415 protein-coding genes, 2 tRNA genes, 2 pseudogenes and 1 riboswitch (2 of these 420 only partly in view) are annotated in these 454291 nt (G+C 71.6%); of the genes and pseudogenes, 229 read left to right on the forward strand and 190 right to left on the reverse strand.

What is annotated here, in order from left to right; all coding sequences use genetic code 11:
• The 10 genes from ACWCO8_RS14940 to ACWCO8_RS14985 all read right to left on the reverse strand — a co-directional run.
• Positions 1–699, reverse strand: the 5' portion of a protein-coding gene (locus ACWCO8_RS14940; protein ID WP_451032550.1) for a TetR family transcriptional regulator. The gene continues 87 nt to the left of window position 1, outside the view; 699 of the gene's 786 nt are visible here — the first part of the coding sequence; its start codon is at positions 697–699; its stop codon lies off the left edge, out of view.
• Positions 700–710: 11 nt separating this feature from the next.
• Positions 711–1139, reverse strand: coding sequence for a thiol-disulfide oxidoreductase DCC family protein (locus tag ACWCO8_RS14945; protein ID WP_451032551.1), 429 nt, complete (start codon positions 1137–1139; stop codon positions 711–713).
• Between the two features lie 10 nt (positions 1140–1149).
• On the reverse strand, positions 1150–1584 hold the full coding sequence (locus ACWCO8_RS14950) for a hypothetical protein (RefSeq protein ID WP_451032552.1): 435 nt from the start codon (positions 1582–1584) through the stop codon (positions 1150–1152).
• A 169-nt stretch (positions 1585–1753) separates the two neighbouring features.
• Positions 1754–3886, reverse strand: coding sequence for a DUF4132 domain-containing protein (locus tag ACWCO8_RS14955; protein ID WP_451032553.1), 2133 nt, complete (start codon positions 3884–3886; stop codon positions 1754–1756).
• A gap of 99 nt (positions 3887–3985) precedes the next feature.
• Positions 3986–4531 carry a hypothetical protein gene (locus ACWCO8_RS14960; RefSeq protein ID WP_451032554.1) on the reverse strand — a complete coding sequence of 182 codons (546 nt, stop codon included), beginning with the start codon at positions 4529–4531 and terminating at the stop codon, positions 3986–3988.
• A 123-nt stretch (positions 4532–4654) separates the two neighbouring features.
• Entirely contained in the window at positions 4655–5413 is a 759-nt protein-coding gene (locus ACWCO8_RS14965; protein WP_362013833.1) for a succinate dehydrogenase iron-sulfur subunit, read from the reverse strand.
• Positions 5413–7167 carry a succinate dehydrogenase flavoprotein subunit gene (gene sdhA, locus ACWCO8_RS14970; RefSeq protein WP_362013834.1) on the reverse strand — a complete coding sequence of 585 codons (1755 nt, stop codon included), beginning with the start codon at positions 7165–7167 and terminating at the stop codon, positions 5413–5415. The genes ACWCO8_RS14965 and sdhA overlap by 1 nt, the downstream gene beginning before the upstream one ends.
• 25 nt (positions 7168–7192) lie before the next feature.
• On the reverse strand, positions 7193–7669 hold the full coding sequence (locus tag ACWCO8_RS14975) for a succinate dehydrogenase hydrophobic membrane anchor subunit (RefSeq protein ID WP_329116889.1): 477 nt from the start codon (positions 7667–7669) through the stop codon (positions 7193–7195).
• A gap of 8 nt (positions 7670–7677) precedes the next feature.
• Entirely contained in the window at positions 7678–8058 is a 381-nt protein-coding gene (sdhC, locus tag ACWCO8_RS14980; RefSeq protein ID WP_189948009.1) for a succinate dehydrogenase, cytochrome b556 subunit, read from the reverse strand.
• Positions 8059–8241: 183 nt separating this feature from the next.
• Positions 8242–8865, reverse strand: a complete 624-nt coding sequence (locus ACWCO8_RS14985; RefSeq protein WP_451032845.1) for a 2-oxo-4-hydroxy-4-carboxy-5-ureidoimidazoline decarboxylase — start codon at positions 8863–8865, stop codon at positions 8242–8244.
• Positions 8866–9119: 254 nt separating this feature from the next.
• Here ACWCO8_RS14985 and ACWCO8_RS14990 point away from each other — a divergent pair, with 254 nt between their 5' ends.
• From ACWCO8_RS14990 to ACWCO8_RS15000, 3 genes are all read left to right on the forward strand, one after another.
• Positions 9120–10742, forward strand: a complete 1623-nt coding sequence (locus tag ACWCO8_RS14990) for a beta-N-acetylhexosaminidase (protein WP_451032555.1) — start codon at positions 9120–9122, stop codon at positions 10740–10742.
• 131 nt (positions 10743–10873) lie between these two features.
• Positions 10874–11521, forward strand: a complete 648-nt coding sequence (locus ACWCO8_RS14995; protein WP_451032556.1) for a DUF4328 domain-containing protein — start codon at positions 10874–10876, stop codon at positions 11519–11521.
• Between the two features lie 62 nt (positions 11522–11583).
• Positions 11584–12135, forward strand: coding sequence for a hypothetical protein (locus tag ACWCO8_RS15000; protein ID WP_451032557.1), 552 nt, complete (start codon positions 11584–11586; stop codon positions 12133–12135).
• A 55-nt stretch (positions 12136–12190) separates the two neighbouring features.
• On the opposite strand, the gene ACWCO8_RS15005 is transcribed toward ACWCO8_RS15000, so the two are convergent.
• Complete coding sequence (locus tag ACWCO8_RS15005; RefSeq protein ID WP_362013843.1) at positions 12191–12925, reverse strand: Clp protease N-terminal domain-containing protein; 735 nt, start codon at positions 12923–12925, stop codon at positions 12191–12193.
• Positions 12926–13308: 383 nt separating this feature from the next.
• Between ACWCO8_RS15005 and ACWCO8_RS15010 the strand changes: the two genes are divergently transcribed.
• Both ACWCO8_RS15010 and ACWCO8_RS15015 read left to right on the forward strand, forming a co-directional pair.
• Positions 13309–13974 carry an RNA polymerase sigma factor gene (locus ACWCO8_RS15010; protein ID WP_451032846.1) on the forward strand — a complete coding sequence of 222 codons (666 nt, stop codon included), beginning with the start codon at positions 13309–13311 and terminating at the stop codon, positions 13972–13974.
• Positions 13974–15062 carry a hypothetical protein gene (locus ACWCO8_RS15015; protein ID WP_451032558.1) on the forward strand — a complete coding sequence of 363 codons (1089 nt, stop codon included), beginning with the start codon at positions 13974–13976 and terminating at the stop codon, positions 15060–15062. The genes ACWCO8_RS15010 and ACWCO8_RS15015 overlap by 1 nt, the downstream gene beginning before the upstream one ends.
• A gap of 156 nt (positions 15063–15218) precedes the next feature.
• On the opposite strand, the gene ACWCO8_RS15020 is transcribed toward ACWCO8_RS15015, so the two are convergent.
• Positions 15219–16088, reverse strand: coding sequence for a L,D-transpeptidase family protein (locus tag ACWCO8_RS15020; RefSeq protein ID WP_451032559.1), 870 nt, complete (start codon positions 16086–16088; stop codon positions 15219–15221).
• 159 nt (positions 16089–16247) lie between these two features.
• Between ACWCO8_RS15020 and ACWCO8_RS15025 the strand changes: the two genes are divergently transcribed.
• The 3 genes from ACWCO8_RS15025 to ACWCO8_RS15035 all read left to right on the forward strand — a co-directional run bounded on the left by ACWCO8_RS15025 (position 16248) and on the right by ACWCO8_RS15035 (position 19478).
• Positions 16248–17828, forward strand: coding sequence for an acyl-CoA mutase large subunit family protein (locus ACWCO8_RS15025; protein WP_451032560.1), 1581 nt, complete (start codon positions 16248–16250; stop codon positions 17826–17828).
• A 131-nt stretch (positions 17829–17959) separates the two neighbouring features.
• Entirely contained in the window at positions 17960–18616 is a 657-nt protein-coding gene (gene leuE / locus ACWCO8_RS15030) for a leucine efflux protein LeuE (RefSeq protein WP_451032561.1), read from the forward strand.
• Between the two features lie 37 nt (positions 18617–18653).
• On the forward strand, positions 18654–19478 hold the full coding sequence (locus ACWCO8_RS15035) for a MerR family transcriptional regulator (RefSeq protein ID WP_451032562.1): 825 nt from the start codon (positions 18654–18656) through the stop codon (positions 19476–19478).
• Positions 19479–19524: 46 nt separating this feature from the next.
• On the opposite strand, the gene ACWCO8_RS15040 is transcribed toward ACWCO8_RS15035, so the two are convergent.
• Together ACWCO8_RS15040 and ACWCO8_RS15045 are read right to left on the reverse strand one after the other, a co-directional pair.
• A complete protein-coding gene (locus tag ACWCO8_RS15040; protein WP_451032563.1) occupies positions 19525–20850 on the reverse strand; it encodes an alpha-2,8-polysialyltransferase family protein in 1326 nt (441 codons plus the stop codon).
• The gene (locus ACWCO8_RS15045) at positions 20847–21845 is read right to left on the reverse strand and encodes a glycosyltransferase family 2 protein (RefSeq protein ID WP_451032564.1); all 999 of its coding nucleotides are present in this window, start codon (positions 21843–21845) and stop codon (positions 20847–20849) included. The genes ACWCO8_RS15040 and ACWCO8_RS15045 overlap by 4 nt, the downstream gene beginning before the upstream one ends.
• 148 nt (positions 21846–21993) lie before the next feature.
• On the opposite strand from ACWCO8_RS15045, the gene ACWCO8_RS15050 reads away from it, so the two are divergent.
• From ACWCO8_RS15050 to ACWCO8_RS15110, 13 genes are all read left to right on the forward strand, one after another.
• On the forward strand, positions 21994–23304 hold the full coding sequence (locus tag ACWCO8_RS15050; RefSeq protein ID WP_451032847.1) for a DUF6716 putative glycosyltransferase: 1311 nt from the start codon (positions 21994–21996) through the stop codon (positions 23302–23304).
• Complete coding sequence (locus ACWCO8_RS15055) at positions 23304–24482, forward strand: cytidylyltransferase domain-containing protein (RefSeq protein ID WP_451032565.1); 1179 nt, start codon at positions 23304–23306, stop codon at positions 24480–24482. Before ACWCO8_RS15050 ends, ACWCO8_RS15055 begins: the two co-directional genes overlap by 1 nt.
• Before the next feature lie 14 nt (positions 24483–24496).
• Positions 24497–25390 carry an N-acetylneuraminate synthase family protein gene (locus tag ACWCO8_RS15060; protein WP_451032566.1) on the forward strand — a complete coding sequence of 298 codons (894 nt, stop codon included), beginning with the start codon at positions 24497–24499 and terminating at the stop codon, positions 25388–25390.
• Between the two features lie 476 nt (positions 25391–25866).
• On the forward strand, positions 25867–26829 hold the full coding sequence (locus tag ACWCO8_RS15065) for a hypothetical protein (RefSeq protein ID WP_451032848.1): 963 nt from the start codon (positions 25867–25869) through the stop codon (positions 26827–26829).
• Positions 26830–26945: 116 nt separating this feature from the next.
• The gene (locus tag ACWCO8_RS15070) at positions 26946–28166 is read left to right on the forward strand and encodes an amidohydrolase (protein WP_451032567.1); all 1221 of its coding nucleotides are present in this window, start codon (positions 26946–26948) and stop codon (positions 28164–28166) included.
• Positions 28167–28458: 292 nt separating this feature from the next.
• Positions 28459–29496 (forward strand): BMP family lipoprotein, encoded by a 1038-nt coding sequence (locus ACWCO8_RS15075; RefSeq protein WP_451032568.1) that lies wholly within the window; start codon positions 28459–28461, stop codon positions 29494–29496.
• A 196-nt stretch (positions 29497–29692) separates the two neighbouring features.
• Positions 29693–31285: an ABC transporter ATP-binding protein gene (locus tag ACWCO8_RS15080; protein ID WP_451032849.1), complete on the forward strand. Its 1593-nt coding sequence runs from the start codon at positions 29693–29695 to the stop codon at positions 31283–31285.
• Positions 31282–32394: an ABC transporter permease gene (locus ACWCO8_RS15085; protein WP_362013867.1), complete on the forward strand. Its 1113-nt coding sequence runs from the start codon at positions 31282–31284 to the stop codon at positions 32392–32394. The genes ACWCO8_RS15080 and ACWCO8_RS15085 overlap by 4 nt, the downstream gene beginning before the upstream one ends.
• Positions 32391–33680, forward strand: coding sequence for an ABC transporter permease (locus ACWCO8_RS15090; RefSeq protein WP_362013869.1), 1290 nt, complete (start codon positions 32391–32393; stop codon positions 33678–33680). Before ACWCO8_RS15085 ends, ACWCO8_RS15090 begins: the two co-directional genes overlap by 4 nt.
• A complete protein-coding gene (locus ACWCO8_RS15095) occupies positions 33677–34081 on the forward strand; it encodes a cytidine deaminase (RefSeq protein ID WP_362013870.1) in 405 nt (134 codons plus the stop codon). The genes ACWCO8_RS15090 and ACWCO8_RS15095 overlap by 4 nt, the downstream gene beginning before the upstream one ends.
• Before the next feature lie 82 nt (positions 34082–34163).
• Complete coding sequence (locus ACWCO8_RS15100) at positions 34164–35441, forward strand: thymidine phosphorylase (protein ID WP_451032569.1); 1278 nt, start codon at positions 34164–34166, stop codon at positions 35439–35441.
• Positions 35442–35538: 97 nt separating this feature from the next.
• The gene (locus ACWCO8_RS15105; protein ID WP_362013873.1) at positions 35539–35829 is read left to right on the forward strand and encodes an STAS domain-containing protein; all 291 of its coding nucleotides are present in this window, start codon (positions 35539–35541) and stop codon (positions 35827–35829) included.
• Positions 35830–35938: 109 nt separating this feature from the next.
• A complete protein-coding gene (locus ACWCO8_RS15110; RefSeq protein WP_451032570.1) occupies positions 35939–37999 on the forward strand; it encodes a hypothetical protein in 2061 nt (686 codons plus the stop codon).
• A 68-nt stretch (positions 38000–38067) separates the two neighbouring features.
• Here the strand turns inward: ACWCO8_RS15110 and ACWCO8_RS15115 are convergent, their stop codons facing one another.
• The 3 genes from ACWCO8_RS15115 to ACWCO8_RS15125 form a co-directional block, all read right to left on the reverse strand.
• Positions 38068–39042, reverse strand: a complete 975-nt coding sequence (locus ACWCO8_RS15115; protein WP_451032571.1) for a sigma-70 family RNA polymerase sigma factor — start codon at positions 39040–39042, stop codon at positions 38068–38070.
• An 83-nt stretch (positions 39043–39125) separates the two neighbouring features.
• Positions 39126–39773 carry a L,D-transpeptidase gene (locus ACWCO8_RS15120; RefSeq protein ID WP_362013902.1) on the reverse strand — a complete coding sequence of 216 codons (648 nt, stop codon included), beginning with the start codon at positions 39771–39773 and terminating at the stop codon, positions 39126–39128.
• A gap of 126 nt (positions 39774–39899) precedes the next feature.
• The gene (locus ACWCO8_RS15125; protein WP_451032572.1) at positions 39900–41168 is read right to left on the reverse strand and encodes an MFS transporter; all 1269 of its coding nucleotides are present in this window, start codon (positions 41166–41168) and stop codon (positions 39900–39902) included.
• Positions 41169–41230: 62 nt separating this feature from the next.
• Here ACWCO8_RS15125 and ACWCO8_RS15130 point away from each other — a divergent pair, with 62 nt between their 5' ends.
• Entirely contained in the window at positions 41231–42184 is a 954-nt protein-coding gene (locus ACWCO8_RS15130) for a LysR family transcriptional regulator (RefSeq protein ID WP_451032573.1), read from the forward strand.
• Positions 42185–42208: 24 nt separating this feature from the next.
• Here the strand turns inward: ACWCO8_RS15130 and ACWCO8_RS15135 are convergent, their stop codons facing one another.
• A complete protein-coding gene (locus ACWCO8_RS15135) occupies positions 42209–42985 on the reverse strand; it encodes an alpha/beta hydrolase (protein WP_451032574.1) in 777 nt (258 codons plus the stop codon).
• Positions 42986–43100: 115 nt separating this feature from the next.
• On the opposite strand from ACWCO8_RS15135, the gene ACWCO8_RS15140 reads away from it, so the two are divergent.
• Together ACWCO8_RS15140 and ACWCO8_RS15145 are read left to right on the forward strand one after the other, a co-directional pair.
• Entirely contained in the window at positions 43101–44255 is a 1155-nt protein-coding gene (locus ACWCO8_RS15140; protein ID WP_362013882.1) for an adenosine deaminase, read from the forward strand.
• Between the two features lie 151 nt (positions 44256–44406).
• On the forward strand, positions 44407–44769 hold the full coding sequence (locus ACWCO8_RS15145) for a hypothetical protein (RefSeq protein WP_451032575.1): 363 nt from the start codon (positions 44407–44409) through the stop codon (positions 44767–44769).
• Positions 44770–44857: 88 nt separating this feature from the next.
• On the opposite strand, the gene ACWCO8_RS15150 is transcribed toward ACWCO8_RS15145, so the two are convergent.
• The 5 genes from ACWCO8_RS15150 to afsQ1 form a co-directional block, all read right to left on the reverse strand.
• Complete coding sequence (locus ACWCO8_RS15150; RefSeq protein WP_362017476.1) at positions 44858–45058, reverse strand: PspC domain-containing protein; 201 nt, start codon at positions 45056–45058, stop codon at positions 44858–44860.
• Positions 45059–45148: 90 nt separating this feature from the next.
• Positions 45149–45736, reverse strand: a complete 588-nt coding sequence (locus ACWCO8_RS15155) for a VanZ family protein (protein WP_362017474.1) — start codon at positions 45734–45736, stop codon at positions 45149–45151.
• Between the two features lie 68 nt (positions 45737–45804).
• Positions 45805–46425 (reverse strand): hypothetical protein, encoded by a 621-nt coding sequence (locus tag ACWCO8_RS15160; RefSeq protein ID WP_362017472.1) that lies wholly within the window; start codon positions 46423–46425, stop codon positions 45805–45807.
• The gene (locus ACWCO8_RS15165) at positions 46422–47915 is read right to left on the reverse strand and encodes a HAMP domain-containing sensor histidine kinase (protein WP_362017470.1); all 1494 of its coding nucleotides are present in this window, start codon (positions 47913–47915) and stop codon (positions 46422–46424) included. The genes ACWCO8_RS15160 and ACWCO8_RS15165 overlap by 4 nt, the downstream gene beginning before the upstream one ends.
• Positions 47912–48589 (reverse strand): two-component system response regulator AfsQ1, encoded by a 678-nt coding sequence (afsQ1, locus tag ACWCO8_RS15170; RefSeq protein ID WP_181019089.1) that lies wholly within the window; start codon positions 48587–48589, stop codon positions 47912–47914. The genes ACWCO8_RS15165 and afsQ1 overlap by 4 nt, the downstream gene beginning before the upstream one ends.
• 159 nt (positions 48590–48748) lie before the next feature.
• On the opposite strand from afsQ1, the gene ACWCO8_RS15175 reads away from it, so the two are divergent.
• Complete coding sequence (locus ACWCO8_RS15175; RefSeq protein WP_362017468.1) at positions 48749–49477, forward strand: SigE family RNA polymerase sigma factor; 729 nt, start codon at positions 48749–48751, stop codon at positions 49475–49477.
• Between the two features lie 122 nt (positions 49478–49599).
• On the opposite strand, the gene ACWCO8_RS15180 is transcribed toward ACWCO8_RS15175, so the two are convergent.
• The gene (locus tag ACWCO8_RS15180; protein WP_362017466.1) at positions 49600–50295 is read right to left on the reverse strand and encodes a uridine kinase family protein; all 696 of its coding nucleotides are present in this window, start codon (positions 50293–50295) and stop codon (positions 49600–49602) included.
• A 54-nt stretch (positions 50296–50349) separates the two neighbouring features.
• Here ACWCO8_RS15180 and ACWCO8_RS15185 point away from each other — a divergent pair, with 54 nt between their 5' ends.
• A complete protein-coding gene (locus ACWCO8_RS15185; RefSeq protein ID WP_362017464.1) occupies positions 50350–50736 on the forward strand; it encodes a hypothetical protein in 387 nt (128 codons plus the stop codon).
• A gap of 65 nt (positions 50737–50801) precedes the next feature.
• Here ACWCO8_RS15185 and ACWCO8_RS15190 read toward each other — a convergent pair whose 3' ends face one another.
• Genes ACWCO8_RS15190 through deoC form a run of 3 tightly spaced genes read right to left on the reverse strand, consistent with a single transcriptional unit; the run spans position 50802 to position 54086 of the window.
• Positions 50802–51695, reverse strand: coding sequence for an aldehyde dehydrogenase family protein (locus ACWCO8_RS15190; RefSeq protein WP_362017462.1), 894 nt, complete (start codon positions 51693–51695; stop codon positions 50802–50804).
• Positions 51688–53124: an aldehyde dehydrogenase family protein gene (locus ACWCO8_RS15195; protein ID WP_362017460.1), complete on the reverse strand. Its 1437-nt coding sequence runs from the start codon at positions 53122–53124 to the stop codon at positions 51688–51690. Before ACWCO8_RS15195 ends, ACWCO8_RS15190 begins: the two co-directional genes overlap by 8 nt.
• A gap of 5 nt (positions 53125–53129) precedes the next feature.
• Complete coding sequence (gene deoC / locus ACWCO8_RS15200; RefSeq protein WP_362017458.1) at positions 53130–54086, reverse strand: deoxyribose-phosphate aldolase; 957 nt, start codon at positions 54084–54086, stop codon at positions 53130–53132.
• A gap of 233 nt (positions 54087–54319) precedes the next feature.
• Between deoC and ACWCO8_RS15205 the strand changes: the two genes are divergently transcribed.
• From ACWCO8_RS15205 to ACWCO8_RS15260, 12 genes are all read left to right on the forward strand, one after another.
• Positions 54320–55693 (forward strand): hypothetical protein, encoded by a 1374-nt coding sequence (locus tag ACWCO8_RS15205; RefSeq protein WP_451032576.1) that lies wholly within the window; start codon positions 54320–54322, stop codon positions 55691–55693.
• Positions 55694–55837: 144 nt separating this feature from the next.
• The gene (locus ACWCO8_RS15210; RefSeq protein ID WP_451032577.1) at positions 55838–56455 is read left to right on the forward strand and encodes a class F sortase; all 618 of its coding nucleotides are present in this window, start codon (positions 55838–55840) and stop codon (positions 56453–56455) included.
• Positions 56456–56489: 34 nt separating this feature from the next.
• Positions 56490–57122: a PH domain-containing protein gene (locus ACWCO8_RS15215; protein WP_451032578.1), complete on the forward strand. Its 633-nt coding sequence runs from the start codon at positions 56490–56492 to the stop codon at positions 57120–57122.
• A gap of 291 nt (positions 57123–57413) precedes the next feature.
• Entirely contained in the window at positions 57414–57734 is a 321-nt protein-coding gene (locus ACWCO8_RS15220; protein WP_451032850.1) for a DUF1508 domain-containing protein, read from the forward strand.
• Positions 57735–57812: 78 nt separating this feature from the next.
• Positions 57813–58805: a phosphate ABC transporter permease subunit PstC gene (pstC, locus tag ACWCO8_RS15225; protein ID WP_451032579.1), complete on the forward strand. Its 993-nt coding sequence runs from the start codon at positions 57813–57815 to the stop codon at positions 58803–58805.
• 15 nt (positions 58806–58820) lie between these two features.
• Complete coding sequence (gene pstA / locus ACWCO8_RS15230; RefSeq protein WP_451032580.1) at positions 58821–60038, forward strand: phosphate ABC transporter permease PstA; 1218 nt, start codon at positions 58821–58823, stop codon at positions 60036–60038.
• Entirely contained in the window at positions 60035–61777 is a 1743-nt protein-coding gene (gene pstS, locus ACWCO8_RS15235; RefSeq protein WP_451032581.1) for a phosphate ABC transporter substrate-binding protein PstS, read from the forward strand. The genes pstA and pstS overlap by 4 nt, the downstream gene beginning before the upstream one ends.
• Positions 61774–64236, forward strand: a complete 2463-nt coding sequence (locus tag ACWCO8_RS15240; protein ID WP_451032582.1) for a hypothetical protein — start codon at positions 61774–61776, stop codon at positions 64234–64236. Before pstS ends, ACWCO8_RS15240 begins: the two co-directional genes overlap by 4 nt.
• 254 nt (positions 64237–64490) lie before the next feature.
• Positions 64491–65462, forward strand: coding sequence for a hypothetical protein (locus ACWCO8_RS15245; protein WP_451032583.1), 972 nt, complete (start codon positions 64491–64493; stop codon positions 65460–65462).
• A gap of 96 nt (positions 65463–65558) precedes the next feature.
• Positions 65559–66689, forward strand: coding sequence for a hypothetical protein (locus tag ACWCO8_RS15250; RefSeq protein ID WP_451032584.1), 1131 nt, complete (start codon positions 65559–65561; stop codon positions 66687–66689).
• A gap of 37 nt (positions 66690–66726) precedes the next feature.
• Positions 66727–67602, forward strand: a complete 876-nt coding sequence (locus ACWCO8_RS15255) for a sortase (RefSeq protein ID WP_451032585.1) — start codon at positions 66727–66729, stop codon at positions 67600–67602.
• 20 nt (positions 67603–67622) lie between these two features.
• Positions 67623–68450 (forward strand): phosphate ABC transporter ATP-binding protein, encoded by an 828-nt coding sequence (locus ACWCO8_RS15260; RefSeq protein WP_451032586.1) that lies wholly within the window; start codon positions 67623–67625, stop codon positions 68448–68450.
• A gap of 18 nt (positions 68451–68468) precedes the next feature.
• Here the strand turns inward: ACWCO8_RS15260 and ACWCO8_RS15265 are convergent, their stop codons facing one another.
• The 4 genes from ACWCO8_RS15265 to ACWCO8_RS15280 form a co-directional block, all read right to left on the reverse strand.
• Positions 68469–69656: a hypothetical protein gene (locus ACWCO8_RS15265; protein ID WP_451032587.1), complete on the reverse strand. Its 1188-nt coding sequence runs from the start codon at positions 69654–69656 to the stop codon at positions 68469–68471.
• A gap of 186 nt (positions 69657–69842) precedes the next feature.
• Positions 69843–71495, reverse strand: coding sequence for a phospho-sugar mutase (locus tag ACWCO8_RS15270; RefSeq protein WP_451032588.1), 1653 nt, complete (start codon positions 71493–71495; stop codon positions 69843–69845).
• 175 nt (positions 71496–71670) lie between these two features.
• On the reverse strand, positions 71671–72474 hold the full coding sequence (locus ACWCO8_RS15275; protein WP_451032589.1) for a purine-nucleoside phosphorylase: 804 nt from the start codon (positions 72472–72474) through the stop codon (positions 71671–71673).
• A 182-nt stretch (positions 72475–72656) separates the two neighbouring features.
• Positions 72657–73094: a gamma-glutamylcyclotransferase gene (locus ACWCO8_RS15280; RefSeq protein ID WP_362017444.1), complete on the reverse strand. Its 438-nt coding sequence runs from the start codon at positions 73092–73094 to the stop codon at positions 72657–72659.
• Between the two features lie 194 nt (positions 73095–73288).
• Here ACWCO8_RS15280 and ACWCO8_RS15285 point away from each other — a divergent pair, with 194 nt between their 5' ends.
• Complete coding sequence (locus ACWCO8_RS15285; protein WP_362017442.1) at positions 73289–74728, forward strand: NAD(P)H-quinone dehydrogenase; 1440 nt, start codon at positions 73289–73291, stop codon at positions 74726–74728.
• Between the two features lie 213 nt (positions 74729–74941).
• Entirely contained in the window at positions 74942–75862 is a 921-nt protein-coding gene (locus ACWCO8_RS15290) for a DeoR/GlpR family DNA-binding transcription regulator (RefSeq protein ID WP_451032851.1), read from the forward strand.
• 75 nt (positions 75863–75937) lie between these two features.
• Here the strand turns inward: ACWCO8_RS15290 and ACWCO8_RS15295 are convergent, their stop codons facing one another.
• Positions 75938–76492, reverse strand: coding sequence for a TetR/AcrR family transcriptional regulator (locus ACWCO8_RS15295; RefSeq protein ID WP_451032590.1), 555 nt, complete (start codon positions 76490–76492; stop codon positions 75938–75940).
• Positions 76493–76568: 76 nt separating this feature from the next.
• Positions 76569–78323, reverse strand: coding sequence for an acetyl/propionyl/methylcrotonyl-CoA carboxylase subunit alpha (locus tag ACWCO8_RS15300; RefSeq protein ID WP_451032591.1), 1755 nt, complete (start codon positions 78321–78323; stop codon positions 76569–76571).
• A gap of 362 nt (positions 78324–78685) precedes the next feature.
• Between ACWCO8_RS15300 and ACWCO8_RS15305 the strand changes: the two genes are divergently transcribed.
• Entirely contained in the window at positions 78686–79111 is a 426-nt protein-coding gene (locus ACWCO8_RS15305) for a hypothetical protein (protein ID WP_451032592.1), read from the forward strand.
• Between the two features lie 18 nt (positions 79112–79129).
• On the opposite strand, the gene ACWCO8_RS15310 is transcribed toward ACWCO8_RS15305, so the two are convergent.
• The 3 genes from ACWCO8_RS15310 to ACWCO8_RS15320 form a co-directional block, all read right to left on the reverse strand.
• Positions 79130–79735, reverse strand: a complete 606-nt coding sequence (locus ACWCO8_RS15310) for a nucleoside triphosphate pyrophosphatase (RefSeq protein WP_451032593.1) — start codon at positions 79733–79735, stop codon at positions 79130–79132.
• 67 nt (positions 79736–79802) lie between these two features.
• Positions 79803–79931, reverse strand: coding sequence for a morphogenic membrane protein MmpB (gene mmpB / locus ACWCO8_RS15315; RefSeq protein ID WP_361442946.1), 129 nt, complete (start codon positions 79929–79931; stop codon positions 79803–79805).
• Positions 79932–80011: 80 nt separating this feature from the next.
• Positions 80012–80662, reverse strand: a complete 651-nt coding sequence (locus ACWCO8_RS15320) for a TetR/AcrR family transcriptional regulator (RefSeq protein WP_451032594.1) — start codon at positions 80660–80662, stop codon at positions 80012–80014.
• 69 nt (positions 80663–80731) lie between these two features.
• Between ACWCO8_RS15320 and ACWCO8_RS15325 the strand changes: the two genes are divergently transcribed.
• Complete coding sequence (locus tag ACWCO8_RS15325; RefSeq protein WP_451032595.1) at positions 80732–82099, forward strand: MFS transporter; 1368 nt, start codon at positions 80732–80734, stop codon at positions 82097–82099.
• A gap of 65 nt (positions 82100–82164) precedes the next feature.
• Here the strand turns inward: ACWCO8_RS15325 and ACWCO8_RS15330 are convergent, their stop codons facing one another.
• Together ACWCO8_RS15330 and ACWCO8_RS15335 are read right to left on the reverse strand one after the other, a co-directional pair.
• A complete protein-coding gene (locus ACWCO8_RS15330; RefSeq protein ID WP_362014786.1) occupies positions 82165–82380 on the reverse strand; it encodes an acyl-CoA carboxylase epsilon subunit in 216 nt (71 codons plus the stop codon).
• A gap of 16 nt (positions 82381–82396) precedes the next feature.
• Positions 82397–83989, reverse strand: a complete 1593-nt coding sequence (locus ACWCO8_RS15335) for an acyl-CoA carboxylase subunit beta (protein ID WP_362014784.1) — start codon at positions 83987–83989, stop codon at positions 82397–82399.
• 133 nt (positions 83990–84122) lie between these two features.
• Between ACWCO8_RS15335 and ACWCO8_RS15340 the strand changes: the two genes are divergently transcribed.
• The 5 genes from ACWCO8_RS15340 to hutH all read left to right on the forward strand — a co-directional run bounded on the left by ACWCO8_RS15340 (position 84123) and on the right by hutH (position 90070).
• Positions 84123–84974 (forward strand): biotin--[acetyl-CoA-carboxylase] ligase, encoded by an 852-nt coding sequence (locus tag ACWCO8_RS15340; RefSeq protein WP_451032596.1) that lies wholly within the window; start codon positions 84123–84125, stop codon positions 84972–84974.
• A gap of 154 nt (positions 84975–85128) precedes the next feature.
• Positions 85129–86337 (forward strand): adenylate/guanylate cyclase domain-containing protein, encoded by a 1209-nt coding sequence (locus ACWCO8_RS15345; protein WP_362014781.1) that lies wholly within the window; start codon positions 85129–85131, stop codon positions 86335–86337.
• 38 nt (positions 86338–86375) lie between these two features.
• On the forward strand, positions 86376–87164 hold the full coding sequence (locus tag ACWCO8_RS15350) for an enoyl-CoA hydratase/isomerase family protein (RefSeq protein ID WP_451032597.1): 789 nt from the start codon (positions 86376–86378) through the stop codon (positions 87162–87164).
• A 125-nt stretch (positions 87165–87289) separates the two neighbouring features.
• Positions 87290–88408, forward strand: coding sequence for a diguanylate cyclase domain-containing protein (locus ACWCO8_RS15355; RefSeq protein WP_451032598.1), 1119 nt, complete (start codon positions 87290–87292; stop codon positions 88406–88408).
• Between the two features lie 120 nt (positions 88409–88528).
• The gene (hutH, locus tag ACWCO8_RS15360; protein WP_451032852.1) at positions 88529–90070 is read left to right on the forward strand and encodes a histidine ammonia-lyase; all 1542 of its coding nucleotides are present in this window, start codon (positions 88529–88531) and stop codon (positions 90068–90070) included.
• An 84-nt stretch (positions 90071–90154) separates the two neighbouring features.
• Here the strand turns inward: hutH and ACWCO8_RS15365 are convergent, their stop codons facing one another.
• On the reverse strand, positions 90155–90415 hold the full coding sequence (locus ACWCO8_RS15365) for an LAETG motif-containing sortase-dependent surface protein (protein WP_451032599.1): 261 nt from the start codon (positions 90413–90415) through the stop codon (positions 90155–90157).
• Positions 90416–90525: 110 nt separating this feature from the next.
• On the opposite strand from ACWCO8_RS15365, the gene ACWCO8_RS15370 reads away from it, so the two are divergent.
• Both ACWCO8_RS15370 and ACWCO8_RS15375 read left to right on the forward strand, forming a co-directional pair.
• Entirely contained in the window at positions 90526–90885 is a 360-nt protein-coding gene (locus ACWCO8_RS15370) for a hypothetical protein (RefSeq protein WP_451032600.1), read from the forward strand.
• Positions 90886–91107: 222 nt separating this feature from the next.
• On the forward strand, positions 91108–92376 hold the full coding sequence (locus ACWCO8_RS15375) for a L,D-transpeptidase (protein ID WP_362014773.1): 1269 nt from the start codon (positions 91108–91110) through the stop codon (positions 92374–92376).
• Positions 92377–92443: 67 nt separating this feature from the next.
• On the opposite strand, the gene ACWCO8_RS15380 is transcribed toward ACWCO8_RS15375, so the two are convergent.
• The gene (locus ACWCO8_RS15380) at positions 92444–93307 is read right to left on the reverse strand and encodes a helix-turn-helix domain-containing protein (protein WP_362014771.1); all 864 of its coding nucleotides are present in this window, start codon (positions 93305–93307) and stop codon (positions 92444–92446) included.
• Between the two features lie 128 nt (positions 93308–93435).
• Here ACWCO8_RS15380 and ACWCO8_RS15385 point away from each other — a divergent pair, with 128 nt between their 5' ends.
• Both ACWCO8_RS15385 and ACWCO8_RS15390 read left to right on the forward strand, forming a co-directional pair.
• Positions 93436–94512 carry an NAD(P)-dependent alcohol dehydrogenase gene (locus ACWCO8_RS15385; RefSeq protein WP_451032601.1) on the forward strand — a complete coding sequence of 359 codons (1077 nt, stop codon included), beginning with the start codon at positions 93436–93438 and terminating at the stop codon, positions 94510–94512.
• Positions 94513–94593: 81 nt separating this feature from the next.
• On the forward strand, positions 94594–94950 hold the full coding sequence (locus ACWCO8_RS15390) for a DUF1330 domain-containing protein (RefSeq protein ID WP_451032602.1): 357 nt from the start codon (positions 94594–94596) through the stop codon (positions 94948–94950).
• On the opposite strand, the gene abc-f is transcribed toward ACWCO8_RS15390, so the two are convergent.
• The 5 genes from abc-f to ACWCO8_RS15415 form a co-directional block, all read right to left on the reverse strand.
• Entirely contained in the window at positions 94933–96564 is a 1632-nt protein-coding gene (gene abc-f / locus ACWCO8_RS15395) for a ribosomal protection-like ABC-F family protein (RefSeq protein ID WP_451032603.1), read from the reverse strand. The two genes, ACWCO8_RS15390 and abc-f, sit on opposite strands and share 18 nt — an antisense overlap.
• Positions 96565–96852: 288 nt before the next feature.
• The gene (gene msrA, locus ACWCO8_RS15400; RefSeq protein WP_451032604.1) at positions 96853–97512 is read right to left on the reverse strand and encodes a peptide-methionine (S)-S-oxide reductase MsrA; all 660 of its coding nucleotides are present in this window, start codon (positions 97510–97512) and stop codon (positions 96853–96855) included.
• A 97-nt stretch (positions 97513–97609) separates the two neighbouring features.
• Positions 97610–98740, reverse strand: coding sequence for a hypothetical protein (locus ACWCO8_RS15405; protein WP_362014764.1), 1131 nt, complete (start codon positions 98738–98740; stop codon positions 97610–97612).
• Positions 98737–100344 carry a M48 family metallopeptidase gene (locus tag ACWCO8_RS15410; protein ID WP_451032605.1) on the reverse strand — a complete coding sequence of 536 codons (1608 nt, stop codon included), beginning with the start codon at positions 100342–100344 and terminating at the stop codon, positions 98737–98739. The genes ACWCO8_RS15405 and ACWCO8_RS15410 overlap by 4 nt, the downstream gene beginning before the upstream one ends.
• Positions 100345–100547: 203 nt before the next feature.
• On the reverse strand, positions 100548–101657 hold the full coding sequence (locus ACWCO8_RS15415) for a hypothetical protein (protein WP_451032606.1): 1110 nt from the start codon (positions 101655–101657) through the stop codon (positions 100548–100550).
• Positions 101658–101730: 73 nt separating this feature from the next.
• On the opposite strand from ACWCO8_RS15415, the gene ACWCO8_RS15420 reads away from it, so the two are divergent.
• The gene (locus ACWCO8_RS15420; RefSeq protein ID WP_451032607.1) at positions 101731–102885 is read left to right on the forward strand and encodes a cystathionine gamma-synthase; all 1155 of its coding nucleotides are present in this window, start codon (positions 101731–101733) and stop codon (positions 102883–102885) included.
• Positions 102886–102943: 58 nt separating this feature from the next.
• Here ACWCO8_RS15420 and ACWCO8_RS15425 read toward each other — a convergent pair whose 3' ends face one another.
• From ACWCO8_RS15425 to ACWCO8_RS15440, 4 genes are read right to left on the reverse strand one after another with little or no spacing between them, the layout of a single operon-like run.
• Positions 102944–103135, reverse strand: a complete 192-nt coding sequence (locus ACWCO8_RS15425) for a DUF1059 domain-containing protein (protein WP_362014758.1) — start codon at positions 103133–103135, stop codon at positions 102944–102946.
• A 46-nt stretch (positions 103136–103181) separates the two neighbouring features.
• Entirely contained in the window at positions 103182–103430 is a 249-nt protein-coding gene (locus ACWCO8_RS15430) for a hypothetical protein (protein ID WP_451032608.1), read from the reverse strand.
• Entirely contained in the window at positions 103427–103900 is a 474-nt protein-coding gene (locus tag ACWCO8_RS15435) for a sigma factor-like helix-turn-helix DNA-binding protein (RefSeq protein ID WP_451032609.1), read from the reverse strand. The genes ACWCO8_RS15430 and ACWCO8_RS15435 overlap by 4 nt, the downstream gene beginning before the upstream one ends.
• Positions 103901–103943: 43 nt before the next feature.
• Positions 103944–104441, reverse strand: coding sequence for a MarR family winged helix-turn-helix transcriptional regulator (locus ACWCO8_RS15440; protein ID WP_362014754.1), 498 nt, complete (start codon positions 104439–104441; stop codon positions 103944–103946).
• 147 nt (positions 104442–104588) lie between these two features.
• On the opposite strand from ACWCO8_RS15440, the gene ilvA reads away from it, so the two are divergent.
• From ilvA to ACWCO8_RS15455, 3 genes are all read left to right on the forward strand, one after another.
• Positions 104589–105818: a threonine ammonia-lyase gene (gene ilvA / locus ACWCO8_RS15445; protein WP_451032610.1), complete on the forward strand. Its 1230-nt coding sequence runs from the start codon at positions 104589–104591 to the stop codon at positions 105816–105818.
• Positions 105819–106003: 185 nt separating this feature from the next.
• Complete coding sequence (locus ACWCO8_RS15450) at positions 106004–107053, forward strand: ATP-binding cassette domain-containing protein (RefSeq protein WP_362014751.1); 1050 nt, start codon at positions 106004–106006, stop codon at positions 107051–107053.
• Complete coding sequence (locus tag ACWCO8_RS15455; protein WP_362014749.1) at positions 107050–107856, forward strand: ABC transporter permease; 807 nt, start codon at positions 107050–107052, stop codon at positions 107854–107856. The genes ACWCO8_RS15450 and ACWCO8_RS15455 overlap by 4 nt, the downstream gene beginning before the upstream one ends.
• Positions 107857–107934: 78 nt before the next feature.
• On the opposite strand, the gene ACWCO8_RS15460 is transcribed toward ACWCO8_RS15455, so the two are convergent.
• The 4 genes from ACWCO8_RS15460 to ACWCO8_RS15475 form a co-directional block, all read right to left on the reverse strand.
• On the reverse strand, positions 107935–110256 hold the full coding sequence (locus ACWCO8_RS15460; RefSeq protein ID WP_451032611.1) for a protein kinase domain-containing protein: 2322 nt from the start codon (positions 110254–110256) through the stop codon (positions 107935–107937).
• Between the two features lie 41 nt (positions 110257–110297).
• Positions 110298–112676: a protein kinase domain-containing protein gene (locus ACWCO8_RS15465; protein ID WP_451032612.1), complete on the reverse strand. Its 2379-nt coding sequence runs from the start codon at positions 112674–112676 to the stop codon at positions 110298–110300.
• 131 nt (positions 112677–112807) lie between these two features.
• Positions 112808–113305, reverse strand: a complete 498-nt coding sequence (gene greA / locus ACWCO8_RS15470) for a transcription elongation factor GreA (protein WP_362014746.1) — start codon at positions 113303–113305, stop codon at positions 112808–112810.
• Between the two features lie 189 nt (positions 113306–113494).
• A complete protein-coding gene (locus ACWCO8_RS15475) occupies positions 113495–113896 on the reverse strand; it encodes a DUF4307 domain-containing protein (RefSeq protein WP_362014744.1) in 402 nt (133 codons plus the stop codon).
• Between the two features lie 96 nt (positions 113897–113992).
• Here ACWCO8_RS15475 and mca point away from each other — a divergent pair, with 96 nt between their 5' ends.
• The gene (gene mca / locus ACWCO8_RS15480; protein ID WP_362014743.1) at positions 113993–114874 is read left to right on the forward strand and encodes a mycothiol conjugate amidase Mca; all 882 of its coding nucleotides are present in this window, start codon (positions 113993–113995) and stop codon (positions 114872–114874) included.
• Positions 114867–115103: a hypothetical protein gene (locus ACWCO8_RS15485; RefSeq protein ID WP_451032613.1), complete on the forward strand. Its 237-nt coding sequence runs from the start codon at positions 114867–114869 to the stop codon at positions 115101–115103. The genes mca and ACWCO8_RS15485 overlap by 8 nt, the downstream gene beginning before the upstream one ends.
• 93 nt (positions 115104–115196) lie before the next feature.
• Here the strand turns inward: ACWCO8_RS15485 and ACWCO8_RS15490 are convergent, their stop codons facing one another.
• Positions 115197–118406 carry a tetratricopeptide repeat protein gene (locus ACWCO8_RS15490; RefSeq protein WP_451032614.1) on the reverse strand — a complete coding sequence of 1070 codons (3210 nt, stop codon included), beginning with the start codon at positions 118404–118406 and terminating at the stop codon, positions 115197–115199.
• Positions 118407–118650: 244 nt separating this feature from the next.
• On the opposite strand from ACWCO8_RS15490, the gene ACWCO8_RS15495 reads away from it, so the two are divergent.
• Both ACWCO8_RS15495 and ACWCO8_RS15500 read left to right on the forward strand, forming a co-directional pair.
• Complete coding sequence (locus ACWCO8_RS15495) at positions 118651–119043, forward strand: rodlin (protein WP_361668022.1); 393 nt, start codon at positions 118651–118653, stop codon at positions 119041–119043.
• Positions 119044–119191: 148 nt separating this feature from the next.
• Positions 119192–121222, forward strand: a complete 2031-nt coding sequence (locus ACWCO8_RS15500) for a thioredoxin domain-containing protein (protein WP_451032615.1) — start codon at positions 119192–119194, stop codon at positions 121220–121222.
• On the opposite strand, the gene ACWCO8_RS15505 is transcribed toward ACWCO8_RS15500, so the two are convergent.
• Positions 121219–122253, reverse strand: a complete 1035-nt coding sequence (locus ACWCO8_RS15505; RefSeq protein WP_451032616.1) for an LCP family protein — start codon at positions 122251–122253, stop codon at positions 121219–121221. The two genes, ACWCO8_RS15500 and ACWCO8_RS15505, sit on opposite strands and share 4 nt — an antisense overlap.
• Positions 122254–122435: 182 nt before the next feature.
• On the opposite strand from ACWCO8_RS15505, the gene ACWCO8_RS15510 reads away from it, so the two are divergent.
• Complete coding sequence (locus tag ACWCO8_RS15510) at positions 122436–122609, forward strand: hypothetical protein (protein WP_451032617.1); 174 nt, start codon at positions 122436–122438, stop codon at positions 122607–122609.
• Between the two features lie 190 nt (positions 122610–122799).
• Positions 122800–123033: a chaplin gene (locus ACWCO8_RS15515; protein WP_451032618.1), complete on the forward strand. Its 234-nt coding sequence runs from the start codon at positions 122800–122802 to the stop codon at positions 123031–123033.
• Positions 123034–123091: 58 nt separating this feature from the next.
• Here the strand turns inward: ACWCO8_RS15515 and ACWCO8_RS15520 are convergent, their stop codons facing one another.
• Positions 123092–124348, reverse strand: a complete 1257-nt coding sequence (locus ACWCO8_RS15520; protein ID WP_451032853.1) for an FAD-dependent oxidoreductase — start codon at positions 124346–124348, stop codon at positions 123092–123094.
• A 14-nt stretch (positions 124349–124362) separates the two neighbouring features.
• Positions 124363–125658, reverse strand: a complete 1296-nt coding sequence (locus ACWCO8_RS15525; RefSeq protein WP_451032619.1) for an ATP-grasp domain-containing protein — start codon at positions 125656–125658, stop codon at positions 124363–124365.
• Between the two features lie 156 nt (positions 125659–125814).
• On the opposite strand from ACWCO8_RS15525, the pseudogene ACWCO8_RS15530 reads away from it, so the two are divergent.
• A pseudogene (locus tag ACWCO8_RS15530) lies at positions 125815–126808 on the forward strand (glycoside hydrolase family 26 protein); the annotation flags it as partial.
• Positions 126809–127465: 657 nt separating this feature from the next.
• On the opposite strand, the gene ACWCO8_RS15535 reads toward ACWCO8_RS15530, so the two are convergent.
• The 9 genes from ACWCO8_RS15535 to ACWCO8_RS15575 are packed head-to-tail and all read right to left on the reverse strand — an operon-like array spanning position 127466 to position 138068.
• Positions 127466–128614, reverse strand: a complete 1149-nt coding sequence (locus ACWCO8_RS15535) for a GNAT family N-acetyltransferase (RefSeq protein ID WP_451032620.1) — start codon at positions 128612–128614, stop codon at positions 127466–127468.
• Between the two features lie 26 nt (positions 128615–128640).
• Complete coding sequence (locus ACWCO8_RS15540) at positions 128641–129312, reverse strand: lipopolysaccharide biosynthesis protein (protein ID WP_451032621.1); 672 nt, start codon at positions 129310–129312, stop codon at positions 128641–128643.
• Between the two features lie 26 nt (positions 129313–129338).
• Positions 129339–130472, reverse strand: a complete 1134-nt coding sequence (locus ACWCO8_RS15545) for a glycosyltransferase (RefSeq protein WP_451032622.1) — start codon at positions 130470–130472, stop codon at positions 129339–129341.
• Positions 130469–131257 carry a polysaccharide deacetylase family protein gene (locus ACWCO8_RS15550; protein ID WP_362014724.1) on the reverse strand — a complete coding sequence of 263 codons (789 nt, stop codon included), beginning with the start codon at positions 131255–131257 and terminating at the stop codon, positions 130469–130471. The genes ACWCO8_RS15545 and ACWCO8_RS15550 overlap by 4 nt, the downstream gene beginning before the upstream one ends.
• Positions 131154–133142 (reverse strand): lipid II flippase MurJ, encoded by a 1989-nt coding sequence (locus tag ACWCO8_RS15555; RefSeq protein WP_451032623.1) that lies wholly within the window; start codon positions 133140–133142, stop codon positions 131154–131156. The genes ACWCO8_RS15550 and ACWCO8_RS15555 overlap by 104 nt, the downstream gene beginning before the upstream one ends.
• Entirely contained in the window at positions 133135–134445 is a 1311-nt protein-coding gene (locus tag ACWCO8_RS15560) for an O-antigen ligase family protein (protein WP_451032624.1), read from the reverse strand. Before ACWCO8_RS15560 ends, ACWCO8_RS15555 begins: the two co-directional genes overlap by 8 nt.
• 2 nt (positions 134446–134447) lie before the next feature.
• Complete coding sequence (locus ACWCO8_RS15565) at positions 134448–135887, reverse strand: sugar transferase (RefSeq protein ID WP_451032625.1); 1440 nt, start codon at positions 135885–135887, stop codon at positions 134448–134450.
• Positions 135884–137098, reverse strand: coding sequence for a glycosyltransferase (locus tag ACWCO8_RS15570; RefSeq protein WP_451032626.1), 1215 nt, complete (start codon positions 137096–137098; stop codon positions 135884–135886). Before ACWCO8_RS15570 ends, ACWCO8_RS15565 begins: the two co-directional genes overlap by 4 nt.
• Positions 137007–138068: a DUF3344 domain-containing protein gene (locus ACWCO8_RS15575; RefSeq protein WP_451032627.1), complete on the reverse strand. Its 1062-nt coding sequence runs from the start codon at positions 138066–138068 to the stop codon at positions 137007–137009. Before ACWCO8_RS15575 ends, ACWCO8_RS15570 begins: the two co-directional genes overlap by 92 nt.
• Before the next feature lie 382 nt (positions 138069–138450).
• Between ACWCO8_RS15575 and ACWCO8_RS15580 the strand changes: the two genes are divergently transcribed.
• The 6 genes from ACWCO8_RS15580 to ACWCO8_RS15605 all read left to right on the forward strand — a co-directional run bounded on the left by ACWCO8_RS15580 (position 138451) and on the right by ACWCO8_RS15605 (position 142775).
• Positions 138451–138690, forward strand: coding sequence for a chaplin (locus ACWCO8_RS15580; RefSeq protein ID WP_362014715.1), 240 nt, complete (start codon positions 138451–138453; stop codon positions 138688–138690).
• Between the two features lie 259 nt (positions 138691–138949).
• Complete coding sequence (locus ACWCO8_RS15585; protein ID WP_451032628.1) at positions 138950–139693, forward strand: hypothetical protein; 744 nt, start codon at positions 138950–138952, stop codon at positions 139691–139693.
• Between the two features lie 270 nt (positions 139694–139963).
• A complete protein-coding gene (locus ACWCO8_RS15590; RefSeq protein ID WP_451032629.1) occupies positions 139964–140227 on the forward strand; it encodes a hypothetical protein in 264 nt (87 codons plus the stop codon).
• 349 nt (positions 140228–140576) lie between these two features.
• On the forward strand, positions 140577–141524 hold the full coding sequence (locus tag ACWCO8_RS15595; RefSeq protein WP_451032630.1) for a chaplin: 948 nt from the start codon (positions 140577–140579) through the stop codon (positions 141522–141524).
• 204 nt (positions 141525–141728) lie between these two features.
• Complete coding sequence (locus ACWCO8_RS15600) at positions 141729–142205, forward strand: hypothetical protein (RefSeq protein ID WP_451032631.1); 477 nt, start codon at positions 141729–141731, stop codon at positions 142203–142205.
• 291 nt (positions 142206–142496) lie between these two features.
• Positions 142497–142775 (forward strand): chaplin, encoded by a 279-nt coding sequence (locus ACWCO8_RS15605; RefSeq protein WP_362014709.1) that lies wholly within the window; start codon positions 142497–142499, stop codon positions 142773–142775.
• 56 nt (positions 142776–142831) lie between these two features.
• Here ACWCO8_RS15605 and ACWCO8_RS15610 read toward each other — a convergent pair whose 3' ends face one another.
• Positions 142832–143698 (reverse strand): tyrosinase family protein, encoded by an 867-nt coding sequence (locus ACWCO8_RS15610; protein ID WP_451032632.1) that lies wholly within the window; start codon positions 143696–143698, stop codon positions 142832–142834.
• The gene (locus ACWCO8_RS15615; RefSeq protein WP_451032633.1) at positions 143682–144089 is read right to left on the reverse strand and encodes a tyrosinase family oxidase copper chaperone; all 408 of its coding nucleotides are present in this window, start codon (positions 144087–144089) and stop codon (positions 143682–143684) included. The genes ACWCO8_RS15610 and ACWCO8_RS15615 overlap by 17 nt, the downstream gene beginning before the upstream one ends.
• Before the next feature lie 150 nt (positions 144090–144239).
• Here ACWCO8_RS15615 and ACWCO8_RS15620 point away from each other — a divergent pair, with 150 nt between their 5' ends.
• The 3 genes from ACWCO8_RS15620 to ACWCO8_RS15630 are packed head-to-tail and all read left to right on the forward strand — an operon-like array spanning position 144240 to position 146448.
• Positions 144240–144743: a DUF5949 family protein gene (locus tag ACWCO8_RS15620; RefSeq protein ID WP_451032634.1), complete on the forward strand. Its 504-nt coding sequence runs from the start codon at positions 144240–144242 to the stop codon at positions 144741–144743.
• 30 nt (positions 144744–144773) lie between these two features.
• Positions 144774–145418 (forward strand): vitamin K epoxide reductase family protein, encoded by a 645-nt coding sequence (locus ACWCO8_RS15625; protein WP_362014701.1) that lies wholly within the window; start codon positions 144774–144776, stop codon positions 145416–145418.
• A gap of 1 nt (position 145419) precedes the next feature.
• The gene (locus tag ACWCO8_RS15630; protein WP_451032635.1) at positions 145420–146448 is read left to right on the forward strand and encodes a glycoside hydrolase family 26 protein; all 1029 of its coding nucleotides are present in this window, start codon (positions 145420–145422) and stop codon (positions 146446–146448) included.
• Here ACWCO8_RS15630 and trhA read toward each other — a convergent pair.
• Positions 146445–147146: a PAQR family membrane homeostasis protein TrhA gene (gene trhA, locus ACWCO8_RS15635; RefSeq protein WP_451032636.1), complete on the reverse strand. Its 702-nt coding sequence runs from the start codon at positions 147144–147146 to the stop codon at positions 146445–146447. The genes ACWCO8_RS15630 and trhA overlap by 4 nt on opposite strands.
• Positions 147147–147339: 193 nt before the next feature.
• On the opposite strand from trhA, the gene ACWCO8_RS15640 reads away from it, so the two are divergent.
• Positions 147340–149166 carry a phosphoenolpyruvate carboxykinase (GTP) gene (locus tag ACWCO8_RS15640; RefSeq protein ID WP_362014696.1) on the forward strand — a complete coding sequence of 609 codons (1827 nt, stop codon included), beginning with the start codon at positions 147340–147342 and terminating at the stop codon, positions 149164–149166.
• Between the two features lie 146 nt (positions 149167–149312).
• Here ACWCO8_RS15640 and ACWCO8_RS15645 read toward each other — a convergent pair whose 3' ends face one another.
• The 7 genes from ACWCO8_RS15645 to ACWCO8_RS15675 form a co-directional block, all read right to left on the reverse strand.
• Positions 149313–150230, reverse strand: a complete 918-nt coding sequence (locus ACWCO8_RS15645; RefSeq protein ID WP_451032637.1) for a poly-gamma-glutamate hydrolase family protein — start codon at positions 150228–150230, stop codon at positions 149313–149315.
• Between the two features lie 71 nt (positions 150231–150301).
• Positions 150302–150895: a hypothetical protein gene (locus tag ACWCO8_RS15650; RefSeq protein ID WP_451032638.1), complete on the reverse strand. Its 594-nt coding sequence runs from the start codon at positions 150893–150895 to the stop codon at positions 150302–150304.
• Positions 150882–152516 carry a substrate-binding and vWA domain-containing protein gene (locus tag ACWCO8_RS15655; protein ID WP_451032639.1) on the reverse strand — a complete coding sequence of 545 codons (1635 nt, stop codon included), beginning with the start codon at positions 152514–152516 and terminating at the stop codon, positions 150882–150884. Before ACWCO8_RS15655 ends, ACWCO8_RS15650 begins: the two co-directional genes overlap by 14 nt.
• Complete coding sequence (locus tag ACWCO8_RS15660) at positions 152513–153715, reverse strand: toxic anion resistance protein (protein ID WP_451032640.1); 1203 nt, start codon at positions 153713–153715, stop codon at positions 152513–152515. Before ACWCO8_RS15660 ends, ACWCO8_RS15655 begins: the two co-directional genes overlap by 4 nt.
• Complete coding sequence (locus tag ACWCO8_RS15665; protein WP_451032641.1) at positions 153712–154830, reverse strand: hypothetical protein; 1119 nt, start codon at positions 154828–154830, stop codon at positions 153712–153714. Before ACWCO8_RS15665 ends, ACWCO8_RS15660 begins: the two co-directional genes overlap by 4 nt.
• Positions 154831–155100: 270 nt before the next feature.
• Positions 155101–155496, reverse strand: coding sequence for an SCO4983 family protein (locus ACWCO8_RS15670; RefSeq protein WP_451032642.1), 396 nt, complete (start codon positions 155494–155496; stop codon positions 155101–155103).
• A gap of 114 nt (positions 155497–155610) precedes the next feature.
• Positions 155611–156822 carry a pyridoxal phosphate-dependent aminotransferase gene (locus ACWCO8_RS15675; RefSeq protein ID WP_362014685.1) on the reverse strand — a complete coding sequence of 404 codons (1212 nt, stop codon included), beginning with the start codon at positions 156820–156822 and terminating at the stop codon, positions 155611–155613.
• A 319-nt stretch (positions 156823–157141) separates the two neighbouring features.
• Here ACWCO8_RS15675 and ACWCO8_RS15680 point away from each other — a divergent pair, with 319 nt between their 5' ends.
• Together ACWCO8_RS15680 and mptB are read left to right on the forward strand one after the other, a co-directional pair.
• Positions 157142–157585: a hypothetical protein gene (locus tag ACWCO8_RS15680; protein ID WP_451032643.1), complete on the forward strand. Its 444-nt coding sequence runs from the start codon at positions 157142–157144 to the stop codon at positions 157583–157585.
• Positions 157586–157596: 11 nt separating this feature from the next.
• Entirely contained in the window at positions 157597–159075 is a 1479-nt protein-coding gene (gene mptB, locus ACWCO8_RS15685) for a polyprenol phosphomannose-dependent alpha 1,6 mannosyltransferase MptB (RefSeq protein WP_451032644.1), read from the forward strand.
• A gap of 74 nt (positions 159076–159149) precedes the next feature.
• Here the strand turns inward: mptB and ACWCO8_RS15690 are convergent, their stop codons facing one another.
• Both ACWCO8_RS15690 and ACWCO8_RS15695 read right to left on the reverse strand, forming a co-directional pair.
• Complete coding sequence (locus ACWCO8_RS15690) at positions 159150–160775, reverse strand: N-acyl-D-amino-acid deacylase family protein (protein ID WP_451032645.1); 1626 nt, start codon at positions 160773–160775, stop codon at positions 159150–159152.
• Positions 160776–160789: 14 nt separating this feature from the next.
• On the reverse strand, positions 160790–162115 hold the full coding sequence (locus tag ACWCO8_RS15695; RefSeq protein ID WP_451032646.1) for an amino acid deaminase: 1326 nt from the start codon (positions 162113–162115) through the stop codon (positions 160790–160792).
• A 145-nt stretch (positions 162116–162260) separates the two neighbouring features.
• Between ACWCO8_RS15695 and ACWCO8_RS15700 the strand changes: the two genes are divergently transcribed.
• The 4 genes from ACWCO8_RS15700 to ACWCO8_RS15715 all read left to right on the forward strand — a co-directional run bounded on the left by ACWCO8_RS15700 (position 162261) and on the right by ACWCO8_RS15715 (position 166182).
• Positions 162261–163430 carry a sugar kinase gene (locus tag ACWCO8_RS15700; RefSeq protein ID WP_451032854.1) on the forward strand — a complete coding sequence of 390 codons (1170 nt, stop codon included), beginning with the start codon at positions 162261–162263 and terminating at the stop codon, positions 163428–163430.
• Entirely contained in the window at positions 163427–164188 is a 762-nt protein-coding gene (locus tag ACWCO8_RS15705; RefSeq protein ID WP_451032647.1) for an IclR family transcriptional regulator, read from the forward strand. The genes ACWCO8_RS15700 and ACWCO8_RS15705 overlap by 4 nt, the downstream gene beginning before the upstream one ends.
• Positions 164185–164595 carry a RidA family protein gene (locus ACWCO8_RS15710; RefSeq protein WP_451032648.1) on the forward strand — a complete coding sequence of 137 codons (411 nt, stop codon included), beginning with the start codon at positions 164185–164187 and terminating at the stop codon, positions 164593–164595. Before ACWCO8_RS15705 ends, ACWCO8_RS15710 begins: the two co-directional genes overlap by 4 nt.
• Before the next feature lie 120 nt (positions 164596–164715).
• Positions 164716–166182 (forward strand): GntP family permease, encoded by a 1467-nt coding sequence (locus ACWCO8_RS15715; RefSeq protein ID WP_451032649.1) that lies wholly within the window; start codon positions 164716–164718, stop codon positions 166180–166182.
• 72 nt (positions 166183–166254) lie between these two features.
• On the opposite strand, the gene ACWCO8_RS15720 is transcribed toward ACWCO8_RS15715, so the two are convergent.
• A complete protein-coding gene (locus ACWCO8_RS15720) occupies positions 166255–167616 on the reverse strand; it encodes a M14 family metallopeptidase (protein ID WP_451032650.1) in 1362 nt (453 codons plus the stop codon).
• A 318-nt stretch (positions 167617–167934) separates the two neighbouring features.
• Here ACWCO8_RS15720 and ACWCO8_RS15725 point away from each other — a divergent pair, with 318 nt between their 5' ends.
• Positions 167935–169104 (forward strand): serine/threonine-protein kinase, encoded by a 1170-nt coding sequence (locus ACWCO8_RS15725; protein WP_451032855.1) that lies wholly within the window; start codon positions 167935–167937, stop codon positions 169102–169104.
• Between the two features lie 116 nt (positions 169105–169220).
• Here ACWCO8_RS15725 and ACWCO8_RS15730 read toward each other — a convergent pair whose 3' ends face one another.
• Positions 169221–170915 (reverse strand): chitinase, encoded by a 1695-nt coding sequence (locus ACWCO8_RS15730; protein ID WP_451032651.1) that lies wholly within the window; start codon positions 170913–170915, stop codon positions 169221–169223.
• A 362-nt stretch (positions 170916–171277) separates the two neighbouring features.
• On the opposite strand from ACWCO8_RS15730, the pseudogene ACWCO8_RS15735 reads away from it, so the two are divergent.
• From ACWCO8_RS15735 to ACWCO8_RS15795, 13 genes and pseudogenes are all read left to right on the forward strand, one after another.
• Positions 171278–172135: pseudogene (locus ACWCO8_RS15735) on the forward strand (hypothetical protein); the annotation flags it as partial.
• Positions 172136–172468: 333 nt separating this feature from the next.
• Positions 172469–173173 (forward strand): Flp pilus assembly protein CpaB, encoded by a 705-nt coding sequence (cpaB, locus tag ACWCO8_RS15740; RefSeq protein ID WP_451032652.1) that lies wholly within the window; start codon positions 172469–172471, stop codon positions 173171–173173.
• 7 nt (positions 173174–173180) lie between these two features.
• The gene (locus ACWCO8_RS15745; protein ID WP_451032653.1) at positions 173181–174494 is read left to right on the forward strand and encodes an AAA family ATPase; all 1314 of its coding nucleotides are present in this window, start codon (positions 173181–173183) and stop codon (positions 174492–174494) included.
• Positions 174495–174497: 3 nt separating this feature from the next.
• Positions 174498–174887, forward strand: coding sequence for a TadE/TadG family type IV pilus assembly protein (locus ACWCO8_RS15750; protein WP_362014661.1), 390 nt, complete (start codon positions 174498–174500; stop codon positions 174885–174887).
• The gene (locus tag ACWCO8_RS15755) at positions 174884–175351 is read left to right on the forward strand and encodes a TadE family protein (protein ID WP_451032654.1); all 468 of its coding nucleotides are present in this window, start codon (positions 174884–174886) and stop codon (positions 175349–175351) included. Before ACWCO8_RS15750 ends, ACWCO8_RS15755 begins: the two co-directional genes overlap by 4 nt.
• A gap of 2 nt (positions 175352–175353) precedes the next feature.
• The gene (locus tag ACWCO8_RS15760) at positions 175354–176697 is read left to right on the forward strand and encodes a CpaF family protein (protein ID WP_451032655.1); all 1344 of its coding nucleotides are present in this window, start codon (positions 175354–175356) and stop codon (positions 176695–176697) included.
• Positions 176698–176716: 19 nt separating this feature from the next.
• The gene (locus ACWCO8_RS15765) at positions 176717–177658 is read left to right on the forward strand and encodes a type II secretion system F family protein (RefSeq protein ID WP_362014656.1); all 942 of its coding nucleotides are present in this window, start codon (positions 176717–176719) and stop codon (positions 177656–177658) included.
• 13 nt (positions 177659–177671) lie between these two features.
• Positions 177672–178559 (forward strand): DUF5936 domain-containing protein, encoded by an 888-nt coding sequence (locus tag ACWCO8_RS15770; protein WP_451032656.1) that lies wholly within the window; start codon positions 177672–177674, stop codon positions 178557–178559.
• A gap of 13 nt (positions 178560–178572) precedes the next feature.
• A complete protein-coding gene (locus tag ACWCO8_RS15775; RefSeq protein WP_362014652.1) occupies positions 178573–179274 on the forward strand; it encodes a response regulator transcription factor in 702 nt (233 codons plus the stop codon).
• A 117-nt stretch (positions 179275–179391) separates the two neighbouring features.
• Complete coding sequence (locus ACWCO8_RS15780) at positions 179392–179607, forward strand: Flp family type IVb pilin (protein ID WP_451032657.1); 216 nt, start codon at positions 179392–179394, stop codon at positions 179605–179607.
• Positions 179607–180281 carry a pilus assembly protein TadG-related protein gene (locus ACWCO8_RS15785; protein ID WP_451032658.1) on the forward strand — a complete coding sequence of 225 codons (675 nt, stop codon included), beginning with the start codon at positions 179607–179609 and terminating at the stop codon, positions 180279–180281. The genes ACWCO8_RS15780 and ACWCO8_RS15785 overlap by 1 nt, the downstream gene beginning before the upstream one ends.
• Before the next feature lie 20 nt (positions 180282–180301).
• Positions 180302–180880, forward strand: a complete 579-nt coding sequence (locus tag ACWCO8_RS15790) for a hypothetical protein (RefSeq protein WP_451032659.1) — start codon at positions 180302–180304, stop codon at positions 180878–180880.
• Between the two features lie 11 nt (positions 180881–180891).
• Entirely contained in the window at positions 180892–181509 is a 618-nt protein-coding gene (locus ACWCO8_RS15795; RefSeq protein ID WP_451032660.1) for an OmpA family protein, read from the forward strand.
• A 10-nt stretch (positions 181510–181519) separates the two neighbouring features.
• Here the strand turns inward: ACWCO8_RS15795 and ACWCO8_RS15800 are convergent, their stop codons facing one another.
• On the reverse strand, positions 181520–182128 hold the full coding sequence (locus tag ACWCO8_RS15800) for an endonuclease domain-containing protein (protein ID WP_451032661.1): 609 nt from the start codon (positions 182126–182128) through the stop codon (positions 181520–181522).
• A gap of 658 nt (positions 182129–182786) precedes the next feature.
• Here ACWCO8_RS15800 and ACWCO8_RS15805 point away from each other — a divergent pair.
• Positions 182787–183152, forward strand: a complete 366-nt coding sequence (locus ACWCO8_RS15805) for a DUF7674 family protein (protein ID WP_362014641.1) — start codon at positions 182787–182789, stop codon at positions 183150–183152.
• A 100-nt stretch (positions 183153–183252) separates the two neighbouring features.
• Positions 183253–184392: a hypothetical protein gene (locus ACWCO8_RS15810; RefSeq protein WP_451032662.1), complete on the forward strand. Its 1140-nt coding sequence runs from the start codon at positions 183253–183255 to the stop codon at positions 184390–184392.
• On the opposite strand, the gene ACWCO8_RS15815 is transcribed toward ACWCO8_RS15810, so the two are convergent.
• A complete protein-coding gene (locus ACWCO8_RS15815) occupies positions 184378–184776 on the reverse strand; it encodes a DUF192 domain-containing protein (RefSeq protein ID WP_451032663.1) in 399 nt (132 codons plus the stop codon). The two genes, ACWCO8_RS15810 and ACWCO8_RS15815, sit on opposite strands and share 15 nt — an antisense overlap.
• Positions 184777–184816: 40 nt before the next feature.
• Between ACWCO8_RS15815 and ACWCO8_RS15820 the strand changes: the two genes are divergently transcribed.
• Both ACWCO8_RS15820 and ACWCO8_RS15825 read left to right on the forward strand, forming a co-directional pair.
• On the forward strand, positions 184817–185581 hold the full coding sequence (locus ACWCO8_RS15820; protein WP_451032664.1) for a prepilin peptidase: 765 nt from the start codon (positions 184817–184819) through the stop codon (positions 185579–185581).
• Between the two features lie 25 nt (positions 185582–185606).
• Positions 185607–187103: a DUF2079 domain-containing protein gene (locus ACWCO8_RS15825; RefSeq protein ID WP_451032665.1), complete on the forward strand. Its 1497-nt coding sequence runs from the start codon at positions 185607–185609 to the stop codon at positions 187101–187103.
• Positions 187104–187108: 5 nt separating this feature from the next.
• Here ACWCO8_RS15825 and ACWCO8_RS15830 read toward each other — a convergent pair whose 3' ends face one another.
• A complete protein-coding gene (locus ACWCO8_RS15830) occupies positions 187109–188320 on the reverse strand; it encodes a winged helix DNA-binding domain-containing protein (protein ID WP_451032666.1) in 1212 nt (403 codons plus the stop codon).
• Between the two features lie 86 nt (positions 188321–188406).
• Here ACWCO8_RS15830 and ACWCO8_RS15835 point away from each other — a divergent pair, with 86 nt between their 5' ends.
• Complete coding sequence (locus ACWCO8_RS15835; RefSeq protein WP_451032667.1) at positions 188407–188844, forward strand: winged helix-turn-helix transcriptional regulator; 438 nt, start codon at positions 188407–188409, stop codon at positions 188842–188844.
• Between the two features lie 292 nt (positions 188845–189136).
• Here ACWCO8_RS15835 and mgrA read toward each other — a convergent pair whose 3' ends face one another.
• A complete protein-coding gene (mgrA, locus tag ACWCO8_RS15840; protein WP_451032668.1) occupies positions 189137–190174 on the reverse strand; it encodes an L-glyceraldehyde 3-phosphate reductase in 1038 nt (345 codons plus the stop codon).
• 110 nt (positions 190175–190284) lie between these two features.
• Here mgrA and ACWCO8_RS15845 point away from each other — a divergent pair, with 110 nt between their 5' ends.
• From ACWCO8_RS15845 to ACWCO8_RS15865, 5 genes are all read left to right on the forward strand, one after another.
• Positions 190285–191046 (forward strand): isoprenyl transferase, encoded by a 762-nt coding sequence (locus tag ACWCO8_RS15845; protein ID WP_362014627.1) that lies wholly within the window; start codon positions 190285–190287, stop codon positions 191044–191046.
• Positions 191047–191431: 385 nt separating this feature from the next.
• Positions 191432–192754 (forward strand): PhoH family protein, encoded by a 1323-nt coding sequence (locus ACWCO8_RS15850; protein ID WP_362014625.1) that lies wholly within the window; start codon positions 191432–191434, stop codon positions 192752–192754.
• A 394-nt stretch (positions 192755–193148) separates the two neighbouring features.
• A complete protein-coding gene (locus ACWCO8_RS15855; RefSeq protein WP_451032669.1) occupies positions 193149–193838 on the forward strand; it encodes an aggregation-promoting factor C-terminal-like domain-containing protein in 690 nt (229 codons plus the stop codon).
• A gap of 115 nt (positions 193839–193953) precedes the next feature.
• Positions 193954–195447 (forward strand): AI-2E family transporter, encoded by a 1494-nt coding sequence (locus ACWCO8_RS15860; protein ID WP_451032670.1) that lies wholly within the window; start codon positions 193954–193956, stop codon positions 195445–195447.
• The gene (locus tag ACWCO8_RS15865; RefSeq protein WP_451032671.1) at positions 195444–196142 is read left to right on the forward strand and encodes a hypothetical protein; all 699 of its coding nucleotides are present in this window, start codon (positions 195444–195446) and stop codon (positions 196140–196142) included. The genes ACWCO8_RS15860 and ACWCO8_RS15865 overlap by 4 nt, the downstream gene beginning before the upstream one ends.
• A gap of 57 nt (positions 196143–196199) precedes the next feature.
• Here the strand turns inward: ACWCO8_RS15865 and ACWCO8_RS15870 are convergent, their stop codons facing one another.
• Both ACWCO8_RS15870 and ACWCO8_RS15875 read right to left on the reverse strand, forming a co-directional pair.
• On the reverse strand, positions 196200–196733 hold the full coding sequence (locus ACWCO8_RS15870) for an alkyl hydroperoxide reductase (protein ID WP_362014617.1): 534 nt from the start codon (positions 196731–196733) through the stop codon (positions 196200–196202).
• Positions 196734–196739: 6 nt separating this feature from the next.
• Entirely contained in the window at positions 196740–197294 is a 555-nt protein-coding gene (locus ACWCO8_RS15875) for a peroxiredoxin (protein WP_362014616.1), read from the reverse strand.
• Positions 197295–197425: 131 nt separating this feature from the next.
• Here ACWCO8_RS15875 and ACWCO8_RS15880 point away from each other — a divergent pair, with 131 nt between their 5' ends.
• Entirely contained in the window at positions 197426–198379 is a 954-nt protein-coding gene (locus ACWCO8_RS15880; RefSeq protein ID WP_362014614.1) for a LysR substrate-binding domain-containing protein, read from the forward strand.
• Between the two features lie 18 nt (positions 198380–198397).
• Here ACWCO8_RS15880 and ACWCO8_RS15885 read toward each other — a convergent pair whose 3' ends face one another.
• From ACWCO8_RS15885 to ACWCO8_RS15895, 3 genes are read right to left on the reverse strand one after another with little or no spacing between them, the layout of a single operon-like run.
• Positions 198398–200746, reverse strand: coding sequence for an FtsX-like permease family protein (locus ACWCO8_RS15885; RefSeq protein WP_451032672.1), 2349 nt, complete (start codon positions 200744–200746; stop codon positions 198398–198400).
• Entirely contained in the window at positions 200743–201426 is a 684-nt protein-coding gene (locus tag ACWCO8_RS15890) for an ABC transporter ATP-binding protein (protein WP_451032673.1), read from the reverse strand. Before ACWCO8_RS15890 ends, ACWCO8_RS15885 begins: the two co-directional genes overlap by 4 nt.
• Positions 201423–201947, reverse strand: a complete 525-nt coding sequence (locus ACWCO8_RS15895; protein ID WP_362014608.1) for a PadR family transcriptional regulator — start codon at positions 201945–201947, stop codon at positions 201423–201425. The genes ACWCO8_RS15890 and ACWCO8_RS15895 overlap by 4 nt, the downstream gene beginning before the upstream one ends.
• A 282-nt stretch (positions 201948–202229) precedes the next feature.
• On the opposite strand from ACWCO8_RS15895, the gene ACWCO8_RS15900 reads away from it, so the two are divergent.
• Positions 202230–204431 carry a transglycosylase domain-containing protein gene (locus tag ACWCO8_RS15900; protein ID WP_451032674.1) on the forward strand — a complete coding sequence of 734 codons (2202 nt, stop codon included), beginning with the start codon at positions 202230–202232 and terminating at the stop codon, positions 204429–204431.
• A gap of 53 nt (positions 204432–204484) precedes the next feature.
• Here ACWCO8_RS15900 and ACWCO8_RS15905 read toward each other — a convergent pair whose 3' ends face one another.
• The 4 genes from ACWCO8_RS15905 to ACWCO8_RS15920 form a co-directional block, all read right to left on the reverse strand.
• Positions 204485–205927 (reverse strand): catalase, encoded by a 1443-nt coding sequence (locus ACWCO8_RS15905; protein WP_451032675.1) that lies wholly within the window; start codon positions 205925–205927, stop codon positions 204485–204487.
• Between the two features lie 147 nt (positions 205928–206074).
• The gene (locus ACWCO8_RS15910; RefSeq protein WP_451032676.1) at positions 206075–208069 is read right to left on the reverse strand and encodes a SpoIIE family protein phosphatase; all 1995 of its coding nucleotides are present in this window, start codon (positions 208067–208069) and stop codon (positions 206075–206077) included.
• 289 nt (positions 208070–208358) lie between these two features.
• The gene (gene fomD / locus ACWCO8_RS15915) at positions 208359–209024 is read right to left on the reverse strand and encodes a cytidylyl-2-hydroxypropylphosphonate hydrolase (RefSeq protein WP_451032677.1); all 666 of its coding nucleotides are present in this window, start codon (positions 209022–209024) and stop codon (positions 208359–208361) included.
• A 44-nt stretch (positions 209025–209068) separates the two neighbouring features.
• Positions 209069–210520: a class II fumarate hydratase gene (locus ACWCO8_RS15920; protein ID WP_451032678.1), complete on the reverse strand. Its 1452-nt coding sequence runs from the start codon at positions 210518–210520 to the stop codon at positions 209069–209071.
• Positions 210521–210625: 105 nt separating this feature from the next.
• Here ACWCO8_RS15920 and ACWCO8_RS15925 point away from each other — a divergent pair, with 105 nt between their 5' ends.
• On the forward strand, positions 210626–212161 hold the full coding sequence (locus tag ACWCO8_RS15925; protein ID WP_451032679.1) for a ricin-type beta-trefoil lectin domain protein: 1536 nt from the start codon (positions 210626–210628) through the stop codon (positions 212159–212161).
• A gap of 55 nt (positions 212162–212216) precedes the next feature.
• Here ACWCO8_RS15925 and ACWCO8_RS15930 read toward each other — a convergent pair whose 3' ends face one another.
• The 5 genes from ACWCO8_RS15930 to ACWCO8_RS15950 form a co-directional block, all read right to left on the reverse strand.
• A complete protein-coding gene (locus tag ACWCO8_RS15930; protein WP_451032680.1) occupies positions 212217–212849 on the reverse strand; it encodes a lipoprotein in 633 nt (210 codons plus the stop codon).
• 34 nt (positions 212850–212883) lie between these two features.
• Complete coding sequence (locus ACWCO8_RS15935; protein ID WP_451032681.1) at positions 212884–213525, reverse strand: HAD family acid phosphatase; 642 nt, start codon at positions 213523–213525, stop codon at positions 212884–212886.
• A gap of 193 nt (positions 213526–213718) precedes the next feature.
• Complete coding sequence (locus tag ACWCO8_RS15940; protein ID WP_451032682.1) at positions 213719–215398, reverse strand: fumarate hydratase; 1680 nt, start codon at positions 215396–215398, stop codon at positions 213719–213721.
• 172 nt (positions 215399–215570) lie between these two features.
• A complete protein-coding gene (locus ACWCO8_RS15945) occupies positions 215571–216179 on the reverse strand; it encodes a TetR/AcrR family transcriptional regulator (protein WP_451032683.1) in 609 nt (202 codons plus the stop codon).
• Positions 216176–216541, reverse strand: a complete 366-nt coding sequence (locus ACWCO8_RS15950; protein ID WP_451032684.1) for a DUF1304 domain-containing protein — start codon at positions 216539–216541, stop codon at positions 216176–216178. The genes ACWCO8_RS15945 and ACWCO8_RS15950 overlap by 4 nt, the downstream gene beginning before the upstream one ends.
• 103 nt (positions 216542–216644) lie before the next feature.
• Between ACWCO8_RS15950 and ACWCO8_RS15955 the strand changes: the two genes are divergently transcribed.
• Positions 216645–217358 (forward strand): DUF1707 SHOCT-like domain-containing protein, encoded by a 714-nt coding sequence (locus ACWCO8_RS15955; RefSeq protein WP_451032685.1) that lies wholly within the window; start codon positions 216645–216647, stop codon positions 217356–217358.
• A gap of 193 nt (positions 217359–217551) precedes the next feature.
• Positions 217552–217923, forward strand: coding sequence for a WhiB family transcriptional regulator (locus tag ACWCO8_RS15960; protein ID WP_362010936.1), 372 nt, complete (start codon positions 217552–217554; stop codon positions 217921–217923).
• Positions 217924–218036: 113 nt separating this feature from the next.
• On the opposite strand, the gene glpX is transcribed toward ACWCO8_RS15960, so the two are convergent.
• Positions 218037–219068, reverse strand: coding sequence for a class II fructose-bisphosphatase (gene glpX, locus ACWCO8_RS15965; protein WP_384512049.1), 1032 nt, complete (start codon positions 219066–219068; stop codon positions 218037–218039).
• 117 nt (positions 219069–219185) lie between these two features.
• On the opposite strand from glpX, the gene ACWCO8_RS15970 reads away from it, so the two are divergent.
• The gene (locus tag ACWCO8_RS15970) at positions 219186–219719 is read left to right on the forward strand and encodes a DUF4245 domain-containing protein (RefSeq protein ID WP_451032686.1); all 534 of its coding nucleotides are present in this window, start codon (positions 219186–219188) and stop codon (positions 219717–219719) included.
• A 73-nt stretch (positions 219720–219792) separates the two neighbouring features.
• Here ACWCO8_RS15970 and ACWCO8_RS15975 read toward each other — a convergent pair whose 3' ends face one another.
• From ACWCO8_RS15975 to ACWCO8_RS15990, 4 genes are all read right to left on the reverse strand, one after another.
• Positions 219793–220383, reverse strand: a complete 591-nt coding sequence (locus tag ACWCO8_RS15975) for a malonic semialdehyde reductase (RefSeq protein ID WP_451032687.1) — start codon at positions 220381–220383, stop codon at positions 219793–219795.
• A gap of 178 nt (positions 220384–220561) precedes the next feature.
• Entirely contained in the window at positions 220562–220801 is a 240-nt protein-coding gene (locus tag ACWCO8_RS15980; protein WP_451032688.1) for an exodeoxyribonuclease VII small subunit, read from the reverse strand.
• Positions 220802–220811: 10 nt separating this feature from the next.
• Complete coding sequence (gene xseA / locus ACWCO8_RS15985; protein WP_451032689.1) at positions 220812–222032, reverse strand: exodeoxyribonuclease VII large subunit; 1221 nt, start codon at positions 222030–222032, stop codon at positions 220812–220814.
• Between the two features lie 231 nt (positions 222033–222263).
• Positions 222264–223610, reverse strand: coding sequence for an APC family permease (locus tag ACWCO8_RS15990; RefSeq protein WP_451032690.1), 1347 nt, complete (start codon positions 223608–223610; stop codon positions 222264–222266).
• Between the two features lie 130 nt (positions 223611–223740).
• On the opposite strand from ACWCO8_RS15990, the gene ACWCO8_RS15995 reads away from it, so the two are divergent.
• Both ACWCO8_RS15995 and ppgK read left to right on the forward strand, forming a co-directional pair.
• Positions 223741–224745: a 4-hydroxy-3-methylbut-2-enyl diphosphate reductase gene (locus ACWCO8_RS15995; protein ID WP_362010954.1), complete on the forward strand. Its 1005-nt coding sequence runs from the start codon at positions 223741–223743 to the stop codon at positions 224743–224745.
• A 62-nt stretch (positions 224746–224807) separates the two neighbouring features.
• Positions 224808–225560: a polyphosphate--glucose phosphotransferase gene (gene ppgK / locus ACWCO8_RS16000; RefSeq protein WP_451032691.1), complete on the forward strand. Its 753-nt coding sequence runs from the start codon at positions 224808–224810 to the stop codon at positions 225558–225560.
• 36 nt (positions 225561–225596) lie between these two features.
• Here the strand turns inward: ppgK and ACWCO8_RS16005 are convergent, their stop codons facing one another.
• Positions 225597–226316 (reverse strand): DUF6542 domain-containing protein, encoded by a 720-nt coding sequence (locus ACWCO8_RS16005; RefSeq protein ID WP_451032692.1) that lies wholly within the window; start codon positions 226314–226316, stop codon positions 225597–225599.
• Between the two features lie 164 nt (positions 226317–226480).
• On the opposite strand from ACWCO8_RS16005, the gene ychF reads away from it, so the two are divergent.
• Positions 226481–227569: a redox-regulated ATPase YchF gene (ychF, locus tag ACWCO8_RS16010; RefSeq protein ID WP_451032693.1), complete on the forward strand. Its 1089-nt coding sequence runs from the start codon at positions 226481–226483 to the stop codon at positions 227567–227569.
• A gap of 109 nt (positions 227570–227678) precedes the next feature.
• Here ychF and ACWCO8_RS16015 read toward each other — a convergent pair whose 3' ends face one another.
• The gene (locus ACWCO8_RS16015) at positions 227679–229316 is read right to left on the reverse strand and encodes a PucR family transcriptional regulator (protein WP_451032694.1); all 1638 of its coding nucleotides are present in this window, start codon (positions 229314–229316) and stop codon (positions 227679–227681) included.
• Positions 229317–229554: 238 nt separating this feature from the next.
• On the opposite strand from ACWCO8_RS16015, the gene pucD reads away from it, so the two are divergent.
• Complete coding sequence (pucD, locus tag ACWCO8_RS16020; protein WP_451032695.1) at positions 229555–231978, forward strand: xanthine dehydrogenase subunit D; 2424 nt, start codon at positions 229555–229557, stop codon at positions 231976–231978.
• Between the two features lie 105 nt (positions 231979–232083).
• Positions 232084–233808: an AAA family ATPase gene (locus ACWCO8_RS16025; RefSeq protein WP_451032696.1), complete on the forward strand. Its 1725-nt coding sequence runs from the start codon at positions 232084–232086 to the stop codon at positions 233806–233808.
• A gap of 14 nt (positions 233809–233822) precedes the next feature.
• Here ACWCO8_RS16025 and ACWCO8_RS16030 read toward each other — a convergent pair whose 3' ends face one another.
• The gene (locus ACWCO8_RS16030; protein ID WP_451032697.1) at positions 233823–236516 is read right to left on the reverse strand and encodes a hypothetical protein; all 2694 of its coding nucleotides are present in this window, start codon (positions 236514–236516) and stop codon (positions 233823–233825) included.
• A 309-nt stretch (positions 236517–236825) separates the two neighbouring features.
• Here ACWCO8_RS16030 and ACWCO8_RS16035 point away from each other — a divergent pair, with 309 nt between their 5' ends.
• Positions 236826–237389, forward strand: coding sequence for a hypothetical protein (locus ACWCO8_RS16035; protein WP_451032698.1), 564 nt, complete (start codon positions 236826–236828; stop codon positions 237387–237389).
• A gap of 64 nt (positions 237390–237453) precedes the next feature.
• Positions 237454–237981 carry a hypothetical protein gene (locus ACWCO8_RS16040; RefSeq protein ID WP_451032699.1) on the forward strand — a complete coding sequence of 176 codons (528 nt, stop codon included), beginning with the start codon at positions 237454–237456 and terminating at the stop codon, positions 237979–237981.
• A 66-nt stretch (positions 237982–238047) separates the two neighbouring features.
• Here ACWCO8_RS16040 and ACWCO8_RS16045 read toward each other — a convergent pair whose 3' ends face one another.
• The 7 genes from ACWCO8_RS16045 to ACWCO8_RS16075 form a co-directional block, all read right to left on the reverse strand.
• Positions 238048–239784 carry a type IV secretory system conjugative DNA transfer family protein gene (locus ACWCO8_RS16045; protein WP_362010981.1) on the reverse strand — a complete coding sequence of 579 codons (1737 nt, stop codon included), beginning with the start codon at positions 239782–239784 and terminating at the stop codon, positions 238048–238050.
• A 20-nt stretch (positions 239785–239804) separates the two neighbouring features.
• Complete coding sequence (locus ACWCO8_RS16050) at positions 239805–241916, reverse strand: peptidoglycan DD-metalloendopeptidase family protein (protein ID WP_451032700.1); 2112 nt, start codon at positions 241914–241916, stop codon at positions 239805–239807.
• 6 nt (positions 241917–241922) lie between these two features.
• Positions 241923–242618, reverse strand: coding sequence for a hypothetical protein (locus ACWCO8_RS16055; protein WP_451032701.1), 696 nt, complete (start codon positions 242616–242618; stop codon positions 241923–241925).
• 186 nt (positions 242619–242804) lie between these two features.
• A complete protein-coding gene (locus ACWCO8_RS16060; protein ID WP_451032702.1) occupies positions 242805–243530 on the reverse strand; it encodes a DUF4913 domain-containing protein in 726 nt (241 codons plus the stop codon).
• A gap of 104 nt (positions 243531–243634) precedes the next feature.
• A complete protein-coding gene (locus tag ACWCO8_RS16065; protein WP_451032703.1) occupies positions 243635–244645 on the reverse strand; it encodes a hypothetical protein in 1011 nt (336 codons plus the stop codon).
• Positions 244642–245274 (reverse strand): hypothetical protein, encoded by a 633-nt coding sequence (locus ACWCO8_RS16070; protein ID WP_451032704.1) that lies wholly within the window; start codon positions 245272–245274, stop codon positions 244642–244644. The genes ACWCO8_RS16065 and ACWCO8_RS16070 overlap by 4 nt, the downstream gene beginning before the upstream one ends.
• A 62-nt stretch (positions 245275–245336) precedes the next feature.
• Positions 245337–245906 carry a hypothetical protein gene (locus ACWCO8_RS16075; RefSeq protein ID WP_451032705.1) on the reverse strand — a complete coding sequence of 190 codons (570 nt, stop codon included), beginning with the start codon at positions 245904–245906 and terminating at the stop codon, positions 245337–245339.
• A 292-nt stretch (positions 245907–246198) separates the two neighbouring features.
• Between ACWCO8_RS16075 and ACWCO8_RS16080 the strand changes: the two genes are divergently transcribed.
• From ACWCO8_RS16080 to ACWCO8_RS16120, 9 genes are all read left to right on the forward strand, one after another.
• Entirely contained in the window at positions 246199–247923 is a 1725-nt protein-coding gene (locus tag ACWCO8_RS16080; RefSeq protein ID WP_451032706.1) for a conjugal transfer protein, read from the forward strand.
• A gap of 120 nt (positions 247924–248043) precedes the next feature.
• On the forward strand, positions 248044–248310 hold the full coding sequence (locus tag ACWCO8_RS16085; protein ID WP_383166918.1) for a hypothetical protein: 267 nt from the start codon (positions 248044–248046) through the stop codon (positions 248308–248310).
• A gap of 72 nt (positions 248311–248382) precedes the next feature.
• Positions 248383–248940, forward strand: coding sequence for a hypothetical protein (locus ACWCO8_RS16090; protein ID WP_451032707.1), 558 nt, complete (start codon positions 248383–248385; stop codon positions 248938–248940).
• Between the two features lie 7 nt (positions 248941–248947).
• Positions 248948–251941 (forward strand): ATP-binding protein, encoded by a 2994-nt coding sequence (locus ACWCO8_RS16095; RefSeq protein WP_451032708.1) that lies wholly within the window; start codon positions 248948–248950, stop codon positions 251939–251941.
• Positions 251942–251978: 37 nt separating this feature from the next.
• A complete protein-coding gene (locus tag ACWCO8_RS16100) occupies positions 251979–252515 on the forward strand; it encodes a hypothetical protein (protein WP_451032709.1) in 537 nt (178 codons plus the stop codon).
• Between the two features lie 225 nt (positions 252516–252740).
• On the forward strand, positions 252741–255029 hold the full coding sequence (locus tag ACWCO8_RS16105; RefSeq protein ID WP_451032710.1) for a hypothetical protein: 2289 nt from the start codon (positions 252741–252743) through the stop codon (positions 255027–255029).
• Positions 255030–255041: 12 nt separating this feature from the next.
• Positions 255042–255656, forward strand: a complete 615-nt coding sequence (locus tag ACWCO8_RS16110; RefSeq protein WP_451032711.1) for a hypothetical protein — start codon at positions 255042–255044, stop codon at positions 255654–255656.
• Positions 255657–255771: 115 nt separating this feature from the next.
• Complete coding sequence (locus tag ACWCO8_RS16115) at positions 255772–257112, forward strand: WhiB family transcriptional regulator (RefSeq protein WP_451032712.1); 1341 nt, start codon at positions 255772–255774, stop codon at positions 257110–257112.
• 24 nt (positions 257113–257136) lie between these two features.
• Positions 257137–257376, forward strand: a complete 240-nt coding sequence (locus tag ACWCO8_RS16120) for a hypothetical protein (protein ID WP_315891379.1) — start codon at positions 257137–257139, stop codon at positions 257374–257376.
• 170 nt (positions 257377–257546) lie between these two features.
• Here the strand turns inward: ACWCO8_RS16120 and ACWCO8_RS16125 are convergent, their stop codons facing one another.
• Positions 257547–258668: a threonine synthase gene (locus tag ACWCO8_RS16125; protein WP_451032713.1), complete on the reverse strand. Its 1122-nt coding sequence runs from the start codon at positions 258666–258668 to the stop codon at positions 257547–257549.
• A 178-nt stretch (positions 258669–258846) separates the two neighbouring features.
• Between ACWCO8_RS16125 and ACWCO8_RS16130 the strand changes: the two genes are divergently transcribed.
• Positions 258847–260418, forward strand: coding sequence for a S8 family peptidase (locus tag ACWCO8_RS16130; protein ID WP_451032714.1), 1572 nt, complete (start codon positions 258847–258849; stop codon positions 260416–260418).
• Positions 260419–260505: 87 nt separating this feature from the next.
• On the opposite strand, the gene ACWCO8_RS16135 is transcribed toward ACWCO8_RS16130, so the two are convergent.
• Entirely contained in the window at positions 260506–261981 is a 1476-nt protein-coding gene (locus ACWCO8_RS16135; RefSeq protein ID WP_451032715.1) for a translation initiation factor 2, read from the reverse strand.
• Positions 261982–262071: 90 nt separating this feature from the next.
• On the opposite strand from ACWCO8_RS16135, the gene ACWCO8_RS16140 reads away from it, so the two are divergent.
• From ACWCO8_RS16140 to ACWCO8_RS16160, 5 genes are all read left to right on the forward strand, one after another.
• On the forward strand, positions 262072–263292 hold the full coding sequence (locus tag ACWCO8_RS16140; protein WP_451032716.1) for a DUF4190 domain-containing protein: 1221 nt from the start codon (positions 262072–262074) through the stop codon (positions 263290–263292).
• A 130-nt stretch (positions 263293–263422) separates the two neighbouring features.
• Entirely contained in the window at positions 263423–264394 is a 972-nt protein-coding gene (locus ACWCO8_RS16145) for a hypothetical protein (RefSeq protein ID WP_451032717.1), read from the forward strand.
• A gap of 170 nt (positions 264395–264564) precedes the next feature.
• Positions 264565–266445, forward strand: a complete 1881-nt coding sequence (locus ACWCO8_RS16150; RefSeq protein ID WP_451032718.1) for an HSP90 family protein — start codon at positions 264565–264567, stop codon at positions 266443–266445.
• Between the two features lie 2 nt (positions 266446–266447).
• The gene (locus tag ACWCO8_RS16155) at positions 266448–269411 is read left to right on the forward strand and encodes a hypothetical protein (RefSeq protein WP_451032719.1); all 2964 of its coding nucleotides are present in this window, start codon (positions 266448–266450) and stop codon (positions 269409–269411) included.
• Positions 269412–269545: 134 nt separating this feature from the next.
• Complete coding sequence (locus tag ACWCO8_RS16160; protein ID WP_451032720.1) at positions 269546–270658, forward strand: hypothetical protein; 1113 nt, start codon at positions 269546–269548, stop codon at positions 270656–270658.
• Positions 270659–270690: 32 nt separating this feature from the next.
• Here ACWCO8_RS16160 and ACWCO8_RS16165 read toward each other — a convergent pair whose 3' ends face one another.
• On the reverse strand, positions 270691–272103 hold the full coding sequence (locus tag ACWCO8_RS16165; RefSeq protein WP_451032721.1) for a glycoside hydrolase family 18 protein: 1413 nt from the start codon (positions 272101–272103) through the stop codon (positions 270691–270693).
• A 225-nt stretch (positions 272104–272328) separates the two neighbouring features.
• Here ACWCO8_RS16165 and ACWCO8_RS16170 point away from each other — a divergent pair, with 225 nt between their 5' ends.
• The 6 genes from ACWCO8_RS16170 (at position 272329) to ACWCO8_RS16195 (ending at position 279123) form a co-directional block, all read left to right on the forward strand.
• Complete coding sequence (locus ACWCO8_RS16170) at positions 272329–273081, forward strand: GntR family transcriptional regulator (protein WP_362011032.1); 753 nt, start codon at positions 272329–272331, stop codon at positions 273079–273081.
• Between the two features lie 195 nt (positions 273082–273276).
• A complete protein-coding gene (locus tag ACWCO8_RS16175) occupies positions 273277–274986 on the forward strand; it encodes a purine-cytosine permease family protein (RefSeq protein ID WP_451032722.1) in 1710 nt (569 codons plus the stop codon).
• 156 nt (positions 274987–275142) lie between these two features.
• On the forward strand, positions 275143–275322 hold the full coding sequence (locus ACWCO8_RS16180) for an SPOR domain-containing protein (protein ID WP_362011035.1): 180 nt from the start codon (positions 275143–275145) through the stop codon (positions 275320–275322).
• 46 nt (positions 275323–275368) lie between these two features.
• Entirely contained in the window at positions 275369–275812 is a 444-nt protein-coding gene (locus tag ACWCO8_RS16185; protein WP_362011037.1) for a (deoxy)nucleoside triphosphate pyrophosphohydrolase, read from the forward strand.
• 143 nt (positions 275813–275955) lie between these two features.
• Complete coding sequence (locus ACWCO8_RS16190; protein ID WP_451032723.1) at positions 275956–276396, forward strand: ATP-binding protein; 441 nt, start codon at positions 275956–275958, stop codon at positions 276394–276396.
• Positions 276397–276543: 147 nt separating this feature from the next.
• The gene (locus tag ACWCO8_RS16195; RefSeq protein WP_451032724.1) at positions 276544–279123 is read left to right on the forward strand and encodes a SpoIIE family protein phosphatase; all 2580 of its coding nucleotides are present in this window, start codon (positions 276544–276546) and stop codon (positions 279121–279123) included.
• 83 nt (positions 279124–279206) lie between these two features.
• Here the strand turns inward: ACWCO8_RS16195 and ACWCO8_RS16200 are convergent, their stop codons facing one another.
• Both ACWCO8_RS16200 and ACWCO8_RS16205 read right to left on the reverse strand, forming a co-directional pair.
• A complete protein-coding gene (locus ACWCO8_RS16200; protein WP_451032725.1) occupies positions 279207–279914 on the reverse strand; it encodes a PspA/IM30 family protein in 708 nt (235 codons plus the stop codon).
• A 71-nt stretch (positions 279915–279985) separates the two neighbouring features.
• Complete coding sequence (locus ACWCO8_RS16205) at positions 279986–282067, reverse strand: TPM domain-containing protein (protein WP_451032856.1); 2082 nt, start codon at positions 282065–282067, stop codon at positions 279986–279988.
• A gap of 172 nt (positions 282068–282239) precedes the next feature.
• Between ACWCO8_RS16205 and ACWCO8_RS16210 the strand changes: the two genes are divergently transcribed.
• Positions 282240–283259 (forward strand): hypothetical protein, encoded by a 1020-nt coding sequence (locus ACWCO8_RS16210; RefSeq protein ID WP_451032726.1) that lies wholly within the window; start codon positions 282240–282242, stop codon positions 283257–283259.
• A 58-nt stretch (positions 283260–283317) separates the two neighbouring features.
• On the opposite strand, the gene ACWCO8_RS16215 is transcribed toward ACWCO8_RS16210, so the two are convergent.
• The 4 genes from ACWCO8_RS16215 to ACWCO8_RS16230 form a co-directional block, all read right to left on the reverse strand.
• Entirely contained in the window at positions 283318–284088 is a 771-nt protein-coding gene (locus ACWCO8_RS16215) for a succinate dehydrogenase/fumarate reductase iron-sulfur subunit (RefSeq protein ID WP_451032727.1), read from the reverse strand.
• The gene (locus ACWCO8_RS16220; protein WP_451032728.1) at positions 284085–285977 is read right to left on the reverse strand and encodes a fumarate reductase/succinate dehydrogenase flavoprotein subunit; all 1893 of its coding nucleotides are present in this window, start codon (positions 285975–285977) and stop codon (positions 284085–284087) included. The genes ACWCO8_RS16215 and ACWCO8_RS16220 overlap by 4 nt, the downstream gene beginning before the upstream one ends.
• A 1-nt stretch (position 285978) precedes the next feature.
• Positions 285979–286815: a hypothetical protein gene (locus tag ACWCO8_RS16225; RefSeq protein WP_362011055.1), complete on the reverse strand. Its 837-nt coding sequence runs from the start codon at positions 286813–286815 to the stop codon at positions 285979–285981.
• Positions 286816–286953: 138 nt separating this feature from the next.
• The gene (locus ACWCO8_RS16230) at positions 286954–287181 is read right to left on the reverse strand and encodes a hypothetical protein (RefSeq protein WP_362011057.1); all 228 of its coding nucleotides are present in this window, start codon (positions 287179–287181) and stop codon (positions 286954–286956) included.
• Positions 287182–287445: 264 nt separating this feature from the next.
• Here ACWCO8_RS16230 and ACWCO8_RS16235 point away from each other — a divergent pair, with 264 nt between their 5' ends.
• The 13 genes from ACWCO8_RS16235 to ACWCO8_RS16295 all read left to right on the forward strand — a co-directional run bounded on the left by ACWCO8_RS16235 (position 287446) and on the right by ACWCO8_RS16295 (position 305434).
• Positions 287446–289929: an ABC transporter substrate-binding protein gene (locus tag ACWCO8_RS16235; protein ID WP_451032729.1), complete on the forward strand. Its 2484-nt coding sequence runs from the start codon at positions 287446–287448 to the stop codon at positions 289927–289929.
• Between the two features lie 331 nt (positions 289930–290260).
• The gene (typA, locus tag ACWCO8_RS16240) at positions 290261–292162 is read left to right on the forward strand and encodes a translational GTPase TypA (protein ID WP_362011063.1); all 1902 of its coding nucleotides are present in this window, start codon (positions 290261–290263) and stop codon (positions 292160–292162) included.
• Between the two features lie 439 nt (positions 292163–292601).
• Entirely contained in the window at positions 292602–294221 is a 1620-nt protein-coding gene (locus tag ACWCO8_RS16245) for a peptide ABC transporter substrate-binding protein (RefSeq protein WP_362011064.1), read from the forward strand.
• Between the two features lie 126 nt (positions 294222–294347).
• Entirely contained in the window at positions 294348–295277 is a 930-nt protein-coding gene (locus ACWCO8_RS16250) for an ABC transporter permease (RefSeq protein ID WP_362011067.1), read from the forward strand.
• Positions 295270–296214 (forward strand): ABC transporter permease, encoded by a 945-nt coding sequence (locus ACWCO8_RS16255; RefSeq protein WP_362011070.1) that lies wholly within the window; start codon positions 295270–295272, stop codon positions 296212–296214. Before ACWCO8_RS16250 ends, ACWCO8_RS16255 begins: the two co-directional genes overlap by 8 nt.
• 12 nt (positions 296215–296226) lie before the next feature.
• Complete coding sequence (locus ACWCO8_RS16260) at positions 296227–297285, forward strand: ABC transporter ATP-binding protein (RefSeq protein ID WP_451032730.1); 1059 nt, start codon at positions 296227–296229, stop codon at positions 297283–297285.
• A complete protein-coding gene (locus ACWCO8_RS16265; RefSeq protein WP_451032731.1) occupies positions 297278–298426 on the forward strand; it encodes an ABC transporter ATP-binding protein in 1149 nt (382 codons plus the stop codon). The genes ACWCO8_RS16260 and ACWCO8_RS16265 overlap by 8 nt, the downstream gene beginning before the upstream one ends.
• 149 nt (positions 298427–298575) lie before the next feature.
• A complete protein-coding gene (locus ACWCO8_RS16270; RefSeq protein ID WP_451032732.1) occupies positions 298576–300201 on the forward strand; it encodes a peptide ABC transporter substrate-binding protein in 1626 nt (541 codons plus the stop codon).
• 82 nt (positions 300202–300283) lie between these two features.
• On the forward strand, positions 300284–301207 hold the full coding sequence (locus ACWCO8_RS16275) for an ABC transporter permease (protein ID WP_362011081.1): 924 nt from the start codon (positions 300284–300286) through the stop codon (positions 301205–301207).
• Entirely contained in the window at positions 301200–302195 is a 996-nt protein-coding gene (locus ACWCO8_RS16280) for an ABC transporter permease (protein WP_362011083.1), read from the forward strand. The genes ACWCO8_RS16275 and ACWCO8_RS16280 overlap by 8 nt, the downstream gene beginning before the upstream one ends.
• Positions 302196–302201: 6 nt before the next feature.
• Complete coding sequence (locus ACWCO8_RS16285) at positions 302202–303176, forward strand: ABC transporter ATP-binding protein (RefSeq protein WP_362011086.1); 975 nt, start codon at positions 302202–302204, stop codon at positions 303174–303176.
• Positions 303169–304302, forward strand: a complete 1134-nt coding sequence (locus ACWCO8_RS16290) for an ABC transporter ATP-binding protein (protein ID WP_451032733.1) — start codon at positions 303169–303171, stop codon at positions 304300–304302. Before ACWCO8_RS16285 ends, ACWCO8_RS16290 begins: the two co-directional genes overlap by 8 nt.
• 211 nt (positions 304303–304513) lie before the next feature.
• On the forward strand, positions 304514–305434 hold the full coding sequence (locus ACWCO8_RS16295; RefSeq protein ID WP_451032734.1) for a hypothetical protein: 921 nt from the start codon (positions 304514–304516) through the stop codon (positions 305432–305434).
• Positions 305435–305440: 6 nt separating this feature from the next.
• On the opposite strand, the gene ACWCO8_RS16300 is transcribed toward ACWCO8_RS16295, so the two are convergent.
• Positions 305441–307582, reverse strand: coding sequence for a prolyl oligopeptidase family serine peptidase (locus ACWCO8_RS16300; protein WP_451032735.1), 2142 nt, complete (start codon positions 307580–307582; stop codon positions 305441–305443).
• Positions 307583–307756: 174 nt separating this feature from the next.
• Here ACWCO8_RS16300 and ACWCO8_RS16305 point away from each other — a divergent pair, with 174 nt between their 5' ends.
• From ACWCO8_RS16305 to ACWCO8_RS16320, 4 genes are all read left to right on the forward strand, one after another.
• Positions 307757–307951 carry a hypothetical protein gene (locus ACWCO8_RS16305; RefSeq protein ID WP_137993529.1) on the forward strand — a complete coding sequence of 65 codons (195 nt, stop codon included), beginning with the start codon at positions 307757–307759 and terminating at the stop codon, positions 307949–307951.
• A gap of 66 nt (positions 307952–308017) precedes the next feature.
• Entirely contained in the window at positions 308018–308932 is a 915-nt protein-coding gene (mshB, locus tag ACWCO8_RS16310) for an N-acetyl-1-D-myo-inositol-2-amino-2-deoxy-alpha-D-glucopyranoside deacetylase (protein ID WP_451032736.1), read from the forward strand.
• Positions 308929–309273, forward strand: a complete 345-nt coding sequence (locus tag ACWCO8_RS16315; RefSeq protein WP_451032737.1) for a DUF6113 family protein — start codon at positions 308929–308931, stop codon at positions 309271–309273. Before mshB ends, ACWCO8_RS16315 begins: the two co-directional genes overlap by 4 nt.
• Positions 309274–309459: 186 nt before the next feature.
• Entirely contained in the window at positions 309460–311742 is a 2283-nt protein-coding gene (locus ACWCO8_RS16320; RefSeq protein ID WP_451032738.1) for a hypothetical protein, read from the forward strand.
• A 76-nt stretch (positions 311743–311818) separates the two neighbouring features.
• Here the strand turns inward: ACWCO8_RS16320 and ACWCO8_RS16325 are convergent, their stop codons facing one another.
• On the reverse strand, positions 311819–313393 hold the full coding sequence (locus tag ACWCO8_RS16325) for an alkaline phosphatase D family protein (protein ID WP_451032739.1): 1575 nt from the start codon (positions 313391–313393) through the stop codon (positions 311819–311821).
• On the reverse strand, positions 313390–313968 hold the full coding sequence (locus ACWCO8_RS16330) for a phosphoesterase (RefSeq protein WP_362011105.1): 579 nt from the start codon (positions 313966–313968) through the stop codon (positions 313390–313392). Before ACWCO8_RS16330 ends, ACWCO8_RS16325 begins: the two co-directional genes overlap by 4 nt.
• A gap of 175 nt (positions 313969–314143) precedes the next feature.
• Here ACWCO8_RS16330 and ACWCO8_RS16335 point away from each other — a divergent pair, with 175 nt between their 5' ends.
• Positions 314144–314344, forward strand: a complete 201-nt coding sequence (locus tag ACWCO8_RS16335; RefSeq protein ID WP_451032740.1) for a hypothetical protein — start codon at positions 314144–314146, stop codon at positions 314342–314344.
• Positions 314345–314349: 5 nt separating this feature from the next.
• Here ACWCO8_RS16335 and ACWCO8_RS16340 read toward each other — a convergent pair whose 3' ends face one another.
• The 4 genes from ACWCO8_RS16340 to ACWCO8_RS16355 form a co-directional block, all read right to left on the reverse strand.
• On the reverse strand, positions 314350–314847 hold the full coding sequence (locus ACWCO8_RS16340) for an FxLYD domain-containing protein (RefSeq protein WP_451032741.1): 498 nt from the start codon (positions 314845–314847) through the stop codon (positions 314350–314352).
• A gap of 70 nt (positions 314848–314917) precedes the next feature.
• The gene (locus ACWCO8_RS16345; RefSeq protein ID WP_451032742.1) at positions 314918–316027 is read right to left on the reverse strand and encodes an outer membrane protein assembly factor BamB family protein; all 1110 of its coding nucleotides are present in this window, start codon (positions 316025–316027) and stop codon (positions 314918–314920) included.
• Between the two features lie 77 nt (positions 316028–316104).
• Positions 316105–317019 carry a hypothetical protein gene (locus ACWCO8_RS16350; RefSeq protein WP_451032743.1) on the reverse strand — a complete coding sequence of 305 codons (915 nt, stop codon included), beginning with the start codon at positions 317017–317019 and terminating at the stop codon, positions 316105–316107.
• A 256-nt stretch (positions 317020–317275) separates the two neighbouring features.
• Positions 317276–317500 carry a hypothetical protein gene (locus tag ACWCO8_RS16355; RefSeq protein ID WP_451032744.1) on the reverse strand — a complete coding sequence of 75 codons (225 nt, stop codon included), beginning with the start codon at positions 317498–317500 and terminating at the stop codon, positions 317276–317278.
• Between the two features lie 115 nt (positions 317501–317615).
• Between ACWCO8_RS16355 and ACWCO8_RS16360 the strand changes: the two genes are divergently transcribed.
• Positions 317616–318458 carry a helix-turn-helix domain-containing protein gene (locus tag ACWCO8_RS16360; RefSeq protein WP_451032745.1) on the forward strand — a complete coding sequence of 281 codons (843 nt, stop codon included), beginning with the start codon at positions 317616–317618 and terminating at the stop codon, positions 318456–318458.
• The gene (locus tag ACWCO8_RS16365) at positions 318430–318720 is read left to right on the forward strand and encodes a DUF397 domain-containing protein (protein WP_451032746.1); all 291 of its coding nucleotides are present in this window, start codon (positions 318430–318432) and stop codon (positions 318718–318720) included. The genes ACWCO8_RS16360 and ACWCO8_RS16365 overlap by 29 nt, the downstream gene beginning before the upstream one ends.
• On the opposite strand, the gene ACWCO8_RS16370 is transcribed toward ACWCO8_RS16365, so the two are convergent.
• The 5 genes from ACWCO8_RS16370 to ACWCO8_RS16390 form a co-directional block, all read right to left on the reverse strand.
• Positions 318703–320328: a serine/threonine-protein kinase gene (locus tag ACWCO8_RS16370; RefSeq protein ID WP_451032747.1), complete on the reverse strand. Its 1626-nt coding sequence runs from the start codon at positions 320326–320328 to the stop codon at positions 318703–318705. The genes ACWCO8_RS16365 and ACWCO8_RS16370 overlap by 18 nt on opposite strands.
• Before the next feature lie 79 nt (positions 320329–320407).
• Positions 320408–321703: a hypothetical protein gene (locus ACWCO8_RS16375; RefSeq protein ID WP_451032748.1), complete on the reverse strand. Its 1296-nt coding sequence runs from the start codon at positions 321701–321703 to the stop codon at positions 320408–320410.
• A gap of 152 nt (positions 321704–321855) precedes the next feature.
• The gene (locus tag ACWCO8_RS16380) at positions 321856–322842 is read right to left on the reverse strand and encodes a sigma-70 family RNA polymerase sigma factor (protein ID WP_451032749.1); all 987 of its coding nucleotides are present in this window, start codon (positions 322840–322842) and stop codon (positions 321856–321858) included.
• A gap of 25 nt (positions 322843–322867) precedes the next feature.
• Positions 322868–324100, reverse strand: a complete 1233-nt coding sequence (locus tag ACWCO8_RS16385; RefSeq protein ID WP_451032750.1) for an NAD(P)/FAD-dependent oxidoreductase — start codon at positions 324098–324100, stop codon at positions 322868–322870.
• A 111-nt stretch (positions 324101–324211) separates the two neighbouring features.
• The gene (locus ACWCO8_RS16390; RefSeq protein WP_362011457.1) at positions 324212–324532 is read right to left on the reverse strand and encodes a GatB/YqeY domain-containing protein; all 321 of its coding nucleotides are present in this window, start codon (positions 324530–324532) and stop codon (positions 324212–324214) included.
• Positions 324533–324748: 216 nt separating this feature from the next.
• Between ACWCO8_RS16390 and ACWCO8_RS16395 the strand changes: the two genes are divergently transcribed.
• The gene (locus ACWCO8_RS16395; protein ID WP_451032751.1) at positions 324749–325168 is read left to right on the forward strand and encodes a hypothetical protein; all 420 of its coding nucleotides are present in this window, start codon (positions 324749–324751) and stop codon (positions 325166–325168) included.
• On the opposite strand, the gene ACWCO8_RS16400 is transcribed toward ACWCO8_RS16395, so the two are convergent.
• Both ACWCO8_RS16400 and ACWCO8_RS16405 read right to left on the reverse strand, forming a co-directional pair.
• Positions 325169–325807, reverse strand: a complete 639-nt coding sequence (locus tag ACWCO8_RS16400) for a hypothetical protein (protein WP_451032752.1) — start codon at positions 325805–325807, stop codon at positions 325169–325171. It lies immediately after the preceding gene.
• A gap of 3 nt (positions 325808–325810) precedes the next feature.
• The gene (locus tag ACWCO8_RS16405; RefSeq protein WP_451032753.1) at positions 325811–326164 is read right to left on the reverse strand and encodes a hypothetical protein; all 354 of its coding nucleotides are present in this window, start codon (positions 326162–326164) and stop codon (positions 325811–325813) included.
• A gap of 87 nt (positions 326165–326251) precedes the next feature.
• Between ACWCO8_RS16405 and ACWCO8_RS16410 the strand changes: the two genes are divergently transcribed.
• Positions 326252–326845, forward strand: coding sequence for a TetR/AcrR family transcriptional regulator (locus tag ACWCO8_RS16410; protein WP_451032754.1), 594 nt, complete (start codon positions 326252–326254; stop codon positions 326843–326845).
• Between the two features lie 9 nt (positions 326846–326854).
• Here the strand turns inward: ACWCO8_RS16410 and ACWCO8_RS16415 are convergent, their stop codons facing one another.
• Together ACWCO8_RS16415 and ACWCO8_RS16420 are read right to left on the reverse strand one after the other, a co-directional pair.
• On the reverse strand, positions 326855–327700 hold the full coding sequence (locus ACWCO8_RS16415; protein ID WP_451032755.1) for a transglutaminase family protein: 846 nt from the start codon (positions 327698–327700) through the stop codon (positions 326855–326857).
• Positions 327697–328710: a GNAT family N-acetyltransferase gene (locus ACWCO8_RS16420; protein ID WP_451032756.1), complete on the reverse strand. Its 1014-nt coding sequence runs from the start codon at positions 328708–328710 to the stop codon at positions 327697–327699. The genes ACWCO8_RS16415 and ACWCO8_RS16420 overlap by 4 nt, the downstream gene beginning before the upstream one ends.
• 112 nt (positions 328711–328822) lie before the next feature.
• Here ACWCO8_RS16420 and fdxA point away from each other — a divergent pair, with 112 nt between their 5' ends.
• Together fdxA and ACWCO8_RS16430 are read left to right on the forward strand one after the other, a co-directional pair.
• Positions 328823–329143, forward strand: a complete 321-nt coding sequence (gene fdxA, locus ACWCO8_RS16425) for a ferredoxin (RefSeq protein ID WP_003985062.1) — start codon at positions 328823–328825, stop codon at positions 329141–329143.
• Positions 329144–329252: 109 nt separating this feature from the next.
• The gene (locus ACWCO8_RS16430; protein ID WP_451032757.1) at positions 329253–330365 is read left to right on the forward strand and encodes a bifunctional succinyldiaminopimelate transaminase/glutamate-prephenate aminotransferase; all 1113 of its coding nucleotides are present in this window, start codon (positions 329253–329255) and stop codon (positions 330363–330365) included.
• An 82-nt stretch (positions 330366–330447) separates the two neighbouring features.
• Here ACWCO8_RS16430 and ACWCO8_RS16435 read toward each other — a convergent pair whose 3' ends face one another.
• Positions 330448–330861, reverse strand: coding sequence for an ATP-binding protein (locus ACWCO8_RS16435; protein ID WP_451032758.1), 414 nt, complete (start codon positions 330859–330861; stop codon positions 330448–330450).
• A 304-nt stretch (positions 330862–331165) separates the two neighbouring features.
• Positions 331166–332140: a hypothetical protein gene (locus ACWCO8_RS16440; protein WP_451032759.1), complete on the reverse strand. Its 975-nt coding sequence runs from the start codon at positions 332138–332140 to the stop codon at positions 331166–331168.
• Between the two features lie 29 nt (positions 332141–332169).
• Between ACWCO8_RS16440 and dapE the strand changes: the two genes are divergently transcribed.
• Positions 332170–333252: a succinyl-diaminopimelate desuccinylase gene (gene dapE / locus ACWCO8_RS16445; protein WP_451032760.1), complete on the forward strand. Its 1083-nt coding sequence runs from the start codon at positions 332170–332172 to the stop codon at positions 333250–333252.
• A gap of 84 nt (positions 333253–333336) precedes the next feature.
• Entirely contained in the window at positions 333337–334086 is a 750-nt protein-coding gene (locus tag ACWCO8_RS16450; RefSeq protein WP_315891326.1) for an LOG family protein, read from the forward strand.
• A gap of 154 nt (positions 334087–334240) precedes the next feature.
• Here ACWCO8_RS16450 and folP read toward each other — a convergent pair whose 3' ends face one another.
• On the reverse strand, positions 334241–335101 hold the full coding sequence (folP, locus tag ACWCO8_RS16455; protein WP_362011166.1) for a dihydropteroate synthase: 861 nt from the start codon (positions 335099–335101) through the stop codon (positions 334241–334243).
• A gap of 103 nt (positions 335102–335204) precedes the next feature.
• Between folP and ACWCO8_RS16460 the strand changes: the two genes are divergently transcribed.
• Together ACWCO8_RS16460 and ACWCO8_RS16465 are read left to right on the forward strand one after the other, a co-directional pair.
• Positions 335205–335558 carry a DivIVA domain-containing protein gene (locus tag ACWCO8_RS16460; RefSeq protein ID WP_451032761.1) on the forward strand — a complete coding sequence of 118 codons (354 nt, stop codon included), beginning with the start codon at positions 335205–335207 and terminating at the stop codon, positions 335556–335558.
• Positions 335555–336139: a DNA-3-methyladenine glycosylase I gene (locus ACWCO8_RS16465; protein WP_451032762.1), complete on the forward strand. Its 585-nt coding sequence runs from the start codon at positions 335555–335557 to the stop codon at positions 336137–336139. The genes ACWCO8_RS16460 and ACWCO8_RS16465 overlap by 4 nt, the downstream gene beginning before the upstream one ends.
• Before the next feature lie 31 nt (positions 336140–336170).
• Here ACWCO8_RS16465 and chcB read toward each other — a convergent pair whose 3' ends face one another.
• On the reverse strand, positions 336171–336974 hold the full coding sequence (gene chcB / locus ACWCO8_RS16470; protein WP_362011174.1) for a 2-cyclohexenylcarbonyl CoA isomerase: 804 nt from the start codon (positions 336972–336974) through the stop codon (positions 336171–336173).
• A 313-nt stretch (positions 336975–337287) separates the two neighbouring features.
• On the opposite strand from chcB, the gene ACWCO8_RS16475 reads away from it, so the two are divergent.
• Positions 337288–337455 (forward strand): DUF3117 domain-containing protein, encoded by a 168-nt coding sequence (locus tag ACWCO8_RS16475; RefSeq protein ID WP_006346801.1) that lies wholly within the window; start codon positions 337288–337290, stop codon positions 337453–337455.
• A gap of 174 nt (positions 337456–337629) precedes the next feature.
• Here the strand turns inward: ACWCO8_RS16475 and ACWCO8_RS16480 are convergent, their stop codons facing one another.
• The gene (locus ACWCO8_RS16480) at positions 337630–338295 is read right to left on the reverse strand and encodes an O-methyltransferase (protein WP_362011176.1); all 666 of its coding nucleotides are present in this window, start codon (positions 338293–338295) and stop codon (positions 337630–337632) included.
• Between the two features lie 153 nt (positions 338296–338448).
• On the opposite strand from ACWCO8_RS16480, the gene sigE reads away from it, so the two are divergent.
• The 5 genes from sigE (at position 338449) to ACWCO8_RS16505 (ending at position 343359) form a co-directional block, all read left to right on the forward strand.
• Positions 338449–339207, forward strand: a complete 759-nt coding sequence (gene sigE / locus ACWCO8_RS16485) for an RNA polymerase sigma factor SigE (RefSeq protein ID WP_352191173.1) — start codon at positions 338449–338451, stop codon at positions 339205–339207.
• Positions 339204–340214 (forward strand): anti-sigma factor family protein, encoded by a 1011-nt coding sequence (locus ACWCO8_RS16490; protein WP_451032763.1) that lies wholly within the window; start codon positions 339204–339206, stop codon positions 340212–340214. The genes sigE and ACWCO8_RS16490 overlap by 4 nt, the downstream gene beginning before the upstream one ends.
• Before the next feature lie 78 nt (positions 340215–340292).
• Entirely contained in the window at positions 340293–342065 is a 1773-nt protein-coding gene (locus ACWCO8_RS16495; RefSeq protein WP_451032764.1) for a S1C family serine protease, read from the forward strand.
• 90 nt (positions 342066–342155) lie between these two features.
• Positions 342156–342608, forward strand: coding sequence for a sec-independent translocase (locus ACWCO8_RS16500; protein WP_451032765.1), 453 nt, complete (start codon positions 342156–342158; stop codon positions 342606–342608).
• 124 nt (positions 342609–342732) lie between these two features.
• On the forward strand, positions 342733–343359 hold the full coding sequence (locus ACWCO8_RS16505; protein ID WP_451032766.1) for a hypothetical protein: 627 nt from the start codon (positions 342733–342735) through the stop codon (positions 343357–343359).
• Positions 343360–343429: 70 nt separating this feature from the next.
• Here ACWCO8_RS16505 and ACWCO8_RS16510 read toward each other — a convergent pair whose 3' ends face one another.
• Genes ACWCO8_RS16510 through ACWCO8_RS16520 form a run of 3 tightly spaced genes read right to left on the reverse strand, consistent with a single transcriptional unit; the run spans position 343430 to position 346461 of the window.
• Entirely contained in the window at positions 343430–344563 is a 1134-nt protein-coding gene (locus tag ACWCO8_RS16510) for an Mrp/NBP35 family ATP-binding protein (protein WP_362011189.1), read from the reverse strand.
• 43 nt (positions 344564–344606) lie between these two features.
• A complete protein-coding gene (locus ACWCO8_RS16515; RefSeq protein ID WP_451032767.1) occupies positions 344607–345200 on the reverse strand; it encodes a DUF1003 domain-containing protein in 594 nt (197 codons plus the stop codon).
• Positions 345190–346461: a magnesium transporter MgtE N-terminal domain-containing protein gene (locus ACWCO8_RS16520; RefSeq protein ID WP_451032768.1), complete on the reverse strand. Its 1272-nt coding sequence runs from the start codon at positions 346459–346461 to the stop codon at positions 345190–345192. Before ACWCO8_RS16520 ends, ACWCO8_RS16515 begins: the two co-directional genes overlap by 11 nt.
• Positions 346462–346681: 220 nt before the next feature.
• On the opposite strand from ACWCO8_RS16520, the gene ACWCO8_RS16525 reads away from it, so the two are divergent.
• Positions 346682–347485: a hypothetical protein gene (locus tag ACWCO8_RS16525; protein WP_451032769.1), complete on the forward strand. Its 804-nt coding sequence runs from the start codon at positions 346682–346684 to the stop codon at positions 347483–347485.
• A 7-nt stretch (positions 347486–347492) separates the two neighbouring features.
• Here ACWCO8_RS16525 and ACWCO8_RS16530 read toward each other — a convergent pair whose 3' ends face one another.
• From ACWCO8_RS16530 to ACWCO8_RS16540, 3 genes are all read right to left on the reverse strand, one after another.
• Positions 347493–348734 (reverse strand): CapA family protein, encoded by a 1242-nt coding sequence (locus ACWCO8_RS16530; RefSeq protein WP_451032770.1) that lies wholly within the window; start codon positions 348732–348734, stop codon positions 347493–347495.
• Positions 348735–348850: 116 nt separating this feature from the next.
• Positions 348851–349360 (reverse strand): hypothetical protein, encoded by a 510-nt coding sequence (locus ACWCO8_RS16535; protein WP_451032771.1) that lies wholly within the window; start codon positions 349358–349360, stop codon positions 348851–348853.
• 33 nt (positions 349361–349393) lie between these two features.
• Positions 349394–350533 carry a magnesium and cobalt transport protein CorA gene (locus ACWCO8_RS16540; RefSeq protein WP_362011200.1) on the reverse strand — a complete coding sequence of 380 codons (1140 nt, stop codon included), beginning with the start codon at positions 350531–350533 and terminating at the stop codon, positions 349394–349396.
• Positions 350534–350947: 414 nt separating this feature from the next.
• Here ACWCO8_RS16540 and ACWCO8_RS16545 point away from each other — a divergent pair, with 414 nt between their 5' ends.
• The 4 genes from ACWCO8_RS16545 to ACWCO8_RS16560 all read left to right on the forward strand — a co-directional run bounded on the left by ACWCO8_RS16545 (position 350948) and on the right by ACWCO8_RS16560 (position 354186).
• On the forward strand, positions 350948–351532 hold the full coding sequence (locus ACWCO8_RS16545) for a suppressor of fused domain protein (RefSeq protein WP_451032772.1): 585 nt from the start codon (positions 350948–350950) through the stop codon (positions 351530–351532).
• Positions 351533–351653: 121 nt separating this feature from the next.
• Positions 351654–352292, forward strand: coding sequence for a DUF6758 family protein (locus tag ACWCO8_RS16550; protein ID WP_362011206.1), 639 nt, complete (start codon positions 351654–351656; stop codon positions 352290–352292).
• Positions 352293–352517: 225 nt separating this feature from the next.
• Positions 352518–353378: a PHP domain-containing protein gene (locus tag ACWCO8_RS16555; RefSeq protein WP_451032857.1), complete on the forward strand. Its 861-nt coding sequence runs from the start codon at positions 352518–352520 to the stop codon at positions 353376–353378.
• A 202-nt stretch (positions 353379–353580) separates the two neighbouring features.
• The gene (locus ACWCO8_RS16560; RefSeq protein ID WP_362011212.1) at positions 353581–354186 is read left to right on the forward strand and encodes a MarC family protein; all 606 of its coding nucleotides are present in this window, start codon (positions 353581–353583) and stop codon (positions 354184–354186) included.
• An 86-nt stretch (positions 354187–354272) separates the two neighbouring features.
• Here the strand turns inward: ACWCO8_RS16560 and ACWCO8_RS16565 are convergent, their stop codons facing one another.
• A complete protein-coding gene (locus ACWCO8_RS16565) occupies positions 354273–354425 on the reverse strand; it encodes a hypothetical protein (RefSeq protein WP_362011214.1) in 153 nt (50 codons plus the stop codon).
• Between the two features lie 186 nt (positions 354426–354611).
• Between ACWCO8_RS16565 and ACWCO8_RS16570 the strand changes: the two genes are divergently transcribed.
• A complete protein-coding gene (locus ACWCO8_RS16570; protein ID WP_362011216.1) occupies positions 354612–355538 on the forward strand; it encodes an NYN domain-containing protein in 927 nt (308 codons plus the stop codon).
• Between the two features lie 4 nt (positions 355539–355542).
• On the opposite strand, the gene ACWCO8_RS16575 is transcribed toward ACWCO8_RS16570, so the two are convergent.
• Positions 355543–356409, reverse strand: a complete 867-nt coding sequence (locus ACWCO8_RS16575; RefSeq protein WP_362011219.1) for an alpha/beta fold hydrolase — start codon at positions 356407–356409, stop codon at positions 355543–355545.
• 102 nt (positions 356410–356511) lie between these two features.
• The gene (locus ACWCO8_RS16580) at positions 356512–358629 is read right to left on the reverse strand and encodes a DEAD/DEAH box helicase (RefSeq protein WP_451032773.1); all 2118 of its coding nucleotides are present in this window, start codon (positions 358627–358629) and stop codon (positions 356512–356514) included.
• A gap of 488 nt (positions 358630–359117) precedes the next feature.
• Here ACWCO8_RS16580 and ACWCO8_RS16585 point away from each other — a divergent pair, with 488 nt between their 5' ends.
• Positions 359118–359864, forward strand: coding sequence for a ferritin-like fold-containing protein (locus tag ACWCO8_RS16585; protein ID WP_362011224.1), 747 nt, complete (start codon positions 359118–359120; stop codon positions 359862–359864).
• Positions 359865–359926: 62 nt separating this feature from the next.
• Here ACWCO8_RS16585 and ACWCO8_RS16590 read toward each other — a convergent pair whose 3' ends face one another.
• The 4 genes from ACWCO8_RS16590 to ACWCO8_RS16605 form a co-directional block, all read right to left on the reverse strand.
• The gene (locus ACWCO8_RS16590; RefSeq protein ID WP_362011227.1) at positions 359927–360196 is read right to left on the reverse strand and encodes a hypothetical protein; all 270 of its coding nucleotides are present in this window, start codon (positions 360194–360196) and stop codon (positions 359927–359929) included.
• Positions 360197–360396: 200 nt separating this feature from the next.
• A complete protein-coding gene (locus ACWCO8_RS16595) occupies positions 360397–360624 on the reverse strand; it encodes a DUF3107 domain-containing protein (protein ID WP_260229006.1) in 228 nt (75 codons plus the stop codon).
• 127 nt (positions 360625–360751) lie between these two features.
• Positions 360752–361411 (reverse strand): TetR/AcrR family transcriptional regulator, encoded by a 660-nt coding sequence (locus tag ACWCO8_RS16600; RefSeq protein WP_362011229.1) that lies wholly within the window; start codon positions 361409–361411, stop codon positions 360752–360754.
• Between the two features lie 147 nt (positions 361412–361558).
• On the reverse strand, positions 361559–361774 hold the full coding sequence (locus ACWCO8_RS16605) for a hypothetical protein (RefSeq protein WP_362011232.1): 216 nt from the start codon (positions 361772–361774) through the stop codon (positions 361559–361561).
• A gap of 134 nt (positions 361775–361908) precedes the next feature.
• On the opposite strand from ACWCO8_RS16605, the gene ACWCO8_RS16610 reads away from it, so the two are divergent.
• The 7 genes from ACWCO8_RS16610 (at position 361909) to moeZ (ending at position 370783) form a co-directional block, all read left to right on the forward strand.
• Positions 361909–362904, forward strand: coding sequence for an alpha/beta fold hydrolase (locus tag ACWCO8_RS16610; RefSeq protein WP_451032774.1), 996 nt, complete (start codon positions 361909–361911; stop codon positions 362902–362904).
• Positions 362905–362912: 8 nt separating this feature from the next.
• Complete coding sequence (locus tag ACWCO8_RS16615) at positions 362913–364319, forward strand: DUF3152 domain-containing protein (protein ID WP_451032775.1); 1407 nt, start codon at positions 362913–362915, stop codon at positions 364317–364319.
• A gap of 350 nt (positions 364320–364669) precedes the next feature.
• Positions 364670–366295 carry a DUF3492 domain-containing protein gene (locus tag ACWCO8_RS16620; RefSeq protein ID WP_451032776.1) on the forward strand — a complete coding sequence of 542 codons (1626 nt, stop codon included), beginning with the start codon at positions 364670–364672 and terminating at the stop codon, positions 366293–366295.
• Positions 366296–366308: 13 nt separating this feature from the next.
• Entirely contained in the window at positions 366309–367697 is a 1389-nt protein-coding gene (locus tag ACWCO8_RS16625) for a hypothetical protein (protein ID WP_451032777.1), read from the forward strand.
• A gap of 141 nt (positions 367698–367838) precedes the next feature.
• Entirely contained in the window at positions 367839–368798 is a 960-nt protein-coding gene (locus ACWCO8_RS16630) for an NAD-dependent epimerase/dehydratase family protein (protein WP_451032778.1), read from the forward strand.
• On the forward strand, positions 368786–369541 hold the full coding sequence (locus ACWCO8_RS16635) for a spherulation-specific family 4 protein (protein WP_362011244.1): 756 nt from the start codon (positions 368786–368788) through the stop codon (positions 369539–369541). The genes ACWCO8_RS16630 and ACWCO8_RS16635 overlap by 13 nt, the downstream gene beginning before the upstream one ends.
• A gap of 63 nt (positions 369542–369604) precedes the next feature.
• Positions 369605–370783 (forward strand): adenylyltransferase/sulfurtransferase MoeZ, encoded by a 1179-nt coding sequence (gene moeZ, locus ACWCO8_RS16640; protein ID WP_451032779.1) that lies wholly within the window; start codon positions 369605–369607, stop codon positions 370781–370783.
• A 60-nt stretch (positions 370784–370843) separates the two neighbouring features.
• Here the strand turns inward: moeZ and ACWCO8_RS16645 are convergent, their stop codons facing one another.
• From ACWCO8_RS16645 to ACWCO8_RS16665, 5 genes are all read right to left on the reverse strand, one after another.
• Positions 370844–372364 (reverse strand): alpha/beta hydrolase, encoded by a 1521-nt coding sequence (locus tag ACWCO8_RS16645; RefSeq protein WP_451032780.1) that lies wholly within the window; start codon positions 372362–372364, stop codon positions 370844–370846.
• An 89-nt stretch (positions 372365–372453) separates the two neighbouring features.
• Positions 372454–374031, reverse strand: coding sequence for an alpha/beta hydrolase (locus tag ACWCO8_RS16650; protein ID WP_451032781.1), 1578 nt, complete (start codon positions 374029–374031; stop codon positions 372454–372456).
• A 70-nt stretch (positions 374032–374101) separates the two neighbouring features.
• Complete coding sequence (locus ACWCO8_RS16655) at positions 374102–374491, reverse strand: VOC family protein (RefSeq protein WP_362011255.1); 390 nt, start codon at positions 374489–374491, stop codon at positions 374102–374104.
• Positions 374488–374793, reverse strand: coding sequence for an ArsR/SmtB family transcription factor (locus ACWCO8_RS16660; protein ID WP_451032782.1), 306 nt, complete (start codon positions 374791–374793; stop codon positions 374488–374490). Before ACWCO8_RS16660 ends, ACWCO8_RS16655 begins: the two co-directional genes overlap by 4 nt.
• A gap of 70 nt (positions 374794–374863) precedes the next feature.
• Positions 374864–377653, reverse strand: a complete 2790-nt coding sequence (locus tag ACWCO8_RS16665) for a lysylphosphatidylglycerol synthase domain-containing protein (RefSeq protein ID WP_451032783.1) — start codon at positions 377651–377653, stop codon at positions 374864–374866.
• Between the two features lie 189 nt (positions 377654–377842).
• Between ACWCO8_RS16665 and ACWCO8_RS16670 the strand changes: the two genes are divergently transcribed.
• The 6 genes from ACWCO8_RS16670 (at position 377843) to nudC (ending at position 388641) form a co-directional block, all read left to right on the forward strand.
• Complete coding sequence (locus tag ACWCO8_RS16670) at positions 377843–378265, forward strand: MGMT family protein (protein WP_451032784.1); 423 nt, start codon at positions 377843–377845, stop codon at positions 378263–378265.
• 157 nt (positions 378266–378422) lie between these two features.
• A complete protein-coding gene (locus ACWCO8_RS16675; protein WP_451032785.1) occupies positions 378423–381848 on the forward strand; it encodes an ATP-dependent helicase in 3426 nt (1141 codons plus the stop codon).
• A gap of 100 nt (positions 381849–381948) precedes the next feature.
• Positions 381949–382773, forward strand: a complete 825-nt coding sequence (locus ACWCO8_RS16680; RefSeq protein WP_451032786.1) for a hypothetical protein — start codon at positions 381949–381951, stop codon at positions 382771–382773.
• Between the two features lie 51 nt (positions 382774–382824).
• A complete protein-coding gene (locus ACWCO8_RS16685) occupies positions 382825–386211 on the forward strand; it encodes a UvrD-helicase domain-containing protein (protein WP_451032787.1) in 3387 nt (1128 codons plus the stop codon).
• Positions 386212–386221: 10 nt separating this feature from the next.
• Positions 386222–387658 (forward strand): dipeptidase, encoded by a 1437-nt coding sequence (locus tag ACWCO8_RS16690; protein WP_451032788.1) that lies wholly within the window; start codon positions 386222–386224, stop codon positions 387656–387658.
• Entirely contained in the window at positions 387655–388641 is a 987-nt protein-coding gene (gene nudC / locus ACWCO8_RS16695) for an NAD(+) diphosphatase (protein ID WP_451032789.1), read from the forward strand. Before ACWCO8_RS16690 ends, nudC begins: the two co-directional genes overlap by 4 nt.
• Before the next feature lie 89 nt (positions 388642–388730).
• On the opposite strand, the gene ACWCO8_RS16700 is transcribed toward nudC, so the two are convergent.
• Positions 388731–388973 (reverse strand): mycoredoxin, encoded by a 243-nt coding sequence (locus ACWCO8_RS16700; protein ID WP_149547526.1) that lies wholly within the window; start codon positions 388971–388973, stop codon positions 388731–388733.
• A 146-nt stretch (positions 388974–389119) separates the two neighbouring features.
• On the opposite strand from ACWCO8_RS16700, the gene ACWCO8_RS16705 reads away from it, so the two are divergent.
• The 5 genes from ACWCO8_RS16705 to ACWCO8_RS16725 all read left to right on the forward strand — a co-directional run bounded on the left by ACWCO8_RS16705 (position 389120) and on the right by ACWCO8_RS16725 (position 392995).
• Positions 389120–391315, forward strand: coding sequence for an ATP-dependent DNA helicase UvrD2 (locus tag ACWCO8_RS16705; protein WP_451032790.1), 2196 nt, complete (start codon positions 389120–389122; stop codon positions 391313–391315).
• 183 nt (positions 391316–391498) lie between these two features.
• On the forward strand, positions 391499–391861 hold the full coding sequence (locus ACWCO8_RS16710; RefSeq protein ID WP_451032858.1) for a hypothetical protein: 363 nt from the start codon (positions 391499–391501) through the stop codon (positions 391859–391861).
• Positions 391862–392030: 169 nt separating this feature from the next.
• Positions 392031–392399 (forward strand): WhiB family transcriptional regulator, encoded by a 369-nt coding sequence (locus tag ACWCO8_RS16715; RefSeq protein WP_260228985.1) that lies wholly within the window; start codon positions 392031–392033, stop codon positions 392397–392399.
• Positions 392396–392719 (forward strand): hypothetical protein, encoded by a 324-nt coding sequence (locus tag ACWCO8_RS16720; RefSeq protein ID WP_362011284.1) that lies wholly within the window; start codon positions 392396–392398, stop codon positions 392717–392719. Before ACWCO8_RS16715 ends, ACWCO8_RS16720 begins: the two co-directional genes overlap by 4 nt.
• Before the next feature lie 93 nt (positions 392720–392812).
• Positions 392813–392995, forward strand: coding sequence for a hypothetical protein (locus tag ACWCO8_RS16725; RefSeq protein ID WP_451032791.1), 183 nt, complete (start codon positions 392813–392815; stop codon positions 392993–392995).
• Between the two features lie 16 nt (positions 392996–393011).
• Here ACWCO8_RS16725 and ACWCO8_RS16730 read toward each other — a convergent pair whose 3' ends face one another.
• Positions 393012–394394, reverse strand: coding sequence for an ABC1 kinase family protein (locus ACWCO8_RS16730; RefSeq protein WP_451032792.1), 1383 nt, complete (start codon positions 394392–394394; stop codon positions 393012–393014).
• Between the two features lie 41 nt (positions 394395–394435).
• Positions 394436–395659, reverse strand: a complete 1224-nt coding sequence (locus ACWCO8_RS16735) for a TOMM precursor leader peptide-binding protein (protein ID WP_451032793.1) — start codon at positions 395657–395659, stop codon at positions 394436–394438.
• Between the two features lie 192 nt (positions 395660–395851).
• On the opposite strand from ACWCO8_RS16735, the gene ACWCO8_RS16740 reads away from it, so the two are divergent.
• From ACWCO8_RS16740 to ACWCO8_RS16755, 4 genes are all read left to right on the forward strand, one after another.
• Positions 395852–396427: a M48 metallopeptidase family protein gene (locus ACWCO8_RS16740; RefSeq protein ID WP_384517089.1), complete on the forward strand. Its 576-nt coding sequence runs from the start codon at positions 395852–395854 to the stop codon at positions 396425–396427.
• Between the two features lie 115 nt (positions 396428–396542).
• The gene (locus tag ACWCO8_RS16745) at positions 396543–398150 is read left to right on the forward strand and encodes a TerD family protein (protein WP_451032794.1); all 1608 of its coding nucleotides are present in this window, start codon (positions 396543–396545) and stop codon (positions 398148–398150) included.
• 13 nt (positions 398151–398163) lie between these two features.
• The gene (locus ACWCO8_RS16750; protein WP_362011298.1) at positions 398164–398844 is read left to right on the forward strand and encodes an AIM24 family protein; all 681 of its coding nucleotides are present in this window, start codon (positions 398164–398166) and stop codon (positions 398842–398844) included.
• A gap of 19 nt (positions 398845–398863) precedes the next feature.
• Positions 398864–399619 (forward strand): AIM24 family protein, encoded by a 756-nt coding sequence (locus ACWCO8_RS16755; RefSeq protein ID WP_451032795.1) that lies wholly within the window; start codon positions 398864–398866, stop codon positions 399617–399619.
• A gap of 76 nt (positions 399620–399695) precedes the next feature.
• Here ACWCO8_RS16755 and ACWCO8_RS16760 read toward each other — a convergent pair whose 3' ends face one another.
• Both ACWCO8_RS16760 and ACWCO8_RS16765 read right to left on the reverse strand, forming a co-directional pair.
• Entirely contained in the window at positions 399696–400217 is a 522-nt protein-coding gene (locus ACWCO8_RS16760; protein ID WP_451032796.1) for an NUDIX hydrolase, read from the reverse strand.
• Positions 400214–401656, reverse strand: coding sequence for a zinc-dependent metalloprotease (locus tag ACWCO8_RS16765; RefSeq protein WP_451032797.1), 1443 nt, complete (start codon positions 401654–401656; stop codon positions 400214–400216). Before ACWCO8_RS16765 ends, ACWCO8_RS16760 begins: the two co-directional genes overlap by 4 nt.
• A gap of 210 nt (positions 401657–401866) precedes the next feature.
• Here ACWCO8_RS16765 and ACWCO8_RS16770 point away from each other — a divergent pair, with 210 nt between their 5' ends.
• The 4 genes from ACWCO8_RS16770 (at position 401867) to ACWCO8_RS16785 (ending at position 405204) form a co-directional block, all read left to right on the forward strand.
• Positions 401867–402976: an SDR family oxidoreductase gene (locus tag ACWCO8_RS16770; RefSeq protein ID WP_451032798.1), complete on the forward strand. Its 1110-nt coding sequence runs from the start codon at positions 401867–401869 to the stop codon at positions 402974–402976.
• A gap of 170 nt (positions 402977–403146) precedes the next feature.
• Entirely contained in the window at positions 403147–403608 is a 462-nt protein-coding gene (locus tag ACWCO8_RS16775; RefSeq protein WP_362011311.1) for a molybdenum cofactor biosynthesis protein MoaE, read from the forward strand.
• Between the two features lie 70 nt (positions 403609–403678).
• Positions 403679–404041, forward strand: coding sequence for a hypothetical protein (locus tag ACWCO8_RS16780; protein WP_451032862.1), 363 nt, complete (start codon positions 403679–403681; stop codon positions 404039–404041).
• Between the two features lie 74 nt (positions 404042–404115).
• Entirely contained in the window at positions 404116–405204 is a 1089-nt protein-coding gene (locus tag ACWCO8_RS16785) for a YlbL family protein (RefSeq protein WP_451032799.1), read from the forward strand.
• Positions 405205–405279: 75 nt separating this feature from the next.
• Here ACWCO8_RS16785 and ACWCO8_RS16790 read toward each other — a convergent pair whose 3' ends face one another.
• A complete protein-coding gene (locus ACWCO8_RS16790) occupies positions 405280–405834 on the reverse strand; it encodes a PPA1309 family protein (RefSeq protein ID WP_451032800.1) in 555 nt (184 codons plus the stop codon).
• Between the two features lie 134 nt (positions 405835–405968).
• Between ACWCO8_RS16790 and ACWCO8_RS16795 the strand changes: the two genes are divergently transcribed.
• The 4 genes from ACWCO8_RS16795 to ACWCO8_RS16810 all read left to right on the forward strand — a co-directional run bounded on the left by ACWCO8_RS16795 (position 405969) and on the right by ACWCO8_RS16810 (position 411342).
• The gene (locus ACWCO8_RS16795; protein WP_451032801.1) at positions 405969–408953 is read left to right on the forward strand and encodes a UPF0182 family membrane protein; all 2985 of its coding nucleotides are present in this window, start codon (positions 405969–405971) and stop codon (positions 408951–408953) included.
• A 51-nt stretch (positions 408954–409004) separates the two neighbouring features.
• A tRNA-Met gene (locus ACWCO8_RS16800) sits at positions 409005–409078 on the forward strand.
• A 206-nt stretch (positions 409079–409284) separates the two neighbouring features.
• Positions 409285–411222 (forward strand): tetratricopeptide repeat protein, encoded by a 1938-nt coding sequence (locus ACWCO8_RS16805; protein WP_451032802.1) that lies wholly within the window; start codon positions 409285–409287, stop codon positions 411220–411222.
• A gap of 46 nt (positions 411223–411268) precedes the next feature.
• Positions 411269–411342, forward strand: a tRNA-Met gene (locus ACWCO8_RS16810).
• A gap of 126 nt (positions 411343–411468) precedes the next feature.
• Here the strand turns inward: ACWCO8_RS16810 and ACWCO8_RS16815 are convergent.
• Positions 411469–411888 carry a Fur family transcriptional regulator gene (locus tag ACWCO8_RS16815; RefSeq protein ID WP_362011323.1) on the reverse strand — a complete coding sequence of 140 codons (420 nt, stop codon included), beginning with the start codon at positions 411886–411888 and terminating at the stop codon, positions 411469–411471.
• A 73-nt stretch (positions 411889–411961) separates the two neighbouring features.
• On the opposite strand from ACWCO8_RS16815, the gene ACWCO8_RS16820 reads away from it, so the two are divergent.
• A complete protein-coding gene (locus tag ACWCO8_RS16820) occupies positions 411962–413491 on the forward strand; it encodes a catalase (protein ID WP_451032803.1) in 1530 nt (509 codons plus the stop codon).
• A gap of 72 nt (positions 413492–413563) precedes the next feature.
• On the opposite strand, the gene ACWCO8_RS16825 is transcribed toward ACWCO8_RS16820, so the two are convergent.
• Both ACWCO8_RS16825 and hisN read right to left on the reverse strand, forming a co-directional pair.
• A complete protein-coding gene (locus tag ACWCO8_RS16825) occupies positions 413564–413965 on the reverse strand; it encodes a CBS domain-containing protein (RefSeq protein ID WP_362011329.1) in 402 nt (133 codons plus the stop codon).
• A gap of 171 nt (positions 413966–414136) precedes the next feature.
• Complete coding sequence (hisN, locus tag ACWCO8_RS16830) at positions 414137–414937, reverse strand: histidinol-phosphatase (protein WP_362011332.1); 801 nt, start codon at positions 414935–414937, stop codon at positions 414137–414139.
• Between the two features lie 106 nt (positions 414938–415043).
• Here hisN and ACWCO8_RS16835 point away from each other — a divergent pair, with 106 nt between their 5' ends.
• Entirely contained in the window at positions 415044–415712 is a 669-nt protein-coding gene (locus tag ACWCO8_RS16835; protein WP_451032804.1) for a TetR/AcrR family transcriptional regulator, read from the forward strand.
• Here ACWCO8_RS16835 and ACWCO8_RS16840 read toward each other — a convergent pair.
• From ACWCO8_RS16840 to ACWCO8_RS16855, 4 genes are all read right to left on the reverse strand, one after another.
• Positions 415604–415927 carry a DMT family transporter gene (locus ACWCO8_RS16840; RefSeq protein ID WP_362011337.1) on the reverse strand — a complete coding sequence of 108 codons (324 nt, stop codon included), beginning with the start codon at positions 415925–415927 and terminating at the stop codon, positions 415604–415606. The genes ACWCO8_RS16835 and ACWCO8_RS16840 overlap by 109 nt on opposite strands.
• A 92-nt stretch (positions 415928–416019) precedes the next feature.
• Positions 416020–417033, reverse strand: a complete 1014-nt coding sequence (gene rsgA, locus ACWCO8_RS16845; protein ID WP_451032805.1) for a ribosome small subunit-dependent GTPase A — start codon at positions 417031–417033, stop codon at positions 416020–416022.
• 3 nt (positions 417034–417036) lie between these two features.
• Entirely contained in the window at positions 417037–418365 is a 1329-nt protein-coding gene (gene aroA, locus ACWCO8_RS16850; protein ID WP_451032806.1) for a 3-phosphoshikimate 1-carboxyvinyltransferase, read from the reverse strand.
• 28 nt (positions 418366–418393) lie between these two features.
• Positions 418394–419080, reverse strand: coding sequence for a M50 family metallopeptidase (locus tag ACWCO8_RS16855; RefSeq protein ID WP_451032807.1), 687 nt, complete (start codon positions 419078–419080; stop codon positions 418394–418396).
• A gap of 51 nt (positions 419081–419131) precedes the next feature.
• On the opposite strand from ACWCO8_RS16855, the gene ACWCO8_RS16860 reads away from it, so the two are divergent.
• The 8 genes from ACWCO8_RS16860 to def all read left to right on the forward strand — a co-directional run bounded on the left by ACWCO8_RS16860 (position 419132) and on the right by def (position 426463).
• The gene (locus ACWCO8_RS16860) at positions 419132–419947 is read left to right on the forward strand and encodes an SOS response-associated peptidase (protein WP_451032808.1); all 816 of its coding nucleotides are present in this window, start codon (positions 419132–419134) and stop codon (positions 419945–419947) included.
• A gap of 69 nt (positions 419948–420016) precedes the next feature.
• Complete coding sequence (locus ACWCO8_RS16865; protein ID WP_451032809.1) at positions 420017–420652, forward strand: alpha/beta hydrolase family protein; 636 nt, start codon at positions 420017–420019, stop codon at positions 420650–420652.
• A gap of 240 nt (positions 420653–420892) precedes the next feature.
• Positions 420893–421549 carry a sigma-70 family RNA polymerase sigma factor gene (locus ACWCO8_RS16870; RefSeq protein WP_362011464.1) on the forward strand — a complete coding sequence of 219 codons (657 nt, stop codon included), beginning with the start codon at positions 420893–420895 and terminating at the stop codon, positions 421547–421549.
• On the forward strand, positions 421546–421845 hold the full coding sequence (rsrA, locus tag ACWCO8_RS16875) for a mycothiol system anti-sigma-R factor (protein WP_362011354.1): 300 nt from the start codon (positions 421546–421548) through the stop codon (positions 421843–421845). Before ACWCO8_RS16870 ends, rsrA begins: the two co-directional genes overlap by 4 nt.
• Positions 421846–421989: 144 nt before the next feature.
• Positions 421990–423414, forward strand: a complete 1425-nt coding sequence (locus ACWCO8_RS16880) for an HD-GYP domain-containing protein (RefSeq protein WP_451032859.1) — start codon at positions 421990–421992, stop codon at positions 423412–423414.
• Positions 423411–424691: an HD domain-containing protein gene (locus tag ACWCO8_RS16885; protein WP_451032810.1), complete on the forward strand. Its 1281-nt coding sequence runs from the start codon at positions 423411–423413 to the stop codon at positions 424689–424691. The genes ACWCO8_RS16880 and ACWCO8_RS16885 overlap by 4 nt, the downstream gene beginning before the upstream one ends.
• A 79-nt stretch (positions 424692–424770) precedes the next feature.
• Positions 424771–425751 carry a tetratricopeptide repeat protein gene (locus tag ACWCO8_RS16890; RefSeq protein WP_451032811.1) on the forward strand — a complete coding sequence of 327 codons (981 nt, stop codon included), beginning with the start codon at positions 424771–424773 and terminating at the stop codon, positions 425749–425751.
• Positions 425752–425833: 82 nt separating this feature from the next.
• Positions 425834–426463 carry a peptide deformylase gene (gene def / locus ACWCO8_RS16895; protein ID WP_362011357.1) on the forward strand — a complete coding sequence of 210 codons (630 nt, stop codon included), beginning with the start codon at positions 425834–425836 and terminating at the stop codon, positions 426461–426463.
• Between the two features lie 109 nt (positions 426464–426572).
• On the opposite strand, the gene ACWCO8_RS16900 is transcribed toward def, so the two are convergent.
• From ACWCO8_RS16900 to ACWCO8_RS16925, 6 genes are all read right to left on the reverse strand, one after another.
• Positions 426573–427583: a ribonucleotide-diphosphate reductase subunit beta gene (locus tag ACWCO8_RS16900; RefSeq protein WP_451032812.1), complete on the reverse strand. Its 1011-nt coding sequence runs from the start codon at positions 427581–427583 to the stop codon at positions 426573–426575.
• Positions 427583–429961 (reverse strand): ribonucleoside-diphosphate reductase subunit alpha, encoded by a 2379-nt coding sequence (locus ACWCO8_RS16905; protein WP_451032813.1) that lies wholly within the window; start codon positions 429959–429961, stop codon positions 427583–427585. The genes ACWCO8_RS16900 and ACWCO8_RS16905 overlap by 1 nt, the downstream gene beginning before the upstream one ends.
• A gap of 126 nt (positions 429962–430087) precedes the next feature.
• Positions 430088–430212, reverse strand: a riboswitch (cobalamin riboswitch).
• Between the two features lie 52 nt (positions 430213–430264).
• Complete coding sequence (locus tag ACWCO8_RS16910) at positions 430265–430768, reverse strand: GNAT family N-acetyltransferase (protein ID WP_451032814.1); 504 nt, start codon at positions 430766–430768, stop codon at positions 430265–430267.
• A gap of 90 nt (positions 430769–430858) precedes the next feature.
• Positions 430859–432484, reverse strand: a complete 1626-nt coding sequence (mctP, locus tag ACWCO8_RS16915; RefSeq protein ID WP_362011366.1) for a monocarboxylate uptake permease MctP — start codon at positions 432482–432484, stop codon at positions 430859–430861.
• Positions 432481–432747, reverse strand: a complete 267-nt coding sequence (locus ACWCO8_RS16920) for a DUF3311 domain-containing protein (protein ID WP_451032815.1) — start codon at positions 432745–432747, stop codon at positions 432481–432483. The genes mctP and ACWCO8_RS16920 overlap by 4 nt, the downstream gene beginning before the upstream one ends.
• 114 nt (positions 432748–432861) lie before the next feature.
• Positions 432862–433626, reverse strand: a complete 765-nt coding sequence (locus ACWCO8_RS16925; RefSeq protein ID WP_362011472.1) for a GntR family transcriptional regulator — start codon at positions 433624–433626, stop codon at positions 432862–432864.
• Between the two features lie 283 nt (positions 433627–433909).
• Between ACWCO8_RS16925 and ACWCO8_RS16930 the strand changes: the two genes are divergently transcribed.
• The 4 genes from ACWCO8_RS16930 to ACWCO8_RS16945 all read left to right on the forward strand — a co-directional run bounded on the left by ACWCO8_RS16930 (position 433910) and on the right by ACWCO8_RS16945 (position 438654).
• Positions 433910–435190 carry an extracellular solute-binding protein gene (locus tag ACWCO8_RS16930; RefSeq protein WP_451032816.1) on the forward strand — a complete coding sequence of 427 codons (1281 nt, stop codon included), beginning with the start codon at positions 433910–433912 and terminating at the stop codon, positions 435188–435190.
• Positions 435191–435268: 78 nt separating this feature from the next.
• Positions 435269–436261 carry a carbohydrate ABC transporter permease gene (locus tag ACWCO8_RS16935; RefSeq protein ID WP_451032817.1) on the forward strand — a complete coding sequence of 331 codons (993 nt, stop codon included), beginning with the start codon at positions 435269–435271 and terminating at the stop codon, positions 436259–436261.
• Positions 436258–437115, forward strand: a complete 858-nt coding sequence (locus ACWCO8_RS16940) for a carbohydrate ABC transporter permease (RefSeq protein WP_451032818.1) — start codon at positions 436258–436260, stop codon at positions 437113–437115. The genes ACWCO8_RS16935 and ACWCO8_RS16940 overlap by 4 nt, the downstream gene beginning before the upstream one ends.
• A gap of 9 nt (positions 437116–437124) precedes the next feature.
• A complete protein-coding gene (locus tag ACWCO8_RS16945; RefSeq protein WP_451032819.1) occupies positions 437125–438654 on the forward strand; it encodes a glycoside hydrolase family 3 protein in 1530 nt (509 codons plus the stop codon).
• Positions 438655–438733: 79 nt separating this feature from the next.
• On the opposite strand, the gene nagB is transcribed toward ACWCO8_RS16945, so the two are convergent.
• Positions 438734–439519: a glucosamine-6-phosphate deaminase gene (gene nagB / locus ACWCO8_RS16950; protein WP_362011382.1), complete on the reverse strand. Its 786-nt coding sequence runs from the start codon at positions 439517–439519 to the stop codon at positions 438734–438736.
• 172 nt (positions 439520–439691) lie between these two features.
• Positions 439692–440450, reverse strand: a complete 759-nt coding sequence (locus ACWCO8_RS16955; RefSeq protein ID WP_451032820.1) for an SDR family oxidoreductase — start codon at positions 440448–440450, stop codon at positions 439692–439694.
• A gap of 84 nt (positions 440451–440534) precedes the next feature.
• Between ACWCO8_RS16955 and ACWCO8_RS16960 the strand changes: the two genes are divergently transcribed.
• Together ACWCO8_RS16960 and ACWCO8_RS16965 are read left to right on the forward strand one after the other, a co-directional pair.
• Positions 440535–441143, forward strand: coding sequence for a TetR/AcrR family transcriptional regulator (locus tag ACWCO8_RS16960; protein WP_451032821.1), 609 nt, complete (start codon positions 440535–440537; stop codon positions 441141–441143).
• Positions 441144–441508: 365 nt separating this feature from the next.
• Positions 441509–442975, forward strand: coding sequence for a sensor histidine kinase (locus tag ACWCO8_RS16965; RefSeq protein ID WP_451032860.1), 1467 nt, complete (start codon positions 441509–441511; stop codon positions 442973–442975).
• A 153-nt stretch (positions 442976–443128) separates the two neighbouring features.
• Here the strand turns inward: ACWCO8_RS16965 and ACWCO8_RS16970 are convergent, their stop codons facing one another.
• Positions 443129–443386 carry a WhiB family transcriptional regulator gene (locus ACWCO8_RS16970; RefSeq protein WP_003953983.1) on the reverse strand — a complete coding sequence of 86 codons (258 nt, stop codon included), beginning with the start codon at positions 443384–443386 and terminating at the stop codon, positions 443129–443131.
• A gap of 317 nt (positions 443387–443703) precedes the next feature.
• Positions 443704–444672, reverse strand: a complete 969-nt coding sequence (locus tag ACWCO8_RS16975; protein WP_451032822.1) for a diacylglycerol/lipid kinase family protein — start codon at positions 444670–444672, stop codon at positions 443704–443706.
• A gap of 117 nt (positions 444673–444789) precedes the next feature.
• Here ACWCO8_RS16975 and ACWCO8_RS16980 point away from each other — a divergent pair, with 117 nt between their 5' ends.
• Positions 444790–445203 (forward strand): hypothetical protein, encoded by a 414-nt coding sequence (locus ACWCO8_RS16980; RefSeq protein WP_362011392.1) that lies wholly within the window; start codon positions 444790–444792, stop codon positions 445201–445203.
• A gap of 22 nt (positions 445204–445225) precedes the next feature.
• On the opposite strand, the gene ACWCO8_RS16985 is transcribed toward ACWCO8_RS16980, so the two are convergent.
• The 3 genes from ACWCO8_RS16985 to ACWCO8_RS16995 all read right to left on the reverse strand — a co-directional run bounded on the left by ACWCO8_RS16985 (position 445226) and on the right by ACWCO8_RS16995 (position 447105).
• On the reverse strand, positions 445226–446179 hold the full coding sequence (locus ACWCO8_RS16985; RefSeq protein WP_451032823.1) for an RNA polymerase sigma factor SigF: 954 nt from the start codon (positions 446177–446179) through the stop codon (positions 445226–445228).
• A complete protein-coding gene (locus tag ACWCO8_RS16990) occupies positions 446176–446589 on the reverse strand; it encodes an ATP-binding protein (RefSeq protein WP_362011395.1) in 414 nt (137 codons plus the stop codon). The genes ACWCO8_RS16985 and ACWCO8_RS16990 overlap by 4 nt, the downstream gene beginning before the upstream one ends.
• Positions 446590–446844: 255 nt before the next feature.
• Positions 446845–447105 carry a UBP-type zinc finger domain-containing protein gene (locus ACWCO8_RS16995; RefSeq protein WP_362011397.1) on the reverse strand — a complete coding sequence of 87 codons (261 nt, stop codon included), beginning with the start codon at positions 447103–447105 and terminating at the stop codon, positions 446845–446847.
• Positions 447106–447151: 46 nt separating this feature from the next.
• Between ACWCO8_RS16995 and ACWCO8_RS17000 the strand changes: the two genes are divergently transcribed.
• Positions 447152–448744, forward strand: coding sequence for a Na+/H+ antiporter (locus ACWCO8_RS17000; protein ID WP_451032824.1), 1593 nt, complete (start codon positions 447152–447154; stop codon positions 448742–448744).
• A 7-nt stretch (positions 448745–448751) separates the two neighbouring features.
• Here ACWCO8_RS17000 and ACWCO8_RS17005 read toward each other — a convergent pair whose 3' ends face one another.
• Positions 448752–449645, reverse strand: a complete 894-nt coding sequence (locus tag ACWCO8_RS17005) for a 1-aminocyclopropane-1-carboxylate deaminase/D-cysteine desulfhydrase (RefSeq protein WP_451032825.1) — start codon at positions 449643–449645, stop codon at positions 448752–448754.
• A 24-nt stretch (positions 449646–449669) separates the two neighbouring features.
• Positions 449670–450260 (reverse strand): N-acetylmuramoyl-L-alanine amidase, encoded by a 591-nt coding sequence (locus ACWCO8_RS17010; protein ID WP_451032826.1) that lies wholly within the window; start codon positions 450258–450260, stop codon positions 449670–449672.
• A 253-nt stretch (positions 450261–450513) separates the two neighbouring features.
• Between ACWCO8_RS17010 and ACWCO8_RS17015 the strand changes: the two genes are divergently transcribed.
• Together ACWCO8_RS17015 and ACWCO8_RS17020 are read left to right on the forward strand one after the other, a co-directional pair.
• Positions 450514–451929: a family 2B encapsulin nanocompartment shell protein gene (locus ACWCO8_RS17015; protein ID WP_451032827.1), complete on the forward strand. Its 1416-nt coding sequence runs from the start codon at positions 450514–450516 to the stop codon at positions 451927–451929.
• Positions 451930–452029: 100 nt separating this feature from the next.
• Entirely contained in the window at positions 452030–453094 is a 1065-nt protein-coding gene (locus ACWCO8_RS17020; protein WP_451032861.1) for a family 2 encapsulin nanocompartment cargo protein polyprenyl transferase, read from the forward strand.
• A gap of 56 nt (positions 453095–453150) precedes the next feature.
• Here the strand turns inward: ACWCO8_RS17020 and ACWCO8_RS17025 are convergent, their stop codons facing one another.
• Complete coding sequence (locus ACWCO8_RS17025; protein ID WP_362011409.1) at positions 453151–453726, reverse strand: TetR/AcrR family transcriptional regulator; 576 nt, start codon at positions 453724–453726, stop codon at positions 453151–453153.
• A gap of 129 nt (positions 453727–453855) precedes the next feature.
• Here ACWCO8_RS17025 and ACWCO8_RS17030 point away from each other — a divergent pair, with 129 nt between their 5' ends.
• Positions 453856–454291, forward strand: the 5' portion of a protein-coding gene (locus ACWCO8_RS17030; RefSeq protein WP_451032828.1) for a dihydrofolate reductase family protein. The gene runs 146 nt beyond the window's last position; 436 of the gene's 582 nt are visible here — the first part of the coding sequence; its start codon is at positions 453856–453858; its stop codon lies beyond the right edge, outside the window.

Here is a 454291-nt window from a genome sequence, read left to right on the forward strand (position 1 = left end):
GTGGGTCTCGCGCACCAGCGGGCGCAGCAGCCGGAAGCGGGAGAGGTGGATCGCCCGCGCGGTGACGGGCGCGAGGCGCTCGACGAGCCGACGGCTGTTGGCGCAGCCCTCGGAGCGGTCGTACACCCAGAACAGCACCAGGCCCATCTGCTGGAGCCAGAGCAACTGGGGGAGCGGCTCGGCCAGTTCGGGGTCGATCTTGACGCTCGCCCCGGAGATGACCCGGCGGTGGACCTCGATCGCGGCCTCGCGCGGGCCCTCCGACTCGGGGGAGAAGGGGCTGAGCGGGCTGTCCGGGTCGGCGGCGTTCTTGAAGAACTGGGACGCGAACTCGTGGTACGGCTCGGCGATGTCGAGCCAGCCGAGGAGGACCCCGCGGATGCGGGCCGTGAGGTCCTTCTCGTCGCTGTCCAGGATGGATTCGACGGCCGACTGGTGTTCCTCGGCGATCCGGTCGTAGAAGCCCTGGACGAGGTGTTCCTTGGACGCGAAGTAGTAGTACGCGTTGCCGACGGAGACCCCGGCCTCCTGGGCGATGGCCCGCATCGTCGTCTTGTCGTAGCCGCGCTCCTTGAAGAGCCGGAGGGCGGTTTCGAGGATCAGCGTGCGGGTCTGCTCGCTCTTCGCGACCTTGGGCTGCGCGGCGGGCTCGGCGGCCTCCGCGGGCTCGGCGGGCTTCTCTTCCTTCACGTCCTTCACAGTCCCCGAGCCTAGCCGGGCGCGCCGGGTGCTTCGCAGTGCCCATCCTCGCAGGCAGGCCCGCCGGTCGGTCCGGCCTTGAGTGCCTCGCGCCACTTGGCGGCGGCGAGGACGGTCACCCGGGCGAAGGGCTGCCCGGCCGGGGTGGCCAGCCAGGCGGCCCTGGGCCGGTGGTCGGCCAGGGCCCAGAGGCAGACGATCCAGGCGGCGGTGGAGGTGTAGATCTGGCCCCGGTCCCCGATCACGGTGATCTCCTTGAGGGTGGCCGCGTGGTCGAGGCCGGGGAAGCGGCGCCTGGCCTCCTGCGAGGCGGCCGGGACGAGGTCGAGCGGCACGAGCTGACGCTGCCGCAGGAGCCAGTGCCGCAGATGGACGCAGAGCGGGCAGTCGGCGTCGTAGAGCACGGTGAGGCGGTGTACGGGGGTGCCGGTCCGGCTCATGCGTCCTCCCTCACGCTTCGGCGACGGGCGGTGCCCAGGGGCCCTTGGCAGCGGGGCCTGTCCAGCCCTGCGGGGGTACCGGCGGGACCTGTTCGCGCTCCATGACGCCCCGGCGGCGGATCTTGTTGAGGACGTAGACGTTGCCCAGGTGCATCACGCCGAGGACGAGGAGGACCACGCCGAGCTTGACGGACAGGGCCTCGAAGAGGGCCCGGGCGTCGACGACGGCCTCCTCCTGGCTGAGGTAGAGGGCGACGAAGCCGAAGTTGACCAGGTAGAAGCCGACCACCAGGAGGTGGTTCACGGCATCGGCGAGCTTCTCGTTCCCGTGCAGGACGTCGGAGAGGAAGATCCTTCCGTTGCGGCTGAGCGTGCGGGCGACCCAGATGGTCAGAGCCACGCTGATCAGCAGGTAGACGATGTACGCGACGACAGTGAGGTCCATGCCCCACCCTCCCTTGAACGCGTTCAAATGCTTTCTGGGCATGACTGTAGACCCCCACTTGAACATGTTCAAGTGGGGGTCCTGGGTGGGTCTTGGGATGGGTCCTGAGGTGGGTCCTCGGGTGCGCCCTCAGGTGGTGCTGTACGGCGGAACTCCCGTGCGGCTCCCGCTACTCGGCGTCCGCGGACGCCACGCTCGCGAACAGGTCGACGTCCCGCAGCGCCTCCGACAGCGCGAGCGCCGGTACGTCGGTCAGCGCGGCCTCCTGCCAGGCGCCGCGCGCCCCCGCCGAGGCCCTGGCCCTGCGCCGCTCGAAGCGGACCGGGCCGGTGGAGCAGCGGGCGGCGAGCCCGTTCTCCCGGGACGGCGGGTCGACCAGCTCGACGAAGAGCCGCGCCCGCCAGAACGCGCCCTCCCCGACGGGCAGTTCACCCGGGCGCGGCAGCTCCCGCACCATCTCGGCGGAGTCGCCGTCGCTGAAGAACCCCGGGTGGTTGCCGGTCCAGCCGCGCTCGGCCATCAGCGCCCTGGCCCGGTCGTAGTGCAGGACCCGGCCGGCGAAGCGGTCGGAGCGGGCTCCGGCGGCCACCTCGGCGGGGGCGAGCACGTACACCTCGCGGAAGACCTGCTGGAACGGCTGGGCCTGCTCCCGCCCCGCGAACTCGGCCCGCCACTCGGCGATCTCCTCGCCGTCGGCCCGGAGCGGGTGCCACAGCCGCAGGCGAGCCCCCGGGGCGACCGGGAGCGCGGTGCCGTCCGCGCCGGCAAGCGCCCAGCCGCCGCCGGTCCGCTCGGGCAGCCCCGCCGTCCAGTGCCCGTCGCCGTCCGGGTCGGCCTCCCAGAGCAGCGCCCGGGCGACGGCCCCGGTCACCGGATGGTCGATGTAGTACCGCTCCCAGTCCTCCGTCGGCCAGGTCGTGCCCGCCGCCAGGTGCTCCTCCAGGCGGGACCGCTCCACGGCCAGCAGGGTCCGCAGCTCCTTGAACCCGGCCCTGAGCGGCGCAAGCCGCTCTCCGTACGCCTCCCGGACGGGCTTCGGCGCGGACTTCAGGACCTGGCCCTGGGGGCCCCGGAACGACAGCGCGGCCACGCCCGGCTCGCTCGCCGCGAGGACCGCCGTGTACTCCCCGAACTCCTCCTCGCGCACCCCGCGCGCGTCGAGCCCGTGCGCGGGGACGCCGCGCTCGCGCAGCATCGACGGCGTGAGCCCCGACCGCCCCGCGACGGTCTCCAGGGCCTTGGCGGTCGCCTTCAGTATCGTCCGGTTACGGACGCGTCCCCGGACCCGCCCGAGCCACTGGACGGCCTCCTCGGCCCGTACGCCCTCGAACTCGCCGAGCACCGCCACGGCCGTCGAGGCCAGCGGTTGACTGCGGCACTCACCCCCCGATCCGCCGAGCCCGGTCCCCGCGTGCAGGGCGACGGCCCCCGTCACCGGAGCCGCCCACGCCGCGTCCAGGTCGAGCGCGGTCCACAACAGGCCCCGTACCAGGCAGGTGTTGGTGTCGCCCGCGATGCCCCGGACGATCACGCCCCAGGGGTTGAGGTCGGCCACCGTGTGCTCGGGCTGTGCGGCGATCCCCTCCAGCAGCCGCCGCACCAGCTCGGCACCGGACTCGGTCTCCGCCAGGAGCGCCGAGGCCCGCCTGCGCCAGGTCCGGGTGGCCCGGACCTTGTCCACGAGCACGCAGTGCGCCAGGAAGGCGACCACGCCCCTTCCCGCCAGCAGTCCGGCGTGCGCGGCCCGCATCGCCGGACCGTACGCGTCCAGGCCGTCGAGCAGTTGGCGCGGCAGCCGGCCCTCGACCAGCGGCGTCTCGCGCCGCAGCAGGGCGTCGATCCGGTCCCGCGGCCCCGCGAACTCCTTACCCTCGTGGACCCGTAGATTCTCCACCGTCCGCCGCAGGGCCCGCAGGCGCGGCCGGTCGTACTCCTCGACGTGCTCGGCCGCCGCGAGCGCGAGCGGCACCAACGCCCCGAAGTTGTTACGCAGTTCGTGCGGCGCGACCTTGGCCTCGGGCCCCGTGAGGCGCCCGAGCAGCAGGTCCGACTCCGCCGTCGACCAGCCGAGCTCCTGCCCCGCCAGCCGCTCCAGCGCCCGCTCCAGGACCGGCTCCCGGCCCCGGCACGCCCGCGCGTGCATCAGCAGCGCGAACTCCCGCCGGGCCACCGGGTCCAACGCGTCGACCAGCGCCTGGACCGCCCCGCCCGTGTCCTCCCCGGCCTCCCCGTCCTTGCCCGCGTACTTGTCCGACTCCAACGCCGCGTTCAGCCTGAGCCCCAGGCTCGTGGTCCCCACCATGGGTATGAAGGTAGGGGACGCCGCCGACACTGCCTCCTCCCGTGTCCCCCTGGGCGACGACAGGATCCGTCTAAGGAGCCCAAGGAACCCAAGAACCCCTCAGATGCTCAGCGACCGCGCATAGTTCAGCTGCCCCATGACCCAGTGGATCGTGTCCGGCCCCCGCGCCGGGATCATCGTGGCGTGGTGGCGGCCGCCGCTCGTCACGGTGACCTGGATGAAGCCGGTCGTCTGCTTCTCCTTCATCAGCAGGAACAGCAGACCCAGCAGGCACAGCACGAAGAAGATGATGGCCAGCACGATCGCGACCGTCGGGATCTTCTCCTCCGTCCGCGACATGTCCATCACGTTCCACACCGCGCCCCTGAGCGGCATCTGACCGGCCGGGGTGATGATCTGGTCCCCGACGACCGTGATGTCACCCAGGCTCAGCAGCGGCGCGCCCCCGGCCATCCCCGCCGGCGGGTACTGCGGCGGCACCGGCAGGCCGCCCGCGAGGGTCGGCTCGTACCCGCCCGGCGTCCCCGCCTGCGGATACCCGTAACCGGGCGTCCCCGCCTGCGGATAGCCGTAGCCCGGGCTCCCCGGCTGCTGCCCGGGCCCCCACTTGTACTCACCGTCCGAGTAAGGGTTCGGCTCGCTCATCTCTCCCCGCTTTCTCCCGCGACAGCCGCCAAGGGCCACCAACGACAAAGCCCGCCTCTGCACGCATGAGCGTACAGAAGCGGGCCTCGCCGCACCGAGTGCCGACCGATCGCCGGCCAGGTGTCAGAAGCGGCGCGTGATCAGCGCGCGCTTGACTTCCTGGATGGCCTTCGTGACCTCGATGCCACGCGGGCAGGCGTCCGTGCAGTTGAACGTCGTGCGGCAACGCCACACGCCGTCCTTGTCGTTCAGGATCTCCAGGCGCTGCTCGCCCGCCTCGTCGCGCGAGTCGAAGATGAAGCGGTGCGCGTTGACGATCGCGGCCGGGCCGAAGTACTGCCCGTCGTTCCAGAACACCGGGCAGGACGACGTGCACGCGGCGCACAGGATGCACTTGGTGGTGTCGTCGAAGCGCTCGCGGTCCTCGGCCGACTGCAGACGCTCACGCGTCGGCTCGTTGCCCTTGGTGACCAGGAACGGCATGACGTCCCGGTACGCCTGGAAGAAGGGCTCCATGTCGACCACGAGGTCCTTCATCACCGTGAGGCCCTTGATGGCCTCGACCGTGATCGGCTTCTCGGGGTTGATGTCCTTGATCAGCGTCTTGCAGGCGAGCCTGTTCTTGCCGTTGATCCGCATCGCGTCCGAACCGCAGATGCCGTGCGCGCACGAGCGGCGGAACGTCAGCGAGCCGTCGATGTCCCACTTGATCTTGTGAAGGGCGTCGAGCACACGCTCCTTCGGGTCGATCTCGATCTGGAAGTCCTCCCAGACCGACGCGTCCGACACCTCGGGGTTGAAGCGCCGGACGCGCATCGTGACCGTGATGTACGGGGAGGCGGCGGACTCCGCCTCGACCTTGTCCAGTACGGGGGTAGCCATCAGTACTTACGCTCCATCGGCTGGTAGCGGGTCTGGACGACCGGCTTGTAGTCGAGACGCACGGTCTCGGAGCCGTCCTCGCCGACCTCGCGGTACGCCATCGTGTGGCGCATGAAGTTGACGTCGTCGCGGTTCGGGTAGTCCTCGCGGTAGTGACCGCCGCGGGACTCCTTGCGCGCCAGGGCCGAAACGGCCATGACCTCGGCCAGCTCGAGCAGGTTGCCCAGCTCGACGGCCTCCAGCAGGTCCGTGTTGAAGCGCTTGCCCTTGTCCTGGATGGACACGTTCTCGTAGCGCTCGCGCAGTTCGGCGATCTTCTCGACGGCCGTCTTGATGGTCTGCTCCGTACGGAACACCATCACGTTGGCGTCCATCGTCTCCTGGAGCTCACGGCGGATGTCGGCCACCCGCTCGCTGCCCGTGGAGTTGCGCAGCTTCTCGATCTGCGCGACGACGAGCGCCTCCGGGTTCTCCGGCAGCTCGACGTAGTCGTGCTTGGCGGAGTACTCGGCGGCGGCGATGCCGGAGCGCTTGCCGAAGACGTTGATGTCGAGCAGCGAGTTGGTGCCCAGACGGTTGGCGCCGTGCACCGACACGCAGGCGACCTCGCCGGCCGCGTACAGGCCCGGGACGACGGTGGTGTTGTCCGCGAGGACCTCACCCTCGACGTTGGTCGGGATGCCGCCCATGGCGTAGTGCGCGGTGGGCTGGATCGGGATCGGGTCCGTGTACGGCTCGATGCCGAGGTACGTACGGGCGAACTCGGTGATGTCCGGGAGCTTGGCGTCGAGCTGCTCCGGCGGGAGGTGCGTCAGGTCCAGGTAGACGTGGTCGCCCTCGGGGCCGCAGCCGCGGCCCTCGCGGATCTCCGTGTAGATGGAGCGCGAGACGACGTCACGGGACGCGAGGTCCTTCATGACCGGCGCGTACTTCTCCATGAAGCGCTCGCCGTCCTTGTTGCGGAGGATGCCGCCCTCACCGCGGGCGCCCTCCGTCAGCAGGATGCCCATGCGCCAGATGCCCGTCGGGTGGAACTGGAAGAACTCCATGTCCTCCAGCGGCAGGCCGCGCCGGAAGCAGGCCGCCTGGCCGTCGCCCGTCAGCGTGTGCGCGTTGGAGGTCACCTTGAAGAACTTGCCCGTGCCGCCGGAGGCGTAGATCACGGCCTTGGCCTGGAAGATGTGGATCTCGCCGGTGGCCAGCTCGTACGCGACGACGCCGGCGGACTTCTTGACGCCGTCGACCTCGGTGATCAGCTGGTCCAGGACGTAGAACTCGTTGAAGAACTCCACGCCCTCCTTGACGCAGTTCTGGTACAGCGTCTGGAGGATCATGTGGCCGGTGCGGTCCGCGGCGTAGCAGGACCGGCGGACCGGGGCCTCGCCGTGGTTGCGGGAGTGGCCGCCGAAGCGGCGCTGGTCGATGGTGCCGTTCGGGGTCCGGTTGAACGGCAGGCCCATCTTCTCCAGGTCGAGGACGGCGTCGATGGCCTCCTTCGCCAGGATCTCGGCGGCGTCCTGGTCGACCAGGTAGTCACCGCCCTTGACCGTGTCGAAGGTGTGCCACTCCCAGTTGTCCTCCTCCACGTTGGCGAGCGCGGCGGCCATGCCGCCCTGCGCGGCGCCCGTGTGGGAGCGGGTGGGGTAGAGCTTCGTCAGGACGGCGGTGCGGCTGCGCTTCGTCGACTCGATGGCGGCGCGCATGCCGGCGCCGCCGGCTCCGACGATGACGGTGTCGTACTTGTGGATCTTCATGACGTGGATTACCTCAGCCCCGTGCCTAGCGGATGTTCGGGTCGAAGGTGAAGATCACCAGCGTGCCCAGAAGGATGGTGAACACCGTGGCGGTGTACAGCAGGCCCTTGAGCCACAGGCGCGTGTTGGCCCGCTCCGCGTAGTCGTTGATGACCGTGCGGAGGCCGTTGGCGCCGTGCAGCATGGCGAGCCAGAGCATCAGGAGGTCCCAGACCTGCCAGAACGGCGAGGCCCAGCGGCCGGCCACGAAGGCGAAGCCGATCTTGGAGACGCCGCCGTCGAGGAAGAGCTGGATCAGCAGGTGGCCGAGGACCAGGACGACGAGGACGATGCCCGAGAGGCGCATGAAGAGCCACGCGGCCATCTCGAAGTTGCCTCGGGTCGCCCGCGGCGTCTTGCCGGTGCGCTTGCGGGGGGCCTCGATGTACGGGGCCGGGTTGTCCACGTCGTAGTGGGCGGCGCCCTCGACGGGACCGATCGCGGAAGTGGTGTCAGCAGACATGTCTGGCGTCAGCTCCCGAACAGTTCACGTGCGGCGTGGCCGAGGACGGGGTAGATCGAACCCGCCATCAGCACGACCCAGATGCCCACGACGGTCCAGAGCATCTGCTTCTGGTAGCGCGGGCCCTTGGACCAGAAGTCCACGGCGATGACCCGAAGGCCGTTCAGCGCGTGGAAGAGGATGGCGGCGACCAGGCCGTACTCGAGGAGTGCGACGATCGGCGTCTTGTACGTGGCGACCACTTCGTCGTAGGCCTCGGGGGAGACGCGGACGAGAGCGGTGTCCAGCACGTGTACGAACAGGAAGAAGAAGATGAGGACGCCGGTGACTCGATGAGCCACCCAGGACCACATTCCTTCCCGGCCGCGGTACAGCGTTCCAGCCGGCACGGAAAAACCCTCCGGGAGCGGGGATCAGGGTCGGCCGGCTTCAGTGTCGGTCTGACCCGGCCGGGTACGGTCCACCGGCCCTGGTCATCGTAGCGACGACTTGTCGGTTCGCTCGCGCGGGGTCCATAGGTGTGATCAAAGAGGCACGGAAGGACTACGGACGGGCTATCACCTCGCCCCGAATCACCGCATTCCGGACGCCCGTCCGGCCGTCTGTGCGCGGTTCACGGCCGTTTGTACGCGGTCCGCGGGCGTCTGGCCCCGGTTCGTGGCCGTCTGTGCCCGGTTCGCGGTCGCGCCGAGGTGGTGGGCGAGTCGCGCGCGGGCGAGCCGGCGCAGTTCGTCGGCGGCGACCACCCGCTCCTCGTCCGGTTCGTTGGCGAGCCGGGAGCGGATGCCCGCGAGGACCTGGTCGAGGCGCTCACCGGGGCGTACGCCGTCCAGGCTGATCACGAAGGCGTGCCCGAAGCGGCTCTCGTACGCGGCGTGGGCGGCCCGCAGGGCGGTGTGCGCGGCGGGCGGGGCGTCGGGGTGGGGCGTGGCCGAGGACTCGGCGGCGAGCGCCCCGTCGCGGTCGGCTGCGGACAGGTCGTACCCGGCCTCGTCGGCGGCGGCGAGCAGCGCGTCGAGGGTCGGGTACGGCCGGTGCGCGGTCACCCGTTCGGCCCAGCGCCGGCTGTGGCAGCAGGTGAGCAGCAGCTCCTGCGCGGCGGAGGCCGGGAGGGCGTTGAAGCGCGCGAGGGGATCGTGATCGCCGTGCTGGGCGGGTATCGCGGGAGTGGCGGCGGGGGTCGCGGCGGAGCCCAGGTTCCGGTTCCGGGAAGGGGCACGGGTGTCGCTGGTCAGCGTGGGCTCCGGGAAAGGTGGGGTGGGTGTGACTCAACGTTATCGACGGGGAGGGAGAAGTGTCCGAAGGATGCGCGAATTTCACCCGGAAGGGAGAGTTTCGGAACGTGTGCGTGACGTTCCGGCACCGGTTTCTGGACGTGTACGGTCCTCGAACGGTTCCCGTACGTGCCTCGAATGGCCGCACCCCGCCCCCTGAGGGAGGATTCCGAGTGATGCGCTACGCCATACGAAGGCCCCACGCGGGCCCCACTCTCGTCGCGGCCGTGGTGGCACTGGCCACCGTGACGGCCTGCTCCAACGGCGCGTCCGAGGGCCCGGCGGGCCCCACCTCCGGCGCCGGTACACCGTCCCCCGTGACCACCTCGCCGACGAGCACGCCCCCGCCGAGCCCCACGCCCACCCGGACGTTCCCCCTCTCCAGCGCCCCCCTCACCGTCCCCGCCGTCCGCGACCACGAGGCGGCACGCGGACCGGGCTGGCGCCCCACGCCCGAGGCCGGGGTCGTCGTCGCGGCGGGCAGCGAGGGCCTCGCCGACGAGGGCCGGCTGCTCGCGGGGGAGCTCAAGATCGCGTACCGGGGCGCCGTGGCGGCCCGCGCGGGCGACGTCGAGCTGGCCCTCGGCGGCTCGGGCGCCCCCGAGTCGTACACGCTCACCACCCGCGACGACCGGGTCAGGATCACCGGCCCCGACCAGGCGGGCGTCTTCTACGGGACGCGCACGCTCAAGCAGTCGGTGAACGGCTCCGGCGCCATGCCCGAGGGCACGGTCACCGACGCGCCCGCCAAGCCGCAGCGCGGGCTCAACCTCGACATCGCCCGCAAGTTCTTCACGGCGGAGTGGATCGAGGCCCGGCTGCGCGAGATGGCCGACCTCAAGCTCAACCAGTTCGGCCTGCACTTCTCCGACGACCAGGGCTTCCGCATCGAGTCGGACACCCACCCCGAGATCGTCTCGGCCCAGCACCTCACCAAGGCCGAGGTGCGCCGCATCCTCGCCCTCGCGCAGACCCTGCACATCACCGTCGTGCCCGAGATCGACTCGCCCGGACACCTCGGCGCGGTCCTGCGCGCCTACCCGGACCTGCGGCTGCTCAACGTCCAGGGCGTGCCGCGCCAGGGCGCCATCGACATCTCCAAGCCCGCCTCCGCGAAGCTCATCGACGAGCTGCTGCGCGAGTACGCCGGGCTCTTCCCCGGCGGCTGGTTCCACGTCGGCGCCGACGAGTACCAGGCGTTGACCGTCCGCGACCCGGCCGCCTCCTACCCGCAGCTGGCCGCGGCGGCGCGCGAGAAGTACGGCCCGCAGGCCGGCGTCCAGGACCTCGCGGAGGGCTGGCTGAACGACCGCGCGGCGGTGGTGCGCGGTACGGGCAAGGTGGCGAAGGCCTGGAACGACGGGTTCTTCCGAGGCGGCGTCGTCACCGCCGACAAGCGCATCGAGGTCGAGTACTGGACCGGCAAGGAGATCGGGGCCCGGCCGCCGATCGAGTACCTCCAGGAGGGCCGGAAGGTCGTCAACCTGAACGACGAGTTCCTCTACTACGTCCTCGGGGAGCCGAACGAGTTCACGTACCCCACGGGCCGCCGGATCTACGAGCAGTGGACCCCGCTGGTCCTGCGCGGCACGACGCCCGTTCCGGCGCGGTACGGCACCCAGATCCTCGGCGGCCGGTTCGCGGTCTGGTGCGACCTGTCCCAGGCGCAGACGGCGACGCAGGTGGCCGACGGGATCCGGATGCCGCTGACGGCGACGGCGCAGAAGCTGTGGGACGCCCGGACCCCGACGGCCAGTTGGGACCAGTTCCGGGCACTTGCCGTGAATGTGCGCAACTGACGGGCGCCTGACCAGCGATTTCCCCATGGACGGGGCCTTTCCGTTCGCGTACGGTCCCGTTCGCGACGGCCGCGCGGCCGCGCCGGCGCCTCGGGGAGGGGCACCGCTCACCCGTGGGGGTTCGCTCGACCATGCTCCGTAATCCCGTCGGCCTGTCGTACGCCGTGGTGGCGCTGCTCGCGGCGCTCGCCGTGGCCGACGCCGCTCTCTTCGTCGCGGCCCTCGACGTGCGCCTCCTGATGACCGGCAGCCCGGAGGACCGGCCGGATGCTTCGAAGTTCGGGCACATGGGCGTCGACGTCGTGTCGGTGTTCCAGGTGCTGATCCAGCTGGCGCTCATCGTCGTCTTCCTCGTCTGGTTCTTCCGGGTCCGCAAGAACGCCGGGGTCTTCGCGCCCGATGTGCACCGGGGCGGGCCCGGCTGGGCCATCGGCGCCTGGTTCGTCCCGATCGCCAACCTCTGGTGGCCGCGGAGTGTCGCGGCGGGCATCTGGCGGGCCAGCCGCCGGGACCCGTACGGCGACGGCAAGGGCGAAGGGGAGTCGTTCGCCCTGCTCAACTGGTGGTGGGTCTGCTGGGTCCTGGCGGATGTCATGAGCTTCTTCGCGACCTCGGTGTACGACGACGCGGACAAGGTCGATGAGTTCGCGGCGGGGGCCGGCTTCCTCATGGGAGCGGCCGTCCTCGACATCGTCGCCGCCGTTCTCGCGATCCTCTTCGTTCGCCGTCTGACCTCTATGCAGCACGCCAAGGCCACTGGCATGATTCCGGCCGCGTAGTGACGAAATCACGCCAGGTGGCGCAGTAAGAGGCAGTGCCGCGACCGCGACGGGAGGCCTCGATGAGCCTGCTGGAACTGATCGACCGGGCCGACGAGCGGAGTCTGGCGGCTGCCGGGCTCGCCTGTCTGGACCGCTGTCTGCCGCTGCTCGCCCCCGAGGGAGGGGACGTGCTGCGGCCCGTCTGGGCCGCCGTGGCCCGGGGGGACGGCGATGCCTGGGGCGAGGCGGTCGCCAAGGCCCGGGTCGAGCTGGACGGCGCCGGTACCGAGGAGGGGGAGGCGGCCGGGCTCGTACGGGAGATGCTGGGCGCCGCGCCCGCCGAGTGGTCCGACGCGCCGCTGCGGGCCTGGGCGTCCGGATGCTCCGTCACCGCGCTCGCCCTGCACGGTCGGTACGACGCGGCCGAGGTCACCGACGAGTCGATCGCGCGCTGCCGGGCCGGGGACGGGGCCGGAGCCGGTCCGCTCCTCGCCGGCGAACTGCGCCGGCAGGAGACCGTCCTCGAATCCGTCGCGCACGGGCCGACCGGGCTGCGCCGGGCCCGCGAACTCTCCACGGAGGGCGGCCGGGTGCTCCGCGCGGTCGTCTCCCGCCGGGCCCGTACGGCCTGAGACGTACGCGTAGGGGGCGGGTGCCCGTCAGGCGCCCGCCCCCTGCGCGTCCCCGCTACTCCGCCGGCTTCACCGCGAGCTGCTCGATGGTCGCCGCGATGTCCGCCTCCGCCCGCGCCTTGGTCAGGCCGAGGCCCGTCAGGACCCCCTCGCCGTCCTCGAACTCGAGCAGCGCGAGCAGGACGTGCTCGGTGCCGACGTAGTTGTGGCCGAGCCGGAGCGCCTCGCGGAAGGTCAGTTCGAGCACCTTCTTCGCCGCCGCGTCGTACGGGACGAGCGCGGGCACCTCCTCGGCCGCCGGCGGCAGCGTCGGGGTGACCGCCTCGCGCAGCGCCTCGGGCGTCACGCCCTGCGAGGCCATCCAGAGCACCGCGAGCCCCTCGGGCTCGGCGAGCAGGCCGAGGGCCACGTGCCCGGGGGCGATCTCGGCGTTCCGGGCGGCCGTCGCCTCGTTCTGGGAGGCCACGACGACGTTCCTGGCCCGGGGGGTGAAGCGGCTGAACCCGGCGTTCGGGTCCATCTTCTCCGTGTCGGGGTCCTTGGGGACGAAGCGCTTCTGGGCCGCCTGGCGGGTGACGCCCATGCTCTTGCCGATGTCGGTCCAGGAGGCTCCGGAGCGCCGGGCCTGGTCGACGAAGTGTCCGATCAGATGGTCGGCCACGTCGCCGAGGTGGTCCGCCGCGATCACCGCGTTCGACAGCTGGTCGAGCGCGTCGGTGTTGCTCTTCTTGATCGCTTCGATGAGGTCGTCGAGCCGGACAGGGATGGTCATACCGACTGGGTTCGTCATGAGTGCAACCCTAGGTTGACAGTCCTGGGGTGTCAACCATCGGTTGACAGTCGGCGGGGCGTGCGAGGGCCCGGAGCGGTGGTCACGACGTGGCAAGGGGCCCTGAACCGGGCGGAAAAGGAGGACGACCGGGGCCGCCACCCCCCACAGGAGAGGCCCCGGTCGTCGTCCGCGGAGCCGCAGCACGGCCCCGTACTCCCTTCAGCGCCGTACAAGCGTTTTCTGTCACACCACCGCCGACGACCGCCGATGTCCCAAGTTGGTTGCAAGTTGCACAAAGAGCGGACGTACGTGGACGCTGTGGCCGAGAAGCACGTAGCGTCTGCTGGGTGCCGACCGGTACGGCGGTGGTGACCAGCCGTGATGACGAACAAGGGTGGGGAGTGCTGGGGGAGGACGCGGAGCTGACAGCCGCGGTGCTCGCTGCGCAGGACGGGAACGAGGACGCCTTCCGTACTGTGTACCGCGCCGTGCACCCCCGGCTGCTGGGCTACCTGCGCTCGCTCGTCGGTGACGCCGACGCCGAGGACGTCGCCTCGGAGTCCTGGCTCCAGATAGCCCGCGACCTCGACCGCTTCAGCGGCGACGCCGACCGGTTCCGCGGCTGGGCCGCCAGGATCGCCCGCAACCGGGCACTCGACCACATCCGGATGCGCGGCCGACGCCCCGCGACCGGCGGCGACGAGACCGAACTCACCGACAAACCCGCCGAGTCCGACACTGCGGACGAGGCACTGGAAGCACTCGCCACCGGCGACACCATGCACCTGATAGCCCAACTTCCGCAGGACCAGGCCGAGGCCGTGGTCCTCCGCGTCGTGGTCGGCCTGGACGCCAAGAGCGCCGCCGACACCCTCGGGAAGCGCCCCGGCGCCGTGCGGACCGCGGCCCACCGCGGCCTCAAAAGGCTCGCCGAACTCCTCGGAGTCGAGGGCGACGGCGGGGCCGCTCCCCTCGGGGGCGTACCGCCGCAGCGCGGTCGCGGGCCGGGGGTCCAGACCCCCGGTGGTGTGACGCAATCGCGCGCGCGGACGCAGAAGGACATGTGATGGCCGACGAGCGGTACCAGTGGCTCGACCAGGAAGCCGCGGAGAGCCTGCTGCGCGGCGAACCGGTCGACGCCGTCGACGATCACACCCGTACCGAGGCAGACCGGCTGGCCAGAGCCCTCGCCGAGGTCCGCCCGGCGCCCCTGGCCCACGCGGTGGACGTCGAACTCCCGGGTGAGGCGGACGCGCTGGCCGCCTTCCGCGCGGCCGCCGCCGCGCGGGGCCTGACCGTGCGTTCCGCCCCACACGCACCCCACACATCGCACGCCCCGCCCGCCCCGCAGGCCGTCGCCGAACTCGGCGCGGTACGGATCAGCCGGGCGCGGGCCGCCCGGCGCTGGGGTCGCTCGCTGCGGTACGGACTCGCGGCCGCGGTCGCCGCCGTGGCGGTCGGCGGGGTCGCCGTCGCCTCGGGCTCCGGCATGCTGCCGTTCACCACGGACGGCCCGACCCCGGCCGGCTCCGTGTCGGCGGCGGACACCCCGGGACCGGTCTCCTCGCACTCCCCGGACTCCTCCGAGTCGCCGGGGCCGCGCGTCGACATGGTCACGCCCTCGGTTCCCGGCACCGGCGACCACAGCCCGCCCGGCGCGTCCCCCTCGGCGCCGCTCACCCCCACGCCCTCCGGTACGACCGGCGCCGGCGACGGCGCGGGTACGCCCGAGGGTTCGGGCGGCAAGGGCGGCGCCGGCGGTACGGGCGACGGCACCCCGGAACCGGGGAAGACCACCGCCCCGGTGGACAAGGGCGGCGAATCGTCCGGCGCCAAGCTCACCAAGGCCTGCGAGGACTTCCGCGCGGGCCGCATCGACGAGACCGCCAAGCGCCGGCTCGCGCAGTCGGCACGCACCGGCGAGAGCCTGCGCCGCTTCTGCGACCGGGTCCTGGCCGACCCCGCCCGCTCGGACGGGAACGGCGAGGACTCGTGGGGCGACGGCAAGGGGGACTGGAGCGACAGCCGCACCAAGGACCGCGCCTCCGCTCCTGACGCGACTCCGGGGCGCGTTCTGGCCCAGAACCGGGCCGTCGACCCCGCCCCCACGCGTCTCAGGGACCTGCTCGGAGTCCCTTCGATGAACACGGTGTGACACTTTTCGGCCTGTCGGCGCAGTACAGAGTGAGCCGACTGGTCATCGGCCGCGCGTGAGCCGGGGTTCCCCCCGTACCTTCGGCTCCGCGCACCGGCGCGGGTGGGACACGTTCCCCCGGTCCCACCCGCGCCCCTTACTTCCCGTACCTGGTGACTACCAGTGCACGACGACCTTGTCGCCGACCTTCACCTGGTCGAAGAGGGCGGAGAGCTTCGCCCGGTCCCGGACGTTGACGCAGCCGTGCGAGGCCCCGTTGTAGCCGCGGGCCGCGAAGTCCGCCGAGTAGTGCACGGCCTGACCGCGGCTGAAGTACATCGAGAGCGGCATCGGCGTCTTGTACAGCTTCGACCAGTCGTTACGGACCTTGCGGTCGACCTGGAAGATGCCCTCGCGGGTCGGGGTGTTCTCCGAACCGAAGCGGACGTCCATCGACGAGACGACCTTGCCGTCGATCATCCACGCCAGCGTGCGGGTCTCCTTGCTGATGCACAGCACCCGGCCGGTCATGCAGCGCGGGTCCGGCGTGTCCAGGGTGTTGGTGGTGGCCGGCTTCAGCTCGGCGGCCGTCGGCTTGCGGGTCATCGCCGTCAGCTTCTGCCAGGTGACCTCGTCCACCGAGCCGGTCTCCGGCAGCTCCCGCTTCTTCTGGAAGGCCTTGACGGCCTTGCCCGTGATCGAGCCGTAGAAGCCGGTGGGCGCCCGGTCGAAGTAGCCGATCTGCCGCAGCCGCGCCTGCAGCTCGCGCACCTTCTCGGTCTCGTCCCCGTCCTTCATCAGGACCTTGCCGGCCGGCTGCGGGGTGGTGGCGGAGGCGCTGGGCGTCGCGGAGGACGGCTTGTCGTCCGTCGTCGGCGTACCGCTCGGGGGCGTGGACGGCGTTTCCGTGGCCGGGGCGGAGGCGGACGTCGACGGCTTCCCGCCGGTCGACGGCGAGGAACCGGAGCCACCCGAGCCGCCGGCCGCCTGGGCCGTACAGCCCGTGGCGATCGCCACGGCGACCGTGGCCATGAGTGCCCTGCCCATGACTGCTCTGCGTATGACGGAAGAACGGCGCATCTGTAGCCCCCCGGGGAATCAGCTTGTGTACCTCTTTGATGCTTCCCGCGCGCCCTTGGTTGCGCACCGGGCGGCAGCCCGGACCATGCTGTGACACAAGCGAGATCTCAACGAGAGGCGCGACGCATGGTGCGCGAGTCGGAGTCGGGACTGCCCATCGAGCCGGTCTACGGACCGGAGGCCCTGGCCGGGTGGGAGCCCGCCGAGAGACTGGGCGAGCCGGGCGCGTACCCGTTCACGCGCGGGGTGTACCCGAGCATGTACACCGGCCGGCCCTGGACGATGCGGCAGTACGCGGGTTTCGGCACCGCCGTCGAGTCCAACGCCCGCTACCGGCAGCTCATCGCGAACGGCACGACGGGCCTCTCCGTCGCCTTCGACCTGCCGACCCAGATGGGGCACGACTCGGACGCCCCGATCGCGCACGGCGAGGTCGGCAAGGTCGGGGTCGCCATCGACTCGATCGACGACATGCGGGTGCTGTTCGACGGGATCCCGCTCGGCGAGGTCTCCACCTCGATGACCATCAACGCGCCCGCCGCCCTCCTCCTGCTGCTCTACCAGCTCGTGGGGGAGGAACAGGGCGTCCCGGCCGAGCGGCTGACGGGCACGATCCAGAACGACGTGCTCAAGGAGTACATCGCGCGCGGCACGTACATCTTCCCGCCCAAGCCCTCGCTGCGGCTGATCGCGGACATCTTCAAGTACTGCGGCGCCGAGATCCCGAAGTGGAACACCATCTCGATCTCCGGCTACCACATGGCCGAGGCCGGTGCCTCGCCCGCGCAGGAGATCGCGTTCACCCTCGCCGACGGCATCGAGTACGTCCATACCGCCGTCGCCGCCGGCATGGACGTGGACGACTTCGCGCCACGCCTCTCGTTCTTCTTCGTGGCCCGGACGACGATCCTGGAGGAGGTCGCCAAGTTCCGGGCGGCCCGCCGGATCTGGGCGCGGGTCATGCGGGAGGAGTTCGGGGCGCGGAACCCCAAGTCGCTGATGCTCCGCTTCCACACCCAGACCGCCGGGGTGCAGCTCACCGCGCAGCAGCCCGAGGTCAACCTCGTCCGGGTGGCCGTCCAGGGCCTCGCGGCCGTCCTCGGCGGTACGCAGTCGCTGCACACCAACTCCTTCGACGAGGCCATCGCCCTGCCGACGGACAAGTCCGCCCGCCTCGCGCTGCGCACGCAGCAGGTGCTCGCGTACGAGACGGACGTGACCGCCACCGTCGACCCGTTCGCCGGCTCGTACGTCGTGGAGAGCATGACGGACGACGTCGAGGCCGCCGCCCTCGAGCTGATGCGGAAGGTCGAGGATCTCGGCGGCGCGGTCGAGGCGATCGAACGCGGCTTCCAGAAGGGCGAGATCGAGCGCTCCGCCTACCGGATCGCGCAGCAGACCGACAGCGGCGAGCGGGTCGTCGTCGGCGTCAACCGCTACACGATCGACGTCGAGGAACCGTACGAGCCGCTGCGCGTCGACCCGGCGATCGAGGCACAGCAGGCGGAGCGGCTCGCGCGGCTGCGCGCCGAGCGCGACGGGACGGCGGTGGCCGCGGCCCTCGCCGAACTCCAGCGGGCGGCGCGGGGCACGGAGAACGTCCTGTACCCGATGAAGGACGCGCTCAGGGCGCGGGCGACGGTCGGCGAGGTCTGCGACGCGCTGCGGGAGGTCTGGGGGACGTACGTCCCGAGCGACACGTTCTGAGCGGCGGCACGTTCGGGCGACGCCTTGTGAGCTGCGGATTTCGAGCGACCTTCCGAGCGACCTCCCGAGCGATCTTCCGCGATACGAAACGGGGGAGCGGGCTGTCGTACCCCCGTGCGAGACTCGCGTACATGCTGGGTGTCACCGATCTTCCGACCTATCTCGTGGGCCTCGTCCTCATCATCCTGCTGCCGGGGCCGAACTCGCTGTACGTGCTGTCCGTCGCCGCCCGCAAGGGCACGCGGACCGGGTACAAGGCCGCCGCGGGCGTCTTCACCGGCGACGCGGTGCTGATGACGCTGGCCGCGCTCGGCGCGGCCTCGCTGCTCCAGACCACGCCCCTGCTCTTCATGATCGTGAAGTACGCGGGCGCGGGCTATCTGGTGTGGATGGCGTACGGGATGGTGCGGTCGGCCTGGTCGATGTGGCGCACCCGGCACGACGTCGCCGACGAGGAGGGCGCGGGGGGCGCGGCCGACGCGGGGGAGAACCCGTACCGCCGGGCGCTGATCATCAGCCTCTTCAACCCGAAGGCGATCCTCTTCCTGATCTCGTTCTTCGTGCAGTTCGTGGACCCCGGGTACGCCTACCCGGCGCTGTCCTTCCTCGTCCTCGGCACGCTGCTCCAGATCGGCAGCTTCCTGTACCTGACGATGCTCATATTCGGCGGCACGCGCCTCGCCGCCGCGTTCCGGCGCCGTCGTCGGCTCTCGGCCGGGGCGACCACCGCCGCGGGCGCCCTCTTCCTCGGCTTCGCCGCGAAGCTCTCGCTCAGCAGCGCCGCTTGACCCTGACACCGTGTGAGGCCGTGTCGTAGGAGTCGTCATGTTCACCATCGGAGACTTCGCCCGGCACGGGCGGGTGTCGGTCCGCATGCTGCGCCACTACGACGCCATCGGACTGCTGCGCCCGGCCCACGTCGACCCGCACAGCGGCTACCGCCACTACGAGGCGGACCAGCTCGCCCGGCTCAACCGTGTCATCGCGCTCAAGGAGCTCGGCTTCACCCTGGAACAGGTGGGGACGATCCTCGACGAGCAGGTCGGCGCGGAGGAGCTGCGCGGCATGCTGCGGCTGCGCCAGGCCGAGCTGGAGACAGCCCTGGCGGAGGCGGCGGGACGGCTCGCCCAGGTCGGCGCGCGGCTCCGAGCCATCGAGAGCGAGGGGCACATGCCCACGCAGGACGTCGTGATCAAGAGGATTCCCCCGGTGCGGCTCGCCGAGCTGAGCGGAGTGGCCGCCGGCTTCGGCCCCGGCGAGATCGGCCCGGTCATCCAGCCGCTGTACGAGGAGCTGTGCGCGCGCCTGGCGGCGGCGGGCTTCACCGGGTTCGGCCCGGGGATCGCGTACTACGAGGACGCGGGCCGCGGCGACGGCTCGATCGTCGTCCACGCGGGGATGACGCTCCCCGCCGGCACGGAGGCGGTGGCCGGCGTCGACGTCGTCGACCTGCCCGGCCTGGACGAGGCGGCCACGGTCGTGCACCGCGGTTCGATGGAGGACATCCTTCCGACCGTCCAGACCCTGGCCACCTGGATCGACGCCCACGGCTACCGCTCGACGGGCTACTCCCGCGAGCTCTACCTGGAGTACGCGGAGGACCGCGCGAAGTGGGTGACGGAACTCCAGGAACCGGTCACGCGCGCGTGAACTCCACGGCCCCGGCGGGCAGGGGGTCCGCCGGGGCCGGGCTCGGCTAGCGCCTCAGCATGCGTCGGAGTTTCAGGGCGCGGCGGGCCAGGCGGCGGACCTTCGGGTGGCGGGGGACCGGGATGCCGCCGGGGAGGCCGAGGACGGTGAGGCGGCGGAGCTTGAAGTAGTGGCGGGTCCGCTCGGCGAGGGGGCCCGAGAGGTGGCGGACCGCCGCCTCGCGCAGGTCCGGGCGGATCTTGGGCTGCATCGCGAAGCCGACCGCCGCGACCAGGCCCGCGAGGGCCTCCGCGTCCCAGGTCGCGTCCGGGGACGGGGCCTGCGCGCCGTCCGCCTCCAGGTCAGGGACGAGCGCGTCGACGAGGGTCGCCGGGACGCGGTTGCTGTTCTGGTACGGGGTCAGCCGCTCCAGGAGCATCCGGGTGCCGACCCGGGCCACCGGGATCCCGTAGAAGGCGTTCGCCGTCATCAGGGCCGTCGAGAAGCAGCCCACCACGAGGGCGGGGCGCTGCTCCCGGTACACCACCTCGGCGAGCACCGGCCGGTCCAGGACGGTCAGTTCGGCGCCGAGCGCCTCCGCCTCCTGGGCGAGCCGCCGGGTCCAGGCGTCCGGCGCCGTGGGGTGCGGCTTGAAGACGAGCCGCCGGTGCCCGCGCGCGACCGCGCCCTTGACCATCCGTACGTGCAGCTCCTCCTCCTCGGCCGGGGTGAGGAGGGAGAGCGCCGCCAAGTACTGGCCCAGCAGCAGCGCCGGGCCGTCCTCGTCCGCAGCCGGTGCGGCCGAACCCGCGAGCTCCGCCACCACCTTGGTGAACGCCTCCGCCGGCACCACCTCCGCCTCGGGACCGAACTCGCCGAGCAGCAGCGGCGCGAGCCCTGGCACCAGGTCGAGGTGGAGCAGCCGCCTGACCCGCTCGCCGACCAGCGGGTCGATCTTGTTACGGGTGGGGCCGTAGCTCATCAGGCCGTCGGCGTACACGTCGAGGGCGGCCTCGGGGAACAGCCGCGCGATCGTCAGCGCGGGAGCCACCTGCACGGACTCCAGTGCGATCTCGATCCGGTCGTCGCCGAGGTCCCAGATCTTCCGCAGATGGCGTTCGAGCAGCGGTACGTCGTCGTTCCGCGGCGACCAGCCCGCCGGGTGGAGCGGCTCGATGGCCTCGTTCCAGGACAGGACGGAGTCGAAGCGACCGCGCAGCTTCTCGAAGCCGGGCATCTCGTCGAGGGCGGGCGTGGTCTCCGGTACCGCCGCGTTGTTGCCGACGAGCAGCAGCCGCCGGTCGGCCGGGCCGAAGCAGCCGCTGTCCAGGGCGGCGGCCAGCGTCGTCGCGCCGTACAGCGTGGAGGCGTAGAAGATCTGAGTGGTCCTCACGCGGCGACCCCCGAGCCCGCGGTCCGGGCGACGGAGCCCGCGCGGCGCCGGCGCAGCTTGCGCAGCACGCCCGCCCGCTCCTCGTCCATCGAGGACAGCGCCTCGCCGAGTACGTCCTGGGGCATGCGCTTCAGCGCCGCCGCACTCATCGAGCGCAATTTCTTCGCCACCGCCGGTTCGAATCGTTCAATGGAGGAGACGTGGTGCGAAATGAGGGCGCAATACGTACGGACGGCTTTCGGGAGAAGCCGCTCCGCGTCCACGTCGTTCGCCGTTTCCTCGATCACCTGATCGAAGGCCCGGATGAAATCGAGTTGGCGGATATCGCCGATTTGGGTCAGAGAAGTGGAGACGCCTCGGCGGTAGAAGATCCCGAGCGTGCTCACCGCCGCGAAGGACTCCGCCTCCCGGTGCAGCTTCCAGATCCACGGCCGGTCCTCCGCCGTCCGCAGACCGGGGGTGAAGTGGAGCAGGCCGCGGTCGAGCAGCCGCCGGTTGTACATCCCCGCCCAGGCGTACGGGTAGTCGACGGAGGTCGTCCGGTGGGCCGGCAGGATCGCGTCCCGGGGACGGAGCACCTCGTTCCGCAGCCCGATCGGAGCGCGCTTCACCGACCGGACCCGGCCCGTGTTCACCACGTGGTCGGTACGGAGGAAGTCGCAGCCGAGCCCGTCCATGGCCGCCACCAGGCGGGCCAGGTGGCCGGGGGCCAGCCAGTCGTCGCCGTCGAGGAAGGCGAGGTACTCGCCCCGGGCGGAGTCGAGACCGGTGTTGCGCGCCGTGGCAAGACCCTGGTTCTCCTCGTGTCGGAGCAGGACGGCCCCCGGGATCTCGCGCGCGGCCCGCTCGAGGATCTCCGGCGTTCCGTCTGTCGAGCAGTCGTCGACGAGCAGGAATTCGAAGTCCTCGCGGGCATTCGCGCGCAGGCTTGTCAGGGTGTCGGGGGCGTATGTCTGCACGTTGTAGAACGGCACGACGACGGAGAGCTTGACCACCCGGCCGACGCTAGGCGCCGGTCCGGCCTTCGTTCTGGCCGACAGAGGGATGTTCGGTGAACACGAAGAGGCGGGAGCCTTAACCGCCCCCGATCCTGTCCGTTTTCAACGTGCGGGAAGGCTCTGTTCACCGTTTGTTGTGGCTCAGTTGGGCCAGCGAACGAAATGCCTATCTAGCGTCCTCGACGTGCCAGCAAGTACCCATGATCGAGTACGCATTGCCGTACTCGCCGACTCCGACACCCGGTGGAAATGGGGCGCGCTCACCGCGCGTCGTATAGCGGCTTCCGAGCCCACCGGATTCGTTCTTCGCGGTCGGGCCACTCCCACCGCGCGCCAGCTCGCCGAGACCGGGGTGTTGTCCGACACGCCCCCGCGCGAGGTGACGGGCGCGGAGTTCCTTCGTGAGGTACGGGACGGAGGGTACGACCTCGTCGTCCTCGCTCTCGTCGGCGGCACGGTCCGCGCGGTCCTCCAGGGGATCGCCGACCTCGGCCTGGAACGCCGCCCGGTGATCGTCACCGGCTATGTGGGCGTCGTCTACGAGAAGCTCGCCGACGGTCTCCTGCTGCGCCACGGCGCCGACGTCGTCCTCGCCAACTCCCGCCACGACGCGGAGCGTTTCCGCGCCGTGTACGAAGGAGTGGGCGCCGACGCCTCCTCGGTGGTGGAGGCCGCGCTGCCGTTCCTCGGCGGCGCGCCCTACGCCCCCGAGGCCGGCCGGGACACCCTCGTCTTCGCCGCCCAGCCGTCCGTGCCGGTGACCCGCGCCGACCGCGCGTACCTGCTCGGCAGGCTCGTCGACCACGCACGGAAGCACCCGGGCCGTGAGGTGCTGCTGAAGCTCCGCTCCAAGCCGGGCGAGCACACCACGCACCTGGAGGAGCTGCCGTACCAGAAGCTGGTGCGCGACCTGGACGTCCCGCCCAACTTCCGCCTGGTGTACGGGCACATGGGCGAGGTCCTGGACCGCACCGACCTGCTGGTCACGGTCTCCTCGACGGCCGCGCTCGAAGCGCTGCACCGGCGGATCCCCACGGCGATCCTCAGCGACATGGGCGTGCGCGAGGTCCTCGGCAACCACCACTTCATCGGCTCGGGGCTGCTGACCTCCTTCGACCGGCTCGACGCGGACATCCGCCCGAAGGCCGACGAGGAGTGGCTCTCCCGCCAGGGCGTCGCGGCCGACGGCTCGTACGAGAAGGCCTTCGACGCCGCCCGCGAGCGGGTGGCCGAGCTGCTCGCGGGACCCGCGCTGCCCCCGATCGACCCCTACTACACAGCGGAGACGGCCCCCGGCTACCTGCCCGGGATCCTCGCCCGCCACCGCCTGGACGTGACCGCGACGCCGACCCGCGACAGCGGGCTGCGCCGGATCGTCCGGGAGGCGGCGCGGGGCGCGTACCGCCACGGCGTCCAGCGCGTGGCGCCCGTCATCCGCCGGCTTGGAGAACTCTGATGACCACGACCGTGCTTGCCGTCATCCCGGCGCGGGGCGGTTCCAAGGGCGTCCCCGCCAAGAACCTCACCCCGGTCGCGGGCGTCCCGCTCGTCTCCCGCGCCGTCCGGGCCTGCCTGGACGCCCGCCTGGTCACCGACGTCGTCGTCTCCACGGACGACGCGGCGATCGCCTCCGCGGCCCGCGCGGCCGGAGCCGAGGCGATCCACCGCCCGGCGGCGATCGCGGGCGACACCGCGACCAGCGAGTCGGCCGTCCTGCACGCCATGGACGCCTTCGAGGCGACCAGCGGCCGCCGTGTGGACGTGGTTCTCCTCGTCCAGTGCACGAGCCCCTTCATCACGGCGGAGGAGGTCAACGGCACCGTCGAGAAGATCACCGAGGGCGCCGACACCGCCTTCACGGCCGCCCCGAGCCACGGCTTCCTGTGGCGGGAGACCCCCCAGGGCACCACGGGCGTCAACCACGACAAGTCCTTCCGCCCCCGCCGGCAGGACCGCGAGCCCGAGTACCTGGAGACCGGCGCCGTCTACGCGATGGCCGCCGAGGGCTTCCGTACCCACAACCACCGCTTCTTCGGCCGTACCGAGCTCGTCGTCACCGACCCCCTGCGGGTCCTGGAGATCGACGACCCGCACGACCTGGCCCGCGCCCGCGCCCTCGCGCCGCTGCTCGACACCCCGGTCGTCCCCGGCTTCGAGGACATCGACGCCGTGGTCCTCGACTTCGACGGCACGCAGACCGACGACCGCGTCCACCTCGACTCCGAGGGCCACGAGTTCGTCTCCGCGCACCGCGGCGACGGCCTCGGCATCGCTGCCCTTCGCCGGGCGGGCATGCCGGTCCTGATCCTCTCGTCCGAGCAGAACGCCGTGGTCGCGGCCCGCGCCCGCAAGCTCCAGATCCCCGTCCTGCACGGCATCGACCGCAAGGACCTCGCCCTCAAGCAGTGGTGCGAGGAACAGGGCATCGACCCGCAGCGCGTCCTCTACGCCGGCAACGACGTCAACGACCTCCCGTGCTTCCACCTCGTCGGCTGGCCCGTCGCGGTGGCGAGCGCGCACGACTCCGTACGGGCCGCCGCCCGTGCGGTGACCCTCACCCCCGGTGGCTCAGGAGCCGTCCGCGAGATCGCGGCCTGGCTCCTCGGGCCCGAGCTCCTCTCCCCCAACCGCTAAGGAACACCAGAACCATGACCTCTCGCCTCCGCACCTTCGGCAGCAAGACCGCGGGCCCCGGCCACCCCGTCTACGTGACCGGTGAGATCGGCATCAACCACAACGGTGACCTGGAGAACGCGCTCGCGCTCATCGACGTGGCCGCCGAGGCCGGCTGTGACGCCGTGAAGTTCCAGAAGCGCACGCCGGAGATCTGCACCCCGCGCGACCAGTGGGACATCGAGCGGGACACCCCCTGGGGCCGGATGACCTACATCGACTACCGCCACCGCGTGGAGTTCGGCGAGGACGAGTACCGCGCCATCGACGAGCACTGCAAGAAGCGCGGCATCGACTGGTTCGCCTCCCCGTGGGACACCGAGGCCGTCACCTTCCTGGAGAAGTTCGACGTCCCGGCCCACAAGGTCGCCTCCGCCTCCCTCACGGACGACGAGCTGCTGCGCGCCCTGCGCGAGACCGGCCGCACGGTCATCCTCTCCACCGGCATGTCGACGCCGAAGCAGATCCGCCACGCGGTCGAGGTCCTCGGCTCGGACAACATCCTGCTCTGCCACGCGACGTCCACGTACCCGGCGAAGGCCGAGGAGCTCAACCTCCGCGTGATCAACACGCTGAAGGAGGAGTACCCGAACGTCCCGATCGGCTACTCCGGCCACGAGACCGGCCTGCAGACCACGCTGGCCGCCGTCGCCCTCGGCGCCACGTTCGTCGAGCGTCACATCACCCTCGACCGCGCCATGTGGGGCTCCGACCAGGCCGCGTCCGTCGAGCCGCAGGGCCTGCAGCGCCTGGTCCGCGACATCCGCACGATCGAGACCGCGCTCGGTGACGGCGTCAAGAAGGTCTACGAGTCGGAGCTCGGCCCGATGAAGAAGCTCCGCCGGGTCCAGGGGTCTGTCGCCGCATGACCGGCCGGCTGGCGTTCGTCGAGAGCCCTGTCCAGCTCCTGAACGTCCTGGAGTGGGCGCACGCCCAGTCCCTCACCGTCGGGGGCACACCCGCCCCCGACGGCCGGGGGGCCGCGATACACGCGACCGAGCCGCCCGAGGCCTCGACGGCCCCCGCCGCCGACGCGCGCACCGCCCGCGCCGGCGAGCAGCCCGGCCTCGCGGCCGACGGCCAGGCCCCCACGGGGTCCGCCACGTCTGCCGACGGCCAGGTGCCCAGGGGCTCCGCCGCGCTGGGCTCCACTCCCGCCAGCCCCCACGGCCCTGATGGGCCTGTCGGCCCTCACGGCCACGAAGCCCCGGCCACCGGCGACAGCCGCGTGACCGCCGGGCCCGGCGACGGCACCGACCCCCGCGGCGACGGCACCGCCGTCACCGCGGCCGTCACGCCCGCCCGGTCCGACTTCACGCTCGTCGTGCTCTCGCCGACCGACCCGATGTCGCGCGGCCAGCTGCGCCGGATGGCGCAGCTGGCCCGCGACGACGGGTTCACCGTCCGCTGGCAGGAGGCCCGCGGCGGGCGTGGCTCGCTCGCGCGGACCCTGCGGGAGCTCGCGCCGCTGCTGCGGTCCGCGGAGCGGATCATCGTCGGGGACCCGTTCTCCCGCTACGTCCAGCTGCTCCTGACGCTCTTCGCGCCCAAGCACCTCACCGTCGTCGACGACGGCACCGCCACCATGGAGTACGCCGCCCAACTGGCCCGGGGCGAGCGCCTCGTGCGCTGGCACCGGCGCGGTGGCAGCCGGGGGCCGCGCGAACTCGTGCTCGCCCCGGTCACCGCGGCCGCCCGCCGCAAGCTGGCCCCCAACGGGCGCCGTACGGTCGAGATCTTCACCTCGCTCCCCGTCGAGCCGCCGCCCGGGACCACCGTCACCCAGAACACCTTCGCCTGGACCCGGTCCCGCTTCGGCCCGCCCCGCATCACCAAGGGCGCCGACCTGGTCGGCACCTCGCTGGTCGAGACGGGCGTGGTCGACGCCGACCAGTACGCGCTCGCCGTCGCCGAGCTGGCCCGCACCCACGGCGCGACCCGCTACTTCGCGCACCGCAGGGAGTCCACCGAGAAGCTGCATCGGATCGCGGTGGAGACCGGTCTGGAGATCGTCCGGCCCGACCTGCCGCTCGAGCTGATCGCCCGGCGCGGCCCGATCGGCCGTACCGTCGTCAGCTTCCCCTCGACGGTCGTGCACACCCTGCCGCTCGCCCTGGTCGGCACCGGGGTCAAGGTCGCCGTCTGCGAGATCGCGCCCGAGTGGCTCAAGGAGAACGCCTCCCCGCGGGCCCAGGGCTTCCTCGCCGGGGTCACGGGCACGGCCGCGCACGAGGTGGACCGGCTGACCGCCCAGGCGAGCCAGGCCACCCAGGCGACCCAGCCCTCACAACGGCTCGAATTCGGGTGAGCTTACCCAGAAGGGATGGCAGTCAAGCCTGCCGAACCGAGATTCTTTCCCCTATCGGGCTGAACTTTTCGTGATCAACGGGCAGTTGATCTCTGAAGGGGCCTACCCTTCAAAAGGTGAACCAGTTGAAGTCCCGTGAGCCCGGCTCCGTCGCTCTGCCCGGAACGCTGTCCCCCTCGCTGCGCGGCGAACTGATCGCCTTCCGCCGCGACTTGCACATGCACCCCGAGCTCGGCAACCAGGAGTTCCGTACGACCGCGGCGCTGAAGGCGCGCCTGGAGGCCGCCGGACTGGCGCCGAAGGTCCTCGCGACGGGCACGGGACTCGTCTGTGACATCGGCACCTGGGACAGGGTCCGTCCCATGCTGGCGATCCGCGCCGACATCGACGCGCTGCCCATCCCGGACGTCAAGACCGTCGCGTACCGCTCCACCGTGCCCAACCGGGCCCACGCATGTGGACACGACGTCCACACCACCACCGTCCTCGGTGCCGGTCTGGTCCTCGCCGAGCTCGACCGGCAGGGGCTGCTCCCCAACGCCGTACGGCTGATCTTCCAGCCCGCCGAGGAAGTGCTGCCCGGCGGCGCCGCCGACGCCATCGAGTCCGGGGTCCTGGACGGGGTCGGCCGGATCATCGCCGTGCACTGCGACCCGAAGGTGGACGCGGGCCGGATCGGGCTGCGCCCCGGCCCCATCACCTCCGCGTGCGACCGGCTCGAGGTCACCCTCGACGGCCCCGGCGGCCACACGGCCCGCCCGCACCTCACCACCGACCTGGTCACCGCCGCCGCCCGGATCGCCACCGACGTCCCGGCGCTGCTCGCCCGCCGCGTCGACGCCCGCTCGGGCCTCGCGGTCACCTGGGGCCGGATCGAGGCCGGCCACGCCTGCAACGTCATCCCGCAGCACGCCGAGCTCTCCGGCACCGTCCGCTGCCTGGACCTGCCCGGCTGGCGCGAAGCCCCGGACCTGGTGCACGCGGCGATCGACGAGATCGCCACCCTGCACCGCGCCAAGTCGACCATCAACTACGTGCGCGGAGTCCCGCCGGTCGTCAACGACCCGGTCATCACCGAGCTGCTCCGGGACGCGATGACCGCCCGGCGCGGCGTGTACGCGATCGAGGACACCGAGCAGAGCCTCGGCGGCGAGGACTTCTCCTGGTACCTGGAGCACGTCCCGGGCGCCATGGCCCGCCTCGGCGTCCGCGCCCCGGGGGACACGACACGCCGGGATCTGCACGCGGGTGACTTCGACGTGGACGAGGAGGCGATCGAGGTCGGCGTCGAGCTCTTCACCGCCGCAGCCCTGATCGACGCGGCGCCGAAGCGCTGACCTCCGGGCCTCCCGGGCCGCACCCGGACGGCCGAAACGCCGTTCATCCATTCGGCCCAACGGCCCGCGCGTCGGCGCTCGGGCCGGGTCCGGACCCCGTCAACGGGGTGTATAACCGGCGGTGCCGGGACGGTCGCCCCAGGTGGCCTTGTTAACGGTCTCCCTGGCCGGTTCGCGACGATCCGATAACGACTCATGAACGGGTCTTTAACTGACATCTACGCGCGTTACGATCCACGCGAAACCAGCGCCGGAAGAGGCGCTTTCGGTCAGTCTCGAAGGGACCCTCCTCTTGCGCCGGGTATCCAAGATCGTTTCCGCGTCCATCGCGACTGCGGCCCTCGCTCTCACCGCCACCGCTTGCGGTGAGTCGTCCACCGAGTCCAGCTCCGACTCGGGCTCCATCAAGGTCGGCATGGCCTACGACGTCGGCGGCCGTGGCGACAACTCCTTCAACGACTCCGCCGCGCGCGGTCTCGACAAGGCCAAGGCCGACCTCGGCGTCGAGACCAAGGAGCTCACCGCCAAGACCGGTGAGACCCCGGCCGACCGCGAGCAGCGCCTCACGTCCCTCGCGGAGGGCGGCTTCAACCCCGTCATCGGTGTCGGCTTCGCCTACAAGGACGCCATCGACAAGGTCGCCGCGAAGTTCCCGAAGACCACCTTCGGCCTGGTCGACTCGGTCTCCGAGGCGAAGAACGTCGACTCGATCGTCTTCACCGAGGAGCAGGGCTCGTACCTCGCCGGTGTCGCGGCGGCGCTCAAGTCCAAGGACGGCAAGATCGGCTTCATCGGCGGCGTCGACACCCCGCTGATCAAGAAGTTCGCCGCCGGCTTCCAGCAGGGCGTCAAGGACACCAAGCCGGACGCCTCGGTCACGATCCAGTACCTGTCCACCGGTACGGACTTCTCCGGCTTCGGCGCCCCGGACAAGGGCAAGGCCGCCGCCAAGGGCATGCTCGACAAGGGCATCGACGTCATCTACGCCGCCGCGGGCGGCTCCGGTGCCGGTGCCATCGAGGCCGTCGCCGCCAAGCCGGGCACCTGGGCGATCGGTGTCGACTCGGACCAGGCCAAGGACCCGGCCCTGTCGAAGTACGCCGGCTCGATCATGACCTCGATGGTCAAGAACGTCGACACCGGTGTCTTCGAGCTCATCAAGTCCGTCCAGGACGGCAAGCCGGCGACCGGCACGCACGTCTACTCGCTGGCCGAGGACGGCGTCTCGCTGACCACCACGGGTGACCACCTCAAGGACATCCAGGCCCAGCTGGACGAGGCGAAGAAGAAGATCATCGACGGCCAGATCAAGGTCGCCACGACCCTCTGACGTTCCGTCGGAAGGGGGCCCGGAGAGCGGCTTCGGCCGACACTCCGGGCCCCCTTCACACGTACCCCCGTGGGCAGTTGAACGATTTTCCTGATGCTACGCGCGTAGCGCGTGGCCCACAGGGTATTTTTCGCCACCGACAGCGCCTGCGTTTCCGTCTCGTCCTCCTCACGCTCCCTGCCTAGGAGAGTGCGCCATCAAAGCCTCCAGCCCCAGCAGTCCCAACGCCGTAGAACTCCGCGGCATCACCAAGCGTTTCCCCGGAGTCGTGGCCAACCACGACATCGACATCACCGTGCGCCGCGGCACCGTGCACGCCCTCGTGGGCGAGAACGGCGCGGGCAAGTCGACCCTGATGAAGATCCTCTACGGCATGCAGAAGCCGGACGAGGGCACCATCACCGTCGACGGCGAGCTGGTGACCTTCAACAACCCCGGAGACGCCATCGCCCGCGGTGTCGGCATGGTGCACCAGCACTTCATGCTCGCGGACAACCTCACCGTCCTCGAGAACGTCGTCCTCGGCTCCGAGAAGCTGTACGGCATCGGTGACAAGGCCCGCGCCAAGATCAAGGAGATCTCAGACGCGTACGGCCTCGGCGTCCGCCCGAACGCCCTCATGGAGGACCTCGGTGTGGCCGACCGTCAGCGCGTGGAGATCCTCAAGGTTCTCTACCGCGGCGCCCGCACCCTGATCCTCGACGAGCCCACCGCCGTGCTCGTCCCGCAGGAGGTCGACGCGCTCTTCGACAACCTGCGCGAGCTCAAGGCCGAGGGCCTCACGGTCATCTTCATCTCGCACAAGCTGGGCGAGGTCCTGTCGGTCGCCGACGAGATCACCGTCATCCGGCGCGGCACCACGGTCGGCACCGCCGACCCGCGGCACACCACGACCAAGCAGCTCGCCGAGCTGATGGTCGGCGCCGAGCTGCCCTCGCCGGAGACCCGCGAGTCGACGGTCACCGACGTGCCGATGCTGACGGTCCAGGACCTGTCGCTGAGCGCCGTCGACCCCGACGGCGTGGTCCGCGCGGTCCTCGGCGGCATCACCTTCACCATCCACAAGGGCGAGGTGCTCGGCATCGCCGGCGTCGAGGGCAACGGCCAGTCCGAGCTCGTCGACACGATCATGGGCATGCGCCACGCCGACCGGGGTGTCGTGACCCTCGACGGCGCCGACATCTCGTCCGCCCCGACGCGCAAGCGGCGCGAGGACGGCATCGGCTGCATTCCCGAGGACCGCCACCGGCACGGTCTGCTCCTGGAGGCCCCTCTCTGGGAGAACCGCATCCTCGGCCACGTCACCGAGAGGCCCAACTCCAAGGGCGCCATCCTCGACCTCAAGGCCGCCCGCAAGGACACCGAGCGGATCGTCCGCGAGTACGACGTCCGTACCCCGGGCATCGAGGTCACCGCGGCCTCCCTCTCCGGCGGCAACCAGCAGAAGCTGATCGTCGGCCGCGAGATGAGCCACGACCCCAAGCTGCTGATCGCCGCGCACCCCACCCGCGGCGTGGACGTCGGCGCGCAGGCGCAGATCTGGGACCAGATCCGTTCGGCTCGCCGCGAGGGCCTGGCGGTCCTGCTGATCTCCGCCGACCTGGACGAGCTGATCGGCCTCTCCGACACCCTGCGCGTCATGTACCGCGGGCGTCTGGTCGCGGACGCCGATCCGGCGACCATCACCCCGGAGGAGCTCGGTTCGGCCATGACCGGCGCCGCCGCCGGTCACCTTGAGCACGATGAGAGCCCTGAGGGCACCGACGGCCCGGAGGACGAGGCCCGATGAAGAAGTTCGACAAGGAGCGGGTGCTCCTCGGCATCGCGGCACCACTGCTCGCGATCGTCGCCGCCTTCCTGATCACCGCCCTGGTGCTCGCGGCCACCGGCAAGGAGCCGTTCAGCGCCTTCGGCATCATGTTCGACTACGGCATCAAGTCGGACAGCCAGGTCTACATCATCAACAAGGCGACGACGTACTACCTGGCGGGCATCGCGGTGGCCATCGGCTTCCGCATGAACCTGTTCAACATCGGTGTCGACGGCCAGTACCGTCTCGCGGCCTTCTTCGCCGCCGCCGTCGGCGGGGCGCTGACCCTGCCGGGCATCGTCCAGATCCCGCTGATCATCATCACCGCGATGATCGTCGGCGCCATGTGGGCGGGCATCGCCGGTGTCCTCAAGACCACGCGGGGCGTCAGCGAGGTCGTCTCGACGATCATGCTGAACTTCATCGCGACCGCGATCATCGGCTACCTGCTCCAGCCCGGCCGCCTCGGCCACCTGGACGCGGCCGGCACCAAGGTCGCCACGACCCCGCTGCCGGAGTCCTCGCACTTCTTCGAGTTCCCGACCACGCCCACCCCGATCTACGGCTTCGTCGTCATCGCGGCCGTCGCGGGCGTCGGCTACTGGTTCACGCTCTCCCGCACCCGCTTCGGCTTCGACCTGCGCACCGTCGGCCAGTCCGACACGGCCGCCGCGGCCAGCGGTGTCAACGTGAAGAAGATGGTCGTCACGTCCATGCTGATCTCCGGCGGAATGGCCGGTCTGATCGGCATGCCGACGCTGCTCAACGACAGTTACGAGTTCGGCGGCGACTTCCCCGTCGGCATCGGTTTCACCGGTATCGCCATCGCCCTGCTCGGCCGCAACCACCCGATCGGCATCGCGCTCGCCGCGATCCTCTGGGGCTTCCTCGAGCGCGGCGGCCAGCAGCTGGAGTTCGAGGACTACGACCGGGAGATCGTCGGCGTCATGCAGGGCGTCATCGTCCTCTGCGTCGTCATCGCCTACGAGGTCGTCCGCCGCTACGGCGTCAAGCGCCAGCAGCGTCAGGTCGGCGAGAAGCTCGCGGCCCAGGCCCGTTCCAACAACACGACGGAGGTGTCGGCGTGACCGCCACGGCGACTTCCACCCCGCCGCCCGCGGCGCCCAAGGCGGCCGGTGGCAAGGGCGGCCGCACCCGCCTCTCGCTCCCCTGGATCCTGCTGATCGTCGCGGGCGGGCTCATCGCCCTCTCCGCCGTCCGGGCCATCACCGGCGCGCAGGACCTCACCTCGGCCGGCCAGATCGGTGCCGCGCTCTCGCTCGCCGTGCCGATCGGCCTCGCCGGTCTCGGCGGTCTGTGGTCCGAGCGCGCGGGTGTGGTCAACATCGGCCTCGAAGGCATGATGATCCTCGGCACCTTCTTCGGTGCCTGGGCCGGCTGGCAGACCAGCCCCTGGCTGGGCATCCTCGCCGGCATCGTGGGCGGCATGCTCGGCGGTCTGCTGCACGCGGTCGCCACCGTCACCTTCGGTGTCGACCACATCATCTCCGGTATCGCGATCAACATCCTCGCGGTCGGATTCACCACGTACTTCGCCAAGCTGTGGTTCAACAGCGGCGAGGCCGCGGCCAAGGGCGGCAGCCCCAAGCAGTCCCCGCCGGCCGAGGAGATCACCTCGGTCACGATCCCCGGTCTGTCCGACTGGCTGGCCGACATCGAGAAGCACCACTGGTTCGTGATCTCGGACATCGCCGGCATCCTCGGCGGGCTGGTCACCAACCTCTCGCTGGTCACGATCCTCGCCGTGCTGCTGGTGATCGGCACGTTCTTCGTGCTGTGGAAGACCGCGTTCGGTCTGCGCCTGCGCTCCTGCGGTGAGAACCCGATCGCCGCCGAGTCCCTCGGCGTCAACGTCTACAAGTACAAGTACATCGCCGTGATCGTCTCCGGCGGTCTCGCCGGTCTCGGTGGCGCGTTCCTGTCGCTGGTCACCTCGCACATCTACAACGAGGGCCAGACCGGTGGCCGCGGTTACATCGGCCTCGCGGCGATGATCTTCGGCAACTGGCGGCCGGGCGGCCTCGCCATGGGCGCGGGCCTGTTCGGCTTCGCCGACGCGCTCCAGCTGCGCAGCGGCGGCGAGTCGGTGCACGCGCTGCTCCTGCTGCTGTTCGCGGTCCTCGTGGCGATCGCCGCGTGGAAGGCGTACAAGAAGCGCTGGATCACCTCGTCCATCGCCATCGTCATCGGCGTCGGCGTCTTCATCTGGTACCTCGGTACGGACACGGTCCCGGTCGAGTTCGTCAGCGCCACGCCGTACGTGGTCACGCTGCTGGTGCTGTCGCTGTCGGCGCAGCGTCTGCGGATGCCCAAGGCGGACGGCATGCGGTACCGCAAGGGCGAGGGCAAGTGACCACGCCCGTCACCGAAGCCGACTGGGAAGCCCTGCGGAAGGAGGCGCGGGACGCCATGTCCCACGCCTACGCCCCGTACTCGGGCTACCCGGTCGGCGCGGCGGCCCTGGTCGACGACGGGCGCACGGTCTCCGGCTGCAACGTGGAGAACGCCTCGTACGGCCTCGGGCTGTGCGCGGAGTGCGGGCTCGTCTCGCGGCTCCAGGCCACCGGCGGCGGCCGGCTGACCCACTTCGTCTGCGTGGACGGCGAGGGCGCGCCCCTGGTGCCGTGCGGACGGTGCAGGCAGCTGCTGTACGAGTTCGGCGGCCCCGATCTCGTACTGGAGACCCCGGCCGGGTTCGTCACGCTGGCCGAGATGCTCCCGCAGGCCTTCGGCCCGGGCCACCTGGCCAGGTAACACCTCTGAGCGGCCCTTCCGGCACCATGGGAGGGCCGCTCTCTCCTCTTCCCCCTCTATGCGCGTAGAAAGAGGCACCACCATGGACGTCATCTCCGTCATCCGCACCAAGCGGGACAAGGGCGAGCTGAGCCCGGAGCAGATCGACTGGGTCATCGACGCCTACACCCGCGGCGTGGTCGCCGACGAGCAGATGTCCGCCCTGGCGATGGCGATCCTGCTCAACGGCATGAACCGCGCGGAGATCTCCCGCTGGACCGCCGCGATGATCGCGAGCGGCGAGCGCATGGACTTCTCCTCGCTCTCCCGCCCCACCTCGGACAAGCACTCCACCGGCGGCGTCGGCGACAAGATCACCCTCCCGCTCGCCCCGCTCGTCGCCGCCTGCGGCGCGGCCGTGCCGCAGCTCTCCGGCCGGGGCCTCGGCCACACGGGCGGCACGCTGGACAAGCTGGAGTCGATCCCGGGCTGGCGCGCGCTGCTCTCCAACGAGGAGATGCTGAACGTCCTGGACACGACCGGCGCGGTGATCTGCGCGGCGGGCGACGGTCTGGCGCCGGCCGACAAGAAGCTCTACGCGCTGCGTGACGTCACGGGCACCGTCGAGGCGATCCCGCTGATCGCGAGCTCGATCATGTCGAAGAAGATCGCCGAGGGCACGGGCTCGCTGGTCCTGGACGTGAAGGTCGGCACCGGCGCCTTCATGAAGAACCTCGCGGACGCGCAGGAGCTGGCCCACACCATGGTCGGCCTCGGCACGGACAGCGGTGTGAAGACGGTGGCGCTGCTCACCGACATGTCGACCCCGCTCGGCCTGACCGCGGGCAACGCCCTCGAGGTCCGCGAGTCCGTCGAGGTCCTGGCGGGCGGCGGCCCGGCGGACGTGGTGGAGCTGACGATCGCGCTCGCGCGCGAGATGCTCGACGCGGCCGGCATCAAGGACGCGGACCCGGCGAAGGCGCTCATGGACGGCTCGGCGATGGACGTCTGGCGCCGGATGATCGCGGCCCAGGGCGGCGACCCGGACGCGACCCTCCCGGTCGCCCGCGAGCAGCACGTCGTCACGGCCTCGTCCTCGGGCGTCCTGACCCGCCTCGACGCGTACGACATCGGCATCGCCGCCTGGCGCCTCGGCGCGGGCCGGGCCCGCAAGGAGGACCCGGTGCAGGCGGGCGCGGGCGTCGAGCTCCACGCCAAGCCGGGCGACACGGTCACGGCGGGCCAGCCCCTGCTGACCCTCCACACGGACACCCCGGAGAAGTTCGACTACGCCCTCAAGTCCCTGACCGGCTCCTGGGACATCGCCCCCGAGGGCACGGCGTTCACCCCGAACCCGATCGTCCTGGACCGCATCGCCTGACGAGACCCCCATGCGAACGGGACCGGCGGACTTCCGCCGGTCCCGTTCGGGCGCTCCGGCTCCGATGAGTTCCGGGCCCGGCGCGGGTCTTCCTGGTGTGGACACCGGTCGACCGCTCGTACTGACTCTGGCTTCCCGCGCCACCCCCGAGGAGGTGGCGCGGCTCTGCGCGCTGCTCGAAGGGGTCGCGCCCACCGAGGTGATCTGTGACGTCGGCGCGCTCGCGCACGCCGATCTCGCCGCCGTCGACGCCCTCGCCCGGCTGCGGCTCGCCACCGGGCGGCACGGCCACCGGCTGCGGTTCGAGGGCGTGGGCCCCGAACTGCTGGCCCTGCTGGCGTTCATGGGCCTCGACGTGGTGCTCGACGGTCGCGAGGGCCGACATTGATCGGCCGTAGGCGTCGTGATCTCATGAGCGCCGATTGAACAGGGGTGCGATCACGGGGGCTGTCGTCGTCCGTCCGTACCCGGTACGGACACCCTTGGAGGCCCCTCCCATGACGCGCCGGCTGCTGCTGCCCCTCCTCGCCGCCCTGCTGTCGGTGCTGTGGCCCGCGTCGCCCGCGAGCGCGGCGGTGCCGGCCGACTGCACCGTCCCCGGCGCGGAGACCCGCGGCATCGCCTCGTCGACCTGGGCGGTCACCGGATCCCTCGTGCACGAGGGCCGCGCCTACGTCGTGAGCCGGGGCCGCAAGCCGGTGGTCCTCGCCGAGTACGACCTCGCGCAGAAGCAGGTCGTCCGCGAGACCGTGATCCCGGACGGCCCCGGTGCGGGCGTGATCGAGGGCGGCTACGGCCTCGTGGCGTCCGGCGGCAAGCTGTACATCGGCACGTACGTCGAGGCCGCGCTCTACAGCTACGACCTCGCCACCCACCAGATCAAGCACCTGAAGACCTTCGGGGGAAGCGGCGACTTCATCTGGAGCCTCGCCGCCGCCCCGGACGGCACGATCTACGCCGGCACCTACGACACCGGCAGGGTGTACGAGTACAAGCCGGCGACCGGTGCGGTCCGGGACTTCGGGGTGCTCGCCACGGGCGAGCGCTACGTGCGCTCCCTCGCCGTCGACGGCACCGACGTCTACGCCGGCCTGCTCGACACCAAGAAGCTGGTCGCCGTCAACCGGTCCACCGGCGCCGTCCGCGTCCTGGCCCAGGGCGGCACCGGCTTCACCACCGTCTCCGTCGGCCGCACGCGCGTGCGCGGCACCAGCGGCAGCACGCTGTACGACGTGAAGACCGACGGCACCGACCTCAGGACGGTCTCCCTGGGCACGGAGTCGGGTGACGCGATGGGCCTGGCCCCCGACTACACCGTCTACCTGTCGACCCGTCCCGAGGGCAGGATCTACGAGTACAGGACGGGGTACGCGGCCCCGAAGTACCTGGGCACCCCGGTGCCGCAGGACGAGACCCGCGGCCTCTCCCTGAACGGCACGACCCTCACCGGGTTCGCCGGCTTCGGCAAGGTGTGGCAGCTGGACATCGCCACCGGCGAGTCGTCGGCCACCAAGCTGAGGGACGCCGGGTTCAGCGAGGGCGCGGAGCGCCCGCAGTCCATCCTTCGCGCCTCCGACGGCCAGGTCTGGGTCGGCGGTCACTTCATCGTGAACGTCCACGCGCCCGACGGCTCCAAGCGCTTCGTCGAGATCCCCGGCGAGGCCAAGGCGCTGGTGGAGCGCAACGGGAAGATCTACTCGGCGCTGTACCCCAGCGGCCGCATCATCATGATCGACCCGGCGACGGTCGATCCGGTGACGCAGACGTACCCGGTCACCGTCGTCGGACAGCTGCCCAGCGGTCAGCAGCGGCCGTGGGACATGGAGTACGACGCCGCCCGCGACCGGATCCTCGTGGCGACCGCACCGCTCGGCACCGGACTGCAGGGCGCGCTGACCGTCTTCAGGTTCCCCGACCCGACCGCGGCGGAGCCGACGTCCACCCCCGACTCGTTCCCCGTCGTCACCGACGAGAGCCTGATGAGCCTCAGCGTGGGCCCGGACGGCACCGTCTACGTGGGCGCCGACGTCCGCGGCGGTGGCGGCGCCCCGTCCACCTCGTGGAACACCGCCGCCAGTGTGGCCGCCTTCGACGCCGACCACGTCGACCAGACGACCGGCAAGAAGGGGAAGCTCCTGTGGGAGACGGACCCGTTCGCGGCGGACGGCTACGACACCCTCCAGGACGTCACGGTCCACAACGGCGTCCTGTACGGCGTCTACAAGCGCACCCCGACGACGACCAAGCGCTGGTTCGCGATGAACCTGGCCACGCGCCAGATCGTCCACCAGGGCGACCTCCCCGGCTACGGCGAGGTCCAGGTGCACAACGACAAGGTGTTCGCCTCGACCTTCTTCAACGGCGACGTCCATCTGCTCGGTCCCGGCCTGACGCAGGCCCAGCGTCTCGCCACCGCCCTCGACGACGAGTGGTACACCAACCCCCAGCTCGCCTTCGTCCCGGGCACCTGGCAGGCCTGGGGCCTGGTCGGGCGCGACCTCGCCCTGCTGCGGCTCGACCCGTCCTGCCCGCAGGTCACCGGTCCGTACCCCTCCTGAGCAGAAAGGGGCGGGGCCGTCACCGACGGCCCCGCCCCTTTCGTATGCCCCCCGCGAACGGCGGGCGCCTACCCTTCGAGCCGCTCCGGCAGGTCGAAGAGCGGGAACCAGCGCTTGGTGTCCAGGAAGAAGTCCATCCCGCCGACCTTGCCGTCCCGCAGCTCCAGGACGATCAGCGCCCACGGGCTGTATCCGCCCTCCGGGTCCGGGTGGTAGTGCGCGAACGCGGGGGAGCCGTTGGCCACGGTCGGGACCAGCTTCGAGCCCCGGCAGACGTCGCCGACGCCGAGCATCCAGCCCACGATGTCGTCGTGGCCGCGCAGCCACAGGTCGTACGGCGGCATGGACATCGTCGCGTCCTCGTGCAGGAGCGCGGTCAGCGCCTTCATGTCGTACCCCTCGAAGGCCGCGACATAGCGCTCCAGGAGCTCCCTCTGCTCCTCGTCCAGCGGGTTCGCCGCGTCCGAGGCCGCCGGTTCGTTCTCCGCGATCGTCGCGCGCGCCCGCTGGAGCGCGCTGTTGACCGAGGCGACCGAGGTGTCGAGCAGCTCGGCGACCTCGCTCGCCTTCCAGGCGAGGACCTCGCGCAGGATCAGCACCGCCCGCTGCTTCGGCGGCAGGTGCTGCAGGGCCGCGACGAACGCGAGCCGCACGGTCTCGCGGGAGACCGCCGTCTCCGCCGGGTCGGCCACCGACGGCAGCACCCGCCCGTCCGGGACGGGCTCCAGCCAGGTGATCTCCGGCCGGGCGTTCAACTGGGCCTGGGCGACCGGCGTCGCGGCCGTCAGGTCCATCGGCCGAGCCCGCCTGTTCCCCGCGTTCAGCGAGTCGAGGCAGACGTTCGTCGCGATGCGGTAGAGCCAGGAGCGCAGGCTGGAGCGCCCCTCGAAGGAGTCGAGGGACCGCCAGGCGCGGACCATCGTGTCCTGCACGGCGTCCTCGGCCTCGAAGGACGAGCCGAGCATCCGGTAGCAGTAACCGGTCAGCTCCGTGCGGTACTTCTCCAGCTGGGACTCGCGGTCCTCGGTCGCCAGGTCACTCATTGCAGGTCCACCCCACTCGCCCCTCACCGGCACCGGTGCTGTGCCGATGAGGGGAAGCTACCGCAGCCCACTGACAACCGGGGTCAGGTTCCCGGCTTCCGCCCGTAGACGAACACGTCGTCGCCGTTCCTGAGCAGGTTCCAGTACGCCTTGGCGTCGGCCGGGCGCATGTTGACGCAGCCGCCCGAGCCCGGCGGGTTCCACATGGACTTCGTCGTGGAGTGGAAGGCCTGGCCGCCGTCGAAGAACTGCGAGTACGGCATGGAGACGTGGTAGATCGTCGACCAGTGGTTGATCTTGCGCCAGTAGATCTTCTTGGCGCCGGTACGGGTCTCGGTCCCGTCCTTGCCCGTACGCACCGGCACCGGGCCGTACTTGAGCGTCTTGCCGTCCTGGATCCAGGTCAGCTGCCGCGTCAGGTCGACGCAGGCGATCCGGCCCTTGTTGGTCGGACACTTACCGGCCTTGTTCGGGTTCTTCCCGGCCGCCTTCTGCTGGATCATCGTGTCCATCGTCCGCCAGGTCAGCGGACCGGCGAACCCCATGGTCGGGGTGATGCCGTGCGTGCGCTGGAAGGACTGGATCGCCTTGCAGTCGGCGAGCGACTGCTTTCCGTCGACCGTCCGGCCCAGGAACTTCTCCACCTGCTTCTGGTACGGCCCGGTCGTCACGTTGCACGACGCGGCCTGAGCCGTCCCGGCGCCGAGGGCGACCGTCAGCGGCACCACCATCGAGGTGATGCCGAGGACGATCCCGGCGCGCTTCCGTATTCCGTTCATGATCACCAACTCCCCCTAGGGTCCTAAGACTTAGGACGACCGGGGGAGCGTTCCGGTTGTACGCGATCGGGAGCGGATTCAGTGCGCCGTACGGAGCTGTGGCCTCCGGGCCGCGACCCGGGCGCTGTGGCTGCCGTAGAGGGTGATCGACACGACGCCGAGGACCGCGACCAGGCCCAGGAGGACCGTGCCCGCCCAGCCGCCGGAGTGGAAGGCGATGGCGCCGAGCGTGCCGCCGACGCTGCTGCCGATGTAGTACGCGGACTGGTAGAGCGCCGAGGCCTGCGCCCGGCCGGTCTTCGCGGTCCGGCTCACCGAGGAGGAGGCGACCGCGTGCCCGGCGAAGAAGCCGGCCGTGATCAGGACCAGGCCCGCCAGGACGGCGGTGAGGCTGTCGGCGAGCGAGAGCAGCAGCCCGGTGGCGGTCGTGCCGACGGCCAGGTAGAGCGCCCCGCGCCGGCCGAGCCGTCCGACCAGCTTTCCGGCGGCGGCGGAGGAGACCGTACCGACGAGGTACACCAGGAAGATCGAGCCGATCACGCCCTGGGGGAGCGAGAACGGGGCCTCGACGAGCCGGTAGCCGATCACGGTGTAGACGGCGCCGAACACGGTCATGAAGAGCGCGCCGATCGCGTACAGCCGGACGAGGAGCGGGTCGGAGAGGTGGGTGCGGACGGCGGCGGCGAGCAGCTTGGGGTTGAGTGAACCCGGGGTGAAGTGCCGGGCCTTGGGAATCAGAACCCGGAACACGACCGCGCAGACCACGGCCATCAGACCGACCGCGAAGAGCCCGGCGCGCCAGCCCCACATCTGGGCCACCCAGCCGGTGACGATACGGCCGCTCATGCCGCCGATCGAGTTGCCCGCGACGAAGAGCCCGATCGCGGCGATCAGTGCCTTCGGCCGCACCTCCTCGGCCAGGAACGCCATCGCGGAGGCCGGCAGGCCCGCGAGCGCCGCGCCCTGGACGGCGCGCAGGGCGACCAGCCACTCCAGGTTCGGGGCGAAGGGGACGAGCAGGCCGAGGGCGACCGCGACGGCGAGCGAGACGGTCATCATCCGGCGGCGGCCGAAGCGCTCGGACAGGGCGCTCATCGGCAGGACCAGGAGCGCGAGGGCGCCGGTCGCGGCGGAGACCGTCCAGGAGGCGGCGGAGGCGCTCGCGCCGAACTCGGCGGAGATCGCGGGGAGGAGGGCCTGGGTGGAGTAGAGGAGCGCGAAGGCGGCGAGACCTGCGGCGAAGAGCGCGAAGCTCATCCGGCGGTGGCCGGGCGCTCCGGGGGCGAGGCGGGTGTCGAGGGCGGCCGTGCGGGTGGCGGCGGCCGCCTCGGTACTGGCGGAAGGCATACATAGAACGTAGGACGATTGTTTTTATGCGTCCAATGCATGGAACTGCTGTAATCGTTCCCATGGCGCATGAGTACAGGTCACAGGGTCGGCTGTCACCGAGTAGTTACGAAGAAGACATGGGGCTGCTGCTCGCGCCACGGCTCGCGTACTTCGCGGCGGTGGCGCGGCACGAGCATGTGACGCGGGCGGCGGCGGAGATGGGCGTCCCGCAATCGACGCTCTCCCGGGCGATGGTCAGGCTGGAACAGGACCTGGGGGTCGCCCTCTTCGCCCGCAAGGGCCGGACGGTCTCGCTGACCCCGGCGGGCCGGACGTTCCTCGGCTCGGCGGAGCGGGCGCTCGCGGAGGTGGAGCGGGCGGCCGACTCGGTCCGGGCGGACGCGGACCCGACGGCGGGCCGGGTCGCCTTCGGCTTCCTCCACACGATGGGCTCGGAAACGGTCCCGGCTTTGCTCCGAGCCTTCCGGGTGGACCACCCCAGGATCCGCTTCACGCTGGTCCAGAACTACGGCGAGGCGATGATCGAGCGGCTGCGGGCCGGGGACCTGGACCTGTGCCTGACGTCCCCGGTCCCGGACGCCCCGGACCTGGTGGCCCGCCGCCTGGACGAGCAGCGCCTGCGCCTGGTCGTCCCGGACGACCACCGCCTCGCCTCCCGCAAGCGGGTCCGCCTGGCGGAGGCGGCCGACGAGACCTTCGTGACCCTGGAACCGGGCTACGGCCTCCGCCGCATCACGGACGACCTGTGCGCCGAGGCCGGCTTCACGCCACGCGTCGCCTTCGAGGGCGAGGAGGCGGAGACCCTCCGCGGCCTGGTGGCGGCGGGCCTCGGCGTAGCCCTCCTCCCACCCCCTGCGGTCCCCCGCCCCGGCGTCGTGGAACTCACGGTCACGGCCCCCCGAGCCATCCGCGAAATCGGCGTGGCCTGGCTGGACGGCCACCCGGACACCCCTCCAGTAGCCGCCTTCAAACGATTCCTCCTCAACAAACGAGGCCACCTCCTCCCAGACTGACCACCGCCCGGGGGTGGGCAGCCCCTACCGCCGCCCCGTCCCGCCGAAGCCCGCTGCCAAGGGCATCCTCAAACCCAACGGCGGCGGAGCCGCCAGTGCGTCGGCCAAGGGGCGCGAGTACGGGTGGGCGAAGAGGGTGCCCAGGACGAAGTCCGTGGCCAGGGCGCGGACCTCCTCGTGGTACTGGCGCAGCGCGTGGCCGTCCGAGTGGACCTCGAAGCGGCACGTGTCGCGGTTCGCCTTCTTCGCCCGTACCGCAAGGCGGTACGACAACTCCGGGTCCGTACGGGCGTCGTTCGTGCCGTGCACCAGCAGGACCCGGCGGCCCACCAACTGCCGTACCGGCTCCGGCTCCGCCGCCACGTCGTCCTCCGGCAGCCACGGCGCGAGCCCGAGCACCGCGTCGACCGCCGCATGCCCCGCCGCCCGCAACGCCGCCCGCGCGCCCATCCCGTGGCCGGCCAGGCAGACCGGGACGTCGCCGTACCGCCGTACCGCCTCCGCCACCGCCCACGACGCGTCCGCCGCCAGCGCCGCGTCCGTACCATTCCAGCCGCGCCCCCGGTACCGCACCACGTGCGCCACCAGGCCCTCCCCGCGGCCCGCCCTGACGAGCTGTCGGCCCAGCGGCAGCAGCGCCGCGTGCGCCCTGACCGAGGCGCCGCGCGCGGACGCGACCTCCCCGTCCGGGAGGAGCAGGACCACACCGCCCACCGCCGTACCGGGGTGCGATGCGCCGACGGGCCGTCCCAGCCGGGGTGTCCGGCTCCCTGCGGTCCCTACGAGTGCGGAGTGCGCCATGGCAGAACAGTCTCAGAAGGCGAGGTGTACGCCATCCGTACGCGCGGTCACTGTTACGTATCGACAAGCGAGTTGAGGAGGGGGCCTCTACGCGCGTAGGGGCTAGAGTGCCGCAATGACGAGCCCTACCCACAGCCTCCCCACCGCGGACCAGATCCGCCGTGCCCCGAAGGTGCTCCTCCACGACCACCTCGACGGCGGCCTGCGCCCCGGCACGATCATCGAACTCGCCCTCGCCCAGGGCTACGACAACCTCCCCGAGACCGAGCCCGACAAGCTCGGCATCTGGTTCCGCGAGGCCGCCGACTCGGGCTCCCTCGAGCGGTATCTGGAGACCTTCGCGCACACCTGCGCCGTCATGCAGACCCGCGAGGCCCTCGTGCGCGTCGCCGCCGAGTGCGCGGTGGACCTCGCCGAGGACGGCGTCGTCTACGCCGAGGTGCGCTACGCCCCCGAGCAGCACCTGGAGGCCGGGCTCACCCTGGAGGAGGTCGTCGAGGCCGTCAACGAGGGCTTCCGCGAGGGCGAGCGGCAGGCGAGGGCGAACGGCCACCGCATCCGCGTGGGCGCCCTGCTGACCGCCATGCGGCACGCCGCCCGCGCCCTGGAGATCGCCGAACTCGCCAACCGCTACCGCGACTCCGGCGTCGTCGGCTTCGACATCGCGGGCGCCGAGGCCGGTTACCCGCCCACCCGCCACCTCGACGCCTTCGAGTACCTCAAGCGGGAGAACAACCACTTCACGATCCACGCCGGCGAGGCCTTCGGCCTGCCGTCGATCTGGCAGGCCCTCCAGTGGTGCGGCGCCGACCGCCTGGGCCACGGCGTCCGCATCATCGACGACATCGAGGTCGCCGACGACGGCTCGGTCAAGCTCGGCCGGCTCGCCGCGTACGTGCGCGACAAGCGCATCCCGCTGGAGATGTGCCCGACCTCCAACCTCCAGACCGGCGCCGCGGACTCCATCGCCGAGCACCCGATCGGCCTGCTCCGCCGGCTGCACTTCCGTACCACCGTGAATACCGACAACCGCTTGATGAGTGGTACGAGCATGAGCCGGGAATTCGAGCTGCTGATCGAGGCATTCGACTACACGCTCGACGACATGGCGTGGTTCACCGTCAATGCGATGAAATCAGCGTTCATTCCTTTCGATGAACGTCTCGCCATGATCAATGACGTCATCAAGCCCGGATATGCCGAGCTGAAGTCCGAATGGCTGTTCCAGCAGACCGCCACGACCAGTGAGTCTGCCGGGAAGTCCGGCTGAGCGAGGGCTTGGGGAGCGACCGAAAGGCGGCCGGGGAGCAGGTGACCGGCCGCCTTTCGGTGTTTGCGGGAGTGTCATCCGGTGGCTAAGTTGCAAAGCCGCTCTGCATTCCCCGAATTTCCTCCCCGAAATCCTCAAGGATGATTCTCTGATGAAGCAGTCTGCCGCCAAGACGCTCGGTGTCGCCGCCCTCGGTGCCGCTTTCGCCGCCGCCGCCGCGGGCACGGCCACCGCCGCCCCGGCGCTGCCCGCCGCCCCCGACGCGCTCAACACGGTCACCTCGGTCGTGCCGCTGGGTGACGGCCTCACCGAGCTCCCCGAGGGCGCCACCGAGTCCCTCCTCGGCGGCCAGGCCGCCGTCGACCAGGGCGCCAAGGCCGTCCCGGCCGCCGCCGGCCAGGCGCTGGAGCACGCCCCGCTCGACAACGCCACCGGCGCGCTCGCCAACACCCCGCTCGGCCCGGTCGGCGGCCTCCTCGGCGGCCTGCCGGTCGGCGGCCTCCCGATCGGCTGATCACGCCGCACCCGTACGCCGATGGGGCGCTCACCCGGACCGGGTGAGCGCCCCATCGGCGTACGTACGTCCTCGCGTCCCGCTCCCGCTACCAGGCGGTGCTCGCCGACTTCTCCGCCGGGAGCAGCAGCCAGAGCGCCAGGTACAGCAGGAACTGCGGCCCGGGCAGCAGGCACGAGACGAGGAAGATGACCCGCATGGTGGTGGCCGAGGTGCCGAAGCGCCGTGCCAGCGCTGCGCACACTCCGCCGATCATGCGTCCGTCACGGGGGCGGACAAGTGCGGCCATGGTGGGCTCCTTCGGGAGGCTTCCGAAAGCCGCTCCGTCGGGCTTCCGATGACTCCATGGTCGCTCCGCACAGGGGGACAAAGCGTCGGTCTACGGGGCGATCCCGACCCTGGGAATCGTCGGGGTATGCCCCTGAGAACCCTCGTCCCGCAGGAGGGCCGAACCCCGGCCCGGCCTGCCCCGCGAGGAGGACCCGCGCGTGCTCCCGTCCCGGCCCCGCCCCCGGCGCAGCCGCGCCCGCCCGGCGGGGACCACAAGGAGATGCGCGAGCGCCACCCCGGCGGTGTTCAGGAGCAGCGAGTCCACGTCCACGACCTGCCCGGGCACCGCGGTCTGCAGCAGCTCCACGGCGAGCGACACGAGCGCCCCGGCCGCGACCGTACGGGCCAGGGAGGCCCAGGGCGAGACCCGGAGCCGGCCGTCGGCCATCGGGAGCAGGACCCCCAGCGGGGCCAGGAGCAGCAGACCCTCGCCGATCCGCCGGACCGCCTCGGCCGGGCCGAGCGCGAGGTCCGCGCGGATCCCGGCGAGTGGGGTCAGGTTCGGCGCGGTCACCCAGGCCACGTCGCGTGGGCGGAGTGTCACCCAGGCGACGAGCAGCAGATGCGCGAGGAGGAGAGTGAACCCCACCACGCGTACGACCACGGCGGCGCTGCCGCCCGAACCTTGACGCTGCACGCCCCCCAAGACGCGCCCCGTCCCGGAATCGGTTCCGCCGCGGTACGGAAGAACCACCCGGGTGGCGGTCAGGACGCCGACGGGCTCGGCAGGCCCAGGGTCGGGGCCGCCGACTCCGGGCGCTCGCGCAGTTCCGTCGTGCAGGCGTACCGGCGCGGGGCGTACCGGCCGGGGCCGCCCAGGACCACGCTCTCCGCGCCCGCGCCCGCCGAGCTGTGCGCGAAGGTGCAGATGATCTGCGACAGCGCCGTCGGCGTCAGGTCCTCCGGCTGCCGGCTGAGCCGCAGCGTGTCCGCCGGGTCGCCCGGCTGCCCGCCGGTGACGACGAGCGGCCCCTTGACCGCCGTGGAGAACCCGGCCTCCCGCTCGCTCTCCGAGGGCTCGCTCAGCAGCTGCGCGAGCAGCGCCGACGCGGTGGCCACCGGGTTCCCGCCCGCCTTCTCCTCCGGCAGCGGCGAGCGCCGGTCCACCGCCTCCAGCTGCGAGCCGCACATCAGGTAGACACGGACCGGGAGCCCGGTCGACTGCGGGGCGATCTCGTCGCCCGTGACGCTGCACGGCACCCGCGAGGGTCCTGGACCTGCGTCCACGGGCACCGACGTCGTCCTGATCCCGCACCCGGAGGCGAGCGCGGCCACGGCCACGGCCGCCGCCACCATTCCCGTACGGACTGCCCTGCGGCGGCTCAACGCTCCTCCACCTCGTCCTGCTCGTCCTGCTCGTCGTCCTGCGGAAGCCGCAGCACGAACACCGCGCCGTCACCGTCCGGCGAGTTCGCGGCGGTGATCGAACCGCCGTGGATCAGCGCGTTCTCCATGGCGATCGACAGACCGAGACCGCTGCCCTCCGACCGGGGCCGGGACGCGCTCGCCTTGTAGAAGCGGTCGAAGACATGCGGCAGGACCTCCTCCGGGATGCCCGGGCCGTGGTCCCGTACCGCGATGACCAGCTCGCCGTCCTCCGTCCGCACCGACACCCGCACCGGCGAACCGCCGTGCTTGAGCGCGTTGCCGATGAGGTTCGCCAGGATCACGTCGAGCCGGCGCGGGTCGAGCCGCGCCATGATCCCGCGCTCGGCGTCCAGGTCCACGGCGTCCAGCCAGGCGCGGGCGTCGATGCAGGCGGTGACCTGGTCGGCGACATCGACGACGTCCAGGACGAGCCGGGCGGTGCCCGCGTCGAAACGGGTCACCTCCATCAGGTTCTCCACCAGGTCGTTCAGCCGACGCGTCTCGCTCACCACGAGCGCCACGGCCGGCGCGATCATCGGGTCGAGGTCGTCCTGCTCGTCCTCCAGGACCTCCGTGACGGCCGTCAGTGCCGTCAGCGGGGTGCGCAGCTCGTGGGACATGTCCGCGACGAACCGCCGGCTGGACTCCTCCCGCGCGCTCATGTCCGCGACCTTCTTCTGCAAGGACTCGGCCGCGCTGTTGAACGTACGGGACAGATCCGCCAGTTCGTCCGTGCCGGAGACCCGCAGCCGGGTGTCCAGCTCGCCCTCGCCCAGCTTCCGCGCCGCCTCGCCGAGCCGGTGCACGGGCCGCAGCACGGTCGTGGCCGCCGCCTGCGCGAGCAGCGCGGAGCCGACGAGCGCGAGCGCCGTCGCGATCCCCAACGACCAGGCGAGCGAGTTCAGATCGGCCCGCTCGGCCTCCAGGGACTTGAACATGTAGCCGGTCGGCCCGCCGCCGGTGATCCGCGTACCGCCGACCAGGTACGGCGTCTTCCCGCGCTGCGTCCGCTGCCAGAACAGGTGGTACGGGCTGGTCTCGCCGTCCGTCGCGGGCCGCGCCGTGTCCACCGCGACCCGCAGCGACTCCGGCACGTCGGCCAGCGTGAACGTGTCCGGGTTCGAGGCCCCGATGATCGGCTTGCCCGCGTCCCGCTCCCCGAGCAGCAGCACGCTGTACCCGGCGCTGCCGCTCGCCATCTGGTCGGCGGTGCGCCGCAGATCGTCCTCGGTGGGACGCAGCGGCAGCGTCGCCGCCCGGTTCTGCATCTCCTGCCGGAAGTCGTTCAGCGCGCCGTCCTGCGTCCGCGTGAGCACCGCCTCGCGGTTCAGCCAGTACGCGATCCCGGACGCGGACACCGCGGCCGTGAGCGCGACGAGCGCGAAGACGACGACGAGCCGCAGCCGGAGGCTGGTGAAGCGGAGCCCGGCGAATATCGCTTTTCTCACGCAGGGACGTCCAGCCGGTAGCCCACACCCCGGACGGTACGGATCAGGGTCGGCGAGGACGGCACGTCCTCCACCTTGGCGCGCAGCCGCTGGACACAGGCGTCCACGAGCCGCGAGTCGCCGAGGTAGTCGTGCTCCCACACCAGGCGCAGCAACTGCTGGCGCGACAGGGCCTGTCCGGGCCGCCGGCTCAGCTCCAGGAGCAGCCGCAGCTCGGTCGGCGTGAGCTGCAGGTCCTCCCCGTTCTTCGTCACCGTCATCGCCGAACGGTCGATGACCAGCGAACCGAACGTCGCCGAGTCGGTCGACTCCCGTTCGCCGCGCCGCAGTACGGCCCGGATCCGGGCGTCGAGCACCCGCCCCTGGACCGGCTTGACCACGTAGTCGTCGGCGCCGGACTCCAGGCCGACGACGACGTCGATGTCGTCACTGCGCGCGGTGAGCAGGATGATCGGCAGCTGGTCGGTGCGCCGGATGCGCCGGCACACCTCGAAGCCGTCGATGCCGGGCAGCATGACGTCCAGTACGACCAGGTCCGGACGCTGCTCCTTGAGCAGCTTCAGGCCGTCCTCTCCCGTCGCCGCGGTGGCCACTCGGTGGCCCTGGCGTGACAGGGAGAGTTCGAGGGCCGTGCGGATGGCGTCGTCGTCCTCGATCAGCAACAGGAAAGGCACGGACGTCATTCTGTCCCATGCGGCCACCGGAGTTCGACTGTGCGGCAGGACCCGCCCCTGTGACACGGCTGTGACAGTCGGCGGACACCCCGATGAAAGTGCCCGGGCAGAGTTCTTGGCACACGGACCGAACAGACTCCAACCGACGGGGGGCGCGAGATGAACGCACTGCACAGCACCACCACGAGCGCAGTGGTCACGCGTCTCCACGATGTCGTCGTGCGGGGCGGGACGGAGAAGTCCGGCGGTGTGAACGGACGGGGGTGCGTTCGCGGCGCCGGGCGTCAGCACAAGGCGCCGTACATGGTCGCCGTGGCTGACGGGGGAGCGGCGTACGGGGAGGTCAAGGGGGAGCGGCAGTCGGCGTCCGAGGCGGAGTTCACCGCCTACGTCGCCGAGCGTCGTGCCTCCCTGTACGCCACCGCCTACCACCTGACCGGTGACCGGTTCGAGGCCGAGGACCTGCTGCAGAGCGCGCTGTTCTCGACGTACCGGGCCTGGGACCGGATCAGCGACAAGGCGGCGGTCGGCGGCTATCTGCGCCGCACCATGACGAACCTGCACATCAGCGCGTGGCGCCGGCGGAAGCTCAACGAGTACCCGACGGAGGAGCTGCCGGAGACGGCGGGCGACACGGACGCGATGCGCGGCACGGAGCTGCGCGCGGTCCTGTGGCAGGCCCTGGCCCGGCTGCCCGAGCTCCAGCGCACCATGCTGGTGCTGCGCTACTACGAGGGCCGTACGGATCCGGAGATCGCGGAGATCCTGGACATCAGTGTCGGCACGGTGAAGTCGAGCATCTGGCGCTCGCTGCGAAGGCTGCGCGAGGACGAGGTGCTGAGCTTCGGCCGTGACGAGGAGGAGTCCTTCGGCGAGCTGGTGGCCTGAAGGTACGGGGGGAACACGGGGGAACAACGGGGGGACGTACGGGGGTACGGGGGAAAAGGCGCGGGCGGTACAAGCCGGGGGAGCTTGTACCGCCCGCGTCGTTCTGTTCGGCGGCGTCGCGCTTATCGCGCCGCGGGAGTGCGGTGGCGGCCCGCCGCGGCGGCGGCCAGGCGGCCCAGGGCCTCCTGCTTCGCGCAGGGGTGGGCGCCCAGTTCGGTCTGGCGGGCCACGATGGAGCGCTCCGAGCGCATCAGGCGCCAGCCGCGGCGGAGCAGGAACGGGACCGACTTGCGGCCCTCCTTGAGGTCGCGCAGGAGCCGGCGGCGGAACGTCGTCGAGGGGCGGCCGCGCAGGCACAGCGCGTCGGCGAGGACGCCGAGCTCCTGGCAGCGCTCCACGATCTCCGCCGCGAAGATCCCTTCCGCCACGAAGAGCGGGGTGCGGCCGATGTCGAGGGCCTCCCGGTCGACGCGCGAGCTGCTGGCGAGGGAGTAGACGGGCACGTCCGTACGGCCCGAACGGCACAGGTCCACGATCGCGGCGACGGCCGCGTCCGCGTCCCAGGAGCGTGGGGAGTCCCAGTCGATGTCGAGGCTGTCCGCGACCAGCGGGAGCGTCGGGTCGTCGCCCTCCTTGTAGAAGTCGTCGAGGCGCAGGACCGGGAGGCCGGTGGTGGCGGCGAGGGACGACTTGCCGGAGCCTGAGGGGCCCGCGAGCAGGACGACACGAGTCGGGATCGGTTGGGAACTCACGGGACACCAGTGTGAACCATTCCCCCGCGCAGGGGACCCCCGAGGAGGGGGGTTGGTATCGAGCATCACACCTCAACTACGCTCGGTGTCCCTGTCATCACCCAACGTCGAAGGACTCTCATGGCGCGTCACAAGGAATCCAGGAGCGCCCGCCGCGGCGCCCTGCTGAGGGCCGGGCTGACCGCGACGGCGGCCGGGGCGGCCGTGCTCGGCCTCGGGGGAGCCGCCCAGGCGGCCCCGCTGCCGCTGCCGGTCGACTCGCTCGTCGGCAGCGACGCCGCGTCGGCCCTCGGGGCCACCGGGCACGCCGTGGGCCCGCTGACCAACCTCCAGCTGGACCCGCTGGCGAACACCGGGGTCGACCCGCTCGACAACGGGCTCGGCACCCAGGTCGCCGACTTCAAGCCGGTGGGCACGAACCTGGTGACGGACCACGTCACGAAGGGCGGGGGCCTGGACGACCTGCCGCTGGTCGGCGAGGTGACGGGGCTGCTGCCGAAGGCGTAGCGGGACGTCGGCGGGCATGGGAAACGGCCCCCGGGCGCACGCCTGGGGGCCGTTTCTCCGTGCCGCTAGTACGAGGAGCCGCTCGCGCCCAGGCTGCCCGTGGGGTGCCAGACCGTCTTCGTCTCCAGGAAGGCCGTCAGGCGGTCCGTGCCCGGGGAGGCCGTGAAGTCCACGGCGCGGGGGCGCAGGACGCGCTTGAGGTTGTCCGCGGCCGCGATCTCCAGCTCACGGGCCAGGTCGGCGTCCGCGCCCGTCAGGTCGATCGCGTTGACGTCCTGGTGGGCCGCCAGGTGCGGGCCCATCTCCGCGGCCTTGCCGGAGAGGATGTTGACCACGCCGCCCGGCAGGTCCGAGGTGGCGAGCACCTCGCCCAGGGAGAGCGCGGGGAGCGGGGACTTCTCGCTCGCGACCACGACCGCCGTGTTGCCCGTGGCGATGACCGGGGCGATGACGGAGACCAGGCCCAGGAACGAGGAGTCCTGGGGCGCGATCACGGTGACGACGCCGGTCGGCTCCGGGGTCGACAGGTTGAAGTACGGGCCGGCGACCGGGTTGGCGCCGCCCACGATCTGGGCGATCTTGTCCGTCCAGCCCGCGTACCAGACCCAGCGGTCGATGGCCGCGTCGACGACCGCCGCCGCCTTGGACTTCGACAGGCCCTCCGCGTCCGCGACCTCGCGGACGAACTGGTCCCGGCGGCCCTCCAGCATCTCGGCGATGCGGTAGAGGATCTGGCCCCGGTTGTAGGCCGTCGCGCCCGACCAGCCGCCGAACGCCTTGCGGGCGGCGACGACCGCGTCACGGGCGTCCTTGCGGGAGGAGAGCGGCACGTTCGCCAGCCAGTTGCCCTTGGAGTCCGTCACCTCGTACACCCGGCCGCTCTCGGAGCGGGGGAACTTGCCCCCGACGTACAGCTTGTAGGTCTTGAAGACGTTCAGGCGCGTCTGCTGCTCAGACATCGAGGTAGGCCTCCAGACCATGACGGCCACCCTCGCGGCCGAAGCCCGACTCCTTGTAGCCGCCGAAGGGCGAGGTCGGGTCGAACTTGTTGAACGTGTTGGCCCAGACGACGCCCGCCCGGAGCTTGTTGGCGACCGCGAGGATGCGGCTGCCCTTCTCCGTCCAGATGCCCGCCGACAGGCCGTACTGGCTGTTGTTGGCCTTGGCGACCGCCTCGTCCGGCGTACGGAACGACAGCACGGACAGGACCGGGCCGAAGATCTCGTCGCGGGCGATGGTGTGCGCCTGCGTGACGCCGGTGAAGAGCGTCGGGGCGAACCAGTAGCCGGCGGACGGGATCTCGCAGGCCGCCGTCCAGCGCTCGGCGCCCTCCGCCTCGCCCCGCTCGACCAGCGAGGTGATGCGGGCCAGCTGCTCCGAGGAGTTGATGGCGCCGATGTCCGTGTTCTTGTCCAGCGGGTCGCCCAGGCGGAGGGTGGACAGGCGGCGCTTCAGGGAGTCGAGCAGCTCGTCCTGGATCGACTCCTGGACCAGCAGGCGGGAGCCCGCGCAGCAGACCTGGCCCTGGTTGAAGAAGATGCCGTTGACGATGCCCTCGACGGCCTGGTCGATGGGGGCGTCGTCGAAGACGATGTTCGCGCCCTTGCCGCCCAGCTCCAGGGTGACCTTCTTGTCCGTACCGGCGATGGAGCGCGCGATGGCCTTGCCGACCGCGGTGGAGCCGGTGAACGCGACCTTGTTGACGTCCGGGTGCTCGACGAGCGCCGCACCCGTCTCCCCGTAACCGGGAAGGATGTTGACGACGCCCTTGGGCAGACCCGCCTGGCGGCAGATGTCCGCGAAGAACAGCGCGGTCAGCGGGGTGGTCTCGGCCGGCTTCAGGACGACCGTGTTGCCCGTCGCGAGCGCCGGGGCGATCTTCCACGCCAGCATCAGGAGGGGGAAGTTCCAGGGGATGACCTGGCCGGCCACGCCCAGCGGGCGCGGGTTCGCGCCGTAGCCCGCGTGGTCGAGCTTGTCGGCCCAGCCCGCGTAGTAGAAGAAGTGCGCGGCGACCAGCGGGAGGTCCGCGTCGCGGGTCTCCTTGATCGGCTTGCCGTTGTCCAGGGTCTCCAGGACGGCCAGCTCGCGGCTGCGCTCCTGGATGATCCGGGCGATCCGGAAGAGGTACTTGGCGCGCTCGGCGCCGGGCAGCGCGGACCACTTCTCGAAGGCCTTGCGGGCCGCCTTCACCGCACGGTCGACGTCCTCGGTGCCCGCCTGGGCGACCTCGGAGAGGACCTCCTCGGAGGAGGGGGAGACGGTCTTGAAGACCTTGCCGTCGGCCGCGTCGACGAACTCGCCGTCGATGAACAGGCCGTAGGAGGGGGCGATGTCGACGACGGACCGGGACTCGGGCGCCGGTGCGTACTCGAATGCAGATGCCATGATGATCAGTCCACCGTCACGTAATCGGGGCCGGAGTAGCGGCCGGTCGCCAGCTTCTGACGCTGCATGAGCAGGTCGTTGAGCAGGCTGGAGGCACCGAAGCGGAACCAGTGGTTGTCCAGCCAGTCCTCGCCGACGGTCTCGTTGACCAGGACCAGGAACTTGATGGCTTCCTTGGTGTTGCGGATGCCGCCGGCCGGCTTCACGCCGATCTGGACGCCGGTCTGCGCGCGGAAGTCGCGGACCGCCTCCAGCATCAGGAGCGTGTTGGCCGGGGTGGCGTTGACCGCGACCTTGCCGGTCGAGGTCTTGATGAAGTCGGCGCCCGCCATCATGCCGAGCCAGGAGGCGCGGCGGATGTTGTCGTACGTGGAGAGCTCGCCGGTCTCGAAGATGACCTTCAGGCGCGCGGCGCCCGAGGCCTCCTTGACGGCCCTGATCTCCTCGTAGACCTTCAGGTACTTGCCCGCGAGGAAGGCGCCGCGGTCGATGACCATGTCGATCTCGTCGGCCCCGGCGGCGACGGCGTCGCGGGTGTCCGCGAGCTTGACGTCGAGCGCGGCGCGGCCGGCCGGGAAGGCGGTGGCGACGGAGGCGACCTTGACGTCGGAGCCCTTCAGGGCGGCCTTGGCGGTGGCCACCATGTCGGGGTAGACGCAGACCGCGGCGGTCGACGGGGTCGTACGGTCGGTCGGATCGGGATTGACGGCCTTGGCGGCGAGCGCCCGGACCTTGCCCGGGGTGTCCGCGCCTTCGAGCGTCGTCAGGTCGATCATGGAAATGGCCAGGTCAATGGCGTAGGCCTTGGCCGTGGTCTTGATCGATCGGGTGCCGAGGGACGCGGCGCGCGCCTCCAGGCCGACGGCGTCGACGCCGGGCAGCCCGTGGAGGAAGCGGCGCAGCGCGCCGTCGGACGCGGTCGCGTCGGCGAAAGCGGAAGCTGCGGATGCAGTGGTGGGCATGGTCACCAGTCGAGCATATCTACGCGCGTAGCGGCCTGTACAGCCCCGTGTTTCCGGAACGGGATTCGTGACGGCCGTCACGCTCCTGTGACACGGAACGGACAGCTCCCTCATACAAGATCATTAGATTCTTTCTCAGCAGCCAGCCAGAACTCACCGGCCCCGACCGAACGAGATGTCAGCGGCATGCGGCTCTTCCTCATCCGACCTGTATCTCATCCACAGGAGTCGTTATGCGCACCGCCCTTCGCACCGCCGTCGCCACCGCCCTCCTCGCCGGCGTCGCCGTCACCCCGGCCCTGACCGCGGGAACGGCCTTCGCCGCCGACGCCAAGCCGGCCGCCGGCGCCGGGAAGACGGCTGACGCCCCCGGCACTCTCGTTCGTACGGAGACCCTCCGCGACGGCACCATCGCCAAGATCTACAAGGTCAACGCCCTCAACCACCGCGCCGAGCTCTTCTTCGACGGCAAGCCCGTCGGTGTGCTCGACGCCAACACCCGCCCGGTCGCCGGGAACGACAACGGCGCCTTCTTCGTCCTCTTCGAGGACGGCCGCACGCTGTCCTGGGAGCGGAACTACGTCCCCGGCGCGCAGCCGGGCGTCTACAAGCTCGCCGACGGCACCGTCCTCGAACTCGCCAAGAAGGACGGCCGGTACGGACTCCAGGTGATCGAGAACGGCAAGGGCCGTGGCTTCACGTACCTGAACGGATCGCGCCAGGTCTGGACGTACGGCAAGGCCGTGGTCGTCCTTGAGCAGGACGGCGGATTCGCCGCGTACATCCCCGGCTCCAAGGTCCAGGCGGCCCCTGCCCCGGTGGGCACGGGCGGTGGCCAGGGTCCGGAGACCCCCGTCGGTGACAAGATCGGCACCCGCAAGCTCGCCGACGGCACGGTGGGCGACCTGTGGCGCCACGCCAAGGGCCACTACACGCTGGAGCTGAAGACCGCCGCCGGCAAGCCCCGCGGCAGCATCACCGCCGGTGGCCCCGGCGGCAAGGCGGAGAAGGGCCAGCAGTTCGGCGAGATGTGGGTGACCCTCGACAACAAGGGTCAGGTGGGCTCCTGGCTCAACCGGAACCTCGGCACCGACTACTCCGACACCACCAAGGGCTGCACCGTCACCCGGAACAGCGGCTCCGCCTTCGACGAGCTGAGCCTGGAGCTCGTCAACAGCCCCTCGGGCCCGCTCGCCCGGATCCACCACGACGACGCGGGCAAGGTGCTGGCGACCCTGACCCTCACGAAGTCGACCGCCCTCGCCGACGGTGTGTGGCTGTCGACCATGCCCGGCGCGAAGAAGCCGTTCGTGCAGATGCGCACCAGCGAGCCCGAGGCGCTCTTCACCCTGAACTTCCCCGATCTGCCGAAGGGCTGCGCCGCGGGCACCCCCGAGACGAAGCCGACCACGCCCGCTCCGGGCACGTCCGCCGGTAGCACCTCCGGGCAGACCACCGTCGTCCCGCAGGGCGGCGTCGCCGCCGGTGCCGAGATCGAGGGCGCCAACGACACGGCGCTGCTCGCCTCCGGCCTGGGCGCGGCCTCCGTCGTCGCGGCCGGTCTCGGCTTCACCGTCCTGCGCCGCCGGGCCGCCGCCCGCGGCTGACCGCGCTCGTCCCACCCCTGCCCTCGACCCGAGGGCACGTTCCACCCCCTGCCCCTTGACCCGAGCAGGAGCAACACCCCACCCCGGGCCGGCCGTCGCACACTCCGTGCGGCGGCCGGTCGCATCGCCGCCCGGAGCCGCCCCGTGAACCGCCGCCGTACCGCGTCCGCCCTGCTCGTCCTCGCCGCCCTGACCGCCCTCACCGGGTGTGGCGGTGGCGCGTCCGCGCCCGCCGCCATCGCGCCGCCCGCGAAGGTCGTGGAGGCCGCCTCGCCCGCGCCCACCGCGTCCGCCGCCCCGATGGCGCGCTCCAAGCCCGTACGGGTGCGGGTGCCGGCCGCCGGGGTCGACACCGGGCCGGTGCTCGAGCTCGGGCTCGCCGGTGACGGGACCGTCGAGGTTCCGTCCGAGGCCGACGCCGAGCGCATCGGGTGGTACGACAAGGGCGTCACCCCGGGCCAGACCGGCCCCGCGATCCTCATCGGGCACTTCGACACCGCCCGCGGCCCCGCCGTGCTCAAGAACGTCGCGAAGGTCCGCGTCGGCGACGAGATCACCGTCACCCGCGCCGACGGCACCGACGCCGTCTTCCGCGTGCGCGAGCTGGAGCAGGTCGACAAGAAGACCTTCCCGACCAAGAAGGTGTACGGGGACACCACCCGGCCCGAGTTGCGGCTCATCACCTGCGGCGGCGAGCTGGTCGACGGGCACCGCCCCGACAACATCATTCTCTACGCCGATCTGGTCACCCGAGCCGCCTGAGCCGAGCGGCGGGGGCTGAGGCAGAATCGGCATCATGACGAGCCCCCAGCCGCCCGCCGAGCCGGCCTTCGCCGACCGTGTCTTCCGTTCGCCCCTCGGGATCGCGGGCGGGGTCCTGCTGATCGGGCTGACCACGTGGTTCTGCGTCGACGCCATGGTCCGGGGCACGGGGCGCACGCCGTGGCTCGCGCTCGCGAGTCTGCTGCTCGTGGTGCCGCTCGTGGTGGCGTTCACGATCCGCCCGGCGGTGTACGCCAACGAGGAGCGGCTGCGGATCCGTAACCCCTTCCGCTACATCACGCTGCCCTGGGCCTCGGTCGCCGACGTCCGGGCCGGGTACTCCAGCGAGGCTCTCACGCAGGACGGGGGCACCTTCCAGCTCTGGGCCGTGCCCGTCTCGCTGCGGCAGCGCAAGCGCGCGGCCCGGCAGCAGGCGCGTGCGTCGCAGGACGACCCGCACGGCCGCACGTCCGTGCAGGCGCGGGTGGACGACCGGGACCGGCTCGCCCCGGCCGACCAGACCATCGCCGACCTGCGCGAGCTGGCCGAGCGCTGCGCGAGCCGACCGGAGGCGCAGGGGGAGCCGCAGGTGCGCTGGGCGTACGAGATCATCGCGCCGGCGGTGGCGGGGCTCGTCCTGCTGATCATCCTGCTCGCCACCGGCTGACGCCCCAGGGGCCGCCCGAACCGGTCCCACCGGCCGGCGCCCCGCGCCTGTCCGGTCCTGTCGACTTCCGTCGGGTTTCGTGTCCCTCTCCGGGCGCGTACCGATGAGTCCCTTCTGGACCCCGAGCGGGTGCCCAAGGGGCGTCCTGGGGGCAACCGACCGGTGAAGCGTGCACGCGGCGATTGGTTTAGACCCCAACTACCATCAGCGTCTCCATAGATTGCTCCTGCCGAGACTGTGGGGGTGGGGGCATTGGTCATTTCAGGGAAGCGCTGTCTGTTCGACATGGGAATGGACGGGCGGTACACCTGGCGCCTGGTGGCGCAGAACGGTCGCGTGATCGCCCGTTCAGGGGAGTGTTTCTCGGATCACGCGAGCTGTCGCGCGGCTTTCGAGCGGCTCTGCGCGGGTCAGGGCGGAATGGCCGGAGGTGTCCAGCACACCGCTGAGGGCAACGGCTGGATCTGGCTGCTCAGAGACGTGCGGGGGAGAACCGTCGCCGTCTCCGGACGGGCCTACGAGAGACACGCGACCTGCCGGTCGGCGTACGACAGATTTCGCGTCCTGCTCGTTCAAGAAGGGGCGGATTGGGTCTCAACTTCCCTGTTGTGAACGGAAGTTGCCCCTCGCACTCCCCTCGTTCACTTTGCCGCGCGGGGGCGTCCACCGGACCGGATGAACGTCGTCACCGTGACCACAGAGACGACAGACGCACCGAGACGACTGCACAGTGACCCCGGTCTGCCCGACCGGATCTTCCGTACCGTCGCGCGGAGCGGCGGCGGATTCGTCCTGGCGGTCATGGTGCTCGTCGGAGGCTTTCTTCTGCTGCGCGCGTGGCAAGCGCTCTCCCAGGCCGGGTGGTCGTTCCTCACCACGGAGGCATGGGAGCCGGACGCGGGCCGCTTCGGGATCGCCGCGGTCATCGTCGGGACGATCCTGATCGCGCTCGTCGCGATCTCCGTCGCCGTCCCGCTCGCGACCGGCGCCGCGCTCTACATCTCCGAGTACGCGCCGCCCGGGCTGCGCAAGACCCTCATCTCCACCGTGGACCTGATGGCCGCCGTGCCGTCCGTCGTCTACGGCCTGTGGGGCGTCTTCTTCCTGGAGGAGTCGATCCTCCCGATCGCCCGCTGGATCGCCACGTACTTCGGCTGGATCCCGCTCTTCCGGGTCGACGGCGCCGACCCCTCCGACCCGCTCGCGCCGCCCACCATCTACACCTCCTCGACCTTCGTCGCCGGCCTGGTCGTCGCGATGATGGTCGCGCCGATCATCTGCTCGATCATGCGCGAGGTCTTCTCGCAGGCCCCGGCCGGCGAGCGCGAGGGCGCGTACGCGCTCGGCGCCACCCGCTGGGGCATGATCCGCAGCGTCGTCCTGCCCTTCGGCAAGGGCGGCATGATCGGCGGCACGATGCTCGGCCTCGGCCGCGCCCTCGGCGAGACCATCGCCGTCTACATGGTCATCTCGCAGGTCTTCACCGTGCAGTGGCACATCCTCCAGACCGGTACGAGTTCGGTGTCGTCGCTCATCGCGCTGCGCTACGGCGAGGCCACGACCTTCGGCATGTCCGCCCTGATGGCCGCCGGCTTCGCGCTCTTCGTCATGACCCTGATCGTCAACTTCGCCGCCTCGTCCATCGTCGCCCGCAGCCGTTCCGGCGCCTCCAGCGACGCGTAAGGGAGACCCGTCCCGATGACCATCGCCCCGGAGAGACCGCCCCTGACCAAGGGGACGGCGCCCGCCCGGCCGTCCGTCGGCGAGCGGCGGCGCGCCACCGGCGGACTGCGCGCCACCGACGTCTACGCGACCCTCGGCGCCGCGGCCGCCTCGATCGCCCTGACCTGGCTGCTCTTCGCCCGGCTGCTGCCCTTCAGCGGGGCCGTCGGTTTCGTCCTCGTCGCGTACGTCCTCTTCCTCGGCCTGTACGCGCTGCTCGTCTCCTTCGACGAGGACGGTCCGGCGGTACGCGACCGGTTCGCCTCCGTCGTCGTGCGGAGCGCCGGGATCGTCCTGGTCGCCGTCCTCGTCTTCGTGGTGGCGTTCACGCTCTGGGAGGGGCGCAAGGCGCTCGTCCATCTCAACTTCTTCACCGAGGACATGAGCCTGGCGGGCCCGCTGGAACCCCTCGACGTCGGCGGTGTCCTGCACGCCGTCGTCGGCACGCTGGAGCAGATCCTCATCGCGCTCGCGCTGACCGTGCCCACCGGGGTGCTCTGCGCGGTCTTCCTCAACGAGGTGCCGGGCGCCTTCGCCCGGCTCGTCCGCACGATCGTGGAGGCGATGACGGCGCTGCCGTCGATCGTCGCGGGCCTCTTCATCTACGCGACGATCATCCTGGCCCTCGGCGTCGACCGTTCCGGGCTCGCCGCCTCGCTCGCGCTCTCGGTGATGATGCTGCCGATCATCATCCGGGCCGCCGACGTCGTCATCAGGCTCGTGCCGGGGACGCTGCGCGAGGCGTCGTACGCGATGGGCTCCTCGCGCTGGCGGACGGTCTGGCACGTCGTCCTGCCGACCGCGCGCTCCGGTCTGACCACCGCCGTCATCCTCGGCACCGCGCGCGGGGTGGGGGAGACCTCGCCCGTGCTTCTCACGGCCGGCTTCACGGCGGAGCTGAACGCCCTGCCGACCTCAGGGCCCCAGGTCTCCCTGCCGCTGGCCACCTTCGAGCTGGTCAAGTCGCCCGAACCGAACATGATCGCGCGCGGTTTCGGCACCGCCGCCGTCCTGATGCTGCTCGTCCTCTTCCTGTTCGTCGTCGCGCGGATCGTCGGCGGGCGCGGACCGGGCCAGTTGACGAAGCGCCAGGAGCACCGGCGGGTCCTCGCGTCCCGGCGGGACGCCGAGCGCATGGCCGGGAAGGCCCCGGCGCCCGCATCCGTACGTCGTCCGACAAGGAGCACCCCGTGAGACCCGCAACCCTCGTCCGGATCGGCCTGGCCCTCGGGGCCGTGCTGTGCGCGGTTCTGGCGACCGTCCAGCCGCCCGCCGCGCACGCCGCCGGATACACGAAGATCACCGGAGCGGGCTCCACCTGGAGCTCCAACGCGGTCGAGCAGTGGCGCCGCAACATCGGCGCGAACATCGGCCTGACCGTCAACTTCAACGCCAACGGCTCCTCCCAGGGCCGTGAGCAGTTCAAGAACGGCACGATGGACTTCGCCGTCTCCGAGATCCCGTACGGGCTCAAGGACGGCAACGTCACCGACGTACCGCCGAAGCGCGGCTACGCGTACATGCCGATCGTGGCCGGTGGCACGGCCTTCATGTACAACCTCAAGATCGGCGGCCGGCAGGTCACCAACCTGCGGCTCTCCGGTCCCGTCCTCGCCGGGATCTTCACCGGCAAACTGACGATGTGGAACGCGCCGGAGATCAAGGCCGACAACCCCGGCCTCACCCTCCCCGCGCGGCGGATCGTGCCGGTCGTCCGCTCCGACGGCTCGGGCACGTCCGCGCAGTTCACCACCTGGCTCGCCAAGGAGCACAGCGGGGTCTGGAACGACTACTGCCGGCGCGCGGGCCGCCAGACGCCCTGCGGCATGACCTCCTACTTCCCGGTCGTGCCCGGCTCGACGATGGTCGCCAAGTCGCAGTCGCTCGGCGTCTCCGCGCACGTGCGCCAGCCGCAGGGCGAGGGCGCGATCACCTACGTCGAGTACTCGTACGCGCTCAACGCGCACTTCCCGGTCGCCAAGGTGCTCAACAAGAGCGGGTACTACATCGAGCCGACCGCCTCCAGCGTGGCCGTCGCGCTGCTGAAGGCCCGGATCAACGGCGACAGGAACTCCTCGAACTACCTGACGCAGATCCTGGACGACGTCTACCGCTCGGGCGACGAGCGCAGCTACCCGCTCTCCAGCTACTCGTACATGATCGTCCCGACGACGGAGAGCTCCCCGCACACCAAGGAGAAGGGCCGCTCGCTCGGCACCTTCGCCCAGTACTTCCTCTGCGACGGTCAGCAGCAGGCCGAGGAGCTGGGCTACTCGCCGCTGCCGAAGAACCTCGTCCAGGCCGGCTTCGACCAGGTCCGCCGCATCCCCGGCGCCCCGACCGGCGCACCTGACCTCTCCAAGTGCCGCAACCCCACGTTCTCCCCGGACGGCACGAACACGCTCGCCAAGAACGCGCCCCGGCCGAAGGCCTGCGACAAGAAGGGCCCGACGCAGTGCGCCGACGGCACGGCGGGCGCCAAGGGCACCAAGACGCCGGTGAACAACGGCGGTTCGGGGTCGGGCGGCTCGGGGGCGGGGTCCGGCTCCGGGTCGGGCTCGGGCGGTTCCACGGGCGGTACGACGGGCGGCTCGGGCGGTGCCACCGGCGGGGCGTCCACGGCCGGTGCGACCGGGGGCGGCGCGGCGACCGGCGGTGCGACGGGCGGTGCCACGGGCACGGCCGGTACGACCGGTGGCGGGGCCGTCGACCCCGACACGGGGCAGATCCTCGACGGCGGGGCGGCCGGCGGGGGCGGCGGGGACTCCTCCGTCGTCGGTACGCCGGTCACCCTCGCCTCCGACGCGGCCGGCGGACTGCGCACGCTCCTGATGGCCCTGTCCGGCGTGCTGCTGCTCGGCGTCGTGGTCGGGCCCCCGCTGGTGGGCCGCGCGCTCGGCGCCCGTAACCGCCGTAAGGGAGGCCTGATATGAGAACGGCGATCCGGGTCAGGGCCGGTGCGGGGGCGCTCCTCGCCGCGGTCGTCCTGGCGCTGCTGCCGCTGCCCCAGGACCTCCCGGCCGCGGCGGCGACCGGCGACGGCGGCCAGGACGCCTCGGCGGTGACGAAGAAGGGCACGAAGGGCGAGTACGACGACTTCTCCGACCTGGAAGTGACCGTCCACCAGACCAAGAACCTGCGCGCGCAGGGGGTGAAGGTCAGCTGGAAGGGCGGGAAGCCGACGAACGGCACCGAGAACAACTTCCTCCAGATCATGCAGTGCTGGGGGGACGACGCCTCGGGGCCGAAGCGGGAGCAGTGCCAGTTCGGCGTGGTGTCCGGTGCGTCGGACTTCGGCCTCCGGACGAGTCTGCGGGAGCTGGAGCTCGGCAAGGACCCCCGCGAGACGCAGTACGACGAGACCGTCCCGGACCCGGACGCCCCGAGTGAGCAGATGCAGCCGTTCGTCCCCTTCCAGCCGGTGGAGGGCCCGCCGACGAGGAAGCGGAGCGACTTCACGTACTTCGGCCCCGGTGACACCAACGAGGAGGTCTTCGCCAACACCAAGCCCGACGGCACCGGCCAGGCCGTCCTGAGCCTGCAGACGACCCGCGAGGCGCCGCATCTCGGCTGCGGCGATCCGGTACGGCGGGACGGGGTCACCCGGGGGCGCTCCTGCTGGCTCGTCGTCGTCCCGCGGGGCGTTCACGACCCCGACGGAACGACGGGAAGCGGCGGTCAGCTGAACACGTCCCCCCTGAGCACCTCGAACTGGGAGCGGCGGATCGTCTTCCCGCTCGACTTCCTTCCGGTGGGCGATCCCTGTCCGGCGGACCGGGCGGAGCTGCGGCTCAGCGGGTCGGAGCTCGTCACCGAGGCCATCACCTCCTGGCAGTCCACGCTCTGCGCGGGCGGGTCGTCGCGGTTCACCTTCAGCCAGCGCGGCGAGGACCTCGCCCGTACCGCCCTGACCAGCGGCACTCCCAACGCGCCCGGCCTCGTCTTCACGGTCGATCCGGTCGAGGGCGCCAAGGACGCCGGGGTCGTGCACGCGCCGGTCGCGGTGAGCGGACTGACCGTCGGATTCTTCTGGGAGGCGAACCTCATCGGGCGCGTGCCCGAGCTGCGGCTGAACCAGCGGCTCCTCGCCAAGCTCCTCACGTACTCCTACGCGTACGACGTCCGGTACCTCACCCAGAAGGACCCGGCCCCGGCGCATCTGGCGGGAAATCCGCAGTCCATCGTCCGGGACCCCGAATTCCTCAAGCTCAATCCCGCCTTCGAGCAGGCGGCACAACCTCCCCAGGTCTATCCCGGCGGAATCGTCCTCTCGGCCGAGCGGTCCGACGTGAACAGCGTCGTCTGGAAATACCTGCGCTCGAACGCCGACGCCAAGGCGTTCCTCGAAGGGAAACCCGATCCCTGGGGAACGAAGCTCAATCCGAATTTCAGCGGTCTGCAGCTGGGCACGACCGGAACGAATGAATTCCCGAAGGTCGACCCGACCGAGACGGAGCTCGAGTCCGGCGGCAAGAAGATCACGTACACGATCACCGAGCGCTCGCCGTACTCCATCGACATGCACGACGCCGCCCGACTGGTCCGCAAGGGCAACAACGGCGGCACCCTGGAAGCCCGCGACGACTCCACGGGGCAGATCAAGCTGTACCCCGCGGAGTACCTCCCCGGGGCGCGCAAGGCCTACGGGATCATGGACACCCCCTCGTCCACGCGGTACCAGATCCAGACGGCGGCCCTGCCGAACGCCGACGGCACCTATGTGCAGCCCACGACGGCCGCCATGCTCGCCGCGGTGGACCGGTTCAAGGACTCCGCGGAGCCCGGGGTGCTCGACTCCGACCCCTCGCGGGCGCGCGGCGCCGCGTACCCGCTGACCATCGTCACCTACGCGGCGGCCACCCTCGCGCAGCCCAAGGAGGCCCGCGAGGAGTACGCGCGGGTGCTGCGCCACGCGGCGGGCGCCGGCCAGAAGCAGGGCACCGCGCCCGGTGAACTCCCGTACGGGTACGCGCCGATGCCGGCCAGGTTGAAGACGCAGGCCAACGCGGCGGCCGACGCTCTGGAGCGTGGGCAGACGGCGGGCGGGCCCGGCGGCTCGTCGGGTGACGCCTCGGGCTCCGGCGGGGCGGGCGGCTCATCGGGCGGCGGCTCGGTCGGCGACTCCGGGGGCGCGTCCTCGGGCGGCGCCGGTACGGACGGGGGCGCGGGCGACCCGTCCACCTCGCCCTCCGCCGCGACCGGTGCGTCGGCCTCGACCGGCGGCGGCGACACCTCCCCGAAGGAGCAGCTCGCCGACTCCGGCACCACCCCCTCCGAGGTGCTCGGCGTCGTCCGCTGGGTGCTGCTCGGCGTCCTGGTCGCGGGCGGCGCGGCGGGGCTCGCAGGACCGGTGATGCTGCGGTACTCGGCGTGGCGGGCGGCGAGCGGCTGACCCCTGCCGTCCGGAATCCCCGGAACCAGCGACACCGGTTCCGGGGATTCCGTACACCGTTCATGGAATTCCCTTGGAGTCACCTAGGAAAGGAACTGGTAACCCAAACTGTGGCTGGATTTTGTGGCCGTTCGGGGGAGGTCTGCGGAATTGTTCTCCTCGGCCGGTCGACGGGCCGGTCGCAGAATAATCCGGATTTGCTTGTGCGTCCCTTTCCTGGCTTTCGTCATCCGTTTTCACGGAGGAGAACAGAAGTGAACGTCAAGTCCCGCGCTCGTATCGGTGCCGTCGTCGGTGCCGCCGCCCTCGGCCTCGGTGTCATGGCCGCCCCCGCCGCCCAGGCCGACCCGGTTCCGGTCACCGACTACCGCCAGCTCGCCGCCGTCGGCTCCGACACGACCCAGGACGTCCTGAACGGCCTCGGCAACTCGGTCCGGGACGCCGCCAACGCGAAGATCATCGCCTCGTGGAACGCCACGGGTTCGGCGACGATCAAGACCAAGGCGACCGACTGCGTCATCAACCGGCCGAACGGTTCCTCCGCCGGCATCGACGCGCTGCGCAACGCCGTCGACACGGCCTCCGGCTGTGTGGACGTCGCCCGTTCCTCGCGCGGCCCGGTGGACACCACGACCACCGACCTCACCTTCATCCCGTTCGCCAAGGACGCGGTGACGTGGGCCAAGCGCTCGGACAGCGCCCTGCCGTCGAACCTGACCACGGCCGACCTCAAGGGCATCTACGAGTGCTCCATCACGACCCTGAACGGTGTCGCGCTGACCCCGATCCTGCCGCAGGCCAACTCCGGCACGCGCCAGTTCTTCCTCAGCTCCATCGGTGTGACCACGCCGGGCGCCTGCGTCACGCAGGGTGTCCAGGAGAACGACGGCACCGTCCTCGACAGCGCCGGCGACGTGGTTCCCTACTCCGTCGCGCAGTACATCGCGCAGGAGAACGGCAACGTCACCGACCGCCGCGGCGCGGCCGTCCTCGGCTCCATCGCCGGTGTCGCCCCGCGCAACACCAACGGCACGCTGAACGTCTCCTTCCCGCTCGCCCGTGACGTCTACAACGTCGTCCCGACCGCCAAGCTGACCGACGCCACGATCGCCTCCACCTTCGTGGGCTCCTCGTCCAAGGTCTGCCTGGACACCGCCACCATCTCCGCCTACGGCTTCGGCACCGTCGCCAACTGCGGCGACACCACGCTCCGCGCCGAGCGCTGACCCGGGCGGCCCACGCCACCCGAACCCCAGGCCGGGCACCCGCGAGGGTGCCCGGCCCCCTCCCGTATCCACCGACACCTCTCGTGGAGAGACCAGATGCACCGGCTCGCACCGCACAGATCACCCATAGCCCTGCTCACCGCGCTCGGCCTGCTCCTCGGCGCACTCGCGGCGACCCTGGCGCTCTCCACCGACGCCCGGGCGGCCGAACGGCTCGGCAAGCTCACCCTGTCGCCGACGACGGGCTCCGCCTACGACGTACTCGACGAGAGGGTCACCACCGACGTGGCCTGCCCGGCGCAGACCACGGAGCTGGGCCTCTACATGGTCAACCCGGCCAACGGACAGGTCCGTCGGATGCAGACCACGGGAGTCGGCGGCTACACCGGCACAGGGCCGGTCGACGTCGATCTGCCCCGGGGGACCATCGAGGTCATCGGGTGGCTCCCCGGCCCCGCGTTCGACGGCGTCTACCCGCTCCAGCTCCACTGCCTCAAGACCGGCGAGAACCACACCACGTCCGCCGCCTACTTCAGCACCAACATCCGGGTCACGGGCGACACCTGGACGGTCGTCGACGCCGAGTCCACCACGACCTCGCTGACCGCCGCGCCCGCCGCCACCGCCGTCCTCGGCGCGGAGGTCACCCTCACGGCCGCCGTCGCGCCGGCCACCGTCGCCGGTGAGGTGACCTTCGGCTACGAGAAGAGCGGCACCCGCACCGAACTGGGCAAGGTGACCCCGGCGTCCGGGACCGCCGTCCTGAAGACCACCGCCCTCCCGCAGGGCGTCATCAGCCTCTTCGCCACGTTCGCGCCGACCGACCCCGACGCCCACGCCCCGTCGGCCGGCAGCGTGGCGACGTACACCGTCACCCCGGCCCCCACGCAGACCCCCACCGACACCCCGTCCGGCACCCCGAGCGAAACGCCGTCAGAGACCCCCTCGGAGACCCCGTCCGAGACGCCCAGCGAGACCCCGAGCGAGACCGGGACGCCGACCCCCGACCCCACCGACACCGCCGACACGGCCGGGACTTCGGGCGGTGACAGCTCGTCCGGCACGTCCGGTTCCGGCGGCTCGTCCGGCGGTTCCGGCGGCAACGGGTCGCTCGCCGCGACCGGTACGCCCATGGCCGCCGCCGCGCTCGGTGCCCTCTCGCTCGTCCTGCTCGGCGCCGCGCTGGTGATCCACGTCCGCCGCAAGGGACTGCTCACCTTCCTCTGATCCGTCCCAGCCCTCCGATCCACGCCGGAGCCCTCCCGTGACGACCCCTTCGCCGACCGCCGCCCGCCGCCCCGGGCTCGCCCTCACCGGGGCGGCACTGTGCGTGCTCGCGGCGCTGCTCATCGGCTTCGCCGCCAACCTGACCGTCGTCGGCCATCTCCAGCACGCCCGCGACCAGCGCACGGCGTACGACGAGCTGCGCGAGCAACTCGCCCTGGGAACGGCCCCCGTGGGCCAGCAGACCTTCGACGGCAAGCAGCTCGCCCTCGGCGCCCCCGTCGCCCTGCTGCGCATCCCCGCCCTCGGGCTCCGGGAGGTCGTCGCCGAGGGCACCACCTCCGAGGTCCTCATGTCCGGGCCGGGGCACCGACGCGACACGCCCCTGCCCGGACAGGAGGGCATCAGCACGATCATGGGCCGCCAGTGGGGGTACGGCAGCCCCTTCGTCGGCGTCCACCGGCTGCCCGCAGGGACCAGGATCGAGGTGACGACCGGACAGGGCAAGGCGGTGTACGAGGTCGAGGGCGTCCGCCGCCCCGGCCAGCCGCTCCGCCCCGCACCCGGCGCCGGCCAGGGCCGGCTCGTCCTCACGACCGCGAGCGGCGGCGCGTACACCCCCCGGGACATCGTCCACATCGACGCCAAGCTGGTCTCGGCCGCGCAGCCCAGCCCGCCCCGGCCGCTGCGCCCCGGCTGGATCACCGCCGCCGAGAAGCCCCTCGCCGGCGACCAGAGCGCCTGGCTCGCGGTCTTCCTCGGCATCCAGGGGCTGCTGCTCGCCGCGCTGCTCACCGTCGCCGCCCACCGCAGATGGGGGACCAGGCAGACCTGGGTCGCCGCCGTGCCGGTCCTGCTCGCCCTCGGCGTCCTCGTCTCCGGGCAGCTCACCCGGCTGCTCCCCAACCTGCTCTGAACGCACAGGAGTTCACCACCATGACCGATGCAGCGGACACCGTCACCCTGCCGCCGATCCACTCCACCTCCGGCGCCGCCGCCCTGGAGGCGGACGCCGTCTCGGCCTGGTTCGGCGACCACAAGGTCCTCGACCGGGTCTCGCTCGCCATGCCGGCCCGTGAGGTCACCGCCCTCATCGGTCCCTCCGGCTGCGGCAAGTCCACCTTCCTGCGCATCCTCAACCGGATGCACGAGCTGATCGGCTCCGCCTCGCTCGCCGGCCGGGTCCTCCTCGACGGACAGGACATCTACGACCGGGGCCGCCGCATCACGCACGCCCGCCGCGAGATCGGCATGGTCTTCCAGAAGCCCAACCCGTTCCCCGCGATGTCCCTCTACGACAACGTCCTGGCCGGCCTCAAGCTCAACGGCATCAAGGCGACCCGCGACGGACGGGACGACCTCGTCGAGGAGTGCCTCACCAAGGCCGGGCTCTGGAAGGAGGTCAAGGACCGGCTGCGGCAGCCCGGCGGCGCGCTCTCCGGCGGCCAGCAGCAGCGGCTCTGCATCGCCCGCTCGCTCGCCGTCCGGCCGCGCGTGCTGCTCATGGACGAGCCCTGCTCGGCGCTCGACCCGACCTCCACCCGGCGCGTCGAGGAGACCATCGCCGAGCTCAAGTCCGAGATCACGATCGTCATCGTCACCCACAACATGCAGCAGGCCGCCCGCGTCTCCGACTCCTGCGCGTTCTTCCTCGCCGAGCAGGGCACCCCGGGCGTGATCGTCGAACACGGCGCGACGGAGGACATGTTCGGCTCGCCGCAGGACTCCCGTACCGCCGACTACGTCAACGGCCGCTTCGGATAGACCGCCGGACCGCGTGCGCTACGGCGCGCCCTCCCACACCAGCAGCATGTACCCGCCCAGCCACGCCGAGGACAGCGCCGCCCCGCCGAGCACCAGGGCGGCCACACGGCGGCGCGCCCGGGCGACCGCGAGCGCGAGCGGGAGCAGCAGCGGGAAGTCGGGCAGCAGGAACCGGGCGCGGGGGAAGTACACGCCCCCGCTGCCCAGGACCACGCACAGCAGCACGCCCGCGAAGACGAGCAGCGGCAGCGGCTGGCGGTCGGCGACGCAGAGCACGAACAGCGCGGCGGCGGCGATCAGCACGACCGAGACCACGACCAGGAACAGCTGCGGCTCCTGGAGGTAGACGAACTGCCTGCGCAGCTGGCGCAGCGTTCGCGAGCCGCCGTCCACCGTGTTGTGCCAGGACCTCTGCACCACGAAGTACCCGTCCCAGCGCCCGAGCCGCAGCCCCACCCAGCCGACGTACCCCAGCCAGCCCAGGGGAGCGGCGAGCGCGGCGACGAGCGCCGGGCGGCTGCCCGCGCGCGCCGTGAGCAGCCCCGCCACCGACACCGCCGCGGCGACCGCGATCCCCGTCGGCCGGGTCAGCCCCGCCGCCACCGCGAGCCCCGCCGCCCAGGCCCAGCGCCCGTCGAGGACCGCGTACAGCGCCCACGCGGCCAGCGCGGTGAACAGCGACTCCGTGTACCCCATCCACTGGACGACGGCGACCGGCAGCGCACCCCACAGCACCGCGAGGACCGTGCCCACCCGGCGCCCGTACAGCCGGTCGCCGACCGCGAAGATCCCCCAGGCGGCGGCGAGCGAGCAGACCACGGCGAGGACCAGGCCGACCGAGGCGCGCGAGCCGGGCGTGACCGCCGCGACCGCCTTGATCAGGGCCGGGTAGAGCGGGAAGAACGCCAACGGCCGGTGACCCGGCGGCTCACCGGGCGGCCCCGGCGCGTACCCGTGGTCCGCGATCGCGAGGTACCAGAGCGAGTCCCAGCTCCTCGCGAGCGTCGGCCAGATCCCGTGGCCCTGGGCGTGCGCCCAGCGGCCGAGCACGAGGAGTCCCAGGAGCCGTACGGCCAGATAGCCGAGGAGCGCGGGCGCCGCGTGCCGCAGGGCGCCGCGCACCCGCCTGGGGAGCCGGACATGCCCTGGGGACGGAGGCCGCCGGGAGGCCGGAACGGTCGGACGGGCGGTCAGGACCGGGGGCACTGCGGCGGCTCCAGGGAGGCTCGGCGGGACACCGGGTCACCCTGGCGGGAACCCCCTGAGCACGGGAGGCGCGTTACGTCGGTCGGCGCAGCGGATTCACCCGTACGGGAACGGTCGTCCGCACACGACGAGGCCCGTACGGAATCGCTTCCGTACGGGCCTCGGGAGGAGCGGGCGGGCTCGTTGTTACAGGCTCGCCGCCTCCGACAGGTCACGCTTGATCGCGGCGAGGATCTCGGCGCCCTTCGCGCGGGCCGTCACCAGCTCGCTCGCGTCGGCGACCGGGACCACGACCTCCAGGTAGCACTTGAGCTTGGGCTCCGTGCCGGACGGGCGGACGATCACCCGGGCCTTGTGCTCGCCCTCCAGGTAGTAGCGCAGACCGTCCGTCGGGGGCAGCGACTCCGTGCCCTTCGTCAGGTCCTCCGCCGTCGTCACCGTCAGACCCGCGAGGTGGACCGGCGGCCGCTCGCGCAGCGTGCTCATCGCGTTCGCGATGATGCTCAGGTCCTCCACGCGCACCGACAGCTGGTCCGTGGCGTGCAGCCCGTGGGCCACCGCCAGGTCGTCGAGCAGGTCGGTCAGCGTACGGTTCTGCTCCTTGAGCACCGAGGCCAGCTCCGCGACGAGCAGCGCCGCCGTGATGCCGTCCTTGTCGCGGACGCCCTCGGGGTCGACGCAGTAGCCGAGCGCCTCCTCGTAGCCGTACCGCAGGCCGTCCACGCGGGCGATCCACTTGAAGCCGGTCAGCGTCTCCTCGTACCCGACGCCGGCGGCCTCGGCGATGCGGCCGAGCAGCGAGGACGACACGATCGACTCGGCGAACACGCCCCGGGCCCCCTTGTGCACGAGGTGCGCGGCGAGCAGCGCGCCCACCTCGTCCCCGCGCAGCATCCGCCAGCCGCCCTCGACCGAGGCGTCCGGCACGGCGACGGCGCAGCGGTCGGCGTCCGGGTCGTTGGCGATCACGATGTCCGGGTCCACGGCGCGGGCCGCCTCGAAGGCGAGGTCCATCGCGCCCGGCTCCTCCGGGTTCGGGAAGGCGACCGTCGGGAACGCCGGGTCCGGCTCGGCCTGGGCGGCGACGAGCGCGGGCGGCGGGAAGCCGGCGCGGGCGAAGGCGGCCGTGACGACGTCCTTGCCGACGCCGTGCATGGCCGTGTAGACGGTCCGGGCGGTACGGGGGGAGCCGGGGGTCAGGACGGCGTCCGTACGGGCCAGGTAGGCGTCCAGGACCTCGTCACCGAGGGTCTCCCAGCCGGTCTCCGGGCGCGGCACGTCGTGCAGCGAGCGGACCGCGTCGATCTCGGCGGCGATCTCGGCGTCGGCGGGCGGCACGATCTGCGAACCGTCGCCCAGGTAGACCTTGTAGCCGTTGTCGCGCGGCGGGTTGTGGCTGGCGGTCACCTCGACACCGGCGACGGCGCCCAGATGCCTTATGGCGTACGCGAGGACGGGCGTCGGCAGCGGGCGCGGGAGCACGGCGGCGCGGAGTCCGGCGCCGATCATCACGGCGGCGGTGTCGCGGGCGAAGTCGGCGGACTTGTAGCGCGCGTCGTAGCCGATGACGACGAGGCCTCCCTCCTCGCCCTTCGCCTTGAGGTACGCGGCGAGGCCCGCGGCGGCGCGGATGACGACCGAGCGGTTCATCCGCATGGGCCCGGCGCCGATCTCGCCGCGGAGGCCGGCGGTGCCGAACTGGAGCGTGCCGGCGAAGCGGGCGGCGAGCTCGTCGCTCGGGCCGCCCTCGATGAGCTTCGCGAGCTCCTCGCGGGTCTCCGGATCGGGGTCCTCGGCGAGCCAGGCCTGGGCCCGGGCGAGGAGGTCGTCCTGCGTCACGGTGTGCCTTTCGGGTGTGCGGGTGGGGAGGGCGCGGGGTGGGTGGGTGCGGGGCGCGGGTGGGTGGGTGCCCGCTGCGCGGAGCCTTCCCCCACCCCGCCCCTTCCCGAAACCGGGGCTCCGCCCCGAACCCCGCGCCTCAAACGCCGGCGAGGCTGGCTGGCCCCGCCGTACCTCAGATGCGGTCGAGGACCCGCGTGAGCAGCTCGCCCATCCGGGCCGCCGAGTCGCGGCCGGCCTGGAGGACCTCCTCATGGTTCAGCGGCTCGCCCGAGAGGCCCGCGGCCAGGTTGGTGACCAGGGAGATGCCCAGGACCTCGGCGCCCGCCTCGCGGGCCGCGATGGCCTCCAGGACGGTGGACATGCCGACCAGGTCGCCGCCCATGACGCGGACCATGTTGATCTCGGCCGGGGTCTCGTAGTGCGGGCCGGGGAACTGCACGTAGACGCCCTCTTCGAGGGTCTCGTCGATCTCCTTGCACAGGGCGCGCAGGCGCGGCGAGTAGAGGTCGGTGAGGTCCACGAAGTTCGCGCCGACGATCGGCGAGGCGGCCGTCAGGTTGAGGTGGTCGCTGATCAGGACCGGCTGGCCGGGGCGCATGCCCTCGCGCAGACCACCGCAGCCGTTGGTCAGGACGACGGTCTTGCAGCCGGCGGCGACGGCGGTGCGCACACCGTGGGCGACGGAGGCGACGCCCCGGCCCTCGTAGAAGTGGGTGCGGCCCAGGAAGACCAGGACGTGCTTGGCGCCGATCTTGTACGAGCGGACCTTGCCGCCGTGTCCCTCGACGGCGGGCGGCGGGAAGCCGGGCAGCTCGGTCACGGGGAACTCGGCCTCCGGAGCGCCGAGCGCGTCGACGGCCGGCGCCCAGCCGGAGCCCATGACGAGGGCCACGTCGTGCGTCTCGATTCCGGTCAGCTCGCGAAGTCGCGCGGCAGCGGCCTCGGCGGCCTCGTACGGGGTGGCAGTTGCGTTCACTGACTCTCTCGCCTCGGGGAGGGGGGGTCCGAGGGGAGCCCCGGACGGATTTCGTACCCGCAGAAGCCTAGCCCGAGAATTCCTACGCGCGTAGATGACGATGCTGACGGACATGCGATCGTTGTCTTGTCGTTTCCGACGAATGGGCTAGTGGCCACCCCGATGGGCTTCCCCCGCCGCCCTCAGCACGGGCGCTTGCGCAGCTCCATCACATAGTCGTGCGGGGCTCCCGCCGACTCCGCCGCGTCGGCCACCTCGCCCAGGTAGCGCGCGGACGGCAGCCCGCCCTCGTACGCGTTCAGGACGTACACCCAGGCCGGCTCCTCGCCGTCCAGGGTGTGCACGCGGAGCCGCATCCGCCGGTAGATGTCGAGGTTGACGCCCTCCCAGCGGTCCATGGAGTCCTCGTCCATGGGCGCGATGTCGTACAGCGCGACGAAGACCTGGGAACGCGGCGCCTCGACGATGGTGGCAAGCGCGCCCTCCCAGCCCATCTGCTCGCCGCCGAAGGTCAGCCGCCAGCCGTTGAGCCAGCCGGTGCCGCGCAGCGGGGAGTGCGGGGCGCGGCGGGTCATGAGCCGCGCGTCGAGGTTGCCGGCGTACGCGGCGTAGAGCGACATGGGATCGAGGGTACGGGAGGGGAGCGGGTGTCCGCGGAAGTGCGAGGTGGGGCCGATCGGTGGCCCCGGCGCGAGTCCGCCTCCCGCGTACGGGACAATGGGGTACGCACTTGAAGCGTGCGGGACAATGGCGTACGCACTGCAGCCCAGCGGGGGACCCCCCGGCAGAACGAGAGCGCGAGGCGTAGATCCCAGTGACCCGGATCGTGATCATCGGCGGCGGACCCGGCGGATACGAGGCTGCCCTGGTGGGGGCCCAACTCGGCGCGGAGGTGACCGTCGTCGACTGCGACGGGCTCGGCGGCGCGTCCGTCCTCACCGACTGCGTCCCCTCGAAGACCCTCATCGCGACGGCCGAGGTGATGACGACCTTCGACTCCTCGTACGAGGAGCTGGGCATCATCGTCGCCGACGACACCCCGCACGTGGAGCAGGCCGCCCGCGTCGTCGGCGTCGACCTCGGCAAGGTCAACCGCCGGGTGAAGCGCCTCGCGCTCGCCCAGTCCCACGACATCACCGCCTCCGTCACCCGGGCCGGCGCCCGGGTGCTGCGCGGGCGCGGCCGGCTCTCCGGCCGTCAGGCCATGGACGGCTCCCGTCAGGTGATCGTGACGGCCGCCGACGGTTCCGAGGAGGCGCTGACCGCCGACGCCGTCCTCATCGCGACCGGTGGCCACCCGCGCGAGCTGCCCGACGCCCAGCCGGACGGCGAGCGGATCCTCAACTGGACCCAGGTCTACGACCTCAAGGAGCTCCCCGAGGAGCTCATCGTGGTCGGCTCCGGTGTCACCGGCGCCGAGTTCGCCGGCGCCTACCAGGCGCTCGGCTCGCGGGTCACCCTCGTGTCGAGCCGCGACCGCGTGCTCCCCGGCGAGGACCCGGACGCCGCCGCCGTCCTGGAGGACGTCTTCCGCCGCCGCGGCATGAACGTCATGGCCCGCTCGCGCGCCGAGTCCGCCAAGCGGGTCGGCGACCGGGTCGAGGTCACCCTCTCCGACGGCCGGGTCATCTCCGGCACCCACTGCCTGATGGCCGTCGGAGCCATCCCGAACTCGGCCGGAATGGGTCTGGAGGAGGCCGGGGTCCGGCTCAAGGACTCCGGGCACATCTGGACGGACAAGGTCTCCCGTACCTCCGCCCCCGGCGTCTACGCGGCCGGTGACGTCACCGGCGTCTTCGCGCTCGCCTCGGTGGCGGCCATGCAGGGCCGGATCGCGATGTACCACTTCCTCGGCGACGCGGTGGCCCCGCTGAACCTGAAGACGGTCTCCTCGAACGTCTTCACCGACCCCGAGATCGCCACCGTCGGCTACACGCAGGCCGACGTGGACGCGGGCAAGATCGACGCCCGGGTCGTCAAGCTGCCGCTGCTGCGCAACCCGCGCGCCAAGATGCAGGGCATCCGGGACGGCTTCGTCAAGATCTTCTGCCGTCCGGGCACCGGGATCGTGGTCGGCGGCTGTGTCGTCGCCCCCAAGGCGAGCGAGCTGATCCACCCGATCTCGATCGCGGTCGACAACAATCTGACGGTCGAACAGATCGCAAACGCTTTCACCGTGTACCCCTCCCTGTCGGGCTCGATCGCGGAAGTGGCACGGCAGTTGCACACCCGAAAGGCGACGGGCGAGGCCTGATCACCCGCCGATCACCCCTCCCGCCTGGGGGGATCTGGACAACCCCCGGCAAGGCGGGGCATAGAACGATCAACGACGGGGCCTCCCATACCACTTGGAGGCCCCGTCTGTGCGTATCTTCTGCAATTCGGCGCATAGTGCTGAAAAGTTCCGGCCGCGCAGGTTACTGTCAGTTTCGTGTTCGCTGCAGAACGTCGTCAGTTGATCCTCGAAATGGTGCGCGCCAACGGAGCCGTGTCGCTCCGGGAGCTCGCCCGCGTCGTCCAGACCTCAGAAGTGACCGTACGACGAGACGTACGGGCCCTTGAGGCAGAAGGACTCCTCGACCGCCGGCACGGCGGTGCGGTACTGCCGGGCGGCTTCACGCGAGAATCCGGCTTCCCGCAGAAATCCCATCTCGCCACCGCGGAGAAGACGGCCATCGCCGACGTCGCCGCGAGCCTCGTCGAAGAGGGCGAGGCCATCGTCGTCGGTGCGGGGACGACCACGCAAGAGCTCGCGCGCCGGCTCGCCCGCGTGCCCGGTCTGACCGTGGTCACCAACTCCCTGCTCGTCGCCCAGGCCCTCGCCCACGCCAACCGGGTCGAGGTCGTCATGACCGGCGGCACGCTGCGCGGCTCCAACTACGCGCTGGTGGGCAGCGGGGCCGAGCAGTCCCTCCAGGGGCTGCGGGTCTCCCGGGCCTTCCTCTCCGGCAGCGGTCTGACCGCCGAGCGCGGGCTCTCCACGTCGAACATGCTCTCCGCGAGCGTGGACCGGGCGCTGGTGCAGGCGGCCGCCGAGGTCGTGGTCCTCGCCGACCACACCAAGCTCGGCACCGACACCATGTTCCAGACGGTGCCCACGGACGTGATCACCCGTCTCGTCACCGACGAGCCCCCCGCGCACGACGACCGGGCCGCGACGGAGCTCCAGGCGCTGGCCGACCAGGGCGTGCAGATCGCCGTGGCCGGCACCGGCGCGGGCGGTGACCACCAGGTCCCCCCGCCCGGACGCCCCCGCCGCGACGTCCCCCTCCCGGGACAGCGGGCCGCCCACCCGGGTGGCCGGCTCCGCAGCGCGGGCGGGGCACTGACCGGTGAGGTGCTCGCCCCCGAGCGCGCGGCGCGGGTGGCGGACATGCGGCGGCGCTGAGGCTCGTACGAAGGCTCGGTTCAGGGGTCCCTCCCCCAGGGGGCCCACCGGGTGCGCCGGGGCCGTACTACCGGCTCACGGCTTCAGGCCCCGTACGGTCAGGGCCAGCAGGCGGTCGGCCAACTCCGGGTCCTCCGGGGACTGTTCCGCCGCCAGGGCGATCGCGTTGGCCAGCCGCATCAGATCGCCGATCGACACCTCGTCACGTACCGTCCCCGCCCTCTGGGCCCGGGACAGCAGGGCCTCGCCCGCCGCGTGCAACGGGACACCGCACTGCGCCAGCGCCGAACGCGCGTCCCGAGAACCCGACATGGCGGGCATCAACGCCCGGGACAACCCCCGGTACTCACTCGCATGAGTGATCAGGCAGCGCAACCACTCCACGAGCGCCGGGCACGGCTCCTCCGCCCCCGCCAACTCCTCGCCACGCTGCACCAGCGCGGCGAGAGCCTCCTGGAAGACCGCGTTGATCAGCGCCTCCCGGGTGGGGAAGTGCCGGTACAGCGTGCCGATGCCCACCCCCGCACGGCGCGCCACGTCCTCGAGGGAGGCGTCGGTGCCGTGCTCGGCGAAGGCGGCGCGGGCCTCGGTCAGCAGCCGTTCGTGGTTGCGGCGCGCGTCGGCACGCATGCGGTCATCCCTCCGGATACGGGCGAAGGGCCCACCGGCGGTGTGCCTGCGGGCCCTTCGTACAGCGGGTGTGCGGTCAGTCCTTGATCTCGCAGATCGCGGCGCCGGACGTGAGGGAGGCGCCCACCTCGGCGACAAGACCCTTCACCGTGCCGGAACGGTGCGCGTTCAGCGGCTGCTCCATCTTCATGGCCTCCAGGACGACGATCAGGTCGCCTTCCTTGACCTCCTGGCCCTCCTCGACGGCCACCTTGACGATGGTGCCCTGCATCGGGGAGGCCAGGGTGTCGCCGGAGGCCGTCGGGCCCGACTTCTTCGCGGCGCGGCGCTTCGGCTTGGCACCGGCGGCCAGGCCGGTACGGGCCAGGGTCATGCCCAGCGACGAAGGCAGCGAGACCTCCAGGCGCTTGCCGCCGACCTCGACGACGATGGTCTCGCGGCCGGTCTCGTCCTCGTCGGCTTCGGTGCCGGCGGGGGCGAAGGGCTTGATCTGGTTGTCGAACTCGGTCTCGATCCAGCGGGTGTGGACCGTGAACGGGTCGGCGGTGAAGGCGGGGTCGACCACGACGGCCTGGTGGAACGGGATGGCGGTGGCCATGCCCTCGATCTTGAACTCCGCAAGGGCGCGGGCCGCGCGCTGCAGGGCCTGCTCGCGGGTGGCGCCGGTGACGATCAGTTTGGCGAGGAGCGAGTCCCAGGCCGGGCCGATGACCGAGCCGGACTCCACGCCCGCGTCCAGGCGGACACCCGGGCCGGACGGCGGCGCGAAGGTGGTGACGGTGCCGGGGGCGGGGAGGAAGTTGCGGCCCGGGTCCTCGCCGTTGATGCGGAACTCGAAGGAGTGGCCGCGCATCTGCGGGTCGTCGTAGCCGAGTTCCTCGCCGTCGGCGATCCGGAACATCTCCCGCACGAGGTCGATGCCGGTGACCTCTTCGGTGACCGGGTGCTCGACCTGGAGGCGGGTGTTGACCTCGAGGAAGGAGATCGTGCCGTCCATGCCGACGAGGAACTCGACCGTGCCGGCGCCGACGTAGCCGGCCTCCTTCAGGATCGCCTTCGACGCCGCGTACAGCTGCTCGTTCTGCGCCTCGGTGAGGAACGGCGCGGGGGCCTCCTCGACCAGCTTCTGGTGCCGGCGCTGCAGCGAGCAGTCACGGGTGGAGACGACGACCACGTTGCCGTGGGTGTCGGCCAGGCACTGGGTCTCGACGTGGCGGGGCTTGTCGAGGTAGCGCTCGACGAAGCACTCGCCCCGGCCGAAGGCCGCGACGGCCTCGCGGACGGCGGAGTCGTAGAGCTCGGGGACCTCTTCGAGGGTGCGGGCGACCTTCAGGCCGCGGCCGCCGCCGCCGAAGGCGGCCTTGATCGCGATCGGCAGGCCGTGCTCCTCGGCGAAGGCGACGACCTCGTCCGCGCCGGAGACCGGGTCGGGGGTGCCGGCGACCAGCGGGGCGCCGGCGCGCTGGGCGATGTGCCGGGCGGCGACCTTGTCACCGAGGTCCCGGATCGCCTGCGGCGGCGGGCCGATCCAGGTCAGACCGGCGTCCAGGACCGCCTGCGCGAAGTCGGCGTTCTCGGAGAGGAACCCGTACCCGGGGTGGATCGCGTCCGCCCCGGAGTCCTTCGCCGCCGCGAGCACCTTGGCCATGTCCAGATAGCTGGCGGCCGGGGTGTCACCGCCCAGGGCGAACGCCTCGTCGGCCGCGCGGACGTGCAGAGCGTCCCGGTCCGGCTCGGCGTAGACGGCCACACTCGCGATCCCCGCGTCCCGGCACGCCCGGGCCACACGGACTGCGATTTCGCCACGGTTGGCGATGAGCACCTTGCGCACGATGGCTCCCTCCTTGAAAACAAGCTGAGTTTAGGGACTACCGACACGGCCTTTCGACCCGTCCCCAGTGGTGAGCTTGCCCACACGGAGCGTGATACGAGGCGTTCGGGGTCATGAAATCCCTTGCCGTACCACGGTACGCAGGACTCCTCTACGGCACAGTAGCTCCGAGGTGTGGCACAGGTCTCTGTTCGGGCGACCAGTCGCCGATCAGGTTTCTTTGTGGAGTCCCTACGAATGGCGCAATGATTCTTTGCCCTGGGAACGTCCGTCGCCGACCCTTGTCCGCGGGTTTACCCGGCAGTAGCCTTCGCGCAGTCGTTCGTACTGTCGGTAACAGCCGTATACAGGGGGTGGCCGAAGTGGCCCGCAGACCGATAGCGCTCGTGACGGCGGGGGTGCTGTTCCTGGAGGCGCCGGCCATCGTCGGGCTCAACGCCGTCATGGCCCGTTTCGTCGAGGCCCAGTCGATGTCCCTGGACGGACTCGACCCCGACCACATGGTGACCGGAACGTGGGTGCTCGGCATCGTCTCCGGGCTGCTGCTCGCGCTCTGCGCCACCGTCGCGCTGATCGCCGGCATCCGCGACCGGCGCCCGGGGCGGGCGGGCCGGGCCCTGCTCGTCGGCTGCGCGGTCGTGCACGGGCTGCTCGGCGCCGTGACGGTCGGTCTGATCGGCTGGGGCGCCTTCGCGTTCATGACCGTGGTGCTCGGCCTGATCGTGCTGACCCTTGTGGCGTACGGCAAGGGCGCCGACACCCCCGAAGGGGCACCGGCGCCCGCGTGATCGGCGTACGTCCCGTCGTCAGTGCCACAGGTCCGTGATCGAGACCCCCAGCTTGCCGAGCAGCCTGCGCAGCAGCGGCAGGGACAGGCCGATCACGTTGCCCGGGTCGCCGTCGATGCCGTCGATGAACGGTGCCGAACGGCCGTCCAGGGTGAACGCGCCCGCCACGTGGAGCGGTTCGCCGCTCGCCACGTACGCGGCGACCTCGGCGTCGGTCGGCTCGCCGAAGCGGACCACGGTCGAGGCGGTCGCCGACTCGTAGCGCTTGGCGGCCGTGTCGTAGACGCAGTGCCCGGTCTGGAGGATGCCGACGCGGCCCCGCATGTCCTTCCAGCGGGCGGTGGCCTCCTCGGCGTCGGCGGGCTTGCCGAGGGCCTGTCCGTCGAGTTCGAGGACCGAGTCGCAGCCGATGACCAGGGCGCCGAAGACCTCGGGGCGGGCGGCCACGTGGGCGGCCTTGGCCTCGGCGAGCGCGAGGGCCAGCTCGGCGGGGGTCGGGGCGTGGACCTTGTCCTCGTCGACGCCGCTCACGATGACCTCGGGGGCGAGTCCGGCCTGCCGCAGCAGTCCGAGACGGGCGGGCGAGGCGGAGGCGAGCACGACACGGCGGCGATCAGGAGTCATGGGGGAAGCGTAGCCAGTGCGGCCGCTCCCGGTCGCTCCTGGCGGCGACTCGGCGGGCGCCCGTCGCTCAGTGGACGCCGACCACGAACATCGCCACCACCATCGCCAGGGCCAGCAGGATCGACGCGCGACGCAGCATCGCCTGCATGTCGCGCATCTCCTTGGGCGGCTCGTTCTCCGGGTCGGACCACAGCATGCGTCCGATCCTGCTCGTGCGACGGCCGGGACGCCTGAGTACTCGTACTCAAGCGTCCCGGTGCCGAAGAACTAGACGGACTAGTTGATCCCGGGTGACGGGGCGGTGAACACCCCCGCCTCGGCCGAGGTCAGCGCCGCCCGGGCCGCCCGCTCGCCGTCCTCCGGGCCCAGCGGCTCGCGCGTGATCATGAAGCGGTAGTAGAGCGGGGCGGAGACCGCGCGCAGCAGCTCCAGCTCGTCCGTCTCCGGCGGGATCTCGCCGCGCGCCGCGCCCCGCTTCACCACCGGGGCCCACTCCTCCAGGCGGGCCCGGTAGAAGCCGTTCAGTGCCTCGGCGCACTCCTCGTCGCAGGCCGCGGCCGCGATGACCGCACGGAAGACGCCGCCCATCCGGGGGTCGGTGAGCGTCCTGACGACGAGCGCGGCGTTGGCCCGCAGGTCGCCCGCGAGGCTCCCGGTGTCGGCGGCCGGCAGGGACCGCTCGGCCATGTCGCGCAGCAGGTCGGCGACGAGGCCGACGGGGGAGCCCCAGCGCCGGTAGACGGTCGTCTTGCCGACGCCCGCGCTCGCGGCGACGTGGTCCATGTTCAGCGCGTGGAAGCCCGTGGCGGCCAGGGCGTCCTCGGTCGCTTCGAGGACGGCCCGGCGCACCTTCGCGGTACGGCCCCCGGGACGCACGGTGCCGGGCACGGCCGGCTGGCTCTCAGTCAAACGGGTCTCCTGTTCCATTAACGCCTTCGAGTCTGCTACGGTACGGGACATCTTAACGGAATCAGATTCCCATTAAGGGGTCCGCCGATGGTTGCCACCGATGTCCGGTCACAGGCCGGCACCCAGCCCGCCGCCCGTATGGACGGACGGATGCGGCTCGTCCTCCTCGTCCTCCTCGTCGCCCAGTTCATGCTGGCCGTCGACTTCTCGATCCTGAACGTCGCGCTGCCCGTCATCGGCGAAGGACTCGGCTTCTCGCTGGCGAACCTCCAGTGGATCGCCACCGCCTTCGCGCTCGCCGCCGCCGGATTCACCCTCCTCTTCGGGCGCGTCGCCGACCTCGTCGGGCGCCGCCGCCTCTTCCTGGGCGGCATGGCGCTGCTCGGGGTCTCCTCGCTCCTCGGCGGCCTCGCCACCGACCCCGCCCTGCTGATGGCCGCCCGCGTCGCCCAGGGCCTCGCCACCGCCGCCGTCACGCCCGCCGGGCTCTCCCTGCTCACGTCCTCGTTCCCCGAGGGCCCCCTGCGCGCCAAGGCGCTCGGCCTCAACGGCGCGCTCATGTCGGCCGGGTTCACCACCGGCGCGATCCTCGGCGGCGTCCTGACCGAGCTGCTCTCCTGGCGCTGGGCCTTCTTCATCAACGTCCCCGTCGCCCTGGCCGTCCTGCTCGTCGCGCCCGCCGTGCTCCAGGAGAGCCGCCCGGCCGTCCGCCCGCGCCTCGACGTCCCCGGCGCGGTCACCGTCACCGGCGGACTCCTCGCGCTCGTCTACGGCCTCACCACCGAGCCCCTGGCCCTGCCCGTCGGCGTCGCCCTGCTCGTCGCCTTCTGGTTCGTGGAGCGCCGCGCCGCCTCACCCCTCGTACCGGTACGGATCCTCGCCCGCCCCACCGTCATCTGGGGCAACCTCGCCGGGCTCGTCGCCTTCGTCACCGAGACCTCGCTGGTCTTCCTGATGACGCTCTACCTCCAGGACGTCCTGGGCTTCTCGCCGCTCGCCGCCGGCCTGTCCTTCGGCGTGCTCGGGGCGGGCACGGTCATCGGCGGAGTCCTCGCACCGCGCTTCATCGGCCGGTACGGGTCCCGGGCCGCCCTCGTCGCCGGCGGGCTGCTCCAGGCCGTCGCCACGGTCTCCCTCTACGCCCTCGGTGACGACCGGAGCTGGCTCTGGCTGCTCCTCGCCGGCACGTTCGTCGGCGGTGTCGGCAACATGGTCGCCATCGTCGGCTTCATGGTCACCGCCACCTCCGGACTGCCCGACTCCGAGCAGGGCATGGCGACCGGCCTCGCCACGATGACCCAGCAGATCGGCATCACCATGGGCACGCCGATCATGAGCGCCGTCGTCGTCACCTCCGCCACGGTCTTCGACGGCATCGGCCTCGCGGTCCTCGTCAACGCGGGAATCGTCGTGGTGGGCGCGGTCCTCGCCGGGATCTTCCTGCGCCGCACGTGACGGCTCCCCGGGCACACGAAAGGCCGGACCCCGCGGGGGGTCCGGCCTTCGGCATGACGGTCGGGCTACGCCGGCCAGTAGGAGCGCGCCCACGAGCGCGGCCCCGGCCGGGGGCGTACCGAACGGGCGATGCGGGCCGGGTCCGACCAGCCCTCCGGCTCCTCCGGGCCGCTGCCGCCGGCCGCGGAGGCCGCGGCCGTCGCCGCGGCCCGGGCCTGGACCACCGCCAGTGCGGCGGCCAGCTCCTCCGGGGTCGGGTTTCCTCGTACGACCTTGATCATGTCGACTCCCTGAGGCCTAGAGGGGGATGTTGCCGTGCTTCTTCGGAGGAAGGGATTCCCGCTTCGTCCGCAGCTGACGCAGACCCTTGACGATCTGCGGGCGGGTGTCCGACGGCAGGACGACCGCGTCGATGTAGCCGCGCTCGGCCGCCGTGTACGGGTTGAGCAGGGTGTCCTCGTACTCCTGGATGAGCCGCGCGCGCTCGGCGTCCTGGTCCTCGGCCGCCGCGATCGTCCTGCGGTGCAGGATGTTCACCGCGCCCTGCGCGCCCATGACCGCGATCTGCGCGGTCGGCCACGCCAGGTTCAGGTCGGCGCCCAGGTGCTTGGAGCCCATGACGTCGTACGCGCCGCCGAAGGCCTTGCGGGTGATGACGGTGATCAGCGGGACCGTCGCCTCGGCGTACGCGTAGATCAGCTTGGCGCCCCGGCGGATGATGCCGCCGTACTCCTGGTCCACGCCCGGCAGGAAGCCCGGCACGTCGACGAAGGTGATGACCGGGATGTTGAACGCGTCGCAGGTGCGCACGAAGCGCGCGGCCTTCTCGCTCGCGTTGATGTCCAGGCAACCGGCGAACTGCATCGGCTGGTTGGCGACGATGCCGACCGGGAAGCCCTCCACGCGGCCGAAGCCGGTGAGGATGTTCGGCGCGAACAGCGCCTGCGTCTCCAGGAACTCGCCGTCGTCGACGACGTGTTCGATGACGGTGTGCATGTCGTACGGCTGGTTGGCGGAGTCCGGGATCAGGACGTCCAGCTCGCGGTCCTCGTCCGTCGGCTCCGTCTCGGCGACCTCCGGGAAGGCCGGCGGCTCGGAGAGGTTGTTCGACGGCAGGTACGAGAGCAGCGACTTGACGTACTCGATCGCGTCCTTCTCGTCGCCGGCCATGTGGTGCGCCACACCGGACGTGGTGTTGTGCGTGCGCGCGCCGCCCAGCTCCTCGAAGCCGACGTCCTCGCCGGTGACCGTCTTGATGACGTCCGGTCCCGTGATGAACATGTGCGAGGTCTGGTCGACCATCACCGTGAAGTCGGTGATCGCGGGGGAGTAGACCGCGCCGCCCGCGCAGGGGCCGACGACCAGGGAGATCTGCGGAATCACGCCCGAGGCATGGGTGTTCCGGCGGAAGATCTCGCCGTACATGCCGAGGGCCATGACGCCCTCCTGGATCCGCGCGCCGCCCGAGTCGTTGATCCCGACCACCGGGCAGCCCGTCTTCAGCGCGAAGTCCATGACCTTCATGATCTTCTGGCCGAAGACCTCGCCGAGCGCGCCGCCGAAGACCGTGAAGTCCTGCGAGAAGACGGCGACCGGACGGCCGTCGACCGTGCCGTACCCGGTCACCACACCGTCGCCGTACGGACGGGTCTTCTCCAGGCCGAAGTTGGTCGACCGGTGCCGGGCCAGCTCGTCGAGCTCCACGAACGAGCCCTCGTCGAGCAGGAGCGCGATCCGCTCCCGCGCGGTCAGCTTGCCCTTCGCGTGCTGCTTCTCCACCGCCCGCTCGGAACCGGCGTGGGTGGCCTCGTCAATCCGGCGCTGAAGATCCGCGATCTTGCCCGCGGTCGTGTGAATGTCGATCTCTTGCGGCTCTACCGACTCGGACATCGGGATGCGGCTCCCTGCCTGGTCACGGGGGTTCGTTTGCTACGAATGGGCTACTGCTCGGCTACTGACCCGTAGCGTATCGACGGCGATACGGTTCGGCACTGCGGTCTTTGCCACACCTAGTCTGGCTTGCATGACGTCCTCAGATGCCTCAGGAGCGCGGTGGTCCGACCTGGACCGGCCCCCGCTCAACGCCGCCGCGCTGCGCCGCGCGCTCGTCCTCCCCGACGGGCTCTGGACCTCGCTCGACCTGGTCACCACGACCGGCTCCACCAACTCCGACCTGGCCGCGCGCGCCGACGAGCTGCCCGAGGGGGCCGTGCTCGTCGCCGAGGAGCAGACCTCGGGGCGCGGCCGCCTCGACCGCGACTGGGTCTCGCCGCCGCGCGCCGGGCTCTTCCTCTCCGTCCTGCTCAAGCCGGACGTGCCCGTGCACCGCTGGGGCTGGCTCCCGCTGCTCACGGGCGTCGCGGCGGCGACCGGGCTCGCCAAGTCCGCCGGCGTGGACCTTTCCCTCAAGTGGCCGAACGACCTGCTGGTTTCGGTCGGGGGCGAGGAGCGGAAGGCCGGCGGGATCCTCGCCGAGCGGGCGGGCGAGGACGGGGTCGTCGTCGGGATCGGGGTCAACGTGACCCTGAAGGCGGAGGAGCTGCCGGTGCCGGGCGCCGGTTCGCTGCTCCTCGCCGACGCGATCTCCACGGACCGCGACACGCTGCTGCGCTCCGTCCTGCGCTCCCTGGAGCACTGGTACGGGAAGTGGACCGAAGCCGACGGCGACCCGGTCGCCTCGGGGCTCCAGGCCGCGTACGAGGCGGGCTGCTCGACCCTGGGCCGGCACATCCGGGCCGACCTCCCGGGCGAGCGGATGCTGGAGGGCGAGGCGGTCGCCGTGGACGGCGACGGGCGCCTGGTGGTGGCGACCGAGGGCGGCGGCACGGAGGCGGTCGCGGCGGGCGACATCGTCCACGTCCGCGCCTCCGCCTGAGGACGGGCGACCCGGGGGCGGGACGGCGCCGCCCCCGGGAGACCGTTCAACCGCCGGAACGGCGTGAGCTGGCACACACCTGTCGTATCGTGGAGCGCGATCCAGGGCGACAGATCGGCAGGGCAGTGGGCAGGGAAACGGCAGGAGGCGGCCGGTGACCGTCGACGACGCGCACAACGGCGGTGAGGCGGAGCCACCGGCCGAGGCGCAGCCACCGGCTGAGGCGGAGCCGGCGACCGGGGCCGAGCCCACCGGGGGCGAGCCGCCGGCGTACCCCACGCCGCACCACCACGTCGACCACACGGCCGAGCCGACCGACGACCCCCTCGCGATCCGCCTGGAACAGCTCATCCTCGGTGCGGACCGCCGCTACACCCCCTTCCAGGCCGCCCGCACGGCCGGCGTCTCCATGGAGCTCGCCTCCCGCTTCTGGCGCGCCATGGGCTTCGCCGACATCGGCCAGGCCAAGGCGCTCACCGAGGCCGATGTCCTCGCCCTGCGCCGCCTCGCCGGTCTCGTCGAGGCGGGCCTGCTCAGCGAGCCCATGGCCGTCCAGGTCGCCCGGTCCACCGGCCAGACCACCGCCCGGCTCGCCGAGTGGCAGATCGACTCGTTCCTGGAGGGCCTCACCGAGCCGCCCGAACCCGGGATGACGCGTACCGAGGTCACGTACCCCCTGGTCGAGCTGCTCCTGCCCGAGCTGGAGGAGTTCCTGATCTACGTCTGGCGCCGCCAGCTCGCCGCCGCCACCGGCCGCGTCGTGCAGGCCGCCGACGACGAGGAGATGGTCGACCGGCGGCTCGCCGTCGGCTTCGCCGACCTCGTCGGGTTCACCCGGCTGACCCGCCGCCTGGAGGAGGAGGAGCTCGGCGAGCTCGTCGAGGCCTTCGAGACCACCTGCGCCGACCTGGTCGCCGCGCACGGCGGCCGGCTGATCAAGACCCTCGGCGACGAGGTGCTGTACGCCGCCGACGACGCGGGGACCGCCGCCGAGATCGCGCTGCGGCTGATCGAGACGCTCAGTCACGACGAGACGATGCCCGCGCTGCGCGTGGGCATCGCGTTCGGCACGGTGACGACCCGGATGGGCGATGTCTTCGGTACGACGGTGAACCTGGCGAGCCGGCTCACGTCGATAGCGCCGAAGGACACCGTCCTGGTCGACGGGGCGCTCGCCGAGGAGCTGACCCGGACCGGCGAGGCGCCCGTCTCGGAGACGCAGGCGGCCGAGGAGGCGGCCCGCGCCGAGAAGGAGGGCGAGCAGGCGCCGACGTACCGCTTCGCGCTCCAGCCGATGTGGCAGCGCCCGGTGCGCGGTCTCGGTGTCGTGGAGCCCTGGCACCTGACCCGCCGCCCGACCTAGGATCCCGGTGAACAGTCGTTAACCGGGAGGGACGGGCCATGTCCGAGCAGCGCTTTGGTGAATTCGTCGAGGTCCGTAGGCACGAGCACGTCGCCGAGCTGGTCCTCGACCGGCCCAAGGCGATGAACGCGGTCTCCCTGGACATGGCCCGCTCGATCAGCGCGGCCTGCGCGGCGCTCGCGGCGGACGACTCGGTACGGGTGACGGTGCTGACGTCCTCCAACGAGAAGGCCTTCTGCGTCGGCGCCGACCTCAAGGAGCGGAACTCCTTCACGGACGCCCAGATGGTCCAGCAGCGGCCCGTCTCGCGCGGCGCGTACGGCGGCGTGCTCGACCTGCCGATGCCGACCGTCGCCGCCGTGCACGGCTTCGCGCTCGGCGGCGGCTACGAGCTGGCGCTGGCCTGCGACGTGATCGTGGCCGACGCGACGGCCGTGGTCGGGCTGCCCGAGGTGTCGGTGGGCGTGATCCCGGGCGGCGGCGGTACGCAGCTGCTGCCGCGCCGGGTGGGCGCGGCACGCGCGGCCGAACTGGTCTTCACCGCGCGGCGGGTGGAGGCGACGGAGGCGCGCGAGCTCGGCCTCGTCGACGTGCTCGCGGAGGACGCCCGTACGGCCGCCCTGGAGCTGGCCGGCCGGATGGCGGCCAACTCGCCGGTCGGCCTGCGCGCCTCGAAGCGCGCGCTGCGGCTCGGGCAGGGCCTGGACCTGAGGGCGGGCCTGGAGGTCGAGGACGCGGCGTGGCGCTCGGTGGCGTTCTCGGGGGACCGGGCGGAGGGTGTGGCGGCGTTCAACGAGAAGCGCAAGCCGCAGTGGCCGGGGATCTGAGAATCGGCCGAGATGCGCCGATTCGCCCCTGATCCGACCCCGATCCGACCCCGATCCGACCCCGACTGTCACGTTCAGTGATCCTCCACGCGTAAGAACGGACGAAACGTCCCTAAACTGGATGAATGGGAGAGGATGTTCGGCTGCGGGCCGTAGTGGCGCTGGCGCAGGCGATGGCGGCGGCGCACACCCCGCGCGAGTTCTGGCGAGCCGCGGCGCTGGGCGCCCGCGACGGGCTCGGCGGGACCTTCGCCGCACTCTCGGTCTGGGAGCGCGACCACGGCCGGCTCAAGGTGCTCGTGAACGCCGGCGAGCGGGCCGTGGGCGAGGAGGAGTTCCCGGACTCGGAGACGTACCCGGTGCACCAGTTCCCCGAGATCACCGAGTTCCTGCACGCGCAGTGGGCCGGTGGCGGTGAGCCCGACGCCTGGGTGGAGACCGCGGACGACGACGGCGTTCCGACCGGCCGCGTCACGGGTCTGCGCAGACGCGGGCGGGGCTGCTGCGTGGTCGCGCCGGTGGTGCTGCACGGGCGGGCCTGGGGCGAGCTGTACGTGGCGCGGCCGGCCGGTGCGCCGGTCTTCGACCGCGACGACGCGGACTTCGCGGCGGTGCTCGCGGCCGTGGTGGCGGCGGGCATCGCCCAGGCGGAGCGCCTGGAGGAGGTGCGGAAGCTGGCCTTCACCGACCCGCTGACCGGGCTCGCGAACCGGCGCGCGGTCGACACCCGGCTCGACGAGGCGATCGAACGCTACCGGGTGGACGGCTCCGTGGTGAGCCTGGTGGTCTGCGACCTGAACGGCCTCAAGCGCGTCAACGACACCCACGGCCATGCGGTCGGCGACCGTCTCCTCGAGCGCTTCGGCTCGGTGCTCTCCCGGTGCGGGGCGATGCTCCCGGGCGCCCTCTCGGCGCGCCTCGGCGGCGACGAGTTCTGCCTCCTGTCGGTCGGCCCGACGTCGGACGAGGTGGTGGCGGTCGCGGACGAACTCTGCGTGCGGGCCGGCGAACTGGAACTGGGCGAAGGCGTCGCGTGCGGCGTCGCGTCCACGGGCGACCCCATCGGCCCGGTCAAGTCCGCCCGCCGCCTCTTCCGGCTCGCGGACGCGGCCCAGTACCAGGCCAAGGCGGCCCGCTCGGCGAAGCCGGTGGTGGCGGGCCGCGACGGCACGGTCATCCCCCTGGCCGACGCCCCACCCGGGGCCCGCGACCGCAGGCGCTTCCGTGACGCACCGCCGGTGTAGGCCGGGCGTCCGGAGGATCGGGCGCCTTGTGCATCGGGCGTCCGGAACATCGGTAAGGACCTGTCCCCAGGTCGACTAGTGACATGTTGGTCTTCAATCCGTAGGGTGCTGAATATGGATATGCACTCAGTCGTCCTCGGCACGTCCGGCACCACCTTCCAGGACGTCATCGACGTCGCCCGCCACGGTGCGCGCGTCGAGTTGTCGCCCGAGGCCGTGCGGGCGCTCGCCGAGTCCCGTGCCGTCGTCGACGCGCTTGCCGCCAAGCCTGAGCCCGTGTACGGCGTCTCGACCGGGTTCGGGGCGCTCGCCACCCGGCACATCAGCCCCGAACTGCGCGCGCAGCTCCAGCGCAACATCGTCCGCTCGCACGCCGCCGGCATGGGGCCGCGCGTCGAGCGGGAGGTCGTGCGGGCCCTGATGTTCCTGCGGCTCAAGACCGTCGCCTCCGGGCACACGGGCGTCCGGCCCGAGGTCGCGCAGACCATGGCCGACATCCTCAACGCGGGCATCACCCCGGTCGTCCACGAGTACGGCTCCCTCGGCTGCTCCGGCGACCTCGCGCCGCTCTCGCACTGCGCCCTGACCCTGATGGGCGAGGGGGACGCCGAGGGGCCCGACGGTGTCGTGAAGCCCGCCGGTGAGCTGCTCGCCGCCGCTGGGATCCAGGCCGTCGAGCTGCGCGAGAAGGAGGGCCTCGCCCTCCTCAACGGCACCGATGGCATGCTCGGCATGCTGATCATGGCCCTCGCCGACCTCGACACCCTCTACAAGTCGGCCGACATCACCGCGGCCCTCTCCCTCGAAGCCCTCCTCGGCACCGAGAAGGTCCTCGAGCCCGAGCTGCACGCCATCCGCCCCCACCCGGGCCAGGGCGCCTCCGCCGCCAACATGCTCGCCGTGCTCAAGGGCTCCGGGCTCACCGGCCACTTCCAGGAGGAAGAGGCCCCGCGCGTCCAGGACGCGTACTCCGTGCGCTGCGCCCCGCAGGTCGCCGGCGCCGGCCGCGACACCATGGCCCACGCCCGTACCGTCGCCGAGCGCGAGCTCGCCTCCGCCGTCGACAACCCCGTGATCCTCGCCGACGGCCAGGTCCGCTCCAACGGCAACTTCCACGGCGCCCCCGTCGCGTACGTCCTCGACTTCCTCGCGATCGCCGCCGCCGACCTCGGCTCCATCGCCGAGCGCCGTACCGACCGGCTCCTCGACAAGAACCGGTCCCACGGCCTGCCGCCCTTCCTCGCCGACGACGCCGGCGTCGACTCGGGCCTGATGATCGCCCAGTACACCCAGGCCGCCCTGGTCAGCGAGATGAAGCGGCTGGCCGTCCCGGCCTCCGCCGACTCCATCCCGTCCTCCGCGATGCAGGAGGACCACGTCTCCATGGGCTGGTCCGCCGCCCGCAAGCTGCGCACCGCGATCGGCAACCTCAACCGGATCATCGCCGTCGAGCTGTACGCCGCCACCCGCGGCATCGAGCTCCGCCGCGGCCTCACCCCCGCCCCCGCCTCGCAGGCCGCCATCGACGCCCTGCGTGCCGCCGGCGTCGAGGGCCCGGGCCCGGACCGCTTCCTCTCCCCCGACCTGGAGGCCGCCGACGCCTTCGTACGGGAAGGGAAGCTGGTCGCCGCCGTGGAGCCCGTCACCGGGCCGCTGGCGTAACCGGAGCGAAGGAAAGCGAAGGGCCGCCGTCCCCAGCCGGGACGGCGGCCCTTCCGTTACGGCTCGGTACGCGCGCCTCACGGCTCAGTGCGCGCGGCCGCCGCGTCTCATCGCCAGGGCCACGAACCCGGCCCCGACCGCCAGGAAGCCCGTCCCGCCGATCACGTACGGCGTCGTGTTCGGGCCGCCCGTCTCCGCGAGCCGCGGTCCCTCGGCCGTGCGCTCCTGCCCGGCCGCGCCGGTGCGGCCCTCGTCGGTCGCGTTCGCGGACGGGACGAACCAGAGAGCGAAGAGTAGCGCCCCGGCCGTCGTGGCGGTCAGCAGCGGGCGTCGTGCGACGGACACAGAGATTCGATCCCCCTTGCGGAAACCGCGAATTGGCAGCTGCCGACGATGCTAATGAACACAGCGGGTCGGATGAAAGTCGAGCGCCCCGGCGGCCTACGCTCCGTCGTATGAGCACTTCCGAGACATCACGTTATGTACGGCTTCGGGTGGAAGTCGTCCTGGAGATCACCGGCTCCGAGGAGCTGACCGGCGCGGCCGTCGGCCGGATCGACACCGACGAGTTCATGCCGGAGGACGAGCGGGTGCACGCCCGCTCCGCCGTCCGCGAGGACAACGCCGAGGCGCTGGCCTATCTGATCGAACCGTTCGACCTGGTCAGCGAGGTCCCCGGGGTCGAGCTCGTGCAGGCCTCGTGGAGCAGCGAGGAGGTCGACCACGACCCCGATGCCCAGGAGTGGGACCTCGACGAGGAAGATGAGGTGGACGAGGACGAAGACGAGGAAGCGGAAGACACGGAACGGGTCTGACGGGGGCGCGGGGCGACAGCGAGCGCACCCCCTCGAAGCCCCGGTACGGCTTCCGTACCGGGGCTTCGCCCTGTTCGAGACCGCAGACGGGAACCCCCATACGGGAACCGAACGCCTCGTGCGTACGTGTTGATCAGTGGCGTTGCCCACAATCGCCCCGCTCGCGGAACCGGGCAGGGTCTCATGGATGTTCAGACGAGTGTTGGCAGGGATTCGGCGACGATGGAGAAGCGTGTGATGACGGACAGCAAGCGCCGGCGGAGCCTGGCGGCGGCTGCCGCGGTGCTCAGCGGCGTATTGGTGCTCTCGGCGTGCAGCGACGGGGACAAGAACGGCGCGGCCGATCCCTCCAAGTCGGAGCAGTCACAGGCTCAGGTCGACGAGGCCGCGGCCCAGAAGACGTCGAAGGCCCAGATAGCCATCTCGCCGAAGAACGGTGCCACCAACGCGTCGATCAACAACGACGCCAAGGTCTCCGTGACCGACGGCACGCTCACCGAGGTCACGCTCACCACCGCCGAGGGCGACGCCGTCAAGGGCGAGATCGCCGCCGACGGCAAGAGCTGGAAGCCCACCGGGGCCCTCAAGCGCGCCACCGTCTACAAGCTCTCGGCGACGGCCAAGGACGCGGACGGCCTGGAGGCGCACGAGAACTCCTCCTTCACCACCGTCTCGCAGGCCAACAGCTTCATCGGCAACTTCACCCCCGAGGACGGCTCCACCGTCGGCGTGGGCATGCCGGTCTCGATCAACTTCAACAAGGCCATCACCGACAAGGCCGCCGTCCAGGGCGGCATCAAGGTGACATCCAGCACCGGCCAGGAGGTCGTCGGGCACTGGTTCAACTCCCAGCGCCTGGACTTCCGCCCGGACGACTACTGGACCGAGGGCTCGACGGTCACGCTGAAGCTGAACCTCGACGGCGTCGAGGGCGCCAAGGGTGTCTTCGGCGTCCAGCAGAAGACCGTGACCTTCAAGATCGGCCGGAACCAGGTCTCCACCGTCGACGTCGCCACCAAGACGATGACGATCAAGCAGGACGGCAAGACGGTCAAGACCATCCCGATCTCCGCCGGCTCCCCGGAGAACCCGACCTACAACGGTCAGATGGTGATCTCCGAGAAGTTCAAGGAGACCCGGATGAACGGCGCCACCGTCGGCTTCACCGACGACGACGGCAAGGGCGAGTACGACATCAAGGACGTCCCGCACGCCATGCGCCTGTCCACCTCGGGCACGTTCATCCACGGCAACTACTGGGGCCCGGACTCGATCTTCGGCTCCGCCAACACCAGCCACGGCTGCGTGGGCCTGAACGACGTCAAGGGCGCCGGCGACCCGAACCAGATGGCCGCCTGGCTCTACGACCACTCGATCGTCGGCGACGTCGTCATCGTCAAGAACTCCAAGGACAAGACGATCGCCCCGGACAACGGCCTCAACGGCTGGAACATGAGCTGGTCCGCCTGGAAGGCCGGCTCGGCGGTCTGATCCGACCGGTACGCGTACGAGAACGGCGGCTCCCTCCTTGTGGAGGGGGCCGCCGTTCTTCGTATCGCTAGCGGACGGCGGGCTCGTCCACGCCCCACTGCGCGAGCAGCCGCAGGGCGTCCGCCGAGGCCGTCCCCGGCTCCGCGTGGTACGTCACCAGCATGAGATCCGGGTCCGGCCCGGCAACCCTCAGCGACTCGTACTGGAGCGTCATCTCGCCCACCAGCGGATGCCGCAGCCGCTTGCTCCCGTGCCCCTTGTCGGCGACCGTGTGCGCCGCCCACAGCGAGCGGAACTCCTCGCTCCGTACGGACAGTTCGCCCACCAGCTCCAGCAGCGCCGGGTCCTCCGGGTAGCAGCCCGCGTACAGCCGCAGCACGCTCACCGTCTCGGTCGCCTTGCAGTCCCAGTCGAGGTACAGATCGCGGGAGTTCGGGTCGAGGAAGATCATCCGCGCCATGTTCCGCTCGCGCGGCTCCCAGGTCGCGAAGTCGCCGATCAGCGCCCGGGCCATCCGGTTCCAGGCGAGGATGTCGAGGCGCCGGCCGACGACGAAGGCCGGGACGGTCTCCATCGAGTCGAGCAGCTGCCGCAGGCCCGGCCGCACCTGCTGGGGCCGGGCGATCGTCGCCCGGTGGTGCTTCTTCTTCGCCGTCGGCTTCGCGAGGTGCGTCAGATGCGCGCGCTCGGAGTCGGTCAGCCGCAGCGCCCGCGCGATCGAGTCCAGGACCTCCATGGACACATTGCGCCCGTTGCCCTGCTCAAGACGCGTGTAGTACGCGACGGAGACCCCGGCCAGCTGCGCCAGCTCCTCCCGGCGCAGGCCAGGTACGCGGCGGTGGCGGCCGAAGTCCGGCAGGCCCACGTCCTCCGGCTTCAGCCGGGCCCGGCGCGAGCGCAGGAATTCGCTGAGTTCGGCACTGAGATCCATGCGTCCCGATTATCCCAGGCCGGGCGCCCGGGCGGCCAGGTGTTCCTGTCCCTGCCAGTGGTAGGCACGCTGGTCGTAGGCAGAACAGAGGGCTGGGTGGCGGCTCCGTACTTCGGCACGGTGGTGCCATGACCACGAACGCCACGACCACCACCACGGACCTCACCACCGTCGCCGCCTACGCCGCCCCCGCCGCGAACGCGCTGCTGGAGCGCACCACCGTGCCCCGCCGCCCCGTCGGCGCGCACGACGTGCTCATCGAGATCAAGTATGCGGGCATCTGCCACTCCGACATCCACCAGGCCCGTGACGGCTGGGGCGAGGGCATCTTCCCGATGGTGCCGGGCCACGAGATCGCCGGCGTCGTCACCGAGGTCGGCTCCGGCGTCACCCGGCACAAGGTCGGCGACCGCGTCGGCGTCGGCTGCTTCGTCGACTCCTGCCGCGAGTGCGAGTACTGCCTCCAGGGCCTGGAGCAGTACTGCACCGGCGGCGGCATGGTCGGCACGTACAACGCGCTCGGCAAGGACGGCGAGCCGACCTACGGCGGCTACTCCACCCACATCGTCGTCGACGAGAACTACACCCTGCGCATCCCGGACGGCATCGCGCTCGACGAGGCCGCCCCGCTGCTCTGCGCCGGCATCACCCTCTACTCGCCGCTCGCCCACTGGCAGGCGGGCCCCGGCAAGAAGGTCGCGATCGTCGGCCTCGGCGGCCTGGGTCACATGGGCGTCAAGATCGCCCACGCGCTCGGCGCCGAGGTGACCGTGCTCAGCCAGTCGCTGAAGAAGCAGGAGGACGGCCTCAAGCTGGGCGCCGACCACTACTACGCCACCAGCGACCCGGCGACCTTCACCGACCTGGCCGGCAGCTTCGACCTGATCGTCTCCACCGTCTCCGCCCCGCTCGACTTCGGCGCCTACCTCGGGCTGCTCAGGACGGACGGCGCGCTGGTGAACGTCGGCGCCCCCGAGGAGCCGATCGCGCTCAACCTGTTCCAGCTGATGCTCGGCCGCAAGACGCTCGCCGGCTCGGCGATCGGCGGCATCGCCGAGACCCAGGAGATGCTGGACTTCTGCGCCGAGCACGGCCTGGGCGCCGAGATCGAGCTGATCCGCGCCGACCAGATCAACGAGGCGTACGAGCGGGTGCTCGCGAGCGATGTGCGGTACCGCTTCGTGATCGACGTGTCGACGATCTGAGGCCTCAGGGCCTGAGGGCGTGCCGGGGCATGACGTACGAGGTAATCGACCCCGTACGGCATGCCCCGGCACGCTTGCTTCATGACCGCATACGCCCTCGCGAACCTGACCCCGCAGCCCGGCCTCCACGAGGAGGTCCTCACCTACATGGAGCGCGTCCAGTCGACGCTCGACCCCTTCGGCGGGCGCTTCCTCGTCCACGGCGCTCCCGCGCGGGAGGTCCGGGAGGGCGCGTGGCCGCAGGACCTGGTCCTCGTCTCCTTCCCGTCGATGGACCACGCCCGCAGCTGGTACGACTCCGCCGCCTATCAGGAGCTGATCCCGCTGCGCGCCCGGCACATCCCGGGTGACCTGCTGCTGATCGACGGGGTCGCCCCCGGGTACGACCCGGCGACGACCGCCGCCGCGCTGCGCGCCGCGTCAGGCGGTACGGCCTGAGCGGAGCTCTAGGGGCGTTCCGCCGAAGCCCGCGCGGAACTGGTGGTCGTGCGAGACCGCGACCACGGCGCCCTCGAAGCCGGCCAGGGCGGCCTCCAGGTCCTCCACCAGGGAGAGCGCCACGTGGTTGGTCGGCTCGTCCAGGACCAGCAGGTCGGCGGGGCGGGTCACCAGGCGGGCCAGCTCCAGGCGGCGCTGCTGGCCCACCGAGAGCCGCGCCACGGGAACGGTCAGGTCCTCCTCCCGGAAGAGCCCGAGCGCGAGCAGCTCGTCCGCGTGCTCCTCGGGGAGGCCGGGGCGGCCCGCCGCGTACGCCGTGAGCAGCGGTTTCGGGGACGGTACGGGTGGCAGCTCCTGGGCCAGGTACCCGACCCGGGCGGACCGGACGACGACGGTGCCGCTGTCGGGCCGCAGGTCGCCCGCGAGGACCCGGAGCAGGGTCGTCTTGCCGGCGCCGTTGGGCCCGGAGACGAGCAGCCGGTCTCCCGCGGAGACCCGCAGCTTGTCGAGCCGCAGCCGGTCGCCGACGACGATGTCGGCGAGCTCGGCGAGCACGCGCGGTTCGGTCTCGACCTGGGCCGCCGTCGCGAAAGCGGCCCGGAACCGCAGGGGCTCCGGCGGGGGCGGCACCGGGGACGTACGGAGCTGTTCGAGCCGGGTCCTGGCCGCCCGTACCTGCCCGGACAGCTTGTTCTCCGACGAGCGCCGGTGCTTGCCGAAGCCCTGCCGGGGGTCCTTGCCGGAGCCTGCGAGCCGCTGCCCGGCCGCCGCCACCAGCTCCTCCGTCCGGGCCAGCTCCTCCCGCCACTCCTCGTACTCCTGCGCCCAGCGGCGGCGGGCGGCGGCCTTAGCCGCGCGGTAGCCGGACCAGCCGTCCCCGTACCGGCTCACGGACCGCGTGTCCCGGTCGACCTCCAGGACGGTCGTCGCCATGCCCTCCAGGAACGCCCGGTCGTGGGTGACCGCGACGACCGTGCCCCGGTGCGCGCGCAGCCGCTCCTCCAGCCAGCCGGCGGCGGCCCGGTCGAGATGGTTCGTCGGCTCGTCGAGCAGCAGCAGTTCGGCGCCGGAGGCGAGGACGCAGGCGAGCGCGAGCCGCGACTGCTCGCCCCCGGAGAGCGTGCCGACGGTCCGCTCGTACGGGACGTGCCCGAGCCCGAGGCCGTGCAGGGCGGCGTCGACGAGAGCGTCGGCCTGGTACCCGCCCCGCTCCTCGTAGCGGGCGACCAGCTCGCCGTACGCGGTGAGTTCCTCGGGTGTCGCGGACCCGAGCGTCTCCTCCGCGGCGCGCATCTCCCGCTCCATCGCGCGGAGTTCGGCGAGCGCGGCGTCGATCGTGTCGCGCACGGTGTGCTCGGGGCCGACGCCGAAGGTCTCGGCGAGCGTCTGGGCGAGCCGCGCGACACCCCCGGGGAACCGGACGGTCACCCGCCCGCTGTCGGGGCCTTCCGCCCCGGCGAGCAGCCGCAGCAGCGTGGACTTGCCGGACCCGTTCTCCCCGATGACGGCGGCCCGCTCACCGGGGCGCACGGTGAACGCGATCTGTTCGAGGACGGAGCGGGTCCCGTAGGACTTGGAGACGTCATGGACGGTCAACTGGGCGCGGTCGCGCATGGGATCTTTCCCTGGGGGTGATGGGTTCGTTCGGGCCGGTCGAGGGGACACCGGGACCACCACTGCCGCGCCCGAGAGGCGCCGGATCAGCGGGTCGGACCGTGTCCACGGCCGAAATCAGAGAAAGAAGTAGTACGAACCCATGCGATCGAGTGTAGCCAGGGGGCTCCCGACCGGCGCGCTCTTTTTCTGGCGCCGGTCGCCCACGCGCACGTGTGCCCGGAAGGGCCGTGCGGGCACCTTCCGGGCACGTGCGCTGTTCCGGGGGGCCTCCAGGGGCCTACCCGGCTACTCGGCCTTCGCGACGCCGATCGGGCAGGAGACGCCCGTGCCGCCGATGCCGCAGTAGCCGGCCGGGTTCTTGTCCAGGTACTGCTGGTGGTAGCCCTCGGCCGGGTAGAACGTGCGGCCCTCGGCCGGGAGGACCTCCGTGGTGATCGTGCCGTAGCCGGAGCCGGTCAGGACCTGCTGGTACGCGGCGCGGGAGGCCTCCGCGGTCTCGGCCTGGGCGGGGGAGTGGGTGTAGACGGCCGAGCGGTACTGGGTGCCGACGTCGTTGCCCTGGCGGAAGCCCTGGGTCGGGTCGTGGGACTCCCAGAAGAGCTTGAGCAGCCGCTCGTACGACACCTTCGCGGGGTCGAAGACGACCCGGACGACCTCGGTGTGGCCGGTGAGGCCCGAGCAGACCTCCTCGTACACCGGGTTCTCCGTGAGGCCGCCCTGGTAGCCGACCAGGGTCGTCCAGACGCCCTCGGTCTGCCAGAACTTGCGCTCGGCGCCCCAGAAACAGCCGAGGGCGAAGTCGGCGACCTCGAGCCCCTCGGGGTAGGGGCCGAGCAGCGCGTTGCCCAGGACCGTGTGGCGCTCGGGCACCGAGAACTCGGGCTCGGGACGGCCCTTCAGCGCCTGCTCGGGCGTGGGGAGGACGGGGGTGCGTGACAGGAACATGCGGCATCTCCTCGACGGTGGGCGTTACGCACAACGCCCGGGGGCCGGGAGGGATTCCCCCTCCCGGCCCCCGTCGCGCCCAGCGGGCTCGGCCCGCTCAGTCGGTGGCGTGCACCTGGCGGACCGCGTAGTCACGCACGTTCAGGTACCGGTCCCGCGGATCGCCCGAGTACGTCCACGGCGCGTGGCCGATCCAGCCGTCGATCAGCCGGAACTGCTCCACCGCCTCCTCGTACCGGTCCTGCCAGTACAGGAACCACGCCAGCAGGTGCCGGACCCGTACCGTCCGCGGGTCGTCGGGCGCCGCCGCGGCCACGTCGGCCAGGGCCGCGTCCACCGCCGCCACGATCTTCGGCTCCTTCAGCCAGACGTCCGGGTCGATGTCGCTCTCGTGCTGCTCCTGCTCGAAGTACGCGTACAGCGGCAGCATCGAAAGGAGCTGGCCCGGCGCGCCCTTGGCCGCGGCGGCCAGGGCGAACGCCTCCGCCTTCTCGTGCGAGCCGCTCCACTTGGCGCACCAGTACTGCAGGGCGCCGGTGTGCGGGCCCAGCGAGGTCGTGGTCCGCTTGGTGATCTCCGCCCAGAGCTCCTCGTACCGCTCGTGCGAGTAGCCCAGGCCCATCGCCATCGGCTGCTCGATCATGTACGGGAGCGGGTCGGCGGGGTCGGCGAGGCGGGCCGCCTCGTGCGCGGCCTCCTGGGCCTTGGCGAGCAGCTGGTGGAAGACCCGGAACTGCTCCCGCGTGGTGTGGCTCGCCCGCTTGTCCCCGCGGACGTTCCACGCGACGAGCACCGACGCGTCCGCGTGGACCTGCGCGGCGACCGGGTCACCGGGCTTGGCGGCCTGCCATTCGAGGAGCCAGGCGTCGTCCTCGGCGGCGAGTTCGGCGAGCGCCCGGATCCGCTCCCAGCGCTCGTCCCAGTTCTGGCCGGTGGCCTCGATCCAGGCGGCCCCGGCCGCCCAGTCGCCCGCCTCGACCGCGGCCACGGCGGCGGTCCGCTCGGCCGTCGGTGGCGCGGCCAGCTCGATGTTCAGCTCGTCGCCCGGTACGAAGCCCCGCGCGACGACCGCCCGCGCGGCCTCGGCCTCGTCCGCCTCGCGCGAGGCGTCCAGCTCCGCGACCTCGGCCTCCAGCGCCTTGGCCTTGCGGATGTAGTACACGCCGCGCAGCACGTAGCCGACGACGAACAGCAGCAGTGCGCCGAGCACCGCAAGGAAGATGATCACGAGGCAAGCACCAGCTTTCGCAGCGGTTCGGTGTCGGGGCGGTCGGCGACGGCGGCGTCCAGGGCCAGCGTGAGCCGGTCCTCGAAGCCGTCCTCGGGGTAGCGGAGGTAGGCGGAGTCGGACCAGGACAGCGCCCAGCGGGTGGTGCCACGGGCCGTCAGCTCGACGGAGACCAGCTGGTTCAGCACCCGCCGGACCACCGGGCGGGCGAACTCGCGGGCCGCCCGGCCGGTCGCCGCGGCCGCCTCCTCGGACTTCGGGAAGCGGTCGGCGATCCGCCACAGCACCGCCGGGTCCGCCTGGACGGCGTCGAGCAGCGCGGGCAGCGCGGTCTCGGGGGAGCCGCCGGTCTCGGCGGCCACGGTCCGCCGGATGCCTTCGGCGCCCTCCTCGATCATCCGGGCCATGCTCCGGTGGACGAGCTCCTCCCAGTCCACCCGGGTCAGCGCCAGCGCCTCCGGGGTGAGCACGACCCGCTCAAGCGCGGCGAACGCGCCGGCCGGGTCGGAGAGCAGCTCAAGGGACGGGCGGTCCGCACCCTGCGCGTCGGTCCCGTCCGCCGGCAGCGCCTCGATCCGGGCGACCCGGTCGGCGAGCGGGGGGTGGGAGTCGTAGGGGTCCTGCTCGGTGGGCAGGTCCTCGCGCAGCTCGTCGAACTCCTCGGCGCGCGCGGGCAGCAGGTGCCGGAAGCCGCCGAAGAACTCGCCCTCGCGGGGCATGAGGCCGGCGCCGGTGCCGATGACGGCGTAGCAGCGGAGGTAGAAGTCGTAGGCGGGCGCGAGCACGTTGACCTCGCGCAGCGCGGAGGCGTAGGCGTCCCGGCCGACGATCCGCGCGGCGGCGAGGTCGGCGGCCAGCTCCTGGCGGCGCCCGATGGAGCGGGTGGCGCGCAGGTAGAACTTCGCGTAGGCGGTGTAGATCTTCGCCATCGCCTTGTACGTGACACCCGAGCCGGAGGTGTCGATCTCCTTGGCCTTCTTGCCCTTGGTGACGCGTCGCTCGGAGGCCTTCTCCTGCCTGGCGCGCTCCTTGGACACCTTGCTCGCCGCGCGCTCCTCGAAGTGCTCGATGGTGCGCGTCAGCTGGAGGTGTCCGCGGCGGATGAGCGGGGTCAGCCGGGTGTCGGAGTTGCTGTAGTGACCCAGCTCGTGGCCGAGCACACCGCGCAGTCGGCGCTCGTCCAGACCGGACATCAGCGGCAGACCGAGCAGCAGGGTGCGCTTTCCGCCGCGCAGACCGAGGAACTTGGCCTCCTCGCCGACGGCGGCGTTGACCTCGTCGACGAGGAGGATCTCGTCCGGGGCACGGGTGCCGACCTGCTCGGCGAGCTCACGGACGGTCCGCCAGAGCCGCGGCTCCTGGGCCTCCGTGACGCGGATGCCGACGGGCGGCTCCGGAGCGGGCGTACGGAGCATGAACATGCCGCGCACGATCGGGACGGCGAGGACCACCGACACGATCGCGATCTTCCCGGCGACCGCGCCTCCGAGGAAGTCGAACGCGAGGTAGTCCAGGACGCCGAGGACGGCGAGCAGGACGAGGCCGAGCAGGTAGAAACCGGCGAGTAGAACGAGCGCGCGGAAGGCGCGCAGATATGGGCCCATCAGATGGCGATCCCCCCCAGGGATATGACGGGTGGTGTGGTGGTGAGGTCCGCACGGTGCTGCGGAACCGGATGAGTATGCACGGTGGCCGAAAAGCAGTGGTCGGCGGGGCGGCGAGGTGATGGGCGCGGTGGGGGAGCACGCGGAACGGCCCGCCTCCCAGGGGAAGCGGGCCGTCGAAGAGTGACGTGACGTGCGGGCGTCTAGTGGGGCAGCGTCGCCGGGCTGCCGCCGTTCGCCTCGTAGCCGGCCACCGCCAGGTTCCGGTACACCGTGTACTCCGCCGCCGGGTCGCCGTTCAGGGTCCAGGGGAGGGCGCCGATGTGACCGTCGACGTGGACCAGCTGGTTCATCGCCTCCGACCAGCGCTCCGCGCGGACCAGGAAGAGGACGAGCAGGTGCCGGACGTGGGCCAGCATCGGGTCGTCGGCGCGCGCCGAGTGGACCGCGTACAGCGCGCCCTCCATCGCCTTGCGCACCACCGCGGTCCGGAAGAAGTCCTGGACGAGCACGACCTCGGGCAGGTGCTCGTAGACCGCGAACAGCGGCAGCGCGGCCAGCAGCGAGCCCTGCGGGGCGCGCGCGGCGGCGGCCGTCGCGAAGCGGTCGGCGTCCTCGCGCGAGCCGTGCCACTTCTCGCACCAGTAGTGCAGCGCCGCCAGGTGCGCGCCCATGTGCTGCGGCGCCCGGTCGATGATCTTCGCCCAGACCTGGTCGAACTCCTCGTGGCTGTAGCCGAGTCCGCGGGCGACGGCGAGCTGTGTGATGTACGGGACGGGGTCGCCGGGGGCGAGCAGCGCCGCCTCCTCGCTCGCCTTCTTCGCCTCTTCGAGGATGATCCGGAACTCGTCCGTGCCGGTCGAGGACGAGCGCCACGCCTGCTGGACCAGGAACTCCGCGTGCACCGCGGCCCCGCCCGCGTCCTTGGGGTTCTCCGCCCGCCAGGCGCGCAGCCAGGCCCCGCCGACGCCGGGCTTCTGCTGGAGCTCCAGGGAGGCCGCGCCCGCGAACGCCTGCACGCGCTGCCAGCGGACCTCGCCCTCCTTCTCCGTACCGGCGAGCAGCTGCGAGGCCGCCCGCCATTCCTGGGTCGCCTGGACCACGTCGAGCACGTCGAGCAGGTCCCGGTCGGGCCCCGGCATCCGGACGTCCTGCTCCTCCTGGCGCAGGAAGCCGTACGCCTCGGGGTCGGCGGCGTCCGGCGAGCCGGGCGCGACCTGACGGATGCCGACACCGGACCGGCGGCGCCGCATGAATGTGGACACGAGCAGGACCAGCAGCGTGGCGACCATCAGGAACCAGAGAATCTCCATGTGTCCATTGTCCAGGACACTCCCCGAGACGATGGGCGGCGGGCCCCCGCCCTCGGGACTACGCTCCTGACTCATGAGCGACGAGCACATCCACCAGAGCTTCGAGACCCGCGCGATCCACGCGGGCAACACCGCCGACCCGCTGACCGGCGCGGTCGTCCCGCCGATCTACCAGGTGTCCACGTACAAGCAGGACGGCGTGGGCGGGCTGCGCGGCGGTTACGAGTACAGCCGGAGCGCCAACCCCACGCGCACCGCGCTCGAGGAGAACCTCGCGGCCCTGGAGGGCGGCCGGCGCGGTCTGGCCTTCGCCTCCGGCCTCGCGGCCGAGGACTGCCTGCTGCGGACGCTGCTCGCGCCCGGCGACCACGTGGTGATCCCGAACGACGCCTACGGCGGCACCTTCCGGCTCTTCGCCAAGGTCGTCCAGCGCTGGGGCGTCGACTTCTCCGTCGCGGACACCTCGGACGTCGAGTCGGTGCGCGGCGCCGTCAACGACCGTACGAAGGTGATCTGGGTCGAGACCCCGTCGAACCCGCTGCTCGGCATCACCGACATCCCCGCGGTCGCGGCCGTGGCCCGGGCGGCCGGCGCGAAGCTGGTCGTCGACAACACCTTCGCCTCGCCCTACCTCCAGCAGCCGCTCGCGCTCGGCGCGGACGTCGTCGTCCACTCGCTGACGAAGTACATGGGCGGCCACTCGGACGTCGTGGGCGGCGCGCTCGTGACCGCCGACGAGGCGCTCGGCGAGGAGCTGGCGTACCACCAGAACGCGATGGGCGCGGTCGCCGGACCGTTCGACTCGTGGATCGTGCTGCGCGGCATCAAGACGCTGGCGGTACGGATGGACCGGCACAGCGAGAACGCCGGGAAGATCGCGGAGATGCTGACCCAGCACCCGAAGGTCACCCAGGTCCTGTACCCGGGTCTGCCGGAGCACCCGGGACACGAGATCGCGGCCAAGCAGATGAAGGCCTTCGGCGGGATGATCTCCTTCCGGGTCGCCGGCGGCGAGGAGGCGGCGGTCGCGGTCTGCAACCGCGCGAAGCTCTTCACCCTGGGCGAGTCCCTGGGCGGTGTCGAGTCGCTGATCGAGCACCCGGGCCGGATGACGCACGCGAGCGTGGCCGGTTCCGCCCTCGAAGTACCGGCGGACCTGGTCCGGCTCTCGGTGGGCATCGAGAACGTCGAGGACCTGCTGGCGGACCTGCGCCAGGCGCTCGGCTAGAACGTGTGCCGCGGCCTGACCGGGCCCTGCCTCGGGGCCCCTGCCTCGGGGCGCCCGGTCAGGCGGCGACCTTCTCGTCGTCGAGCGATTCGCGCACCATGGCGCGCAGCTCGGGGCTGTCGGTGTGGCCGTGCACGGAGATCGCGTGCTCGGTGGCGGCCCGGACGACTTCCTCTTCCTCACCGGTGATGGTGAGGGTGCATCCCATCACGCTGGGTTCCTTGCGGCAGTCGGCGACTTTCCTGGTCATGACGGCCTCCTCAGCCTGTCGCTCTTCCTCCAGCCTAGGACCGCCGTCACCAGCCTTCGAGCGGTGGCGTCGTCTCCGCCGGACCCTGCCAGGGTTCGACGACCGACGCCCAGACCGTGAACACGAGCACGGCCGCGATCAGCAGCGCCCACAGGGCCCTGCGCAGCGCACGGTCGCGGTGCAGCAGCCGGTTCCCGCGCTCGACGGCCCGGGCGGCCAGGTCCGCGGGGACCTGCGGGTGCGGGGCGTCCAGCATCCGCCGCACCTCGTCCTCCCTGTCCTCGTACCGGCTCACGAGGCGAGCCTCCCGGGACCCCCGCGCCGCCGGTCCCGCAGGGCGGACACGGAGCGGGCGCAGACGGCCCGTACCCGGTCCTCGGGAAGGCCGAGGAGGGCCGCGGTCTGCTCCTCGGCCACGCCCTCGTACAGCCGCAGCACGAGGACGAGGCGTTCCTGCGGGGTGAGCGCGGAGAGGATGCCGCCCCGGCCGCGGTGGTGGCGCCAGGCGGTGCGGGCGAAGCGGGCGGCGAGGTCGGCGCGGGTGCGGTCGTACGGGTCCTCCCCGCGCAGCCGGTCCCACTGGGCGTAGGTGTGGGCGAGGGAGGCGGTCAACAGCGCCTGGGCGTGCGGGTTGCGGGACCGGGTCTCGGCCGTGAGCAGCGTCGCGGCATGCAGCAGCCGCCCCGCCGCCCCCGCTACGAACGCCTCGAACTGCCGGGTGCGGAAGAGGGGTTCGCCCGTCCGCGCGTCCTGCCGATCTCGCACGTCCTCATATGAGGACAGGGGACGGCCCGGGTCAAGAGGTCCGTCAGGACGTGGTGGCGGGCGGCAGGCCCGACTGGCGGGCGGAGAGCGCCGAGTTGAAGCGGGTGAGCAGGGTGCAGAAGGACTCGCGCTCCGCCGCCGTCCAGCCCTCCGTCACCTGCGCCATCAGCTCGCGGCGCGAGGCGCGGACCTCCTCCAGGCGGGCCAGGCCGCGCGGGGAGAGCTGGAGCACGACCGCGCGCCCGTCCTCCGGGTGCGAGGTGCGCTTGACCAGGCCGGTGTCGACGAGCGGGGCGACCTGGCGGGTGACCGTGGACGAGTCGATGCCCATGCCGGCCGCGAGCGCCTTGACGCCCATCGGGCCTTCCTGGTCGAGCCGGTTCAGGAGCAGGTAGGCGGCGCGGTCCATCGAGTTGCGGAGCTGCCCGGTGCCGCCGAGGCGGGTCTGTTCGGCCCGGCGGGCAAAGACGGCCACCTGGTGCTGGAGGGCATCGAGGAGACCGGGGTCAAGCTCAGTCGTCATGTCCTGAGATGTGGGCATGGCTGTGGGGGCTCTCTCGTGCGGTGGTCGGTTGGTGGGGGACAGAGTACGCGGACCCACGGGGGTCCGTACCTGCGCTGCGCAAACCGGTGGGGATGCACGTTCTCCGGGCGGCCACGGGGCCCGTGAGCTGCGAGACTTGCTGTCATGAGCTTCCGTAGGCCAGACCCCTTGCACCCGCTGATCCTCGACGATGTCCGCGGAGCGCAGAAGATGTTGTCCGGGGTGGCCAGGGTGACGGCGATGGAGGGCAGCCGGTACCTGTCGTCGCTGGTCGGGGCGCCGGTGCACCTCAAGTGCGAGAACCTCCAGCGGACCGGTTCGTTCAAGCTGCGCGGAGCGTACGTACGGATCGCGGGGCTGCGGCCGGAGCAGCGGGCGGCCGGCGTGGTCGCCGCGTCGGCCGGGAACCACGCGCAGGGAGTCGCGCTCGCCTCCGCGCTCCTCGGGGTGCACTCGACGGTGTTCATGCCGGTCGGCGCCCCGCTGCCCAAGGTGGCGGCGACGCGGGAGTACGGCGCCGAGGTGCGGCTGCACGGCCATGTCGTGGACGAGACGCTGGCGGCGGCGGAGGAGTACGCGGCGGAGACCGGCGCGGTCTTCATCCACCCCTTCGACCACCCGGACATCATCGCGGGGCAGGGCACGGTGGGCCTGGAGATCCTGGAACAGTGCCCGGAAGTCCGCACGATCCTGGTCGGCGTGGGCGGTGGCGGGCTGGTCGCCGGGATCGGGCTCGCGGTGAAGTCCGTACGCCCCGATGTGCGCGTGATCGGTGTGCAGGCGGAGGGTGCGGCCGCCTATCCGCCGTCGCTCGCCGCAGGGCACCCGGTGGCGATCGAGTCGCCGGTGACGATGGCGGACGGGATCAAGGTGGGGCGCCCGGGCGACGTCCCGTTCGAGTTGGTGCGGGAGTACGTGGACGAGGTCCGTACGGTCTCCGAGGACGCGCTCTCCACGGCGCTGCTGCTCTGCCTGGAGCGGGCCAAGCTGGTGGTCGAGCCGGCCGGGGCGAGCCCGGTGGCCGCGCTGCTGAGCGACCCGAAGGCGTTCCGGGGGCCGGTGGTGGCGGTCCTGTCGGGCGGGAACGTGGACCCGCTCCTGATGCAGCGGATCCTGCGGCACGGCATGGCGGCGGGCGGCCGCTATCTGAGCCTGCGGCTGCGGGTGACGGACCGGCCGGGCGCGCTCGCGACGCTGCTCGCGGTGCTGACGGTGGTCGACGCGAACGTCCTCGACGTGAGCCATGTGCGCACCGATCCGCAGCTCGGTCTGACGGAGGCTGAGGTGGAGCTGCAGCTGGAGACGAAGGGCCCGGAGCACTGCCGTGAGGTGGAGGCGGCGCTGCGGGACGCGGGGTACGTGGTGCTGTCGTAGGGCCCTTGGCGCCTTCGGGCCCACCGGGACCTCCTGGCTTCCGGCCGATTTCGTGTTCCCCAGGTCTTGTGATATCGCGATGTATCGCGATAGGGTGTGGCCTCCGTCACAAAACTGTTGGGCGGCTCCCGCCCTTCAAACCTAAACTTGGGTGGAAAACGCCCAAATCCCCTGGGAGAACCCACATGCCAGGCGCGATCTACGCCGAAGGTCTGGTGAAGACCTTCGGCGACGTACGAGCTCTGGACGGCGTGGACCTCGATGTACCCGAGGGCACGGTCCTGGGCCTGCTCGGCCCGAACGGCGCGGGGAAGACGACCGCCGTACGCGTGCTGACGACGCTACTCCAGCCCGACAGCGGCCGGGCCGAGGTCGCCGGAATCGACGTGCTCAAGCACCCCAACGAGGTCCGCCGCTCGATCGGCCTCTCCGGCCAGTTCGCGGCCGTCGACGAATATCTGACCGGCCGTGAGAACCTCCAGATGGTCGGCAGGCTCTACCAGTTGAACGCCAAGCAGGCGAAGGTCAGGGCGGGCGAACTGCTGGAACGCTTCAACCTCGCCGACGCGGCCGACCGCACGGCCAAGACGTACTCCGGCGGTATGCGCCGCCGCCTGGACCTCGCCGCCGCGCTCGTCGTCTCCCCGCCCGTGATGTTCATGGACGAGCCGACGACGGGCCTCGACCCCCGCAACCGGCAGGCGCTCTGGGAGGTCATCCAGGAGCTCGTCGCCGGCGGTACGACCCTCCTCCTCACCACCCAGTACCTGGAAGAGGCGGACCACCTGGCCCACGACATCTGCGTCATCGACCGCGGCAAGGTCATCGCGCGGGGTACGTCGGACCAGCTCAAGGCCCAGACGGGCGGCGAGCGCGTCGAGGTCGTCGTCCACGAGCCGGGGATGATCCCGGGCGCCAAGGACGTCCTCGCGCGCTACGGCCTGGCGGGGATCGGCCACTCCGAGGTCTCCGTCGAGGAGCACACGCGCAAGCTGACCGTCCCGGTCACCGGTGGCGCCAAGCTGCTCGCCGAGGTCATCCGCGACCTGGACGCGGTCGGCGTCGAGATCGACGACATCGGTCTGCGCCGCCCCACCCTCGACGACGTCTTCATCTCGCTGACCGGCCACGCGGCCGAACTGAACGAGGGCAACGGCGAGAACGGGGAGAGCGGCGGCCCCTCGGGCGGCGGCGTCCAGGACCGCAGGCCGGCCCACAAGGAGGGGACGCGATGAGCACCCTGAACGACTCCCTGGTCATCGCCCAGCGGAACCTGATCCGGATGACCAGGATCCCGGAGATGATCCTCTTCGGGCTCATCCAGCCGGTGATGTTCGTGATCCTCTTCACGTACGTCTTCGGCGGCTCCATGCAGATCGGCAACAGCACCGACCCGGACGTCTACAAGAACTTCCTGATGGCCGGCATCTTCGCGCAGACCGTCACCTTCGCGACGGCCGGCGCGGGCGCGGGCATCGCGGACGACATGCACAAGGGCCTCATCGACCGCTTCCGTTCACTGCCGATGGCCCGGGGCGCGGTCCTCACCGGCCGCACCCTCGCCGACCTCGTGCAGACCGCGCTGACCCTGCTGGTCCTCGCGATCGTCGCGCTCATCATCGGCTGGCGTCCCGGCTACGCGGAGCCGACCACCTTCGCCAAGGTCATGGCCGGCTTCGGCCTGCTGCTCCTCCTCGGCTACGCCTTCACCTGGATCGGCGCCCTCATCGGCCTCTCCGTCCGCACCCCGGAAGCGGCCACGTCCGGCGGCCTGATCTGGCTCTTCCCGGTCACGTTCATCTCGAACGCGTTCGTGGACTCCAGCAAGCTCCCCGGCTGGCTCCAACCGATCGCGGAGTGGAACCCCTTCAGCGCCACCGTCCAGGCCTGCCGCAAACTCTTCGGCGACCCGGGCGTCTCCCCGTCGGACGCGTGGCCGATGCAGTACCCGGTGTGGGCGTCGCTGATCTACTCGATCCTGATCGTCGCCATCTTCCGCACCCTCTCGGTTCGCAAGTACCGCCGAGCGGAGGGCTGAGGGCCGGATCTCGATCGTGGGCCGAGGGCCGGAGGGGCGTCCCCTCCGGCCCTCGCCGTCGTCTCAGGCCTCAGGGACTCAGGGCGCGTACCCCGAGACGACGACCCCACTGGCGAGCGAGATGAAGACGGCCCCGCCGGCGACGACGGCGCCGGAGGCGAAGTCCTCGCCCTCGACGGCGCCCGACCCCTCGGGTGCCTCGAAGCTCCTCCTGTCCGCGCCGCGGAGGGTGGCCGGGGGGTCGGTCACGGGAAGCGACGTGACCGATTGCTTCGACACGGACAGCACCCGTTCGCCGGCGAACGCGATCGACGATCCGCCGTCATCGAGCTGTCGGCTCCACCGCTCCGCCCCCGTTCTCAGGTCGTACGTGGCGAGCCGTTCGCCGTCGGTCAGCGCCACCACCCCCGCCGAGTTCACCGCGGGCGGGACCGTCACCTGCATCCCCTTCCCGATGGTCCGCTCCCGCCGCAAAGTTCGGGCGTCGAGGACGTCGACGCCTTCTCCCCCTGACGGCGGACACAGGACGCGGCCCGCGCGGACGACGACGTGGAAGCAGCTGTCGAGCTCCCGGGCCCGGGCCGTCTCCTTCCCCGTCCCGGCGTCCAGTGCCCGCACGGTGCCGTCCCCGGTGACGTACACCTGCCCGCCCGCCACGACCGGCGACTCGGGGAAGACGGAGATGGGCGTACGCCACCGTTCCTTCGGCTTGCCGCCCGCGAGGTCGACCGCCGTCACCAACCCGCCCGGCTTCTCCATCTCCGTGCTGTCGACGTACGTCGTGTACAGGACGTCGCCGTGCAGATCCGTCCCCTTGACCGCGTACACACCCCCGGGCGCGGGCTGCCGCGCCACCTCCTTGCCGTCGCTCAGCCGGTACCCGACAACCCCGTCGTGCGCGGTCACCCAGGCCACGTCTCCGACGACCGCCGGGTACTGGGAGCCCGTCTGCAACTCCGCGCCCCTCGACGGCTTCGCCCAGAGCTTCGTGCCGTCGGCGGCGCGCAGCGCGACCGCGGAGCCGCCGTCGCCCGAGCAGACCAGGACCTCGGGGCCGAGCGAGCAGGGGCCGACGCCCGCCGGAACCTGGACGGCCCAAGGGGACCAGCCCTTCGGCCGGGCCCTGTGGTCGGCGCCGTCCTTGCCGAAGTCGCTCGCGTGGCCCTCGCCCCCGTACGGCTGGATCACATGGTCGAGCGCCATGGGCCCGGCGCTCGGTGTCGGCGTACGGCTTCCCGAACTCGCGCCGCCGCTCGGCGTGGCCCCGGCCGAGCCGCCCTGTCCGCCGGACCCGCCCTCCCGGTTGAGCACCACGACCCCCGCGGTCGCGAGGACCGCCACGGCCACCGCTCCCGCCGCGATCCGCCCCCACGGACGACGCCGCGCCTCCGACGGCTCGGCGGCCGCGGGCCGTCGACCCGCCACCGTGGGGGAGTACGGGACCACAGGGCCGATCGTCGGCAGGTCCGCCACGCCCGCGCCCGACCCCGCCGCCTCACCGATCCGCCGCGCCGAATCCCCGTACTCCGCGAGCAGCGACAGCACCCCGCCCGGCCACGGGAACGCCGTCGGCACCTCCGCGCCCAGCAGCTCCACCAGCTCCGCCGCGGTCGGACGCTCCGCCGGGTCGAGCCGCAGACATTGCTCCAGGACCGGTCGCAACTCCTCCGGTACGCCGGACAGTTCGGCGTCCGCCCGGCTGATCCGGAAGATGACCGACGCCAACTCCTCGTCGTGGAACGGCCCGCGCCCGCTCGCCGCGAACGCGAGCACCGCGCCCAGGCAGAAGACGTCCGACGCGGGCACGACCGCCCGGCTCCCGACCAGGTGCTCCGGCGCCATGAACCCCGGCGAGCCGACCACGAGCCCCGTCGAGGTGAGCGCCGTCGCCTCGAAGGCCTGCGCGATGCCGAAGTCGATGAGCTTGGGCCCGGAGGCCCCGAGCAGCACGTTCGCGGGCTTCAGGTCCCGGTGCAGCACCTGCGCCCGGTGCACCGAGTCCAGCGCCCGCGCGAGCGCCGCGCCCAGCGCCCGTACCGCCGCGACGGGCAGTGTCCCGGCCCGGGTGACGGCCTCGGCGAGCGAGGGGCCGGGGACGTACTCGGTCGCGAGCCACGGCACGGCCGCGTCGGCGTCCGCGTCGACGAGCAACGCGGCGTACGGGCTGCTCACGGCCCGCGCGGCCGTGATCTCGCGCCGGAACCGGGTCCGGAAGTCGCCGTCGACCTCCAGGTCCTCCCGGACGGTCTTCACGGCGACCATCCGGTACGGATCGGCCGTCGGCTCGTCCGCCCGGCACGCCAGATGGACCTCGCCCATGCCGCCCGCGCCGAGCCGGGCGAGCAGCCGGTAGGGGCCGACGAGGCGCGGCGGCTGCCCGGAGGGCAGTGCTTCCAGCACCGAACACATCCTTTCAGTACGTCAGTTGGAAGTCCGGTACGTCACTTCGGAAGCTCGACGGAGGCGATGACGCCCTGGTCGTAGACGATGTGGGCGATACCGCCGATGACGAGCACGTCGGGTGACCGGATCATCTCGGCGAAGTCCTGCTCGTTCTTCTTCGCGCGCGGCCCCGGCGCGCCCGGAACCGGCCGCACGTCCAGCGCGGAGGGCTTGCCGTCCTTGCCGATCCGCACGGTGTAGAGCGAGGTGTAGTCGGCGTACACGACCTGGTCGCCGGCGAGCAGGGGCGCCGACAGCGCCTGCGCCAGCCCCGCCGGGGCGGCCTTGATCGGGTACTGGCCGAGCCGCGACCCCGTCTTCGCGTCATGGACCGACACGCCCTTGTCGCCGGTGGCGACGACCGTCCGGGAGTCCATGGCGGCCGCGTCCAGCGCCGCGACCGGTGCGGGCAGCGCGGCCCTGGGCGCGAGGGTGGCCGCGTCCATGACGTGCAGCACCGTCCGCTCCGACCTGTCCACGGGGTCGATCACGTGGTCGGTGCAGTACGCCGCGGGACCGAGGACCTTCACGGTCATGCAGCCCTCGGCCTCCTTGGCGACCTGCCCGAGCAGGTCGCCGCTCTTCGCTTCGTACGCCACGATTCCGGCGTCGCTGACCGCGTACACCCGCCCCTGGGCGAAGGCCACGGCGTCGAAGGCGCGGTACTCCGCGCGGGAGAGGAACGCGTTGGTCAGGGCCTTGGTCCACAGCTGACGGCCGTCGGCCAGGGAGAAGGCGCTCAGGAAGACCTGGAGCCTGCCCGTGTTCTCCTCCGTCGTGGAACGGGTCGTGGCGAAGACCATGCCGTCGCCCACGAGGGGTCGACTGGCGGCGTCCTGCGAGCCCCAGGCCTTCTTCTCCCAGCGGACCTTCCCGCTCCGCGCCTCCCGCACCTGGAGCTTCTCGCCGGAGGTGAGGACCACGGCGGAGTCGTGGACCATCGGCCGAGCGGTCGAACCGGCGATGAAGATCCCACCGGTGGGTCCGATGAAACTGGTGTTTGTGCGCGGGTCCGGAACCAGGTCCGCCTCCCACACCCGCTTCCCGCTCGCCGGATCCAGCGCCTCGTACCGCCCGTCCACCGTCCGGCACACCACCACGGACTCCCCGGCCGAGCAGCCGAACGCCGGGGCCGTCAGCTTGGCCTGCCACGGTTTCCAGCCGGGCGGCCGCTGTGCCGGGTTCTGCGGGACGACGCCGGAGGCGTCGGCCAGGCCCCGGTCGTCGACACCGGCGACCTTCGCCACGGCCGGCGCGGTCGCGGGCGGCGGAGCCGCCTTCGCCGGCGGGGCCTTCCGCTCCGCCTCCGGCCAGAGCAGGTACGCGCCCACCCCCGCACCGAGCACCGCGAGCGCCACCACCCCCGCGATCACCCCCCGGCGCCGCCGCTTCCCCGAAGGAGCAGGCCCAGGCACAGCCCCCATAGTCGGCAGCTGGTCCATCCCGGGGGCAGGCACAGGGGCCGCCGCCGGGACCTCCAGCAGCGGTCCGCCCGACGCCACCAGCTGGGCCAGTTCCCGGCCGTACTCGCCGATGTGGTCCCGTACGCCCTCCGGCCACGCCGGACGGCGCTCCCCGCCCAGCAGGGCCACCAGCTCCTCCGGGGTCGGGCGCTCCGCGGGGGCGAGGCGCAGGCAGCGCTCCACCACCGGGCGCAGCTCGTCCGGGACGCGGCTCAGGTCCGCCTCCGCCTGGGAGACGCGGTACAGGACGGCCGCCAGCGGGCCGTCCCCGAACGGGTCCTCGCCGGTCACCGCGTAGCAGAGCAGCGAGCCCAGGCAGAAGACGTCCGAGGCCCCCGTGACGTGCCGCGCGCCCAGGACGTGCTCGGGCGACATGAAGGCCGGGGTGCCGACCATCATCCCGGTCGCGGTCATGGTCGTGGCGCCGGTGCTGCGGGCGATGCCGAAGTCGATCAGGCGCGGGCCGTCCACGGAGAGCATCACGTTGCCCGGCTTGAGGTCGCGGTGCAGGACCCCGGCCGTGTGCAGGTCCGCGAGCGCGCGGGCGATCCCGGCGCCCAGCTCCCGTACCGTCGCCACCGGCAGCGCGCCGCCCCGCCGGACGGCCTGCGACAGGCTCGGCCCGGGGACGTACGCGGTCGCCAGCCACGGCACCTCGGCGTCCGCGTCCCCGCCCTCCGGTGCGGCGGCGTACGTGCTCCGCACCAGCCCGGCGACCTTGATCTCGCGGCGGAAGCGGTCCCGGAAGGCGGGCTCGGCGGCCACGTCCCGCCGGACGGTCTTCACGGCGACGAAGGTGCCCCCGTGGTCCGCCCGGCCCAGGAAGACCTCTCCCATGCCGCCGGCCCCGAGCCGGGCCAGCACCTCGTACGGTCCGATCTGCCGTGGCGTGCCCTCACGCAGCGGTCCCAGCACGTCTCAGTCCCCCCTTGTGACGCGACGTGACACGACGTCAGCACATGACGTCAGCCCGCATCATTACATGTGCATGCACAGCGAAGGGCCGGACCCCCGAAGGGGTCCGGCCCTTGTCACCGCGAGCGGGCTCAGCCGGTGTACGGCTTGGCGCTGAGGATCTTCACCGCGGCCTTGTTGCCGTTCGGCAGTTCGTACTCGGCGTCCTCGCCGGCCTTCTTGCCGTTCACGCCCACGCCGAGCGGGGACTGCGGGGAGTACGTCTCGATGTCGCCGCTGGCGTACTCGCGCGAGGCCAGCAGGAAGGTCATCGTGTCGTCCTCGTCGCCGTCGAAGGCGATCGTCACGACCATGCCGGGGGCGACGACGCCCTCGTCGGCCTGGGCCTCGCCGACCTTGGCGTGCTCCAGGAGCTGGGTCAGCTGGCGGACCCGGAGCTCCTGCTTGCCCTGCTCCTCCTTGGCCGCGTGGTACCCGCCGTTCTCGCGCAGGTCGCCCTCCTCGCGCGCCGCGGCGATCTTGGCGGCGATCTCGGTTCGCGCGGGACCAGACAGGTACTCCAGCTCGGCCTTGAGCTGGTTGTACGCCTCCTGGGTGAGCCAGGTGACGTTGTCGCTGGTCTGGGTCACAGGTGCTCCTCGTAGGTACTGGGAATACAAAGCATCGCCCTACCCAGAAGGTTTTCCTTCCCGGGCGGGCGAAACCACGAGCCTAACAATTAGTGGCAGAAAGGGGGAGGACATAAACCATCAAGATGGCGTCACGCCTGGTCAGCGGGTGAACCGGGGTTCGACACGCCACCCGGTCCCTACCCACCGCTACGGCGCGCTACACCCGACGAGCTCGGCGCTGGTGGCCCGCGCGGTCGTCCGGACGGTCACCACGGTGTCGATGCGCCCCTCGGCCTGGTCGAAGCGGACGTCCTTGCGTCCCACCTCGGCCCCGTCCTCGGAACGGGAGCGCAGCGTGCACACGCCCTGCGCGTCGACGTCCTTGCGCACCTCCAGGTGCACCTGCACCTCGGTGTCGCTCACCACGTCGAACTTGATCATCTCGGCGCTGATCCTGCTCTCGACCACGTAGTGCCAGCCGAACCAGCCCATGAGCCCGAGGAACAGCACGCCGAGAACGGCGCCGGCGATCTTGAGTTTGCGGTCGGCGCGCTCGTCCGCGGAGCGCCCGTAGCGCCCCTCGGGCAGCTGCTCTCGCACCGCGCTCATGATCGTTCCTCTCGCAGCGGGGGTGGGAATTTTCCTACCCCCGTTTTCCGTCACTATAGAGACCTCCCTCAGCGACGAATCACAGAGGATCGAGTCTTGACTGAGCAGCTGCGACTGATGGCCGTTCACGCCCACCCCGACGACGAGTCGAGCAAGGGCGCGGCGACCATGGCCAAGTACGTGTCCGAGGGGGTGGACGTGCTCGTGGTCACGTGCACGGGTGGCGAGCGTGGCTCCGTCCTCAACCCCAAGCTCCAGGGCGACGCCTACATCGAGGCGAACATCCACGAGGTGCGCCGCAAGGAGATGGACGAGGCCCGGGAGATCCTGGGCGTCGAGCAGGAGTGGTTGGGCTTCGTCGACTCCGGCCTGCCGGAGGGCGACCCGCTGCCCCCGCTCCCCGAGGGCTGCTTCGCCCTGGAGGACGTCGACACGGCGGCCGGGGCCCTGGTCCGCAAGATCCGCGCCTTCCGTCCGCAGGTCATCACGACCTACGACGAGAACGGCGGGTACCCGCACCCCGACCACATCATGACCCACAAGATCACGATGGTGGCCTTCGACGGCGCGGCCGACACCGAGAAGTACCCGGAGGCCGAGTTCGGCCCGGCGTACCAGCCGCAGAAGGTCTACTACAACCAGGGCTTCAACCGCCCCCGCACCGAGGCCCTGCACCGGGCGCTCCTCGACCGGGGCATGGAGTCCCCGTACGGCGACTGGCTGAAGCGCTGGGACGAGTTCGAGCGCACGGAGCGGATCCTGACCACGCACGTCCCGTGCGCGGACTTCTTCGAGATCCGCGACAAGGCCCTGATCGCGCACCGTACGCAGATCGACCCGGACGGCGGCTGGTTCCGGGTGCCGATGGAGATCCAGAAGGAGGTCTGGCCGACGGAGGAGTACGAGCTCAGCAAGTCGCTGGTGCCCACCTCCCTCCCCGAGGACGACCTCTTCGCGGGCATCCGCGACAATGCCTGACATGAGCGCACACCTGGCACTGACCCAGCTTGTCCCCTTCGCCGCCGAAGAGCTGGACAAGAACAAGGTGACCCCCGGCGTCCTCGGCTTCGTCGTCTTCGCCGTGATGGCGGTCGCCGTCTGGATGCTGATGAAGTCGATGAACCGCCACATGGGCAAGGTCTCCTTCGAGGAGACCCCGGACCCGAAGGCGGCCCCCGCCGCCGCCAAGGCCGCCCCGCGCGAGTAGGCACGACGGCCGTAGGTGTGGGCTCCCCGAGAAGGGAGCCCGCACCTCGGCGATCCCGGGGCCCGCCCTTCGGCGACCCCGATCTCGGGCGCCTCAGGCCACCCCCACCGGCACCCCCATCACCTCGCGCGCGTGCCGGTTCGGGACCATGCCCAGCTGCCAGGCCTGCCAGCCCGACTCCAGCTGCACGCCCCGCTCCAGGACCAGCGCGTACGCCTCCGCGCAGTCCTCCACCTTGCCGTCCCGGGTCGCGTGCCGGTCCTGGATCAGCACGGCCAGCTCCTCCTGGGCCACCGCCGTGCCCACCACCACCCCGCCCGGCGAGGCGTACGGGAGCAGCGTGCAGCGCAGGAAGCGGGCCCAGTCGGCGCCCCGCCGGTCGCCGTACGACAGGAACAGCCGCTCCGCCTCCCCGCACAGCTCCAGGGCCTGCGCGGTCTTCCCGTTCCCCGCGTCCACGATCGCCAGCTCCAGGCACGTCCACGCCTCGCCGTGGGCCACCCCGATGCGGTGGAAGTCCGCCCGCGCGTCCACCAGGAGCTGCCGGGCGAAGCCGGAGTTGCGCAGATTGCCGGTCTGGGCCGCCCGCTGGTCGCGCGTGACCCGCCCCGAGTGGTGCCGGGCGCACGCGAGCCCGTACACGTCCCGCATCCGGGAGAACATCGTGCGCGCCCGCTCCAGCTCCCGTACCGCCTGGTCCAGGTCCCCGCGCTCCTCCAGGGCGTGCCCCAGGTAGTACAGCGTCCAGGCCTCGCCCCGGGCGTCCTCCTGCTCCCGGTGGCGGGCGAGCGCCCGGCGCAGCCCGTCGACCGCGGGCGCGATCTCGCCCTCGACGAGCCGGCCCCGGGCCAGCTGGGTCAGCGCCCACGCCTCGCCGCGCCCGTCCCGGGTCCGCCCGTACAGGTCAAGGGCCGTCCGCAGCTCGGTGTCGGCCCGCTCCACGTCGCCCATCCGCAGACAGACCTGGCCGAGCTGGAAGTGCGCCCAGGCCTCGCCGTGCAGGGACTCGTTCACCCGGTGCAGCTCCAGGGCCCCGCCCAGCAGCGCAAGCGCCTCCGCCAGGTTCGCCCGGTCCCGCTCGACCGCCGCGAGGGCGTGCATGGTCCAGCCCCGGTCGGCCGCGAGCGACGCCGGCTCCTGGAGCACCAGGGCCTCCCGCAGCTTCGCCGAGGCCTCCGCGAGGTTGCCCTGGTGGTGCAGGGTGATCCCGAGCGAGCAGAGCGCGAGCGCCGCCCCCGCGTCCTGGTGTGCCTCCTGGTAGAGCGAGACCACCGAGGTCAGCGTGGTGCGCGCCTTGTCCAGCTCGCCGAGCTGCCGGGCGGCGATACCGGTCCGCCACTGCACCGACCGGGACAGCAGCCCCTGCCCGACCGCGTCCGTGAGCTCGTTGATCTCGCCGAGCCGGTAGAGGTCGCCGCGCAGCAGGCAGTAGTCGCAGAGCGCGCCGAGCAGGTTCAGTACGGCCTGCTGGTCGACGCCCTCCGCGTGCCGCAGGGCCGCCGTGATGAAGCTCGACTCGTCGTCCAGCCAGCGCAGCGCCGCGTCCAGCGAGCCGAAGCCGTGCCCGTCGAAGCGGTCCGCGCGCGTCGACATCTTGCCGTCGACCATCCGGATCACCGCGTCCGCGAGCTCCGCGTAGTTCTGGATCAGCCGCTCCTGCGCCGCCGCGATCGCCGCCGCGTCCTCCTCGTCGGCCAGCCGGACCGCCGCGAACCCGCGCACCGCGTCGTGCAGCCGGTACCGCTCCCCGCGCACATGGTCCAGGAGCCCCGCCCGGGCCAGTTCCGCGAGCAGCCGCGCCCCCTCCTGCCCGCTCGCGCCGAGCAGCGCCCCGGCCGCGGCGGCCCCCAGCGAGGCCCGCCCGGCGAGCGCGAGCCGCCGCAACAGCCGCCGCCCGTCCTCGTCGAGATCGGTGAAGTACCGCACGGAAAGGGCCCGTTCGACGGGATCCCCGCTCCCGCGGCCGGCGAGCGACCGCGCGAGCTCGCCCATCGACCGCCGGCCCAGCGAGGAACCCGCGACCCGCAGCGCCAGCGGCAGCCCGCCGCACAGCTCCCGGACCTCCCCGAACGCCTCGGCGTCGTACGGCCCCGGATCCGGCGCCTGGGCCGCCTCCCGCAGCAGCTCCTCCGCGCCCGCCGCGTCCAGCGCCGCCACCGGCAGCGCGTGCACCGACGCCGGCACGTCCGCGCCCAGGTCCAGCGGCTCCCGGCAGGTCACCAGGACCAGACTGTCCGAGCGCTCCGGCAGCAGCACCCGGACCTGCTCCGCCTCCACCGCGTCGTCCAGGATCACCGTCACGGCGAGACCGGTCAGATGCTGGTGGTACAACTCGCCCAGCCTGCGCACCTGTTGCTCCGCGGACGACCGCTCGCGGAACAGCAGCTGCTCACGCGGCGCGCCGAGCCGGTTCAGCAGATGCAGCAGCGCCTCCCGGGTCGACAGCGGCTTCTCGCCGGGCGTCCCGCCCCGCAGGTCCACCACGCACGCCCCGCGGAACTGGTCCCGCAGCGCGTGCGCCGCCCGCACCGCGAGCGTCGTACGGCCCGCGCCCTGCTCCCCGTGGAGCATCACGACCGTCGGCCGCGTCCGGGTCGAGGCCCGGCCCGCCTGCACCCACTGCGTGATCTGTGCCAGCTCGGTCCGCCGCCCCGCGAACGGCCCGCCCGGGTCCGGCAGATGGCCGAAGGACTGCTCCAGGACGGTACGTCTACGGGCCGCCGCGCTGCGGTCGGAGCCCCGCAGCTGGGACACCACCTTCTGCGCGGGCTGCTGGGCCGTCGCCAGCAGCACCCGCTGCTGGTCGAGGAACGGCCGCACGCCCCGTACGTCGAGCGCCGTCAGCCACTGCAGCCGCAGCTGCTCGGGGCCGCCCGGCTGGCCGAGCGCGCCCGCCCTGCGGTGGGCGGCCGGCCAGTGCCCCGCGGTCACCTTCAGGACGGTCGCCGCCGCACCCGCCACCGCGACCGCGGCCCCGGCGCCCAGCGCCGTCCCGGTGGCGGTGCCGAGCGCCAGGTCCGCGCCGAAGGCGGCGACCGCCGCGACGGCCGTGACCAGCACGGGCGTTCCCACCGCGGCTCTGCTGAATCGATCCCCCAGGGACCGCTGCCCGGCCTCCGCCTCCTCCAGGGCCCGTAGATAGGCCGCGTACTCCTCGCCCGCACTCGCCGCCATGGTGTCCAGCGCGGCCCGGCCGCGTGCCAGCAGGGCCGTGGCGTCGGAGCGGCCCCCGGAGCGCCGCACCTCCTCCTCCACGGCGCGTGCCAACAGCCGCTCGGCGTCGGCCCGGTGGCTGTCCCGCATGTGCGTCCCCCTCCGAGAGCTTCCGCTTTCCGGCCCCAAGTGTCCTGCGTGACGCGCGTCGGCGCGAGGGAGCGGGCCGTCCCGCCTCCCGAACGCCTGGCCCTCGACACGGCGTCCGATGGCGTTCATCAGCCGAATACCGCGTCCGAGTGACGCCCCGGAACCAATCCGATTTCGGGCAGTTGATCAGCGTGCTTCGGCTAACGGAGCGTTCCAGGGCCCTCGAGCTCAAGAAGGAAGACTCGTGATCAAGAAGGTTCTCGCTACGGCGGCAGTTGCGGCTTCGGTCGTCGGTGTGACGGCGACCGCCGCGTCCGCGGCCGGCAACGACGGCGGCAGCGCCAACATCATCGGCAACACGTCGAAGCAGTCGATCGGCTCCAACTCCACCGGCGGCTACATGAGCCCGAACTTCGGTCTCGTCAACGGTGGCGTCCTGCACTGCTTCGACGTCCAGAAGCTCCAGGCGCAGGTCCCGATCGGCGTCATCGCCGTTCCGGTCGCCGTCCAGGACGTTCTGGGCAACCCGGTCTCGAACCAGACCTGCAACCAGAACGCGGTGCAGCAGAACGGCGACAACGCCCTCTCGCACATCCTGGGCGAGGTTCTCTCCCAGAACGGGAACGTCGGCGGCTGAGTCCGACCGCGCCGTTGAGGCGGCCCCGTTCCTCGCATTCGACCTGCGAGGAACGGGGCCGCTTCGCGTACCACCATCCCTGCCCCGTTCTGCCGCCGCCACCCGTGGCGTACGACCGGGGCCTCGCCGTGTGCGCGAGGATGGGGGCATGCCGAACAGACTGGCCCATGAGACGTCCCCCTATCTCCTCCAGCACGCCGACAACCCGGTCGACTGGTGGCCGTGGTCGGCCGAGGCCTTCGAGGAGGCCCGCCGCCGCGACGTCCCGGTGCTGCTCAGCGTCGGCTACAGCAGCTGTCACTGGTGCCACGTCATGGCCCACGAGTCCTTCGAGGACGAGACGACCGCCGCCCAGGTCAACGAGCACTTCGTCGCCGTCAAGGTCGACCGCGAGGAGCGGCCCGACGTCGACGCCGTGTACATGGAGGCCGTGCAGGCGGCGACCGGGCAGGGCGGCTGGCCGATGACCGTCTTCCTCACCCCGGACGCGGAGCCCTTCTACTTCGGTACGTACTTCCCGCCCGAGGCCCGGCACGGCATGCCCTCCTTCGGGGACGTCCTCGACGGGGTGGCCCGGGCCTGGACCGAGCGCCGTGACGAGGTCGGCGAGGTCGCCGGGAAGATCGTCAAGGACCTCTCCGCCCGCTCGCTCGCCTATGGCGGCGACGGCGTGCCCGGCGAGGAGGAGCTGGCCCAGGCGCTGCTCGGCCTGGTCCGCGAGTACGACAGCCGCAGCGGCGGCTTCGGCGGGGCGCCCAAGTTCCCGCCGTCGATGGCGCTGGAGTTCCTGCTCCGCCACCACGCCCGTACGGGAGCGGAGGGCGCGCTGCAGATGGCGTCCGACACCTGCGAGGCGATGGCCAGGGGCGGGATCTACGACCAGCTCGGCGGCGGCTTCGCCCGCTACGCCGTGGACCGCGAGTGGGTCGTCCCGCACTTCGAGAAGATGCTCTACGACAACGCCCTGCTGTGCCGTCTGTACGCGCACCTGTGGCGGGCCACCGGCAGCGATCTGGCGCGGCGGGTCGCGCTGGAGACGGCCGACTTCATGGTCCGCGAACTGCGCACCCCCGAGGGCGGTTTCGCCTCCGCGCTCGACGCCGACAGCGACGACGGCACCGGCAAGCACGTCGAGGGCGCGTTCTACGTCTGGACGCCTGCGCAGTTGGACGCCGTGCTCGGTGAGGAGGACGGCGCGTACGCGGCGCGGTACTTCGGGGTGACGGTCGAGGGCACCTTCGAGGAGGGCGCCTCCGTCCTCCAGCTCCCGCAGGACGCCGGGGTCGCCGACGCCGACCGGATCGCCTCGATCAAGGAGCGGCTGCTCGCCGCCCGCGACGCGCGCGAGCGCCCCGGCCGCGACGACAAGATCGTCGCCGCCTGGAACGGCCTCGCGATCGCCGCGCTCGCCGAGACCGGCGCCTTCTTCGACCGGCCCGACCTCGTCGAGCGCGCCACCGAGGCCGCCGACCTGCTGGTACGGCTCCACATGGGCGAGGGCGCGCGGCTCTCCCGTACCTCCAAGGACGGCAAGGCCGGGGCGAACGCGGGGGTCCTGGAGGACTACGCCGATGTCGCCGAGGGCTTCCTCGCGCTCGCCGGGGTGACCGGCGAGGGCGTCTGGCTGGAGTTCGCGGGCTTCCTCCTCGACATCGTGCTCGACCAGTTCGTCGCCGAGGGCGGCGCGCTCTACGACACCGCCCACGACGCCGAGACCCTGATCCGCCGCCCCCAGGACCCCACGGACAACGCGACCCCGTCCGGCTGGACGGCCGCCGCCGGCGCCCTTCTCTCGTACGCCGCGCACACCGGCTCCGAGGCGCACCGCACCGCGGCCGAGGGCGCCCTCGGCGTGGTCAAGGCGCTCGGTCCGCGCGCGCCCCGGTTCATCGGCTGGGGGCTCGCCACGGCGGAGGCCCTGCTCGACGGGCCGCGCGAGATCGCGGTGGTCGGCGGCCCCGGCGAAGACGGCCCGGCCCGGGCGCTGCACCGGACCGCACTGCTCGGCCCGGCGCCCGGCGCGGTCGTCGCCTTCGGCGCCCCGGACAGCGAGGAGTTCCCGCTGCTCAAGGACCGCCCGCTGGTGAACGGCGGCGCGGCCGCCTACGTCTGCCGCCACTTCACCTGCGACGCGCCGACGACCGACCCGGCCGACCTGGCCCGCTCGCTCTCCGGCTAGTCGCAGACGAGGGAGCTGCCTCCGGTCGGCCGGTAGTCGCCCAGGCCCTTGGGGATCGTGCTCGTGGACGTCGGGCGGGCCTCGGGCAGCGGCCGGTCGGAGCGCAGCGCCTCGAAGACCTCCGCCGCCTGCTCCTTGTCCCAGGAGATGGAGGACCCGACGCCCCCGATGGTGGGGTTGAAGCGGGTGATCGGTACGGTCGCGAACTCCAGGTCGGCCGGACCCAGGTTCCGCAGCCGGAAGGCGAGCCCGACCATCTCCGGTACGGAGAGGGAGCGTTCGGCCTCCGGCGCGGATCGCAGGGTGGAGGCGATCCGCCACAGCCGGACCGGGTCGTGGGGCAGGTCGCTCCGCAGCGTCCGCCACATGTTGAGGACGAACTTCTGCTGCTTCTTGATCCGCCCGAAGTCCATGTTCCCGTCGCGCCGCGACCGTACGTACTGCAGCGCCTCGCCGCCCCGGACCCGCTTCGTGCCCGGGGCGAGGTCGATCCCCGTGACCGGGTCCTTGAGCGGCTCCGCCGTGCAGATCGGCACGCCGTCCTCGACGCGGTCCACGCCGTCGATGAAGTGCCGGAAGTCGATCTCCAGATAGCGGTGGACGGGCGTGGCCGTCATCCGCTCGACGGCCTCGATCGTGAACGCGGGTCCGCCTTCCGTGTGAGCCGCGTTGATCTTCACCAGGTGCGGCGCGTGCACCTTGCCCGTCCGCTGGTCGACGTGTTCCTCGGGCAGGGAGGAGAGCGAGTCACGGGGCAGGCTGACCACGCTGACCCGGTCGTCGGCGGCGGAGACGTGCACCAGCATCATCACGTCGCTGCAGTCGCAGCCCCTGCCGCCGGCCTTGAACCGCTTCAACTCGTCGGCGGTGAGCCCCGCCCGGCTGTCCACCCCGACCACCAGGATGTTGAGCCCGTCGGGCGGGGACGGGAGGGCCGGGGCGGCGCCCGCGAGCGCCCCCGATCCGAGGACGACGAACACCGCCGAGGCGAGCGCGATCCGGCGGGTGCGGGAGGATCTGACTACGGTCATATGTGCTCACCACCGAGGTTCGGGAACAGGTGAACCCGCACCGTAAAGCGGTCTCCGTCGCACACAGGTTCGCGACGCGACATGGTTCGGTCGAATCACTCTCCTGCGGGCACTGTGTAATGATGCGGGAACCGCCGTGGAGGGGAGGGAAGATGGCAGCCGATCCCGGGAAATGGGAGCGGATGGCCTTCATTCCGAAGAGCCGTTATGTGGCGGACCCGCCACCTGTCGACAGGGGACCCTTCCCCGTCTATTCCTCGCTCGTGCAGCAGTGGGCGCTGGCCGGGCGCACCGTCCCCGGCATGCCGGACCGCGAGTGGGAGCGGCTGGTCGCGATGCCCGTCTGGCCGCGCTGACGCGTCCGATCGCTCCGACGCCCCAGGTGCGGTGGGCTCAATGGAGTGAATACCGCTCCGGTGGCGATAAGCCGGTTTCCTTTCCGGGGCATGGTCGTTGTGATGTGTGCGGTGGAGGTCGGGGGCTCCAATGCTCCGGCGATTCGCGAAATCCGCGAAATTCCGTCCGCCGCGGAAAGGACCTAAGAAAATGAAGTGCAAGAAGGCCGCGGTCGTCGTCGCCGGACTGTTCATGGCCCTGGGTGCGGCCGCCCCCGCGATGGCGGACGCCGACGCGTACGGTGCGGCCATCGGTTCGCCGGGTGTCCTCTCGGGCAACGTCGTCCAGGTTCCGGTCCACGTCCCGATCAACGTCTGCGGCAACTCCGTGAACGTGATCGGCATCCTGAACCCGACTGCCTTCAACACCTGCGTCAACGCCTGACGCACGCTCAGGGCCGGCCCCCGGAACGTCCTGCGACGTTCCGGGGGCCGGCCCTTCGTCATGCCCGCGCGGCCGGCGTCCGCTCCTCGCCCGTACGAGGACGGGCCACCGTGCCACGCGCCGTGGCACGCAGCCGCTGCCGTACCCCGCGCACAAGCCGCCCGGCCGTGTAGCCCGCACCGAACACGAACCGCATCGACGGCCCGTACGAAGGCGCCGTCAGCAGCCCCGCCAGGAACAGGCCCGGCCGCGACGACTCGAAGAGCGCCCCGACCTCCGGCGCACCGCCCGCGCCCACCGTGCGCAGAGAGCCCCGGAGCGCGGGGGAGAGCACCCCGGCCCGGTCGAGGCTCGGGGTGAACCCGGTCGCCGCGATGACGTGGTCGGTGGTCAGGACGGCCGGTCCCGCGGGCCCGGACACCTCGAGCCGCAGCCGCTCGTCGGCGGTCGGCTCCGCGGCGACGATGTGCGTGCCGAGGCGTACGTCGCCCACGGCCGCGAACCGTTCGCGCAGCCACCACGCGCCCGCCGGGCCGAGGGCCGAGTCGAAGATCCGCTCACGGGTGGGCGCGGGCAGCCGCCGGAAGAGCCCGGGGGTGTCCGCGTACAGGCGGTTGTGCCAGCCGCAGCCGAGGCCCGTGTGCGGGGCGCGCAGCGACTGCCAGAGGCCGCGGTCGAGGGCCGGCGGCAGGGTGTTCCAGTTCAGCCGGTCCGAGCGGGCCAGGATCCGGGCGTGGGCGCCCTGTTCGGTGAGGATCGCCGCCGTCTCCAGGGCCGCCTGACCGGCGCCGACGACGGTGACGTCCTGCCCCGCGAAGCCGTCGAGGTCGCCGTGGTGGCTGCTGTGGGTGACGTACGCGCGCGGCAGCCCGCGCAGGGGGCCGGGGATCTCCATGAACGGCAGGACGCCGACGGCGAGGGCCACCGTCCGCGTACGGAGCGACTCGCCGTCCTCCGTGACCACCTCGAAGCCGTCGGGGTGGGGGGCGACCGAGGCGATCAGGCGCTCGTCGAGCGCCGGGACCGTCTGGCGGGCGAACCAGTCGCCGTAGTCGGCGAAGAAGCCGACCGGGAGCGGGACGCCGTGTTCGGCGCGGACTCCTCGGGAGGACGCGTAGGCGTCGAGTCCGTACGCCCCGCGCGGGTCGGAGAGATGCGAGGCCCAGGGCTCGGACTTCAGGAACATGCCCGAGGGCATGGCGTGCCAGGACTCCATCGGGCGGCCGAAGGTCCGCAGGTTCAGGCCGTGGGCCGCCGCGTGGGCGGCAACCGAGAGCCCGTAGGGTCCGGCTCCCACAATCACCAGGTCGTACATGGTGCCTTCCGTTGTCATCGTCGGGTCATGCGGTCGGAGGCTGTACGGGCCGTCGGCGGCGACGGCACGGCCGCCACCCTCCGTGGGTGGCCCGGGGAGAGCAGGCGACGGAGCGTCACCAGGCCCTTGCGCAGGACGTGCAGGAGCCAGGTCCCGGCCATCGCCAGCGCGGGCGCGAGGTCGTCGGCGGCGAACCAGGCCGTCTCCGTCCGCCCGCGCGGCTCGTCCGTGCGCCGTCGCCCGGGCGAGGTGAGCACGGACAGCGCCGCGTAGTTCTCGACGACGAACCGGCGGCCGTACGAGGGCGAATGCGCCGGGACCGTACGGCCCGTCAGGTCCAGGTGCATCGCCCGGACGACGTCGAGCCCGTCCGGGTCGGCGAAGAGCCGGAACTGGGCGCCGGGCCTGGGGTTGAAGTCGAGCAGGTGGTACGCGCCGGTCGCCCGGTCGAGCCGGAAGTCCAGGTCGAACACGCCCCGGTAGCCGAGCGCGGCCAGCAGCTCGCCGGCCATCCGCTCGACCACCGGGTTCGCCGTCCAGCGGCCCACCGCCGTGAGCCCCGCCCCCTCCGGCCACGACCGCTCCTTGCGCCCGGCGGCCCCGGCGGCGACGCGCCCGGCGGAGTCGGCGTACCCGTGGAAGAACCAGTCCAGGTCGCGCCCCGGCGGCAGCAGGCCCTGGAGCAGCAGCCGGCTGCCGGCCTCGGGCGTACGGACGTACAGCGCCCGGACCTCGGAGAGCGACCGCACGATCGAGGTGGAGCGCAGGCCGCTGCCGGGCGGGAGCAGCCAGGGGCGGCTCCACTTGGCGACCACGGGCAGGCCGAGCGCCCAGGCCATGGCGGCCGCCTCGTCGGCGCTCTCCGGGAGTTCGGTCGGGGGGTGCGGCAGCGACAGGGCGCGGCAGGTCTCGGCGAGCTCGGCCTTGTCGGCGACCCGGGCGAGGCGGCCAGCCGACTGGTCGGGCAGGAGGTAGCGGTCCGTCAACTCCGCGCGGTGCTCCGCCAGGGCGAGGGCGCCGAGGTCGTCGAGGGGGACCAGGAGCGCGGGGGTCGCCAGGTCGGCGGAGAGCCGGAGCAGGAGGTCGGCCAGGGCGGCCGGGAGGGCGGACGGGGAGAGCGGCGCGGGGCGGGTGTGGACGGTCCGGACGTAGCGGGAGCGGGCGGCGGGGGTGGTGGGCGATTCCAGGACCGCGTGGACCGGGACTCCGGCTCTGCCCAGGGAGCGCGCCGCGCCGAGCGTGCCGTGATGAAAGGGGTTCGGGTCGAGTCGCACGAGGACTGCGGGGACGCGGGTGTCAAAACTCGGCACGGCTTTCCTTCGTCTCGGGTGCCCCAACTGGGCGATGAAATACACCAATGGACTACTGATCAGATCGGAGCGGAGTTCACGGTCGGCTTATTAGGAATACTTTCTGAGTATCGGACTGATGGACCATCAAATGGTGTAGTGCGCGAAGGAGCGGCCATGGCCAACAGGAAGCGGAAGACATCGAGTGTGTGGCTGGGGGTGTTCACCGCAGGTCTCCTCGCCTCAGGTTCCGTCGTGCTGTCCTCTCCGGCCCACGCCGCCGAATCCGTAACGACACGGGACCCCGAACCGACTCTCTCCACCGCCCTGGGCGCGTTCCTCGAATCGGGGCCGTTCGGCGTCAACCGGATCGGTCAGCTGGAGCGCTGGCTCGGCGGCCGGGAGCTCCGGGTCGGCCACACCTACCTCCCCGGCGACCTCTGGTCGAACATCGAGAGCCCTCCGGGCTTCCTGGACGCCTGGGCGAAGTGGCGGAACCAGCAGGCCGACCGGCTGTTCGTGCTGAACGTACCGATGCTGGAGCGGAACGAGGCCGGGGTCTCCGACTACGAGGTCCGCCGGCAGCTCCAGCTCGGCGCCGCGGGGTACTACGACCACCACTTCAAGAAGCTGGCCGAGCGGCTCGTCTCGCTGAAGGCCACCGACACCGTCATCGTCCTCGGCTGGGAGATGAACGGGACGACGTACACCCACCGGTGCGCGCCGGATCCCACGGCCTGGAAGAAGTACTGGACGCGGATCGTCACCGCGATGCGTTCCGTACCGGGCCAGAAGTTCCGCTTCGACTTCAATCCGAGCCGGGGCACGGACGCCATTCCGTGGACGCAGTGCTACCCCGGTGACGACGTGGTCGACATCATCGGGATGGACTCGTACGACCAGCCGTCGGGGTCGAGTTTCGACCAGCACGTGAGCGAGCCGTACGGGCTGCAGAAGCAGGTGGATTTCGCGGCCGAGCACGGCAAGGAGATCTCGTACCCGGAATGGGGTCTTTTCCGGAACGGCGACAATCCCGAGTACATGCGGCGGATGCTCGAATGGATGGACGAGCATCAGCCGCTCTACCACACGATCACGGACTACTGTCCGCACGGCGTCTGGCAGTGCGACGCCAACCCGCGCTCCTCGCAGGTCTTCCGCGACATGCTGTCGAGCGCGGAGTCGGAGGAGCCGGAGATTCCGGAGATTCCGGAGATCCCGGAGGAGCCGGAGCTTCCCGAGGTACCTGAGGTACCTGAGGAGCCGGGGCTTCCCGAGGTGCCTGGGGTTCCGGAGGTGCCCGGAGTACCCGAGGTCCCGACGGAGCCCGAGCTGCCGGGGATCCCGACGGAGCCCGAGGTCCCGACCAACCCCGTACCCAAGCCGGAACCGAAGCCGGAACCGAAGCCCGAGCCCAAGCCGGAACCCAAGCCCGAGCCGAAGCCGGAGCCCAAGCCCGAGCCGAAGCCGGAACCGAAGCCGGAACCGAAGCCGGAACCGAAGCCCGAGCCGAAGCCGGAACCCAAGCCGGAGCCCAAGCCCGAGCCGAAGCCGGAGCCCAAGCCTGAGCCGAAGCCCGAGCCCAAGCCGGAACCGAAGCCTGAGCCGAAGCCCGAGCCCAAGCCGCAGCCCGCGCCCGAGGAGACCTGCTGGGCCCTGAACCTCGGTTCGTGGGTCGAGAGCTGGACCGGTGGCAAGGTCTGCGTCCCGAAGGTCGAGATGAACTGGAAGGACGAGGTCGAGGCCGAGGTCAACGACGCCTGGGAGGACCTCCTGGACAGCGACGACTGGCCGTTCTGACGCCCACCCCCGACGGCGGCGGAGGAGATCATCCCCCGCCGCCGTCGGCCCGTCCCGGGAGCCGTGCTCGGAGCGGTCCCGGCAGCCGCCCGAGCGCCCGCCCGACCCAGGCCCGCTCCCGCGCCTGCCGGGCCGCCCAGCGCCTGCCGTCCGCCGCCCCCGCGCGCAGCCACAGCAGCGGAGCCGTACCGTTCCCCGCCAGCATCAGCCGCTGGTTGGGGACGGTCTCGGGCCGCCAGTGCTGCTTGTACGGTTCGGTGCCCCGCAGCATGCTCAGCGTCGCCCGCCCGCTCGCGCTGGTCTCCCGGGCGCCGTGCCGCAGCAGCATCGTCGCCACGTCGACCTTCCGCTCGCGCAGCACGGGATCCGCGCCGTACAGATAGCCGCCCGCGAGCCGCGGCGACATCAGGGTCAGGTCCGCCGCGACGACGTCCCCGCCGAGCCGGAACTCCGTCACCCGCGCGTCCCCGCGCTCGACCATGGGCCGCACGGCCCGCGCGAGATGCTGGGCGAACCGGTCACTGGTGTGCTCGACGGTCACGCCCCGGCCCTGCCACTGCAGCTGATGCAGCTTCAGGAGCCGGTCGAGGGCGTCCGGCACCTCGTCCCCCGGCACGATCCGCTCGTCGATCCCGAGCGCGTCCAGCTTCCGCAGCTTCGCCCGCACCCGCTGGGCCTTGCTCGACGGAATCCGCTCGAGGAGGGCGTCCATCGGCACGGCGGGCAGTTCCAGGCAGAGCGAGTCGGGCAGCCGCCGGCGCGGCCCCCGCCACCGGGCGAAGACCTGCTCCGCGGCCGCGCCCGGCCGGACCTCGCGCAGATCGATCACCGCCCCGCGCGCCGCCCGGGCCATCGCCCGTGCGAGCGCGGGGGCCGCCTCCGGGCACGCGTCGTCGAGCAGGACGTCCGTGAAGTCGGTGATCGCGCCGCCGAGCTGGGTGAGGACCGGGAGCGGACCCGGGGCGCGCATCAGGGGCGCCGCCGCGACCAGTTCGCCGTCCTCCCGCCGTACGAGCACCACGCGCAGCGCGCCCGGGGTGCCGTACGACACCCACCAGGAGTGCAGCCAGGAGTGCGACTGGAACGGGGTGGCCGTCGAACAGCGGGCGTACAGCGACGCCCAGCGTTCGGCGAGCCGGCCGAACTCCGCGCCGTCCGCGCAGACCTCGCCTCTCACGCCTCTCCCCGAAGCCCCGGCCCCCGTCACACCGTCTCCGGTTCCGGCTGCTCCTTGGCGACCGTCGGCCCGGGCACGGCGGCCGTGGTCTGCCGGGAGTGCCGGGCCTCCGCGCGTGCCGCGCGCTGCGGCCGTACGAGGAGCGCCAGGCCGCCCAGCAGACCGCCCGCGCAGCCGCCGACGAGCGCCGAGAGCGTGGCCGAGGGCGAGACGGGCGCCACCGGCTTGGTGGCGCGGGAGAACTGCACCACCTTCACGCCCGTGCTCCCCGAGACGTGCGTGCTGTTGAGGACCAGGGCGCGGGCCACGCCGTCCGCCATCGAGACGGCCTTGGCGGGGGTGGTGGACCGCGCGGTGATCGAGATCATCGGCGCGTCGGGGGAGGTCGCCGCCTGGACGCTCTCGCGCAGGGTCGCGGCCGGGACGCCCGCCCACACCTGCGCGTCGCCGGTCACCGCGATGTCGGTGGCGACCCGCCCGTACGCCTGGGCGAAGCCGAGCGCGGCGGCCGGGTCGGACTTCTCGCCGGGGACCACGATCACGTAGCTCGTGGCCGCGTACTGCGGGGTCTTCACGACCCCGTAGCCCCCGCCGAGGGCCGCGCCGATCAGGACGGACGCGGGCAGCACGAGGAGGCGGCGGGGGGTGCGCCGGGCGGCGGCGGTGAGCCGGGCGCGGCGGGGACTCGGGGGGCTCATCGGGGACTTGGGAGACATCGGTGGACTCACTTCGCGAGGGGAGGGGTGCCGTGGACGGCCTGTTCGTAGAGGGACAGCAACTGCTGTGCGCTGTGCGCGATGTCGTAGCGGCGCGCGGCGGCGGGCTGCGGCAGCCGGGCGAGCCGGGCGTCGCGGATGCCGCGCAGCGCGGAGACGAGTTCGGGTACGGACCGGCCGACGCGCCGGGCCCCCGGGGCCTCGTCGGGCGCCAGGTCGTCGATGGCCGGGCAGGCCACGTACAGCGCCGGAAGTCCGGCGGCGAGGGCTTCGACGACGGCGAGCCCGAAGGTCTCGTCGGGGGAGGTGGAGACGAAGACGTCCATCGCCGCGAGCAGCGACGGCAGGTCGGGCCCCGCGGAGTCCGCGGGCGGCGGGTCCTCGCAGGCGCCGGTCAGCAGCACCCGGTCGGCGGCCCCGGCCTCGCGGGCCGCGGCGAGCAGCCGCTCGCGCTCGGGGCCCTCCCCGACGAGCAGCAGCCGAGCCTCCGGAACCGCCGCCACCGCCTCCACGAGACGGTCGAAGCGCTTGCCGGGCGCGAGGCGGCCGACCCCGCCGACGACGAACGCGTCCTCCGGCAGGTCGAGCTGCTTCCGGGTCAGGCGGCGCGCGGTCTCGTCGAAGGCGAAGCGCGCCCGGTCGATGCCGTTGGGCACCACCTCGATCCGGGGGCCCGGCACGCCCCAGTCGGCCAGCCGGCGGGCGACGCTCGGCGAGACGGCGACCGTTGTCGTGCCCAGCCGCTCGCTCGCCAGGTACAGCGCGCGGGTGCCGGCGGAGAGCGGGCGGCCCTCGATCTGCGTGTCGCCGAGGGAGTGTTCGGTCGCCAGGACCGTACGGACCCCGCCGAGGCGGGCCGCGAGCCTGCCGTACACGCACGCCCGGTACAGGTGCGTGTGGACGAGGTCGTACCCGCCCCTGCGGACGATCCCCGCGAGCCGGGGCAGGGCCCCCAGGTCCCGGTTGCCGGCCATGCCGAGGTGTGTGACCGGGACCCCGTCGGACGCGAGGCCGCGGGCGACCGGTCCCGGGTTGGTGAGCGTGACGACCTCGCTGCGTACCGGCAGGTGACGCAGCATCAGCCGCAGCTGCTGCTCGGCGCCGCCGATCCCGAGGCCGGTGATGATGTGCAGGACCTTCATGACGTCTCCTGGAGGGCGGCGAGCCCGAGGTCGTCCGGGTGGCGGCGGCGCAGCGGGTGCAGCAGCCGCTTGACGGTCAGCCGCCAGGGGGTGTCGTCCTCGCCGATGTGGACACGGGGCAGCGCGTGCGCGCAGGTCAGCGGGCCGGGGTCGATGGCGCAGCCGTAGCGGTACCCGGCCTTCCGCACGGCCCGGACCGCGCGGGCGTCGACGTCCCCGTACGGGTAGCAGAACCCGTCCACCGGTGCGCCCGTGATCTCCTCCAGGAGCTCCCGGCTGCGCGCGGTCTCCCGGGCGAGGGTCGCCGCGTCCAGGGTGGGCAGCGAGACGTGCCGCAGGCCGTGCGAACCGATCTCCATGCCGGCCTCGGCGACCCGCAGGATGCCGTCCTCCGAGAGCAGCGGCTTGCGCGGGCCCTCGCCGTCCCAGGCGTTCTCGCCGCCGATCCGGCCGGGCAGGACGTACACGGTGGCGGTGAAGTCGTGGCGGCGCAGCAGCGGCAGCGCCGATTCGACGAAGTCGGCGTACCCGTCGTCGAAGGTGAGGCCCACGAGCCCCTTCGCGCGGCCCGCGGCGCGTGCGGCGAGCAGCTCGCGGACGGAGACCCCGCGCAGCCCCCGGTCGCGCAGCCAGTGCAGCTGCCGTGCGAACCGCACGGGGGAGACCGTCACCCGGTACGGGTCATCCGTGGTGTCGGCGATCGAGTGGTACATCACCACCCACGGGGGCGGCTTCGGCAGCAGTCGACGGATCGCGGCGGTGGGGGGCGCCGTGGCAGCGGGCATGGGCGAGCCTTCGGGATGCGGTGCGGGTGAGGGGTGGGATGTCGGGCGCACGGGCGGCGCAGGCGATGAAGAGCAGGAAGACGCCGACGCAGACCGCGCTCGCGACGGTGAGGGAGAGCAGCGCGGGGGTGATCAGGACCGAGCAGAGCCAGCCGGCGCCGGTGGCCCAGGCGGCGGCGGTCGCGAGCCGCAGCAGCCCCTCGCCGAGGTAGCGGATCCGGACCGGGATGGCCTGGCGGCGCGCGCCGCGCAGCATGAGGACGGCGGTCAGGGTGATCCCGAGGGCGTTGGCGGCGGCGATGCCGACGGCGCCCCACCACCCGGCGCCGACGACCCCGGCGACGGCGGTCAGGGCGAGCCCCGCGGCCATGGCGGCGGCCGGGTACCAGAGGGGGCGGGCGGCGGAGAAGTAGCAGCGGACCAGGGTGCCGACGGTGGTCTGGCCGAGCAGCCCGAGGGCGTAGACGCGCATCACGGCGGCGGTCGCGTCGGTGTCGCCGCGGTCGAAGGCGCCGCGCTGGAAGAGGACTTCGACGATCTGGGGGGCGGCCGCGATGACGATCGAGGTGCCGATCAGGACGACGACCGCGGCGAGCAGCAGGTCGCGCTCGACGCGGCGCCTTGCGCCGTCCGTGTCGCCCGCCGCCATGGCGCGCGCGACGACGGGAAAGGAGACCGTGCACAGCATCAGCGACAGGATCATCGGCATCTGCGCGACCTTCTGCGCGTAGTTCAGATGCGAGATGGAGCCCGAGGGGAGCGGCGAGGCGAGGAAGCGCTCGATGAGGATCTGCGACTGGCGGCAGACCGTGAACGCGATGACGGGGGCGATCAGCCCGAGGACCAGGAGACGGCCGTCGCCGCCGGACCGCTCGCCCTGCGGAACGCCCGGCCTGCCGCGCAACTCCCGGATCAGGTACGGAGCCTGGACCGCCACCATCAGCGCGCCGCCGACGGCGACCCCGGCCGCCGCCGCCCGTACCCCGAAGGGTTCGCGGAGCACCACGATCGTGCCGATGATGCCGATGTTGTACGCGACGTAGATGGCGGCCGGGGGCAGGAACGAGCCGTGGGCGCGCAGCGCGGCGGAGCAGTACCCGGCGAGCGCGAAGGTCAGCACGCAGGTCGCGGTGAGCCGGGTGCAGTCGACGGCGAGGCTCGGGTCGGGCAGGCCGGGCGCGAGCGCGGAGACGAGCAGCGGCGCGGCGAGGATCAGGACCCCGGCGAGCGCGGACATGGCGAGCACGAGCCGCGGCAGCGTGGCGCGTACGAGGGCGCGGACGGCGCCGCTCCTGCGGGTCAGGGCGCGGCTGAACGCGGGCACGAGGATGAGCGCCATCGCGTCCTCGATGAGCAGCGTCGACGCGAACTCGGGCACGGTCCAGGCGACCAGGAACGCGTCGGTCTCGGCCCCGGCGCCGAAGTAGTGCGCGAGGCTCTGGTCCCGTACGAGCCCCAGGAGGGCCCCGGCGGCCGTGAGCCCCGCGGTCACGGCGGCGGCCCGCCGCAGGAACCCGCCGCCCCCGGCGGCCTTCGGCGCACTGTGCCGGCCCCGGGCGGGTGCCTCCTTGGGCGCGGGGGTGGGGACGGGGGCGCGGCCACCCGGGCCGCCCCGCCCGGGGCCGTCGCCCCGCCGCGCGCGCGGTCGCCAGTCGTCGGGGTACGTCACGGCGGGCGGCAGGCCGGCCTCCGAGGGGGCGCCCGTCTCGGAGGCGTGGGCCGGAGCGGCGTAGGGGACGGGAGGGACATGCGCCGTCGTGCCCGCCCAGCGCCGGACGCCCGGGGCCCACGGGTCCGCCCACACGGGCGTCCCGGGCTCCCCGGGGGTCTCCGGAGGCGGCACCCGGTCCGTGGACTCGGTCTCACCGCCCCACGGGTCACGCACGTTTCACCTCCGCCAGCGACCACCAGGCCGCCAGGCCGAGCACGACCGACATCAGGACCGTCGAGGGGCCGCCGATGTCCGCGTAGAAGAAGTCGATGAGCTGCCACGACAGCAGCCCGATCGCGACCAGGCCCATCCGCCGCACCGCGCCCACGAGCAGCGCGAACCAGCTCCCCGCGAGCGCGAGAAGCCCGAGGAGGCCCTGCTCGCTCAGCACGAGGAGGTACATGTTGTGCGGGGAGAGCAGCGGCTGCTTGCGGAACGCCGCGCCCGCCCCGGCCGTGTCGCTGCCCGAGGACAGCGCGAGCGAGGCGTGCGAGTCGCGGTACGCGGGGAAGCCCTTCAGGCCCACCCCGGTCAGCGGATCCGACTCCCACATCCGGCCGGCCGCCGCCCACATCGTGTACCGGTCCGTCACCGACTGGTCCGGCGCGCCCGCCACCTGCGTGATGCTGGCGACCCGCTCCTTCACCATCGCCGAACCCACCCCGAGCCCGCCCACCAGGACCACCCCGAGCGCGCCCACGACGAGCGCCACCCGTCCGGCCCGCCGAAGCCCCGAGAGCACGAGCTGGATCGCGATCGCGAGCACCGTCGCGATCCACGCGCCCCGGCTGAAGGAGAGGACCAGGGGCAGGAAGAGCAGCCCGGCGCAGACCAGGGCGGCGGTCCGCGCCCGCCCCCGCCCGCTCCCCAGCGCGATCCCGGTGACGATGACGAGCCCGTACGAGACGACCGTCGCCATCCCCATCACGTCCGTCGGACCGAAGGTCCCGACCGCGCGGATGTCCTCGCCCTGGTACGAAGCGCCCGTCCCGGTCAGGTACTGGACGACCCCGACCGCGCCCTGCAGCAGCGCCAGACCGACCAGCGCCCAGGCGACCACCGCGAAGTCCTTGCGGTCGCGGATCATCAGCAGCACGGCCGCCGGCACGAGCACGAAGATCTGCACGTACCGCGCCACGCCCGGCAGACTCGCCGCCGGGTCGCCCGAGGTGATCGCCGCCAGGCAGATCCCGAGCACCGGCAGCCCGAGCACCACCGCCGCCGCGCGGCTGAGCGGGCGCGCCCCGGAACGCATCACGCGCACCAGGCAGATGAGCACGAGCAGTCCCGACGCCGCGTCCGCGATCGTCCCCGTCCCGCCCGTACCGCCCTCCGCGCCGCCCCCGCCGGGGACGAGCAGCAGCGCGATCACCGCGAGGACCGGGGAGAGCGCGCCGGCCCGGCGCGCCCACTCCCGTACGTCGGTCCCGGCCGCTCCCGGCAGAACCCCGGCCGTCGCGGCCACCGCCGTCGTCATCATCAGCTCCCCGTCGGCCGGACCAGGCCCGCCGCGGTACGCAGCAGAATCCGGACGTCCTGCCAGAGCGACCAGTGGTCGATGTAGTGGTTGTCGAAACGGCAGCGGTCCTCGATGGACGTGTCGCCGCGCAGCCCGTGCACCTGCGCCAGACCCGTCAGCCCGACGGGCATCCGGTGCCGGTCCGCGTATCCGGCGTGGATCCGGCTGAACTGGGCCACGAAGTACGGCCGTTCGGGCCGCGGCCCGACCAGGCTCATGTCGCCGCGCAGCACGTTCCACAGCTGCGGCAGCTCGTCGAGCGACGACTTCCGCAGGAAGCCGCCGACCGCGCTCATCCGCCCGTCGTTGGCGACGCTCCACCGCGTCGCCGACTCGGTCTCGTCGGCCGGGCGCAGCGTACGGAACTTCAGCAGCGTGAACAGCCGCCCGTTCTGCCCCACCCGCTCCTGCCGGAAGAGCACCCCCGGCCCGTCGGCGAGCCGGACCGCGAGCGCGCACAGCAGCAGCACCGGCAGGGCCAGCGCGAGCGCAGGACCGGCCAGGACCACGTCGAGCGCGCGCTTCGCGGTCAGCCCCGGCCGCTCGCCCAGCGGCACCACGCGGCGGCAGGCGTACCCCCACAGGTGGTCGCCCATCGCCCCGTCGCGGCCCTCGCCGCCCACCCGCCAGGTCGTGCAGCCGTAGTGCTGGAACAGCGTCACCAGGCTCGTGTCGTCGGTCAGGAAGACCGCGTCGCGCACCGTGTTCTGGATGACCGCCCGGTGGATCTCCTCGGTCGAGGAGAGGACCGGAAGCCCCGGCTCCCCGTCCGCGCGCGCACCGACGATCCCGACCGGACGGATGCCGTACTCCGGGTGCTGCGCGAGCGCCGCCGCGAACCCGCGGGCGGCCGCCGGCGCGCCGACGACCAGCGCCGAGCGCGGATGCGCCCGGGCCGTACGCCGCCGGACGGCGTGCACCGCGGCACGCGCCCCGCAGACGGCGACCAGCTGCGTCGCGTACGCCGTGCAGAGCGCGCCGGGGCCGATGGCACGGTCGGGGGCGACCGCGGCGAGCGCCGCCGCCGTCACGCACCAGGCGACCCCGGCCCGCGCGGCGAGCGCGGGCAGTTCGTCCAGTACGGCGGCCCGGGCACCGCCCGGCCGGTGCAGCCCCGCCCGCGCGTCCAGGACCAGCACGCACACGGCGACCAGCAGGAACAGCGGGAGCCCGCGCTGCGGTTCGGGCAGCAGCCCGACGGCGAGCAGCACGGCAAGACCGTCCGCCGCGATCAGCGGTACGGCGGCGAACCGCAGCGGCGCGGGGCGGCGCGGCGGCAGCGCGAGCCGGTCGGAACCGGCGCGCTGCGGCGCGAGGGAGGCGAGCCCGGGGAGCTTGCCCCGGCTCGCCGAGGGCCACGGGCCCGATGAAGGAGGAACGCTGGTGCTTTCCGTAGTCACGGCGAAATCGGCTCTCTGTGCTCGGTGCACCGCACTCCGGCCAGCTCGCGGTACACGTCCGCGACGGCCGCGCCGGTGCGCCGCACATCGAATCTGCTGAGTACGTGCTCATGGGCCTCGCGGCCCAGGGTCCGCCGCTGCTCCGGCCGGCCGAGCAGGCGGCCGACGGCAGTGGCGAGGGCGGCCGGGTCCTCGGGCGGGACCAGGCACAGCGGTTCGTGGCCGGGCGGGAGGCTCTCCCTGGCCCCGTCGACATCGCTGACCACGACGGGCCGGCCGCTCGCCATCGCCTCCAGGGGCGCGAGCGCCATGCCCTCCCAACGGGACGGCAGCACGACGAGATCGGCCGCCCGGTACCAGGGCGCGGTGTCGTCGACATTGCCGGTGAAACGCACGGACGGCGGAGCGGCGGCCCGCAGCCGCTCCCCGTCGGGCCCGTCGCCGACCAGCACGAGCCGGGCGGTGGGCACCTGTTCGAGGACGGCGGGCCAGGCGGCGAGCAGGACGTCCTGCCCCTTCTGCCGGCACAGCCGCCCCACACAGACGACGGTGGGTCCGGTGTCCGTCCCCGTCTCCGCGGGACCGTCCGGGGCGAACCGCGCCACGTCGACCCCGTTGTGGACGACCGACCACGGAGCCCGGACACCGGCCGTCTCGCCGGTACGGCGCTCCGCCTCGCTGACGCAGACGATCCGGTGCGTCCAGCGCGCCGCCCACACCTCCCAGCGGCGGGCGAGCGCGCCGACCGTGCCGTCGACCGCCTCGAAGGACCAGGCGTGCGGCTGATACACCGTCGGAACCCGCCCGCGCAGGGCGAGTCGGGCGCACAGGCCGGCCTTGGCGCTGTGCGCGTGGACCAGCCCGGGACGGACCGTACGGATCACCGCGGCGAGGTCGCGGGTCTCCCGGACCAGACCGGGACCCGGGTCGCGCCCGGCCCGCCAGTCGAACACCCCGGCGCCCTCGGCCCGTACGGCCTCGGCGAGCGCCGTGCCCGGCGGGCAGGCGACGGCGACCCGAAGGCCCGCGCCGAGCTGGGCGCGGACCAGGTCGACGACGACCCGCGCGACCCCGCCGTCACCCGGCTGGACCGCGTGCAGAACGGAGAAGGGCAGCACGTCAGCGCCGGACGTCCGCCTGGAGGAAGAGCGCGCCGAGCCAGACGGTGTCCTTGCGGGCGCCGAAGCGGACGTGGAATCGGTCGGCTCCATGGCGCAGCGCTCCCCCCAGATCGAAGACGTCGGAGTCGTACCCCAGGGTGTTCTGATGAGCCGGAAGTCGTTCGATCCGACCGGTGCCGAAATCGGTGATGCTGGAGTTCATCACGTCGTCGGCGGAATTGGCGGAATCCGCGAGCAGGACACTCTTCGACCGGCTCGTTTCCACCGCGAGGTAATCCCCGGAAGTGCCCCTGTCACCGTCATAGGCGACCACCCCGAGTTGTCCCGAAGCACCCTTCGGAACTGCCGTTTCCGCAAGTCCGACGCGCAGTGCGCCGGTCTTCGGACCGATCGTTTCGAAACCGTCCCAGAGAGCCAGTCGGCGCAGCGGTTCGGCCGCGTTCTCGTACGCGACGACCAGCGTCCAGCCACCCCAGCCGCCGACCGCCGAGCGACCCATGGCCACGTTCACCTGGGCCACCGTCCACATCCCGGCCTCGGCCGAGCGGACGAGTTCGGTGACGTCGGCGGAGGCCTGGAAGGCGTCGGCGCCGTCCGCCGTGCGGTGGCCGATCGTGGAGTCGGCGAGGACCGCCTTGTACTGGCCCCCCGGCTCGGCGATCAGGACCCGGCCGTTGTCCTTGTGCGGCTTCTGCTCGCCGACCTTCAGGTTCCCGCCCCAGTAGAGCCGGGCGTAGCTGACCCGGGAGCCCTCCGGCACCCGGAGTTCGGCGCGACTGGAGTTGTACGTGTTGGGGTCGCTGTCCACGTCGACGTACCCGATGGCGAAGGCGTCGTTGCGCGTGGCCGTGCTCGTGGCGTCCTTGGCGGCCGTCGCCGAGGTGTTGGCGGCGCGGACGATCCCCCCGTGCTGGACCGCCTGGTAGCGCTGGGCGAACGGGACGCGGGGGGCTTCCTTGGGCTGGGGCGCGGCGACGGCCGGCAGCGCGGCGGACAGGGCCGCACACGACAGGGCGCACAACAGGCCGCGGCGCACAGCATGAACCGCTGAATTCCGCATAGAGGTTCTCCGCTTAGATGAGAGAAGCAAGGGAACACCCGTGAAGACCGGGGGAGAGGGAGATGCCGACCGTGCGAAAAGGGTGTCCGCGCGGCTGGACCGGAAGCAACGTTCGGGAACGTTATAACCCCGACGCCGGGCGATAGTAAGCATTAGATGCTCACCAACGCTAACTCCCGTACCTGTTCGGCAGTTTCCTCGTTGAGCGTGTTGCGCCATTTCTCGGCCACACGCTCGAATGACCCTCCGATGGCCCAAAGATCGGTTGAACGTCACCCGTTCGGGAGAGCAACCGATGAATTGCCGGAGCGTTGTTGAAGGAGCCGGGCGAAACCGTCCGCGCCGTCTCAACCGTCTGTCAACAATCGAGGAGCGCTTCTCCATGTCCCGTATCGCGAAGGCTGTAGTCCTGTCCGTGGGTGTCGCCGCGTCCGTCGCGGGTGCCGCCGGTGTCGCCACTGCCGACGCCGGCGCCGAGGGCGCGGCCGTGAAGTCCCCGGGCGTCCTGTCCGGCAACCTGGTCCAGGTTCCGGTGCACGTGCCGATCAACCTCTGCGGCAACACCGTCAGCGTCATCGGCGCCCTGAACCCGGCCTTCGGCAACACCTGCGTCAACGCCTGATCTCGCACGCCGGATCGTGGTCCTTCCGAGGCCGGCGCGCCGCTCCTTCCGGGGCGGCGCGCCGGCCTTCTGCATCATTCGGACGCACCCTCGTACGCCGCCCGGTGCAACGGCGTACGCCCCTCGGAGGACCAGGTCAGCGCAGTGGATTCACCCGAACGGAGGGGGTGGCGCTCCGTAGTCTTCCCGTTGCGGAGCGCTATGAGCGCAGGACACGGTGGTCGTGTTGTTGTCCGACGCATAAGGAAAAGGAACACACATGCGTCCCCTGGCTCTCAGCCGCCTCACGGCCCTGGCGATATCCGCCGCCATCACTCTCGGTACGGCGGGACCCGCCCTCGCCGACGACCACCGCCCGTCCCGCATCACGGCCCCGGCCGCGCAGGCACCCCTGCCGGACGCGGCGGCCCTGCTCGCCCAGACCAAGGCGCTGGGCGACATGAGCTCGGTGACCGCCCCGGTCACGGAACTCCTCGAAGCCGTCCTCGCCGCCGACAACGGCCAGCTCCCGGCCGCCGACGCCGAGGCCTTCAAGACCAAGATCACGGCGGCCATCGACGCCGCGAAGGGCACCGTCCCGGCCCCGCTGCCCGCCACCCCGGCGGTCCAGGCTCCGACGGTCGCGGCCCCGGCGGTCCAGGCCCCGGCCGTGGCGGCCCCGGCCGCGCCGGCCCCGGGCGTCCAGGCTCCGGCTCTGCCGGTCGCCGCGGGTGCCGCGAAGGTCGCGCCCGCCGCGCCGGTCGACATCGTCGCCGACGCCCTCGCCACCGTGGAGAAGGCCGTCGCCGCCCTGCTCGCCGCGGTCACCTCGGGCGACGCCACCGGTGTCGTCACGCAGGTCACCGCGACCCTGACCTCGCTGGTCAACGTGGTCGTCGCCACGGTCCTCGGCGCCGGGCTCCCCGCGCCCGACCTGGCCGGCCTGCCGACGCTGCCGGCGCTCCCGGTCGAGGTCCCCGAGCTCCCGGTCGACCCGCCCATCGGGCTGCCGGTGACGCGGTAGCCGCCGCCGCACCACCCGCGCCGTGCCGTCCGGCCTCCCGCCGGACGGCACGGCGTTCGGCCGTCAGGGCGCGTGTCGACCCCGTCCGGTCCGGAAATAGGACCGCGTCCAGTCATTCGAGTGCAGTGGGCAGAAATCCTTCCTCCCGGAGTTTCCGGGGCGCGCACCTCTCGTTACAGAAGACACAACCACGTACAGGAATCGGCCAAGAGGCCTGTACGGCAAGCGACTTGCTTGCACGGAGATGTCAATGAGGAAGGACTCGATTTCATGAAGCCCACCAAGGTCGCCGCGATCGTCGCCGGTTCTGTCATGGCCCTGGGTGCCGCCGCGCCCGCCATGGCCGCCGAGGCGATGGCCCCCGCCAGCCTGGCCGGTGGCCTCTCGACCCTCGCCAGCGAGGGCCTGAAGACGGACGCGCTGAGCAGCACCACGGACGGCTCCGTGGTCAAGACGGTGGGAGACACCGCGAACCAGCTCAACGAGACGACCCAGAAGGCGCCGCTCCTCGGTGGCCTCCCCATCGGTGGCTGACGCACTCTCAGCAGAACCGTCCCACCGCGCACTTCCCTAGCGCGGCGGACCGCGCCAGCGGTCCCGACCCTCCTGGCCAGACCCCTCGCTCCGCCCGGCGCCCGGGCGTATGTCGGTACCCACAGTGATCGGCTGATCGAATGATTTTCAGATCGGCCGCCGTGTGGTCCCGGCCCCCGAAGTGTGCCGCTCCCTAGGCTCGCGCCGACCCCCCACGGAAGGTCGGCCCGGTTCCCGAGCCTGACGTTCCGTAACCAGTCCCTGTGTGACTGACGCACCGAGTGCGCGGACAGGCCGGTCGGAGCGAGGGGGATCCCCCGCCGGTCTCCTTCTCCAGAGGAAGAGCGGTATGCGATCCATCATCAGCCGGAAGCTGTTCACCGCCGCGGCCACGACGGGCATCCTGTCGCTGACCGGCGGCGTGGCCATGGCGGCGAACTCCCCGGGCGCCGCGGGCGATTCCCGTGAGCCGAGCGTGGGCCGGCACCTTCAGGTCCCCCTTCCGGCGAGCCTGTGCGGCCACGACGCGAGGCAGTTGACCGCGGCGGCGCAGGCGGCGCTCGCCGACGCCTGCACCACCACGGCCAACGGCGACGCCGACGACCCCGGCGGCTACGGGGAAACCCCCGAAGGTCCCGACGGGGAAACCCCCAAGCCCCCGGAGTCTCCGGGAAACCCGGACCACCCGGACCACCCGGAGACCCCAGGCAACCCGGATCACCCGGAGACCCCAGGCAACCCGGATCACCCCGGGTACCCGGAGCACCCTGGCAACCCGGATCACCCCGGGAACCCCGATAGCCCCGGGAACCCCGATCACCCGGAGAACCCCAACAACCCGGACCACCCGGATCACCCGGATACCCCCGGGACGCCGGACACTCCGGGGAACCCGGATCACCCCGGGAACCCCGATACTCCCGGGAACCCGGATCACCCCAAGCCCCCGGAGACCCCGAACAACCCGGACCAGCCCGGGAAGCCGGACACGCCTGGCAACCCGGATCACCCGAAGCCTCCGGAGACCCCGGACACCCCCGGGAAGCCGGACACTCCGGGGACTCCGGACCACCCCGGCAACCCCGACACCCCCGGCAACCCCGACACCCCCGACACCCCTCAGCACCCCGGGGGTCCCGGGGAGCCGACCACGCCCGGCAAGCCGCAGTTGCCCGACACCGGGAGTGATGTCTCGGCCATGGGGGCCGGGGCCGTCAGTGCCGCGTTGCTCGTCGGGGGGACCGTCCTCTATCTGCGGGGCGGTCGCATCGTTCGTGCCGGGCGGCGGCAGGGCTGAGCGTACGGAGTGCTGACGTAGCGTCAACGAAGGTCCCCGCCCTCACCGGTGGGGGCCTTCCGCGTTGCTGCACACAGGCGAATTTCGCGACGTTCCCTCCGTCGGGCTCGTTCTCAGGACGCAGTTCCTCAGTACCGTCGACACCTGCTCTGAAGGGCCTACGCAGTCATGAATCTGCGCTCTCACGCCGGCATGGGAATCCTCATGACCGCTCTCGCCTCCGCAGCCATGGCCTCTCCGGCCGTCGCCGCCGACGCGCCGGTCGTCGTCCCGCTCCAGGGTCTGGAGCCGGTGATCCCGATGGACGCCCCCACGGTGGCCACCGGGGTCCCCCTGCCGATCCCGGGAGGCCCGACCGGTTTCCAGGAGGGGCAGTCCGGGCTGCTGCCGGACGTCAGCCTGCCCCGGGTGCCGTTCACCAGCACGCTCCCGGAGACCGTCCTCGCCGCCCAGCTCCCCGAGGTCATCGAGGGGAGCGAGCCGGGCGAGGCCCTGTTCGCCACCCCGCGTTCGGAGATGGTGGGCGCCACGCCGGGTGCCACGGTCGGCAACCCGGTCGTTCCGCCGCGCGGTGACCGGCTCGGGCTGCCGGACCTCGCCGTGCCGGAGGTCGGGGTCGTCGCCCCGGCACTGCGCGGAGCGCTGGGCTCGCAGTTGGGTCTGGCGCAGCCGACGGCCTGACCGCGTTCGTTTGTACGACCAATGACCCGGCGGGTGAAGGCACGATTCTTCCCCGCCACCCGAGGGGTCGTTGTTCGTTACAACTGAAGGCTGGTCGCATGGCCGTGGCCCGCAGTTCCCCGGGCCCGTTCCGTCGTATCCGACGGCGGGCGGCCCACCGGTTCTGCGGGCCTTCCCTTGTCCATTCGTACCGTCCGGCCCAAAGGCCGTGACCCGTGCGCCCTTTCGGCGTTGAACGGAAATGTCGGCCGTGATTCTCGCGGTTGTCTTTCCACGTCCAAGGAGTTCTTGATGTCTCGCATCGCGAAGGCTGCCGCTGTTCTCGCCGGCACGGGTGCCGTTGCCCTCAGCGGAGCCGGCCTGGCCGTCGCCGACTCGGGCGCCCAGGGCATCGCCGCCCACTCGCCCGGCGTCGCCTCGGGCAACGCCGTCCAGGTCCCGGTCCACATCCCGGTCAACCTGTGCGGCAACACCGTCACGGTCATCGGTCTGATCAACCCGGCGTTCGGCAACAGCTGCGCGAACGTCGACGGTGGCGACAACCACCGCGACGGCGGCTACGGCGCCTGATCGCCCCCCGCAGGTTCTGACGTCCCCCCGGCCCGACGGCCGGGGGGACGTCCGCGTCATGCGTAGCGGTAGACCGCGCTGTGGTCGAGCATCGAGGCGGGCGTGACGCCCCAGGGGCCCATCTTCTCGTCGCGGGCCGCGATCCTGCGGTACTGCGACTCGCCCAGCTGCGGCGGCTCCTTCGGGAGGTAGCCGGCCCGGGGGTTGCGCTCCTGCCAGTGGGACCAGAGCAGGTCGACGAAGGAGTGGTGGAGCCAGAAGACCGGATCGTTGACGGAGGCGCCGCCGAGCATCAGGCCGCCGACCCAGCGGTGCACCCGGTTGTGGATCCGGAAGCGGTCGTTGCCCCGGCCCGGGGCCCAGCCCTCCAGCGCGTTGCGGAACCCCGACCGGCTCGTGGAGTTCCAGGGCTCGACGTCGTACACCGTCTCCCGCATCACCGCGTCCAGCTGCGCCTTCGTCGGCAGCGTGATCGGGTCCTGGGGGCGGCCGAAGTCCCTGGTCAGGAACTTGCCTTCGGTCATGTTGTGCTTGACCGTCCAGCGTCCGCCCGCGTACGCGAAGGGGCCGGTCGTCACCTGGAGGTCGTCCCGCCGCCCGTTGCCGCCCAGGAAGTCCTCGCTCCACAGGGACGCGGCCGGGGTGTTGTCCCGGGTCCAGTCCCAGTACGGGACGGTGACGCTCGCGTCGATCCGGCGCAGCGCGCGCTCGAACTCCAGCAGGAACTTACGGTGCCAGGGCAGGAAGCTCGGCGTCATGTGGGCGACGCGCAGCTTGTCGTCGCCGTCGGCGACGTAGTAGTCGATGTGCGTACGGACGAACTCGTCGTACTCCCCGGTGCGCTTGAGCTCCAGGACGGCGGAGACGAACCGCTTCCGCTCGGCGCTCGTCAGATCGCGCTGGTTCTTACGTGTGTAGGCCACGCGGGCTCCCTCCCGGATGGACGCCGTGGGCGGCGGCGTAGCGGGTCAGCGGGGCGGAGCCCAGCTCGTCCACGGCCGCGCGGGTGGCCGCCAGCGGTGTCGCATGGGACTCGTAGTGGTCGATGGGGGTGAGGCAGCTGCCGTCGGCGCGGCGCATCACATGGAGCGGCCGGCCGTCGACGAGGACGAGCGGTTCGCCGGAGGGTCCGGCCAGACCCCGGATGTGCCTGCCTCGGTACATCTCGTCGAACGGGTCGAACGAGTCCTTCGACGCTGCGCGGGACCGGCGCTCGTTCGGGGTCGTGGCGATGCGGGCCAGGGTGCCGCCGGTGAAGGCGGCTACGGCCACGGTGAAGAGGGACCGCAGTGCGACACGGCGCGGGACGATCATGAATGATCTCCAAGTGGTCGGAGAATGCCCTCAGGGCACAACGATGGAATCCCGACTTTGTTCCGAGCGAAATGCCAGCGGGTGGAATGTCGGCCGATCGAGTGAATTCGGCGCGGGATGGTGGTCGTTGGGCCACTAGCATCCCGATGCATGACCACTCCTAATGTCGTTTCCGTGGCGCGCACCGACAATCCGCTGGGGACGCTCACCGTCGTTCCGTGGACCATCGGTCCCACCGCCGACACGCCCGTCACCCCCTTTCTGATGGTGTATTCGCTCGGGGACGGCAGTGACGGCCCCGAGGCCGGCCAGGACGCGATGCGGGCCGCCCTGAAGGACATGGGCCTCCCGGTCGGGGACCGGGTCGTCGATGCCTCGCAGGAGCGCGGGACCGGTGCCCATCTGCTCGTCGAGGCGCGGCGGGCGGTGCTCACGCTGCCGTTCATGAAGGCGCAGTGCCCCGTGCCCGCGGAGTGGGAGGCGGCCGTCAAGGAGAACGGGCACGCCTACCTGATCGTCTCCGTGCGCCCCTGGCCGGAGGCCGTGCCCGGTGAGGCCATCACCGAGGAGAAGCTGAAGTCCTTCGTCACCGACGACCAGGTCGTGGCGGCCGCCGCGCACGTCCTGCTGCCGGTGCGGAGCCTGCAGGGCTGAGCCGAGAACCTAGGAGAAGGGGGTGGCGGCATGGCTACGGTGAACGTACGGGGCGGAGTGCCGGGGCAGCGTCAGGACGTCTCGCCGGAGACGGACGGGACGGTCGGCGCGAGCCGGGCGCTCGGTGTGCTCCTGATGATCACCGGGGCGGCCGGGGTGCTGGCCGGCTGGGTGATCACGCTCGACAAGTTCAAGCTCCTGGAGGACCCGAACTTCCAGCCGGGCTGCAGCCTCAACCCGGTCGTGTCCTGCGGCAACATCATGAAGAGCGAGCAGGCGGCGGTCTTCGGCTTCCCGAACCCGATGCTCGGTCTCGTGACGTACGCGATGGTCGTCGCGATCGGGGCCGGGGTGCTCGCCGGGGCGCGCTACCGCGGCTGGTTCTGGCTCGGGCTCAACGCCGGGATGCTGTTCGGCGTCGGTTTCTGCACCTGGCTGATGTACCAGTCGCTGTACGAGATCAACGCGCTCTGCCTCTGGTGCTGTCTCGCCTGGGTCGCCACCCTCGTCATGTTCTGGTACGTGACCTCGCACAACGTCCGTACGGGCGTGCTGCCCGCGCCGGCGGCCGTGAAGGGGTTCTTCGAGGAGTTCACCTTCGCCCTGCCGGTGCTGCACATCGGGATCATCGGCATGTTGATCCTGACGCGCTGGTGGGACTTCTGGACCAGCTGACGTGACCCTCTTCTCCTGGCCGCGGGCCGCACTGACCGTGCTGCTCGCGGCCGTTCTCGCGCTCGTCGTCCTGCCCTCCGGGCGGATCGCGCCGCCCGGGCCCGTGCCGGAGGCCGGGCCGGGTGCCGAGCCCGGGGCCGTACCGGAGCGGTTGAACGTTCCCTCCGGGTTCTTCACCGGCTCCGACGCGGACGGGGTCGCGCGGATCGCCGAGGTGCAGCGCTGGCTCGGCGGCGGGTCGCTGACCGTCGGGCACACGTACCTCCCGGGCGACCGGTGGTCCAACATCGAGGGTCACGCGGAGCTCTTCGAGCCGTGGGCGCGGTGGAAGGAGGAGGGGCCGGGGCGGCTCTTCGTCCTGAACGTGCCGCTGCTCGACCGCAGCGAGGCGGGGCTGCCGGACGCGGAGGTCAGGGCGGGTCTGCGGCGCGGGGCGGCGGGCGCGTACGACGCCCACTTCCGCGCGCTGGGGGAGCGGCTGGTCGCGCACCGGCTTCCCGACGCGGTCCTGGTGCTCGGCTGGGAGATGAACGGCACCACCTACAGCCATCGCTGCGGTCCTGACCCCGAGGCCTGGAAGGCGTACTGGAAGCGGGTCGTGGGGGTGCTGCGGGCGGTGCCGGGGCAGCGGTTCCGCTTCGACTTCACGGCGAGCCGGGGGCGGGACGCGGTGGAGTGGCCGCGCTGCTACCCCGGGGACGCGTACGTCGACATCATCGGGCTCGACGCCTACGACCAGCCCGAGGGGCTCGGCTTCGAGGAGCAGGTGACGGAGGAGTTCGGGCTCGCGCACCATGTGCGGTTCGCGGCGGCGCGCGGCAAGCCCGTCTCGTATCCGGAGTGGGGGCTGTTCCGCAATGGGGACAACCCGGCGTACGTGCGCGGGATGCTCGACTGGTTCGCCCGGCACCGGCCCGTCTACCAGACGTTCACGGACTACTGCCCCCACGGGGTGTGGGGGTGCGCGGACAATCCGGAGTCGGGGGAGGTCGTCAGGGGCGCGTTGGGGTGGGGTGAGGGCACCCCCTAGGCGTTGTAGGCGACCAGGGAGATGCCCACGTAGTGGACGATGAAGGCCGCCAGGGTCAGGGTGTGGAAGACCTCGTGGAAGCCGAACCAGCGCGGGGACGGGTTCGGGCGCTTGATGCCGTAGATGACCCCGCCCGCGCTGTAGAGCAGTCCGCCGACGATGACCAGGACGAGGACGGCGATGCCGCCGGCCCGCATGAAGTCGGGCAGGAAGAAGACGGCCGCCCAGCCCATGGCGATGTAGCAGGGCGTGTACAGCCAGCGAGGGGCGCCGACCCAGAAGACCCGGAAGGCGATGCCCGCCGCCGCGGCGACCCAGACCGCCCACATCAGGGGGCGGCCGGTCGAGTCGGGCAGGAGCAGCAGGGTCAGCGGGGTGTAGGTGCCCGCGATGATCAGGAAGATGTTGGCGTGGTCGAGGCGCCGCAGGACGGCCTCGCCGCGCGGGCCCCAGTTGCCCCGGTGGTAGAGCGCGCTGATGCCGAAGAGCAGGCAGGCGGTGAGGACGTACACACCGCAGGCGATCCGGGCGCGGGGCGAGTCGGAGAGGGCGACGAGGGTGAGCCCCGCGATGATCACCGCCGGGAACATGCCGGCGTGCAGCCAGCCCCTCAGCCGTGGCTTCAGCGCGTGCGCCGGGTGGGACGGGGTGGAATCGTTACGGGTCACGTCCGGCACGTCCGGCGCGGCAGAAGTCATGAGGCGATGCTACCTACGCTCCCGTAGGTCCCAAATATGAGTGGCGATGCTCACGTGTGCGGCCCTCTGGACATATGGGCGTATGCGTCGGATGATCAAATGAGTGTGGTCGGCACCGGATGAGCAGCTACGACGCATCCGGGTCGCAGCCCCCACGGGGCAGACAACTAAAACCCCTCATCAAGGAGCAATCGTGGCGCGCGACAACGCGGCTCCCACCACCGCAGTCCCCACCCGGCACCAGGAACTGGTCGCCTGGGTGAACGAGATCGCCGGGATCACGCAGCCGGACAGCATCGTCTGGTGCGACGGATCCGAGGCCGAGTACGAGCGCCTGTGCGAGGAGCTCGTCGCCAAGGGCACCTTCAAGAAGCTCGACCCGACGCTCCGCCCGAACTCGTACTACGCCGCCTCCGACCCGTCCGACGTCGCGCGCGTCGAGGACCGGACCTTCATCTGCTCCGAGAAGGAAGAGGACGCGGGCCCGACCAATCACTGGAAGGCCCCGGCGGAGATGAAGGAGATCTTCGCGGGCGAGGAGGGGATCTTCCGCGGCTCGATGAAGGGCCGCACCATGTACGTCGTGCCCTTCTGCATGGGCCCCGTCGGCTCGCCGCTCTCCGCGATCGGCGTCGAGATCACCGACTCCGCGTACGTCGCCGCCTCCATGCGCACCATGACCCGCATGGGACAGGCCGTCCTGGACGAGCTCGGCACCGACGGCTTCTTCGTCAAGGCCGTCCACACCCTCGGCGCCCCCCTGGAAGAGGGCCAGGAGGACGTGCCGTGGCCCTGCAACTCCACCAAGTACATCTCGCACTTCCCCGAGACCCGCGAGATCTGGTCGTACGGCTCCGGCTACGGCGGCAACGCCCTGCTCGGCAAGAAGTGCTACGCGCTGCGCATCGCCTCCGTCATGGCGCGTGACGAGGGCTGGCTCGCCGAGCACATGCTCGTCCTGAAGCTGACCCCGCCGCAGGGCGAGGCCAAGTACGTCGCCGCCGCCTTCCCGTCCGCCTGTGGCAAGACCAACCTCGCCATGCTGGAGCCCACGATCTCCGGCTGGACGGTCGAGACCATCGGCGACGACATCGCCTGGATGCGCTTCGGCGAGGACGGCCGCCTCTACGCGATCAACCCCGAGGCCGGCTTCTTCGGCGTCGCGCCCGGCACCGGCGAGCACACCAACGCCAACGCCATGAAGACCCTGTGGGGCAACTCCGTCTTCACCAACGTCGCGCTGACCGACGACGGCGACGTGTGGTGGGAGGGCATGACCGAAGAGCTGCCCAAGCACCTCACCGACTGGAAGGGCAACGACTGGACGCCGGAGTCCGAGACCCCGGCCGCCCACCCGAACGCCCGCTTCACCGTCCCGGCCGGCCAGTGCCCGACCATCGCGCCGGAGTGGGAGGACCCGAAGGGCGTGCCGATCTCGGCGATCCTGTTCGGCGGCCGCCGCGCCTCCGCGGTCCCGCTGGTCACCGAGTCCTTCAACTGGCAGCACGGTGTCTTCCTCGGCGCGAACGTCGCCTCCGAGAAGACCGCCGCCGCCGAGGGCAAGGTCGGCGAGCTGCGCCGCGACCCGTTCGCCATGCTGCCGTTCTGCGGCTACAACATGGGCGACTACATGGCGCACTGGATCAAGGTCGGCGCGAACGCGGACGCCGCGAAGCTCCCGAAGATCTACTACGTCAACTGGTTCCGCAAGAACGAGGCCGGCAAGTTCGTCTGGCCCGGCTTCGGCGAGAACAGCCGCGTCCTGAAGTGGATCGTGGAGCGCCTGGAGGGCAAGGCCGAGGGCGTCGAGACCCCGATCGGCATCCTGCCGACCGCCGAGGCGCTCGACACCGAGGGCCTTGACCTGCCGGCGGAGGACCTGGAGTTCCTGCTCAAGGTCGACCGTGACGTCTGGCGCGAGGAGGCCGCTCTGGTCCCCGAGCACCTGAACACCTTCGGCGACCACACGCCGAAGGAGCTGTGGGACGAGTACCGCGCGCTTGTCGAGCGCCTGGGCTGAGCCCCGTACCCGCTGAGGTACGACCAGAGACTCGTGACGGGTCGCCCCGAAACGCCGCCCTGACCAGTGGGGTCACGAACGGCTCGTCACGATGCACACCGGCCCCCGGAGCCCCCTCACGGCTCCGGGGGCCGGTGCATGTCCCGCTACAGGACGGGCTGGCCGGCCTCGACCGTCGCGATCGCGCGGCGGCAGGCGTCGCGGAACTTCACGAACTCGCCGTTCCAGGACGAGCCGCGGCCGCCCCGGCTGTCCGGGTCGTCGAACAGGCTCTTGCGCAGCTCGGTCGTCAGCTCCAGCTGCGCGCCCATGGCGAGCATCGTCTTGTTGCAGGGGTTCGCCGTGTGGTCGCCGTTGAACTCCGTGAGCAGCGGCGCCCACGTGGGGGCGAGGGAGTCGATCGCGGGGAAGCCCGCCGCGTTCAGCTCCTTCACCAGCTCGGTACGGAAGGCCTTGTTCAGGCCGCCGACGACGGCGACGCGGCGGTCGCCGGTCGGCGGGTAGGTGCCGGTGGGCAGCTTGAGCTGGTCGAACGTACAGCCGTGCAGGCTGAGGACGTTGAGGTGGCTCGCCGCCGTGGCGAGGGCGACGTGGTCGTCGCAGTTCTTCGAGGTGACGTGCAGGTCCTTGTTGCCGGAGGAGAGCAGGCCCTCGAACATCCAGTAGTCGTGCACGGTCGGCAGGACCGCGGCGCCGGCCGGGTCGCCGGGGCTGTATCCGGCGATGCCCAGGCAGAGTTCGCTCGTGCCGATCTCGATGCCGCCGCCGTGCAGCGCGAGGATCGCGGTGCGCCGGACCGGGGCGACGGTGGTCATCGAGGTGTCGAACTGCTCGTGGCGGCGGTAGCGGCGGCTGAAGATGGTGCCTTCCTGGCCGGCGAACTCGCGGTACAGGGCGGTGTTCGAGGGGTACTCGATCTCCGCCGCTGCCGCCGCCGCGTGTGCGGGCGCGGCGGCGGTCAGTTGGGCCAGGAGCGGGGTGCCCGCCGTGGCCGCGGCGGCGAACGCGGTGAGCACCGTGCGGCGGGAGGCGGAGCGAGGGGCGGAAGGGTGATCCGTGGTCATGGCCAAAACGTAACTCATCGTGAAGGTCCGGTGTGGATCTTTCCCCGACCGCACACCCCTGTCCTGTCAGGTCAGGACTTGCCGCGTTCCTCCAGGTAGCGGGTGTGCGCCTCCTGCCGGATCGCCTCCGCGTCCTGGAGGGCCGCCGCGATCCGGCCCGCCTCCTCGTGGAGCGCGTCCAGCTGCCGTTCGAGGTGCGACTCGGGCGGCTCGGAACCCGGCGTGACCCGGTGCCACCAGCGCGTCCGTACGAAGGTGTCCACCGCCTCCGGGATGTCCTGGCGCACCGCGCGCGCCAGCATGTGCAGGTGCTCCGGGTCGCTGACCCAGCCCGGTTCGAGGAGCGCCTCGAAGAGGGTGTCCAGGTCGGCGAGACGGCCGGCCGCGGCCTGCGGCAGCTCGACCTCGGCCAGGTAGGCGCGCAGGGTCGCGAAGTCCGCGCGCAGGGAGTCGAGTTGCTCCGCCGCGTCCGGGAACGGCGGGGGCGGCGTCCGCTCGGGCGGGGCGATCAGCGCCCCCGCCGCGTACAGCGCCACCACGATCAGCGGCCAGAGCGAGCCCGCCGCCCCGGTGAAGGAGAGGGCGAGGCCCGCGATGCCGCAGGCGCAGCCGGTGAGGTTCTTGCGGGACTCCAGGTACCGCACGACCGGATTACTGGTAGCCACGGATCTCCTCGAAGGCGCCGTCCAGCGAACCCTTGGTGGCGTCGAAGAGCCGGCCGCCGGTGAGGCTCGCGATGTGGTCGAGAGCGGCCCGGTCGGAGTCCCCGAAGACGATCGGGAAGACCGGCGTCCGCTTCTGCGCGGGCGGCAGGTCCCGGTAGAAGGAGTCGAACGCGGCGGCCGGAGCGCCGTCGGTGTTCTCGCCGTCCGTCATCAGCACGATGGAGGTGAACGCGTCGCCGCCCGTGCCCTTTCCGAGGTGTTCGTACGCCTCCTCCAGGCTCGAGTAGATCGCCGTACCGCCCGAGGCGGAAAGCCCGTTCGCCTGGGCGCGCATCGCGCCGATGGCCTTCTTCGGGGCCGCCGGGTCGACCGTGTACGTACGGACCTCGTTCTGCTTCACCGAGGTGCCGAACGGCATCACGGTGACCGTCTCGCGGTCCCGGAAGTCCTCGGTCAGCTCGGCGAACGCGGACCTGAGCCGGGTGAGCCGCTCGCCCTGCATGGAGCCCGAGGTGTCGAGGACGTAGACCGTGCGCGAGGGGCGGCGGAGCTTGTTCTCGTACGCGTCGAGGAGGCCGTCGGCGACGGCGCGGCTGCCGGGGAACGGCAGTTCGCGGCGCTGGTCGGCGGCGAGCGGCTTCGCGAGCTCCACACCGGGGACGACCGGGCGGCGCAGCGTCCGCTGGGTGATCAGCCGCTGGGCGTCGGAGGTACGGAGATGGGCGGTGAGACGCGCGGCCGCCTGCTTGGCGTCCGGGCTCGCCGCGGTGAGCAGGGTGAACGGGTAGTCGGCGGTGACGACACCGTCGGCCGGGCGGACGACCGTGAGCTCCTTGCCCGTGGTGAGCAGCACCGACTCGTAGTTGATCAGCGCGTCGACGTCCTCGCGGCGCGACCAGGCGGTCGCCAGCCAGCCGGAGGAACCGGAGGTCAGCTTCTGCCCGCCGAAGAACTCCTTCAGCTTCGGCGTCGCCGCGGTGACGTTCTGCTCGGTCAGCGCCGACTGCGCGCCGGAGAGCCCCGAGGCGATCGAGACCAGGGCGGAGAAACCGGAGTTGGAGCGGGCCGGGTCGGTCATGCCGTAGCCGAGCTTCTTCGCCACGACGGCCTGGTGGATCTGCGACCAGGTGACCTTGGCCGGATCCCAGCCGAGCGCCGTCACCTTCTCCGGGCGCAGACCGAGCGCGACCGGGGAGGTCATGATCGGCGTCTCGGCGGTGATCCGCTTCGCCGCGTTCGGGCGCAGCCGCAGATAGTCGTTGGAGGAGAGCCAGACCGCGTCGTACGACTTCTCCGCCCCGCCGGACGCGATCTGCTCGACGGCGTCCAGCGTGCCGGCGTACGTCGGCTTGACCGTGACCCCGGTCTTCTTCCGGGCCTCTTCGAGGACGGGCTCCATGTCGGAGAGCTCGGAGGAGGCGAGGACACGGAGGGTGTAGGGGGCACCGGCTTCGCCCCCCTTCCCCGTACCGCCGCCGTTGCCGCTTCCGCCGTCGCCGCCGTCGGTGGTGCAGGCGGTGAGGGTCAGGGTGGTCAGGGTCGTCAGGAGGGCGAGCGCGGAGGCGGCCCTGCGGGGGAGGGATCGCGCGCCTCGGGGGAGGCCTCGGCCGGTGGATCTCATTCGAGGCCGCCTTCCAGGGCGCTCGTGCGGCGGGTACGGGCCAGATACGCGCCGGCCGACTGGAGTTCGGCGGTCAGGGACTCGACCGTGGCCGCCATCGACTCGGTCGCCTGGACCTTGTACGTGTCGATCGCGTCGAGCGTCCGGTAGATCTGCTGGAACGCCGTGCGCAGCGTCTCCGCGCCCACCGCCGGGTCGGCGGCGATGCGCTGGATCTCGCCGCTCTGGGTCGCCAGCATCTCCGCGTTGCCGCGGATCAGGTCCTCGGTCGTCGAGCGGAGCACGTTCACCTGCTCGGCCACCTTGCGCTGGTTCTCCAGCGCGGAGGAGAGCATGACCGCGATCCGCAGCGCCGACACCGTGGTCGTCGCCGCCCGCTCGACGCCCTTGATCAGCTCGTCGTTGTTGCGCCGGACCACGTCCATCGCCAGGTACCCCTGCGCACAGACGGCGAGTTGGGTCAGCAGGTCCTGGTGCTTCTGGCGGACCGGGAAGAGCACGTCGGAGCGGAGCGCGTCCGCGGCCGCCTGGTCCGGGGTCAGCGCGATCCGCTCCTCCACGGCCGCGTCGAGGGCCTCGGTGAGCACCGCGTACTCCTGGAGCTTGCCCATGGTCTCCCAGAGCCGGCCGCGCTCGGTCTGCAACGCCGCGTTGTCACGGCGCAGTTCGTCCTGGCCGCCGCGGAGCGTACCGACGATCTTCGTCAACGTGCCCTGCGAGGAGGCGTACTTGGCGACGTGGTCGCGCAGCTTGTTCCCGCCGGGCAGCTTGGACAGGAACTTCCGCGCCCCCTTGCCCGGGGTGTCCCGGGGGTCGAGGTCCTCGACGGTGCGGCGCAGCTCGACGAGCGAGGAGCCGACCCGGGTCTGCGCGTCGCCGCCGCCCTCGCTCAGCGAGCGGACGGTGCGGTCGAGCATGCGGTTCGACTGGGCGGCCGCGCTGCGCATCTCGCCGGCCCCGAGGGCCGCGATCTCCCCGATGCGGCCCGCGAACTCGGGCGAGCGGGTGTCGAGCCCGGCGAGCGAGTCGACGTACTCGACCGCGCGCCGGCTCATCTCCGTACGGACCGACTCGTCCAGCGGCACGAGGTCCGAGGCCTGCTCGGCGCGGACCGGGGGCACCGGCTCGGGCGGGGTCAGGACCAGCTGGGCGGTGGCGGGGTCGTGGGGCGTGCTGATACGAGGGTCGGGCGTGGTCATGCGGTGTCCCCCTGGTTGCGGGCCCGGCGCGCCATGTCGTGCAGCACCTCGCTGGTGGGCACGGGCGCCTGGCGGACCCCGGTCAGATTCTGGTTGAGGCGGTGCGCGAGGTCCGCGGTGGCGGCCGTGAACTCGGCTGCGGCGCCCTGCGGGCGGAAGCCGTGGCGCACCGCGAGCTCGCGCAACTCCTTGTCGTTGGTGAGCAGTTCGCCGAGTTCGCGGCCGGTGTCGGTGAGCGGTACGACGGTGTGGTCGCTGATCACCGTGGTGTCCGGGTAGAGCACGACCAGGTCGCCCATCTGTCGCTTCGCGAGGAGCTGGGAGGCGACCTGGGACTCGTAGACGAGCACCAGCTGGTTGCCGACGCCGCTGATGAAGTCGCGGAACGGGGCGTCGGAACTGGACTGTTGGGCGCCCTGAACCTGGATCAGCTTGCGCATCAGCGGGGCCGTACGGCCCACGTCGGCCTTGCCCCCGGCCACCTTGCCGCCGTCGGCGACGAAGCTCGCGGCGGCGAGGTAGAGCGCGCCGGAGTTGGAGGCGACGGGGTCGGTCGAGGTGATGAACACCGTGCCGCTCAGCTCCGGCCGCCCGGCCGAGCCCTTGAGCTGCTGCCAGGTCCGGTCGGCCCTCGCGGCCTTCAGGTACGGCTCCATGCGCAGGGTGCCGGTCTGGCCGCCGGGGCTGAAGGACACCAGGCCGTTGTCGGCGAGGACGTCGGCGGCGCCGCGGTGGGCGACGACGACCAGCGGCGAGTAGAAGGGCCGCAGCGCGGCGGCCTTCACCCCGTTCTTGGCGCGCAGCTCGTCGGCGGGCGCCTTGGACGACGGGAACGCGAAGTCGTAGCCCTTGAGGGGCAGTTCCTCCATGTCCCACGACCCGGAGGTCTCCGTCTCCACGGTGAGGCCCTCGTCGGCCAGGGCCTGCACGACCTTGGGGTCGGCGAAGAACTCCGCCTTCTCCGACCCGATCACTCCTCGCACGGTCTTCGTTGCCGTGCCCTTGTCCTTGTCGCCGCCCACTACGAGGACGGCGGCCACGCCGCCCAGGAGCAGGACGGCCAGGACGATTCCCAGGATGCGTCTCACGGGGGCAGATTGCTCGCGGAAGCCCACATTCCAGGGGGAGTTGGGTGTACGGAGGGTGAAGGGGTGATCCCGGTACGGAACCGGAGTGTGGCGGACTGGTGTGCGGGCGCGGGGAGTTGGGGCGGGAACCAGGGTTGGGGCGGGGCGGGGCCCGGTGTGTGGGCGGAGGTGAGGTGGCGCCCGGGTGTGGGTGAGGGTAGGGCGGTGCCCGGGGTGTGGGGTTGGGGCGGTGCCCGGGTGGGGCGGGGTGTGGTGGCGCCCGGTCCGCGCGGCCCTGGCGCGCGCGGACCGGGGCCGTCAGGGGGTGGTGACGAGGGGCTCGGGGGTGGTGAGGGCCTCGGAGTGGGCGTCCATGCGCTCGGCGGCGAGGATCGCGGCGGCCGTGTCGGCTCGCGAGGCGGCGACGACGAGGGCCCGGCCCGCGAGGGCGTGGGCGCGCTCGTGCAGCGACGGGGTGTTCGAACCGCTCAGTCCCGCGTGCCTGGCCGGCGGCGCGCCGCGAAGGCGTGCGACCTGGCGGGCGATGAGATCGCCGGCCTCCGTGTCGCCGAGTTCGTCCGTGACGGCGAGCAGGGCGGCGAGGTGTCCGGCGAGCTGGATGTCCAGCTCCTCCTCGCGGGAGCGGTGCGGGTACGCGTTCTGGTCGTCGTCGGCCATCCGGTGGACCGACTTCGTGCGGATCGGTTCGTACATGGGATGGCCTCCTGAGTGTCTGGAGCCATCCTAGCTTAGATTCAATCTAAAGTTGAGTGCGGTCTGAAGGGGCGGGGGCGGGCCTGGTTGGGTCACGGCGGCCGGCCGGGTGGGTCACGGCTGGCTGTAGCCGTCCAGGAACGTGCCGATGCGGGTCACCGCGTCCGCCAGATCGATGGCGTTCGGCAGCGTGACGATCCGGAAGTGGTCCGGCTCGTGCCAGTTGAACCCGGTCCCGTGGACCACCATGATCTTCTCGGCCCGCAGCAGGTCGAGGACCATCTGACGGTCGTCCTTGACCTTGTAGACGCTCGGGTCGAGCCGCGGGAAGAGGTAGAGCGCGCCCTTCGGCTTCACGCAGGTGACGCCCGGGATCTGCGTCAGCAGGTCGTACGCCACGTCCCGCTGCTCCAGGAGCCGCCCGCCCGGCAGCACCAGGTCCTCGATCGACTGCCGGCCCTGCAGCGCCGCGGCCACCGCGTGCTGCGCCGGCATGTTGGCGCAGAGCCGCATGTTGGCGAGGATCGTCAGGCCCTCGATGTACGAGGAGGCGTGCGCCTTCGGCCCGCAGACCGCGAGCCAGCCGGAGCGGAAGCCGGCCACCCGGTAGTTCTTGCTCATCCCGTTGAACGTGAGGACGAGCAGGTCGGGGGCGATCGCGGCGGTGGGCGTGTGCGTCGTGCCGTCGTAGAGGATCTTGTCGTAGATCTCGTCCGAGCAGACGACCAGGTTGTGCCGGCGGGCGATCTCCGTGAGGGAGCGCAGCATCTCGTCGTCGTAGACGGCGCCCGTCGGGTTGTTCGGGTTGATGATCACGATCGCCTTGGTGCGGTCGGTGATCTTCCGCTCGATGTCGGCGAGGTCCGGCATCCAGTCCGACTGCTCGTCGCAGCGGTAGTGCACCGCCGTGCCGCCGGCCAGCGAGACCGACGCCGTCCACAGCGGGTAGTCCGGGGCGGGGACGAGCACCTCGTCGCCGTCGTCGAGCAGCGCCTGCATCGACATCTGGATCAGCTCGGAGACGCCGTTGCCGAGGTAGATGTCCTCGACGGAGAGCGGGATGCCCTTGGTCTCGTAGTGGCTCATCACCGCGCGGCGGGCGGACAGCAGGCCCTTCGCGTCGCCGTAACCGTGCGCGTCGGCCAGGTTGCGCAGCACGTCCTCGAGGATCGCCGGCGGGCACTCGAAGCCGAACGCGGCCGGGTTTCCGGTGTTGAGCTTGAGGATGCGATGACCGGCAGCCTCAAGCCGCATCGCCTCTTCGAGCACCGGGCCCCGGATTTCGTAACAGACGTTGGCGAGCTTCGTGGACTGGATCACCTGCATGTCGAGAGCTTACGGCGGGGTCGCGCGAGGCGCCTCGTGTTTTGGGACACGTCGGGCGGAATCGGGGTGGGGCCGGGGGTGGGGAGGGGTGCGTCTGGGCCCGTCCTTCCTGGCGGTGCCCGGGTGGTCCCGGGGCGGCCGGGGCCCGTCCTTCCCGGCGGTCCCTGAGTGGTCCCGGGGTGGGCCCCGGGCGGTGCCCAGGCGGTCCCCGGGCGGTCCCCAGGCGGTCCCCGGGCGGTCCCCAGGCGGTCCCCGGGCGGTCCCCGGAAGGTGACCTGGCGCGGCTCGGCTCGCCGTGCGCTCCGTAGAATGCGCGGCCATGAGCCACCAGCGCGACCGAGCCGCAGACGCCCCAGGCCGACGCCGTCATGCCACGAAGCGGCGGGCCCCGGGCCCGCGCCGACTGCTGGCGGGCGCCGGCGTCGTCGGCATCGGGCTGCTGGTCGCGGTCGTCTCCGGGGCGTTCCGGTCGGGTCAGACCGGCGGTGCGCCCACGGGCGACGACGGCCGGCCGGGGCTGCCGTCGCTGATCCAGGCCGATCCCTCCGTCGACGCGGAGCCGGACGCGACCGGTACGCCGGCGCCGTCCTCGTCCGCCGCGCCCCGGTCGGCGTCCGCGCCGGCATCGGCCTCGGCCTCGGCGTCCGTGCGGGCGAGTGCCTCCGCCACGGATGCCGCCGCGCCCACCGCGACCGGGGACTCCGGGAGCGACGGGCCCGGGAAGTCGGGCGCGGCGCCCGGGAAGACGAAGCGCCCGAGGTGAGGCAGGCGGTCGTGGCGTGGTGGACCCGTCTGTGGAGCGCCGTCGGGTGCCGGTGGTCGGGAGCGCTCGGCGCGCTCGCCGTCACCGTGGGCGGCTACGCCGCCGGGACCCTGCCGGACGAGCCGGAGCCGTGGGGGCTGTGGGCCGCCCGGGGCACGGCGACGGCGGTGGCGGGTGCGGTCCTGGCGTACCTGGGGCTGACGCTGCTCGTGGCTGCGTGGGGGCGGTACGGGGTGCTGCTCGCCCGCGGGGACCGGGACGCCCGTGGCGGGGTCCTGGCGACCCTGGGGTGGTGGTGCGCGCCGCTGGTGCTCGCGCCTCCGCTGTACAGCGCGGACGTCTACAGCTACATCGCCCAGGGCGCCATGGTCCTGGAGGGGTACGACGTGTACGGGGCCGGGCCGTCGGTCCTGGGCCCCGGGGACCTCGGCGTGGAGGCCGCGGCGAGCGTCGGCGGGCACTGGACGGACACCCCGGCGCCGTACGGGCCGGTCTTCCTGGTCCTCGCGCAGGCCGTGGTGAAGGTGACGGGCGGGGCGATCGTCCCGGCGGTGTTCGGGATGCGGCTGCTCGCGCTCGGCGCGCTGGCGCTGATCGTCTGGGCGGTGCGGGGGCTTGCGGGGCGGCGCGGGGGTGAGGGCGGGGGTGAGAGCGGGGCGCTTTGGCTTGCGGTCCTGAACCCGTTGCTGCTGATCCACGTCGTGGGCGGGATGCACAACGACGGACTGATGATCGGGCTGGTGCTCGGCGGCGTGCTGGTCGCCACGCGGGGGCGGTGGGTGCTCGGGAGCGTGCTGGTCGGGCTCGCGATGATGGTCAAGTCGCCGGCCGCGGTCGCCCTGCTCTTCATCGGGGTGATGGTGGCGCGTGCGGGTGGTGGGGGCGTACGGGGTGTGGTGAAGGGGCTCGTCGGGCCGGGGACCGTCGCGGCGGCGGTGGCCGTCGGCGCGACGGTGGCGGCCGGGACGGGGTTCGGGTGGCTGCGGACGCAGAGTGTGGCGGGGGCGATCCATACGGCGCTGTCGGTGACGAGTGACGTGGGGCTGGGGCTCGGGCTGCTTTTCGGGGACGGCCCCGAGCCCGTGAAGGGCGTCGTCCAGAAGCTCGGCCTTGTGGTGGCGGTGGGGATCATCCTGGCGCTCGCCTGGCGGGCGTGGAAGGGGCGGATCGATCCGGTGCTGGGGTTGGGGCTGGCGTTGGTGGCGTTGGTCGCGCTGTCGCCGATGGTGCAGCCCTGGTACTTGCTGTGGGGCGTGTGCGCGGTGGCCGTGGCGGGCTGGGACACGCGGGTGGGGCAGGTGCTCGCCGTGGCGTCGGCGGCGCTTGTGTACGAGACCGCGCCGTCGGGTTCCACGCCTTGGTACGGGTTCGTGGCCGCCGGGGTCGTGCTGGCGGCGGGGCTCTGGTGGGTGCGGCGGTCGTCGTGGCCGCGCCCGGTGGTGGGCGCCGGAGCCGTGGTGTGCGGGGACCTGGAGCGGATGCGCCCGTAAGGGCGCCGTCCCGTGTGCCCACCCGTCCCGCCCTGCGGGACGATTGCCCACACGGGGGCGCCCGCCCCGTGCCGTCAGGAGGTCCGTGTCCTTCGGATCGATCTGCCTGCCAGGGCCGTCGTGCGCTTTCCGTCTTCCATGACGAACTGGCCGTCGATCAGGACGTGGGGGATGCCCACCGGGAGGGTGCGGGGGGAGTCGTACGTCGAGCCGGCCGCGACCGTGGTCGGGTCGAAGAGGACCAGGTCCGCCACGTAGCCCTCGCGGACGAGGCCGCGGTCGGGGAGGCGGAGGCGGGCGGCCGGGCGGGAGGTGAGGTGGGCGACGCACTCCTCCAGGGAGAGGACGCCCTCGTCGCGCGCGTACTTGCCCAGGTACTCGGGGAACGTTCCGTACGCCCTCGGGTGGGGCTTGAAGCCCTGGAGGATGCCGTCCGAGCCGCCCGTGTGCACCCGGTGGCGCATGATCGTGCGGACGTTCTCCTCGTGGCCGACGTGCTGGAGGATCGTCGAGCCGAGGCGGTCGCCGATCAGGAGGCGGCGGGCCGTGACCCACGGGGCCTCACCGCGCATCTCGGCCGACTGGGCGATCGTCTTGCCCACGCACGACGCCAGACCCGGGTCGCTTACCCCCGAGATCTCGATCGTGTCCCACTCGATCGGCACCCCGTGGCAGCCGTCCGAGCCGATCTCCTCCAGGTGGTGGCGGATCCGTTCCGCCGTCTCGTCGTCCTTCAGGCGCGTCAGCAGCGCCTCCGGGCCGCCCTCCGCCGCCCAGCTCGGGAGCATCGCCACCAGGGTCGTGCAGCCCGGCGTGTACGGGTACGTGTCCAGGGTGATGTCGGAGCCGCCGGCCAGCGCCTCGTCCAGGAGGGACAGGAGGTCCGGGGCCTTGCCCTTGTTCACGCCGAAGTTCATCGTCGCGTGCGCCAGGTGCAGCGCGCAGCCCGCGTCCCGGGTGAGGGCGACCATCTCCTCGTACGCCTGGAGCGCACCGGCGCCGTACGAGCGGTGGTGCGGGCAGTAGTAGCCGCCGTAGCCCGCCACGACCTTGCAGAGGTCGGCCAGTTCCGTGTCCTTCGCGTACATGCCCGGCGTGTACGTCAGGCCCGAGGACATGCCCACCGCGCCCTGCTCCATGCCCTCCGCCACCAGCTGCCGCATCCGGGCCATCTCCCGCTCCGTCGCCGGGCGGTCGTCCCAGCCGACGGCGTACATCCGGACCGTTCCCTGGGGGATCAGGTACGCCGCGTTCACCGCGATGCCCTTGCCGTCGTGCGAGCGGTCCAGGCGGTCCAGGTACTCGCCGACCGTGCGCCAGTCGAAGTCGATGTCCGAACCGTCGCCGTTCCAGCCGGTGATTGCCCGGCGGACCTCCGCGAGCGTGCGGTCGTCGACCGGGGCGTACGAGAGGCCGTCCTGGCCGAGGACTTCGAGGGTCACACCCTGCGCGGCCTTCGCGGTGTGCTCCGGGTCGCGGAGCAGCGCGAGGTCGGAGTGCGCGTGCATGTCGATGAAGCCGGGGGACAGGGCGAGGCCCTCGGCGTCCAGGACGCGCCGGGCGGTGGGGCGCTGGCAGCCCGCCGCCGCGCCCTCCTTCACTATCGCGGCGATCCGGCCGCCGTCGACGGCGACATCGGCGCGGTACGACTCCCCGCCCGAGCCGTCGATGACGTCCACGTCGCGGATGACGAGGTCCATGGTGACCGGCTCCTCTAGAAGAACGTACGGATGTAGTCGACGACCGTGCCGTCCGCCTCGACCAGCGGGATCAGCTGCCACTTGTCGAAGGACGTACAGGGGTGGGAGAGGCCCATGCCGAGCCAGTCGCCGACCTCGATCTCGGCGCCCGGTTCCGTGCGGACCCAGCCGTGCTGGTCGGACAGGCCGGTGACCGTGATGCCGTCGGCGGGGCGGACCGTGCCCGTACGGGCGTCGCGGACCACCTGCGCCTCGGGGAGGTCGAGGTCGTACGCGGCGTCGCGCTTGCCGCCGTTGGTGAAGGCCTGCTCGGGGGTCGGGCGGGAGACGACCTGCGTCCAGAGCCGGAACGCAGGCTGCAGCGCGCCCTCTTCGGGGACCCGGTTGAAGGGGGTGAGGTGCCGGTAGTGGCCGTCGTCGTGCGAGACGTACGCGCCCGAGCGGAGCAACTTCAGTACGGGGAGCGAGAGTTCGGGGATCTCCGCGAAGACGTCGGCGACCGCGTCGAACCAGGCGCTGCCGCCCGCGCTGATCACGATCTCCTCGATGTCGGGGGAGAAGCGGCCGGCCTTGTCGAGGTCGGCGGCGAGGGAGACGAGGCGGTTCAGCCAGGCGTGGACCCGGTCGGCGTCCGCCTGCGGGACCTCGCCCTCGTAGCCCGCCACGCCGACCAGGCGGAGCGTGCCGGCCGCGGCGACCGCGTCGGCGACGGCGGTGCAGTCGGCTTCCGTACGGGCTCCGGTACGGGCTCCCTCGCCGGCGCCGAGCTCGACGACGACGTCCACGGGGCGCCGCGCGCCGGCCTCGGTGAGGGCCGCGTCCATCAGCTCGACCCCGCGGACCGAGTCGACGTAACAGATGAAGCGGAAGTAGGGGTCGGCGTCGAGCTCGGAGGCCAGCCAGCGCAGGGCGGGGGCGTCGACGAGCTCGTTGGCGAGGAAGATCCGGGCGATGCCGTGGGCGCGGTAGACGCGGGCCTGGTGCGGGACGGCTGCCGTGATGCCCCAGGCGCCGTGCTCCAGCTGGCGGTCGAAGAGCTGCGGGGCCATCGAGGTCTTGCCGTGCGGGGCGAAGGCGAGGCCGTGGCGCTCGGCGTAGGTCTCCAGGAGGCGGAGGTTGTGCTCGACGGACTCGGCGGAGAGGGCGAGGACGGGGGTGGTGAAGCCGCCGGTGAAGAGGTTGCGGCGCTGGGCGGCGAGCTCGCCGACGGTCAGGCCTTCGGCGTCGGGGGGCAGGGCCTTGAAGCGGTGGTCCACGCGTTCGTGCGCGAGTTGCTGGGTGGGGGTGGGGGTGGGGGTGGGGGTGGGGATGGGGGTGGACTGCGTCTGCGGGTGCTGCATGGGTTCCTCTTCCTCCAGGCCTCGCGTCATTGCGTTGCACTGTGCGCAACGGTCATTGCGCATATCGCTTAATGGTGTCTAACATCCGGGCCAACGCCGGGTCAATGGACCCGCATGATCCACGAGGAGCCCGTAGGTGACCGCCGTGACCGGAGACCACCCGACCGTGGACGCGCCACCCGTGGACGTCGTCTGCCTCGGTGAGTCCATGGTCACCTTTCTGCCCTCCCGGCCGGGACGCCTCGCCGACGTCCCCACGTTCGCCCGTGCCATCGGCGGCGCCGAGTCCAATGTCGCCTGCGCGCTCGCCTCGGCGGGACACCGCGCGAAGTGGGTGAGCCGGGTGGGTGCGGACGGGTTCGGCGACCACCTCGTCGAGGCGATCGGGGCGTACGGGGTCGATGTGTCGGCGGTGGGGCGGGATGCCGTGCGGCCGACCGGGATCTACTTCCGTACGGCCACGGATCGGGCCGCGGCGGCGCATGAGGTTGCGTACTACCGGGCCGGGTCGGCGGCTTCGGCGATGTCGCCGGAGACGGTTCCGTACGAGTCGGTGGTGGACGGGCGGGTGCTGCATCTGTCGGGGATCACCGCGGCGCTGTCGGAGGGCAGTCTGGCGCTGATGCGGGTGTTGACCGCTCGGCGGGTGGGTCGGCGGCCGGTCGTGTCGTTCGACGTGAATTTTCGGGCGGGGCTTTGGCGGGATGCCGTGGTCGGTGGGCGGGTGCTGCTTGAGCTTGCTCGGGGGGCGGATGTGGTGTTTGTGGGGGAGGACGAGGCGGAGGAGGCGTGGGGGTTGGTGGGGCCGGAGGCCGTCCGGGGCGCGCTGCCTGAGCCGGCCGTGCTCGTCGTGAAGCGGGGGGCGGCGGGGGCGGTGGTGTTTGAGCGCTGCGCGGCTTCTTTCCCCACCCCGCCCCTTCCCGAACTGGGGGCTCTGCCCCCAGACCCCCGCGCCTCAAACGCCGGCGGGGCTGGATGTGCCGGCGAGGCCGGATTTGCCGGCAGGGCTGGATTTGTCCCCGACACCGTCACCTCCGTCCCCGCACCCCGTGTCGACGTCGTCGCGGCCGTCGGGGCCGGGGATGCGTTCGCTGCCGGGTTTCTGTCGGGGACCCTTCGGGGGTTGCCCGTACGGGAGCGGGTTCGGCATGGGCATCTCATGGCCGCCGCCGCGCTCACCGTGCCCGGAGATCTCGCCGCACCGCCCGCCCGCGCACACGCCGACCGGCTCGTCGCCCTCGGCGACTCCGCCTGGGAGACACTGCACCTCGGCCCCGGCTGGACGGGGGAGGACCAGGAGGTACGTACGCCATGAGTCAGACCGTCGACCGCGCGCTGAGCATCCTGCCGCTGCTCGCCCAGGGGCCCGCCGACCTCGGCCAGGTCGCCGACCGGCTCGGGGTGCACAAGTCCACCGCCCTGCGGCTGCTCCGCACCCTGCACGAGCACGGCCTCGTCTACCGCCAGCAGGACCAGCGCTACCGCCTCGGCGCCCGCCTCTTCGCCCTCGCGCAGGAGGCCGTCGAGAACCTCGACATCCGCGAGATCGCGCACTCCCACCTCACCGCGCTCAACGAGCAGATCGGGCACACCGTCCACCTCGCGGTCTACGAGGAGAGCGAGGTGCTCTACATCGACAAGGTCGAGAGCCGCTACCCGGTCCGGATGTACTCCCGTATCGGCAAGCCCGTCGCCATCACCGTCGCCGCCGTCGCCAAGCTGCTGCTCGCCGACCTCCCCGAGCCCGAGCGGCGCGCCATCGCCGCCAAGCTCGACTACCCCATGTACACGCCCCGTTCGACCCCCAACGCCGCCGCCTTCCTCAAGGAGCTGGCGACCGTACGCGAACAGGGCTGGGCCACCGACCTCGGTGGCCACGAGGAGTCCATCAACTGTGTCGGAGCGCCCATCCGCGGCGCCGACGGCCGTGTCGTCGCCGCCATGTCGGTCTCGGCGCCCAATGTGGTCGTGACCGCCGAGGAACTCCTCACCCTGCTCCCGCTGGTGCGCCGCACCGCCGACGCCATCAGCCGGGACTACTCAGGCAACACCCCTACCAAGGACCGGACATGACCGAGAAGATCGCGCTCACCCCCGCCACCCACACCGCCCCGCCCGCCAAGTTCTCGCACGGCGTCAAGAAGGGGAACATCCTGCAGGTCGCCGGGCAGGTCGGGTTCCTGCCCGCCGAGGAGGGCAAGGCGCCCACGCCCGCGGGCCCGACCCTGCGCGAGCAGACCCTGCAGACCTTCGCCAACGTCAAGGCGATCCTGGAGGAGGGCGGCGCGAGCTGGGACGACGTGATGATGATGCGCGTCTACCTCACCGACGTCGACCACTTCGCCGAGATGAACGAGATCTACAACGCGTACTTCGAGGAGCAGGGCCTGAAGGCCCCCGCGTCCGCGCGTACGACGGTCTACGTCGGCCTCCCCAAGGGCCTCCTCATCGAGATCGACGCCCTCGCCGTCCTCTCCTGAGCCCGAGCCGGTACCCCCACAACCTGAGCTGATTTCGCTGAGCACGCCGCTTTACGGCACGGCGTCCGTCCCCGGGACGCCGTGCCGCGCTCCCCCCTACCCAAAATCGAGGCCCCCTGCATGCTGCTCGCCGCCGCATCCCCCGCCGCCGAGGCGCCACCCCACACCGGAGGACTGCTCCTCCTCATACCCGGCACGGCCGGTCTGCTGACCGTCGCCGCCCTCGGTATCGCCCTCCTCCTCGTCCTCATCATCAAGATCCGCCTGCAGCCCTTCGTCGCGCTGCTCGCCGTCTCCATCAGCGTCGGCCTCGCCGCCGGACTCTCCGTCACCGAACTCTTCGGCACCGTCCAGAAGTCCGCCGCCACCTCGGTCATCGAGAACGGCATGGGCGGCATCCTCGGCCATGTCGCGATCATCATCGGCCTCGGCACCATGCTCGGTGCGATCCTCGAGGTCTCCGGCGGAGCCGAGGTGCTGTCCTCCCGCCTCCTCGGCCTGTTCGGCGAGAAGCGCGCCCCGCTCGCGATGGGCCTGACGGGACTGATCTTCGGCATCCCCGTCTTCTTCGACGTCGGCATCTTCGTCCTCGCGCCGATCGTCTACGCCGCCGCCAAGCGGTCCGGCAAATCGATCCTGCTCTACTGCATGCCCCTGCTCGCGGGTCTGTCGATGACCCACGCCTTCCTGCCGCCGCACCCCGGCCCGGTCGCCGCCGCCGGACTGCTCCACGTCTCGCTCGGCTGGGTCATCCTCATGGGCATCGTCGTCGGCATCCCCGCCGTCCTCGCCGCCTGGGCCTACGCCGCCTGGATCGGCAAGCGGCTCTTCGTCGAGGTCCCGCAGGACATGCTGGAGGCCGCCGAGGACGCCAAGGCGCAGGTCGCCGCCGAGCGCAAGGACGGCGCCTCCGAGGCGCCCGTCTCGCTGGCCACCGTGCTCCTCATCATCGGTACGCCGCTGGTCCTCATCCTCGCCGCGACCTTCTCCTCCATCGCGCTCGACGAGTCGACCGCCCGCTCCGTGATCGAGTTCTTCGGCAACCCGTTCGTCGCCCTGACGATCGCGCTGTTCCTCGCGTACTACCTGCTCGGCATCCGGCGCGGCTGGTCCCGCAAGTCCCTGGAGCAGGTGTCCACGTCCTCGCTGAAGCCGGTCGGCAACATCCTGCTCGTGGTCGGCGCGGGTGGTGTGTTCGGCGCCGTGCTCAAGGCCAGCGGTGTCGCGCAGGCGCTCTCCGACACCTTCAACGACGTCGGCCTGCCCGTCATCGTCCTCGCCTACCTGATCTCCCTCGTGCTCCGCGTCGCCCAGGGCTCCGCGACCGTCGCGATCGTCACCACCGCCGGCATCGTCCTGCCGCTGGTCGAGGGCGGCGACCACTCGCAGGCCTTCCTCGCCCTGGTCATCATGGCGATCTCGGCCGGCTCGATCTTCGCCTCGCACGTCAACGACGGCGGCTTCTGGATCGTCTCGAAGTACTTCGGCATCTCCGAGCGGGACACCCTGAAGTCCTGGACCGTCCTGGAGTCCGTCCTCTCCGTGGCCGGATTCGCCGTCGCCGCCGCGCTCAGTCTGGCGGTCTAGTCCCGCGGCTACTACGGAGGAGGGCGCCCCCGGCTTTCCGGGAGCGCCCTCCTTGTCACGTTCTACCCGCCGTCACGTCGTGCAGTACTGCGCCTGCTTGCCGATCGAGCGGTACATGCAGTCCGCGTTCTCCAGAAGCTGGAGCACCGCGTCCCTGTTGCGGCTCGTCTCGCGCTCGATCACCTCGTCGGGCGGGTAGAAGCCGCCGTTCCAGGACGAGGCCGGATACATCTCGAAGGTGTAGCCGAAGATCTTCTGCGCGCCCCACAGCCAGTCGTCGATCGATCCGTCCGTGATGTAGAGGTCGCTGGACTGCTCGGCCGTGTAGCCGTTGCTCGCCGCCATCTTCCCGCCGACCGTCGCGAACGCGTCCCGGTCGTCCTGCGTCAGGCCCGGCGCGGTGTTCGCGGTGGTCCAGCCGTAGGGCCAGAGCACCAGTTCGCTGTACGTGTGGAAGTCGATCGCCGCCTTGATCTGCTGCTTGCCGCCCACGACCCGGGTGCGGACGAAGTCGGCGACGACCTTCACCTCGGGGGCCGACTCGGGGGCCGTGCCCCGGTAGGTCTCCGAGCTCTTGGTGCCCGAGGAGCCGCCGCAGCAGCCCCACTTGTAGTCCCAGTTACGGTTCATGTCCGTACCGACGTAGGACGAGCCGGCGTTGGGCTGCCGGTTCTTGCGCCAGCTGCGGTACGAGCCGGAGGCGATGTCGTACTCGCCGCCGTCCGGGTTGAGGTCCGGCACGATCCAGATCTCGCGGTTGTTCACCATGTTCGTGACCCGGCTGTCGGAGCCGTAGCCCGCGCCGAGTTCGCGCAGCAGGTACAGCGCCATCTCGACGGTCAGGTGCTCGCGCGCGTGCTGGTGGTGGGTGAAGAGGACCTCGGGCTCGGCCTCGTCGGTGCCGACGTTGTCGCTGATCTTGATGGCGACGATGTCCCGGCCCTGGTAGGTCTTGCCGATGACCCGCTTGTTCATGAGGCTCGGGTACTGGGCGATGCGCTGGTCGATCTCCGCGTTCATCTCGGCGAAGTTGTGGTACTTCGAGTCGGCCGAGGGGAAGTCGAAGGGCTCGACGCCCAGACCCTTCGCCGACCGGTCCGGCGGCGCCGGCAGCGCCTCCGGGCGGTGGCCGAGGGCGCGGAGCTTGCGCAGCTGGGCCTGGTTGGCGCTGACGACGACGCTGTGGTCGTCGGCCTCGTCGATGGAGACGCCGGTGGCGGCGAGCGCGGTGCGTTCGGCGACGGTGGACGGGCCGTGGATCTCGTACTGGCGGATCACTTCCTCGGCGGCGGGGGTCGGCTCGGAGTCGGCTCCGGCCTGCTGGCTGCCGAGCGAGAGCGGCGCCGCGAGGGCGAGCGCCAGCAGGGCCGCGAGCGTGGCGGACCTCCTGCCGCGCGTATCGCGCGTTCCGCTTCCGCGGGTTCGAAGTCGCATGCTGTCTCCTGGGTGGGGAGGGTGGGGGGTGCGACAGGCTGTGCGGGATTGCCGTGCGGGGTTTGCCGTGCGGGGTTGCTGTGCGGGTGTTCGGTGCGCGTGTTCCGCGCGGGTGTTCGCACATGGTGAGGCTGTGACATGGACGGGTCAAGAGTGCGGTTCGGCCACCGGTCGTCACGGTCGCCTTCGTGGCCGGGTTCCACAGGAGATCACATCGGACCGCGAAAACCGCGAAAGGAAGATCCTTCGGCGATACTGTGCCGCGTGGGGACGCTGATCGGCACGTACGAGATCGAACGCAAGCTCGGCGAGGGCGGCATGGGGACCGTCTGGCTCGCGCGCTCGCGCGGCGGACGCGCCGTCGCCGTCAAGGTGGCCCGGCCGGAACTCGCCGCCGACCCCGGATTCCGCGAGCGGTTCCGGGCCGAGATCCTCGCCGCCCGCCGGGTCGGCGGCTTCCACACGGCGCAGGTCGTCGACGCCGACCCCGACGCCGAGGCGCCCTGGCTCGCGACCGCCTACGTCCCCGGTCCCACCCTCGCCGGCCTCGTCGCCGCGGAGGGCCCGATGGACGAGCGGCGGCTCCGGGCGCTGGGCGCCGCGCTCGCCGAGGCCCTGGAGGCCATTCACGGCTGCGGGCTCGTCCACCGCGACCTCAAGCCCGGCAACATCGTCATGGCCGCCGACGGGCCCCGCGTCCTGGACTTCGGGATCGCCCGCGCCCTGGAGTCGACCCGGCTCACCGCCACCGGAACCGCCTTCGGCACCCCCGGCTACCTCGCCCCCGAGCAGGCCCTCGGCGAGGAGGTGACCGGCGCCGCCGACGTGTTCGCCCTCGGCGGCGTCCTCGTCGCGGCCGCCGGCGGGCGGGCGTTCGGCGACGGGACCCCGATGGGGCTCATGTACCGGACCGTCCACGAGGCGCCGGACCTGACCTCCGTACCGGAGCCGCTGCGCGGCCTCGTCGGGCGCTGCCTCGCCAAGAACCCGGCCGAGCGGCCCACGCCCGCACAGCTCCTCGACGCGCTCGTGGCGGAGCCCGCGCCCGCGCCCGAGCCCGTGCTGCCGACGCCGACCGTCGTGTCGGTTCCCGCGCCCGCTCCGGGGGACGGTGTCCAGGACGCCGTACCCCTCCACGTCCAGGACGCCGTACCCGTCCACGCGCAGCCCACCGTCGTCGTACCGCCGCGGCCCGCCGCGCCGCCGGGGCCCGCGCCGACGTTCGAGGCCGCCGACAAGACCTCGGGGATCGCCGTCGACGCCGACGGGGTGGTCTTCGTGGTCTCGGACGTCGAGGCGGAGTTCGGCTGGGAGGAGATCGGGTCCGTCGCGAGCGAGCTGACCCGGCGCGGCCGGCGGCTCGCCGTCACCCTCACGCTGTACGACGGCTCCACCTACACCTGCGAGGTCGACGCCCGCGGCACCGAGCGCGCCGACGCGTGGGCCCTGCAGCTCGACCTGGTCCTGAGGCGCTACCTGCCCGCGTAGGACGGCAGGACATGGCGCGGCGCCGTCGCTGGGGGGCGACGGCGCCGCTGTCGTGCTGTGGGGTGGTTACGGCAGGGTCCTGCTGTGGGTCGTTACGGCAGGGTCCCGCTGTGGGGTTACGGCAGGTTGTGGACGTGCGGGCCGACCGCGTTGGACCAGGCGTTGCCGGCCGTCGCGTCCCAGTTGGTCGACCAGGTCATCGCGCCGCGCAGGTTCGGCCAGGTCTGCGAGGGCTTGAAGGAGCCGCAGTTGGTGCCGCGGGCCAGGCAGTCGAGCGCGTTCTTCACGATCGACGGGTCGACGTAGCCGCTGCCCGCGCCCCGGGTCGAGGCGGGCACGCCGAGGCCGACCTGGGAGGCGTCGAGGCCGCCCTGGAGCTGGATGCAGGCGAGCGCGGTGAGGAAGTCCACCGAACCCTGGCTGTACACCTTGCCGTCGCAGCCGAGCATCGAACCGCTGTTGTAGTACTGCATGTTGACGACCGTGAGGATGTCCTTCACGGCGAGCGCGGTCTTGAAGTACTCGGTGCCCGTGTTCTGCATGTCGATGGTCTGCGGGGCCATCGTCAGGACCATCGAGGAGCCGGCCTTCGCGGAGAGCTGGCGCAGCGCCTTCGTCAGGTACGTGGAGTTGATGCCGTGTTCCAGGTCGATGTCGACGCCGGTGAAGCCGTACTCCTGCATCAGGGCGTACGCGCTGTCCGCGAAGGCGGTCGCCGAGGCGTCACTGTTGATGGTGACGTTCCCCTTCTCGCCGCCGACCGAGATGATGACCGACTTGCCCGCGGCCTTCTTCGCGGCGACGTCGGCCTTGAAGTCGGCGACGGAGGCGTAGCCGACGGCCGGGTCGAGGTTGAAGACGATCTGGCCGGGCGTGGTCGTCGAGTCGGCGAAGGAGACGGCGATGATGTCGTACTGCGCCTGCACGTCCCGCAGCTTCTGGACGGTCGCGCCGTTGTTGAAGTTCTGCCAGTAGCCGGTCAGGGCGTGCTTCGGTACGGACGGGCCAGGGCCCGGGTTGGTGGTACGGGCGGAGACGGCGGTCGACTTGGCGGACTCGCCCGCCGCGTTGGTCGCCGAGACCTGGAACTGGTACGTGGTGTTGGCCGCGAGGCCCGTCACCGTGGCGGAGGCGCCGGAGACGGTCTGCGCGAGGGAGCCGTCGCGGTACACCTTGTAGCCGGTGGCGCCGGAGACCGCGTTCCAGCTCAGGGCCACGGAGGACGAGGTGATCGAGCCGGTCGCGAGGCCCGCGGGGGTGGCGGGGATCACCGGGTCGGGGTCGACCGGGCCGCCGCCGTCGGGGCCGAAGACGGAGACGTCGTCGACGTGGTAGGCGGCCTGGCCGTACCAGCCGTGGGTGTAGACGGTCACCTGGGTGGTGTTGGCGCCCGTGGTGAAGCTGGTGGTCAGCTGCTTCCAGGAGGTGCTGTCGGGGGTCCAGGTGGAGACGTCGGTGGTGCCGGTGCCGGTCGCGCCGAGGTAGGCGTACCCGCCCTGCACCCAGGCGCTCAGCGAGTACGTCGAGTTGGGCTTGACGGTGACGACCTGGCTGCAGCGGGCGTTGTCCTGGCCCGCCGGGCTCGCCTTGAGGGCGCCCGCCCCGGTGCGTACGGGCGAGGAGACGGCGGCGCCGCTGCCCGCCGTGCAGGTCCAGTTGGCCAGGCCGGACTCGAAGCCCGCGTTCTTGGCCACGTTGATGTCCGCGGCCTGGGCGGTGCCGGTGCCGCCGACGAGGGCGAGCCCGGAGCCGACGGCGAGCGCGAGGGCGCCGCCGATCCATCTGCGCGAGCGTGTGGTGGTGCGGTCCACTTGCTGCCTCCGGTGGGGGAGATGGGGGAGAGGGGGGAGGGGAAGGGGAGGGGAAAGGGAGGTAGGTCACGGTGGCCACCGTTGGAGGAACAAGCTGGTCCAGACCAATCGAGTTGTCAAGACCTCTGACGGGGCTGGGGAGTTGGGCGGGCGGGCCCGAGGGGGCGTCTCGGGCCCATGCGCGGACCCAGTCCAGGGCCCAGTTGTGGGCCCAGCGCTGGGTCCGGTGTCAGGCCCAGCGCAAGACCCATCCGGACCAAGAATTCTCGTTGTGCTTGCCGGATTGTGTGTTCACCAGCCCACAGGTCGTGGATAAAGTGCCAGCATCGCGCTGTGCAGTAACGCGGTGAACGCAGTGAGTCATGGGGACATGGGGACTTGGGGACGGGGAGCCCGACGTGCCGACAGCGATCGCGGTCACCAGTGCCGACCTGGTGCTGCCACCGACCGACCAGCAGACACCCACCGCCGCCGTCCTGCCCGCACCCGAAGCCCGGTCCCTCTCCTCCGCCGTGGCCGACCTCCAGCTCCTCCTCGACCGCTACGGCCATGTGATCGTCCTCTGCCCGAGCTCCCTGCCCAAGCCGGCCGAACAGCGCCTGCACGCCATCCGCTCCCTCCTGGAGAGCGACCGGATCGCCCTGGTCAAGACCGACCTGCCGCCCCTCGGCACCGCCGTCCTGGCCCGGCAGCTGCGGCAGCTCTCCGTCTGCGACTTCAGCCCCGGCGTCGTCGCCTCGGCCGCCCGGCTGCTCACCCACTACATCTACGCCGGCGCCGTCCTCGGCTCCGTCGCCAAGCTCGACCGGGTGCCCGTCACCCTGAAGTCGCACGTCAAGGGCTGGCTCCCCGGCGCCCAGTTCGCCGTGCTCGCCGGACCCGTCCCGCAGCTCGTCCGGATCGGCGCGGGCGTCGCACCGCCCACGGGGCCCGAGTTCGCCACCCAGCTCCTCGTCGCCCGCGGCCAGCTCCAGACCGACTGGCCCACCGGCACCCTCGCCCCGACCTGGCAGGTCCAGGCCGTCCACGAGGCGCCGCTGCCCGCCGAGTCGCCCCGCTGGTGGGGGACCGGGCGGCTCGTCGAGTTCACCGCGTACCTCCCCGACATCGCCGTACTCCACCGGCTCGTCGCCTCCGTACGGCGCGAGACCTGCCACTGGTGCGGGATGGAACTCATCGGCGACCGCTGCGGCTTCTGCGCCGCGCCGTGGATCGCGTCGACGGCCCCCGCGCCGTCGCGCACCGCGCCGTCGCGCACCGCGGCGGGGGCGGGAGTGGGCGCGGGGGCGGTGGGGTCGTCGGGCGCTTCGTCGGGCACCTCGGCCGCCGCCCGTTCGGTGGCCCCCGCGTCCGCCCCGCCGAACGCGCTGCCGACCGCCGCCGGCGACCGCCCGTCCCGCGCGCTGACCGCACCGGCGCCCTCGGCGCCCCCGTGGCCGTCGACGCCGTCACCGCCGCCGCCGGGAGACATCCCGCCCGCCACGCACCCCGCCCGCTGAGCCCCACGTGTCCCGTCCGCTGACCTACGTACCCCCGATCGAGGTTGTCCGGCAATGAACTCTCGCCAGCGTCGTGGCGTCATCCTGTTGCTGCTGTCCGTCCTGTGCGCCCTCGGCGCGTTCGCCGGCGTCCTCTCCGTGATCGACGACGTCAACTCCAAGGTCGGGCCCGAGGTGACCGCGTACCGCGTCAAGGGCGACGTGGCGCCCCACACCCCGCTGAACGACGGGCAGTTCGAGAAGATCTCGATGCCGGAGCGCTGGCTCTCCAAGACCGCCGTGACCGATCTCGACCAGATCAGGGGGAAGATCGCCGTCACCCGGCTCGAAGCCGGCTCCCTCCTCCAGTCGGACATGATCGTCAAGCGGCCCGCGCTCCAGCCCGGCCAGCAGGAGATCGCCATCATGATCGACGCGGCGACGGGCGTCGCCGGCAAGATCACGGCCGGTGCCACGGTCAACATCTACGCCACGTTCGCCGGCGAGAAGGGCGGCAAGGCCGCCCAGTCCAAGGTCATCGTCAGCAACGCCCGCGTCATCGACGTCGGCAAGCTCACCCCCATCTCCGACCGCGACGACCGCAGCAACGGCCCCACCGAAGCCGTCCCGATCACGTTCGCGCTCTCCACGCTCGACACCCAGCGCGTCGCGTACGCCGAGTCCTTCGCCGAGCACGTCCGGCTAGCCCTCGTCGCCCCCGGCGGCGAGTCCACCCTCACCCCCGACGACCGCACCTACACGCTCGACAAGGACAAGTGAGGCCGGTATGACCACCAGGATCCTGCCGGCCGTCGCCGACCCCGACGCGGCCCGCGCCGTCATCAGCCTCCTCAGCCAGCTCCCCGGCGCCGAACCCGGCGCGCCCGTCGCCGACTCCACCCAGCTCGTCGACACCCTCGCCCGGCTGGCCGCCCAGTCCCTCGACGAACTCCCCGAAGTCGTCCTCGTCCACGAGCGGATCGGCCCGGTGCCGGCCCTCGAACTCGTCCGCGAGGTCGCCCTCCGCTTCCCCGCCGTCGGCGTCGTCCTCATCACCGCCGACGCGAGCCCCGTGCTCTTCTCCGCCGCCATGGACTCCGGCGCGCGCGGCCTGGTCACCCTCCCGCTCGGGTACGAGGAGCTGGCCAGCCGCGTCCAGGCCGCCGCCCAGTGGTCCGTCGGCGTCCGCCGCCACCTCGGCGGCGGAACGGACGTCCTCACCGGACCCGGAGGGACCGTGGTGACCGTCAGCGGCGCCAAGGGCGGCGTCGGGACCACCGTCACCGCCGTCCAACTCGCCCTGGCCTCCCGCGCCTCGGGCCGCAACGTCGCCCTCGTCGACATGGACCTCCAGGGCGGCGACATCGCCTCCTACCTCGACGTCCAGTTCCGCCGCTCGGTCGCCGACCTCGCCGCCGTCGACGACATCTCGCCCCGCGTCCTCCAGGAAGCCCTGTACGTCCACGAGACGGGCATCGCCCTCCTCCTCGCCCCCGGCGAGGGCGAACGCGGCGAGGACGTCGCCGACCGCTCCGCCCGCCAGATCGTCGGCGCCCTGCGCTCCCGCTACGACGTCGTGGTCGTCGACTGCGGCACGTACCTCAACGGCGCCAACGCCGCCGCCGTCGAGATGGCCGACGCGGCCGTCCTCGTCACCACCCCGGACGTGGTCGCGGTGCGGGCCGCCAAGCGGACCGTACGGATGTGGGACCGGCTCCAGATCCGCAAGGCGGAGGAGACGACCGTCCTGGTCAACCGGCACACCCGCGGCACCGAGATCCAGCCCGCTCTCATCCAGAAGATCACCGGTACGCGCATGGCGGGCGTCGTCGTCCCCGCCAACTTCAAGGAGCTGCAGGGCGTCGTCGACGCGGGCCGCATGCACGAACTCGACGCCCGGTCGAGCGTCAAGCAGGCCCTGTGGGCGCTCGCCGGCGAGCTGGGGCTCGTCGGCCCGCCGGCCGGCGCTGTCGGATCGGGCGGCGAACAGCGGCCCGCGCTGGGGCCCGGTTCGGGTAGGCAGTCCGGTTCCGGTTCGGGGAAGCAGCTCGGCTCCGGGAAGCAGTTCGCCCGGCTGACCCGCGGCAAGGGCGGGCGCTGAGCCATGCCGACTTCGGGGCGTAGAGCTCGGGCGCGAGGGGACGACAGGGGGCAGGTCGCCGTCGAGTTCCTCGGCATGGTGCCGCTCATCCTGATCACGCTCGTCCTGCTCTGGCAGTGCGTCCTGGTCGGCTACACCTTCACGCTGGCCGCCAACGCCGCCGACGAGGCAGCCCGCGTCTGCGCGGTCGGCGGCGACTACGCGGCGGCGGGGAAGCGGCACGTGGGCGAGGCGTGGGCGGCCGGGGTGGGCTGCGACGCGTCGGGCGACCTGGCCCAGGCCACGGTGAGACTCAAGGTCCCGGTCCTCGTCCCGGGCACGGTCTCGTTCCCCTTCACCGTGACCGGCGAGGCCGGAGTCGTACGGGAGGACGAGGGGGCGGGAGCCGGATGAGCCGCGCACGCACCGCCGCGCCACGCACCGCCGCGTCACGCGACGGGGGACGAGTGGTCGCCCGTGACGGGGAACGAGCGGTCTCCCGTGACGGGGGACGAGCGGTCTCCCGCGACCGCGGCCAGGCAGCCGTCGAGTACCTCGGGTTCCTCCCCATCCTCCTCCTCGTCGCCCTCGCCGGAATCCAGCTCGGCATCGCCGCGTACGCGGCACAGCAGGCCGGAACGGGAGCGCGCGCCGCCGCCCGGGCCCAAGGCCACGACGACGCGACCATCGACCCGCGACGGGCCGGCCGGTCCGCGATGAGCGACTGGATCGCGTCGAACGCGGAGGTCGTCGTCCGCGAAGGCGGCGGCGAGGCCGTCGCCACCGTCACCGTGGACATCCCGTCCGTCGTCCCCTTCTGGGACTTCGGGCGGATCGAGAAGAGCGCCACCATGCCCGTGCCCGAGGAGGGCGAGTAGCCATGAGCCTGCGAGCCCGCATCAGTACCCCCGACGAGCCCCGCGTCGGAGGCGCCAAGGAGGACAGCCACCTCGTCGCGACCTTCCGCGCGAAGCTCCTCGAGGAGATCGACCTCACCGAGATGTCCGCGCTCGTCGCCACCGAGCGGCGCGCCCGCCTCGAACGCGTCCTCGGCCACATCATCAGCCGCGAAGGCCCCGTCCTCTCCACCGCCGAACGCGCCCAGCTGATCCGCCGCGTCGTCGACGAGGCCCTCGGCCTCGGCGTCCTCGAACCCCTCCTCGAAGACGCCTCCATCACCGAGATCATGGTCAACGGCCCCGACCAGATCTACATCGAACGGGCCGGCCGGGTCGAACTCCTCCCGCTCCGCTTCGCCTCCCACGAACAGCTGATGCAGACCATCGAGCGGATCGTCTCCACCGTCAACCGGCGCGTCGACGAGTCCAACCCGATGGTCGACGCCCGGCTGCCCTCCGGCGAACGCGTCAACGTCATCATCCCGCCGCTCTCCCTCACCGGGGCGACCCTGACGATCCGCCGCTTCCCGCGCGCGTACACACTCCGCGAGATGGTCGGCCTCGGCTCCCTCGACGAACAGATGGTGCTGCTGCTCGCCGGACTCGTCCAGGCCAAGTTCAACGTGATCGTCTCCGGAGCCACCGGCACCGGAAAGACCACCCTCCTCAACGCGCTCTCCGAACTGATCCCGGACGGCGAACGCGTCATCACCATCGAGGACTCCGCCGAACTCCAGCTCCGCCAGGCCCACGTCATCCGCCTGGAGAGCCGCCCCCCGAACATCGAGGGCCGCGGCGCCGTCACCATCCGCGACCTCGTCCGCAACTCCCTGCGCATGCGCCCCGACCGCATCATCGTCGGTGAGGTCCGCGGCGGCGAGACCCTCGACATGCTCCAGGCCATGTCCACCGGCCACGACGGCTCCCTCGCCACCGTCCACGCCAACTCCGCCGAGGACGCCCTCATGCGGCTCCAGACCCTCGCCTCCATGTCCGAGGTCAAGGTCCCCTTCGAGGCGCTCAAGGACCAGATCAACAGCGCCGTCGACGTCCTCGTCCAGCTCACCCGCCACCCCGACGGCACCCGCCGCGTCACCGAGATCGCCGTCCTCGCCTCACGCGGCCGCGAACGCTTCACCCTCGCCACCGTCTGCTCCTTCCGCGCCCAGCCGCTCGCCGCCGACGGCCGCGTGTACGGCGTGTACGCGTACCACCCGCTGCCCCGCCGCGTCGCCGACCGGCTCTACCTGGCGGGCCAGCCCGTCCCACAGGCCTTCGGCGTCGCCACGTCCGACGACCAGCTGACCACCCGAGAAGCGAAGTAGGAGAGGGAGGGGAACGGAGATGCTCTCGTCGACATGGCCGGTGACCGGCGTCGTACTGCTCGCCTGCGTCCTCGGGGTGCTCGGCATCCACACGTACGCCCGCGGCACCGCCGACCGCGCCGCGCTGGTCGCCCGGCTCAAGCAGACCGGCGAACCGGAGCTCACCGGCCGCCGCAGGCGCCGCTTCCGCGGCATCGACCGGCGCGTACGACGCACCGCCTTCGGCCGGAAGCTGGAGCTACGGATCTCCGCCACCGGCCTCGACGTGACTCCCGGCGAGTTCGTCGTCGCCATGACGGTCATGGTGCTCCTGCTCTGGATCGCGGGCCAGGCCGTGCTCTCGCCGTTCTTCGGCCCGATCTGCGGCCTCGTCGGTATCTGGGTCGCCCTGGGCTTCCTCAACTGGCAGCGCCAGAAACGCATCGAGAAGTTCATCAACCAACTCCCCGAACTCTCCCGGATCCTCGCCAATGCCACCCAGGCCGGACTCGCCCTGCGCATGGCCCTCAGCATGGCCGCCGACGAACTCGACGCACCGGCCGGCGACGAACTGGAGAAGGTCGCCCAACAACTCGCCGTCGGCACGTCGATCGACGACGCGCTCGGCGAACTCGCCGAACGCCTGCCCTCCCGCGAACTCGTCGTCCTCGTCACCACCCTCGTCCTCGCCAACAAGGCGGGCGGCACCGTTGTCTCCTCGCTGCGGAACCTCACCGAGACCCTGGAGGAACGGAAAGAGACGCGCAGGGAGGTCCGTACACAACTCTCCCAGGTGAGCATGACGGCGTACTCCGTCCCGGTGATCGGCATCGGCTCCCTTCTCCTCATCGACAACATGCAGCCGGGGGCCCTGGACCGGATGACCGGCTCGGGCCTCGGCCAGGCCGCCGTCGTCGCCGCGTTCGCGCTCTACGTCGTCGGCTTCGTGATCATCCGCCGCTTCTCGAAGATCGACGTGTGAGGGGCGGACTGACATGGACCTTCTCCTCGCACTGGCCGCCGCCCTGTCGGTCACCGGAATCCTCTACGGCATCCGCCTCTACCGGGCCGACGCCAAACTCCCCGACGACCTCCAACTCGCCCTGGAAGTCGGCTCCACCCGCACCGGCGCCGTCTACTCCGTCGTGGACCGCCTCGGCATGCGCTACTCCGCCGCCGTCCTGCGCGCGATGGGCCCCAAGCGCGTCGACGCCGTCCGCCGCCGCATCGACCTGGCCGGCAACCCCGGCGGCCTGACCATCGACCGCTACGGAGCACGGCGCGCCGTCTACGGCTTCCTCGGCGGCTTCGGCGGCCTGATCATGCTCTCCGACGGCGACGTACTCGTCGCGCTCCTGCTCTTCGCCTTCGGCGCGTTCTGGACCGAGGTCGGTATCTGGTCGGCGATCCGCATCCGCAAGGACCAGATCGAGCGCACCCTCCCGGACTTCCTGGACGTCCTCGCCGTGGTCGTGTCGGCCGGCCTCGGCTTCCGCCAGGCACTCGACAGGGTGGCGGAGAAATACGAAGGCCCCTGGGCCGACGAACTCCGCATCACCCTCCGGCAGATGGACATGGGCGTGAGCCGACGCCAGGCCTTCGACGAACTGCGCCGCCGCAACGACAGCGAACAGGTCGCCCAGTTCGTCACCGCCCTCCAGCAGGGCGAGGAACTCGGCGCGCCGATCGTCGAGACGCTCATACAGATCGCCAACGACATGCGCCGCACCGACGCCCAGAACGCCCGCCGGAAAGCCGCGAAAGCCGTCCCCAAGGCCACGATGGTGATCACCACGCTCATGGTCCCCGCGACGATGATCCTGCTGGGCGCCGGCCTGTTCCTCGGCTCGGGGACGAACCTCGGATCGATCACGGGGGAGTGAGGGTGAGGACACGATGACGCTCAGAGTGCTCGTCGCCGACGACAACCCGGTCGTCCGCGCCGGCCTGCGCGCCCTGCTCGACGCGGCGACCCCCGACATCCGGGTCGTCGCGGAGGCCCCCGACGGCCGCACCGCCATGGACGAAGCCCGCCGCACCCGCCCCGACGTCGTCCTCCTCGACGTCCGCATGCCCATCGTCGACGGCCTCACCGCCCTCCCGCACCTGGTCCGCGTGGCCCCGGTCCTGATGCTCACGTACAGCGTGGAGACCGAGGTCGTCCAGGAGGCACTCCGCCTCGGAGCCGGGGGCTACCTGGTCCACGGCGAGTTCACGGCCGAGGAACTCGTGACAGCCGTCCGCGACGTACGAGCGGGCCGCGCCCGCTTCACCCCGACGGCGGCCAACGCGTTGGTGGGAGTGGTAAGGGGTGCGACTGCACACGGCAGTGTGCGGCCAATCGTCTCGACTGGATGGCGATTTGGCTCCGGGGCTTCGCAGATGCAACCGAATGTGTCACGCTTTGGACTGAGCGTGAGGGAGGGGGAAGTGATGGACCTGATCGCATCGGGCCTCAACAACAGGCAGATCGCCGACACATGCTTCATCAGCGAGAAAACGGTCAAGAACCACATCAACCGCATCTTCGCCAAACTTCACGCCACCTCCCGCAGCGAAGCCATAGCAGCCTGGCTCGGCACAAGGGCCGCCTCATGACCTGGGCCCGTGTTTGGGCCTACGGGCCCTGTGGGGAGGAGGTGGTGTTGACGTACCGTGCGCGTGCCGAACTCGGCAGCGGCACGGGGATGTACGAATCCGGAGGGGACGGCGACCATGAGCGACCTCATGCTGAAGGCTGCGACGAAGGCAAAACTCCACGTCGAAGCCTGGCTCCGCACGAGGACGACAAACGACCGCGGCCAGACGGCGGTCGAGTACCTGGGGATCATCGTGGTGGTCGTGGCGATCGTGGTGGCGATCAGCGGGACGGACATCGGCAAGACCATCAAGGATGCGATCACGGCGAAGATCGCCGCCGTCACCAAGTAGTGCCGTGCCCCAGACGCAGAGACGCGGGCCAGGCTTTTCCCGTCTACATCACCGTGGTTGCGGGCCTGCTCTTTCTCGCGTTCGCCTACTTCGCCGTCGGTCAGGCCGCAGCGACCCGGAACGGCGCTCAGACGGCGGCTGACGCTGCGGCCCTGGCTGCCGCTCAAGACGCTCGCGACCAGCTGCGGGCCGGATGGCTTGGGGTCATCCTCGACCCGGCACAGTGGGGTGATTTCCTCGAGGGTGGGGAGTACGACGACCGCGCCGCTTGTCAACGCGCGGCCTCCTTCGCCGCCAAGAACGGTGCGAACCTCTCAGGCGACGGTTGTGTTCCCCTTCCCTTCGAGGAGCGCGGCTTCAGGGTTGAAGTGATGACCCAGGCTGCCGTCGGCGTCTCGGTGATCCCTGGCACCGAGGACCGGCACGCCACGGCGAGGGCCAAGGCCGTGATCGAGCCTCTGTGCACCTTCGAGGCTCCTGAACCGCCCCCGGGAACAGACCCGCCCTCGGAACCCGAACCGACTCCGGAACCGGACCCCGAGCCGTCACCCACGCCAACGGAACCCGCACCGATTCTCGGGCTCGCGTGCGACGGTGTTCCCTGGACGATCGACCCTGACCGGCCGGAGCTCCCGAGCGCCGCCGATCTCTTCACCGTGCGACTGGCCGACTGACAAGTGAAGGAATCCCGTTCATGAGTGTTCGGTGCGCAACGAAGGCCCTCAGGAGATGGGCCGTGGGAGCCATCGCGGCCGGCCTGGTCCTTGGCGTAACGGGCTGTGGCAGCGGCGAAGAGCGCCCGACGGACAAGTCCTCCGCGAGTTCCGTGGTGCCCAAGAACACACCAAGCCAGGACTCGAAGCCAGAGGAGCCGGCCGAGACACTGGCTGTCCTCAAGGGGCCGAACGGGCTTGAACTCACCATCGGCTCGGCGCAGCGCGACGCAGGTGGCTTTCTGACCATCAAGGGCAGCCTGAAGAACACATCGGACTCTTCTGCTGTCGTCTCGTCCCAGACGAGTGGAAATGAAACCGAGGTCATGAAGCACGGCAGCTCCCTCGGGGGCGCCACCCTCGTCGACTCCCTGGGAAAGAAGCGATACTACGTGCTGCGTGACACGGACGGACGCCCTCTCACCACCACAGGTATCAGCCTGTTGGCGGCCGACAGCTCGACCGAGGTCTTCATGCAGTTCCCGTCCCCGGGCGCCGGCACCACCGAAGTCACCTTCCAACTCCCCACCTTCGAACCCGGCACCATCAAACTCTCCTGACGGACGCCGCCATGACACCCCGCCGCCTCGCACCCCTCGCCGCCCTCACCCTCCTTCTCTACGTCACCTCAACCGGTCCCGTCCTCGCCGACGATCCCCCCAACTCCACCTCCAGCGCCTCCCCGCCCCCCGAGATCGACGCCAACTCACCCGAGTTGATGCTTCCCGACGGGGCCACCCTCGCCGCGCCCAAGGTGCTCGACATCAAGCAGGTCGTCGAGGAGGAGGGCGGCGAGCAGCGGCGGGAGGACACGAACGTCGACGTGACCTTCGCCCTGCAGGCCGAGGTGCTCTTCGGGAAGGACAGCGCCAAGCTCGGCCCCGCCGCCACCGCCCGTATCGCCGCCATCGCCGTCGAGATCAACAAGCAGAACTCCAGCCGCGTCCGCGTCTTCGGATTCACCGACGACCTCGGGACGTACGAGCACGGGCTCAAGCTCTCCAAGGAGCGCGCCGACGCCGTCCAGCTGGAGTTGGCCAAGACGCTCGAACCGGGGAAGACCTTCGACATCCGCGGCTACAGCGAGGACTACCCGATCGCCTCCAACGCCACCGAGGAAGGCCGCACCAAGAACCGCCGAGTAGAGATCTCTTTCCCGCGAACGACCACGACCTCCCCCGCCCCCTAGCTCCCTCGCCCTAGCCTCCTGCCAACTGCCCCAGCACCGCCCGGATCGTGGCGATGACGGCGTCCGGGCGGCGGAAGACGTCCCGGGCCGTGAAGCGCAGGACCCGGCGGACCTCCGGGCAGTCGGCGAGGTCGTTGTAGCGGCGGATGTCGTGGTCGTGGGCCTGGCGGGTGCCGTGGTAGGCGTACCCCTCGATCTCGACGGCTAGGCCCGCCCGCCGGAAGAGGAAGTCCGGGCGCAGGGTGCGGCCGGAGCGGGACCCGAGGAGCGGCTGGGACTCCGGGCGGAGGCCGGCGTCGCGCATGTGGAGGCGGGCGACCGTCTCCGCCGGGGATCCGCACGCCGGGTCCGCGAGCTTCAGCCAACGGCGGGCCAGGGTGGCGCCCGTGCGGGCCGCCGACAGTTCGGCCGCCAGTTGCGCGCGGTGCACGAGCGGTTCGCGGCGGACGCCCCGGACCGTGCGCCGCGACAGCGCCGAGTCCGCGACCACGACCGCCGCCTCGCGCGTCCGACACCTCCGCATGAGGTCGCCGACCGTGCGCGCCGGACCGGTCGTCCGGAGGCCGGCGCGCATGACGCAGTCGGCGTCGGCCAGGTACTCCGTCGAATGAACGCGCACGCCCTCGCCGGTACGGGAAGAATGCGGGCGCCGCACGGTGAACTCCAGGACGCCCGGCCCATCCGCCACCGCTGCCGACCCCGACGCCGTCGACCGCGCTGCGGAAGCCGCCGCCCCCGAAGCCGCCGCCCCCGAAGCCGCCGCCCCCGAAGCCGCCGCCCCCGACGCCGCCGGCCCCGACCCCGCCGACCTCGCCGCCGAGGTGCCACGCGCCGCGCCACTACCTGTCCCCGGGGGGTCCCCCACCCCCACCCCCACCCCCTCCCCCCACCCCCCGAGTACCTCGATGCGGTGCAGTGTCGCCGCCGTGCCGTGGCTGCACACCAGCTCCGGGCGGAGCAGCTGGTGGGCTCGGGCGCGGACGCGCCAGTCCACGTCCTTGCCGGGGGCCGCCCATGCGCCCCGGCAGATCCGCTGCCAGCCCTCCGCGCGCAGCCGCCTTCCGACCTGGCCGCTGCCTGCCGGCCATCCCGCTTCGTAGGCCCATGCCGTGAGGAGCACCCCGCCCCGGGCGACCCTCACCAACTCCTCCGTCTCTCCCGCCATGACTCAACGATCCACGGACGGGGGATTATTCGCACCCCCTGTGGATAACTCCTGCCGTCATGCCGCATCCTGGTGCGAACGGGCGCAGGGCCCGCACCGAAGTGGACTGCCGATGACGACCACATCCCCCAGCGTTCGGCTGGTCAGCGACCTCGTGACCCACATCCCCGAGTTCCGGGGAGCGTACGAGTCCCACATCTTCAGTCAGGGTGATGTGCTGCCGCACGTCTTCTTCTGGGACGTCGTCCAGAACTGCGTCCGGTCCTTCCTCGGCGAGGACCCCGCGGCGGCCGACTGGCGGCGCACACTCGACTTCCTGGAGGAGCAGAGCGCGCGCGGGGACCTCGGCGTCGACGAGGTCATCGTCACCTCGTTCCTCAACGACCTGCCGTATCCGCACGAGCCCGGGTACGCCATCGTCCAGGAGCTCGGCCCGGTGATGGCGGCCCGGTTCGTACGCATCCGCCCCGGGGGCTGACAGGGCAGGGGTACGGGTACGGGTACGGGTACGGGTGCGCACGGGGTCGGGTACGAGCCCCGCCCCGGCCGCCCCCACCCGCCCGGACATAATCGAGCGCATGCCCCCAGACCGGTCCCGTTCGTCCGATGCGCCCCAAAAGCGCCGAACACCCGATTCAACCGCCCTCACCCTCGCCCTCGGCGGCTACGCCGCCACCCGCGTCGTCGGCCTCGCGATCCTCGCCCTCGCCGCCGTCGTGACCGGCAAGGACGGGCTGCATCGGCTGCGCGGCCGCTGGGACTCCGTCTGGTACGTCCGGATCGCCGAGAACGGGTACGGCCATCAGGTCACCCTCCCCGACGGCAGCGTCCACTCCGACCTCGCCTTCTTCCCGCTCTTCCCCGCGCTCGAACGAGGCCTGTCCACCGTCCTCCCCGTCGACGCGGCCACCGCAGGACTCCTCGTCTCCTGGACCGCCTCCCTCGCCGCCGCCTGGGGCATCTACGCCGTCGGCGCGCACGTCGCGGGCCGGCAGGCCGGGGTCGTGCTCGCGGTCCTCTGGGGCGTGTACCCGACCGCGTTCGTCCAGTCGATGGCGTACACCGAGACGCTCTTCACCGCCCTCGCCGCCTGGTCGATCCTGGCCGTCCTCCGCGGGCGCTGGATCCTCGCCGGTGCGCTCTGCGCGCTCGCCGGGCTCACCCGGCCGACGGCCGCCGCGCTGATCGCCGCGATCGGCATCACGGCGGTCGTCACCGTCGTACGCGAACGGAAGCTGTCTGCCCGCATGGTCGTCGGTGTCCTGCTCGCGCCGCTCGGCTGGCTGGCGTACGTCGTCTACGTCGGCGTCCGCGAATCCAGCCCCACCGCCTACTTCGATGTCCAGGCCGCCTGGGGCAACTCCATCGACGGCGGGGTCGCCCTCGCCCGCTTCATCTGGGGCCTCCCGCCGCTCGCCGCGCTCGGCCTGGTCGCCGCGCTCGCCCTGCTCGGCTGGCTGGTCGCCCTCTGCGTACGACAGAAGCAGCCCTTGGTGCTTCTCGTGTACACGATCGCGGTCGTCGTGATCTCGCTCATCGGCGCCGCGTACTTCGGCTCCCGGCCGCGCCTGATGATGCCCGCGTTCGGGCTGCTCCTGCCGCCCGCCGTGGCGCTCGTACGGCTCCGCCCGCGCAACCGGGTCCTCGCACTCACCGGCCTCGCGCTCGCGTCCGGCGCCTACGGCGCCTTCACGCTCCTCGGCTCAGGACCCCCGTGACCCGGATCCGTCACCCGGATCCGTCACCCGGATCCGCACCCGCACGCCCTTCACCAGCCCCCAGCCCGCCATCGCCCCGGCCTCCGCCTCCAGTACGTGCCGGGCGCGCGGGCGCAGCATGCCGAGCCGCCCGGGCCTCATGGTGACGACGTCCAGGACGGTGAAGTTCCGGTCCAGGTAGGCGACGTCCAGAGCGAAGCGCATGCCGAAGGTGTGGATGCTGTTCGTCGGGGTGATGAGCATCGCCCCGTCGATGCCGTCCCGGCCGAGCAGGCCGCGCCGCCGGGCCCGGTAGGAGGCCGCCACCTCCAGCGGGATCGGGTCCTCCGCTGCACCGACCAGCAGGTCCGCTCCGCCGTCGCGCCATTTCCCCGGTCTCCCCATGGGGGAGACGGTAGCGGTGCGGCTGGGTAGGGTGCGGCGGGTGTTCGCCACGCTGATCGCCGTCGCCGCGCTCTGGGGCGCCGCTACCGGGCTGCTCGTGCCGCGCGCCGCGTACCGGCTGTCGGTCGAGCCGGAGGAGCCGTGGCGCGACACCTGCGAGGCCGGCCACGCCCTCGCCGGGCCTGCGCGCGGCTGGCTCGGTGCCCCGGGCTGCCGCTCCTGCGAGAGCCGGCCCCGTCCCCTCACCTCCGGCCTCCTCACCTCCGGCCCCCTCACGCCCGTCCTCCTCACCGCCCTCTCCTGCGCCGCGCTCGCCGCCGCCACCGGGCCCCGGCCCGAGCTCGTCGTCTGGCTGCTCTGCGCGCCCGTCGCCGTGCTGCTCGCGACCGTCGACGTCCGGGTGCACCGGCTGCCCGACCTGCTCACGCTTCCGCTCGCCGCCGTCGCCCCGCTCCTCCTCCTGGGCGCCGAACTCCTCCCGTACGACGCCGGATCCTGGCTGCACGCCCTGCTCGGCGGGCTCGCCCTGGGCGGCGGCTACTTCCTGCTGCACCTGATCCGGCCGGGCGGCATGGGCTTCGGGGACGTCAAGCTCGCGCTCTCCGTCGGCGCGGTCCTCGGCTGGTACGGCTGGGGGGTTCTGTTCGCCGGTACGTTCGCGGGCTTCCTCTTCGGCGCGCTGTACGGGTTCGGTCTGGTCCTCGTCCGGCGCGGGAGCCGGAAGTCCGCGATTCCGTTCGGGCCGTTCATGATCGGTGGGGCCCTGCTCGGGCTGCTCCTCGGCGCGCTCTCCGCCTCCCCTTGAGGTTCGCGGCCTAGCATTCCGGCACATGCGGACATTGACTGACAAACTGCCCGTCGACTCGCAACCGGAGGCGCCTCCCGCTCCCGCCCCCTGGTACCGCCACCCCGCCCTCCTCCCCTGGGCGTGGGCCGCCGGGCTCTGTCTGCTCTACGCGACCGTCGCCGTCCGCCGCCACCAGCTCCTCCGGACCACCGGCTACGACCTGGGCATCTTCGAGCAGGCCGTCCGCGCCTACGCCGAACTCCGCGCCCCCGTCGTCCCCTTGCGCGGCGCCGGCTTCAACCTCCTGGGCGATCACTTCCACCCCCTCCTCGCCGCCCTCGCCCCCCTCTACCGCCTCTGGCCCTCGCCCCTCTGCCTCCTCGTCGCCCAGTCCGCCCTCCTCGCCCTCGCCGTCGTCCCCCTCGCCCGCTGGGCCCGGCGGGCGCTGGGTGTGCGCGCCGCGCACGCGGTCGCCGCCGGGTACGGGCTCAGCTGGGGCATCGCCGCCGCCGCCGCGTTCGACTTCCACGAGGTCGCCCTCGCCGTACCGCTGCTGGCCTTCTCCCTCGAAGCGCTCGCCCACCGCCGCTGGCGCGCCGCCGTCGCCTGGGCCGCGCCGCTCCTGCTCATCAAGGAGGACCTGGGGCTCACCCTCGCCGCCGTCGGTGTCTATGTCGCGATCAAGGGGCCCCGGCGGCTCGGGATCGTCACCGCGGCCGTCGGGCTGCTCGGCTCGCTCGTCGAGATCAAGTTCCTGCTGCCCGCCTTCAACCTCGGTGGCGGTTACGCCCACGGCGGCAACCTCGCCGACGGCCACGGCTCGCTGCTCTCCACCCTGGCCCACGCGCCGCTGGACGCCCTGCGCCCCGACGTGAAGGCGTTGACCCTGGTCCTGGTCTTCGCCCCGTCCGCGCTGCTCGCGCTGCGCTCGCCGCTGGCGATGATCGCCGTACCGACCCTCGCGTGGCGGATGGTCTCCGAGAACCCCTTCCACTGGGGCACGGCGTACCACTACAGCGCGATCCTCATGCCCGTCGTCCTCGCCGGCCTGATCGACGTCCTCGCACGGGAGAAGTCCGCCCGGAACGTGCGCGCCTCCCTCGTCACCGTCCTCGCCGTGACCGCCGTGCTGCTGCCGTCGTTCCCGCTGGCCCAGCTCGTCCAGCGGCCCACCTGGCGGACCACGCCGCACATCGAGGCCGCCCGCGCGCTGCTCGCGCGCGTCCCGGACGGGGCGACCGTCGCCGCCTCCAACCGGCTGGCCCCGCAGCTCACCTCCCGCTGCGAGGTCGTGATCTTCCCGACGTTCCCGGTGGACACCCGCCTCGACCTCCGGGAGACCGGCCCGCTGCCCGCGCCGACGGCCGAGTGGATCGTCTACGACTCCGTACCGCCGGAGGCGTGGCCGCAGAAGAGCGGCCCGTGGCCCTACCCCGCCGAGCAGCAGGAGGCCGAGCTGCGGGCCGCGCGCGAGAGGCACGGGTACGAGGTGGTGGCCGCCCGGGACGGCGTGACGCTCCTGCACCGATCCCCGAACTAGCGGCCCTACGCGTGCGGGCCCACCGTCACCTGCCCGACCACCAGCTCCGCACGGCCCTCCAGGATCGTGGCGACACGTTCGGCCTGCGCCTCCAGGGCCCGCAGCCGGGTCGCGCTGAGCGGGTGCGGCGTTTTCGGCGATTTCGACGTCTTCGACGACTCCGGCGAGCTCAGCGACTTCAACAGCTCGACCGTCACCGTGATCCGTTTGCCCGAACGGCGTTGGTGCCAGACGCCCGCGACCGTGCCGTCGATCAGGAGCACCGGATAGTTCCCGGCCTGGCCGCCCGCGAGCGCCCGTTCGTACGCGTCCCCGGGGAAGAGGGACTCGCGTGGTTGCGACGCGATGGTGAAGGCGTCGAAGTACGGCAGCAGCCGCACCCCGCGCGCGGGGCGGGAGTCCGGGAAGGCGGTATCCCCGGCGACGACCCACCCCGGCGCCCCCTCGAACTCCACCTCCTCGATCCGGCCCGCCCCGGCGAGCGAGGTGAAGAGCCCGGTCGCCCAGCCGACCGGGGCCGCGAGCCACTTGGCGAAGTGCCGGGGGCTCGCCGGGCCGTACGCGTGGAGGTAGCGCTCCACGAGGTCGCCGAGCGCCCCCGTCCCCTCCGCGGGGCGGACCCCGGGGTTGGTGTACGTGACCTTCCGGCCGCGGTCCCGGCCGAAGCACAGCACTCCGCGGTGGCCCGCCAGATGGGTGATCTGCCGCCAGCGCGGCCACTTGTCCTGGAAGGCCTCCATGACCCGGTCGCCCGCCCACGGGCCGGTGCGCGCCACGATCGCGTCCGTCAGCTCGTCCACGGTGAGCTCCGTGTCCGTGAGGGCGTCGGCGATGGCCGCCAGGACCTGGTCGGTCTGTTCCTCCGTCATCCGTACGTCCGCCGGCATCGGGTTCGCGCCGGTGGGGATGGCCGACAGGGCGCCGGTCCACATCGGCAGGTCGGCGGCGGGCAGCAGATGGACCGTGCCGCGCGGGCCGTACGTCTTGACCAGCGTGCCGTCCTCCCAGAGCGCCGCCCGTACGTCCACCCGGGTGGAGTCCGTGGTGCGCAGCGCGAGGGAGAGTTCGGCGGCGGAGAGGACCTGGGCGTGGGCGCCGAGCATCGCGGCGGCCACCGTCGCGGGCGGTGCGTCAGTGGGTTGGTCCAGGAACTGCCGGTGGATCCTGCGGGCGTCGGCCTGCGCCCAGCTGACCTTTGGTGGGGTGGAGGTCGTCATGTGCCGACGGTAGGCGCGGAATAGGTCAGGGGCTGTCCGCCTTGCCCTGAGGGGTCGAAGAGTCGGGACCGGGCGAGGAGTTGGCGATGGCCAAGGGGAAGACCGAGTACGGGTGTGGGCTCGACGCGGCCGTCGATGTCGTCGGCGGCAAGTGGAAGCCGCTCATCCTGTGGGCGCTGCACGCGCACGGCGCGACCCGGTTCGGTGAGCTGAGGCGGCAGATCGCCCGCGTCAGCGAGAAGGTGCTGATCCAGCAGCTGCGCGAGCTGGAGGCGGACGGGATCGTCCACCGGGAGGTCTATCCGGAGGTGCCGCCCCGGGTGGAGTACTCCCTGACGCCGCTCGGCGAGGCGTTGAACACGGCGCTGCTGCCGCTGGGGGACTGGGGCGAGTCCTTCATGGCGGAGATCCTCGCGATCAAGGAAGCGCAGCGCATGGCCGAGGACGCCTCAGAGGCGGCTTCCGATGGCACCTCCGACGAGGCTTCCGAGGGCGCTGCCGATGGCGTGGTGGAGGCCGCCTGACCTGCGTCGGGCGGCGGTCGTCCGTCAACCGGAGGCCCACCCGAGGGGGTCCCTCTTGGGAGGTACGGAACCCGCCGCCACGCCGGGGCGCAAACCCGCCAGAGACCCTCACGGCCCTTGTCCCGACTGGGCTCCGGGGAAACCGGGTGGGACCGGCGGTGTCGTGTGGCACGCAGCACCGCTTATGAAGGGTTATGGTGGAAACCCCCCCTCGGGCCGGTCCGTATCCCCCCCACGGACCGGCCCGTTTTCTTTCCCCCGGCCTGCCTCCGCCTCAGCGGATCAGGGCGTCTCAGCCCCGGCCGGCCCAGATGTTGGTGCCCTCGGTGTCCACGGCGAAGGTGTCGATCTCCTTCAGCTCCTCCTCCGTCAGCGGCGGCGCCGTCAGCGCGGCCACGTTCTCCTCCAGCTGGGCGACGCTGGACGCGCCGATCAGCGCGGAGGTCATCCGCTCGTCGCGCAGCACCCACGACAGCGCCAGCTGCGCCAGGGACTGGCCGCGGCGCTCGGCGATCTCGGCCAGGCCGCGCAGGCGCCGCAGGACCTCGTCGGAGAGCAGGTTCGGGTCGAGGGACTTGCCCTGCGTGGCCCGCGAACCCTCCGGGATGCCCTTCAGGTACTTGTTGGTGAGCAGGCCCTGGGCCAGCGGCACGAAGGAGATGCAGCCCATGCCGGCCGCCTCCAGCGTGTCGAGGAGGCCGTCCTCCTCGGTCCAGCGGTTGATCATCGAGTACGACGGCTGGTGGATGAGCGCGGGGACGCCCATGTCCTTGAGGATCCGCGCGGCCTCGGCCGTCTGCTCGCTGTTGTAGGAGGAGACGCCGACGTACAGCGCCTTGCCCTGCTGGACGGCGGAGGCGAGCGCCCCCATCGTCTCCTCCAGCGGGGTGTGCGGGTCGAAGCGGTGCGAGTAGAAGATGTCGACGTAGTCGAGGCCCATCCGCTTCAGGGAGGCGTCGAGCGAGGACATCAGGTACTTGCGGGAGCCCCACTCGCCGTACGGGCCGGGGTGCATCTCGTAGCCGGCCTTGGTCGAGACGATCAGCTCGTCCCGGTACGGCGCGAAGTCCTGGGCGAAGATCTTGCCGAAGTTCAGCTCGGCGGAGCCGGGCGGCGGCCCGTAGTTGTTCGCCAGGTCGAAGTGGGTGACGCCGAGGTCGAAGGCGCGGCGCAGGATCGCGCGCTGCGTGCCGAGGGCCTTGTCGTCGCCGAAGTTGTGCCAGAGGCCGAGGGAGACGGCGGGGAGCTTGAGTCCGCTGCGGCCGGTGCGGCGGTACTCCATGTGCTCGTAGCGGTTCGCGGAGGCGGTGTAGATCGGGGAATCAGTCACGTATCTCTGCTTATCACGGACTTGTGACAGTCCCGGGCTGGGAGCCTGTTGCCCGTCCGCAGTAGGGTGTCGGCTTCGGGGAACGCCGCGGCATGGAGGGGTTAAGAACAGTGAACCTGCGCGACCTGGTGTACGGGCTCTACGCACGCCGGGTGGAAGGCCGCCTCGACCACGCCCAGGTGCCCAAGCACATCGGCGTCATCCTGGACGGCAACCGGCGCTGGGCCAAGGCCTCCGGTGGGACCCCCGAGCAGGGCCACAAGGCCGGCGCGGACAAGATCCAGGAGCTGCTCGGCTGGTGTGCCGAGACGGACGTCGAGGTCGTGACGCTCTGGATGCTGTCCACGGACAATCTGAACCGGCCCGAGGACCAGCTCCGCCCGCTGCTCGCCATCATCGAGGACGCGGTGCGCGCCCTGGCGGCCGACGGCCGCTGGCGGGTGCACCACGTGGGCACGCTCGATCTGCTGCCGGAGCGTACGCAGTCCGTGCTGAAGGAGGCCGAGCAGGCCACGCACGACAACACGGGGATACTCGTGAACGTCGCGGTGGGCTACGGCGGCCGTCAGGAGATCGCGGACGCGGTCCGTTCGCTGCTCCTGGAGCACGCGGAGAAGGGGACGAGCTTCGAGGAGCTCGCCGAGATCGTGGATGTCGAACACATCTCCGAGCACCTGTACACGCGGGGTCAGCCCGACCCGGATCTGGTGATCCGGACCAGTGGTGAGCAGCGGCTGTCCGGTTTCATGCTGTGGCAGAGCGCGCACTCGGAGTACTACTTCTGTGAGGTCCACTGGCCGGCCTTCCGCAAGGTCGACTTCCTGCGGGCGCTGCGTGACTACGCGGCGCGTCACCGCCGCTACGGATCCTGAGCCACCTCCGCATCACCCCAGGAACCCCAGGCACCCCCGGCACTTCGGGCACGCCCTTCACCGGCTTCACCCTCTTCACCCCCTTCTCCCTGGTCCGTCCGCGGGAGCGATCACCACACGTTCGACTCTGTTCACGAACACGTCGTCATATGCCATGGCATGGCGGCGCGTGATCGAGGGCATATCCCTTCCAGAGTGAGCGGCACGGAGACCGCCACCCGGGAGGCCCGTTGCACCAGGACGACCGTGCAGGACATGTACGGACGGAGCGGAGGGCCGGAGCTCGGCCCGCGCATCGTGGCCAGAGCCCGGTCCCATCCCGCAGCGACACCGCTTCCGTCGCGCCCCGACCTCTCAGGGGTCGTCAAAGGGGGTCTGTCCTTCCGTGGTGACCAGCACTAAGCGCCGCTTGTCCGACAGGCGCACCTATGTTCTCGACACCAGCGTCCTGCTGGCCGACCCCAACGCCGTGTCACGGTTCGACGAGCACGAGGTCGTGCTCCCGATCGTCGTGGTCACCGAGTTGGAGGCCAAGAGGCACCACCCCGAGCTCGGCTACTTCGCCCGGGCGGCCCTGCGCCTCCTGGACGACTTCCGGGTCCGGTACGGGCGTCTGGACGCCCCGCTCCCCATCGGGGATCTGGGCGGCACCCTGCGTGTCGAGCTGAACCATTCCGACCCCGGTGTCCTCCCGGCCGGCTACCGGCTCGGGGACAACGACTCCCGGATCCTGGCCGTCGCGCGCAATCTGCAGGCCGAGGGGTACGACGTCACGGTCGTCTCCAAGGACCTGCCGCTGCGCATCAAGGCGTCCTCGGTCGGTCTCCTCGCCGAGGAGTACCGCGCGGAACTCGCCATCACGGACTCCGGTTGGACCGGTATGTCCGAACTGGGCCTCTCCGCGGACCAGGTGGACATCCTCTACGACCAGGAGACGCTGTACGTGCCGGAGGCCGCCGAGCTTCCGGTGCACACGGGTCTGGTCCTGCAGTCCGAGCGGGGCAAGGCGCTCGGCCGGATCACGGCGGAGGGCAACGTCCGCCTGGTGCGCGGCGACCGGGAGGCGTTCGGCATCCGTGGCCGCAGCGCCGAGCAGCGGATCGCGCTCGATCTGCTCCTCGACCCGGACGTCGGCATCATCTCGATGGGCGGCCGGGCCGGTACGGGCAAGTCGGCGCTGGCCCTCTGCGCGGGCCTGGAAGCGGTCCTGGAGCGCCGGCAGCACCAGAAGGTGATGGTGTTCCGTCCGCTGTACGCGGTCGGCGGCCAGGAGCTCGGCTATCTGCCGGGCAGCGAGGCCGAGAAGATGAGCCCGTGGGCGCAGGCCGTCTTCGACACGCTGTCGTCCGTGGCGGGCCGTGAGGTCATCGAGGAGGTGCTCGGCAGGGGGATGCTGGAGGTCCTGCCGCTCACGCACATCCGGGGCCGTTCCCTGCACGACGCGTTCGTCATCGTGGACGAGGCCCAGTCGCTGGAGCGGAACGTCCTGCTGACCGTTCTGTCCCGGATCGGGGCGAACTCCCGTGTCGTCCTGACCCATGACGTGGCTCAGCGCGACAACCTCAGGGTCGGCCGGTACGACGGAGTCGTCGCCGTCGTCGAGAAGCTGAAGGGGCATCCGCTCTTCGCGCACGTCACGCTGACGCGCTCGGAGCGCTCGCAGATCGCCGCACTGGTGACCGAGATGTTGGAGGACGGTCAGATCTGATCCGTTCGGTCCGATTGGACCGATTAGCACCTTCCCGTACGGGTACGGGAGTTGGCGCCGCCCGGCAGAGCGCAGGAGCTTAGCCGGGCGGCGCCGTGCTGTCCGGTAAATCGGCCAAAACTTCTGTGACTTACGAGGTGTGAGCTTTCACACGCAACACGGAATTGCCTTGCGGTGTCGGCGTCCGGCAGAGTCTTGCTTCCGTCAGGCCCCGCATACGGCCCACGCACACCTCCAGGGGTGTGGCACCACACAACTCAACAGCCGTTCGCCGTATGCCGCCCACAGCACCACGGGCCCGTGTCTTCTGTGACCCAGTACGTCGGAGACCAGCGCAAGGGGCACGATTTCGCCCGCTTGGTCACCTATGTGGGCGATGCTGGAAGGAAACCGTGTGAGCCGGATCTCGGTCCGGGGATTCGCGGTGGCTTCGGCCACTGCGGTCACCACCGTCGGCGCCGTCGTGGGTGTTGCCTCGGGCGACACCCAGCCCTCGGGCGACAACTTCGAGGCCACCGCGGCCGACACCACGCTGCTCGCGGACATTCCCGCGGGCGAGCAGGCCCAGGTTCAGGTCTCCTCGCTCTCGGAGCAGGCCTCTGTCCAGGCCGCCGCGGCCGACTCGGCCGCGAAGAAGTCCGCGGAGGAATCGGCCCGCATCCAGGCCGCCAAGGACGCCGAAGCGAAGAAGAAGGCCGCCGACAAGGCGGAGAAGGACCGCAAGGAGGCCGCCGAGCGCGCCGAGCGTTCCTCGGTCCGCGACGCGGCGAGCTTCTCCGCGCAGGGCTCCTACTCCATCGCCGAGGTCAAGGCCATCGCCCGGCAGATGATCCCGGCCTCGCAGTTCCAGTGCTTCAGCAACATCGTGGACCACGAGTCCGGCTGGAACTACCGCGCGACCAACCCGTCTTCCGGCGCGTACGGTCTCGTCCAGGCCCTCCCGGGTTCGAAGATGTCGTCGGCCGGCGCCGACTGGCAGACGAACCCGGCCACCCAGATCAAGTGGGGCCTGAACTACATGAACAACCGCTACGACAGCCCCTGTGGCGCGTGGAACTTCTGGCAGGCCAACCGCTGGTACTAGTACCGGCGCTCTCAACCTCGCTGAGCCCCTCACCGTCCTACGGTGGGGGGCTTCATGCGTGTAGGTTCGGGCCCATGTGCTCCCCGGGGGAGTGAGCGGGGGAAGAGGGAAGAGGATGTCGAGACTGCCAGGATGGCTGAGCCGGCTGGGCGAGGAGCTCAGCCGCATCGGCGAGCGTCGCGCCCGCGCGGAGCGCGCGGACGACCTGGGCGCCGAGCCGCCCACGGGCGCGGGCCCCGCCACGGGCGCGGGTGAAGGCGCGGGCGCCGAGCGGGAGTCACGACAGGAGCCGGCCGAGGAGCCCGCCGGCGGACCGGCCGCGGGCGGGGCGACGCCCGCCGGCGGACCGGCCGCGGGCGGGGCGACGCCCGCCGGTGAGCGGTGGCCCGGCCGCCGTGCGCCGCAGGGCGCCGTCACCTCCGTACCCGCGCCGCCCGACTACGCCCCGGCCATAGCGGCTCGCCCCGATCCCGTCGCCGCGATCCCGTGGGGCATCCGGGTCGCCGCCGAGGCCGGCTGGCGGCTGCTCGTGCTCGCGGGCACGGTCTGGGTGCTGATGAAGGTGATCAGCGAGGTGCAGCTGGTCGTCCTCGCCTTCGTCGCCGCCCTGCTCATCACGGCTCTGCTCCAGCCGACCGTCGCCCGGTTGCGCTCCATGGGGCTGCCGCGCGGGGTCGCCACGGCCGTCACCGCGGTCTCCGGCTTCGTGATCATGGGCCTGGTCGGCTGGTTCGTCGTCTGGCAGGTCCTGGACAACATCGACAACCTCTCGGACCGCGTCCGGGACGGCATCGAGGAGCTCAAGCGCTGGCTCCTCGACAGCCCGTTCCATGTGACCGAGAAGCAGATCAACGACATCGCCAAGAACCTCAGCGACACCATCGGCTCCAACACCGAGCAGATCACCTCCGCCGGACTCCAGGGCGTGACCGTCGTCATCGAGGCGATCACCGGGATACTGCTCGCGATGTTCTGCACCCTCTTCCTCCTCTACGACGGGAAGAAGGTCTGGCAGTGGACGCTCAAGCTGGTGCCCGCACAGGCCCGTCCCGGTGTCGCGGGCGCGGGGCCCCGGGCCTGGCGGACGCTGACCGCCTATGTGCGCGGCACGGTGCTCGTCGCCCTGATCGACGCCGTCTTCATCGGCCTCGGCCTGTACTTCCTCGATGTGCCGCTGGCCGTGCCGCTGGCCGTGTTCATCTTCCTGTTCGCGTTCATCCCGCTGGTCGGCGCGGTCATCTCCGGCGCCCTCGCGGTCGTGGTCGCGCTGGTCACCAACGACGTGTTCACCGCCCTCATGGTCCTGGTGGTGGTCCTCGCCGTGCAGCAGATCGAGGGCCATGTGCTGCAGCCGTTCATCCTGGGCCGCGCGGTACGCGTCCACCCGCTGGCCGTCGTCCTCGCGGTCGCGGCCGGCGGGCTGACCGCCGGTATCGGCGGCGCGGTGGTCGCGGTGCCGCTGGTCGCCGTCACCAACACCGTGGTCGGCTACCTCCGCGCGTACAGCCATGAACAGGCGCTGCTCAGCACCCCGGAACCGCGCGGCGCGACCGCGTGGGCGGTGGCGCCCACGCCCGCGCCGGGCACGAAGGGAAGGGACGACGCGTGATATCCGAGCCCGAGCTGGTGGGCGGTGAGGACTTCCCGGCCGGGCAGGTCCCCGTACCGGAGACCGTCGAGCCGCCCGCTCGCCCGACGGGTCCGGGCCGTCCCTGGCTGTGGGCGCTCGGCGGCGCGGTCGTCGCCTCGGCGGTGTGGGCCGGTGGGCTCTACGCGTACGAGCGGAGCCAGGAAGGGGACCTGCCGGACCTCGCCGGGTACCGGACGGTCGCGGACCTGTGCGCGACGGCCCGACTGAAGGGGCTCGCCGGCGCCCTGGGCCCGAAGTCCGCGGACGTCGGGGCCTCCTCGGAGAACCACGAGGCGCTGGACACGGCGCACTGCTCGCTGACGATGGGGAACCCGGCGACCGGGCACGGGGTCTCGATCAGCTACCGGCTGCACAAGGTGACCGACCCGGGGCCGGAGTTCCTCGCCCGCTACGAGGGCTCCTCGTGGGGGGACTTCCAGCGCGTCGACGGTGTGGGGGAGAGCGCCTTCTACCTTCTGCACCCGGGCGACGAGGGTGCGGAGATGGCCGTCCTCGACGGGCAGGTGGAGCTGGAGATCTCGGTCAGCACCAACACCGTCTGGGACGAGGAGGCGGGCGAGTCGGTCAGCACCACCGAGCGGGTCGACCTCGAGGGCATCGACACCGTCCTCGCGCAGGACCTGATCGCTCTGATGGCCGCGCTGAAGAAGTGACGGAAGGGCCCCGGGTCTTGTGCCCCGGGGCCCTTCGCGTGAGTCCGCTCGTACGCCCTACTCGGCGAGGAGGGCCTCGGCGTCCAGCGTGACGCCGACCGCCTGGATGACCGAGGCGATCTTGACGGCCTCCTGGATCGTCTCGCGGTCGACACCGGCCTTGCGCAGGACCTGCTCGTGCGAGTCCAGGCACTGGCCGCAGCCGTTGATCGCCGAGACGGCCAGCGACCACAGCTCGAAGTCGACCTTCTCGACGCCCGGGTTGCCGATGACGTTCATCCGCAGACCGGCGCGCATCGTCCCGTACTCGGGGTCCGACAGCAGGTGCCGGGTCCGGTAGAAGACGTTGTTCATCGCCATGATCGCGGCGGCGGACTTGGCCGCCGTGTACGCCTCGGGCTTGAGGTTGGCCTTGGCCTCCGGCTCCAGCTCCGCCAGGACCTTCGGCGAGCGCGAGGCGATCGCGCAGGCGAGGACCGTGCCCCACAGCTGCTGCTGCGGGAGCTCGCTGTTGCCGATGACCGAACCGAGGTTCAGCTTCAGGTCCTTGGCGAAGTCCGGTACGGCGGACTTGAGTTCGTCGAGAGCCATGTCAGATCACTCGCCCGACAGGAGCGCGGCCGCGTCGAGGGTGGTCTCGCCCTTGTTCCAGTTGCACGGGCACAGCTCGTCGGTCTGCAGGGCGTCCAGGACCCGCAGGACCTCCTTGGGGTTACGGCCCACGGAGCCGGCGGTCACCATCGTGAACTGGATCTCGTTGTTCTGGTCCACGATGAAGACGGCGCGCTGGGCGAAGCCGTCCTCGCCCTCGACACCACAGTCGCGCATGAGCTCGTGCTTGGAGTCGGCGAGCATCGGGAAGGGCAGGTCACGCAGGTCGGCGTGGTCCTTGCGCCAGGCGTGGTGGACGAACTCCGAGTCGCCGGAGACGCCGAGGATCTGGGCGTCGCGGTCCGCGAACTCGTCGTTCAGCTTGCCGAAAGCGGCGATCTCGGTCGGGCAGACGAAAGTGAAGTCCTTCGGCCAGAAAAACACCACACGCCACTTGCCCTCGTAGGACTTGTGGTCGATCTGCTCGAACTCCTTGCCGCTCTCCAGCGACACGCAGGCGGTCAGGTCGTAGGTGGGGAACTGGTCACCGACAGTGAGCACGCGCTCTCCTTGCAGGCTGGAAGATCCCTTTTGGGGCTTCCGTGAGGGGTTGGACGGTCGTCATCCTGGCACGGAGTGCATTGATCAGTGAAATAGCTAGACTGGGTCGGGTTGATCGAAGGTGGTTATCAGTGGTGTCGGTGCGGCGTGTGAAGCAGCCCAGCTTGTCCCAGCTCAGAGCGTTCGCGGCGGTCGCGGAGCATCTGCACTTCCGGGATGCGGCGGCGGCCATAGGGATGAGCCAGCCGGCGCTCTCCGGCGCGGTCTCGGCCCTCGAAGAGGCACTGGGTGTCCAGCTCCTCGAGCGTACGACGCGCAAGGTGCTGCTCTCGCCCGCCGGTGAGCGGCTCGCCGCCCGGGCCCGGGCGGTTCTGGACGCCGTGTCGGAGCTGATGGAGGAGGCCGAGGCGGCGCAGGCCCCGTTCACCGGCGTGCTGCGGCTCGGCGTGATCCCGACGGTCGCCCCGTACCTGCTGCCCAGCGTGCTGAGCCTGGTCCACGAGCGCTACCCGGAACTCGACCTCCAGGTCCACGAGGAGCAGACCTCCTCGCTCCTGGAGGGGCTCGCGGCCGGGCGGCTCGACCTGCTGCTGCTCGCCGTGCCGCTCGGGGTGCCCGGGGTCACCGAACTCCCGCTCTTCGACGAGGACTTCGTGCTCGTCACCCCGCAGGGCCACCCGCTGGCCGGGCGGGACGACATTCCGCGCGAGGCCCTCAAGGAGCTCAAGCTGCTGCTCCTCGACGAGGGGCACTGCCTGCGCGACCAGGCCCTCGACATCTGCCGGGAGGCCGGGCGCACCGAGGGAACGCCGGTCACCACGACCGCCGCCGGGCTCTCCACGCTCGTGCAACTGGTCGCGGGCGGCCTCGGGGTGACCCTGCTGCCGCGCACGGCGGTCAAGGTCGAGACGGCGCGCAACACGGCCCTGTTCACCGGCCGCTTCACCGACCCCGCGCCCACCCGGCAGGTCGCCCTCGCCATGCGCACGGGCTCGGCACGCCAGGCCGAGTTCGAGGAGCTGGCCGGCGCGCTGCGCGGCGCGATGAGGCGGCTGCCGGTACGCGTGGTGGGCGCCGGGCACTGACCGGCGCCCCACCACGTACTACTCCGTCCGCAGGCCGTCCGCGCGCATCAGGCGCCACAGCGGCGGCAGGGACAGCAGGGTCACGAGCGCGACCATCGCCGCGCCGACGCCCGCCACCGGCAGGAACACCCACCAGTCCACGACCTGCTTGCCGATCATCTTCAGGAGCACCACGCCGAGCCCGAGGCCGCCCACGACGGCGAGCGCCATGCCGAGGCCGATCGGGACCGCCGTCTGCCAGAGGACCGACAGGCCGAGGGTCGACCGCCGGGTGCCGAAGGCGACCAGCGAGGACAGCAGCCGCTTGCGGTCCCGCAGTTGCTCCAGGGTCGTGACCAGGAGCGAGGCCGCGACCAGCAGCATCGTCGCGGTGGCACCGACCAGGATGCCGGTGCGGACGCTGGAGTACTGCTCGTCCCGCTCCATGTTCTGCAGGGTGCGGACCCAGGCCAGCGGGTCGATCCCCGCCGCGGTGTTCCGTACGTGCTCGGTGGCGTCCGGCACATCGGGGTCGACCCGCACCAGCGCGGTCGCCTCCGCCGCGTCCATCCGCGCGACGTCGATCGCCGACGGGGTGGCGAAGATCCCGAACTGGTAGTGGCCGACCGGGTCGACCCGGGAGTCGACCGTGCGGGCCGAGGCCGGGATCCGCCAGGTCGGCGCCGCCGTGCGGTGCTCGGCCGGGTCCCGGAGCGCGATGTCGGCGCCGGGCCGCGCGGTCTCCTTGACCCAGTCGTCGTCCGCCGCGCCCAGCTGTCCGTGGGCGAGGGCGACGAAGACGTCGCCGTCCTTGCAGGAGGGCAGGTTCGCCAGCTCCTTGAGGGAGGGGCAGTCGCCGACGACCAGCGGGGTGATCGGGGCGAACTGCTCGCCCGGCTTCAGGGGGCCCGGCCGCCAGGCGTTGGACTCGATCGTGCCGACGACGGCCGTGACGCCCTCGGTCCTGGAGAACCTCTCGATCATCTCGCGGGCCTCGCCGCCGTCCTTGGCGTCGATCGTCGACTGGATCTGCGCCCGCTCGGAGTTCGCGCCCGTGACGTTCATGAAGTCGTCCTGCATCGCGTGGAACAGCATCTGCAGGGCGATCGCCCCGGCCGCCGCGACGACGATGCCGCTGACCGCCCTGGCGGCCGTACCGCTGCTCAACTGCAGGCGGCGGGTGGCCAGTTGCCAGGCCACCGGACCGCCGCGGAGCCGCTTGACGCAGGCCTCCACCAGCCAGGGCAGCAGGGTGGTGAGGCCGATCAGGGCGAGCGTGGCGCCGACCGCGACACCGCTGGTATCGATCGCCGTCTCCCGCAGGTCGATGTCGCCGGCCATCGGCAGGAGCAGCGCGAGCCCGGCCGCGACGAGCAGCAGCCGCCACCACAGCCTGCGGGGGCGGGGCGTGGCGGCCCGTACGACACCCAGCGGTTCGATCGCGACCCCGCGCAGGGCGAAGAGGCTCACCACGACCGCCGAGACCGGGACGACCGTGAGGACGAGGGCGGCGAGCGGGGCCAGCGGCACGACGTCGGAGGGGAAGGCGTTGACGTCCCAGACCTTCACCAGGCCGACGGCCTGCCGGCCCAGGGCGAAGAAGACACCGCCGAGCGCGAGGCCGAGGAGCGCGCTCGCGAGGGACTCGCCGGCCGCGATCCGCCGCACCATGGCGGTGTCCGCGCCGACGAGCCGCAGCGCGGCGAGGCGTCGGTCGCGCTGCTCGCCGCCGAAGCGGACGGCGGTCGCGACGAAGACGAGGACCGGCAGCAGCAGGACGACGCAGGCGATGACGACGAGCAGGAGCAGGAAGGCGTTGAGCGGTTCCTCCGGCACCGACCAGCCGTAGCCGCGGCCGCGGCCGTCGGACGTGTCGGTGGTGAGTGTCGCGCTCGCGGCGACGTACCGCAGCTCGCCCGGGCCGATCAGGCCGGGCTCGGTGATCGTGCCCGCCACCTTGTACGGCAGCCGTTCCTTCAGGAGCGCGCCGGAGGGGGAGTCGAGCAGGTCGGCGAGGGCGGGGGAGACCCACATCTCGCCCGCCGCGGGGATCTTCGGCAGCCCCGGCGGGGTGGGCGCGTCCGCGCCCTCGGGGCGCAGGACCAGGCCGGTGACCGAGTCGCCCCGGAAGACGGTCTCGGGGGTCGCGTACAGGAAGGAGTCCGCGGTGGGGTTCGGGTTGTTCTCGCTCGCGTCGACGCTGCGCTGCGACTCGCGGACCTCGCGGGCGAAGGACATGTGCGGCACGGCGGAGGCGACGAGCAGCAGGGCCACGCCGAGGCCGATGCCGACGGCGGTCAGGGTCGTCCGGATCCAGCCCCTGCGGCCGCCGGTGACCGCGAACCGGGCGCCGAGCGCCAGGTCGCGGGACCAGGTACGGAGCCTCATACCGCCCACTCCGCGTCGCGCACGGAGCCGTCGCGGACGACGATCTCGCGGTCCGAGTAGGCGGCGACCCGCGCCTCGTGGGTGACCAGGACGACGGCGGCGCCGGTGTCCCGGGCCGCGTCCGTGAGCAGCCGCATCACGCGCTCGCCGTTGAGCGAGTCGAGGGCGCCGGTCGGTTCGTCGGCGAAGAGCACGCGCGGGGCGGTGACCAGGGAGCGGGCGACGGCGACGCGCTGGCCCTGGCCGCCGGATATCTCGCCGGGCCGCTTGCCGGCGACGTCGCCGACCTCCAGGCGGTCGAGCCACTCGCGGGCCCGGGCCTCGGCGGCCTTGCGCCGCTCGCCGTTGAGGCGGAGCGGCAGGGCCACGTTCTCGGCGCAGGTCAGTTCGGGCACCAGCTGCCCGAACTGGAAGACGAAGCCGAAGTCGGTGCGGCGCAGCGCGCTGCGGGCCCCGTCGGAGAGGGCGGTGAGCTCCCGCCCGTCGTAGGTGATGGTGCCGGCGTCGGGCCGGACGATCCCGGCGAGGCAGTGCAGCAGCGTGGACTTGCCGGAGCCGGAGGGGCCCATGACGGCGACGACCTCGCCGGCCCGGACCGCGAACTCGGCGCCCGAGAGCGCGGGGGTCGGTCCGTACGTCTTGGTGAGGCCGGTCGCGCGGAGCAGGGGGGTGGTGGTCATCGGTGGAGCTCCTCGGCGAGCCGGTCGAGGCGGGCGGCGGTCAGTTCCAGCCAGCGCAGGTCGGCTTCGAGGTGGAACAGGGCGTGGTCGCAGATCAGCTGGTCGGCGAGGTCGCCGTCCTTCTTGCGCCGGGTCAGCTCGCGCATGAGCCGCAGGTGCTCGGCCCGCTGCACGTCGAGGACCTGGGCGGCCTCGCGGCCGGTGAGGAGGGCGAGGACGACCTTGGTGTAGAGCGTGGACTGGAGGTACGGCTCCGGTTTCTCGGGGCGGCCGATCCACTGCTCGACGTCGGTGACGCCGGCCTCGGTGATGGCGTACCGCTTCCGCTCGGGGCCGCCGCCCGCCTCGATGCCGTCGACCTCGACGAGGCCGTTCTTCAGCAGTCGGGACATGGTCGAGTAGACCTGGCCGTAGTGCAGTGGCCGGTCGTGGCCGAACTTCTCGTCGAAGGCGCGCTTGAGGTCGTAGCCGTGGCGCGGACCGGACTCCAGGAGTCCGAGGAGCGTGTGTCCTATTGACATGCGGCCACTCTACACCGGGTGTATACGCACGATGTATAGCCGACGCATGGCAGCCGGCCGGCCGTCGTTCCGCCGCCGCGACCTGCCACGAAGGGGTGATGTGACCCGCGCCGCACAACCATCCGGTCCCCATACGCGTCGGTTCCACCGGGACAGGTGCTGATTGTCACGTCCGGAAAGACCGGATCGATCGCCCTTTGTCAGCATCGGCGGTGTTAGCTTGCTGAGCTGATTCGGAGCGGGGACACGCCCGACACCACGACGAGCGGAGCGACGGAGAACATGGGCCGAGCGGACAAGAGCCAGGGGAAGAAGGGCGGGCGGATACGCCGCCTCTTCACCTGGAAGAAGATCCTGGGCACGTTCTTCGTCGGCTGCCTGCTCCTGATGGGCGCCTTCTACGCGATCTACCTGATGGTCCCGGTGCCCCAGGCCAACGCCCAGGCGACCATGCAGAGCAACGTCTACAAGTACGCGGACGGCAAGATCCTCGCCCGTACCGGCGAGATCAACCGCGAGATCGTCGGCCTGGACAAGATCCCGCTCGAGGTCCAGCGCGCCTTCGTCGCCGCCGAGAACAAGACCTTCTACAAGGACAACGGCATCGACATCAAGGGCACCCTGCGCGGTGCCGTGAACACGGTGACCGGCAAGGGCAAGCAGGGTGGTTCGACCATCACCCAGCAGTACGTGAAGAACTACTACCTGGACCAGGACCAGACGGTCACCCGCAAGCTCCGCGAAATGGTGATCGCGCTCAAGGTCGACCAGCAGATGACGAAGCCCGAGATCCTCGCCGGGTACATGAACACCAGCTACTACGGCCGCAGCGCGTACGGCATCCAGGCCGCCGCGCAGTCGTACTACGGCACCGACGCGGGCAAGCTGAACGTCGCCCAGGGCGCGTACCTCGCCGCCCTGCTCCAGGCCCCGAACCAGTACGACTGGACCGCCGCCAGCGCGACCGGCAAGAAGCTGGTCGAGGACCGCTGGAACTACACCCTCGACAACATGGTCGAGGAGGGCTGGCTCGACGCGACGACGCGCGCCGGGCTGAAGTTCCCCGCCCCGCAGAAGGCCAAGCCCGCCCCCGGCATGGAGGGCCAGCGCGGCTACCTCGTGGAGGCAGCCAACCAGGAGCTGGTGCGGCAGGGCATCCCCGAGGAGGACATCAAGGCCGGCGGCTGGACGATCACCCTCAACATCGACGAGAAGAAGCAGAAGGCCCTGGTCAAGGCGGTCGAGCGGCAGCTGGAGGAGAAGCTCGACCGCAAGGGCGACAAGAAGGACGCCACCGTCCAGGCCGGCGCCACCTCGGTCGACCCGAAGACCGGCGCGGTCGTCGCGATGTACGGCGGCATCGGCGCCACCGAGCACTGGACGTCGAACGCCACCCGCCGCGACTACCAGCCCGCCTCGACGTTCAAGCCGCTCGTCCTCGCCTCCGCCCTCGACAACAAGGCCGAGACGCAGGACGGCCGGAGGATCGGCCTCGGCACGATCTACGACGGCACCAGCAAGCGCAAGGTGGTCGGCAGCACCATCCCGTTCAACCCGGAGAACGAGGACAACCGGAGTTACGGCCCGGTCACCGTCCAGAAGGCCACCAACAGCTCGATCAACTCCGTCTACGCGCAGATGATCGTGGACGTCGGCGCGGGCAACACCAAGAAGACCGCCCTCGACCTCGGAATGAAGGACGGCGCCGACTTCGGCGAGACCCCCGCGATGTCGCTCGGCACCATGGGCGCCTCCACCTGGGACATGGCCGGCGTCTACGCCACGCTCGACAACCACGGGGTCAAGGTCACCCCGACCATCGTGAAGTCCGCCGAGCACAAGGACCGCAAGGCCGACCCGGTGAAGGCGATCGGCGACCAGGTCATCAGCCGCGAGGCCGCCGACACCGTCACCAAGGCCATGACCGGCGTCGTCCGCAACGGCTCGGGATCCCGCGCCGCCGGCGACTACGCGGCGGCGGGCAAGACCGGCACCTCGGAGAACAACCGGTCCGCCTGGTTCGTCGGCTACACCCCCGAGCTGGTCACCGCCGTCGGTCTCTTCGGCGAGGACACCAAGGGCAACCAGGTCACGTTGACCAACACGATCAACGAGGGCCGCGCCAACGGCGGCAGGACCCCGGCCCAGATCTGGGGCGACTACACCGGCGCCGCGCTCGGCGGCGGCTCCGACGCCCAGTTCGACCTGGAGACCGACGGCAGCTCCGGGGACTCCGTGGAGCCCGACCCGACGTCCACGCCGACCGGCGAGGCGCCGACCACGACCCCGCCGCCCACCACCGGCACCACCGGCCCGACAGCGCCGCCCACGTCGACCGCGACGACGCCGCCGCAGCCGACGACCACGATCACCGTGCCGCCGCCGCCCACCGGGACGACGGACCCGGTGCCGCCGACGATCGACCCGCCGGACCCCGGCGGTGACGACACCGGCGAGGGCGGCGCCCTGCGCCCACCGCGGTGACCTGACGAAGGCCGGACCCACTCGGGTCCGGCCTTCGCTGTCGGTACGGAGCCTCAGCCGCCGTCGACCTGTTTGGCGATCCGGTCGCCCAGATCCTGGTCGACCGATCGCCAGTACTGCACGGCGCGCTCCAGGACCGGCGCGCTGACGCCGTCCTTCAGATGGCCGGCGATGTTCGACACCAGGCGTTCACGGGCCGCGTCGTCCAGGACCGTGCGGACCATCGTGCCCGCCTGCCCCCAGTCGTCGTCCTCGCTGTGCAGGGTGTACGCCTCGCGGACCATCTCCCCGGCGGCCGCCCAGCCCGCGGGGTCGCCGAAGGAGCGCACGTCGGCCTCGGGGCCGCCGTAGGAGTTCGGCGCGTACGGGCGGGCGGTGGCGGCCGGCTCGTACCGCATCGGTCCGTCCTTCGCGTACGAGGCGAGGGGCGAACGCGGCCGGTTGGGCGGCAGCTGCGTGTAGTTCGGGCCGATCCGGTACCGGTGGGTGTCCGGGTAGGAGAAGAGCCGGCCGAGGAGCATCTTGTCCGGGGACGGGCCGATGCCCGGCACCAGGCTCGAGGGCTCGAAGGCGGCCTGCTCGATGTGGATGAAGTAGTCCTCCGGGTTCTGGTTCAGGGTCATCCGGCCGACCTCGATCAGCGGGTAGTCGCCGTGCGGCCACACCTTGGTCAGGTCGAACGGGTTGAAGCGGTAGCCGGGGGCGTCCTCGAACGGCATGACCTGGACGTTCATCGTCCAGCTCGGGGCGTTCCCGGAGTCGATCGCCTCGAAGAGGTCGCGGCGGTGGGCGTCCGGGTCCTGCCCGGCCAGGTCGTCGGCCTCGGCCTGGGTCAGGAACTCGATGCCCTGGTCCGTCTTGAGGTGGTACTTCACCCAGAAGCGATCGCCGCCGCCGTTGACCCACAGATAGGTGTGGGAGCTGTAGCCGTTCATGTGGCGGTAGTCCCGGGGGATGCCCCGGTCGCCCATCAGCCAGGTCACCATGTGCGCGGACTCCGGGGACAGCGTCCAGAAGTCCCACTGCATGTCGTGGTCGCGCAGCCCGTTGTCCGGGCGGCGTTTCTGGGAGCGGATGAAGTCCTGGAACTTCTGCGGGTCACGGACGAAGAAGATCGGGGTGTTGTTGCCGACCAGGTCGTAATTGCCGTGCTCCGTATAGAACTTCAGGGCGAAGCCACGCGGGTCGCGCCAGCTGTCAGGGGAGCCCTGCTCGCCCGCGACCGTGGAGAAGCGGGCCAGCATCTCGCAGCGCGCGCCGGGCTGGAAGAGGGCCGCCTTGGTGAACTGGCTGACGTCGTTGGTGACTTCGAAGATGCCGTACGCGCCGGAACCCTTGGCGTGGACCACGCGCTCCGGGACCCGCTCCCGGTTGAACTGGGCCATCTTCTCGATGAGGTAGTGGTCCTGGAGCAGGATCGGGCCGTTGGCGCCGATGGTGAGCGAATGCTCGTCGCTCTCCACCGGGATGCCGGCGTTGTTCGTCGTGTGGGTCACGAGCGTCCTCCCGTCGGTGAGGAGCTGGGGTGGGGTCGCTTCGTCCACCACCAAAGTCAACTCCGCCGACGGGAGAGAGGCAACATTTGTCTGGAATTAGATGGGTTCGCGGTTGGGGGAGCGGCCTCTAGGGTCGTTCGTTGATTGTCATGTACGAGTCGCCAGTTCGAACCAGACGACCTTGCCGCCCGAGAGCCGGGTCGCCCCCCACCGCCGCGCGAGCCGGTTCACCAGGAAGAGCCCGCGACCGCCCTCGTCCGTGTCCCGCGCCCGCCGCTGCCGGGGCAGCTGCGGCGAGTCGTCGCCGACCTCGCAGCGCAGCACGTCGGTCTTGAGCAGCCGCAGGGTCACCGGCCGCTCCGCGTACCGCACGGCGTTCGTGACGACCTCGCTGATCAGCAGCTCGACGGAGTCGGAGAGCTCCTCCAGGTCCCAGCGGGCGAGCGCCCGCCGGGCGAGCCGCCGGGCCCGTCCCGGTGCCGCGTCCTCCGGTTCCAGGAACCAGTACGCCACGTCACTGGGCGCGATCCCGTCGAAACGGGCCGCGAGCAGCGCGATGTCGTCGTCCCGGTCGCCCGGGCCGAGCATGTCGAGGACGTCGTCGCAGAGCGCCTCCAGGGGCGGCGAGTGGTCCGGACCCGTCAGCTGGGCGGTGGCCGCAAGGCGCTCCCGCAGCTGCTCGATCCCGGTCCACACGTCGCGCAGCCGGGACTCGACCAGGCCGTCGGTGTACAGGAGCAGCGTGGCGCCCGCCGGGGCGTCCAGCTCGACGGCCTCGAAGTCGACCCCGCCCACGCCGATCGGCGCCCCGGGCGGGACCCGCAGGACCTCCGCCCGGCCGCCGAGGTGGAGCAGTATCGGCGGCGGGTGGCCCGCGTTGGCGATCGTGATCCGGTGCGAGACCGGGTCGTACACCGCGTACATGCAGGTCGCCATCCGGTCCTGACCGAGCCGCTGGGCCTGCTCGTCCAGGTGGTGCAGGACCTCCTGCGGAGGCAGGTCGAGCCCTGCCAGGGTCTGCGCCGTGGTCCGCAGCTGGCCCATGATCGCGGCGGAGGTCATGGAGTGGCCCATGACGTCGCCGACGACCAGCGCGACCCGGCTGCCGGGCAGCGGGATCGCGTCGTACCAGTCGCCGCCGACCCGGGCCGTCTCGGCGGCCGGGAGGTAGCGGGAGGCGAGCCGGACACCGGTCGGCTGCGGCAGCGAGTCCGGCAGCATGGTGCGCTGGAGCTCGTCGGCGATGTACGCCTCGCGGCCGTACAGGACGGCCTTGTCGATGCCGAGCGCCGTGTGCGTGGCGAGCTGGGCGGCGACGAGCAGGTCGTTCGGCTCGAAGCCGGGCCGCTCGGGGCGGCGCAGGAAGACGGCGGCGCCGATGACCCGGCGCCGCCCCCGCAGCGGGGCCAGGATCGCCCGGTGGCCGCGGGGCAGGGTGTGCTCGGGCCCGAGCAGCTCGGGCAGCGCGGCCCGGGCGGCGGCGGAGTCGCCGAAGACCGGCCGGACACCGCGCAACACCTCGGCCAGGGCCCCGCCGGAACGCACCTCGCAGAGTTCGGCCGCGGGGGTCGGGTCCGGGTCGGGGACGAGCGTCAGCTCCTCGCCCTCCACCTCCGCTAAGCGCAGCCGATCGGTGCGGCGCAGCCGCAGCACGAACGGTGCGACGGGGCGCTCGTCGCCCACCGGGAGCGGGTCGCGGAGGTAGACCAGGATCGCGTCGGAGAAGGTCGGCACGGTCGCGCGGCAGAGGCCCAGGACGATCTCGTCGAGGTCTATGCCGCGCGCGATCCGCCGCGTCGCGGCCCCGACGAAGCGCAGCCGGTCGCCCTCGCGGCGCGCGGCGGCGACGTCCGGCGCGACCGGGGCGGCCGGTGTGCCCGGGGACGCGGTGACCGCCATAGCGGCTGCCGGCGCGTTCGGCTGGGTGCCCTGCTGCGCGCCCTGCTGGGCGGCCGCGGGGCCGCCGGCCCCGGCCGGCGGGCGTGCGGCGGCCTGCCCGGGCGCGGGACGGCCACCGCCGTCGGGTGCGCCGGGCTGGGCCGGCACCGGTGCCTCGGCCGCCTGCTGCCGGGGGCGGGTGCGCTCATGCGGCCGGGCAGCCAGCGGCTGCCGGCCTTCGTGGGAGGTGGGATGCTCCGTCACGCGTGGGGTTCCGTCCGTCCGGGCCGGTGGTGCGATGCACTCGCTCTTCTCGCCGATGCCGCGCCTTCACGGGGGATAAACCCCTGGCGCGCGGTGGATGTGAATGCCCCGCGAGCAGCGGCTACGACAGGGGTCGGCACACCCGGGCAGACGTCCGGCACTGCTCTCCCCCTCAGAATGACTTACGGTCAGGTCCTGCGCTGTGCTCTGTGGTTGACGCCTCGTCCGGTGGATCACCGCCTTGCGGAGGACGATCCTACGTTTCCACCCCGGGGGCGCATCAAGGGTCTCACGGAGCGGTGTGCGCCGGAGTGCGATCCCAGTCGGCCGGCAGCTCGGGCACGGTCCACCCCGGATCGGGCCGCCAGTCCTCCCAGCCGTCGCGGAACGGAGCCCCCCAGGCCCGTAGGGTCTCGACGGCCGCCTCGCCCGCCGCGAGCACCCGCGCGGCCTGCGCCGCGTCCATCAGACCGTCGCGCTGGGCCTGCGCGAACTCGTCCTCGTCCCGCCACAGCCAACTGCGGTCGGGGTTGACGGAGATGTCGAGGAAATGGTCCTCGGAGTCGACGCCGCCGGACCACCGGGTGCGGGGCTCCTCCAGGTTGACGTACCAGCTGCGGAACTGCCAGCCGCGGTCCCAGAACAGCCAGACCGACCACGGTTCGCCGGGCCGGGCCAGCTTCAGGACGCCCTCGCCGGCCCAGCGGGCGCGGGCCGTGGTGCGCGGGGCGGTGTAGCGGGTGGCGAGCGGCTCCTGGTGCACGGACCTGCCGTCGGTGAGCACCGGCTTGACGCACTCGGTGCCCGGCGCCATCCAGACCGCGAGGAGTTCCGGGGTGTCGCGGACGACGGTCACCGGCCGGCAGATGTGCACGTCGCCGGAGCCGTTGTCGCGGTAGCGCCAGAGGATGTGGTCCCCCGGCGCCCAGTGGTGAGAGTCGCCCGATCCTGTCATGCGCAGATATTAGGGGCGCGTCCCACCGGCCGCTGCGATCCAGGTCACGGATGAGTCATACGCAGCACGTCGAGCGCCTCGTCCAGCTGCTCGACCGTCAGCGCCCCCCGTTCGACGTACCCGCCCTCCAGGACGACCTGCCGGATCGTCTTGCGTTCGGCCAGCGACCTCTTGGCGACCTTGGCCGCCTCCTCGTAGCCGATGTACCTGTTCAGCGGGGTGACGACGGACGGCGAGGACTCGGCGTACTCGCGGGCCCGTTCGACGTTGGCGGTGATCCCGTCGACCGTCCGGTCGGCAAGGAGCCGCGCGGCATTGGCCAGGAGTCGTACGGATTCCAGCAGGTTCTTGGCCATCACCGGGAGCATCACGTTGAGCTCGAAGTTCCCGGCCGCGCCCGCCACCGCGACCGTGGTGTCGTTTCCGGTCACCTGCGCGGCGACCATCAGAACGGCCTCCGGAATGACCGGATTCACCTTCCCGGGCATGATCGAGGAGCCGGGCTGGAGGTCGGGGAGGTTGATCTCGGCGAGGCCGGTGCGCGGGCCGCTCGCCATCCAGCGCAGATCGTTGGAGATCTTCGTGAGGCCGACGGCGATGGTCCTGAGCTGGCCGGACGTCTCCACCAGGCCGTCCCGGGCGCCCTGCGCCTCGAAGTGGTCGCGGGCCTCGGTGAGCGGAAGGCCCGTCGCTGCGACGAGTTCGGCGATGACGGCGGCGGAGAAGCCGGGCGGCGTGTTGATGCCGGTGCCCACCGCCGTACCGCCGAGGGGGAGTTCGGCGAGCCGGGGCAGGGAGCCGCGCAGCCGCTCGATCCCGTACCTGACCTGGGCCGCGTAGCCGCCGAACTCCTGGCCGAGGGTGACGGGCGTGGCGTCCATGAGGTGCGTACGGCCCGACTTCACCACGTCCGCGAATTCGGCCGATTTCCGCTCCAGGGAGGCGGCCAGATGGTCGAGGGCCGGGATCAGGTTGTGGGTCACGGCGGCCGTGGCGGCGATGTGGATGGAGGAGGGGAAGACGTCGTTGGACGACTGCGAGGCGTTCACATGGTCGTTGGGGTGGACCTCGCGGCCCTCGGGGAGCCGTTCGCCGGCGAGGGTGGCGATGACCTCGTTGGTGTTCATGTTGGAGGAGGTGCCGGAGCCGGTCTGGAAGACGTCGACCGGGAAGTGGGCGTCCCAGTCGCCGTCGGCGACCTCGGAGGCGGCGGCCACGATGGCGTCCGCGAGGTCCTGGTCGATCACTCCGAGCGAGGCGTTGACCTTGGCGGCGGCCGCCTTGATCCGGGCCAGGGCCGCGATGTGCGCGCCCTCCAGGCGCTGCCCGGAGACGGGGAAGTTCTCCAGGGCCCGCTGGGTCTGGGCCCGCCACTTGGCGTGCACGGGGACCCGCACCTCGCCCATCGAGTCGCGCTCGATGCGGTACTCGCTCACGGTGCCGCCCAGGCCACCGCCCGCGCCGCCGTTCCTGTCGTCGTTCAAGTCCTCGTTCATGACGTCAACCTCCATACAAAGGTGAGCACTTGTCTTGTTCTGGCTATTCCCATTGCGCTTACCGGCCAGTAAAAACCGTGGGTAACCCCACTTCCAGGAGGCGCAATGAGGCGCACCAGGTACAGACTCCGTTGGGCGATCGCGGCCACGGCCGCGGCCGCCGCGGCCTTCGGAACCATGACGGCCGTCGCCCCCGCCGGCGCGGCCGAGGCCACTCCCCGTACCGCTTCCTCCTCTTCCTCGGCACCGCTCCCGCCCGAGCTTGAGGCGATCCGGGCCGCCGAGGCCACCACGATCTACGGCAGCCCCGAGGAGCGCCCGCTCGCGCAGCGCAGGACCGGGCTGATCTCGCTCGGCGACAGCGAGATCTCCGGCGAGGGCGTCGGCACCTACGAGCCGCCCACCAACGGGCCGACGAACTGGTGCCACCGCTCGCCCGACGCCGCCATCCACCGCACCGGGATCGCCGCAGACCTCACGTTCAACGTGTCCTGTTCCGGCGGCTACACCGGCAACATCCGGATCGGCGGCTCGAAGCAGTACGCCGACGAGCTGGTCCAGAGCGACAACCTGGCCATCAAGGCCCGCAACACCCGGATCAAGATGGTCGTGCTCGTCGCCGGAGCCAACGACGACCTCCAGTTCGGCCCCGTCATGACCGACTGCGTCACCCGGTACCTGACCCTCCAGGGCCCCTGCGAGCCGAAGTACGCCGCCGGCTGGCAGGCCCGCGTCGACGCCCTCGTCCCCAAGGTCGAGCAGACCGTCCGCGACCTGAAGACCGTGATGCGTGACGCCGGATACGCCGACGGCGACTACAAGCTCGTCGTCATGGGCTACCCGAGCCCGATCGGCCCCGACTTCAAGGACAACCCGAACTTCCCCGGCAAGCTGGTCTGCGGCGGCCTCGGCTACGACTCCGACACCGTCTGGGGCCGCAACACCGCCGTCCCCGCCTTCGAGCGCGGCATGCGCAGGGCGGCCGCCAGTACCGGGGCGACCTACCTCGACAACTCCCGGCTCTTCCACGGCCACGAGGTCTGCATGGAGGACACCTGGGCCCGGGGCCTGTACATCGACCTCTCCAAGCCCGGCACCCCGGACGAGAACTCGGTCCGGCAGTCCTTCCACCCGAACGCGAGCGGCCACCGCGCCTTCGCGTCCTGCCTCACCCAGATCTACAACTCGGGCCTCCGTGAGGCGAGTTGCGCCGACGTCAACTCCAGCGGGACGCCGACCCTCTTCCCGTACGCCTGGGACGACGTCTACAAGCCGCTGAAGAACGAGGCCACCGGCAACTGTGTGGACGTGAACGCCTCCGCCAGCGCCAACGGCACGGCCGTCCTCGGCTGGGACTGCCACGGCGGCCGCAACCAGGGCTGGTGGTACGACTCCGCCCGGCAGACCGTCCACACCGAGCTGACCCAGGACCGCTGCCTGGACGTGCCGGGCGCCCGCTACCGCGCGGGCGAGGCGCTCATCGTCTGGAACTGCTCGGGCGCCGCGAACCAGAAGTTCGTCCGCGACGGGGCCACGATCCGGCCGAGCGCCGCGACCGGGCTCTGCCTGACGCAGGCGGCGGCGAAGCAGCCGCTGCGGCTGCAGAACTGCGACGGCTCGGCGAACCAGCGGTTCGTCTGACCTGAACCCCGTGGCCCCCGTCCGGTGCGGGACGGGGGCCACGGTCATGTCCCGGCTACTGGTCGGCCTTCAGGGTGGAGCGGGCGAGGTCGTACGCCGGGATCATCTCCCGGTGCTCCTCGGTGTCCAGGCCGCCGAGATGGACGATCACCGTCCCCTTCGGGGCGGCGACGGCGAAGGCGCGCTCCTCCTTCGACTCCTCCATCAGCTTGTTGTAGACCGTGTAGGTCACCTCGACGGCCGGCAGCGCACCGGCCTTCGTCTCCTTGTAGGAGACCTTGGAGGTGGACTCCTCCGCCTTCACGAACCCTTCGAGGGCGGTACGGGCCGGGCCCTTGCCGGCCGTCCACACACGCAGATAGCCGATGTTGCCGGCCGGCTTCGCGTCGACCTCGCAGACCAGCGTCGCGGGCCCCTGCTTGCCGATGATGGCGAACGCCTCGTCGTCGGTGAGCTTCACGGCCGCCGGCTTCCAGTCGGCCGCCAGCCCGAAGGAGACCGGCAGTGCGCAGGCGCTCCCGGGGGCCCCGAGGGACCCGGCCGCCGCCTTGGTGGCCGTGGCGGAGGGGGACTTCGAGCCCTGGGGGACGTCGTCGGGCGTCGGCGTGGTGCCCAGGCAGCCGGTCAGGGTCCCGGCGGCCGCGAGTGCGGCGAACGCCGGGACCAGGACCCGTATCGGATGTCTCATGCGCGCGAGACTATCCGGCGCCTGCTGAGGCGGATCAGGAGAGCTTGCCGCCGTAGTCCGGCAGCTTGAAGGCGCGCTCGGCGTGGCCGCCGACGATGTCGGTGGTGTTGTTGCCGATGTTGGCGATGATCGTGTAGCCCTTGCCCTCGATCTCCGCGCGCTTCTCCGTCTTGTACGCGCTGACCTCCGCGAACAGGTCGGGCAGGGAGCGCACGTAGAGACCGTCGACCGGGTAGCCGGCCTGCTTCAGGTTCCAGTGCGTCAGCGAGTAGATGATGCCGGGCCGTGCGGTGACGAAGAAGACCGCGACGCCGCGCTCGTGGGCGTCCTCGACCAGGTCGCGGACGTCGGCGATGGCCGGGGTCGGCAGCTCCCAGAAGGGGTGGAAGTCCGTCTCCAGGGAGGAGTTGTCGATGTCGAGGACGATCGCCTGCTTCTCGCGGCCGGCGTTCTTGGAACGCTCCTCGATGTACGGACGCGCCTGCGCGACGACGGCCGCGACATCACGCCGCCAGGTCGTGTAGTCGACCTTGTCGAAGGCGGCCGCCGACGTCGAGTGGGTGTCCGGGTCGGCCGCGGAGGCGGCGGGCGCGGGCACGACGACCAGCAGGGTGGTCAGGGCGAAGGTCGCCGTGGTTCCGGCGGCGGCGCGCCTGAGGAGGGGGGTGGAGGGCATGGGGGGCTCCCGAGTGGTCGACCGGCTCAGTGGTTGACATGCTCGCGGCCAATACTGGCCAGTAGGCGACGGGAAAGCTACCGGTTGGTAGCGAGTTTCTGAGCGGAGATCGACAACGGGACCGATGGCGGGATCGACAACGCCCCTCGGTCCGGGGGGACCGAGGGGCGTCGTGACGCGTGGGTGAGGCAGGTCAGCCGAGGCCGGGGCCGCGGACCGGGATGTGGGTGAACGTCGGCTCCGGGGCCGGGTTCTGGAAGAAGTCGTTGCCCTTGTCGTCCACGACGATGAACGCGGGGAAGTCCTCGACCTCGATCTTCCAGACCGCCTCCATGCCGAGCTCCTCGTACTCGACGACCTCGACCTTCTTGATGCAGTCCTGCGCGAGCCGCGCCGCCGGGCCGCCGATGGAGCCCAGGTAGAAGCCGCCGTGGCTGCCGCACGCGTCGGTGACCTGCTTGGACCGGTTGCCCTTGGCCAGCATGACCTTGGAGCCGCCCGCCGCCTGGAACTGCTCGACGTAACTGTCCATCCGGCCGGCCGTCGTCGGGCCGAACGAACCGGAGGCGTACCCCTCGGGCGTCTTCGCCGGGCCCGCGTAGTAGACCGGGTGGTCCTTCAGGTACTGCGGCATCTCCTCGCCCGCGTCGAGCCGCTCCTTGATCTTGGCGTGCGCGATGTCGCGGGCCACGACCAGCGGACCGGTCAGCGAGAGCCGGGTCTTGACCGGGTACTTGGTCAGCTCGGCGAGGATCTCGTCCATCGGCTGGTTCAGGTCGATCTTCACCACGTCCGAGGCCTCGTCGGCCTCGTTCAGGTGCTCGTCCGTCGTCTCCGGGAGGAAGCGCGCCGGGTCCGTCTCCAGCTGCTCAAGGAAGACGCCCTCGGCGGTGATCTTCGCGACGGCCTGGCGGTCGGCCGAGCAGGACACGGCGATCGCGACGGGCAGCGAGGCGCCGTGGCGCGGCAGCCGGACGACGCGGACGTCGTGGCAGAAGTACTTGCCGCCGAACTGCGCGCCGATGCCGATCTTCTGCGTCAGCTCGAAGACCTTCTCCTCAAGCTCCTTGTCACGGAAGCCGTGGCCGGTCTCGGCCGAGCCCTCGGTGGGCAGCTCGTCCAGGTAGTGCGCGGAGGCGTACTTCGCGGTCTTCAGCGCGAACTCGGCGGACGTGCCGCCGACGACGATCGCCAGGTGGTACGGCGGGCAGGCGGCCGTACCGAGCGAACGGATCTTCTCCTCCAGGAACTTCATCATGCTCGCCTCGTTGAGCACGGCCTTCGTCTCCTGGTAGAGGAAGGACTTGTTGGCGGAGCCGCCGCCCTTGGCCATGAAGAGGAACTTGTACGCGCCGCCGTCCGTCGCGTACAGCTCGATCTGCGCGGGCAGGTTCGAGCCGGTGTTCTTCTCCTCCCACATGGTGACCGGGGCCATCTGCGAGTACCGCAGGTTGAGCTGGGTGTACGCGTCGTAGATGCCCTTGGACAGGGCCTCCTCGTCGCGGCCCGGGGTCAGCACGTTCTGGCCGCGCTTGCCCATGACGATCGCGGTGCCGGTGTCCTGGCACATGGGCAGGACGCCGGCGGCGGCGATGTTCGCGTTCTTGAGGAGGTCGAGCGCGACGAACTTGTCGTTGCTCGACGCCTCCGGGTCGTCGATGATCCGGCGCAGCTGGGCCAGGTGGGCCGGGCGCAGGAAGTGCTGGATGTCCTTGATCGCCTCGGCGGCGAGGGTGCGCAGCGCCTCCGGCTCGACCTTGAGGAACGTACGGCCGTCGGCCTCGAAGGTGGAGACACCTTCGGCGGTCACCAGGCGGTAGGGCGTGGTGTCCTCTCCCAGGGGGAGCAGATCGGAGTACGAAAACTCTGGCATGACGGCAGCCATTCCTCACTCGGCAGACGGCGACGCCACCTCCATTGGCGGCGCCTCCTCCAGCGTAGAACGCGGGCGAGCCACCGATCCTGTGAGGTAAGGCTCACTAGGGGGCGGGATCACGCCGAAGTGGAGTGTGGCGCCGCTTTCAGGCCAGCGCGGTCGCGGCGCTTCAGGTCAGGGGCGTGCGGTGGAGGGCGATCAGGAGCCGCCAGGTGCGGGCGGCGATCTGTTCGGGGCCGGCGTCGATCAGGCCGTGCAGCCAGTCCGCGAGCAGCCCGGCGAAGGCGGCCGCCACCGCCGAGGCGACGAGGCCCGGCTCGGGCGCCCCGGCCAGCTCGCGCTCGCGGGCGCTGTACGCGCGCAGCTCCCGGTGGAGCAGCTCGCCGAGCGGACCGCCGCCGCCGGGCCGAAGCAGGCTCCGGTAGAGCGCCGCGTGCGGGGCGACCTCGGCGAAGAAGGCGGGCAGCGCGGGAGGCGGGGCGGCCGGGTCGGGCGTGCCGCGCCAGGCGTGCAGGGCCTCGACCGCGTCCCGTACGACATCGGCGCAGGCGTCCACGGCGAGCGCCTGGAGGTCGGCGTAGTGCAGGTAGAACGTGGCCCGGCCGATCCCGGCCCGGCGGACGAGCGCGGCGACGCCGACCTCGTCGAGGGGGCCATCGGCGCACTCCTCCAGGAGCGCGGCGCGCAGCTTGGCACGGGTGCGGGCGGCGCGGGGGTCGGTGGCGCGCGGGTCGGTTGTGCGTGGGTCCGGGGTCGGGGCCGGGGTCGGGCTGATCACCCCGCCCACAGTACGGCGGCCAGGGCGAGGGCCCCGGGAAGGGCCTGGGCGAGCAGGATGCGGCGGTTGGCGGTGAGCCCGCCGTACACCCCGGCGATCACGACGCAGGAGAGGAAGAAGACCTGGACCCGGTAGCCGGTGGGGTCGGTGGCGATCAGGCCCCAGACCAGACCGGCGGCCAGGAAGCCGTTGTACAGCCCCTGGTTGGCGGCGAGGGGTGCGGTCCGGCGCGCCAGGTCGGCGTCGAAACCGGAGAGTTCGCGCCCCGGGCGGCGCTCCCAGAGGAACATCTCCAGGATCAGGATGTAGACGTGCAGGGCGGCGACGAGGCCGACGGCGAGGTTCGCGAGAGTAGTGGACACCTGTCCAGAATACATGGACAGGTGTCTGGGAGTGGCCCAGGAGGCGCGGCCCGTCGGCCGTGCCCCCTAGTCGCGATCTATCGCGTTTCGCTACGCTGGCGTCGTGGACCTCGAAAAGCAGCCTCAGAAGCCGGTCGCCCCCGCCGAGCCCGCCCCCGCCCCGGCCGTTCCCGCCGCGGCTCCGGGTGACTCGCTGCGGGCCTCGGACGCGGACCGGGACCGGATCGCGGACATCCTCAGGGACGCGATGGCCGAGGGGCGGATCGACGCCGAGGAGCACTCCGAGCGGATCGACGCGGTCTACCGCGCCAAGACCGTGGGCGAGTTGGAGCCGATCGTCAGCGACCTGCCCGCCGGGAACCGCCCCCGCCCGGAGCCCGAGTCGACGTACGCGTACGGCCCCGACGACGACACCGGCCCCGCCGACACGATGGTCGCCGTCTTCTCCAGCTCCACCCGCAAGGGCCGCTGGCGGGTGGGCCGCAGGACCAACGCCTTCGCGCTCTTCGGCAACATCGAGATCGACCTGACCGAGGCGCTCTTCGCCCAGCGGCTGACCACGATCAACGCCACGTCGATCTTCGGCAACGTGGAGGTCCGCGTTCCGGAGAACATCAGCCTGCGCGGCAACGGCACGGGGATTTTCGGCAACTTCGAGGTCGTGACGCTGGAGGCCGCCGACCCGCAGGCCCCGGTCGTCGTGATCAACGGCTACTCGCTCTTCGGCAACGTCGAGGCCAAGCCCAAGCGCGGCAAGTGGATCACGGACCTGCAGAACGTCGTCCAGGACAAGCTGCGCAAGCACCTCGGCCACTGACGCCGGGTGGTGGTGGGCGGCCGGGGGACGGTCGCCGGCCGCACGTCGCTGACCAGGGATGACGGAGTGACCGGATTCCGCCCCTGCGACTCCGCACTCCGGAACTCGGCGGCACGCAGTGCATAGGCGCGCGCACAGCGGGTAGGGCTGCTCCATCGTCTCTCGCTCGCGAAGCCGTCGTCAGGAGTAGACCGTGCTGCCACTGCCGCATCAGCCCCTCCAGGTCGCCGCCGTGCCGTCCCAGCGTGCCCCCGCTCGAGAGGACGAGGCCGGCCCCTGGCACACGGAGGCGGTGTGCCGCCGGGACGAAGCCGGGCTGTTCTTCGCCCCCTCCAAGGAGCCGACCGCCTCGCGGCTCGCGCGTGAGGAGGCCGCCAAGCGGGTCTGCGCCCGCTGCCCCGTGATGGTCGAGTGCCGGGAGCACGCGCTGCTCCAGCCGGAGCCGTACGGCGTGTGGGGCGGGCTCACCGCCGCCGAGCGCCGCGTGGTGCTCGCCCGGCGCCGCCGCCGCGAGGTGGAGCTCAAGAAGGCCGCCGCGGCGGACCGGATCGCCGCGGCAGGCTGACGGCCCGAGCGACGGCTCCGACGTCGGCCGTACGTACGGAAAGGGGCGCCCCCACCGCACATGGGGGCGCCCCTTTCCGTATGGGCGTGGGTCGCGAGGCGACCGCCGTGACGTTACTTCGCCCGGTCGAAGTCGATCTTGCTGTACGCGCGCAGCTTCGACAGCCGGTGCTCGGAGTCGATCTGCCGGATCGTGCCGGACTTCGAGCGCATCACCAGCGACGACGTGGTCGCGGTCTCCGAGCGGTAGCGGACGCCGCGCAGCAGCTCGCCGTCCGTGATGCCGGTGGCGACGAAGAACACGTTCTCGCCGCTGACCAGGTCGTTGGTGGAGAGCACGCGGTCCAGGTCGTGGCCCGCGTCGATCGCCTTCTGGCGCTCGGCGTCGTCCTTCGGCCACAGCTTGCCCTGGATGACACCGCCGAGGCACTTGATGGCGCAGGCGGAGATGATGCCCTCGGGCGTACCGCCGATGCCCAGGAGCAGGTCCACGCCGGTGCCCTCGCGGACGGCCATGATCGAACCGGCGACGTCGCCGTCGGTGATGAACTTGATCCGGGCGCCGGTCTCGCGGATCTCCTTGACGATGCCCTCGTGACGGGGGCGGTCCAGGATGACGACCGTGACGTCCTCGGGGGACATGTTCTTGGCCTTGGCGACCCGGCGGATGTTGACCGAGGCGGGCGCGTCGATGTCGACGAAGTCGGCGGCCTCGGGACCGGTGACCAGCTTGTCCATGTAGAAGACCGCGGACGGGTCGAACATGGTGCCGCGGTCGGCGGCGGCGAGGACGGCGATCGCGTTGGGCATGCCCTTGGCGTTCAGCGTGGTGCCGTCGATCGGGTCGACGGCGATGTCCACCTCGGCGCCGGTGCCGTCGCCGATCCGCTCCCCGTTGTAGAGCATGGGAGCTTCGTCCTTCTCGCCCTCGCCGATGACGACGACGCCGTTCATCGAGACGGTGGAGACGAGCGTGCGCATGGCGTTGACCGCCGCGCGGTCGGCGCCGATCTTGTCGCCGCGGCCCACCCAGCGGCCGGCGGCCATGGCGGCAGCCTCGGTGACACGGACCAGCTCGAGGGCGAGGTTGCGATCGGGGGCCTCGGGGGAGACCTCGAGCTCGGACGGCAGGGAATGCTCGGTCATCGGAGCGCACCTTTCTGTACGGCGACGGCCGGAATAAAGAGGGTGCTGCGACTCTATCGGTACGTCGACAAATTGAGCAGAGGGGCCCACGTATGAGCACAACACCATGATGCGACCATGGTGGGCGTGGCAGGTATGCGAGGCAGGCAGACGGTACGCGGGATGTTCCAGTCGCTCGGGGTGATCTTGGTCGCCGCGGGCGTGATGTATCTCTTCATCCCGCACGACGACAAGGCCGACCCGGTCCAGGCGAAGGACTACCGGGTCGAGCTGGTGACGGCACAGCGGGCGGCGCCCTACCCGGTGCTGGCCCCCGAGGGACTCGGGGAGGGCTGGAAGGCGACCGTCGTCTCGTACAAGCGCGAGCAGAGCGACGCCTGGCAGCTCGGCTTCCTCGACCCGGACACCCAGTACGTCGCGATCCACCAGTCGACGGCGGAGCCGGAGAAGTTCGTGCCCAAGGTCACCCAGCAGGCCAAGGACTCCGGGAAGACCCAGACGGTCGCAGGCCAGGTCTGGCAGCGCTGGGAGGGCCCGAAGTACGACGCCCTGGTGCGCACGGACGGCGGCGCGACGACGGTCGTCACGGGGACGGCCTCGTTCGAGCGGCTTGCGGAGATGGCGGGCTCGCTGCAGTCGAAGAAGGCGTAGGCGTCACGCGTGTGTACAGGGAAAGCCCCCGGACTCCAGGAGTCCGGGGGCTTTCCCTGTGCGTGCGTGAGGCTCAGACGGTGGTGACGACGTCGTCGTAGGCCAGGCGCGGGGAGCGCGGGAACCAGGCGTCCTCGCCCGGCTTGCCGATGTTGACGACCATCAGCGGGGTGTGGTCGTCGTCCAGGAACTCCTTCTGGAGGCCCGCGAAGTCGAGACCGGTCATCGGGCCGGCGGCCAGGCCGGCGGCGCGGACGCCCACGATGAAGTACGCGGCCTGGAGGGCGGCGTTCAGCAGGGCCGAACCCTCACGGGCCGGGCGCTCGGAGAAGAACATGTCCTTGGCCTGCGGGAAGTGCGGCAGCAGGCTCGGGAGCTCCTCGTGGAACTCGTTGTCGGCGGAGAGTATCGCGACCAGCGGGGCGGTGGCGGTCTTCGGCTGGTTGCCCTCGGCCATGTGCTTCACCAGGCGCTCGCGGGCCTCGGGGGAGCGGACCAGCGTGATGCGCAGCGGGGTCTGGTTGAAGGCGGTCGGCCCGTACTTGACCAGGTCGTAGATCGCCTGGACCTGCTCGTCGGTCACCGGCTCGTCGGTGAAGGTGTTGGCGGTGCGGGCCTCACGGAAGAGGAGGTCCTGGGCGGCGGAGTCAAGAACGAGGGACATGCGGCGTACCTTCCGGACTGCAAGGGGGGTTCAAGCGATGCCCTCACCGTACGGCGGTGTTTGGTGAAGTTTCAACTAATCCAAGCGGATAGTGATCCGGTTCACACCGTCATGGTACGGGACCCGGGACGGGAACCCGGCGCGGGGCCGTCGGGCGGCTGCGGGCCTGGACGCTGCCCTAGCCCTGGTTCTCGTCCTCGTCGTCGCCCTCGTCCTCCGAGGTGGACGTGGCGGCGTCGAGGCGGGCCCGTGCGCCCTCCAGCCAACGCCGGCAGACCTTCGCCAATTCCTCCCCACGCTCCCAGAGCGCGAGCGACTCCTCCAGGGACGTTCCGCCCGTCTCCAGACGGCGAACGACCTCGATCAACTCGTCGCGTGCCTGCTCGTATCCGAGCGTCTCTTCGGTGGTGGCTGCCATGGGATCCACCCTATGCGTCGGGTCCGACAACGCGCCGTACCGTGAACTCGCCCGCCGAGACCCGGGCCCGCAGCTCCTCGTCCACCGCGACCTCCTCCGGGGACCGGACGACCGCCCCGTCCGCCCGCTGGAGCACGGCGTACCCCCGCTCCATCGTCGCGGCCGGCGAAAGCGCCCTGACCCGGGCCCGGGTGTGCGACAGCTCGGAGTCGGCCCGGTCGAGCAGATGCCCGAGGGTCCGGCGGCTGCGGTGGAGCAGCGCGTCGAGCTCGTCCTCGCGCTGCTCGACCATCCGCTGCGGGTGCTCCATGACCGGCCGCGCCAGGGCGTGCGCGAGCCCGCGCTCCTCCCGGTCGAGCAGCCCCCGCACGGTCCGCAGGGCCCGGTCGCGCAGGGCCTGCACCCGGTCCAGTTCCTCGCCGACGTCCGGTACGACCTTCTTGGCGGCGTCGGTCGGCGTGGAGGCGCGCAGGTCGGCGACGAGGTCGAGGAGCGGCGAGTCCGGTTCGTGGCCGATCGCGGAGACCACCGGCGTACGGCACTGCGCGACGGCCCGGATCAGCTGCTCGTCCGAGAACGGCAGCAGATCCTCGACGCTGCCGCCGCCGCGCGCCACGATGATCACGTCCACGTCGTCGTGCGCGTCCAGCTCCTTCACGGCCTGGACGACCTGGGGCACGGCCTTCACGCCCTGCACGGCCACGTTCCGCACCTCGAAGCGGACGGCGGGCCAGCGGCGCCGCGCGTTCTCCAGGACGTCGCGCTCGGCGGCGGATGCCCGGCCGCAGACGAGGCCGACGAGGTGGGGCAGGAAGGGCAGCGGCTTCTTTCGGTCGAGCGCGAAGAGTCCCTCGGCGCCGAGGCTCCGCTTGAGCTGCTCCAGGCGGGCGAGGAGCTCCCCGATGCCGACCGGCTTGATCTCCACGGCCCGCAGCGACAGCTGCCCGCGCGGCGCGTACCACTCGGGCTTGGCGTGCACGACGACACGGGCGCCCTCGGAGACGATGTCGGCGACGGAGTCGAAGACCTGGCGGTAGCAGGTGACGCCGATGGAGATGTCGTAGGAGGGATCCCGCAGCGTCAGGAACACGACCCCGGCGCCCGGCCGGCGCGACAGCTGCGTGATCTGACCCTCGACCCAGATGGCACCGAGCCGGTCGATCCACCCCCCGATGAGCCGGGAGACCTCTCCGACGGGCAGCGGCGCTTCGGCGGACGTAGTGAGACCCATGCGCAGAGCGTAGTGAACGCCACCGACAGGCGGGGTGGTGGTCGGCGGGTGGTCGTCGATTCGGGCAGGCGTCGATGCAGCCGGTCAGGCGGTCAGGTGGTCATGCGGTCATGCGGTCAGCCGGGCATGCGGTCCAGCCGGTCATGCGGTCAGGCGGTCGTGCGGTCATGCGGCGTGGGCGGCGTTCGCCGGTTCACGCGCGCGTGGCCGCTGCCCGCACACGTGGCCGCTTCACGTACTCCGCTGCGCAGTCCCTTGCACGCCCAGCACCACGAGCCCCACGGCCAGCCAGATCACACCCACCACCTGGGCCGCCACCGACGCCTCGAAGATCACCGCGATCAGGATGGCCGCCCCGACCACGGGCATGACCACGTGCCGGAACCAGTGCGGCGGCCCCTCCATCCGGCGTACCGCGAACCACCCCACCACGCTCGCGTGCAGCAGCACGAACGCCGTGAGCGCCCCGACGTCGACGACCGAGACCAGGTGGTCCAGGCCGTCGTCCCGCTGGGCCGCCCACACGGCCGCCACCATCGTGACCGTCGCCGCGATCAGGAGCGCCACCCGCGGCACCCCCGAGTCGGTACGGGCCAGCAGCCGCGGCAGTCGCCGCTCCCGCCCCATCGCGAAGAGCAGCCGGCCCGCCGCCGCCTGGCCCGCGAGCGCGGCGAAGGCGGCCCCGATCGCCTTGGAGACCGCCACCAGGTCGTGCAGCCAGGTCCCCACCGACACGTCCACGGCGTCGTAGAAGGCGGACCCCTGCTTCCCCGGGTCGGCCGCGAGCTGGGCCGACGACAGCGGTTCGAGGAGGGCGACGAGGTAGGTCTGGGCCACGAAGAGGACACCCGCGAGCGCCAGACAGAACAGCACCGCCCGCGCCACCTTCTCCGAGCCCCCGGTGACCTCCTCGGCGAAGGAGGCGATCGCGTCGAAACCGAGGTACGAGAGCACGGCCACCGAAACCGCGCCCACCACGGCCGCCGTCGAGAACGTCCCGTCCCCGGCCAGCGGCGACCACCAGTCGCGCCGCGCCCCGTCCCGTACGAGCACGACCACCGCCGACACGACGAAGATCAGCAGCACCACGATCTCCATGGCGAGCACGGCGAAGCCGACGCGCGCCGCCGCCCGTACGCCCCACAGATTGAGCAGCGTCGTGACGACCACGGCGATCGCCGTCCACACCCACTGGTCCACCTCCGGGACCAGCGCCTCCATGGCGATGCCGGCGAAGAGGTACGCGACGGCCGGGATGAGGAGGTAGTCGAGCATCGCCATCCACCCGGCGATGAACCCCGGCCCCTCGCCGAGCCCCTTGCGGGCGTACGTGAAGACGGAGCCGGCGAACGGGGCGACCCGCACCATCTGCGCGTAACTGAAGGCCGTGAACGCCATCGCGACCGTGGCCACCACGTACACCAGTGCCACCGCGCCGTGCGACTTCGCGTCCAAGGTGCCGTAGATCCCGACGGGGGCCATCGGCGCGATGAAGAGCAGCCCGTAGACGACAAGGTCGCGGAACCCCAGGGTCCGCCGCAGTCCGGTGTGCGCTGCCACCTGTGCTTCCTCGGCCATGGGCCCAGTCTCGGCCACGGTACGGATCGGGGGCCGTACCGACGCGGCGTGGCGGGCCGCAGCCGTCGCGAGCTGTGTTCGTACGCCGGGCCGCAGCCGTCGCGAGCTGTGTTCGTACGCACCCTTTACGATGGGACGCATGACTGCGACGCCCGCGACCCACCGCCCGAAGCGTGTCCTCCTCGCCGCTCCCCGCGGCTACTGCGCGGGTGTGGACCGTGCCGTGATCGCCGTGGAGAAGGCCCTGGAGCAGTACGGCGCGCCGATCTACGTGCGCCACGAGATCGTGCACAACAAGTACGTCGTCCAGACCCTGGAGCGGAAGGGCGCGATCTTCGTCGACCAGGCGACCGAGGTGCCGCCGGGCAACATCGTGATGTTCTCGGCGCACGGCGTGGCCCCGACCGTGCACGAGGAGGCCCGGGAGGGTCGCCTGAAGACCATCGACGCCACCTGCCCGCTGGTCACGAAGGTCCACAAGGAGGCGGTCCGGTTCGCCAAGGAGGACTTCGACATCCTCCTGATCGGCCACGAGGGCCACGAGGAGGTCATCGGCACCTCCGGCGAGGCCCCCGACCACATCCAGCTGGTCGACGGCCCCGAGGACGTCGCCAAGGTGGAGGTGCGCGACCCGTCCAGGGTCGTCTGGCTGTCGCAGACCACGCTCTCGGTGGACGAGACGATGGAGACGGTGGACGCGCTGAAGGAGAAGTTCCCGCAGCTGATCTCCCCGCCGTCCGACGACATCTGCTACGCCACGCAGAACCGCCAGCTCGCCATCAAGGAGCTCGCGGGCCAGGCCGACCTGGTGATCGTCGTCGGCTCGAAGAACTCCTCGAACTCGATCCGCATGGTCGAGGTCGCCAAGCAGGCCGGCGTCCCGGCCGCGTACCTGGTGGACTTCGCGAGCGAGATCGACGAGGCCTGGCTGGAGGGCGTCACCTCGGTGGGCCTGTCGTCGGGCGCGTCCGTACCGGACGTCCTGGTGCAGGAGGTCCTGGAGTGGCTCTCGGAGCGGGGCTACGTGGACGTGGAGATCGTCAAGACGGCCGACGAGTCGCTGACGTTCTCGCTGCCGAAGGAGCTCCGGAACAAGGACCTGCGCGCGGAAGCGGCCGAGCTGACCAAGGAGTAACGGCTCCGGGCTCGGGAGCCGTTCGAGGAGTCACTCCGCGCTCGAGCCCTTACCGTGGGTTCATGAACGTCTTCGGAGTGGACATCGGCGGTTCGGGCATCAAGGGCGCTCCCGTGGACCTGGAGCGCGGCGAGCTGGCCGAGCCCCGCCACAAGGTACTGACCCCGCATCCCGCCACACCCGACGGTGTGGCGGGATGTGTCGTCGAGGTCGTGGAGAACTTCGGCTGGACCGGCCCGGTGGGCGTCACCTTCCCGGGCGTGGTCACCGGTTCGGTGATCCGGACGGCGGCCAACGTCGACAAGGGCTGGATCGACATGGACGCGGGCAAGCTGCTCCGCGACCGGCTCGGCGGCCTGGAGGTGACGATCCTGAACGACGCGGACGCGGCCGGGATCGCCGAGATGACCTTCGGCGCGGGCCGGGGCCGTAAGGGCACCGTGATCCTGCTGACGCTCGGTACGGGGATCGGCTCGGCGCTCTTCGTGGACGGCCGGCTCGTGCCGAACACGGAGCTGGGCCACCTGGAGCTGAAGGGCCACGACGCGGAGAAGCGGGCGTCGACGAAGGCCAAGGAGGACGAGGACCTCAGCTGGGAGCACTGGGCGACGCGTCGCCTGCAGAAGTACCTGGCGCACGTGGAGATGCTGTTCTCGCCGGAACTGTTCATCATCGGCGGGGGAGTGAGCCGGAAGGCGGACAAGTTCCTGCCGCTGATCGAGGACATCAGGGCGGAGATCGTGCCGGCGGAGCTGGAGAACAACGCGGGGATCGTGGGCGCGGCGATGGCGGCGGGCAGGCGCCCGCAGCCCTAGCTGCAGGCGGGGTCTGGCCCTCGGCGCCTCGCCCTCCTAGGGAGCGCCCCGCCGCTGAGCCGCGGCGGGGCCCTTGCCGGTCACACCGGCGCCGGCACCGGCACCCTTCCCCCCACCGGAACGATTCCTCGCCCGGGCGGCGACGGCGCGCTGCCGGCGCCCCATGTCGCGTACCTTCCGGACGCTGGTGATCAGACCGGCGACGAGGGTGCCGCCGTACAGCCACCCGGCGTGCACGGCGAGGGCGGTGACGACGGCCATGGCCTGCCCGCCGAAGCCGCCGGAACCGCCGGAGATGGGCACGACGCCGACGGCGAAGGCGATGGGCACGCTGATGGGGGCCGAGACGAGGTCGGCGGTGCGGACCCAGAGCGCGGTCAGGGCGCTGACGGGCAGGAACAGGAGCCCGTAGACGAGGGGCGAGCCGTCGAGGAGCAGCCAGTCGAGGAAGCCGAGGACCAGCATGGTGGCGGAGGCGAAGAGCCCGGCGCCGAGGCCGGTGAGCCGGGGGTTGGGCAACCGCCGGAGGGCGAGGACGAAGGGCGCGACCGGGGCCGCGGGCCGTCGTACGGGAACGGTGACGGGCACGGGCGGCCCGACGGGCGCCCCGGAGGGCGTGGCCCGCTCGACCCGGCCGCGGCCCGGGCGGGCGGCGACGCGGTAGACGGCGGCGCCCTCGACGAGTGCGCCGGGCGGCGTGACGGGGTTTTGCGGCCGCCGGCGGCCTTGAGGCTGACTTGTCCGTTGCTGCTCCACTACACCAACGTAGGTCGGGAGGGGGTGGTGGGGCGGCCCAGGACACGCCCTTTGGGTGACGTAGCCGTAGAGAACGGCCGAAGGTCGGCGTCACAGGCCGGTTCGGACCCCCCGTAAACTGGGGGATCGCCCCACCCGCGCACTTACTCCAGAAGGTCGCCACCGTGTCGCTCACGATCGGAATCGTCGGTCTGCCGAATGTCGGCAAGTCGACCCTGTTCAACGCCCTGACCAAGAACGACGTCCTGGCGGCCAACTACCCGTTCGCCACGATCGAGCCGAACGTCGGCGTCGTCGGTGTCCCGGACGCCCGCCTGACGAAGCTGGCGGAGATCTTCAGCTCGCAGCGGGTGCTCCCGGCGACGGTCGACTTCGTCGACATCGCGGGCATCGTCCGCGGCGCGAGCGAGGGTGAGGGCCTGGGCAACAAGTTCCTGGCGAACATCCGCGAGTCGGACGCGATCTGCCAGGTCATCCGCGCCTTCAAGGATGAGAACGTCGTGCACGTCGACGGCAAGGTCTCGCCGAAGGACGACATCGAGACGATCAACACGGAGCTGATCCTCGCGGACCTCCAGACGATCGAGAAGGTCCTCCCGCGCCTGGCGAAGGAGGCCCGGATCAAGAAGGACGTGGCCCCGAAGGTCGCGGCGGTCGAGGCGGCGAAGGAGATCCTGGAGCGCGGCGACACCCTCTTCTCGCAGGGCATCCTGCAGGGCTCGGACAAGGCGGAGCTCCTCCACGACCTGCACCTCCTCACCACGAAGCCGTTCCTGTACGTCTTCAACGTGGACGAGGACGAGCTGACGGACGACTCGTTCAAGGACGAGCAGCGCGCGCTGGTGGCCCCGGCGGAGGCGATCTTCCTCAACGCCAAGCTGGAGCAGGACCTCGCCGAACTGGACGAGGAGGACGCCATGGAGCTCCTCCAGTCGGTGGGCGCGGAGGAGCCGGGCCTGGCGACCCTCGCCCGCGTCGGCTTCGACACCCTGGGCCTCCAGACCTACCTGACGGCCGGCCCGAAGGAATCCCGAGCCTGGACGATCAAGAAGGGCGCCACGGCCCCGGAGGCGGCCGGCGTGATCCACACGGACTTCCAGAAGGGCTTCATCAAGGCCGAGGTCATCTCCTTCGCCGACCTCGTAGAAACCGGCTCGGTAGCCGACGCCCGCGCAGCCGGCAAGGCCCGCATGGAGGGCAAGGAGTACGTCATGCAGGACGGCGACGTGGTGGAGTTCCGCTTCAACGTGTAGCTGTTTCGCCGGAAGGGGTCGGACTCTGAGGAGTCCGGCCCCTTCTGCGTTCCCGTGCCGGCGGGAGCCCCGTCCTCATCCCCGATGCACCAGGGTTCGTGGGCTTGTTTCAGAGGGCTCTCAGGGCTGCCAGGAAGTCCAGTTTGGTTTCCAGGCGGGTCAGGTCGCGGCCTGTGAGTTGTTCTATGCGGGTGATGCGGTGGCGGAGGGAGTTGACGTGGAGGTGGAGTTGGGCGGCGCAGGTGGTCCAGGAGGCGTCGCAGGTCAGGAAGGTTTCCAGGGTGGTCAGGAGGTCCGTTCGGTGGCGGCGGTCGTGGTCGCGGAGGGGGCCCAGGAGGCGAGTGGCGAAGGCCTGGCGGGTTTCGGGTGGGATGAGGGGGAGGAGCGACAGGATGTGTTGGGTGAGGTCTTCGGGGCCCTGGACGGTCACCCGGTCCGGGGCGTCCTGAGCGACTCGTAGAGCTGTACGGGCCTCGTTCAGGGCGCGTTGGGCGTTGCCGGGCTCCGCCACCGGGGTGCTCGCGCCGATGGAGACGCTGTCCGTCGGGCCGAGCCAGCGGGTGAGCGTCGCCGAGAGTCTGCGCTGGAGGGCCGGCAGGTCCAGGGCGGCTGTGGGGACCAGTGCCAGGAGGACGGTCTGGTCCGCGTCCGTGGTGGAGGCTATGTCCTGGGGTGTGATCCGTATCGGGTGCTCTTGGAGCAGGGCCTCCTCCATGAGTACGCGGAGGGCCTCGGGTGGGATGGGGCGGTCCCCCTGCCACGTGCCCTCGGCCACCACGAACTGGCAGCGTGGCCATGTGTCGACCTGGCTGACCACGCCCTGCGCCGTGCTGCGCAGCCGGACCGGGATCTCCTCCGGTGGGATGCGGCGCCGCATCAGGTCGAGGAGGCGGGTCGCCAGGTCGTGGAGTGCCGCCTTCGACCGCTCGTGTGCGGATCGCGCGTCCGTTACCAACTCCACTATGTGGTGCAGGAGTTGTAGGTCCGGTGGCGGCCAGAGTGACGTGTCCGCTTCCGCCACTATCAGCCAGTCGCCCAGTTCCTTGGCGGCCTGGGGCCGTTCGCCTGGGGCCTCTATCGGGAAGAGGTCGTAATGCCTTTTTTCTGTCGTGAACCGGTACGGAGCCTGCTCGTGTGCTCTCCGTGCTGCCAGGTATCTCGATGCCAGGGCCGTCGCCGTCCTTGTGCGCAGTGGGGGATTGACACCTGCTACCTGGCGGCCCGTCGCGGATAGGACGCGTACGTTCAGGCCTCGGCTGTGGCGCAGGAGCTCCAGTACCGAGCCCGGGGTGTCCTTGGCGGCCAGGAGCTGGCGGTGGCGTTCCACGACGGCCGCCAGGCCGCCGAAGTCCTGGTCCTGCAGGCGGCGCAGGGCGTACTCCGTGATCGTGGCGAAAGCCGTCTCCGGGCGCACCGCGAAGAGCGGGAGGCCGTGACGTAGGCAGGCGTGGACCAGGTCGTCCGGGACCAGGCCGTGTTCGACCTCCCCGGCGGCCAGGGCCGTGACGCCCGCTCGGTCCAGGACGCGTACGTACGCCTCCGCGTCTCCGTCCCCGTGCCACCAGGCGAGTCCGGTGAGGACCAGTTCGCCGCCGGTGAGGAAGCGGCCGGGGTCGGCCCGGTCGATGATCGGGACGGCCGTCACGGGTCGGTCGAGGAGTGTCTCGTCCTCCTCTTCCGGGGCCACCAGAAGGCGCAGGCCCAGCTCCTCTGCGTCCAGGAGTTCGCGCAGCCGTAGTCGTCGCATGATCGTCAGCTTCGCACGCGGTGGACTTGGCTGGTGAGGGATTCGTGCAGTTCAGCGGCTTGGCTCGGTCGGAACGCATCGTTGTCCACAAGCGCCCCGCAGCGTCGTTCTGAGCGATCGGTGACTGCCTCCGGGTCGTAGCCCCGCTGTCTACTTCTGCGCAGCGTGCCGCGTACGGGGGTCGCGGCTCCGCCTGGAAACCCGAAGAACATCGACAAGAGCATGAGGCGGTCTGATCATGGCTGGGAATCCCACCGGCATCACCCAGGACACCCAGGGCACCCAGGACACCCAGGGCGACCAAGGCTCCCGGAGCAAGGGCGGCATCGGGGAGTCCACGCTCCGTCCCGACGGCACCCTGAAGGTCACCGGTGAGTTCGCGTACTCCTCGGACATGTGGCACGAGGACATGCTCTGGGGGCAGACGCTCCGTTCCACCGTCGCGCACGCCGAGATCGTGGCCATCGACGTCGCCGAGGCCCTGACCGTACCGGGCGTCCACGCGGTGATGACGTACGACGACCTGCCCGCCCCGATGAAGTACTACGGCATGGAGTTCAACGACACCCCGGTCCTCGCCCACGGCAAGGTCCGGCACCACGGTGAGCCGGTCGCCCTGGTGGCCGCCGACCATCCCGAGACCGCGCGCCGGGCTGCCGCGAAGATCCGGGTCGAGTACAGGGAGCTGCCGGTCGTCACCGACGAGGCCTCCGCCCTCGCCGCCGACGCCCCGCTGGTCCACGAGAACCGCCGGGACCACCACGCCGGTCGCGTCCCGCACCCGAACATCGTGCACCGTCAGCCGATCATCCGCGGCGACGCCGACGAGGCGGCAGGGCGCGCCGATGTCGTCGTCACCGGCGAGTACGTCTTCGGCATGCAGGACCAGGCCTTCCTCGGTCCGGAGTCCGGCCTGGCCGTGCCGTCCGAGGACGGTGGGGTCGATCTGTACGTCGCCACCCAGTGGCTGCACTCGGACCTCAAGCAGATCGCCCCGGTCCTCGGCCTGCCCGAGGAGAAGGTACGGATGACGATGGCCGGCGTCGGCGGCGCGTTCGGTGGCCGGGAGGACATCTCGATGCAGATCCTCGCCTCCGTGCTCGCGCTGCGGACCGGCAAGCCGGTCAAGATGGTCTACAACCGGTACGAGTCCTTCTTCGGCCACGTCCACCGGCACCCCGCCAAGCTCTGGTACGAGCACGGTGCCACCAAGGACGGCAGGCTCACGCACATGCGGTGCCGGATCGTGCTCGACGGCGGTGCGTACGCGTCGTCCACGGCCTCGGTCGTCGGCAACGCCGCGTCCCTCTCGGCCGGCCCGTACGTCGTTGAGAACGTCGACATCGAGGCGGTCGGGCTCTACACGAACAACCCGCCGTGCGGCGCGATGCGCGGATTCGGGGCCGTCCAGGCGTGTTTCGCGTACGAGGCGCAGATGGACAAGCTCGCGGCGAAGCTCGGCATGGACCCGGTGGAGCTGCGCCAGATCAACGCCATGGAGCAGGGCACGATCATGCCGACCGGTCAGGTCGTGGACTCCCCGGCCCCCGTCGCCGAGCTGCTGCGCATGGTCAAGGACCGTCCGCTGCCGCCCGGGCACCAGTGGGAGGTCGCCGACGGCGAGGCCGATGTACGCGCCCTGCCGGGCGGTCTGTCGAACACCACCCACGGCGAGGGCATCGTCCGCGGGATCGGCTATGCGGTCGGCGTCAAGAACGTCGGCTTCTCGGAGGGCTTCGACGACTACTCCACCGCGAAGGTACGTCTGGAGGTCATCAACGGCGAGCCCGTCGCGATGGTCCACACGGCCATGGCGGAGGTCGGCCAGGGCGGCGTCACCATCCACGCGCAGATCGCCCGCACCGAGCTCGGCGTCCAGCAGGTCACCATCCACCCCGCCGACACCCAGGTGGGTTCGGCCGGTTCGACCTCGGCGGCCCGCCAGACGTACATGACCGGCGGCTCCGTCAAGAACTCCTGCGGGCTCGTGCGCGAGCGGGTGCTCGAGATCGGCCGGGGCAAGTTCGGCTCGTACGTGCCCGCTTGGGCCGAGGACGGGCTGCTGCTCGAGGGCGGCAAGGTCGTCACCGCCGGCGGCGAGGTCCTGGCCACCCTCGCGGACGTGCTGGAGGACGAGGTCGTGGAGGTCGAGGCGGAGTGGCGGCACCGCCCCACCGAGCCCTTCGACCTCGTCACCGGCCAGGGCGACGGGCACGTGCAGTACTCGTTCGCCGCGCACCGTGCGGTGGTGGAGGTGGACACCGAGCTGGGCCTGGTCAAGGTCGTCGAACTCGCCTGCGCCCAGGACGTCGGCAAGGCGCTCAACCCGCTGTCGGTCGTCGGCCAGATCCAGGGCGGTACGGTCCAGGGCCTGGGCGTCGCGGTGATGGAGGAGATCATCGTGGACCCGAAGACCGCGAAGGTGAAGAACCCGTCCTTCACGGACTACCTGCTCCCGACGATCCTCGACACACCGACGATCCCGGTCGACTACCTCGAACTCGCCGACCCGAACGCGCCGTACGGAGTCCGTGGCATCGGCGAGGCCCCAACGCTGTCGTCCACCCCGGCGGTCGTGGCGGCGATCCGGAACGCGACCGGCCTGGAGCTCAACAGGACGCCGGTCAGGCCGGAACACCTCATCGACCTCATCGGCCACTGAGGCCTCTGACGCCTGTCGGGTACTTCGGATACGTCTCCTGCTTTCTCCGCCCCTCGTCGTCGATGATGCTGTCCGTAGGCAACCGATGACAGCGGGGGAACCGTCGTGACGGATACGCACGTGTCGTGGCGTTCGATGAGGAAGTGCGAGCAGGCCTGGCTCGAAGGCGTCACGCAGCTGAGGATGCGTAACTGGGCCGCTGCCGCCGACGCCTTCAGTTCGGCCATCGACCACAATCCGCTGGCCGCCGACGCCTGGCTCGGGCTCCACGCCACCGGGATCAACCAGGGCCAGGCCATCGAGGCGATGCACGACGAGGCGCGCTCCTTCGGCGCCCTGCGCACGAAGTTGCAGAGACGGCTGGTGTCGCGGTTCCGGATCGGCCGGTACGTGACCTTCCGGCTGGAGACCTCCCGCGACCTCTGGCTGGCGCGGGCGGCGAAGTATATGGACGACGGTCTGCTCGACGCGGCGGGGAGCATGCTCTCGCAGGCCGTACTCGACTGCGACGAGACCCGCTTCGTCTGCGCGCGGTACGCCCTCCTGGCGAAGCGCTGGCCCCTCCTGCTGTCGTACGCCGAGGGCATCCGGGACCCGCACCTGCGCGACGAGTCGCAGCTCTACGTCGCCGCGGGCCTCATCGCCCAGGGGGTCTGCCACGAGGCCCTCAACGTGCTCGACCCGCTCCCTCGGGCGCTGGCGAACGATGCCGGATTCCTGGGGGAGTTGGCGTATCTGCGGGGGCGGGCGAACGAGGAGCTGGGGCGGGCGGAGGAGGCGCTGAAGCAGTTCCAGACGGCGTTTCGGTACAGCCCAGGGCTGGCCGATGTGGCTCAGCGGGCGAACGCGGTGGTTCCGCGGGCGGAGCGCGTACCCGCCGCCGAGGACGGTGGTGGTGGGCCGGCTCAGGCGGCCGGGCGTTCGTCCGCTGCCGGCGTCCTGACGGAGGAGGAGCGTGCCGCGTTACTGGAGGAGGCGATGGCCGAACTGGAGGCGATGATCGGCCTCGCTCCCGTGAAGCGGCAGGTACGCGCGCTGTCGGCGCAGCTGAGGATGGCGGTGGTACGCAGGGGCCAGGGGCTGGCCGCCTCGCCGGCTCCCCTGCACCTGGTCTTCGCGGGGCCGCCCGGCACGGGCAAGACCAGCGTGGCCCGTGTCGTCGGCAAGATCTTCGCCGGGCTCGGCCTGCTGGACCGGGGCCACGTCGTCGAGACCCAGCGCGTCGACCTCGTCGGGCAGCACCTAGGAGAGACGGGGATCAAGACGTCCAGGGTCATCGACGAGGCCCTGGACGGTGTTCTCTTCATCGACGAGGCGTACGGCCTGTCCAACACCGGCTACTCGGGCGGCGACGCCTTCGGCAAGGAGGCCCTGCAGGTGCTCCTCAAGCGAGCGGAGGACGACCGGCACCGGCTCATCGTGGTGCTGGCGGGGTACCCGGACGAGATGGCCGCGCTGCTGTCCAGCAACCCGGGCCTTGCCTCGCGCTTCAACACCCGGGTGGATTTCCCCTCGTACTCCGCCGACGAACTCGTCCTGATCGCGAAGTCCTTCCTCGACGGCCAGGGTGACGTCCTCACCGAGGACGCGGAGGTCGCCCTACGGACGTCCTGCGAGCTGGCCGTCACCCGGGACCTCGTCGACCCCCTCGGCAACGGCCGCTTCGCCCGCGAACTCGCCCGCAAGGCGTCCGCCGCCCGTGACCTGCGCGTCTACGACCTCCACGGCAGCGCGGGAACCCCGTCACCGGAGGAGGTCACGACGCTCCTGATGGCCGACATCACGACCGCGTACCGCGAACTCGCCGAGAGCGTCCCGCCGGCAGTGTGACCGACCGGGACGTCTCAGTCCCCCAGGCCGGGCCCCCGGTTCGGCCCGGGGCGCTGCTGGTCCGGGGGTGCCTGCTGGGGCTGCGTGGGAGCCGAGGTGCTCCGCCTGCCGGTCACCTGGACGCCCGGCAAGAACTGGTGCCCGGGGCGTGGGGCCTGGGGGGCGGGTGCGGGGGCCTGCGTGGGTGCCGGGGCCGCGGGGGCCGGGGGCGCGGGCGGCCTCTGCTGCGGGACGGTGGCGGTGGGCTTGGCCTGCGGCGGGGGCGCGGCGCCCTCCTTCACGGTCCCCTGCTGCTGGGGCGTCACGCCCTGCTCTGTGGCCGCTTCCTGCTGCCGGGGCGTCACGCCCCGTTCTGTGGCTGCTTCCTGCTGCTGGGTCGGCGCCGCTGGGCTCGGGGAGTTCGAGGGCCCGTCCGCGGCCGTGGCCGGCGTCGAGAGCTCCGGCCGCTGCCACCGGAGCGGGATCTCCTGAATCCTCTGCACGGCGTTCTCGTTCCCGGCCTGTTCCGCGGCCACCGCCCTCGCCCGGAGCGCGCTCTGCCGGGCGATGGGGGAGAAGCCGGGCGAGGCGTTGCCGGTCTCGGCGGGCAGGGCGCGGCCGCCCATCGCGTTCAGCCGCTGCTGGATGCCCGACTCGGGGGCGAACACCTCGCGCGGAAGCTGCCAGGAGGCGGCTCCGTCCACGTCGACACGGTGTTCCTTGCCGTCCTCGGTACGGAAGGTCAACCCGTAGCCGATGTACTGGTCGTCCTGGTCGAACATCAGGTCGCCGGAGACCCGTCCGCGGTTGTCCCGAACCTGGTTCGCCAAGGTCTGCACGGCGGGGGGAAGGGGGTTGGTACGGCCGAGGCAGGCGACGTAGCCGTCGCCTTCGAGCACCCTTTCCGGATCGCCCTCGTTCTCGCCCGGGTATTTCAGCCGGAACGACGTTCTGCCATCCTCGCCCTGGAAGGTTTCGATGGCGCCCACGCGCCCGGGGACGAAGTTCAGGCGGTCCTTGAACTCCTCCTGCATCTGCGGGTACTGCACCTGGTGCTTCAGCGCCGGCGGCGGTGCCCCACCGATGATGGTCACCTTCGCGTTCGGGTTCTCCCGCAGGATGATCTCCGCGTTGGCGACGCCCGTCCCGCCGGAACCGGCGACGATCCAGTGCTCGGCGTCCGCCGGGTCGAAGCGGTTCTCGGCGACCTCGTCGCCCATCAGCACCCGCCCAGGGGCTGCCTCCCTCGCCGTCTCCCACTTCTCGGTGGCATCCAGCGTCGTGAAGCAGCCTTCCAAGCGCCGCTTGGCGGGCCCTTCCCCCAGCCCGTCGAACAGGGCCTCCCGGAGGTTGGAGGAGTTGACGGCGGCGAGGACCGTCGCGGCGTCGGCTGCGTCCCGCTCGGCCTTGGTGAGCTGCTTCCGAAGCTCGCTCGCTCCCGCGACATTCTGCCCTTCGAGCACCTGGAGACGCTCGCTGAGCAGCCGTACGGCCTCGCTGCGGCTCTCCACACCCGGCCCGCGTTCGTTGTTGTCGCGCACGATTCCGGGGACCACTTCGGGGGTCAGACCGGTCGCGACATTGGGGGTACCTTCGACCTGCACCTTCAGAGGTGGCCCGGGGCGCTCGCTGCCGTCCCTGTTGAATGCCTGCGCCTCGGCGAGCAGCGTGCCGTTCTCGTCGAGCTTCAGGTGGGCGCGGCCGTTCACCACGTCGCCCCGGGTGGCGAGTTGGTCCTCCCAGAGACGTACCGCGTCAATGGAGATGCGGTCGCCGGGCTTCTCGACCCCCTGGTACGGATCGGCGCCCATCCATTGCGCCAGGTCCCGGTCCTGGTCCGCCGACTGCACGATCCCCTTGCCGGGGTCCTTGTGCCAGCGGCCCACGGCGTCGATGAGCAGGGCCTGATCGTCGCGCCCGGAGAGGCTCGCGCCGCCGCCGATCGTCACCTTGCGCTGCGGGATCTCGCCCGCCGCGTTCTGGTTCTCCACCGTCTGCGCGGCAATCTCAGCCACCTGACCGCGGTAGTCCGCCCACTGCTCCGAGGCCGGCTCCACCTGCTCGCGGGGGAGCGGCACGCCGTTCTGGTCGTAGCCCGGCATGGCCATGGTGACTTCGCGCCGCCCGATGAACGCCTCGACCTGCCGCTGCGCGACGACGGCCGCCTCCCGTGAGGCCTGGAGCGTGGCGGCGTCGGTGGGGTCGAGTTGTTCTATGGGGAGGGCGAGCTGGTCGACGAGAAGACCGGCTTCTGAGGAGAGGAACGGTGTCGACGCCAGGAGCCGTCGCCGCGCGGCCCTGTCCTCGGCCTGGAACGCGGCCTCCTGGGTCATGGGCGACACGGCGCGGAGGCCGCTGTGGTCGAGCAGGGCGGAGAGTTCGAAGCGGGCCTCCGCTCGCTCCTGATCGGACAGATGAGGCGCGGCAGCACGGTCGGCGAGCCAGTTCAGTTCGCCGATCCGGCCGTGGTCCCGACTCGACAGCTCGAGCCGATCACCGATGTCGGCCCCTCGCTCCAGAAGGCTCTCCCGTACCGGTGCCAGGCCCTGGCTCGACCGGTCGCGTGCGGCGACGAGCTCACCCACCTCGTAGGCGAGTACACGCGTCATGTGCTCCTGAGGAAGACCGTCGGAGAACTGAACGATGTACTGGTCCGTCGTCGTGTTCGTCGCCAACTGGGCGACCAGACCCGTCGGCATCGGTATGGAGTCCAGCCAGAGGGCCGCCATGGGCTTGCCTTGGGAGTCCTGGAGGGCCAAGTACTCCCGTGGGGTTGGCTCCTCTGTCCATGCGGGGCCGAGCGAACCGAAACGATCACGCAGAACCGCCGACGCCACATCGCGCAACTCGCTTCGGGCCGCCGCCACCAGCGTTGCCTGATGTGCCCGCCGCTGTTCCTGGAACTCCTCGGCGGAGACTCCCTCGGCCCCCGCCGCAAGCGTGTCCGCCAACAAGCGTGGATCGATCGAACCGTCCACGTGATGTCCTCCCCCGTGCTCTTCACGCCAAAATCATCGAACAACCCTTAGAATCTTGCCATGTTGACAGCTCGCTCATCGTTCGAAGCACATCTCTACATGGACCTGCACCGCTGTGCGGAGTGCGGTTCCGGCGACTTCGATCGTCAGCACCGGCTGGAGCAGCACGGCGATGACTTCGTGGCCGTGTACGAGGGCGCGTGTCGGCAGTGCGGAGCCCTTCGCCGCTTCGAATTCCGCATGGCTGAAGAGATTCCGCCGCCTCCGCCCGCCTTCGGCGGTTCCGAACCCTCGCAGATCCTCGACCCGAGGGAATTCCTCGATGTTGCGTTTCGGATCTCCGAGTCCACAGGACTTCAGCTCCTCAACTCTCCTGAATCCGAGCATCACAAGCTGCGCGATTCAATGGTCTACTGCATCGCGGCATTCGAGGAAGTTCTGAAGTTCATTCCGCCCGGTCAGGATGAGGTACCGGTCGGTGCCTTCACGTCGGAGGCGGGGTTGGACCGGTACAGGCAGGACCCGGGGAAGTTCAGTCGCCGGCTGATCGACATCTACCTCAAGAACGCCCGTGCGGTCCTGGCCGACATCGACCACGTCAGCTCTCCTGACACCCGCCCGTAGGCCTAGGCCCGGAGGGGGGATTGCGATGTTGACAGCTCGTTCATCGTTCGAAGCACATCTGTACATGGATCTGCACCGCTGTGCGGAGTGCGGTTCCGGCGACTTCGATCGTCAGCATCGGCTGGAGCAGCACGGCGATGACATCGTGGCTGTGTACGAGGGTGCTTGTCGGCAGTGTGGGGCGACTCGTCGTTTCGCGTTCCGCATGGCCGAGGAGATTCCACCGCCGCCGCCCGCTTTCGGCGGGGATCAGCCCTCGCAGATCATCGACCCTGGCGAGTTCGCGGAGGTCGCCTTCCGTATCTCTGAATCCGCTGGGATCCAGCTTCTCAACACTCCGGATTCGGAGCATTACAAGCTGCGGGACGCGGTGGCCTACACCGTCGCGGCGTTCGAGGAGATGCTGAAGTTCCTGCCGCCGGGTGAGGACTCCATTCCGGCCAGCGCGTTCACCTCAGAAGTGGGTAAGGCTCGCTACGAGCGCGACCCGGGCAACTTCGACCGCGACATCCTGGAGATGACCGTTCGGCGCGCGCGTGCCGTGCTCGACGACATCGACGAAGTCAGCCGCCCCCCGCACACCCCCCAATAGCCGCCAGGGCGGCGAGGCCCTCGGCCCCGCCGCCCTGGATCATGAGCTAGCGCCCCTCAACGCCCCTCAGCGCTTCGCGCCCGGGTCGTACGTTGCGAGTGACGCCTGGACCGACTGGGCGTAGGGGCCCTCCCACCAGGGGATCGTTTCGACCAGGACAGGCTTTGTGCCGGAGGCGAGGACCAGGGCTCGGCCGGGGGGCATGGAGCCCAGGTCCGAGACGTGGAGGACGCGTTCGCGGCGGACGGACTCGTTGACCGTGCGGTTGCCCGACCAGTGGCCGTGCTCCGACTCGCGGGTCGTGGAGTAGTCGCGGTGTTCGTACTCGCCCGCCAGGTCCGAGAGGTCGCCGAGGAAGCGGGTGTCCGAGACACCGCCGCCGTACACGCGGATGTTCGCGGCGGACCACAGCTTCTCCATGCCGCGGTCGCCCCACACCTCGACGCCCTGCGCCCAGGACTGCAGGATCGTCATCAGGATGATGCCGCGCGAGCCGTAGTGCGAGTACAGGTCGGGCAGGGCCCGCCAGCGGCAGACGTTCGCCGCCTCGTCCAGGACGCCCACCAGGGGCTGCGGGAGGCGGCCGCCGCGCTGGGTGGTCGCGTACTCCTCGGCCGCCTCGACCGTCGCCACCGTCAGGGCCGTCACCAGCGGGCCCGCCGAGTCCGTGCCCTCGCGGGACAGGGAGTAGAGGGTGCCCCGGCTGCGGACGAACTCGTGCGGGTTGAACTGCGGGCGGGTGTCCTGCTGGTCGAGCGGCGTGACCCACTTGTTGATCTCGGGGTTGATCAGGCACGACGCCATCTGCTGGGCCACGCCGTAGATACCGCTGCGCTGCTTGTCGGGCGCCGTGAGCACGCCGTTCAGCGCGTCCGCCGGCATCTCGTGGCCGGCGCCGCGCAGGATGCGCTCCGGGGTGTCGTCCTTGGGGTTGGCGAGCCAGGTGTAGACCTGGGTGATCGGTGCGTTCGCCGTGGCGGCCGACAGGAGCAGGTTGGCCAGGAGGTCCTGGCCGGCCGGGTCGAAGTACGCGTCCGTGGAGGCGTTCGGGTCGCGCGAGCCGGACGCGAAGTGGTCCGCCAGCTTGCGGGCCTTGGCGACATCGGTGACGTACGAGAGCGGGTTCCACCACCACGCCGGCGGCTCCGTCGCCACCTGCTGCGGGTCGAACACCCAGACCGGACCGACGGCCTCGCGCGGTCCGCGCGTGGCGTCCACGATGTCCCGCTTGTTGGACGTGACCAGGACCGCGCCCGGGCCGTCGAGGATCGCCGGGATCGCGCGGCGGGTCGTCTTACCCGTACGCGGTCCCCAGATGTCCACGTGCATGTCCTCGAAGGAGCCGAACAGCGGCTGCTTGCCCTTGACCGAGCGGCCGATGAACACGCCCGGGACCCGGCTCATCACGCCGAGCCGCTCCGCGGTCGCCGCCGCGCCCTTCATCGTCAGCTTGCCCAGCTGCTCGCCCTTGGCCAGGTGGCCGGCGGCCGCGTCGACGTCCGGCTTCCGCTTCGCGCGCTGACGCAGGCGGTACGCCCAGAGGGCGAGTACGAGGACCAGGACGGCCTCGCCGGCCGCCACCGCGCTCGCCGCGCTGCCCGGCCAGGCGTAGTCGCCCTTCGCGAGGGCCACCGTGAACGAGAAGGGGTTGCCGGGCGGGGGCGGCGCGTCGTCGAAGGACGCACCGAGGTACGCGGCGCCCCACGCACCGCACAGCAGCACCAGGACGACGGCGACGAGACCGACTATCTCGTACGTCCAGTCGTCCTCGGCGCGTGGTCTCTTCTTCTGCTCAGCGGACATCTCTTGGACCCTGACCTTCCTTACGCATGCTCATCGCCGTTGCCGCCGGCCTCGCCCGGGTTGGTGCCGGCCGGGATCGGGACCCGGTAGACGCCGGTGATCTGGCCCATCACGTCCCAGGTGCTGAACTCGACGTTCTTGCCGGTGCGCGGCGCGTGCAGGACCTTCTTGCCCTTCGGGTCCCAGATGAGCCCGACGTGCTCCGAGCCCCTGGGGCCCGGCCGGAAGAAGATCACGTCGCCGGGTTGTGCCTTGGCGAGATCGACCTTGTACGCGGCGAGCTTGTCTTCCTGCTCGTACGTCACCGATCCGATGTTGATCTTGCCTCGGCTCGCCTGGTAGTACGCCCACTGCGTGAAGCTGGAGCAGTCGAACGACACCGGGTTGTCGCCCTGGAGGCGCGGCGCGCCCCACACGTACGGCCGCCCGATGCCGCGCTGCGCCCAGCCGAGCGCCGCCCGGACCACGGGGTCGTCGGAGTCGGGCAGGACGCCCGTGATGCCGGCGCCGTCGGGCGCGACCGGGGTGCCGCCGCTGCCCTCGGCGCAGTTGGCGTACTCGGCGTCACGGCCGTCGCCGCCGCCGGGCGCGGTGCCGTAGTCGGGGTTGGCGGTGATCTTGCCGTTCAGCCAGTCCTGGGGGTCGACCATGCCGGGGCCGTTGTCCTGGCCGCCGACGAACGGGTTGTCGACACCGGGGACGCGGACCTCCCAGTGCAGGTGCGGACCGCTGGTGTTGCCGGTCATGCCGACGGCACCGATCTGGTCGCCGCGCTTGACCTGGTCGCCGAGCTTGACGTTCCTCGTCGACTGGTGGGCGTACTGGGTGATCACACCGTTCGCGTGCTCGATGTGCGTCTCGTTGCCGTACGCGCCGCCGGAGCCCGCCTTGACGATCTTGCCGTCGGCCGGGGCGTAGATGGCGGTGCCGACGGGGGCGACCAGGTCGAGGCCGGTGTGGTAGCCGAGGCTCCACATGCCGCCGCGCTGCTTGTACTTGGCGCCGACCTGGTACGTGCCCTGCTTCAGCGGCCACTGCCAGTCCTTGCCGGTCGAGGGCGCGTCCGGGTCGGGAGCGGGGGCGAGCGGGAAGGCCGCGAGGGACATCGGCGCGGCCTCGTTGAAGCCGCCCTGTGCCGCCATCGCCTGGGTCGTCGTACCGCCGTCGCCGTTCAGAGGCGGCGTGGACCAGGAGCGGGCGGGGGAGGAGGCGATGCTGAGCGCCGTCGACGGGTCGGCGTTGTTGCCGACCGGCTCCGGGATGTCCGACTGCTGGCCGAGCGTCGGGAAGTTCGGGTTCTTGTCGACCGTCTGCTTCAGATGCGCGTACCAGTCCTTGATCAGGTCCTTGTCGCCCGTCAGGTTGCCGCGGTAGCGGGCGGCCTGGGTCAGGACGACGCGCATGTAGATGGTGTTGCTGGGGCGGGAGCCCGAGTACCGCATCAGCGCGTTCCAGGCGTTGGTCTCCGCCTTCATCGCGTGCAGGAAGTTGGCGGCGGCGAAGGCCGCGTCGTCGATGTTGTAGAGGTCCTTCTTGCCGTCACCGTTGCCGTCGGCGCCGTAGTCGGTCCAGGCGGGAGTACCGAACTGGAGGATGCCCATGTACCCGGCGCTGTTCTTGCCGCCGGGCGCCGCCGACGGGTCCTGCCCGTACTTGGTCTCCTGGTACATCTGCCCCACGATGAGCGTCCAGTCGAGCCCGTCGTAGCGGGCGGCCGCGCGCATGGCGGCGAGGATCATCCTCGGGGGTATCTCGTTCCGGGCGGTCGCGCTCGGCAGGTACATCTTGCCCGCGGGCACGATGGGGGAAGTGGCGGCCGCGTCACCGGTGTTGCCGGCCTGGGCGTTCTCGCCGTAGTCGCCGCAGCCGGCCGCCGCCGCACCGCCGCCCATGCTACCGAGTAGGCCGGCGATCACGATGATGACGATGAAGCCGATGCCGCCGATCGGCAGCAGGCCTCCGGCGCCAAGCAGCAGCCACAGCTTGAGGTTGCCCTTCTTCTGACCGCCGGGGCCGCCTTGTCCTCCTCCGCCGCCTTGGCGTGCGGTCTGGGCGACGTCTTTGGCGGCTTTGGCCGCCTTGGCGACCTTGGCCGCCTTGGCGGCGGCCGCGAGAACGGCAGGAGCAACCATCGGTGTCTACCCTCCAGCCTGGTCGGACACGCCGACGTTGCCGAGGCCGTAGATCGACACGTTGGACACCTTCCACGAGCCACCGCGGGTTCCCTGGACGGTGACGAGCCAGGAGTTGGTCTCCGTGACGGTGTTGCGACCGTTCTCGCTGCGCGTGGCAGTCGCCTTGACCAGGCTGGAAACCGTGATGCCGCTGTTGTTGACGAGATCGTCGGCGACCATCGCGTCGCGGACGACGGTCGCCTGCCCGCGGGAGGCGCACTTGGCGGCCACACAGGTGTCCCAGGCCTTGCCCGTGGGGAGAGCCGTGTCCTGGCGCAACTGCGCGTCGCCAGTGGTCAAGTCGAGCAGCGGCCCGGACCAGGAGGCGTTGTCGTCGGTGTGCGCATAGGTGTTGAGACCGACCATGTAGTCGGTCATCAGCTTGTGCGCCTTGGCGGCATCCTCCGGCGAGATGATCGGCTTGACCGTTCCCGCGCCGGACGTGCTGTCGTCTGCGGGCTTGCCGTCGGTGCCGGCGGACCCGCCGCCCGAATTCCCGTCAGGTGCGGCACTGGTGGCGGCAGGGTTCTCGGAGGCCTCGCCCGAGGTGTCGTCGTCCCCGTTGAAGACGACCAGCACCAAGAGGGCGCCGACCATCAGGAGCCCCAGTACCGCCAGGGCGAGTGCCGCAGTTCGCTTGTTGTCGGCGGGTGACTCCACCGTCCCGGGCCTCCCTCAGTCAGGTTGCCGAGACACCGTAGGGGGAGAGGGCGACCGGGGACCGCATCTTTTCCCCGACGAGGAAAGCGGGGGAGGGGGCGAGGAAAAGCGGGGAATCGGGGTGTGTGGGGAAGTGGTGGAGGCGGGAGTGAAGGATCGTCACGGACGGGGCCCTGCCCCGCGCGCTCAGGCCAGTGGGTCCTGGCTCGGGTCGTACGGCTCCACCGGCAGCGGGTCGAACGGGTAGGCCGTGTGCCCGTCCTTCGGTGAGCAGGCCGCGAACGGCCCCATGTCGGGGTCCATCAACACCCGCAGATGCGGGTCCGCGTGGTGCAGCCACCACGTGGACATGCCCGTCCCCGGCTCCTGCCGCAGGTGCTCCCACGCCAGCCAGAGCGCGGTCAGTCGCGCCCCGGCCTCGGGGTGCGCCCACCAGCGGGGGCACCAGGTGCTGGAGGAGCCGTTGACGCGGCGGCGCAGCATGGTGGAGAGGTAATCGGTGACGAAGACGAAGACGTCGGCGTAGTAGAACTCCGCCTCCGTGTCCCTGGACTGCGGTCCCGCCCCGGGCTCGGATGACGCGGCCGCGGCCTCGGCGAGTACGGGAAAGGTCTCCAGGAGCTGTTCCAAGGCGCCCTGTCGGCTGCGCAGTTCCGTGTGGAGCACACCGCTCAGCTCGGTCAGGAAGGTCGCGTCGGCGCTCGCGCCACCGGCCGCGCGCGCGGACAGGAGCCGGTTCCTCCAGTCGTCCAGCCGATGACCGTGGTGGTCCGCCTCCGTGGCCGGAGCTGCACCGGCAAGGAAGGACGCCAGCTTCATGCGCATGGGGTCCCAGGCCTTGGTTCCCCCGAAGAAGACTGCCTTCTCCGCCATGGCCTGCGCCACCTGGGCGTATGTGTGGTCGCTGCTCATGAAGTACCTCTCTCAGCGCTCGACGCGGGCCTGTGCCACGTCAAGGATCCACTCGACCGGCCGCGGCTCCCAGCCGTACCGTCCGAGCTGACCGGGCTGCTGCGTCAGTGTTCGATGCCGGTCGGAGCGGGGGCCGGGGCCGGGGGCGGGGTTTCGACCGCCGCCGGGTCGTACACGCCGTGTCCGGCGGGGGCACGGGCGGGGGCGGGCTGAGTGGTCACGCCGGGGGCGAAGGCGGAGCCCTTCTGCTGCGGGATCGCGTTCTGCTCCGTGCTCGGGGCGAAGTCGTCGTAGGTGTTCGCGGTCGAGAGCCGCCACAGCGCCGCCTCGTGCGCTTCCAACTGGTTGTCGGGGATGTCGAGGGCGGCGAGCTTGGCGGCGAACTCCTTGGGTGAGTTGTTGGGGGAGAAGTCCTGCATGCGCACCTGCGCACGGATGGCCGGGTTCGCGATCAACGCGTCGATCTCCGGCGGCAGATGCTCGTGTCGGGGCATCGGCAGGGGGAAACTCACGGCATCCTTGCCGACCTTTTCGAGAATGATCGGCATCTCGTTCGCGCCGAGGATCGAGGTCTCGTCGATGTCGGTCGCGAAGGCGACGACAGGACCTTTTGCGGCGTCGGCGTAGCGGTCCGAAACCGTCCGCCAGGCGTAGGCGGTGGCGTCGACCAACTTCGCGGTGTCCACTTCGTGGTCGCTCGCCAGCACCCTCTTCACGTGCGGGTTCGAGAGGTGGTACGAGTCGAGCAGTCCGCCCGCCGGCGTTTCCTCCAGCACCTGGTAGCCCCTGGACTGTCCGCAGGCCTGCGCGAGGAACTGGTGTCGCACATCCCGGGGCGCCCCCTCAGGCTGCGAATGATAGGACCAGAACGCGCGGATGACTCCGCGATCCGGGTTGGTGACCTCACCGTGGTCGGCCAGGTCGCGTATATATGTCTGGATGTCCGGAACCGGGCGGCCTTCAATGTTCTCCGCTTTGGCTCTCTGCCAGTCGGCGTAGATGCCGGCGACCACAACCTTGGCCTCCTCAGCGGACGTGGGCTTTCCCCGGTCGAATTCGTCCTGAAGCCTGAGGGCGTTGTCGATCTCGCTCCGGGTAGGAGGCGCCGCCGTCATCGACGCGGCTCCAGGAAGTCGACCGGAGGCAAGAGTTCGAGCTCCAGGCGAGATCCGCCGGGCGCGGTCGTCGTCCAGGTCGGAAAGGACACCGACTGGCTCAGGACGACGTGAGGGCGTCCCTGGGCGTCACCGGCCGGCGCCCAGTGAGCGAACTGGTACGGCCGGCGGCTCTCCAGCCGGAACGCCCGACCGGGCCAGTACGAGCGGTGCGGAGGCTCGGGGAAGTCCGCGGCGTCCCACGGCCCGGTCCAGGTCGGTGCGCCCAGCACGGACTGGACGGCGCTCAGGTAGCTCGGCCAGTCCTCGGCGGCGCGGGTGAGGACGGCGCCGTTGTCGGACGCGTCAGCGGCCTTCACGTGCCACGCGTAGTGGCTCACGCTCAGGACGCCGAGCAGGGAGCCCAATCCGATGGAGAGGACGGCACCTGTGCGGGTACGGACGGTCATGCTCTCGCGTTCCTGGATCGGGACGTCGTACTCCCAGCCGTACGAGGAGAACAGTTCACTGAATTCTTCGCCCCCGAGCTGTGGCAACCCCTGCCACGCCGGGATCCAGTCGACCCTCAGCTCGTCCTTCAGCTCGACGATCAGGTCCTGGGGGCTTCGCCCCGTGGTCTCTGCCAGCATCTTTGTTCCTTAGTTCGATCTACTCGCGCGACACACCGGCTCGACCGTATCCCGGTCGGCGATCAGGCGAAGACGATGCCGAGGAGCAGCAGCGCCACCACGATGCCGCCCATGATGTAACGGGCCTTCGGGTTCTCGCTTTCCCAGAGGTCGTGGACGGCCGCCCAGCCCGTGAGGCGTGCCGCGCGGCCGTCGTGCAGGCTGGTGGGGCCGGCGGGCGATGCGGTCCGGTCCTCGTCATCGGCGTCCGGGGCGTCCGCGGTCAGGTCGCCCGTGATGCCCTGCTGCTCCTGGGCCACCACCACCAGGCCTTCGAGAAGCTCGGGCATGGTGTGGGGGGTCAAGGGGTACGCGACCGTGCCGAACTCGGTCTGGAGGACGAGGCGGGACTGCCACGGGTTGCCGGGTTCGTAGCCGTCGATCCAGGCGTGCTTGGCGTCGTACGTCGGTGTGGTGGGCGTCTCCGACACCGCGAGCGGTGTCGGCGCGGCGGGCGCGTACTGCTCGGGCGGTGCTGCGGCGGGCGCGTACTGCTCGGGCGGTGCCGCGGCGGTTACGGGCTGCTCGGGCGGCGCCGCGGCCGCCGGTGCGACGGTTGTGGGGTGCTGAGGTCCTGCGGTCTGGTCGCTCAACTCTCCTCCTCGGAAAGGTCGGGGACGCCTCGGCGCGCCCGCCGGCGCGTGGGCAACCCCCGCATTGTGCCGAGCCCGCCCGGGGGTGGGACCTTCATGAGTCCCCGGGGCACGGCGCGGGCCCTTTCCGTTTTCCTCGACTTTCCTCGCTCGCGTTCCTCGAATTCCTCGATGAGGAAATCGAGGCGTCGTCGCCCCCGCCGTTTGCCACACTGCCCTCCGCACCTGGCCTCACCAGGGCCCGCCGCGCCCGATCGGCGGCTGGGATCACACGCGGGGGGAGATCGAGCCGATGACGGACCACAACAGCCCTGCCGGCGGTACTGGCGGGAATCAACCGCCCGTGCAGCCCGGGCAGTTCGGACCGCCGAACATGGCCGCCGGGCAGCAGCAGCCTCAGCCGCCGCAGCAGCAGGGCCAGCAGCCCCACCCGCCGCAGCAGGGCCAGCAGGTGCCGCATCAGGCTCCGCAGCCCTACGGCTACCCCGCGCCCGCCCAGCAGGCCCAGCAGGCCCAGCAGGCCCAGCCCCAGCCGCCGATGGCCTCCGACGCCGCCCGCGCCCAGGTGGCCGCCGCATGGACGCGGCGCGCCCCGCAGGCCGCCGTGCCGCCCGGCGAGGCCGCCGTACCAGCGCTTCCGCCGCGCCAGCATCAGGCCCCGGGCGCCGCCGGTCCGAGCAAGAAGGACCGGCGCGAGCAGGCGAGGCTCGAGCGGAAGGCCGCGTACGAGGCGAAGAAGGCCGAGCGGGAGAGTCGTAAGCGCGGTGGCGCCCCGGCGCTCGCGCCCACGCCCGTCGGCGCCGCCGGCACGTCCGCCACGTCCGCCCCGGCAGGTGCCCCCGCGCGCACCGCCACCGGCGCCTCCTTCGACATCCCGCGCCCCGGTGGCCGCCTGCCCGCGACCGGTCGCGGTACGCACGTCGCACTCCGCGCCACCCTGCTCTTCACCACCTGCGCCTTCGCGCTCGGTTCGTGCGGCGTCGTCGGTCTCGCGATCGGGAAGTCGTCGAGCGCGCCGACGGCCGCGCTGGACAAGAAGGACGTCCAGAAGTACCGGCTCACCGAGTTCCCGACCCGGGCCGCCGCGACCTTCGCCGAGAAGTACGCGACGCTCTGCCTGACGTACGACGCGAAGGCGGCCGACCAGCGGCGCGACGAGCTCGCCCGCTACGCCACCTCCGGCGTGGACCGCGACTGCGGCTGGAACGGTCAGGGCACGCAGAGCGTCACCAGCGCCGTCTGGGACGGCAGCGTCGAGGACCTGCCCGAGTACGGGAAGAACGGCCGCTACCTCGGTGTCCAGGTCACGCTGTCGACCGGGCGCGTCACCACCGTCTCCGTACCCGTGTACGTCGCCAACCCGGCGTCCGGCGCGGGGCTGCGGGTCGTCGGTGACGTGGGCGAGATGCCGCTGCCCGGCCGGGGCACCGCGCCCGAGGTCGACCGCGACGCAGAGGTCGTCGACGACACGCTCTCGGACCAGCTCAAGGCCCAGGTCCTGCCTGGCTACTTCACGGCCTGGGGCGCCTCCGACACGACTGCGATGTCCCGCTTCACCACTCCCGACGCCACGGCGGCCGCCACTTCCGGTCTTGCCGGCGTGCTGTCGGCGCCGAAGGTGGAGACGGTCGAGGCGCTCGCCCCGGCCGGCACGGACGACGACGACACGGTCACGTACAAGTACGGCCAGTCCGTACCGGTGCGTGTGACGGTCGTCTGGGGCGGGGCCGGCTCCGAGGGCGGCACAGGCACCACCGAGGCCACCACGGAGGTCACGCGCTCGTACCGGGTGACCGTCGTGAACACCGCCCAGGGCTGGTTCATCAAGGACGTCCGCGGCGCCGTGCTCGACCCTGTGGGCGGACGTGGCGACGGTACGGATCCGAGCGCCACCCCGTCCCCGGGCACCTCGACGCCGCCCGCCGGCACCGGCACCGCCACGCCGCCGCCCGCCACCGGCGCGGCCAAGCCGCCCGCCACGAATCCGGCGACGAAGCCCGCGAAGCCCAAGCCCTGACCTACGTACCGACGGGGAACCACCGGTTCCCCGTCTCCCCGCTCTCCCTCACCACACCGCCCTTCCCTTCACACCACCCCCATCAGCGGACAGCAGCACCGCAGAACGAAAGGACACCCCATGTACCTGGCAGCGACCACGCTGGAGGGCATGTTCGGCGAGATCCAGGACATCCTCCGCAGCGCCGGAACGATGGTCGCGGTGATCGCCCTGCTCATCCTCGGCATCCGCATGCTGATGTCCATGAAGCGCGGCGACGGCATGCGCGAGGCCTTCCAGGGCTTCGGCATGATCGCGCTGGCCGCCCTGATCATCGGTGGCGCGACCGGCCTCGCCGGTGTGCTGATCGGCCTCGGCGGCCAGATCGGTGGCGGCGGCGGTAACTGAGCCACCGGGCCGGGACCGATCCGTCCCGGCCCCGCAGAGGCCGAGACCGTCGACAGAGAGGGGGATTGACCGATGGCGCAGGAAACACAGGGCGAGCCGGAGCCGATGGTCGCGTACGACCACACGGACCTGCTCAACCGGCCCAAGCGCATCTGGAACTGGGGCAACATCCCGCTCCCCGGACTGCTGCTGCCCGCGCTGGGCGCGGCGTTCGGCTTCGGTGTGGTGTGGATGATCACCCTCCTCTCCCTCTCCGCCTTCCTCCCCTTCCTGGGGATGTCGGTGCTGACGTCGGTGCTCTATCTCGGCCCGCCCTTCGGCGTCTACTTCATCTGGGGCCGGCCGCTCCCCTCCGCCCTCACCCTCAGCCAGCAGCTGGTGGTCTGGGCCGACTACTGGTGGCAGCCCAAGCGGCTGCAGGGCCTGGCCGCCGACCGGGAGCCGCAGGAACTGCACTGGCAGGTGATCCTCTGGCAGCCGGGTTCGAGTCGCTGGCAGCAGAGTTACGAGCAGGCGCTCGGCGAGGCCGCGCGCCACGGTTCGTCGTACGGCGGTACGGAGCCGCCGATTCCGGCGCCCTCCGTGTCAGCACGCTCCGCCGCACCCTCCTCCTCCGAGACCGCAGGATGACTCCTCCATGTTCATGATGATCCTTCTGGGCGGGGCGGTCGCCTTCTTCGTGATCGCCATGATCATGGCCGCCTCCTCCTCCAAGGCCAAGGCCGCCAACGGCGGCCAGGGCGACGGAAAGCAGGGCTCCGGCAACCGCGGGAAGCAGCAGGGCGACCGCGCCCAGTCCCGCCGCGAGGAGATGCGGCTGCCGTACCGGTACGCCGACGACATGATCTTCGTGCACGGCGACTCGGTGTGGACCGGCATCGTCCTGCCCACCTCGATCGACGAGTACCTCAACGCCACCGAGCTCCAGGCCATGGCCGAGGCGCCGGCCCGCGCGCTGCTCAACCTCGCGCGGGGTGACCGGAACGTCGAGTGCCACTACCGCAAGGTGTACCGGCCGATCACCGCCGTCGGCTGGGCCGAGGAGCTCAACGCCGTCGCCTGGGACCCGACCGAGAACTACAAGGCGTACAACTTCCGCAAGGCCGAGTACCAGGAGCGCATCGGTGCGATGCGCGAGCGGAACGTCCTGCTGGTCAAGCTGGGTTCGCTGAAGCGTGGTTCGGGCGACGGCAGTGGCGTGCTGCCCGGCGGGGACGACCCGGTCGAGGACCTCGTCCTGTCCCGGGCCGTGTCCGGCACGGCCGACAAGGTGGTGGCCGGCGCGACCGGTGTCCACGGCGAGTACCTGTCGCCGGGCCTCCTCGCCCAGTGGACGCAGGTCGCGCGCGAGGTGCACGAGAGCCTGGAGAGCCTCGGCGGTACGCCGCTGGCCCGCGAGGAGCTCGTGTGGCTGATCCGCAAGCCGCTCCACGGCGACCTGCCCGTTCCGCCCGAGCCGGTGCTCGGCTCGCGGTCGTGGGGGCCCGACCAGTTCGATCTGGTGGTCGACTTCTCGGGCGAGAACCGTAAGACGCACATCGTGCTGCACCAGTACGACGAGGTCACGGGCGAACAGCACACCAGCTACACGACGACCCTGGTCGCCGCGAACTGGCCGACGGAGACCCGGTTCCGGCAGTCGACCGCCTGGGCGCGGTACGCGGCGCAGAACGTCGAGTTCCCCGTCGAGATCGACATGCGCTTCACGCTCATCCCGTACATGAGGTTCAAGGACCGCGCCGGGAAGATCAGCGGCAACCTCCTCGACGAGATGAACGACATGGCGAACTCCGGCCGTTCGCCGGACACCAAGCTCGCCAACCAGGTCACCCGCGCCCAGCACCTCGTCGACGACATCGAGGAGCACAAGATGCCGGGGATGGAGGCGCAGATCCGCTTCACCATCTCCGCGTCCGACCCGACGGAGCTGGAGCGGCGCCGCCGCATCCTGGAGATGCAGTTCAAGCAGGACCTGAAGGTGACGCTGCTGCGTCCGACGCGTCAGCAGTGGCGGCTGCTCCAGTCGCAGCTGCCGGGCAACGCGCCGAAGCTGCCGATCGCGCCGTACCTGCGGCTGCAGGAGGTGGAGCAGCTCGGCGCCGGGCTGCCGACGGCCGGTACGGAGCTGGGCGACAACCCCGAGCAGCGGTCTGGCAAGAAGCTCGGCTGGGTGGGGAACCTGGTCGGCTGGGCGGGCAAGATGCCGGTCCACTACTCGCTGCACGTCGGCCCGGCCCGTAACGACGGCGGTGGCCTCGCCATCGTCGGCGCGTCCGGTGGTGGAAAGTCCTCGCTCGCGCTGCAGAAGTTCTACGAGGAGTCGGAGGCGGGCGTCCGCTGCCTGGTCATCGACCCGAAGACGGACTTCGCGCAGCTCTGCTACTACCTGGGCTACGGCGCCCAGGTGAACGACCCGGAGTTCGCGTCGGACGCGGAGCGCGGTGTGCTCGGCACGGCGGAGAGCCGGTTCCAGCCGGTGAACCCGGAGTTCTGGGCCGAGACGGAGGTCGTCGACCTTCTCAAGGGCCAGGCGGGCGTGCTGGACCCTTGGGTGATCGCGCGCGACGTACCGTCGGGCCGCCTGCTGGCCGAGTCGATGCTGCGCGGCTTCCTCGGCGACGAGGACTACCAGCGCGTGCGCCTGCCCGTCATCGAGGCGATGGCGACGGTCGTCGGCTGGTACAACTCGGCGATCCGGCAGGCGACGGAGCAGGGCCTGAGCGCCCGTGACGCGGAGCAGCAGGTGCCGCGGCCGACGCTGTGGAGCGTCGTCGACGAGGTGGTCCGGGCGTACGAGCACGCGCTCGCGACGAACGACCGCGAGGCGGCGAAGGACCTGAAGCTCGCGCAGATGCTGCTCACGGAGCTGCGGACGCTGCCGTACGCGCGACTGGCGTTCGCGGAGACGCCGCAGACCCTGTCGGCGATGCGCAAGCGCCGTACGGTCATCACGCTGCGCGGCTTCCAGTCGCCGGCGGCCTCCGACCCCCGTAACTGGAACCCGGCCGAGCGGCTCGCGGCGACGGCGCTGATGGCGGTCGTCGAACTCGGCAGCCAGATGCTCGACGTCGGGTACGAGAAGAACCCGGTGACGGGCGAGATCGGCCTGCGCCCGAAGGCGCTGTTCGTCGACGAGGCGTACGTCGTCACGGCGACGGAGAGCGGCCGGGACCTGATGCGGAGGGCGCTGAAGCAGGGCCGTTCGTACCTGGCGGTGACGGTACTGATCACCCAGCAGGCGATCGACCTGGTCCAGATCGAGGACTCCGAGGCGCGCAGCGGTGGCGCGAACCAGATCCACACGGTCTTCGCCTTCAAGCAGAAGTCCGCGCAGGAGGCGTCGCTGGTGGCGCCGCTGCTCGGCCGCCCGGAGTCGGACGCGAAGGTGGTGGCGGCGCTCCAGGAACTCCGCACGGGTGTCTGCCTCCAGCGGGACGCGGACAAGCGGGTGGGGACGGTGGCGGTGGACCTGGTCTTCAAGGAGATCCTCGCGGCCACGGACACGAACGGCACGACCCGCCCGTCGCGCCAGGGCGTCAACCCGCCGCTGAGCGTCTGGGACTGGACGTTCCTCCAGGAGACCAACGACCTGGACCCGACGCCCACGCAGGAAGCCACGGCCGCGGTCTGACCAACCCGGCCCACCCGAACCGACCAAGGAGAACCTCATGCGCCTGACCAAGACTCTTGCCGCCGGCGCGGTCGCGCTGACCGCTCTCGTGACGCTGACGGGGTGCGGCGGTGACAGCGCCGGTGGCGACAACGGCTCGTCGGCGGACTCGGGCCTGCCGAAGGCGAGCACGATGGCCGAACTCCAGAAGGTCATCGTCGGGATGGGCGTCCAGTGTGATGCGCTCGGACCGTCCAACGTCACGACGATGGTTGCCGAATCCAAGGACCCGGCCTGGAGCATCAAGGAGCGCAACGTCTGCGACGACGACATTGTTCTGCTGCTGATCGACGACATGACCAAGTTCCAGGAGGCCGCGGCGAAGGCAGAGGCCAAGGGAAGTGTCGGCAAGGTGCTGATCGGACAGAACTTCGCGCTCGCGGACCTCAAGAAGGACACCATGCGGCTCTTGATGCAGGGCGGACTCCCGCGCATGTCGTGCGACCAGGAGGAACGAGACAGCCTGCCCAGCGGTTTCACGGCCAAGGACGGCCTGGCCAAGCCCTGCTTCACCACGGACTACCTGCCCGAGTAGCGAAGACCACCCGCGCGCGGGTCCGGCTCTGGCACTTCGGCCGCCGGCGACCCACTGGGGGTCTGCCCAAGGCGGAATCCATGGCCGGCGTAGAGGACCCTCACGGAGCGCGGGATCCGTGAGGGGCTGATCAAGACATGTCTCACGAGAACCACAACGCGTAGCCGCTCCCCGCCGCGGAACCCCGGACCTGGAAGGAAACCGATACCCGTGCGCCCTAGGGCCATGTCACGCGGAACCCGCACTGTTCTCCGCTCGCCGGGCAACCTGGTGCGCGGTGCCGGCCGGGTCGTCAGAGCCGGCCTGTTCCTGGTGCTCGCGCTGGTCGCGCTGACGCTTTCCGTCCCGAACACGGCACAAGCCATCGACCTCGACTTCTCCTGCAAGGTCACCGGGGACGACAGCTACAGCCGCGACAGCCCGGGTGCGAACGGCGAGTCCATCATGCCCGCGGTCAATCAGTGGGAGAACAAGGAGCAGCGCGCCAAGAACCTCAATGACACGACGGGCATGGTCACCGGCGCTGTCAGGATGCCCAACGGGCCCGATAGGTACACGTTCTACGAGATCAACGGCATGCGGGGCCTGAACTGGTCCATGGTTTTCATGAAGCAGGGAAATGCCTCTGACGTGGACCCGGGCGAGGATGCGGCCGACGGCGACTGTTCGGTCATGGACCTCGTCAACAACGGCGTGGCCAACATGGTCTTCAACGGCACGAAGATTCTCTCTCGCTCGGCCATCTCCATCAAGGAACTCGCTTCCAACCCGAGCCCTCTCAGCGGCCTGTACGAGGGGCGCAACAATGCCGTGACGGCGCTGCGGGACAACCTGTTCATCCCCGCCGTGGCCGTGATGATCATGCTGACGGGTCTGTGGGTGTTCACCAAGTGGCGTGCTCAGCAGATGCGAGAGGTCTGGTCCGGTGTCGGATGGGCCTGCCTGACGACCATTGCCGTCGTCACCCTTCTCGCGGGCAGCGGTCAGAACACCAACTATCACAAGCTCATCGACGGGGCCGACACCGGCATCGGAAACTTCAACTCCCTGCTGGCCGAGGCAGTTCTGTCGGGTATGCCCGGAGAAATGCAGCCGCCCTGCGACCTGCCGACAGATGACAACATCCCCAACCGGGGGCTTCGCGTCTCCAGTTGCGCCATGTACGACACCCTTGTCTTCAGGCCCTGGGCACTGGGCCAGTTCGGCGAGAGTGGCACCAACTGCATCTTCAAGCACGCCGGTAATGGCAGTGTCGACAAGGGCACGTGCAAGCCGGACAGCAACGGCACCAAGTGCGACTACGGCCGTGGCGCGCGCTGTGAGGACCTCCGGGTCGAACACGCCGTGTCGCAGTCCACGACCAATTTCGACAAGTACCCCCCGGACCGGGCCGCGAGCGAAGGACCGGCGCCTGATATCGACAAGAAGAAGGAGCAGTGGGCGCCCATCCGGGTGGCCATCGCGGGCGGTGAGGGGAAGGGATATCCGGACCAGGGCGACTATGCCGGGGACCAGGCCATCTACCCGGTTCCCTTCAACGACTGGACGGGACGCAACAGCGGGACCCGTGTCGGTCTCGCCTTCTATTCCCTGATCGCTGCCCTCATCGTCGGCATCATGGTCATCGTGCTCAGCGCCCTGACGCTGCTCTGGCACGCCGTGACGCTGATCCTCATCATCATGCTGCCGCTGGTCGCCACCCTCGGTATCCATCCGACCCAGCAGAAGCTCCTCAAGGGCTGGCTGCAGACCTTCATTCACAGCTTCGTGCTGCGAGCGGGCTTCGGGATCATCCTGACCGTGTTGTTGGTGCTGTATCAGATGATCCTGCCCTCCAGGATCTCTCTCGGTATGCAGCTCCTCATGCTCATCCTCGTCTCCGTCGCCGTCGTGATGATGCTCAAGAAGCTCATCTCCGGGGAATTCGGCCCGAAGATCGCCGGCGCCGCAGACCTGGGTGTCGGTGACATGCCGGGGGCCGTTGCCAGCAAGGCCGGTTCCCTCGTGGGGGCAGCCGGGCGGATGGGCGCCGGTGCGGCCAAGTCCACCGGTCGGGTCGCCGCCGGCGCCGCCACCAAGGGAGCCGGGTACGCGGCCCGCGGTGCGGACAAGAAGTGGAACGATGGTCGCCTTCAGAAGGGCGGCTGGATCGCGCAGAACAACTCCAAGCGTCAGCAGCGAAAGAGTGAGCACCAAGCCCGGGCCATTCAGGAGAATTCGTACGCGAACCTTTCGGACGAGAAGAAGGACTCAACGGCCACCGACGCGTCGGCCGCCGACACGGCCACTCGCCGTAGCGGTCGCGTCAGCCAGGGCAACACCACTCCGCCCCCGCCGGCCACGCCCACTCCGGCCCCCGTGCCGCAGCAGCAGCCGGCGCCTCAGGCTGCCCCGCCGAGGCCGCCGCGAACGCAGCCGATGCAGCAGCCCGTTGCGCCGCCGCCCGCGCAGCCACAGCCGCCCCAGCTGCCTCCGCAGCAACCGCCGCGCGACGACAACCGCATGCCGCGCTAGGAGATACGTTCCATGACACGAACCGACTCCGTCGTGGGCGCCCTGCGGCGGCTTGTGCGGCAGGAGAAGAGCGATGCCTGGGCAGTCAAGCTGCTGCCCAGGCTGGTCTTCGGGCTCGCGGCGGCGTACACACTCTTCATCCTCGCTTCCTCCAGCATGAGCTCGTTGATCACGGTCAGCGCGCTGATCGCGCTCGGCCTGCTGGTCTTCCTGCTCCGCCGCCGCGGTCAGTTGCTGCTGGCGCTCGCGTCGACGGTCCTGACCGCCGCGTTCGCCGGGTACCTGGCGGCCGTGGGGGACATCGCGCGGGGTGCTTCGTCCGGGTTGCTCAGTGGGCAGGCCGTGTTCGGGCACTGGGCGCTCGCCGGGATGGCGCTGCTCGGGGCCTGGATCGTCAAGGAGCACCCCGGGCGGCGCGGGCTCACCGTCGTGCTCGCCGATGTCGTGCTGCTCGTGGCCGCCGGGGTGGGCACGGTCGTGCCCGAGGTCGCCGTGCCGCTCGGGTTCGGCGGCATCGTCGGCGTGCTCATGTTCCGGGGTGGGGGAGGTGCCGCCATGGGGCGTCTCGTACGACGTGTCCTGCGGCGGACCGCGCCGGACACCGAGGCGAACAGCAAGCGGGTCTGATGTCGAGTCAAGAAGATGTGGAGCAACTCGGTTACGGTTTGGAACAGCTTTGCGGTCGCCATTTGCACTGCTCTAGAGTCCCCAGGTATCAAAAATTGCCACGGGGGGCACTTTCATGGTCACAACCGCTCGCAGGACCCTTCCCTCACCACCCATATCCACCGGGGCCGGCGCCGCATCCGCGTCCCTGCCCTGCCGGCGCCGACCGGACATTTTCCGCCATCCCCTTCTGGAGAACCCGCCCGTCGCCGCCGCCGAGCTGCCCCTGCAGGGCCGCCGTTCCCAGGCGCTCGCGCACGCGGCACGGCAGCTGTGCGCCTCCTGCCCGCTCCGCCAGGAGTGCCTGCGCGACGCCGTCCTTCGCCCGGATCCGGGCGGGTACCTCGCCGGGACCACCGAGCAGGACCGGCGGCTCATCCGCCGGCAGCTCGGCATCGGTACGCCTCAGGGTGACCTGACCGCGCCCGTCGACCTCCGGCACCGGGCCGCCGAACTCGCCGCCGTACTCGACGCCTTCGCGCCGCTCGGGCACCCGGCCCGGCCCGTGCGCCGGCCCGCCCGGTCAGGCTCCCGGTCCGTGATTCCACCCCAGAAGACCCACCACGTAGCAGAGGTATCCATGGCGGATCCGGCAGACGAACGGATCACCTTCGCACTCGACGATCCTGTTCTCGCCGTGCGCAAGGCCGTCCTCACACCCCTGCTGCACGCCGCGCTTCCCGCCGTCGAGGCCACCGAGCAGCTCGCCGGGATGCTGGCGCACGTGCCGTCCGCCGGACTCACGCCCGAGCTGGCGGAGGCCTGCCGCCGCGTGCGCCGCTGCCTGGAGGCCTGGCACGCCGAGTGCGGCGACGACGCGCCCCGCCGGCCGGCGGACACCGGGCTCGTCGGCTCGGTCAGCGTCGAACTGGCGACCAGCGACCCGATAGCCGCCCTGCGCCAGGACCTCTTCGAGCCCCTGCTGCGGCGGGTCTCGGAGTCGATCGTCCGCATCGAGGCGGTCATGTCGGTCCTCGACACCGGTCAGGGCGCGGCGGACGCCGTCGCTGGCACGAACACGAGGAGCATCGGCCTGACCGATCTCCGCGCCGCCCTGCGCGAACTCGCCGCGCGCATAGAGGCGTACGAAGGAGTGGCGACCGCCACCGCCACCGCTTCCGCCTCCGTCGCCGCCGCCCGTCCGCGCCTGCGCTCCGTGCACACCGGCGACGCGGTGGTACGTCCCTTCCCGGCCACCACGAGCCTGCGTCAGGCCGTCGACCGGGCCGTCGCGGCGTTCCCCGGTCCGTTCACGGCCCGCGACGTCCTGCTCGCGCTGCCCCCGGAGGTCTTCCAGGAGTCGGCGAAGTCGATCAGCAACGTCCTGTCCGCCATGGTCAAGTCCGGGCGGCTGCGGCGCGTGTCCCGGGGTACGTACACCATGGACCCCGAACACCCCCTCGCCGCGCACTCCTGAGCGCTCTCCTGAAAGGACCCTGTCGTGCAGCCCACGCCACCGGCGGCCGAAGTCCGCATCTTCTCTCCCAACGCGGGCCTGATCGACGGAGTTCCCGTCACCGCGCCGCCGTACGGCGACATCCAGGAGGTCGTCATCTCGATCCTCCAGCAGCGTGCCCAGCAGTTCGGCGCCCCGGCCCCGGCCTCCATCACGGACGACCGGTACGGCGGCGCGATCCGCCTGCTGATCCACCCGGACGGGACGACGGAGGCGCTGGACTGACGCGTCCCACGGGTGCGGCGGCAGGACGACCGACCGCACCCGTCGGCCTACGCGCGGGGGTGCCGGTCGAACGTCTGAACGTGGCGTACGTGACCGTACCTGTAGGGGCAGGTGGACCCCCGCACGGGGAAAGCACGAGGACAAGCGGGACAAGCACGTGAGACCCGCGCTCACCCCCGCCCCCCACCAAGCCCCGTCTTCGCCCCCGCCCCGCACAGCGGTACCACCGTCAGCCCCTCCCGCCGAGGGGACGCGCGGACCGCCGCCCAGCACGCCACGCCCGTCGACTCGACGAAGAGGCCTCGGCGGGCCAGGTCCAGTTGGGCGGTGTGGAGTTGGTCCTCCGTCACGGTCAGGAAGGTGCCGCCCGTCGCGCGGACCGCGCGCAGGATCTGGGCCGCTCGTGGGGGGTTCGGGATCGCGATGCCCTCCGCGAGGGTGGGGCGGGCGGGCTCCGGGTCCAGGAGGTCCTCCGCGCCCGCCTCGAAGGCGCGGGCCAGTGGGGCGACCGCGGCCGCCTGGACGGCGATCAGGGTGGGGCGGCGGTCGACGAGGCCGTGGCCGTACAGCTCCTCCACCGCCAGGGCCGCGCCCAGCAGGAGCGTGCCGTTGCCGACCGGGGCGACGAGGGTGTCCGGGAGACGGCCGCCGAGGTCCTCCCAGAGCTCGTACACGTACGTCTTCGTACCGTGCAGGAAGTGCGGGTTGTACACGTGCGAGGCGTAGAACGTGCCCGGTGCGTCGGCGGCCTCGCGGGCCGCCCGCGCCGTCGCCTCGCGGTCGCCCGGTACGAGGGTCAGCCGGGCGCCGTGTGCCCGGATCTGCTCCAGCTTCTTCGGCGACGTGGCCTGCGGTACGTACACCTCGCAGGCGAGGCCCGCCCGCGCGCAGTACGCGGCGATCGCCGTGCCCGCGTTGCCGCTGCTGTCCGCGAGGACGCGTTCCGGGGCGAGCCGGCGGGCCAGTTCGGCCAGCATGACCGCGCCCCGGTCCTTGAAGGACAACGTCGGCATGAGGAAGTCGAGTTTGGCCGAGACGTCTTCCGTCAGGGGGATGAGTGGAGTGCGGCCTTCCCCCAGTGACACGTGCGGCATTTCCGTCGCCAGCGGTAGTGCTTCTTCGTAACGCCACAGTGAATTCCCGCGTGACGCAAGGGACTCGAGTGAAACCGGGGCGCTCTTGAAATCAAGATCCCACGGGCCCTCACACTGCGGACAGCGCCAGGTGAGGGCGTCAGCGGGGGCGTGAATACGGCATCGGGGGCACACGTAGGCCGTCATGCGCGCCAGCATGGCAGCTGTGTGGCACACGTGTTACGGGGCGCTCGGGACTCTTGTGTGATTCCTATGGATCCGCCAATCTTTCGCTCGGCAGCCGGATGTGCGAAACGGCGTGGACATCTCATGTCGCTTTGTCATGCGCCTGCCATACCCCCACAGCAGCGCACCACCTATGAGGAGGATCCCTCACATGTCAGTGATGCGTGACTCGCGGCGCAGACTCGCCGCGGCCAGCGCCATAGCCGTCGCCGCCCTGGCCCTCGGCACCGCCGCCACCTTCCCGGCCACCGCGGCCGAGGCCGCTCCCGAAGGCGTGATCCAGAACGCCGGGGCCCCCGGGACGATCGCCGGCAGCTACATCGTCACCCTGAAGGACTCCGCCCCGGCGGAGACCTCGAAGGGCCGGGCGGTCGCGGCCAAGCACGGCGCGACGATCAAGAAGACCTACACCGCGGCGCTGAACGGCTACAACGTCGAGCTCTCCGAGGCGCAGGCGAAGAAGCTCGCCGGCGACCCGGCGGTCGCCTCCGTCGTGCAGAACCGTGTCTTCACGGTCGACGGTACGCAGCCCTCCCCGCCGTCCTGGGGCCTGGACCGGATCGACCAGCGGGCCCTCCCGCTGAACCAGAGCTACACCTACCCGGACACCGCGGGCCAGGGCGTGACGGCGTACATCATCGACACCGGTGTCCGCATCTCGCACAGCGACTTCGGCGGCCGGGCGTTCAACGGCTACGACGCCATCGACAACGACAACGTGGCCCAGGACGGCCACGGCCACGGCACGCACGTCGCCGGCACCGTCGCGGGATCCTCCTACGGTGTCGCCAAGAAGGCCAAGATCGTCGGCGTCCGCGTGCTCAACAACCAGGGCTCGGGTACGACCGCCCAGGTCGTCGCCGGCATCGACTGGGTCACGCAGAACGCCGTGAAGCCGGCCGTCGCCAACATGAGCCTCGGCGGCGGCGTCGACACCGCCCTCGACACGGCGGTCCGCAACTCGATCGCCTCCGGCGTCACGTACGCCGTCGCGGCGGGCAACGACAACTCCAACGCCTCCAACTACTCGCCGGCGCGGGTCTCCGAGGCCATCACGGTCGGCTCCACGACCAACACCGACGCCCGCTCCAGCTTCTCCAACTTCGGCACCGTGCTGGACATCTTCGCCCCGGGCTCCAGCATCACGTCGTCCTGGAACACGAACGACACCGCCACCAACACGATCTCCGGTACGTCGATGGCGACCCCGCACGTCGCGGGCGCCGCCGCCGTCTACCTCGCGGACAACCCGTCGGCCACGCCGGCCCAGGTGTCGACGGCCCTCACCAGCGCCGCCACCCCGAACGTGGTCGGCAACCCCGGCACCGGCTCGCCGAACCGGCTGCTCTTCGTCGGTGGCGGCACCACCCCGCCGCCCGGCAAGAAGTTCGAGAACACCGCGGACTTCGCCATCAACGACAACTCGACCGTCGAGTCCCCGGTCACCGTCACCGGCGTCACGGGCAACGCGCCCGCCGCGCTCCAGGTGCCTGTGAACATCGTTCACACGTACATCGGTGACCTTCAGGTCCAGCTGATCGCCCCCGACGGCACCGCGTACACGCTGAAGGCGTTCGGCACCGGCGGCAGCTCCGACAACATCAACACCACGTACACCGTCAACGCCTCCTCGGAGGTCGCGAACGGCACGTGGAAGCTGCGGGTCACGGACAACGCGAACATCGACACCGGGAAGATCGACTCCTGGGCGCTGCAGTTCTGAGCGACACGTACGCGTGTGACTGACTGACTGACTGGCTGAACGAGGGCGGTCGCCGATTTCGGCGGCCGCCCTCCGTCGTCCGTCGCGTCAGTGAGTGTCGAGCAGCCTGTCCATCGTCTCCCTGGGGAGTGCCGGGTTCGCCGCCGCCTGCTCCGACAACTCCTCGTCTTCAACGAGTTGAAGAAGCCGTTCGAGCGGAAGGGCGGGGTTCCGCGCCGCCCCCGCACGCACGCGTGCGTCCGGATCCCGGGTGAGCGCGTCGACGAGGGCCGGGTCCGCCGCCGGGTCCAGCGTGGCCAGCAGGCGTACGGCGGGGTCCTCGGCGGTCCCGAAGCGCGCGCCGAGCCCGGCGACCGGGAAGCGCGGGAGGCCGAGCAGCCGGTCGCGGTTCAGCCCCGTGTACTCCAGATAGCAGCGCAGGAGCAGCTCGGCGGGCGCCTCGGGGTGGTGCTGCGCGAGGATGATCCGTACACCCGGGTCCTCGTCGACGGCGAGGAGCGCGACGAGCTCGGCCGGCAGCTCCGGGTTGTACGCGACGCGGCGGCGCAGCAGGGGATGCGCCGAGCGGGCGAGCGCGAGCGGCGCCAGGTACGGATCCGGGCCCACCTGGACGACCTCGTGCGGCTCGACGACGTAGTCGATGGCGGCCCGTTCGGCCTCGGTCGGTTCGGGGCGTACGGAGACGGCGGTACGGACGCCGGGGTCCGGGTCGCGCGCGAGGAGGTCCATCAGGTCCCGCGGGAGGTCCTTCCGCCGGGCGACCGTCCGCCGGGCCTCGGGGTCGCCGACGCGGGCCACGTGCGCGACGACGTCCGGCGGGGTGCTGTAGTTGTGCGCCAGGCACCACAGGTCGTCGTCCTCGCGCTCCTTGAGCAGCTCGTCCACGACCGCCCGGGAGAGGCGGCAGTTGACGAGGATGTGGTTGCGGGCGTGCGAACGGTGCCCGGGCAGGGCGCGCAGTTGCCGCTCCATCTCCGCCGCGTCGTCCTCCTCCGCCCGCCGGGCCCGCGTCCACTCGGCGGCGGCCCGCACGTCGGGGTCGGGGTCGGCGAGCAGGGCCGCGCGGCGCTCCTCGGTCAAGGACGACCACATCCGGGCCCCGTACACGCGGATCTCGGCGACCGGGTGGGTGGCGCGCGCGAGTTGCGTGCGGTACGGCACCTGGCCGGAGGAGACGAGCTCCTGGAGTTCGTCCCCGGCGTACGTCGTGAGCATCCGGTCGGTCACGTGGTCCGGCAGGTACCGCGGCCAGACCTCGTATCCCGGCCCCGAGGCCAGGTGTCCGCGGACGAGCCAGTGCTCGTCGTCGACGAGCCGTCCGCGCACCTCCCCGGGGACGTGCGGATTGCGCGCGAGCGCTCCACGCGCGCGTGGAGCCGGGTGCGCGACGATCGCGTCCACGACCTCCGGGGGCAGGTCCCGGCGCCACCGGCAGAGGGCCGGCCAGGTCGCCTCGTAGGGCGGTTCCAGCAGCCGCAGGAGGAGGTCGACGGGGGTGGCCGGGTTGAGGGCGAGGCCCCTCAGGGCCGCACTCCCCGGTCCCTCGGTCGTCGTCGTTGTCATGCGTGTACCGCCTCCGCCCCCGCACCACGTACGATGCGCGCGCCCGCCCGATCGCACGTTCGCACCGCCCGCTACAGGAGCACCGTACTCGTGGAGCCCTCCCAGCCTCCCCAGGATTCCCCGCCGCCCCAGCCGCCCCAGGAATCCCAGCCGCCGCGCCAGAGCTGGCCCGCCCCCGCGGCTCCCGGTCCGTACACCCCCGGCCCCTACGGCCCGTACGGGCCCTACGGCCCCGGTGCCGCCGGGCCCACCGCCCCCGGCCCCTACGGGATACCGCCGCAACGCACCACCAACGGCCTTGCCATCGCGTCCCTCGTCTCCGGCATCGTCTGCTGCCTCCCGCCCCTCGGCCTGATCTTCGGCCTGATCGCCCTCCCGCAGATCAAGAAGAGGAACCAGACGGGCAAGGGCCTCGCCGTCGCCGGCATCGTCCTGTCCTCCCTCAGCTGCCTCCTCATAGCCGTCGGCCTCGTCTCCGGGGCCCTCGGCGACGGGTGGCGCGACTTCAAGAAGGGCATGGACGAGGCGGCACGGGCGGATTCCACGTTCTCGCTGCGGACGGGCGAGTGCTACAACGTCGCCGGCAAGCTGGAGGCGGAGACCTCCGAGGTCGACGTGGTCGACTGCGCGAAGCCGCACGAGGGCGAGGTCACCGGCGCCTTCAAGCTCACCGGCTACACCAAGTGGCCGGGCGAGAGCACCGTCGACGACGTCGCGACGAAGCGGTGCGGCGACATCGGCAACGCTTACGCGCTCGACAGCTGGGCCTTCCCCGAGGAGGTCTACGACTTCTACTACATGCCGAGCCGCGACAGCTGGAAGTTCGGCGACCGCACCGTGACCTGCGCCTTCGTCGTCGACGGCGGCGAGCCGATGAAGGGGTCGCTGCGCGCCGACAAGACCACCCTCGACGCCGACCAGCTCCACTTCCTCACCACGATGAACCGGATCGACGACATCCTGAGCAAGGAGCCGGAGGCCGACGCGGACGAGGACCTGGCCGCCAACAAGGCCTGGGCGGGCAAGGTCCACGGCGCCATCACCACGGCGAGCCGGGGGCTGAAGAACCACTCCTGGCCGGCGGCCGCCACGACCGACGTCGACAAGCTCGTCAAGGAGCTGGAGACGTCCGCGAAGCAGTGGGACAAGCTGGCGAAGTCGGCCGACGAGGACGCCTTCTGGGAGCACTACGACCGGGCGTACGACGGCACCTTCTGGGACGCGGAGGCCCAGGCCCGCGCGACCCTGAAACTGGCGTCGACACCTTCCCCGTCGTCCACCCCGGGGGCCGAGGGCGACTCCTCGGCCTGAGGGCCGCACCGGCTGCCACCCGGCCGCCACTGATACTGCTGTGCGATTGTCGGTCCCGCGTGATAGTCACTACCCCACCGGGTGGGCTGTTCGATGGCCTCCCCGTTCGAACAGCGCAAGGGGTGGGGACATGGCGTTGCTCCGGGATCTGGGGCTCACGCTGGGCAGATGGGCCGGTCGGCCCGCCGCGACCGTGCAGCCGGACTCGGGGGATCCCGAGGTGCGGCGCGTGCGTGAGGCCGCCGCGACGGCGGACTGGCGGACGGTGCGGGCGGTGCTCGAGGCGAGGCCCGAGAGCGAGGACCGCACGGAGCTGCTCTGGGCCGTCGGCGACACCGACGGGGTCGAGCGGTGGATCGAGCCGGTCATGGAGAAGGAATCCGACGCGCTGCCGCGGCTCGTCGCGGGGATCCGGCACATCAGCTGGGGGTGGGAGGCCCGGACCGGCGCGCGGGCGAAGGACGTCTCGCGTGAGCAGTTCGAGGTGTTCCACACGCGGCTGCGGACCGCCGAGCGACTGCTGTACGAGGTCGCCGAGCGCGAGCCCGGGTGGACGTCGCCGTGGTACGGCCTCCAGATCACCGGCCGCGGCCTGCAGGTCGGCCAGACCACCGCACGACGCCGGTTCGAGGCGACCGTGCGGCGCGACCCGTACCACCAGGGTGCGCACCAGCAGCAGTTGCAGCAGGTCTGCGAGAAGTGGAGTGGATCGCACGAGGAGATGCACGCCTTCGCGCGGGCCGCGGCCTTCGGCGCGCCGGCCGGCACGCCGCTCGGCCAGCTCGTCGCGATCGCGCACATCGAGCAGTGGCTCTCCCTCGACGCGGGGTCGGACGCCGCGTACATGCGACGGCCCGAGGTGACGGATTCCCTGCGGCAGGCCGCCGACCACTCCTACCGGCATCCGGACTTCGTCCGCCGGGGCGGCTGGCTCCAGGTCCTCAACACCTTCGCCATGGCGTTCTCCCTGGCCGGCGACCGGGCCTCCGCCCGCGAGTGCTTCCTGGCCACCGAGGGCCGGGTCACCGAGTTCCCCTGGTACTACCTCGACTCCGACGCGGCCGCGGCGTACCGGAAGCAGCGTTCGTCGACCGGGCGCTGACACCGCGACCACGCACGCCCTCAGACAGCCACGCACGCCCTCTGAGAGCCACGCACGCCTTCCGGCCATGGACAGTGACCGAGCCCTGTCGATGGCCTCCCGTGCCCTACCGTCCGCAGGCCCGCCCGCCCCGCTCACCGCGTGGACGCGCCCAACGAAAGACTCGCCAGGTGTCCTCTTCCGAGACCGAGCCCCAGACCACCCACACCTTCCAGGTCGACCTGCGGGGTCTGGTCGACCTTCTCTCCCACCACCTCTACTCCAGCCCCCGCGTCTACCTCCGCGAGCTGCTGCAGAACGCCGTCGACGCCATCACGGCCCGCCAGGCCCTGACACCCGGCCTCCCCGGCACGATCACGGTGCGCACCGGTGACACCCTCACCGTCACGGACACCGGCATCGGGCTGACCGAGGCCGATGTCCACCGCTTCCTCGCCACCATCGGGCGCAGCTCCAAGCGGACGTCCGAAGGCGCCCTCGACGGGGCCGGGCTCGACGCCGCGCGCGGGGAGTTCATCGGCCAGTTCGGCATCGGCCTGCTGGCCTGCTTCGTCGTGGCCGACGAGATCACGGTCCTCAGCCGGTCCGCGGCCGATCCGTCGGCGCCCGCCGTCGAGTGGCGCGGGCACTCCGACGGGCGGTACACGATCCGTACCCTGCCCGCCTCGGCCGTGCCCGAGCCCGGCACCACGGTGCGGCTCGTCCCGCGGGCCGACACCGCCGAGTGGACGAGCCCGGACCAGGTCGTCGCCCTGGCCCGGAACTATGGCGGTCTGCTGCGGCACGAGGTCACCGTCGTCGGACCGCGCGGCGAGACCCATGTCGTCAACGAGACGCCGCCGTGGGAGCAGATCCACCGGTCCCCGCTGGCCCGCCGCGAGTCGCTGGCCGCCTACTGCCGCACGCTCTTCGACTTCACCCCGCTCGACACCATCGAGCTGGACCTGCCGGCGGCCGGTCTGCGGGGCGTCGCGTACGTCCTGCCGACGGCCATGAGCCCCGCGCAGCGCGCGGGCCACCGCGTGCACCTCAAGGGCATGCTGCTCACCGATCAGGCGCCGGAACTCCTGCCGGACTGGGCGTTCTTCGTCCGCTGTGTCGTCGACACCACGAGCCTGCGGCCCACCGCCTCCCGGGAGTCGCTGTACGAGGACGGCACCCTGTCCGCCGTACGGGACGCCCTCGGCGACCGGATCCGTGACTGGCTCACGGGTCTGGCCGCCAGCGACACGTCCCTGCTGCACCGCTTCATCGACACGCACCACCTCGCGGTCAAGGCGCTCGCCCGGTACGACGACGAGTTGCTGCGCATCGTGCTGCCGTGGCTGCCGTTCGAGACCACCGACGGCAACGTCACGCTGGAGGAGTTCGCCCGGACGCACCCGACGCTCCTCGTGACCAGGAGCGTCGAGGAGTTCCGGCAGGTCGCCCCGATCGCCTCGGCCGCCGGTCTCGGCGTCGTCAACGGCGGCTACACCTACGACCGCGACCTCGTGCACCGACTGCCCGAGATCCGCCCCGGTACGACTGTCACCGACCTGGACCCCGCCACCGTCACCGCCCACCTCGACGCCGTGGACCCGACCGCCGAACTGCGCGCCGCGGCCTTCCTCTCCGTCGCCCGCGAGACCATCGGCGTGCACGACTGCGACGTCGTCCTGCGCGACTTCCAGCCCGTGACCGCCCCCGCGCTGCTCCTCGACAACCGCGAGGCGCGCCACGAGCGGACCAGGTCGAGCCTCGCCGCCGACACCGACGGCGACGGACTGTGGGCCGACATCCTCGGCTCCCTGCGGCACGAGACCCCGCGCGCCCAGCTGGTCCTGAACCATCTCAACCCGCTGATCCGCCAGGCGATCACCATCGACGAGCGCGGCCTCGCCGTCACCACCGCCGAAGCCCTCTACGGACAGGCCCTGTTGCTCAGCCGCCGCCCGCTGAGGGCGAGCGAGAGCGCCCTGCTCAACCGGGCCTTCCTCGGCCTGCTCACCCACGCCATGCACCACCCCGGCACGGACGCCCCCGGCACCGAGCCCCGGAAGGAACTGTAGAGATGCTGGACACCCCCGAGGCCGTGCTCGAGGCGATGCGGGAGAACCACGAACGCCCCCACGGCCTCCAGCGCACCGTGACGGCCGAGGAGCTCGTCGAGGCGGCCGAGCCCTTCGACAAGCCCGATGTGCTCGTCACCGCCCTCTTGGAACTGATGACCGCGTACGAGTACACGGGCGAACACCGCAAGTCCCCGGTCGTCTTCGCCCGGCTGCTCAAACTGTGGGACACCACGCCGGAGTCCTTCAGTCAGTGGGAGGCCCACCAGGTCTTCTGGCGCTTCAAGTGGGTGGCGACGTCCCTGCTGCAGGTGCCCGAGGTGCCGCTGGCCACCGTCGACAGCTGGATCGACCGGACGCGCACCCGCTACGAGGAGGCCGAGCACGACCTGCAGCCGGTGGCGGCGTTGCGCTACCACGTCGCCCGCCACACGGGCACCGGCATCCCCGACGCGTACGACCTCTGGGTCACCCGGTCCCGTACGGAGCTGAGCGACTGCGAGGCCTGCGAGACCCGGCATGTCGCCTGGCACCAGGTGGCCGCCGGTGAAGACGAAGCGGCTCTCGACACCTGGCGTCCCGTCCTCGACGGCTCGACGGTCTGCACGGAGGAGCCGCAGATGAGCCAGGCGCGCGCCCTGCTGCCGCTGCTGCGCACCGGCCGTGCGGACGAGGCCCGCTCCCACCACCTCGCCGGCTACCGGCGCGTCCGGGGCAACACCGGTCTGCAGGACGAGGTCGGTCTCCACCTGGAGTTCTGCGCCCTGTCCCGCAACGAGGGCCGTGGCCTGGAGATCCTCGCCGAGAACCGCTCGCTGTTCGAGGCGACCGGCGCCCCGCTGGCGCACCTCGGCTTCCTCACCGGTGTCGAGGTCCTCATGGCCCGTCTGGTCAAGGAGGGCCACGCCGAGACCGCGGTCGCCGGGCCGCCCGGCCGCACCTGGTCCGCCGGGGAACTCCACGCCCACGTCAACGCGGAGGCGGCGGGGCTCGCCTCCGCGTTCGACACGCGCAACGGCACAACGGCCGTCGGCGACCTCCGCGACAGCCGCCTCGCGCGGCGCCCGCTCGTCGACGAGCCCCTGCCGCTCGGTCTGCGCACGCGCACCCCCCGCGCCTCCGGGGTGAAGGAGTCCGCGCCGAAGGCGCCCGTCGTCGACCTTCCGGAGGACTTCGTCTCCCTCGTCCGCGAGGCACGCCGTCTGTCGAGCGAGGGGCACCCCGCGGACACCCGGGCATGGACCCGCGTCGACGAACGCCTCGCCGAAGACCCCGACACCGACGGCGCGCACGACGACCGGCTCGGCCCGGAGGACCTGCTGCGGGCGGAGCTCGCCGAGCACCGTGCGGCCCAGCTGGGGCGGAAGCGCGGCACGGAAGCCGTGGCCGAACTGGAGCGGGCCGCCGAGCTGTTCGAGGGTGTCGGCATGGCCTGGCACGCCCTCGCGGCCCACGCGCGCACCCTCGCCTGGAGGACCGACTTCGAGACGAGCGAGGAGGACCGGGAAGCGCTCCGGGCCCGCCTCGACGAGGCGCTCGCCCGGGCGGAACGCCTCAAGACCACCGCTCCGTTCACGGGCGAGGCCGGAGGAGCGGCTGAGATCGCGTCCGGGGACGACGTGGGCAAGCAGCGTGTCCTCGCGTACCTCACGGTCCTGAACGCCTGCGCGTACGCGGCCTACGAGGACGTCGAGCAGCAGCTGCCGGAGCCGTCCGAAGCCGCCGTGGAGCGGTTCGAGGAGCGCGTCCGCATCCTGCGGGCCGAGGCGGAGAGCCACTCCATGCCCCACCAGCTGGCCAGGGCGCGGCAGTACGCGGCGGATCTGGCCGGTCGGCGCGGCGACCTGGCGCGTGCCGAGGCGGAGTTGCGGGCGGCCATCGAGGACGTGGAGGCCTCCGGACGGCCCTGGGGCGGTTCGCGCCCCCGCGCCCTGCTCGCCCAGCTCCTGATGGCCAAGGAGGAGTGGGCCGAGGCGACGGAGTTGCTGCACGAGGCGATCGCCATCGCGGTCCGCCACGACGAGTCGGACTTCCCTTTGGCCCCGACGTACGCGCTGCTCGGCCACGCCGCATCGCACAGCGGCGACTCCGCCGGCGCCGTGCGCCACTTGTCGGAGGCCGCCTCGCGGTACGACCTGGACGGGGTGCACGACGAAGCCGCCGAGACCCGGCTCCAGCTCGCCGACGTCCTCGCCCGAGGCGGACAGCAGGCCGACGCCGTCGCCGTACTCGAATCCGTCCTCGCCGACGAGACGGTGACCGCCCTCGACCCACGCGCGCTCGCGCAGGCACGGCTGACGCTGGCGCGCGGGCTGCGGGAGCTCGACGAGTACCTGCCCGCGGCCGAGGAGTTCCTGCGCCTCGCGGACGTCGTGGCGGCGTGGGAGGACGACCGTCAGGTCCACACCCTGGTCGCCGCGGAGGCCGCGAGCACGCTGGCGATGGCCGGCCGCTGGGACGCGGCGGCCTCGGCGTACGACCGGGCTGTCGCCTCGCACGCCGAGGCCCCGAACTCGCCCGTGATCATCACCATGATGTGTGACTTCGCGCGCCTCACGATGCGGTCCCGCGAGGCCGAGGGGGTGGACGCGGCGCTGGACCACCTGGCTCAGGCCGATGCCGTACTGGCCGCTGTGCCGGAGGACACCGAGGACTTCGCCCGCTGGTACGAGAGCGGCTCCGTCCACTACCGCCGCGCCTGCGTCCTCGCGGAGGCCGAACGGTACTCCGAGGCTCTGAGCGAGGCGGAGGCCTCGATCGCCGCCCACGACGAGGGAGGCGAGTACGGCGAGATCCCGCGCGCGGAGTCCGTTCGCCTCGCCGCCCTGGTCGAGGGCAAGGGCCTGGGCCGCCCGAACGACGCGATCGTCCGCCTCACGGCGGCGGTGGCGCGTTGCCGCGGCGCGGGCCTCGACGAACCGGCCCACATCCTCGACGCCTTGCGGCAGCAGTACATGGGGCGGTAGCGGCGGCGGGCACCGCCTGAGCCCTGTCGCGGGCGGGAGGACGTGGGTCCTGCCGCCCGCGCCAGGGCTCTGACCTCGCCTTTTCGTTGGCCTGAGCTATTGCGGAGAGTGATCGCTTCGGGAATGATCCCGCCGTGACCATCCTCCTCGCCGTCGTCTGCGGCGTTCTCTTCCTCGTGCTCTACCGCCTCTTCGGCAACCCCGGCCGCATCGACGGCTGGGTCGACGAGCACTTCGAGGCATCCGCGTACGGCCTTCCGCCCCGCGAGGTGCTTGACCCGCGGCGCCCCGGTCCGCCCCCGCCGGCCCACCGGGCGGAGGAGCAGCAGGCCGTGGCCGACGCCGCGTGGGCAGGCGACTGGAAGGCGGCCGAGCGGTACGTCAGTGCGGCGGGCGAGGACTGGGACGAGCGCTGGGGCCGGCTGGAGCTTCTGCAGCACGTCGCCCGGGAGGACGACGCCTGGCTCGGTGCCTGGCGCGCCGCCGAACCCGGGAACTGCGACGCGGCCACCCTCCACGCGAGCATCATGGTCCACCGCGCCTGGGAGATCCGGGGCGGCGGCTACGCCCACGAGGTCGCGACCTCGAAGATGGACCGCTTCCGCGCCATGCTCCCGGCAGCGATCGAGGAGGCTCGGAAGGCCGCGCTGCACGACCCCGCGAACCCGGGCCCCTGGGTCGTCATGGTCACGGCGGCGCGCGGAGCGCAGTACGGCCACGCGCAGTTCAAGCCGCTCTGGGAAGGCCTTGTCGCCCGCGCGCCCCACCACTACGAGGGGCACTGGCAGGGCCTCCAGTACTGGTGCGCCAAGTGGTACGGCAGCGACGGGCGGATGTTGCGGTTCGCCCGCCAGGCGGTCCGCAAGGCCCCGCCCGGCAGTCCGCTCGCCGGGATCTACCTGCACGCGCTGAACGAGCTCACCGACCGGCCGGCCGCCGCCGCGCTGCCCGTCACGCCCATGACGAGGAACCTGCTGAAGCGGGTCGCCGCCTCCTTCGAGGGGGTCGCGCCCGACGACGAACGCCTGCCGGCCCTGCGCCATCTGCTCGCGCACTACATGCTCCGGGCGATGATGTACCGCCCCGCCCTGGAGCAGTTCCGCCTGATCGGACCGTGGTGCGGCGCCCAGCCCTGGCGCGAGAACGCGAACCCGGCCAGGGCCTTCGAAAGGGCCCGCGGCCGGGCCGCGAAGCTGTCCAGGACCCGTCCCGCCCCGACGCCGCACGTCAACGGAATGGCCCGCTAGGTCCTGTCCGACCCTGATCCGCCGGACAGGCCCTAGCGGCGGCCGAGGACGTGGTCGACGGTGGTGATCAGTTCGCCGTCGGGGGTGTCGCCGTCGAGCGACCAGAACATCGCGCCGCCGAGGCCCTTCGCCCGTACGTACGCCGACTTGGTGCCGAGCACCCACGGGTCGTCGTACGTCCAGAGGGTGGTGCCGTCGAAGAGCCAGGCGTGGCCGGTGCGCCAGTCCCTGTGGACCTTGTACGTCCCCGAGTCCGCGAGCTTCTTCAGGGCCTTGTAGTCCTCGCTCCCGTTCGCCCAGGTGCCCGTGGCGGGGCCGGTCGCGGGCTTGCCGAGGCCGTTGCCGCCGCCCGAGACGCCCGTCCAGCCCTGGCCGTAGAACGGCATGCCCACCACGAGCTTGCGGGCGGGCGCGCCGCGCCGCAGCCAGTCGTTGACGGTCTGGTCGACGCTGAAGTCACCGGACTTGGCGAAGAGCGCGGACTGCTGCGCGGTGGTGGACTCCCAGGAGCCGTGGAAGTCGTAGCCCTGGAGGTTCACGAAGTCGAAGTCCTTCATGATCTTGGGGACCTCGAAGCCCGCGTCGATCTTGGCGGGGGCGGTGGGGACGAAGGCGGTCAGCTCGTAGTGCTTGCGCTTGCCGCCGCGCTCCCGCTGCTGCTCCTTCTCGTACGCGTCGAGCTGGGTGCGGAACTCCCGTACGAGCGCGGTGAAGTTCTGCTTGTCCTCCGGGCGGAACACGGTGTCGACGTCGCCTGCCGAGGCCGGCCACTCCCAGTCGAGGTCGATGCCGTCGAAGAGACCCGCGGCGGCTCCCGCGCCGCCACGGGCGCCGTCGGTGGGCAGGTTGCCCTTGATGTGGAGATCGATGCAGGACGCGACGAAGGCCTTGCGGGAGGCGGGCGTGCGGGCCGCGTCGGAGAAGTGGGTGGACCAGCTCCAACCGCCCAGCGAGATCAGGACCTTGAGGCCCGGGTGCTTCGCCTTGAGCTCGCGCAGCTGGTTGAAGTTGCCGGCGAGGGGCTGGTCGGCGGTGTCGGCGACGCCGTCCACCGAGCCCGCCGCGTCGAGCGGGCGCACGTAGTCCGCCCACGCGTCGGCCTCGCCGGGCGTGTTGCCGGTGAAGCACTTGCCGTCCGGACTCACGTTGCCGAAGGCGTAGTTGATGTGGCTGAGTTTGGCCGCCGTGCCACTGGTCTCCAGGTCCTTGACCTGGAAGTTCCGTCCGTAGACGCCCCATTGGGTGAAGTAGCCGACCCGCTTGTAGGCGGTGTTCGACGCCGTGCTCGACGCCGTGCTCGACGCGGTGCTCGACGCCGCGTTCTGCGACGTGCGGTCGTCGCCGCGCGAGGAGGCGGGAGCGGCGCCCGCGGCGGGGGCGAGGCCGGCCACGAGGCCGAGGGAGAGGGCGGCGATCGTCAGCCGGGCAAGGGAAGTTCGACGCATGAGGCTCGTTTCCTGTGCGTGTGCCGGAAGGGAGCGGTGGTCAGCGGTGCGCGGCTGAAGTTATTGGTCTGGACCATTCCCGTCAAGGTCTCGCGCGGCTATACCTGCGGTAAGCGCAGGCGTAAAGGCAAATCATCACTTCGAGTGAAACTCTGGCCCATGCTTGCGGGTGGCCACCGAGGGTTGTCAGTCTGTAGCTGTCCGTCAACCTGAGGGGAGTGTCCTGTGACGTTCGGTGAGCAGCCCGCCTATTTGCGCGTGGCGAGCGATCTCCGGAAGAAGATCGCCAACGGCTCGCTTCCGCCGCATACCCGTCTCCCCTCGCAGGCACGCATCCGCGAGGAGTACGGGGTCTCGGACACCGTGGCCCTGGAGGCCCGCAAGGTGCTGATGGCCGAGGGGCTCGTCGAGGGCCGCTCGGGTTCGGGGACCTACGTGCGGGAGCGGCCGGTGCCGCGCCGGATCGCCCGCTCCGGATACCGCCCGCCGTCCGGCGCCAACCCCTTCCGCCAGGAGCAGGCCGCCGACGGGGCGCGTGGCACCTGGGAGTCCAGCAGCGAGCAGGACCTCGCGAGCGCCGCGGTGGCCGCCCGGCTCGGGATCGAGCCCGGGGAGCGCGTGATGCGCACGCGGTACGTGTACCGGGACGCGGGCGAGCCGATGATGCTCTCCACCTCCTGGGAGCCGCTCGCGGTCACGGGGCGGACGCCCGTGATGCTGCCCGAGGAGGGGCCGCTCGGCGGCTGCGGGGTCGTGGAGCGGATGGCGGCGATCGACGTGGTCGTGGACAACGTGGTGGAGGAGGTCGGCGCCCGCCCGGGGCTCGCGGAGGAGCTCCTCGCGCTCGGCGGCGTCCCGGGGCACGTGGTGATGGTCGTGGAGCGGACGTACTACGCCTCGGGGCGCGCGGTGGAGACCGCCGACGTCGTGGTCCCGGCCGACCGCTACCGCATCGCGTATCACCTGCCGGTGCGCTGACGGACCGTCCGGCGGTTCTCAACCGCCGGTTCACGACCGCTCGTCGGACAGGGGCGTCCGGGCCGCGTTGCCGGGAGTTTACGAGCCGTCAACTCCCGTAACCGCCTGGCAACCGCGTGCTGACGCGCGCCGTCACGCCCCGCTCCTACCTTCCTCGTCCGTACCCGCACACCGGTCGGACGACAGGAACCCTCCATGACGGATACGGTCACCCCAGCCGAGACCCCGGCTGCCGCGCCGCCACCCCGCCGCAGTTACGCCAAGCTGGCCGCCGACGAGAGCCGCGAGGACTACTCGCTCCGCTACGCGCCGCACTCCTTCCGCCGCTGGTCGCCCTCGATGGTGGCCGGCACCGCGCTCGGCGGCATCGCCTATCTCGCCGACTTCGCCATCGGCGCCTCGATCGTCTTCACCTACGGCTTCACGAGCGGTCTCGCCTCGATCCTCACCGCCGCGGCGATCATCTTCCTCACCGGCATCCCGATCGCCAAGGCCTGCGCGACCTACGGCCTGGACATGGACCTGGTGACCCGGGGCGCGGGCTTCGGCTACTTCGGCTCCACCCTCACCTCCCTCATCTACGCCTCCTTCACCTTCATCTTCTTCGCGCTCGAAGGCTCGATCATGGCCCAGGCCATGCACCAGGCCGTCGGCCTGCCGGTCGAGATCGGCTATCTGGTCACGACCCTCATCGTGATCCCGATCGTCTTCCGCGGCATGGGCGCCCTCGCCAAGGTGCAGGCCTGGACCCAGCCGATCTGGATCGTCGGCATGGTGCTCCCCTTCGTCGTGCTCGCCTTCGAGGCCCCGGACGCCTGGGGCGCCTTCGCCTCCTTCGGCGGTACGGAAGGGGCGGGTTCGGGCTTCTCCTGGATCGGCTTCGGCCTCGGCACGGGCGTCGCGCTCTCGCTCATCGCCCAGATCGGCGAGCAGGCCGACTATCTGCGCTTCATGCCCGCGAAGACCGAGGCCAACAAGCGGCGCTGGAACCTCGCCGTGCTCGCCGCCGGACCCGGCTGGGTGATCATCGGCGCGGCCAAGCAGCTCGGCGGCGCGTTCCTCGCCTTCGTCGCCCTGGAGGCCGTCGGCAAGACCCACGCCCTGGAGCCGATCGCCCCGCAGATCGAGGCGCTCAAGCCCTGGCTCGGCACCTTCGCCCTGCCGGCCGCCGCCGTGTTCGTGATCGTCTCGCAGATCAAGATCAATGTGACCAACGCCTACAGCGGCTCGCTGTCCTGGTCCAACTTCTTCTCCCGCGTCACCCACAAGCACCCCGGCCGCGTCTGGTACATCTTCCTCAACCTCGCCATCGCGCTGACGCTGATGGAGATGAACATGTTCGCGGCGCTGGGCAAGCTGCTCGGCTTCTACTCCAACGTCGGCATCGCCTGGATCGCCGCCGTCGCCGCCGACCTCGTGATCAACAAGCGGGCCGGCTGGAGCCCGCCGTACATCGAGTTCAAGCGGGCCTACCTCTACTCCGTGAACCCGGCCGGCTTCGGCGCCATGGTGATCGCCTCGACCGTCTCGATCCTCGCCTTCTTCGGTCTCTTCGGTCCGTACGCGGAGGCCTTCTCCACCTTCATCGCCGCCGGTCTCGCGCTGGTCCTCTGCCCGCTGATCGCCTGGGCCACCAAGGGCCGCTACTACTTGGCCCGCCCGAATCCGGTCAACGGTCCGGACGTCGACGTCGCGGACGTGACGGCCACGCACACCTGCTCCGTCTGCGAGACGGCGTACGAGCTGCCGGACATCGCCGACTGCCCCGTGCAGTCCGGGCCGATCTGCTCGCTGTGCTGCTCACTCGACGCCGAGTGCGGTGACGTCTGCCGCAAGGACCCCGGGGCCGCGGGACCGGTCCTGATGCCGGTGCCGACCGTCCCCCAGACCGCCCCGAAGGTCTGATCTTCGGCCTCCCTCCGTCGGTTCCCGGCCGGATCCGTACCTCTTTGTGAAAACCCGTATCCGCTGTGTAAAGGTCAGGCGTAAGGTCGGGCATATGCGGATTGCCATTTCAGGGAGATCCAAAGAGACGACCGGACCGGCGGAGGGAGAAGCCCGATGACCGACAGCGGCCCTGTCCTGCCCTGGCTGGTCATACGGCAGGACGACAACGGCAACCGCTATCGGGTCGGGCGGTACGCGACGAGGGACGAGGCGCAGCAGGTGGCCGACAGCCTCGACGACCGGGGGCACAAGCAGATGTACTGGGTGGAACGCATCGGCCAGCCGGCGGTCTGACCCGCACCGGCCCGCGCTCCGACCCGCGCGGGTTACGCTCCGGCCCATGACAGAGAGCACGTCCGACCACGTGGCCGACCACGTGGTCGTGGTCGCCGGAGCCCTGTACGACCGGGGGCGTCTGCTGGCCGCGCGCCGCAGCGCCCCCGCCGAACTCGCCGGCCGTTGGGAACTGCCCGGCGGCAAGCTGGAGCCGGGGGAGCGCCCCGAGGAAGCCCTGGTGCGCGAATTGCGCGAGGAGCTCGGCGTCGAGACCGAGCCCGGCGAGCGCATCCCCGGCGAGTGGCCGCTGAAGCCCGGATACGTCCTCCAGGTGTGGACGGCCCGGCTGCTCTCCGGCGAACCCCGCCCGCTGGAGGACCACGACGAGCTGCGCTGGCTGGCCCGCCACGAGCTGGACTCCGTCGACTGGCTCGACCAGGACCGCCCCGCCGTCGCCGAGGCAGGGCTGCGCTGGCCGTCCGGCGCCGCCGACGGGGCGCGCGGCTGAGGCTCTACGCCGTTCGTGCCACCGTGCGCCCACTGAGCCCTGCGCCGCGATATCCCGCCCCGAATATCGGGTATGTGCTGATTAACCCCCCGAAAAAGGACGTGGGCCTCCCTTCTGGTGATGGGCTGGGGAAGTGATCGGGCGTGATCGACACCGAAGGCGACCGCGTCGAGTGGCATTTCCCGGCGGAGGCCGATGCCGTGCGGACCGCTCGTCATGCGGTGCGCGACACGCTGCGGAGCTGGCGGATCGACGCGTCGGTCGGTGATGTCACCGTTCTGCTGGTCAGCGAGCTGGTGACCAACTCCCTGCGGTACGCATCCGGCCCGATCGGCGTCCGGCTCGTCCACCTCCAGCCCGACCCGGACGGCCCCGCCCACGGTCCCGCCGACGACGCCCACCGCCCCGCCCTGCTCGTGGAGGTCTCCGATCCGCTTCCGGATCCGCCCACCGAGCGGCCCGCGGGACCCGACGACGAGGGCGGGCGCGGACTCCAGCTCGTGGCTTGTTCCGCGCAGCGCTGGGGCACCCGAAAGGGCAGATCGGGCAAGACAGTGTGGTTCGAGCTGGCCCTGCCGGGTTAAGAGAGGGGAGGGACAACGATCACCATGGTCTCGGCCGGAAATGAACGAGACCACCCTGTGATCGTGAACGTCGTGCCGTCGGGGGCCGTAGTGCTGAATACTGCGGGCATGGCCGGTCCGGTGCGGTGAGCTGGAGGGGACGGTCGCGTGAGCGAGATACCTGAGACGGCGAGCGGCGTCGTGTGGCAGAGCAGCCCGCCCGGCTCGATCTATGACTACATCCGGGTCGCCTCCTTCTCGATAGGGCCCGACGGGCTCGTCGACCAGTGGAGCAGGCGGGCCGTGGACCTCTTCGGCGTGCCTGCCGACGAGGCCGTCGGCAAGGATCCGGTCGAGGCCTTCATGCCCGCCGACCTGCGCGACCGTGGTCGTCGGCGGGTCGCCGAGATCCTCGACGGCCGGGAGTGGACGGGCCTCGTCCCGTTCCGGATACCCGGGCAGAACCGGCGCGAGGGCGTCGCCGAGATGTACGTCATGCCGAGCCAGACCCCGACCGGCGAACGGGCCGCGCTCTGCATCGTCGTGGACGTGCGGGCGCTGCGGCACATCGAGACCGACCTCGCCGCTTCGCAGGCGATTTTCGGCCAATCCCCCTTCGGCTTTCTCCTCTTCGGTACCGACCTCACCGTGCAGCGGGCCAATCAGCGCTTCGCCACGGTCTTCGGCGGCTCGGCCGACGACCACCGGGGCCGTACCGTCCACGACTACCTCTCGCGGCCCGAGGCCGAGCGGATGACCGCCGCGCTCGAGCGGGTCCTGGAGACCGGCGAGTCCGTCACCGAGCTGCAGATCGTCGGCGCCCCGCCCGGCTCCACCGAGCGGCGCCACTGGTCGATCAACCTCTACCGCGTGAACAGCGGCTCCGGCCGGGCCGTCGGCGTCGCCGGTCTCGGCATCGATGTGACCCGCCGCCACAACGCGGCCCGCGAGGCGGCCAGCGCCCGCCGCAACCTCGCCCTCCTCAACGAGGCCGGTGCCCGCATCGGCAACTCCCTCGACCTGGAGGCCACCGCCCGCGAGCTGCTCGACGTGGCCGTCCCCGGCTTCTGCGACCTCGCCTCCGTCGACCTCTACCAGGGGCTGCTGACCGGCGACGAGGCCCCGCCCGGACGGTGGGGGAGCTCCCACGACGTCGGCTACGGAGCGGGCAGCGCCGAGCTGCGCCGGGTCGCCTTCGCCAGCGCCGTGTCCGACACCCCGCTCAGGAGCCCGGAGGCCACGGTCGGCTCCGACGAGAGCGGCGGCTGTTGCGGCACGGGACCCGTCGAGGTCGGCTCCGTCCACCGTTACCCGTTCAACTCGCCCTGCGCCGGAGCGCTCCGCACCGGCCGCGTACGGGCCGTACCGGGCCGCGAGGGCGGACTCGTCCAGTCCACCCTGGTCGTGCCGATGGTCGCCCACGACACCGTCGTCGGCCTCGTGCAGTTCTCCCGGGCCAAGGGCAGCGAGCCCTTCGGGGAGCGGGACCGGGCGCTCGCCGTCGAACTGGCCGCCCGCGCGGCGGTCTGCATCGACAACGCCCGCCTCTACCGCCGCGAACACGAACGGGCCCTGATCCTGCAGCGCAGCCTGCTCCCGCCCGGAGATCCCGAGGCCGCCGGCCTCGACATCGCCTGCCGCTACCTCCCCGGCACCACCGCCACCGAGGTCGGCGGCGACTGGTTCGACGTCATCGAACTCCCCGGCCACCGCACCGCCCTGGTCATCGGCGACGTCATGGGCCGCGGTCTGCGCGCCGCCGTCGCCATGGGCGAACTGCGCACGGCCGTCCGCACCCTGGCCCAGCTCGACCTCGAACCCGCCGAGGTCCTCTCCCACCTCGACGAGATCGCCCGCGGCCTCGGCGCCCCGGCGGGCGCCCAGCAGAGCGCCCGCGCCCACAAGACCCGGGGGCCGGAACTCTCCGAGGTCTACCTCGCCACCTGCGTCTACGCGGTCTACGACCCGGTCACCCGGCGCTGCACCTTCGCCAACGCCGGCCACCTTCCGCCGGTCCTCGTCGAACCGGGCGAGAAGGCCCTCCTGCTCGACGTGCCCCCCGGGATGCCGCTCGGTGTCGGCGGTGAGCCCTTCGAGGAGGTCGAGGTCGAACTGCCCGAGGGCTCCCTGCTCGCCCTCTACACCGACGGACTCGTCGAGTCCCGCGACCATCCCCTGGAGGAGGGGCTGATCGCCTTCCGCGGCGCGTTCACCGACACGGCCCTGCCCCTCGAAGACGTCTGCGACCGCGTCCTGACCACCCTTCACACCGGGCACGGCGAGGACGACATCGCCCTCCTGATGGCCCGTATCCAGGGACTTCAGTCCGAGGCGGTGGGGGACTGGCGGCTGCCGAGGGAACCCCGCTCGGTCGGCCGGGCCCGCGAACTGGCCCGCGCCCAGCTCACCGCCTGGGACCTCGAAGCGCTCATCGACACCGTCGAACTGCTCGTCAGCGAACTGGTCACCAACGCCCTGCGCTACGGCGAGGGCGAGATCAGACTCCGGCTGCTGCGCGACCGGACCCTGGTGTGCGAGGTCTGGGACGCCGGGCTCGTCCAGCCGAGACGCCGCCGCGCCCGCGACACCGACGAGGGTGGGCGCGGACTGCAGCTGGTCGGACTCCTCAGCGCCGCCTGGGGATCGCGCCGCACCCCCCGCGGCAAGACCGTCTGGTTCGAACTGCCCCTGCCGGACGGCGAGGGAACCGCGGAACCCACCGTGGAGCAGCTCCTGAGCATGTTCTGACCGCCGACACCGGCAGCGGCGTCGCACCCACCCGCGGGCGCGGTTCCACAGGCTCCGCGCCCCCGGTCCCCGCCGGCCGCCGGCTACTTCTTCAGCGCGGCGAGCCGGGCCTCGATCTCCGCGCTGTCGCCGAGCGCGTCCAACTGCTCGAACTGGGCGTCCAGCGAGGACGCGGCCAGCTCCTGCTTGCCCATCGCCTTCGCCTCCTCGCGCCGGACCTTGTCCTCGAAGCGGTTCAGCTCGCTCGTCGGGTCCAGCACGTCGATGTTCTTCACGGCGTCCATCATCGTGTTCTGCGCCTGCGCGGACTTGGCGCGGGCCACCAGCTCGTCGCGCTTCGACTGGAGCTCGCCCAGCTTGGCCTTCATCTGGTCGAGCCCGCTCTTGAGCTTCTCCACCACCTCGGTCTGCGCCGCGATCGTCGGCTCGGCCGTCGCGGCCTCCTTCTCCGACTGGAGCTGCCGTCCAAGGGCGACCTTCGCCAGCTGGTCGAACCGGTCCGCCTCGGCCGTCTGCCCGGCGATCCGCAGCTCGTCCGCTTTCCTGCTCGACGCCAGCGCCTTCTCGCCCCACCCCTTCGCCGCGCCCACGTCCTCCTGGTGGTCCTGCTCCATCAGCCGCAGATTGCCGATCGTCGTCGCGACCGCCTGCTCGGCCTCCGAGATGTTGTTGCTGTAGTCGCGGATCAGCTGGTCCAGCATCTTCTGCGGGTCCTCGGCCTGGTCCAGCAGAGCGTTGATGTTGGCCTTCGCCAGCTGGGTGACACGGCCCAGGATGGTCTGCTTGCTCATGGTCCTTCTCCTCGAACACCAGGGGACTGAACAGGGAACTGAACAGGGAACTGAACACGGGACGGCAAGGGTCAGAAACGGCCGCCGCCGCCCAGTCGGCCGCGGGTCCCGCCGCCACCGAAACTGCCGGGTCCGCCACCGAACCCGCCCCCGCCGAAACCTCCACCGAATCCCCCGCCATGTCCCCCGCCTCCCCTTCCTCCGCCGAACAGTCCGCCGAGGATGATGCCGCCGAGCACCGCTCCACCGAGCCCGCCGCCGCCACCTCCCACTCCTGATACACCGCCCAGGCCGTTCGGGTTCCCATACGTACGGACGTCCTGCTCGGCGAGTTCCTGCGCGCGCCGCGCCAGCCCGTCCGCCCGCTGGGCCTCGGCGAGCGCCGACTGCGGGTCCTCGGCGTCCGCGAGGGCCCCGGCCTTCTCCAGCCGCCGCTGGGCCTCGGCCAGGCGGGTCCTGGCCTCGCTGCCCACGGCGCCGCGGTGGGTCGTGATGTAGTCGGCGGCCGCGCCGATCGCGGAACGGGCGGTCAGCATCACCTGATCGAGGAGCGCGCGGGCGCGCCGCGTGCCCGACTCGCGCTCCCGTGCGCCGGCCAGCGCCTCGTCGAGCACCGCGTCGGCCTCCTCGACCCGGCGCAGCGCGTCGAGCGGGTCGTAGCGGCCCGCCTCGATCGTCCGGTGCACGTCCGCGACGACCGACTCCGCCCGGGCGATGCGGCCCTGGAGGTCGGCGGTCGAGACGCCCTCGGCGGTGCCCTGGAGCAGGCCGCGGGCGTCGGCGAGGTCCGCCTCGGTCTCGGAGAGCGCGGTCGGCAGCTTGCCCACGGCCTCGGCCAGTTCCTGCGCCCGCCGGTCCACGGCCTCGCTCAGGCGGGCCGCCTGGTCGACGGCCCCCTCGGCCGCCCGGATGTGGACCGCCGCCGTGCCGTTGTTGCCGGAGTCGACGGCCTGCCGGGCCTGGTTCAGATGCGTGGTCGCGAACACCAGCCGGTCCTTCGCCTGTTCCACGTCGCCGGCGACGGGGGAGGCGGCGGACTCGGCGTACCGTTCCCGCATCGCGGTGAGCGCCGCCTCCGCCGTACCGACGTGGCCGGTCTGCTCACGGAAGGCGGCCTCCGCGTGGGCGAGCGCGTCGGGAGCGTTCTGCTCCAGGGCGCGCAGCCGGTCGAAGTCCTCGGACTCGGCGTCGAGCCGGGCGTTCGCCTCGTCGCAGCGCCGGAGGATCTCGTCCAGCATCGAGCGGCGGGTCGCGTCGTCCTCGGGGAAGGCGTCGTCGAGCTTCTGGCGCAGCCGGAACGCGGCCGTCAGCTCCTCCTTCGCGAAGGCCACCGCGTCGGTGAACGGCCGGGCGGCCTCCTCGCCGAACTGGGCGGTCGCGAAGCCGAGTTCCTCCTGGCTCGTGCGGACGGCGTCGTCGGTGTCGACGAGCGCCTGCCGCGCCTGCTTGTCCAGCTCCTCCAGCGGGAGCTCCGCGGGTTCCTTCGGAGCGCCCCAGCCCTGCCCGGCCTGTGGCTTCGCCGCCCCGCCACCGCCGCCGGGGCCGGTACGGCGCCGGCGCCGGGTCCAGGCGTACGCGGCGACGATGCCCGCGCCGCCGACGAGGACGACGGGGAGGACCAGGTCGGTCCCCGAGGTGCCGTCGGCCGCCGCGCCGCCGGGATCGGCCGGGCCAGGTGTGATCGTGGGCGTGGGTACGGGCTGTCCGGCGAGGACGGCGTCGTAGCCGTTCGCCGCGCCGATCGCGGCGCCCGCCCAGTCGTTCTGTCGCAGCGCGGGCTCGATCGCGGTCCGGGCGACGTCGTCGAGCTGGGTCTGGGTGAACCGGGAGCCGGGGTCGGCGGAGTAGCCGTACTGACGGTCGTGGGTGGCCACCGCGAGCAGGACGTCGTCGACGCCGAGCCCGTTGCGCTGGGCCGTGGCGTCGGCCCAGCTCTGGCCCGAGCGCCCGGAGAAGTCCCGTACGTACACGACGAAGAGCTGCACCCGGCGGTCGTCGTAGAGCTGGTCGAGGGCCTGGACGACCGCGCCGCGGCGGTCGCCCAGCGCACCCACCGTGTCGGTGATCTGGCCGTCGCGGGAGAGGACGACGGGGTCGTCGGCCCGGGCGCCGTGAACGGCCGGCACGACCAGCCACCACGCCGCCACCAGCATCGCGAGAAGGGCTCGGGTGGCTGTTCGCGTCACAGGGGGAGGTTATGTCCCGATCTGTCGGCCCGCGACCGGGCCGCGACCGGGCGGAAACCATTCTCCACAGCCCTGCGTCACTGTCAGTAGCCGCCGCTACGGTGGTGCTCACGTAACGAACACGATCTTGGGGGCTCGGGTGGACGGTCGCGTACGACGCTGGTGGCGGCGGGGGCGCTGGGTCGCGCTCGGCCTGGCCCTGCTCCTGATCCTGCCGACGGCGGGCAGCGCGCTCGCGCTGCGCCTCAACTACACGGGAGACCTCCGCGAGGGGACCAAGACCCGGGGCAAGGACGCGATCTGGCTGGGCCACGCCTGGGTCGACGGCCGGAAGAAGGACGCCGACCTCGCCGCCTTCGCCGCGCGAATCAAGGGAACGGGGATACGGGACCTGTACGTCCACGCCGGCCCGCTGGAGCACGACGGCACCCTGCCCGCCGCGCGCTACCCCCGCGCCGCCTGGCTCATCGACGCCGTCCACCGGACGATGCCCGGCATACGGGTGCACGCCTGGCTCGGCGACATCCTGGCCACCGAGGGCCCCGAGGGGCTGCGCCTGGAGGACGCGGCCTCACGGGCCGCCGTCGTGGGCTCGGCCCGCCAGATCCTGGACGCCGGCTTCGACGGGGTCCACTTCGACCTGGAGCCCCTGCTCTCGGACGACGCGCACTATCTGTCCCTCCTCGACGACCTCGGCGAGCTGACCAGGGCCCGCAAGGCCCCGCTCTCCGTCGCCGCCCACCAGATCGACCCGCTGCCCGCGCTGCACTCGGTGAACGGCGCGATCAGCGGCAGCGAGAAGTGGTGGTCGCAGGAGTTCTTCGGCCAGGTCGCCCGCCGGGTCGACCAGATAGCCGTCATGTCCTACGACACCTGGATGCCGCTGGAGGGCATGTACGGCGGGTACGTGGCCCAGCAGACGAGCCTCGCCCTGGAGGTCACGCCCGAGACGACCGACCTGCTGATGGGCCTGCCGTTCTTCCACGAGGACGACCTCGGCCACCACGACTCGGCCGAGACCGTCGCGGCCGCGATCCGCGGCACCAGGCTGGGCCTGGGCCGTACGGACCACGACCGCGAGCGGTTCGGGGTCGCGCTCTACGTCGACTTCGCCGCGAAGGAGGAGGACTGGACGTCCTACCGCCGCGACTGGCACTGACCCACCGCCGAGGACGGCCCGGGCCCGGACCGCCCGGCCCGGCCGGACCCGCCCCGCCCTACGCCCCCCGTCGCCGGATCTTGTTGCCCAGCCACACCAGCGGGTCGTACGAGCGGTCCACGACCCGTTCCTTCAGGGGGATCAGGGCGTTGTCGGTGATCTTGATGCCCTCCGGGCAGACCTCCGTGCAGCACTTGGTGATGTTGCAGTAGCCGAGCCCGTGCTCCTCCTGGGCCGTCCGCTTCCGGTCGAGCCCGGTCTCGGCTGCCGCGTCCAGGGGGTGCATGTCCAGCTCCGCGACCCGCATCAGGAAGCGCGGCCCGGCGAACGCCGTCTTGTTCTCCTCGTGGTCGCGCACCACATGACAGGTGTCCTGGCACAGGAAGCACTCGATGCACTTGCGGAACTCCTGCGAGCGCTCCACATCCATCTGCCGCATCCGGTACTCGCCCGGAGCCACCCCCTCGGGCGGCACGAAGGCCGGGATCTCCCGCGCCTTCGTGTAGTTGAAGGACACGTCCGTCACCAGGTCCCGCACCACGGGGAAGGCCCGCAGCGGGGTGATGGTGAGCGTCTCGGCGCGGTCGAAGGTCGACATCCGGGTCATGCACAGCAGCCGTGGCCGCCCGTTGATCTCGGCGGAGCACGAACCGCACTTGCCCGCCTTGCAGTTCCACCGCACGGCGAGGTCCGGGGCTTGGGTCGCCTGCAGCCGGTGCACGATGTCGAGGACCACCTCGCCGTCGTGCACCTCGACCGTGAAGTCCGTCAGCTCCCCGCCGTCGGTGTCGCCCCGCCACACCCTGAAGTGCGCGTCATAGGTACTCACTCGTACAGCTCCTCCTCGGCGAGGTACTTGACCAGCTCCTCCTTCTCGAACAGCGCGAGGAGGTCCGGACGGATGGGTTCCGTACGTGTCCGTTCGAGCGCGATGCCGTCGTCCCCCGTACGCGCCGGGTGACAGAGCAGGTTCACCGGCCGCCACACCCGCTCCATCGACGGGTAGTCCTCCCGGGTGTGCCCGCCCCGGCTCTCGGTCCGCTCCAGCGCCGCGCGGGCCACGCACTCGCTCACGAGCAGCATGTTCCGCAGGTCGAGCGCCAGGTGCCAGCCCGGGTTGAACTGCCGGTGCCCCTCGACCCCGGCCCGCCGCGCCCGGACGCGCAGCTCGGCGATCCGCTCCAGGGCCTCGGCCATCTCGCCCTCCCGCCGGATGATCCCGACAAGGTCGTTCATGGTCTGCTGGAGCTCCTGGTGGAGGGCGTACGGGTTCTCCGCGGACGGCTCCTCCGCCGCGCCGAACGGCGCGAGGGCCTCGGCGGCGGCCGCCTCGATCCCCGCCTCCGTGACCGCCCCACGCTCCGCCGCGGTCGCGTACTCCGCCGCGTGCCACCCTGCCCGCCGCCCGAAGACCAGCAGGTCGGAGAGGGAGTTGCCGCCCAGCCGGTTGGACCCGTGCATCCCGCCCGCGACCTCACCGGCCGCGAAGAGCCCCGGCACGCCCACGGTCGCCGCCGTGTCCGAGTCGACCGCGACGCCGCCCATCACGTAGTGGCAGGTCGGCCCGACCTCCATCGCCTCGGCCGTGATGTCGACGTCCGCCAGCTCCTTGAACTGGTGGTACATCGAGGGCAGCCGCCGCTTGATCACCTCGGCCGGCATCCGGGTCGACACGTCCAGGAACACCCCGCCGTGCGGCGAACCGCGCCCCGCCTTCACCTCGGAGTTGATGGCCCGCGCCACCTCGTCGCGCGGCAGCAGCTCGGGCGGGCGCCGGTTGTTGTCCGGGTCCTCGTACCAGCGGTCGCCCTCCTCCTCCGTCTGCGCGTACTTCTCCTTGAAGACGTCGGGGATGTAGTCGAACATGAACCGCTTGCCCTCGGAGTTGCGCAGCACCCCGCCGTCCCCGCGCACCGACTCGGTGACGAGGATCCCCTTCACCGACGGCGGCCAGACCATCCCGGTCGGGTGGAACTGCACGAACTCCATGTTCACCAGCGGCGCGCCCGCGAGCAGCGCGAGCGCGTGCCCGTCGCCGGTGTACTCCCAGGAGTTGGACGTCACCTTGAAGGACTTGCCGATCCCGCCGGTGGCCAGGACCACGGCCGGTGCCTCCAGGACGAAGAAGCGGCCGGTCTCCCGCTCGTAGCAGAACACCCCCGCCACACGGCCCGACTCGTCCCGCAGGATCTGGGTGACCGTGCACTCCTGGAAGACCTTGAGCCGGGACTCGTACTCCCCGGTCTCCCGGAAGTCCTCCTGCTGGAGGGCGACGGTCTTCTGCTGGAGCGTACGGATCAGCTCGAGGCCGGTCCGGTCGCCGACGTGCGCGAGGCGCGGGTACTCGTGGCCGCCGAAGTTGCGCTGGGAGATCCGGCCGTCCGGTGTGCGGTCGAAGAGGGCGCCCCAGGTCTCCAGCTCCCAGACCCGGTCGGGCGCCTCGCGCGCGTGCAGCTCCGCCATCCGCCACTGGTTGAGGAACTTGCCGCCGCGCATGGTGTCGCGGAAGTGGGTCTGCCAGTTGTCGTGCGGGTTGGCGTTGGCCATGGAGGCGGCGATTCCGCCCTCGGCCATCACCGTGTGGGCCTTGCCGAACAGCGACTTGCAGATGACGGCCGTCCGCGCGCCCCGCTCGCGCGCCTCGATCGCGGCGCGCAGTCCGGCGCCGCCCGCGCCGACCACGACCACGTCCCACTGCTGCCGGTCGACTCGCGTCATGTCAGAAGATCCTCGGGTCGTCGAAGGTGCCGGTGGCGAGCAGGTACACGTACAGGTCGCAGACCGCGACCGAGACCAGGGAGGCCCAGGCGAGCACCATGTGACGGGTGTTGAGGCGCCCGACGAGGCTCCACGCGCGGTAGCGCACCGGGTGTCGGGAGAAGTGCTTGAGCCGCCCGCCGACGATGTGCCGGCAGGAGTGGCAGGAGAGCGTGTACGCCCAGATCAGCACGGTGTTGATCAGGAAGATCACGGTCCCCAGGCCCGCGTGGCCCCACGCGTAGGAGGAGTCCCGGAAGGTCAGCACGGCGTCGTAGGTGAGGATCGCGGCGACCGGGAGCGCGGTGTAGAAGAAGTACCGGTGGACGTTCTGCAGGATCAGCGGGAAGCGGGTCTCGCCGGTGTACGTCGTGTGCGGCTCGGCGACCGCGCAGGCCGGCGGAGAGGCCCAGAAGCCCCGGTAGTACGCCTTGCGGTAGTAGTAGCAGGTCAGCCGGAAGCCGAGCGGGAAGATCAGGATCAGCAGGGCGGGGGAGAGCCCCCACCAGCTGCCGAAGATCTCCCAGTTGGGGCCGTCCTTCATCGGGACGCAGTTCTCGGCGAGGCAGGGCGAGTAGAACGGCGAGACGTAGGGGGCCGCGTAGTAGTCGCTGTTGGCGAAGGCTCGCCAGGTGGAGTACGCGACGAAGGCGAGCAGCCCGGCGGCGGTGGCGGCGGGCGCCAGCCACCAGCGGTCGGTCCGGAGGTGGCGCGGCGCGATGGCCGCACGGGAAGGGGAGTGCACGCCGGTGGCGCGCACCCCCCTTCCGGTGGACGGCGGTTCGGTTCCTGTGGCCAAGGTCGGTCTCCTGGGTCCGGGGATCGGTCCGGGATCTCCTGGCGCCGGGATCTCCTTGCTCCGAGCGGGATCTCCTAGGTCTGAGATCGCCTAGATCTGAGATCTCCCGGCTCGCGGATCTCCTGGCTCCGGGATCTCCTAAGGCGCGTGCCGGTCGCGCGCTCCCAGGCCCTCGTCGTCGGAGTCCGTCCACAGCCCGCTGTCGTACGGGGTGTCGGGGATCGTCACGAGGTTCTCCGGGCGGCCCTGCGGCGGTCCCGGGGTGACGCCCTTCTCCGCCGCGATGCTGCGTTCCAGTTGTCCGACCGTGCGAACCAGGTCTTCGAGGCAGCCCTTGACGGCCGCCAAATCGTCCTGAAGGGACATGGATTGCCCTCACTTCCGCGAGTGCGGGTGGCGAACACGCGATGGGGGGAGAGTGTCGCGCGTCACATCCCGCTTGTGAAGCCATGTGTACGGGATTCCACTCGTCCGGAGAGCGGCGCCGCCCGGCGGTTGGGCCGCACGGGTGGGTTTGCCCCGTCCTGTCGCCGTGTCGCCGTGGCCGGATCCGGTCCGTCCTTTTCAGTGTATGAGCAATAGGTGTGATCATCGCCAAATGGCATAAAACTGGACGAAGGGGTACAAGTCATGTCCCAGGTCGGCGCCCCTCGCGGGAGGACATGCTCCAGGAGCCCCCGCTCCCGCACGCTCCGTTCCGTCGCCACGCTCACCAGTGCCGTGCTCGCCATCTCCGTCCTGGCCGGATGCAGCTCCGGCGACGAAGCGGAAGAGGCGACCGCCGCCGCCCCCGACCACGCGCCGGCCGCGCGGGACCAGGTGAAGGACGGCTCCACGCTGAACTGGGCCGTGGACGCGATGCCCACCACCCTCAACACCTTCCAGGCCGATGCCGACGGCGCCACCTCCCGTATCGCCGGGGCCGTACTTCCCGCGCTCTACACCCTCGACGGGCGCGGCCGGCCGCAGCGCAACCCGGACTACCTGGAGTCCGCGCAGGTCGTCGAGACGGAGCCGAAGCAGGTCGTCCTCTACAAGCTCAACCAGCAGGCGGTGTGGAGCGACGGCCGCGAGATCGGCGCCCCCGACTTCGTCGCGCAGTGGCGGGCCCTGAACGGCCGGGACACCGCGTACTGGACCGCCCGCAACTCCGGCTACGAGCGGATCGAGAAGATCGAGCGCGGCAAGAACGACCTGGAGGTACGGGTCACCTTCGGCAAGCCGTACGCCGACTGGCAGTCCCTCTTCACCCCCCTCTACCCGAAGGAGGTGATGGGCTCCCCGAGCTCCTTCAACGACGGCGCGCGGACCACCCTGAAGGCGACCGCAGGACCGTTCCTGCTCAAGGCCTCCGACCCCAAGGCCAGTACGGTCACCCTCACCCGGAACCCGCGCTGGTGGGGCCAGCCCGCCAAGCTCGACCAGATCGTCCTGAAGGCCGTGGCCCGTAAGGACCGGATCGCCGCGCTCGCCGCCGGCACCCTCGATCTGGCCGAGATCGATCGGTCGGCCGCCGACCGCATCGCGCTCGCGGTACGGGACGCCCGCACCGGCCAGAGCGGCGCGCAGGCCCTCTCCCACGGGCCGGGCGCCGGGATCACCCCGTCGGCGGCCCTGAAGTCCTGGGCCCTCGCCAACGGCTCCGACGACGAGAAGGCGGAGACGGTCCGGGTCGCGCGCGAGAAGAACCAGCAGGCCATCGACCGGTACGCGGAGGAGCAGCGGGCGCTCGGGAAGCTGGTGGTCCGCAAGTCGCTGGAGCCCGCGTACACCCAGCTCTCGCTGAACGGCGAGAACGGTCCGCTCGCCGACGAGCGGGTACGGCGGGCGGTGGCCCGCGCGCTCGACCGCCAGGAACTGGCCGAATCCGTACTGAAGCCGCTGGGTCTTCCGGCCAACCCTCCGGGCAGCCACCTGGCCCTGGCGGGACAGGCGGCGTACGCGGACAGCAGCGACGCGCTCGGCGCCCAGGACGCCAACGAGGCACGGGCCCTGCTCGCGGACGCCGGCTGGGTGCCGGGCGGCGCGGCGAAGAAGCCCGCCGGGACGAAGGCGGGCAGCGAGGCGGTGGAGAAGGACGCCGCCGCCGACAAGAAGACGGACGCCGACAAGAAGACGGACGCGGAGAAGAAGGCGGACGCCGGGAAGACCGAGGCGGACAAGAAGGCCGACGCCGAGAAGAAGACGTCCGACAAGGCCCAGAAGCCCGGCTCCGACGCCGCCTCCGACGAGGGCCTCTACATCGTCGGCGACGACAAGCCGGGCGGCACCGCCGTCCGCGCCGACGGCAAGGCCCCCGAGCCCGTGATCGGCGCCGGCGGCCCCGAGAACGGCACCAACATCCTCGCCCCCGCCCCGGGCGCGGCCCTCCAGAACATGGCCGTGCTCCGCCAGGCCACCCTCCTGGACACCGCCGCGGGACGGGACACGGACACCGAGGCCAAGGCCCAGAACCCGGCCGTGGGCCCCGACAAGGGCGTCGCAGGGGCCTACGCCCCGCGCGGCACCGCCGCCCCCGCCGTGCCGGCCGCCGCCACCGGGGCCCTCGGCAAGGACGGCAAGCCGCTCAACCTGCGGTTCGTCCTGCCGTCGGGCCCCGGCTCGGAGTCGCTCCGCGCGGTCGGCGACAAGATCGTGCGGATGCTCGACGCGATCGGCATCCGTACGGAGATCACCAAGGTCGCCGACGAGAGCTTCTTCAAGGACCACATCGCCGCCGGCGACTACGACCTGGCCCTCTACTCCTGGCCCGCGTCCGCCTTCCCGGCGACCGACGCCCGGCCGATCTTCGCCAAGCCCGAGCCGGCCTCGGACGGCTCCCTCCTGGTCGAGCAGAACTACGCCCGCGTCGGGACGGACCGTATCGACCAGCTGTTCGACCAGGCGGTGGCCACCCTCGACGAGGAGGAGGCCCGCGATCTGGTCCGCCAGGCCGACGCCCGGATCTGGGCGGCTGCCGGATCGATTCCCCTCTACCAGCGCCCCCAGCTGGTGGCGGCCAAGCCCGGCATCGTGAACGCGGGCGCCTGGGGCTTCGCGACCCCGCGCTACCAGGACATCGGCTTCAAGAAGGCGGAGTCGGCCAAGGGCGCGGAGCGCAACATCAAGAAGTAGCCAGAAAGTCGCCGATAAGCAGGCGAAACCGCGTACCGACCCAAGAAACCGCAGGTCGCAACCTCAGAAGCCGCTCAAGTTCCTTGCCCGCCGGTCTCCCCGGCGGGCAGGATCGCGTCCGGCCCCTTGACCCGGCCGGTTCCGCACCCTCGGTGGCCCCCCACACACTCCACCGAGGCCCCAAAGCTCCCAGTAGACCCTCTCGAATCCGGGCGGGGAAGCCCCTTGCACGGCGGCCCCGTACCATAGGACATAGCCGTGGCGCGTCCGCCCGGCGGGCGTAAGAGGAACCGACGCCGCATCCCACGATCCGAGAGAAGCGCAAGCACCCATGCCCACGCGCCACGACATCCGTAACGTCGCCATCGTCGCCCACGTCGACCACGGCAAGACGACCATCGTCGACGCCATGCTCAAGCAGGCCGGTGCCTTCGCCGCCCACCAGCAGCTCGACGACCGCATGATGGACTCGAACGACCTGGAGCGTGAGAAGGGCATCACGATCCTCGCCAAGAACACGGCGGTGAAGTATCACCCCAAGGACGGCGGGGCCCCGATCACGATCAACATCATCGACACCCCCGGCCACGCCGACTTCGGTGGCGAGGTCGAGCGCGGTCTCTCGATGGTCGACGCGGTCGTCCTCCTCGTGGACGCCTCCGAGGGTCCGCTCCCGCAGACCCGCTTCGTGCTGCGCAAGGCCCTCCAGCAGCGCAAGCCCGTCATCCTCTGCATCAACAAGACGGACCGCCCGGACTCCCGGATCGACGAGGTCGTCAACGAGACCTACGACCTCTTCCTCGACCTGGACGCGGACGAGGACCAGATCGAGTTCCCGATCGTCTACGCCTGCGGCCGTGACGGCGTCGCCTCGCTGACCAAGCCGGAGAACGGCACCGTTCCCGCGGACAGCGACAACCTGGAGCCGTTCTTCTCCGCCATCCTGGAGCACGTCCCGGCCCCGGTGTACGACGAGGAGGCCCCGCTCCAGGCCCACGTCACCAACCTGGACGCCGACAACTTCCTCGGCCGTATCGCGCTCCTCCGCGTCGAGCAGGGCGAGCTGCGCAAGGGCCAGACGGTCGCGTGGATCAAGCGGGACGGCACGATCTCCAACGTCCGCATCACCGAGCTGATGATGACCGAGGCGCTCACCCGCAAGCCCGCCGAGGTCGCCGGCCCCGGTGACATCTGCGCCGTCGCCGGTATCCCCGACATCATGATCGGCGAGACCCTGGCCGACCCGGAGAACCCGATCGCGCTTCCGCTGATCACGGTCGACCAGCCGGCCATCTCCATGACCATCGGCACCAACACCTCGCCGCTCGTCGGCCGCGGTGGCACGGGCAAGGGCGCGGACGCCAAGTCCGCGGTCAAGCAGCGCAAGGTCACCGCCCGCCAGGTCAAGGACCGTCTGGACCGCGAGCTGATCGGTAACGTCTCGCTCCGCGTCCTCGACACCGAGCGTCCCGACGCCTGGGAGGTCCAGGGCCGTGGTGAGCTCGCGCTCGCCATCCTGGTCGAGCAGATGCGCCGCGAGGGCTTCGAGCTGACCATCGGCAAGCCGCAGGTCGTCACCAAGGAGGTCGACGGCAAGATCCACGAGCCCGTCGAGCGCCTCACGGTCGACGTGCCCGAGGAGCACATGGGCGCGGTCACGCAGCTCATGGGTGTCCGCAAGGGCCGCATGGACAACATGTCGAACCACGGCTCCGGCTGGGTCCGCATGGAGTTCGTCGTTCCGTCCCGTGGCCTCATCGGCTTCCGTACGGAGTTCCTGACCAACACCCGCGGTACGGGCATCGCGCACTCGATCCACGAGGGCCACGAGCCGTGGTTCGGCACCCTGACGACCCGTAACAACGGTTCGCTGGTCGCCGACCGCGCGGGTGCGGTCACCGCCTTCGCGATGACCAACCTGCAGGAGCGCGGTGTCCTGTTCACCGACCCCGGCACCGAGGTGTACGAGGGCATGATCGTCGGCGAGAACTCGCGCTCCGACGACATGGACGTGAACATCACCAAGGAGAAGAAGCTCACCAACATGCGCTCCGCCTCCGCCGACTCCTTCGAGGCGATCGTCCCGCCGCGCAAGCTCTCCCTGGAGCAGTCCCTGGAGTTCTGCCGCGACGACGAGTGCGTCGAGGTCACCCCGGAGGCCGTGCGCATCCGCAAGGTCGTCCTGGACCAGAACCAGCGCGGTCGCACCGCGTCGCGCGCCAAGAACGGCTGACGCGCACACAGGTGTGATCTCGGCCGCTGACGTCGGCTGACACCACCTCAGACACGAGGCCCGGACCCCCGCAGTCACTGTGGGGGTCCGGGCCTTTCGTCAAATCCATTTCATGGGCAGGGTGTCCGGATATCGGCCGTCGCTCTCCGGAACGTGTGTTAACGGTCCGTTTCGCGGGTGTCTGTCTGTGATCGCTTTGTCCGGATTTCGGTCTCATGACCCCTGGCGATGTTGTCAAAACGAGACCACTTAAGTGTGGTTTACAGCCCGGACGTACTTAATAGTTGGCTGCATTGAGCTCGGGTCAATGGGTCACGCACTGTGGGGAGTGCCGACTCACGAGCACACTCGGGGCACATGGAGTGCAATGCCGTCAGGGGTGTCGGCGCACTCGGAGTGCCCTTCTTGTAGTGACAAGTGGACTCATGAGGAGGAACCCATGCGCGGTGCCAAGAGCGCCAAGTGGGTAGTGGGCGCGACCATCGTGGCCCTGGCAGCGACCGCCTGTGGCGGCGGCAGTGGCAAGGACGACAGCGCCTCGAAGGAGAAGGGCAAGCCCGCGGGCTATGTCTCGATCGACGTCGGTGAGCCCCAGAAGCCGCTGATCCCGGCCGACACCAATGAGTCGCTCGGTAGCTACGTCATCCAGTCGCTCTTCACGCAGCTGCTGGACTTCGACGCCTCGGGCAAGATCGTCTACACGAACGCCGAGTCGATCAAGACGACCGACTCCAAGACGTGGACGGTCAAGCTCAAGCCGGGCTGGAAGTTCCACGACGGCACCCCGGTCACGTCGGCGTCGTACGTCAAGGCGTGGAACTGGTACGCCAACATCGAGAACAAGCAGCAGAACGCCTTCTGGTTCGAGGACATCGCCGGCTACGGCGACGTCCACCCGGACAAGGGCGCCCCTGCCAAGAAGGAGATGTCGGGCCTCAAGGTCGTCGACGACACCACCTTCACCATCGAGCTGGCCAAGCCGGTCCCGTACTTCGAGTACAAGCTCGGCTACACCACCTGGGCCCCGCTGCCCGAGTCCTTCTACAAGGACCCGGCCGCGTTCGGTCAGAAGCCGGTCGGCAACGGTCCCTACATCTTCGAGAAGTGGGACCACAAGAAGCTCATCCAGGTCAAGGCCAACCCTGACTACCAGGGCCCGAACAAGGCCAAGAACAAGGGTGTCCTCTTCAAGAACTACGCGACCGTCGAGGCCGCGTACCAGGACCTCCTCTCCGGCAACCTGGACATGATCCGCCAGGTCGGCCCGAAGGACCTGCCGAAGTACAAGCAGGACCTCGGCGACCGCGCGATCGAGCAGCCCTACGCGGCCATCCAGAGCCTCGTCCCGACCTTCTACTCGAAGACCTTCAAGGGCATCAACCCGAAGGTCCTCCAGGGTCTGTCGATGGCGATCGACCGGGACACGATCACGAAGACCGTGCTCAACGGCACCCGCCAGCCGGCCACCAGCTTCATCCCGCAGGGTGTCGCCGGTAAGCAGGACCTCGGCAGCGACGTCTTCAAGTTCAACCCGGCCAAGGCCAAGCAGCTCGTCACCGAGGGCGGCGGCGTTCCGGACAACAAGATCTGGATCCAGTACAACGCCGACGGCGGCCACAAGGAGTGGATCACCGCGGTCTGCGAGTCGATCCGCAACTCCACCGGTGTGGACTGCATCCCGGACGCCAAGCCGGACTTCCAGACCGACCTGGAAGCGCGCGACAACAACCAGGTCAAGGCGATGTACCGCGGTGGCTGGGTCGCCGACTACCCGGTGAACGTCAACTTCATGCGTGAGCTGTACGGCACCACGGCCGAGGCGAACAACGGTCGCTTCTCGGACCCCGAGGTCGACGCCGCGTTCAAGAAGGGCGACAACGCCAAGTCCCTGGAAGAGTCGATCAAGCTCTACCAGGAGGCCGAGAAGCTCGTCCTCACGAAGATGCCGGCGATCCCGCTGTGGGAGTACAAGATCAACGGTGGCCACTCCGCGGCTGTCGACAACGTGACCGTCGACTTCCACGGCGACTTCAACATCACCGAAGTCACCACCAAGTAATCAGCCCCAAGGGCCCACCCCACTCGGCCGTCAGCCGCCACCGCAACTGGCGGTAGGCCCCCGGGGCCGGTTCCCACATCCTGGGACCGGCCCCGGGGGCTGTAGGTATTCATATCGGAGGCAAACATGGGGCGTTATGTCGCGCGGCGACTGCTCCAGATGATCCCGGTCTTCATCGGGTCAACCTTGCTGGTCTTCTCCATGATGTACGCGCTGCCCGGCGATCCCGTGCGCGCGCTCGCCGGAGAGCAGACCGTCGACCCGGCGCAGATCGCTGCGATGAAGAAGGATCTCGGGCTCGACCAGCCGCTCCTCGTGCAGTACGGGACCTACCTCGTCAACCTGCTCCAGGGCGACTTCGGCACGCAGATCGCCAGTGGACAACCGGTCGCGGACATCATCGCGGACGCGTTCCCCATCACGATCAGACTCACCCTGTTCGCCTTCACCTTCACCGCGCTCGTCGGTATCTCCCTCGGTGTCTTCGCCGGACTGAAGGCCGACACGCTCCGGGACCGCGGCCTGCTGGTCCTGACTCTGCTCCTCATCTCCGTTCCCTCGTTCGTCCTCGGCTTCCTGGCGCAGTACTTCTTCGCGCACCAGCTCGGCTGGGTCGACCCGAACGTGAGCGCCGTGGCGGACTGGAACGAACTGGTCCTGCCGGCCGTCGTGCTCGGTTCGCTGTCGCTGGCGTACGTCGCCCGCCTCACGCGTACCTCGATCGCCGAGAACCTGCGCTCCGACTACATGCGCACCGCGGTGGCCAAGGGCCTGCCGCGCCGCCGCATCATCGGCGTCCACCTGATGCGCAACTCGATGATCCCCGTCGTCACCTTCCTCGGCACCGACATCGGCGCCCTGATGGGCGGCGCGGTCGTCACCGAGGGCATCTTCAACGTCCAGGGCGTCGGCTACAACGTCTTCTCCGCGCTGAAGCACCGTGAAGGCGCCACCGTCGTGGGCATCGTGACCCTGATCGTGGTCGTCTATCTCGTCGCCAGCCTGCTCGTCGACCTGCTCTACGCGGTCCTGGACCCGAGGATCCGTTATGCCTGAGGCACTCAAGGAAGCTGTCGCCGGAGAGACTTCGGCGGACGTGTCCGCCGCGCAGCCGGTCGAGAAGCAGGAGAAGCCGCGCAGTCTCTGGTCGGACGCCTGGCACGACCTGCGCCGCAACCCGATCTTCCTGGTCTCCGCCGTGCTGATCGCGGTCCTGCTGACCATGGCCGTCTTCCCCGGCCTGTTCACCAGCGCCGACCCGCGCCACGCGGACCTCGCCAAGCACTACCTGCAGAAGCCCAATTGGGGCAGCTTCTTCGGCGAGGACTGGTTCGGTTACGACATCCAGGGCCGTTCGATCTACGCGCGTGTCATCTACGGTGCCCGCGCCTCGATCGCCGTCGCCGTCGTCGTCACCGTGCTCGTCACCGTCCTCGGCACGATCGTGGGCATGCTCGCCGGCTACTTCGGCGGCTGGGCGGACACGATCCTGTCCCGCATCACGGACATCTTCTTCGGTGTCCCCTTCATCCTCGGCGCGATGGTCGTCCTGACCTCCTTCGAGGAGCGCAAGCTCTGGGTCGTCATCCTCGCCCTGGCCTTCCTGGGCTGGACCCAGATCGCCCGAGTCGCCCGCGGCTCGGTGATCACCATCAAGCAGGCGGACTACGTGATGGCGGCCAAGGCGCTCGGCGCCTCCACCACGCGGATCCTGCTCCGGCACATCCTGCCGAACGCCATCGCCCCGGTCATCGTGGTCGCCACCATCGCGCTCGGCGGCTACATCTCGGCGGAGGCGACGCTCTCCTTCCTCGGTATCGGCCTCGCCGAGCCGACGGTCTCGTGGGGCGTCGACATCTCCTCGGGCCAGGAGCAGCTGCGCAACGCGGCGTTCGTCCTGATCATCCCGTCGGTCATGGTGTCGATCACCGTTCTGGCGTTCATCATGCTCGGCGATGCGGTTCGCAGCGCCCTCGACCCCAAGCTGCGCTAGGAGGGCGTACACGTGAGCCTCATCGACAAGACCGCGAACGTCCCCGCCCCGCGCGGCGGCGACGAGCACACCGGCCCGCTGCTCGAAGTCCGCGACCTGCACGTGGAGTTCCACACCCGCGACGGTGTGGCCAAGGCGGTCAACGGCGTCAACTACAGCGTCAACGCGGGCGAGACGCTCGCCGTGCTCGGCGAGTCCGGGTCCGGCAAGTCCGTCACCGCGCAGGCCATCATGGGCATCCTCGACATGCCGCCCGGCAAGATCCCCAAGGGTGAGATCTTCTTCCGCGGCGAGGACATGCTGAAGATGTCCGGCGAGGAGCGCCGGAAGATCCGTGGCCAGAAGATCGCGATGATCTTCCAGGACGCGCTCTCCTCCCTCAACCCGGTCCTCTCCGTCGGCTACCAGCTCGGCGAGATGTTCCGGGTGCACCACGGCCTCTCCAAGAAGGAGGCCAAGGCCAAGGCCATCGAGCTGATGGACAAGGTCAAGATCCCGGCCGCCGCGGCCCGGGTGAACGACTACCCCCACCAGTTCTCCGGCGGTATGCGCCAGCGCATCATGATCGCGATGGCGCTCGCCCTCGAGCCGGACCTGATCATCGCGGACGAGCCCACCACGGCGCTCGACGTGACCGTCCAGGCCCAGGTCATGGACCTGCTCGCGGAGCTCCAGCGCGAGTACAACATGGGCCTGATCCTGATCACCCACGACCTCGGCGTCGTCGCCGACGTCGCGGACAAGATCGCGGTCATGTACGCGGGCCGGATCGTCGAGACCGCGCCGGTCCACGAGCTGTACAAGCGCCCGGCCCACCCGTACACCCGGGGTCTGCTCGACTCGATCCCGCGCCTGGACCAGAAGGGCCAGGAGCTGTACGCGATCAAGGGCCTGCCGCCCAACCTGCTCCGCGTGCCCACCGGCTGCGCCTTCAACCCGCGCTGCCCCAAGGCCGACGACATCTGCCGCACGGAGATCCCGGCGCTCGCGCCGGTCACCGAGCAGGACGGCACGGAGCTGCCCGGCCGCGGCAGCGCCTGCCACTTCTGGAAGGAGACGATCCATGGCTGAGCTCAGCAAGAAGGACGAGGCCGCGGACGCGACTCCGAACGTCACCGAGGTCGAGACGGTCGACGCCGCCACCGAGGCGGAGGCCGTGGCCGCCATCGAGGCGCCCGTCGAGCGCGGTGAGCCGATCCTGCAGGTGCGCAACCTGGTCAAGCACTTCCCGCTGACCCAGGGCATCCTGTTCAAGAAGCAGGTCGGCGCGGTCAAGGCCGTGGACGGGGTCTCCTTCGACCTCTACCAGGGCGAGACCCTCGGCATCGTCGGCGAGTCCGGCTGTGGCAAGTCCACGGTCGCCAAGCTGCTGATGACCCTGGAGCGGGCCACCGCCGGCGAGGTCTTCTACAAGGGCCAGGACATCACCAAGCTGTCCGGCCGCGCGCTGAAGGCCGTCCGCCGGAACATCCAGATGGTGTTCCAGGACCCGTACACCTCGCTGAACCCGCGTATGACGGTCGGCGACATCATCGGTGAGCCCTTCGACATCCACCCCGAGGTGGCCCCGAAGGGCGACCGCCGCCGCCGGGTGCAGGAGCTGCTCGATGTGGTCGGTCTGAACCCCGAGTACATCAACCGCTACCCGCACCAGTTCTCCGGTGGTCAGCGCCAGCGCATCGGCATCGCCCGCGGCCTCGCGCTCAACCCGGAGATCATCATCTGCGACGAGCCGGTCTCGGCCCTGGACGTCTCGGTCCAGGCGCAGGTCATCAACCTGATGGAGAAGCTGCAGGACGAGTTCAACCTCTCCTACGTCTTCATCGCCCACGACCTGTCGATCGTCCGGCACATCTCGGACCGGGTCGGCGTGATGTACCTCGGCAAGATGGCCGAGATCGGTACGGACACGCAGATCTACGACCACCCGACGCACCCCTACACCCAGGCGCTGCTCTCGGCGGTCCCGGTCCCGGACCCGGACGCGCGTGAGGGACGCGAGCGGATCATCCTCACCGGAGACGTCCCCTCGCCGGCCAACCCGCCGTCGGGCTGCCGCTTCCGCACCCGGTGCTGGAAGGCGCAGGACAAGTGCTCCACCGAGGTGCCGCTGCTCGCCATCCCGGAGCGCTTCCAGGGTCAGGACACCCCGGCCGCGCACGAGTCGGCGTGCCACTTCGCCGAGGAGAAGGACGTCGTCCACGCGTCGTAGTTCTCCCGCTGTGCATCGAGGGCGCCCCGGCCATGACGGCCGGGGCGCCCTCGCGCTTCTCTCCTTACGGGTGTCGTTAAGGTGCATACCGCCCGCACTCGGGTGATATTGGGGCTCTCGGTACATACCAGGACCTCGGGAGGCACCTCATGCGCGGAGCCACGCACGCCAAGTGGGCCGCAGTGGCCGTAGCCGTCGCCCTCACGGCCACGGCCTGCGGCGGCGGAGACGATGGCGGAGGTGGTGGCGCGGACGGTGTCGTGAGCTCCTCGTGGGGCGACCCGCAGAACCCGCTGGAGCCCGCGAACACCAACGAGGTGCAGGGCGGCAAGGTCCTCTCGATGATCTTCCGGGGGCTCAAGCAGTACGACCCGAAGACCGGCGCGGCCACGGACATGCTCGCCGAGAAGATCGAGACCACGGACTCCACGAACTTCACCATCACCGTCAAGGACGGCTGGACCTTCTCCAACGGCGAGGCGGTCACCGCGAGCTCCTTCGTGGACGCCTGGAACTACGGCGCCAGCCTGAAGAACAACCAGAAGAACGCCAGCTTCTTCGGCCAGATCGAGGGCTACGACCAGGTCCACCCCGAGAAGGGCGAGCCGACCGCCGACACGATGTCAGGTCTCAAGGTCGTCAACCCCCAGACCTTCACGGTCAAGCTCACCCAGAAGTTCTCCACCTGGCCTGACACCCTCGGCTACGCGGCCTTCTCCCCGCTCCCGAAGGCCTTCTTCGACGACCACGCGGCCTGGCTGAACCAGCCCGTCGGCAACGGCCCGTACACGGTCTCCTCGTACGCCAAGGGCTCCCAGATGGAGCTGAAGCGCTGGGACCAGTACCCCGGCGACGACAAGGCGCAGAACGGCGGTGTGACCCTCAAGGTCTACACCGACAACAACACCGCCTACACCGACCTGACGGCCGGCAACCTCGACCTCGTCGACGACGTGCCCGCCTCGCAGCTCAAGAACGTCCAGGCGGACCTCGGCGACCGGTACATCAACGTCCCGGCCGGCATCATCCAGACCCTCGGCTTCCCCTTCTACGACCCGGCGTGGAACAAGCCCGGTCAGGAGAAGCTCCGCCAGGGCCTCTCGATGGCGATCAACCGCCAGCAGATCACCGACACCATCTTCCAGAAGACCCGCACCCCCGCCGTCGACTGGACCTCCCCGGTCCTCGGCGAGGACGGCGGCTTCAAGGACGTCTGCGGCGACTTCTGCAAGTACGACGCGGCGGAGGCGAAGAAGCTGGTCGCCGAGGGCGGCGGCATCCCCGGCGGCACGATGAAGATCTCGTACAACGCCGACACCGGCTCCCACAAGGAGTGGGTGGACGCCGTCTGCAACTCCATCAACAACGCCCTCGGCAACAACCGGGCCTGCGTCGGCAACCCGATCGGCACCTTCGCGGACTTCCGCAGCCAGGTCTCCACGCAGAAGATGCCCGGCCCGTTCCGGGCCGGCTGGCAGATGGACTACCCCCTCATCCAGAACTTCCTGCAGCCGCTGTACTACACGAACGCCTCGTCCAACGACGGCAAGTACACCGACCCGGAGTTCGACAAGCTCGTCGACCAGGCCAACGCCGAGTCCGACATCGGCAAGGCCGTCGAGACCTTCCAGCAGGCCGAGGAGGTCCTCCGCGACGACATGGGCGCGATCCCGCTCTGGTACCAGAACGGCAGCGCCGGCTACTCCGACCGGGTCTCCAACGTGACCCTCAACCCCTTCAGCGTTCCGGTCTACGACCAGATCAAGGTCAACTGACGCAGCGCGTCGGCGGGCGGCCCGGCGCGGTGTCTCCCCGCGCGCCGGGCCGTACGCCTACCCCACACCCCCGGAGCCCCCCATGGGTCGTTATGTGATCCGGCGTCTGCTGCAGATGATCCCGGTCTTCATCGGCGCCACCCTGCTGATCTTCCTGATGGTGACCGTGATGGGCGACCCCATCGCGGGCCTCTGCGGCGACCGCGCCTGCGATCCCGCGACCGCCGCCCAGCTGGAGAAGGAGTTCGGCCTCGACAAGCCCGTCTGGCAGCAATACCTGACCTACATGGGCAACATCTTCACCGGCGACTTCGGTACGGCCTTCAACGGCCAGCCGGTGACCGAGCTGATGGCCAGCGCCTTCCCCGTCACCATCCGGCTGACCATCGTGGCGATCCTCTTCGAGATCGTCATCGGCATCAGCCTCGGCGTCCTGACGGGCCTCAAGCGCGGCCGCCCCGTCGACACCACCGTGCTGCTGCTGACCCTGGTCGTCATCTCGATCCCGACCTTCGTCACCGGTCTGCTGCTCCAGCTCCTCCTCGGCGTGAAGTGGGGCTGGATCAAGCCCGCCGTCTCCTCCGAGGCCACCTTCGACGAGCTGATCGTCCCCGGCCTCGTCCTCGCCTCCGTCTCCCTGGCGTACGTCACCCGGCTCACCCGGACCTCGATCGCGGAGAACAAGCGCGCCGACTACGTCCGTACCGCCGTCGCCAAGGGCCTGCCGCGCCACCGGGTCATCACCCGCCACCTGCTGCGCAACAGCCTCATCCCCGTGGTCACCTTCATCGGCGCCGACATCGGCGCGCTGATGGGCGGCGCGATCGTGACGGAGCGGATCTTCAACATCCACGGCGTCGGCTACCAGCTCTACCAGGGCATCGTCCGGCAGAACACCCAGACCGTCGTCGGCTTCGTGACCGTCCTCGTCATCGTCTTCCTGCTGGCCAACCTCCTGGTCGACCTCCTGTACGCCGTCCTTGACCCGAGGATCCGCTATGCCTGAGCCGCTTAAGCCGCATGAGCCGTTCGACGACGGGCGCGCCATCGACCACACGGGCGCGGGCGCCGGCACGGACCTCGCCATGGAGGAGGGCGAGTCCCTCGAGAAGACCCCGGGCGGCCCACTCGGCACGGGACCGGCCGGCAAGCCGCGCTCGCTCTGGTCCGACGCCTGGCACGACCTGCGCCGCAACCCGGTCTTCATCATCTCGGGCCTGATCATCCTCTTCCTCGTGATCATCTCCATCTGGCCGTCCCTGATCGCCAGCGGAGACCCCCTCCAGTGCGACCTGTCCAAGGCCCAGGAGGGCTCCCAGCCCGGCCACCCGTTCGGCTTCAACGGCCAGGGCTGCGACGTGTACACCCGTACGGTCTACGGCGCCCGGACCTCCGTCGCCGTCGGCGTCCTCGCCACCCTCGGCGTCGCGATCCTCGGCTCCCTCCTCGGCGGCCTCGCGGGCTTCTTCGGCGGCGGCTGGGACGCGGTCCTCTCCCGGATCACCGACGTCTTCTTCGCCATCCCCGTCGTCCTCGGCGGCCTGGTCCTGCTGTCGGTCGTCACCAGCGCCACCATCTGGCCCGTCATCGGCTTCATGATCCTGCTCGGCTGGCCGCAGATCTCCCGCATCGCCCGCGGCTCGGTCATCACCGCCAAGCAGAACGACTACGTGCAGGCGGCCCGCGCGCTCGGCGCCTCCAACTCCCGCATGCTGCTGCGCCACATCACGCCCAACGCCGTCGCCCCGGTCATCGTCGTGGCGACCATCGCCCTCGGTACGTACATCTCGCTCGAAGCGACCCTGTCGTACCTCGGCGTCGGCCTGAAGCCGCCGACCGTCTCCTGGGGCATCGACATCTCCTCGGCCTCGCAGTACATCCGCAACGCCCCGCACATGCTGCTCTGGCCGGCGGGCGCGCTCGCCATCACCGTGCTCGCGTTCATCATGCTCGGCGACGCGGTGCGCGACGCCCTCGACCCGAAGCTGAGGTAGGCGCCCATGCTGCTCGAAGTGCGCGATCTGCACGTGGAGTTCCACACCCGGGACGGCGTGGCCAAGGCGGTCAACGGGGTCAGCTATTCGGTCGACGCGGGCGAGACCCTGGCCGTCCTCGGCGAGTCGGGCTCCGGGAAGTCCGTCACCGCCCAGGCGATCATGGGCATCCTCGACATCCCGCCCGGGAAGATCACCGACGGCGAGATCCTCTTCCAGGGCAGCGACCTGCTGAAGCTCAAGGAGGACGAGCGGCGCAAGGTCCGCGGCGCGAAGATGGCGATGATCTTCCAGGACGCGCTGTCCTCCCTCAACCCCGTGATCAGCGTCGGCGACCAGCTCGGCGAGATGTTCCAGGTCCACCAGGGCCTGTCCCGCAAGGACTCCCGCGCCAAGGCCGTCGAGCTGATGGACCGGGTCCGCATCCCCGCCGCCAAGGAGCGGGTCGGGCAGTACCCGCACCAGTTCTCCGGCGGCATGCGCCAGCGCATCATGATCGCGATGGCGCTCTCCCTCGAACCCGACCTGATCATCGCGGACGAGCCGACCACCGCCCTCGACGTGACCGTCCAGGCACAGGTCATGGACCTCCTCGCCGAGCTCCAGCGCGAGCTCAACATGGGCCTCATCCTCATCACCCACGACCTCGGCGTCGTCGCCGACGTCGCCGACAAGATCGCCGTGATGTACGCGGGCCGGATCGTCGAGACCGCCCCCGTCCACGAGATCTACAAGGCCCCCGCGCACCCCTACACCCGGGGTCTGCTCGACTCGATCCCGCGCCTGGACCAGAAGGGCCAGGAGCTGTACGCGATCAAGGGCCTGCCCCCGAACCTGCTCGCCATCCCGCCCGGCTGCGCCTTCAACCCGCGCTGCCCGCTGGCCAGGGACGTCTGCCGCACCGACGAACCGCCCCTGTACGACGTGTCGGAGGAACGCCGCAGCGCGTGCCACTTCTGGCAGGAGGCCCTCCGTGGCTGAGCCGATTCTCCAGGTCCGCGACCTGCACAAGCACTACCCGCTCACCCGGGGCATCGTCATCAAGAAGCAGGTCGGCGCGGTCAAGGCCGTCGACGGCGTCGACTTCGACCTGACGGCGGGGGAGACCCTCGGCATCGTCGGCGAGTCCGGCTGCGGCAAGTCGACCGTCGCGAAGATGCTCGTCAACCTGGAGCGCCCGACGTCCGGTTCGATCCGCTACAAGGGCGACGACATCACCACGCTGTCGCCCAAGGCGCTCCGCGCGGTCCGCCGCAACATCCAGATGGTCTTCCAGGACCCGTACACCTCGCTGAACCCGCGCATGACGGTCGGCGACATCATCGGGGAGCCGTACGAGATCCACCCCGAGGTCGCCCCCAAGGGGGACCGGCGGCGGAAGGTCCAGGACCTGCTCGACGTCGTCGGCCTCAACCCCGAGTACATCAACCGCTATCCGCACCAGTTCTCCGGCGGCCAGCGGCAGCGCATCGGCATCGCGCGCGGCCTCGCGCTCCAGCCGGAGATCATCGTCGCCGACGAGCCGGTCTCGGCCCTCGACGTCTCCGTGCAGGCGCAGGTCGTGAACCTCCTGGAGAAGCTCCAGAACGAGTTCAGCCTGTCGTACGTCTTCATCGCCCACGACCTGTCGATCGTGCGGCACATCTCCGACCGGGTCGGCGTCATGTACCTCGGCCGGATCGTCGAGATCGGCACCGACAGCCAGATCTACGAGCACCCCACGCACCCCTACACCCAGGCCCTGCTGTCGGCGGTCCCGGTGCCCGACCCGGACGCGCGGGAGCACCGCGAGCGCATCATCCTCAGCGGTGACGTGCCCTCGCCGGCCAACGTCCCCTCCGGGTGCCGCTTCCGCACCCGCTGCTGGAAGGCGCAGGAGCGCTGCACGCTCGAAGTCCCGGAGCTGGCGGTCCCGGCGGTCTTCCGGCTCACCGACTCCCCGGCCAAGCACGACTCGGCGTGCCACTTCGCGGAGGAGAAGCACGTGGTGCCGACGGAGGAGGAGTTGGGGAAGCCGGGGGTGGAGCGGGGGAAGCCGGAGGAGGGGCTGAGGAAGCCGCAGGAGCCCGGGGAGCTGGGCGGGCAGCAGGAGGGCAATTCCGGATGAATGGTCGTCAAATTCGTTAACGAACAGGCAACTCGGCCGACCCGGATCCGATATACGAACGCGCCAAGCTCGACAGCGTACGGCCGTGCGGGTGCCGTAGGCCGGCCGGAGCGCGCCATGTCGCCCCGGCCGGCCGACACCGCCCTCCACTTGCCGGTCGAATATGCGGAACCGCTTGTTTCGACGCGTGGTAGCCGTGAGTATCGGCTCCGTGACAGTGACACGACCGGCACGTCTCACCGGCGCCGCACTGTGCGGCGCGCTCGCGCTCGTCATCGTCGTCTGGCTCCTGCGGGACCTCGCGGCCTTCGGCTCGCTCGCCGATCTCGGCTGGTACTGGGCCGGGGACCACGCCTTCCTGCTCCGGAGCAGGTCCGCCACGTCGCTGCTCGACCCCCTCCTGCTCCTCGCCTACACGGCCACCGCGCTCGCCGCGCTCCGGTCCTCCCTCGCCGGACCCGCGCTCGCCGCCGCCGGAGCCCTCACGCTCGCGCTGCGGCTCCCCGGCCTCTGGGCCACCGGCGTCGACGCGCTCGTGACGACCCTCCTCACGCTCGCCCTCGCCTCCGGACTCGTCGTCACCGCCGCCCTGGGTCGCCAACCCGCCTCCGAGCCGCCGCCCCGCCCCCGTACGGGCCCCGCCGTCGCCGCAGGGGTGTTATGCGCGGTCGCCGCGATCGTGTGGGTGGCCTGGGAGGTGCACTGGGCGCGCGCCCTGCCGGTCGAGGCGACCGTCGACCGGTTCACCGGCGGCCGCTCGCTCCTCCTGCCCGCGCTCGCGGTCCCGCCGGCCTGGCTCAGCGTGATGCTCGCCGCCCTCTTCCTGGCCGCCGCGGGCAGCGCCTTCGCCCGCGCCCCGCACGCCCGGCCCCTCGGTCTGCTCGCGGGGCTGCTCCTGGCGGGCGGCGGGCTCGCCGGGGTCGCCACGGCGTTACGGACCGGGTGGGCCGCCCACCTCGCCGGCCTGGACGACACCGGCCGGCTCGCCCTCGCCACCTCCGCGTACGGGCTGCTCGCCGGGGCCGCCGTGCTCGTCCTGCTCTCCGTGCGCGGCGCGCCCCACCCCGCACCCCGGCGCCCGGTCGCCGCCCTGCCACCGGCCCCGCCGCACCCCCGCCCACCGGGCTGGTGACGGGACCTAGCTCCCCATCCCCAGCGAGCGCTTCAGGAACTCCACCTGAAGCAGCAGCAGGTTCTCCGCCACCTGCTCCTGCGGGGTCATGTGCGTCACGCCCGTCAGCGGCAGCACCTCATGGGGGCGGCCCGCCGCGAGCAGCGCCGAGGAGAGCCGGAGCGTATGGGCGACCACCACATTGTCGTCGGCCAGGCCGTGGATGATCATCATCGGCCGCGCGGGCTCCTCGGCCGCCACCAGGCCGTCGTCGGTGACCAGCGAGTTCGCCGCGTACACCTCCGGGTTGTCCTGGGGCGTCCCCAGGTACCGCTCGGTGTAGTGGGTGTCGTAGAGCCGGAAGTCCGTCACCGGGGCGCCCACCACGGCCGCGTGGAAGACGTCGGGCCTGCGCAGCGCCCCGAGCGCGGCGAGATAGCCGCCGTACGACCAGCCCCGGATCGCCACCCGCTCCAGGTCGAGCGGGAAGTCCTTCGCCAGCGCGTGCAGCGCCTCGATCTGGTCGTCCAGGGTCGGCATCAGGTCGTTCTTGATCGCCTTCTCCCAGCCGGGCGAGCGGCCCGGAGCGCCCCGCCCGTCCGCCACGATCACCGCGAAGCCCTGGTCGGCGAACCACTGCGAGGTCAGGTGCGGATTGTGCGCGGCGACCACCCGCTGGCCGTGCGGACCGCCGTACGGATCCATCAGGACGGGAAGCGGCCCGTCCCCTTCCGCGTACCCGGAGGGGAGCAGCACGGCGCACGGAATCCGCCGTGCGCCCCCCTCGACGAGTCGCACCCCCGCCGAGAGCACCGGCGTCTCCGCGTACGAGGCGATCACCGCGACCTGCTCGCCGTCCCGCAGCACCCGCGCCACGCTCCCGGGCGCGTCGGGCCGCGCCGAGACCAGCACCGTCACCCCGCCGCCGCGCACCGCCGAGTGGACCCCCACGCCCTCCGAGACCCGCTCCACGCCCCGCTCGTCGACCCGGTACACATGGATCTCCCCGGTCTCCGGCTCCGCCCGCTCCTCGCCCGCGGAGGCCGACACCAGGACGCCGTCGTCCCCGATGTCCAGGACCGCGCGGACCTGCAGCGCCGCCCCCGTCAGCGCCCGGTCCCCGACCGCGAGCACCCGCGCCCCGCCCTCGTCGGCGATCCGCACGAGCCGCCCGTCCGGGGCCCACGCCGGCGCCCCCGGCAGCAGCTCCAGCCACACCGGGTCCTCGTCCGCGTGCACCGTCCGCGTCGCCCCGGTCGCCGGGTCCACCGCCAGATGCAGCTGCGTCCGCTGGTCCCGCGCCTGGACGAGCAGCAGCGGAGCCCCGTCCGCCGACCAGTGCACGCGCGCCAGATACGGGTACCGCTCCCGGTCCCACTCGACCTCGGTACGCTCCCCGGCCAGATCCACCACGTACAGCCGCACCTCCGCGTTCGGCGTCCCCGCCGCCGGGTACGGCACCACCTGCGGCTCCCGCTCCGGGTGCGCGGGGTCGGCGATCCACCAGCGCCGTACGGACCGGTCATGGGCCCGCGCCACCAGGAGCCGGTCCGAGTCGGGCGACCACCAGAAGCCGCGCGAGCGGCCCATCTCCTCCGCGGCCACGAACTCCGCGAGCCCATACGTGGTGTGCGCGTCCTCCGGGTCCGCGAGCGCCCGGTCGCCCGCCCCGTCCGCGCCCGTCACCCGCAGCGCGCCGCCCACCACATAGGCCACGTGGCGCCCGTCCGGCGACGGCCTGGGGTCGATCACCGGGCCGGGCACCGGGAGTTCCCGCGAGGTCCCCGCCCGCAGCTCCGCCGCGAACAGCCGCCCCGAGAGTGCGAAAGCGGCCAACTCCACGGCCGCGTCCACCGCGTACCCCACGATCCCGCCCGACCCCTCGCGGCTCCGCTCCCGCCGGGCCCGCTCCTCCGCCGACAACTCCTCGGCGGCGCCCGCGAGGAGGGCCTCCGGGTCCGCCGCGAGCCGCTCCCGCGGCTCGTCCGTCAGGTCGAGGACCCAGAGCGCGTGGGACCGGTCCGTCCCCGACGACGACCGTACGAACACCACGCGTTCACCGTCCGGGGAGACCGTGAACGTGCGCGGAACGCCCAGCGTGAAGCGCTGCGTCCGGGCGTACTGGCGGGGGAACGAGAGCGGATGCGACGGCAGTTGCGTGGAGGTCATGCGACCGAAACTAGCGCTGTGCGCCCCCTCTGTGCCTCCGTACACCATCAATGCGGTGCCACACATAGTTATGATCCGTAGCGCTAGGTGGGTAGGGGTCACCTGACATCTGGCACATGCTCGCCGACCTGACCGTCCGAATATCCGACCGATGAAGTGTGGAGGTGAACCGCCGTGGCACTCTCGATTTCGGCGGTGGTGCTGCTGGCGATCGTCGTCTTCCTGCTGATCCGGAAATCCGGGCTGAAGGCTGGACATGCGGCGGTCTGCGCGCTCCTGGGGTTCTACCTGGCGAGCTCGTCCATCGCCCCGTCCATCAGCACGCTCACCACGAACGTGGCGGGCATGATCGGCGGCCTCAAGTTCTGAGCCGCTTCCGAGCCTCGCGCTCGGGGGTGCCCGGCGGTCCCCGGCCCCGCCTCGTAGGGTGGGGCCATGACGGTTCTCCCAGCCCGTCGTCTGCTCCTGGTGCACGCGCACCCCGACGACGAGTCGATCAACAACGGCGCCACCATGGCCAGGTACGCGGCCGAGGGCGCCCAGGTCACGCTCGTGACCTGCACACTCGGCGAGGAGGGCGAGGTCATCCCGCCCGGGCTCGCCCATCTCGCGCCCGACCGGGAGGACCGGCTCGGGCCCCATCGCGTCGGCGAGCTCGCCGACGCGATGAAGGAGCTGGGCGTCACCGACCACCGCTTCCTCGGCGGCCCCGGCCGCTTCCGCGACTCCGGGATGATGGGCGTCGAGCAGAACCGTCGCGCGAACGCCTTCTGGAACACGGACGTCGACACCGCCGCCGCGTACCTCGTCGAGATCGTCCGCGAGACCCGTCCGCAGGTCCTGGTCACCTACGACCCCGACGGCGGCTACGGCCACCCCGACCACATCCAGGCCCACCGCGTCGCCATGCGCGCCGCCGAGCTGGCCGAGGACCCCGCGTACCGCCCCGACCTCGGCCCGGCCCACACGATCGCGAAGATCTACTGGAACCGCGTCCCGCGCCCGCTCGCCGAGGCCGCCTTCGCCCGGCTGCGCACCGAGGGCGCCGGCTTCCCCGGGATCGCCGACATCGACGACGTGCCGGGAGTCGTCGACGAGTCCCTGATCAGCGCGGAGATCGACGGCGACACGGCCTGGGCGGCCCGCAAGACCGCCGCGATGCGCGCCCACGCCACCCAAATCGCCGTCGAGGGCCCGTTCTTCGCGCTCTCGAACAATCTGGGGCAGCCCATCCTCACCACGGAGCACTACCAGTTGGTCAGGGGTACGCCGGGCGCGCCGGAGGGCGTGCGCGAGACGGACCTGTTCGCGGGTGTGGAGCCGGGCTCCGAGCGGGACGGGGGCGTGTGAGCGTGCGGATCGTCTGGTACGTCGTCCTGGTCGTCCTCGGCGCACTCGTGGCCGTCGCGGGCTCGTTCGTCCAAAACGCCTGGTTCCCCGGCGGGTTGATCCTCGCCCTCCTCGCCACCGCCGCCGTCTTCTACGGCGGGCTGCGGGCCACCGAGACCCAGCTCGGCGTCGTGGCCCCGGGGGCGGGCTGGCTCGTCACCATCGTGCTGCTCAGCCTCGGACGCCCGGAAGGCGACGGGGTCTTCGGCGGCGGGGTCGCCGAGATGATCTTCCTGCTCGGCGGCATGGCGATCGCTGTGATCTGCGCCACGATGTCGCGGCTCGTCCGACCGGCCCCGTGAACAGCGTGACTTGAGCGAAGCTTCGGTGAAGGGGTGCCCGGCTTCGGCCGGATTGCCCCCACCTGGGTCCCCGGTCGTAGGGTGCCTGTCCGCCCCGCCCAGTATGGTGGTGCGCGCCGCCGAGCCGCCCGGGTACACGAGCACCAGCAAGAGAGCGGGCGGTGGAGCCAACCGGGAGATCCTGCTTTGAGTCGTGAAACTGGTCGAGACACCGATAGTTCGTCCTCCGGCGCCCAGGGGCGTGGTGGAGCCGCGTACCCGTCGGGTACACCGCCGTACGGATCCCGCCAGTATCCGTCGCTCCACCCCACGCAGGACGGGCCCGACGAGACGGCCGGTGCCGCAGCCGCGCCGCCCGCTCCTCCGCAGCCGGAAGAGCCCAGGACCGAGACCACGCTGACCACGCGCATCCGGATCAACATCCCGGGTTCGCGGCCGATCCCGCCCGTGGTCGTCCGCAAGCCGGTCGGCGACAGCGCCTCGGACTCCACGCCCGCCCCGGCCGCCGACGCCTCGGCACCGGCCCCCGCGCCGGAGGCCCCGGCCGCCCCGGCGCCGGCTCCCGTGGAGCCGCCCAAGGCCGAGGACAAGCCGACCAGCGACTGGTTCGCCCCGCGCAAGTCGGCCGCCCCCGAGGCGCCTTCCGCCCCGGCTCCGTCGGCCCCGGCCGGTCCGGGAGCTCCGGGCGCGCAGTCGGGCCTGGCGGGTCTGTCCCAGCCCTCCGCGCCCGCCTCCGGTCCCGGTGCGCCGCGTCCGGGCGCTTCCGGTCCGCGCCCCGGAGGCCCGGCCGGTGCGCCTCCGGCGGGCGTACGGCCCCCGGCCACGGGCGGCCCGACGCGCGGTTCCGGCTTCGCCGGTCCCGCGACGGGCGGCATCCCGAAGGTCGGCGGCGCGTCGATCTCGGCCACGCCCGCGTCCGGTACGCCGATGTTCCTCTCGACCCCGCCGCAGGACGAGGCCGCGTACGGCCCCGACGGCGCCCCCTACGCGCAGGGCGGGCCGCAGGGCCCCGCCGGCCCGAACGCCCCCACCGGCCCCACCACGGGCCCGGCGACGGGCAACGCCGCACTCGGCACCGGCCCTATGGGCGGTGGCCCCATGGGCGGTGCGCCCATGGGTGGCGGCCCCATGTCCGGCGGCCCCGTCGCGGGCAACCCGCTGGCAGGCCTCGGCCCCAGCCCCAGCCAGAACCCCATGGCCGGCAACCCGCTGGCGGTCGGTGACCCCTTCGGGGGAGCGCCGCGCATGTCCGACGACACGGCCGTCCTGACGCCCCAGAACGCCGGACCGATGACCCCGGGCGCCCCCGGCCAGACGCAGCCGCCCGGCGGCCACGTCTCCGGGGACACGCTCTCCAGCGGCATCCCGGTCGTCCCCTCGGGCCCCGACATGACGCCCCGCGCCCCGGAGCGCGGCTTCTCGACCCCCGAGTACGTCGGCGGCGCCCCGGCCGAGCCGCGCCCCGCGCCCTCGTCCCCGGCCCCCGCCGCCTCCCCGGCCCGCTCCTCCGCCCCGCCGAAGAAGGGCCGCTCCAAGCTGGTCCTCGTCGGCGCAGGCGTCTTCGGCCTGGTCGGTGTCGCCTACGGCGCCGGGCTGCTCCTCAACCACTCCGACGTCCCCAAGGGCACGACCGTCCTCGGTGTCGACATCGGCGGCGGTACGAAGGAGGAGGGGGTCAACAAGCTGGAGGCCGCCCTCGGCAAGCGGGCCCACGCCCCGCTCCAGCTCAACGTCGGCGGCAAGACCGTCACGCTCGCCCCGGACAAGGCCGGTCTCTCCCTGGACAGCCAGGAGACCGTCCGCGCGGCGGCGGGCAGCGACTACAACCCGGTCTCCGTGATCGGCTCCCTCTTCGGCGGCGAGCGCGTCGCCCAGCCGAAGCTCCCGGTCGACGAGGAGAAGCTGGCCGTCGCCCTGCGCGACGTGGCCGGTGTCTCCGGCTCGGCGACCGAGGGGACGATCACGTTCGCCCCCAACAAGGTCACCGCCGTCGAGGGCAAGCCGGGCAAGGGCCTGGACGTCGCCCGTTCGATGCTCTTCGTCAAGGACGCGTTCCGCGCCCAGGTCGAGACGGGCAAGGCCAAGACCGTCGAGCTGCCGGTCGTCACCCGCCAGCCGTCGGTCACCAAGGCGGAGCTGGACCGGGCGATGAAGGAGTTCGCCCAGCCCGCGATGTCCGACGCGATCGTGATCAAGGCGGGCGCGAAGGAGATCAAGTTCGGCCCGGCGCGCTCGCTCCCGCAGATCCTCTCCATGAAGGCCGTCGAGGGCCGTCTGGTGGAGGTCTACGACAAGAAGGCGATCGACCGGCTCCTGGACGGCGTCTTCGACGGCATCATGATCACCAAGGCCGACGGCAAGAAGCACCAGGTCTCCGCCGACGACGTCGCGTTCGTCATGCGCGACGCGCTGATGGGCAAGACCACGGCCGAGCGGACGAAGACGATCGACCTCACCGGCCAGGGCTGAGGCACGGCAGACGGAAGGGCCCGTCCCACCGGTCCATGACCGGCGGGACGGGCCCCTCGTCGTCTGCGCCGCCGTGTCAGTCGCGGCGGTACTGCGCCGGCGAGTTCTTCGTCGCCGGGTCCTCGTACGAGCCCGCCTTCCCGCGGTCCACGTGGAAGGTGGTCAGCGTGGAGACGGGGGAGTTCGGGTCGCGGCGGTCGTCGATGACCCGCATGTGGGCGCTGAAGCGCTCCGGGGTGACCTCGTAGACGTCGTAGCCGTAGCGGTTGCCCTCGAAGTACTTCAGGTGCGGGTTGCCCGCGCCCATGACCGGCCCGTTCGTGGCGTTCCAACTCGCCGAGTACGCGCCCGAGGTGACCGAGTGGGCCGTGAACTCCGTACCGATGACGGGCGACGAGACGTCGTCGAAGTCGGGCCGGATGTCGTCGACGAACGCCGAGTGCCAGTCGCCGGTGATGACGACCAGGTCCTCCATGCCGGTGTTGTGCACATGGCCGAGGACCTCCTTGCGCTCGGCGCGGAAGCCGTCCCACTGGTCGGTGAACATGTACGAGCCGCCCGGCCGGCTCCGCAGCTGGCTGAGCATGATCGAGTTGGCCCACACGTGCCAGGTGTCGGGGGCGCTGTCGATGTTCTTCTTCAGCCAGCCCTTCTGCCCGGCACCGAGGATGGTCCCGTCGGCGAGGTTCTGCGCGGAGCGGTACGAGCGCAGGTCGAGGACGGTCAGCTCCAGCAGGTCGCCCCAGCGGCGCACGCGGTGGATCTCGGGGTCGGGCAGCGCGGCCGTGGTCCCGGCGCCGCCGTCGCGGTGCGGCATGTTCTCGTACCAGGCCTGGTACGCGGCCGCCCGGCGCTGCATGAACGGCGCGCCGCCGCCCGTACCGGAGTAGTCGTTGACGACCTCGTGGTCGTCCCAGGTCAGGAACCACGGGTGGGCCGCGTGCGCCTCGCGCAGGGAGGCGTCGCCCTTGTAGAGCGCGTGCCGGCGGCGGTAGTCGGCGACCGTGAAGATCCCGGGGCCCTCGTGGTCGCGGACGTGGTCCGCGGGGACACCGCCGACCTGGCCGTGCTCGTAGATGTAGTCGCCGAGGTGGACGACGAAGTCGACCTTCTCGCGGGCGATGCCGCGGTGGGCCGCGTAGAAGCCGTCGTGGAACGCCTGGCAGTTGGCGGCGGCGAACCGGACCGAGCCGACGTCGCCGACGGGCGCGGTCTTCGTACGGCCGATGCGGCTCCGCTTGCCGAGCGCCGTGAAGGCGTACCAGTAGTGGACGCCCGGGCGGAGCCCGGAGACCGGCACGTGGACGCTGTGGCCGAGCGTCGCGGAGGCGGGCACGCAGCCGCGCGCGACGACGCGCCGCAGCTGGGGGTCGGCGGCGACGACCCACTCGACCTCGACGATCTCGCTCAGCTTCTGCTCGGCGGCCAGCGGCTCCGGGGCGAGCCGGGTCCACAGCACGACGCTGTGCGGCTGCGGGTCGCCCGAGGCGACACCGAGCGTGAACGGCGCCGGGTCGTACTCGGCACCGAGCGCCTGAGCCGCCTCCAGGGCCTGGGCGGGGGAGAGCCCGGCGGAGAGCGGCCAGACGAGGTTCAGGGCGCCGGCGGCTCCGGCGGCCTTGAGCAGATCGCGTCGGTTGAGCCTGGTCACTTGCTTCCCCCCGTGGCGTGCAGCGTGAGCGATATGGCGTCGGCGTAACCGTCGTTGGACGTCCCGCCGCCGCTGCGGGTGAAGACGAGCAGCACGCGCGCGGTGCGCGCCGTACGCGGCACGCGCGCGGTGGCGGTGCGCTCCAGGAGCGCGGTGCGGGAGAGCCGCTCGCCGGCCGTCACAGGCCCGAGCACGGACAGGGCCACGGGAGTGCCCTGGGCGTTCCTGAACTCGACGGAGAGCCGCGCCCCGTCCTCCTGCGTCGCGTACCCGCCCAGCCACCCGGCGAGCGTGTAGCCGACCCGCCCAGCATCGATGTGCCGCCACCCCGTGGCCCCGTTCCGGGGCAGGGCGATGTCCTGGACGAGCGCGGTACGGGGGCTGTTGCCCCCGGAGAAGAACCGCGTCCCCCGCTCGGCGGGACCGGGGTCGCCGGCCCCCGGATAACCGTTCCCCAGGGCGTACGAGATGAGAGCGGGCGCCCCTTCGGGCACCACCCACCCGGTCACCTCGGCAACGGGATCCGCGGACCCGCCGGGTCCGCTCTCCGCGTCGCCGTTGACTACGAGATTCACTCGAGCCTCCTCGATCAAGCGCTGTTCGTCGTGCAAAGGGCGCGTGTATCGCAGCAGTCGGGAGTGAACTCTTGAAGGCCGATCGGCGAACGGCGACCGGGAGTTGTACAGACAACTCCCGGGTAGGGGAGGGGTGATGCTCGTGCCGACGGCGGCTGCGGGAGAGAATGTCTGTATGACCGACGATCAGATTCCCGCATCGGATACGCAGACGACTCCGGACACGGCTGCGAAGCCCGAGGCTCGCTGCATGGAGCCCGGACCGGACAGCTGGACGATTGATCCGCAGGGGAACTTCTTCTGCGACCTGCCGCGTGGCCACGACGGACTGCACTTCGAGACGGGTGCACCCCGTAAGTGGTGGGCCGGCGAGTAGGCCTCTCAGGAGGCGAAGCGGGAGACGTCCGAGACTCGGCAGCTGATCTTGACGGCGACCTGGTCCAGCGACTGGGCCTTCACCCTCGACTGCTGCCCGGGCGCGACGTTGTTGGTCGCCGCGTACGCCTCGCTCAGTCGTTTGTTCGCCGCGTCGACGAACTCGACCTGGACCATGTAGTTGCTGGTCTTGCTCGACCGGTTGGTGATCAGCAACTCCGCGCTCGGCCACTTCGTCACCAGGTCCACCTCGCACGAGGCGATCCGCACGTCACCCCGGGGCCCGTCCGCCGTGGGAGTGGCCGAGTTCGTCGGGGCCCTGCGCTCGGGATCGTCGTCTCCGACGGTCAGCGTGACGGCGGCGATCAGGGCGACGGCCACGGCGATCAGGCCCAGGCACGAGAAACCGATGATCTTTCCGGTGCTGCGCCCACGGCGAGGCGGCTCACCACCCCCGCCCGGCTGCGGCCGTCCCCACCCGGGCTGCGACTCCTGATGCGACATAGCGTCATGGTTCGGCCCGTCGCGCCGGACCGCATCCGGACTACTCCGAACAGGCCCTACCGTGAGCGCCCTACCGCCAGTGGAAGACGCGTATGGGCATCGAGTAGGTCGGGTGAGTGATCACGGCGAAGCGGTCGTCGGCCACGCAGAGCGTTCCGTAGCCGTAGCCGCGCAGTCGGCGGCGGGCGACCACCCGTCCGTCGCGGGCGTCGAGCACCGTCACCCGCGTGCCGAACTTGTCGAGCACCAGCAGCCACCCGCGGTACGGGACGAGGCATTGGCCGCGTAGCCGCTGGAAGGAGCGCTTCCAGAGGATCTTGCCCGTGGACAGGTCGATGCCGCCGATCCAGTCCGGCTTCTCGGTCTGCCATTCCTCGTCCTGGACGGAGGGGGTGTGGTCCGGGTTCACCGTGGCGACGAGGACGCCGTTGACGACGGTGGACGGCTGCTCGACCCGCTCGTACCGGCTGGGGAGGGCGGGGGACGCCGTGACCTTGCCCTGCTCGTCGAGGACGAGGATTCTTCGCCGGCCTCGGGTGCCGCGTTCCGTGCTGACGACGATCAGCGGGTCGACGTTGGCGATCCAGGCGTCCTCGGTATTCACCTCGACCCTCAAGGAAGTGCGCCAAGCCTTGCTGCGGTCGCGCACGTCGACCGACTTGACGTGCGCGTCGGTGACCGAGACGACGTGCCGCCCGCTCAGGACGGTGGTCGGAGCGGAGCCGTAGAGCGCACGGTGCACCGCGTCGGACGGGGAATCGCCGCGGTAGGCGTGCGACGAGACCCGCGTGCCCTCGGCGAGGTCGACGGCCGCGATCCTGGGCTGGCCTCCACCGGACTGCGAGTCGTCGTGGTGGAGGACGTACGCGAGCCCCGCGTCGACGTCCCAGGAGACCTCCACCACGACGTTGCGGCCGGGGGTGGTCCAGGTCCAGCGGGGGTCGGCGGCCTCACCCCCGCCCTCGATGCCGCCGTCGCGGATGTCGTAGGCCCGCAGCCCGTCGAGATCGGCGCGGATGACGGTGTCCCGGAGGAGCAGCCCGCCGAGCGGCTCGACCAGGATCGTGGACGAGGCGCCGTCGTTCGGGCGGTCCTCCTCGGCCGTCTTCCACACCGGTCGCAGCGCCTTGAGCCGCCACTTCGGTCCCCAGACATCCACCGGCGCGGTGTCCTCGTACATCCCTGCCCCCCCAAGAAGAGATCCCGCCGACATCGTGCCGCACTGATGAGTCACGGCCACGCCCCGGGGTCCCTCGCCTAGATGCGCCCCCGGAGGGCCGCGCGGGCGAGAGCGGGGCCGATCAGTGCGGGCGTGGGCGAAGGGGGAGCGGTGGGGAAGGCCGGATGGCAGTCCACGCAGTGGTCCTCGTCCGCCAACGGGCGGAACAGGTACGGCTGGACGTGAAGCCCGCTCTCGCACTCGCGGAGCGAGGCGACCCGGGGCCGCGCGGGCGGCGGCGGTACGGGTGGCACCTCGCGGAGGATGTACCGCAGCAACCCACCGGGCCGGTGGATCGGACTGCCCCGGCCTGGCAGGCAGCGGGCGACAGCGTCCCGTACGGACTCGGCGACGTGCCCCGCATCCAGCCAGCGGGCCGCCAGGCCCGCCAACTCGGGGAGCATGGCGCGCGGTACGCGCAGCCGGGGATCGAGAGCGGGCAGTTCGTCGACGATCCGCCGAGCTTCCTCAGGCGCGGCCTCCGGGGCCTCCGCGACCTCGGGCGGCGGAGGGGTGGAGGTGTTCCCTACGGGTGTCAGATCTGGATGACGGCCGATGGCCCGACGGGTCGGCTCACCGGCGGCCGGACGTGTGTCCGTCGGTGGGGTCGGCTGGGAGGTGACCGGTGTGCCGGACCGTAGGGCGGCCACCTCGCTGGGACTGAGCGGCACGTTGGAGACGAGCTGCCGGGTGGCCCACCGCCCGCCCGTGCCCTGCTCGCGCCACTCGTGGAAGTAGCCGGCGAGCTTCAACTGCCCCTTGGCGCGGTGGAAGGCGACCTTACGGATGCCCGCTCGTTCGGCGGTCTTGGAGAGCGGCTCGTTGACGCCGTCGGGAAGGGAGAGCTGCCAGCAGAGCAGCCGTACGGCATCGGAATTGAGCTCCGGATGGCGCAGGATCTCGTGGGAGATCTGGCTGAAGCGACAAGCCGGAGGGATAGCATGACGAAGCATTTTGGGTGCTCCTAGGGATAGCGCACTCGAAGTGAAGGCCCTCGGCGCTGGCTGCAACCAGCTCGGGGGCCGCTTTTTTGTGCTCACCGTACAGCAGGATGAGTGACCGTATGGTCGCTTGCAGTGACGGAGCAGCGCGGGCAACGGCAGGGCGGATAGCGCAGAATCGGTTCGACCGGCACTTCTCCCCGCCGAGGCGTGTAGGTCCTGACCTCGGACCAGGTCCGCCCACCGTCCCGCGAGACGCGCAGCCGCATCACCACTCGCCGCCGTACCGCTGCTGCTTGGCGCGCAGCCACGCCTGGATCTCCCGCGTCTCGCGGGGCGAGGCGGCGCGGAGGTCGTCGGCGCGGATCGTGGCAACGAAGTGCACGAACCGCACACGCCGATGGACTCCGTCCACGCCGATGACCTTGCCGGGGCCGTACACGTCGGTTCCGGTGTGGGCGACGAAGGCGCCGGGACCGTGGGGGGTTTGCATTGCTCGCGAGCCCTTTCGCTCTGTGTGCTGTTCCGGTCACACAGTGGCGTGGATCACGTTACGCTCGACAGGGGTTTGCACGTGACAACGCGACCAGCACGTCGGGGGGTTGGCGATGGCGATCGAGGACAATCCTGAGACCCGTCGAAAATACGGTGAAGAGCTGAAACGCCGACGGGAAGCGGCGGGCCTCACCCAGGAGCAGCTCAGCGAGGTCGCGATCATCTCGCGCACGCACCTGGCCCACATGGAAGCAGGCCGCCGCCGCCCGAGCGCGGAGGACGCCCGCCGCCTGGACCGCGCGCTGAACCCGGGCGACGACTTCTTCGAACGCTTCCTGCCGGTCCTGGACGGCAAGAAGGTGGCCGAGCACTTCGCGGAGGCGCTGGAGTTCGAGGGCCAGGCGGTTGTGATCCGGGAGTACGCCCCGAAGCTCGTGCCGGGCATTCTTCAGACGGAGGCGTACGCCAGGGAAGTTCTGAACTCCGGTTCGACGCCGAAGAGCGACGAGGAACGTGACCGGCTCCTTGTCACACGGCTGGAGCGGGCCGGAATACTGGAGAACTTCGACTCGCCCGTGGTCTGGGTGCTCCTGGACGAGGCAGTGTTGAGGCGGCACGTCGGGGGGCCGAAGGTGATGTGCGAGCAGCTCCGTCACATCGTGCGCTTAGGGGAGACCCGCCGCATCCGCGTGCATGTGCTGCCCTTCTCGGGCGGCTACCACTCGCTGATCGAGGGCGAAGTCAAGCTCATGTGGTTCGAGGACCAACCGCCGATCGCGTACGTGGAAGGGCTCAAGTCCGGCCGTGTCTGGGAGGATCCGGCCGTGGTTCGGGACTGTCAGGTGGCCTACGATCACGCTCTGGGCGACGCGCTCTCCCATCGTGCGTCGCTGGAACTGATCAGGTCCGCAGCGGAGGAATACGACCATGCAGCACGGAACGTCCAGCATCCCTGACGCCTCGGTCCTCCCCGCCTGGCGCAAGTCCTCCTACAGCGGCGGGAACAGCGGCGACTGCCTCGAAGTGAGCGACGCGTGGCGTAAGTCCTCGTACAGCGGGGGCGAGAGTGGCGACTGCCTCGAAGTCAACGATGGCGCATGCCCCGCCCACGTCCCCGTCCGGGACAGCAAGAACCCCACTGGCCCCGCGCTCCTCTTCCCCGCCACCGCCTGGTCGGCGTTCGTGGACGGGGTGAAGGGGTCACTTGGGGACCGTTGACACCGCCGCCTGCGCGATCGCCCTGGCCTCCGACTCGCACGAGCCGTCGGGGTGGCTGTCGCCGCTGAGTGCGACCCACACCACGGCGTTGCCGTCACGGACGTTCAGCGAGCAGTTCAGGTTCTCGTTGGACGGGTCCCAGGAGGCCTCGTCCGCGTAGTCGACCGTCGTGTCCCGGAGGGTGGGCGGCTTCGAGATACCGTCGAACTCCTGGTCCTGGAGGGTGGTCCCGTTCTCACCCCCGTCCACGGTGCGCCGGACGGTCCACTGGACGATGGCGTGCGGGCGTGCCGCCCAGTTCATGGCAGGGGTCTCGCCGTCGTACCACTCACAGCGGGTTACATCGAAGGGGCCTGACGTCCCGTTGGTGTCCCGGCTGGACTCCCGCGCGGGAAGGGGTAGCGAGGGGGCGGCGTCCGCGCAGAGCGGAGTCTTCGCGTACTTGTCCGGCTCGCCTCCGTCCGTATTGCGCAGCAGCAGGTACGTACCGACTCCCGCACCTGCCAGGGCGACCGCGCCGGCGGTGACCAGGGCCACCAGCTTGCCGCGCTTGCGCGGGGAGGGCGTCGGCGGTGCCGGCTGCGCGGCGGCCGTGACGGTCCGGGCGTCCCGATCGACCTCGGGCTCAGCCTCGGGCTCGACGACTTCGGGTTCGACGTCCTCGACCTCCACGTCAACCTCGGGCGCCTCCGGCGATGTGCGTTCCGCGCTGTCACCTTCGCCCAGCAGCTCGACCAGGCGGTCCTTCTGGTCGGCGATCAGGCCATGGACGGCGGACGGCCACGGCCGGGTCGCGGGCCGGACCGGGCCGAGGAGGTCCCGGAGTTCGGCCGGAGTCGGGCGATCCGAAGGCTCCTTCGCCAGGCACCGGGCCACGATCGGGCGCAGGTCGTCCGGCACGTCGCCAAGGTCGGGCTCGGTGTGGACGACGTTGTGGAGCGTCAGGAACATCGACGCGGCGGCGAAGGGCGCGCGTCCCGTCGACGCCAGGGCCAGGACTGAACCCAGCGAGAACACGTCGCTCGCCGGGGTGAGTTCCTTGCTCTCGGCCTGTTCGGGCGACATGAACGGCGGCGAGCCGATCACCCACCCCGTCTGCGTCAGCGCCGTCGAGCCCACCGGCTCCACCGCCCGTGCGATGCCGAAGTCGATGACGCGGACGCCGTCCTCGGCGAGCAGGACGTTCTCCGGCTTCAGGTCGCGGTGGATCAGGCCCACCCGGTGGATCTCCTCCAGCGCCGTCACCAGGCCCAGAGCCAGCCGGCGTACGGTCTCGGCGGGCAGCGGCCCCGTGGCAGTCACGGCGGCGCCGAGCGACGGTCCGGCGACGAACACCGAGGCCAGCCACGGCAGCTCGGCGTCCGCGTCGGCGTCCATCACGGCGGCCGTATAGGCGCCCGAGACCTTGCGGGAGGCGGTGACCTCGCGGCGGAACCGGCTCCGGAAGCCGTCCTCGGCGGCGAAGCGGTGGTGCACCTGCTTCACCGCCGCGAGGCGGCCGTCAGGGGCCGCGCCGAGGAAGACACGGCCCATGCCGCCGCTGCCGAGTTCGGTGAGCAGGCGGTACGGCCCGGCCTCCGCCGGCACGGATGCGTCGAGCGGCCTCATACCGGTTCCCCCACGGCTCCCCCTCGGATCTCCCGCGAACGCGCGGTGATCCTATGGCCCTTGGCCGCGCTGCGGGTGGTCAACGCGTGGCGCGGAGGACTGCGACCGTGCCCTGCCCCGAGTACGACAGCCCCACGTACGGGTTGGCCAGCAGTGGTACCAATCCGGGATCGGTGGCCTTGTCGGCCCCGGTCGCTCCGTCAAGGACGATCGCCGCGTTCGTGTCGTCGTTGAAGGTCGCGTAGACCACCCCGTGGAACGCGTACCGCAGGGTCATCGACTTTCGTCCCGAGTCGTCCGTCGGACCGCCCACGCGCCACAGGCGCTTTCCGGCCCGGTCGTACGCGGAGATCTCCGCGCCCTCGACCGTACCGGCGGCGCAGAAGGTGGTCTTGAGCTGGTCGTCCACACACTTCCAGGTCCGGTGCAGCCGCTCGCCGAAGCCTTCGTACTCCACGTCCTTGCCGGTCGCGCTGTCGACCACCACTCCGCCCTCCGGGTCCGCCACCCAGGCGCGGTCCGGCGCGAAGGCCTTGACCGGCCAATCCTCGCCGACCTCCATCCCCGTCCACAGGTCCCGCCCGTTCGCGCCGTCGACGGCCCCCAGCGCGACGGCATCGTCGGCCCCGCGCTTCTGGCCGAGGACGCGCGTGCCCTGGACCAGCTGCGCCTTGAAGTCGTCCTTGCGCCAGGTCTCCTTGCGGGTGACGAGGTCGATTCCGTACGTCACGGGGTCCCGGTACTCGCCGTGGGACACGACGATCGCCGTGCTGCCGACGACCCCGGCGACGTACGTGACCAGGTACGACTCGTCCGACCTGGGCAGGTCCCACTTCGTGCGCCACGCCTCCTGGCCGCTCTCGGCGTCCATCGCGACCACCTCGACGCCGATGCTGTCGGGGCTGCTGCCGGACCCCTTCGTGCTGGTGGGGAAGGCGGCGACCGCGTACCGCTTGCCGTCGACCGTGCCGAGGCCGGGGGAGTACGGGATCGTCTTGTAGGTGCCGTCGTGTTCGGGGTGATGGGTCCAGGAGGACGCCTCGGCCTTGAGCGTTCCGATCTCCTCGTCGCCCGCGAGGTCCCAGGCGACCAGCTCGCCGGGGGCGATGTAGTACGCCTTCTGCTCGTCGAGAGCGACGGCCCCCACTCCGGGGGCGCGGAGGCCGGCGCCGTGCTGCTCGAACCGGGTCGGCGGGTCGTACGCGGTGAGCGGGTCCGCGGTGGGGGTGGGTGTCGCTTCGGCGGGCGCCGAGGAGGACGGGCGGGCGGACGGCTTGTCGCCGGCGCCACCGTCCCCGTCACCGCCGCCGCAGGCGGCGAGCAGAGCGAGCAGTGTGGCGGCGCCGACGGCGCGTAAGGGTGTGGTGCTTCGCATCCTGTCTCCCCCAACTCTCGGTCCATCAGACGTAACTGATGGTACGTCTGATGGAGGGGGCGGGCTGGGGGTTCTGGCTCAGCAGTGGGGAACGACGCGCTGGTTGGAGCCGCGCCCGGGAGCGGGCCGACGGCCCCTGAACGAGCGGCGGTTCACCACTCGGCGACGAGGGGCGGTGTGTCCGGTCGGTCGCGACGCCAGGCGTCGGTGACGCGGGCGAGACGGTCGGGGGCGGCGATGCCGCGTACCGTCGCGATCCTGCCGTCGACGAGGTCGAAGGTCACCGAGCCGACGACCCGGCCGCCGTCCTCGTCGGGGAGTACGGCGAGGAGGGCGGGGGCGCCGTTGACCAGGGCGTAGTGCAGGGCGGGTGTGCCGCCGACGAGGCGGCGCTTCGCGGGCGTGGACGTGAAGCCGGCCCGGGCGAGGGCGGCGATGCGCTCGGGAGTGTCGTACCGCAGCAGCTTCTTGGCGAGGCCGCCGGCGCCGTCGGAGATCGCGGTCGCGTCGCCGGTGAGCAGGGCCACCAGTTGTTCGGTACGGCCCGAGGTGGCGGCGGCGAGGAACTCCTCGACGATCCGGCGGGCGGCCGCCCGGTCGATCTCGCCGTCGCCGACACCGGGGCGACGGCGCGTGGTGGTGGTGACCCGGTTCCGGGCCCGGTGGAGGTGCTGCTGGCTCGCGGACTCGGTGATGTCGAGGATCTCGGCGATCTCGGCGTGGCTGTACGAGAACGCCTCGCGCAGGACGTAGACGGCCCGCTCGACGGGGGACAGCCGCTCCATGAGGGTCAGTACGGCCAGGGAGACGGATTCGCGCTGCTCGAAGGTGTCGGCGGGGCCGAGCATCGGGTCGCCCTGCAGGAGCGGTTCGGGCAGCCAGTCGCCGGCGGCGCGTTCGCGGCGGGCCTGGGCCGAGCGGAGCCGGTCGAGGCACAGGTTGGTGACCACCTTGGTCAGCCAGGCCTCCGGCACCTCGATCCGCTGCCGGTCGGCGGCCTGCCAGTGCAGGAAGGCGTCCTGCACGGCGTCCTCGGCGTCGGTGGCGGAGCCGAGCAACCGGTAGGCCAACGAGGCCAGCCGGTTCCGGCCGGCCTCGAAGCGGCTGGTGTCGAAGGGGTCGGAGGCGGTGGAGTCCACGGAAGTCACCCTAGTGATCGGGCGACTACGCGACCGCCGCCCGGGCGGACACGTCCGTCGACGCGGCGGCCAGGCGGTGCCTGCGCGTGGGCAGACCGAAGGTCGGGTGGGAGGTGGCCCAGAGCGACGTCGCGAGGACCGCGGCCTTGAACCGCGCGGCCTTCCGGCCCCGCACGCACGTCGGCTTCGCCCGTGCCTCGCCGTCGACCAACTGCAGGATGCCGTCGCTCCGTCCGAGGCTGATGTGGTTGGCCACGTACTCCAGTTTGACGTTCCCGACCTTGCGGCCGGTGAGGCCGCCCACGATCGCCAGCATGGCCTGGCGGCCGGTGTAGCCGGCCGAGGCGCAGGACATCGGCAGGGGGCGGCCGTTGTCGCCGATGACGTGGACGCTGTCCCCGGCGGCGTAGACGTTCGGGTGCGAGACCGACCGCATGGTGCGGTCGACGACGATCCGACCGTCCTCCGTGACGTCGAGGCCGCTCGCGGCGGCGAGGGGGTGGACCGCGAACCCGGCGGTCCACACGGTGGCGTCCGACGCGACGGCGGTGCCGTCGGCGCACAGCACGCGCGTCGCTTCGACGGCGGCGACGGTGGTGTGCTCCAGGACGGTGATGGCCAGCCGGTCGCAGGCCCGGCGCAGGTGGTCGCGGGCTCCGGTGGAGAGCGGGGCGCCCAGCTCGCCGCGGGCGATCAGGGTCACGGCCAGGCCGCGGCGGGACTCGGCGATCTCGGTGGCGGTCTCGATGCCGGTCAGGCCGTCGCCGACGACGACCACGCTCCTGCCGTGGGGGCGGTCCGTGCGATCGGGGCCGTCCATCCGGTCCAGGCGGTCGCGCAGGCGCAGCGCCGAGGGCCGGCCGGCGACGTCGAAGGCGTGCTCCGCGAGGCCGGGGACGCCGTGGTCGGCGGCGTGGCTGCCGAGGGCGTAGAGGAGGGTGTCGTAGCCGAGTTCGCCCCCGCTGTCGCCGTCGCCGCTCTCGCCGTCGGTGACGGCGACGACCTGGCGTACGGGGTCGACGGCGGTCACACGGGCCAGGCGCAGCCGGATGCCCGTGCCCGCGAAGACCTCGGTGAGCCGTGGGGCCTCGATCTCCTGGCCGGCCGCGAGCTGGTGCAGCCGCAGCCGCTGGACGAAGTCCGGCTCGGCGTTGACCACGGTGATCTCGGTGTCCGCCGGGGACAGTCGCCGGGCCAGGTTTCCGGCGACGTAGGCCCCGGCGTAGCCGGCGCCGAGGACGACGATGCGGTGCTTCATGAGCTGCTCCCGTCAGTTCGCTCGCTCGCTGTGTGCGTGCTCTCTGAGGGTTGAGCGGGACAGCGGCCCGATTCCTGACAGGAAGGGATGGTGAACTGGGTCACACGGTTGTCACGTGGTGACGGGACCGTCGAGGAAGCGCAGCAGCACCTCGGCCTCGGCGCGCAGCCGCTCGGCCCGGTCGGCGTGGGCGGGCGCGGTCAGCTGCTCGGCGGCTTCCAGCCGCTCGGCCGCCTCGGCGCGTACGACCTCCACCACCGTCTGCTCGCTGAGCTCCTGCCGTACGGCCTCCGTGGCGCCGGCACCGGCGGGCGACGCCTCCAGGGCCGTGCCGCGGAGCTGCTCCTCGCCCAGGGGCACCGCCTCGGCGTTGTCCAGGGCGGCGAGGGTCGTGCGCAGGGCGCTGACGGCGGCCTTGTCGCGGGCGCGCATCGCGTCGGGCAGGGCTTGCTGCATTCGGAGACGTAGAGACATACCGCGACCCTATGGGCGCACCTTGGGCCCCACAACGCGATATGCGGAGGCCGGGGGAGCCGTCAGGCCAAGCTCCGCTCCTGCGTCCCGATCAGCTCGTCCAACCAGCCGTCCTCGTAGCGTCCTTGACGGCCGGTGCGTCAGCATGTGACCCATGACGTTGAGGAGATCCCTGTGATCACGCAAGGAGTACAGGTCACCGGCTCGTGCAGTGCCTGCGGGTCCACGACGACGTGCGATGTCGGTCAGTTCTTCGACTGCGGCGTGCTCCGTTGGGGCACCGAAGGGCGATGTGTGGACTGCCCGAATGCGTGGTGCGAGGAGGACAGCGGGCCCGTCACGCCCGAGCACATTCGGCAGGCTCTGCTGCAAGCGCACGGGCCCGCGCGGCTTCGCCTGGCCGGGGACCTGCCGAGCCTTGTTCCCGTGGTGCTGGCCCTCCGCAGTACACGGGAACTGTCGCTCGGCGAAGCACGAGCGCAGGCGACGGAGCTCGCCGGGGCCGGGCTCGTCGGCACGCTCGTCGAGATGGAGGTGCTGGCGGTTCATCTTCGAGGGCGAGCCATCGCGGTGAGCGTCGAACCGGCGGCGTAATCAGGTCAGCGCGGCCTCGATCCTGGCCGCCAGGGTGAGGACCGCCTCCGCGCAGAGGGACCAGCCCCCGATGGTCTGCCGGTGCAGCGTGCGGGCCAGGAGCAGGCCGCCCGCCGGGCTCGGCTGGACGGTCAGGAGCCGGTCCACGGTCCACTGGTGGTTGAAGTCCGGGCCGGCGACGGTGGTGGACACCTGGTCGGCCAGGGCGAGGAGTTCGGGGTCCGAGTTGAGCCGGCGCACCGCCACCGGGTCGCCTTCGAAGGCGGACGGGCGGCCGGGCCGGCGTTCGCCGAGGGCGACGGGGCCCAGGACCGGGGTGGTGAGCGGTACGGCGTACTGGAGCAGGCCCAGGCCGAAGCTGCGCCGGATCGCCCGGCCGGTCAGGACGGAGGCGCGCAGCTCGAACGGTCTCGGCGCCTGGGCGTCCACGTACACGAAGCAGTGCGTCAGGGCCGGCATCCCGCTGAACCGCTCACGGGGCGGCAGCAGGCTCCCGGCCGGGACGCCCTCGCTGTCGCCCGCGAGGACGTGGGTGGGCGGCGGGCCGGGAAGACCGAGCTCGGCGGTGAGGGCGCGGGAGATGTCGGCGGACACGACGGCGGAGTCCCGGCTCCGGCCGGTCCAGGTGGCGACGGCCATGGCTCAGACCGACCCCGCGCGGCTGCGGAGTTCCTCTTGGCGGCGCAGAGCCGCCTGCCGCTCGCCCTGGAAGCGGCCGACGCGGGCCTGGGTGAGCGCGGTCCAGTGGTCGACGGCCTCGCCGGCGTGGAAGAGCGCGTCGGTGAGGCGGCCCTGGGCGGCCAGTTCGTCCCGCTCGCGGTCGGCCTCCTCGGCGTGCCGCAGCAGCGTCTGCGTGGGGTCCTCGGTCGAGGTCTGGTTCGCCTCCGCGCGGGCGACCTGCCGTCGGCGGCGCGCCACGCTCGCGTAGCCGACGAGGGCGACGAGGCCACCCGTGATGGCGCCGGAGACGAGCTTCATCATCAGATCATCATCCATGCCCGCAGTATGGATCCGCGGGGTCTGGTTTTGGAGATTGTTTCTAGAAAAAGATTCGAGTTTTTCACGCCTGCCTATACTCCCCCCATGGCAAAGCAGTCCCGTGGCGAGGCCACCGTCGAAAGACTCCTGGCCGCGGCACTGGAAGTGTTCGCCACGTCGGGGCAGGCCGGGTTCACCGTCAACGCGGTGACGCGGGCGAGCGGGGTCAGCCTCGGCAGCCTGTACCACCACTTCGGCAGCTTCGACGGCCTGGCGGCGGCCCTCTACGGCTCCTGCCTGCAGCAGACGTACACGGCGGCCCTCGGTGCCGTCGACCGAGCCCGTACCGCCCACACCGGCATCCGCGCCTTCGTGACGACGTACCTGCGCTTCATCCGCGAGAACCCGGCCGTCGCCCGCTACCTGCACGGCTCGGCGTACTCCAGCTACCTCGCCGTCGACGCCGACCGAGCCCGAGGCGTCGAACCGGACCACTTCCCCCGCGTCGCCGACCACCTGAAGCGCTGGATCGACTCCGGCGAGATCGCCCCCCTCCCGGCCCCACTCCTGGAGGTCCTGATCATCGGCCCGGTAGCGGTCGCCGCCCACCGCTGGCTGGCCACCCCGGAAGACATCGACCTCAACCAGGCGACCCGAATCCTCTCGGACCGCATCTGGGCGTCCGTACGGGCGGACTAGGGCCCTACGTCAGTTCAGCAGTGCCCGGGCCGCCTGGGCGCGGTTGCGGATCGAGGCTGCGGCGCTCGGTTCGACCGCGTCCACGACCGAGGCGTACGCCTCCATCTCCGCCGCGCCCGCCTGGAACTCGCCGCGTTGCACCAGCAGCTCCGCGTGCTCGTAGCGGAGTCGGGCCGGGTGGGAGGGGAGGAGCAGGGACAGTTCCACCGCCCACAGCGCCACGCTGGAGCGCTCCGGGCGGGGGGCCGCCCAGGCGCGGATGTTGTTGAGGATGCGCAGGACGATGTCCAGCGAGTCCGTCGGGCGCAGCATCGACGGTTCGAGGGGCTCGCCCGTCGCGCCCGCGACCAGCAGCTCCGCGTCCACACCGGTCATCGGCCGGCCGCCCGCGAAGGGGTCCGCGAAGACCTGGGCCGACGGGTCGCCGAAGCCGATCACGAAGTGGCCCGGCAGGCCGAGGCCGTACACCGGGGCGCCCGCGCGGCGCGCCACCTCCATCCAGACGACGGACAGCAGGATCGGCAGCCCGCGCCGGCGCCGCAGCACCTCGTGCAGCAGCGAGGACTCCAGGCGCTGGTAGTCGGCCGGGACGCCCTGGAACCCGTACCGCCCGCCGAGCACCCGCTCCAGCGCGGCCACCCAGTCGGCGGGGTCGTGCATCCCGTACGGCAGCTCACCGGCCAGCCGGTCCAGCTCGATCTCCGCCGCGTCCAGGTCCGCCTCGCGCAGGCCGTCGTCCGCCACCGCCCCGATCAGCAGACAGAGCCGTGCGAGGTCCGGGCGCCGCGTACGGGCCTCCTCCGCGAACTCCCGCCGCCAGTCGGTCTCGCCCGTCACGCCGTCCACCTCGCTCACGCCTCCGTCGGACCGAGGTCCGGCCGGTAGTGGTGGTAGTGGTGATGGACCGCGAAGCCCATCCCCTCGTACATCGCCCGCGCCCCGTCGTTCTCCCGCTCCACCTGGAGCCAGGCCGCCGACGCGCCCTCGTCGAGGGCCTGCCGGGCGAGCGCCGTCATCACGGCCGTGGCCAGGCCCTGACGCCGCTGTTCGGGGTCGACCTCCACCGCCATGAACCCGGCCCAGCGGCCGTCGACCACACACCGTCCGATCGCCGCCGGTATGTCTCCCGTGCCCGGTACGGACGCGAACCACACACTCGGGCCGCCGGACAGGACGCTCAGCACATGGGGCCCGACCACACCGGACCGGTTGTAGCGGCGCAGCCACGCCTCGTCGACGCTCCGCGCGAGCCGGACCCGCGAGACGTCCGCGTCCAGGTCGCCGACCGGGGCGAGGGCCCCGATCCGTACCTCCGCCGTGACCTCCGACCGCCAGCCGTGCCGCTCGAGCTCCGCGCAGAGCAGCTCCTGCGTGCCCTCGGCGCCCGTCGCCGTCTGGACGTACGGAGGGAGGTCCCGCTTCTCGTACCAGTCGCGCACGCGCGCGAGGGCGGCGTCCATCGGAAGCCCGGGGTCACCGAGCGGCAGCACCGAGTTCGCGCGCCGCGTGAAGCCGCCGGAGGCCCGCAGCGTCCACTCGCCGAGCGCCTCGCTCTCCACCGGCGGCCAGCCGCGCGCCATCGCCCGCGCCAGCTCGTCGAAGGAGGCCGCGGGACCGCGCCTGCGGGCCGGGGCGGCGGGGACGACCTTGCCCGCGACCAGGGCGGAATCCAGGATTCGGACGGTCTCACCCGTCCTCCGTGTGATCAAGAGCACACTCTGATCCCAGGATGTGAGAACTCCGACCGCGTCGGTGAATTCCCCCCCAGGGTCACCCGCCTCCGTCACGTACCGAACTGAGACACGTTTTCCCACGTCAGCGTGGGTAATACGCACCTCAAGGCGCCCTCCAGCGGTGAATTCCACAGGTTCTCCGCCCCTCCTGTTCGGATCGTCCCCAAGAACGGAGATACTAGGGGCGGGCATCGACGACGCCGCGCTCCCGCGCAGACCAGCCCTACCGAGGAGGAACGACAGCGTGACCTACGTCATCGCGCAGCCTTGTGTCGACGTCAAGGACAAGGCATGCATCGAGGAGTGCCCCGTCGACTGCATCTACGAGGGCTCCCGGTCCTTGTACATCCACCCGGACGAATGCGTCGACTGTGGTGCTTGTGAGCCGGTGTGCCCGGTCGAGGCCATCTTCTACGAGGACGACACCCCCGAGGAGTGGAAGGACTACTACAAGGCGAACGTCGAGTTCTTCGACGAGCTCGGTTCGCCCGGTGGTGCCTCCAAGCTCGGCCTGATCGAGCGCGACCACCCCTTCATCGCCGCCCTGCCGCCGCAGAACGGCTGATCGAACCGTCCTCGGTCCCGTACAGCCTCGCCCGCCGGCGCGCTGTACGGGACCGACGCGTTTTCCGTACGTACGAAGTACTACGAAGTACGAGGAAGTGAGCCAACTCGTGAGCGCAGTCTCGGGCGCCGTCTCTTCGCGCCTCCCCGTCTTCCCCTGGGACAAGCTGGAGCCGTACAAGAAGACGGCGGTCGCCCACCCGGACGGCATCGTGGACCTGTCCGTGGGCACCCCGGTCGACCCCGTCCCCGAGCTGATCCAGCGGGCGCTCGTGGCGGCGGCGGACTCGCCCGGCTATCCCACGGTCTGGGGCACCGCCGAGCTGCGGGACGCGCTCACCGGCTGGTGCGGTCGGCGCCTCGGCGCGGTCGGCTTCACCCACCACAACGTGCTGCCGGTCGTCGGCTCCAAGGAGCTGGTCGCCTGGCTGCCGACGCAGCTCGGCCTGGGGGCCGGTGACCAGGTCGCGTACCCGCGCCTCGCCTACCCGACGTACGAGGTCGGCGCCCGGCTCTGCGGCGCGGAGCCCGTCGTCTACGACGACCCGACCGTCGACCTGGACCCGGCGCGGGTCAAGCTCCTGTGGCTCAACTCGCCCTCCAACCCGACCGGCAAGGTCCTCGGCAAGGACGAGCTGACCCGGATCGTGGCCTGGGCGCGCGAGCACGGCGTCCTCGTCTTCTCCGACGAGTGCTACCTGGAGCTGGGCTGGGAGGCCGACCCGGTCTCGGTCCTGCACCCGGACGTCTGCGGCGGTACGTACGAGGGCATCGTCGCCGTCCACTCGCTCTCCAAGCGCTCGAACCTGGCCGGCTACCGCGCCGCGTTCATCGCGGGCGACGCGGCCGTCCTCGGCGAGCTGCTCCTGATCCGCAAGCACGGCGGCATGATGACGGCCGCGCCCGTGCAGGCCGCCACGGTCGCCGCGCTCGGCGACGACGCGCACGTGGCCGAGCAGCGCGAGCGGTACGCGGCCCGGCGCGCGGCGCTGCGGACGGCGCTCGAGGCGCACGGCTTCCGCATCGAGCACAGCGAGGCGAGCCTCTACCTGTGGGCGACCCGCGACGAGCCGTGCTGGGAGACGGTGGCGTACCTGGCCGACAAGGGCATCCTGGTCGCGCCCGGCGACTTCTACGGGACGGCGGGGGAGCGGTTCGTGCGGGTGGCCTTCACGGCGACGGACGAGCGGGTCGAGGCGGCGGTCAAGCGGCTGGCGTCCTGACGGACGGCGTCCTGACGGACGGCGTGACGCGGAAGGGCCCGGGGAGCACACGCTCCCCGGGCCCTTCCCGTACGTCCGGGGGTCAGCCGCCGAGCGGCAGGCCGCCCAGGGAGGGGACACCGCCGAGGCCGCCCGCGGACGGGGCGGTCTCGCCGACGACCGTGCCCGCGTTGCCCGCGGTGTCGCCCGCGATCTGCTGCGCGGCCGGGGCGGCGGTCTTGGTGGCCGAGCCCACGGTCTTGCCGGCCGCCGGGACGGCCTTGCCCACGGCCTTGCTGCCGGTGTCGCCGACGACACCGGTGGCGGTCTGCGAGGCACCGTCGACCGTGCTGCCGGCCCCGGCGGCGTCGAGCGAGCTGATGCCGGAGAGGGCGCCCGTGGGGGCGATGTTGTGGTCCATGGCGCTCGCGGAGCCGGCCGCACCGACCACGGGGGCTGCTCCGGCCGCGACGAGGAGGGCGGCGCGGGCGATCCGACGGGTCAGGGGGAGGGACATGGTGCTCCTTCGACGGGAGAGAACGTTCTGACGCCGTGCTCAACCGAGGCGGGGGAGGGGGAGGTTTCGGCGTTCGAAGGTAAAGCCCGCGCGATGGATCGCATTATCGGGTGGGGAGGAAAGCGGACGAACGCCCAGAAGATCCAAACCCTGCGGAACCGTCACTCCCCTTGCGGCACAAGGGGAGTACGGGGTCGGAGTGACGCGCCCCCGAGCGAGGCCGCCGCAGACCCGCCGAATACACGGTCGGGTGACACCCCGCACGGCTGCCCGAGGGGCGAACGGCTAGGGCGACCGGCTCTGGCTACGGCTCCAGCCGGATGCGGACCTCTTCCGCGGCCGTGCCCTCCGGGGCCCTCGACTTGGCCCACTTGCCCGAGGCGTCGCTCGCGCGCCAGACCATGCCGCCGTACGAGACCTCCGCGATCCGGAGGTCGTCCGCGCGGGCCACCGCCCAGTGGGCCAGCTCCCAGCCGTGCCGGGCGCCCGTGTCCGGCGTGCGAATGACGGGGACGGAGAGCACGGCCGTACCGGGCTTGGCGTCGGTGCCGCCGCCCGCGTTCCGGCCGGCGCCCGTGCCCGTGCTGCCGGCGGCCGTCGTCCTCGGGGCGGCCTTCTTGCCGAAGGCCCGTACCAGTTCCGCCCGTACCTGCGCCGGGTCGCCCGGCGGCCTGGCCTCCGGCGCGCTCGTCGTACAGGTGAGGGCGGCCGCCGAGCGGCCCGTCAGCGCGGCCGCGAGCAGCGCCGCGTCCGGCTCGTGCTTCGCGTACGCCTGCGGGAAGCCGCTCTTCTGGACCTTCTGCGCCGCCACCGTCAGCGGCAGCCGCGAGTACCCCGGAACCTTCGCGAGGCCGTCGTAGAACTTCCCCGAGGAGTACACCGGGTCCATGATCTGCTTCGCCGTCCCCCAGCCCATCGACGGCCGCTGCTGGAACAGGCCGAGGGAGTCCCGGTCGCCGTGCTCGATGTTCCGCAGCGCGGACTCCTGGATGGCCGTCGCGAGCGCGATCGTGACCGCCCGCTCCGGCATCCGGCGCGTCGTGCCGACCGCCGAGATGGTCGCCGCGTTCGCCGCCTGGTCCGGGGTGAACTCGTATGTGTTCTCGCCACTGCCCACGGTGCACATGGGCGCACCCTTGGAGCCGGTGACATGGTGCACGCCCACATAGCCGATCAGTCCGCACAGCACGGCGAGGCCCGCCGTGTACCTGGCAAGACGGCCGGTTCGGGCGGGTCGGGCGGTGCGGGGGTTACGGCTGCGCTCGGACACGGGGCCCACCGTACTGGAGGCCGGGTTAGGGTCGGCACATGGCTGACAACGCTCCCCTCGACCTCACGCTGGACGGCCCCGCGCTCACCGCCGCGCTCGTCGACTTCCCCTCGGTCAGCGGGACCGAGAAGCCGCTCGCCGACGCGATCGAGCTGGCCCTGCGGACCCTGCCGCACCTCACCGTCGACCGGTACGGCAACAACGTCGTCGCCCGGACCCACCTCGGGCACGAGGAGCGGGTGATCCTCGCCGGCCACATCGACACCGTGCCGATCGCCGACAACGTGCCGTCGCGGCTCGACGAGAACGGCATCCTGTGGGGCTGCGGCACCTCCGACATGAAGTCGGGCGTCGCCGTCCAGCTCAAGATCGCCGCCACCGTCCCCGCGCCCAACCGCGACCTCACCTTCGTCTTCTACGACCAGGAGGAGGTCGCCGCCCACCTCAACGGCCTCGGGAAGGTCGCCGAGGCCCACCCGGACTGGCTGGAGGGCGACTTCGCGGTCCTCCTCGAAGGCTCCAACGCCGAGGTCGAGGGCGGCTGCCAGGGCACCCTGCGCGTCCTCCTGCGCACGGAGGGCGAGCGCGCCCACTCCGCGCGCTCCTGGATGGGCTCCAACGCCATTCACACCGCGGCCCCGATCCTCGCCCGCCTCGCCGCCTACGAGCCGCGCAGGCCGGTCATCGACGGCCTGGAGTACCACGAGGGCCTCAACGCCGTCCGGATCGAGGGCGGCGTCGCCAACAACGTCATCCCCGACGCCTGCACGGTCACCGTCAACTACCGCTACGCCCCCGACCTCACCCCCGCCGAGGCAGAGGCGCACGTGCGCGAGGTGTTCGCCGACTGCGGAGTCGCCGAGTTCGTCGTCGACGACCACAGCGGAGGCGCCCTGCCCGGCCTCTCCCACCCGGCGGCCGAGGCGTTCATGAAGGCGGTCGGCGGCACGGCCCACCCCAAGTTCGGCTGGACCGACGTGGCCCGCTTCAGCGCGCTGGGCGTCCCCGCGGTCAACTACGGCCCCGGCGACCCGATCTACGCGCACAAGGTGGACGAGCACGTCGTAGTGGAACGGATCGTTCACTGCGAGGCACGGCTCCGCGACTGGCTCACTGCCTGACAGCCGAAATTCTGCTTTTTGTCACGTCTGTGGACCTACCCTGACCGAATCAGAAGATCAGTGGATCGGTGGAGGGAGCAGGCCATGGGTATCCCCGAGGGAGCGTCGAAGCCGGAGGAGCAGCGGCTGGGACCGGTGTTGAGGCGCCGGGACCAGGTCCAGCCGGGCACCACGGATCAGCGTCTGCTGGACACCGAGGGCGACTCGGAGTGGGTGCACACCGACCCGTGGCGGGTCATGCGCATCCAGTCCGAGTTCGTCGAGGGCTTCGGCGCCCTCGCCGAACTGCCGAGCGCGATCAGCGTCTTCGGCTCGGCGCGTACGAAGCCGGACTCGCCGGAGTACGAAGCGGGCGTACGGCTCGGCCACGCGCTGGTGGACGCCGGCTTCGCGGTCATCACGGGCGGCGGCCCGGGCGCCATGGAGGCGGCGAACAAGGGGGCGCGGGAGGCCAAGGGCATCTCGGTCGGCCTCGGCATCGAGCTCCCCTTCGAGCAGGGGCTCAACCCGCACGTCGACATCGGCGTCAACTTCCGCTACTTCTTCGTCCGCAAGACGATGTTCGTGAAGTACGCCCAGGGCTTCGTCGTCCTCCCGGGCGGCCTCGGCACCCTGGACGAGCTCTTCGAGGCGCTCACCCTGGTCCAGACCCGCAAGGTGACCCGCTTCCCGATCGTCCTCTTCGGTACGGAGTACTGGAAGGGCCTTGTCGACTGGCTCCGCGACTCGGTCGTCGCGGGCGGCAAGGCCTCGGAGCGAGACCTCCTCCTCTTCCACGTGACGGACGACGTGGACGAGGCGGTCGCCTTGGTGACGAAGGAGACGGGCAGGTAGCAGCAAACCTCCAGCTTCGCCGGCGGCAGGTGGCAACCTCCAGCCCCGCCGGCGATTGAGGCGCGGGGTCCGGGGCAGAGCCCCGGTTCGGGAAGGGGCGGGGTGGGGAAGAAGCCCGCCGCAGGCGCCCGCCCCTTCCCCGAACCGCTCCGGGCTACGCCAGCCCGCGCCGAGCCACGGCAGGCTCACGATGCCCGGCGATCGTCGCCACCATGTCCAAGACCTGCCGCGTCTCCGCCACCTCATGCACCCGATACACCCGCGCCCCCAACCACGCGGAAACCGCCGTCGTCGCCAGCGTCCCGAGCACCCGCTCCTTGACCGGCCGGTCGAGCGTCTCGCCGACGAAGTCCTTGTTGGACAGGGACACGAGCACGGGCCAGCCCGTCTCCGTCATCTCGCCGAGCCGCCGGGTCGCCTCCAGGCTGTGGCGGGTGTTCTTCCCGAAGTCGTGGCCCGGGTCGATCATGATCCCGTCCCGCCGCACGCCCAGCTCGACGGCCCGCTCGGCCAGGCCCACGGTGACCCGCAGGATGTCGGCCATGACGTCCTCGTACGCGATCCGGTGCGGCCGGGTCCTCGGCTCGGCGCCGCCCGCGTGGGTGCAGACGAGACCGGCGCCGAAGCGGGCGGCGACCTCGGCGAGCCGGGGGTCGACCCCGCCCCACGCGTCGTTGAGGACGTCCGCGCCGGCCTCGCAGACCGCCTCGCCGACGTCCGCGCGCCAGGTGTCGACGCTGATGACGACGTCCGGGTGCCGGCGCCGTACCTCCGCGACGAAACCGACCGTGCGGCGCGCCTCCTCCTCGGCCGTGACCTCCTCGCCGGGGCCCGCCTTGACCCCGCCGATGTCGATGATGGCGGCGCCCTCGGCGACGGCCTGCTCGACACGGGCGAGGGCGGGCTCGTCGCGGAAGGTGGCGCCCTGGTCGTAGAAGGAATCCGGGGTCCGGTTCACGATCGCCATGATCACCGGCTCGTGCGGCCCGAATTCACGCCGTCCCAAGCGCAGCATCCCTTTTGTCCTCCCTCGCGTCCGTTCGCCTGCGACCCTAACTGTCAGTGGCGCATGGCACGATCGGCACGGGACGATTTCCACTCCGGGGAGAGGCGCGCTGGTGTTCTGGTTTTTGCTGATCGCGATGGTCGTGGTCGTCGCCGCAGTCACCCTCGCGGTGATCGGCGGGGGCGACAGCGAGGTGCTGCCCGAGGTCGCGCCCGAGCAGCTGGTGGACCCGCTGCCGCGGACCCGCCCGGTGGACCGCGAGGACATCGAGGCGCTCCGGCTGCCGGTGACGGCGCGGGGCTACCGTATGGCGGACGTGGACGACGTCCTCGGGCGCCTGGGCGCCGAGCTCGCGGAGCGGGACGCCCGGATCGCGGAGCTGGAGGCGGCGCTCGCGGGCGGGCACGGCGGCCCGGGCCCGTCGGCCGGCCCGAACCTCCGCAAGGACGAGGGGCCGCAGCGGTGACCGGCGAGGCCGTCCCGGGCCCGGACGGGCGGCTCCGCTGCCCCTGGGGCCTGTCGACCGAGGACTACGTGACGTACCACGACGAGGAGTGGGGCCGTCCGGTCCACGGGGACGACGCGCTGTTCGAGCGGCTGTGCCTGGAGGCTTTCCAGTCCGGCCTGTCGTGGATCACGATCCTGCGCCGCCGCGAGGGCTTCCGCCGAGCCTTCGCCGACTTCGAGATCGCCTCGGTCGCCCGCTTCGGCGAGGCCGACCGGGAGCGGCTCCTCGTGGACGAGGGCATCATCCGCAACCGCGCGAAGATCGACGCGACCATGGCCAACGCCAAGGTGCTCGCGGAGTGGGCCCCCGGTGAGCTGGACGCCCTGATCTGGTCCCACGCCCCGGACCCGAAGACCCGCCCCGCCCCCCTGACGACCGCCGACGTCCCGGCCGTGACGGACGAGTCGACGGCCCTCTCCAAGGCCCTGAAGAAGCGCGGCCTCCGCTTCATCGGACCGACGACGGCCTACGCACTGATGCAGGCCTGCGGCCTGGTCGACGACCACCTCAAGACCTGCGTGGTCCGGGGCGCCCGCTAGGGACGCCCCGGACCCGCCGGGCAAAGGACGGTCAGCGGCCGACGTACTTCGGCTTCTCCTTGGCCAGGAACGCCTGGACCGCGATCGTGTGGTCCTCCGAGGCGCCCGCCGCCGTCTGGAGTTCGTCCTCCTTCTCCAGGGCCTCCGTGAGGGAGTGGTCGGCGCCGTACGCCAGGGACTCCTTCAGGGCCGCGTACGCCACCGTCGGGCCCTGGGCCAGGGTGCGGGCGAGCTTCAGGGCCTCCTCGGCCAGGTCGGCGGCCGGGACCAGCTTGTTCGCGATGCCCAGCTCGTACGCCTCCTGCGCGGTGATCGAGCGCGGGAAGAGCAGCAGGTCGGAGGCGCGGCTCGCGCCGATCAGGCGGGGCAGCGTCCAGGACATCCCGGAGTCGGCGGTGAGCGCCACGCCCGCGAAGGACGTGTTGAAGGAGGCGGTCTCGGCCACCACCCGGTAGTCCGCCGCGAGGGCGAAGCCGAAGCCGGCCCCGGCCGCGACACCGTTCACGCCCGCCACCACCGGCTTCTTCATGCCGGTCAGCGCCCTGACGATGGGGTTGTAGTGGTCCCGGACCGTGTTCATCGTCGCCTGCGAACCGGTCTCCTTGTCCTGGAGCAGCAGGCCCACGTGCTCCTTCAGGTCCTGGCCCACGCAGAACGCCCGCTCGCCCGCCGCCGTCAGCAGGACCGCCCGTACGGCCGTGTCCGCGCCCGCCGCCTCGACGGCGTCCCGCAGGGCCAGCTTCGCCTCGACGTTCATCGCGTTCATGGCCTCGGGCCGATTGAGCGTGATCGTGGCGAGTCCGTCGGTCACTTCGTACAGCACGGTGTCGGCCATCGCGGCTTCCCTTCGCGTCTTTGCGGTCCCTGACTGGCCCAGCATGGCGGAGATCACCCCCCTCGCACATGTGACCTGCGTCAAAGAGCTACGGGGTGGCGGCGGGGCGATGGCGGCGAAGTATCGCAGGCCGATCGCCGAAATGGACGGTTTTGCGGAAGCGCGTTGCGCAAGCGATGCACTCCGATGTTGGTCATCGGGTCCTGTGATGCGGGATAATGACCTGGAAGCAATGTGTTCGATGCCGGTGACGTGTGCTCCCGATCAGGGGCCGTCGGCTGACGAAGAGCTGGTTTCAGGAAGGGGAACGAGCATGGCGGCCATGAAGCCGCGGACGGGCGACGGCCCGCTCGAGGTGACAAAGGAGGGGCGGGGCATCGTCATGCGCGTTCCGCTCGAAGGCGGCGGTCGGCTTGTCGTCGAGCTGACCCCGGACGAGGCCGAAGCCCTCGGCGACGCCCTGAAGCAGGTAGTCGGCTGACGCGACAAGCACAGGATTGTCCACTCCTGCCCCGGCACGGTACCCACCGCGCCGGGGCAGGGGTGTTTCGGGGGGCGATGTGGGTCGGTGTGTGGGTCGGTACGGTGCGGACGTGCCGTCCTGGGCCCGTACGCACGGGCCTGAGGGCCTTGGGGGGCCTTGGGGAGGGCGTCGTCAGCCCCGGCGCACCGCGCACAGCAGGCCGTCGCCGACCGGCAGCAGCGAGGGCAGCAGCTCCTGGCTCTCCCGGACCGCCCGCAGCAGCTCCCGTATCCGCAGTACCTCGGGCGGCTGGGCCCCCGAGTCGACCGTACGGCCGTCCGCGAAGACGCCCTCGAAGCAGACCAGACCCCCCGGTCGCAGCAGGCGCAACGATTCAGCGAGGTAGTCCAGGCACTCGAGGCGGTCGCCGTCGCAGAACACGAGGTCGTACCCGCCGTCCGCGAGCCGGGGCAGGACGTCCAGGGCGCGGCCCGGGATGAACCGCGCCCGGTTCCCCGCGAAGCCCGCCGCCCGGAAGGCCGTCTTGGCGAACTGCTGGCGCTCCGGCTCCAGGTCCACGGTCGTCAGGACCCCGTCCGGCCGCATCCCCTGCAACAGATAGATCCCGGACACGCCCGTGCCCGTACCGATTTCGGCCACCGCTTTCGCGTCCGTGGACGCGGCCAGCAGACGCAGGGCGGCGCCGGTGCCCGGTGACACCGAGGGCAGCGCTGCCTCCCGGGCCCGGTCACGGGCCCAGCGCAGCGCTTCGTCCTCGGCGACAAAGGCGTCGGCGAACGCCCAGCTCGTCGGCCGGTTGGCGGTAATGGCCCTCTCCTGTCCCCGTAGTTGGCGCAACGGTGACTGTATCCGCTGGACCCGGGAACCCGCAGATGGGACCGCGCGTTCACAGGGGGAAGAACGCGCACGAGGGGTGGCCGGTCGAAGCGGACGGCCCGGTCCCCAAATTCGCGTAAAGATTCTTATCCGGAGCTAACGGGCGAGGTGGCTATGGTAGGGGCTCCACTGGACACCACCAGAGCCGACAGGGGAGGTGCGGCTGCGCCTGTGGACCGGGGAGGAGTGCTTCGGCGTCTTCTCAGGTCGGCGGGTGAGCCGAAATCCGTGACCGACACCGCTGACCGAATCCACACCGCCGACTCCGCTCCCACCACCGCGACCTTCGCATCGGATGCGGAATCGCAGGCGTGGACTCCGCCCACCTGGGAGGAGATCGTCAGCACGCACAGTGGCCGGGTCTACCGCCTCGCCTACCGGCTGACCGGCAACCAGCACGACGCCGAGGACCTCACGCAGGAGGTCTTCGTCCGCGTCTTCCGCTCGCTGTCGACGTACACGCCGGGCACCTTCGAGGGCTGGCTGCACCGCATCACCACCAACCTCTTCCTCGACATGGTCCGCCGCAAGCAGCGGATCCGTTTCGACGCGCTCGGCGACGACGCGGCCGAGCGGCTGCCCAGCCGCGAGCCCTCCCCGCAGCAGGCGTTCAACGACACGCACTTCGACGCGGACGTGCAGCAGGCCCTCGACACCCTCGCGCCCGAGTTCCGGGCCGCGGTCGTCCTCTGTGACATCGAGGGACTGTCGTACGAGGAGATCGCCGCCACGCTCGGCGTCAAGCTCGGCACGGTCCGCAGCCGCATCCACCGCGGCCGCTCGCACCTGCGCAAGGCCCTCAAGCACCGTTCCCCCGAAGCCCGGGCGGAGCGCGCGCTTGCCACCGTCGGCTGGGAGGGCGGAACGGCGTGAGCATCAGTCCTGCCGGCCCGACCCCCGCGGAGCAGCACCTCGGGGACCGACTCGCCGCGCTGGTCGACGGGGAGCTCGGCCACGACGCCCGCGAGCGGGTCCTCGCGCACCTCGCGACCTGTGCCAAATGCAAGGCGGAGGCCGACGCCCAGCGCCGGCTGAAGAGCGTCTTCGCGTCCACCGCGCCACCACCGCCCTCCGAAGGGCTCCTCGCACGCCTTCAGGGGTTGCCCGGGGGCCCTGGCGGACCGGGGGGTGACGACCGAGGGGGACCCTTCGACGAACTCCTCGCCCTCGGCGGGGGCGGCGGCGCCCTCGGCGGAGGCGGCGGCGTCGGAGGAGGCCTCGGCGGAGTGAGGTCGGACGGCTTCGCCACGGCCGCCCCGGTCTCCCCGCACCACTCCGGTTTCCGTATCCACGCGGTCGGCGGCCGGCCCGAGAACGACCGCTCGTCCTGGCGCACCCGGCGCTTCGGCATCGCGGCCGCCAGCGCGGTCTCCTTCGCCGCGATCGCGCTCGGTGGCGCCCTGCCGCTGGAGTCGACGGTCAACGTCGGCGCGCGCGGCGAGGGCACGGGTACGAACGTCACCCCGCTCCGGTCCGCCGGCCCGGGCAGCGGCACGGGCTCGGTCACCGGCACGGGCACCGGATCCGGTACGGGCACGGCGGCGAGCGCGGGCGCGACCTTCGGCCGCGGCGGGCGCACGGAGGAGCGGACGTCCATCGGCTCCACGGCGAGCCCGATCGGCGTCGGCTCGACCACCGGCACGGTGGCCGCCGGACCCCTGGTCCCGGGCGAGCCGGCCCACGCCGTCTCCCTGCGGCTCCAGGGCACGTCCGCCCAGTCGGTCTTCGAGTCGTCCCCGTTCATACGCCCCACGGGCCCGGCCCTGCGCCTGGCGTTCACGAGCGGGTACAACCCGCTGAGCGCCCCGGCGGCGACCCCGTCACCGAGCCTGCTCGCGGACGCCAACCCGACGACGACCCCGCTCACCTCCCACCGCTGAGCCCGGACCTGGTTGAATCCTCGGCACGGGCGCCCGCCGTGAGGCGGGCGCGGACAGGTCAGCTGTTGCGGGGAGAGCATGAACGACGGGAAGCCGACCGGCCAGAAGCCGAAGTGGTGGAGTCGGCCGACGAGTACGCCGCCGGCGGCCGAGATACCGGCGCCGCCGGCAGCGGAGGCGCCGGTCGCGGACGAGGGTGACTTCACCCTCGCCGCCCCCGCGACCCCGGACGCGCCACCGGCGCCGGTAGCGCAGCAGGTGCCGGCGGAGGCACCGATCGAGGCTCCGATCGAGGCGCCGGCGGAGGTGCCGGTAGCGGCGTCCGCGGAGCCCGAGGTCCTGCCCGAACCGCAGGACCAGGTGCCCCCGCAGCCGGAGCCCCAGCCGGAACCTCGGCCCGAGCCGCCCGCGCAGGCCCAGCCGCTGCACGAGCCCGACGAGTACCGGACCCCGCCCTACGGGGAGCCCGGGCCCTGGGCGCCCGCGCCGCCCGTACAGAGACCGCTGGCGACCCCGGCCCATGGCGTACCCGTACCGCAGCAGGCCGCCCCGCCCCAGGCCGTGCCGCCGCAGGCCGCCCCACCGCAGGCCGTCCCGCAGCAGCCCGTCCCCGTCCCGCAGCCGGTCGCGCCGCAGCCCACGCCGTGGGTGCAGTACGACCCCTGGGGCGCGCCCGGGGCCCCCGGCGCGCCCGCCGCGCCGCTGAGCGTCGGGACGGAGCCGCTCGGCAGGCCCCGCCGCTCCCGCCGGGGCCTCGCGCTCGTCGGGGCGCTGGTCTTCGCCCTGATCACCGGCGTCGTCGGCGGCGCCATCGGCGCGTACGTCGAGCGCAACGGCGGCATCACCACCGTCGAGCTGCCCCAGGCGGACGTCGAGGGCGGCGACCGTGCCCCCGACTCCGTCGCCGGGATCGCCGCCAGCGCCCTGCCCAGCGTGGTCACCCTGCACGTCAGCGGCGCCGGTTCCTCCGGTACCGGCACGGGCTTCGTCCTGGACACCCAGGGCCACATCCTCACCAACAACCACGTGGTCGACGCGGCCGCCTCCTCCGGCGAGATCAGCGTCACCTTCAGCAGCGGCGAGACCGCGAGCGCCAAGCTCGTCGGCAAGGACAGCGGCTACGACCTCGCCGTCGTCAAGGTCACCGGCGTCTCGGGCCTCAAGCCCCTCCCGCTCGGCAACTCGGACAACGTCCGCGTCGGCGACCCGGTCGTCGCCATCGGCGCCCCCTTCGACCTCCAGAACACGGTCACCTCCGGCATCATCAGCGCCAAGGAGCGCCCCATCACGGCCGGCGGCGAGAAGGGCGACGGCAGCGACGTCAGCTATGTCGACGCCCTCCAGACCGACGCCCCGATAAACCCCGGCAATTCGGGCGGCCCGCTGGTCGACTCCAAGGCCCGGGTCATCGGCATCAACAGCGCGATCCGCGCGGCCGGTGACGGTTCGAGCGGGGAGGGCGGCGGCCAGTCCGGCTCCATCGGCCTCGGCTTCGCCATCCCGATCAACCAGGGCAAGCGGGTCGCCGAGGAGCTGATCAACACCGGCAAGGCCACCCACCCCGTCATCGGTGTGAGCCTCGACATGCAGTACAACGGCGACGGCGCCCGGGTCGGCGACAAGGGCAAGGACGGCACCGCCTCGGTCACCCCGGACGGACCGGCGGCCAAGGCCGGCATCCGGCCCGGTGACGTGATCACCAAGGTCGACGGCCAGCGCGTGCACAGCGGCGAGGAGTTGATCGTGAAGATCCGCGCCCACCGCCCCGGCGATCAGCTGGAGCTGACCCTGAAGCGCGGCGGCAAGGAACAGACCAAGACGTTGACGCTCGGTTCCTCGCAGGGCGACTGAGCGCCATGTGAGGGACACCGGAAGGTACCCGCCCGGCTGTTTCGGCGGGTACCGTGGACCGGGCCCGGACCCGTGTAAGGAGCAGCCAAGGTGTTCAACGACATCGGCATACTCGAGCTCGTGACGCTCGTGGTCCTCGCCGTGCTCATCTTCGGCCCGGACAAGCTGCCGAAGGTCATCCAGGACGCCTCGCGTTTCATCCGCAAGGTGCGCGAGTTCTCCGAGAGTGCCAAGCAGGACATCCGTACCGAGCTGGGCCCGGAGTTCAAGGACTTCGAGTTCGAGGACCTCAACCCCAAGACCTTCCTGCGCAAGCAGCTGGACGGGAACGAGGACCTCAAGGAGCTGAAGGAGCTGCGCACCAGCTTCGACCTCAAGAAGGAGATGAACGAGGTCGCGGACGCGGTCAACGGCCGCGAGCCGGAGCCGGCCTCCGAGCCCGCTTCCGTCCCGGCCACGGTCAACGGCTCCCCGGACCTGCTGAAGAAGCAGGACAAGCCGGACGCCGGCGAGCGACCGCCGTACGACTCCGACGCGACCTGACCCCGCCGGAGCCGCGCCTGGCCACACCCGGCCACCTGGGCTGACGCACCGTGGCGTCGGCCGGTGGCTATCCTCCATCTGTTGTCCGCCGCCGCGGACACGACGGATCGAGGAGGCGGCCGAGATGGAGACGACGAGTCGGGTGGAGGGAGTGCCCGCAGCCCGGCGCACGGCCGAAGGCTATCTGCGCGCACCCTTCACCTGGTACGGACTTGACGACGCGTTCACCGGAGCGCGCTGGCTGATGCAGGTCGGGACGGCCGCGGACGGGACCGTCCAGCACGGGTCGATGGGCCACGGGGACGAGCCGTCGATAAAGTCCGACGCGAGCGCGGTCGAGAAGGAGCGCTTCGCCGTCGTCGTGACGGTCGCGGCGACCCCGGAGCGCAGGTCGGGTGACGGTACGGGCGTCCTGGACGCCACCACGGTCTCCTCCGCGGCCTGGCTGGCCGGCTCCGGGCTCCTGGCGTACACCTGGCCCGCCCAGCTGGACCACGTGCTGCGGGACGACTGGCTGGACCAGCAGACGGAGACCGCGTTCGAGCTCGCGGACGACCTGACGGGCCCGGAGTGGTCCACGCTGTCGCTCCCCGTGGACGGGGTGCCGATGCCGTTCCACTACCGCGAGTCCGAGTTCGGCTGGGTCCTGGCCGGCTCCGCGGGGGCGGTGCACATCGGGGCGTACGGGCGGGGCATGAGCGCGTACGGGCTGGGGTTCGCGGGGGTCGAGGACCTCGGCGCGTACGCCTAGCAACGACGAACGCGTACGCCTGGCAACGACGAAGGGGCACCCCGCTCGGGTGCCCCTTCGCCATGCCGTCCTAGAACTTGTTCCTCGGCGTGATGCCCAGGCTCATGCCCGAGAGGCCCCTCGCGCGGCCGCCGAGCTTGGAGGCGATGGCGCGGAGGGCGGAGCCCGCCGGGGAGTCCGGGTCGGTGATGACGACCGGCTTGCCCTCGTCGCCGCCCTCGCGCAGGCGCACGTCGATCGGGATGGAGCCGAGGACCGGGACGGTCGCGCCCGTGGTCTTCGTCAGCCCCTCCGCGACCCGCTGGCCGCCGCCCGTGCCGAACACGTCGACCATCTCGTCGCAGTGCGGGCACGGCAGACCGGCCATGTTCTCGACGACGCCGACGATCTTCTGGTGCGTCTGGACGGCGATGGAGCCGGCCCGCTCGGCGACCTCGGCCGCCGCCTGCTGCGGGGTCGTGACGACGAGGATCTCGGCGTTCGGCACGAGCTGCGCGACCGAGATCGCGATGTCGCCGGTGCCCGGGGGCAGGTCGAGCAGGAGGACGTCCAGGTCGCCCCAGTACACGTCCGCGAGGAACTGCTGCAGCGCGCGGTGGAGCATCGGGCCGCGCCACACCACCGGCGCGTTGCCCGGGGTGAACATGCCGATGGAGATGACCTTCACGCCGTTCGCCGACGGCGGCATGATCATGTTCTCGACCTGGGTCGGACGGCCGTCCGCGCCCAGCATGCGGGGCACCGAGTGACCGTAGATGTCGGCGTCGACGACACCGACCTTCAGACCGTCGGCGGCCATCGCCGCCGCCAGGTTGACGGTCACGGAGGACTTGCCGACGCCACCCTTGCCGGAGGCGACCGCGTACACCCGGGTCAGCGAGCCGGGCTTGGCGAACGGCACCTCGCGCTCCGCCGTCGTGCCCCGCAGGGCCGAGGCCAGCTCCTTGCGCTGCTCGTCGCTCATCACGTCGAGCGTGACGTCGACGCCGGTGACGCCCTCCACCCCCGCGACCGCGTCCGTGACGCGCTGGGTGATCGTCTCCCGCATCGGGCAGCCGGAGACGGTGAGGTAGACCGTGACGGCGACCCTGCCGTCGGATCCGATCTCCACCGACTTCACCATGCCGAGCTCGGTGATCGGTTTGTTGATCTCGGGGTCGTTCACCGTCGCCAGTGCTTCGCGCACCGCGTCTTCCGTAGCCATATGGAGATGGTACGGCGCCGACCACGGGCACCGGAAAGACCTGTCAGCGGTCGGTTACGTCACGTCCCTGTCCGCCGCCCCGAGGGAATAGATCGCGGCGCTCGTCCATCTCCTTGATCAGGTCCTGGAGCTCCGAGCGGATCCAGTCGCGGGTGGCCACCTCGCCGAGGCCCATCCGCAGCGCCGCGATCTCCCGCGTCAGGTACTCGGTGTCGGCGATGGACCGCTCGTTCTGCTTGCGGTCCTGTTCGAGATTGACCCGGTCGCGGTCGTCCTGCCGGTTCTGCGCGAGGAGGATCAGCGGGGCCGCGTACGAGGCCTGGAGGGACAGGGCGAGCGTCAGGAAGATGAAGGGGTACTCGTCGAACTTCAGCGACGACGGCGCGAAGATGTTCCACAGCACCCAGAGGACGATGGTGATCGTCATCCAGACGATGAACCGCCCGGTGCCGAGGAAGCGCGCGATCCGCTCCGAGAACCGGCCGAAGGCCTCCGGGTCGTACTCCGGCAGCAGCCGAGCCCGCCGCTCGCGCGGCAGGTCGAGCCGGATCCGGGACATGGACCGCTCCCGCTCCCGCTCCCGTTCGTGCTCCCTTTCCCGCTCCCGATCCCTCTCCCGCGCGCGCTCAGACGTCATGCGTCACCCCCTCCCCGTGGAACTCGGTCTCGCGCCAGTCCTCCGGCAGCAGATGGTCGAGCACGTCGTCCACGGTGACCGCGCCGAGCAGCGACCCGCTCTCGTCCACCACCGGCGCCGCGACCATGTTGTACGCGGCGAGGTAGCTGGTGACCGCGGGCAGCGGGGTGTCCGGGGCGAGCGGCGGCAGGTCGCTGTCGGCCAGCGAACTGACCAGCGTGAACGGCGGATCCCGCAGCAGCCGCTGGAAGTGCACCGTGCCCAGGTACTTGCCCGTCGGCGTCTCGTCCGGCGGCCGGCACACGTACACCTGCGCGGCGAGCGCGGGGGAGAGGTCCTGCTGGCGTACGCGGGCCAGCGCGTCCGCGACCGTGGCGTCCGGCCGCAGCACGATCGGCTCGGTCGTCATCAGACCGCCGGCGGTCCGCTCCTCGTACGCGAGGAGCCGTCGGACGTCGGCGGCGTCGTCGGGCCGCATCAGGGCGAGCAGCCGCTCCTTGTCCTCCTCCGGCAGCTCGGAGAGCAGGTCGGCCGCGTCGTCCGGGTCCATCGCCTCCAGGACGTCCGCCGCCCGCTCCTCCTTCAGCTTGCCGAGGATCTCGACCTGGTCGTCGTCCGGCAGCTCCTCCAGGACGTCGGCGAGCCGGTCGTCGTCGAGGGCGGCGGCGACCTCGGCGCGCCGCTTGGGGGAGAGGTGGTGCAGCACGTTGGCCAGGTCGGCGGGGCGCAGCCGCTCGAAGGTGGCGACCAGGCTCTCCGCTCCCTGGCCCTCCTCCTCCAGGGAGAAGCCGGTGACGGCCGACCACTCGACGGTCAGGGTCTCGCCCTTGCGGCGCAGCGCGCCGGGCTTGCCGCGCCGGACGAAGACCCGGTCGATCTCCCACTCGCGGCGGGCGGGGAGCTGCGTGATCGCGATGTCGAGGACGGTGACCTCCTCGTCGGTCCCGGCCAGCTGGACGCGGCGGTCGAGGAGTTCGCCGAGGACGAGCCGCTCGGTGGGGCGCGACTCGAAGCGCCGCATGTTGACCACGCCCGTCGTGATGACCTGGCCGGACTCGACGCCGGTGATCCGGGTCATCGGCACGAAGATCCGGCGGCGGCTGAGGACCTCCACGACCATGCCGAGCAGCCGGGGCGGGCGCCTGCCGACCCGGAGCATGGCGACGAGGTCGCTGACCCGGCCGACCTGGTCGCCGTTGGGGTCGAAGACGGGGACACCGGCGAGGTGCGAGACGAAGATCCGGGGGGCGCCTGCCACCATGCCACGCGCCTCCTCGGTGCCGCACGATTCGGGTCGATGCTGGTCAATGCTGAGGTATGCCGGATTCAGGCTAGCCCGTGCCCATCCGTGGCGCCCTGGCGAAAGCACCCGTACGGCTGCCTGCGGCGACGCCACCCGGCCCGGGTACGCTGCGTGCTGCCGTCCCCCCACCATCGACGCCACCATCGACGACGTCGACGACAGACGAGAGGCCGCGCCGGTGACCGCACTCCTCACTGCATCGCGCATCCGCAGGGTCGTCCTGCCGCTGGCGCTGTGCGCCGGTCTCGCGGCGGGACTCAGCGCCTGCGCGGACGACCCGGACGAGGGGACCAACGGGGTCGGGAAGCTGGCCCCGGACGCCATCGAGGAGAAGGCGCAGGCGGCGGCCGACAGCGCGAAGGCGGTCCGGCTCGCCGGGACGCTCGTCAGCAAGGGCGGCACGTTCAAGCTGAACATGCGGCTCAAGGACGACGGCGCGACCGGTTCGGTCACGACGAAGAACAGCACCTTCGAGCTGCTGCGGATCGGTGACGCGCTCTACATGAAGGCCGACGCGGCGTTCTGGACACACGGCGAGGGCGGCAGCCAGAGCTCCGCCAAGCCTTCCTCGACCTCCGGCTCGTCCGACTCCTCCGACGCCTCGGAGGCCGACAGCGAGGCCGCCGACAAGCTCGACGACAAGTACGTGAAGGTCCCGCAGGACGACCCCTCGTACAAGCAACTGCGCGGCTTCACCGACATGGACCTGCTCCTGGACGGGCTCATCGGTCTGCACGGCGACGTCGTGAAGGGCGACCGCGACAAGATCGGCGGCATCCGTACGGTCAAGGTCAAGGGCGGCGAGGACGGCGAGGGCGGCACGCTCGACGTCGCGCTCGAAGGCACCCCGTTCCCGCTCCAGTTCGCGCGCGGCGGCGGGGCGGGCGTGGTCGTGCTCTCCGAGTGGGACAAGGACTTCGCGCTGGAGGCCCCGGCGCCGGGGGAGACGCTCGACTACGGCAAGCAGCTCCCGCGCACCTGACCGCCGCTCAGCGCGTGGCGCGGGTCAGCCCCTGGGCCCCCGCGCCCCGGGACATCACGGCCTCGGTGACGCGGGCGTCGACCGCCGGGTAGCGCGTGTCGCACGAGGCGCACACCACCCGGAACGGCGGGCCCATGGCGGAGTACTGCGTGAGGTACTCGGCCTTCGTCACCGTCCACCTCCCCGGGTGCTCCGCGGAGGGCCCGAAGGTGAAGCGCGGGATCGAGGACATGTTGCCGCGCGCCATTTCGGCGGGGTAGAAGCTGGCGACCTGGTCGCCCATCCCGTAGACCACCCAGACGCCGTTGACCTTCTCGTACGGCTGCGGCACGTGGTTGTGCGTCCCGAGGACGAGGTCGATGTCGGTCAGGCCGTCCGTGGTGGAGGCCGTCAGCGCCCGCGCGAGCTCCTGCTGCGCCTCGTCGGGGGCCTCCTGCCACTCGGTGCCCCAGTGGATGCTCAGGAGGACGACCTGGGCGCCCGCGCGCCGGGCGGCCCGCGCGTCGTCGACGATCCGCTGCCGGTCGGTCAGGTTGACCGCCCAGGGCTTGTCTTCGGGGAGCGGTATGCCGTTCGTCCCGTACGTGTACGAGAGCTGGGCCACCTTCGCTCCGCCGGCCGTGTACCAGGCGGGGGCCTTGGCCTCCTCGGCGTCGCGCGCCGAGCCGACGTGCTTCAGGCCCACCCGGTCGAGCCCGTCGAGGGTCCGCTTCAGGCCCTCGAAGCCGGCGTCGAGGGTGTGGTTCGAGGCGGTCGAGCAGCCTTCGTAACCGGTCTCCTTCAGGGCGTCCGCGAGCTGGTGGGGCGCCTTGAAGGTGGGGTAGCCGGTGTAGGGGCCGCCGGGCTGCCCGTAGGGGATCTCGTGGTGGCACAACGCGAGGTCGGCGCCGGAGACTATGGGCTCGACGCCCGCGAGTATCTTCCGGAAGTCGTGCCCGCCGCCCTCCGCGTCGGCGGCGGCCCGCTGGATGATCGAGGGGTACGGGATGATGTCGCCGGTCGCGACCAGGGTGAACGGGCGGGCGTCCTGACCGGGGGCGGGCTTCGCCGGCGTGCCGGAGGCGTCGGGCTGGAGCGGGGCGACGGGCGCGGTGGGGGCAGGGGCGCCGGTGTCGCGCGAGGAGCTGCGCGGGTCGTCGCCGCTCGCCGACCAGACGGTGGCGGCGCCGACGACGGCCAGACAGACGGCCGCCGCCACGATCGCGGCGGACTTCCCTCGACTGCGCGGTTCCTCGTGGTCGCTCGTCATGTGGTGCCCCGACTCCTGGAGTTCGCCGCCACCTGAGGAGATGCGGCTGTTCCTCGTCAGGTTCCACGAGGATCAGGGATCGCGCACGACGAGATCGCGCCGGGCCGGCGCCGGGCTCAGCGCCCCCGACGCTTGAGCAGCAGGCGCGGGAGGGCCGCCGGGATCGGGCGGCGGGTGATCGCGTCGGAGGCCTGCGGGGCCGCCGCGAGGGAGCCGGTCGGCAGGTCGGTCGTGGAGTCGAGCGGGGTCAGCCGGAGCACCCGGCACTCGCGCGCCCACCGGTCCGGCATGGCCTCGCCGTCCGTCGCGTTGAGGCGCTTGCCCTTCAGCTCGGCGACCGCCGCGTCCCACTCCTCCGTACCGGGAGCGAGTTCGGCGACCGCCGCCGTCCAGGCGACGATCCGGCCGCCCTTGTCCTTGCTGCGGACCGTGACCTCGGCCGTCGCGCCCGCGACGAGCCCCGGGAGGGGCTGCTCGCCCGGGCCGTCGCCGACGACGTGCGCCGCGCCCTCGTGCCAGACGTGCCACAGCGCCCGGGCCGCCGGGGCGTCGCCCCGGACCCAGATGAGGCCGGACTTCTTCGTGGCCTCCTCGACGAGGGCGGGCCCGAGCAGCGTGTCTGTCATGCCCGCAGCCTATCGAGAGGAGGCCGACGCCCCCTACAGCCAGCCGTTGCGCTTCAGGGTGCGGTGGATGGCGAAACAGATCGCCGCGATGCCGACGAGCACCATCGGGTATCCGTACTTCCACTCCAGCTCCGGCATGTGCTCGAAGTTCATGCCGTACACACCGCAGACCGCCGTCGGGACGGCGATGATGGCCGCCCAGGAGGTGATCTTGCGCATGTCCTCGTTCTGCGTGACCGTCGCCTGCGCCAGGTTGGCCTGGAGGATCGAGTTGAGGAGCTCGTCGAAGCCGACGACCTGCTCCTGCACGCGCGCGAGGTGGTCGGCGACATCACGGAAGTACTTCTGGATGTCCGGGTCCACGAGCCGCATCGGGCGCTCGCTCAGCAGCTGCATCGGGCGCAGGAGCGGGCTGACCGCGCGCTTGAACTCCAGTACCTCGCGCTTGAGTTGGTAGATCCGCCCGGTGTCCGTGCCGCGCGTGGAGCCCTTCGCCGGCGGCGAGAAGACGTCGATCTCGATCTGGTCGATGTCGAGCTCGACGGCGTCGGCGACCGCGATGTAGCCGTCGACGACGTGGTCGGCGATGGCGTGCAGGACGGCCGAGGGTCCCTTGCTCAGGAGCTCGGGCTCGCCCTGGAGGCGGTGGCGCAGGTTGCGCAGGGAGCCCTGCCCGCCGTGCCGGACGGTGATGACGAAGTCGGGGCCGGTGAAGCACATCACCTCGCCGGTCTCGACGACCTCGCTGGTCGCGGTGAGCTCGGCGTGCTCGACGTAGTGGATCGTCTTGAAGACGGTGAAGAGGGTGTCGTCGTACCGCTCCAGCTTCGGCCGCTGGTGGGCGTGGACGGCGTCCTCGACGGCGAGCGGGTGGAGCCCGAACTCGGCCGCGATACCGGCGAATTCGGCCTCGGTCGGCTCGTGCAGGCCGATCCAGACGAAGCCGCCGCTCTCCCGTACCTGGCGCATCGCGCCGCGCGGCGTCAGGCACGCGCGGTCGTCCACGCGGCGGCCGTCCCGGTAGACGGCGCAGTCGACGACGGCGCTGGAGGCGGAGGGGTCACGGGTCGCGTCGTAGTTGGCGTACTGCGAGGCGCCGGCGACGGTGGGCTTGCGCAGGGAGGTGCGCAGCGAGGGACGGACCGCGGCACGCAGGTCACGGATCATCGACATGGGCATGCTCCTTCACGGAGAAGCCGTCGGCGGGGCGTGGCACAGCCCGGAATGAGGACGTGGAGCTACGTCGTCCACAAAGCGGGCGGCACCGCGGCGTCGCGGTGACGGCGTTCGCTACAGACAGGCAAAGGCGAAGTGCTCTTCCGTCGTGCGAGATGCCGGATGAAGGTGGGCGGACCGGGTGCGGAAAGCCTCAGATCACCGGGAGAAACGCACCGGGCTCAGGTGCGGGGCGGAAGAGCGGTTGGTACTGCCCGATCGACTTCGATTCACAGCAGCCCCACCTCCTCCGGCCGGTCCCCCATGGGGGATGACGAGTGGTCGGGAGTACCGACCACCGGCCAAGACTATCAGCCGACTGAGGGCCAATCCCTTTGCTTGCCCGTTTCATACGCGATCTATGCTCCCCGCATGGGAGAAGTTCTTGCTCTGGTCGAGGCCCGGTTGCGTTCGGCGCTCGGTGAACCGGACGCGCGCGCCGCGGTGACGTTTCTCGGCACGGATCGGATCGAGGTGCTCCGCTTCCTCGACGGCGACATCGTCCGGTACGCGACCCTCGGCATGGCCGCACACCCGATGGCCGATCCGACCGCCGCGCTCGCCGACCCGGTGAAGGGCCCGCGCGCGGAGCTGGTCCTCTCGGTACGGGCCGGGCTCGCCGACACCGACAAGGTGCTGCGCCCGCTCGCGGTCCTCGCCTCGACCCCGCAGGTCGAGGGCGTGGTCGTGGCCGCCGGCGCCTCGCTCGACGTCGGCGAACCCCTCTGGCCCGGGGCCCCGTTCAGCTCGGTCCTCGTGGCGGAGCCGGGCGGCCTGGTGGAGGACCTGGAGCTCGACGACCCGATGGACCCGGTCCGCTTCCTGCCGCTGCTGCCGATGACGTCCAACGAGGCGGCCTGGAAGCGGGTCCACGGGGCACAGGCGCTGGAGGAGCGCTGGCTGGCCAACGGCACGGACCTGCGCGATCCGCTCCGCCGTTCGGTCACCCTGGATTGACGCCGCTCCGGCGTGTCGCGCCCGTTGTTGATGGTTGTACCTGCCACTCGGGGTGAACTGGTCGGTCCGGACGGGTGATCGTCCTTGACGCGGGCGCGGAGGGGTAGGACCGTTGGGCTCTATGAGGGGCGAACCCAGTTGCCCGAGGTGCGGTGGCCGGGTCCGGGCGCCCGGTCTTTTTGCCGACTCCTGGCAGTGTGCGGTGCACGGCACGGTGCACCCGCTGCAGCCCGTGATCCCGCCCAGCGTCGAGGCCCTCGGTGTCGTCGTGCACCGGGCCCAGGTGCCGGTCTGGATGCCGTGGCCCCTACCCGTCGGCTGGCTCTTCACCGGGGTCGCGTACGCCGGTGACGACCGCAGCGGCGGACGCGCCACCGCCGTCGCCTGCTCGGGCCCGGGGCCGCTCGGCGGCATCGGCGAGCTGCTGCTCGTGGCCGAGGAGCTGGGCGTCGGTCTCGGCGCGCGGTACGCCGGGCTCGACGGCCCGGACCCCGGGACGGGGCTCTCCATCGACAAGCCCGCGCAGACCAAGGTCCTCGCCGCCGGGCGTCCGACACCCCTGTGGCACGTGAGCGGGACCCCGCAGGACCGGGCGGTCTTCGCGGGGGAGGCGCGCGGGCTCTGGCTCTGGGCGATCGTGTGGCCCGAGCAGTCGGGCCTGCTGATGTACGACGAACTGGTCCTGACCGACCTGCGCGACGCGGGCGCGGAGGTCGAACTCCTGCCGTGCGGGGCGCTCACGCCCCGTCTGCTGACGTAGCGGGTCCGGGGCCGATCGCGTCTGCCGACGTAGCGGCTCCCGGGGCGATTGCTCGGTCGATGGCGCGCCGAGCCTGGGATATGGGGGTCGAGGCGGTCTGAGGGCTTGGGTGTGCGGGGCGTGTGACGTCTGACGCCTTTGTTGTACGGGGCGGGTGGGCCTTATTCGCCCGTTATGCTGGAGCGTCCCCTTGTTCGCCCGCCCCGAGCCCTGGAGTACCACGTCGTGCGCATCGACCTGCACACCCACTCCACCGCTTCGGACGGTACGGACACCCCGGCCGAGCTGGTCCGCAACGCGGCCGCCGCCGGCTTGGACGTCGTCGCGCTCACGGACCACGACACCACGCGGGGCCACGCCGCCGCGCTCGCCGCGCTGCCCGAGGGGCTGACCCTCGTGACCGGCGCCGAGCTGTCCTGCCGCCTCGACGGCGTCGGTCTGCACATGCTCGCGTACCTTTTCGACGCCGACGAGCCCGAACTGGCCGCCGAGCGCGAGCTGGTCAGGGACGACCGCGTGCCGCGCGCGCGGGCGATGGTCGGCAAGCTCCAGGAACTCGGTGTCCCCGTCACCTGGGACCAGGTCGCCCGGATCGCCGGGGACGGCTCGGTCGGCCGCCCGCACGTGGCGGAGGCGCTCGTCGAGCTCGGAGTCGTACCGGACGTGTCCGGCGCGTTCACGCCCGAGTGGCTCGCGGACGGCGGACGGGCGTACGTCCGGAAGCACGAGCTCGACCCGTTCGAGGCGATCCGGCTCGTCAAGGCGGCCGGCGGGGTCACGGTCTTCGCGCACCCGCTCGCGGTCAAGCGGGGCGAGGTCGTCCCGGAGGCCGCGATCGCCCGCCTCGCGGCGGCGGGCCTCGACGGCATCGAGGTCGACCACATGGACCACGACGAGCCGACGCGGGCGCGCCTGCACGGGCTCGCGAAGGAACTCGGGCTGCTCGCCACGGGCTCCAGCGACTACCACGGCAGCCGCAAGACCTGCGTCCTCGGCGAGTACACGACGGACCCCGAGATCTACGGCGAGATCACGCGCCGCGCCACGGGCGCCTTCCCGGTCCCCGGCACGGGCGGACCGGCCTAGCCCGCGCGAGCCCGCGCCCTTCCCGTCGGCCTCCCGGCGGGGAATCACTCCTGAGCCCCTACGGGTCCCGGGCCCGCCCCTCGCGGTCCGGCGCCCCCGGGCCTCCCACCTGTCACCCGCCACCGCGCTGTCGCCCGGCGGAGCCGTGGCGCGGGCGCACGCCCACCCACACCCTCGTACACCCCTCATCGCAAGGCACACCGTGTTCGACGTCGCCGTATTCGGCTCGCTGTTTCTGACCCTCTTCGTGATCATGGATCCGCCCGGGATCACCCCGATCTTCCTCGCCCTCACCTCCGGCCGGGCCGCCAAGGTGCAGCGGCGGATGGCCTGGCAGGCCGTCGCCGTCGCCTTCGGCGTCATCACCGTCTTCGGCATCCTGGGCCAGCAGATCCTGGCGTATCTGCACGTCTCCGTACCCGCCCTGATGATCGCCGGCGGTCTGCTGCTCCTGCTCATCGCGCTCGACCTGCTCACCGGCAAGACCGACGAGCCCAAGCAGACCAAGGACGTCAACGTCGCCCTCGTGCCGCTCGGCATGCCGCTGCTCGCCGGGCCCGGTGCGATCGTCTCCGTCATCCTCGCCGTGCAGCACGCCGACGGCGCCGCCGCGCAGGTCTCCGTCTGGGCCGCGATCGTGGCCATGCACGTCGTGCTCTGGGTGACCATGCGCTACTCGCTGGTGATCATCCGCGTCATCAAGGACGGCGGTGTCGTGCTCGTGACCCGGCTCGCGGGCATGATGCTGTCGGCCATCGCCGTGCAGCAGATCATCAACGGCGTCATGCAGATCGTCCAGGGCGCCTAGGGGTCCCGCACAGCACTGCGCCCCCGTACGGATTCCGGTCGTCGGAGTCCATGCGGGGGCGCGGTGCGTTCGGAGCGGGTGCCGCGTTACGAGGCCGTGCTGTCTGCCGGGCGGATCCAGATGCGCTGGCCGATCTGAGCGGCCTGCTGCACGATCCGGTTGACGGAGGCGGCGTCCACGACGGTCCGGTCGACGGGCGTGCCGTCGATGTCGTCGAGTCGCAGGATTTCGAAGCGCATGGGCTTCTCCCTTCGTCTGGAGTTGATCCTCCTGCTGGAGAACTGTGGTGCTGGTGCGGTGTTACACAGGGTCCAACGAGATGCATCCTGCAAACATTCCCTACGCTAAGGAAATTTTTCGGATGGCTAACTACTAACGTGGGTGGTGGTGGCGTGAGCCGTCGGCCGGGCGGAGAATGAGGGCCGATGAACGACGCAGAGACACCCCTCACGCCGCCCCAGGACCCCTTCGTCGACCTGGGCGACCGCCTGGAGCGCACCAATGAGCTCCTCCGGCGGATGCTCGCCGAAGTGGCGAAGACCCCGTCGACCCATGCCATCTTCGTCGACGCGGGTTACGTCTATGCTGCGGCCGGGTTGCTGGTCGCGGGCACCGAGGACCGCCGCTCCTTCGACCTCGACGCCGAAGGGCTCATCGAGGCCTTCATCGACAAGGCCCGCACGATCTTCGCCGACAGCCGGCTGCTGCGCGTCTACTGGTACGACGGCGCACGCCGCCGCATCCACACGCCCGAGCAGCAGTCCATCGCCGAACTCCCCGACGTCAAGGTCCGGCTCGGCAACCTCAACGCCAACAACCAGCAGAAGGGCGTCGACTCCCTCATCCGCTCCGACCTGGAGTCCCTCGCCCGCCACCGCGCCATCAGCGACGCCGCGCTCGTCGGCGGCGACGAGGACCTCGTCTCGGCCGTCGAGGCCGCCCAGGGCTACGGGGCCCGCGTCCACCTCTGGGGCATCGAGGCCGCCGACGGGCGCAACCAGGCCGAGCCGCTGCTCTGGGAGGTCGACAGCCGCCGCACCTTCGACCTCGACTTCTGGCGGCCCTACGTGACCCGACGGCCCGTCACGACGTACGAGAACGAGGGCGAGCCCCCGCCCTCCCGCGACGAGGTCCGCTTCGTCGGCGCCCAGATCGCCGCGATGTGGATCGCCGAACGCGGCAGCGACGCGCTGGCCGAGCTGCTGCCCGGACACCCGTACCTGCCGGGACCGGTCGACCAGGACCTCCTCATCGACGCCGAGCGGCTCCTCAGCCGCTCCCTGCGCGGCCACGCGGCCCTGCGCAGGGCGCTCCGCGACGGGTTCTGGCAGCACCTCCAGGCGCAGTTCTGAGCGCCTAGCGTTCGCGCGGGCCGTCCCAGAACGCCGCGAGGCGGGCCGCAAGCTCCTCCGGGTGCGAGACGTTGGGGGAGTGGCCCGCGCCCGCGACCACCGTGTGGTGCGCGCCCGTCCGGGCCGCCGCCTCGGCCAGGCCGTGCGTCGGCCAGACCATCTCGTCCGCGCCGTACGCGATGTGCACCGGCATCGGCAGCGCGGCAAGGCGTGCCGTACCGTCCGGGTCGCGCAGCAACAGCCGCCCGGCGCCCGCCAGTTGGGCGATCCGGGTGCGCATCCAGCGGCGCCGCAGGAACCGTACGATCTCCGGCGGGTCCGCGACCCCCGGCTCCTCGCCCCGGCTGTCCAGCCAGCGCGTCGCCAGCCAGACCCGCTCCTTCGGCAGCAGCGCCAGCGCGCCCCGCAGGGCCAGGACCCTGACCCGCTGCGGGCGGGCCACCCGGCCGGGTCCCGAGGAGAGCAGGGTCAGCGAGCGGAAGGCGCCCGGCGCGAGTTCGGCGGCGGCGCGGGCCACCAGACCTCCGAAGGAGTGGCCGAGCAGATGCACCGGACCGTCGCCGAGCACGGCCGCCTGCGCCACCACGTCCAGGGCGAGCGCCCGGCGGCGGTAGGCGTGCCGCCCGCGCGGCCCCGGGGTCTCGTGCTGGCCGCGCCCGTCGACGGCGAGGGCGCGGTAGCCGTGCGCCGCGAGCGGACCGAGCAGGGCGAGGAAGTCCTCCTTGCTGCCGGTGTAGCCGGGCAGCAGCAGCACCGTGCCCCGCCGCTCGCCCTCGGGCGCGGTGTCCAGGACGGCGAAGTCGCCGCGTGTCGTGCTCAGCCGGTAGGCACGGGTGCGCGGGGGCAGCGCCAGGGACCGGGGCTTGCTCATAGAGCGACTGTATCCGCTGTTCAGCGACGGCCGGAGGCCGGACAGCACCGTGGCCCGGCCCCTGGGGAGGGGCCGGGCCACGGGGAAGGTACGGACGGCGCGTCAGCTCTCGGGCTGCGCGGCCGCGGCCTTCTTCGTCGTGCGGCGGCGCGGAGCCTTGGGGGCCTCCTCGACGACACCGGCCTCCGCCGGAGCGGCGGCCGCCTTCTTCGTCGTACGACGACGCGGCGCGGTCTTCGGCTCCGAGGCGTCCGGCGCCTCGGCGGCGGCGACTGCCTTCTTCGTCGTCCGGCGGCGCGGGGCCTTGGGGGCCTCCTCGGCGACGGGCTCGACGACGGCCGGCGTCTCCACCGGCTCGGCGGCGACTGCCTTCTTCGTCGTACGACGACGGGGAGCCTTCTTCGGCTCCTCGACGACCTCGACGACCGGGGTGGCCTCGACGGTCTCCGCGACCTCAGGGGCCGCGACGGCCTTCTTGGTCGTACGGCGGCGGGGGGCCTTCTTCGGCTCCTCGACGACCGTCTCGGCGACCGGCTCCGCGACCGGGGTGACCGGCGCGGCGGCGGCGAGCGCCGCGGCCGCGGTCTCCACGGTCTGGAAGCCCACGGTGTCGGCCTGGGGCAGGATGCGCGCACGGCGGCGACGCGGGGCCTTCGGCGCCTCGGGGGCGGCCTGCGGGGCCCGGTCCACCGGCTTGGCCTGCTTGACCACAGGAGCGGCGGCGACGGCGACCGGAGCGGCCTCCGCGACCGGCGCGGCGGCGACGGCCGTCTCGGCGACGCGCGTGACCGGGGCCTCGGAGGCCCCGCCCGTGCGGGTACGGCGACGGCGGCGCGGGGTGCGCGGCTCCGCCGGCGCGTCCTCCGTCACCGGAGCGGCGACCGCTGCCGGAGCGGCGGCCACGGCCGTCTCGTCCGACGCGGAGCCACCGCGCGTACGCCGACGCTGGCGCGGGGTGCGCGTACGCTCCGGACGCTCCTCGGCCGCCGGGGCGGCCTGCTTGCGGCCACCACGGCCACCACGGCCGCCGGGCTCGCCCAGGTCCTCGAGCTCCTCCGCGCCCAGACCGGCGCGGGTCCGCTCGGCGCGCGGCAGGACGCCCTTGGTGCCCGCCGGGATGTCGAGCTCCTCGTACAGGTGCGGGGAGCTGGAGTAGGTCTCGACCGGGTCGTGGAAGTCCAGGCCGAGCGCCTTGTTGATGAGCTGCCAGCGCGGGATGTCGTCCCAGTCGACCAGGGTGACGGCCGTGCCCTTGTTGCCCGCGCGGCCGGTGCGGCCCACGCGGTGGAGGAACGTCTTCTCGTCCTCGGGCGACTGGTAGTTGATGACGTGCGTGACGCCCTCGACGTCGATACCGCGCGCGGCGACGTCGGTGCAGACGAGCACGTCGACCTTGCCGTTGCGGAACGCGCGCAGAGCCTGCTCGCGGGCGCCCTGGCCCAGGTCGCCGTGGACCGCGCCGGACGCGAAGCCGCGCCGCTGGAGCTGCTCGGCGATGTCGGCCGCCGTGCGCTTCGTACGGCAGAAGATCATCGCGAGCCCGCGGCCGTTGGCCTGCAGGATGCGGGAGACCATCTCCGGCTTGTCCATCGAGTGCGCGCGGAAGACGTGCTGCTTGATGTTGGCGACGGTCACGCCCTCGCCGTCGGGCGAGGTGGCGCGGATGTGCGTCGGCTGCGACATGTAGCGGCGGGCGAGACCGATGACGGCGCCCGGCATGGTGGCCGAGAACAGCATGGTCTGACGCTTGGCCGGAAGCATGTTCATGATCTTCTCGACGTCGGGCAGGAAGCCCAGGTCGAGCATCTCGTCGGCCTCGTCGAGGACGAGGGCCTTGACGTGCGACAGGTCCAGCTTGCGCTGGCCGGCCAGGTCGAGCAGGCGGCCCGGGGTGCCGACGATGACGTCGACGCCCTTCTTGAGCGCCTCGACCTGGGGCTCGTACGCCCGGCCGCCGTAGATGGCGAGCACGCGGACGTTACGGACCTTGCCGGCGGTCAGCAGGTCGTTGGTGACCTGGGTGCACAGCTCGCGCGTGGGGACGACGACCAGGGCCTGCGGGGCGTCGGTCAGCTGCTCGGGCTTGGCCCGGCCGGCCTCGACGTCCGCGGGGACGGTGACGCGCTCCAGGAGCGGCAGACCGAAACCGAGGGTCTTGCCGGTGCCGGTCTTGGCCTGGCCGATGACGTCGGTGCCGGAGAGGGCGACCGGAAGGGTCATCTCCTGGATGGGAAAGGGGGTGACGATGCCGACGGCTTCGAGCGCCTCGGCCGTCTCGGGAAGGATTCCGAGCTCTCGGAAAGTCGTAGTCAGGGTGCTGCCTCTTCTGTGAGACGCGGCGTGAGGCGAACGCTGGGGGTCGTACCGTGCCGATTCGCTTCCGACCGGATCAAGGAAAGGATCACAGTCAGGTGGCGCGGGACCACTGCCGTCGCTCGAGCGTCGTGCCGCTTGAGGGACCCTCCCGCGGGTGCGCGGGGAGGGCTGTCGGGTCGGAGCCAGTCGGGCCACCGACCGGGCATCCTCATTCATGAGTCGGCCCACCGAGTACGTCCGAACGTGCGAAAGCTTGTCCGCATACTCAGCAGGCGCTTTACCACTGTACCCCGGATTCGCGCATGTGTGTTGGGAGAATTGGTGATGAGGGCGCGGTCACAGTGACTGACCAGGGCCTTGAGCGCCCCGGGGAGCGGGCTATTGTGCGCTTCATGGAGACGCCTGACAACGCCACGCCCGCCGAAGAGCCCCTCACCGGGATCGCCGCCCAGGACTGGGCCACCGCTTCCGCCGAGCCGCAGTACCGCGCCGCGGTCGTCGATCTGCTCGGCGCGCTCGCCTACGGAGAGCTGGCGGCGTTCGAGCGGCTCGCCGAGGACGCCAAGCTGGCGCCGACCCTCGCGGACAAGGCGGAGCTGGCGAAGATGGCCTCCGCCGAGTTCCACCACTTCGAGCGGCTGCGCGACCGGCTCGCCGCCGTCGACGCGGAGCCGACCGCCGCGATGGAGCCCTTCGCCAAGGCCCTGGACGACTTCCACCGCCAGACCGCGCCGTCGGACTGGCTGGAGGGCCTGGTCAAGGCCTACGTCGGCGACTCGATCGCCAGCGACTTCTACCGCGAGGTCGCGGCCCGCCTCGACTCGGACACGCGCGCGCTGGTGCTGTCCGTCCTCGACGACACGGGTCACGGGAACTTCGCCGTGGAGAAGGTGCGCGCCGCGATCGACGCCGACCCGCGGGTCGGCGGCCGGCTCGCGCTGTGGGCGCGCCGCCTGATGGGCGAGGCGCTCTCGCAGGCCCAGCGGGTCGTCGCCGAGCGCGACGCCCTCTCCACCATGCTCGTCGGCGGGGTCGACACGATGGCCGCGGGCTTCGACCTCGCGGAGGTCGGCCGCATGTTCTCGCGGATCACCGAGGCCCACACCAAGCGCATGGCCGCGCTGGGCCTGGCCGCGTAGGACTCGCGGAGGTGGGCCCGGGGTTCCGGGCCCGCTCACGGTCGTCGAGGGAGCGGCGCTGTTCACGCCGCCGCTGATCGGCGCAGCCGGCGGGAGGCCGGGCGGATCAGCAGCGAGAGCAGGACGGCCGCGACCGCCACGGCCCCGACGATCGTCGACAGGGCATGGCCGGGGCCGAGAGCGCCATGGGTCACCAGGGCGCCGAAGACGGCGCCGAGCGTGCCGGTCGTGAGGACGACCGCGCGCGCGGGGAGGCGGTCGGGCAGCCGGTGCACGGCGGCCCAGGCCAGGGCGAATCCGAGCAGTGCGGCGCCGAGAGCTTCCAGGAACACGGGATCACCTCGCGTGCGGTGCGGGGCGGGCATTGCGGTCGTAGCCGTCCTACCCGGGCCGACTCGCACGCAATCCTCCCCGCCCGCCTCACCTGCACCTTCGTTCAATCCCCAGGCGCCGGGGCCGGCCGGCACGCCACCCGGACGGACGAAGGGCCCGGCGGAACGAATCCGCCGGGCCCTTCCCCATGTCACACGACTCAGAGAGCGCCGAAGCCCACCCGGCGCACCGCCGGCTCGCCGATCTCCACGTACGCGATCTTCTCGGCCGGGATCAGGACCTTGCGGCCCTTCTCGTCCGTGAGGCTGAGCAGCTGCGCCTTGCCGGCCAGCGCGTCGGCCACGGCGCTTTCGACCTCTTCGGCGGACTGCCCGCTCTCCAGAACGATCTCCCGGGGTGCGTGCTGCACGCCGATCTTGACCTCCACGGCTATGTCCCTCCGAACGGTCAGCGTTGCGCGTCTCCCGCGCCGTACGCTGCACACATTAGCCCGGCGAGGGGACCCGCACGGCCTACCGGCGGAACGCCAGGAGCGAACACCGACGGAGCGGCTTTCAGTGACCCTCGGCGATCGGCTGACCGTCCGTCGGGTGCAGCGGGAAGCCCGCGATGCCGCGCCACGCCAGCGAGGTCAGCAGCGCGACGGCCTTGTCGCGGGGGATGGCGGACTCGCTGGAGAGCCAGTAGCGCGCCACGACCTGCGACACACCGCCCAGGCCCACCGCGAGCAGCATCGACTCGTCCTTGGAGAGGCCGGTGTCCTCGGCGATGACGTCGGAGATCGCCTCGGCGCACTGCAGGCTCACCCGGTCCACCCGCTCGCGCACGGCGGGCTCGTTGGTGAGGTCGGACTCGAAGACGAGCCGGAACGCGCCGCCCTCGTCCTCCACGTACGCGAAGTACGCGTCCATCGTGGCCTCGACGCGGAGCTTGTTGTCGCTGGTCGACGCCAGGGCGGTGCGGACGGCCTGGAGCAGCGCCTCGCAGTGCTGGTCGAGCAGGGCCAGATAGAGCTCCAGCTTCCCCGGGAAGTGCTGGTACAGGACCGGCTTGCTGACGCCCGCGCGCTCGGCGATGTCGTCCATCGCGGCGGAGTGGTACCCCTGCGCGACGAACACCTCCTGGGCCGCCCCGAGGAGCTGGTTCCGTCGGGCGCGGCGCGGCAGGCGCGTGCCCCGAGGGCGTGCTGCCTCTGTCTGCTCGATGGCTGTCACGCCGCCTCCCAAAAATCGATCCTTGCGCGCTGTGGTGTCGCGCCCGCCATCGTACTTTTGGGTAACCCGGCTGTGCGCGGTGCGGACGCAGAATTTCACGGACCGGACGCCCAGGGCGACAGGCGATTCAACGTTAAACCGAACAAATCAGCGGTAGTCGTCTTCGTCGAGGGCGATCACACGCGCCTGTTCGGAGGAGTCCGCCTCGTTCGCCGAGTCCCGTTCGAGATGAGTGTGGGGCTCGTCCTCGCGTTGCTGCAGTTCGGCGCGCTGCTCGGCCGCGTCGGCCTCAGGGATTTCCTCGTCGAGCACGACGTCCTCTTCCTCGGCGAATGTGTCCGGCTCCGTCGGGTCGGCAGTCATGCGGTTCCTTCCGGCATGCGGGGGCTCTCCGATGACCCTCACTACGAGCGTAGGAGCACACCCGGCGCGGCGCACCCGATCCTGTGACGCCACACACACGCGCCGCCGCGTGATCGTCTCGTAATATTGCGGCCATGTCGTCGACCGAGCTTCCGGAGACCCGGACCGCCGCCGCACCGCACACGCCGCGGACCCGCGCCGTACGCGTCGCCGACGGCGAGAAGTTGCGCTCCGTCGCGCTGCCCGGGCTCACGCTCACCGTGCGCGCCCGGCCCGGCGCCAGGCCGGGCCTCCCGCCCGCGCTGTACGTCCACGGCCTCGGCGGTTCCTCGCAGAACTGGACGGCCCTGATGCCGCTGCTCGCGGACCAGGTCGACGGCGAGGCCGTCGACCTGCCGGGCTTCGGCGACTCCCCGCCGCCCGACGACGGCAACTACTCCGTCACGGGACACGCCCGGGCGGTCATCCGTTTTCTCGACGCCCGCGGCCGCGGCCCGGTCCACCTCATCGGCAACTCGCTCGGCGGCGCCGTCTCCACCCGGGTCGCCGCCGTCCGCCCCGACCTGGTCCGCACGCTGACCCTGGTCTCCCCGGCCCTGCCCGAGCTGCGCGTCCAGCGCACCGCCTGGCCGACCGCGCTGTTCGCCCTGCCGGGCGTGTCCTCGCTCTTCGCGCGGCTCTCCCGGGACTGGACGCCGGAGCAGCGGGTCCGGGGCGTGCTCTCGCTCTGCTACGGAGACCCCGGCCGGGTCTCCGAGGAGGGCCTGCGGCACGCCGTGGAGGAGATGGAGCGCCGCCTGGAGCTCCCGTACTTCTGGGACGCCATGGCCCGCTCCTCGCGCGGCATCGTCGACGCCTATACGCTCGGCGGCCAGCACGGCCTCTGGCGGCAGGCGGAACGGGTGCTCGCGCCCACGCTGCTCGTCTACGGAGGACAGGACAAGCTCGTCTCGTACCGGATGGCGCGCAGGGCCGCCGCGGCGTTCCGCGGCTCGCGACTGCTGACCCTCCCGGACGCCGGCCACGTGGCCATGATGGAGTACCCCGAGACGGTCGCTCAGGCCGTGAAGGAATTGATCCAGGCCGACGCGGCCGACGCGGCCGGTGCAGACGACAGCGGCAGGAGCTGATCCGGGGCGTGGGACGACACAGTCGTAAGGGCTCCGCGCCCACTCCCCCCGCCGAACAGGCGCAGGGGCGGGCGGAGAAACCGGGGCCGGGGCAGGGGCGGGGAACCACCGGGGCGGGATCGGGGCGCCGCAGGCGCGCACCGGGCGCCGAGGGCGCGTACCCCCAGGCCCCGTACACCCCGGATCCGTACGCCCAGGATCCGTACGCACGCGGTGCGTACACCCAGCAGCAGACTGGGTACGCGCAGGGCACGGGCGCCGGTCTGTATGGCGGGCAGGCGCCGAGCGGGTACGGGCAGCAGCGGCCCGCGCCCGGCGGGCGGCCCGTCTGGGACACGCCGATGCACGGCACCCCCGTCTACACCGCCCCCGCCGAGACGGCCGTACGCGGCGGACACCCCGAGCACTCCGAGACTCCGGCCCACCCCCAGCGCTACGGCGACTGGCAGGGGCGCCGAGGGGACGCGCCGGCCGAGACCGCCGAGGTCCCCCCGCCCTTCATCCCCGGCCAGCGCCGGGAGAGCGTCGCGGACGACGCCGACGTCCCCGAGACGCTCCCGGAGGAGGCCCCGGCGAAGACCGGCGGCAAGGGCCGCGCGTTCACCGGCATCGCGGCCGCCGCCGTCACCACCGTCCTCGCCGTCGTCGTGGCAGGTCAGGTCGCCGACCGGGACTCCGGTGCGGCCGTCGCCCGCTCGGCCGAGGGGCCCACCGACCGGGCCGTCGACGACGGCGGCGCCTCGCGCTCCGACGACCGGCTCACCCCCTCCGCCGCCGCGCCGTCCGCCGCACCCGCGGCGCCCACCGCGCCGCCCACGTACGAGCAGTTGATGGCCGGTCAGTTCCCGATCGACCCCAAGCTCAAGGGCTCGGGCGACTTCGAGGCCGTGGCCGGCTTCGACAAGGCGCCGGGCCAGGGGCGCAAGATCCGCTACCGCGTCGACGTCGAGAAGGGGCTCGGGCTCGACGCCAAGCTCTTCGCGCAGGCCGTGCAGAAGACCCTCAACGACCCGCGGAGCTGGGCCGGCAAGGGCGCCATGACCTTCGAGCGGATCTCCAGCGGCGAGCCCGAGTTCGTGGTCACGCTCGCCAGCCCGGGCACCACCGGCACCTGGTGCGCCAAGTCCGGTCTGGACACCACCGTCGACAACGTCTCCTGCGACTCCGCGTCGACCTCCCGGGTCATGATCAACGCCTTCCGCTGGGCGCAGGGATCGGACACCTTCGGGGACAAGGCGATGCTCGCCTACCGCCAGATGCTCATCAACCACGAGGTCGGCCACCGGCTCGGGCACAGCCATGTCACCTGCCGCACGCCGGGGGCGCTGGCCCCCGTGATGCAGCAGCAGACCAAGTCGCTGGACATCGACGGCATCAAGTGCCGGCCCAATCCGTGGGTGCATCCCGGGAGTTGAGCCCGGGAGTCGATCCCAGGAGTTGATCCTGGGGTGGGGCATTTCCGCCGTGAACGGCGGCGCGGTCCTTTCGGGTAATTCCGCGTGCGGGAAATCCGGCCCGCGTATTTCGCGTATTCCGCGCGGCGATTTCGCGGACTTCGCCGTGGCCGCAGCCTGACGCAGCGTACGCGAAGCACCCCGTAGCGCGACGAAACGCGACCGGGGTGGGAAAGTTACGTGCATTCACCCCTTCCGGTGGCGCGACGGACAACCGTCCGTCGCGCCACCGGTTCATCCGCTTACGTTCATCCCGCTGCGAGTCGCCGGACCGAGGTGGCCGCCAGGGAAGCGAGATCGGGGGTGTACTCATGCGGATCGGACTACTTACGGAGGGTGGCTACCCGTACGCCACGGGTGAGTCCAGGCTCTGGTGCGACCGGCTCGTGCGCGGGCTCGCGCCGCACGAGTTCGACGTGTACGCCCTCAGCCGCAGCGCCCGCCAGGAGGAAGCCGGCTGGGTCGACCTGCCTCCGCAGGTCCGGCGCGTCCGCACGGCACCGCTCTGGGCCCCCGAGGACGACGGCCGCACCTACGGGCGGCGCGAACGGCGGCGCTTCGCCGAGCACTTCGGCGCGCTCGTGACCGGGGTGTGCGCCGAGGAGGACGCGACCGGCGCGGCCGCCACCTTCGCCGAGGGGCTCTACGGGCTCGCCGAACTCGCCGGCGAGCACGGCGGTCTCTACGCCGCCCTGCGCTCCGAACGCGCCGTCCGCACCCTGGAGTCCGCCTGCCGCACGCCCGGCGCACGCCGGGGCGTGGCCGCCGCGACCGTCCCCGACTACCTCGACGTCGTCGACCAGCTGGAGCGCGCGCTGCGCCCGCTGTCGCTCGACTGGTACGGCGAGGACGGGCTCGGCGCGGCCGACCTCTGCCACGCCGCCTCCGGCGGCTCCGCGGCGCTGCCCGGCCTGCTGGCCAAACGCTTCTTCGGCACACCCCTGCTGGTCACCGAGTACGGCGTACAGCTGCGCGCGCACTACCTCGCCACCGGCGAGGCGCCCCGCTCCGCGCCGGTGCGCGCGCTGCTCGCCGCCTTCCAGGGGCGGCTCGCGGGCGAGGTCTACCGGCAGGCCGCGCTCCTCACCCCCGGTAACACGCACGCCCGGCGCTGGCAGGAGAAGTGCGGCGCCGACCGCGCCAAGCTGCGCACGGTCTACCCCGGGATGGCCTCCGAGCGGTTCACCGAGGTCGGCGAGGACGAGGAGAGCGGCGACCCGGCGACGCTCGTCTGGGTCGGCCGCGTGGAGCCCGCCAAGGACCTCATCGCGCTGCTCCACGCCTTCGCCGACGTCCGCAGGGCCCAGCCCGACGTACGGCTCAGGATCATCGCCGCGCCGGTGCGCGAGCCGGGCGCGGACGCGTACGTCGCCCACTGCCGGGCGCTCGCGGCGCAGCTCTTCCCCGACGAGGCGCCGGGGGCGCACGCCGTCGGCGAGAACCCCGTCTCCTTCGAGGAGATCGGCGGGCCCGAGGCGCCGACGCTGGCCGAGGCGTACGCGGCGGGCGCGGTCGTCGTCCTCTCCAGCGTCGTGGAGGGCTTCCCGATCAGCCTGGTCGAGGCGATGTTCTGCGCGCGGGCGACGGTCTCCACGGACGTCGGCGCGGTCGTCGAGGTCATCGGCGGCACCGGGCTCGTCGTACCCCCGCGCAATCCGCGGGCGCTCGCGGACGCGTGCCTTGCGCTGTTGCGCGACCCCGAGCGCCGGTACCGGCTCGGCGCGGCGGCGCGGGCGCGCGCGCTCGAACTGTTCACCGTCGAGCAGAACCTCGCCGCCTTCCGCGGCATCTACCTCGAACTTCTCTCCCACGCGCCGGTGCGCCGCCGTGGAGCGGACGGCGTCCCCTTCGGCCACCCGGCGGAGGCGTACGTCCCCGGCATCTGGGCGGGCAAGGCCGTGAGCACCGCCGCCGGAGCGGGAGACCCCGATGCCTGAAGGAGGCACCCCCATGCGCGGCCCCGCCGCCCCGACGAGCCCCGGCCCCTGGGACTCCCACTCGGAGACCACGCTCGAGAAGACGGCCCTGACGGTGGCCGTGACCGTCTCCGTGACGACGGACGGGCAATCGGCCGCGCCGTCCGCGCCGGCGGCGGCGCCCGCGCCCTCTGCGCCCGTACCCGCGCCCTCCGCTCCCGTACCGGCCCCCTCCGCTCCCGTACCCGCGCCGGCCGTGCCCGTGGCCGATCTCGATCTGCGGGCGACCGACGCCCCCGAGCCGGAGGCGGAGCCCGAGCCGGCGGCCGACCCGGAGCCCGCGCCGCCGCGGCCCCCCGCAGCGGGGCCGATAGTGGGCGGCGGGCGGCGGGGGCCCGCCGACCCCGTCAAGGCGCTCATGCACCGGCACCGGGAGCTGTGCGAGCGGGCCGTCGACCCCCTGGAGATCGCGGCCGGGCTCGAAGCGCACGGCGTCACCGACCGGACCGCCGCCCGGTTCCGGCACCGGGACGTGTTCTCGCTCGCCGAAGAGCTGTACGCGCGCGTGCCGCGTGGCAACGGCAACGGGGCGCCCGCGCGCCCCGCGCACGAGGCGGAGGCGCACGCCGGGTGGGCCGGATGGACCCTGGCCGCCCTGGCACCCGGCGCCGTCGCCGCCCTCGCCGTCACCGGACTCGCCCTCACCGAAGGGCCCGTGCGCCTCGCCGTCGGCGTGGCCGGGGCCCTCGGCCTGGCCGCCGCACTCGCCGTCGCCGTCCGGCGCGGCCCCCTGCGCGCCGCCGGCCGCACCATCCCCGCCGCCCGCGTCTGGACCCTCTGGCTCCTCGCGTACGCGCTCGGCGGGGACGGTCTCCTCCACGCCACCCTCACCGGAGGCCCCGACGGGCCCTGGCCCGTCACCCCCGGACCCCTTCTCGGGCTCGCGCTCGCCGTCGTCCCCGCCGCCTGGTGCGCCCGGCTCTTCGCCGGCCGGGCCCGCCGCAGGCTCGTCGCCAGCCGCGGCCTGGAGGACTTCGCGGCGGGCACCCGCCCCCTGCTCCTCGCCGCCGTCGCGCTCCATCTGGCCGCCCTCGCGGGCCTGTTGAGCCTGACCGGCTTCGCATCCGGCGCGCTCGCCCTCGGCGCCCTGCTCCTGCTCGCCCGGCTGCTCGCCGTCCACGGCTTCCCGGAGACCGCCGCCGCCGGACTCGCCGCCGCCTGCGCGGGCGAGGCCCTCGCCCTCGCGAGCGTCCTCGCGGCCCGGGTCCCCGGCTGCGGGTTCCTCGCCGCCCCCGTCCGCGCCCTGACCGACACCTGGGGCCCCGGAGCCGTACCCACCCTCGTCTGCGGCGTCGCGGCGCTCGGCCTCCTCGCCCACGCCACCGCCTCCCTCTCCCGGGCCTCGGCCCACGCCAAGCCCTAAAGGCACACCCCCCTGAACCCGGCGCACCCGCGGAGCCGACGCCGCGGGCGTGCCCACCGCGCAGGACCCATTTCAAGGAGACGAAAGAGACATGACCTCCCTACCCCGAGCCACGGCCGGTCGGCACGAAGGGGCCGCACGATGAGGGTGCTGCTGCTCGGAGCCAACGGATTCCTCGGACGTTTCGTCGCCGACCGGCTGCTCGCCGACCCGGCCGTGCACCTCACCGCCCTCGGGCGGGGCGACGACGCCGACGTACGGTTCGACCTCGCCGGGGGCAGCCCCGGCGCGCTGACCCGCTTCCTGGACGCCGTCCACCCCGGAGTCGTCGTCAACTGCGCGGGCGCCACCCGCGGCGGCGCCCGCGACCTGACCCGGCACAACACCGTCGCCGTCGCCACCGTCTGCGAGGCCCTCCGGCGCAGCGGCTGCGGCGCCCGGCTCGTCCAGGTCGGCTGTGCCTCCGAGTACGGCCCCTCCCAGCCCGGCTCCTCCACCGCCGAGGACGCCGTGCCCCGCCCCGGCGGCCCGTACGGGGTCTCCAAGCTCGCCGCGACCGAGCTCGTCCTCGGCTCCGGGCTCGACGCCGTCGTCCTGCGGGTCTTCTCCCCGGTCGGCCCCGGCACTCCGGCCGGCTCCCCGCTCGGCCGGCTCGCCGAGGCCATGCGCCGCGCTATGCAGGCGGGCGACGGCGAGCTCAAGCTCAGCGGCCTCGGTGTCCAGCGCGACTTCGTCGACGTACGGGACGTCGCCCGCGCCGTCCACGCCGCCTCGCTCTCCGCCGCCCAGGGCGTCGTCAACATCGGCACCGGACGCGCCGTCAGGCTCCGCGACGCCGCCGCCGTCCTGGCCAGGGTCGCGGGCTACGCCGGGACCCTGCACGAGCTCGACGGGCCGCCGCAGCGACCGGTCATCGGCGCCCCGCGCACCGAGACCATCGCCGAACAGCTGGCCGCCGCGCCCTACCCGTACCCCGACGGCTGCGGCAGCTGGCAGCAGGCCGACGTGCGCACCGCACGCGACCGGCTCGGCTGGCGGCCCCGGATCAACCTCGAGGAATCCCTCGCCGACATCTGGATGGAGGCGGCATGCCGCATCTGACCGCGACCGAAGCCGCGGAAGCCGTACGGGAGATGGGATTCGGCGTCCCCGGCTACGCCCATCCGCTGCTCGCCCCCGTCGAATGGGCCGAGCTGAGCCGCCCCGGCACCCCGCTGCACTGGGCCGTGCTCAACGTGGCCGAGGGGCCGGGGGACCGGCCCGACCCGCACTGCCTGGAGGCGGCCGGCCGGCTCAAGAACGCGGGCGTGAAGGTGCTCGGGCACCTCGACCTCCGCCACGGTTCGCGCGACTTCGGCGAGATCGTCTCGGACGCCCACCGCTTCCTCGACTGGTACAAGGTCGAGGGCTTCTACCTGGACCGCTGTCCCGGCGACCGGGCCGACCTGCCCGAGGTGCGGCGCGTCGCGGCCACCCTGGAGGCGGTGCTCGACGGCGAGGCCCACCTCGTCCTCGGCCACGGCACCCACCCGTACCCCGGCTACGCCGAGACGGCCGACCAGCTGGTCACCTTCTGCGGGCCGTGGACGGACTACCGCTGGTCGCAGGTGGCCGAGTGGACCGCCGAGTACCCGCCGGAGAAGTTCGTCCACCTCGTCCACGGGGTGCCGCGCAGCCACCTCGAGGAGGCGATGCGGATCGCCCGCTGGCAGGGCGCGGGGACGATCTTCTTCACCGACCGGACCGGCCGGACGGACCACAACGGACGAATCAACGCATTCCAGACTCTGCCCGGCTACTGGGACGAAATCGTCTCGCGTCTTGGACCGGGTGTCTCGGAATGAGGAGGGCCGTGGCAGTGTTACGGGGAGAACAACCGTACTGACATACCGACCAACGGAGCCCCCGTGTCGCTGCCACCCCTGGTCGAGCCGGCTGCCGAGCTCACCGTAGACGAGGTCCGCAGGTACTCCCGCCACCTGATCATCCCGGATGTGGGGATGGACGGGCAGAAGCGGCTGAAGAACGCCAAGGTGCTCTGTGTGGGCGCCGGTGGCCTCGGTTCGCCGGCCCTGATGTACCTGGCCGCGGCCGGTGTGGGCACGCTCGGCATCGTGGAGTTCGACGAGGTCGACGAGTCGAACCTGCAGCGCCAGATCATCCACAGCCAGGCGGACATCGGCCGTTCCAAGGCCGAGTCCGCGAAGGACTCGGTCCTCGGCATCAACCCGTACGTGAACGTGATCCTCCACGAAGAGCGGCTCGAGGCCGAGAACGTGATGGACATCTTCAGCCAGTACGACCTGATCGTCGACGGCACGGACAACTTCGCCACGCGCTACCTCGTCAACGACGCGTGCGTGTTGCTGAACAAGCCGTACGTCTGGGGCTCGATCTACCGCTTCGACGGCCAGGCCTCCGTCTTCTGGTCCGAGTACGGCCCCTGCTACCGCTGCCTCTACCCGGAGCCCCCGCCGCCGGGCATGGTCCCCTCCTGCGCCGAGGGCGGCGTCCTGGGCGTGCTCTGCGCGTCCATCGGCTCCATCCAGGTGACCGAGGCGATCAAGGTCCTCGCCGGTGTCGGTGACCCGCTGGTCGGCCGGCTGATGATCTACGACGCCCTGGAGATGCAGTACCGCCAGGTGAAGGTCCGCAAGGACCCGAACTGCGCGGTCTGCGGCGAGAACCCGACCGTCACCGAGCTCATCGACTACGAGGCCTTCTGCGGCGTCGTGTCCGAGGAGGCCCAGGAGGCGGCGGCCGGCTCGACGATCACTCCCAAGCAGCTCAAGGAGTGGATCGACGACGGCGAGAACATCGACATCATCGACGTCCGCGAGATCAACGAGTACGAGATCGTCTCGATCCCCGGCGCGCGACTGATCCCGAAGGGCGAGTTCCTGATGGGCACCGCCCTCCAGGACCTGCCGCAGGACAAGCGGATCGTCCTGCACTGCAAGACGGGTGTCCGCAGTGCGGAAGTCCTCGCCGTGCTCAAGTCCGCGGGCTTCGCGGACGCGGTGCACGTCGGCGGCGGCGTGATCGGCTGGGTCCACCAGATCGAGCCCGAGAAGCCGGTCTATTAGAAGTACGCGTACGAGAAGGGCCCGGACCTGGGAGCAGGTCCGGGCCCTTCTCGTACGTTCTCAGGAGCAGCGCGTGCCGTAGGCCGGGACCTTGTCGTCCAGGAGGTACGCGTCGACCGTCCGCGTCACGCACGCCGACGTGCCGTACGCGCCGTGGCCCTCGCCCTCGTTGCTGACCAGGACACCCACGCCCGCGCCCAGCTCCTTCGCCATCCGCTCGGCGCCCTCGTACGGGGTCGCCGGGTCGCCGGTCGTGCCGACGACCAGGATCGGGCCCGCGCCGGGCGCGCTCGCCTGCGGGTCGGCCCGCAGCCCCTTCACCGGCCACTCGGCGCACCAGCCGGCCGTGTCCCAGGCCAGGAAGGCGCCGAAGACGGGCGACGCCTTCTGGAACTCCGGCAGCACGGCCTTGACCTGCGCGACCGTCGGACGCGCACTGGAGTCGGCGCAGGAGATCGCCCGCTGGGAGTGCGACTGGGTGCCGTAGTGGCCGGTCTCGTCGCGGTCGTTGTAGGCGTCCGCGAGGCGCAGCAGGCCGGAGCCGTCGCCGCTCTCGGCCTTGGTGAGGGCGGAGGTGAGCAGGGGCCAGCTGCTCTTGGAGTAGAGCGTGATCGCGATGCCGGTGAGCGCCAGGCCGTCGGTCAGCTTCCGGTCGCCGACCTTCAGCGGCTCCCGGTCCAGCCGCTCCAGGAGACGGACGATCCGGGCGCTGCCCTGGGCGGGCTGCTCGCCGGTGCTCTTGACGTAGTTGTCCAGGGCCCGCTGGAAGCCGATCGCCTGGTTGCGGGCGTGGCCGGTGGCGTCGGCCGTCGGGTCGACGACCGCGTCGAGGACGGTCCGGCCGACGTGGGTGGGGAAGAGGTGGGCGTAGGAGGCGCCGAGTTCGGTGCCGTAGGAGATGCCGAGGTAGTTCAGCTTCTTGTCGCCGAGGACGTGCCGGATGAGGTCCAGGTCGCGGGCGGTGTTCTCGGTGGTGGTGTGCGGGATGACCGTGCCCGAGCGGCGGGCGCACCCGGCGCCGAAGGCGGCGCCGTCGGCGAGGTACGCGGCCTCCTCGGCCGCCGTGTCCGGGGTGACGTCCGTACCGGCCTCGGCGGCGGCCAGCTCCTTGTCGTCGCGGCAGACCACGCCGGAGGAGCGGGAGACGCCGCGCGGGTCGAAGGAGACCAGGTCGTAGCGGCTGTTCAGGTTGGCGTACTCCTGGGCCGCGAGGGGGAGGTAGTCGACGCCGGAGGCGCCGGGGCCGCCGAAGTTGAAGAGCAGCGAGCCGATCCGGCGGTCCTTGTCGCGGGCCTCCTTGCGGATCAGCGCGATGGTGAGGGTCTCCCCGTCGGGCTTCGCGTGGTCGAGCGGGACCTTGACTCCGGCGCAGCGCCAGTCGCCGCCGGGCCGCTCACCGCCCTCGGGGGCGTCGCAGCGCTTCCACTCGGGGCGCTGCCCGGTGAGCGAGGCGGGGAGCGCGGGAGTGTTCGGCCCCTTGGCGTCCGTGGAGGTGGGGCCGCCGGAGGGCGCGGTGCCGGCGGGCGTCTCGGAGCTCGCGCAGCCGGCGATCAGCAGACCGGTGACGGCCAGGGCCGCCACCCGTGTCCCCAGGGGCCGTGTGGGCCGTATGCGCAGTATGGGCCGTGTGGACAAGGCAACCCCCGTGAGCCGGACCGGAAGCCGCCATCCTATGCAGACGGCTCCTTGCAGACGGTGCCCGAGGCCGGGATCCTGCCGTCCAGGAAGTAGCCGTTGACGGCGTTCTGCACGCACGCGTTGCCGCTGTTGTACGCGCCGTGGCCCTCGCCCTCGTACGTGATCTCCACGCCGACGCCGTCGCCGAGCGCCTCCACCATGGCCCGGCTGCCTTCGTACGGCGTCGCCGGGTCGCCCGTCGTGCCGAGCACGAGGATGGGGGCGGAGCCGGGCGCGGAGACGTCGGGGTGCTCCCAGGTGCCGGGGACCGGCCACTGGGAGCAGCTCGACAGCGCCCAGCCCATGTAGGGGCCGAAGACGGCCGAGGTCTTCTCGAACTCCGGCAGCCGCTCCTTGGCCTGGCCGAGGGTGTAGCGCTCCTTGTAGTCCACGCAGTTGATGGCCGCGTTGGCGGCCTGGATGTTGCTGTAACTGCCGTTCTGGTCGCGGCCGTTCATGGAGTCGGAGAGGGCGAGGAGGAGTCCGCCGTCGCCGCCGTCGGCGGCGTCGAGGCCCTGCTCCAGGTACTGCCAGAACTCCTTCGAGTACAGCGACTGCGCGATGCCGTTGATGGCCTGGGTCTGGGTGAGCTTGCGGTCGCCGATGCCAGGGATCGGCTTCTCGTCGAGCTCGGCGAGCAGGTCGAGGATGAAGCCCTCGATCTCGGCGACCGTCGAGCCGGGCAGCGTGCACTCGTCGCCGCGCGCCACGCAGTCCTTCGCGAAGTTGTCCAGGGCGAGCTGGAAGCCCCTGGCCTGGCCGAGGGCGCCCTCCTCGGTGCCGGCGTCCGGGTCGATGACCGCGTCGAAGAGGGCGCGGCCCACGTTCTTCGGGAACATGTGGGCGTACACGCCGCCGAGTTCGGTGCCGTACGAGATGCCGAAGTAGTGGAGCTTGTCGTCGCCGAGGACCTGGCGCATCAGGTCCATGTCGCGGGCGGCGTTCTCGGTACCGACGTGGGGGAGCATCTCGCCGGACTCGTCTTCGCAGCCGGTGGCGTACTTCTTCTGCGCGTCGGCCAGGGTCCGTTCCTCGGCGGCGTCGTCCGGGGTGAAGTCCAGGGCGTAGTAGGCGTCCAGCTCCTTGTCGCCGAGGCAGTTGACGTCCTCGCTGCGGCCGACGCCACGCGGGTCGAAGGAGACCAGGTCGTAGCGGGAGCGGAGCTTCTCGTAGTCCGGCGCGAAGGACGGCAGGCCGGTGACGCCGGAGCCGCCGGGGCCGCCGAAGTTGTAGATCATGGAGCCGATCCGGCGCTCCTGGTCACGGGCCTTGGCGCGGATCAGGGCCAGCTCGATCGTCTCGCCGCCGGGATCGGCGTAGTCGCGCGGCGCGTCCATGAAGGAGCACTCCCAGGGGGTGCCGCCGGGGAGCGGGGAGGGGGCCGCGCCGCCGCCCTCGGCTGGCGACGGTGGCGGGCAGGGCGCCCACTCCAGCTGCTGGGCCGCGAGTCCGGCGAGATCCGTGGGCCGGTCCGACGCCTCGTCGTTGTCGCCGCCGTTCGAGCATCCGGCGGCGAGCAGCACGGTGGTCGCGGTGAAGAGGGCGGCGCGCTGCGCGGCGGAGATCGGCATAGGGCCATGGTCCGCCGGACCCCTGTCCCCCGCGCGGGCGAGTGGGCCAGCCGGGGGAGGGGTCGGGTCGCTACGCGGCGTGGACGAGCTGGATGAGGTTTCCGCAGGTGTCGTCGAAGACCGCCGTCGTGACGTTGCCCATGGCCAGCGGGTCCTGGGTGAACCGCACGCCGCGCGCGGTCAGCCGGTCGAACTCCGCCTGTACGTCGTCGACGGCGAAGGAGGCGAGCGGGATGCCGTCGTTGAACAGCGCCTCGCGGTACGGCTTCACCGCGGGGTGCCCCTGCGAGGGCTCCAGGAGCAGCTCGGTCCCCTCCGGGTGCTCGGGGGAGACCACGGTCAGCCACAGGGCCGCGCCCAGCGGGATCTCGTGCTTGAGCTGGAAGCCGAGGACGTCGGTGTAGAAGGCCTGCGCCTTCTTCTGGTCGTCGACGTAGATCGGGGTGAGGTGGATCCTCATGGGGTGCTCTCCGGTGTGTCGGGGGGTGTGTCCGGCCTGAGCCACCGGGTCACGATGCGCTCGAGCGGTCCGGCCTGGAGGTCGTGGAACTTGTAGCGGCCCTCGCGCCGCGTCAGCACCAGACCTGCGGATTCCAGTACGGCCAGGTGCTGGCTGATCGCCTGACGGGACAGCCCCACGTCGTGCTTGGTCACCAGCCGCGTGCATATCTCGAAAAGGGTCTGACCGTCCCGGTCCACCAGCTCGTCGAGGATGAGCCGGCGGGTGGGGTCGGCCAGCGCCTTGAAGACATCATCAGCCACGACCCCCACGATAGGCAAGTAATGACTTGCCTATCAAGTGGAGGTCACCGGACACCGTCCTGCCGGACCCCTAGAGCGCTCCCCGCTTCGTCAGCCAGTTGAAGCAGATCCAGCCCGGCAGCACCGGCAGCCACAGCGTCAGGAGCCGGTACAGGAGCACCGCCGGCGTCGCGACCTCCAGCGGGAGACCGACCGCCACCAGACCGAAGGTCAGCGCGCCCTCGACCGCGCCCACACCGCCCGGGGTCGGCGCTGCCGAGCCGAGGGCGTTGCCCGCGAGGAAGACGACGGCCACGCTCGCGTAGCTCAGCCCCTGCGCGTCGTGGCCGAACGCGCGGATCGAGGCGTCCAGGCAGAGCACGAACACACCGGTCAGGAGCAGCATGCCGCCGATGCCCGTGAGCAGCTTCAGCGGCCGCTGGAGCACGTCCAGCATGCGCGGCACGACACCCGCGAAGAGCGAACGCAGCCGCGTCGAGACGAACTTCCGCATGAACGGGATCGCCGTCACGACGAGGACCAGGACCGCCACCGTCAACAGGCCGGCGATGACCGTCCGCGACGGGGTGAACGACTGCGACTTCTCCGTACCCGTCAGATAGCCGAAGGCGAGCAGGAGCAGGATGTGCGCGCCGAGCCCGAACAGCTGCGACGCGCCCACGCTCGCCACCGCGAGCCCCGGCCGCACCCCCGAGCGCTGGAGGAACCGGGTGTTCAGCGCGACACCGCCGACCGCCGCCGGGGCGACGATCTTCACGAACGACCCGGCCACCTGGGCGACGACCGTGCGCCAGAACCCGACGCGCTCCGGTACGAAGCCCAGCAGGCTCATCGCGGCGGCGATGTAGCTCAGCGCCGAGAACAGCACGGCGGCGGCCACCCAGCGCCAGTCGGCCGAGCTGATCGTCGACAGCGGTGTCCGGGCGATCTGCGAGAGCAGGAAGTACGCGGCGACGGCGCCGGCGATGAGGCTGATGAGCGTGCGCGGCTTGATCCGCTCAAGACGGACCGGTTCGACCGGTGCCTGCGGGCGGATCAGCAGTACCTGCTGGCGGATCTGCGCCAGCAGATCCTCCTCGCGGGCGTCGTCGAGCGCCTCGTCGATGGCCCGCTTCTCGGCCTGCTTCTCCGCCTTCTCCAGCTTCCGGTCCGACTTGCGGTCGACCTTGGACTCGACCGCGCCGGTACTGGACTCGGCCGCGGCGGCCTCGACGCGGGCCTGCTTGGCCGCCTCCGAGGCCGCGATGACGGCCTCGCGCTCCCGCTTGGACCGCTCGCGGGCCAGTCTCCTGAGCGTCGCGCGCGTGGAGCGGCTCAGCGCGATCGGCTGGAGGAGCGGGAGACAGTCGGCGATGGCGTCCGGGCCGAGCACGTCCACGGCCCCGGCCACCGCGCGCTCGGCGCCCACCCGCAGACCCAGGGTGGTGAGCAGCTGGGCGATGTCCATCCGCAGGATCAGGTCGCCCGCGGCGATCTCGCCGCCCCGCAGGTCGGTCAGGATCACCTTGCCGGAACGATCCACCAGAATCGCGTCGCCCGTGAGCCGCCGGTGCGCGATCCGGCGCGACTGGAGCGCCCGCACCTGACGCCAGGCGCTGCGCACCAGCTCGTCGGTGATCTCGGCGTCGTCCAGCGAGTCCAGGGTCCGGCCGCCCAGGTGCTCGTACACGAGCATCACGGCGTCCGGACCGAGCTCCGAGGTGGCGATCAGCTTGGGCGCGTTCGCCCCGGCGGCGATCGCCGCGTACGCGAGCAGCGCCTCCTGCTCCAGGGCCTGGCGCAGCGAGACGATCGAGCGGCGGGTGGTGATCGCCCGCAGGGTCAGCCTGCGCCACGCGCGGTAGAAGAAGCCGTGCGCCTGCTGTTCACGGTCCACGACCGTGACGTCCAGCGGGGCGCCTTCCTCCAGCGTGACGATGTACCGGCGGCCGCGGTCCCCGCTGTCGGCGGAGTCCGGCACGCCCGCGCCCTCGGCGCGCAGCGCCGTGACCGGCTTGAAGCCGACCCGGCGCAGACCGGCGAGCAGGGTCTGCCCGGTGGGGCGGACGTTCGGGGAGCCGACCGCGTAGAGCGTTCCGTACGCGACGGTCCAGCCGATCAGGACGGTCAGGATCACCGAGAACGCGGTGGTGTACCCGGCGACCAGCATCGTGAACGCGTCGAGCAGCAGCACCGCCCACAGGCTCACCCGCCAGCGCGGGCGGCGGGCCATGCCGACGGCCGTCATGTACGCGATGACGGGCGCGAGGTAGTTGTGCACCGGGTCGGTGAGACCGCCCCCGGTCGCGGGCTGGGTCAGCGCGTCCTGGATGGTGCCGGGCGCGGCCTTGGCGACCCAGAGGTCGGTGGCGAGCGTGACGCCGTGGGCGAGGACGGCGGCGAGGACGCCGTCGGCGATCCGCAGCCCGTCGCGTTTGATCAGCCGTTCGATGGCGAAGGCGACCGGCACGAGCAGGACGGCGATGCTGGAGACGAGCCCGGCGATCTTGACGAAGACGTCGGGGGCGCCACCCGCGCCCTTGTTGATGTCCTCCTCGAGACCGGAGGTCGTGCCGTGGGCGAAGGCGGCGATGGCGATGACCAGGGCGATGGCGAGAACGCCGATGAGCAGCCGCATCAGGTCGGACGGTCGGTGCACGCGCGCGGCGAGCAGCGGCTCGTCCTGCGAGACGCGCTCGCTCGGCTCGCCCTCGGGGACGGAGTCGGGGACGAGCTCGGGGGAGGGGCCGTGACCGAGGCGTCCGCCGTGGCCGAGACCGTGCGCCCGCGTGCCATGGGCGGGCGGGCCCGGGGTCGGCGTGCCGGGCGCGGGCGTGCCGGGGCGCGCCTCCTCCTCAGGAGGCTGAGCGTCGTGCCCCATCACCATGTCCGTCTCTGCCTGTGTCGTACGTACCGCGTGTGCCGCGTGTTTGTCGTCTCGTACGAATTCTTGTTCTTCTTGTTCGTCTTGTCGCTCTTGATCTCGTATCACCAGTCACCGCCCGGACGATGGTGGCATGAAGCGGGGGCCCACGGAGGCAACAGGGCGTTGTCGGTGGGGTGAGGCAGGATGGGGCGGATGAGCGTGGAGGAGCTTCCGGAGTACGCGGAACGGGTCCTGGAGGTCGCGGAGCTGATCCCGCCGGGCCGCGTGATGACGTACGGAGACGTGGCCGAGTGGCTCGGCGAGGGAGGCCCGCGCCAGGTCGGCCGGGTGATGTCCCTCTACGGCGGGGCGGTGCCGTGGTGGCGTGTGGTGCGCGCGGACGGCGCGCTCCTGCCGGGCCACGAGCTGCGCGCCCTCGGCCACTACCGCGAGGAGGGCACACCGCTGCGGCAGGCCGGCCGGTCCGCCGACGGGCATGTGCCGAAGATCGACATGCGGCGGGCGCGGTGGGACGGGCGGCAGGACGGCGGGTCCGGCGAGGGCGGGCCGCAGGACGGCTCTGAGGCCTCTCACGGCTCCGGCGGGCGTGCGGGAACTCACACGTGACAGCTTTGCCCATGGCCGGACGGGCCGGACGGCCCGATGACGGTACGGAGGCCCGTACGGAGTACGGCACGGTCGCCCTCCGTTTCCCGTAACGTCGTCGTTCGCCCCGTACACGTCTCCACCTCTCCACCACTTCGCTCAGGACCGGTCGATCCACGTGAGTTCCTCCTCCACCACCCGGCGCACGCCGTACCAGGGGCGGACCACGGGCGCGTACCGGCTGGTGCGCACCGAGCCGGAGCGGGCGGATCCCCCTGTCCTTGACGCAACGCAGCGCGAAGTGGTTGACCACGCCGGCGGACCACTCCTCGTCCTCGCCGGACCGGGCACGGGAAAGACGACGACGCTGGTGGAGTCGGTCGCCGCCCGGATCGAGAAGGGCGCCGACCCCGAGCGGATCCTCGTCCTCACCTTCAGCCGCAAGGCCGCCGTCGAACTGCGCGACCGGATGGCCGCGCGGCTCGGCGGGAACAGGCCGCCGCAGGCGACCACCTTCCACTCCTACTGCTACGCCCTCATCCGCGCCCACCAGGACGCGGAGCTCTTCGCCGAGCCGCTGCGGCTGCTGTCCGGACCGGAACAGGACCTCGCCGTACGGGAGCTCCTCGAGGGCCAGATCGACCTGGCGAAGGCGGGGCTCGCACGCGTGCGGTGGCCCGACGAACTGCGGGCCTGCCTGACGACCCGGGGCTTCGCCGACGAGGTACGGGCCGTCCTCGCGCGCTCCCGCGAGCTGGGGCTCGGGCCGAGGGCGCTCGCCGAGTTCGCCCAGCGGGTGGGGCGGCCGGACTGGAAGGCGGCGGCTGGCTTCCTCGCGGAGTACCTGGACGTCCTGGACCTCCAGGGGGTCCTCGACTACACGGAGCTGGTGCACCGGGCGGTGCTGCTCGCCGAGCGGGTGACGCTGCCCGAGTACGACGCGGTCTTCGTGGACGAGTACCAGGACACCGACCCGGCGCAGGTACGGCTGCTGCGGGCGCTGGTGGGGGGCGGCCGCACGGTGGTCGCCTTCGGCGACCCGGACCAGTCGATCTACGCCTTCCGGGGCGCGGACGTGAACGGCATCCTCGACTTCCCCGACGCCTTCGCGGGCCACGGCGGGCGCCCGGCGGAGGTCCGGGTCCTGACGCGTTCCCGGCGCTCGGGCGCGGAGCTGCTCGGCGCGACCCGGGAGCTCACCCGGCGCATGCCGCTGCCCCGGCTGCCCGCCGACAAGGTCCGCGCCCACCGCGACCTGGCGCCGGTGCGCGACGGCGGCCGCCTCGACGTCTTCACGTACCCGACGGCGTCCACGGAGTCCGACAACATCGCCGACCTGCTGCGCCGGGCGCACCTGGAGGACGGGGTCCCCTGGCACGACATGGCGGTCCTCGTCCGCGCGACCTCCACCGTCCCGGGCCTCCGCCGCGCCCTCACCGCCGCCGGGGTCCCGCTGGAGACCGACACCGCGGACACCCCGCTGCGCCACGAACCGGCGGTGGCCCCGCTGCTGCTGGCGTTGCGGGCGGCGGCGCGGGCGACCCCGACCCCGACGCCGACGGACGGGGTTCCTGAGGCGGAGGCCGACGCTTCGGAGGCCGATGTCACAGAGGCCGGCGCTTCGGAGGCCGATGTCGCGGAGGCGGACGCTTCGGAGGCCGAAGCTGCGGAGGCGGACGCTTCGGAGGCTCTCGAAGTCCCCGAGGGCGGTCCGCAGGCCCCCGCCCCCGCCTGGCTCGACACCGAGACCGCGCTCTCGCTGCTCGCCTCGCCGCTCGCCGCGATGGACCCCGCCGACCTGCGGCGGCTCGGGCGGGCGCTGCGGGACGAGGAGCGGGCCGGGGGCAACAAGGTGCCGCCGCCCTCCGACCTCCTGCTCGCCCGCGCGCTCGCCGAGCCCGAGCGGCTCGTCGCGCACGACCAGTCGTACGCCCGTGGTGCCAAGCGGCTCGGCGAGCTGCTCCGGCAGGCCCGCGAGCGCCTCGCCGCCGGCGGCACCGCCGAGGAGGCCCTCTGGCTGCTCTGGAGCGGCACCCCCTGGCCCGGCCGGCTGGAGCGCGCCGCGCTCCGGGGTGGCCCGGCCGGCCGCAACGCCGACCGTGACCTCGACGCCGTGTGCGCGCTCTTCGAGACCGCCGCCCGCGCTGAGGACCGTGTCGGTGGCCGCGGCGCCCTGAACTTCCTCGAAGAGCTCGACGCCCAGGACATCGCCGCCGACACCCTCTCCAAGCGCCAGACTCGCCCCGACGCCGTCCGCCTCATGACCGCCCACCGCTCCAAGGGCCTCGAATGGAGCCTCGTCGTCGTGGCCGGGGTCCAGGAGGGCCTCTGGCCCGACCTGCGCCGCCGTGGCTCCCTCCTGGAGGCCGACCGCATCGGCCGCGACGGCATCGCCGAGCCCCTCACTCCCGGCGCCCTCCTCGCCGAGGAGCGCCGGCTCTTCTACGTCGCCGCCACCCGCGCCCGCGACCGGCTCGTCGTCACCGCCGTCAAGACCCCCGCCGACGACGGCGACCAGCCCTCCCGCTTCCTCACCGAACTCGGCCCCGAACCCAAGGACGTCACCGGCCGCCCCCGCCGTCCTCTCGCCGTCGCCGCGCTCGTCGCCGAGCTGCGCGCCACGACCGTCGACCCGGCCGCCTCCGACGCCCTCCGGGACGCCGCCGCGCAGCGCCTCGCCCAGCTCGCCGCGCTCACCGACGACGAGGGCCAGCCGCTCGTCCCGGCCGCCCACCCGGACCGCTGGTGGGGCCTGTTCGAGCCCACCCGCAGCCAGGTGCCGCTCCGCGACCGGGACCACCCCGTCGCCCTCTCCGGCTCGGCCCTCGACCAGCTCGCCAACACCTGCGCCCTCCAGTGGTTCCTGGGCCGCGAGGTGAAGGCCGCCGCGCCCGCGACCGCCGCCCAGGGCTTCGGCAACGTCGTCCACGTCCTCGCCGACGAGGTCGCCTCCGGCCGTACCCCCGCCGACCTCGACGTCCTCATGGCCCGGCTCGACTCGGTCTGGGACGCGCTCGCCTTCGACGCGCCCTGGAAGTCCGCCCAGGAGAAGCAGCACGCGCGCGTGGCGCTGGAACGCTTCCTGCGCTGGCACGTCATGGACCGCGGCGGCCGTACCCCCGCCGCCACCGAGCACGACTTCGACGTGACCCTCGAAGCGGGCGCGTACGAGGTGAGGATCCGCGGCTCCATGGACCGCGTCGAGACCGACGAGCACGGCCGCGCGTACGTCGTCGACTTCAAGACCGGCAAGTCCGCGCCCACCAAGGACGAGGTCGCCCACCACCCCCAGCTCGCCGTCTACCAGCTCGCGGTACGCGAAGGAGCCCTGGACGAGGTCTTCGACGGCCGCCGCCCCGACCCCGGCGGCGCCGAACTCGTCCAGCTGCGCCAGCCCGCCCCCAAGAAGGAGGGCGGGGAGACCCTGCCGAAGGTCCAGGCCCAGGAGCCCCTCGCGGGCGAGTGGGTCGGGGACCTGCTGGCCACCGCGGCCGGCCGGGTCCTCGACGAGCGCTTCGCCCCGAGCACCGGCCAGCACTGCACCCACTGCACTTTCCGCTCCGCGTGCAGCGCCCAGCCGGAGGGCCGCCACATCGTGGAGTGACGGTCGCGGATGACGGTCGCGCTACGCGCCCGAAGTCGCGGCCACCCGCCCCCGGGGTCACCCTGGTGGGTGAACGGGGGAATCCGCGAGGAGGCTCGCCATGGCGCCGTCCACCCCCCACCGCAGGGCCCGTAGGGCCGCGGCGGCCGTCTGCGCGGCCGCGACCGTCGCGGCGGCCGGGCTGACCGCTCCCGCCGCCTTTGCACAGCCGGGAACCGCCGCTCCCCAGGTGGCGGTCGCCGCCCCCACCCCCGACCCCTTCGCGAACCTCACCCCCGACGCCATCGCCGACCGGGCCGTCGACGCCACCCAGTCCGCGAGCTCGCTGCGGATGACCGGGCGGGTCGTGTCCGAGGGGCAGGCCCTCGACCTCGACATCGCCCTCGACGACAAGGACAACTGCACCGGCGTGATGAAGGTCGACGGCGGCACCGCCGAGCTGCGTCAGGCCGACCGGATCACGTACCTGAAGGGCGACGAGAAGTTCTGGCGCGCCTCCATGACCTCCCAGGGCGTGCCCCCGCCCCAGATCGACGCCACGATCGAACTGGTCAAGGGACGCTGGCTGAAGATCACGCCCGGGCAGGCCGGCAGCAGCGACCTGAGCGGGGTCTGCGACCTCGACGCGCTCCTCGCGGACCTCGGCGACGACAAGGGCGATCGCCAGGGCCTGACCCGGGGACCGGACGCCGAGGTCGACGGGACCCCGGTCGCGACCCTCGTGAACAAGAAGCCCGGCGGCGAGACGACCACGGTGTCCGTCGCGCAGGAGGGCAAGCCCTACATCCTCAAGATGGTCAAGACCGGCGGCGAGGAGCCGGGCTCCGTCGAGCTCTCCGACTTCGACAAGCCGGTCAGGGTCGTCGTACCGCCGGCGGACGAGACGGTGGACCTGACGAAGCTGGACCCGGGCACCCAGGCCTGAGGACGTCGCGCACGTACGGCGCTGTCAGTGGTGCCGGTTAGCCTCTCTGAGGTGACCGCACGCATCACCGACCCCGAGCAGCTCAAGGAGCTTCTCGGCATCCCGTTCACCCCGGAGCAGACGGCCTGCATCATCGCGCCGCCCGCCCCGCAGGTCATCGTGGCCGGAGCCGGTTCCGGCAAGACGACGGTGATGGCAGCCCGGGTGGTCTGGCTGGTCGGCACGGGCCAGGTCGCGCCCGAACAGGTCCTCGGCCTGACCTTCACCAACAAGGCCGCCGGCGAACTCGCCGAACGCGTCCGCACCGCCCTCGTACGAGCCGGGGTCACCGACCCCGACACGATCGACCCGGACAACCCCCCGGGCGAGCCCCGCATCTCGACGTACCACGCCTTCGCCGGTCAGCTCCTGACCGACCACGGTCTGCGCATCGGCCTGGAGCCCACCTCCCGCCTCCTCGCCGACGCCACCCGCTACCAGCTCGCCGCGCGCGTGCTGCGCGAGGCGCCCGGACCGTACCCGGCGCTCACCAAGTCCTTCCCGACCCTCGTCAGCGACCTCCTCGCCCTCGACGCCGAGCTGGCCGAACACCTCGTGGGGCCCGAGGAGCTGAGGGCGTACGACTCCGAGCTCCTCGACACGCTCTCCCGCGCCAAGCTCACCAACGCCGACCTGCGCAAGGTCCCCGAGGCGGCCGCCGCCCGCCGCGAGCTGCTCGACCTCGTCGTCCGCTACCGCGCCGCCAAGCGCTCCCGCGACCTGCTCGACTTCGGCGACCAGATCGCCCTCTCCGCCGAACTCGCCACCACGCGCGCGGAGGTCGGCGCGATCCTGCGCGACGAGTTCCGGGTGGTGCTCCTGGACGAGTACCAGGACACGTCCGTCGCCCAGCGGCTCCTGCTCTCCGGCCTCTTCGGCGGGGGTACGGGACACGCCGTCACCGCCGTCGGCGACCCCTGCCAGGCGATCTACGGCTGGCGCGGCGCCTCCGTCGCCAACCTGGACGACTTCCCCGCCCACTTCCCGTACGAGGACGGCACCCCCGCCACCCGCCACGCGCTCTCCGAGAACCGACGCAGCGGCGGCCGCCTCCTCGACCTCGCCAACGGGCTCGCCACGCCCCTGCGCGCCATGCACGCGGGCGTGGAGGCGCTGCGCCCGGCCCCGGGCGCCGAACGCGACGGCTCGGTACGGATCGCCCTCCTGCCCACCCACGCCGAGGAGATCGACTGGCTCGCCGACTCCCTCGCCCACCTGGTCCGCACGGGCAAGGAGCCCGGCGAGATCGCGGTCCTGTGCCGGACGGCGACCGACTTCCCGGCCATCCAGGCCGCGCTGGTCGCCCGTGACGTGCCCGTCGAGGTCGTCGGCCTCTCCGGGCTGCTCCACCTCCCCGAGATCGCCGACCTCGTCGCCGTCTGCGAGGTCCTCCAGGACCCCGGCGCCAACGCCTCCCTGGTCCGTCTCCTGACCGGCCCCCGCTGGCGCATCGGCCCCCGCGACCTCGCGCTCCTGGGCCGCCGCGCCCGCCTCCTCGTCCACCGCGAGCGTGCCGGGGACGACGGCGCCGACGCCGACGAGCGGCTCGCGGCGGCGGTCGAGGGCGTCGACCCGGCCGAGGTCGTGTCGCTCGCCGACGCGCTCGACACCTTCCTGGACTCCGGTGGGGAGGACGACGGCCTGCCGTTCTCCGGCGAGGCCCGGGTCCGCTTCGCCCGCCTCGCCGCCGAACTGCGCTCCCTGCGCTCCTCGCTCGCCGACCCCCTCATGGACGTCCTGCACCGGGTCCTCGCCACCACGGGCCTGGAAGTCGAACTCTCCGCCTCCCCGCACGCGCTCGCCGCCCGGCGCCGCGAGACCCTGTCGAACTTCCTCGACATAGCCGCCGGTTTCGCCTCCCTCGACGGCGAGGCGACCCTGCTGGCCTTCCTCGGCTTCCTGCGCACGGCCGCGCAGTACGAGAAGGGCCTCGACAACGCGCTCCCGGGCGGCGAGAACACGGTCAAGGTCCTCACCGCGCACAAGTCCAAGGGCCTGGAGTGGGACGTCGTGGCGGTGCCAGGCCTGGTCACCTCCCAGTTCCCGAGCACCAGGTCCCGCGAGTCGTGGACCTCGCAGCCGCAGGTCCTCCCGCACGCCCTGCGCGGCGACGCGGAGACGCTGCCGGCGATCACCACCTGGGACGCGGCGTCGCTGAAGAGCTTCAAGGAGGCGATGCGGGACCACCAGCACACCGAGGAGCTCCGCCTCGGCTATGTGACCTTCACCCGCCCCCGCTCCCTCCTCCTCGCCTCCGCCCACTGGTGGGGCCCGTCGCAGAAGAAGCCCCGCGGCCCCTCGGACTTCCTCCACGCCCTGTACGACCACTGCGCGGCGGGCTTCGGCGAGATCGAGGCCTGGGAGGACGAACCGGAGAAGGAAGCAGAGAACCCCACCCTCCAGGAACACACAAAGGACGAGGCCTGGCCGCTTCCGCTGGACCCCACGAGCTTGGAGCGCCGCCGCAAGGCAGCGGAGCACGTCATGACCCGGCTGTGGGCATACGTTCCGCAGGGGCGGAACGGGTGGGCACAGCCCACGAACGCGCTGCCCGCGCCAGGGCCCTCCCCCCAGGACCCCGAGGACCTGTGGCCGGACGAGGAGCCTCCGTGGGACGAGGACCCGTTCTGGGACGACGAGCCCCCGGCTGACGGGATCCCCGGCCCCCGGGCGCCGGAGAACGGGGCGACCCCCGAGGAAGCCAGAACGATCGCCTCCTGGGACCGCGACCTCACCTCCCTCACCACAGAACTGAGACGCACCCGCGCCACCACCCGAGACGTCCTCCTGCCCGCCTACCTCTCCGCCTCCCAGGTCCTCCGCCTCGCCGAGGACCCCGACGGCTTCGCCCAGGAGCTGGCCCGGCCCATGCCCAAGCCCCCGCAGCCCGCCGCACGGCGCGGGACGCGGTTCCACGCGTGGGTGGAGTCCCGGTTCGAGGAGCTGCCGCTCCCCATGCTCGGCCCGGACGAGCTCCCCGGCGGCGAGGAGTTCGCCGGCGAACCGGAGATCGTGGACGAGCGTGACCTGGACGCGCTCAAGGAGGCCTTCGCCCTCACCGCGTACGCCCAGCGCACTCCGTACCGCGTCGAGGTCCCCGTGCACCTCTCGCTCGCGGGCCGGGTCGTCCGGGGCCGGATCGACGCCGTCTACCGCGACCCGGACACCGGCGCGTACGAGATCGTCGACTGGAAGACCAGCCACCTGCGCACCGCCGACCCGCTCCAGCTGGCGATCTACCGGCTCGGCTGGGCCGAGCAGCACGGCCTCGACCCCGACGAGGTCACCGCCGCCTTCGTGTACGTCCGTACGGGGGAGGTCGTACGTCCCAGGTCGCTCCCCGGCCGCACGGAGCTGGAGGGGATCCTGCTGGGTCGGCGCACTCCCGACGCCGGATAGGCTCAGGAGCATGAGCGAGACCCCGGACAGCGTCGTCCAGACCGTCGGTACCCAGGCGGTGCGCGCGTACATCGAGCAGCACCGCGCCGCCTTCCTCGACGACCTCGTCGCCTGGTTGCGCATCCCCTCCGTGTCGGCGCAGCCCGCCCACGCCGAGGACGTACGGCGCAGCGCGGGGTGGCTCGCGGAGAAGCTGACGGACACGGGGTTCACGACGGTCGAGGTCTGGGAGACGGCCGGCGCGCCCGCCGTCTTCGCCGAGTGGCTCTCCGACGACCCGGACGCCCCGACCGTGCTCGTCTACGGGCACCACGACGTCCAGCCCGCCGCCCGCGAGGACGGCTGGCACACCGACCCGTTCGAGCCGCACGTCACCGAGGGCCGGATGTACGCGCGCGGTGCCGCCGACGACAAGGGGCAGGTGTTCTTCCACACCCTCGGCGTCCGGGCCCACCTCGCCGCGACCGGGCGCACCGCGCCCGCCGTCAACCTGAAGCTGATCGTGGAGGGTGAGGAGGAGTCCGGTTCGCCACACTTCCGCGCCATCGTCGAGGCCCACGCGGACCGGCTCGCCGCCGACGCGGTGATCGTCTCCGACACCGGCATGTGGTCCGAGTCGACCCCGACGGTCTGCACCGGCATGCGCGGCGTCGCGGACTGCGAGATCGAGCTGTACGGCCCCGACCAGGACATCCACTCCGGTTCCTTCGGTGGCGCCGTGCCCAACCCGGCCACCGTCGCGGGCCGCCTGGTCGCCGCCCTGCACGACGAGCACGAGCGGGTCGCCATCCCCGGCTTCTACGAGGGCGTCACCGAGCTCTCCGAGGCCGAGCGGGCCCTCGTCGCCGAGCTGCCCTTCGACGAGGCGGCCTGGCTGGACACCGCCAAGTCCCACGGCACCCTCGGCGAGGCCGGGTTCTCCACCCTGGAGCGCGTCTGGGCCCGCCCCACCGCCGAGGTCAACGGCATCGGCGGCGGCTACCAGGGCCCCGGCGGCAAGACGATCGTCCCCGCCTCCGCCCAGCTGAAGCTCTCCTTCCGGCTGGTCGCGGGCCAGGACCCGGAGAAGATCGAACTGGCGGTGCGCGACTGGCTCGCCGCCCGTGTCCCCGCCGGCATCCGGTACGAGATCGTCTTCGGCGCCCCGACCCGGCCCTGCCTCACCCCGCTCGACCACCCGGCTCTCAAGGCGGTCGCGGGCGCGATGAGCCGGGCCTTCGACGGCGCCAAGGTCCGCTACACCCGCGAGGGCGGTTCGGGCCCCGCCGCCGACCTCCAGGACGTCCTGGGCGCACCGGTGCTGTTCCTCGGCATCTCGGTGCCGTCCGACGGCTGGCACGCCCCCAACGAGAAGATCGAGCTCGATCTCCTCCTCAAGGGCGCCGAGACCGCCGCCCATCTGTGGGGCGACCTGCCCGCCGCCCTGCGCAGCTCAGCCGCGCGATGAACCCACACAACGATCCGGGGGAGTTGGAAGTACCTGTGTCCACCTTGAACAGCCAGTTCGCGGACCGGCCGATCTCGCTCACCGCCCCGAGCGGCATCGACCGCGCCGCCCACCACCGCCTCGACGAGGCCTGGCTCGCGGCCGCCTGGAGCCACCCCACGACCCGGGTCTTCGTGGTGTCGGGCGGTCAGGTGCTGATCGACGACACCCCCGACGGGCGGACCGAACTCGTCATGACCCCGGCCTTCGAGGCCCCGGTCACCGAGACGCACCGCTACTTCCTGGGCACGGACGACGACGGCGTCTCCTACTTCGCCCTCCAGAAGGACTCCCTGCCCGGCCGCATGGACCAGTCCGCCCGCCCCGCCGGGCTGCGCGAGGCGGGCCTGCTGCTCTCGCCGCGCGACGCGGGCCTCATGGTGCACGCCGTCGCCCTGGAGAACTGGCAGCGCCTCCACCGCTTCTGCTCCCGCTGCGGCGAGCGCACGGTCATCGCGGCCGCCGGGCACATCCGCCGCTGCCAGGCCTGCGGCGCCGAGCACTACCCGCGGACCGACCCCGCCGTGATCATGCTGGTCACCGACGACCAGGACCGCGCCCTCCTGGGCCGCCAGGTGCACTGGCCGGAGGGACGGTTCTCGACCCTCGCGGGCTTCGTCGAGCCGGGCGAGTCGATCGAGCAGTCGGTGGCGCGCGAGGTCTTCGAGGAGGCCGGGGTCACCATCGGCGAGGTCGAGTACATCGCCAGCCAGCCCTGGCCGTTCCCGTCCAGCCTGATGCTGGGCTTCTTCGCGCACGCCACCTCCTCGGAGATAGACGTGGACGGCGAGGAGATCCACGAGGCCCGCTGGTTCTCCCGCGAGGACCTGGCCGCCGCCTTCGAGTCGGGCGAGGTGCTGCCCCCGTACGGCATCTCGATCGCCTCCCGGCTGATCGAGCTCTGGTACGGCAAGCCGCTCCCGAAGCCGGGCGACGTCGTCTGACGCCCCTCCCCACGAAACAGCCCCCGTCCGGGACTCCGGACGGGGGCTGTTTTCAGCCAGGCGGGCGAGGAGCCCAGAGGCTCGGGCGATCAGACGCCGACCTTCTGCTTGACCTGCGCGAGCGACGGGTTCGTCAGCGTCGAGCCGTCGGCGAAGAGGACGGTCGGAACGGTCTGGTTGCCCCCGTTGGCCTTCTCCACGAACGCGGCCGACTCGGGGTCCTGCTCGATGTTGATCTCGGTGTACGCGATGCCCTCGCGGTCCATCTGGCTCTTCAGCCGACGGCAGTAGCCGCACCACGTCGTGCTGTACATCGTCACAGTGCCCTGCATGGTCTGGCGCTCCTCTGTTCGCGGGGTGGGTGCCGAGGAAAAGAACGTACGTGCTCCGGCCCGCATTCCCGAATTCGTACGACTGGCGCCCCGGGCCTGTGGACAACCCGCCGCATCCACCCCCGGCGACCTGGCAGCATGGCGGAGTGACAGCAGCAACGCACTCCACTCTCTTCCCGCAGGTCCCCGAGTCGGCCGACGCGGTGCTCGACGGGCTCGACCCGGAGCAGCGCGAGGTCGCCCTCGCCCTGCACGGTCCGGTGTGCGTGCTGGCGGGAGCCGGCACGGGCAAGACCCGGGCGATCACGCACCGCATCGCCTACGGCGTGCGGGCGGGGATACTCCAGCCCAGCAGTGTGCTGGCCGTCACGTTCACCAACCGGGCCGCCGGCGAGATGCGCGGCCGGCTGAGGCAGCTCGGCGCGGGCGGTGTCCAGGCCCGTACGTTCCACTCCGCGGCCCTCCGCCAGCTCCAGTACTTCTGGCCGAAAGCCGTCGGTGGCGATCTTCCGCGGCTCCTGGAGCGCAAGGTCCAGCTCGTCGCCGAGGCCGCCGCGCGCTGCCGCGTCCGGCTCGACCGGAACGAGCTGCGGGACGTGACCAGCGAGATCGAGTGGGCCAAGGTCACCCAGACCGTCCCCGCCGACTACCCGGCCGTCGTCGCCAAGTCCGTCCGCGAGGCGCCGCGCGACCCGGCCGAGATCGGCCAGATCTACGGGATGTACGAGCAGCTCAAGCGCGACCGCTCGGTGATCGACTTCGAGGACGTGCTGCTGCTCACGGTCGCCATCCTCCAGGACCGGCACGACATCGCCGACCAGATCCGCCGCCAGTACCACCACTTCGTCGTCGACGAGTACCAGGACGTTTCCCCGCTCCAGCAGCGCCTGCTCGACCTGTGGCTCGGCGACCGCGACACCCTGTGCGTCGTCGGCGACGCCAGCCAGACGATCTACTCCTTCACCGGCGCCACCCCCGACCACCTGCTGAACTTCCGCACCCGCCACCCCGAGGCCACGGTGGTCAAGCTGGTCCGGGACTACCGCTCCACGCCCCAGGTCGTGCACCTCGCCAACGGGCTCCTGAGCCAGGCCCGCGGCCGGGCCGCCGAGCACCGCCTGGAGCTGATCTCCCAGCGCGACCCGGGCCCCGAGCCCGCCTACAGCGAGTACGCCGACGAGCCCGCCGAGGCCGAGGGCACCGCCCGCCGTATCCGCGACCTGATCGCGGCCGGCGTCCCGGCCGGCGAGATCGCCGTGCTCTACCGGATCAACGCCCAGTCCGAGGTCTACGAACAGGCCCTCGCCGACGCGGGCGTGCCGTACCAGCTGCGGGGCGCCGAGCGCTTCTTCGAGCGCCAGGAGGTACGGGAGGCCGGCATCGCCCTGCGCGGCGCCGCCCGCGCCGGGGGGAACGACTCGCTGCTCGACGACGCCGAGGACCTGCCCGCCCAGGTCCGCGCGGTGCTCTCCACCAAGGGGTGGACCAGCGAGCCGCCCGCCGGCTCCGGTGCCGTCCGCGACCGCTGGGAGTCCCTGGCCGCCCTGGTCCGGCTCGCCGAGGACTTCGCCCGCGCCAAGTCCGGCGCCACCCTCTCCGACCTGGTCGCCGAGCTGGACGAGCGGGCCGCCGCCCAGCACGCCCCGACCGTCCAGGGCGTCACCCTCGCCTCCCTGCACGCGGCGAAGGGCCTGGAGTGGGACGCCGTCTTCCTGGTCGGCCTCACCGAGGGCATGATGCCGATCACGTACGCCAAGACCGACGAGCAGTTCGAGGAGGAGCGCCGCCTGCTGTACGTCGGCGTCACCCGCGCCCGGCTCCACCTCTCGCTCTCCTGGGCGCTCTCCCGCTCCCCGGGCGGCCGGGCCTCCCGGCGCCCCACGCGCTTCCTCCAGGGGCTGCGGCCGGGCTCCGGCGGCCTCGGCGCGAGCGGCGGCCCCGCGGGCCGTGGCGGCTCCGTCGAGCGCGGCGCGGGCCCCGTCCGGCGCAAGCAGCGAGGCCCGGTGCGCTGCCGCGTCTGTGGCGCGACGCTCACCGAGGCCGGTGAGATGAAGCTGCTGCGCTGCGAGGACTGTCCCTCCGACATGGACGAGGGGCTCTACGAGCGGCTCCGCGACTGGCGCGCCGAGCAGGCCAGGGAGCTCGGTCAGCCGGCGTACTGCGTCTTCACCGACAAGACCTTGATGGCGATCGCCGAGCGGGTGCCCACCACCGACGGCGAACTCGTCGGAATCTCCGGAGTCGGCGCGCGCAAGCTGGGCCGGTACGGAGCCGACGTTCTCGCGCTCTGCGCGGGTGAAGTGCCAGGTGGGACGGGTGGAGGAGTCGACGAGGAGAGCTGAGGAAAACTCGTCGGAAAAATAGTTTGCGCCTGCCCCGGCAAGCCCCATAGGTTCTTAACCACGGAAACAGCGGCTTCTTCGAAGCCCTGTCTTCGTGCTGTACTTGTCCAAGTAAACATGAGGGTCCGGCTCACCCCGAGCCCTCCGAGACGCCGAGAGGAGGCGATTCCAGTGATCAGCAACATCAACAGCACCACCGTCAGCTTCGTCAGCACCGACAAAATGACCGATCGCTCGGTCGTCTCCGCCTGCTCGCTCGGCTTCTCCGGCTCGGCGTTCCTTGGCAAGGCTCTCCGTGGCACCGGTCTGTCCGGCGCCATTTCGGCCCCCGCCGCTTCCCTGCGGCCGGCCGCCGATCTTGCGGGTCTTCCCGTCATGGAGCGCAGCGAGCGACCGACCGAGGCACTGGAAGCAGGAGTAGCGGCAGGCAAGGCCAAGGCCTATGCCTTCGCGGCGACCGGTGCCGGACACCAGACGAAGCAGACGCAGCAGCACCACACGATGTGGGCCTTCCGTGGGCTCGAACCCTGGAGTGATCCAGCCTGACCTGATCAGGCCGGCGCCTTCAGGGCCGCGGAACCCCACCCGGGATCCGCGGCCCTTCTGTTTGTCCCCGAACGGGGACGACGGAGCGAAGGGGCCTCGGAACCAGCACCACCGGTACCAGCCGAAACCCCGGCCAACAGCCGGAACGACCAGACGAGGAATGAACCCCGTGCAACTCGAAGCGCACGCCCCGTCCGTACCGCCTTCCGAAACGATCCCCCCGCCCGGCCTCACGGAGGACTCCACCTTGACCCCCCTCACCGCGCTCACCGCGCTCGACGACGCCATCGAGAACCTCGGCGTACCCGTCCCCTGCCGCTCGTACGACCCGGAGGTCTTCTTCGCCGAGTCCCCGGCGGACGTCGAGTACGCCAAGTCCCTCTGCCGTACCTGCCCGCTGATGGAGGCCTGCCTCGCCGGTGCGCAGGAGCGGCGTGAGCCGTGGGGCGTCTGGGGCGGCGAGCTGTTCGTCCAGGGCGTGGTCGTCGCCCGCAAGCGGCCGCGTGGTCGCCCGCGCAAGAACCCGGTCGCGGCATGAACGTCACCGGCACCATCGACCGACCCCTCACGCACGATCCCCAGAAGCAGGCCCCGATGACCTCTTCCACCAGCGAGCCCTCCGGCTCCGCGACCCCAGACGTCACCATCACCGGCGCGAACGCCTCGCGTCAGAACAGGACCCGCGAAATGCAACTCATCCCAGAAGCCTTGGCTCGTGCACATATGCACGACCGCCGGCGGGAAGCCGATGCGGAACGCCAGGCCGTGCGCCTGGTCGCCGCTCGGCGCATGCAGCGACGCGCCGAGCGCGTGTCCCTGCGCGCCCGCCGTGCGCTCGCCATGGCCGTCATGCACTGATCAGAGAGAACCCCGCGGGGGCCGGTCCGAACGGACCGGCCCCCGCGGTGCGTTGCGGCGCACTGTAGTCCCCGTCGGACTATCGTCGGAGAGATGAACGACGCCCGGCATCACGAGGAGCCCATCGTCTGCGCCCGCTGCGGCACGACCGTGGAGACGCTCCCGGTGACCTGGACCTGCTCGGTGGAGAATGGCCGCCGCGAGTACATCTGTGACCGGTGCGCCCGCGAGAACATCCGCTCCATCGAGGGCCGGCTCGACTCCACCTGGTGGTGACGGGCCGACCCGCCCCTCACTCCGCCTCGACCGCCGCCTCGGCCTCCGCTTCGAGCTCCGCCTCGACGAAGCCCGGCAGCCACTCCTCCAGTTCGTCCCGCAGCCGCACGGTCGCGTTCAGCTGACAGAGCACCCCGATCGTGCTGAGCGTCACGCGGTGTATCAGCAGATACGAGGGCGGCAGGTTCAACTGCCTGCCCAGCTGGTGCGCGGGGGAGCGCGGGTCGGCGATCCGGGCCGCCTGCGTCCGCATCCAGCCCCGGGTGAACCCGAACGCCGCGACCTCGGCCGGCTCGATGATCGGCAGCAGGTACTCCAGGACCGCGTCCGGGTCGAGGTCGATCGACTCCTTGACGAAGCCCTCCTCCCGCAGCAGCTCGTACACCGTCTCGGCGTCGCCCTCCAGGGTCAGCCGCAGACACGTGCCGATCGTCTCCGGCAGCCCGCCCGGCAGCCGGTCCACCGTGCCGAAGTCCAGCACCCCGAGCCGCCAGCTCTCCGGGCCGCTCTCCTCGTCACCGCCGACCGGCAGCAGCCGGAAGTTGCCCGGGTGCGGATCGGCGTGCAGGAGCCCGGTGCGGGCCGGACCGGAGAAGAGGAAGCGGGCCAGGAGCTGGCCGGCCCGGTCGCGCTGCTCCTCCGTACCGTCCGCGATCACCTCCGAGAGCGGGATCCCGTCGATCCACTCCGTCACGAGGACCTGCTCGCTCTGGTGCACCACGCACGGCACCACCACATCGGGATCGTCCGCGAACACCTCCGCGTGGCTCTGCTGGGCGTGCGCCTCCAGGGCATAGTCCAGCTCCTCGGAGACCCGGTCGCGCATCTCCGTGATCAGGGGCTTGATGTCCATGCCGGGGATCAACGGGCCGAGCAGCCGGGCGAACCGGCTGAGCTGCGTCAGGTCCGAGAGCAGCGCCTCGCCCGCGCCCGGGTACTGCACCTTCACCGCGACCTCGCGGCCGTCGTGCCACACCGCCCGGTGCACCTGGCCGATGGAGGCGGCCGCCGCCGGCTTGTCCTCGAACTCCAGGAACAGCTCGCGCCACTCCTCACCGAGCCGCTCCTCGAGCACGGCGTGGACCGTGCGCGTCGGCATCGGGGGAGCCGCGTCCTGAAGCTTCGTCAGCGCCGCCCGATAGGGCCCGGCGACCTCCTCGGGGAGGGCCGACTCGAAGACGGACAGCGCCTGCCCGAACTTCATCGCCCCGCCCTTGAGCTCCCCGAGCACCTTGAACAGCTGCTCGGCCGTGCGCTGTTGCAGCTCGCGGGCGACCAGCTCTGCGGACTTGCCGCCGATCCGCTTGCCCAGGCCCCAGGTGGCGCGTCCGGCGAAGCCGAGGGGCAACGCGGCCAACCTGGCGGTCCGGGTGACCGCCTTCCGGGGAAGATCAGACATACGCCCCTCCAAATCCCAGACTGCCGGGCCACACAGGACCGTTACCCCGCCATTGTGTCCTGCGGCATTTCGGCCCCCGAGGCATGCTCCCCCTCTCCGCGGCGTCCCGCGCCGCACGGACACGCCGGGTGCGGTCTCATCCGCTCCACGCGCCACTCCAGCAGCGGTAGCGACACCTCCCAGCGGGCCCCCGTGCTCGACGGCAGCTCCCCGTCCAGGAAGGCCAGCGCATGCGCCGCGGCCAGGCCGGCGACCGTCGCCGCGAGACCCAGATCACAGGCAGGCACCTGAGCGGGCGGGCCCGAGCGCCACTGCGCCAGCATGCGGGGCCAGGCGGGCTCGCGGTCCGTCCGCTCCTCCTGGGCGCACCGCGCGCACGCCGTCCCGCCGGGCAGCACCAGCGGCCCGACCACCCCGGTGGCCTCCACCACCCCTGCGTACAGATGCGGGGTGCCCGTGGTGATCCAGCCCTCGGCGGGGACCGGGTCGGGGAGATAGGCGGCGAGGCCGTCCCGGGGAGTCACCACGACGAGTGAGAGCCCCGGCTCCCGGCCGAGCTCACCCGTCACCCGCCGGGGTGCCCGGGGCGGTCGGCCGCCCGGCGCCGACCGCGCCACCAGCCGATGCGCCGCCGCGGCCCGCCGTTCCCCCACCGCCTCGGCCGGCAGTCCGCCCGGCGCCACCTCCCAGGGCCGCACCGAGCCGGAGTCCAGCACGTCCACCCGGCCCACGCCCGAGGCCGACAGCAGCGCGGCGACCGCGGCACCGACCCGCCCCGCGCCCCGGACCTGCACCCGCGCCGCCCGCCGCGCGGCCACCCGCCGCAGCGCCCCGTCCGGCTCGGGGTGGGCCACGGAGAGCGAGGCGAGGTCGGCGCGGAGCGGATCGAGCGCGTCGTCCCGCGAGGCCACGGCGCCCGCCCCGCCTGGTCCGCCCGACCCGCTCGTCCTCCCCGCACCGCCTGGTCCGCCCGTCCTACCCGCACCGCCCGCCTTGCCCGGCCGGCCCGCCGAGGCGTCCGCGATGAGCCCCGCCCTCGCGAGCCGGCCGAGCAGCTCCTCGAGGACGCCGTCCCGCAGCCCGAGAGCTCTGGCCTCGGCCCGCAGCAGCTCGACGCCCCGGGTGCCGTCGAGCAGCCCGAGCAGACTGCCGGTGGTCGTGTCGATCGGCCCCACCACGACCGCGTGCGCGGACGTGGCCCCGAACTGCACGCTCCGCAGATCGCGCCAGGCCCTGCGCAGTGCAGGTTTCAGCATCGGATGCATTTCCGCCCCCGTGATCTTGATCGTCGACTCATTCGCTCGATCAACAGATTGCCCGGGTGTCGAAGCGGGCGCGGAAAGTTGTCCACAGGGGCGGGGAATTAATCATTCAAATGGTGCACGGTGTGACCGGATCCCCGCCGAACCGTCCCGGAGGCAGGACTTCCCCCGCTGACAGCGGGTAACGTCGGGGCCGTGCCCGCCGACCCACAGCGCAGCGTGACCAGCAAGCCGCCCCGCGGTTCGGGGACGAGTGCGGTCGAGGTCCGCAGAAGCTCCCGGCGGAGCAGAACCGTCTCCGCCTACCGCGAGGGCGACCGGACCATCGTGCTCATCCCGGCCCGGATGTCCGAGGCGGAGGAGCAACGCTGGGTGACGGTCATGCTGGACAAACTCGCCGCCCAGGAGAGCAAGCGGGTCCTCGGCGACAGTGAGCTTACCGAGCGCGCGGAGCGACTGTCGGACCAGTATTTCGGCGGCCGGGCACGGCCGACGTCCGTGCGCTGGGTGACCAACCAGAACACCCGCTGGGGCTCCTGCACCCCCTCCGAGGGCAGCATCCGGCTCTCGCACCGGCTCCAGGGCATGCCCGAGTACGTCGTCGACTACGTCCTCGTCCACGAGCTGGCCCATCTCCTGGTCCCCGGCCACGGCCCCCGGTTCTGGCGGCTCCTGGAGGCGTACCCGCGGACCGAGCGAGCCCGCGGCTATCTCGAGGGAGTCGTCGCGGCGGAGCGCCTGCCCCACCTCCCGGCCGCGCGCGGAGAGTAGCGGGCGGACGGCTCCGGTCCTGTACCGAATTCGTACCGGCTTGGCTCAATGTCGTCCACAGCCGATAGCCTGACGCGACGCAGACACATTTCGGGATGGGGGACGGTCGTTACGCATGGCCAGGGAATTCCAACGCGGCCACAAGGCCAAGATCAGTGACCTGACACCGGGTACGGACCTGTACGTGGGCGTGCAGATCAACGCACCCGGACTGACCTTCGACATCAGCTGTTTCGGTCTCGACGCGAACGAGCAACTCTCCGACGACCGGTACTTCATCTTCTTCAACCAGCCGAAGTCGCCGGAGGAGTCCATCCAGCTGCTCGGCGCGCAGTCCGGCGACACCGAGTCCTTCCGGGTCACGCTCGACCGCATCCCGGCGAACATCCACAAGCTGTCGTTCACCGCGACCATCGACGGCGCCGGCCAGATGTCCCAGATCGGGCCCGGCTACATCCGGATCGTGGCCGGCGGCGAAGAGGTCGTCCGCTACCCGTTCACGGGCACGGAGTTCTCCACCGAGCGCGCCGTCATGCTCGGCGACTTCTACCTCAAGGACGTCTGGCGGTTCGCGGCCATCGGCCAGGGCTTCGACGGCGGCCTGGACGCGCTCCTGAAGAACTTCGGCGGCGAGGTCGCCGAGGAGCAGCCCGCCGCGCAGGCCCCGCAGGCCGCCCCCGGGTTCGCCCCGCCGGCGCAGGCCGCCGCGCCGCCCGCGTTCGGCGCGCCCGCCGCGCCTCAGGTGCCGCAGCCCGCCCCGCAGTTCGGCGCCCCGCCGGCCGCCCCGGCCCCGGCACCCGCCCCGCACGCCCCGGTCCAGCCGATCCACGCGGCGCCCACCATGGCCGCCCCGATGGCCCCGCCCGCCCCGGCGCCGGCGCCCGCGCCGTACGGCCAGCCGCCCCAGGCCCCGCAGTTCGGGCAGGTCCCGGGCCAGGTTCCCGGCCAGGCCCCGTACGGCCAGCCGCCGCAGCCCCCGTTCGGGCAGGCACCGGGCCAGTTCCCCGGGCAGGCCCCGTACGGTCAGCCGGCCGGCGTCCCCCAGGGCGTCCCCGCCACCGGTGCCGGGCTCGCGGCCGCGCTCCAGCCGTACAAGGAGACGCCGACCGGCTCCCGTTGGACCCCGCAGAACCAGCAGCTCATGCGGGTCGACCTGCAGATGGGCGGCAACCCCGTCCTCGCCCGCCAGGGCAGCATGGTCATGTACCAGGGCAAGGTCGACTTCAGCCACAAGGGCGCCGGGTTCACCGGTCGCATCGTCGGCAACGCCACCGGCCAGGAGATGCAGCTGATGCGCTGCTCCGGCCGCGGCCAGGTCTTCCTCGCCGAGGAAGGCGCCCACCTGCACCCGATCGAGCTCCAGGGCGACGGCATCTGCGTCTCCGCCGAGAACGTGCTCGCCTTCGACGAGTCCCTCCAGTACGAAGTACGGAGGATCGAGGGCCACGGCATCCCCGGCGGCGCCCTGTTCACGATGCAGTTCCAGGGCACCGGCACCGTCGTCGTCAAGACGCACGGCGTCCCGGTCGTGCTGCCCGTCACGCCGACCACCTTCGCCGACTGCAACGCGGTCGTCGCCTGGTCGTCCGCGTCCCAGGTGATCCTCTCCAGCCAGGTCCGGCTCCGCCGCAACGCGTACCCGGGACACAGCGGAGAGACCGTCAACCTCCAGTTCCGGGGCGCTCCCGGCAACTTCATCGTCGTCCAGCCGTACGAGGTCTGAGGGAGCCCGAAGAATGAACCAGCAACTCGCGGGCTTCGCCCCGACCCCGATGGCGGCCCGGATGGAGAACCACGGCCGCGCGATGCTCAAGGTCGCCATGGCCTCCGGCCAGGACCTGTACGCACGTACCGGCTCGATGGTCTCCTACGAGGGCTTCGTCACCTACGAGCCCAACCCGCCCGCCGCCCGCCAGGTCGCCCAGCAGTGGATCACCGGCGAGGGCGCGCCCATCATGAAGTGCTCCGGCGACGGACTGCTCTACCTCGCCGACTACGGCGCGGACGTCGTCGTGATCAACCTCCAGAACGACTCGATCTCGGTCAACGGCACCAACCTGCTCGCCTTCGACGCCCACCTCCAGTGGGGCGTCGAGAAGGTCAAGGGGCTCGCCAAGTTCGCCGGCCAGGGCCTGTTCAACGTCGAGATCGCCGGCACCGGCTGGGTCGCCCTGACCTCGCGCGGCACGCCGATCGTCGTCGACTGCGGCCGCGGCGAGGACGAGACGTACGTCGACCCCGACGCGCTCGTCGCCTGGTCGCCGGCGCTCAAGGTCAAGGGCAAGCGCAGCTTCAAGGCCTCGTCCCTGATCGGGCGGGGCAGCGGCGAGGCGTTCCAGATGGCCTTCTCCGGCCAGGGCATCGTCGTCGTACAGCCGAGCGAGGACAGCACCGACCGCCTGCGGGTCCGGGGCTGAGGGGGAGCGAGAACACACCATGCAGAGCCCGCTTTTCAACTACGCCGAGCAGCAGAGCCAGGAACGGTACGTCATCCAGAACCCGCAGCTGCTGCGGGTCGCCCTCACGGGCTCGGACGACGTCCTCGCCCGCAAGGGCGCCATGGTCGCCTACCAGGGCCTCCTCGACTTCGACGGCGAGTACCAGACGCCCAGCCAGCGCCGCGCCCAGGCCCGCACCGGTGAGGGCCTCGACCTCATGCGCTGCTCCGGCCAGGGCACGGTCTATCTCGCCAACCTCGCCCAGTACGTCCACGTCGTGGAGGTCGAGCAGGAGGGCCTGACCGTCGACAGCGCCTACGTCCTGGCGCTCGACTCGACCCTGCACACCGAGGTCATCGCCGTGGACAGCCAGTACGGCGTCTCCGGCACCGGCAAGTACCAGCTCAACATCTCCGGCCGCGGCAAGGTCGCCCTGATGACCTCCGGTCAGCCGCTGATGATGCACGTCACGCCGGACAAGTACGTCAACGTCGACGCGGACGCGATCGTCGCCTGGTCCACCGGGCTGCGGGTGCAGATGCAGTCGCAGACGACGAACTCCAGCGTCCGCCGCCGACGCGGCAACACCGGCGAGGGCTGGGAGCTCAACTTCCTCGGACAGGGCTTCGCCCTGGTTCAGCCCAGCGAGGTCATGCCGCCGCAGAACGCCGCCATCGGACAGGGCATCGCCGCCCAGTTCGGCGCCGGGCAGCACGGCTCGCACGCCCAGAACCAGAACAACGCCTGGAACTGAGCGGACGCCAGACGGCATACGTAAGGGGCGGTCGCCCAGGCGACCGCCCCTTACCGCTGTCCTCACGCGCGCCGGTCTACAGCCGCGCGCGCGTGGCCTCCATCAGCCGCACCACCGAGGTGTCGGCCACCGCCGCCACCTCGTCGTACCGGTACCAGCGCAGGTCGAGCGACTCGTCGCTGATCGCCTCCACCGCGCCGGCCGGCGCGAGCGCCGCGTACTGCACGTCCAGGTGCCAGTGGCACGGCGCGGGAATCGGATGCCGGTCGAGCCGCACCGGGCCGCCCGGAAGCAGCGTCAGACCGGGGATCCCGGACTCCTCCGTCGCCTCCCGCAGCGCCGCATCCGCGAGCGTGGCGTCTCCGGGCTCGCAGTGCCCGCCCATCTGCAGCCACATGCCGAGCTTCTTGTGCAGCGTCAGGAGCACCCGCCCGCGCTCCGGGTCCACCACCAGCGCGCTGGCCGTCAGATGCCCGGCCTCGCACGCCTTCCACATGCCGTCCGCGTGCGCCGCCAGGTGGTCCAGATAGAGCCCGCGCAGCTCGTCCTGGTCCTCGTACTCCTTCAGTACGAGGACCGCGTCGTCGTGCAGGCTCACTTCTTGTCGTCGCCCTCGTCGTCGCTGTCCGGCTTGGTGCCGCCGGCCGCCTCGCCCAGCATCTTGTCGAGCTCCGAGAAGTCCAGCTGCTCGCGGTGGACGAAGCCGTCCGGGTCGTCCAGGTCGGACGCCGTCGGCAGCATGTCCGGGTGCTCCCACAGGTGGTCGCGGCCGTCGACACCGCGCGCGTCCGTGAGCGAGGCCCACAGCCGCGAGGCGTCGCGCAGCCGGCGCGGACGCAGTTCGAGCCCGATCAGCGTGGCGAAGGTCTGCTCGGCGGGACCGCCGCTCGCCCGGCGCCGGCGCAGCGTCTCACGCAGCGCGTCCGCCGAGGTCAGCCGGGACTTCGCGGCCTCGTGGACCACCGCGTCCACCCAGCCCTCGACCAGCGCGAGCGCCGTCTCCAGACGGGCGAGCGCGGCCTTCTGCTCGGGGGTGTCCTCGGGCTGGAACATGCCCTGCTGGAGCGCCTCCTGCAGCTGCTCCGGGTGGGTCGGGTCGAGCTGACCGACCGCCTCCTCCAGCTTCGAGGTGTCGACCTTGATCCCGCGCGCGTACCCCTCGACCGCGCCGAACAGGTGCGAGCGCAGCCACGGGACGTGGGCGAAGAGCCGCTGGTGGGCGGCCTCCCGCAGGGCCAGGTAGAGCCGCACCTCGTCCTTGGGGACGCCGAGGTCCTTGCCGAAGGTCTCGATGTTCAGCGGCAGCAGCGCCGCCTTGCCGGCCGGGCCGAGCGGCAGACCGACGTCCGTCGAGCCGACGACCTCGCCCGCGAGCGCGCCGACGGCCTGGCCGATCTGCTGGCCGAACATGGCGCCGCCCATGGACCGCATCATGCCGATCAGCGGGCCCGCCATGGCCTGCATCTCCTCGGGCAGCACATCGCCCATGGCCGTGCCGACCCGCTCGGCGACCGGGTCCACCAGCTGCTGCCAGGCCGGCAGCGTCGCCTCGACCCACTCCGCACGGCTCCACGCCACGGCTGTGCTCGCGCCCGACGGCAGCGAGGTCACGCCGTCCAGCCACAGGTCGGCCAGCCGCACGGCCTCCTCGACCGCGGACTTCTCGGCCGGACCCACGCTGGCGTCCTTGACGCCGTCGGAGGTGCCCTGCGCGACGACCTGGCGGGCGATCTGCTTGGCCATGTCCCAGTTCACCGGACCGCCCTCGTACGAGAGCATCTGGCCGAGCTGCTGGAAGGCGGCGCCCAGGTCGTTGGGGTTCAGCGAGCCGAACATCGCGGCGAAGGGATTGTCCGCGCCACCGGGACCGCCCATGCCCGGCAGTCCGCCGAAGCCGAACGGATTGGCACCGAACGGGTTGCCGCCGCCCTGGTCACCGGACCCCTGGCCACCTCCGGCGGGGTCCTTCTTCTTGCCCTCGTCGCCGTTCTCCGGCTCCTCCGGCGGAAGGCCGAATCCGAATGGGGTGTCACTCACAGGTTTCCTCGGCTCGTAGGGCCGCCGGCTTCCTGCCGACGGCGGCTTTCCTGGCGCGGCTCGATGCCCGACTCCACACCACCAGCGTAGACATCCGGGCCGGATATGGGCTCGGTGCTCCGCCGGGCCGTGGCCTGCGGCAGGATGGACGCCACCTGGTACGTACGCGTCATTCGGGTACGTACTGAAGACAACCGCTGGAGACGCCCGGTGAGTTCCCCAGATCCTCAGGTTCGCGCAGCGCGAAACCCATCGACCCGGTCCGCCGGGCGCGGCCCCGTGGTCGCGGTCACCGGTGCCGCCTCCGGGGTCGGTGACCTGCTGACCAGGCGCCTCGCCGCGTCCGATGAGATCAAGCAGGTCATCGCCATCGACGAGCGCCGCGGCGAGGTCTCCGAGGCGCAGTGGCACATCCTCGACGTCCGCGACCCGGCCATCGCCGAGAAGCTGCGCGGCGCCGACGTGGTCGTGCACCTCGCGGTCGACCTCGACCTGGAGTCGGACGCCGCCGCCCGAACGGCCTACAACGTGCGCGGCGCGCAGACCGTCCTGACGGCCGCCGCGGCCGCGGGCGTGCACCGGGTGGTGCTCTGCACCTCCGCGATGGTCTACGGCGCGCTGCCCGACAACGACATCCCGCTCTCCGAGGACGCCGAGCTGCGGGCGACCGCCGAGGCCACTGGGGTCGGCGACATGCTGGAGATCGAGCGGCTCGGCCGCCGCGCGCCGCGCGCCCACCCCGGCCTCCAGGTCACCGTCGTCCGGCCGGCCGTCCTGGTGGGCGGTACGGACACGGCCCTGACCCGGTACTTCGAGTCGCCCCGGCTGCTCGTCGTGGCCGGGTCGCGCCCCACCTGGCAGTTCTGCCACGTCGAGGACCTGGTCAGCGCCCTGGAGTACGCGGCCCTGGAGAAGGTCGACGGGGAGCTCGCGGTCGGCTGCGAGGGCTGGCTGGAGCAGGAGGAGGTCGAGGAGCTGTCGGGGATCCGGCGCATGGAGCTGCCCTCGGCCGTCGCCCTCGGCGCCGCGGCCCGGCTCCACCGGATCGGGCTCACGCCCTCCCCGGCCGGGGATCTCGCGTACACGATGCACCCCTGGGTGGTCAGCGTCGGACGGCTGCACGACGCGGGCTGGCGGCCGAAGTGGACGAACGAGGAGGTGCTCGCCGCGCTCCTGGAGGAGGTCGAGGGCCGGCACACCGTCGCGGGCCGCAGGCTCGGCCGCAAGGACGCGACGGCGGCGGGAGCGGCCGGTGCGACGGTGGCGCTGCTCGGCACGGCGGCCCTGGTCCGCCAGATGCGGAAGCGGCGCGGCATGTAGCGGCACGGAGCCCGCGCGCTTCCGGCACGGAGCCCCGCGCGCTCGCGCCACGGGCCCCGCGAGTTCGCGGCACGGACCCCGGCGAGCTGTAGGACCCTCCTACGGAGGGTCGGGACCACCGGTCGAAACCGCTATTCCACGATGTCAGTCCGGTACGGCACCATGGGCGTATGGCACGCACCCATGACCACCCCGGCGAGCAGACGGCGGCCGACCCCATCAAGCTGCTGGCGATCCGTGACACCCCGCTCTCGCTCGACGAGGTCTTCCAGGCCGTCGGCGACGAGGCGGCAGGCGGCACGACGCTCTTCGTGGGCACGGTGCGCAACCACGACGGCGGCGCGGACGTCGACGAGCTGGGGTACTCCGCCCACCCCTCGGCCCTGGACGAGCTGCGCAAGGTCGCCGAGAAGGTCGTCGCCGACTACCCCGTCCGCGCCCTGGCCGCCGTCCACCGCGTGGGCGACCTCCAGGTCGGCGACATCGCGGTCGTCGTCGCGGTCTCCTGCCCCCACCGGGGCGAAGCCTTCGAGGCCAGCCGCAAGCTCATCGACGACCTCAAGCACCAAGTTCCGATCTGGAAGCACCAGCGGTTCTCCGACGGCACCGAGGAGTGGGTCGGCGCCTGCTAGCAAGGCGCCGCGCCGACGTGGTGTAGTCGAACGCCCGATTTGCGTAACCGACCCCCTGGCAGCAGCGTTGATGCTGCAGATCGTTAGTCTGCTGATCGGCCGGTTCCGGTCGGTTGCGGTCGCTCATTGGGGATGGGAGGTCGGGATGGCAGCGCTCGCTTGGTTGCTGATTCCGCTTTTCGCAGTCGTCGGCGCGGCGATATGGGGAAGCTGGGCCCAGAGGAACAAGACCACCGGAGACGTGGCCGAGCTCGCCGGCTACGCACGGTTCCGGGACGCCATGGAGCGCTCCCACGCCGGCATCGACGGTGCCGCCCGCGAGCTGGCTCCGCAGTTGACGCAGATGACGACGCAGATGACGCCGGTGACGCCGGAAATGGCTCCGGCGGCCGCACCCTCGTCCGCCGTACGCAGTAGCCACGTCTCCGGCTGAGTCCCGCTCGCCGGCCGCCTCGTACGGACCCGCCCCACGGGTGCACTCACAGACCGGTCCCGTACTGTCGTTCCATGCCACGCCGCACCGCGACGATGCTCGCCTCCACCCTGGTCCTGATCACCCTGCTCTGTGTGGGCGTCCTGGTCCCGGTCCCGTACGCGGAGATGAGCCCCGGTCCGACGGTCAACACCCTCGGTGAGGCGCGCGGTGAGCCCGTGCTCCAGATCTCCGGTCGCAAGACGTACCCCACCGACGGGCACCTCAACATGACGACCGTCCGCGTCACCAGCGCGGACTACCGGATGAACGCGGTCGAGGCGGTCTTCGGCTGGCTCGCCCACGACAACGTGGTCGTCCCCAAGGAGACCCTCTACCCGGACGGCAAGACGGAGGAGGAGTCGAGCCAGGAGAACGCCGAGGAGTTCAGCCAGTCCCAGGAGAGCGCCAAGGTCGCCGCCCTCGGTGAGCTGGGCATCCCGGTGACCACCCGGGTCGTCGTCGCCTCCGTCGTCAAGGACAGCCCCGCCCAGGGCGCGCTGCACGCCGGGGACGTCATCAAGGCCGTGGACGGGGTACCGGTCAAGGAGCCGGGCGACGTCGCCAAGCAGGTCACCACGCACAAGCCGGGCGAGAAGGTCGAGTTCACGATCGTCCCGACCAAGGAGGCGGCCGCCGCCGAGAAGGCCGGCAAGGAGCCCACCGCCACCCAGAAGGTCACCGTCACGACCGTGAAGTCCCCGGAGGGCGACCGGGCGATCGTCGGCATCCAGGCCGGCACCGACCATGTCTTCCCGTTCACGATCGACATCAAGCTCGCCGACGTCGGCGGCCCCAGCGCCGGGTTGATGTTCGCGCTCGGCATCGTCGACAAGCTGACGCCGGAGAGCCTCACCGACGGCAAGTTCGTCGCCGGCACCGGAACGATCGACGAGAAGGGCAAGGTCGGCCCGATCGGCGGTATCGAGATGAAGCTCGTCGGCGCCCGCAAGGCAGGCGCCGAGTACTTCCTCACCCCGGCCGAGAACTGCGAGACCGCCGCCTCCGACATCCCCGACGGCCTCACCCTGATCAAGGTGGACACCATCGACGACGCGACGAAGTCGCTGGAGAAGCTCCGCAAGGGCGACACGAAGAACCTGCCCAGCTGCTCGAAGAGCTAGAGGCACCCCGACGCACGAGGGGGCGCCCCGGTCACCGGACCGGGGCGCCCCCTCTCGCGTGCGTACGGACGTGGCTCAGGACTCGAAGGTCGCCGCCAGGGCCTCCGCGAGGCCCGGGACCAGGTCCGCCCCCGTGAGGACCTCGTTCGGCGAGTCCTTCTCGCGCAGCCGGATCGCCGCCTCCCGCGCGCCGTTACGGAGCACGGCCACGGTCATCCGGACCTCCTGCCGGTCGGGGTGCCTGGCCACCCACTTCGCCAGAGCGGCCTCGCTCAGGCCCTCCGGCACGGAGGCCTCGGCCGACGGCGGGAGCATCAGCCGTTCCACGGTCAGCGCGCAGCCGGCCACCGCGTCGGGCCAGGCGATGGTGCCGAGGAACTCGTCGAGGGGCTTCCCCTTCGGAAGTTCGTCCTGCTCGATGGGGGTGTAGGCGGCCGCCTCGTCGCCTTGGAGGCCGAGCTGGGAGGCGAGCCCCGGCTCCTGGGCACGCAGGCGGGCGGTGTCGACCAGGGCGAAGAGCCGGGCCGGGCGGTCCCAGCCGAGACCGGAGGCGTACTCGTCGATCTCGAGCACCGCGCGGGTGAGGGGGCTCGCGGCCATGGGGGTGCCGGAGGGGGAAACGTTGGACATGGACAACATCCTGCCTCCTCCGCCCCCGAAGACGGGAACTAGGTAAAGCCTCAGTAAGTTGCATCAGTGGGCTCTACGATCGCGGGGCCTGCTTATCGACGCATCAACCCGAGGGGCGCACGTTGGCTTTCCAGATGCCGGACCGCGGAGGCGGCGGAGGTCCGTCCGGGCCAAGGATCAGAGTCGGCCGGCCGTCCCGGCGCGCCCGCACCCTGCTCATGACCCTGGGCGTGCTCGCCGTCCTGGCCATGGTCTTCGTCATGTTCGCCGGGTTCTGGACCGACTGGCTCTGGTACCGCTCGGTGCAGTACTCGTCGGTGTTCACCACCACCCTGTGGACCAAGATCGGCCTCTTCGCCGTCTTCGGTCTGCTGATGGCGCTCGCCGTCGGGCTGAACATCTGGCTCGCGCACCGGCTCCGGCCGCCGCTGAGCGCGATGTCGCTCGAGCAGCAGAGCCTCGACCGGTACCGAATGGGTCTCGCGCCGTACAAGAAGTGGGTGCTCCTCGCGATCACCGCCCTCGTGGGCCTCATCGCGGGCGCCTCGGCCTCCGGCCAGTGGCGGACCTGGCTCATGTGGGTCAACGGCGTGTCGTTCGGCCAGGAGGACCCCCAGTTCCAGCTGGACGTGTCGTTCTACGCCTTCGACCTGCCCTGGTACCGCTTCCTGCTCGCCTTCGGCTTCGCCGCCACGATCCTGTCGCTGATCGCCGCCGCCCTCACGCACTACCTGTACGGCGGACTGCGCGTCACCAGCCCCGGCGCCCGCGCCACCGCCGCCGCGACGGGACACCTCTCGGTGCTCCTCGGCGTCTTCGTCTCCCTGAAGGCCGTGGCGTACTGGCTCGACCGGTACGGCCTCGCCGTGAAGTCCAGCGACTTCAAGGCGGCCGGGAACTGGACGGGCCTGCGGTACGTCGACGCCAACGCCTATCTGCCGGCGAAGACGATCCTGTTCTGCATCGCCGTCATCTGCGCCGTGCTCTTCTTCGCGACGCTCTGGCGCCGCACCTGGCAGCTGCCGGTGATCGGCTTCGGTCTCATGGTCCTGTCGGCGATCCTGATCGGCGGCCTGTACCCGGCCATCGTGCAGAAGTTCCAGGTCCAGCCGAACGAGCAGGCCAAGGAAGCGCCGTACATCCAGAAGAACATCGACGCGACCCGCAAGGCGTACGCCATCGACTCGACCAAGCCGGAGAACTACTCCGGCAAGTCGACGACGAAGAACAAGGACACGCTGCGCACCGACGCGGACACGGCGGCCAAGTACCGGCTGCTCGACCCGAACATCGTGTCGCCGACGTTCCAGCAGCTGGAGCAGAAGCGGAAGTACTACCAGTTCCCGACCACCCTCGATGTCGACCGCTACAAGGGCCAGGACACCGTCGTCGGCCTGCGTGAGCTCAACATCAAGGGCATCCCGAAGCGGAACTGGATCAACGACCACTTCACGTACACCCACGGCTATGGCGCGATCATGGCCACGGGCACGCAGACGGACGCCAACGGCTCGCCGATCTTCACCGAGGCCGGACTGCCGACCACGGGCCAGCTCGGCCCGTACCAGCAGCGGATCTACTACGGCGAGAAGACCGACCAGTACTCGATCGTCGGCGGTCCGCAGAAGGAACTCGACTACGAGGACAACGGCGAGAAGACCACCAGCTACCAGGGCAAGAGCGGGGTCAACCTCTCCAACACCTTCAACCGCGCCGCGTACGCGGTGGCGTTCAGCGAGCCGCAGATCCTCTACTCGGGGGCCATCGGCGAGGGCTCGCGGATCCTCTACAACCGCACGCCCAAGGAGCGCGTCGAGGCGGTCGCACCCTGGCTGACCATCGACGGCGACGCCTACCCGGCGGTCGTCGACGGCAAGATCCAGTGGATCGTCGACGCGTACACGACCACCAACGGGTACCCGTACGCCTCGCGCACGACGCTGGGGGAGACCACGGCCGACGCGCTGACGGTCGGCAACCAGCAGCGCACGGTGGTCGCCCAGCAGAACCAGGTCAACTACATCCGCAACTCGGTGAAGGCCACCGTCGACGCCTACGACGGCACGGTGAAGCTCTACGAGTGGGACACCGAGGACCCGGTCCTCAAGACCTGGATGAAGGCGTTCCCGGACACTGTGGAGCCGCGCGAGGCGATCAAGGACAGCCTCATGCAGCACCTGCGGTACCCGCAGGACATGTTCAAGGTCCAGCGCGAGCTGCTCACCCGGTACCACGTCACCAACCCGGCGCAGTTCTACAGCGGTTCGGACGCCTGGCAGGTGCCGGACGACCCGACCAACAAGGACGGCAACGCGGTTCCGCCGTACTACCTGAGCCTGAAGATGCCCGGGGACGACCAGCAGCGGTTCTCGCTGACGACGACGTTCACCCCGAACGGGCGGCCCAACCTGGGCGGCTTCATGGCGGTCGACGCCGACGCCAAGAGCAAGGACTACGGGCGGATAGAGCTGCTGCGCGTGACCTCCGACGTCCCCGGTCCCGCGCAGGTGCAGAGCAAGCTCAACGGCCTCCCGGACGTGGCCCAGTTCGTCCGGGACATGAAGGGCGCGGACTCCGACATCCAGTACGGAAACCTGCTCACGGTCCCGCTCGACGGCGGCTTCCTCTACGTCGAGCCGGTCTACGCCCAGGGTCGCAACGCGCTCTACCCGCTGCTGAAGAAGGTCGCCGTGTCGTACGTCGACGCGGATCAGCCGGCAGGTGACACGACCAAGGACACCACCGTGTTCAAGGACAACCTCACCGACGCGCTGAACGCCGTCTTCGGCGTGGAGGGCACCACACCGCCGCAGCCGGAGCAGCCGGGCACCAAGCCGCCGACGACGCCGACGACACCGGCGACGAACGACGCCGCGCTGAAGCAGGCCATCGCGGACGCCCAGAAGGCGATGGACGACGGTGAGGCGGCGCTGCAGAAGGGCGACTGGACCGCCTACGGCAAGGCCCAGGAGGACCTGCAGGCGGCCCTCCAGCGGGCGGCGGACGCCGGCGCGAAGCTGACGCCGACCCCGGCGCCTGGCGCGAAGCCGTCGCCCTCCGCGACGCCGTCCCCGAGCGGGACGCCGTCGGCACCGCCGACGAGCCCACCGAGCGGCTGACCGCACTGGTCGGAGCCCACCCCGCGCCGTGATACCTTTACGGAACAACGACGCGGGGTGGAGCAGCTCGGTAGCTCGCTGGGCTCATAACCCAGAGGTCGCAGGTTCAAATCCTGTCCCCGCTACTGCAGACAAGGGCCCGGATCCTTCAGGATCCGGGCCCTTGTCGTTGTTCCGCGCGGCCGCGCGACGCCCCGAAGACCGGTAGGGAGGGGGCGAGTTGGGGTGAGACGTGTTTGACTTATCTCTCTGTGGGCATGTCGACAAAACGCTGAAGTGACCTCACTGGCTGCGGTATACCAGGTGTACGCGCGTTGCGGGTGGTGCGACGATGGTTTTTATGGGGGACAGGGCAACTCTGTTGGAGACAGGGCGGTTTGTGCAGCGGCACGCCCGACGTGCCGCGGACGACATCATCGAGGCCGCCGAGGCCGTCGATGTGACAGTCGACACCACCACCGCCGAGAGCGAGACGGAGACCGAGACCGAGGCACGTCACCGGCGCGCCGCCGAGAACGGCGACGCCGCGTCCATGAGCGTGCTCGGCGCGCTGCTGCTGCGCCGGGGCGATCTCGACGGCGCCGAGCCGTACCTGCGCGGCGCCACCGCCGAGGGCGACCGCGCCGCCGCCAACAACCTGGGCGTCCTGCTGCACCAGCGGGGGTACGCGGACGAGGCCGCCGGCTGGTGGCGGGTGGCCGCCGTCGCGGGCTCCGCGCCCGCCGCCCACGCGCTCGGCCGCCACCACCGCGAGCGCGGCGACGAGCCCGCCGCCGAGTACTGGCTGCGCCAGTCCGCCGAGCAGGGCCACGCCCTGGGCGCGTACGCCCTCGCCGACCTTTTGGAGCACCGCAGCGACGTCGGCGCGGAGCGCTGGCTGCGCGCCGCCGCCGAGCAGGGGCACCGTGAGGCCGCGTACCGCCTCGCCCTGGCCCTGGAGCGGCGCGCGACCGAGACGACCCGCGCCCCGGGCCGTGACGGCGCCCTGGGCGCGAGCACGGGCGTGAGCGCGGGTCCGGGCGTCGGCACGGGCGCCGGGCCCTCCGCTCCGCCCGACGGCGAGCTCACCGAGGCCGAGCAGTGGTTCCGGCAGGCCGCCGCGCGCGGGCACCGGCGCGCCGCGCTGCACCTCGGCGCGATCCTGGAGAAGCGCGGCGAGCTCAAGGAGGCCGGACGCTGGTACCTGAGTTCGGCCAAGGAGGGCGAGGCCAAGGCCGCCTGCGCGCTCGGCTTCCTGCTGCGCGACGCCGGGGACGAGGAGAGCGCCGCCGTGTGGTGGCTGCGGGCCGCCCAGGACGGCGACGGCAACGCCGCCAACGCGCTCGGCGCCCTGCACGCCGCCCGCGGCGAGCAGCAGACCGCCGAGCGCTGGTACCGCGCCGCCATGGACGCGGGCGACGTCAACGGCGCCTACAACCTCGGGCTGCTCTGCGCCGCCCAGGACCGCAACCAGCAGGCCGAGCAGTGGTACCGCCGCGCCGCCTACGCCGGGCACCGCGAGGCCGCCAACGCGCTCGCCGTCCTGCTGCTCCAGGCCGGCGACGCGAACGGCGCCGAGCCCTGGTTCTCCAAGGCCGCCGAGGCCGGCAGCGTCGACGCCGCCTTCAACCTCGGCATCCTCTACGCGGGTCGCGACGACGACCGCTCCGCCCTGACCTGGTACGAGCGAGCGGCGGCGGCCGGGCACACCGAGGCCGCCCTCCAGGTCGGCATCGCCAGCCTCCGCGACGGCGACGAGCAGGCCGCCGAGCGCCACCTGCGGTGCGCGGCGGGCGGCGGCAGCGCCGAGGCCGCGTTCCGGCTCGCGAGCGTCCTCGACGCGCGCCGGCCCGAGCCCGGTCCGCCGGCGCTCGGCGCCTCGCGCGAGGAGAAGACCGAGTGCGAGGAGTGGTACGAGCGCGCCGCCCAGCAGGGGCACCGGCGCGCCCAGGTGCGGGTCGGCATGCTGGCCGCCGCGCGCGGCGACCTGGCGGAGGCGGCCCACTGGTACCGCGAGGCCGCCGAGGCCGGCAGCCGTAACGGCGCGTTCAACCTCGGCCTGCTCCTGGCGCGCGAGGGCAGCGAGCGCGAGGCCGCCCTCTGGTGGACCCGTGCCGCCCGCGCCGGGCACGGCCGCGCCGCGCTGCGGCTCGCGCTGCTCGCGGCCCGGCGCGGCGAGCTGACCGAGGGGCGGCGCTGGTGCGCGCGGGCCGTGGAGCTGGGCCCGGCGGAGGTGGCCGAGCGCGCGGCCCGACTGAGCGAGGCGCTGCACCAGGAGCTCACCGCTTAAGGGATTTGCGCTGGTGGAGGGGGTCCCGTAAGGTTGGGTTCACCGACGCGGGGTGGAGCAGCTCGGTAGCTCGCTGGGCTCATAACCCAGAGGTCGCAGGTTCAAATCCTGTCCCCGCTACTCAGTAGCAACGAAGGCCCGGATCCAGTCACTGGATCCGGGCCTTCGTCGTTCGCGCGGCGCGACACAGCGAAAAGGCCCCCACCGCAGTGGGGGCCTTCCGGGCTTCCGTCGTACGTCGTCGGGTCAGGCGGTGGCCGCGCAGTTCGGGCAGATGCCCCGGTACGTGACCTCGACACCCGAGATCGAGAAGCCGAAGCGCTCCGAGTCCGGGAGGTCCGACAGCGGGTTTCCGGCCGGGTGCACGTCACGGATCGCGCCGCAGCGGGCGCAGACCAGGTGCTGGTGCGGGCGGTGCGCGTTCGGGTCGTACCGCTTGGCGCGGCCGTCCGTCGCGACCTCCATCACCTCACCGAGCGTGACCATCTCACCCAGCGTGTTGTACACCGTCGCCCGGGAGATCTCCGGCAGTCGCTCCACCGCGCGGGCGTGGACCTCGTCCGCGGTCAGGTGGACATGGTCTCCGTCGAGCACCTCGGCCACGACGCGCCGCTGCGCGGTCATTCGCCAGCCGCGGCCGCGCAGTCGTTCCAAAAGGTCACTCATAAGGACCAGATTAACAGCGACGGGACCAAGGTCCCGAATGGGTGTGACTTTGGACCAGGCCTTGACTTAGACAATGTCTATTGTAGGGTCGAGAGCGCAGGACAGGCCATGGACAGGGCTTGCGGCACAAGCAACGCAGGAGGCGCACGTGACGACGCAGGGACCGCTCACGACGGAGGCCGGCGCGCCGGTCGCCGACAACCAGAACAGCGAGACGGCCGGCGTCGGCGGACCGGTGCTCGTCCAGGACCAGCTGCTTCTGGAGAAGCTCGCCCACTTCAACCGCGAGCGCATTCCGGAGCGCGTGGTCCACGCGCGCGGTGCCGGTGCGTACGGCACCTTCACGGTGACCGCGGACGTCACGAAGTACACCCGCGCGAACTTCCTCTCCGAGGTCGGCAAGCAGACCGAGACGTTCCTGCGCTTCTCCACCGTCGCGGGCAACCTCGGCGCGGCCGACGCGGTGCGCGACCCCCGCGGCTGGGCGCTGAAGTTCTACACCGAGGAGGGCAACTACGACCTCGTCGGCAACAACACCCCGGTGTTCTTCATCAAGGACGCCATCAAGTTCCCGGACTTCATCCACACCCAGAAGCGCGACCCGTACACGGGCTCCCAGGAGCCCGACAACGTGTGGGACTTCTGGGGGCTCAGCCCCGAGTCGACGCACCAGGTGACCTGGCTCTTCGGCGACCGCGGCATCCCCGCCTCGTACCGCCACATGAACGGCTACGGCTCGCACACGTTCCAGTGGAACAACGAGGCCGGCGAGGTCTTCTGGGTGAAGTACCACTTCAAGACCGACCAGGGGATCAAGAACCTCACCCAGGCCGAGGCCAACAAGCTCGCCGGTGAGGACCCGGACAGCCACCAGCGCGATCTCCGCGAGTCCATCGAGCGCGGCGACTTCCCGACCTGGACCGTGCAGGTCCAGATCATGCCGGCGGCCGACGCGGCGACCTACCGCTTCAACCCGTTCGACCTCACCAAGGTGTGGCCGCACGAGGACTACCCGCCGATCGAGATCGGAAAGCTGGAGCTCAACCGTAACCCGGAGAACGTCTTCGCCGAGGTCGAGCAGTCGATCTTCAGCCCGGCGCACTTCGTGCCCGGCATCGGCCCGTCCCCGGACAAGATGCTCCAGGGCCGCCTCTTCGCGTACGGCGACGCCCACCGCTACCGCGTCGGCATCAACGCCGACCACCTGCCGGTGAACCGCCCGCACGCCACCGAGGCGCGGACGAACTCCCGTGACGGCTTCCTCTACGACGGCCGCCACAAGGGCGCGAAGAACTACGAGCCGAACAGCTTCGGCGGCCCGTTCCAGACCGACCGCCCGCTGTGGCAGCCGAGCGCCGTCACCGGCGGTACGGGCAACCACGCGGCCCCCTCGCACGCCGAGGACGACGACTTCGTGCAGGCGGGCAACCTCTACCGGCTGATGGCGGAGGACGAGAAGGGCCGTCTGGTGGAGAACCTGGCGGGCTTCATCGCCAAGGTGTCGCGCGACGACATCGCCGAGCGGGCGATCGACAACTTCCGCAAGGCGGACGGTGACTTCGGCAAGCGGCTCGATGCCGCGGTCCAGGCCCTCCGCGGCTGAGGGCGCTTGCCGTAGAGAAGGAGCGGGCCGGACTCTCCGTACATCCGTACGGAGGGCCGGCCCGCTCCGGTGTCAGCTCGCCATGGTGGTCGCGTGGCGGTGCGCGGGGGTCCAGCAGCGGATGATGTCCCGTACGGAGACGATCCCGACGGGGCCGTGGGCGTCGAGCACGACGAGATGGCGGAAGCCGCCGTGCGTCATGGCCGCGGCCGCCTCCTCCAGGGTCCAGGTGGGGGCGGCGAAGACGACGTCGGTGGTGGTGTGCGAACTCGCGGTCTCGTGGTCGGGGTTCTGGTCGGCGCCGATCGAGTTGAGGATGTCGCGCTCGGTGAGGATGCCGAACCCGCCGGCGTCGGTGTCGTGGACGACGGCCGCGCCGACGCGGCGCGCCGACATCAGCCGGGCGGCCTGGCGGAGGGTGTGGGCGGGACCGATGGTGAGGACCACCGTGCTCATGGCGTCACGGACGAGCATGAAGGGAGCCACCTCCTTCGTGAACCGTTCACGCCTTCAACGAGAACGGTTTCACAAGTTCACAAGTGGGGGGACTCTCAGAGTGACATCGGGGGATGGGGCCGACAAGGGGGCGCGCGAGGCGCACCCGGCAAGGGTGCGCCGCGTGAGGCGCCGTGCGGTCGGTGCGGCTCAGCTCTCCTGGTTCAGGTAGCTCAGGAGTTCGCCGTGGAGAAGGCCGTTCGAGGCCGCCGCGTTGCCGCTGTGCGGGCCGTGCCGGCCGTCGAGGCCGGTGAAGGTGCCGCCCGCCTCCTGGACCACGATCGCCGTCGCCGCCATGTCCCAGAGCGACAGCTCCGGCTCGGCGCAGAAGTCCACCGAACCCTCGGCGACCATCATGTACGGCCAGAAGTCGCCGTACGCCCGCGTCCGCCAGCACGCGCGCGTGAGGTCGAGGAAGCCGTCGAGGCGGCCCCGCTCCTCCCAGCCGCTCAGCGAGGAGTACGCGAACGAGGCGTCGGCGAGCTCCGAGACCTTCGAGACCTGGATCCGCGTCGCCGACGTCAGGCTGCGGCCCGTGAACGCGCCCGCGCCCTTCGCCGCCCACCAGCGGCGGCCGAGCGCGGGCGCCGAGACCACGCCCACCACCGGCTGGAAACCGGTGTCGCCGGCCTCCATCAGCGCGATCAGCGTCGCCCAGACGGGTACGCCCCGCACGTAGTTCTTGGTGCCGTCGATCGGGTCGATCACCCAGCGGCGCGGGCCCGTGCCCTCCACGCCGTACTCCTCGCCGAGGATCGCGTCGCGCGGCCGCGCCCGCTGAAGCTGGGCCCGGATCAGCTCCTCGGCGGCCTTGTCCGCCTCGCTCACCGGCGTCATGTCCGGCTTGGTCTCGACCTTCAGGTCGAGCGCCTTGAACCGGTCCATCGTGGCCGCGTCGGCGGCATCCGCGAGGACATGGGCGAGACGCAGATCATCGTGGTAATCGGCCATGGTCGAAACTCTATCCCTCGAAGGTGCGTGTCCCTACGGGAGGCCTTGACAGTGCGTGGCCACCCGTCAACTCTGAGCGCAGAACCGTTCTGGCGTGGAGGCGACGATGCCGACTGCCCGTGAGGCCCTGTTGAACGCCGCCCACGCGGCACTCACGGGGCTGCCCTGGTCCGCCGTCCGGATGGTGGACGTCGCCTCCGCCGCCGGCGTCTCCCGGCAGACCCTGTACAACGAGTTCGGCTCCAAGGAGGGCATGGCCAGGGCGCTCGTACGGCGCGAGGCCGACGCGTACCTCCAGGGCGTCGAGCGGGTCGTCGCCGCGCCCGCCCCGCCCCGGCGGAACCTGGCCGCCGTCGCCGAGTGGACCGTCTCCGAGGCCTTCACGCGCCCCGTCCTGCGGGCCCTGCTCACCGGCTGCTGGGGCGAGCGGCTCCCCGTGCCCCGCCCCGCGCGGGCCGGAGCCCGCGCCTCCGCCGTCCCCGCCCAGCGCCGCGCCGACGCGGGCGTGCCGTCCCCCGCCGACCTGCTCGGGCTCGCCCGCGACCGGGCGGTGACGGCGCTGCACGGCGACCAGGGGGAGGACGTACGACGGTCGTGCGAGGTCGTCCTGCGGCTCGCGCTCTCGTACGTCGTCGCCCCCGCCCCCATCGTGGGGCCGCAGGACGGTCAGTGGGCGGATCCGGAGAGCTGGAGCCCGACGACCCCGACGATGACCAGCGTGATCGACACGATCTTCAGCGTGGACACCACGTCGCCGAGGAAGATCATTCCGTAGATCGCCGTCCCGGCCGCGCCGATGCCGGTCCACACCGCGTACGCGGGGCCCACGTCCAGCTTGCGCAGGGCGAGCGTCAGGAGTCCGAAGCTGCCGAGGGCGAAACAGGCGAACGCGACGGTGGGCCACAGGCGGGTGAATCCGTGCGAGAGCTTGAGGCAGACCGCGAACCCCGTCTCCAGGATTCCCGCGACCACCACCAGCAGCCACGCCATCGTCAGTGCCTCCCACGCCGTCGGTGACTGCTTCGTCGCACTTGGTGCGATTATGCACTTACCAACTCCCGCGAGCCGCAAACGTGCGCGACTCAGTCGCCGTCGCGTCGCTCCCGCGTGGCGAGCAGCCGCCGCAGCGAATACAGCCGGGCCGGATCGGCGTGCCCCTCGGCCACCCACGCGTCCAGCGCGCAGTCCGGCTCGTCGTGGCTGCAGGCCCGCGGACAGTTGTCCGTACCGGGGACCAGATCGGGGAAGGCGAGGATCACCCGGGACGGGTCGACGTGGTGGAGGCCGAAGGAGCGCACGCCGGGAGTGTCGATCACCCAGCCGCCCTCCTTGTCGTTGAGCGGGAGCGCGAGCGCCGACGTGGTGGTGTGCCGGCCGCGCCCGGTGACCGCGTTGACATGGCCCGTCGTCCGCCGCCTGTCCTCCGGGACAAGCGCGTTGACCAGCGTCGTCTTGCCGACTCCGGAGTGCCCGACGAACGCGGTCGTACGCCCCTTGAGGTGCTCGTGGACCCGCTCGGCGGCGACCCCGTCCACGAACTCGTCGCGCGTGGTCACCACGTACGGGACACCGAGCGCGCCGTACATCTCCAGGAGCTCGTCGGGCTTGGCCAGGTCCGACTTGGTCAGGACGAGGAGCGGGGTGAGCCCGCCGTCGTACGCGGCGACCAGACAGCGGTCGATGAGCCGGGGGCGGGGCTCGGGGTCGGCGAGCGCGGTGACGATCGCGAGCTGGTCGGCGTTGGCGACCACCACCCGCTCGTACGGGTCGTCATCGTCGGCCGTACGGCGGAGCACGGAGGTGCGGTCACCGATCCGTACGATCCGGGCCAGCGTGTCCTTCTCGCCGGAGAGATCGCCCACGAGGGAGACCCGGTCGCCGACGACGGCGGCCTTGCGGCCCAGCTCGCGGGCCTTCATCGCCAGGACCGCGCGGTCGTCGACGAGGACGGTGAGCCGGCCCCGGTCCACGGTGAGGACCATGCCCTCGACCGCGTCCTCGTGCTTGGGACGGATGCTGGTGCGGGGACGGTTGCCCTTGCGGTTGGGCCGCTGGCGGATGTCGTCCTCGTCGGTGCGCTTCCCGTAGTGCCGCATGGCTCAGGCTCCGAGCATTTCGGTCCACATCCTGGGGAAGTCGGGCAAGGTCTTGGCCGTCGTCGCCACGTTCTCGATCTCCACTCCCTCGACCGCGAGGCCGATGATCGCGCCCGCCGTCGCCATCCGGTGGTCGTGGTACGTGTGGAAGACCCCGCCGTGCAGCGGGCGCGGGCGGATGACGAGCCCGTCCTCGGTCTCGGTGACGTCGCCGCCGAGCTCGTTGATCTCCTTGGTCAGGGCGGCGAGGCGGTCCGTCTCGTGCAGGCGCAGATGGGCGACGCCGCGGAGCGTGGACGGGGAGTCGGCGAGCGCCGCGACCGCCGCGATGCCGGGGGTCAGCTCGCCGACCTCGCTCAGGTCCACGTCGATGCCGTGGATCCGGCCGGTGCCGGTGAAGGTGAGACCGGCCTCGGTCAGCTCGCAGGAGCCACCCATCTCGGTGAAGATCTCCCGCAGCGCGTCACCGGGCTGGGTGGTCCTGGCCGGCCAGTCGGGGACGGTCACACGGCCGCCGGTGACCAGGGCCGCGGCCAGGAACGGCTGGGCGTTCGACAGGTCGGGCTCGACGGTCAGGTCGCGGCCGAGCAGCGCGGACGGGGAGACCCGCCAGACGTTCGGCTCGCCGCCGGTCTCCGGCTCGTCGACCTGGGCGCCGACGCCGCGGAGCATGTCGACGGTCATCCGAATGTGCGGCATGGAGGGGAGCTTCGAGCCCACGTGGCGTACCTCCACCCCCTGGTTGAAGCGGGGTGCGGAGAGCAGCAGCGCGCTGACGAACTGGGAGGACGAGGAGGCGTCGATCTCCACCGGGCCGCCGTCGAGCGCCCCGCCGCCGTGCACGGTCATCGGCAGCGCGCCGCGGCCGTCGTCGTCGATCCGGGCGCCGAGCGCGCGCAGCGCGTCGATCACACCGTGCAGCGGGCGCTCGTGGGAGCGGGCGTCGCCGTCGAAGCGGACCGGGCCGTCGGCGAGGGCCGCGACCGGGGGCAGGAAGCGCATGACCGTACCGGCGTTGCCGACGTCCACGGTCGCCGGGCCGCGCAGCCCGGCCGGGATGATCCGCCAGGCCTCGCCCGTACCGTCCGGGCCGACGCCCTCCTCGATCTTGACGCCCAGCGTGCGCAGGGCCTCCGCCATCAGGAGCGTGTCGCGGGAGCGCAGCGGGCGGCGCAGCCAGCCGGGCTCGGCGGCGAGCGCGGCGAGGACCAGACCGCGGTTGGTGACCGACTTCGATCCGGGCACGGTGACGGTCGCGTCGACGGCACCGCTGGCATGGGGCGCGGGCCAGGGGTCGGTGTGCAGGTCGGCGTGCGAGGAGGTTTCGGTCATGCCCTCACTTTAGTGGGGCACGCGGCGGCTACAGCCCGAGCAGCCAGCGGCCTCCGCCGATCAGGGAGCAGATCGACACCGCGTGGAAGAAGAAGAGCCAGAGCGCCGGGGGGACATGGGTGAGCCGGGCGAGCTGGTCGGCGTCCGAGTCCGGCGCACCGCCGTGCCGCCGCTTGCCCTGCAGCTCGAAGACCGGGCGCACCCCGCCGACGAGCAGGAACCAGACGACGGCGTACGCGAACGCCGACTGCACGTCCGGGCCGGTGAGCCAGGAGACGAGGAGGAAGGCGGCGCCCGTGAGGAGAACCGTGAAGATCCCGTACAGGTTCCGGACCATCAGCAGCATGGCGAGGAGCAGCGCGGTCGCGAGCCAGAGCAGGAGCGTGATCCGGTGGTCGGCCAGCAGCCAGGCGCCGCCGAGGCCGAGCAGCGGGGCGGCGGTGTAGCCGGCGGCGGCGGTGAGGATCATGCCGAGGCCGGTGGGGCGACCGCGCGAGACGGTGAGACCGCTGGTGTCCGAGTGGAGCCGGATGGACTGCAGGCGGCGCCCGGTGACGAGGGCGATGAGGCCGTGGCCGCCTTCGTGGGCGATGGTGATGGCGTTGCGGGAGAGCCGCCATATCGCGCGGGGCACGGTGACGATGAGGGCGGCCACGCCGGTGACGATGACCAGCCACTCTTCGGGGGCGGGCTGGGTGCCGAGGACTTCGTTCATTTTTCGGACTGGCTCCTCAGCGTCGTCGGGGATCGTGGCAGTGTGGCACGTATGTGCGGACGGTATGCAGCGAGTCGGGCGCCTCAGGACTTGGTGGGCGTCTTCGGAGTCGAGAAGTGGGAGCCCGAGGAGACCCTCGCTCCGGACTGGAACGTGGCTCCGACGAAGGAGGTCTACGCGGTTCTGGAGCGTCCTCTGAAAGACGCGGAATCGCGGCGGCCGGTTCGCCAGATGCGGGCACTGAAGTGGGGGCTCGTGCCGTCCTGGTCGAAGTCGCCGGAGGGCGCGGCCCGGATGATCAACGCGCGGGCGGAGACGCTGGCGGAGAAGCCGTCCTTCAAGAAGGCCTTCGCGGCGCGGCGGTGCATCCTGCCGGCGGATGGCTACTACGAGTGGGTCACCGGGTCGGGGGAGCGGGAGCTGGAGGTCGAGGGGAAGAAGAAGCGGCCTCGGAAGCAGCCGTACTTCGTGACGCCGGCGGACGGGTCGGTCTTCGCGATGGCGGGTCTCTACGAGTTCTGGCGCGACCGGACCGTGGCGGACGGGGATCCGCTGGCGTGGTGGGTGACGTGCTCGGTCATCACGACGGAGGCGGAGGCGGGCCCGCTGGGCGTGGCGCCCGCGGAGGGCCCGGGCTCGCTCGCGGAGATCCACCCGCGTATGCCGCTGATGCTGACCCCGGACCGCTGGGACGCGTGGCTGGACCCGCACCGCACGGACCTGGACGAACTCCAGGACCTCCTCGCGGCACCCCCGGAGGGCCTGATGCGGGCGTACCCCGTCGCGACGGCGGTCAGCAACGTCCGCAACAACGGCCCGGACCTCCTGACGGAATTGGAGGGCCCGGAGGTGGCCACGCTGTTCTGACGGTGCGGCTTCGCCCCGAGCCGAGCGCGGCAGGCACGCGCTGTCGGCGAGGAGCGGCACCATGGGCCTATGAGTCGTAGCGAGATGGTGGGGACCGAGGTCGGGGACGCGCGGGTCACCTGGTTCGTCGGGGAGAAGGCCTGGGTCGTGCTCGCGCTATCCCATGGGGCCGGGGGCGGGATCGAGGCGCGGGATCTTCAGGCGATCGCCGCGGAGCTGCCCGCCCAAGGGGTGAGCGTCGCGCTGGTCGAGCAGCCCTGGCGGGTGGCCGGGAAGAAGGTGGCGCCTGCGCCCAAGACGCTTGATGTGGGGTGGCGGGGGGTTTGGCCCGCCCTTGTCGGCGCCGGGCTGCCCGTGATCGCCGGGGGGCGGTCCGCCGGGGCTCGGGTTGCTTGTCGGACCGGGAAGGAGCTGGGTGCCCTCGCCGTGCTCGCGTTGAGTTTTCCGCTGCATCCGCCCGGCAAGCCCGAGAAGTCCCGGGCCGACGAGCTCCTCGGCACCGGGCTGCCCACCCTCGTCGTCCAGGGCGGCAACGACTCCTTCGGGAAGCCCGAGGAGTTCCCCGAAGGGGCGTATCGGATGGTTGACGTGCCCTATGGGGATCACGGCTTCGCCGTTGCCAAGCGGGCGCCCGTCACGCCCGACGAGACCCTTGATCGGATCGTGCGGGGCGTCGGCTCGTGGGTCTCGTCGATTCGGGGGTGAGCCCGGGAATGCCCGGCACCTGCCCACGGTTGTGACCCATGTCGGTGTGAGAGCAAGGAAGAGGGAGTCCGTCGCATGGGTTCGACCATCTGCCCCGAGCGCGCGCAGGCCGCTGACCTCGACTGGACGGTCCTGCCCGCTCCCAAGACCGCCCCTATTCGGGCGGCGGGCGGAGCGGTTCCTCGTCTATCCTCCGAAACGAGCGGGTCCGCCTTCGGATTCGCCGCAGCGCTGGAGGAGGTGGGTCCGGTCACTGGGACCGACACAGGGACCGACGACGGCCCGGAGGAGACGACCGCGGAGCGCAACGCGCGCTTCGAGCGGGACGCCCTCGGCTACCTCGACCAGATGTACTCCGCCGCCCTGCGCATGACGCGCAACCCCGCAGACGCCGAGGACCTGGTCCAGGAGACGTACGCCAAGGCGTACGGTTCGTTCCACCAGTTCCGCGAGGGTACGAATCTGAAGGCCTGGCTGTACCGCATCCTGACCAACACCTTCATCAACTCGTACCGCAAGAAGCAGCGTGAGCCCCAGCGCAGCGCCGCCGAGGAGATCGAGGACTGGCAGCTCGCCCGCGCCGAGTCGCACATGTCGACCGGACTGCGGTCCGCCGAGTCGCAGGCGCTCGACCACCTGCCGGACTCGGACGTCAAGGAAGCGCTGCAGGCGATCCCCGAGGAATTCCGCATCGCCGTCTATCTCGCCGATGTAGAGGGCTTTGCGTACAAGGAGATCGCGGACATCATGGGGACACCCATCGGTACCGTCATGTCCCGACTGCACCGGGGACGCCGCCAATTGCGCGGCATGCTCGAGGACTACGCCCGCGACCGCGGGCTCGTGCCCGCGGGCGCCGGAGAGTCGTCGAACGATCGGAAAGGCTCGGGCTCATGAGCTGCGGAGAGCCGCATGAGACGGACTGCTCGGAGGTCCTGGACCACCTCTACGAGTTTCTCGACAGAGAGATGCCCGACAGTGACTGCACCAAGTTCGAGGTCCACTTCGAGGAGTGCTCCCCGTGCCTGGAGAAGTACGGCCTGGAACAGGCGGTGAAGAAGCTCGTCAAGCGCTGCTGCGGCAGTGACGACGTGCCCACCGACCTGCGGGCCAAGGTGATGGGCCGGATCGACCTGATCCGCTCCGGCGAGCTGGTGCCCGAGAAGGACATCACGGCCACCGCCCAGGAGTAGATCCCCTTCGTGTGACGAGGGCCGCCGCGAACGCATCGCGGCGGCCCTCACGCATACATCAGCTTGTATCACCCGATGGTGCGAATCGGCCGGGGGCCGCCCGCGCACCGCCCCCAACTCGCTAGCGTGACTGGCGTGATGGGCGTGAAGGCGATTCCGCGAGCGGCACGTGTGTACATCGGCGTGGCCCTTCTCGCCGCCGCCGCGTGCGCGCTCCCGGCGCTGCGCCCCGGCGCGCACACCGCGTGGGGCGCCGTCGCGCTGCTCGCCGCCCTGTACGCGCTCTGCGAGCTCCCCGCGCGCTGCCGGCTCCTCGGCCGGGTGCTCGGCGGCTCGGTGCCCATGGGCGCCGGCTCCTTCTTCCCGGTCCTGCTCGCCTCGGCCCTCCTCCTGCCGCCCTCCGCCGCCGCGCTCACCGCGCTGCCCGGCGCCCTGCTCGCCCGGGTGGAGCAGCGGCCCGCCGCGGTGCGCCGGGCCTGGCGGACGGCCCAGCTCCTGATCTCCGTCTCGGCCGCCGCGCACGTCGCCGGGGCCCTGGGCAGCCGCGAGGCCCTCGGCAGGGGGCCGGACGCCCCCGACTTCCCGTACGCCCTGCTCCCTGCGGCCGCCTCCGCGCTCACCTTCTGCCTGGTCCTGACCGCCCTCGACGGCGGGGTCAGGATCGCCGCCGACCGGATCCCGCCCCGCACCGCCTGGCAGGGGCTCCTCGGCCGGACGCTCGCCCCGCACGCCGTGCACGGCCTCGCCGGGCTGATGATGGCGGTGCTCTGGCGGAGCACGTACGGGCCGGTCGCCGCGCTCTTCGTCCTGCTGCCCATGTACATCTCCTGCTGGGTCTTCGCCCAGTACCACCGCGAGCGCGCCGCCCACCAGGCGACGATCCGCGCGCTCGTGCAGGCCGTCGACATCAAGGACCGGTACACCCGCGGCCACAGCGAACGGGTGGGGCAGGCCTCCGTGCTGATCGCCCAGGAGCTGGGCCTGGCCGACGAGCGTCTGGAGATCCTCCGCTTCGCGGGGATCCTGCACGACGTGGGCAAGCTCGGCGTACCGACCAGGATCCTGCGGAAGGACGGGCCGCTGACGCCCGAGGAGCGCCGGATCATCGAGCTGCACCCGGAGTACGGCCACGAGATGGTCCGGGGCATCGGCTTCCTCGGGGAGGCCAGGGCGGCGATCCTGCACCACCACGAGAGGATGGACGGCAGCGGATACCCGTACGGGCTCAGCGGGGAGCAGATCCCCGAGTTCGCCCGGGTGGTCGCGGTCGCCGACGCCTTCGACGCGATGACCTCGACCCGCTCCTACAGCCGGGGCCGGCCCGTCGAGGCGGCCGTGGCGGAGCTGGAGCGGTGCGCGGGCTCGCACTTCGACCCCCGGATGGTCGCCGCGCTCGTCCAGGCCCTCGACCGGCACGGCTGGCAGACCGCCGTCACGGCGGACGAGCCCTGCACCCCGGCCGCCACACCCGCCGCACCGCCGGTCCCGCAGGCACGTGTCCCCGCGCCCGCACCCGTACCGCCCGCCTCCGCGCCCCCCGCACCCGTGCCCCCCGGTGGCCGCCCGTGAAGGCCGGGGCGCCGATCGTCGGGGTCGTCGGGGTCGTCCGCGGCGCCGCCCTCGCGCTGACCGTCGCCGGGTTCGGGGCCACGCTCTGGAGCGGGGTCAGCGAGCCCGGGAACGCGCTCGCGTTCGGCGTGCTCATCGCGCTCGGCGAGCTGGCTCGCTGGGGCGCCCTGCCCGGGGACCGGGAGCCCGCGCCACTCGCGACCGCCGGGGCCCTCGCGTACGCCCTGCTCGGCGAGCAGGCGGGGACGGCGACCACCCACGGCGTCCTCCAGATCGTCGCCGTCGTCGTCGCCGGCGGGCTCGTCGGGATCGTCCCGCACATCGCCCGCGGCGTCGGCCCCGACCTCGACCACCAGGCCCGCCGCATCCTCACCGTCGGCTTCGCCGCCCTCTGCTTCCAGCCGCTCTACAACTCCGGCGAGGTGAGCGAGCGCCTCGGCCACGGCCCCGCCTACGCCCTCTTCCTCGTGCTCCTCCTGGTCCTCACCGCCCTGTGCGACGCCGTCCTCGCCGCCCTGATGCTCCGCGCCCGCAAGGGATACCCCTACGGCCCGCTCCTCCGCGACGAGCTGCGGGCCCTGATCGGCATCGGCTCCGCCGTCTGCGCCACCGGCACCGTCATGGCCCTCGGGGTGGCCGCCGCCGGGCTCTGGGCCCTGCCCGTCTTCTGCGTGCCGCTGCTGCTCACCCAGGTCTCCTTCCGGCGGTACGCGGCGGTGCGCACCACCAACCGGCAGACCATCGCCTCCCTCGCCCGCGCCACCGAGATCGCCGGCTGTACCCCACCGGGGCACGCCCGCCGTGTCGCCGCGCTCAGCGCCGCCGTCGGCCGTGAGCTGGGTCTCTCCGGGGCCGATCTGACCGTCCTGGAGTACGCGGCCCTCATGCACGACATCGGGCAGCTCTCCCTCGTCGACCCCGTCCCCGAAGGCGCCACCGCCCTCCTCCCGGCCGAGGAACAGCGTCGGATCGCGCTCCTCGGCGGGGCGGTCGTCCGGCAGACCGGTGTCCCCGCCGCCGTGGCCGTCGTCGTGGAGCGGCAGGCCGACCCGTACCGCGACCAACCGGTGCCCGCCCGGATCGTCCGTACCGTCAACGCCTACGACGATCTGGCGGGAACCGGCACGGGCGCGGGGGCCGGCGGGTCGCTCGCCGCCCTCGAACAGCTCCGCCTCGCCACCGCCCGCGACCACCACCCGGACGTGGTGGAATCCCTCGCGAGAGTCCTCGCGAGAGGCGGTGTGACCGGGGGCGTCACCCCTGCTCCTCCTGGGTAACCCATGGGTAATGAGCGCGCGTCCAACCGGGCATGGTTGGATGCGAACAAGAGGGTGAAGCGACCGGCAGGCGGGAATCGTGAGGATCTTCGGGAAGGTACGGCATCGGCCCTCCGCCTCGTGGCGGCAGGCCACCGACCGCGCGTTCACGCTGATCGGTGACGGCCGGTACGAGGACGCGGGCGCGCTGCTCACGCGCGCGGCGGATCTGGAGCCCTGGCTCTCGGAGTCCTGGTTCAACCTGGCGCTGCTGCACAAGTTCCGGCACGACTGGGAGCAGGCCCGGGCCGCGGGGCTGCGCGCCGTCGCCCTGCTCGACAAGGAGACCGGCGCTCCCGACTGGTGGAACGTCGGCATCGCCGCCACCGCGCTCCAGGACTGGCCGCTGGCCCGCCGTGCCTGGCAGGCGTACGGACTGAAGGTGCCCGGCGCCTCCGCCGGGACCGGTGAGCCCGCCGGGATGGAGCTGGGCAGCGCCGCCGTGCGGCTGTCGCCCGAGGGCGAGGCCGAGGTCGTGTGGGGCCGCAGGCTGGACCCCGCGCGGATCGAGATCCTCTCGATCCCGCTGCCGTCCTCCGGCCGCCGCTGGGGCGAGGTCGTCCTGCACGACGGCGTGCCCAACGGCGAGCGCACGACGAGCGCGGGCCCGTCCTACCCCGTCTTCGACGAGATCGAGCTCTGGGCCCCCTCGCCCGTCCCCACCTGGGTCGTCCTCCTGGAGGCCGCCACCGAGGCCGACCGGGACGCCCTGGAGCAGCTCGCCGCCGACGCCGGGTTCGCCGCCGAGGACTGGTCCTCGTCGGTCCGGCTGCTCTGCCGCGCCTGCTCGGAGTCGACCATGCCCAGCGCCGAGGGCGAGGGCGAGCACCTGGACCCGCACGACCACAGCGAGCCGGGCCACCCCGGGCCGCTCGGCCACCGCTCGCCCGGCGAGCTCTGGGTCCCCGAGCGGGAGTGCGGGATCGCCGCACCCGTGGGCCTGGTCCGCGGGCTGCTCGACGGCTGGGTGGCGGACAGCCCGGACAGCCGTGAGTGGCGTGATCTCGAAGAGGTCTGCTGATCCTTCTGCTGATTCCGCCCAGATCCTGCCCTTAGGCTGTACGGGACCATTGACTGGGGTTCTGAGGAAGGCGTGCGGCGGAATGGCGCAGCAGGAGACTGACGAGCAGATCAACGACGGTTTCGTCGTGGACACGGAGGACTGCGAGGCGCGTGAGCTCGCGTACCGCGAGCGGGGTACGGCGCGTCCGATCACCGTCGTCGGCAACCCGGTGCTGCACCGGGAGTGCAAGGACGTCACCGAGTTCGACGACAAGCTCGCCGCGCTGATCGACGACATGTTCGCCAGCCAGAAGGCCGCCGAGGGCGTGGGCCTGGCCGCGAACCAGATCGGTGTCGACCTCAAGGTCTTCGTCTACGACTGCCCCGACGACGAGGGCGTCCGGCACACCGGCGTCGTCGTCAACCCGGTGCTCCAGGAGCTGCCGGCCGAGCAGCGCGTCCTGGACGAGTCCAACGAGGGCTGCCTCTCCGTCCCGACCGCGTACGCCGAGCTGGCCCGCCCGGACTTCGCCGAGGTGCACGGCCAGGACGCCCAGGGCAACCCGATCAAGGTCCGGGGCACCGGCTACTTCGCGCGCTGCCTCCAGCACGAGACGGACCACCTGTACGGCTTCCTGTACATCGATAAGCTCTCCAAGCGGGACCGCAAGGACGCCCTGCGCCAGATGGACGAGGGCACCCCGCGCTACGAGACCGTCCCCAACGACTGATCCCGTACGCGTACTTGTCTTCGGACACGTACGTGTCCGCGGACACGACGAAGGGCCCCCTCCCCCGGAGCGGGGCCCTTCGCCCGTCTGTGCCTGGAACGCGTGAGGCCTAGAAGTCCTCGTCCAGGTCCACCGAGCCCTCGACCGCCACCTGGTAGGCGGACGGGCGGCGCTCGAAGAAGTTCGTCAGCTCCTGGACGCCCTGGAGCTCCATGAACGCGAACGGGTTCTCGGAGCCGTAGACCGGGGCGAAGCCGAGCCGGACCAGGCGCTGGTCGGCGACGCACTGAAGGTACTCGCGCATCGACTCGGTGTTCATGCCCGGCAGGCCGTCGCCGCACAGGTCGCGGCCGAACTGCAGCTCAGCCTCCACGGCCTCCTTCAGCATGTCGACGACCTGCTGCTGAAGCGCGTCGTCGAAGAGCTCCGGCTCCTCCTTGCGGACGGTGTCCACGACCTCGAAGGCGAAGTTCATGTGCATCGTCTCGTCGCGGAACACCCAGTTGGTGCCGGTCGCGAGACCGTGCAGCAGACCGCGGGACCGGAACCAGTACACGTAGGCGAAGGCACCGTAGAAGAACAGGCCCTCGATGCACGCGGCGAAGCAGATCAGGTTCAGCAGGAAGCGGCGGCGGTCGGCCTGGGTCTCCAAGCGGTCGATCTTCTCGACCGAGTCCATCCACTTGAAGCAGAACTGCGCCTTCTCGCGGATGGAGGGGATGTTCTCCACCGCGTCGAACGCGGCGGCACGGTCCTCCGGGTCGGGCAGGTAGGTGTCGAGCAGCGTCAGATAGAACTGGACGTGCACGGCCTCCTCGAACAGCTGGCGCGAGAGGTAGAGGCGCGCCTCGGGGGAGTTGATGTGCTTGTACAGCGTCAGCACGAGGTTGTTCGCGACGATCGAGTCACCGGTCGCGAAGAACGCGACCAGGCGGCCGATCATGTGCTGCTCGCCCGGCGACAGCTTGGCGAGGTCGGCGACGTCCGAGTGGAGGTCGACCTCCTCCACTGTCCAGGTGTTCTTGATCGCGTCCCGGTAGCGCTCGTAGAAGTCCGGGTAGCGCATCGGACGCAGGGTCAGTTCGAAGCCCGGGTCGAGCAGGTTCTTGTTGTCGGACATTACTGGCAGGCCTCGCAGGACTCGGGGTTCTCAAGGGAGCAGGCGACGGCGTCGGGGTCGGCGACCTGCTGGACGGGGATGGTGGCGGCGGCGGGCGCCGAGGCCTGGGCCGCGCGGGCGATCCGGGTCGCCGGGCGGGAGCGCAGGTAGTACGTCGTCTTCAGGCCCTGCTTCCAGGCGTACGCGTACATCGACGACAGCTTGCCGATGGTCGGCGTCTCCAGGAACAGGTTCAGCGACTGCGACTGGTCCAGGAACGGTGTGCGGGCGGCGGCCATGTCGATCAGACCGCGCTGCGGGATCTCCCACGCCGTCCGGTACAGCTCGCGCACCTCGGCCGGGACCCAGGTGAAGCCGGCCACCGAGCCGTTGGACTCGCGCAGCGCCTCACGGGTCTGCGCGTCCCACACGCCGAGCTTCTTGAGCTCCTGCACCAGGTACGAGTTGACCTGGAGGAACTCGCCCGAGAGCGTCTCGCGCTTGAACAGGTTGGAGACCTGCGGCTCGATGCACTCGTACACGCCCGCGATCGAGGCGATCGTCGCCGTCGGCGCGATGGCGAGCAGCAGGCTGTTGCGCATGCCGACGGTCGCGATCCGCTCGCGCAGCGCGGCCCAGCGCTCGGGCCAGTTGAGCTCGACGTCGTAGTGGTCGGGGTGCAGGACACCGCGCGCGGCACGGGTCTTGTCCCAGGCCGGGACGGGGCCGTTGCGCTCGGCGAGGTCGGCGGAGGCCTCGTACGCGGCGAGCATGATCCGCTCGGCGATCCGGGTGGAGAGCGCCCGCGCCTCGGGGGAGTCGAACGGCAGCTTCAGCTGGAAGAAGACGTCCTGGAGGCCCATCGCGCCCAGGCCCACCGGGCGCCAGCGGGCGTTGGAGCGGCCGGCCTGCTCGGTCGGGTAGAAGTTGATGTCCACGACCCGGTCGAGGAAGGTGACGGCCGTACGGACGGTCTCGTCGAGCCGCTCCCAGTCGATGTCCGAACCGACGACGAACGCACCCAGGTTGACGGAGCCGAGGTTGCACACGGCCGTCTCCCCGTCGTCCGTGACCTCCAGGATCTCCGTGCAGAGGTTCGAGGAGTGGACCGTGTGGCCCGGCTCGGCGGTCTGGTTGGCCGTACGGTTCGAGGCGTCCTTGAACGTCATCCAGCCGTTGCCGGTCTGGGCCAGGGTCCGCATCATCCGGCCGTACAGGTCACGGGCCGGCATGGTCTTGCGGGCCAGGCCCTTCGCCTCGGCGGCGCGGTACGCGGCGTCGAACTCGTCGCCCCACAGGTCGACCAGCTCGGGCACGTCCGCCGGGGAGAACAGCGACCACTCGGCGTCCGCGTTGACCCGGCGCATGAACTCGTCCGGGATCCAGTGCGCGAGGTTCAGGTTGTGCGTACGCCGGGCGTCCTCACCGGTGTTGTCGCGCAGCTCCAGGAACTCCTCGATGTCCGCGTGCCAGGTCTCCAGGTAGACCGCGGCCGCGCCCTTGCGCCGGCCGCCCTGGTTCACGGCCGCCACGGAGGCGTCCAGGGTCTTCAGGAACGGCACGATGCCGTTGGAGTGCCCGTTGGTGCCGCGGATCAGCGAACCGCGGGCGCGGATGCGGGAGTACGACAGGCCGATGCCGCCCGCGTGCTTCGAGAGGCGCGCGACCTGGTGGTACCGGTCGTAGATGGAGTCCAGCTCGTCCAGCGGGGAGTCGAGGAGGTAGCAGGACGACATCTGCGGGTGGCGGGTGCCGGAGTTGAAGAGCGTGGGGGAGGAGGGCAGGTAGTCGAGCCGGCTCATCAGCCCGTAGAGCGCGGCGACCTCGTCCAGGGCGCGGGCGGAGTCGTCCTCGGCGAGGCCGCAGGCGACACGCAGCATGAAGTGCTGCGGGGTCTCGATCACCTTGCGGGTGATCGGGTGGCGCAGCAGGTAGCGGGAGTAGAGGGTGCGCAGACCGAAGTAGCCGAAGCGGTCGTCCGCCTGCCCGTCGATGAGCGCGTCGAGCCGGTCGGCGTGCAGCGTGACGAAGTCGGCGGTGCGGTCGGCGATCAGGCCCTCGTGGTGACCGACGGCGACGGAGGCGGAGAAGTTGACCGAGCCCTGGGAGGCCGCCTCGTCCGCGATCGTGATGGTCAGCAGCCGGGCCGCGAGCCGGGAGTAGGCCGGGTCCTCGGCGATGAGACCCGCGGCCGCCTCGGTGGCCAGCTCGCGCAGCTCCGCCTCGTCCGAGCCGGCGTTGCGGCCCCGCAGCGCGGCGGCGGCGACCTTGCCGGGGTCGGTGTCCGTGAGGTCGGCGGTGAGGTCGGTCAGGGTCCGCAGGAGCACGGTCCCGGGTCCGTCGCTCTCGTTGCCGTCGCTCTCGATCGCTGCGGCCGGATCGGCGGGCGCGATGGTCACGTGGGGCTCTCCCTCGCTCGGCTCGGGGCCGGCGGGGGAGGCGGGCGGCGGCTCCCCGAAGGCAGGGGCGAGCCGCGCCACGGCCCACTCCGCGAGGCCCTGACGTCTGTGTCACCCGGAACGGAAGGACCGGGCGTGCTGTCGGCAGGTCTTCGGACTGACCGGACGGACGAAGCCGTCAAAAGCACACCGTTGCGGGACAGTTCCGGATTCGCACCGGATTCCCCTGCGACGACAGCGAGGATGAGCATACATGTGGGGGGCGCCGCTCGCGGCACCCCCCACATGTTGTGTCGCGTCGCGTCACAGCTCCAGGGCGTAGGTGAGCAGCGGGATTGTGTCCGGTATCGGCGACCAGTCCCGTTCCGGGGTCCGGACGAATCCCATCCGCTCGTACACCCGGTGTGCGGCGGCCATCGCGGGGTCGGTCGACAGCACGATCCGGGTACATCCGGGCAGCGCCCGGGCGCGCTCCACGCACGTCCGGACGAGGGCCTCGCCGGTGCCCCGGCCGCGCGCGTCGGGGGCGACCACGAGCATCCGGAACTCGGCCTCGCCCGCCTGCGCCACGTCCGCCCAGCGCGTGCCGCCCGGCACGAAGGTGACACCCCCGAGGATCCGCCCCGCGCCGTCGGTGGCGACGAGCACCTCGGCCTCGGCGGCCCGGCCTGCGACGTCCGCGAGGACGGGCAGATAGGGGTCCTCCGCGCCGAAGAACAGCAGACCGTCGCCCAGGTAGGTCCCCGCGGTGAGTTCGCCGAGCGTCTCGTACTCCTCGGGCCGTACCGCCCTGATCGTGATGTCCATGGGCCGCAGTCTGCCCGAGGGGCACGGCGAAGGGCCCGGGGATTTCCGCTCGGAAACCCCGGGCCCTCCGGTCGTGCTGTCGCTACGGCGTCAGTGCGTGCTCGCGCCGACCTTCGGCAGCTCGGTCGAGACGCCCTTGTCGCCCGCGTCCGCCGTGTAGTCCGACGGCGAGGTCTCGTCGATGCCCTCCGGCGCCTTCACGGCCTTCAGGACGAAGGTGAGGACGACGGTGACGATGACGTTGATCACGAAGGCGGTGAGGCCGATGTAGCCGATCTCGCCGATGCCCGGGATCTCGGCGGACGAGCCGCCGAAGTGCTTCTGGGTCGGGCTGGCCACGCCGTACGCCGCCGCCGTGCCGTAGACCATGCCGACGGCCCAGCCGGCGAGCAGCGCCCAGCGGTGGAACCAGCGGGTGAACAGGCCGCCGACCAGGGCCGGGAGGGTCTGCAGGATCCAGATGCCGCCGAGCAGCTGGAAGTTGATCGCGACCGTCTTGTCCATGGTGAGGACGAAGGCGAGCGCGCCGACCTTCACGAGCAGCGACACCAGCTTGGACACCTTGGTCTCCTGCTCCGGCGTGGCGTCCGGCTTCAGGAAGTCCTTGTAGATGTTGCGGGTGAAAAGGTTGGCGGCGGCGATCGACATGATGGCGGCCGGCACGAGCGCGCCGATGCCGATGGCGGCGAAGGCCACACCCGCGAACCAGTCCGGGAACATGTTCTCGAAGAGCTGCGGGATCGCGAGCTGGCCGTTGGAGACCTTGACCCCGGCGGCGATCGCCATGAAGCCGAGCAGCGCGAGCAGGCCCAGCATCAGCGAGTACAGCGGCAGGATCGTGGTGTTGCGGCGGATCACGTCACGGCTGCGCGAGGAGAGCGTCGCCGTGATCGAGTGCGGGTACATGAAGAGCGCGAGCGCCGAGCCGAGCGCGAGCGTCGCGTAGCCCCACTGGCCCATCTCGCCGGGCACGAGCGCGCCGCGCGGCTTGTCGGTCGCCGGGTTGATCGTCGCGTACGCCTCGCCGGCCTTGGCGAAGATCTCGTCGAAGCCGCCCAGCTTGATCGGGATGTAGATGATCGCCACCGCGATGACGATGTAGATCAGGGTGTCCTTGACGAAGGCGATGAGCGCCGGGGCGCGCAGACCCGAGGAGTACGTGTACGCCGCGAGGACACCGAAGGCGATGAGCAGCGGCAGGTCCTTGATGAACCAGTGCGTGTTCTCGCCGCCGCCGACGCCCATCACGTCCAGGACGGCCTGGATGCCGACCAGCTGGAGCGCGATGTACGGCATGGTCGCGAGGATGCCGGTGAGGGCGACCGCGAGGGACAGGCCCTTGGAGCCGAAGCGGCCGCGGACGAAGTCCGAGGTGGTGACGTACCCGTGCTTGTGCGACACCGACCAGAGGCGGGGCAGGAAGGTGAAGATCAGCGGGTAGACCAGGATCGTGTACGGCACGGCGAAGAAGCCGGCCGCGCCCGCCGCGTAGATCGCCGCGGGGACCGCGACGAAGGTGTACGCGGTGTAGAGGTCGCCGCCGAGCAGGAACCAGGTGACCCAGGTGCCGAACGACCGGCCGCCGAGGCCCCATTCGTCGAGGCTGTTCTCGTTGGCGGCTCTGCGCCAGCGCGAGGCCAGGAAGCCCATGACCGTGACGGCCAGGAAGAAGAAGATGAACACGGCGAGTGCGACGCCGTTCACGCCGTCCTTCATCGCGACGCACCTGCCTTCCGGGCGCGCTGGTCACGCTGCCAGAGCGTGTACGCGACCATCGTCAGCGCGGTCGAGATGACGACCCACGCCATCTGGTACCAGTAGAAGAACGGGATGCCGATGAACGTCGGCTCGACCTTCGCGTACGAACTCACCCAGAGCATCGCCACGAAGGGGGCGAACAGGCAGAGCGCCACGACGACCCTTTGGGGCGTGACGGTTGGTGGTTTCCCCTGTGTCTCTTCCGACGTCTCTTGCGACATACGGCGGACCGTCCCCTCGCTGATCACCTGTTGTAATGCGCAGGAAATCTAGGGGACGGTTTCGCGGTATGGAACCCCTGTCCGGATAGCGGACGGTGGGTGTGCGGCCTTTTGTCAGCCGTTGGGGCGCTTGAGCCTGGCAACGAACTTGTATCGGTCGCCGCGGTACACCGAACGCACCCATTCGACCGGCTCGCCCTGGGCGTCCAGCGAGTGGCGGGAGAGCATCAGCATCGGCAGGCCCACGTCCGTACCGAGCAGGCCTGCCTCGCGCGGGGTGGCGAGCGAGGTCTCGATGGTCTCCTCGGCCTCGGCGAGGTGGACGTCGTACACCTCGGCGAGCGCGGTGTAGAGCGAGGTGTACTTCACCAGCGAACGGCGCAGCGCGGGGAAGCGCTTGGCCGAAAGATGGGTGGTCTCGATCGCCATCGGCTCGCCGCTCGCCAGCCGCAGCCGCTCGATCCGCAGGACGCGCCCGCCGGGGGAGATGTCGAGCAGCCCGGCGAGGGTGTCGTCGGCCGTGACGTACCCGATGTCGAGCAGCTGCGAGGTGGGCTCCAGGCCCTGGGCGCGCATGTCCTCCGTGTAGGAGGTGAGCTGGAGCGCCTGGGAGACCTTGGGCTTGGCGACGAACGTGCCCTTGCCCTGGATGCGTTCGAGCCGGCCCTCGACGACCAGTTCCTGGAGGGCCTGGCGCACGGTGGTGCGCGAGGTGTCGAACTCGGCGGCCAGGGTGCGCTCGGGCGGGACCGGGGTGCCGGGGGGCAAGGTTTCGGTCATGTCGAGCAAGTGCCGCTTCAGCCGGTAGTACTTGGGTACGCGCGCGGTGCGGGTGGCGACGCCGCCCTCTTTGTCCGTGCTGCCCGCGTCCGTGGCCATGGCCTGCCTTCCCGACTGCTGTCCTGCTGCCGTCACCGGCTCCTCCGTCTGTCGCGGCTCACATGGTGGCACGGACCGGTCACGGGTCGTCGCCCTCCCTCAGGTGTCGGTCCGATAACGGACGCGACTGCCCTTCTTATACACCCTTGACACCCCTAAAGGTCTAGGCCAAGCTCCGGGTACTGGTCTAAACCATTAAAGACCAGGTCCCAGCCCCACGAGCACTACTCGACGTATGTCTTCGCGCGGTGGGGGGGTTGCAGGCATCCCTGAGGAGGGTGGCGTGAAGCGCAAGCTCATCGCGGCGATCGGCGTCGCGGGCATCATGGTCAGCGTTGCGGCGTGTGGCGGTACTGACAAGAGCGGGGACAACGCCGGCGGCGACGCCAAGGAGCTGACCGTCTGGCTGACGGTCGACGCCCAGAACAACTGGCCGGAGCTGGTCAAGGCCGCCGACGACGCGGTGACGAAGAAGCACCCGGGCATCAAGATCAAGCACGAGTACTACGGCTGGCCGGACAAGAACACCAAGCTCGACGCGGTGCTCGCCACGGACAAGGCCCCGGACGTTGTCGAGATGGGCAACTCCGAGATGATCAGCTACATGGCCAAGGGTGCCTTCGCCGAGGTCGACCCGTCGAAGTTCGAGAACTCCGACAAGTGGCTCGACGCCCTCAAGGACTCGGTCACCTACAACGGCAAGACCTACGGCGTCCCCTACTACGCCGGTGGCCGCGTGGGCACCTGGCGCAAGGACATCGCCGCCGAGGCGGGCGTCAAGGCCGCCCCGAAGACCTGGGCCGAGCTGACCACCGCGCTCGACGCCATCCAGAAGAAGAAGGGCGACAAGTTCAGCGCCTGGTACCAGCCGTCGCCGGACTGGTACGCCGCGATGTCCTTCGTCTTCGACGCGGGCGGCTCCATCGCCAAGCAGGAGGGCGAGACCTGGAAGGCCAGCCTCTCCTCGCCCGAGTCCCTCAAGGGCCTCAACGAGTACAAGAACATCGTCGACAAGTACATGCACGGCGACAAGACCAAGGACGAGGCCGACCGCCCGGTCGTCTTCGGCCAGGGCAACGCCGCCACGATGTTCGCCGCCGGCTGGGAGGGCGCCACCGCGGCCGCCCCGGAGAGCGACAAGGTCGGCGGGCTGAAGGACAAGCTCGAGAACTTCGTGATGCCCGGCCCGTCCGGCAAGAACCTCCCGGTCTTCCTCGGCGGCTCGGACCTGGCCATCCCGGTCAAGTCCAAGGCGCAGGGCGTGGCGGCCGAGTGGATCGCCGCCTTCACCGGCGCCGAGGGCCAGAAGGGCCTCGTCGCCAAGGGCAACCTGCCCAACAACAAGGCGGACCTCGCCCCGCTGAAGGCCGACCCGGCCACCACCGTCGCGGCCACCGCCGCCGAGTCCAGCTGGTTCGTCCCGACCGCCCCGGGCTGGGGGCAGGTCGAGAAGGCCCAGATCCTCAAGACGATGCTCATCGAGATCGCCAACGGCAAGAAGTCGGTCGACGCCGCCGCGAAGGACGCGGACGCCGCGATCGACAAGGTCATCAACACCAAGTGACCTATGGGCAGGGCCCCGTCACCACGATGACGGGGCCCTGCTTCCCGTACCACGAGAGGGATCGCTGAGGAGCACGGGATGAGTGCCGCAGACACAACCACCGCGAAGGTGCCGCCGGCGCGGCAATCGCCACCATCCGGCTCCGCAGCCGGTACCCCGAAGCCGGGGAAGAAGCTGACCGCGGGCGGGGGTGGGATCCCATGGCTGCTGCTCGCGCCCTGCCTGCTCATCCTGCTCCTGGTGCTCGGCTACCCGCTCGTGCGCCTGGTCACCCTCTCCTTCCAGGTCTTCGGACAGCCCCAGCTCTGGGGCTTCCAGGAGGCCGAGTGGGCCGGCGTCGACAACTTCACCAAGATCCTCGGCGACGGCGAGTTCTGGGCCGTCGTCCTGCGCACCGTGATCTTCGCGGGCGGCGCCGTGATCGCCACCATGGTCATCGGCATGCTGATCGCGCTGCTGCTCCAGCGGGTCTCCGGCTGGGTCAAGACGCTCATCAACATCGCGCTCGTGGCGAGCTGGGGCATGCCCATCATCGTCGCCACCGCCATCTTCAAGTGGCTCTTCGACGCCGACTACGGCGTCCTCAACTGGCTGTTCAGCAAGATCCCCGGCGTCGACATGATCGGCCACAACTGGTTCGCCAGCGGCCCGCAGGGCCTCGCCGTCATCATGCTGCTCGTGGTCTGGGGCGCCGTGCCCTTCGTCGTCATCACCCTGAGCGCCGGTCTGACGCAGGTCCCCAAGGAGCTGGAGGAGGCCGCGCGCCTCGACGGCGCCGGAGCCTGGGGCGTCTTCCGCTTCGTGACCCTGCCCATCCTCAAGCCGATCATCGTCATGCTGACGACGCTCTCGGTCATCTGGGACATGGGCGTCTTCCCGCAGGTCTACGTGATGCGCAACGGCCACCCCGAGGCCGAGTTCCAGCTGCTCACCACGTACTCCTTCGACAAGGCCTTCGTCGTCAACGACTACGGCACCGGCTCCGCGATCGCCCTCGTCACCGTCGTCCTGCTGCTCGGCGTGGTCGCCGTGTACATGCGGCAGATGCTCAAGATCGGAGAGGTCGAGTGAGCGCAGCGAACGCAGCAGGCGGCCGCGTGACCCGCCGCCGCAAGTCCAAGCTCGGCTGGAACCTGATCGGGCTCCTGGTCTTCGTCACGGTCGGCTTCCCGGTCTACTGGATGGTCAACACGGCCTTCAAGCCGGCCAAGGACGCCATCGACCCGAACCCGCACTTCTTCCCGTCCGTGTTCACGCTGGACAACTTCACGCGTGCCCTGGACATCGCGGACTTCTGGGGCCCGGTCACCCGCAGCCTCATCGTCTCCTCGGTGGTCGTCGTCATCGGCATCATCGTCGGCATGCTGGCGGCGCTCGCCATCTCCCGGTTCGCCTTCCGCGGCCGCAAGATCGTCATCGTCGGCATCCTCGCCGTCCAGATGGTCCCGCTCGTCGCGATGATCATCCCGGTCTTCCTGATGCTCAACGACCTGGGCCAGTACGACAAGATCAGCGGCCTGATCATCACCTACCTGACCTTCATCCTGCCCTTCACGGTGTGGACGCTGCGCGGATTCATCGTCAACATCCCGAAGGAGCTGGAGGAGGCGGCCATGGTCGACGGCTGCACCCGCACCGGCGCCTTCATGCGGGTCGTCTTCCCGCTGCTCGCCCCCGGCATGGTCGCCACCTCCGTCTACGGCTTCATCCAGGCGTGGAACGAGTACCTCTACGCGCTGATGCTGATGAGCCAGCAGAACCAGACGGCCACCGTCTGGCTCGGCAACTTCATCACGAAGAACGGCACCGAGTACGCCCCGATGATGGCGGGCTCCACCATGATGGCCGTCCCCATCGTGATCCTCTTCCTCCTCGTCCAGCGCAAGATGGCCGCGGGCCTGACGGCCGGCGCGGTGAAGGGATAACGCCGCCTCATGACCACACTCGTCAGCGCATCGGACACCCTGACCCGTGACGCGCTCACGGTCCTCCAGCCCGGCTTCGTCGGCACGACCGCGCCCGACTGGCTGCTCCGCAGGATCGGTGAGGGCCTCTCCTCCGTCGGCCTGTTCGGCCGGAACATCGCCTCCCCCGAGCAGCTCGCCGCGCTCACCGCGCAGCTGCGGGCCGAGCGGGACGACGTCCTCGTCGCCATCGACGAGGAGGGCGGCGACGTCACCCGCCTCGAGGTCCGGCACGGGTCCTCCTTCCCCGGCAACTACGCCCTCGGCGCGGTCGACGACGTCGACCTCACCCGGTCCGTCGCCGCCGAGCTCGGCCGCCGGCTCGCCGCCTGCGGGGTCGACCTCAACTGGGCGCCGTCGGCGGACGTGAACTCCAACGCCGACAACCCGGTCATCGGCGTCCGCTCCTTCGGCGCGGGCCCCGATTTGGTCGCCCGGCACACCGTGGCGTACGTCGAGGGCCTGCAGGCCGTCGGGGTCGCCGCGTGCACCAAGCACTTCCCCGGACACGGCGACACCAACGTGGACTCGCACCACGCGCTGCCCCGGATCGATGTGGATCTCGCCACACTGCACGCCCGTGAGCTGGTACCTTTCCGCGCTGCCATCGCCGCGGGTACCAAAGCGGTCATGAGCGCGCATATCCTGCTCTCCGCGCTCGACCCCGAGCGCCCGGCGACCCTGAGCCCGCAGATCCTGACCGGTCTGCTCCGCCAGGAGCTGGGCTTCGAGGGGCTGATCGTCACCGATGGCATGGAGATGCAGGCCATCGCGTCGACGTACGGCATCGAGCGTGGATCCGTCCTCGCGATCGCCGCGGGCGCCGACGCCATCTGCGTCGGCGGCGGGCTGGCCGACGAGGACACCGTACTGCGGCTGCGCGACGCGCTGGTCGCAGCGGTACGGACCGGTGAACTGCCCGAGGAGCGGCTGGCCGACGCCGCGGCGCGGGTACGCGCCCTGGCGGCATGGACCCAGGCGCACCGGGCCAGGGGGGCTGAATCGGGGCCGGGCGCGGCAGTGCAGGAGGGGACCGCGCCCGGCACCGAGATCGGGCTCGTCGCCGCCCGCAGGGCCGTGACGCTCACCCCGGGGGAGCTGCCCTACACACCCGTGACCGACGCTCCGTACGTCGCCGCCTTCACCCCGGTCGCCAACATCGCCGTGGGGGACGAGACGCCCTGGGGTGTCGCGGCCGAGCTGGCGCGGCTGCTTCCGGGCACCGAGACCGGCGCGTTCGACGAGCCGTCGGTGGACGCCGTGCTCGCCGCGGCGAAGGAGCGGCGGATCGTCGCGGTCGTCCGGGACGCCCACCGGCACCCGTGGATGACCGAGGCCCTCGACGCCCTGCTCGCGGCCCGCCCGGACACCGTCGTGGTGGAGATGGGCCTGAACCAGGCCCCGCCCCGCGGCGCCCTGCACATCGCCACGCACGGCGCGGCCCGCGTCTGCGGCCGCGCGGCGGCGGAGGCCATCGCCGGGGTCCGGGACGGGGTCTGAGAGCGAATCTGCGGTCTGTACGTGAGAGGGGCCCGGCACCTGAATCAGGTGCCGGGCCCCTCTCACGTACGCACAGGTCCTAGATGCCCTGCCAGGTCGGCTTGTTGGCGAAGGTGTGGCGGAAGTAGTCCGCGAGCTTCAGCTTGGACGCGGCGGCCTCGTCCACGACGACCGTGGCGTGCGGGTGCAGCTGGAGCGCGGAGGCCGGCACGATCGCGGCGACCGGGCCTTCGACGGTCTGGGCCACGGCGTCCGCCTTGCCCTCGCCGGTGGCCAGGAGCACCAGGTGCCGGGCCTCCAGGATGGTGCCGATGCCCTGGGTGATGACGTGGTGCGGCACCTGCTCGATGTCGTTGTCGAAGAAGCGCGCGTTGTCGACGCGGGTCTGCTCGGTGAGCGTCTTGATCCGCGTCCGGGAGGCGAGCGAGGAGCACGGCTCGTTGAAGCCGATGTGCCCGTCGGTCCCGATGCCGAGGATCTGCAGGTCGACCCCGCCGGCCTCGCGCAGGGCCAGGTCGTAGGCCTCGCAGGCCGCCTGGACGTCCTCGGCCGAGCCGTCCGGGCCCATGAAGGCGTCCGCGGAGAGCCCGAGCGGCTCGACGACCTGGCGCAGGACGGTGGAGCGGTAGGACTCCGGGTGCCCGGTGGGCAGCCCGACGTACTCGTCCAGCTGAGCGATCCGGGCGCGCGAGGCGTCCACGGAACCGGCCTTGACCTGGGCGATCAGGGCCTCGTAGATGGGCAGCGGAGTAGAGCCGGTGGCAACGCCGAGCAGCGCGTCGGGCTTGCGGCGCAGGAGGCCGGCGATGCCGTCCGCGATGAGCTCTCCGCCTGCCGTGGCGTCCGGGACGATGACAACTTCCACGCTGTGCCTGCCGATCTGGTGAGGGGCTGGTGAGGGGCCTGGTGGTATAGACCAATCAAAGCTCAATCTAGCAGAGCGGAGGCCGTCCGCTCAGGCCCTTCCAACCGGCGGACGGTGCCCTCCCCATGGTCGAACGGCACGCCCTCCGCAGCCACCGGAGCCCCACCCCCGGTCAGGCGATCGAACCCCCTGTCGCGTCGATCCACTGCCCCGTCACCCAGCGCCCGTCGTGCGAGGCCAGGAAGGCCACCACGTCGGCTATGTCCGCGGGCTCCCCGACCCGCCCGAGCGTCGAGAGGGCCGCCGCGCCCGCCCACGCCTCGTCGTTCCCGCGCAGCCACGTCGCGTTGATGTCCGTGTCCACGATCCCGGGCGCCACCGCGTTGACCGTGATGCCCCGCGCGCCGAGCACCTTGGACAGATAGCGCGTGAAGGTGTCCAGGGCGCTCTTCGACATCGCGTACGCGATCAGCTCGGGCATCATGGCGGCCTGGCTCAGGCCTGTGGAGACGTTGATGATCCGGCCCCCGTCCCGCAGCCGCTCCGCCCCCTGCTGCGCGAGGAAGAACGGCGCCTTCGTGTTCACCGCGAAGACCCGGTCGTACTCCGCCTCGTCGATCGTCGCGAACGGCTGCGAGGCCGTGATCCCCGCGTTGTTGACGAGGATGTCGAGCCCGTCCGATCCCACCCGCTCGTCGAACCGCGCCCAGAGCGCCGCCGCGTCCCCGTCCGTACCGAGCTCCTGGCCGATCGCGAACGCCTCGCCGCCCGCCGCCTCGATCGCCGCGACGGTCTCCTTCGCGGCCGTCTCATTGGCTCCGTAGTGCACCGCGACCCGCGCGCCGTCCCGGCCGAGCCGCTCGGCGATGCCCCGCCCGATGCCCCGGCTGCCGCCCGTGACCAGTGCCGTCCTGCCCGTGAGCGCACCCATGGGACGCCCCCCTCACTTCTTTAGTGGTCGTTACAGAAAAGACCGTAGCATCACTTCCGTAGTGCCCGCTATAGAATTGGCGTCATGACGACAGGACAGCGCGGCCGCCCCCGCTCCTTCGACCGGCTCACAGCGCTGGAGCAGGCCACGATGGCGTTCTGGGAGCACGGGTACGAGACGACCTCCGTCGCCGACCTCACCCGCGCCATGGGCATCAGCGCCCCGAGCCTCTACGCGGCCTTCGGCGACAAGAAGGCCCTGTTCGAGGAGGTCGTGGAGGCCTACGCCGTCAGTTACGGCTCGTACGGGGGCCGGGCCCTCGCGGAGGAGCCGACGGCGCGCGGCTCGCTCGGCCGGATGCTCAGGGAGGCGGCGGACGTCTTCACCGACCCGTCCCACCCACGCGGCTGCCTGATGATCTCCGCCGCGACGAACTGCTCCAACCCCGAGGTCGAGGAGACCCTGCGGGCGCGCCGCGCGCACAACCTGGCGGCCTTCGAGGCCCGGATCCGCCGCGGCGTCGACGCCGGCGAGCTGCCCGCGGGCACGGACGCGGCCACTCTGGCCCGGCTCTACGGCGCGGTCCTCCAGGGCATGTCCCAGCAGGCGCGCGACGGGGCGACGAAGACGGAGCTGGAGGCGGTCGCGGAGGCGGCGATGCTCTCCTGGCCGACGACCGACGGCCGAGGCTGAAGCGACCGGCCCGGCCGCAAGCCGAAAGCCCTTGGAAACACCCGCGGGCTACGGCGCCCGACGGGACCCTCAACCCGTCCGGCACCGCAGCCCGGAGTTGCCCGGCCGAGGATGTGCGGTCCCGCGGCCGTATGGGAGGTCTCGACGCAGTCAGGGCAGAGAGCGTCGATCACCTCGTCCGCCCTCCTGTGCGGGGAGGGCGGAGGTCTTTCACAGGGTGCTTCCCTGCCATTGTGGACTAGACCATTATTGTCTGTCCATCCATCGGCAGGGCCGCGTTCCCGGCCCATCCTCCAACACGAACGACGTGAGATCCAGGTTCATCGCCCGACGAATCCGCAGGTACGCTCGCCCCTGTGCCCTCCATGAACGAGCTCGTCCGCCAGCACACCGCTCTGAGTGAGTCCGACCTCGAGTGGCTCCACCTGCTGGTGTCGGAGTGGCAGCTGCTCTCCGACCTGTCCTTCGCCGACCTCGTTCTCTGGGTCCCTACCCTGGACGGCACCCGCTATGTCTCCGTCGCCCAGATGCGGCCGAACACCGGACCGACCTCCTATCAGGACGACATGGTCGGCCACCTGGTTCCCCGTGGCCGCCGCCCTCTGCTCGACGTGGCTCTCGACGAGGGCCGGATCGTGCGCGAGGGCGACCCGGAGTGGCGCGAGGAGGTTCCCGTACGGGTCGAGTCCATCCCCGTGCGCCGCGAGGGCCGGGTCCTCGGCGTGATCGCCCGCAACACCAACCTGCTCACCGTGCGGACCCCCTCCCGCCTGGAGCTGACCTACCTCCAGTCCGCCTCCGACCTGGCCCAGATGATCGCCGCCGGAACGTTCCCCTTCCCCGGGGAGGCGAGCGACATGGACTCCTCGCCGCGCGCCGGCGACGGACTCATCAGGCTCGACGCCGACGGCATCGTCCAGTACGCCTCGCCCAACGCCCTCTCCGCGTACCACCGGCTCGGCCTCGCCGCCGACCTCGTCGGCCAGCACCTCGGCCAGATCACCGCCGAACTCGCCCCCTCCCGCGGACCGGTCGACGAGGCCCTGGTCAAGCTGGCCTCCGGCTACGCCCCGCGCGAGGCGGAGGTCGAGGGCAACGGCGGTGTGATCCAGCTCCGGGCGATCCCGCTCAAGCCCAAGGGCACCCGCATCGGTTCGCTCGTGCTGCTCCGTGACGTCACCGAACTGCGCCGCCGCGAGCGCGAGTTGATCACCAAGGACGCCACCATCCGGGAGATCCACCACCGGGTGAAGAACAACCTCCAGACCGTGGCCGCGCTGCTGCGCCTGCAGGCTCGCCGGATGGACTCCGACCAGGGGCGCGAGGCCCTCAACGAGGCCGTGCGCAGGGTCGGCTCGATCGCGATCGTGCACGAGACGCTCTCCCAGAACCTGGACGAGCGGGTGGAGTTCGACGAGATCGCCGACCGGGTGATCGCGATGGTCGCCGAGATCTCCCCGGGCAAGGTGACCTGCCGGCGCAACGGCCGCTTCGGCATCCTCGACGCCGAGGTCGCCACCCCGCTCTCCATGGTCCTCACCGAGATCCTCCAGAACGCCCTGGAGCACGCCTTCGCGCCGGGGGAGCACGGCTCGGTGGAGGTCACGGCCGTCCGCGGCGAACCCCGCGCCGACGCACGGCTGTTGATCACGGTCAAGGACGACGGCCGCGGCCTGCCGGAGGGCTTCGACCCGCAGCGCGCGGGCAACCTCGGCCTGCAGATCGTACGGACGCTGGTGGAGGGGGAGTTGGGCGGCACCTTCGACATGCAGCCGGGCGCGGAGGGCGGGACCAAGGTCGTCCTCGACATCCCGGTGGAGCCCCAGAAGTAAGCCGGACGGCAGTGCGCACAGCAGCGAGCCCCGGACCGAAGAAGATCGGTCCGGGGCTCGAATGCTGTGGGTTACTGCTGCGCGCTGCGGCTCGAGAGCGGTGATTGCGTACGCGATGTACGCGCCGCGGGCCTCAGGCTTGTCGCGGGGGCGTCAGGCGCTGGCGTTGCGCGCCCGGTTGCGAGCGGCGCGGCGCTTCATCGCGCGGCGCTCGTCCTCGCTGAGGCCACCCCAGACGCCGGAGTCCTGGCCGGACTCGAGCGCCCACTGCAGGCACTGCTCCATGACGGGGCAGCGGCGGCAGACGGCCTTGGCTTCCTCGATCTGCAGCAGCGCAGGACCGGTGTTGCCGATGGGGAAGAACAGCTCGGGGTCTTCCTCACGACAAACGGCGTTGTGACGCCAGTCCATGGCTGCTACCTCTCTTGGTATTACGTGCGGGTTGCTTGTGAATGTGAACGCTTTCACGAATCCCCCCGCAAGGGAAGGGCCGACTACCAGATGAACTGGTTGCGTCCTTGGATTGAGGAGGGGTTCTGGCTCTCAGTGGAGGCCGGTCTTGCGGGCCGTCCCGATCGCCAAGAAGAGACTCCCAAACCCCAGCAGCGGATACAACCCTTTCCGGAAAGTTTTTTTTGATTCCTCGGTGTCGGCTAGGTCACAGCCGTACTTCTAAGGGGTGGATGCCAGTCTAAACGTTCGAGTGAAAGGACTTTCGGCCCTTCCACTCACACAATCACACGCAGTGCACGGCGAACGCCTGTGAACGTCACGCTCGTACGCAGTCCGAGGTGGTCTCCGTCCATCTGCAGGGGGAGCGGAACCTTCGAATGCAAGGTGAAGTCCGTCAGATCGTGCAGAGACAGGGCGTGCTTGCCGTGGGGGCCGCGCTCGGGGGTCGAAGTGAGCAGCTGGGTGGCGTAACGGGCCACCGCCGGGGTCGACAGACGGCTCAGTCCGAGGACGTCGAGAGCGGTGTCGAAGGAGGCCTCCGGGGACGCGTACACCGGACGATTGCCCAGGTAGGTCCAGGGGGAGGTGTTGCAGATTATGGAGAGGACCAGCTCCTCGACCGGGTCGTGGCCGGGCCGTTCCAGGGTGATCGTGCCGTGCCGACGGTGCGGCTCCCCGAGGAACTGGCGGACCACCTGGCGGAGGTAGAGCGCGTGCGTGGATCTCTTGCCGCGCTCCCGCTGCTGTTCGACTCGCCCGATGACACCGGCGTCGAACCCGAATCCGGCGCAGAAAGTGAACCAGCGCGCCGGAACGGCCTCGTCCTCGGTTCCCGGCGTACCGGACGCGATCCCGAGGCTCACTGTGCGTGCACGGCGCTCACGGAGCGCGTCGAGCAGCGCGCCCGTCGCCTCGACGGCGTCGTTGGGCAGTCCGAGCGCACGGGCGAAGACATTGGTGGAGCCGCCGGGCACGATCGCCAGGCCCGGCAGCCGCTCCGGATCGGGACCGTCGTGCAGGAGTCCGTTGACGACCTCGTTCACCGTCCCGTCGCCGCCGAGGGCGACGACCATCTCCACGTCCCGGGACTCCGCGGCCCGGCGGGCGAGGTCGCGGGCGTGCCCGCGGTACTCGGTGGTGACGGTCTCCAGCTTCATCTCGCTCGCGAGGGCGTGGATGAGGACGTCACGGGTGCGGGCACTGGTGGTGGTGGCTGCCGGATTGACCACGAGAAGTGCGCGCATGGCCGCCAGCGTACCTACCCGGCGGTACTGATTCCCACTCGTGGCCACCTGGCGGACGGCCCCGGCGGACGGACCTGGACGCCGTCCCGGTCGGCGGGCCCGGCTACCCTGCCGGGTATGAGCAGTACGGAGCAGACTCCCCGCCCTGTCCGGTTGACCGCGGCGGCCGCGGTGGCCGGCATCGAAGCCCTCGCGCTGATGATCGGGGGCGTGTACGTGCTCGTGACCGCGCTCACCGGAGACCCCGACGGCCTGACGCAGGCGGTCATGGGCGGGGCGACCCTGATCGCGCTCGGCCTCATCCCGGGAGCCGCGGCGCGCGGACTGCTGCTGCGCCGGAGCTGGAGCCGGGGCCCGGCGATCATCACCCAGATCCTGGCCCTGCCGGTCGCCTGGCAGCTCCTCCAGGCGAACAGCGCCCTGATCCCCGGCGGCATCGCCCTCGCCGTCCTCGCCGTCACCGGGCTCGTTCTCCTCGTGAACCCCGCGACGACCGAGGCCCTGGGCATCGGTCGTCGCGGCGAGGCGTAACGGGGCGTAGGGAGAGCGGGGCTCACTCCTCCACGAGGAGCTTCTCCCGCAGCTGCGCCAGCGTGCGCGCCAGCAGCCGGGAGACGTGCATCTGCGAGATGCCGACCTCCTGCGCGATCTGCGACTGGGTCATGTTCCCGAAGAACCGAAGCAGCAGGATCCGCTTCTCCCGGGGCGGCAGGTCCTCCAGGAGCGGCTTGAGCGACTCCCGGTACTCGACCCCCTCAAGGGCCTCGTCCTCCGCGCCGAGCGTGTCCGCGACCGCAGGGGACTCGTCGTCCGTGTCGGGCACGTCCAGCGAGAGCGTCGAGTAGGCGTTCGCCGACTCCAGGCCCTCCAGGACCTCCTCCTCGGAGATCCCGAGCCGCTCCGCCAGCTCGTGCACCGTCGGGGAACGGCCGTGCAGCTGGGACAGCTCCGCCGTCGCCGTCGTCAGCGAGAGCCGCAGCTCCTGGAGCCGGCGCGGCACGCGCACCGCCCAGCCCTTGTCCCGGAAGTGCCGCTTGATCTCGCCGACCACCGTCGGCGTCGCGTACGTCGAGAACTCGACGCCCCGCTCCGGGTCGAACCGGTCCACCGACTTGATCAGGCCGATCGTCGCGACCTGCGTCAGGTCGTCGAGCGGCTCGCCCCGGTTGCGGAACCGCCGCGCCAGGTGCTCGACCAGCGGCAGGTGCATCCGCACCAGCTGATTGCGCAGCTCCGCCTTCTCCGCGGAGCCCTCCGGCAGCTTGCGCAGCTCGACGAAGAGCGCGCGCGCCCCGCTCCGGTCGTGCGGGTCCGGCGCCTCCTGGTGGGCGTGCGGAACCTCGGGAACGTCCTCGGCCTTCTGCGGCTCGGCGTCCTTCGGGACCTCGTTGTGCTGCTCGTGCTCGCTCATCTGGACCGCCTGCTCCGTAGCGACCTCGACCTCGACCTCCGGATGCGGCCGCGCCTGCTGCTCAGGGATGCCGGCCGTCGCGTCCCCGCTCCTCACGCCGGGCCTGGCCCCGCGCCGCGCTGTTTGTACAGGCTGATGGAGACCGTCTTGTCGTCCGCCACGGTCGACTCGACCTTGCCGGCCAGCGCGGAGAGCACCGTCCAGGCGAAGGTGTCCCGCTCGGGAGCACGGCCGTCCGTGGTGGGCGCGGACACCGTCACGTCGAGCGAGTCGTCGATCAGGCGGAAGACGCAGCTGAGGACGGAACCCGGTACGGCCTGCTGGAGCAGGATGGCGCACGCCTCGTCGACCGCGATCCGCAAGTCCTCGATCTCGTCGAGGGTGAAGTCCAAGCGCGCCGCGAGGCCGGCCGTGGCCGTACGCAGCACGGACAGGTAGGCACCCGCAGCGGGCAGCCGGACTTCCACGAAGTCCTGGGACCCGGGCTCGCCTGCGATCTGGGACACCCTCACCTCCAAGGTGGCACAAGCTCATTCGGGGCCCGGGGGGAGAAAGCCCCCCGAACCGGGCGGTGCGCAGTCGGTTGCGCAATCCGCGGTGACGCTATCGCGATCCATGCTGCCGTGTCGCCGTGGGCCCCGGTCGGCCCCTGCCCCCGTCTGTCACTCATGGTAAGGCCATGAGTACGGACAGTGGCTAGAGGTCTGCGGGGCCAATTGTGAGCGACCGACAGCGGATTGCCGGGGTGTCGTACCCAGCCCTCAGACGATCGAACCGTCCACGAAACACCAGCGCCAGCGCTCGTTCGGCTCGAAGGTCCGCATCACCGGGTGGCCGGTGGTCGAGAAGTGCCCGGTCGCGTGCCGCCCGGCGGAGGAGTCGCAGCAGCCCACGTGCCCGCACGTGAGACAGATCCGCAGCTGTACGGGGTGGGTCCCGTCGCTCAGGCACTCGGGACAGGTGTCGGTCAGCGGCGCGGGTTCGGGGCGCGGCATTTCGGCAACGTGCGGGCACTCGCTCATGATGGCCAGGTTACGTGCTGGAACGAGCCGGGGACGGGGCCGACGGATGGACGCACTGCAGTTGGTGGGGCTGGTCGCGGCGAGCGCCGCGGTGGCGGGCCTGGCCCGCAGGACACCGGTCCCCGCGCCGCTGCTCCTGGTGGCCGCCGGCCTCGCCGCCGCGTACCTGCCCGGCGTCCCCGACTACACCCTCGACCCGCACATCATCCTGCCGCTCATCCTGCCCCCGCTCCTCTACACGGCGGCGGTCGACTCCTCGTACCTCGATCTGCGGGCCAACATCCGGCCCGTCGCCCTGCTCTCGGTCGGGTACGTCCTCTTCGCCACCGTCGCCGTCGGATGGCTCGCGTACGTCCTCGTCCCGGACCTGCCGCTCACGGCGGCGCTCGTGCTCGGCGCGGTCGTCGCGCCGCCGGACGCGGTCGCGGCGACGGCGATCGCGCGCAAGCTGGGGCTGCCGAACCGGATCACCACCATCCTTCAGGGCGAGTCGCTGGTGAACGACGCGACGGCCATCACCGCCTTCAAGGTCGCCCTGGCCGCCGCCGTCGGCGAGGGCATGAGCTGGGCGGGCGGCCTCGGCGAGTTCGCGCTCGCGGCGCTCGGCGGGATCGGCGTCGGCCTCGTCCTGATGGCCCCGATCCACTGGCTCCGCTGCCACCTCGGCGAGGCCCTGCTGCAGAACACCATGTCGCTCCTGATCCCCTTCGTCGCCTACGCGGCGGCGGAACAGGTCGGTGCCTCCGGAGTCCTCGCGGTGGTCGTCGTCGGGCTCTTCCTCGGCCACCGCAACTGGCAGGTCGACTTCGCGACCCGCCTCCAGGAGGAGGCCGTGTGGAAGATGGTCGCCTTCATCCTGGAGTCCGCCGTCTTCGCCCTCATCGGCCTCCAGCTGCCGTACGTCGTCGAGGGCCTCGGGCGGTACGGGATCGGCGAGGCGATCTGGTACGCCGTGGGCGTCTTCGTGGCCGTGGTCGTCGTCCGCTTCGTCTGGGTCTACCCCGCGACCTTCCTGCCCCGATGGCTGTCGGAACGGATCAGGGAACGCGAGCCGGGTGTGGACTGGAGGGCGCCGCTGATCGTCGGCTGGGCCGGCATGCGCGGTGTCGTCTCCCTCGCCATCGCCTTCTCCATCCCGGTGATGACGGACGGGGTGGAGTTCCCCGCCCGCAACCTCGTCCTCTTCCTCACCTTCACCACCGTCATCGGCACCCTGGTCGTCCAGGGGCTCACCCTGCCCCCGCTGATCCGGCTCCTGAAGCTCCCGCCCCGCGACACCTACCAGGAGACCCTCGCCGAGGCGCAGGCCCAGAGCGAGGCGTCCCAGGCGGCGGAGGAGCGCCTGCGGGCCCTGCTCGCCGACGAGCGCAACGCCCTGCCGGAGCCCCTCGCCGACCGGCTCCGCACGGTCCTGGAGCGGCGCCGCAACGCCGTGTGGGAGCGGCTCGGCTCGGTCAACGCGGTCACGGGCGAGACCGCCGACGACACCTACCGCCGGCTCTCCCGCGAGATGATCGAGGCCGAGCGCGAGGTCTTCGTCCAACTGCGCGACGAGCGCCGCATCGACGACGAGATGCTGCGCACGCTGCTGCGCCGGCTCGACCTGGAGGAGGCGGCGGCCTTCCGCGAGGAGACGTGACGGGGCCTCAGGACGGCGCGCCCGTCACCACCGCCGCGATCCTCGTTCCCGGGGCGAACGCGCCCTCCTCGGCGAGGGCGACAAGCCCGTGGAGCATTTTGGCGACATACAGTCGCTCGATGGCGAGTCCATGCCGCGCCTCGAAGTCCTCGGCGAACGCGTCGAGCGCCGGGTTCGTCCGGGCGTAACCGCCGCCGTGGAAGCGCTCGTCGAGGCTCCAGTCGCCCCGGGGGCCGCCGAACGCGGCGCGCTGCAGGGCGCGTACCTCCTCGCCCAGGAAGCCGCCCCTGAGGACCGGGACGCCCAGCGCCCGCTGTTCGGGGCCCAGACCGGCCGCCAGGCCCGCGAGCGTGCCGCCGGTGCCGCAGGCGACGGCGACCACGTCCGCGCTCCCGCGCAGCTCGCGGCCGAGCTCCACGCAGCCCTCCACGGCGAGGGCGTTGCTGCCGCCCTCGGGAACGACATAGGTCCCCGAAGGGGACCGGTCGAGCAGCCCGGCGAGCACCTCCGGGTCCGCCTTCGCCCGGTACGTGGCCCGGTCCACGAACACGAGCCGCATCCCGTCCGCCGCGCACCGCGCCAGCGAGGGGTTCAGGGGCCGGTCGGCCAGCTCCTGGCCCCGTACGACCCCGATCGTGTCGAAGCCGAGCAGCCGGCCGGCGGCGGCCGTCGCCCGCAGGTGGTTGGAGTACGCGCCGCCGAACGTGAGCACCGGGCGGCCGTCCGCCGCGCGCAGGTTGAGCGCGAGCTTGCGCCACTTGTTGCCGGGCAGGTCCGGATGGATCAGGTCGTCGCGCTTGAGCAGCAGCCGCAGGCCCCGGCGGGTGAAGCGTTCGTCATCGACCGGCTCCAGGGGGGACGGGAGCCGGGGCCGCAGGCGGGCGAGGTCGAACGCGTTCACCCGGCCATTGTCCACCGGGGGCGACTACCGGAGGCGCTCGGCGATCCGCGCCCGCATCGAGGCCATCGTGAACCCACGCGGATCGACCTTGCCGGGCTGCCACTCCAGGTGGCCGATCACCGAGCGGTGGGTCCAGCCGTGGACCCGGCAGAGTGCCGCCGCGGCCTTCTCGATGGCCTCCAGCTGGACCTTGGGCCAGGGGTCCTGCCCGTCCCCGAGGTTCTCGCACTCGAAGCCGTAGAAGTGCCGGTTGCCGTCGGTCGTGGCCTCGTTGTCCGGCGGGAGCCGCTGCTCGGCGATGACCGCCCGCAGGACGTCGTCGTCGCCCGCCCCGGCGTGGTTGGCGCGGCCGTAGCCGACCAGGTGGACCGTGCCGTTCTTGGCGATCACGCCGTGACAGAGCGGCCCGGGCAGGGTGCTGTGGCCGTCCCGGCAGAGCCGGACGGTGTTCGGGGTGCCCCGGGTGACCGTGTGGTGGATCATCACGCCGTGGACGGGCCCCCAGGGGCCCTTGTGGTTGCGGTTGTGGGTGCGCCAGTCGCCGACCTCGACGACCGTCAGGCCCTCGTCGCGCAGGGCGTCGAGGAACCTGCTCGCGGACATGGGTGGGGCCATGGCCGAACTCCTTAGGGATGGCGGGACAGTTCCGGCGTACCGGAGTGTCCGCCTCCGGGCCGGCTGTTCGGGCCGTGTGCGAGCCGATCCGGACACCGGGCCACGAGGCGGGCGGGGCAGGGCTGTTCGAGTGGAAACCGAGTGACATGCCCAGCCGGAAGCCGATCACTCCCACTCATTTGTGTAATGGCGCGCCCACGCTCCGTGCTGAAAGGCTTCCTCTCGCAGGTCATTCACATCGAGAGGGAGTTCCATGTCCGTTGGTTCGGTAGGCGACGAGGTACGCGCGGATCAGGCGACGCCGCAGCAGAGTCTCGGCACCGCCGCCGCACGGAACCTGGCGACCACCACCAAGTCGGCACCGCAGATGCAGGAGATCACCTCCCGGTGGCTCCTGCGGATGCTGCCGTGGGTGCAGGTCCAGGGCGGTACCTACCGGGTGAACCGGAGGCTCAGCTACTCGGTGGGGGACGGTCGGGTCACCTTCGTCCAGACCGGCGAGCGCGTCGCCGTCATCCCCGCCGAGCTCGGCGAACTCCCGGCGCTGCGCGGGTACGAGGACGAGGAGGCCCTCACCGAACTGGCCTCCCGGTGCCGCCAGCGCGAGTACGCGCCCGGAGAGATCATCGCCGCCGCCGGCGAGCCCACCGACCGCGTCCACCTCCTGGCGCACGGCAAGGTCGAGCAGATCGGCGAGGGGCCGTACGGCGACGAGGCGATCATCGGCGTCCTCGCCGACGGCGCGCACTTCGGCGACAGCGCGCTGACCCACGCGGACGCCACGTGGGAGTGGACCGCCCGCGCGGCCACCACCTGCACCGTCCTCGAACTGACCCGCGACGACGTGCGCAACCTCGCCGAGCGGGCCACCTCGCTCGCCGACCACCTCGCGAGCGTCGCCGCCCTGCCCCACCAGCGCAGCAACCAGTTCGGCGAGGCCGCGATCGACCTCTCCGCCGGCCACGTCGGCGAGGCCGTCGTCCCGCACACGTACGTGGACTACGACGCCTCGCCGCGCGAGTACGAACTGTCGGTCGCCCAGACCGTCCTGAAGGTGCACAGCCGCGTCGCGGACCTCTACAACCAGCCGATGAACCAGACCGAGCAGCAGTTGCGGCTCACGGTCGAGGCGCTGCGCGAGCGCCAGGAGCACGAGCTCATCAACAACCGCGAGTTCGGCCTGCTCGCCAACTGCGACTACGGACAGCGCCTCCAGCCGCACGACGGCGTGCCCAGCCCCGACGACATGGACGAGCTCCTCTCCCGGCGCCGGGGCTCGAAGATGTTCATCGCTCACCCGCGCGCCATCGCCGCCTTCGGCCGCGAGTGCAACCGGCGGGGCCTCGTCCCCGAGTCCATCGAGATCAACGGCAACCGGATCCCGACCTGGCGCGGTGTCCCGATCTTCCCGAGCAACAAGATCCCGGTCTCCGACGCCCGGACGACGTCCATCATCTGCATGCGTACGGGCGAGGACGAGCAGGGCGTGATCGGCCTGCACCAGACGGGCATCCCGGACGAGATCGAGCCCAGCCTCTCGGTGCGATTCATGGGCATCGACGAGCAGGCGATCATCTCCTACCTGGTCACGGCCTACTACTCGGCCGCGATCCTCGTCCCCGACGCGCTCGGAGTCCTGGAGAACGTGGAGGTCAGCCGCTGGCGCTGACGCGCCGGCCCCGGTGACCGTGGCGGGGGTCCGTGCCGACCGGCCCCCCGCCACGACCTCACACGCCAAGCGACTCACGAAAGAGGGGGGAAGTGTGACCATGGCCCGCGACGGGCGGCCGGGACCACGGGCGGACGCCGTGGGCGACACCCAGGGCGCCGTGACGCTCCTCGACCAGACACGGAGCGTCGTCAATCCCCAACTGCGCTCGACCATCGAGTCGTTGCCCGGCTCGATACGGCGCGTCGCGATGTACCACTTCGGCTGGGAGCAGGCCGACGGCTCCCCGGCCACCGGGCAGACCGGCAAGGCGATCCGGCCCGCGCTCGTGCTCGCCGCCACCCGCGCGCTCGGCGGCGACCCGGCGCCCGCCGTGCGGGCCGCCACGGCCGTGGAGCTCGCGCACAACTTCACGCTGCTCCACGACGACATCGTGGACGAGGACCCGACCCGCCGGCACCGGCCCACGGCCTGGACGGTGTTCGGCATCCCCGACGCGCTGATCGCGGGCGACGCCATGCTCGCCCTGGCGTTACGGCTCCTCGCCGAGGACGGCCACCCCGCCTCGGCGGGCGCCTCCGCCCGGCTCGCCGCGAGCGTCATCGAACTCTGCGCCGGCCAGCAGGCGGACTGCGCCTTCGAGCACCGGGGCCCGCGCGAGGTGACCCTGGACGAGTGCCTGGCGATGGCCACCGCCAAGACGGGCGCCCTGCTCGGCTGCGCCTGCGCCCTCGGCGCGCTGTACGCGGGCGCGGGGGAGGAGGAGGTCGCGGCGATGGACGCGTTCGGCCGGGAGGCCGGGCTCGCCTTCCAGCTCATCGACGACCTGATCGGCATCTGGGGCGACCCGGAGCGCACGGGCAAGCCGGCGGGCGCCGATCTCGTCGCGCACAAGAAGTCGCTGCCGGTGGTCGCGGCGCTCGCCTCCGGCACGGCTGCCGGGGAGGAACTGGCCGAGCTGTACGCGCGTAAGGAACTCGACGCGGCGGCGGTGCGGGCGGCGGCGGACGCCGTCGAGCGGGCCGGCGGCCGGGACTGGGCGCAGGCCCAGGCGGCCGACCTGATGGCCCGCGCGGTCGAGCATCTCTCCCGGGCGGTGCCGGATCTGGAGGCCGCCGGGGACCTGCTCGCCCTGGCGGAGTTCGTCACACGCCGGACGCGGTGATGGGCGGGCGCGGTGATGGGCGGGCGCGGTGACGGGCTCGCCCCGGGACCGGGCGGTCAGGCCTCCGGGACGATCCGGTTGACCACGGTCTCGATGAGGTCGTCCAGTTCGCGGTCGTCGTGCAGGCCGGGGACCGTGAAGTGGTCGAAGAGCAGCCCGGTGAGGGCGAAGTAGAGCAGCCGGACCGTGTCCGCGTCGCCCGGCATCCCGGACTCGATGTGCGTGCGGATGTTGAAGTCGAGGTCCGAGCGCAGCACCTTGGTGAGCTGCTTGCGCAGCTCCGGGCGGCGCGTGGCCTCCAGGCGGAGTTCGAAGAGGCCCAGATAGCAGGTGCGTTCGGCGGCCATCCGCCGGGCGAGCCAGCGCATCAGCTCGACGACCAGGGCCCGGCTTGGCTTCGGCCGCATGGCCGTGGCGAGCGAGTCCGGCTCCGGGGTCATCCGGACGAAGATGCGGTCCGCGACCTGGGAGAGCAGCTGGTCGCGGTCGGAGAAGTAGTTGGACGAGGTGCCCGTGGGGACACCCGCCCGGGCATCCACGGCCCGGAAGGTGAGCCCACGGGCACCCTCGTCCCCGAGCACCTCGATCGCCGCGTCGAGCAGGGCCGTACGGCGTTCCGGGTTTCTGGCCACCGGACCTCCTGATTCCACTTCTCGTTGGACTTCTTCGGAAGATAGCCCTTGCGCAACCACTACAGGTGAAGCACTATAACCGTCGTGGTTGCGATCGCAGCTCACGACGTGAAGACGAAAAGGACCGGTTTGCGCAAGCTCACCTATTTCATCGCCTGCTCCATCGACGGCTTCATCGGCGACCCCGAGGGGGACGCCTCGTCCATGTACCAGTTCGTGGACGCGCCGTTCCTGGAGTTCCTGAAGGGCGAATACCCGGAGACCATCTCGACGCAGGGGCGTGAGGCCCTCGGCGTCGACTCCGAGAACAAGCGGTTCGACACCGTCATCCAGGGCCTGAACTCGTACAAGATCGCCCTGGACATCGGTGTCACCAGCCCCTACGCCCACCTGAGGGAAGTCGTCGCGACCCGCTCGCTCGCCGAGTCGCCCGACCCGAACGTCGAGCTGATCGCCGACGACCTGGTCGGCCGCGTCCGGGAGCTGAAGGCCGAGGACAGCCCGCTCGGGATCTGGGTCTGCGGCGGCTCGCAGATCGCCGGCGCGCTGATCGAGGAGATCGACG

This window comes from Streptomyces sp. NPDC001927 (assembly GCF_053594455.1).

Coding starts and splice junctions, on each gene's coding strand:
- ACWCO8_RS16855 (WP_451032807.1), bottom strand. CDS start 419,080: ATGAACGAAGTCCTCGGCACCCAGCCCGCCCCCGAAGAGTGGCTGGTC.
- ACWCO8_RS16100 (WP_451032709.1), top strand. CDS start 251,979: ATGCGCCTGACCAAGACTCTTGCCGCCGGCGCGGTCGCGCTGACCGCT.
- ACWCO8_RS14965 (WP_362013833.1), bottom strand. CDS start 5,413: ATGGCTACCCCCGTACTGGACAAGGTCGAGGCGGAGTCCGCCGCCTCC.
- ACWCO8_RS16605 (WP_362011232.1), bottom strand. CDS start 361,774: ATGACTGCCGACCCGACGGAGCCGGACACATTCGCCGAGGAAGAGGAC.
- ACWCO8_RS15670 (WP_451032642.1), bottom strand. CDS start 155,496: ATGTACGAACCGATCCGCACGAAGTCGGTCCACCGGATGGCCGACGAC.
- nudC (WP_451032789.1), top strand. CDS start 387,655: ATGAACCCACACAACGATCCGGGGGAGTTGGAAGTACCTGTGTCCACC.
- ACWCO8_RS15790 (WP_451032659.1), top strand. CDS start 180,302: ATGAGTGTTCGGTGCGCAACGAAGGCCCTCAGGAGATGGGCCGTGGGA.
- ACWCO8_RS15990 (WP_451032690.1), bottom strand. CDS start 223,610: ATGGCCGAGGAAGCACAGGTGGCAGCGCACACCGGACTGCGGCGGACC.
- ACWCO8_RS16945 (WP_451032819.1), top strand. CDS start 437,125: ATGACCACACTCGTCAGCGCATCGGACACCCTGACCCGTGACGCGCTC.
- ACWCO8_RS16370 (WP_451032747.1), bottom strand. CDS start 320,328: ATGAGGCCGCTCGACGCATCCGTGCCGGCGGAGGCCGGGCCGTACCGC.
- ACWCO8_RS16655 (WP_362011255.1), bottom strand. CDS start 374,491: ATGAGGATCCACCTCACCCCGATCTACGTCGACGACCAGAAGAAGGCG.
- ACWCO8_RS15145 (WP_451032575.1), top strand. CDS start 44,407: ATGAAGCAGTCTGCCGCCAAGACGCTCGGTGTCGCCGCCCTCGGTGCC.
- ACWCO8_RS16620 (WP_451032776.1), top strand. CDS start 364,670: ATGCGGATCGGACTACTTACGGAGGGTGGCTACCCGTACGCCACGGGT.
- ACWCO8_RS15385 (WP_451032601.1), top strand. CDS start 93,436: ATGACCACGAACGCCACGACCACCACCACGGACCTCACCACCGTCGCC.
- ACWCO8_RS16975 (WP_451032822.1), bottom strand. CDS start 444,672: ATGCGCGCACTTCTCGTGGTCAATCCGGCAGCCACCACCACCAGTGCC.
- ACWCO8_RS16275 (WP_362011081.1), top strand. CDS start 300,284: ATGGGTCGTTATGTGATCCGGCGTCTGCTGCAGATGATCCCGGTCTTC.
- ACWCO8_RS17015 (WP_451032827.1), top strand. CDS start 450,514: ATGTCCGTTGGTTCGGTAGGCGACGAGGTACGCGCGGATCAGGCGACG.
- ACWCO8_RS15375 (WP_362014773.1), top strand. CDS start 91,108: ATGGAGAAGCGTGTGATGACGGACAGCAAGCGCCGGCGGAGCCTGGCG.
- ACWCO8_RS16115 (WP_451032712.1), top strand. CDS start 255,772: ATGGTCACAACCGCTCGCAGGACCCTTCCCTCACCACCCATATCCACC.
- ACWCO8_RS15755 (WP_451032654.1), top strand. CDS start 174,884: ATGAGCCGCGCACGCACCGCCGCGCCACGCACCGCCGCGTCACGCGAC.
- ACWCO8_RS15500 (WP_451032615.1), top strand. CDS start 119,192: ATGCCGAACAGACTGGCCCATGAGACGTCCCCCTATCTCCTCCAGCAC.
- ACWCO8_RS15205 (WP_451032576.1), top strand. CDS start 54,320: ATGCGCACCGCCCTTCGCACCGCCGTCGCCACCGCCCTCCTCGCCGGC.
- ACWCO8_RS15935 (WP_451032681.1), bottom strand. CDS start 213,525: ATGCCCTCCACCCCCCTCCTCAGGCGCGCCGCCGCCGGAACCACGGCG.
- ACWCO8_RS15320 (WP_451032594.1), bottom strand. CDS start 80,662: ATGGAACAGGAGACCCGTTTGACTGAGAGCCAGCCGGCCGTGCCCGGC.
- ACWCO8_RS15890 (WP_451032673.1), bottom strand. CDS start 201,426: ATGACCACCACCCCCCTGCTCCGCGCGACCGGCCTCACCAAGACGTAC.
- ACWCO8_RS15835 (WP_451032667.1), top strand. CDS start 188,407: ATGGCCAAGGGGAAGACCGAGTACGGGTGTGGGCTCGACGCGGCCGTC.
- ACWCO8_RS16180 (WP_362011035.1), top strand. CDS start 275,143: ATGACCGACAGCGGCCCTGTCCTGCCCTGGCTGGTCATACGGCAGGAC.
- ACWCO8_RS15725 (WP_451032855.1), top strand. CDS start 167,935: ATGGGGACCGTCTGGCTCGCGCGCTCGCGCGGCGGACGCGCCGTCGCC.
- ACWCO8_RS16105 (WP_451032710.1), top strand. CDS start 252,741: ATGTCACGCGGAACCCGCACTGTTCTCCGCTCGCCGGGCAACCTGGTG.
- ACWCO8_RS16825 (WP_362011329.1), bottom strand. CDS start 413,965: ATGCTCGTCCGTGACGCCATGAGCACGGTGGTCCTCACCATCGGTCCC.
- ACWCO8_RS15710 (WP_451032648.1), top strand. CDS start 164,185: ATGACCGAGAAGATCGCGCTCACCCCCGCCACCCACACCGCCCCGCCC.
- ACWCO8_RS15885 (WP_451032672.1), bottom strand. CDS start 200,746: ATGAGGCTCCGTACCTGGTCCCGCGACCTGGCGCTCGGCGCCCGGTTC.
- ACWCO8_RS15980 (WP_451032688.1), bottom strand. CDS start 220,801: ATGGCAGCCACCACCGAAGAGACGCTCGGATACGAGCAGGCACGCGAC.
- ACWCO8_RS15705 (WP_451032647.1), top strand. CDS start 163,427: ATGAGTCAGACCGTCGACCGCGCGCTGAGCATCCTGCCGCTGCTCGCC.
- hutH (WP_451032852.1), top strand. CDS start 88,529: ATGCACTCAGTCGTCCTCGGCACGTCCGGCACCACCTTCCAGGACGTC.
- ACWCO8_RS16550 (WP_362011206.1), top strand. CDS start 351,654: ATGAGGGGCGAACCCAGTTGCCCGAGGTGCGGTGGCCGGGTCCGGGCG.
- ACWCO8_RS15900 (WP_451032674.1), top strand. CDS start 202,230: ATGGGCCGAGCGGACAAGAGCCAGGGGAAGAAGGGCGGGCGGATACGC.
- ACWCO8_RS15545 (WP_451032622.1), bottom strand. CDS start 130,472: ATGAAGGTCCTGCACATCATCACCGGCCTCGGGATCGGCGGCGCCGAG.
- ACWCO8_RS14955 (WP_451032553.1), bottom strand. CDS start 3,886: ATGGTGGGGACCACGAGCCTGGGGCTCAGGCTGAACGCGGCGTTGGAG.
- rsgA (WP_451032805.1), bottom strand. CDS start 417,033: ATGCGGCACTACGGGAAGCGCACCGACGAGGACGACATCCGCCAGCGG.
- ACWCO8_RS15765 (WP_362014656.1), top strand. CDS start 176,717: ATGCTCTCGTCGACATGGCCGGTGACCGGCGTCGTACTGCTCGCCTGC.
- trhA (WP_451032636.1), bottom strand. CDS start 147,146: ATGACTTCTGCCGCGCCGGACGTGCCGGACGTGACCCGTAACGATTCC.
- ACWCO8_RS16580 (WP_451032773.1), bottom strand. CDS start 358,629: ATGACCCTTCCGGTCGCCCTCTCCGGCACCGACGTCATCGGCCAGGCC.
- ACWCO8_RS14995 (WP_451032556.1), top strand. CDS start 10,874: ATGCTCCGTAATCCCGTCGGCCTGTCGTACGCCGTGGTGGCGCTGCTC.
- ACWCO8_RS15860 (WP_451032670.1), top strand. CDS start 193,954: ATGTCGAGACTGCCAGGATGGCTGAGCCGGCTGGGCGAGGAGCTCAGC.
- ACWCO8_RS15780 (WP_451032657.1), top strand. CDS start 179,392: ATGAGCGACCTCATGCTGAAGGCTGCGACGAAGGCAAAACTCCACGTC.
- ACWCO8_RS16135 (WP_451032715.1), bottom strand. CDS start 261,981: ATGACAACGACGACGACCGAGGGACCGGGGAGTGCGGCCCTGAGGGGC.
- ACWCO8_RS15410 (WP_451032605.1), bottom strand. CDS start 100,344: ATGGGCCCATATCTGCGCGCCTTCCGCGCGCTCGTTCTACTCGCCGGT.
- ACWCO8_RS16475 (WP_006346801.1), top strand. CDS start 337,288: ATGGCGGCCATGAAGCCGCGGACGGGCGACGGCCCGCTCGAGGTGACA.
- ACWCO8_RS15440 (WP_362014754.1), bottom strand. CDS start 104,441: ATGCCCACATCTCAGGACATGACGACTGAGCTTGACCCCGGTCTCCTC.
- glpX (WP_384512049.1), bottom strand. CDS start 219,068: ATGACCGAGCATTCCCTGCCGTCCGAGCTCGAGGTCTCCCCCGAGGCC.
- ACWCO8_RS16185 (WP_362011037.1), top strand. CDS start 275,369: ATGACAGAGAGCACGTCCGACCACGTGGCCGACCACGTGGTCGTGGTC.
- typA (WP_362011063.1), top strand. CDS start 290,261: ATGCCCACGCGCCACGACATCCGTAACGTCGCCATCGTCGCCCACGTC.
- ACWCO8_RS16355 (WP_451032744.1), bottom strand. CDS start 317,500: ATGCAAACCCCCCACGGTCCCGGCGCCTTCGTCGCCCACACCGGAACC.
- ACWCO8_RS15000 (WP_451032557.1), top strand. CDS start 11,584: ATGAGCCTGCTGGAACTGATCGACCGGGCCGACGAGCGGAGTCTGGCG.
- ACWCO8_RS15715 (WP_451032649.1), top strand. CDS start 164,716: ATGCTGCTCGCCGCCGCATCCCCCGCCGCCGAGGCGCCACCCCACACC.
- ACWCO8_RS15615 (WP_451032633.1), bottom strand. CDS start 144,089: ATGATCGTCCCGCGCCGTGTCGCACTGCGGTCCCTCTTCACCGTGGCC.
- ACWCO8_RS16250 (WP_362011067.1), top strand. CDS start 294,348: ATGGGGCGTTATGTCGCGCGGCGACTGCTCCAGATGATCCCGGTCTTC.
- ACWCO8_RS15520 (WP_451032853.1), bottom strand. CDS start 124,348: ATGTACGACCTGGTGATTGTGGGAGCCGGACCCTACGGGCTCTCGGTT.
- ACWCO8_RS14975 (WP_329116889.1), bottom strand. CDS start 7,669: ATGTCTGCTGACACCACTTCCGCGATCGGTCCCGTCGAGGGCGCCGCC.
- ACWCO8_RS15055 (WP_451032565.1), top strand. CDS start 23,304: ATGACCACGACCGTGCTTGCCGTCATCCCGGCGCGGGGCGGTTCCAAG.
- ACWCO8_RS16165 (WP_451032721.1), bottom strand. CDS start 272,103: ATGCGTCGAACTTCCCTTGCCCGGCTGACGATCGCCGCCCTCTCCCTC.
- ACWCO8_RS16125 (WP_451032713.1), bottom strand. CDS start 258,668: ATGCTGGCGCGCATGACGGCCTACGTGTGCCCCCGATGCCGTATTCAC.
- ACWCO8_RS15825 (WP_451032665.1), top strand. CDS start 185,607: ATGCGGACATTGACTGACAAACTGCCCGTCGACTCGCAACCGGAGGCG.
- def (WP_362011357.1), top strand. CDS start 425,834: ATGGCGCAGCAGGAGACTGACGAGCAGATCAACGACGGTTTCGTCGTG.
- pucD (WP_451032695.1), top strand. CDS start 229,555: ATGGCTGGGAATCCCACCGGCATCACCCAGGACACCCAGGGCACCCAG.
- ACWCO8_RS15605 (WP_362014709.1), top strand. CDS start 142,497: ATGTCTCGCATCGCGAAGGCTGCCGCTGTTCTCGCCGGCACGGGTGCC.
- ACWCO8_RS16530 (WP_451032770.1), bottom strand. CDS start 348,734: ATGACGAGCGACCACGAGGAACCGCGCAGTCGAGGGAAGTCCGCCGCG.
- ACWCO8_RS15175 (WP_362017468.1), top strand. CDS start 48,749: ATGAACGCACTGCACAGCACCACCACGAGCGCAGTGGTCACGCGTCTC.
- folP (WP_362011166.1), bottom strand. CDS start 335,101: ATGCTGCGCTTGGGACGGCGTGAATTCGGGCCGCACGAGCCGGTGATC.
- ACWCO8_RS16270 (WP_451032732.1), top strand. CDS start 298,576: ATGCGCGGAGCCACGCACGCCAAGTGGGCCGCAGTGGCCGTAGCCGTC.
- ACWCO8_RS16035 (WP_451032698.1), top strand. CDS start 236,826: ATGTTGACAGCTCGCTCATCGTTCGAAGCACATCTCTACATGGACCTG.
- ACWCO8_RS15620 (WP_451032634.1), top strand. CDS start 144,240: ATGACCACTCCTAATGTCGTTTCCGTGGCGCGCACCGACAATCCGCTG.
- ACWCO8_RS15515 (WP_451032618.1), top strand. CDS start 122,800: ATGAAGTGCAAGAAGGCCGCGGTCGTCGTCGCCGGACTGTTCATGGCC.
- ACWCO8_RS16235 (WP_451032729.1), top strand. CDS start 287,446: ATGTCCCAGGTCGGCGCCCCTCGCGGGAGGACATGCTCCAGGAGCCCC.
- ACWCO8_RS15805 (WP_362014641.1), top strand. CDS start 182,787: ATGACGACCACATCCCCCAGCGTTCGGCTGGTCAGCGACCTCGTGACC.
- ACWCO8_RS16030 (WP_451032697.1), bottom strand. CDS start 236,516: ATGGCGGCCCTCTGGCTGGACTCCATACCGATGCCGACGGGTCTGGTC.
- ACWCO8_RS16865 (WP_451032809.1), top strand. CDS start 420,017: ATGAGTCGTAGCGAGATGGTGGGGACCGAGGTCGGGGACGCGCGGGTC.
- ACWCO8_RS15580 (WP_362014715.1), top strand. CDS start 138,451: ATGTCCCGTATCGCGAAGGCTGTAGTCCTGTCCGTGGGTGTCGCCGCG.
- ACWCO8_RS15590 (WP_451032629.1), top strand. CDS start 139,964: ATGAAGCCCACCAAGGTCGCCGCGATCGTCGCCGGTTCTGTCATGGCC.
- ACWCO8_RS16145 (WP_451032717.1), top strand. CDS start 263,423: ATGGCGTTGCTCCGGGATCTGGGGCTCACGCTGGGCAGATGGGCCGGT.
- ACWCO8_RS15775 (WP_362014652.1), top strand. CDS start 178,573: ATGACGCTCAGAGTGCTCGTCGCCGACGACAACCCGGTCGTCCGCGCC.
- ACWCO8_RS15680 (WP_451032643.1), top strand. CDS start 157,142: ATGAGCCACCAGCGCGACCGAGCCGCAGACGCCCCAGGCCGACGCCGT.
- ACWCO8_RS16220 (WP_451032728.1), bottom strand. CDS start 285,977: ATGACGCGAGTCGACCGGCAGCAGTGGGACGTGGTCGTGGTCGGCGCG.
- ACWCO8_RS15025 (WP_451032560.1), top strand. CDS start 16,248: ATGGTGCGCGAGTCGGAGTCGGGACTGCCCATCGAGCCGGTCTACGGA.
- ACWCO8_RS15675 (WP_362014685.1), bottom strand. CDS start 156,822: ATGCAGGTGATCCAGTCCACGAAGCTCGCCAACGTCTGTTACGAAATC.
- ACWCO8_RS16630 (WP_451032778.1), top strand. CDS start 367,839: ATGAGGGTGCTGCTGCTCGGAGCCAACGGATTCCTCGGACGTTTCGTC.
- ACWCO8_RS16510 (WP_362011189.1), bottom strand. CDS start 344,563: ATGGCTACGGAAGACGCGGTGCGCGAAGCACTGGCGACGGTGAACGAC.
- ACWCO8_RS15065 (WP_451032848.1), top strand. CDS start 25,867: ATGTCGCGCGGCCAGCTGCGCCGGATGGCGCAGCTGGCCCGCGACGAC.
- sdhA (WP_362013834.1), bottom strand. CDS start 7,167: ATGAAGATCCACAAGTACGACACCGTCATCGTCGGAGCCGGCGGCGCC.
- ACWCO8_RS15180 (WP_362017466.1), bottom strand. CDS start 50,295: ATGCTCGATACCAACCCCCCTCCTCGGGGGTCCCCTGCGCGGGGGAAT.
- ACWCO8_RS16080 (WP_451032706.1), top strand. CDS start 246,199: ATGACGGACCACAACAGCCCTGCCGGCGGTACTGGCGGGAATCAACCG.
- ACWCO8_RS16515 (WP_451032767.1), bottom strand. CDS start 345,200: ATGACGTCTGAGCGCGCGCGGGAGAGGGATCGGGAGCGGGAAAGGGAG.
- ACWCO8_RS16340 (WP_451032741.1), bottom strand. CDS start 314,847: ATGTCGCATCAGGAGTCGCAGCCCGGGTGGGGACGGCCGCAGCCGGGC.
- ACWCO8_RS16785 (WP_451032799.1), top strand. CDS start 404,116: ATGCCACGCCGCACCGCGACGATGCTCGCCTCCACCCTGGTCCTGATC.
- ACWCO8_RS16045 (WP_362010981.1), bottom strand. CDS start 239,784: ATGTCCGCTGAGCAGAAGAAGAGACCACGCGCCGAGGACGACTGGACG.
- ACWCO8_RS16965 (WP_451032860.1), top strand. CDS start 441,509: ATGAACGAGCTCGTCCGCCAGCACACCGCTCTGAGTGAGTCCGACCTC.
- ppgK (WP_451032691.1), top strand. CDS start 224,808: ATGAACGTCTTCGGAGTGGACATCGGCGGTTCGGGCATCAAGGGCGCT.
- deoC (WP_362017458.1), bottom strand. CDS start 54,086: ATGCCCACCACTGCATCCGCAGCTTCCGCTTTCGCCGACGCGACCGCG.
- ACWCO8_RS15005 (WP_362013843.1), bottom strand. CDS start 12,925: ATGACGAACCCAGTCGGTATGACCATCCCTGTCCGGCTCGACGACCTC.
- ACWCO8_RS16745 (WP_451032794.1), top strand. CDS start 396,543: ATGGCCAGGGAATTCCAACGCGGCCACAAGGCCAAGATCAGTGACCTG.
- ACWCO8_RS16335 (WP_451032740.1), top strand. CDS start 314,144: ATGACCGACGATCAGATTCCCGCATCGGATACGCAGACGACTCCGGAC.
- ACWCO8_RS15250 (WP_451032584.1), top strand. CDS start 65,559: ATGCACCGGCTCGCACCGCACAGATCACCCATAGCCCTGCTCACCGCG.
- ACWCO8_RS15490 (WP_451032614.1), bottom strand. CDS start 118,406: ATGCGGGACAGCCACCGGGCCGACGCCGAGCGGCTGTTGGCACGCGCC.
- ACWCO8_RS14960 (WP_451032554.1), bottom strand. CDS start 4,531: ATGAGCGAGCCGAACCCTTACTCGGACGGTGAGTACAAGTGGGGGCCC.
- ACWCO8_RS16300 (WP_451032735.1), bottom strand. CDS start 307,582: ATGACCTCCACGCAACTGCCGTCGCATCCGCTCTCGTTCCCCCGCCAG.
- ACWCO8_RS15115 (WP_451032571.1), bottom strand. CDS start 39,042: ATGAGTGACCTGGCGACCGAGGACCGCGAGTCCCAGCTGGAGAAGTAC.
- ACWCO8_RS16860 (WP_451032808.1), top strand. CDS start 419,132: ATGTGCGGACGGTATGCAGCGAGTCGGGCGCCTCAGGACTTGGTGGGC.
- ACWCO8_RS16205 (WP_451032856.1), bottom strand. CDS start 282,067: ATGCTGGTGGCGGCGTGGTGGCTGGTCGTGCCGGCCGTTCACGGCGCC.
- ACWCO8_RS15895 (WP_362014608.1), bottom strand. CDS start 201,947: ATGTCAATAGGACACACGCTCCTCGGACTCCTGGAGTCCGGTCCGCGC.
- ACWCO8_RS15020 (WP_451032559.1), bottom strand. CDS start 16,088: ATGGGCAGGGCACTCATGGCCACGGTCGCCGTGGCGATCGCCACGGGC.
- ACWCO8_RS16540 (WP_362011200.1), bottom strand. CDS start 350,533: ATGTCGATGATCCGTGACCTGCGTGCCGCGGTCCGTCCCTCGCTGCGC.
- ACWCO8_RS15290 (WP_451032851.1), top strand. CDS start 74,942: ATGGTGCGCGCCAACGGAGCCGTGTCGCTCCGGGAGCTCGCCCGCGTC.
- ACWCO8_RS15995 (WP_362010954.1), top strand. CDS start 223,741: ATGGGACGCATGACTGCGACGCCCGCGACCCACCGCCCGAAGCGTGTC.
- ACWCO8_RS16535 (WP_451032771.1), bottom strand. CDS start 349,360: ATGACAGACACGCTGCTCGGGCCCGCCCTCGTCGAGGAGGCCACGAAG.
- ACWCO8_RS16735 (WP_451032793.1), bottom strand. CDS start 395,659: ATGCATCCGATGCTGAAACCTGCACTGCGCAGGGCCTGGCGCGATCTG.
- ACWCO8_RS15215 (WP_451032578.1), top strand. CDS start 56,490: ATGACGAGCCCCCAGCCGCCCGCCGAGCCGGCCTTCGCCGACCGTGTC.
- ACWCO8_RS15830 (WP_451032666.1), bottom strand. CDS start 188,320: ATGACGACCTCCACCCCACCAAAGGTCAGCTGGGCGCAGGCCGACGCC.
- ACWCO8_RS15695 (WP_451032646.1), bottom strand. CDS start 162,115: ATGCAGCACCCGCAGACGCAGTCCACCCCCATCCCCACCCCCACCCCC.
- ACWCO8_RS16070 (WP_451032704.1), bottom strand. CDS start 245,274: ATGCTGGCAGAGACCACGGGGCGAAGCCCCCAGGACCTGATCGTCGAG.
- ACWCO8_RS16805 (WP_451032802.1), top strand. CDS start 409,285: ATGGTTTTTATGGGGGACAGGGCAACTCTGTTGGAGACAGGGCGGTTT.
- ACWCO8_RS15120 (WP_362013902.1), bottom strand. CDS start 39,773: ATGGTGGTGCCGCTGACGGTCGCCCTCGGCGCCGGGACGGCTCAGGCC.
- ACWCO8_RS15795 (WP_451032660.1), top strand. CDS start 180,892: ATGACACCCCGCCGCCTCGCACCCCTCGCCGCCCTCACCCTCCTTCTC.
- ACWCO8_RS16375 (WP_451032748.1), bottom strand. CDS start 321,703: ATGCGAAGCACCACACCCTTACGCGCCGTCGGCGCCGCCACACTGCTC.
- xseA (WP_451032689.1), bottom strand. CDS start 222,032: ATGGGTCTCACTACGTCCGCCGAAGCGCCGCTGCCCGTCGGAGAGGTC.
- ACWCO8_RS15035 (WP_451032562.1), top strand. CDS start 18,654: ATGTTCACCATCGGAGACTTCGCCCGGCACGGGCGGGTGTCGGTCCGC.
- mshB (WP_451032736.1), top strand. CDS start 308,018: ATGACGGTTCTCCCAGCCCGTCGTCTGCTCCTGGTGCACGCGCACCCC.
- ACWCO8_RS16405 (WP_451032753.1), bottom strand. CDS start 326,164: ATGGATGATGATCTGATGATGAAGCTCGTCTCCGGCGCCATCACGGGT.
- ACWCO8_RS16900 (WP_451032812.1), bottom strand. CDS start 427,583: ATGTCCGACAACAAGAACCTGCTCGACCCGGGCTTCGAACTGACCCTG.
- ACWCO8_RS16230 (WP_362011057.1), bottom strand. CDS start 287,181: ATGTCCCTTCAGGACGATTTGGCGGCCGTCAAGGGCTGCCTCGAAGAC.
- ACWCO8_RS16085 (WP_383166918.1), top strand. CDS start 248,044: ATGTACCTGGCAGCGACCACGCTGGAGGGCATGTTCGGCGAGATCCAG.
- ACWCO8_RS16780 (WP_451032862.1), top strand. CDS start 403,679: ATGCTGCAGATCGTTAGTCTGCTGATCGGCCGGTTCCGGTCGGTTGCG.
- ACWCO8_RS15920 (WP_451032678.1), bottom strand. CDS start 210,520: ATGAACGAGGACTTGAACGACGACAGGAACGGCGGCGCGGGCGGTGGC.
- ACWCO8_RS15600 (WP_451032631.1), top strand. CDS start 141,729: ATGACCGCTCTCGCCTCCGCAGCCATGGCCTCTCCGGCCGTCGCCGCC.
- ACWCO8_RS15510 (WP_451032617.1), top strand. CDS start 122,436: ATGGCCTTCATTCCGAAGAGCCGTTATGTGGCGGACCCGCCACCTGTC.
- ACWCO8_RS15720 (WP_451032650.1), bottom strand. CDS start 167,616: ATGCGACTTCGAACCCGCGGAAGCGGAACGCGCGATACGCGCGGCAGG.
- ACWCO8_RS15770 (WP_451032656.1), top strand. CDS start 177,672: ATGGACCTTCTCCTCGCACTGGCCGCCGCCCTGTCGGTCACCGGAATC.
- ACWCO8_RS16400 (WP_451032752.1), bottom strand. CDS start 325,807: ATGGCCGTCGCCACCTGGACCGGCCGGAGCCGGGACTCCGCCGTCGTG.
- ACWCO8_RS16090 (WP_451032707.1), top strand. CDS start 248,383: ATGGCGCAGGAAACACAGGGCGAGCCGGAGCCGATGGTCGCGTACGAC.
- ACWCO8_RS16065 (WP_451032703.1), bottom strand. CDS start 244,645: ATGACGGCGGCGCCTCCTACCCGGAGCGAGATCGACAACGCCCTCAGG.
- ACWCO8_RS16350 (WP_451032743.1), bottom strand. CDS start 317,019: ATGCTTCGTCATGCTATCCCTCCGGCTTGTCGCTTCAGCCAGATCTCC.
- ACWCO8_RS16155 (WP_451032719.1), top strand. CDS start 266,448: ATGCTGGACACCCCCGAGGCCGTGCTCGAGGCGATGCGGGAGAACCAC.
- ACWCO8_RS15575 (WP_451032627.1), bottom strand. CDS start 138,068: ATGCGGAATTCAGCGGTTCATGCTGTGCGCCGCGGCCTGTTGTGCGCC.
- ACWCO8_RS15355 (WP_451032598.1), top strand. CDS start 87,290: ATGGGAGAGGATGTTCGGCTGCGGGCCGTAGTGGCGCTGGCGCAGGCG.
- ACWCO8_RS16095 (WP_451032708.1), top strand. CDS start 248,948: ATGTTCATGATGATCCTTCTGGGCGGGGCGGTCGCCTTCTTCGTGATC.
- ACWCO8_RS16690 (WP_451032788.1), top strand. CDS start 386,222: ATGAGCGAGACCCCGGACAGCGTCGTCCAGACCGTCGGTACCCAGGCG.
- ACWCO8_RS16980 (WP_362011392.1), top strand. CDS start 444,790: ATGAGCAGTACGGAGCAGACTCCCCGCCCTGTCCGGTTGACCGCGGCG.
- ACWCO8_RS16495 (WP_451032764.1), top strand. CDS start 340,293: ATGAACGACGGGAAGCCGACCGGCCAGAAGCCGAAGTGGTGGAGTCGG.
- ACWCO8_RS16725 (WP_451032791.1), top strand. CDS start 392,813: ATGAACGACGCCCGGCATCACGAGGAGCCCATCGTCTGCGCCCGCTGC.
- ACWCO8_RS16570 (WP_362011216.1), top strand. CDS start 354,612: ATGAACGACGCAGAGACACCCCTCACGCCGCCCCAGGACCCCTTCGTC.
- ACWCO8_RS16505 (WP_451032766.1), top strand. CDS start 342,733: ATGGAGACGACGAGTCGGGTGGAGGGAGTGCCCGCAGCCCGGCGCACG.
- ACWCO8_RS16960 (WP_451032821.1), top strand. CDS start 440,535: ATGACGACAGGACAGCGCGGCCGCCCCCGCTCCTTCGACCGGCTCACA.
- ACWCO8_RS16575 (WP_362011219.1), bottom strand. CDS start 356,409: ATGAGCAAGCCCCGGTCCCTGGCGCTGCCCCCGCGCACCCGTGCCTAC.
- ACWCO8_RS16955 (WP_451032820.1), bottom strand. CDS start 440,450: ATGGGTGCGCTCACGGGCAGGACGGCACTGGTCACGGGCGGCAGCCGG.
- ACWCO8_RS16015 (WP_451032694.1), bottom strand. CDS start 229,316: ATGCGACGACTACGGCTGCGCGAACTCCTGGACGCAGAGGAGCTGGGC.
- ACWCO8_RS16360 (WP_451032745.1), top strand. CDS start 317,616: ATGGCGATCGAGGACAATCCTGAGACCCGTCGAAAATACGGTGAAGAG.
- ACWCO8_RS15585 (WP_451032628.1), top strand. CDS start 138,950: ATGCGTCCCCTGGCTCTCAGCCGCCTCACGGCCCTGGCGATATCCGCC.
- ACWCO8_RS16385 (WP_451032750.1), bottom strand. CDS start 324,100: ATGAAGCACCGCATCGTCGTCCTCGGCGCCGGCTACGCCGGGGCCTAC.
- ACWCO8_RS15110 (WP_451032570.1), top strand. CDS start 35,939: ATGACGCGCCGGCTGCTGCTGCCCCTCCTCGCCGCCCTGCTGTCGGTG.
- ACWCO8_RS15595 (WP_451032630.1), top strand. CDS start 140,577: ATGCGATCCATCATCAGCCGGAAGCTGTTCACCGCCGCGGCCACGACG.
- ACWCO8_RS15420 (WP_451032607.1), top strand. CDS start 101,731: ATGAGCGACGAGCACATCCACCAGAGCTTCGAGACCCGCGCGATCCAC.
- ACWCO8_RS16255 (WP_362011070.1), top strand. CDS start 295,270: ATGCCTGAGGCACTCAAGGAAGCTGTCGCCGGAGAGACTTCGGCGGAC.
- ACWCO8_RS15195 (WP_362017460.1), bottom strand. CDS start 53,124: ATGGCATCTGCATTCGAGTACGCACCGGCGCCCGAGTCCCGGTCCGTC.
- ACWCO8_RS16280 (WP_362011083.1), top strand. CDS start 301,200: ATGCCTGAGCCGCTTAAGCCGCATGAGCCGTTCGACGACGGGCGCGCC.
- ACWCO8_RS15925 (WP_451032679.1), top strand. CDS start 210,626: ATGAGGCGCACCAGGTACAGACTCCGTTGGGCGATCGCGGCCACGGCC.
- ACWCO8_RS15625 (WP_362014701.1), top strand. CDS start 144,774: ATGGCTACGGTGAACGTACGGGGCGGAGTGCCGGGGCAGCGTCAGGAC.
- ACWCO8_RS15425 (WP_362014758.1), bottom strand. CDS start 103,135: ATGACCAGGAAAGTCGCCGACTGCCGCAAGGAACCCAGCGTGATGGGA.
- ACWCO8_RS15150 (WP_362017476.1), bottom strand. CDS start 45,058: ATGGCCGCACTTGTCCGCCCCCGTGACGGACGCATGATCGGCGGAGTG.
- ACWCO8_RS16435 (WP_451032758.1), bottom strand. CDS start 330,861: ATGTCCCTCCCCCTGACCCGTCGGATCGCCCGCGCCGCCCTCCTCGTC.
- ACWCO8_RS15455 (WP_362014749.1), top strand. CDS start 107,050: ATGAGCACCCTGAACGACTCCCTGGTCATCGCCCAGCGGAACCTGATC.
- sigE (WP_352191173.1), top strand. CDS start 338,449: ATGGTAGGGGCTCCACTGGACACCACCAGAGCCGACAGGGGAGGTGCG.
- ACWCO8_RS14945 (WP_451032551.1), bottom strand. CDS start 1,139: ATGAGCCGGACCGGCACCCCCGTACACCGCCTCACCGTGCTCTACGAC.
- abc-f (WP_451032603.1), bottom strand. CDS start 96,564: ATGCGCGACCGCGCCCAGTTGACCGTCCATGACGTCTCCAAGTCCTAC.
- ACWCO8_RS16840 (WP_362011337.1), bottom strand. CDS start 415,927: ATGGCGTGGCTGCTGGTGGTGGTCGCGGGAATCCTGGAGACGGGGTTC.
- dapE (WP_451032760.1), top strand. CDS start 332,170: ATGGCTGACAACGCTCCCCTCGACCTCACGCTGGACGGCCCCGCGCTC.
- ACWCO8_RS16175 (WP_451032722.1), top strand. CDS start 273,277: ATGACGGATACGGTCACCCCAGCCGAGACCCCGGCTGCCGCGCCGCCA.
- fomD (WP_451032677.1), bottom strand. CDS start 209,024: ATGACAGGATCGGGCGACTCTCACCACTGGGCGCCGGGGGACCACATC.
- ACWCO8_RS15750 (WP_362014661.1), top strand. CDS start 174,498: ATGCCGACTTCGGGGCGTAGAGCTCGGGCGCGAGGGGACGACAGGGGG.
- ACWCO8_RS16650 (WP_451032781.1), bottom strand. CDS start 374,031: ATGCCGATCTCCGCCGCGCAGCGCGCCGCCCTCTTCACCGCGACCACC.
- ACWCO8_RS16450 (WP_315891326.1), top strand. CDS start 333,337: ATGGGTATCCCCGAGGGAGCGTCGAAGCCGGAGGAGCAGCGGCTGGGA.
- ACWCO8_RS15190 (WP_362017462.1), bottom strand. CDS start 51,695: ATGTCTGAGCAGCAGACGCGCCTGAACGTCTTCAAGACCTACAAGCTG.
- ACWCO8_RS15140 (WP_362013882.1), top strand. CDS start 43,101: ATGACGAGCCCTACCCACAGCCTCCCCACCGCGGACCAGATCCGCCGT.
- ACWCO8_RS16730 (WP_451032792.1), bottom strand. CDS start 394,394: ATGTCTGATCTTCCCCGGAAGGCGGTCACCCGGACCGCCAGGTTGGCC.
- ACWCO8_RS15940 (WP_451032682.1), bottom strand. CDS start 215,398: ATGCCAGAGTTTTCGTACTCCGATCTGCTCCCCCTGGGAGAGGACACC.
- pstA (WP_451032580.1), top strand. CDS start 58,821: ATGACCATCGCCCCGGAGAGACCGCCCCTGACCAAGGGGACGGCGCCC.
- ACWCO8_RS15085 (WP_362013867.1), top strand. CDS start 31,282: ATGAAGAAGTTCGACAAGGAGCGGGTGCTCCTCGGCATCGCGGCACCA.
- ACWCO8_RS15350 (WP_451032597.1), top strand. CDS start 86,376: ATGTCCGAGCAGCGCTTTGGTGAATTCGTCGAGGTCCGTAGGCACGAG.
- ACWCO8_RS16755 (WP_451032795.1), top strand. CDS start 398,864: ATGCAGAGCCCGCTTTTCAACTACGCCGAGCAGCAGAGCCAGGAACGG.
- ACWCO8_RS15415 (WP_451032606.1), bottom strand. CDS start 101,657: ATGGAGATTCTCTGGTTCCTGATGGTCGCCACGCTGCTGGTCCTGCTC.
- ACWCO8_RS15760 (WP_451032655.1), top strand. CDS start 175,354: ATGAGCCTGCGAGCCCGCATCAGTACCCCCGACGAGCCCCGCGTCGGA.
- ACWCO8_RS16925 (WP_362011472.1), bottom strand. CDS start 433,626: ATGGCCACGGACGCGGGCAGCACGGACAAAGAGGGCGGCGTCGCCACC.
- ACWCO8_RS15930 (WP_451032680.1), bottom strand. CDS start 212,849: ATGAGACATCCGATACGGGTCCTGGTCCCGGCGTTCGCCGCACTCGCG.
- ACWCO8_RS16040 (WP_451032699.1), top strand. CDS start 237,454: ATGGATCTGCACCGCTGTGCGGAGTGCGGTTCCGGCGACTTCGATCGT.
- ACWCO8_RS15185 (WP_362017464.1), top strand. CDS start 50,350: ATGGCGCGTCACAAGGAATCCAGGAGCGCCCGCCGCGGCGCCCTGCTG.
- ACWCO8_RS15975 (WP_451032687.1), bottom strand. CDS start 220,383: ATGTCCCTCGTTCTTGACTCCGCCGCCCAGGACCTCCTCTTCCGTGAG.
- ACWCO8_RS15060 (WP_451032566.1), top strand. CDS start 24,497: ATGACCTCTCGCCTCCGCACCTTCGGCAGCAAGACCGCGGGCCCCGGC.
- hisN (WP_362011332.1), bottom strand. CDS start 414,937: ATGGCCGATTACCACGATGATCTGCGTCTCGCCCATGTCCTCGCGGAT.
- ACWCO8_RS16820 (WP_451032803.1), top strand. CDS start 411,962: ATGTCTATTGTAGGGTCGAGAGCGCAGGACAGGCCATGGACAGGGCTT.
- ACWCO8_RS16245 (WP_362011064.1), top strand. CDS start 292,602: ATGCGCGGTGCCAAGAGCGCCAAGTGGGTAGTGGGCGCGACCATCGTG.
- ACWCO8_RS16565 (WP_362011214.1), bottom strand. CDS start 354,425: ATGCGCTTCGAAATCCTGCGACTCGACGACATCGACGGCACGCCCGTC.
- mmpB (WP_361442946.1), bottom strand. CDS start 79,931: ATGCTGTGGTCCGACCCGGAGAACGAGCCGCCCAAGGAGATGCGCGAC.
- ACWCO8_RS16815 (WP_362011323.1), bottom strand. CDS start 411,888: ATGAGTGACCTTTTGGAACGACTGCGCGGCCGCGGCTGGCGAATGACC.
- ACWCO8_RS17020 (WP_451032861.1), top strand. CDS start 452,030: ATGGCCCGCGACGGGCGGCCGGGACCACGGGCGGACGCCGTGGGCGAC.
- ACWCO8_RS16635 (WP_362011244.1), top strand. CDS start 368,786: ATGCCGCATCTGACCGCGACCGAAGCCGCGGAAGCCGTACGGGAGATG.
- ilvA (WP_451032610.1), top strand. CDS start 104,589: ATGAGCTTCCGTAGGCCAGACCCCTTGCACCCGCTGATCCTCGACGAT.
- ACWCO8_RS15125 (WP_451032572.1), bottom strand. CDS start 41,168: ATGCCTTCCGCCAGTACCGAGGCGGCCGCCGCCACCCGCACGGCCGCC.
- ACWCO8_RS16790 (WP_451032800.1), bottom strand. CDS start 405,834: ATGTCCAACGTTTCCCCCTCCGGCACCCCCATGGCCGCGAGCCCCCTC.
- ACWCO8_RS17010 (WP_451032826.1), bottom strand. CDS start 450,260: ATGGCCCCACCCATGTCCGCGAGCAGGTTCCTCGACGCCCTGCGCGAC.
- ACWCO8_RS16200 (WP_451032725.1), bottom strand. CDS start 279,914: ATGAGCAAGCAGACCATCCTGGGCCGTGTCACCCAGCTGGCGAAGGCC.
- ACWCO8_RS14990 (WP_451032555.1), top strand. CDS start 9,120: ATGCGCTACGCCATACGAAGGCCCCACGCGGGCCCCACTCTCGTCGCG.
- ACWCO8_RS15330 (WP_362014786.1), bottom strand. CDS start 82,380: ATGATCAAGGTCGTACGAGGAAACCCGACCCCGGAGGAGCTGGCCGCC.
- msrA (WP_451032604.1), bottom strand. CDS start 97,512: ATGTTCCTGTCACGCACCCCCGTCCTCCCCACGCCCGAGCAGGCGCTG.
- ACWCO8_RS15130 (WP_451032573.1), top strand. CDS start 41,231: ATGGCGCATGAGTACAGGTCACAGGGTCGGCTGTCACCGAGTAGTTAC.
- ACWCO8_RS15810 (WP_451032662.1), top strand. CDS start 183,253: ATGCCCCCAGACCGGTCCCGTTCGTCCGATGCGCCCCAAAAGCGCCGA.
- ACWCO8_RS15310 (WP_451032593.1), bottom strand. CDS start 79,735: ATGACTCCTGATCGCCGCCGTGTCGTGCTCGCCTCCGCCTCGCCCGCC.
- ACWCO8_RS15280 (WP_362017444.1), bottom strand. CDS start 73,094: ATGTCGCTCTACGCCGCGTACGCCGGCAACCTCGACGCGCGGCTCATG.
- ACWCO8_RS15370 (WP_451032600.1), top strand. CDS start 90,526: ATGAGCACTTCCGAGACATCACGTTATGTACGGCTTCGGGTGGAAGTC.
- ACWCO8_RS15645 (WP_451032637.1), bottom strand. CDS start 150,230: ATGACCACGGATCACCCTTCCGCCCCTCGCTCCGCCTCCCGCCGCACG.
- ACWCO8_RS15100 (WP_451032569.1), top strand. CDS start 34,164: ATGGACGTCATCTCCGTCATCCGCACCAAGCGGGACAAGGGCGAGCTG.
- ACWCO8_RS16060 (WP_451032702.1), bottom strand. CDS start 243,530: ATGAGCAGCGACCACACATACGCCCAGGTGGCGCAGGCCATGGCGGAG.
- ACWCO8_RS15690 (WP_451032645.1), bottom strand. CDS start 160,775: ATGGACCTCGTCATCCGCGACGTGGACGTCATCGACGGCTCGGGCGGG.
- ACWCO8_RS16680 (WP_451032786.1), top strand. CDS start 381,949: ATGGCGCCGTCCACCCCCCACCGCAGGGCCCGTAGGGCCGCGGCGGCC.
- ACWCO8_RS15540 (WP_451032621.1), bottom strand. CDS start 129,312: ATGAGCCCCCCGAGTCCCCGCCGCGCCCGGCTCACCGCCGCCGCCCGG.
- ACWCO8_RS15220 (WP_451032850.1), top strand. CDS start 57,414: ATGGACGGGCGGTACACCTGGCGCCTGGTGGCGCAGAACGGTCGCGTG.
- ACWCO8_RS16720 (WP_362011284.1), top strand. CDS start 392,396: ATGAACGTCACCGGCACCATCGACCGACCCCTCACGCACGATCCCCAG.
- ACWCO8_RS15240 (WP_451032582.1), top strand. CDS start 61,774: ATGAGAACGGCGATCCGGGTCAGGGCCGGTGCGGGGGCGCTCCTCGCC.
- ACWCO8_RS16665 (WP_451032783.1), bottom strand. CDS start 377,653: ATGGGGCACGACGCTCAGCCTCCTGAGGAGGAGGCGCGCCCCGGCACG.
- ACWCO8_RS15390 (WP_451032602.1), top strand. CDS start 94,594: ATGACCGCATACGCCCTCGCGAACCTGACCCCGCAGCCCGGCCTCCAC.
- leuE (WP_451032561.1), top strand. CDS start 17,960: ATGCTGGGTGTCACCGATCTTCCGACCTATCTCGTGGGCCTCGTCCTC.
- ACWCO8_RS16545 (WP_451032772.1), top strand. CDS start 350,948: ATGGGAGAAGTTCTTGCTCTGGTCGAGGCCCGGTTGCGTTCGGCGCTC.
- ACWCO8_RS15475 (WP_362014744.1), bottom strand. CDS start 113,896: ATGAGCGCGGTGCGAGAGCAGCTGCCCGAGGGGCGCTACGGGCGCTCC.
- ACWCO8_RS15340 (WP_451032596.1), top strand. CDS start 84,123: ATGACGTCCTCAGATGCCTCAGGAGCGCGGTGGTCCGACCTGGACCGG.
- ACWCO8_RS16935 (WP_451032817.1), top strand. CDS start 435,269: ATGAGTGCCGCAGACACAACCACCGCGAAGGTGCCGCCGGCGCGGCAA.
- ACWCO8_RS16410 (WP_451032754.1), top strand. CDS start 326,252: ATGGCAAAGCAGTCCCGTGGCGAGGCCACCGTCGAAAGACTCCTGGCC.
- ACWCO8_RS16795 (WP_451032801.1), top strand. CDS start 405,969: ATGCCGGACCGCGGAGGCGGCGGAGGTCCGTCCGGGCCAAGGATCAGA.
- ACWCO8_RS15015 (WP_451032558.1), top strand. CDS start 13,974: ATGGCCGACGAGCGGTACCAGTGGCTCGACCAGGAAGCCGCGGAGAGC.
- ACWCO8_RS15970 (WP_451032686.1), top strand. CDS start 219,186: ATGGTGGGCGTGGCAGGTATGCGAGGCAGGCAGACGGTACGCGGGATG.
- ACWCO8_RS15560 (WP_451032624.1), bottom strand. CDS start 134,445: ATGACGACGGCGGTGGCCGCGACGGCCGGGGTTCTGCCGGGAGCGGCC.
- ACWCO8_RS16920 (WP_451032815.1), bottom strand. CDS start 432,747: ATGTCGCAAGAGACGTCGGAAGAGACACAGGGGAAACCACCAACCGTC.
- ACWCO8_RS15450 (WP_362014751.1), top strand. CDS start 106,004: ATGCCAGGCGCGATCTACGCCGAAGGTCTGGTGAAGACCTTCGGCGAC.
- ACWCO8_RS16585 (WP_362011224.1), top strand. CDS start 359,118: ATGGAGACGCCTGACAACGCCACGCCCGCCGAAGAGCCCCTCACCGGG.
- ACWCO8_RS16910 (WP_451032814.1), bottom strand. CDS start 430,768: ATGGACATCACGATCAGGGCGGTACGGCCCGAGGAGTACGAGACGCTC.
- ACWCO8_RS16130 (WP_451032714.1), top strand. CDS start 258,847: ATGTCAGTGATGCGTGACTCGCGGCGCAGACTCGCCGCGGCCAGCGCC.
- ACWCO8_RS16995 (WP_362011397.1), bottom strand. CDS start 447,105: ATGAGCGAGTGCCCGCACGTTGCCGAAATGCCGCGCCCCGAACCCGCG.
- ACWCO8_RS15660 (WP_451032640.1), bottom strand. CDS start 153,715: ATGACCACGCCCGACCCTCGTATCAGCACGCCCCACGACCCCGCCACC.
- ACWCO8_RS15335 (WP_362014784.1), bottom strand. CDS start 83,989: ATGTCCGAGTCGGTAGAGCCGCAAGAGATCGACATTCACACGACCGCG.
- ACWCO8_RS15295 (WP_451032590.1), bottom strand. CDS start 76,492: ATGCGTGCCGACGCGCGCCGCAACCACGAACGGCTGCTGACCGAGGCC.
- ACWCO8_RS15870 (WP_362014617.1), bottom strand. CDS start 196,733: ATGGCTCTCGACGAACTCAAGTCCGCCGTACCGGACTTCGCCAAGGAC.
- chcB (WP_362011174.1), bottom strand. CDS start 336,974: ATGGCCGACACCGTGCTGTACGAAGTGACCGACGGACTCGCCACGATC.
- ACWCO8_RS16625 (WP_451032777.1), top strand. CDS start 366,309: ATGCGCGGCCCCGCCGCCCCGACGAGCCCCGGCCCCTGGGACTCCCAC.
- ACWCO8_RS16750 (WP_362011298.1), top strand. CDS start 398,164: ATGAACCAGCAACTCGCGGGCTTCGCCCCGACCCCGATGGCGGCCCGG.
- mctP (WP_362011366.1), bottom strand. CDS start 432,484: ATGAAGGACGGCGTGAACGGCGTCGCACTCGCCGTGTTCATCTTCTTC.
- ACWCO8_RS16110 (WP_451032711.1), top strand. CDS start 255,042: ATGACACGAACCGACTCCGTCGTGGGCGCCCTGCGGCGGCTTGTGCGG.
- ACWCO8_RS14950 (WP_451032552.1), bottom strand. CDS start 1,584: ATGGACCTCACTGTCGTCGCGTACATCGTCTACCTGCTGATCAGCGTG.
- ACWCO8_RS16970 (WP_003953983.1), bottom strand. CDS start 443,386: ATGGACTGGCGTCACAACGCCGTTTGTCGTGAGGAAGACCCCGAGCTG.
- ACWCO8_RS15550 (WP_362014724.1), bottom strand. CDS start 131,257: ATGCCCGCTGCCACGGCGCCCCCCACCGCCGCGATCCGTCGACTGCTG.
- ACWCO8_RS15505 (WP_451032616.1), bottom strand. CDS start 122,253: ATGACCGTAGTCAGATCCTCCCGCACCCGCCGGATCGCGCTCGCCTCG.
- ACWCO8_RS15485 (WP_451032613.1), top strand. CDS start 114,867: ATGCCTGACATGAGCGCACACCTGGCACTGACCCAGCTTGTCCCCTTC.
- ACWCO8_RS16670 (WP_451032784.1), top strand. CDS start 377,843: ATGGGGCGGATGAGCGTGGAGGAGCTTCCGGAGTACGCGGAACGGGTC.
- ACWCO8_RS16775 (WP_362011311.1), top strand. CDS start 403,147: ATGGCACGCACCCATGACCACCCCGGCGAGCAGACGGCGGCCGACCCC.
- ACWCO8_RS16365 (WP_451032746.1), top strand. CDS start 318,430: ATGCAGCACGGAACGTCCAGCATCCCTGACGCCTCGGTCCTCCCCGCC.
- rsrA (WP_362011354.1), top strand. CDS start 421,546: ATGAGCTGCGGAGAGCCGCATGAGACGGACTGCTCGGAGGTCCTGGAC.
- ACWCO8_RS16610 (WP_451032774.1), top strand. CDS start 361,909: ATGTCGTCGACCGAGCTTCCGGAGACCCGGACCGCCGCCGCACCGCAC.
- ACWCO8_RS16265 (WP_451032731.1), top strand. CDS start 297,278: ATGGCTGAGCTCAGCAAGAAGGACGAGGCCGCGGACGCGACTCCGAAC.
- ACWCO8_RS15380 (WP_362014771.1), bottom strand. CDS start 93,307: ATGGATCTCAGTGCCGAACTCAGCGAATTCCTGCGCTCGCGCCGGGCC.
- ACWCO8_RS16285 (WP_362011086.1), top strand. CDS start 302,202: ATGCTGCTCGAAGTGCGCGATCTGCACGTGGAGTTCCACACCCGGGAC.
- ACWCO8_RS16835 (WP_451032804.1), top strand. CDS start 415,044: ATGCCGACTGCCCGTGAGGCCCTGTTGAACGCCGCCCACGCGGCACTC.
- ACWCO8_RS15815 (WP_451032663.1), bottom strand. CDS start 184,776: ATGGGGAGACCGGGGAAATGGCGCGACGGCGGAGCGGACCTGCTGGTC.
- ACWCO8_RS15745 (WP_451032653.1), top strand. CDS start 173,181: ATGACCACCAGGATCCTGCCGGCCGTCGCCGACCCCGACGCGGCCCGC.
- ACWCO8_RS16390 (WP_362011457.1), bottom strand. CDS start 324,532: ATGCGCGCCCGCGACAAGGCCGCCGTCAGCGCCCTGCGCACGACCCTC.
- ACWCO8_RS16050 (WP_451032700.1), bottom strand. CDS start 241,916: ATGGTTGCTCCTGCCGTTCTCGCGGCCGCCGCCAAGGCGGCCAAGGTC.
- cpaB (WP_451032652.1), top strand. CDS start 172,469: ATGAACTCTCGCCAGCGTCGTGGCGTCATCCTGTTGCTGCTGTCCGTC.
- ACWCO8_RS15655 (WP_451032639.1), bottom strand. CDS start 152,516: ATGAGATCCACCGGCCGAGGCCTCCCCCGAGGCGCGCGATCCCTCCCC.
- ACWCO8_RS15260 (WP_451032586.1), top strand. CDS start 67,623: ATGACCGATGCAGCGGACACCGTCACCCTGCCGCCGATCCACTCCACC.
- ACWCO8_RS16345 (WP_451032742.1), bottom strand. CDS start 316,027: ATGTACGAGGACACCGCGCCGGTGGATGTCTGGGGACCGAAGTGGCGG.
- ACWCO8_RS16520 (WP_451032768.1), bottom strand. CDS start 346,461: ATGGTGGCAGGCGCCCCCCGGATCTTCGTCTCGCACCTCGCCGGTGTC.
- ACWCO8_RS17000 (WP_451032824.1), top strand. CDS start 447,152: ATGGACGCACTGCAGTTGGTGGGGCTGGTCGCGGCGAGCGCCGCGGTG.
- ACWCO8_RS15570 (WP_451032626.1), bottom strand. CDS start 137,098: ATGGAGCCGACCGATTCCACGTCCGCTTCGGCGCCCGCAAGGACACCG.
- ACWCO8_RS16700 (WP_149547526.1), bottom strand. CDS start 388,973: ATGCAGGGCACTGTGACGATGTACAGCACGACGTGGTGCGGCTACTGC.
- aroA (WP_451032806.1), bottom strand. CDS start 418,365: ATGACCGAAACCTCCTCGCACGCCGACCTGCACACCGACCCCTGGCCC.
- ACWCO8_RS15135 (WP_451032574.1), bottom strand. CDS start 42,985: ATGGCGCACTCCGCACTCGTAGGGACCGCAGGGAGCCGGACACCCCGG.
- ACWCO8_RS15325 (WP_451032595.1), top strand. CDS start 80,732: ATGGTTGCCACCGATGTCCGGTCACAGGCCGGCACCCAGCCCGCCGCC.